Genomic DNA, 461,373 nt, shown 5'->3' on the forward strand with positions numbered 1-461,373 from the left:
GCACTTTGCGGGCCTCGCAGTAGTTCTATACGTACCACGTTCGCTGAGGTCAAGTGGGCCAAGTCTATCAAGCTTCCTTGGCCAATGTCGTTAGACACCACGCCATCAATAAGCACCAGTAAGTGATTACTTTCGCTGCCTCGAACACGAAGTTCGGTAAGGCCGCCTGGGCTACCTGATTGAGAAAGGCTCACACCTGGTAAGCCGCGAATTAAATCGGTAAGTTGTACTGCGCCTGAGGCTTGAATATCTTGCTCGGTTAGTACGCTTACCGATGCAGGTAGCTTGGCTATTTGTACAGGTAAACGGGTGCCAGTAACGGTAAGTGTTTCAATGGTATCAGGAGTTTGCGCTAAAACGGGTGCAGACAGCAGTGTTGCCACGGCAGCATAAACTGCAGTGCAGGTAAAGTGTGTTTGAAATTTCATTGTATTTCTCGCTATGTACTCCGCCCGAGTACAAGGGTGAATGTAAGCAGATTAACTGCCGTGAAGCTAGGCCGGTATCCGGGCTCACTCACCAATACAATGTATGGTTTCTCGGCCTTCCCATGTCGCGATATAAATAGCGATGACACAGTGGCGTGTTTAGGAGAATGTGTGTGTTCACACTGAGTTTACCGTTGCGGGGGCAGCATCAGATTTCACTGATTTCCCGTTTAACCCATTGATGGGCACCTAAGCGCGAAGGAGTATAGCTTAAGTGCCTAATAAATAGCGAGTGTGTTCAGGTTTTGCGATCTAATACCCGATTTTAAGAGGCGGTTCCTGCATGGCAGAAAGCTGTTCTTTTAACGCAAGAATTTGACCTTCCCAGTATTTATCGTCGGCAAACCACGGAAAAGCGCGAGGGAAGGCTGGATCTTCCCAGCGGCGAGACAGCCATGCCATATAGTGCACCATACGCATGGCGCGAAGGGGTTCAATTAACGCAAGTTGATTAGTATTAAACGGCTGAAATTCTTCATAAGCCTCAACCAATGTATCAAGTTGTAATAACTGCTGCTGGCGATCACCGCTTAACATCATCCACAAATCTTGAATGGCGGGGCCCATTCGACAATCATCTAAATCAACAAAGGTAGGGCCATCACGCCAGAGAATATTTCCAGGGTGGCAGTCGCCGTGTAGCCGAATAACGTCGGTGGCTTTATATGATGAGGAAGCCGCAGTTATAACGGGGTTCAAAATAGCAAAGAAGGCCGTTTTGAGGTGATCGGGCAACAAGGTACTATTTTCTAAAACCTGTCTAGGTTCATCTAAATAGCTTTGTGTGTCGATATCTGGGCGTTGCTTAAAAGTTTTCGCTTGAGATACGCGGTGAATACGGCCAATAAAGCGTCCCATCCATTCAAGTTGATCTAAATTATCGTTCTCAAACTGGCGCCCACCTACAGAAGGGAAAACCGTAAAGCGGTAATCTCCATGATGGTGAAGGCTTTTTCCATTTAGCGCTAATGGCGCCACAATCGGAATCTCGCTATCAGCAAGTTCTTGGGCAAAACTGTGTTCTTCTAGAATTTGCGCGTCTGTCCAACGGGCAGGGCGATAAAACTTAACCACATAACGTTTGTTGTCATCGGCTTGAAATTGGTAAACCCGGTTCTCGTAACTATTGAGAGCAAGTAAGCCGCTTTGAAGAAAAATGCCCTGAGTTTCCAGGGCATCTAATATAGTGTCTGGATCTAATCCAGAAAACGAAAAATCTTTCATCGATAAAGGAATTTGGTTGGCTCATTAACCGTTACACTTTCACCTGAATCGGTGGTAGTGGTAACGGTGAATTGAATGTCTGTTACCACATCTTCCAGATTATACGGGTCGGTTGCAACCGAAATCGGTGTGCTATAAACCTCACCACCTTGTACCGTCACTTCTTTATTACCAATAAAGGTGTATTCAGGCAGCCCTTGAACCGAAATGGTATAGGTCTGAGTTTGTTGAGATTTGTTGAGTACTTTAACGGTATAAACATTCTCAATTAACCCTTCATTGGTTTCGCGATATAACGAATTACGGTCGCGAATAATGTCAATTTCCAGAGGCACGCGGGTCACAATGTCAGCAACCAATAACCCTGTCATGACAATAAGAACGATAAGGTAGCCGATAAGCTTAGGCCGTACAATGTGTGTTTTACCCCCCGCCAGCTCTTCTTCCGACGTAAAGCTTATTAGCCCTTTGGGGTAACCCATTTTATCCATTACGCCGTTACACGCATCTACACACGCGCCGCAGTTAATACACTCATATTGTAAGCCGTTACGAATATCAATACCGGTAGGACAAACCTGTACGCATAAATTACAGTCAATACAGTCGCCCAAGCCTTTTTCGTGAACCTGTTCATGGCTTAATTTACGCGGACGCGGACCTCGTTGTTCGCCCCGTTTCGCATCGTATGAAACGGTAAAGGTGTCTTTGTCGAACATGGCAGATTGAAAACGCGCGTAAGGGCAAATATGGGTACACATGATTTCACGCATATATCCCGCATTGGCATATGTGCATACCGCGAAAAAGACCACTGAAAACGCTGCCCAGAAACCCGTGTTGAAGGTGAAAAAATCAATAAAGAGCGCGCCGATTGGGGTGAAATATCCCACAAAGGTGAGTGCGGTAAGCAAGGCAACTGCCACCCAGGCCGTATGTTTGAGGATTTTGCGAACAAACTTATCCGCGTCCATTTTTCGCGCATCTAGCTTTATGCGTTTATTTCTTGGGCCTTCTATTTTTTCTTCAAACCACGTGTAGATATATACCCAGGTGGTTTGAGGGCACATGAAACCACACCACACTCTGCCTGCAAAGGTCGTCACGAAAAAAAGCGCGAATGCACCCACGATAAAAATATAAGCAAGTAAGGTTAAATCTTGCGGCCATAAGGTTAACCCAAATATAGAAAAGCGCTGCTCTACAATATCGAGTAACACCGCTTGCTGACCATTGAATTTAATCCACGGAATAGCGGCAAATAAGGCGAGGAAAAACAAACCAAAGAAACGCCTGAATGTTTCAAGAGGGCCTTTAACCGCACGAACATAAATGCGACTGCGCGAATCGTATCGTTTCCCTTCAGTGGATGATGCGGGTTTGTGCACCTTTACTGCGGTAACGTTTTTAACCGGAATCTGTTCGTTCATTTTTTCAAAACCTTAGCCAACTTCTTGTATTGCGCGGCGCATTATAACAGCTGAAATTTCAGCGTGTTTAACATAGATCAATGATCATCTTTATTTATCTTTCAGTCAATACTGAAAGTTCAGAAATTATATTTTATCGGTATGCCTTTACTTAATGCTAGTTGACTCTTATAGCGATAATAGTTTTTAATACCGAATGAAAATTATACAAGTAATTATCTTTTTGATTTTTTTGATGAAAGTGTTTATTAAAAATAACTAACGATAGCTGCGTTGTTTAAATTAAGTGTAGTAGTGGAATAATTTTAAATGCTTCGTTTCTTTGTCATCTGTGCTGAAATTGTATTATTGGTGATTGTGCTGCGCTCGCCTTTTGTTCAGTACTTTTTTTCAGATATACAAAGTACCGTCTCAGGTTGGTTTGTTTCTATTTCTGAGTTACCTGAACAACGAGAGTTGGATACGTTAAGAAATCAGGCCGCGGCGCAGCTGGCTCCTTTAAAAGAATTCGAAGCGAACTACCTTCGAAGAATACTGGCAAGTCGTTCAACGGTAACGCGCTTTCATAGCGCTTATTGCGAAACCACCGATATAAACCCTAACTTTAGTCGCGACAACCGCAAGCAGTTATGTACACTGATAGAGCAATCAAAGTTACTCGAACCCGATAAATAATTAGCGATAAACGCTTTGTTTCTTTTCTTGGCTTCTTGTGTCCTCTAATTCTTCCCATTTTGACCGTGTATATAGATAAAGCCATTCACTTTACGTTCAGCTACCTGTGCTATTATTGAGCATATAGTTGTGATAAAAGTAGTAGCATTGCTATGGTTGAAACCATGCTTCACTAAGCGCCGTTACCCGCTTACTCAGTCTTTGTAGCTGACTAATACCGGGTTTCTAAAAACAAGGTAGGGGGTTACATGAAAATAGCTAAGTTAAGTTTATGTGCGGTATTGCTCGCCAGCGTGGGTATGTCTGGTGTGTTGCAAGCAGCACAGGTTGAAGTAACTTGGAAAGAACCAAAGTCTTACCGAGATGTTAAGCCGTCGAATGAATCTCGCGTGCACTTTAGAGAGCGTACTTTTAAAGAGCTCGATGAATTTTTTATTGAACTCGCTGAAAATCTTCCCGAAGATCAAAAGCTGTTAATTACCGTAACAGACTTAGATTTAGCAGGTCAGGTCTGGCCTGCATCTTTTGTTGGTATGGGGCAGTCTGCTACTGATGTAAGGATCATTAAGGAAATAGACATTCCCAGAATGTCGTTTTCATATGTACTTTCTGGCAGTGATAACACCGTGCTTAAAAGCGAAGACGTTAAGATTAAAGATATGATGTTCATGAATACTGTTAATCGTAGGCTGAGCACCGATAATCTGGTTTACGAGAAGAACATGATTGAAGATTGGTTTAACGATACGTTTGCACAAAGCATAGTGAGTCACGATTAACACCGCTGCTCATCGTTTGTGATGGTGCCAATGAGCAGGAACAACACCAGAGCTTAACGGGTTTTAGTTTGCTGTTGTTGTATTGATAAGATAATAAAAACCGCCTTTATCGGCGGTTTTTTTTTACTTAACGATTATAGTTAAATGTAATCGAATTCACTGCCAGATATAGCCAGTGTGCTTTCATAGCCTGCTGAGTATGCTTGCTTATGTGCATTGCGACGCGGCAATATTCGCTGCATATAGAAGTCACGGGTTTTCTGCTTAGAAGAAGCTAGCACCGCGTTATCTGTACTCGCCGCTTTATCTGCCATGCTGTACCACAGCACACCAATTAGCGAGTAGGCAGAATAGGCTAAGTAATCTGCTGCTGCCGCTGCTGCAGTAGTGCCATCCATACCTAGGCAGTCAGCCGATGATGCACGCCAATCGTCAAGTAGACCTTGCGCCAGCCCTTTGTTTTCAGCATCGCTAATATCAGCAACCAACTGTGCAAACGCCCCGTAAGTTGCTTCCATCATTTGCCCGCCATCGCGGGTTAATTTTCGACCAATTAAATCTAATGCCTGAATACCGTTAGTGCCTTCATACAGCATAGCGATACGTACATCACGCATCAATTGCTCCATGCCCCACTCACGAATAAACCCATGACCACCAAATACTTGCACCCCAATGCTAGTAGTTTCAAGGCCCATATCTGTCATGTAGGCTTTGCAAATTGGCGTAAGAAACTGCAACACTTTATCTGCATTTTCTTTTTCCTCGTCAGTGCCTAGTTTTTCTATGTCCATGTACTTTGCGTAAAGCAAAGAGAGTGCGCGGCTACCTTCAATTTGTGATTTTTGCGTGAGTAGCATACGGGCTACATCAGGCTGAAATACAATAGGATCGGCTTTTCCGTCAGGGTTTTGAATGCCTTGCGGCGCACGAGATTGAACTCGCTCACGGGCATACGTTAACGCACCTTGGTAAGAAGCTTCTGCAGCTCCCAGACCTTGTAAGCCAACTTGGAAGCGTGCGTCGTTCATCATAGTGAACATACAGGCTAAGCCTTGGTTTTCTTCACCCACTAGCCAGCCTGTAGCCTCATCGAAATTCATCACGCAGGTCGGGCTCGCCTTGATACCCATCTTATGTTCGATACTTCCCACAGATAACGAGTTCGCAGTACTTGGCTCGTTATTATCATCAAGCATTAACTTGGGCACTAAAAACAAGCTAATGCCTTTCACGCCTTTAGGCGCATCGGGTAAGCGAGCAAGTACCAAATGAATAACATTGCTGCTCCAGTCTTGATCGCCAGCAGTAATAAATATTTTATTACCTGTCACTTTATAACTTCCGTCACCTTGTGGTTCAGCCTTAGTGCTAAGTAAGCTAAGGTCGGTGCCAGCATGCGGTTCGGTTAAGTTCATCGTACCTGTCCACTCGCCGCTGATGAGTTTAGCGAGATACTTGTCTTTTAATTCCTTGCTAGCATGTTTAGTCACCGCTAATGTGGCACTTTCTGTCAGCATAGTCGTTAAACGCCAGCTTAGGTTTGCGGCATTTAGCATTTCATGCACAGGCACTGCCATGGTGTAGGGAAGTTCTTGGCCATCATATTCAGCTGTGCCTAGCATGGCGTTCCAGCCATTGGCTACATACTCCTGATAAGCGTCGGCAAAACCCTTCGGTGTGGTGATTTTTCCGTCTTCCAGCTTACAGCCTTCTTCATCACCTTCACGGTTTAATGGTGCAACAACATCAATGGCGAATTTAGCGCCTTGTGCAATAATCTCGTTAGCCAGTTCGCTATCAAAATCGCTGATACCCAACTTTTCATAGTGGGCATCTAGGCCTAACCAGTCCTTAAGTAAGAACTGAAAATCGGTAGTAGGGGCGTGGTACAGAGGCATGGAAGACTCCCTTTTCAAACAAGTGTTTTAATTTTGCCACATTATAGACACAAATAGCATAGACAGAGTAGCCCGTTAAGGGAAAGTTAATGAAAAATAATATCGCTGTATTTGTACAATAACCACTCAACGCCTTTAAATTTATATCACAGGGCCATCATAATCTTTGCCAAAGCTTGCTTTTCGATAGCTCGCTGGCATCCTATAACTATAGTTAATTCCATGTATTAAGAAGTTGAGTACTCATGAGCCACGGAAAATCAGTTTGTGTCGTTACCGGCGGTAGCTTAGGAATAGGGTTAGCGGTTTGTCATACATTCAGTGAAAATGACTACCGAGTGATAAACCTAGATGTAAGAGATTTTGACGACACACCAACTAACGCTGAATGGGTGGCTTGTGATGTCAGTAATGTGGAACAGGTGCGTCATGCTATTGATAATATCGCGGTGAAATATGGCCGTATAGATGCGTTGGTCTGTAACGCAGGCATGCACGTGTCGGCAACCATTGAAGACACCGATGAAGCATTGCTTGATAAGGTGATGAGCCTAAATATTAAGGGGGCGTACGGCGCAATTAAAGCGTCATTACCTATCATGAAAGCACAAAAAAGCGGGGCTATTGTGATGATGGGTTCAGATCAGTGTTTTGTGGGTAAACAAAACTCTTTTGCCTATGGGTTAACAAAGTCTGCCTTAGCGTCTATGGCAAAAACCACAGCACTGGATTATGCCCCTTTTAATATCAGAGCCAACGCAGTATGCCCTGGCACGATTGAAACGCCCTTGTTTCACCACGCCATTGACAAGTACGTTGCAGCATCAGGTGCTGATAAAACCGCAGTCGTAGCCCAAGAGGCCGCCGAGCAACCCATTGGCCGAATTGGCCAACCCGAAGATGTGTCTGAACTGGTGTACTTTCTTTGCAGTGAAAAAGCGAACTTTATTACTGGCAGCTTACACGCTGTTGATGGCGGTTATACCGCCAAGTGAATATCGTCGATGGTCATCTACATTTCTTTGCCCAAGAGGCGGGTGATTATCACTGGCTGAAGCCGCAAAACCCGCCGTATTGGCAGGATAAGCAAGCCATTGCGTTGGCGTGCGGTGAGAGAAGTTTAACACTTTCCAGCGGTCACACTCTTGCTGGTTATGTGCATATTGAGGCAGGGTTCGATAATCAACGCCCTTGGCGCGAAATCCGTTATTTAGAACAGCGTGCTCAACTACCTTTTAAAAGCGTTGCAAGTATCGATTTGTGTAGTGAAAGTACCTTGTCTCATATAGAAATATTAGCAGGGTTCTTTTCAGTGGCGGGGCTTCGCCATATTTTAGATGAACAAGCCGCCTCTATATTAACCCACCCTAAAACAAAACATGCGCTGAAGCGTTGTAGCGAATATGGGTTGTCTTTCGATGCCCAATTGGATGTGGGTGACAGCAAGGGGGTCAATGCTTTACTTAGGCTATTAGAAGCACGACCGACACTGCAAGTTATTATTAATCACACAGGTGCGGCACTATTAAGTTCTGCCGTTACAGCTGCCTACGTTAAGCAGTGGCGTATTAATATGAAAGCACTTGCTCAGTGTTCTCGCGTGGCGGTAAAGCTTTCGGGATGGGAAATGCAGTGCAGAGATTGGCATTGGCGCAGTGCGCAAAATGTGGTCGTGGAAACAGTCGCTATATTTGGTGTGTCGCGAGTAATGTTAGCAAGTAACTTCCCACTTTCTAACTGGCGCCACAGTTATCAAACACTGTGGCAACAATACGAAAAAATGCTGGCAAATTTTACCCTTGACGCAAAGTGTAGCCTAATGGCAAACAATACCGCGCGTTGGTATGGCGTAGATATTTAAACGACTCTTCTCAGCCCCGCTTACAAGGTGCTACGCTAAATCCTTAAGCCTCGTATTAGTCTATAAGTTGATGGTGGGCGGCCACCGTCTGGCTTTCTATATGAATAAAGCTAAATTCTGCGCTTTGCTGTTTTTTCAATATAGTGAGGAAGGCACGAAGCTCATCCACAAAGCGCTCTGCTTTATCTGGCATTACCGCGCACCACACACAGAGTGATTTTTCTGTGATCAAACTGGCGTCGTAGCGAGGCTTGAATTCGCAGGCATCTTCGCGCCATGAACCTTCACAATCAATGTGTGTGCATCCACCATAATAGGTAGATAAATATTCGTTTAACGCGTGTTTCACTGGCTCGTAAGCGTGTGAACCTGGTGTCAATATAATCGTAAATTTAGTACGCTTGTTCATTTGTTCTTCGCAAATAGTAAGGCCATTAATAGCACCGCTATTAAGGCTAAGTTAACCGTGTTTTCAGATGACATTAGCGAGAATATATCGTAGATACCCCACGTCGAATCGTGCTTCACAGAGTGTGAGGCGGCGACAAAATTATTGGTAATATCTACCAAAGAAATACCCCCAATTAACATGAGTATTACTTCAATCGATTTATTTATAGCACGATTAAGTTGGTTCTCGTAACTTGATATTGCGTTATTAATATAGGCTGCCCTATCAAGTAAACTGTCTTCTACGGCAATAATTTCCCATGCATCTATGAGTGCGTTCGCCAATGGTTTTCGACTCCCTTGCAGGCCTCGAAGCGAATCGCAAAACTCCAATCGAATATACGCTAGGGTTCTAATTGAAACCATGCGCTGGATCAACTTTTCAAGGGCTTTTCTGCGTCTGCCCGGCGACAGTGCCTTAAGCGATTGCAGCTGATGATAGGCGTTGCTCATCGATTGTTGATAGGCATACAACATAGCATTGTAATGCTGAAGTAAAAACAAAACCCGTCGGTTATCCAACGACAGCGAAATATCATTGTTTAAAAATAGGCAATTTCCCGAACGAAAGAAAGCCTCATTGTTCTCACAATTGTTGGGTGGGTTTTCGTGGATAATTGAAAACACCTGTTTGGCTTCTTCGGTAGATTCTGGAACGCGGGTAATATAACAACGTCCAGTCCACAATACCGCATCATTGTCTGTAAGTTCAGAGGTCAGTAACTTACAGCGTTTACTCAGTGTATCGAAGGTGGTGTTCAGCAAGTTAATCATTACACCTCCTGCCGCTTGTAAAATTAAAGACAGGCTTTGTTCGATATCTCTGCTTTTAATTTTCTGCCAACACAGAGTGAGTTGAGCCTCAGATGCGGGTGCCAATGTAGCTTGTAAGGTCGCAATGCCGGTTTGATATAACCGTAAATTCAACCCCTGAAGCTGAAGACCTATTTCTTCTAGGGTTGAAAACGCATGCTGAAAAGCCGGACTTTCATGATCGATTTCAAGTTTTACCAATGGGGTAAACATGGGGCTTAATAAGTCTGAGTCTGTTGATACATAACCCATGTCCAGTTTACTTTCTTGATTGAGCACCCAATCTTGGCGGTGCATGGCTTCTTCAACTTTACTGGTTAAAGACGGCGTAAGCGCACTGAATTTGCGGGTTAACGCGATTGGCGTGTAAGTAACAATCGAGACGGGCGACGAACATAATATAGTCGATGGGGAAGGCGAGGCTGACATACTTCTTCTTATCCTTGAAAACAGTCGGGGCAAGGAGAACCATTGCCCCAATCTATGTGTTTCGCTATTTAAGTTCAGTTATTGTCATATGAGGCGAGCGGTAAACAATCTCGTCATTCAAATCGATGCCTAACCCTGGGGTATCTGGCGCTTCAATAAAGCCGTTTACGGGTTGTGGGTCTTGCAGACAAAGTTCACGGTTCCAGTCTTTAATGGCGTAGGTGTGGTGTTCGTGAATTAAGAAATTAGGTATTGCGGTTTCTAAGTGCAAACTTGCTGCTGTCGCCACCGGCCCACCACATACATGGGCTTGAATGCGCACGTCATAAATATCGGCGTAATCACATACTTTTTTCGCTTCAGTAAAGCCGCCACACAAGCCTACGTCAGGCTGTAGTACATCAATAGACTGGTCTTCTAAATAAGGGCGCACGTCCCAGCGATGATACAAGCGTTCACCACCAGCAATCGGTACGTTTACGTTTTTAGCCACTTTATCGTGTAGTTTTGAATTCAAGTAATTGACGGGTTCTTCGTAATACAAGCAGCCAATTTCTTCAACAATATCGCCAAGCTGGATGGCGGTAGATGCCCCTAACAAGCTGTGGCATTCAAAAATAATATCGCCGTCTTCACCCATGGTGTCGCGTATGGCTTGTAAACGGGCTTTAAATAGCTTTAGTTCTGGCTTAGAGAAAAGTTTAGTGCGATCGAAGTGGGTGACACCGTCTTTATCGTAAACAATAGGGTCTACTTTCACGGCATCGTAGCCATCTTTTAACGCTTTTTCGGTCGCGCGTGCATAGTCGGCCGGGTCGTTTAGCTTAGTGACTTCTTTATCCCAATCGAACTGCAATTGGCTGGCATAGCTGCGCAGTTTGCCATTGGTTTTCCCGCCCAGCAGTTCGTAAACGGGTAAGCCTAGGGCTTTGCCTTTAATGTCCCAAAGTGCAGTATCAATAGCACTCATGGCTGCATAAATAACAGGTCCACCACCTAAGCCCCAAAAGCCTTCACGTAACATACGCGACCACAATAGCTCAGTGTGGAATGGGTTGAAGCCAATTAGCATGGCTTCTGCAATTTCTTTTATCATGTGCGCTGCAGCACTATGACCCCAATCGTAAGCTAAGCCTGCTTCACCGACACCGGTAATGCCTTCATCGGTATACACTCGTACGAAAACAGGGTTCCACGCTGGGCGCTTTGGGCACTCAATATCAAATATTTCTACTTTGGTTACTTTCATTTATGGTTTCTCTATTGTCTGTTTGTAGTCGTCGCTAGCGGCACTGGCAACGACGCATAATATGGATTATTCACAAAAGCCAGAGTCGAGCTTGTAGGCTTTTCTTAGCATGGCGGGCCAGGCCTTCTGGCCGCCGGTTTCACCACTGTGCACTACGCTGGCTTGCTGATAAATACCGTCAATAATAGGCTGCGGTATCTCAATAACTTCTTCGTTCGACTGCATGAGCGCCAGCTGAATTTCACAGGCTCTTTGTAAATCATAAAAGCGCATGAAAGCATCGCCTACGGTGGGGCCGACAGTTAACCCTCCGTGATTAGGCAGCAGCATATGGTTGGTATCGCCTAAATCATCTTGAAGGCTTTTCTTTTCACTGTCGTTTACTGCCAAACCTTCATAACTATGGTACGACAGCGAGGGAAGTGAAAATAAAGAATACTGGCTCCAAGGCTTTAATCCGCCTTTTACCGATGCCACAGAAATGGTGGCGAGTGTGTGCAAGTGAATAACGCACATTGCATCGTGACGAACCTCATGAATGGCACTATGGATAGTAAATCCGGCGGGGTTTATTTGGTAAGGCGAGTCATCAAGGATATTACCTTCAAGATCAACTTTTACAAGGTTAGACGCGGTTACTTCGTCAAATCCTAACCCAAAGGCGTTAACTAAGTAATGGTCGGTGCCGGGGACTTTAGCCGAAATATGCGTATAGATAAGGTCGCCCCAACGCATATCAGCAACCAGTCGATAGCATGCGGCTAAATCGACGCGCGTTTGCCATTCTATTTCAGACACTTTGCCTTTAAGGCTAAGAGGAGCTAATGAATACATGGCCTGTCTCCTAAATATAGCAGGCTAAACTTGAAGATAATGATGGCTTAACCCCTTCTAATAACAGCGGGTAATCAAATTACCAAAGCAAGGGCATTGGCACAACCAAACACACGTTATTCTTGCTGAGATTGGCTTGCTTTAATTTTATTAAAGCTATCGCGAAACGCAATTAGATCATCAGGAAAGCGAAGTTGAACATGGGTGAGCAAAAAGGGGTCGGCCTTTACCAATTCAATCACTTCTAGTTTTGCCCATGGCGGCGCATCAAACACATCTGGCAAGTGTTCTACCCCAGCATTTAATGTACACTCAAATAGCGCGAGACCATTTTGTGTAACGGCCAATTTTTCACCTACCTCGACATTGAAACCTGTTTCTTCCCATGTTTCTCGGTGGGCTGCGCAAACTAATGATTCGCCCTCTTTTTTTCCGCCACCGGGGAAATCTAAACGGTTTGAAAGGCGATGTTTGATCAAAAGCGCTTTGTTTTGCACTTTAATGATGCATGCGGCGGCATTTTGAGTATGCTCCTCGTTATTCGTGCTTCGGCAAAAAGGTGCTTCAGGCACCTTCTTTGTACATCCAAAAAGCGTTAAAACTACCAAAATGGATGATAAGCGAAAATTGATACTCATTAGTTTGGGTAAAATACTATTCAGAAAAAGTTAATAATAATAAAAACGTAGATAAAGGATTTGGTTTGAACGCGACCCTGAATCTCGTTAATGCACCAACTTGGTTACTTTATCACGTGGTGCATATTTACCAATAGGAAAGGTTATGTCTTCACGCAAATTACTATCTCCATTATTAATAGGTGCTTTATTGCTAGCGGCTGTGGTTGTCTATGTAAACTTGCCTGCAGAAGAACAGGTGAAAAAAGGCGGCTCTCTGGCGACAACAGTGAAAACCATATTGGTAGAGCAAGGCGCAATGGCGATAACCATTGAAGCCCTCGGTACTGCCAGAGCGAATGAATCGATAGCAGTCACTGCGCAAGTTACCGAAACCGTGCGCTCAGTTAACTTCGAAGATGGCGATAGTGTGAAGGCTGGCCAAGTGCTTATTCAGCTAAACAATAATGAAGAACTGGCTCGGGTTGCTGAATTGCGCGCCAATATTGATGAAGCAAAGCGCCAATACACCCGTATTTTTAACTTACGTGAGTCTAGCGCGGCTTCAGAACAGTTACTTGATGAACAACAAGCGCGTGTAAAAGGATTAGAAGCGCAATTAGACATCGCTGAAGCGCAGGTTGATGACTTGCAAATTCGCGCGCCATTTTCTGGTGTGCTTGGTGCACGACAAGTCAGTATTGGTTCATTGGTGCAGCCCGCTGGTGTTATTACCACCCTTGATGATATTAGCGTAGTAAAAGTTGATTTTAGCATTGCCGAGAACCAATTGGCGAGTGTAGCAAAAGGCCAGAAGGTTTCGGCGACATCGGTGGCTTATCCAGGTGAAATGTTCAGTGGTGAAATCACGCATATTGATACCCGATTAGACCCCATCAGCCGCGCTATTAGCGTACGCGCAATTATCGACAATAAAGACCAACGATTAAGGCCGGGCATGCTACTTACCATCGTGGTTGAAAAACGTGTGCTTGATACACTTATTATTCCTGAGAAAGCTTTAGTGCCAGTGCAAGATATTCAATATGTCTATGTGGTAGAAGGCGATGTTGCCCATCAACGCGAGGTGGTTATTGGCGAACGCCGACCTGGTATCGTTCAAATTGTCTCTGGACTTAAAGGTGGTGACGAAGTGATTACGGAAGGCACGCTTAGAGTACGCGATCAATCTGCTGTTAACGTTCTTAACCGTAACAACGAGGGTTAAGCCATGTTGTTATCTGACATTTCAGTAAAAAGGCCGGTATTTGCAACGGTTATCAATCTGCTACTGATTATATTTGGCGTGGTCGCCATTTCCATGTTGGCGCTTCGTGAGTACCCAGACATCGACCCGCCCATTGTATCGGTTTCAACCAAATACACAGGCGCATCGGCCAATATTGTTGAAACCCGCATTACTCAACTACTCGAGGACAGAATTTCGGGTATTGAAGGGATTAAAAATATTACTTCAACGTCGACCAATGGACGTTCTGATATCACCATAGAATTTAAATTATCCAGAGATATCGACGCTGCCGCTAATGATGTGCGAGAGCGAGTGAGTCGGGCACTGAATAATTTGCCTGATCAGGCCGATCCTCCAGAAGTTTCAAAGGCCGATTCCGATCAAAGTGCCATTGTGTGGTACAACCTGCGTAGTACAAACCTTAATACCATGGAGCTTACCGACTTCGCAGAGCGCTTCCTAGTGGACCGCCTATCGGTAGCCGATGGGGTTGCACGGGTTCAAATTGGTGGTGGTCGTCGCTATGCCATGAAAGTATTTCTTGATAGAAACGCTATGGCTGCCCGTGGTATTACCGTAAGCGATGTTGAAAGTGTCATTAGTTCTGAAAACGTTGAACTTCCCGCTGGTGAAGTTGAGTCGCTCGATAGAAACTTTGAAGTACGTGTAGCGCGTACGTTCTTATCGCCAGAAGATTTTGCGGCGTTAACCGTAGCAGTAGGGGACGATGGATACCTCGTTCGCTTAGGGGAAATTGCGAATGTAGAGTTGGCGGCTGAAGACGACGAAACCGAGTTTAGAGGTGACGGCGTTAACATGATTGGTTTGGGCATTATAAAGCAATCAAAAGCGAATACTTTAGATGTTGCTCGCTCAGCAAAAGCGCAAATCAGAAAAATTGAAGAAACCTTGCCGGACAATATTTTCATTGTGCCTAGCTATGACTCCTCAGTATTTATTGAGGCATCGATTAATGAAGTTTATGAAACCCTCGCCATAGCCATGCTTATGGTGGTAATTGTTATTTACCTCTTCTTGGGAAATGTGCGCGCCACACTTATTCCTGCAGTCACTGTACCCGTGTCTCTAGTGGCAGCATTTATTGTGATGTACGCGTTAGGCTTCTCTATCAACCTACTTACCTTACTTGCTATGGTGTTAGCGATTGGGCTGGTGGTAGATGATGCCATCGTGGTGCTTGAGAATATTTCCCGGCGAATAGAAATGGGTGAACCTCCCATATTAGCCGCTTATCGAGGCGCTAGAGAGGTTGGCTTTGCGGTTATTGCAACTACCTTGGTACTGATTTCTGTATTTGTGCCTTTAGTGTTTCTTGAAGGGAATGTAGGGCGTTTGTTTACTGAGTTTGCCCTGGCTATTGCTGCTGCTGTGGCGTTTTCTAGTTTCACCGCATTAACCCTCTCGCCTATGATGGCCTCGAAAATTCTTAAAAAAAGGACGCGTTCAGTAGGATTTGGTGCGTGGATGGATAAGCGTTTTCATGCCCTCGAAAACCGCTACTTTAAAAGCTTGGGAAGTACTATTCACCAGCCGTTTATCATGGTGCTATTGCTAATTGTTTCAGTGGTGGCACTAGTACAAATCTCAGAAAAGTTACCTAGTGAATTCGTGCCTAAAGAAGATCGGGGAAACTTTTACATATTAATGAATGCCCAAGAAGGCGCGAGTTTCGAAAGTAATGCCGCTAACCTTAAACTTATCGAAGACATCCTAATGCCTTACCGTGAAAGCGGTAAAATAGGTAGGTTACTGGTACGTACTCCAGGGTTTGGCAACAATGCCGGGATCGCCATTGTTGGCTCTGCCGATTGGGATGAGCGTGATTTTAGCACCTTCACATTGATGGATGAAATAAGTGCGAAGCTTGATGCCGTGCCTGATGTGAGAGCCTTCGCCATTATGCGAAGTGGTATTTCAGGCGCAGGTTTTGGTAGGCCCGTACAATTTGTATTGCAAGGTGATACCTACGAGAACTTAGTTGAGTGGCGTGACATCCTAATCGAAAAGGCCTCAGAAAATCGAAACTTAGTTCGTATCGACTCTGATTATAAAGAAACATCACCTCAGCTTCTGGTCAATATAGACAGAGATAGGGCGGCTGATTTGGGGGTGTCTATAAGTGATATTGGCCGTACCTTAGAAGTCATGTTAGGGCAACGTACGGTCTCTACATTTTTAGATAGGGGCGAAGAGTACGATGTTATAATCGAGGGTATAGAGGCTGATTTTAGAAGCCCAAATAGTATCGATAATCTTTATGTTCGTTCTTCAAGAAGCGGCGAGCTTATTCCCATGGACAACTTGCTTACTTTCGAAGAGCAGGCGACTTCCTCACGCTTAAATCGTTATAATCGCATGCGTGCTGTCACCATTTCAGCGAACTTAGCCGGCGACTATACGTTAGGAGAGGGCTTAGCTTACCTCGAGAATATCGTACGCACAGAGCTACCTGACAATGTGTCTATCGACTACAAAGGCGAGTCACAGCTTTATCAAGAACAAGGGAATTCGTTTATCTATGTGTTCTTGTTGGCGCTTGCGGTCACATACCTAATTCTCGCTGCGCAATTTGAAAGTTGGGTACACCCGCTAGTTATAATGTTAACTGTACCTCTTGCGCTGGTGGGCGCTTTTATCGGACTCTATTTTGCCGGTATGACACTTAACATTTATAGCCAAATAGGGCTGGTTATGCTGATTGGTCTTGCGGCGAAAAACGGTATTTTGATTGTGGAGTTTGCTAATCAACTTCGAGATGCAGGTATGAACTTCGAAGACGCACTACGACGGGCAGCTGCTCAGCGACTTCGCCCTATCGTTATGACCGGGTTTACTACGGTATTTAGCTCTTTGCCCTTAGTGTTTGCGTCTGGTCCTGGCGCAGAAAGTCGCATGGTAATTGGTATGGTTATCGCTGCGGGTGTTCTGGTTTCTGCCTTTATGACATTGTATGTGGTACCGACGGCTTACAGTTGGCTTGCTCGAAACACAGGTTCCCCCCAGCAAAGAACCGTTGAAATAGAACGCTTAGAAGTTGAAATTCCCTACCGTAAAGGCGAAGAAAATTAAGCCCTCACATCTAGGGTAAGATCGTGTTTTTAGACACTCATTTACTATGATTCTGCTCAGTGCTTAACCAATAAGTACGGAAAAGTTCAAAAAGTCGGGCGGTATTAAGGTATATGTTTTTATACAATAATATCGTTCGCCACTCCTAAATAGAACTCTGGAGATTTTTTATCTAACTGAATTTTAACAACTATATTTAATTGTTTTTCACATCTCTGCTATTTTTACGTATGAAGTTATAAGTTCTGCCAATACCTTTATCCTTTTGTATAGTTGCTTCTACGCCTCTCTACCCTAAACTGCGCCAACTGTATTAGGGCTATGCTGAACACAACGAAATTTAAAGCAAATTTTTTGTATCTCAGTTGGCAGTTTTTCTAATCCTTGCTAATACTTATCTTAATCTTGAAGCACAGAAGATATTTGTATGAGTAAGAATAAAAAATAAGCACATCGGTATAGGTAGATTAAAGGTTAACGTTCTTTTAATTGCGCTACCGAAACAAATACGACTTAGAGGACATGTAATGAAACAGTGGATACTAGCAGCAAGTTTGTGCAGCAGCATGGCTTTTGCAGATGTAGCAGTGATAGTTCACCCGTCTAACGGCGATGCATTAGACAAAGATTCAATCAGCCGACTCTTCCTTAACAAAATGAAAGCTTTTCCAAACGGCACGAAGGTAGTACCGCTAGCACTTGCTGAAGGGCAGGCCGCTACAGACGAATTCAACGGTAAAGTTTTGAATAAATCAGCGTCTCAGCTTACCGCTTTTTGGTCTAAATTAGTTTTTACTGGGAAAGGTCAGCCTCCTAAAGCATTAGGTAGCGACGCCGAGGTGGTTTCAGCTGTTGCTGCAGACCCAGGTGCAATTGGCTATGTAGATGCTGGCTCCGTAGACGGAAGCGTTCGCGTAGTTGCCACTTTTTGATTACACAGTTTAAGAATTTTTAAGGATTTAACATGAAAACCAAACTTGCCCTTTTATCAGTTGCTAGCTTAATCGCCATGCCAGCGGTTGCAGACATAAAAATCAATGGGTTCGCCAACCTTATCGGTGGTATGACACTAGATGATGACGAAGCGGTATACGGTTACGACAGCGATTTTAATTTCGAGCCTGCGAGTGTTTTCGGACTTCAAGTGCGTGGTGATGTTAGTGAGAAGCTTTCTGCAACAGCGCAGCTTGTTGGTCGTGGAAGTGACGATTACGATGCAAGTTTCGAATGGGCATATATGACTTATGCACTTTCAAATAACTCGAGTATCAGTGCTGGAAGAGTTCGCCTGCCATTATTCAAATATTCTGCTTCTTTGGATGTGGGTTATTCGTACCACTGGCTAACACCGCCACAATCGGTTTACGGCGTACTTATCAACAATATTGATGGTGTTCGTTACGATTACAGCAACTACGCGGGTGACTGGGAATATGGAGCACAACTTTTTGCAGGACGTTCAGAATCCGGTACATTAGAGGCGGATAACCTTACTGGTATTTCTTTTGAGGCCACTCGTGATTGGTTCAATATTCGTACTATTTATGCGCAAGCTAAATTTAATAGTCCAAATGAAGATCTAGAATTTTTAACTAATAGCATTAATCAATTTTCTCCGATCGTTCCTACTGTCACTGAGTTTTCAAAAAACTTCTTAATTGAAGATGATACCGTTGGTTTCTTCGAACTTGCCGTGAATATAGATAAATACGATTGGTTTGTAGGTGCAGAATATACCCACATTTCATTTGATGAAGCTCCTATCGCAAATGATGATGCTTGGTATATTACCGCGGGAATGCGTTTCGGTAAGTTCACTCCACACATTACTTATGAACATAAAGAGTCAGATCCTGATGATGTTACAACTTACTTAAACGATGTTCCTTCTACTATATCTACTGGCGATGCCGTTACTGACGGAACATGGTCATCGTTGTATCAAGGCTTTGCAGCTGTAGCTGCATCGACTTTGGAAGATACTTCTGCATTAACAGCAGGTTTACGATACGATGTTGAGCCTGGTTTCGCGGTTAAAGGTGAAGTCACTTGGTTCGAAGATGATGCAAACGACGCGAATGATGCGACGCTATTGAGAGTGGGTGTTAACTACACTTTCTAGTCTTCGTTTATAGCAAAGTTTAGGCCCCGCTCAGTAATGAGGGGGGCTAAGATATTTCTAAAGTTTTTTAAGAATGTGAAGATATAGAATTATAAAGCCATGATCTGTGGCCGTGCTTAAAGTAACGTGACGTAACTGGTGAGATAAAAATGAGTTTTCTAAAAAAAATGCCCATCGCAACAAAGATTTTTCTGATACCGGGAATTGCTGCACTAAGCTTTATTATTTACCTCTTAATTACGGTTTACGTTGCACTTAACAATGACGACACCCTCGAGAAAGTTGAAAACGTTCAGTTTCCCGCACTTCAATTGTCTGCCTCTACCTTGGTAGATATGCAAAAAGTCAGGGACACGCTAAGTAGTGCGGTAACCACAGGCGACCAAGATACATTGAGCGCTGCGAGTGAATTGGCCACAGATGCAAAAGCTGGGCTAGACGAGATAAGTGCAATCAGCCCTGAGTTTCGCCCCGCGATATCAAAGATTTCTGCTGGGTTCGATGATTATTTTGAAGTGGCGTACGACGTTTCTCAGTCAATGGTTGATGGAACGGCTGACTTTAGCCGCTTAGGTCAACTATCTAAGCAGATGAACGGTTCGTACGATGCTGTTATTGCTTCAATGACAAATTTTAGAGATGAGCAGCAATCTGCATTTGATGCTTCTTTTGCGAAAACCGACGCGGCAAATATTTCGTTAATCAGTACCGGTGTGATAATGACTATTGTCGTCACCTTGTTGTTGTTTGCTACCGCGGTGCCCATCGTCCAAGGTATTAAGAAAAGCATCGATGACGTAGTGCGCTCGCTTAAAGATATTGCCCAAGAAAACGGTGATTTGACCGTTCGTATCGCAACGAAAAGTGAAGATGAAATTGGCGAGTTGGTGTATTGGTTTAATCAGTTTATGGACAAACTGCAAGGCGTAGTGAAAGACGTGGTTGAGGCGAGTTTACCGTTATCTAACTTGGCGCAAAACCTTCGCGGCCTAACGGAGGAAACCCAGCGTACTATTGATATTCAACAGCAGTCTGCACAAAACGCCAAACTCGCGGTTGATACAATGAGTGGTTCAGTAGACGGCGTAGCACACAGTGCCGCACAAGCTGCAGGTGATGCTAACGAAGCGACTAGCGCCGCTGGCGAAGGCCGTCAAATTGTACAACAAACCGTTTCCAGTATTCAGCAGTTAGCCGAAAACGTGCGTGAAACCGCTGATGTGATTGGGCGTCTTGAGTCAGATTCGAACAAAGTTGGCTCGGTACTCGATGTGATTAAAGGCATTGCCGAGCAAACTAACTTACTGGCGCTTAATGCCGCCATTGAAGCTGCTAGGGCGGGTGAGCAAGGGCGTGGTTTCGCTGTTGTTGCTGATGAAGTTCGTACCCTTGCATCACGTACTCAACAATCGACTGAAGAGATTCAGAGCACTATTGAGCAGCTACAGAGCGCAGCGCATTCAGCAGTGGAAGTAATGTCTCGCGGCACCGAGCAAGCAACCAATAGTGTTGAAACAGCTAATAAAGCGGGTGTTAGTTTAGAAACAATAACCAGTACAATCGGTCGCATTAATCAAATGAACGAACAGATTGCGCACAACACTGAAGATCAACGTTCAGTGGCGGTAGACATTGTGAAGCACGTTGAAGAAATTCACCAACGTACAGAGGAAACTTCTAGTCGTTCGGGCGAATTAGGTGTTATGTGTAACGAACTTGCCGATTTAGCACAGCATTTAGAATTGATAGCAAAGCAGTTCCGCGTATAACCGCTAACTAAATATAAAAACGCCCTCAACATTGAGGGCGTTTTTGTATCTGGCATTAAGTTGCTATCGGCCAGTACAAATCGCGGAGCTACTGAATAATTAGCGCCGCAAATGGAACGTAATTACTTTGGCAAGTGACCATGTTGTGCCACAGCTTAGCGCTAACTCAGTTAAAAAAAATCCCCTGACAAAGCAGGGGATTTTTAATTGTTCTAATACTTGTGAATATTCTACTCGTCTAAGAAGCTTCGTAGCTGCTCAGAGCGGCTAGGATGACGTAGCTTACGCAATGCCTTCGCTTCAATTTGACGAATACGCTCACGGGTAACGTCAAACTGCTTACCCACTTCTTCAAGTGTATGGTCAGTATTCATGTCGATACCGAAACGCATGCGAAGTACCTTCGCTTCACGTGCTGTAAGCCCTGCCAACACTTCTTGTGTTGCGTCTTTAAGGCTACCGCCGGTCGCAGAATCGAGGGGCTGTATAATGGTGCTGTCCTCGATAAAATCACCTAGATGCGAATCTTCATCATCGCCAATTGGCGTTTCCATTGAGATTGGCTCTTTAGCTATTTTCAACACTTTGCGAATTTTGTCTTCTGGCATAAGCATGCGTTCAGACAACTCTTCAGGTGTTGGCTCACGACCCATTTCTTGTAGCATTTGACGAGAGATACGATTAAGTTTGTTAATCGTTTCTATCATATGCACAGGAATACGGATAGTACGCGCTTGGTCGGCAATAGAACGGGTAATTGCCTGACGAATCCACCAGGTAGCATAAGTTGAGAACTTATAACCACGGCGATATTCAAACTTATCTACCGCCTTCATCAGGCCGATGTTACCTTCCTGAATAAGGTCAAGGAATTGCAAACCACGGTTGGTGTATTTCTTAGCAATTGAAATAACCAAACGTAAGTTAGCTTCAACCATCTCTTTCTTCGCACGGCGAGCCTTTGCTTCACCAATTGACATACGACGGTTGATGTCTTTGATATCAGCAATAACCAAACCAGTTTCTTGTTCAACCTGGTTCATCTTGCTAATACAGCGTTCAATTTCTTCTTTATTAACGGCTAATGCGTCAGAGTAAGCTGCGTTAGCTTTAATCGCTTTTGTTAACCAAGCAGAAGACGTTTCGTTTCCTGCAAATGCCTTGATGAAATCTTTCTTAGGCATTTTAGCGTTAACAACACAGAACTTCATAACAAGACGTTCTTGGATACGCACTTTGTCCATCATTGAACGCATGTTTTTAACCATACGATCAAATTGCTTAGGCACTAGACGGAATTCTTTGAAGACTTCACTCAATGCATTGATTTGTTCACGAGCGGCAGCATGAGAGCGGCCTTTCTTCTCGATAACGTCACGTGCTTTGATGTATTGATCACGAAGGGCACCAAACTTAGCGCGGGCTAATTCAGGATCTACACCGCCTTCATCTTCGTCTTCTTCGTCATCGTCGTCATCTTCATCTTCCAGTTCTTCTTCTGAAAGCTCAGAGCCGATGTGTGTGGCCGTAGGAGCAAGATCTTGATCATCATTCGGGTCAACAAAACCAGAAATAATGTCGCTGATGCGAATTTCTTCTGCTTCGTACAAGTCCCATTGATCGAGCAAATAGGTGATGGCTTCAGGATATTCAGCAACAGAGCACTGAACCTGATTAATTCCATCTTCTATACGCTTGGCAATTTCAATTTCGCCTTCACGAGTAAGAAGCTCAACCGTACCCATTTCACGCATATACATACGCACAGGGTCGGTGGTACGCCCAATTTCGCTTTCTACGGTAGCAAGCGCTTGAGCAGCAGCTTCAGCTGCGTCTTCATCGGCGGTTGCTTCTTGCATGAGAAGTTCATCTGAATCTGGAGCAGATTCAGAAACTTGAATTCCCATGTCGTTGATCATGCGAATAATATCTTCAATTTGATCAGAATCGACAATATCTTGCGGCAGGTGGTCGTTAACTTCTGCAAAGGTTAAGTAACCTTGCTCTTTACCTTTTGCAATCAGGAGTTTAATCTGAGACTGCTTGCTTTGCGCCATATAACCTACACTTCTCACATTCAATTAGTTTGCAATAGAAATACCCATACCAAAGAGGTATGTACATTATTTCTCTGTAGTACTACTGTTGTATCAATGCCGCTTCCGCTCGGTGTCACGTCATATTAAACGGTGCACACCTGCCCGGGTTTGGTTCTGCCCGTTTTGTTCGGCTTTATAATTGCTACTGACATTGCTGCAAATTTGTTCACATTTATGCTTATAAGCGTGCGTGCAGCGAATTAGCCAGTATAGCAGAATTACTAATGGTTTTACCAGATTGACGGCTGTTTTTTTAGCCAGTTATTAGCCTCGACCTTATGGTCAGCTTTTCTGGCGCTCCTTCATTAACAAGTTCAGTTCCTCTTTTTCCACTTGAGTGAGTGGCTGAACCCGAGAGCGGGAAATTAAAGTTTCTATGCGGCTATCGAAATGCCAATCGAGTAATCGAGCAAAACTGTCGCTGTAAACACGCTCAGCATCCTCGTCTTTAACAAGATGTTCTTGTAACAATAATTTCGCGATAGTAGAAGAATGGGGATGATTACGGAAGTTTTCAACCAGCTGTGCAGTGGTTGCTTGGGGATATTGCGCGCAATAGCGATGAATATCCAATAAAAGATCCATTCCGATTGCGTCACTCCCTTCAAATACGGAAGGTTGCACGTCATCACAACGTGTGGCTAACGAGGGAGAGTCTAGCAGTAACCTAATCAGCATGCGTAGCGGTGACAAGCGAGCTTTACCTACTTGGTTTCTATTCGCTGAATATGCGGGCTTGCTACTGGCATGGTTCGCTTTGGATATATCCTGCTGCAATTTAAATCTATCGTATTCACCGGTGTGTTTAGCAAGCTCTTCTAATAGCATTTGCTTTTGGTCGTCACCCTGCACACTCTCAATTAATGGCATGGCTGCTTTGCGAAGCGCTATTTTACCTTCCGGTGTACCCACTTTATGTGTTTTCAATTGGTTTTCGAAGAAGAAGCGTGACAATGGCATAGCATTATCAAGCATTTCCATGAAGGCATCTTTACCAATTTTTCTTACCATAGTATCTGGGTCTTCGCCGTCAGGTAAGAATAAGAAAGACAGTCTGACACCGTCTTTTAACGCGGGCAGGGCATTTTCTAATGCGCGCCACGCCGCTTCTCGACCTGCACGGTCGCCATCATAACAACAAACAATATGCGGGGTTGCGCGCACTAACATTTGCATATGTTCAGCCGTGGTGGCGGTGCCAAGTGCAGCCGTTGCTTGGTTAATACCAAATTGACTTAACGCCACCACATCCATATAACCTTCAACTATGAGTACTGCGTCGAGCTGACGGTTCTGTTGACGAGCTTGGTAAAAACCAAAGAGCTCGCTGCCTTTATGAAAAATACGGGTTTCAGGGGAGTTTAAGTATTTTGGGCCGCCGTCTTCTAATACGCGGCCACCAAAACCGACTACGCGGCCTCGTTTGTCCCGAATGGGGAACATGATTCGGTCGCGAAAAAAATCGTAGCGTCTGCCTTGGTCGTTTTGATTAACCAATTTTAAGTCGATAAGCTGTTTTACTCGGGCTTGGTCTTTGCCAAAGGTTTTTAGCAACGCATCCCAACTGTCTGGTGCATAGCCTATTTCCCATTGCTTAACGATATCGCCACTAAGCCCACGGCTTTTTAAATAATCTATGGCTTTGCCGCTATTTTCATCTTGTTTAAGTTGGTGTTGAAAAAAGCGAACAACTTGTTCCATTAGTGAGTAGTCGTCTTGCTGCTGTTGCTTTTTCTCTTCGCTAACCACAGGCAAGTGGCCTTTTTCTCTCGGTACTTCTAACCCGTAGAGTTTGGCGAGTTCTTCAATAGCCTCAACAAACTCAAGGCGGTCGAACTCCATCAAAAAGGAAATCGCGTTGCCGTGGGCACCACAACCAAAGCAATGATAGAACTGCTTTTCTTGGCTTACGGTAAAAGAAGGGCTTTTCTCATTATGAAAAGGGCAGCAAGCTTGATAATTTTTGCCCGCTTTTTTTAACTTCACCCTACTATCAACAATGTCTACAACATCGGTGCGTGAGAGAAGATCATCAATAAAATCGCGAGGTATTTTTCCGGCCATGGGGAGACACTAATGCTTATAACGGTAATTAGGGTAGCACAAAAAAGTACTTTAACAGGGAAGGTAAATAATGAAAATACCAGGTTTGCGATTACACAAACCTGGCTAGTTCTATTTCTACCACTCGATTTTTATCGATATTTAGGCATTTAAACGGGCTTTTATTTTAGCGCTTAGTGCGCCCATATCTGTGCGGCCTTGTACTTGTGATTTTAGGCTACCCATCACTTTACCCATATCTTGCATACCTTGAGCACCGGTACTTACCATAGCTTCATCAATTAAGGTGGCAAGTTCGTCTTCGGTTAAAGGCTGCGGAAGAAAACCTTCCAACACGATAATCTCTTCACGCTCTTTACTGGCCAAGTCATCACGGTCAGCGGCATCAAATTGAGAGGCGGCATCTTGACGCTGTTTAACCATCTTGGTTAGTACTGCAAGAATATCGCTATCAGTAAGGGTGATTTGCTCGTCGATTTCACGTTGTTTAATGGCTGCTATTGCCATGCGAATGGTGCCTAGACGTAATTTCGCTTTAGCGCGCATTGCATCTTTTTGTGCAGATTTTAAATCGTCTATTAAAGCCATGATGCTCCCAAATTAAGTAAAGTTTCAACAAAGAAGGAAAGTCATTATAAAGGTATAAAGAAAAAAGTTATAAAAAGAAAAAAGTAAAACAGTAAAAGTAAAAAAACATTCTATGTAGGGATACTCATAAAAAGGCATACACTATCGATAACGGGCGAGTCAGTGGGGTATTAAAAATCGAGAGTCTATCAGAGGGTCTTGATATTCACCGACGCACTGCATGTTAATACCGCCGCGCTAGATGTTAATACCGCTGCGCTAGATGTTAATACCGCCGCGCTAGATGTTAATAAAGAATAACAAGCGCGAATGAAAGTTTTCTGTACCCCAGAAACGCGAAAGGTGCTGCAAATGCAACACCTTTCAGACTCGTAAGTTAACCCTGTTTTAGTAGAGTTTTACGCGACGTGCGTTTTCACGAGCTAATTTCTTTAGATGACGCTTTTTCGCAGCGGCTTTCTTACGCTTGCGTTCCCAAGTAGGCTTTTCGAAGAACTCACGACGACGAACTTCAGACAATACGCCTGCTTTTTCACAAGAACGCTTAAAACGACGCAGCGCTACATCAAACGGCTCGTTTTCTCTAACTTTAACGATAGGCATTTAAACACTCACCTCAAAACTTTTGCTGTATAATTCCGGGAAATTGAGCGCTAAAAAGGCCACCCGGGTTAAAAATGGTGCGAAATTCTAATCATTTCCGAACAGAAAGTAAAGACTGAATTGCCAAAAAATAGGCAATATTGCGCAAATAAACGAAGCACCATTCCAAGATATGCGGAATAAAGGTAAACTCTGCGCCCTCTGAGACAAGGTAATACCTTTTATCTGTCTACGTGAGAAGAAGAATTCAGCGCGATCCCGCATTGGTTGAGTGGATCATATCACAGACCGCAGATGATCAAACAGGTCAGGTGCTGATCTATTGCAATAAACTTTGTTGCAATAAGTGCTGAGGTAACTCAAGTATCCTCTTGCAGGGTAAATGATGCTGATTATGCTCAATACTTTATGCTCAATACTTGCGATTCGGCTATAGCTTGTGCTCGACAGGTTCGATAACTAAGTAAGCCTTTGGTGTTTGTTGTACCGTAAACATTGATGTTAAAGATGTAAAAGTAAGGTTTGGCTCAATGCAAATATTAGGAATAGTATGCGTATATTAGGAATAGAAACTTCTTGTGATGAAACGGGAATCGCCGTTTATGACGATACTGCGGGATTATTGTCACACGAATTATACAGCCAAGTTAAATTACACGCCGATTACGGTGGTGTAGTGCCTGAACTTGCGTCACGGGATCATGTTAGAAAAATTATCCCGCTTATCGAAAAAGCGCTTAGTGATGCTAACACCCAACCTAACGAATTAGACGGCGTAGCCTTCACCCAAGGCCCAGGCCTTGTAGGTGCTTTACTAGTAGGTTCTTCCGTAGGGCGTTCTTTAGCTTACGCGTGGGGTGTACCCGCAGTAGGTGTACATCATATGGAGGGGCATTTACTCGCCCCCATGTTAGAAGACAACGCGCCTGAATTTCCTTTTATTGCATTGTTAGTATCGGGCGGTCACTCTATGTTGGTAAAAGTAGAAGGTATAGGCAGCTACGAAGTTCTCGGTGAGTCGATAGATGATGCAGCTGGTGAAGCCTTTGATAAAACGGCCAAACTATTGGGGCTCGATTACCCTGGAGGGCCCTTATTAGCCAAGCTGGCAGAAAAAGGCGAGCCAGGACACTACAAATTCCCAAGGCCAATGACAGACCGCCCTGGTTTAGATTTCAGCTTCAGCGGTTTGAAAACTTTTGCGGCTAATACCATCCGCGCTGCCGATGACAACGAACAAACCAAAGCTAATATTGCATACGCGTTTCAAGAAGCGGTAATCGACACACTCATTATTAAGTGTAAGCGAGCACTCAAACAAACGGGTATGAAGCGCTTAGTAATTGCTGGCGGCGTAAGCGCGAATACGATGTTGCGAGCACAAATGAAAACCTTGATGGATGATTTACGCGGTGAGGTTTTCTACCCTAACTTAGCGTACTGTACCGACAACGGCGCCATGATAGCTTATGCAGGGATGCAGCGTTTGAAAGCTGGTGAAGTATTAGGGCTTTCTTCGCAAGCTAAACCTCGCTGGCCGCTGGATACGTTAGCGCCAGTATAATAATGTTGTCATCACAGGGTATTATCATGCTAAATAGTAAGTTTCTTTAGCATGTAGGAAATCTAGTGGTGTTTTTTCGTGGTAGCGCTTGGCTCACAATACAGTTTATTGGCACGTTACTTACCGCTAGTTGGTTGTCGCTAGCGGCCTTTAGTGCCCATGCAGTAAATAAGCATGCAATTAATAACACCATAATTAATAAGGATGCGGTTACCCATAAGAATCTGGCCTCGAGTCAGTCGGCTGAAATTCACAAAAATCATGTGGTTCTTATATCTTTAGATGGGTTTAGACATGATTACATCGAGCTGCATAATGCAAAAAATCTCGCACGAATTGCTAAGGCCGGTGTTCGAAGCACGTCGTTAATACCTGTCTATCCCGCCAATACTTTCCCCAACCATATTTCCATAGTGACTGGGTTACTACCCATACATCACGGCATTGTCGATAATCGTTTTTATGACAAGTTGCGACCCAGTAAAGAGGGGCGCTATGCTCAATATTCTATGGGGAAGGCACAAGGCGACAGCAGCTGGATTACTGCGATGCCCCTTTGGCTTTTGGCCGAGTTTCAGGGGCACAAAGCAGCAACCTATTTCTGGCCTGAATCTGACGCTAGAATAGCAGGAGCACTGCCTACTTATCTTTATCACTACTCGAAGCATGCAGATTACCAACAACGGGTAGATCAAATCGTTCAATGGTTAAGTCTGCCGGAAGCTGCAAGGCCACTTTTTGTCTCAGGCTACTTCTCATTGACTGACACTGTGGGGCACGACGAAGGTCCTAGGTCGGAGAAAACAAAAGAGGCTGTTGCAAGGGTAGATAGGCTAATCGGGCAATTGTACGACCGATTAAATGCGCTTTCGATAGACGTTAATTTTGTTGTGGTATCTGATCACGGTATGACCAACGTCAAAGATAGCCATCAGATTATGGTTGAGTCATTAAATATTCCCGATTATTTCACCGTGCTTAACAATGGTGCGCAAGTGCGTCTATATGCTAAGCCAGAGGTTACACACGAGCAAATTGAAGATGAGAAAAACCGACTCCGGTTATTGGCCGAAGGGAAATTCATCGTGCTCACCTCCGTTGAGCGCGGCGTCAGGCATTCACAGTACAATGCGCGAACCGGTGATATTATTATGGAAGTTGCTCCGCCTGCACGGTTTAAAAGCGAAGGAAATACTCATGTGAGTAAGGGTAGCCATGGTTATCTCAATACGTTACCTGACATGGGCGGGCTATTCGTGGCGTCCGGGCCTTCGTTTAAACAAGGTAAAGTACTTCCAGCCTTCAGTAATCTAGAAATATACCCCGCGCTTGCTGAAATTATGGGCTTAGCACTACTTTCCTCTATCGATGGTGAAATTAAGGTATTGCTCGAAGGTTTAAAAGAACAATGACGCTTAGCAAGCTTTAGCATACGCCCAAGCTGAAATTCAACGTGCAGGCTAACGTAATTTTACTTACTCTTTGGTATTGCCTTTGTCCCAAATTTTGCCTTCAGAGCGGCTTATTAATCTTTTGATGTTGTCGCGATGTCGCAAGATAATCAGCAAAGAGAGCATGATGACTGGAACGGTGTAAAGGGGTTTTATTAACCAAGTAAAAAGCGGGGCAAGGCTTACTGCTACCAAGGCGCCAAGTGACGAATAGCCGGTAAGAAACACCACAATAACCCAGCTCAAAATAAGCAAACCAGCTAAATCTAAGCCAATGGGTAACATGGCACCAAATGCCGTTGCTACTGCTTTGCCCCCTTTAAAGCCAAAATATAAAGGGAAAATATGACCTAAACATGCGGCAATTGCGACTAGGCCTAAAAGCACGGGGTCTAAGCCTAAAAAGTAGCTGGAATAAACCGGAATAGTCCCTTTTAAAATATCCATTACCAGCACAAGCAATGCCGGAATTCTGCCACCAATTCGATATACATTGGTGGCGCCGGGGTTCTTAGAGCCTGCAGTACGAGGATCGGGGAGAGAGAATGACTTGCAAATAACTACCGCGCTCGATAAAGAGCCAAACAAATAGGCTACGCAAATCATTAAAAGGGCTAACGGTATCATTATTGCTGCTTTAACCTGCTGCTTTGTACACTAAACGTATATCTACACTAATAATATGGGGCGAATGCTATTGTGCGTGTTGCCCCCACTTGCAGTACAACGGTATAGTTGTGCCACCATCGCCCCATGGCGAATAACGTAAAGCGTAAAGCTACTCCATTCAAAAGTGATATACCACCTTTTGAGAAGAAGTTAACGTGGTAGTAAGACCAGTATGGTCATAAGAATGAAAAGGTTTATGGGAAAAATATATATAACAGGGCTGGCTGTCGATACTCTTATTGGTGTGTATGATTGGGAACGGGAGCGTTTAACCACGCTGTTGCTCGATGTTGAACTCGACGCTGACCTAGATGCAGCAATGCAGTCAGATAATGTCGACGATACCATTAACTATGCCGACGTGGCTGATTGTATTACCGAGGTAGGAAAAACGAGTCGTTTTATGCTGTTAGAAGCATTTGGCGGCGCGGTAATGCACAAGGTATTAACCACCTTTCCGGCCCATGCCATTCGCCTTAAAATTGTGAAGCCGAATATTCTTCCTAATGCACAAACGGTGGCAGTAGCAATGTATCAGGAAAAGTCCTAGTGGGGCGTCATACCATTTTAATCAGTGTGGGTTCTAATATCGACAAAGAACACTACATACGAGAAAGTATCAAAGCGCTTAAACAGAATTTCGATGACGTTAGTTACTCTTCGGTATATGAGAGTGAGTCAGTCGGCTTTGATGGCAGTGCCTTTTATAACCTAGTGGCGAAAGCCGTTACTTCTATGAGTATTATTGAAGTGCGAGATACCTTTCGTCAGATTGAAAGCGACAATGGCCGTAAACACGGGGAAAAGAAATTTTGTTCCCGTACACTGGACTTAGATTTACTCACATACGACGACCACATTACCCATGAACCCGTTGTGCTACCTCGGGAGGAGATTCTGTATAACGCCTTTGTATTATGGCCGTTAGCTGAATTGGTCCCTAATGATATTCATCCTGTTGAAGGTAAAACCTACGAGGCGCTTTGGCAGGCATTTGATAAAGAAAAACAAACACTCTCGCCCATCAATTTTACTTGGAGCTAAGCAACGGAATGACACTGTTCGAAATAATCATATTGGCTATTATTCAGGGCGTTACCGAATTTTTACCTATCAGCAGTTCTGGGCATCTTTTACTGCCCGCAGAATTATTTGGCTGGGTAAGTCAGGGGTTAGCGTTTGATGTTGCTGTTCACGTGGGAAGCTTACTGGCGGTAATGATTTATTTTCGCCAAGAAATTGCACAAATGACAGTGGCTTGGGTAACTAAGGGCTTTACAAAAGAGCAAAACACCGACAGTAAGTTAGCGTGGTATGTGATTATCGCGACTATACCTGCTGTGATTATTGGCTTTGTAATGAAAGACTGGATAGAACTTAACGCCAGAACCGCCCTTGTTATTGCCGCTACCACTATTATTTTTGGCCTTGCCCTATTGTATGCCGACGCCACCGCGAAACGCACCCAAGATTTAACATCGCTTAATTGGAAACAAGCATTGTTGATTGGGTTAGCGCAAGTGCTGGCACTTATTCCTGGTACTTCACGCTCGGGTATTACCATGACCGCAGGTTTGATGTTGGGGTTAAATAGAGAGAGTTGTGCGCGCTTTTCGTTCTTACTTTCTATTCCCGTTATTTTGGGCGCAGGTTTGCTCGCCACCCTCGATTTATTGCAAGCTAACGAAGCGGTCGATTGGTCTGCGTTGCTTTATGGTGCTGCGTTTTCATTTGTGAGTGCTTACTTATGTATTTACCTTTTCCTTAGCTGGATATCTCGAATTGGTATGCTTCCATTTGTGATTTACCGTTTACTATTAGGCGTCATTTTGCTTTGGTTCGTTTTTGTATAAGCGGTTCGCACACGCTGTTCGCATAAGCTCGGGTTCACAAAAGACTGTGTTAGCGTAATAACGGGGCGAATTCTTTCTAGGGAGCGCGCCTCTTTTGAAGCGTTATGCAATGCAGTATGGTTACTATAATTGATGTAGGGAGTACGCAATGTTAGACACTATTTTTACGAAGATTATCAATAAAGAAATACCAGCAGATATCCTTTATGAAGATGATATCTCGTTGGCGTTTAGAGACATTAACCCGCAAGCGCCGGTCCATTTTTTAGTGATCCCGAAAAAAGCGATCCCGACTATAAATGACATCACGAAAGAAGATAGAGAGGTAGTCGGACACTTGTCGTACGTCGCCGCAAAAGTTGCAGCTGACCTAGGCGTAGACGAGCAGGGTTACCGCACGGTAATGAACTGTAATGAATTTGGTGGGCAAACGGTGTACCACATACATTTACATGTGCTAGCCGGTAAAATTATGGGCTGGCCGCCATATACTGATACCGCAAAGCGCTTAGAATAGATAGCGCTTGGAGTAAAAGCCCTTGAATTGAAAAACGTTCTGAAAAACCTTTCAAGGTAGAATAGTGAGTTAAATAGCCAGTCAGTTGCTTGACATAGATAGGCAACTGACTGGCTTAGTCTTTACTGAGCCAGTTATCGATAAATAGTGGTTAGTTCAAACCAAGTACCTTTTTACCTTGTTCGAAGTGAATATCGACAGGAATGTTTGCCGCTTCTAAGCGCGCTAAATCTGCCGCTAGCTGTGGTTTAATCACGCCCATACTGGCTACAAGCTCTGCAACACCATCGTAGTCGCCATCACCTTGCAGGGTTAAAATAAGCTCAGATAATGCGGCGATTGCTGCGCCCATCTTCTCAACATTAACGCGATAAACACCTTCTTCAGTTTGCTCAAAAGCGCCTTCTTGTGCAAAGAAATTAAAGCGGATCATATTCGCTTTACCGTGGGCACTAGACGCCCCAAAACGTACTGAGCGGAAAATGCCGGCCATAAAGGTGACGTAGTAATCTTCAAGTGTACCCTCTGAAATTTCACCTTTTTCAAGTAAGCTTTGAATCATGTAAAGACCCAAAATGTCAGCTTTACCTTCTTCTAATGCAGAGGCGTGTTCTTTAAGTGAGCCTCTTACTGTATCGCTACCATCAAGGGTGTTTTTTATACCTAAGCCATGCGCCACTTCATGAAACATGGTGTTAGCAAAAAACGCATCAAACGTAATATGATCACGTTGCTCAGGTGCAATTAACATATCCGCAATAGGAATAAGAATATTGTCGAATTTGGCACGCATCGCGTTTTTCAGTTGCAAACGACGGGTGCCTTTTTCAAGCTGTACACGCTCATCGTTAGGCAAATTGATTGCAATGGTTTTACTGCCAGCATTTGAATGCCCCGCGTAATACACCACGTCATAGGCGTTTAAGTCGGCATCGGAGCCAGGTACTTCCGCTTTGTACTGGGCAGGTACAGGTAAATCTTTTTGTAGCTCTGGAAGAAAAGCAGCGTATTTTGCGAGTTTTTCACTCCACGCTAAATCTTTTACCAAAACGTAGGCTTCAAAGGCGGCGCGATAACCAAATAGTTGGTCTTCATAGCTTTCGATTGGGCCTATTACCAACTCTACAGGGTTGGTCTTCATGTCCATCCACGCCATATCCGAGGCTAAGTAATCGTCGGTAAGTAATGCTTGTGCACGCAGGGTTAAGTAGGCTTTAAAGCTTGGATCTTCGGCAAGTTCAGCTGCCTCTTTTAGAATCTTTGATGCAGCGGTTAGTTCACTTTTGTACGCCTCAGAGTAGGGCACAGAGTAAAGGTTGCCAGCTTCATCTTGCTTCACCAACGAGTATAAGCCTTGTTTGTCATCGAACGTGGCGGTCGCGAAGTCAGCCTTTGTCATGTTGTGAGGATAAAATTCAGCACCTAGGGCTTTCTCTTCATAGCCCGCTAGAAACGCGTTATCGCCGTTCAATCTGTCCCATGGGCCATAGTTGATTGAAGCAAAGTGTTTAACGTCGTCGCTTTCAATACTATTTAAAAACGCATTTTTATCGCCGAAGAAAGCTTGTTTCCAAAATAAGTCGTCCATTATTTTAGACGCATCAATAAGCAAACCTATCATCTTTTGTTGGTTGTCGCTTAAATGGGATAAGTCACTGGTCAGTTCAACGGGATGATAAATAGATAACCGAGACTCATCCACAAGAAGCGTACTATCTGGTGATGCGGTGTGCGAAGCCTCTACAGAAGGGGGGGCCTTTGATACGGCTTCTTGGGGGGCCTTGGAGCAGGCGCTCATAAATAAACTTGTGGCAACCGCCACGGCAAGAGTAGAGTAATGTTTAGGTGAAAATTTTATCATAACGTTTTCTGTTTTAGATTTATTAGCAGGATAAGAATATACAATAAAGTAACACGTTAGCGAGCGGCGTTTTGATGTGTATCAAGGTTTCATGTAAAGGCATATGTACTACACTGTTCATAACGCGTAATAATACTATTCAATATTGAGTTAGTAAAAGGTTCAATATTATTTAAGCTCAATAACGGTTATAACATATGGGGAATGTGATTTCCTGCTATCATAAAGCTATGCTTTTCATATGCGTAGCGTATAGTGGGATAATAAGTCTCTGAGCAACTGCAACTTGGTCATTTACTCGCAAACAAGGATTACAGTGTAACCGCGGGTATCTTAAATTCATTGCCTTTTAGTGGCTATTTGAAACATATCTAAGGGTAGGTATATGTCTACACAAAATGCGCTCTCAACAATTCTTGTTGAAAAAATAACAAACGACACACTCGTACTTCCTACGTTACCGGCTATTGCTTTAAAAGTGAGAAAGTCAGCGGATGATCCTAATATCAATCTAAGTGCTATGGGGGATGTTATCGGTCAAGACCCCTCGCTAAGCGCAAGAATGATTAAAATTGCGAACAGTGCTTATATGGGCCGCAGTATCAAAGTAAATTCTATCAGCCAAGCGGTAACCCGTATTGGTTTACGCCAAATCAAAAACATTTCAACCGCGCTTGCCATGGAACAGCTGTTCGTTTCTAAAAACGACGTAGTGAGCGCTTATCTACAAAAAGAGTGGGCGAATACGGTTAATATCGTGGCCAATTCAATGGCGGTAATGCAGCTCTATATTACTCGTACGAAAAAGCGTGAAATGAGTATGGATATTATGACGCTAACAGCGTTAACCCATAACATTGGCGTATTACCTATTCTGACCGAAGCCGAAAGACACCCTGAAGTGTTTGCGAATCCAACCTTTTTAGAAGTGGCCATCGACAAACTAGCGGGTCAAATTGGCGCTAGCATCATGCGAGAATGGGGCTTCGGTGAAGAGTTTGTGAATGTAGCCAAATGCTGGAAAGATTTGAGCTATATACCTGAACAGGTTACCTACATAGATTTCGTTCGTGTTGGTGCGGCCGTTTCTGGCGCAATGGACAGTCAAAAAGACGCTGTTTTGAACTTAGCCATACAGCGTGATGTTATTGATGATGTGGCGGTACTTCACTCCGATGAATTTACCGACCTTGCCAGTGCAGCGAAGCAAATATTTGCCTAACGCTTTGCTACAATAATGCGAGTAAAGCATGACTAATAAAAGCCGAACTTATGTTCGGCTTTTTTGTTTGTTGCTTTCAACCAACATGAGTAATAAGCCCAGTAATAGGCCCCACACCGCTGACGTGATGGAGAAAAGACTGAAGCCTGACGCCGTACATAAAAAAGTGACCAAGGCTGCGTGACGGTACTTGTCACTTTCTACCGTTTTAACCAAGGCGGCTTGTAAGGTAGCCAGTAGCGCAAGCCCTGCCAGTAAGTGCACCACAATAGGAGGCATTGAAACGAATAGAACCACCACAACAGACGCGAGCAGACCCATAAATAGGTAGCCAATGCCTGCGGCAATGGCCGCTTTGTAGCGCTGGGTTTTATCTTTGTCTGCTTCTTCCCCCATACACAAAGCTGCGGTTATTGCCGCAAGATTAAACGTGAACCCGCCAAACGGCGCCAGCACACCCTGCAATATTGCAATGCCGCTTAGCACTTTTTTATGGTCGGGGTGATAACCGTGGGCATGATGTATCGCAATGCCAGGTAAATTCTGAGAAAGGGTAGTGATAATATACAGGGGAACGGCAAGCCCTATAGAGGCGGTTACTGAAAATTCAGGGCTTACCCATACGGGGGTTGGTAGTGCGAGCGTTAACGCGAGCGCTTGGTTTAACCAGCTACTTGTAGCGATAGAAACGGCCAGTAAACACAACATAAGGTAGCGAGGGAAAAAGCGGCTTCCAATAAGATAGATTGCCAGAAAACCGGAAACGATATAAGGGTATTGTTCTACATCAGTGAATATTGATATGCAGATAGGCAGTAAAATACCTGCCAGAAGCGCTGATGAGATACTTGCCGGAATTCGGCTTATTTGATTGAGCAAACTGCGACTTTGCGCGGTAACTAGGGAAAGTACTGCGCAGATGATAAAGGCGCCAATACTTTCAGGAAGGCTGTACTGTTCAACGCTACCTAATAAAAAGGCCGCACCAGGGGTAGACCAGGCGGTGACCACTGGCATTTTCATTAGCCAAGAATAGAAGATACAGGAAATGCCCATTCCTAAGCCTAATGCGAGAAGCCAGCTTATGACCATATCTGGGCTCGCCCCCGCTTTACGGGCAACATCGATAACAATAACAACGGCGCTGCTATAGCCAACGGTGACTGCGGTTAACCCTGAAGAAATGTGGCTAATCTGCCATTTTGATTTCATCTTTGCCTCAATGATTTGAACCCGTTTCAAAATTACTTCATACTCTGTGCGTTATAACGTACAAGTTTAACTTACTTTACACTTGTGCGTTATAACGCACAAGGTATTTTGTTTTTAAAATACTCAATCGATTCTATTTGTGGGTATTCGATAAGTAGCAGTGACATATGAATAACAACAGCGATGCACTACATGCGGGGGATTTTTCGTTAAGTATTTCTACGCGTTTGAAGCAATTACGTAATGATATGGGCTTGTCTCTTGATAAAACCGCCACGCTAACCGGTGTGTCTAAAGCTATGTTAGGCCAAATAGAGCGGCAAGAATCAAGCCCTACTATCGCTACCTTGTGGAAGATTGCGACAGGGTTAAACGCCTCGTTTTCCTCCTTTATAGCGTCAAACGCACAGTCTGAATTCGACGTTAATCACGGCTTTATTCACGACCCAAACATGCAAGTGAAAACCCTTTTTCCTTTTGATGTAAACAAAGGTTTTGAGGTGTTTGAAATTACCTTAACGCATTTTCATGAGCAGTGTTCAACCGCCCATCAAAGTGGGGTGACAGAGCATATTCATTGTATTGAGGGCAGGTTAACCTTGAGGCAAGGCGATGAGAGTAAAACCATCACGGCAGGCGAGCAGTATTTAATAAAGGCCGATCAAGTACATGGCTATAAAGACGAAAGTGGGGAAACTCGGTTTATTAATATTATCCACTATCCGGTGCTGTAGAGGCAGATGACAGGCAAATGGTTAGATGCAAAGCTGGAGGGTAAGATAAATAAAGTGTTAAGCGGTGCCTATGAGGCACTGCTCAACACGTATTAGTTATGCGCTAGTTGAAAATGATATTACGTGTTAGCGTCATTCAAGTTGAGCGTTTCTCGCAAGAAGTTTAGCAAAGTACAAAGCTCTGCAGACATCAACGCAAATTCCGCATCTAAGCGCGCTTCAACTTGGTCTTTAGGAATGTCTTCAGTCTCTTCTTTTAATCTATCGGTAAACTTAATACGCTTTAGCGAACCGTCTTCAGCAATAACAGCCGTTAGGGTATCTTGGTATTCAAAAGCCACTTTTTGTACCAGCTTTCCTGCATCCAAATGAATCGTGATTTCATCACTATCAAGAGGCTGGTTTTTGCAGCGAATAATGCTGCCAGCATCATCTGTCGACTTGAACTCAGCTTCTTCAAGTAGTGCTATGCCATCTGGCGCAGCATCAGTAAGCCAGTGGGTAAGTTCAGACTGCAAACTGTGTCGTGCTAAAGGCACAACAGGCAGTGAGCCAATGGCTTTTCTTACCAATGCTAAAAAGGCTTCAGCTTTGCCATCGGCAGATGCATCAACAGCCACAAGGTTATCTTCTAACGATATAAACCCATGGGTATAAGTGTTTTTAGTAAACGCTTGAGGTAACAAGCGAGTTTGAATTTCCTGCTTAAGATCGGCTTTCGCCTTTTTCCCCACAGGCGAACCGGTTTCCATTTCAATTTTGGCAACCATATCGTCCAGTTCGGCATTAATCACCGCGGCAGGCAGTAGTTTTTCTTGTTTCTTAACGGTAAGCCAGTAACGTTGTCCAACGCGCTGAAACATGGTGCCTTGTTTGCCAGCTTGAGAGAAAGGGGAGGCAAAGCCCATAGTGGCTAAGTCTTGACTCTTACAAGGGCGAAAAGCTTGTTCGCTTAGCACGCGCTCCAGATCGCCATCGTCAAGGGAAAGTGGCTGTGTAATTTGGTAGGCTTTTATATTTTTAAACCACATTTGAGGCTATCTCTTTTAAAAATGGTGGGCAAGCGTACCAAGCTAGCGAATGCGGTGCAACGGATATAGTACGGGAGCTAAAGAGATTTTTTGTTAAGCAGGTTTACTCTTCATCGGAAAGCGAATGGTGTATTGAAGGCCCTCGCCAGGTTTGCTCTGCGCTTCAATGTGGCCAGACAAAGATTGAGTAACAAGATTGTACATAATGTGTGTGCCAAGTCCGCTGCCCCCTTCTCCCCGTTTAGTGGTAAAGAAGGCGTCAAACAACTTGTCTAAGTCATCATTGGACAAGCCTTTTCCGTTGTCACCGTAACGCATTTCTATGGTGTTGTTATCAGCACTCACATCTAGCGTAATTTTGCCATCGTTAGTGTCTTCAAAACCATGGACCAACGAATTTACAATCATGTTTGTTACAATTTGGGCAATGGCTCCTGGTGCACAGCGAATATAAAGATCTTCAGGACAATGTACCACAATGTCATGATTACTATGCTTGAAGCTTGGTTTAAGCGATTTAATGATGTCACGAATATAATCGTTAAGGTTTATCTCTCGCTCAGTTTCGCTGGTTTGATCCACCGCGACTTGTTTGAAGCTAGCGATAAGCTCAGACGCTCTATTTAAGTTAGTTAAGAGGAGATTCGCTGTTTGTTCTGCTTCATTAATGAAGTTTTCCATGTTTTTAGTCGTCAGGCTTTTTTCTTCAAAACCAGTTTTTAAGTTATCGAGTCGCTCTTGTAAAAAACTGGCTGCGGTGACACCAACACCCAGTGGCGTATTCACATCATGGGTAATCCCCGCGACCAAACCGCCAAGAGAGGCCATGCGCTCAGACTCTACCAATTGGTCTTTGGCGAGTTGTAAATTTCCCATTGAGTTCGCTAATTCCGTATTTCTTTTGCGAAGCTCGTCTTCTATGTATTGCCTGTTTTCGTTCTCTTGTCGAAGCTCTCTTTGGTTTGCGATAAGTTCGTCTTTTTGCTGTTCGAGGCTAAGCATAATTTGAGAGAGCGAAGATGTTTTCTTGGCAACTTCTTGCTCTAGAATAAGGTTCTGATCGTCTAGCTTTTTATTGGCATGTGACAGCTGATTTTGTGCACTAGTTAACTTGTTATTAGATACAATTAAATCGTCGATAACATTGTTGTACGATTCTTTAAGTTGCAGTAATTCATTATCGTCACTTATTTTTACTGAAAGCTTACTTTCTTCCGGATGAAGCGGGTCGAACCCTTCCATTTGATGGGTAATTTCAGCCAAGGGTTCCGACAGCATGGTGCGAAACGCGGTCATAAAAAGAAATACCAAGAAGGTCGTTTTTATTAACGCATTACCAATAAGAAAAAAGATCCCAATTTCGATGCGGCCAAAAATAGTATCGAAACTTGAGTATAGCGTGACATCGCCTACGGTTGATTCCCTGCCTGAAAATTTAAATATTAATGGAAAGCTATAGCTAAAAATACCACCTCGGTGGTCTTCTATAAGTTCTTCTTCAATGGGGGATCGAGCACGCTGAATACTTAATCCGTAGTCGGCAATTTGATTGCCATTTTCATCTCTAACTTGCACACCTTCAACAATAGGAAGCTCTAATAGCCCCTCTGCTATTGAGCTTGCTTGTTCGGTGTTCAATTCCCACAGGGCGCGGGTTAAGCTGGTTGAGAAGGTGTTTTTTAAAGTTTGTAATTCGTCTTCAACATGATCTTTGGTGCTTAAATACTCAGTGAAAATCTGTCCAACGGTAACAATAAGCGTAAGAATGAAGTATACAGAGAGCACTCGTGTCAGCAGTTTTCTTGATAACCCAGTTTTTACCGCCGCCATTGAACAACATTCCTCTGTCTACAATTTACTTGACCTTTATTGCCAAGAATATGCGTAAATGTATGAATAAACAAGCAACCTCTATGAAGAAAATATAACCTATCTTTGTAGAAAACTTGACACATTAATGTAATCGTTTTAATAAAAGTGTCACAGTGCACATTAATAATAGCGGCGTTTTGTGATGAGCAGGAAAATAATAATGTCTCGTACAGTTTTGGTGGTTGAGGACGAAGCGCCCATCCGTGAAATGCTTAAGTTTGTGTTAGAGCAATCTGGTTTTAATATTATTGAAGCCGAAGATTACGACATAGCACAAGAAAAAATATGTGAACCTTACCCAGATTTAATCTTACTCGATTGGATGCTACCTGGTGGAAGCGGCGTTCAATTGGCCAAGAGTTTAAAGCAACATGAGTTCACTCGTGATATCCCAGTGATCATGCTTACCGCAAGAGGCGAAGAAGAAGATAAAATTCGCGGTCTTGATGCGGGTGCTGACGATTACGTCACTAAACCGTTCTCACCTAAAGAGCTTATTGCTCGAATAAAAGCGGTGATGCGACGAGTAACGCCTACGTCAAATGAAGAGCCTATTGAATTTAATGGCTTGAAACTTGAGCCTGTGTCTCATCGCGTTATGGCCAACGAAGATCCGTTAGACATGGGTCCAACCGAGTTTAAACTTCTACACTTCTTCATGACCCATCCAGAGCGCGTTTATAGCCGTGAGCTATTACTCGACAATGTCTGGGGGACGAATGTATATGTGGAAGATAGAACGGTTGATGTGCATATCAGACGTTTACGCAAAGCTATCTCTCGTCATGGGCATGATGCTATGATTCAAACCGTGCGTGGAGCCGGTTACCGTTTCTCTACCAAACTCTAAATTCCCAGCGGATAAGAGACGCCGATAGCGTCTCTTCGCTCTCCGCGTTTCACTGTTTCAGGGCGCATTCACTATGTACTACCCGTTCTCATGGCTGAGAAGTACCCTTCGACTAGTGCTATACCTTTTGGTATTCGCGCTAATCGGTTGGTATATGAATGACATGTTATTTGCTGTAGCCATTGGCGCCACCTTGCTGCTTATCTTCAACTATTGGCATTTATACAAGCTTAATCGCTGGTTGTGGCATAGTCGTAAAATGTCACCGCCCACCGTGCGTGGTGTGTGGGAACATATTTACGAAGGCATTTATTACCTACAGCGCAGAAACAGAAATAAGCGTAAAGAGCTAGGTGAACTCGTGAAGCGATTTCGTGAGGGCTCTGAAGCCTTACCCGATGCCGCGGTAGTGGTGGATTCAAAAGCATGTATTATTTGGTGTAACCGCTTAGCTCGGCTGGATTTGGGCTTGAAGTGGCCACAGGATGCGGGCAGAAGGCTCGATAATTTACTACGTCACCCAGAGTTTATTCAGTACTTCCATGCTGGAAATTTCAAATATCCTATTGAAGTACCATCACCCACCAACCCGCATAAAACCTTTGAATATCGGGTTATGCCTTATGGTGACGAACACCTGTTGTTAATTGCGCGTGATATTACCCGTGTTTCTCAGTTAGAGGCCATGCGTAAAGATTTTGTCGCCAATGTGTCACATGAATTAAGAACGCCCCTTACGGTAATTAATGGGTATTTAGAAATTTTGCCGGTGGATGAGACTGCCGATCCTTTTATGCAAAAAGCCATGAAGGAGATGACGGCGCAAACTCATCGTATGCAAAATTTGATTGAAGATTTATTGGTGTTGTCTCGCATTGAAGCCAGCTCTGAACGCATTTACGAAAATGTGGTTAATATTCCCACGGTACTTTCTCAGATAGAGCGAGAAGCGCAGGCGCTGAATAAAGAAAAACAGCATCACATTGAGTTTCATATTGATACTGACCTTAAAGTTTTTGGGGTTGAAACCGAGCTGCGAAGTGCTTGTTCTAACTTAGTATTTAATGCCGTGCACTACACTCCACCTGGTGGTGAAATTCATGTATATTGGCGGCAGGATGAGGAAGGCGCAAAGTTCGCGGTGCACGATAATGGTGACGGTATTGAATCTAATCACCTGAATCGACTTACCGAGCGTTTTTACCGTGTCGATAAAGCACGGTCTCGCAAGACCGGTGGTTCCGGGTTAGGGTTGTCGATAGTGAAGCACGTACTTAGCCATCACAATTCACGTTTAGACATTGCGAGCACATTAGGTGACGGCAGCCAGTTTTCCTTTGTGCTGGATAAAGAGTTAATTGCGGAGCAAAGTTAAATGCGAATAAAGCAATTCATCGCCTTGTGCAATGTGGCTGTATTGCTTCTTGTATCAGGCTCGGTGAGGGCTGAAACTGCCCATGAGCTAGAATACGAACGCCAACCTGGGGTGGCAGGAAAGATCACTTCGGTAGGTTCAGACACCCTCGCGAATTTAATGACTTTTTGGTCGCAAGAGTTCAAAGCTCTCTATCCGCAGGTGGGTTTCCAAATTCAAGCTTCGGGGTCTTCTACTGCGCCCCCTGCGCTTATTGAAGGTACAGCCACTATCGGTCCAATGAGCCGAGAATTAAAGCCTAGTGAAATTCGAGATTTTACCCGCAAGCACGGTTATCCGCCTTTAGTCCTTAAGGTCGCGATGGATGCCATCGCTATTTTTGTGGAACGCAGAAACCCATTGCAAGGGCTTACCCTAAATCAAGTTGATTCTATTTTCTCCCAAACACAATTTTGTGGTGGGGATGGACCAATCAATAAATGGTCGGAGTTAGGCATTGATGCTAATGGATATCGCGCCCCAATTCGCTTGTACGGGCGAAACTCGGTATCAGGAACCTATGGGCTATTTAAAATTATAGCCATGTGTGACGGTGATTTTAGAAATACGGTAAACGAGCAGCCAGGGTCGGCTTCAGTGGTACTTTCTGTTGCGTCAGGCAAAGGCGCCATGGGTTATGCGGCCTATGGTTATAAAACCGCAGGGGTGCGGGCGCTGCCGTTAGGTGAAACTAAAGATTCGTTAGTGCCACTTACCATAGATAACGTACGCAGTGAGTCTTATCCGTTCTCTCGCTTCTTGTATTTGGTGATAAACAAAAAGCCTGGTGAGCCGCTGCCTACGCTTGAAAGGGAGTTCTTGCGATATATTTTATCTGAACAAGGGCAAGAACAAGTATCCCGTGATGGGTACTTTCCTATTCGGGAAGATATGCTGCTACGACAGCGTAGGTTGGTTGATTAGTTAGCGCAAAAGCAGGTGTATAATTGTGGAGCACGTTTCATCACGCTGGAAAACATGGGTAGTAAAAAACCTTTTAGCTGGCACGGCACCGCCTGTGATTGCTGAACAGTTGACCCTAAATGGGTTTGATGCAGAAACAATTCGCACGCTTTTAGCCAGTAATTTACCAGCAAACTATGTTTTTGATCGGGATGTAGAATTTTATCGCAAGCTCGCATATCCCACTTTTTTACATCAGCCTTCAATTAACAATGTGGCCTGTTTGTACGATGAAAAGGTAGTTCAGCTTTATCGCGTTGATAACTTTTTATCTGCGCAGGAGTGCCAGGATGTCATTAGTCTTTCCTCAAGTAAGCTTACTCCTTCAAAACTGACTGGTGCACCTTCCGCTAAGGGGATCAGAACTTCTTCAACCTGCGAACTCGCTTTCATGGATAGTGCATTAGTTACCTCTATAGATAGCCGCATTGTCAGCTTCTTAGGTTTGGGCATAGGAGAAAAAGAGGTGATTCAAGCGCAACATTATGAGGAGGGGCAATATTTTAAACCGCATTTTGATTTCTTCCCACCAGGCACTCCACAGTATCTAGAACATGCAAAAAAAAGGGGCCAGCGGACATGGACTTGCATGATTTATTTAGACGATAGCTTGGAGGGGGGGCATACTCACTTTACAAAAATCGGCGTGTCGGTAAAGCCCTGCCGAGGCGCAGCACTGATATGGAATAATTTGACCCAAACAGGCACGCCTAATTTTAATACTATGCATTATGCCGAACCGGTGACCGCGGGTAATAAAAACGTCATAACTAAGTGGTTTCGAGATAGAAACTAGTCCTTCTAACAATATAAATCAGTTGCTGTAACACTCAAACTTCACTCTAACCCATTAAAAAACAACACAATCTATAAGCCATGAAAGGCGACTTACAAAAGTTCCAAATATTTCCATCTTAATGTACATTTGTAACAAAAATGTCACCCTTCTCATTTAATCTCTACCGGACTTTGAAATTCAATCTAAGATCTAACTGGAGAATTTAATGGAAATTCGTAATGTTTTTAAGATCAGTGCAATCACGACAGCACTTATTCTTGCAGGTTGCGGTGGCGATATAAATATTAATGAAGGTGACGAAGTTGTTGCAGCTCCAACGACTCCTACCACGCCGACTACCCCAACTACGCCAACTACCCCTGATGTTGATACGCCATTTTCATTAGGCTTGGCGACTGATGCATCAAGCGAATTCTCTACAATTACTGACAAGCCTGTTTATCGCTTAAACGACGACTTAGTGTTAACGCAAGACATGACGTTAACGAATGATGCACACTGGATCATTAAGGGTCGTACGGCAGTTGGTAACGACAACGCGGATTCAACAGTACTTACCATTGAAGAAGGTACAACAGTTATCGGTGAAGACGGTGACGACTTCTTAGTAGTACGCCGTGGTTCACAAATTGAAGCGTCTGGTTCATCTTCAGCGCCAATTGTAATGACATCTATCCAAGACGTTACTGGTGAAGAAACATCAATTGGTCAATGGGGTGGTGTGGTATTACTAGGTAATGCACCCACTAACCTTTGTAACACAGGTGACGATGACCAGACGTCTGACGACGAACTAGCGTCTTGTGGTGTGTCTGCGGAAGGTGATGCTGGCCTATACGGCGGAAACGACGCAGAAGATGATTCTGGTACACTAGAATATGTGGTTGTTAAGCATGCTGGTAAAGCCTTGGCGTCTGGTGATGAACTAAACGGTATTTCATTTGCTGGTATCGGTTCTGAAACGACAGTTAATCACATTCAAGTTCACCAAAACCTTGATGACGGTATCGAGTTTTTCGGTGGTACGGTTAGCGTAAGCAATGTAGTGCTAACTGACATTGGTGACGATTCTCTAGATTGGTCTTTTGGCTGGACGGGTAGTGCAACCAACGTTTACATTCAGCAATCTGCAGACAGTGGCGACAATGCCATTGAAGCGGATAACAACGAAGATAACCCTTCTTGGTTACCACTTACCAAACCGACTGTTTCTAACGTCACGATTGTAAGTGCTGACAAGACTAACGGTGTGCGGTTACGTAACGGTACAGCAGGGGTGCTATCTAATGTAGTCGTTACCGGCTCTACATTAGCGGCTAACTGTCTGCGCGTAAATGGCGACGAGTCTATTGCGAATGCAGAGTCTGGTGAGCTTTCAATCACTAACTCTGTAGTTGCTTGTGAAACCCCAGCAAACAACTTCGGTTCAGATGAAATTGGTGGCGATTCTACGCAAGCGTGGTTCGAAGGCCAAACCGGCAATAGTGTACTAACACCTTCTGAACTTCTTTTTGAAGATAACGGGTATTTCCCTACGTCAGCTTCGCCTTTAGCAAACAGTGGAAACTACATTGGCGCATTTGACCCTGCTGGTGAAGACTGGACTACAGGCTGGACGGTTGGTGTAAACGGTGGATTCCCAACTGATATTCAGACTGCTTTCGAGCAAGGTCTTGCGACAGATGTTTCAGCTAACTTCCCAGAATTAACTGACAAGCCAGTTTATGAACTTGCTGAAGATACAACACTAACCAGTGATGTAACGTTAACTAACGATGCTTACTGGTTAATTAAAGGTCGTTTAGCTGTTGGTAACGATAACGCAGACAACGCGGTACTTTACATTGAACAAGGCACAACCGTTTTCGGTGAAGAAGGCGATGACTTCTTAGTAGTGCGTCGTGGCTCTCAAATTGAAGCTGCAGGTACGGCCAACGCGCCAATTACCTTTACGTCGGTTCAAGACTTAACAGGTCAAGAAACGTCTATTGGTCAATGGGGTGGTTTGGTACTTCTTGGTAATGCACCTACTAACCTATGTAACACGGGTGACGATTCAGATACTTCTGACGCTGAATTAGCAGCATGTGGTGTAGCAGCGGAAGGTGATGCAGGGCTTTACGGTGGTGCAGATGCTGAAGATAACTCAGGTACGCTTCGCTATATTGTCGTTAAGCACGCAGGTCGCGCATTAGCGGCAGGAGATGAATTAAACGGTATTTCATTTGCAGGTATTGGTTCTGGTACTGAAGTTGAATTTATTCAAGTTCACCAAAACCTTGATGACGGCGTTGAATTCTTCGGTGGTACAGTAAGCGTTCGTAACATTGTGTTGACTGATATTGGCGATGACTCACTTGACTGGTCATTTGGTTGGACTGGTAACGCACAAAATGTTTATATCCAGCAATCGGCTGCAGGTGGCGACAACGCTATCGAAGCGGATAACAACGAAGATAACCCTGCGTGGTTGCCGCTTACTAGCCCAACTATCTCGAACGTAACTATTGTTGGTGCCGATGATACAAACGGTGTGCGTCTACGTAACGGTACCGCAGGTGCAGTACGTAACTTAGTCGTCACTGGCGGCGTAGACTATAAAAACTGCTTACGAGTTAACGGTGCTGAGTCTATCGCCAACGCAGAATCGGGTGCGCTTTCAGTAGAAAACTCAATGGTTGCGTGTGAAACCGCTAACAATTTCGGTTCTGACGAAATTGGTGGCGAAACGACACAAGCATGGTTTACTGGCCAAACTGGAAACAGTGTACAAACGGCTGACGCACTGATGCTTTCTACCGATGGCTTCACACCTCGTTCTGGTTCTCCATTGCTTGGCGCTGGCGTTGATATGTCTGCAGACAGTGATTTCTTCACATCAACTGACTACATCGGTGCATTTGACGGCGAAAACAACTGGATGGACGGTTGGACTGTTGCAGTAAACGACTCAATTCCTTCTGATGTGACTAACGCATTTGAGCAAGGATTGGCCACTGACGTTTCAGGCAGCTTTGCCGCGATTACTGATAAGCCAGTGTATCAGCTAGCTGCTGATACTATCTTTACCGCAGACGTTTCTTTAACCAACGATGCTCATTGGTTGATTAAAGGCCGCACAGCTGTAGGTAACGATAACGCTGATAACGCTACGCTTTATATCCAACGCGGTACTACCGTATTTGGTGAAGATGGCGACGATTTCTTAGTAGTACGCCGCGGTTCGAAAATGGAAGCGTCTGGTACTGCAACATTGCCTATCACTTTCACTTCATCTGAAGATATGACGGGTGGCGAAACCACTATCGGTCAATGGGGTGGTCTAGTTATCTTAGGTAATGCACCTACTAACTTGTGTAACACAGGCGACGACGACGCAACCTCAGATGCGGAATTAGCATCATGTGGTGTATCTGCTGAAGGTGATGCTGGTCTATACGGCGGCGCTGATGCAGAAGATAGCTCTGGTACTTTCCGCTACGTTATTGTTAAGCATGCAGGTAAAGCACTTGCTGCTGGTGATGAACTAAACGGTATCTCATTTGCAGGTGTTGGTAGTGGTACAGAAGTAGACTTCATCCAAGTGCACGAAAACTTAGACGATGGTGTTGAGTTCTTTGGTGGCTCGGTAAACGTTAGTCACCTAGTTTTAACTGCCATTGGTGATGACTCACTAGATTGGTCTTTCGGTTGGACGGGTAAAGCACAGTACGTACTTATCAAGCAGGGCCTTAACGGCGGCGACAACGCATTTGAAGCTGACAATAACGAAGATAACCCTACTTGGACACCACTAACAACGCCTACTGTTTCTAACGTAACCATCATTGGTTCTACAGAAACCAACGGCGTACGTCTTCGCAACGGTACAGCAGGAACCATTAAGAACTTAGTAGTAACTGGCGGCGTTGATTACAAAAACTGTCTACGCGTTAATGGTGATGAATCAATTGCAAACGCAGCAGATGCTTCACTTACCGTTACCCACTCTACAGTGGCTTGTGAGTCTACAAGCGCATTTGGTTCTGACGTAATTGGTACGGCAACAACCCAAGAATGGTTTGAAGCACAAGACGGTAACACCGTTGTTGCAGATATTGACGCGCTAAGTTTCGATGATGCAACCGGTTATGTTCCAAGCAGTGATTCAGCGTTACTTGGTTCTGGTTTTGATGCGTCTACGCTAGATAGCTTCTTCGATAGCACCGATTATAAAGGTGCATTCGATGGCGAAGCTAACTGGACACTAGGCTGGGTAACTGTAGGTCTTGAAGACTAATTCACTTTCGTCATTCATTGAAGCTAAGGCGCTTGCGCGCCTTAGCTTTTGTGATGAAAGGTCTTCCTAACTACAGTCCCATAGGAGTTTCCATAATGAAAAATAATCAATCGTCAATATTCAAGTTAGGTAGTCTGACGCTTGCCATTTCTACTATTCTGGGTTCAAGCTTATTGTCTACCACGGCAATAGCGCAACAATCAGAAGATGAAGTGATTGAAGAAGTTGTTGCTACAGGTACCCGATTAAAAGGAACAGCAACAGCGGTAATGCAAGAACGTCAAAACCAAGCGTTTGTTGCCGATATCATGGGTGCAGATCAAATTGCACGTACCGGTGATGGTGATGCTGCGGCGGCACTTCGTCGTGTAACTGGATTGACATTGGTAGATGGCAAGTTCATCTACGTTCGTGGTTTGGGTGAACGTTACTCAAGCACACAATTAAATGGTATGACAGTACCGAGCCCTGACCCAACGCGTTCGGTGGTTCCGCTAGATTTATTCCCTTCAAGCATCATTGAAAGCTTGAACGTTCAAAAATCGTTTTCACCCAATATGCCTGGTCATTTTGGTGGTGGTAACGTTAATATTCGTACTAAATCTATTCCTACTGAATTTGTTTTCAGTGTGTCCGGTGGGGCAGGTTGGAATTCAGAAAACAGTAACGATGGTTTTTTCTACGACGGTGGCAGCGACGATTGGACTGGACGAGATGATGGCACACGTGCCTTACCGTCTATCATAGCATCGAACCTCGCGGCCTCTGGTTCAGACGGGTTTGAAGGTGATTCTTCACGCACGTTAGCGCAAACACAAGAAATCCTAAATTCATTCAATTGGGATATTGGCCCTGAAAGTAAGTCTGCCGAACCAGACTTCAATTTTGGCGCCACCTTGGGTAATCGTTACACGTTTGACGATGACAGTGTATTGGGTTTTCTTGCGACGGTTTCTTACAGTAACGAATGGTCAATAACCGAAGAGCAATTGGGTAATGATATTGGTGGCGGACAAGATAACCCCCGCTTTACTAAATATCGTGACATGATTTCTACCGAACAAAATGTTCGTTGGAGCGGCATGTTCAACGTGGGTTATGAGTTAAATAGCAACCACAAAATTGAACTTGTTAATATGATGCTGCATGACATGCGCGACCGCCTGCGCGACGGCGAATACTTCGACGACAGTGAAACAACGGTGGGCGTTGAAGAATTCAGTCGTATGGATATCATTTTCGAAGAACGTGAAATGGTATCGTCTCAGTTGAAAGGAACTCACAACTTCCTTGATATTGCTAACGGCGTATTCTTTGATTGGTATGCAGGTACGAGTCGTGCCTCACGTGAAGCGCCAGATATTATGGAAGTCACTTACCAGTTATTTTATGACGACGCAGGTGCGTTAGAGCTTGAACGTATTGATGATACTTCAGGGACTAACTTAAACCGTCAATATCAAAGCCTTCAAGATGAATCTGATACTTATGGTTTTAATGTCTCTACCCCCTTCTATGGAGACGGGTATGATATTGAAATTAAGGCGGGTTTCGACTATTACGAGAAAACTCGTGATGCCGTTAATATCGATTTAGCGATCCGTCATTTTGGTATCAATGATGAGTTTAAAGTGGGTAACCGTCTGTATGATATTTTCTCAGAAGAAAATATTAATAACCCAGACTTCTACGCAAGCTCAACCGGTAGCTCGTTATTCCAAGACAATACCGGTGAAGGTGATAAGTATTCTGCAGCAAGTAAGCTGACTGCCGGTTACTTGATGGTAGATGCCTTTATCGATAAGAAATGGCGTCTAAGTGGTGGTGCACGTTGGGAAGAGTTCCAGCAAATTTCAGTGCCTTATGTTGAACACTCGAATGAGTTTGCAGCAGAGACAGATGAAATTGTTGATAGTATTTACAACGAAGATGACATCCTACCTTCATTCGCGTTGACGTATATTGCTGATGATGAAATGCAGTATCGTTTCAACATCAGCCAAACGTTAATTCGTCCTGATTTACGTGATATCAGCACCACATTCTTTATCGATCCGCTTACCGAATTCCTTGTTCGTGGCTCACCATCTTTGGTAGAAACAGAGCTAATGAATATTGACGTTCGCTGGGAATGGTACATGTCTCAGGGGAATAACGTATCTGTCGCTTTATTCTATAAAGACATGGAAAACCCTATCGAGATGGTTCAGTTCGATGGTGGTGAGGGTGTACCTCAGTTGCTTACCGCTAACGGTGAAGAAGGTGAGTTGTACGGGCTTGAAGTCGAATTTTTACACGACCTTAGCTTCGTTAGCGATTCAATGAGCAACTTCTTCATATCCGGTAACATGACAGTATCGGATTCAGAAGTGACTATTGGCAGCGGTGATCAAGACTCTTTGTTCTCACAGCAAGCACGTGAAGCTTATGGCGGTACTATTACGGCAACCATTACTAACGACCAGCGTCGTTTAGTGGGCCATTCAGAGTGGGTTGCTAACCTTCAATTAGGTTGGGATTCAGACAATGGAGAGCACTCGGCTTCATTGGTGTATAACTCGTTTGGTGAACGTATTATTGCGCCAGGTGTTCGCGGATTTGAAGATGGTATTGAAAACCCTTTCCATTCTTTAGATTTTGTTTACACCTACTACCCTGACTTTAATACCACCGTAAAATTAAAGTTTCAAAATATCCTCAATGAGGATAAAGAAATTGAACAGGAGGGGCTACTGTTGCGCCGTGAATCAGTCGGCACAGGCATTAGCGCTAGCGTGAAGTACGACTTTTAATTTAGAAAGCCCGGAATTCTCCGGGCTTTTTATTGTGTGTTTGTCTACTGAATATGACGGTTATGTAATAAAACTGTCATGGAAAACTCCTATCCTACGCCCAGAATTTTATAGTCGGTAATCCCGATTTCTTTTAACTTTAAAGGTTTGAATGTATGAAGCTTATCAATTCTTTGCTTATAGCAGGCGCGCTTGTGGCGACACCTGTACTAGCACAAGACGATGAAGTACTAAATCCCGTTATCGATGAGGCGGCGAAAATTAATGAATCTGCTGCGAAGTCGCAGGAAAAAATCAACGGTATTACCGATCAGATTGACAGCAAACTTCAGCAATTCAAAACATTGATGAAAGAAATAGAAGGTTTGGAAGTTTATAACACCCAACTTCGTAAGCAAATTAGTAGCCAAGAACAAGAAATGGATGATTTGAACGCCGCTATCGATGAAGTATCGGTTGTTGAGCGTCAAATTACCCCGCTTATGATGCGAATGATTGACGGCATGGAGCAGTTCATTGCCCTAGACGTACCTTTTCTTCCTGAAGAACGTAAAAACCGCGTAATGGATTTAAAAGCCATGATGGACCGTGCAGATGTTGCCGCATCTGAAAAATTCCGTCGTGTAATGGAAGCGTACCAAGTTGAGATGGACTACGGTCGCACCATGGAAGCTTACAGTGGTTTGCATACTATTAATGGCCAAGAGCGTGACGTTGAGTTTTTACGCCTAGGTCGCACAGCGCTTATTTATCAAACTCGTGATGCTAGTTCACAAGGTGTTTGGAACAAGCAAACTCGCCAGTGGGAAGAGCTAGACAGCAGCTACCGCACACAAATTACCAAAGGTCTGCGCATGGCGAAGAAGCAACTTGCCCCAGACTTATTAATGCTACCAGTGGCTATCACAGACTAAGAGGTTGATGAGAATGTTTAATTCAGTAAAACGTATCGCTTTTGGCCTAGTAGCCCTTAGCTTAAGCGCTGGTGCAGTAGCGCAGAACGACCGCGCAATGGACCTTGATGCACTGCTTAAGCAGCTAGAAGAAGGTCAATTTGCCCAGTCTGAGCAAAACAAACAACGTGAGCGCGATTTCGTTGCTCAACGTGCTGAGCAAGATCAAGTATTGCGTGACACCCGCGCTCGTCGCGACCAGATGTTGGCCCAATCAGAACAGCTTGAAACGCAATTCGAAGAAAATGAATTCAAATTGGCAGACCTTAACGGTGCATTGGACACTCGCTTAGGTTCATTAAAAGAATTGTTTGGTGTTCTTCAGCAGATTGCTGGCGACACGAAAAACAAATTTTATAACTCAATGATTTCAGCTCAAATCTCAGGTCGTTCAGACTTTTTGGATAAAATGGCACAAGACATGGGCTCAAGCTCAAAGCTTGCCTCTATCGAAGAAATTGAGCGTGTATGGTTTGAAATGCAACGTGAAATGACTGAGTCAGGTAAAGTCACTAAGTTCACAACCGATGTTGTTGAAGCTGGTGGCCAGAAAGTATCAAAAGAAGTGGTACGCGTAGGGCCTTTCGCATTAGTTGCTGACGGTAAATACCTTGAATACAACGGTGTGACTGGTACGGTTTCAGAACTTATCCGTCAGCCTGCTGACCGTTACAATAGCTCTGCTGCAGAGCTTCAAGAGTCGACTGGCGGTGAGTTAGTTCAGTTTGGTATAGACCCAACAGGTGGTTCAATTCTAGGTCTGCTTGTACAAGCGCCAAACCTTAAAGAGCGTGTTGAGCAGGGCGGCGTAGTAGGGTACATCATCCTTATCGTTGGTGCGTTCGGTTTGCTACTAGCCATTGAGCGTTTGATTACCTTGTCGCTTATTCGCATGAAAGTGAACAAGCAGCTTAAGAGCAAAGAAGTTAAAGCTAACAACCCACTTGGCCGTGTACTTAAAGTACGTGACGAGTATCCAAACGCTGACGTTGAAGCATTAGAGCTTCACCTTACTGAAGCTATCTTGGGCGAAGTGCCTAAGTTAGGGCGTAACCTTACTATCATCAAGATTATTTCAGTAGTGGCTCCGCTGATGGGTCTATTAGGTACCGTAACCGGTATGATTAATACTTTCCAAGCAATTACCTTGTTTGGCACAGGCGACCCGAAACTAATGGCGGGTGGTATTTCAACAGCACTAGTCACAACGGTTCTTGGCCTGGTAGTAGCTATTCCGATGACCCTGCTATACGCCATGCTAAATACACGTTCTAAGAACATTGTATACATTCTTCAAGAACAAGCGTCTGGCGTTATTGCAGAGCGCGCAGAGCGGAGCTAATCATGATCGAGTTTCTAGAAGCAATTCGCGATTTCACAGAAACAGGTGGCCAGGTTCTCTTGGTCATCGGTCTGCTGATATTCGTTATGTGGCTTTTGATCCTCGAGCGTGCCATGTATCTGATGGTTTGGCATAAACAAGCTAAGAAAGAGGCGGTGTCGATGTGGACTGCACGTCACGACCGCGCTTCTTGGATTGCACAACAAGTTCGTCAGAAAACGATTTCACAGTTAACTATGCGTCTTAACGGTAGCATCCCGATTATTCAGTCTTTGGTAGCGCTTTGTCCGCTACTTGGCTTGATGGGAACGGTAACCGGTATGATTGAAGTGTTCGATGTAATGGCTATTGCTGGTTCGGGTAATGCCCGCTCTATGGCATCAGGCGTATCGAAAGCCACTATCCCCACTATGGCGGGCATGGTTGGTGCACTTTCAGGCGTATTCGCCTCTACGTGGCTTAACCGTATGGTGAAATCTGAACGCACGCATCTTGAGGATGCATTGACTATTCAACGTTAATGCTACGGCATTAAGGTAAGGTAAAAATTATGAAGCAACATTTTCAAAACCTAGTTGATGAAGAAGAAGCAGCCATCGATATGACGCCCATGCTGGACGTTGTATTTATCATGTTGATTTTCTTTATCGTAACCGCATCCTTCGTAAAAGAAGCGGGTATTGATGTTAACCGTCCTGAAGCAGCCACTGCTGTTAAAAAAGACCGGGCTAACATTCTTATCGCTATCTCTGATAAAGGCGAAATTTGGATCAATAAGCGTCGCATTGATGAGCGTGCAGTACAGGCGAACATCGAGCGTCTTCACGCTGAAAATCCGCAGGGTACCGTTGTGATTCAAGCAGATAAAGAATCGACGACTGAAACTCTTATTAAAGTTATGGATGCCTCCCGTGCGGCAGGTGTTTTTGATGTTTCGATTGCAGCTCAAGAGCCATAAATCATGCCACGATATATAATCGCATTTGTTATATCCCTTGCGATCACGTTAGGCCTGTTCTTCTTGATGCAATCACTCATCAAGATGGGTGGCAGTGCGTTAACGGAACCGCCAAAGGGTAGTGTACTTGACTTTGTTAGGGTTAAGCAGGACGAACAGGTCGAGAAAAAAGATCGTAAGCCTAAGAAGCCACCTACGCCAGATCAGCCGCCACCACAAATGGAACAGCCTCAAATGGATTCACCTACTCCGGATGCTGAAGGGACGTCCATGGACTTCGGTGCAGATGTTGGTGATGATATTTCATTAGACGGTGGGTTAGCCCTTGAGTCTGGTGATGGCGAGTATTTACCCATTGTTAAGGTTGCGCCGGTCTATCCAAGACGTGCTTTACAACGTGGAATTGAAGGCTTTGTTATTGTTGAGTTTACGGTAACTAAGCAAGGCGCAGTACGAGACCCTATCGTGATAGAAGCCAACCCTGAAGGCATATTTGAACAAGCAGCAATGGATGCCGCAATGAAGTTTAAATATAAGCCTCGAGTGGTCAATGGCGAAGCCACGGAAGTGTCTGGTATTCAAAACCGTATTACCTTCCAGATAGACGGATAATGACATGAGAAAAAAACAAACGAATACATTGCTTAGTGCACTGGCGTTTGCAGTTGTTTGTGCAACTGTGTCTGTCCCTACTATGTTGGTTGCCGGTGATGCAGTTGCCCAGGAACAAAAAGCCAGTGATAAGAAAACCCGTCGTGTACCTACACTTCGCGGAAAGGTTTACGAGCAGTTAGCGCGAGCACAATCAGCCGCCGACGATGCGGGGAATGTAGAAGAAGCTGTTGCTATTCTTAAAGAGGTAGAAGATAAATCTGACTCGATGAATAGCTACGAAAAAGCCATGATGTATAACTTTTTCGGCTTTATTTACTACAACGATGAAAACTACGACAAAGCGTTGGAATCGTTTGAAAACGTGGTAAACCAGCAACCTATTCCTGAGAAGTTCGAAATGTCGACACTTTTCAGCTTAGCGCAGTTGCATTTGATGCAAGGTAACTACGATAAAACGATTGAGTTTATCGAACGCTGGGAAGTATTAAACGACGGTGTTATTCCACCTAAAAATAAGGTGTTAAAAGCACAGGCGTATTACCAGAACAAGCGTTACGATGATGCAGCTGATTGGATAACACAAGCCATTGAGGAACATGAAGCAGAAGGCATGTTGCCCGATGAAGCTTGGCTTATTCTTCAACGCGCGGTGTTCTATGAACTTAAGCAGCCTGCTAAAGTAAAAGATGTTTTGATCAAGCTAGTAAAGCTTTACAGCGAACCAAAATATTGGATACAACTGGCTGGTATGTACGGCGAGTTAGGCGAAGAGCGTAAGCAGCTTGCGATTATGGAAACGGCTTACCAGCAGGGTTTTGTAGCATCGCCTGCTGATATCTTTAACATGGCTCAATTGTATTACTATCACCGTGCTCCTTATAAAGGTGCATTGTTGATGGAACAAGCCATGAAAGAGGGCATGCTGGAAGAAAACCTTCGAAACCTTAAGTTTTTAGGCCAAAGCTGGACGCTAGCCAAAGAGCAAGACAAAGCGATTCCGGTGATGATGCAAGCAGCAGAATTATCAGAAGATGGTGAGTTAGACGCTCAGTTAGCGCAAATCTTACTTAATGAACAACGCTGGGACGACGCTATTGCAGCGGCAGATCGCGCCGTTGAAAAAGGTGAGATGCGTAACCCTGGCTTGGTGTATTTGATTAAAGGCATGGCCCTTTACAATCAAAAGCAGTACGCACTTGCACTTAATCAACTTGCTGAAGCTGAAAAGCATCAGAAAAGCCGTGCTATGGCGCAGCAGTGGAAACAGTTTGTTCAATCTGAAAAGAGACAAGCTGAAATCATTGAAACTGAGCTTGGTAATAGCTAAACATTATCTATAAACACAGTCGCTGCTTAAATAGCTAGCACGTTTAAACGTATTTTAAGTGCTAGCTATTAGCCGTTAAATTTGATGTAACACGTGACCTAATGCGTGTTGAGAGAACGCTGCAAGCTAAGTTAAACGAGCCTGCGGCGTTTTTGTTTGTGCCAACGTAATTAATAGCTCATTTAGCTGAGCTCTCCCCCTTAAAGACGTTGGCTAAAAGATAATGAAACAAAATCTAATCCAGGATTAGGCTTCTTAAACCCCGCGTTCGAGTAATGAAAATATCGCAACGACACGCGGTACTCTTGGTATTGTCCAAACGTCGTTGAAAATCCAATTCTATCTTCAAACTGATAATGGGTAGACACGTCTTTACCCGCAAATTGTGTATCGTCTAGCAACGACACCCCAATCCCAAGTTCTAAATCGATAGGTTTATTAAACACCGTGGTCAGTGGAAACCGTAAGATAGGTGAAAGGGCGAGTACGACATTTGAGTCGTACTGGTTATCGTCGCCATACTCCCAAAAGTTTGCGCTGGTTTCCATGGTTAAAGTCATAGGCCAACTTACGTTTAAAGGCTGGTCGATATTATATTGATAAGCTAATTTGATGCCATTTACAGCGCCTTCCCCGCGTATAAAGTCGATAGCATAGCCATGGGCGCTTTGTGTTTGCGTGGGCCATAGGCTAGTCGATTGGCTCTCGCTGCTACTAGCAGAAAGTGGGGTAAGTAATAGTGCGAGTAATGCCGTAAGTGTAACGATGTGTGTGTTAGTCATAGTGTGTTCCTCCAACGCCCTATATGAGGGAAGAACACGGGTAACCCAATTCTAAAAAAAGACGTGTTTTAATCGATTAAATATAACAATTTTATTCTGATAAGTTAGCGTAAATTAAACTAACACATGAACGCTAAAATTCGCGGTTTTACCGTAAACTTCTTCGCAAATAACGGCTTTCTCTTAATAGGGCCGCCTTTATAACGTTTTGGGGAGGAAGGCTTCTATTGACGGGAGTTCATTTCTAGTTTCAAGTTCATTCCAATAAACTTTTGTTTTCAACACTTCTTCTTTGATAGACAAAAAAGTGGACACTAATTCTGGGTCGAAGTGATTGCCTGATTCACCTTCGATGTAGGTAAATGCTTCTTCATCCGACCAGGCTTTTTTATAAGGGCGCTTCATCGTCAGGGCATCAAACACATCTGCAATTGCCACAATGCGCGCGCTTAATGGAATTTGTTCACTCTTCAATGAATAAGGGTATCCACTGCCATCCCATTTCTCATGATGATAGCGCGCAATTTCTGCCGCTAAGCTAAATAAAGGGGAATTACTGCGAGTTAATATTTCATACCCTATTGCCGCATGCGTACGCATCACTTCCATTTCATCAAAGGTAAGTCGCCTAGGGGCTTTTAAAATGCTATCAGGGATACCGATTTTCCCGGTGTCGTGCATTGGCGCGGCTTGTGCCAATAAAGAGGCTTTTTCGGGGGACCAACCAGAGGCTAACGCTAAGCATTGACAATAAGCGGCCATGCGCCAGATGTGATGACCGGTGTCATTATCGTTGTAATGCCCTGCTGCGGCCAACATGCTAATAGCGCTTTGCTGACTGAGAAGCAGCTCTTGGGTTCTGATTTTAACTTCTTGTTCAGTTACTCTCACTTGATGTGCTAACGAGATGTGAGTTTTTACTCTAGCAAGCACCAACGCAGGTGAGATAGGCTTTGTAATATAATCCACTGCACCTAATGCAAATCCTTTCTCTTCATCTTGACCTTGACCTAAAGCCGTAACAAAAATGATAGGCACCTTAGCGAGTCTTGGGGCAAGCTCGGGGGAAGTCTTAATTTGTTTGCATACCTCATGACCATCAATACCCGGCATCATAATATCGAGTAAGATAAGGTCTGGGGTGAATTGCTCTACGACTTTCAATGCGATATGCCCAGTGGGCGCTACTTTTACTTGATAATAGGGCGACAAAATTCCCTGCAATAAATCGATATTTGCTGGCTCGTCGTCAACGACTAGCACGCTGAATTCCGTTTTTTTCGACTTTTGGTTATCAGCCATTTAGCAGTGTATCCCTTAAACGTAAAAGTTCTTCTAGCGCTCGGCCGTAATCGTAAACACTGACAAGTTGCCTTGCATGGTTTAACGTATGTGCCGATGCTGATGATGCATGTTTATTGTAAAGCGCTGATAGCATAGACACCGCCTCGGCATCGTAAGATTCAAGGCTTGTGATCACCGCTGACAAATCTGAGATAGATAATGTCTCTTCTACTTCGTTTTCATCATACTCTATTGGCAATGAAAGCGTATGCGCAATAAGTCGAAGAGTGGCGTCTAAAGTGAAAGATATGTTGGATATTTTATGCGCATAATTGGTGTTTTTTTCAAAGCTGTTTGGCAGCCCTTCTAACGCGGAAACCAAGGTATTAGCACCTATTTTTCTAGCATCCTCCAATAGCGAGTTAATAGCATCATGCTTTGAATCATTCTCAATCATAATGTTAATAAGCTGCGCGAGTAACTCTGCATTTCCGTAATTAGAGTAAAATTCACCGAGGGAAGTGAGGTAGGGGTCGTTACTGTCATGCATGTTATTTAAATTGGCAGAAGTGTGAATATTGATGTCGATGACATGTAATATTTCAGCCGCGGTTGCGGGCTTTAACAAGTGCGCACACATACCAACGCTAGATGCTTCTTGTTTGTTCTCGCGACTATCATCCGCACTAAGTGCAATAATAGGGCAGTGCCAGCCATTTAAATTATTTAGTTCCTCAGCAACAGTGAATCCGCTCATATTTGGAAGAATGCAATCGAGCAGAACTACGTCGAAATCGTTGCTCTTACCCAGTGCTAAGGCTTGCTCTCCAGAGGTTGCTGTGGTTACTTTCAACCCCGCATCAAGTAAAATTTGTTGCGCAATTTCAAGACTTATACTGTCATCATCAACCAACAAGGCGTGCTTTCCAGCTAATCGTCGCTTACGCCATATCTTGCTTTCCAGTCCATCAGCGTGAGTTGGCGAAGTGGAGCTAGAGGTAGGGAATAACTCTCGTAAGATGTGAACGTCAGTAAAGGGTAACTCTATAATATTAAGCGTGTTGAGTTTAATAGGTTGTAATCGTCGCTTGGCTTCTTCAGTGTCGATAGGCGTTACAATACACACAAGGTTCAGATTTTCATATTCACCAAGTTTTACGTGGTTAACGAAGGTTTGCCATGCTGCAACCTGAGCCGGAAGTATCACAATTGCGTCGTGAGGCGTGACTGGGAAAGCGCCTGCATTTGGCTTAATAAATTTACAGGGTATGGCTAGTCGCGACAGTGTGTGTGCTAAAATATTATTCGCTTCATCCATATCATGGCTCGTATTCACACACAATAATGGGTGATTCAATTCCCGTATGGGCATGGCTTGCTTCAAATTTTTAGTGTCTATTTCACTAACCTTTCCATGACGCTTTTCATGAACCATACCCGGGAGGGTAAAACAAAATTGAGTTCCCTTGCCAAGCTCACTGGTAAATTCAAGTTCACCATGCATTAGCTCGACTAAGCGCTTACTAATCGCCAGGCCCAACCCAGTACCACCATATTCCCTTGAAATAGATGCATCGGCTTGTACGAAGGCGTTAAACAGTTTTTCTTTGTTGTCGTCATTAATACCAATACCTGTATCGCTTACACAAAAGGACAGAGCTTCAGCTTTTTGGTTGACAGTTAATTTAACGAATCCGTGACGAGTGAACTTGATTGCATTTCCCAATAAATTAACCAATACCTGATAAATCTTGTCGCTATCACCTTTACAGGTAACGTCTATGTCTAAGCGCATATCGAAAAGTAACTGCAAGTGCTTTTGGCGCGCTTTATGTTGAAACACTTGTGCGAGCTTGTTCATCATATCGGCAAGATTGAAATCAGCATGGTGTAATTCAATTTGTTGGGCTTCAACTCTGGAAAAATCTAAAATGCCGTTTATTAACGTAAGCAACGAGGTAGCGCTGCCTTTTACCTTAGTCATGTAACTTTGCTGCTGCGTGTAATTGTCGGTTTCAAGTGCTAAATGGGTTAAGCCAATGATGGCATTCATTGGAGTGCGAATTTCGTGGCTCATTGTGGCTAAAAAATCACCCTTGGCTTTGTTGGCATTAGCGGCTTCTTTGTAGGCATGTTGCAGCTGTCGCTCTAACCCTTTGCGGCCACTTATATCTCTAAACACACCTACGTGCCCGTTGGGTTCGCCCTGAATGTCTTCAAGGGGAACGGCAACAATTGAAATCGGAAAGATGCGTCCTCGCTTATCGGTAAAGAAGTCTTCATCAGAGTTGTAGGTTTTTCCCTCACAAATCGCATGATTTACGGGGCATTCATCTCGAGATAAAAGTGTGCCATCTTCTTTTTGATAATGAACAGCATTGTGGAACCTGTGGCTTTGTAAATCTTCTAATTCCCAGCCTAACAAGCGAGATGCTTCAGGGTTAAGAAATTGGGTTTTGCCTTTTGCATCTACGGCATATACGCCTTCACCGATGCTGTTGGTAATACTCTGATAGAACTGTCTACCGGACTCTAATCTTTCTTCCAACCTTTTCTGATTGGAAATATCTGTACACAGTACCACGAGGTTTTCAACACGGCCTTGGTCGTTAACGTTGGGCACAATGGTACAAAATACAAACCAAGGGGTACCGAATTTAGTAATACTTTGAAGCTCTCCGTGCCATATCTCACCTTTAAATAAGGACTGAAGAATGGCTAGGCGTGTGGGCAGGGGAACATTTTTAACATTGAGCATATCTGCATTGTTTCCAATAAGCTCGTCTCGACTAAATTCAGATAACTGACAACACTTATCATTAGCACTTAAGATAGTGCCGTTTAGGTCGAGAGTTACAACAATGCTGTGCTCATCCATAGCTCGCCTTTGGATCAGCATGTCGTTCTCTTTATGTTGCTGCTCAGTAATTAAGTCTAATACCAAGGTAGACAGCGACGTTAAGCTAGCAATATCGTCATCAATTTCGGGGCGCGCTTGCGCTGTTAATAATGTATTTACCGATTGAACAAGGTTGTCGGTTATGGCTGCTAATTCTTGAGGCGAAGTTTGCCCCTGAGCTATAGGTGGCCTATCCATATTATTTTGACGTGCATAACCGCCGCTTGTTGTCTTACCTTCTGCTTCAAGACCATGTTGGCGGTATGTATTGTCAATAGAGGCGAGCAATGCACTAAGGCCCGTGGTAAGGCGGGATGCATCATGGTTGTCTAATAAAGAGGTTTTATTAAGTATATCGTCTAACCAAAGTTCGCCTTCTTCGTTGTTTTCACAAGAAAAAGCAGCTTTGATTTGCTTGATTAAAAGGGAGTTCACAGCGTTGGGAGCAGACTTACGTTAGGCTTCATAGATTATGTATAGAATGAAAATGGTATTGCAGCAAACAAATCAGGTTATTCTTTGGTAGCAATAACCTGATTTTATTCATATTAACGGCAATTATCGCCAAGACAATTTAGGCTGAACGAAGCTCTCTACGCAGAATTTTCCCAACGGTAGATTTAGGAAGTTCTTCTAAAACGGTAAGTTCCTTAGGGACTTTATAGTTGGTTAAACTTTCTTTGCAAAAGGCAATGATGTCATCGTTACTCACTGGCTTGCTGACGGTGATGAACGCGCATACTCGCTCACCCGACTTATCATCTGGCTTGCCAACAACAGCGGCTTCCATGACGTCTGGGTGAGCGGTGAGTACATCTTCTACTTCATTGGGGTAAACGTTAAAGCCAGAAACAATAATCATGTCTTTCAAACGGTCGACAATTTTAAGTGCCCCTGATTCAACCCAAACCCCGATGTCACCGGTTTTAAAAAAGCCATCTTTGGTCATGACTTTTGCGGTCTCATCGTCTCTGTTCCAATAGCCAAGCATCACTTGCGGCCCACGAACCGCAATTTGCCCTGACTCGCCTTCGCCTATTGGGTTATCGTAGCTATCTAGTAAAGCGACTTCAGTATCTTGCAGTGGTTTACCAACGGTTCCAATTTCTTCTTTGCCAGGAAGGTTGAAAGAAACCACTGGCGCGGTTTCTGATAATCCGTAACCTTCAGTAATCGTATTACCCGTTACTTGTTTCCATATAGACACCGCCCCTTGGGTAAGCGCCGTACCACCAGACATGGTCAAATGTAGTTTTGAAAAGTCGAGTTTGGCAAATTCTGGGTGACGACCCAAACCAACGAATAAGGTATTAATACCTGCAAACGCCGTAATTTTGTGCGGTTTTAAGGTTTGAATAAAACCGTCTATATCACGAGGGTTGGGAATAAGCACAATATGACTGCCCTTCGCGAACAGCGCCATCATACAAACGGTAAAAGCATAAATGTGATACAACGGAAGGGGGCAAACAACCACTTCCTCACCTTCTTTGAAAAAGCCGCCTAGGTGATCGAGCATTTGAACGCTGTTGCTCATCACGTTTTTATGGCTAAGGGCTGCGCCTTTAGACACACCAGTAGTGCCTCCCGTATATTGCAACATGGCAAGGGCTTCAAACTCTGTTTTGGGTCTGACTACACCAGGCAAATCTGCACCAGCTTTCATCGCATCGGTTAATGACACTGTGCCCGCTATAGCCGGAGCCGTAGCAGCATCTAATAATTCAGTCGCTGAAGTAGCAACAACGGTTTTAATTTGAGTTTCATTTTTAATGGCATCAAACTTAGGCAGTAAATCACTTAAGATCACTAACGCTGTCGCGCCGCTATCCGTAAATTGATGCTTCATTTCCCGCTCGGTGTAAAGCGGGTTAGTGTTAACAACAATCAAGCCTGCGCGCAGGGCAGCATAAACGGCAATAGGGTTTTGGATTAAGTTAGGCAGCTGGATAGCTATTCTATCGCCAGCTTCTAGCTTGGCTTCATGAGCGAAGTAGCGCGCTAAGGCAGCTGATTTTTCGTCTATCTCTTTGAAGGTAAGGGTTTGACCTAATGCGGTATACGCAGGCTTGTCAGCATGCTTAGTAAGAACGGCTTCAATATTGTCGGCCAGGCAAGTAACGTTTTCTGGGTACGTTAACATAATGCTTTATCCTGAATGAGAGGTTTCAATGAAAGATGACTGTGCGGATACAGTAACAAATGTTCATTTTTATTTACATACCTATTACATTATAGCTAAATATTCACCTAAGTGATGATTGCCGGCGACTTGAATAGCATTGAATAGGTTCAGAAGGCATTGACTTGAGCGTGGCATTAGCGCTTGGGAGTACGGAACTGTTAGCTATTTGATAGTGGGCGCGATGTAATAGTTACTCGTAGTAAGCCATAAATGAAGCCGCCTATTAACCCTGCGAAACATTGAAGTAAAAAACCATCGAACCCACGAGCACCCGCAATCAGCGTAACGTTGAGAATAGGCTGCATGGCAAGTAACGAAACGGCGATGCTACTTGCACCGGCTATGCTCGTTAATGCAATAAAGCGAGGTTTTGTAACCTTCTGCTTCATGGCGTATTTACGAATAATAGTGACAACATTGAACGCAAGTAACAGTGCGATAGCGATAATAATGCCATAAGTGGGTAGCAAGCCTATTGCATCCTTCCATGCGGTAGATAGCCACTCAGAGGGGGTAATTACTACCCCAAGGTTCGACAGTGCATTTAATACTTGGAACGTGTGTAAACTGCTAGCCAACAGAAAGGTTACAAACCAGGCAGGAACAAAACTTTTGATAAAAGACCACATAACCGCTCTTTACGTTATTTTAAGGTGCTATAACAATCAAAATACTATTGCATGCTAAGCTAGCTTAATAAATAGGGGGAAGGAAATTATGTTTAGCCAAAGCGGGTTGGAAATGCCTGGTAGTATAAAAAACCAAGCACCACGACCTACTCGAAATCTAACCTTAATAATGCTCACGTGCTTGAATTTATTATCAACATTCTGTGTGTCAGCAAATACGTCTGGTAAAGGTGCTCTTGAGGTACAAACTTCTGACGCAGCAATAACCACGGTAATTGCCGATGAACTGCATTATCCCAAAGCACTTTTGCAATTGCCCAATAGTCATTGGTTAGTAGCCGAACGAGACGGCACGATTGTCACCGTGCCCTCTATTATGATTAGTTCAGACAAGCCTGCTCTATTCCAACAAACCCGCTTGGCAAAAGCATCGGCACGAAACTCCTTGCCTCAACAGGTATTGCCACTTCCACAGCTTTATCAAAAAGGGCAGGGCGGGCTACTGCACATGGCGCTTTCTCCCGATTTTAGCACCTCGAAAGTCATTCTCTTTTCCTACTCGAAGGGCACTGACAAAGCGAATCGTTTGGCCGTGATGCGGGGTGTTTTGGCCGATGATGGGCAAATTAAAGCGTTAACACCCGTATTGGAAATAAAAGACAGCAAGGCTACACCAGTGCATTTTGGTGGCAAGCTTGTCGCCATGAAAGATGGCACTTGGTTGGTGACCACAGGTGACGGTTTCGATTATCGGGAGCAGGCCCAAGTATTAAGTTCACAGTTAGGGAAAGTGCTTCGTTTTACTGTAGATGGAAAGCCCGCCTCAAATGTTCCGTTTAACAATGCGCGGTTTGTTTACACCTTAGGGCACAGGAACCCACAAGGGTTAGTGAAATTGCAAAATGGTGATGTCTACCTGCATGAGCACGGCCCGGATGGCGGTGATGAGCTAAACAAGCTCAAGCCTGGAATGAACTATGGTTGGCCGGTGGTCACGCTAGGTAAAGATTATTCGGGGGCAACGATTTCCCCGTTTAATCACTATGAGGGCATGGTGGATCCACTCGTGGATTGGTCGCCATCTATAGCGCCATCGTCTATGGCGGTATACAACCACAATGCTTTCCCCACACTCTCTAATCACTTGCTTGTTTCTGCCTTAAAAGCGAAGGCACTTTACGCGGTAGACTTATCAAGCCAACCCTTTCAGTATCGAAGAGTTTTTTCTACAATAAATCAACGGGTTCGCGATGTGGCAGTGGGGCAAGATGGCGGTGTTTATGCGCTGACTGATGGGGAAAGTGCTGAGCTAATACAGTTACTATCACCTGAGTCGTTTGCCACTGTAACAGGCTCAAATTAAGTGCATTCAAGCCAAGAACTAGAAAATATTGTAAATTTACAACATTATTGTTTATTATTTCATCTGGTTCGACCATAAATACGAAAAATACCTAAGATAAGTCGTACTTTGTATAGCTTGCTTTTAATATTGCCTCAAAATGCAGTATAGAATGAGCTTAATGCTAGACGTTTTTTCTAACTCAATGATAATTAGTGATTATTTTTTATTTTAATAAATTGGTTTTTATCTGCCTAATAAGCAAAATATAAATATGCAGAAGTTAATGAAAAGTGTAAATGGGGCTTTGCGCCATTCTGCCATTTTCTAATGATTACCTGATGCGTAAAAATCAGTTAAAATAACCACTATAATTTCATGCGTATAGCTAAGACCGACGTATAATTAACCCCTGCGTATAAAAAATACCTACGTATAACCAAGACCGAGAGAATTATATGAGTTTGTATTCAGAATACATGGCCGAAATCGAGACCCGTAAAGCGGAACTTGGTTTACACCCTAAGCCTATCGACAGTGCCGATTTGCTGTCAGAAATTATTGCTCAAATTAAAGATACGAATAACGAGCACCGTGAAGATTCTCTTAACTTCTTCATCTACAACACACTGCCAGGTACAACAAGTGCGGCAGGTGTAAAAGCTGCATTCCTTAAAGAAATCGTACTAGGTGAGTCAGTTGTTGCTGAAATCACACCTGAGTTTGCGTTAGAACTGCTTTCACACATGAAAGGTGGCCCGTCTGTTGAAGTGCTTCTAGATTTGGCACTTTCAGACAATGAAGCGGTCGCTAAGACAGCTGCTGAAGTAGTAAAAACACAGGTTTACTTATACGAGGCTGATACAGAGCGTTTAGAAGCGTCGTACAACGCAGGTAATGTGATAGCAAAAGACATTCTTGAGAGCTACGCAAAAGCAGAGTTCTTTACTAAATTGCCTGACGTACCAGAAAAAATTGATGTAGTAACTTATATTGCTGCAGAAGGTGATATCTCTACTGATTTACTTTCTCCTGGTAACCAAGCTCACTCTCGTGCAGATCGCGAGCTACACGGTCAGTGTATGATCACGCCTGAAGCACAGCAAGAAATTGTTGAGCTAGGTAAAAAGCACCCTAACGCTAAAGTAATGCTTATTGCTGAAAAAGGCACCATGGGCGTAGGTTCTTCGCGCATGTCTGGTGTGAATAACGTTGCACTTTGGGCCGGTGAGGCAGCAAGCCCTTACATTCCATTTGTGAACAAAGCGCCAGTGGTTGCAGGTACTAACGGTATCGCACCTATCTTCTTAACGACCGTAGACGTTACTGGCGGTATTGGTTTAGACCTTAAAAACTGGGTTAAAAAGACGGATGCCAACGGTGAAGTGGTTCGCGATGCTAACGGCGACCCAGTGTTAGAAGAAGCATATTCTGTTGCTACAGGCACCGTGCTTACCATCGACACTAAAGCGAAGAAACTGTTTAACGGCTCAGAAGAACTTGCAGATATATCAAGCGCTTTCACTCCGCAAAAAATGGAGTTTATGAAAGCGGGTGGTTCTTACGCGGTAACGTTTGGTAAGCAGTTACAAACTTTTGCTGCAAAAGTGTTAGGTACAGACGTACCTGAAGTTTATGCACGTTCGAAAGAAGTATCTGTAGCGAACCAAGGTCTAACAGCTGTTGAAAAAATCTTTAACCGCAATGCGGTAGGCGTTAAGTCTGAGACTCCGCTTCACGCTGGCTCAGACGTTCGCGTTAAAGTAAACATTGTAGGCTCACAAGATACAACCGGCCCGATGACATGCCAAGAGCTAGAGTCGATGGCAGCATCAACTATTTCTCCGCTTGTTGACGGTGCATACCAGTCGGGCTGTCACACAGCGTCGGTATGGGATAAGAAAGCCCAAGCTAATATTCCTAAGCTTATGTCTTTCATGAATAACTTTGGCGTAATCACGGCACGTGACCCTAAAGGGGTTTACCATGCAATGACTGACGTTATTCACAAAGTACTGAACGATATTACCGTTGACGATCGCGCTATTATCATTGGTGGTGACTCACATACTCGTATGTCTAAAGGCGTCGCGTTCGGTGCTGACTCGGGTACGGTAGCGGTAGCGCTTGCGACAGGTGAAGCGGCGATGCCAATTCCAGAGTCGGTGAAAGTGACCTTTAAAGGCCACATGAAGAGCCACATGGACTTCCGTGACGTTGTTCATGCTACTCAAGCTCAAATGCTGAAGCAATTTGGCGGTGAGAATGTGTTCCAAGGTCGTGTTATTGAAGTGCAAATCGGTACTTTGCTTGCTGACCAAGCGTTTACCTTTACCGACTGGACAGCAGAAATGAAGGCGAAAGCCTCAATCTGTATTTCTAACGACGAGACTATGATCAAGTCGCTAGAAGTGGCGAAGAGCCGCATTCAGATAATGATCGACAAGGGCATGGAAAACGATGCCAACATGCTTCAAGGTTTGATTGACCTTGCTGATAAGCGTATTGCTGAAATCGAGTCTGGCGAAGAGCCAGCGCTTGCACCAGATGACAGCGCAAAATACTACGCAGAAGTGGTTGTTGATTTAGACCAAATCGACGAGCCAATGATAGCTGACCCAGACGTAAATAACGATGACGTTTCTAAGCGTTATACCCATGACGTTATTCGTCCAGTTTCTTTCTACGACGGCAAAACCGTTGATTTAGCCTTTGTTGGTTCTTGTATGGTTCACAAAGGTGACATGCAGATTATCGCTCAAATGCTTCGTAATTTAGAAAAGCAAAATGGCAGCGTGTCGTTTAACGTACCACTTGTTGTTGCACCACCAACATACAACATTGTTGATGAACTAAAAGCGGAAGGCGATTGGGACATTCTTACTAAGTACGCAGGTTTCGAGTTTAACGACGACAAGCCAAAAGAATCTGCGCGTACCAAGTACGACAACATCATGTACCTAGAGCGTCCAGGATGTAACCTTTGTATGGGTAACCAAGAAAAAGCAGAACCTGGTGATACCGTAATTGCTACCTCTACGCGCTTGTTCCAAGGTCGTGTTGTTGCCGATTCTAACGAGAAGAAAGGTGAGTCACTTCTTGGTTCAACACCATTAGTAGTGCTGTCTGCTGTGCTAGGTCGCTTCCCTACTATGGAAGAGTACAAAGCTGCGGTTGAGGGTATTAACCTTACTGACTTCGCGCCGCCTGCAGAAGACTTAAGCGTTAAAGCTAAGTTCGAGCCAAGCGTTGCTGTTAAAACAGTTAGCTAAAACGCCATTTAACCTTACGTTAAATAGCAATTAGCATATAGAGCCTCAACCTCGGTTGGGGCTTTTTTATATCTCTATTCCCACCTGTATTTCCGCCTGTATTCTAAGCCTTCATGTAAACCCGCCCTAAGCCCAGTTTACTCAGGGAGTGATAAGCGTAAGCTTTTTTGTTTTTTAACAAGAATGCCAAAATGAATATTAAACATGTTATCTCACTGGCGCTACTCGCGATAAGCTTGCCTCCAGTTTCATTTGCCACTCCCGTTGCCACCCCTGTCACTCACGCAATGCCTAATCTCATTAAACGCGTGCCCGAGCAGGGTGTAACGCCTATTCAAACGGCAACGACCTACAAGGCAAATGACTACATCAATATTGCTGAGTATTTCGTTAGCGAAAAGTTAGATGGGGTGCGTGCCCGGTGGACGGGCACGCAGCTTCTTACCCGAAACGGTAATAAAATTCACGCACCTGAGTGGTTTACCAAGAACTGGCCTGATGTAGCCCTTGATGGAGAGTTATGGACTCAGCGAAGCAGTTTTGAAGCTATCGCTTCTATTGTACTTAGTCATACGCCTGATGAACGCTGGAGGACGGTGAAGATGATGCTGTTTGATATGCCCGTCAGTCATGTCCCGTTTGCCACACGCTTGTCTACGATGGAGGCACTGGTAAAGCAAGCAAATAGCAATAGTTTAACTATGATCCCGCAGTTTACACTGAGCAATCAGCGGCTTCTTGAAGCGAAAATAGATGAGGTAACCGCAAAGGGCGGTGAAGGCCTAATGCTACATCATAAAGCGGCCTTTTATCAGGACGGGCGTAGTAATCAGTTATTAAAAGCGAAACGGTTTAACGATGCTGAAGCCAAAGTGATTGGCTATGTAAAAGGGAAGGGGAAGTTCGCCGGCATGATGGGCTCGCTTATTGTAGAAACGCCCGAGGGTGTACAATTTAAAATCGGCACGGGGTTTAGTATGAAACAGCGCCGATATCCGCCACCAAAGAACAGTTGGATCACCTACAAATACTTTGGCGTAACAAAGAAGGGGATCCCCCGATTTGCAAGCTTTAGGCATGTACGCCCAGACAAAGACCTTCCCGATTTATAAGATAATATGCCTCTGTGGTTTTAAACCTAGGTTGCTTTTAACGAATATTGCCGCCATACCGTTAATGATGGGAATAATGACATTCAACAAGTTTGATTAGTTTTAGGGTTTTATTTATGGTTTTTTAATAGCTTTAATCGTTCAATATTAAGTGCGCTGAATGGCGACTATAAACGAATAAAAAGCCTCAAAAATTTAATTTAGGCAGGTTAATCGTTATACTTATGAAGTATTTTTAATCAGACCTTGCGTCAAGACCGTACAAGACCGTTATTCCCATTGCGCAAGCTAAACCAAGAGGAAGACATCGTGTTACAAGACTATCGCAAACACGTAGAAGAACGTGCTGTTGAAGGGATCCCTCCTAAGCCGCTAAATGCTGAACAGGTAGCAGGCTTGGTTGAGTTAATTAAAAATCCACCAGAAGGCGAAGCAGACAACCTATTAGAATTGTTGTCTGAACGCGTCCCTCCGGGCGTAGATGAGGCCGCTTACGTTAAAGCTGGCTTCTTAAGTGCTATCGTTAAAGGCGAGGACAGCTGCTCGTTAATTTCAAAAGAAAAGGCCATTGAGCTTCTAGGCAACATGCATGGTGGCTACAACATCGTGACATTAGTTGAGCTTCTCGACGATGAGGGCCTAGCGCCACTAGCGGCTAAAGAACTTAAGCACACGTTGCTTATGTTTGACGCCTACCATGATGTTGAAGAAAAACACAAAGCCGGAAATGAATTTGCCACTGACATTATTAAGTCGTGGGCAGAAGGTGAGTGGTTTACCTCGCGTAAATTAATGGACGATAAAATCACTTACTCTGTATTTAAAGTAACCGGTGAAACCAATACCGACGACTTGTCTCCCGCCCCAGATGCGTGGTCGCGCCCAGACATTCCTCTTCACGCCTTAGCCGCTTATAAGATGACCCGTGATGGCTTAGAGCCAGAAGAGCATGGTGTTAAAGGCCCAATGAAGCAAATCGAAGATGTAAAAAACCAAGGTTATCCCGTTGCCTTTGTAGGAGATGTGGTAGGAACCGGCTCTTCACGTAAATCGGCCACCAACTCAGTGCTGTGGTTCTTTGGTGAAGATTTACCTGGCGTGCCAAATAAGCGCGGCGGCGGTGTATGTATTGGCAGCAAAGTAGCACCCATTTTCTTCAATACTATGGAAGATGCCGGGGCCTTGGTATTTGAAGCCGATGTAGAAAAAATGAATATGGGCGATGTTATCGACATCTACCCGTTTGAAGGCAAAATTACCAATCACGAAACTGGCGAAGTTTTAGCTGAATACGACTATAAATCTAAAGTCATTTTAGATGAAGTACGCGCTGGTGGTCGAATCAACCTTATTATTGGCCGCGCGCTCACTGAAAAAGCACGAGAAACATTAGGTTTAGGCGCAACAGATTTGTTCCGCACGCCAGAACAACCTGCCGATACCGGTAAGGGCTACACTCTTGCCCAGAAGATGGTAGGTAAAGCATGTGGCGTAGAAGGCATTCGCCCCGGCACCTATTGCGAACCTAAGATGACCACTGTTGGTTCGCAAGATACTACAGGCCCTATGACGCGAGATGAGCTAAAAGACTTAGCCTGTCTTGGTTTCACTGCCGACTTAACCATGCAGTCGTTTTGTCATACCGCGGCATACCCTAAGCCTGTTGATATTGAAACTCAGCATACCTTGCCAGACTTCATGATGAACCGAGGCGGAGTATCCCTTCGCCCCGGCGACGGCATTATTCACAGCTGGTTAAACCGCATGTTGTTGCCAGACACAGTAGGTACCGGTGGCGATTCACACACCCGTTTCCCATTGGGCATTTCATTCCCTGCAGGGTCTGGCTTAGTGGCTTTTGCTGCAGCAACCGGTGTGATGCCCCTTGATATGCCTGAATCCATTTTGGTTCGTTTTAAAGGCGAAATGCAGCCGGGCATTACCCTGCGTGATTTAGTACACGCCATTCCGTTATACGGTATTAAGCAAGGCTTACTTACCGTAGAGAAGAAAGGAAAAATTAATGCGTTCTCTGGTCGCGTACTTGAAATTGAAGGGCTGGAACACCTAACGGTAGAGCAAGCATTTGAATTATCTGATGCATCGGCAGAGCGTTCTGCGGCGGGCTGCAGTATTAACCTTTCAGAAGAGTCTATTGCTGAATACCTGAACTCAAACATCACTATGCTTCGTTGGATGATTAACGAAGGTTACGGTGACCCACGTACGCTTGAACGCCGTGCTCAGAAGATGGAAGAGTGGTTGGCCAACCCTGAACTTATGCGCGCCGATGCAGATGCTGAGTACAAAGAAATTATCGAGATAGACCTTAGCGATATTAAGGAGCCTATCGTTTGTTGCCCTAACGATCCTGATGATGCGAAAACCTTATCAGAAGTAGCTGGTGAGAACGTAGATGAGGTCTTTATTGGTTCATGTATGACAAACATTGGTCACTTTAGAGCGGCCGGTAAGTTACTTGAGCAGTTCAATAAAACCCTACCTACCCGTTTGTGGATGTCGCCACCCACGAAAATGGACAAGGCTCAGTTGATGGAAGAAGGCTACTACAACATTTATGGGCGAGTGGGCGTGCGTACAGAAATGCCCGGGTGTTCATTGTGTATGGGTAACCAAGCCCGTGTAGATGCGGGCACCACAGTACTGTCTACATCTACTCGTAACTTTCCTAACCGTTTAGGTGACGGGGCGAATGTGTACCTTACGTCGGCTGAATTAGCGGCGGTAGGTGCTATCGTTGGCCGTATTCCCACGGCAGAAGAATACATGGAATATGCGAGCAAAATTAACTCCATGTCGTCTGAAGTATTCCGTTACTTAAACTTCGATAAAATGCCAAGTTTCAAGAAGGCAGAGGAAGAGGCAAAGGCCAATATCATTCCAACGTTGAATGTTGCCTGATTTAGTGTATAAACTACAAAGCCGGGCGCCGTAAGTGTCCGGCTTTTTTTATGGGTAAAAGGAATGTCTAATGGCTAAAACTACTGTCATCGCAATCGCGCTTTTTGTGCTTCTAGGGTATGGCGCTTTAAATGCCAGCGCGCAAATGGAACCTAGCGTAAAGTTTGATCAAGTTACTTTAACGATTGATGGAAAACTTTACCAAATGGAATACGCGCATTCTTTTGAACAACGTGCTCAAGGGTTAATGTTCAGAGAATCACTGTGTGATGACTGTGGAATGTTTTTTAAGTTTGCATCGCCGCGATACGCCAGTATGTGGATGAAGAATACAAATGTTGCTTTAGATGTCGCCTATATCGACAGAAATGGCGTAATTACAGATATAAAACCTCTAGAGCCTCACGACCTAACGTCAGTGCAGGCAACTAAAGAGGTACTCTACGCGCTAGAAATGAACCAAGGGTGGTTCGCTTCACATGACATTCGTGTGGGTGACCAGATAGAAATTAATCGTTAAACCGGTGCGAATAATTAATTCGCCGGTCGGTATCGAGCAGTATGCTCGGTAAAAGAAATTCGGAGTAAAATCGTGGCAAATGCTTTAACCATCGCCAAGTTCGGCGGAACCAGTGTTGCGAACTATGAAGTGATGCAAAACTGTGCGCGAATTGTTGCCTCAAACAGTGCGACCCGTATCGTGGTAGTCAGCGCATCAGCAGGGGTGACAAACCACCTGGTGAATTTAGCGCACAGCCCACTTACCCAAGAGCAAATAGAATCTACTTGCCAATCTATTGTTGATATTGAACTTGCCATTCTCAACAAGCTTGCAGATAAGAGCTCGGTTGAAAGCAAGCTAAATGATTTGCTAGATGAAATGAAATCGCTAGCTTCTCACGAAGAGATTTTACATAGAAACGATTTAAAAGATCAGTTGCTTTCTATGGGTGAGCGCATGTCGTCATTGATGTTCAGTGCAGTCTTAGCCGAACAAAAAGTAGCTGAACAAAATGTGACTACCATGAACTTCGATGTACGCAAAGTTTTGCGCACCGACAGTGAATTTGGTGAAGCAGTACCACAGATAAACACTATTGAAGCCCTGGCAAAGCAATTACTGGCCCCTGAAATTGAAAATGCCATTGTGGTTACACAAGGGTTTGTGGGCGCCGATGATGAAGGTCGCACTACTACATTGGGGCGTGGCGGTTCTGACTTTACGGCTGCGCTTATTGCTGAAGCCTTAGATGCCGATGCCTGTGAAATATGGACCGATGTGATAGGGGTTTATACCACCGACCCACGTATTACTGCTGCGGCTCGCCCATTGCCAGAGCTTAGTTTTGAGGAAGCGGCTGAGATGGCGACCTTTGGTGCTAAGGTACTGCATCCTGCCACCATGGAACCAGCCCTTCGTAAAAACATTAAAGTGTTTGTAGGTTCAAGTAAAGAGCCAGAAAAAGGCGGTACTTGGATTGTTCGAGATTGCGTGGAAGAGCCACCTTATCGTGCCATTACTCGCCGTAAAGACCAAGTTATGGTAACAGTGAAAACACCTAAGATGATGTACGCACAGGGCTTCCTACAGCAGGTTTTTGCCATTATTGCTAAGCACAAGCTAAGTGTGGACTTGGTGACTACATCAGAAATCTCGGTGTCGTTTACCTTAGACAATCCTGCCAATTCAGTGGCACAGCGCTTAAATAAAGAAACCATTGCAGAACTTGAAACTATCTGTGATGTGAAAGTAGAGAACGGTTACGACTTAGTCACGGTGGTGGGTAACCACATGCAAACCGCAATTGGGGTGTCTAGCAAGATTTTTGCTGCGGTATCTGACTTTAACTTACGCATGATTTGTTTCGGTGCTAACCCGCACAACCTTTCATTCCTAGTGAATGAAACAGACAGCGATAAAATAGTGAAGGATTTACATAAAGCGCTCTTTGAGTAGCGTGTTATGTGTTTTTCATATACAAAAAAGGGAAGGTGTTAACCTTCCCTTTTTCATTTAACGTAGAGTATTCAATGACACTAAATACCCAATGTGGTGTTATACCTTAAACTGACGGATAGATTGCTGTAGTTCTTCAGCAAGCCTTGCCACTTCGTGGCTAGAGTCAGAGGTTTGCTGAGCACCCGACGTAGTTTCTTCAGCAATATTAACGATAGTTTCAAGCTTCTCGCTAATTTCTTGAGACACGGTATTTTGCTCACGTGCTGATTGTTCAATTTGAGAACTTACGTCGTGGGCTTTATGTACAGCTTCAGAAATAATATCAAGCGCCTGAGTCGCTTTTTCCGTTTGCTCGACACACGCTACGGTCTGCTCTTTACCTTGATTCATTACCGATACCGCGCGTTCAGCACCCGCTTGAAGCACCTCAATCATAGCGTTAATTTCTTGCGTAGACTGTTGCGTACGGCTCGCTAGCGTACGTACTTCATCAGCAACTACCGCAAAGCCTCTACCTTGCTCACCCGCACGTGCAGCTTCAATGGCCGCATTCAAGGCTAGAAGGTTAGTTTGGTCGGCCACGCCGCGGATAACATCAAGAATGCCACCGATGCTGGCGCTGTCTTGATGAAGTTTGTTAATAACATCTGCTGCGTCTTGTACGTCTTTTGCAAGAATTTCGATAATACGTTTATTCTCAAGCGAGATTTGACGTACATTTTCAGCTTCTGCGTCAGCATGGCGAATTTGACTCAGTGTATCTTCAGCGTTTTGCACTACCAATTGCGAGGTAGAATGCATTTCTGTAGTGGCCGTTGCCACTTGACCAATTTGTGACTTTTGATCTTGAATTGAATGCGTGGTTTGCGCGGTAACGGCTGAGGTTTGTTCTGATGCCGCGGCAAGTTGCTCTGCACGGGTATTAATTCCTGAAATCAGCTCTTTGAGGTTGCCAATTAGGTTATTACAGTTTTTAGCTAATAAGCCAAACTCATCTTGAGCAGAATCGTCTAGGCGATGTGTTAAGTCTCCAGATGATGCCACGGTAAGTAATTCGTTCACGCGGTAAAGCGGGCGAGTAATCGCGCGTACTGTTATGTAACCAATAATGATAGCTATCGCGATAGAGAGAATAACCACTGCACTAATAATAATATTACCTGTAGTGATAGCGCTGTTAACTTGGTTTTCGATGTCTTTTGCTTTGGCATCTGCAAGGGCGAGAAGCTGCTCAAGTTCCACAATACCGTTCGCAATATTTTTATCTGACGCATTCAGCGCACTTTCAGAATCATTTCTGCGCTCTAGTCTTTCTACATGCAGCGCCATAACGCCGTCACTGGCTTTAATAGCGTTTAGGGCATCGTTTACCAATTCATTAATATCGCTAAGGGTACCAGATTGATCTCGCTGTCCAGCTGCTTGGCCCATATCACTAAGCAAAGTAGCAACCTTGTCTACCACCAAGTCAACTTCGTTACCTAGGGTTTGTGAGCGTACGATAGTTTCGGTCTTTACGTATTCATATGAAACGGTAAGTAGAGAGAGTAGTGAGGTTTCTAGTTGACTACCAATGTCGGCTGCGCGTCTAAGGTTAGGATCGCTTTGCACTGTATCTAGGTCAGAGAAGTCTAGTAAGTAAGTAGATGCATCGTCAGCGTTATCTTCAGCGTCACCTAGTCGATCGTCAATGGTGTTGCGAATGTCCATAAATTTTTGGTGATTCAGATAAACCGCTTCAACATTCTTTATGTAATTGTCATAGGAGGCACGAATGCTATTCAATTTACGTTGAAGTTCTGGTTCGTCGGCAACTGCACTGGCAAGCTTTTTATATTCAGCTTCGAACATATCTCGGCTTTTATTGAATGCTGTGCGCTTTTCTTGAAGACCCGATAAATCCTCTTCAATATAGGCTTCGAACGTCAATCTACCCATGTTTAGGAAGTTCGCTTTTAGGGCGTTACTACCCGCTACTGTAGGAAGCGCTATGTCATTTACCTCTTCGGTTGCTGAACCGATGGAATTGAGGTTGAACAACGAAACAACGCTAATGACAATCAGTAGACAAGTAATTGCTACAAAACCGCCGATTACGCGAGTGGCTACTGTAATCTTCATTGAAACTCCTAGACTATTTTTTATTTTTTTGCGTGACGATACTACCCCGCACTACGTCCAAAATACACCCCAATGCCCTAGAGGAAGGTATTAAAATGTATAACATGAACGGTAATGGGATTATAGACTAACGTATATAACCAAAGTATCGGCAGGTAAGCCATTAAGTTAACAAGTAAAGCACAAGAATATGCGATTTAGTAGTCTGCTGCATCAATTAAGCAAATTACGCATGTACTCTGATGAGTTTACCTGTATTGATATCCAGCATGGTCATTTCTTGACCCCAAACATACCCGGTATCTAGCGCGACAAAACGATTATCTTGCGTCTCGCTGTTTAGTGCAGCCCAATGACCGAAAAGAACCTGTTCTTGCGCCTGGAGGTGAGCATTGTCTATCTTGAACCAAGGCGTAACCGATTTCGAAGCTTGAGCAGGGTGGGTTTTGGTCTCAAACTCTAAACTAGTATCTGCGTTTAGAAAGCGCATTCTAGTGCATGCGTTCACAATAAAGCGGGTTCGTGGTACACCTTCAAGTTTATCAGACCACGTGACCGGTGTGTTGCCGTACATGTTTTTTAAAAAGTCAGTATAGTGCTTCGCTTGTAACTGTTTGCTAACTTCATCGCTTAAGCTGACGAGGGTGTCTGTACTCCAATGTGGGTAGAGACCGGCATGTACGATGGTATGGTTAACATTAATTTTTTTAGCTAAGGGAAATTGACGAAGCCAATCGAGTAGTGCTTTTAAGTCGGGAGCATTAAGTAAAGGCTCAAGGTTATCAGCTTTCTTAGGTTTGCGAATGTTGTTCGCTACCGCCAGCAAGTGAAGGTCGTGATTTCCTAGCACTGTCTCGAAACTGCTACCTAAGCTTTTTAGAAACCTTAAGGTGCTTAACGAGTCTTCGCCTCTGGCAACTAGGTCGCCAACGGCGAAGAGTTTATCTTTATCCGCAGAGAATTCGGCTTTCTCCAGCAGTTGCTGTAGCCCGCGATAACAGCCTTGAATATCACCCACGACGAAGGTGTTGCGATAAGTCATAAATCTCAAAAATCAGTGAAGAATGTTGGGAACCGCTAAACGGAATACTTCAATCGGAACTCGAAAACGTTCCCCGTTTTCACGCTCCATTTCGTAATAGCCTTGCATATTACCTACAGGGGTATCAAGTACAGCCCCACTGGTATAGTCAAAATCTTCGCCTGGTTTTAATATAGGCTGTTTTCCAACAACACCTGAGCCGCTCACCTCTGATGTTTTACCGTTAGCATCGGTAATTTGCCAGTAACGATTAATAAGTTGAACCGTTTCTTGGCTGTCATTCACAATGGTCACGTGATAAGCGAACGCAAATTGTGGCGAATCAGAGGGGAGGTGCTCGGGCAGGTGACGGGTTTTCACCCGCACCTTAATTTCAGACTCATTCATAAGCTAACTTTAATTTTCTTGTGCTTCTTCTAACGCTGATACTGCATTCGCTAATGTGGCGAAATCCTGCAAGGATAGTACTTCAGCCCTTACGGTTGGGTTTATACCCAGCGCGCTGATTTGTGCTTCAGTAAGACTTTCTTTCAGCGAATTTCGTATTGTTTTGCGACGTTGATTGAACGCCTGTGCGCATACTCGCTCAAGGGTAGCCACTGATACCACATCCACTGGCGGTGTTTTATGTGGGATTAGACGTACTACCGCAGAATCAACTTTTGGGGGTGGCTTAAAGGCACCTGGTGGTACATTGAGTACCGGCATAACTTTACAATAATATTGCGCCATTACCGATAATCGACCATAGCTTTTAGAGCCATGCCCTGCGGCTAAACGGTTCACCACTTCTTTTTGTAGCATGAAGTGCATGTCATCTACGCACGCTGCGTGAGAGAACAGGTGAAACATAAGCGGTGTTGAAATGTTATACGGTAAGTTACCAAAAACGCGCAACCCTTTATCTTTCACGTGCATAGTTTTAGCCAGCTCAGTGAAATCCATGGTCATCGCGTCTTGTTCAATAACAGTTAGCTTATCGCCGTTAAACGGATGTTCTCGTAAACGCTTAGCCAAATCTCGGTCAAGCTCGATAACGGTAAGTGCTTCAACTTCATCGCAAACTGGATCGGTGAGCGCGCCTAATCCGGGGCCTATTTCAACCAAGTTTTGTTCGTGTTGCGGATTAATGGCCGACACGATTTGTCCAATCACATAATCGTCGTGTAGGAAGTTTTGTCCGAAGCGTTTTCTGGCCGTGTGGCCTAAATGTGTTTTACTCATTGTTGATGATGTGCAAGCTCAATGGCTTTTTCCAATGCTTTTCTGAAACTGCCAGGATCGGCATTACCATGGCCTGCTAAATCGAGTGCAGTACCGTGATCGACGGATGTTCTTATAAATGGGAGGCCAAGGGTAATGTTAACCGAAGCACCAAACCCTTTATATTTTAGCACGGGAAGGCCTTGGTCGTGGTACATCGCTAGCACAACGTCTGCATCTTCCAGATATTTAGGCTGAAATATAGTATCGGCAGGAAGTGGCCCGGTAATATTTAGCCCTTCTTCACGTAACTCGTTTAGCGCCGGAATAATGGTTTGAATTTCTTCTGTGCCAATATGTCCATCTTCACCTGCATGGGGGTTAAGCCCACACACGTAAATATGCGGATTGCGAACACCAAATTTTAGTTTAAAGTCGGTGTTAATAATATGGAGCACTTTGTGAAGGCGTTCTTTAGTAATGGCGCGAGACACATATTCTAAAGGAATATGAGTAGTTGCTAGTGCGACATTTAAGCCTTCTGTTGCCAACAACATGACAACATCAATCGTATTGGACTGATAAGCAAAAAACTCGGTATGGCCACTAAAAGATACGCCAGCTTTATTGATAATGCCCTTGTGCACCGGCCCGGTGACTACCGCATGAAAGTCACCTTCCATGTTTGCTTGGCATGCTTGTCGAAGGGTTTCTACTACGTATAAACCGTTCTCGCTATCTAGGGTTCCGGCAACCACATCGGCGGCTTTATCTATTTGCTTAATAAACAGCGAACCCGCGGGCTGAACCTGCGGGTTTGATGCATCATAAGGAAGCAATGTAAGCGGTAAACCAAGTGCTTTCGCTCTGGTCTCTAATATTTCGCCATCGGCGAATACTACTAACTGAGCCTGCCATGATTCTTGAGCCAGCTTTATTATTAAGTCTGGCCCAATACCGGCGGGCTCACCTGGTGTTACTGCAATTTTTATCGGTGTCATTTATGCTTCTATATATTACTCGATAACTTCAATGTAGGCAGCGTCGCGCATTTCACGTAACCAGTTTTCCGTTTCTTCTGCAAACTTTCTATTGAAAATAAGCTGATACGCTTTGTCTTCTTTGCGGCGCTCTGTTGCGTCGTCTACACGTCTATCGATTAATTGGATTAAGTGCCAACCGTGTACTGAACGTACTGGGTCGCTGTATTCACCGGCTGATAATTGCGCAAGGGCGTCTTTAAAAGCTGGTACGTAGTTGTTTGGATCTGACCAACCAAGTTCGCCGCCTTTAAGGGCTGAACCTGGATCTTCTGAATGTTCTTTAGCGAGCTCTTCAAATTCAACTTCACCCGCTTCAAGTTGAGTTCTGAACTTAACTAGCATCGCTTTTGCTTTGTCTTCACTAAGTATGATTGAAGGCTTAACGAGAATATGACGAGAGTTAACCTCTTCAATAGTGACTTTTTCAATGCCTCGAGTATCTAATACTTTCAAGATATGAAAACCAGCACCACTTCGGATAGGGCCGACTAGCTCGTCTTTTGCTTTACCCTGAATCGCTTCAGCAAACAAGGTAGGCATAGCGTTAATGTTCAGCCAACCCATGTCACCACCTTCTAACGCTTCGTTACCTGATGATGATGCGATAGCTATTTTAGCAAAATCTGACCCAGAATTTAATAGAGAAAGTACTTTGTCTGCTCGCTCTCTTGCTGCATTGATTTGGTCGTCAGAAGGATCAGATGGGAAACCAACAAGAATGTGGCCTAGACGGTATTCTTCTTGTTCTGCACCTTGTTGTTCCATGAGTTCAATAAGGGTTTCTCTTTCTTGATCGGTAATATAAATACGGCGACGAACATTCGCGCGACGCACTTCACCCATCACGATTTCTTCGCGTATATCTTCACGGTAATCTTCATAAGCGATGCCTTCTAAACGCAATTGTCTGCGTAATTCATCGACCGTGGTATTTTGGTTTGCAGCAATATTTGCAATGGTTTGTTCAAGCTGTGGGTCGCTTATTTGTATACCCATTCTTTGTGCCATCTGCAACTGAAGACTCTTGGTGATCAAACGCTCAATGGCTTGAGTACGCAGTGCGCGGTCAGAAGGAAGGTCTTGCCCATTTGCCTCTGCGTTACGTTTAACGTCATTCATCAGTGCATCTACTTCACTTTGAAGTACAACACCCTGATCGACAATAACCGCTACGCGGTCAAGCATTACTTCTTGCGCGTAGCTGCTAAACGACAACACTGCACTGACTAACAAGGCCCGGATTATGAACTTCATACTCACTCTTTTATTATTGGTTAATGCTTAACGTAGGGCTACTCCCTACGCTACAACGGATTAATTTAAACTATATGGCTGACGATAGCCAAACATGCCATCTTGTAACATGCTTCTTTGTGTACCAGACGTACCGATACCTTTGAATATAAATTGTAATGACACACCAGTATCGAAATCGTCGGTAGATTGCTCTCCCGATGAATCGTAGCGGTTACTTAAACTTCTTTCTGCCACTAATCGTATTGCCCAGCAGCAGGATTCATACTGGATACCTGCATAAGTCTCAATACTGCGGTCGCGCTCAATGTCACGGTAAGTTCGACCCACCCATTGCCAGTTTTCAGCAATCGGCCAACTCGCCGATATTCCCACTTGGTCAATGGTTTCACCACTTAAATCACGAACATATCGATGACTTAACTGAATAAATCGCTTTGCATCTTGTCGATATTCTAAGCCAACACTGCTTAAGTCAACTTTGTCGGTGTCGGTGGTCACTTGAATATCAGAATGGGCGTACCAGTTTTTGTTAAACCGCCAGTCCATCTCAGCGGCTAGCGCCGAACGGTCTTGATTTTTAGTCGCGGCAATGACCTTGTTATCTTCAAGGTAGAATATCTGACCCAAGCTAAGTACAAATTGTTCCCTATTGTTTTTATCCAATATTCGGCTGGTTATGCCGAGGGTAACTTGGTTGTTATCTGAAATTCTATCCAATCCGGTAAATTCTTGTCCTCTGAATAACCCTTCAACGTCGGTTAACAGAGGCGTTGAATCATACAGCCCAATCGCTGTTTGGTCTTCATACGAGGTGTAAAGATACTGAATTTTAGGTTCTAACGTCATGGCGGTATCTTTACCAAACCATGAAGAATCTTTTTCGAAATACAGCGCCCCGAATAGGCGAGCTTGACCTAAAGTACGCTCTACATTTTCTTCTAAGTCAGTATCTTGAATATTTTCTTGTTTATAGACAGTTTGCAACACGGTGGTTTCAGCAACAAATTCACCCCATGCAGCACGAATAGGCATAGCAAGGGTAGGGGCTACATGAAAGCGGGTTGCTGTTGGTGCGGTTTCGGAAGTGTTATCAAAATACGCTAGTTCAGAGTTCACACTAAATTCGAAATAGCGACCAAAAGGCGTGCGATAATCAATCTTAACTTCTGGTAACGCACGGTAACTATCGGCGGTATCACCCAATATTTCGAAGTCTTTTATTTGCATATTTACCGTTAAATCACGGGTGTAATAACCCAGGCTTACGGTACGGTAAAGGTGTGTATCTGCGCTGTTATAATAATCAGAGCCTAAATCGACAATATAGTTATCATCGCTTAATCCGTTGAAGTCTACTCCCAACACCCAATTTTCATTAAGTTGCCCTTGGTGCTGTAAACGGTAGAAGTATCGATCGGGTGAGCCGTCAATATCACTGTCACTTGGCAAGTACTCGACGTAAGCCGTTCCTTCACTTTTTTCAGTTAGGTAACGAAACTCTGTATTTAGCTGAACACCACGCTGGGTCATCACCCGAGGCGAAATGGTCATGTCAAAATTAGGGGCTATATTCCAATAGAACGGCTGAGTGTAATCAATACCTGCATTGCTAGAGCTTGTTATCTCTGGAAACAATAAGCCCGTTTGACGTTCATTACTTACAGGGAATGCAAAATAGGGAAGGTAGAAAACAGGAACATCCGCAATATAGAACCGAGTATGTTTCGCTTTACCCCATGCTGTGCCTTTTTCAATACTGATCTCACTTGCCCGAATCATCCAATCTTCATGGCCTTCAGGGCAGGTAGTAAAACTCACTTCCTGTAAAATAATACCTTCATTGGTATCAACCAATATGTCTTCGGCAGCACCTTGTCCAACAAACCCGGTCAATTGATAACGGGTATTTTGCATTTCTAAGCGTTCTTCTTTTGAACGAAGCGACACCGCATCACTTTCTACGCTTAACTGTGCATCGCGAAAATGCACATCGCCTTTTGCCAGTACGTCTTCACCATTGCCATTGACTTGTGCTTGAGACGCACTAATGATGGCGCTATCAGACGTAATATCAACATTACCTGAAAACAGTGCCACTTTATTTTCGATGATTTCAGTTCGGTTGGCTTCCACCTTTACATGCCCCTTAGGCATAAGTGCAGAGCTTTTAAAGACAATGGGCTCCACCGAGCAAAAGGCTAGCGGTGAGACTGATTCTGGATTAGCTTCCTGTGCAAACGCGACGTGAGTAGACAAAGTCGCGGAAACAAGCATGGCGCAGGTCTTTTTCATGCGGTGGTGAATGGCCTGTTTTGTTATTCGTTGCTTACACTATAATGATGTGACCTTAAGGCGCACATATAGTTCTGCATAGAGTTAATAATACGCCAACCTAGTAGCGTTGGCAGTTAACGCAATGTAATTCGCCGTCAATTCTAAGCACTTCTGTTGTATTTACCAACCATTGGATTAAAAAAATCGTATTTCTCTTTATCTAAATAGTGATTTACCGCATATTTACTGACTTATTGGATAAAAAAATACTCAATTAATGAAGTGAATAGACGAGTTTTTAGCTTGAAAAGCGTCAAGCTATACCTACTTCTAATGATGACGTTATTTTTATAGCCTTATAGGGCTTGCAGATCATAGTGCTTAAACAACGATTTCAGGCGTTGGCTAGGTGCAAATCATCATCAACAATGCGCTATTGATTACAGGAGAATGCAGACATGGCCGTGTGGGGGAAAATCCTTGGTGTACTTTTTGGGTTTATGTTTTTAAAAATCCCCGGTGCTATTTTAGGGCTAATCGTAGGGCATTTCTTTGATAAGGCTTACAGCCAAGACTTTAATCAACTTGGCGGATTCGGCCGCTTCTTTACCGATCAAAATAGCATGAAGCAACAAGCGGTATTCTTTCATAGCTTGTTCTCGGCGCTGGGTCATTTAGCGAAGTCCGATGGCAAAGTAACAAGCCGTGAAATTCAAATCGCCACAGCGCTGATGGATGACATGAAGTTAACCGGTGATGCGCGCAAAGAAGCGCAAGAAGCGTTTCGTGAAGGTAAAGCCAGAGACTTCCCTATTACTGATACGTTGAAAGGGTTGTACGAGGCCAGCCATGGTCGCAGAGATATATTACAAGTTTTCTTGGAAATATTGATTCAAGCGGCATTTGCCGATGGAAAGTTAACGCAAGAAGAGTATGTGGTACTAGAAAAAGTAGCGAAGCCACTGGGTTTTAGGCGCCGAGATCTCGATTATCTGATTTCCATGTTTGAAGCTGAAATACGCTTTAGGCAGCGGGGCGGACAAAGTGGCCAGGGCCCCCATGGCCAGCAGCGTTCTTCGCAACAAAGCGCCTATACTGAAAAACAATCTCTTGATGATGCTTATCGTATTTTGGGCGTTACTGGGTCTGATGATGAAAAAACCATTAAACGTGCTTACCGAAAACGTATGGCAGAGCATCATCCCGATAAGCTTGTATCTAAAGGATTGCCTGAACAAGCCATGGAAATGGCGAAGAAAAAGACCCAAGATATTCAGTCTGCCTACGAGCTTATAAAACAAATGCGTGGCTTTTAATGAAGCGTGATCTTACCTATGTGCCTGCCGTGAGTCAGGCGCATATCGATGGCTTCATAGACATGCTTTGGCTTGAGAAGGGGTTGTCTGATCATACTCAACAAAGCTATCGTACCGACCTAACTAAACTGGCTATATTCTGTAATAACCAAGGCATTAAAGACATAGCGGTACTGACCACCGAAATGATGCAAGACTACTTGGCTTACCGCCACGACAAGGGACTCTCAGCACGAAGCACACAACGTGCAATGAGTGCATTACGGGCCTTTTATACGTATTTAATCGGTAAGCAAATACGGGTAGATAACCCTATATCTTCCTTATCAAACCCCAAACTACCAAAATCTTTGCCTGCCTCGTTAAGTGAACGCCAAGTCGAAGATTTACTCGCAGCCCCGATAGTAGAAGACCCAATAGAATGTCGTGATAAAAGCATGCTGGAAGTGCTTTATGCTACAGGATTGCGAGTTAGTGAGCTTATCGGTTTACAAATGAGCGAGGTAAGTTTGCAGCAAGGCGTGGTTCGGGTTACCGGGAAAGGTAACAAAGACAGGTTAGTGCCACTTGGCGAAGACGCTATAGAATGGCTGTTAACTTACATTAAGACTGCCCGCCCTGTACTCGCGACTAAGCAATCAGACTATGTCTACTTGAGTAAACGTGGTCAAAAAATGACGCGGCAAACCTTTTGGCATCGTATTAAATATTATGCTGTGAAAGCCAACATTGAACAGCACCTGTCTCCACACACCTTGCGTCATGCCTTTGCCACACATCTACTCAATCATGGTGCCGATTTGCGTGTTGTGCAGATGTTGTTGGGGCACAGCGACTTGTCGACGACCCAAATCTATACGCATGTGGCGACAGAGCGCTTACAAACGCTCATTCACAGCCATCACCCTCGGGGATAACTCCACTAATTGGTAAGGCAAACTTCAGTGTTACCCAGCGAGTGGTGTGATAGCATTACGTTAAATACTTGCTAAATATCGCTTTAGTGAAATGCGTAAATGAAATTTTTCTCATGCATGAGCGGTCTTAGTTATATCCCATTTTAATATTTTGAAAGCATGGTTGCTGTCGGAGTAAATATAGTGAAAGTAGTAAAATTTAGCTTATTGGTTGCATTGGTGTTCACTACGAGCCTTTTCGCGAATGTCGCAAGCGCAGCTGACGAAACGGCAATTAAAAGTAAGCTGACTAATATGCTGGGGCTAGAGGTTGACTCTCTTGCCGACTCACCCATTCCAGGCTTGGTACAAGTATCTACCAATCGCGGTTTCTTCTATGTTAGCGATGATGCTAAATATTTGGTTCAGGCGCGTATTCTCAATATTGATGAAGGCATGCGTAATGAAACCGAAGTCGCTTATTCGAGTCTTCGTATTGAAGGCGTTAAAGAGATGGCTCCATCGGCGATTACGTTTAAAGCTAAAAACGAGAAGCATGTGATCAGTGTTTTCACCGATACCACCTGTGGTTACTGCCGAAAGCTTCATAAAGAAGTCGGCGACTTAAACGACATGGGTATTACCGTAAATTACTTGGCCTTTCCTCGTGCTGGTTTAGACAGCCAGAATTACCAAGATATGGTGTCGGTATGGTGTGCAGTGAACCCGCAAAAAGCATTAACTGACGCAAAATCGGGCAACGATGTGGCAACCGCTAAATGTGCTAATAACGTTGCAGAGCAATATTTGTTAGGGCAAAAATTGGGTGTAAATGGTACGCCTAACATCGTGTTGCCAGATGGCTCGCTAATACCTGGGTATCAACCTGCGGGTATGATTGCACAGGCTATTGAACAAGCCGAATAGCGCCAATTTCAATTTTTCTAAAACGCACCATAGCAAAAGTTAATGCTTAGGCTAGGTGCGTTTTTTTATGTTCTGATTTTACCTACCTCATTCCCTTGGGTATTATTGCCCTCTAATTAACCGTAGTGATGAATGTCGATGATATTGCCTGTAGTGCGCCGTGAAACTGGTGACGCCCCTCTTGCTTCTACTTTGCACCCTGTAATAGACCGTATTTATCGCGGTAGAAACGTGCAAGATGTTAGTGAATTAGAAAATGGGCTGAAGGGCCTTACCCATTTCAATGAGCTAAAAGGCATGGCCGGTGCGGCAAGTATTCTGGCTGACACTATTGAGCAAGAAAAAACGCTCATCATTGTGGGTGACTTCGATGCCGACGGCGCCACCAGTATTGCAGTGTGTATCCATTCATTGCAAATGATGGGGTTTACTAAGGTTGATTATCTAGTGCCAAATCGCTTTGATTTTGGTTACGGCCTTAGCGTGCCTATTGTGGATATCGCCAAGCAACAGGGTGCCGACGTTATTATTACGGTTGATAACGGCATTGCCTGTATTGAAGGGGTTACCCATGCAAAAGCGTTAGGTATAGATGTTATTGTAACCGATCACCATTTACCTGGGGACGATCTTCCCCCCGCCGATGCTATTGTGAACCCAAATCAACCCGGTTGTACTTTCCCTTCTAAAAACTTAGCTGGGGTAGGTGTGGCGTTTTACATCATGTTAGCGCTTAAAACCGAACTACAACAACGTAATTGGTTTACTAAAAAAAATCTTCCAGCGCCTAATTTGGCATCGTTACTAGATATTGTAGCCGTAGGTACGGTGGCCGACGTGGTGGTTTTAGATAAAAACAACCGAATTTTGGTACATCAAGGCCTGCAGCGTATTCGTGCAGGTAAATGCAGACCGGGTATTAAAGCATTGGTTGAAGTGGCTAATCGTGATTGTGCTCACCTTACTTCAACCGATTTAGGTTTTGTTATTGGCCCCCGTTTAAATGCCGCTGGCAGGCTGGACGATATGTCTCAAGGCATTGCCTGCCTCTTGGAAAACGACACGATGCAAGCCCGCATGATTGCCTCGGAACTAGATGCACTTAACCGTGAACGCCGAGAAATAGAAACGGGTATGAAGGCACAAGCGGAACAAGTGCTCGAAAAAATGTCTCTCACTGAAGGTGATATTCCTGCCGCGTTGGTGGTGTATCAAGCCGATTTTCACCAAGGTGTTATTGGTATTGTGGCGGGGCGTTTAAAAGAAAAGTATTTGAAACCCGTTATCGCTTTCGCTCATCAAGATGATATGACAATAAAAGGCTCAGCTCGCTCTATTCCTGGGGTACATATTCGCGATGTACTCGATGAAGTGAATACGCGTTTCCCGGGCGTTATTGACAAGTTTGGTGGCCACGCGATGGCAGCAGGGTTAAGTTTGCCCGTTGCTAACTTAGCGGCTTTTGAACACGCCTTTGTTGACATTGCAAAGCAGCACATGGATAAGCTTGATGGTAATCAAGTGTTATTGTCTGATGGCAGCCTGACAGGTCAAGAGCTGTCATTGCCTTTTGCGCATTTGCTTAGGCAAGCTGGCCCGTTTGGGCAAGGCTTTGAATCGCCATTATTTGATGGCGAGTTTCACGTAGTGCAACAACGACTGGTGGGTGAAAAACACTTGAAGTTGGTACTACGAGAGCCTTCGGTTGGCGAAGTGGATGCCATTGCCTTTAATATTGATATTAAAGTGTGGCCGAATGCCATGGTAAAACAAGTACGCATTGCCTACCGATTAGATGTTAACGTATTTCGCGGCCAAGAGTCGGTACAGCTTATTGTTGAGCAGCTAGAAAGCGCATAAAGCCCACACACCAGAATATAACGCGGTGCAAGGTAAATAATATGAAATCAGAGACTGACAAATTAATCAGCAAGCACGGCCAGTTAAATCAGTCTGATAATATGAAGGTGGTGTCTCACGTTCAACGTGAAGAAGAAGACTGGATACGTCATACGGTAATGCTTGAAGGTATTGACGTGCCATTTATCTACCGCCGCAAAAAGCAGTATCAAAGCTTGAAAGGGGCGCGGGTTAATATTACTTACTACCGTCAGGTAGAAGAGGTGGCAGGTATTGAGTTTGAAACCATGAAAGTGGTACGCATTAAACGAAGCTAAGCCCTTTAGTCAGCTAAATGTGCAAGAACGCTACCTTCACTAAAATTAAATACCAGAACTGCTGAAAAAAACACGGGAAGATGAATGAACAACGACTGGTTGACTGCTTTTGTGTTGCATCGCCGAGCCTATCGGGAGACCAGTTATATCGTCGATTTCTTTACCTTAGAACACGGTAAAGTGAGTGCCGTGGCAAAAGGTGTACGCAACAGTAAATCTGATAAGAAAAGCCTGCTTCAACCTTTTCAAGCCCTCAAGCTTCAACTTGCTGGTAAATCTGATTTGAAAAATTTGCGGCACGTTGAAAGTACCGCACCTTCTATTAATTTAGCGGGCACGCCATTATTTTGTGCCATGTACCTCAATGAGCTCACTAACCGAATAATGCCTGCTGGCCTTGCCAGTGACGCGGTGTTTGAAGCTTATGAGCAGGCACTAATGGCGCTTTTCCGCGATGAGGATATTGAAGTTACCCTGCGAAAGTTTGAACTGTCACTTCTAGATGAAATGGGATTACTGCCTGATTTCACTGAAGATGTAGAATATGAAATGCCTATCGAGGCTGAAAAACACTATGTGCTTCAGCCGGAATTTGGCTTTTGTGCACTGCCAGACGATGTGCCAAATGGCTATACGCGCAAGGGATTGCCGGGTAGTGCGCTACTTGCATTAGCTCAAGGTGAATTTACACCCATGAGCAAACGGGTGGCAAAAGTCTTATGCCGCGATTTACTCAAGCCGCTAGTTGGCGATAAACCGCTAAAAAGTAGAGAGTTATTTGTGGTGCGAAAACATTAAAATGATAAGTGTTACGCATATTTAATGGCGCTTTTTACCACGTGACAGTTCGAAAGTTTGTTACAATGAGGTTCAATCAATTTTAGACAGGCAATAGGCGAAACTTCTATTAATCGCTGATTGCCAAATACTTGTTCTACTATAGGTATCTGTTAATGAGTACACTTCTTCTTGGCGTTAACATCGATCACATTGCCACACTTCGAAATGCCCGTGGCACCAACTACCCCGATCCTGTGCATGCTGCTGATGTTGCAGAACGCGCTGGAGCAGACGGTATTACCGTTCACTTGCGCGAAGATCGTCGCCATATAAAAGACAGAGATGTTCGCATTTTGGCGCAAACTATCAATACCCGCCTAAACTTAGAGATGGCGGTTACCGATGAAATGCTCTCTATTGCCGAAGAAGTAAAACCGGTGTTTTGTTGCTTAGTGCCCGAAAAACGTGAAGAGCTAACCACTGAGGGCGGCCTTGACGTAGCGGGCAATTTACCCGTGATGAAACAAGCCTGTGAGCGTTTAGCAGCTGCGAACATTTTAGTGTCTTTGTTTATTGATGCAGATAAAAAGCAAATAGATGCTGCTGTGGAATGCGGTGCGCCTTATATTGAAATTCATACTGGGCAGTATGCTGAAGCAACCGGCGAAGCAGAGCTTGGCGAAGAGTTAGCTCGGTTAGTGGAAGGCATTGAATATGCCGATAAACTAGGGCTAAAAGTGAATGCTGGTCATGGTTTGCATTACCATAATGTCAAACCGATTGCGGCTATCCCTCAACTTATCGAGTTGAATATTGGCCATGCGATTATTGCACGGGCGGCGTTTGATGGCCTTGCCACTGCAGTGGCTGATATGCGTCAACTTATGCTAGAAGCACGAAGCGGCGTGTAAGTTCGAATCTCGACAGCAGCACGTCAACGCAAGCAACAACAAAGAGAATACCTAGTGGCCATAGCTGGATTAGGCACAGACATTATTGAAATTGCACGTTTGAAGAAAAGCGATGCGACCACAGAGCGCCTCGCGAAACGTGTGCTTACGCCTTACGAACTTACCCTTTATGTTGCCAGCAATGAGCCAGTGCGCTACTTAGCGAAGCGTTTTGCCGCCAAAGAGGCAACGGTGAAGGCGTTGGGTACAGGTATTGGTAACGGCGTCAGTTGGCAACATATCGAAGTGCGCAACAATGCTTTAGGGGCGCCAGAACTTCACTTTACTGGAGAGGTTGCCATGCTATGTAAGCAGCGAGCCATTACCTCTAGTGTAATAAGCATTTCCGATGAAACTCACTATGCGGTTGCTACCGTTATTCTTGAAAATTAATGTAACGGGAGCACCACGTGGCCATATTTTATAAACCTAGCAAGGGCAAAAACAAAAGCAACGTAAAAGGGCGGGTGCGCGGTGCAGGCTCAGGTGAAAAGCAGCACATTGTAAAAACTAAACAATCATGGCCCTCGGTTGATGACATTAATGCTGCTAATGAAGTGGTAACCATTGATGGTATGGATTGGCAGGGGCAGGGCGTTGCTCGGGGTGAAACCTTATATTTCGTAGATGGTGCTTTACCTGGTGAAACCGTACAAATAAAAGCGCTTTCAAGCAACAAGCAGATTGTTAACGCAAAAGTCACTAAGGTGAATACCCCCTCAGACCATCGCCAAAAGCCATTTTGTGCGGTGGCAAATCAGTGCGGTGGTTGCCAGCTTCAGCACGTAGATCCCCATGAAGCCCTCGCACTACGAGACGATGCCCTTAAAAGCATGTTTCAGCGTAAACTCGATTTTAACGACGGGGCATGGCAAGCGCCTATCAGCGGTGGTAGGCCTAGATATCGTCGTAAGGCCCGCCTAGCGATTGATGCAAGAAACCCAGAGAAAATAAAACTCGGTTTTCGAGAAAACGCGGGCAAAAACATTGTTGATATTGGTGGTTGCCCGGTTTTGGTTGAATCACTAAGTCAGCTTATCGCGCCACTTAAATCTGCCATTGCAGGCTTTGCTAGCGCTCGTCTTGTCGGGCACATCAGCTTATTGGCGGGTGAGAATACGGTGCAAGTTACAGTGAAACATACCCGTTCATTAGCCAACGACTTTATTGCATCGCTTTCCCAGTTTGCTGCGGAACAAAACGTGAATATGACCATCGAAGACGGTAATGGCGATTTTACCCAATTGCATGAAGTAGCGCCAATCACCTGTAACACAGTAGACGGCTTTTATTTGCAACCAGGGCCTAATGATTTTGTTCAGGTGAACGCAGAAGTAAATACAAAAATGGTGGCGCAAGCTTTGTCATGGTTGGCACCAAAAGCCGGTGAGCGCATCGCCGATTGGTTCAGTGGTTTAGGTAATTTCACCTTGCCCATTGCCAACAGCGGCGCTACGGTAAGGGCGGTGGAAGGGGTTGCTGAAATGGTGCAGCGTGCCAAAAGTAACGCCCTCAAACAGGGCATTTCCAATGTTGACTGGATGCAGCTTGACTTAGCTGACGAGAAATCAGTAGATAAAGCGTTAGCGGGTGGGTTCGATAAAGTACTACTTGACCCTTCTCGTGAGGGGGCATTGACAGTTTGTCATGCACTGGTCCGCGCTACACCAAATACGATAGTGTATGTTTCTTGCAACCCGAACACTTTTTCGCGGGATGCGCGTGTTCTGATAGATGGAGGTTATCAAATGCAAAAAGCGGGTGTAATTGAAATGTTCCCCTTTACCCATCATATGGAAACGATGGCGCTATTTACACGCCAACAGCAATAGCGAGCAGCGGTTATGGTGACAACAAGAAAAGTACATGCAGCCGATAGACCTCCTTTTGAGGTATGGTTAGACAGCCTCGATTTAAGTGATGAAACGAAAGATAAACTGCGCAGTGTATCCTCAATGCCAGAGCGCCTTCTCGTCGGCCAAGAAATGGTCGAAATTCTTTGTCAACTCAATATGGATGACGCTACGCTACAAGCGGCATTGGTCTTTCCCTACTGCGAGCAACATTGTTTAACCGAAGCTGATATTGAACAAGAATTTGATGGTGAAATTCGTGACTTAGTTGTGGGTGTAAGGCGTATGGACGCCATTAAAACTTTGCACGCTAGAAAAGCCAATGGTTCGCCTTTCAACGAAAAATCCGATGAACAACATATTGATAGTATTCGTCGTATGCTGCTTGCTATGGTTGAAGACGTTCGCGCTGTAGTGATTAAAATGGCAGAACGTATTTGCGCGCTTCAACAAGCGAAAAGAGCGGATGAAGAAACGCGGGTGATGGTGGCCCGCGAGTGTGCCAGCATTTATGCCCCTTTGGCTAACCGTTTAGGTATTGGTCAATTAAAGTGGGAGCTGGAAGATTTAGCCTTTCGCTATCTGCACCCTATCACCTACAAACAAATCGCCAAGCAACTAGATGGTAAACGTCGAGAGAGAGCCGATTATATCGATGGCATCGTTGATGATCTTCAAACATTAATGAATAGCGAAAACATTCGCGCCGATGTGTATGGTAGGCCAAAACACATTTTCAGCATTTGGAAAAAAATGCAGAAAAAGCGCTTAACCTTCGAACAACTTTTCGATATACGTGCCGTGCGGGTTATTGCTGAGCGGTTACAAGATTGTTATGCCGCGCTTGGCACCGTGCACGCTAGCTACAAGCATTTACCCAACGAATTCGACGATTATATTGCCACCCCCAAATCTAACGGCTATCAGTCTATTCATACCGTTATTGTGGGCCCTGAAGGAAAGCCTGTAGAAATTCAAATTCGTACACACAAAATGCATCAAGACGCCGAGTTAGGCGTTGCTGCGCATTGGAAGTACAAAGAAGGCAGTACCGGCAAACAATCGGGTTACGATGAGCGTATCAATTGGCTTCGCCGTATTCTTGCTTGGCAGGAAGAAGTGGCCGAATCTGGCGATATGGTGGAAGAGTTGCGCAGTCAGGTGTTTGATGATCGCGTGTATGTGTTTACCCCGAAAGGCGATGTTATCGACTTGCCTCAAGGTGCTACGCCACTCGACTTTGCCTACTATATTCACAGCAATGTAGGGCATCGCTGTATTGGGGCGAAAGCCAATGGGCGAATTGTGCCTTTTACTTATCAGCTGCATAGTGGCGACCAAGTGGAAGTGCTCACCGGTAAAGAGCTAAATCCTAGCCGCGATTGGATGCATCCAGGCTTGGGCTATGTGCACTCATCTCGCGCCCGTGCCACTATTCATTCGTACTTTAAAAAGCAAGATAGGGATAAAAACCTAACCGCAGGTAAAGAGCTGCTAGAGCGCGAACTGCATCGCGCCCACTTGCCCACCAAAATAGCCAGTGAAGTGTACGAGAAGTTTAACGGTCATAGTGCTGATGATCTTTATGCGGCAATAGGCACAGGTGATGTGAGAGTGATGCAAGTTATTAACTTCATTCACTTCTTACAAGAACCAGAGCCAGAAGAGCCTGAAATTAGCCCTAAAGTAAAAACAAAGCGTACGGCTAAGGGCGCAGGTAAAAAGGACGCCGTGGTCGTACAAGGGGTTGGCCACTTGATGAGCCAGCTCGCTAATTGTTGTAAACCGGTTCCTGGTGAGCCCATTATGGGTTATATCACGCAAGGGCGTGGCGTAAGCGTGCACAAAGAAAGCTGCGATCAATTGCAGCATTTGCTTGAGCAGCACCCAGAACGTCAAATTGAGGTGAACTGGTCACAAGAACTTAAAGTAGGTTTTGAAACCTCAGTCGATATCTTCTGCCACGACAGAACCGGTTTACTGCGTGATATCACTACCGTGCTGGCAAATGAAAACGTGCCATTACTGGGTGTGAATAGTTTAAGTGATAAACACAGACAAACGGCGCTAATTACCATTTCAATTGAAGTACAAGACTTAGATACCTTATCAAAAGTGCTCGCACGATTACGTCAATTAAAAGGCATTACGGATGCAAAACGCAAACAATTCTGAGTTGCCTGAGGTAAAACGACTTCAAGAGATAATGGCGAAGCTTCGAGACCCTAAGTCTGGGTGCCCGTGGGATGTTCAGCAAACCATGGACAGCTTAACTCGGTATACTATTGAAGAAGCTTACGAAGTGGCTGATGCCATTGCGAAAGGGGAGCCTTCAGATATTCGTGATGAACTTGGGGATTTGTTGTTTCAAGTGGTGTTCTACTCCCGCATTGCAGAGGAAGAAGGCAACTTCACCTTTAATGATGTTGCGAAAAGCATTAGCGACAAAATGACCCGTCGTCATCCACACGTATTTGGCAATACCTCAGCGCAGCCAAGCAGCGAGGAAGGCTTAACTGCACAGTGGGACAGTATAAAAGCCAAAGAAAAAGCACTTAAACAACAGGCTTTAAAGCAAAACTTGAATACCACATTGACGCCAAAAGACAATAAACCGGCTTGCCCCAGTCTTCTTGATGATGTGCCGGTGGGAATGCCAGCATTAATGTATGCCCAAAAACTACAAAAAGCGTGTGCAAAGGTGGGTTTTGATTGGCCTGAAGCTGAGCCTGTTTTAGACAAGGTGCGAGAAGAAGTTGAAGAAATTCAACAAGAGCTTGATGCCGAAACTGTCAATCAGCAAGCCTTAGAAGAGGAAATTGGTGATGCATTATTTGCTATGGTTAATGTGGCAAGACATTGTAAAGTTGATGCTGATACGGCGCTGCGCAACGCCAGCAACAAATTTGCTAAACGTTTTAGAGCGGTAGAGTTTTTAGCCTATAAAGCAGAATCAGCCCATAAAATAGCGTGTGAAGACTTGTCTATAAAAGACGGCGAGCCCGTGAGTAAGGGCTCACCATTAGCTAATATGACGCTTGATGAGATGGAAGCACTATGGCAGCAAGCAAAAATCACCACTGCTAATTCATAACGCTTTACCGGTCTTACTAAAGCTTAGCCGTTAAAGCTTTTTCGCTACCTTGGCTTCTAATATTTCTATCTCCGATCTTCGGCCTTTGTCTGCAATAGGGCGGTTTGGTTTTTCAGGTGCGCTTTTGGCTAGTGTTAAGTGTCGAGCAGCCTCTTCATACTCACCATCATCAAACAAGTATTCTGCGTAAAAGTAGTGTGCGTCCATACTGTTTGGGTAAAGCGCTAGCGCTTTTTCAAACAAGCGCGCTGCTTTTTTGTCACTGCCAAACGCGACAGGCCAGCCAGGTACATTGTGATATAGCGCCGCTAATACAGTTAATGCTGTACCCTCTAATACTTGCTCATCCTGCTGCAATGCTTTTTCAAGGTTTGCTCTAGCTGCTTTGGCGAAATCGAGCGCACCTAGGCCACCTTTAGCTTTCGCAGCACTAGATTGGGTAATAGCTAACCACGTGAGGGCTTCGGCACTGTTATTCGATGATGCAACAAAGGCTTCAGCATCAGCGATAAGCGCTATAAACGCCTTCTCTTTCTCGCTGCTATCTGCGTCATAATTGATTGACGCCCATTGCTGTTGAATACCAAGCAATGTGTGATTGTTGTCAGCGAAGGTAGGGTTTGCATAAAGTATAAGAGAGATGAAAACAGCGATAAGTCCACATTTACTGCGCATTGTGGGTTCCTCATTGATTATAAGTCGTATTTTAGGCGGGTGTTTTACCAGTAATTCGGGGTATAAAACAAGAAAAATGGTGAAGTTGGTTATTTATTCGCTTGTCAGTGCCTTGATGGCTTTCTCTTTCTCTAAATCCCATCGCGCGTAATCAAGCACATAGGGTAGAAAATGGTTCTGTAGTGAGTGCCTGGTTCGATGAGGCTCGTCTGCCAATGAAAGGGCGAGTTTATGAGCTTCGAATTGATTAAATATGGCTTCAAGTGTGCCGTTTTCTATCAGCCGTGACAGGCCAATACGAATTCTTTTTGCTAAAGCAGCATCGTCCGGACGTACGAAGAAGTATTCATAGTTGGGATAAACAAGAAGGTGATTTTTATCGATAGTAATAGGCTTGTCTGCATGACGCGCTAAGTCTCCATTTACCTCAATAACATTTCGAGGGAAACCATCCACCATGCCTTTTTCTACCATGGTGTACATTGATGTAAACCATAAACTCCATTCTTCGCCTGCCGCATTAAATCCATTTGATTTGAGTACGTGCAAGTCAGGCCAATCGTTCCCCTGCACCAAGGTGCGGGTTTTAAGCTCATCGGTGGTTAATGTCTGTGCGAAGTTATGTTGGGCATCGTTTGCAATCACAAATACTCGGTACCCAGCCAACCCTTTTAGAAGGGGGAGTTTAATGGGGGTTAATAATTTCTCACGTTCAGCATTAGTCACGCTCCACATTACATCTGCATCACCCTGTAGTAGGGATACTACTTGTCGACTTTGTGACATAGGGTGGGGGTGCAAGGAAATCTGCGTGTTTCCATATTCGGGGGTTGCAGACAATACAGCCTCAAGTACTTTCTGCTGATAAAAACCATAATCGTCATCGGCAAATGCCCGTGTGAGAGTGACGTTACCAGATTCGGCTTTAGCATAAACACTTGCCAGAAGTTGAACCACAACTAAAAAAACAGCCGATAAGCGCATTATTTTCCTGTTTATTCTCTTCTAAAATGGTTTGCCCTTTGAAATTAACGGAATTAACTAAGCTTGTCACTGTTTCTGTAGAAACTTTGTGCAGAAAACTCCCCCTAATTGCAAATTAGGGGTTCGCATTTTCATCAAAACCTGTATAATTCGCGCCCTGCCCAGTTACGCCCACCTTTGGGAAGGTGGAAGAATCGACCGGCTCGAAGGGGTCTTTGTGTTGATTTTATGGTGATTTCTGGTGTTCAGAAATCAGTAACGACGATATTATTCGGGTGATATTTAAATGAAAACTTTTGTTGCAAAGCCAGAAACGGTACAACGTGACTGGTACGTGGTTGACGCCACAGACAAAACTCTAGGCCGTTTGGCTTCAGAAATCGCATTGCGCCTTCGTGGTAAGCATAAGCCAGAGTACACACCTCACGTGGACACTGGTGATTACATTGTAGTTATCAATGCTGACAAAATTACGGTTACTGGCCGTAAAGCATTGAACAAAATCTATTATGCACACAGTGGCTATCCAGGTGGTCTGAAAGAAACTAACTTTGAAAAGCTGCTAGCTTTCAAACCAGAAATGGTTATTGAGAAAGCAGTGAAAGGAATGCTGCCAAAAGGTCCTCTAGGCCGTGCAATGTTCCGTAAAATGAAAGTTTACGCTGGTGCTGAACATAAGCACGCAGCACAGCAACCACAAGTTTTGGACATCTAAGGGGCAATCGACATGGCAGATACTCAATACTACGGCACCGGCCGCCGCAAAAGTTCTACCGCTCGTGTGTTCCTGCGTCCAGGCTCAGGTAACATTCAAGTAAACAAACGTGCTCTAGACGAGTACTTTGGTCGCGAGACTGAGTGCATGGTTGTTCGTCAACCTCTAGAACTTGTTGAAATGTTGGAAAAGTTTGACCTATACGTCACTGTTAAAGGTGGTGGTTCTAACGGTCAAGCTGGCGCAATTCGTCACGGCATCACTCGTGCTCTTATGGAGTACGATGAGACGTTACGTCCTGCTCTGCGTAAAGCTGGCTTCGTTACTCGTGACGCTCGTCAAGTTGAACGTAAGAAAGTGGGTCTACACAAAGCACGTAAGCGTCCACAATTCTCAAAACGTTAATTCTACGTTTTATATATTGTGCAAAAAACCCGGCTTATGCCGGGTTTTTTATTTTCTGCTTGAAAATCTACTTCCTTCAGTGCGTCACGTAATTATTCTTTAAACGGCGCTCATCTACCTAGTAAATTAGTATTCTAAATTTTCCCGCTTCATTTCAACATAAAGCTAACAATGTTTTAATAAAGGCGCTGATTTGGCCGAATTTCGGTCAAATTCTTGATTTTATTCCAATCACTCACTAATTCTTAACAGTGGCCTCAGATTAATTTATTGCTTAAATACCAGTAAAACCTTGTGTTTATAAGGGCTTTTCTTTTATCATTTGCGGTCGAAATTTGACGAAACTTTAGTGAATTCTCGAATGAGCACATAAGTGCCTTTGAGTTAACTTCATGACAAGCCATATGATGGACGATCCTAACGTGATAAAACCAGTAAAAGTTAGGGTTATACATCATAATTATCCGAACCTGGAGAAATGTGGATGAGCAATGTATCTGTAGATGCAACAGAGTCTGCACACAATGATAACCAGCCAGAAAACAACACCCGTCGTCGGTTCTTGACCGTTGCCACGTCGGTAGTTGGTGGTGTAGGTGTTGTTGGAGCGGCAGTGCCTTTTATTGCGTCCTGGAATCCAAGTGCCAAAGCGAAAGCGGCCGGTGCTGACGTTGAAGTAGATATCAGCGGGATTGAACCTGGACAGCTAGTGCGTGTGATGTGGCGAAGCAAGCCTGTATGGATTGTTCGTCGTACTCCTGAAATTCTTGAAGAATTGAGCACTCACGAAGATAAACTGAAAGATCCTAACTCTGAAGCAGAGCAACAACCCACGTTTGCCCAGAACCGTTTCCGTTCTATGAAAGAAGAGTACCTTATCTTAGTCGGTATTTGTACGCATCTAGGTTGCTCACCGCAGCACCTTAAAGATGGCGCTTTCGAAGAAGTGGTTGAAGGGGTTCCAGACGGTTTCTTCTGCCCATGTCACGGTTCTAAGTTTGATATGGCTGGTCGTGTATTCCAAAACGTACCTGCGCCGTTGAACCTTGTTGTTCCGCCTTACCAGTTCGTAGATGACACAAACATCATCCTCGGCTCAGAAGCGGAGGCTGTGTAATATGAATGCTTTTTTAGAGTGGATTGAAGCGCGTATTCCAATTATGCGTGTGGCGAATATGCACGCCATCCAATACCCAGCGCCTAAGAACATGAACTTTTGGTACGTGTTTGGATTCTTGGCTACCATCGTTTTAGTTAACCAAATTATTACTGGAATCTGGTTAACAATGAACTTCGTACCGACTTCTGAAGGTGCGTTCGCGTCTGTTGAATACATCATGCGTGAAATTGATTACGGATGGATTATCCGCTATATGCATAGTACAGGCGCTTCAGCGTTCTTTATTGTGGTATATCTGCATATGTTCCGTGGCATGATTTACGGTTCTTACCAAAAGCCTCGTGAATTGCTTTGGGTGTTTGGTATGTTTATCTACCTTGCACTAATGGCTGAAGCCTTCATGGGTTATGTATTGCCTTGGGGACAAATGTCTTACTGGGGTGCACAGGTAATTGTATCGCTATTTGGTGCAATTCCAGTTGTAGGTCCAGACTTAGTTATCTGGCTACAAGGTGACTATGTAATCTCGGGTGCTACCCTAAACCGATTCTTCGCATTGCACGTTATTGCATTGCCGTTGGTTATTGTTATTTTAGTATTCTTACACATTATTGCGCTACACGAAGTGGGTTCAAACAACCCAGACGGTATTGCGATTAAGCATAAGAAAGGCTCGTTACCTGAGTCAGAAAAGACTAAATTCCAAATCCATGAGTACTACACAAGCAAGTACGATATCGCTGATGACATCTTGCCATTCTTCCCGCACATGGTGCTGAAAGACTTAGTCGCGTTCTGTATTTTCTTAGCCTTGTTCACTTATATCTTGTTCTTCGCACCTGAAATGGGCGGTAAGTTCCTTGAGCATCCTAACTTCGAAATTGCGAACCCGTTGAAAACACCTGAGCATATCTTCCCTGTTTGGTACTTCACGCCGTTCTACGCCATCCTTAAGGCCGTACCTGATAAGCTAATTGGTGTACTTGCTATGTTTGGTGCTATTGCAGCCTTGTTCGCTTTACCATGGATAGATCGCGGTCGTGTTAAATCGTGGCGCTATCGTTGTGGTTTGCACACAGTAAACCTTATTGTGTTCGCAATTGTATTCGTTTTCTTAGGTTACTTAGGTGCTACACCTCAAGAAAACTGGAAGATTGTTGCGTCGCAAATCGCGACTGTTATGTACTTTGGTTTCTTCGTGTTGTTGTTCCTATACAGCCGTAACGAGAAAACTAAGCCTGTGCCAGAGAGGATTGCCTAATGAAAAAATTGATGTGCTTTTTAGCATTTTTTCTACCGGGTGTAGCGTTAGCCGCTGGTGGTAGTGTGCATCTTGATAAGGCACCTATCGACCTAACCGATAAGGCCTCGTTGCAACGTGGTGCGCAGTTGTTCATGAACTACTGCTTAGGCTGTCACTCAATGAAGTATCAGCGTTATCAGCGTACGTTTGCCGATTTAGGTATTCCTGACGAGTTAGGTCAAGAAAACCTTCAGTTTACGGGCGAAAAGGTTGCTGACTACATTACTCGTGCAATGCCTGAAGATGCAGCGGCAGGTTGGTTTGGTGCTGCGCCACCAGACTTAACCCTTGTAGCTCGAGTTCGTGGTGAAGATTGGATTTACACTTATCTACGTTCTTTCTACGTAGATGAGAGCCGTCCATTTGGTGTTAACAATAAAGTATTCCCAGAAGTGGGTATGCCGCATGTGCTTCAACCTTTGCAAGGTACACCAACTGAAATGCACGAAGAAGTTATGGTCGACGGCGAAATGGTTGAACAATATGTAGGTATTAAATCTGATGGTACAGGTTCAATGTCTCCAGATGAGTACGACCAAGCTGTTGCTGATATTGTTAACTTCTTAGAGTATACCGGTGAGCCAGCTAAGCTAGATTCACACCGTATTGGTAAATGGGTTCTTATCTTCATTGCCGTACTGTTTGTATTTGTTTACTTGCTGAAGAAAGAATACTGGCGAGAAGTGCACTAATCGCACAGAATTATGTATAATAGCAAAGGGGGCTTCTCGCCCCCTTTTTTAGTATTTGAATTTCGCCCGATTTAGCGGGCATAACTAGTTTCTCGACGGAGGAAATTGAATGGCCGTAGCCGCGAATAAACGTTCTATTATGACGTTGTTCTCTGACACAATTGATATTTACAGCCATCAGGTGCGTATTGTGTTGGCAGAAAAAGGTGTGGGTGTTGAAATAAGCTACACAGATCCTAGCAATCTGTCAGAGGATCTGTTGGAGTTAAACCCTTACGGAACCGTTCCAACTCTTGTTGATCGTGAACTGGTGCTTTATAAATCGCATATCATCATGGAATACCTTGATGAGCGTTTCCCGCATCCACCACTTATGCCAGTTTATCCGGTATCTCGTGGCCAAAGCCGTCTTATGATGCACCGCATCGAGCAAGACTGGTATTCGTTAGCAGCTCGTATCTTCCGTGGTGAAGGGAACGTTGAAGCTGCGCGCAACGATTTACGTGAAGCGTTACTTGCATTAGCACCTGTATTTGGTGAATTACCTTACTTCATGAGCGAAGAATTCAGCTTAGTTGATTGTTATCTTGCTCCGTTATTATGGCGCTTACCTGCTTTAGGTATTGAGCTTAATGGCGCAGGTAGTAAAGAAATTAATGCCTACATGAACCGTATCTTCTCTCGCAGTTCATTTAAAGCATCGCTAACCGATCAAGAGCGCGAGATCCACAATCCACTATGACATCTATGACGTCTAATCAGCCCTACCTTTTAAGGGCCTTTTACGAATGGATAGTGGACAACGATCTCACCCCATACATTGTTGTTGATGCAACGAATGAAATGGTGGAAGTGCCTTTAGAGTTTGTTAAGGACGGGCAAATCGTTTTAAACGTGTCGCCTAGTGCGTGTGTTAACTTTTCGTTGGACTTAACCGGGCTTTCTTTTCAAGCTCGTTTCGGTGGCCAACCTAGAAGATTAAGCATGCCTAGCGAAGCTATTATGGCGATTTATGCGCGCGAAAATGGTGCCGGTACTGTGTTTGCTACCGAAGAGGAGATGGCCAAAACAAGTAAGCCATCTGAACCTCAAACCACTGGGCCAGCATCTATTGAAGACGCAGACGCGTCTGATAATACAGATGCACCCGTTCCCCCTAAAAAGGGAAAGCCTACCTTAAAAGTGATTAAATAAGCATTCTGACTTCCTGCTGCCTAGGCAGGAAGTCAGCTTATTATTTTGTTCTATCTTCTTATCATATCTACCTCGTTATACTTCTTACGTTCATTGCGTCCGGATTCTTTACTAATTAAATAAAATTACGTGAACTAAACCGATAGCCCTTGGTGTTTGAAGCTACTTTTCTGTTACTTTGCCTATGTGTACGATGCTTATTTAACATTTGTGAGAGAAGCTATGCAAAACGCCCCAATTAAAGCGCTTATTGAGTTCAATGATGTCGAGAAACTGGATATTCGTGTAGGCACCATTACTCAAGTTGCTGACGTAGAAAAGTCTAAAAAGCTGATGAAGCTCACAGTCGATTTTGGTGATCATCAACGTTCTATTCTTGCGGGTATTAAAAAAGAACGTGAAAATCCCTTCGAGATTCAGGGCAAGCAAGCGCTGTTTGTCGTTAATTTACCTGAGCAAAAAATGGCGGGTGAAGTGTCTCAGGGCATGTTGTTTGATATTGGCTTTGCCGATAAATTAACGCCTTGTTTGGCCATGCCTGAAACACCAATGCCTAATGGCACCAGAGCGGGCTGACAGCGGTATAAAGCAGTTTGAGTGTCGATAGTTTATATCCATCCACAATAGTGCCCCAACTAACAAGTTAGAAAAGTTTTTGAACTTCATATTTATATGTTCATCTCATTAGGCGTTAGATAAACTATAGCACTCATATGACGTATTTTATGACAGGTATGCTGGGTAATTAATTGCCTATTTGTCTCGTTTTCGATTTATATAAATTTATTGTCCAACTGGTTTGATTGGTATGTCTAAAAAAGAAATTAAAATGCTCATCGAAAATAGCCTTACCGAAGACGGCCTATTTGAAACTGGTGTTAAAGGTGTGCAGCTATTTAGAGTGACCGAAGGGGTTCGTTGTGCGCCTGCGGTATATGAGCCCACAGTAGTGGCGATTGTCAGTGGTACCAAAGAGGCGATAGTAGACGGCAAGTCTTATGTTTATGGCACAGACCAATACATGTGCTGCAGTATTTCTATGCCTGTAGAGGCGGGTACGCCTAGTGCGTCGCCTGACAATCCTCTGCTTGGTGTGTTCATTTCCCTTGATACTCGCGTGATGACAGAACTTACCATGGATGTAGAGCGCGCTGGCGGTATACAGCGAAAAGCTAGGGGAGCAGTACTTCCGCCTAGTATTACGCTGTCTGATTGGGATAGTGAATTTGCTGAAGCACTACTGCGATTATTGCAGTTAAGCCAAAATGGAGCAGATACCGTTGTACTTGGCGAAAGTCGCCTTCGCGAAGTCTATTACGCCATATTGAAAGGTGGCGCCGGCGAATCTGCAAGGCGAGCGTTTGGGGTAGGCAATGAGATTGCTCGTGCAATCGACTACCTATCAACCCGTTTAAGTGAAACGGTCACCATAGAGGATATGGCATCACAAGTGGGTATGAGTCGGGCGGTATTTCATCGTAAGTTCAAACAAGCAACGAGCATGTCGCCAATTCAATTTATAAAGTCTATGCGGCTAAATACGGCTGCAATGAAGATTGTTAGCGGTATGAATGTGAATGAAGCCGCTATGGATGTGGGTTACGTAAGCTCATCCCAGTTTAGCCGAGAGTTTAAACGGTTGTATGGGCAGTCACCTAAGCAATGGAGCCACGATAGGCAGATACCTGCAGGATTGCTGTAATATTAAACTAAAGGTGTAAGCCGATTGTATTGCATTGTCCCAAATATACTGGGAAGGTAAAAAAGTGCATTACACCTTGTAAAGTCAAACGCGAAATCTACGACTAACCACAATATTGTAAAAGAAATTTCGTTCTTCAAGCACAACAACTATTTGTCAGAAAATAAAAATAATAGGCAGTGCAGTAGTGGAACAATTACTTTTAAAGAACCGAGAAAAATTACAAGCGGCAATTCCTCTCATCAACAGCTACAACGATAGGTTTGATGACTTAAACCATTGGTGGGGTAAAATTTCGCTTATAGGTAAAATCAATAGCCATAATGTGTCTGATAGCATTTTAGAAGAAATGCTTAGCACAAAACAGAAATTCTCTGAATTACAGGGACGGCTGATTCAGAACCTGATGAAAGAGCATTTGTTAAAGCGTTTGGCTGATGATCATAACAAATCTCAAGTGGCCATCGATATTCTGATCAGAAATTTGTTTGAACGTACTGCCGATGTGGGCTTTTTGGCTACTGATGATGATATCCGAGCATTCTTGCTCGATAACGAAAGAAAGCCCGAAGACACTAAAAAAATTCATCACCGCTTAGAAGAGTACGTAAAAAAATATAGCGTATATGATGAGATTATTCTTCTGGATACGCAGGGGCGGGTAAAGGCCAATTTGGATATTGATAGCCCAATTGAATTTAGCGAAGATCCGCTAGTTTCAAAAACGTTATCATCGAAAGACGACTATATAGAAACCTTTCGCTATTCAGATTTGCAGCCTCACAAGCGCAATTCTTTGATTTATTCCTGTGTAATAAAAGATAGTAACGACACGGGTGCGAGAACAGTAGGAATTCTTTGTTTGTGCTTTAAGTTTGACGACGAAATGCAGTCAATTTTTAGCAATTTGCAATCTGAACGTGCCGCTAGCAGCATCATGATTGTGTCTGAAAACAGAGAAGTCATGGCGACCAGCCATTCACAGAAATTCAAAGTTGGGGAAACAATACCTAAGTGTGGATCTCCTGACTTAGTCACTATAAAACACAAAAGCTTTATAGCTACCACCTCCGAAACTAAGGGATACCAGGGGTTCAAAGGTTTATCATGGCAAGGCGTTGCCATGACGCCATTAAATGATGCCTTTAAGCATTCAAATGAAAAAGGGCAGCTTCAAACTGACGCTTGTCAGTTACTCAATTCTCAACTCTTTTCTGATGATTTAAAGCAAATATTTAAAACATCCATGTTAATTAATGACGATCTGAGTTTAGTCGTCTTGAATGGCATTATTGCTGCGGCACGTAAGAATGCTGTTGAATTCATGCCTGTATTATCTGAGATAAGATTAACCGGCGAGAGCATAGCGTTAATTTTTTCTGATTCTATCGATAACCTACAATCTACTGTGTTGAGCGCACGGCTTGCTGACGTGAGGTTTTGCGCTAGCTTAGCGGTAGACATTATGGACAGAAATCTATACGAAAGAGCGAACGATTGTCGTTGGTGGGCGCTTACCACAGTATTCCGTCAGTATTTGCAACTTCCAACTATTGTGCCTGATGCTCAACAAGAAATTGCAAATATTCTTCGATACATTAATGACCTATACACTGTCTATGCCAATTTATATGTTTATGACAAAAATGGCATTATTATCGCGGTATCCAACAACAAACATACATCGGTTGTGGGAGAAAAAGTTGATACTCATAGTGGTGCTTTCGATGCGTTAAAGTGTGCTGATTCACAAAAATATTCGGTGTCGAAATTTGTTCCTAGCGCGCAGTATGATGATAAGTACACCTACATCTACAACGCGTCAATCACTAGTGTAGAACGAAATAATGTGGTTGGCGGTATAGGAATTGTGTTTGACAGTGAGCCACAATTCACTGAAATGTTAAACGACTCGCTACCTAAAGATGAAAGCGGGTATACTGTAACGGGTTGTTTTGGCATGTTTTGTCAGCGTGATGGGATGATTATTTCTGCTACAGAAGGTAGCCCTCAGCAGGTGGGAGAGGTTATCGAGATAGACGACACACTTTTAGGCTTAAAAACTGGCGAAAAAGACTCTCGAATTACAAATTACCAAGGTAAGAAATACGCAATAGGTGTTGCCGTGTCTAAAGGGTATAGAGAGTATAAAACAACCGGTGATTATCAAAATGATGTGGTGGCATTCATCATGATGCCAAGCTAAATAGCTTTAGAACAACTCGTAGGCGATTGTCACGGTATTACATTAAAAACAGGGTCGCAGTACCTAAAAATGCAAATATACCCACCACGTCAGTGATGGTTGTGAGTATTACGCTTCCTGCTAGTGCAGGGTCTATTTTCAAACGTTTCATGATGAGCGGCAAAGTAGCGCCTGCTAGCGCTGCGGCTATCATGTTAACCAACATGGCGAAGGCGATAATGATGCCTAGCATGTAGTCTTGTTTCCAAAGCGCTATTACCGAAGCAATTAATATTGCCCAAATGGCCCCATTTAAGAAGCCAATAGATATTTCTTTGCTTATTAACCATCGGGAGTTGCTGGCGTTTACGTGACCCAGTGCCATACCACGAATAACAAGCGTAAGGGTTTGGTTACCCGCTACGCCGCCCATACTTGGTACTATGGTGTTCAGTATGGCGAGTACGGCTAATTGGCTCAGTGTGGCCTCAAACAAGTCGCTTACCATGGCTGCCATTAGCGCGGTAACCAGGTTTACTGCCAACCATACAGAGCGTCGTTTGGTACTTTGAAGCACAGGGGCAAAAGTGTCTTCGTCATCATCTAAACCCGCCATACTCATCATAGAGTGCTCGGCATCTTCACGAATAATATCTACCACATCATCTATGGTGATACGCCCTACTAGGCGGTTTTTCTCGTCAACGACAGGGGCTGATAGCCAGTTATAGCGTTCGAATAAGCTCGCCACTTCATCATCTGGCATATGCACAGGAATCGCTTCAGATTCTTCATCCATGACATCTGATACTTTGGCTTCAGTCTCAGCGGTGAGTAATCGCGTTACCGGTACGATACCGACTAAATTATCAGTACGGTTTACTACATAAAAGGTATCGGTGTTTTTAGGTAATTCGCCTTTAAGGCGAATATAACGAAGTACTACATCAATGGTCACATCAGGGCGAAGGGTTATCGTGTCGGTGTTCATGATGAAGCCGGCTGTCTCTTCACCGTAAGACAATGCTTGCTCTGCACGAAGTCTGTCTTGTGCATCCATTGATTCTAGAATGTCTTGCAGCACTGGTTCTGGAAGGCTGCTAAGGGTAACCGCTAAGTCATCGGTATCCATTTCTTCTAACGCGTCTACGACGTTTGCAGGCAGCATTTTGGTGATGATACCGTTACGTACGTCGTCAGAGAGTTCTTCTAGAATATCACCGTGGAAATCACCATCAATAAGCTCCCACAGTTCATCTCGGGTGCGGCTTGGGCTAGATTCGAGAATATGTGCAACATCAGAAGGGGGTAATTCCAGCAGAAGCTTACGTACAGAAACAAATTGGCCGTTATTTAACGCGCCATTAAGTGCCCGAAGTTGGCTTTGTACGTATTTTGAGACCAGTGCTTCTGCCACTGCTTTCGCCTAAAAATGGAATTTTCTATAACGGTAGGATATCGCAATTGCCATGACGCTGTCATGACAAAAGCGCAGTAACGACAGACAATTACGGGCTATGTGGTGAAATTATAGGCGGCTTTATACCGAAAATCGTAACACAGGCGAGTGCAGCATTACTCGTCTTCGTTGAAACGGCCTTCAATTAACGTTTCAATGGCGTTTAATGCTGCTTCGGCATCATTACCTTCAACCACAACGTTCACCTGTTCACCTTGGTGGCTTTCCAGCATCATTAAGCCCAGCACACTGTTAGCATCGGCTTTCTTATCGCCTTTCACCAACACTATTTTTGCATCAAATTGATTGGCTAATTGAACCAACTGTGTGGCAGCGCGGGCGTGTAAGCCCAATTTATTGACTATGGTAAGTGTTTTTTCGATGGTCATTACTGATTTAACTCGCGGTGGCGAATTTGTACATCGGGATGCATTTCGCCAAAGGTTTTCGCTAACGATTGAGCAATAAATACTGAGCGGTGCTGACCGCCGGTACAACCAATCGCAATGGTGACATAACTACGGTTATTGCGTTCTAAGTGAGGTAACCATGTGGTTATCAAGTTCTGAATTTGCCAAATGAATTTGGTTACAACAGGCTGGGAACCTAAAAATACTTCTACGGGGGCATCTAAGCCAGTTAAGTGTTTTAAATCGGGCTCCCAATGTGGGTTGGGGAGAAAGCGGGCGTCAAATACATAGTCGGCGTCTTTGGGGATGCCGTGTTTAAAGCCAAACGATTCAAAGACCAATACTAGCCGAGAGCTTTTCTTACCTAGAATTCGCTCGCGAATAAGCTCTGCGAGTTGATGAATTGTGAGCTTATCCGTATCAATATACAAATCGGCGCGCTCAACAATAGGCGCAAGTAAGTCTGATTCGGCTTTTATCGATTCAGATAAAGATTTGTTGAGCTTAGCTAGCGGATGCAATCGGCGGGTTTCGCTGAAACGTTTCACCAACACATCGTCGCTGGCGTCAATATACACAATGGTCATAGACCAAGACGAGGGTAGGTAATCTAAAATCTCTACCAAGTCCGCTGGATTTTTTGGCAGATTCCTTACATCGATACTTACCGCGACTTGGTCATATTCATCAACCACGGTATGAGTAAGGGTAGGGAGAAGGTTAACCGGAATATTATCTACGCAATAGTAGCCTAAATCTTCAAGGGCACGTAGTGCAACTGATTTTCCCGAACCGGATCGACCACTGATAATAATCAGTTTCACCTGCATTTCTCCCTTTTAAAATATGGTGCTGTGCTTTATTAGCTTAAAGCCGTAATAATGTCGTCACTGGTGGAGGCCCGCCTAATGGCTTTCACCGTTTCTTTATCACTTAGTTTTCCCGCAACGGTAGCAAGTGTTTGTAAGTGACCTTCTGTTTTCTCTTCAGGCACTAACAGGGCAAAGAAGATATCTACGGGCTGATCGTCAAGCGCATCAAAATCGATGGCAGGGTTGCTGGTTACAATAATGGCGATAACGTGTTCTAAGCCCGGTAATCGACCGTGAGGCAATGCAATACCATTGCCAATACCCGTACTTCCCATTCGTTCACGGGCGAGTAGGCTATTTAACACTGTGGCCTGATCGATGTCGGGATTATTTTTAGCAGCAATGTCGCTAATAATCTCTAGAATACGTTTTTTACTGTTACATTGAACCGCACACTCGGTGCGGTCCAAACTTACTATGGCTTGAATTTCCATATTAATATTTAGTGCTTTTTCAGCTTTTCCTTATGCTTGATAACTTGCCTGTCGAGCTTGTCGATCATGCTGTCTATCGCCGCATACATGTCGGTGTTATGTGATGAAGCAAACACTTCTGCTCCGCTGAGGTGCATGGTGGCTTCGGCTTTTTGATTAAGTTTTTCGACGTTCAGGATGACATGCACATTAGATATGTGATCAAAGTGACGCTCTAGTTTGCTGAACTTAGTATCGACATAGCTACGCAAAGAATCAGTAATTTCGACATGATGACCGGTAAGGTTGATTTGCATATTTCGTCTTCCTTAAATTATCAAGGCCTTTAAATAAGGCTTTTGCGTTGGTTTGACGGCGGAATCGATAATGATTCCCGGTATTTTGCTATTGTCCGCCGGGCAACTTTGATGCCTTGTTCGGCCAACAATTGAGCAATCTTGCTATCGCTTAATGGCTTGCTGGGCGTTTCCGCAGCCACAAGCTTTTTAATTAGTGCGCGAATAGCGGTAGATGAACACTCACCACCAGATTCCGTTGCTACGTGACTAGAGAAGAAATATTTCAACTCAAATATGCCACGTGGGGTATGCATATATTTTTGCGTGGTGACACGTGAGATGGTGGATTCATGCATATCTACCATTTCTGCGACATCATTTAGCACCATTGGTTTCATCATTTCTGGGCCGTGCTCGAAAAAGCCCATTTGTTGCTGCACAATACAGTTTGCTACTTTCATCAAGGTGTCGTTCCTTGATTCAAGGCTTTTTATAAACCATTTGGCTTCTTGCATATGTGAGCGAATAAATTGCGAATCGCTGCTGTTTTTAGAGCGTCTGCTCATAGCGGCATATTGCTGATTTACGCTTAACTTTGGCAAGCTATCGGGGTTAAGTTCTACCACCCAGCGGCCATTCTTCTTGTTTACCGAAACATCAGGAATAACGTATTCCGGTTCTTTGGTAATTAATGCACTACCTGGACGAGGATTCAACGTTTGCAGTAAGCGCATGGCTTCGCGAAGTTGATCTTCTTTCAAACGGCTCTTGCGCATTAACGTACGGTAGTCTTTGCTGCTAAGTAGGTCCGAGTACTCATTGATAAGTTGTCTTGCTTCTGCAAGCCATGGCGTATCGTCTGAGAACTGGCGAAGCTGTACAAGCAAACATTCTTGCGGTGTACGCGAACCTGAACCGATAGGGTCGAACATTTGAATACGTTTGAGTACACATTCAACTTCGTCCATTTCCACCAATTCTTCTACGTCGTCAGAATTCACCGATTCTAAAATCTGTTCGATGGGGACGTTCAGGTAACCAGATTCATCGATTGAGTCGATAATGGCGGTAGCAATGGCGCGGTCGGTATCCGAAAACGGGGTTAACCGCATTTGCCATAGCAAGTGGTCTTGAATATTGTCGGTGGTTTCACCCTGAAACAGTTGGTCGTCATCATTATTTGATGGACCAGGAGCGGGAGCAGAAGAGGCCGAGTAATACTCATCCCACGTACTGTCGATTGGCAGTTCATCGGGAAGGTCGTTCTTTTCAAGCGCGTCACCTGCTTCTAACGAATCGCTAGATGCAGTAGGAGCAGCTTCTACAGAAGGGTCGTCGCCGTCCATGTTGTTTTTCTCAACAGGATGGTCATCGCCGCCTTCTTCAACTTCCAAAAGTGGGTTTGAGTCTAGTGCTTCCTGAATCTCTTGTTGCAGGTCGAGCGTAGACAACTGCAGCAGCTTGATTGCCTGCTGCAACTGCGGTGTCATGGTAAGTTGTTGACTGAACTTTAGCTGTAAAGATGGTTTCATCTACGTCTTATTTTTAAACTCTTGTTGTGAATATACCCGTGCTTAAAACTGAAAATGACAATTCGGTTACAGTAACTATAGCCTGAATTGTTCTCCTAGGTATACATCCCTTACTTTCTGATTACTTAAAACTTGTTCTGCTGTCCCTTGCGCGATGAGTTCGCCTTGGCTCACAATATACGCTTTCTCACACACATCCAGTGTTTCTCTTACGTTGTGATCGGTGATGAGGATTCCAATTCCTCTGTCACGAAGATGTTGAATGATCTTCTTTATATCATTAACCGATATAGGATCAACACCAGCAAATGGCTCATCAAGCAAAATAAATTGCGGATCAGCGGCTAATGCTCGCGCGATTTCTACCCGGCGACGTTCACCACCGGATAAACTCATACCCGTACTATTACGTATATGGTTAATATTAAATTCATCAAGTAGCGCATCGGCTTCTTGTTCTTGTTCCGCTGAACTCAACCCTTTACGGGTCTGTAAGATAGCCATGATGTTCTCAAACACCGTCAATTTTCTAAAAATTGAGGCCTCTTGCGGTAAATACCCAATTCCGCGTCGTGCACGCTCGTGCATGGGCTCATGGGTTAATTCGCTGTCATCAATACTGATTTTGCCCTTATCAAGGGGTACTAAGCCTACAATCATGTAAAAAGTTGTGGTTTTACCGGCACCATTGGGGCCGAGTAATCCAACGATTTGCCCAGTCGAAACTGATAAGCTTACATCGCGAACCACTTGACGGGCTTTATACGCCTTTGCAAGACTCTGTGCGCTCAACGTTGCCATGATTAGTTGCCGTCCGCCTTATCGCCTTCGTTATTCGATGACGCTTTACGTATTGCCTCAGGCGTAAATACCGTAGTTACTCTACCACCTTCACCGTCTTCGCCGCCTGTTGCAAGCAATTGTTCCGTGACCATGTCGAAAGTAATCTTGTCGCCTTGTACTTTGCTGGTATCTTGCTGTAGCTCTGCATTCCCTTGTAAAGAAATAGTTCGATTTACCACTTCATAGCGTATTTCGTTGGCTTTGGCGGTAACGGGGGCGCCATCTTCTAATTTTTGCGAGTAGCTGGCAGGTTTGCCGCGAGCAACAAATATCTCTCGTCCATCTCCTTCGCTGGCAATAACCTCAACTTCATCGGCATTTATCACCAAAGAACCTTGGGTAATTCGTACATCATCTTTAAACAATGAAGTTTTGTTTTTACCGTCAACAAATTGCGATTTAGAGTCAACTTTAATCGGTTTGTTGAAGTCGCTTTCAGCCGCTAAAGCCACAGTAGAGAAAAGGCTAACAGCGAGGCTGGTCGCTAATGCTTTAGTGGCTAGGCGAATAAATGGTTTGTACATGGTCTATTAACTCGTATTCCTGGGTACGCAAGTTGGCGTTAAACCCATTGCTGTTAATCACATATTGTAAGCCACGTATTTCCACGGGCTGATCAGATGTCATTTGCTTAGTGTACAGGTTTATCTCTATAAACGCTGTACGTATTGTCCTTACAAAGTCATCGACACTTTGGTTTTCAATAACGACATTATTTTCTAGCTGTATCAATTCGTTATTGTACAAAGTACCTTCTGTTGCGGTGACTTCCCACGGTGACTGTGCGTCGTCGGTATATAATGTATATCTGGGCTTTTGGAATAAAACAAAGCCCAATTGGTCGTAATGTTCCATCGATGCCGCAAATACTTTGTGATTTAATTGGCCGTCTTGATTATATAAGGTGGTCGTTAAGTTTTTTGCTTTGTACGCGGGCTTTAATGCATCCAATCCTTGGTCAGTTTGCTGGGTAGGATCTTCTTCCATCCAAATCGGAATATACATGGCGGATGCCAATATAAATAACACCGAAATACTTAAGCCTAACCGGTCAAAGCCTAATACCTTCATACGCTAGCACCTTGAATACCGTGAAGCTTATCGTTTGCTTGAAGCAGGGTGTCACATATTTCGCGTACTGCACCAAAGCCGCCTGGCAAAGTAGTGATCCAATTTGCTTGTTGTGCAACCGTAGGATGTGCGTCTTTTACTGCAATTTTTACGCTTGCGTGGGGGTACATGCCCGTATCTGGCATATCGTCACCTACCACCGCCACGTGCTCGGGTTTAAGTGATAAGCGAGCCATCAGTTCAGCAAGTGCGTCAGATTTATTTTCTTCACCCTGTACGATGTGCGCAACATTCAGCGCTTTCATTCTATTTTCGACAATGGCAGAGCGCCTGCCAGTAATGACTGCTACCTCTACCCCAGAATTCACAAGGGCTTTAACGCCGTAGCCATCGCGGGTATGAAATGCTTTTAATTCTTCGCCAGCATTACCGAGGTAAATACGGCCATCTGAAAACACGCCATCTACATCACACACTAATAAGCGAACGTGCTTCAGCGATAAATACAAAGCCTCTGACATAGCGGTATAGAGTGTATTTACGGTTGATTGGGTGTCTCTCATTATAAAACTCCCGCTTTAAGTAGCATATGCATGTTGAACGCGCCCACGGGCTTGCGGGTTTCATCCGTTACCATAAGCGCGCTTATCTTATGAGTTTCCATTAAGTTTAGCGCTTCGACGGCGAGCTGCTCTGGCATGGTTGTTTTGCCGCCCTTGGTCATAACCTGTGTAACCGTAGCGGTATGCAAGTCTATACGTGCATCTAAAATACGGCGTAAATCACCATCGGTGAAAATTCCAATCAATATGCCGTGGCTATCGATAACCCCTGTCATACCCAAGCCTTTCTTGGAGATTTCTAATAGTGCTTCTGCAACGAGGGCGTTTTCGTCTACCAAGGGTAATTCGCTGCCCGTTAGCATGATGTCACTCACTTTAAGCAGTAATTTTCTGCCTAAGCTGCCACCTGGGTGAGAAAGCGCAAAGTCGTCGGAGGTGAAACCTTTGCGATCAAGTAGCGCTACGGCAAGGGCGTCACCCATTACCAAGGTGGCGGTAGTGCTAGAGGTAGGTGCTAAGCCTAAAGAGCAGGCTTCTTTTTCAACACTGATATTCAATACCACGTCTGCGTGTTGGCCTAATGAACTGGTTACGCTGTTCGTCATCGCAATAACAGGCACGCTCAAACGCTTTACGATAGGCAGTAAATTAACCAGCTCTGCGGTTTCACCAGAGTTGGAAATAGCGAGTAGCACATCACCTTTACTCAGCATGCCTAAGTCGCCATGGTTGGCTTCGCCAGGGTGCATGAAAAACGATGGTGTTCCGGTACTGGCAAGCGTTGCAGCAATCTTATGCCCGATATGCCCAGATTTACCCATGCCGCACACCACCACCTTGCCCGCGCAATTTTGCAACAAGGTGCATGCAGTAACAAAGTCTTCGTCCATGCGAGATGAAAGCGCTGATATTGCCTGCGCTTCTATTTCTATGACACGCTTTGCTGAAGTGATGAAGCTATTTTCTTGTGACATTACGCAAAAAGCCAAAATTGATAACCAATAAAGCAAGCAATCAATAAGCCGCCATTTCTTCGGCTTATTCGTCGATTACCCATTAAGGTGAAACTAAACAGGAACAGTAATAGGGTTAACCCGAGCACAACGAACATATCGCGGTTATAAACATCAGGGTCTAATGCGCCAGGGGCTATTAAGCCAGGCATGCCTAATACGGCAAGTAAATTGAAAATATTGGAACCAATAATATTCCCCAAGGCCAAGTCGTCTTCGCCTTTAAGCACACCAGCAATACTGGCAGCCAGTTCGGGCAAGCTTGTGCCTAAAGCAATGATGGTTAGGCCGATAACTAAATCTGACATACCTAGGTATTTGGCTATTTCTACTGCTGAACCCACTAAGAAGTGTGCACTTAACGGTAACAGTATTAGGCCAACTACAATCCAGAAAAGAGCAGAGGAGGTGGGTACATCGTTGGGGATTTCATCTGTGGTCTCGCTCACTAACGGGTCTTCTTTATCTACTTTCATAGACAACCAACCCATTAAGCCTAAAACAATCACGAAGAGGCTAATAAGGATGATGCCTTCCAGATGAGTAAGCTCGCCATCGAAAAGAAAAGCAACAGCAATGATGGTAATAACAAGCAGGGCAGGGAGTTCACGCTTTAACGTAGAGGAGGCAACAAGGAGTGGTTTAACTAGCGCAGTAATACCAAGCACAAGGGCAATATTAGTAATATTCGAGCCTAACGCATTACCTACAGCGGTATTCATATTACCGTTAATAGACGCCGCGGCTGATACCACGATTTCAGGCGCAGACGACCCCATTGCGACAATGGTTAAGCCTATCATCATGGGCGCCATACCAATATTCTTGGCAAACGCTGATGCACCGTAAACAAAACGGTCTGCACTCCAGCTAAGTACAATCAGTCCAACTAAAAAAATGACTACGTTTAAAAACACAACAACCAGCATAGTTAGGAATTTCACAAGATTGTCGCAAAAACAATGCCATTTGCCTATGGGAACTATCGCTTATTTTAGTAAAGGTGGTATTAAGTGTCCCTTTTATCAGGCTTGCTGATTGAAAATCATTCGAATTTTGTAAATTCGTATAAATCGAACATAACTTGTAACGTTTTGCTTTTGTGCCGCGCTTGAAAAAGCGTACAATGACACTAAATTACACTGCTCAGTAAACTTTATCGATTTAATGTACTCGAAGGCATAGAACTTGCCTTAGCAGTTATGGAAAACAATATAGCGTTAAAGGCGACTTAAGTAGCTTAAACCTTACATCTATAGGAAGTGAGTAATGTTTGTCATTACTTGCTTTGCTGGTATCACTAATTATTCAAGGGTCGATAAATAAAATCGCTATGGACCATTTAGTCGAGATAGACAACCTAACCTTTCGACGCGCAGACCGTGTTATCTATGACGGTATTACGCTGAGCATTCCGAAAGGAAAAATTACGGCCGTTATGGGCCCCAGTGGTATAGGGAAGACCACCTTACTGCGCCTTATAGGCGGGCAATTAACGCCAGATGAAGGTGATATACAGTTTGATGGTGACTCTATCGTTGCCATGAGCCGTAAAGAACTTTATCGAGCACGTCGTCGAATGAGCATGCTTTTTCAAAGCGGAGCTTTGTTCACGGACATGACGGTTTTTGACAATGTGGCGTTTCCACTACGTGAACATACCAAATTATCAGAAGATCTTATCGCCACGACTGTCGCATTAAAGCTACAGGCTGTAGGGCTAAGAGGTGCAGCGCAATTAATGCCAAGCGAACTTTCTGGTGGTATGGCACGTCGAGCAGCATTAGCCAGAGCGATTGCGTTAGACCCAGATCTTATTATGTACGACGAACCATTTGCCGGCCAAGATCCGATTTCCATGGGTGTACTGGTTAAATTAATCAGAGGGCTTAACGACGCACTAAACTTAACCAGCGTAGTGGTAACCCACGACGTGACGGAAGTGCTCACTATTGCCGATTATATTTATATTTTGGCAGACAAGCGGGTGATTGGTGAAGGAACCGCGCAGCAAATTAGAGAAAGCGACTCAGAGTTAGTTCAGCAGTTCTTAAAAGGTAAGGCAGATGGCCCAGTGCCGTTTCATTACCCTGCTCCGGATATAGAAAATACCTTTTTCGGAGGGGATAAATGAAGTTCTTCCAATCGATAGGCGCTAAGACCATTGGCAAATTAACCGCTATTGGCCGCGCTACCTACATGTTAATGGGAGCGCTACTTGCCCTTCCTAGATTAAAAAATATTCCGCTTACCATTAAACAGGTTCATGTGGTGGGCGTTCAGTCTTTGTTAATTATTATCGTGTCAGGATTGTTTATTGGCATGGTAATGGCGTTGCAGGGCTATACTATTTTAGTTGATTACGGCGCTGAAGGTAGCTTAGGTCCTATGGTGGCGTTATCGCTGCTTCGTGAGCTTGGTCCTGTAGTTACCGCATTATTGTTTGCTGGTAGAGCTGGTTCTGCACTAACCGCAGAAATTGGCTTAATGAAGGCAACTGAACAAATTAGCAGTTTAGAGATGATGGCGGTTGACCCGCTAAGGCGTATTGTCGCGCCTCGCTTTTGGGCGGGCATCATTTCAATGCCAATGCTAGCGCTGATATTCAGTGCAGTAGGTATTCTGGGCGGTCACCTAGTGGGCGTTGATTGGTTAGGTGTAGATGTTGGCAGTTATTGGTCAATTATGCAGTCTACGGTGGAATGGGGCGAAGATGTGGTAAACGGCATCATTAAAAGCCTTGTTTTTGCCTTGGTTGTCACCTGGATAGCCATATTTAAGGGTTACGATTCTATTCCAACGTCGGAAGGGATCAGCAAAGCTACTACAGAAACTGTAGTGTATTCTTCATTAGCAGTATTAGGGCTGGACTTCGTGCTTACCGCCCTTATGTTCGGCATTGAGTAGGGTTAAGTCATGAATAAATATAAATCTGAAGTATTGGTTGGCATGTTCGTTGTATTAACCATTGCTGCTGTGATGTTACTGGCATTGAAAGTGGCAAATCAATCGGTTGGTGGAGATGGTGATACCTACACCTTGTACGCTAAGTTCGATAACATCGGTGGCTTGAAAGCACGTTCATCGGTGAAGGTGGGGGGCGTAAACGTGGGTCGTGTTACTTCTATCACACTTGATCAAGAAGACTTCACGCCCGTAGTAGAGTTGTCAATTTTGAAAAGCTACGACGGCTTTCCAGAAACCAGCTCGGTTTCCATACTGACCTCTGGCCTGCTGGGCGAGCAATACGTAGGCTTCCAGCCTGGGTTCTCGTTTGACGGGGTCGCAAACCTCAAAGACGGCGATTACTTACAAGACACAAAATCGGCGTTGGTTTTAGAAGATTTGATAGGACAATTCTTATTTAGTCGCGGGAGTGACGAAGAGTAAGAATACAAACGTTAATTAGAATTAATAAAGACCTGATGAAACCAAAAAGGGAATTGTCAGGTCTGTTGTAATAAGAATTTAGTTTCAGGAGATAAGCATTGAAAAAATTAATGGTAATAATGAGTGTATGGATGCTCTCTTTAGTGGGAGTGGCACAAGCTCAAGAAATCAACGAGCAAAACCCGTATGAGTTGGTTAAAGGCGTTGCTTCTAAAACCTTCGATAGAATTAAAGCGAACCAAGAAGCGGTTAAAGCGGACCCTGAAATGTTGCGCACTATTATGGAAGAAGAGCTAGTACCTCATATCGACTATAAATTTGCTGCTTTCATGGTATTAGGCAAGCACTTCAAATCGGTTCCACAAGAAAAAATGGGTGAATACATAACCGTATTCAGACAATACCTAATTACGTCTTACGCGGTTGCGATGGGTTACTACGATAACCAAACGGTTCAGTTTGAGCCTGAGTCGTCGTTTGATGATAAAAAATCAGTGACGGTTCGTGCTGTAGTACAAGATCCAAAGCGCCCCGAAATTAAAATTGCGTTTAAAGTACGTAAAGACTCAAAAACAAATGAGTGGAAAGCATACGACATGGTAGCTGAAGGTATCAGCATGCTAAATAGTAAGCGCAGTGAGTTTGAATCTATTCTTCGTCAAGACGGTATTGATGCCGTCATTGCATTAATGAGAGATAAGATTGGTAAGCCTGTTGAGCTAAACCAAGATGAACCTATCGATTTCGACGGAGATGCTGCGTGAGCCTTTTTCAGGTTAACGATAACGCCCAAGTCAGTGTACATGGTCATTTAGATCGTGACACGCTGACTAAAAACTTTTGGGAAAGTTTAACCTCATCGCAAAGCGCCGTCTTGGCCAAAGCAGGCATGTGTTGTATAGATTTAGGCGATGTTGAGCGAGTAGACAGTGCTGGGTTAGCGTGGATATTAAACGCAATTAGGGATGGAAAGCGTGAGGGGATTAATGTTAGCTTGCGTGAACCCCCAGAAAAATTACGTAAACTGGCTAAAATAAGCGACGTTGATGGCTTTTTACCAGTAGAATGATCCTAATTAGCTAGGTAAAGAACAAGCAGGTAAAGAAGTAAGTTATGGAATTGTCCGAAATTGAAAAAATTCTCACCGACGCCTTAGAGCTTCACGAAGTTCATGTTAAAGGCGAAGGATCTCATTTCAACATTATCGCCGTTGGCGATATATTTAATGAAATGAGCCGTGTTAAGCGCCAACAAGCCGTTTATGCACCCTTATCAGATAAGATTGCCGATGGTTCTATGCATGCCATTACCATCAAAACCTTTTCAGTAAAAGACTGGGAGCGTGAGCGCCAGTTTCACATTCCTCAGTAAGCGGGTCTTTTTTCGTGGATAAACTTGTTATAAAGAAAGGCCCTGCACTACAGGGAACCGTGCGTATTTCCGGTGCTAAAAATGCTGCATTACCATTGTTAATGACCAGTTTGCTTAGCGACCAGCCATGTCGTTATACCAACGTACCTCGACTGCGTGATATTAATACCACAGTGGCACTATTACGAGAGTTAGGCGTTGAAGTAGCGCAACCTGCACTGAACGATGTGGTCTTAGACTCAAGTACGCTGCAAAGCATTACAGCTTCATACGAGTTAGTACGCACCATGCGTGCCTCAATTCTAGTGCTTGGCCCTTTGCTTGCAAAGCAAGGTAAGGCAAACGTATCGCTTCCTGGTGGCTGCGCTATAGGGGCAAGACCCGTTAATCTTCATTTAACCGGCCTTGAAAAAATGGGCGCTAAAATTGAAGTAGATGAAGGGTATATTCGCGCTGAAGTTGATGGTCGCTTGAAAGGTGCACGCATCTTCATGGACATGGTTAGCGTTGGTGCTACCGAAAACTTGATGATGGCAGCTGCGTTGGCAGACGGTACAACCGTGTTAGAAAACGCTGCGCGTGAGCCTGAAATTGTCGATTTAGCTAACTGTCTTATTCAGATGGGCGCGGTTATTTCTGGCGCGGGAACTGATAAAATTACTATCGAAGGGGTAGAAACCCTAAATGGTTGTGACTACCGTGTTCTGCCAGATCGAATCGAAACAGGAACGTTCCTAGTAGCTGCAGCGGTAACTGGCGGTAAAATTCGTTGTACTCACGCTGCACCAGAAACGTTAGATGCGGTTATCGACAAGCTTGAGCAAGCCGGTGCGGTTATCACCTTAGGTGAAGACTGGATTGAACTAGATATGCAAGGAAAGCAGCCTAAAGCTGTGCGTGTTAAAACCGCGCCACACCCTGCATTCCCCACCGACATGCAAGCACAGTTCGTTACGCTAAACTGCGTAGCTGAAGGCACTGGTGTGATTACCGAAACTATCTTTGAAAACCGCTTTATGCACGTACCAGAGCTACAACGCATGGGCGCTGAAATTGCCCTTGAAGGTAACTCTGCGATGTCTAAAGGCAGTTCTGCGCTTAAGGGCGCACCTGTAATGGCAACCGATTTACGTGCCTCTGCAAGCCTTGTGATAGCTGGGCTTATTGCTGATGGGGAAACTCACGTAAACCGTATCTATCATTTGGATCGCGGTTACGAGGCAATTGAAGAGAAGTTAGGTGCACTTGGTGCCAACATCGAACGCGTAAAAGAATAGAAATCTGGAATAAAGAGCGAAAAGCTAAGCGAGTTTGCGGCTTATCGACTCCCCATGAAAAAAGCGCCTTATGATTATTTATCATAAGGCGCTTTTTTATGCTCGATACCAATGCTCTTACTCGTTAGCGTTCGCTTGCGCTACAGCGCTTTACTCTTGGGCACGCAGCTCAGCAACTAATGCATGAATAGTAAGCGGGTTTCCACCACGGCTGATTTCCAGCTCTAAGGTAGTACCCGGAGTGGTTTCTGCAATCATATCAAGTGTTTTGGATGCACTTTCCAAACGAATACCGTCAATGGCCAATATTATATCACCTGGTTGCAAGCCAGCTTCATCTGCAGCGCTACCGTTAGCTACCGCCGTTACTTCAATACCGGGACGGTTGCGATACTCACCACCAATAAATCCTAACTGACCACGAATAACACGGCCGTTATTGATAATTTTGTCCATCACGCGCTTGGCGAGCTCGTAAGGTACCGCGAAGTTAATGCCATCTACATTACGAACACGATTACGAGAATCACGTACTTGGAAATTCGCGTTGGTAATACCCAGTAATATACCGTTGCTATCAACCAGTGCACCGCCCGAATTCCCTTGGTTCAGCACGGCATCGGTTTGAATAAAATCAACATAGTTAGATAGACCGTTGCGTCCAGCGCGACTCACAATACCTTGAGTAATCGTTTGGCCTAAATCGAAGGGGTTACCGATAGCCATTACCACATCACCTACGTGAATATCTGGCTCAGAAACTTGGGGAATAATGTGTAAGTTATCTGCTGTAACTTTCAATACCGCTAAATCGGTAAGGGGGTCGTTACCAACAATCTGGGCTTCAAGAATTCTTCCGTCTTGCACCGCAACATAAATACTATCAGCATTTTCTACTACATGGTGACAAGTAAGAATGTAGCCGTTTTCCGTCATGATGACGCCTGAACCTAGACTGGCGCGCTCTCTGGGCTGATTGCGGAACAAGCCAGTGTCGTTCTCGATACTGACACTATAAATATTCACTACCGCAGGGGCAGAGCGGCTTAAGGGGGCAAAATAGCTTTCACGGCTAGCACTCACAGAGGGCTCGGTGAAAAGTCCTTGTGTAAGGCCGCTACCTTGACGTAAATCCGGCAGTAAAAACAACAGAAGCAAGGCTACTATTGTTCCAAGAAATATTGATTTTATAATGAAATTAACTATCGAGCTGCCAGTCACAAGCCACACTTACATTGTTTTTAATGCCAAAGCACTTAAGCCCACAAATTTGAGCCAAGATAGTTGGCAAAATAAGGCTTTGTGTTGATGGTATTTTTTATTTGATTAAGTTAAAGGATATCACCTTATCCGTCAATCTGTCGTCTTTAATCCGATTGGGCATAGGCATTTTACGGTAGACCTACACTTTCAGTAAATTACGCATAAAAAAACAGCGCCTAAAGGCGCTGTTTTAATGTATAGCTTTATGACAGCTATTGACGAATCAATAGGTAAAGCGTTGAGTTTCCACGTTTAACATTAAGGGCAATAACCCCTTTTGCTTTATCTAACGCATCTCTAAACTCAGCCACTGAAGGGGTACGTAAACGGTTCACACCCATAACAATATCATCAGGCTTCAAGCCAATACGCGCAGCAGGGCTGCCATTAGCCAGTTCAGAGATAACCACGCCAGCATTGCCCGCTTCATCACTGCCATTGGTTAACGTAGCGCCTTCCAATGCAGGGTGAATTTGCGCAGCCGTGACGGTTGATTGTGTGGCATCGCCAAGCACAACATCCATATCCATCTTCTTGCCTTTGCGCATGATGGTAAGTTCAACTTCAGCACCCGCGCCCATGCTAGATATTTTAGCTCGTAATTCTTGGAAGCTATGCAAGTTTCTACCATTAATACCAGTAATAATATCACCCGCTTGAATGCCTGCTTTGTCAGCAGCGGAGTCTGGGGTTACTTCACTTACAAACGCACCAATATTAACATCAGCGTTCATGGCTTCTGCAAGGCCTGCATCTATATCGCTGCCCAGAATACCGAGTAAGCCACGGCGAACTTCACCATATTCAGCAATTTGATCAACTAAGCTTTTCATCATATTACTAGGAATAGCGAAGCCAATTCCCACGTTACCGCCATTAGGGCCAAAAATTGCGGTGTTTATACCGACGAGTTCGCCGCGCAAACTGACTAAGGCCCCACCGGAGTTTCCTCGGTTAATAGCGGCATCGGTTTGAATAAAGTCTTCATAGCCACCAATGTTTAAACCAGAGCGGCCAAGCGCGCTAACAATTCCTGATGTAACCGTTTGTGACAGACCAAAGGGGTTACCAATTGCTACCACAAAATCACCCACTCGTAATGCATCTGAATCGGCCAACGGTAATGCAGTGAGGTTATCGGAATCAATTTTTAACAATGCAATATCGCTTTGTTCATCAGAACCGAGCTTTTTCGCTTTAAACTCACGGCCATCGGTAAGCTTGACAGTAATTTCATCGGCATTATCGACAACGTGATTATTGGTTACCACATAGCCTTTATCCGCATCAATAATAACACCTGAGCCTAGGCCCCTAAACGGTCGCTCTTGAACCTGTTCTTGCGGTGCGCCGAAAAAATACTGAAACATTTCTGGCACTTGTTGACGAGAAGTTTGGGTTCCCTCAACGGCAATGCTTACAACTGCGGGTGTTGCTTCTTCTAGCATTGGGGCTAGAGACGGCACCTCATCCTTTTTATCTGAAAAAAACGGCAACGCCGCATAAGAGTTCACGCTAAAGCCAAGAGAACTTACTAATACTGCAGACGCCACGACATACTGACGAAAAGACACTTTCATGCTCGCTTATACTCCTTCAGGTTATTGCGATATTGAATCATTTAATTAAAGACTCTGAAATAACTGAAAAAGTTCCTAAGTTATGACTTATCTGCGGTAGATTGCTCAGAACCGCCGACGAATAGACCCGACCCTGAATTTGCAAAATCCTTTGGTTGGGTGTCGGATACTTTTTTCACTTTAGACTTTTCAGAACTTTTCAAATTGTTGCGAAGGTAAGAGGTTGCCTGTTCACCATAGAAGGGCACTTTGGCATCTTCATTGTCACTACTTTGCGAAAGCAGTGCTTCGTACTCTTCAATTTGTTGCTTCAGCGTTTCGCACTGACTTTCAATACCTTCTAGGCTTTGACGAGTTTGATGAATGTGATGTTGAGCTTGCTGAGCTAATATCTCTTTCACTTGCTGCTCAGTTTGAGCCGCACTATTCCCACCCGTTTTGGTTTGTACAAAACGACCTATAAAAAAGCCAATGATTAACCCCACCACTAGTAAAGCAAGAGACACTAACAGTTCCATTCTATTCTCCGAATTAACGTACTACTCACATTAAGTAGACCTTGATACGTGCCACTTAATGCATTCGACCATTACTTGAATATAGCAAGAGCCGGTATGAAAAGCGCATAGAGATCGCATTAATTGTGTTTATACGAGCTATGCAAATTAACTAGGTACGATTCTACCGTGATTTCCATTAAAATTAAGGTCATAATTGATAATTTCAAGCAGGTCGGTGCAGCCACGGCCACTATTGACATTTTGCGGGAGTGGAATAGGCGATGACGCCATGGGAAAAATATCAAGCAGATTTGACGTCGCCTGAGTTTCAGTACGATGCAGCACAAGAAAATGCAGTTAAAGAATTACAGCGTTTATATGAGGAGTTAACCCAGCCAGAGAAAAAACATACGTGGCGGGTAAAACTTAAGTCGGCGTTTGGTAAGGGTCAAAAGAACGCAGGCATTCAAGGTATTTATTTTTATGGCGGCGTAGGCAGAGGGAAAACCTACTTGGTAGATACCTTTTACGATTGCCTGCCATTTGAAAATAAAATGCGCGTGCACTTTCACCGGTTTATGCACCGCATTCATGACGAGCTCAAGCAGCTTACTAACGCACAAGACCCGTTAAAAACGATTGCCGCCAAGTTAGCGAAAGAAACTAAGGTGATTTGTTTTGATGAGTTTTTTGTATCAGACATTACCGATGCCATGATTTTAGGCACGCTAATGGAAGAACTTTTCGGTTATGGCATCGTGTTGGTGGCTACATCAAATATTATACCGGATGACTTATACAAAAATGGCCTTCAGCGAGCACGCTTTTTACCTGCTATCGATTTAATAAATCAAAATACACGAGTAATAAACGTAGATAGCGGTGTGGACTATCGTCTTCGAACCCTTGAACAAGCTGAAATTTATCATTACCCCCTTGATGGGGATGCGATTAAGAATTTGCATAGTTACTTTGTACAGTTGGCGCCTGAAGCGGGTTCTGAAAACGAAACGATAGAAGTTAATAATAGACAAATAGACACGCTTAGAGATGCCGATGGCGTGTTAATGATAGAGTTTAATGCACTATGTGGTGGGCCGCGAAGCCAAAGCGACTATATAGAGCTAAGTCGTTGTTACCATTCGGTGTTAGTGGCAAACGTAAAAGAAATGGGGCAACACAATGATGATGTTGCACGCCGCTTTATTGCCATGGTAGATGAATTTTACGAACGCCATGTAAAGCTGATTATTTCTGCCGAAGTTGCGATGGAGAATTTGTACGGTGAGGGGTTGCTTAACTTTGAATTTAGGCGCTGTTTAAGCCGTTTAAGTGAAATGCAATCGCACGAATACTTAGCTACTGAGCACTTACCTTAACCAATAAAAACAGCGAGAGTGCCCGTGGCACTGTATTGTTGGGCATAAAATCGGTAGAATTTGCCCAATTTTTTCTGCTACTGATGGCAGAACTCCATTTGTAAAAAAGAGAATCTTAAGATGGGAAGAGCATTCGAAGTAAGAAAAGCCGCCATGGCCAAGACCGCTGGCGCGAAAACTAAAGTTTATTCTAAGTACGGTAAAGAAATTTACGTGTGCGCTAAAAACGGTGGCGCCGATCCAGATACTAACCTTTCGCTTCGCCGTTTAATGGAAAAAGCGAAAAAAGACCAAGTACCCGGTCACGTTATCGATAAAGCTATTGATAAAGCCGCTGGTGGCGCAGGTGAAGACTTCCAACCAATGCGTTATGAAGGCTTTGGCCCGGGCAACTGTATGGTAATTGTGGATTGTCTTTCTGACAACGCTAACAGAACTATTACTGAAGTACGTAACTGCTTTACGAAGACTAATGCAAAGCTTGGCGCTCAAGGTGCGGTATCGCACATGTTCGATCATCAAGCCGTATTCCAGTTTGATGGTGACGACGAAGACGCTATTTTGGAAGTCTTAATGGAAGCGGATGTTGATGTGACTGAAGTGGAAGGCGAAAACGGAAAAATTACCGTTTATGCACCGCATACTGAGTACTTCCAAGTTAAAACTGCCCTTACTGAAGCTTACCCAGATATTAGCTTTGACGCAGAAGAGATGAGCTGGATCCCGCAAACGGAATCAGAAATCAGCGAAGAAGATATGCCGATGTTTGAAAAATTCATGGACATGCTGAACGACTGCGACGACGTACAAGATGTTTACCATAACGGTATAACACCGAACTAAGTGATTTGAGTAAATAAAACGTTTACTGGGATTAAATAAGTCGTTTACAGTAAATAAAGCGTTTAATAGATATCCAAAGCCCACTTTAAAGTGGGCTGTTCTTATTTTTTGTCTAATTTAAAGTTTCTTGGTTTTAAATTAATACATATCAAGGTACGAAAAAAATCTCTTGGTACCTACACCGTCAGTATCCGTTGGTAATCAAACTTTTTATTCTTTCTTTAATAGCATTACGCTCGTGTTATCTGAAAGGTTCTCAATGGATAAAGCACTTAAGTAGGCCTCTAAAGTTTTACTATTAAAATTATAAATTTCTTCGTCATCGTCAAAGCTACTCCAAAAGCCATCAGAGCATATTATAAATTTGCTACCTTCTGGTACTTGATTGTGAATTCGTTCGTCTAATTCAACTTCTGCCATATCTTTACATACACTTTTAGTAAGATATTTTCTAAAACTGTTCTGGTTTAAAAGTGATTCATTTAACTTTCCTGATGAAATCAATTCTTGTGCTCTTGAATGATCAATAGTGCGAGTTCTTTCATTCAAGAAGTACACTCGTGTATCTCCAACAGTAAGTGTTAAAACCTTTCCATCGACACAGATTAGCAAAGCAATACTAGCTTTCCCCTCATTCACTACATTTTTAATAATTGCGTTTATAGCTAGATCTCGTATTGAATTCAGGGATTGGCGTCGTTCTATAGTCTTAAAAGCTCTTTTAAAATTTCTATCAACACAGTCAACAAAATGAGGAGTTGTTTCGACTAGCCCATCTAAGATATAAGCGAAAGTCCAATTTTCCCCTTGATGATAACCAACCCGATCCAGTTGGGTATTTCTTGTTCCTCTGACTGAGAATTGGAAGTTATTTTTTAACATACTGATCCCATGGCAAGGATTCATAAAAGGTTTTTACGTGAGTAAATATGCTTTCAAAGTCGGGAAGGTCACCCTCAATTTCTTTAGCCAACAACTGATATTCTTCTTGTGAACGAGTCTTTATTTCTACGTTATTTAGTGAATTTTGGTTAATAAAGCCATCAGGAAGTCTTTTTTCAGACTTTTCAAACAGAAAAAGAAGTATGTTTAATTTTTCTTCTTCGGTAACGGTTGATGAGTTGCTGAGTAAATAGTGCAAGTCATATACATCTTGTCGACGACTTCTGTTTCTAGTAACTTGTTGATGCATTGATCGGAGCTTCTCAGCTATTAGATCTTCAAACCCATACGCTTGAACAGAACCATCATCTAGAACTAAGTCATCAATTTTGTGTGTGATTTCATTAAAACTGTAATCTATTTTTACGGTATTGGCGCTGTTACCAGCTGTTAATCGCTTCATTGCCGCAGCATTAGAGTTACTTGCATATCCGATTTTGAGCTTAAGTGAAGGGAAAGTTGCTTTTTCTAGTAGATTTTTTGGTTGCACTTTCAAGGATTGTAATGAACATTTAACCCCATATTGAAGTTCATCATATGCAATTAGTAAGGCATCTTTTAGTTCTTCTTGAAACTCTTGAGTATTAAGATCTTGATACTTTTCAGAAGTAGAGAAATCAATATCTTCTGTAAATCGATCGCTCTTATACCTAATGGCTATTAACATACCTCCTTTAATTATCATTTTTGGCTTGAGGTATTCGCTTTCTGATATTGCATGCAATATTGTATGAATAGCTTGCCTAAACTCTTTTCGGTCTTGAGGAGCGTCAGCTACCCAAAGCTCAATATCATATTCCATTTGATTAACTTCCCTACTTATTATTTAAAGATATACACCAAGTTTCAGAGAATACATTAACGTAAGGTTTCGATGCGATTAACTTTCTTGAACCGCCTCTTTTTACGCTTTTTTTCCATTCATCTATGGATTTATGCGAGATCCCCAAAAGCTCTTCTAAAATATATCCTCCTCTAGCTTTATCCATAGAAGTTCCATTTTTCGTAATAGATCGAACTATTAATGCCAAGTAATCTTCAGCGTATTCTTCAAAGACTTCCAACACATGGCTAAAGCCGCCACATAATTCAGGATCTTGTAACATACTTAAGAAAGTATCTCCTATTGAAGGCACCCTTATGCCGTTCGAATTTTGCTTCTCCTTAGGCAGATTAAAATTTTTCTTTTGATGAAACTCAATTCGCTTTCCATCAATTTTGGGCAAGTTTAGGACCCTTTTAGGTGTAATAGGGCCTTTTTCAAGTGCTTCAGGAAACTCACTATTTACTTGCTCATTTGCTAATTCTTTAAATTTAGTACTTGAGCAGGTTATCATTTCAAGAGATTTAGGGATTCTATCTGTTAAGCCATGTATTTCCATTGCATTTAGATAGGCAACATAACTAAACGGGTTAGCGGAACAAGCAATTTGTTGAGCTGAGGGTGAAGAGTAGCTCGTTAAGCTATATAAAGGGAGAGTCTGAACTTGTTGAATGACCCCCAAAGATATGAGATCTGCAAGATTATTGCGGATTACGAAGTAATCAGGTTCGCTTTTAGTAATCTTTCCTATTTTGATGTCATTATATTTTTTTTCTTTATACAGTCGGTATAGGTACTTCGTGACTTCGACTTCTGTAATAACCGGTTTATTGTGAGTATTAATAATAGAAAGTCTTAAAGCTTCTTTTAAAGAAATTGTTTCCATAGTCACCATCAATAACAAAGGTATAAGTCCTAAGGACTTATACCTTTGTTTTGTTGTTTTGTCAAATTTTTATCTTAGAATAGTTTAAGCCATGAGTTTATTAATACTTTGTTATATCTGAATTTTTTCATTTTTTGACAACTTCACTCAGGAATGCTAAGCTAACGTCCTAAGGACGTTAGCTTAGCATTCTGTTGAAATTAAAAATTAGCTTATAACGCACGCTCTTAGAAAGGGGGATTTATTTTATTAGACTGAGGGAAACTAATAAATTGTTTTGAAGTAAATCATTAAATAGTGTTGATGTATAAGTCCTTAGGACTTATACATCAACACTCATGGTTGGTCAAGTTTTTTAATTTCAATTTCTTCTAAAAGGTTAATAAAAACAAGTTTCAAAGAAAGCTCAATCGAGGTATACTTGCGTCCTTAGGACGCAAGTATACCTCGACAGGGATTTGTTTTAATTCTCCGAGCTTTTCGTAAGCAGGGAAGCGAAAACGCAACATCCTAGGTGTTGCGTTACAAATCTATACTCCGAAGTTTCAGTCCTTTTTAAAAGTCATGAGTCTCCACAGTGCCTGTTTTGTGGATGTATATTTAAAATCATCAGGATCTGCTTTTCGCTCATAGCTGCCTTTCAGATGAAGTTTTAGCCTATTCTCATAAATTGTAAGCTCAGATATGAGTTACTAAAGTTACACAGACTAATTTTACATTCTTAGCACTATTTATATAACTTGAAAAACCCCCACAGCGTCCCTATCCATTTGTCAAAGCACCATCTCCAGCTTTGAATATTTTTTTGTGAAAGTATTAATATTAATTAGAAGCTAAAATTAGATAATGATAATTTTTGCAAGCTTGAAACTAACTAGATTTCTGGCTAGTTATTAAAAAATTGAGAATGAACGTTGTATCCATCAGACGATACTTTAGTTCTGTAAATTATTGTCTCCAAAACGTTAGCCGAGTGTAGTGGATTAATTATTAATTTTTTGCTGATCTTTTTTAGGCTAAGGGAAATCTAAAATATCAATACCATGCTTTTTGATCAATTCTACAAACGCTATGAATGCTTGTCTATTAGGTTTCTGGAATTGATCTAAAAAGTTATCAAATTTAATCAATTTTTCTTCTGTTATTCTCATTGCGCCAATGTTAGGTAAATTGTGAGTTTTAAAATTGTAGTAATGCATTAACCCCTCGTCAAATATGACGTGTGTTGACAAAATCAATTTATTTGTTACGATAAATTGCGCTTCGAAGTGAAATTCAGTTCAATCCCTCATTTTTATTAATAAAAACCTTAAATAATTACATATTTTAGTTGTTTGTAGTTAGTATTTTCTGTTGTTTTCAACGAATTTATTGTCTTTACCAATAACTTCTCGTGGTTTTTATGCTTTTCCTTGTCATTCTCGTTATTCGAGACTATTTTCCGATTTGTAGCCACTGGAAAATAAGTTATGAATAATGCAAATTCACCTAAAATTAAACAGCCAACTGTCACTGAGTTAACTGAAAATAAAATTGACGATTATGTAACCCGGAGAGAATTCGAAGGTAAGTACATTCCGTATAAAACCGCTCGTCAGTTCTCAAGCATGGGAAATGCCTCAACTGAGCAACTAGGCCAAGATGCACAACGTCATGAATACTTTTCAGACATGGAACGGCATTTTGGATTGACACTCAGTTATTTAAAAAATGTCTCCAAGGTAAAGACGCAATACCCTTTAATAGATGTTGATACAACATTAGCGGTTGCGACTCGTCTTAATATCGCCCATCCCCGTTTTGCACCAAAACGTGGATTGGTAAAAGATGCTAATCAAGGGTATCAAGCGTCTATCATGACTACAGATTTTTATTTTCAATATGTCGATATTATGACAGGTGAAATAAAAAAGATTGCTGTCTCGTTAAAATACAATGATGAAATATTAATTGTAGATGGTGGTGATAGGGTTATTGGCCGAACAATAGATAAGTTAAAAATCGAACAAGTTTATTGGGAATATAAAAAGCAGCAAGAGTATAGGTTAATCACATCTTCACATTGGACATTGAGTCCGAATTTAGTAAAAAATATTGCAATAGCTAGAAGGCATCGTGACCTTGATATTCCCCATATTATTCTTAAGTCTTTTCAAGTTCATTTTTTAGAACTCCTTACTGGTAGAAAGCGTCATCGATTGGCAGATTTGGTTTTTCTGGTATCCAAAAAAATGACTATCTCGCCTGAAAAAACATACGGCGTATTTTGGTATCTCATCTGGCACAAAGGCTTACAGGTAGATCTATTTCGTCCGCTTGCTGATGCAAGTTTTGTTTTTAATGCTAAGGAGGACTACGCATGGGAATGGTAGGTCTTCCGACAGAAAAGGCATTTGATTATTCAATTAACGAAATCATAAAAGCTAAAAATACAGATGAAAAAGAACTAGAATATACGGTTGCGTATACTTTTCCTGAATCAAATGTAGTTGCGCTATCTCTACAACGTAAAAAACCTATTAAGCCTATTCTGGTTAAAGTTGGCGATGACATCGACGGGCGTGCATGGGATATGTTTGAAAGATCGCCTAATACGTTTAGTACGTCTGAACACTATTTGTCTGCCACAGAAAGCCGCGTATCCACCGCGTTTGATAGATATTCAAAAATAAAACCACTAATTGATTCTGATGACATAGAATTATATATCAAAGGCGATTTATCCAGAAAATCTTTCGATGCTTACGCAGAGCTAGCCAATATAGCTCCTCAGTCGTTATATAACTACCTCAATCAATATTTAGCATTTGGCTCTCATCCTTTAGCGCTATTACCACTAAAGTATCTTTGTGGAACTAATCGAAAGTTACCTTTAAATATTGAAGAGGCTGAGGCGAAAAGAGCTAAACGAGGTGGAAATTTTATTGGCGCAAAAGGCGATTCAGACGAATATTTAAGACGAGATGCTACGCAAGAAGACATAAAGCGAATTAAAAAATTTATAAAAAAATACTTATCTAAAGTTTCTGATCACAAATATACGTCATTACATAGCGAGTTTTGCCAACGCCTTTGTTATTCATGGACTGTCGTATATGGACATAAAGAGCGCTATCTTGACTTTCGTAAGTATATTTCTATTGATCAATTTACGGATCATTTTAAAAAACATGTTGATTGGAAGAAATGGGCAGAGCTTAAAACGAGTGTAAAGGCAGTTCAAAATAACCAAGACATTACACGCGGTAAAGCACAAGAAAACTCTATTGGGCCAAGTGACACATATGAAATTGACGCCACTACACTAAATATTTACGTGGTATCGAGAATCAACAGCAGGGGAGAATATACAGATAAAGAGGTGATTGGTCGCCCGTACTTGTACTTCGTAGTTGATACCTTTTCGGGGATTATCGTAGGCTATTGCATTACGTTTCAGCGCGGCGTTTCTGCGGTTAAAAAAGCACTTTACAATGCTTTTACAAATAAAGTGGATTTTTGTGCAAGGTACGGAATTCAAATCGATGAAGAAGATTGGCCTTGCCAACACGTTTGCGTACGATTGTTCTGCGATAGAGGGGGTGAATATACCACTACTCTTTATGATGCCATGCTGGCAGCAGACTTAAAATTAGAAACCATTACCTTTGCGACTTCCTACTTGAGCAAGAGAAAGGGAACTGTAGAGGTGAACTTTGATTCTCAAGACAAAATTCTGTTTCAGCGATTGGACGGGAGTGTAAAGCCGAACCCTGCAAAAGATGCCGTTCACCCTTCAAACTTCGCTATACATGATATTGACTCGTTAAATCGACTAATTATTGAATCGATTTTGTCGTTTAATCGTCAAAGAATGAATCACACACGGTTACAATCTTTTGATGTGTTTGAAGGAGTTAAGCCGACGCCTTTAGCGCTATGGAATAAGCACATTTCTAAAAGAATGGCAGGCGGGAATCGCCGACCCAAAAAACTAGTGATGTACGCGATGTTGGAACAAGAGGAAGCAAAAGTATCCCTCGACGGTATATTCATTTTATCAAGTGAGCTTTTATATAGAACATCTCATAAAGGCTTCCAAGATTGGCAACAAGAGATCGGCTTTCGTGGTCAGACGAAGCCTTCAATAAAAGTGCGTGTAAACAAGAATGACCCGCGTTACGCATGGTATTTATCAAAGCAGTTTGGCACGGAAATCATCGAATTTACACTGGCGTCACATGATGAGAGGTTTGAAGACTTAACTGCTGAAGAAATTAAACAGCAAAAACAAATCGAAAAGAAAAGGATGTCTATCAATCGCAAAGACCGAAGAATGTCAAACGTTGCCTTGCAAGCATCGATCGCTGAAGAACGTGAGTTATCAAACGAAAACACTTCTACCAGACCTCCAGATCGTAAAGGCATAGTCGCCGGAATACAGGAAAATTTCAAGCAAGCACAGAAATCAGAAAACGCCAGAGATGTTATCGAAACTCGAAATGTGTTTGGCACTAGTGCAATTGATTCATCCGCAGATGACCTTGATACTCCATCGTCAAATAGCGAAGGAGGCAGTGATGACTGAAGCGACCCTTCTGCTTGAACAATGGATTGATGATAATCCATTTATTACATCGCTTCAGATGCTGAAACTAACTGAATCTGAATTGATATCTCGACTATCGGCAAGGGACGATATTACTCCCAATTATTCTACATTACCAAACAGTACCAAACGTATTGGTTTGGCTAAACGATTCTATGTTCCTCCAGAGTATGCATTTGATTTGTATAATCAAATTCATCACATGATCCTTATTGGTTATCTCAATCGCCACCCTAAGACAGACGATTACGATAAGTATCTCAATTTAGTTGAAAACGGCGAGGTTTCGGTAAAAGACTTGCCTGCACCAAATACTCTACTAGACGCAGGAACTGCCATGCTTTGTATGGGGCGCTCTGGGCATGGCAAAACTACCGTTCATGATAAAATATTAGAAACCCTTAATCCTTTTGATAACTTTCATCCTCCTTCTGAAAGCACTGGATTTAGACGACTACCGCAAGTCATGTTCGTAAAAACTTATATTAAAAGTGCGACAAGTAAAAAAGCTTTCTTAGTTTCGATTCTTAATGCCATCGATAAAAAGCTCAATAGTCATTTCACTGCAAAGCTTCCAAGCAGAGACACTGTTGGTGAGCAGGTTATTTATGTCATTAAAATATGTCGAATGGTTGGCCTTGGTTTACTTGTAATAGATGATGTCCAATGGGTTTTAAACTCTAAAACGACGAAGGATAACAAGGTTGTTACTAATGTTTTTTTAGAAGAATTTTTCAACGACTTAGGCGTGCCAATGATATTCATTGGTACGCCTGAAGCTGGAGACCTTTTCAGTGCTCCTGAACAGAGCGAGCAGTCTGAACGGCGTTTAATCAGTGATGGCAAGTTTGTTCTAAGTGACCACTCTATTGAACACATAACATGGAATACAATGGTTAAAGCCTTAAGCATGAACTTTTTAGGTATGAGCGAGAAGTTAGTTGATAAGGAGTTTGAACATGCAATTTTTTATTATTGCGAGGGGAACATAAGCAAGTTGAAGCGTCTAGTAAATCATATACTAATTGCGAATTTGAGTATGACCAATAGTAATCGATTTAATTCTTTGTATACAGCGCATGCGGCCACTCACATACGCAAAGAATCGATTAAACCAAAGTTACCTAATGTTGATATCACGCCAGTCGTTTCTGCGGAAAAAACAGCACAAATAGATGATAAAAATACGCAAAAGAAGGACTCAAAAAACCAAGAACGCATTGAGCGAATAAAACGACTTCAAGCCCTAGATATGGGGGACGAGTGATCTCATGTTGAACACCAGTCTTTCATCCATACTGCTAGAGAATATTAACATCAAACCCGGTGAGTATTTTCCAACCTATTTCTATCGACTCATGGAGTATGCGGATTTTTTTGCTCCAAAGGAATTTTTAAGTCTTTTTCAAATATCAAGTCCTCGTTTGATAGGAGAGACCATGCCAAGGTGGGCAGTGAAGTTTGCCGTACAAGCCTATGGAAGAAAAAGATTCGAGGATGTATTGACTGATAATATGGTGGGCAAATATTGGCAAGGATTCGTCTCTCGTGATGTATTAGATGTACATATGAAAAATCAATTGAATGACAAGGCAACGGGACGCGTACTGTTTAATGCTGAAAAGCTACTAATGCCTTACCACTCTCTAAAATACTGCTCAAAGTGCCATGATGAAGATGTAAGAGCCAAGGGCTTTGTTATCTGGAAAGCAGATCATCAAGCAATGTCAGCTTTTATTTGCCATCAGCATAATTCAGCGCTGAGCCAACGTTTAGTGAGCGAGTTTAATGGGTTTGAATGCTCAGGCGATTTTTTTGATAAATCTTCTTTTAGCACCCCTCATATTACACTTTTTCACCGTTGGCTTGATTGGGAAACTAAGCTGCTGATGAGAGGAGGTGTTGATTATCAGCGGGAGCAAGTCGAACTTCACAAGCGTGTGTTTATGGAGAGTAGCTTCTATTCCCATTCTCCAAGTAAAGTGAGCGTTGCTCTTAATAAGCAATGGCAAAGTGCGCTCCAACGGTACTTCACTATTTTGTTTCCAAATTTACAAAGTTCTGCTGAAACCACTGCTAACAATATTGCATTCAAAGCCAGCGCTATGATGTCTGAAAATGGCAGCATTCATCCTTTAATGTTTTTGTTATTTAAGTTTTTCTACATGCATGAATATCGACCATGAGTAGAATCTTGTACACACCGCGAATTCAACCTGATGAAACTTTGTTTTCGTATGTTGCTCGGTGTCATTGGCTATGGGGTGATGTCTCATATAAAGATACTGCGAGCGATTGGTTCGGATATGAAGGGGTGTGTTTAAATCAGCTTTTGCCTAGCCATATTCAGGATATCTCTCGTCATTCAGAATACGGCATAGACCATCTTCTACATAACCATACAGCTTACCCTTTGCATATTCTTTATAACGCCCGCCATGACGCACTGAAGGCGTCAATGTGTGGCGCTGGTGATATGAATATAGCAAACCTTTCATGCTCACCACAGTTGGCATTTGGTTCATTAACGAAAAGTAATTACTGTCCTGAGTGTGCTAAAGAAGACGTGTCTAAAATAGGTATCGCGTTTTGGCATTTGTCACACCAATTGTGGGGTGTTAGGGCATGCTACAAACATGGCAGTGAATTAACCAGTGTGCCTTTTAACCCCAGAAAATACCGCCTCCCGCTTTATTTTGAGTCAATACAATCTGTTGTTCCTTCAGGCGCTAATACCCTCCAGATAGAGTTTGCAAAGCATATTGTGCAATTGCTACGTAGCAACACTATTGAAAATGCTGGCCAGCAACACTTTAGAAGTCTATTTAAGACCCGTGGGCTGCTGACATCGCAAATGCATATTCGCATGCCTGTAGTGATAGAACGTTGTATTGAAGTAGCTGAAGCGCTTTGTGTTCCCAATGTGTTGAATACCAGAAGTATTCGTCGAATAGTTTTCGAACAAGATTTAAGTATCCATCCATTGAAACCTATTTTGCTCGAATTTGCAGTAAAAGGACTGCGCAAAGAATCATCGCCTCCCTCAATACCTGCTCCTAAACCCCTGAAGATGTCTGAGACCATTGAGTCACAAGCAATAGCGCTATTACAAAGTTATCAATTTAACGTTGCGGAGATAAGCAGACGACTTAAGGTAAGTCATGGCTATGTAAAACAATTAGCCAACCGAACTGGAGTCAAAACAACTGAGCGAAAACAAGTTGTCACCGCTGATATAGAGCGACAAGCAACGAAAATGGCAATCGAAAATATGAGTTGTAAGGATATTGCAGCCAAACTTGGTGTGTCAGAACCATCGATTACTGGAGTAGTTCAGTCTGTTGATGGACTAAGCCTATGGCGTCAATATTTAAGAATGTATGAAAAGCGGGATGCCGTAAGAGCGACTTTAAATGAGGAGCTAAATCGTAGTGGCTTAATTAACCGAGCAGAATTAAAAGAGCGTCAAGGAAATGCTTTGAACTGGGCATATCAATATGACAAAAAATGGCTTGATGCTACGTTTCCCATCCAAGGCAACCATGCTAATCACAGTACAAAAATTTGGGAGAAGCGAGACACATCCCTTTTTCCAAAATTCAAAGATTTCCTTAAACAACAACTAGAAACAACCAATAAATTGCCTAGTAAATATGCGTTAGACAAAGCATTTGGTAATCATCGTTGGTTTACATGCAAATTCGACAAATTGACCAAATGTAAGCGTATGTACGACAAGCTTAAATTTAAAATTAACCACAATGCTAGGAGAATAGATAATGTCAAAAAATAATGAAAAAGCAGAGGCGTCAACTGATGAAGGTACTGTTGATATACATATCGACAACTTTCTAATTACGCAAGCTGAAGCAGCTTTAGAAAGATACCCTAAAACTGTTACCGAGCAGATTGAGCAATGGGCATACCTTGGCAGTGCAGCTGAAAAAAAATTAACAGGGCTAGAGCAACTGCAATTGATGTCCGGTGAGTTTGAAATAGCTTTAGTTGATAAGGTAAATGAAAAGGAAAGAGTCAGAGACTGAAACCGTTAACCAGTCCATGTCACTAGCGCCTAGAACTTTCCGAATCCTGATATATAGTGGGTCATATCCTATCTGACATATTTTCTCGAAGGGTTGGCCCAAATCTGATAGTTAGCAACGAGCGATCAAGAGACGTTGAGCAAACACGTCTTCACAAATGACTCATGGGTTCCAAAATGGAACATATGGTCAACACAGTCCGTTGAGGAACCCATGAGTAATTTATTGCGGTATCAATGTGAATGTAAGGTGTACGAATGAAAATTTTCGAAGAAAGAATAGTTGAAACTGTCGTTGATCGTGTCTGTGACGTTTGCAAAGAAAGCGTGATGACAGACGTTGGTGAAGGCCGAGTTGAAGAATTTGGTGAGTTAAAAGCAAAATGGGGCTACGGGTCGAAATCGAAAGAAGACGGAAACACATATCATCTCGATTTGTGCGAAAGATGTTTCAAAGTTGCTCTTCTCGCTCTAAAAGACCACAAAAGATCTTTATTCATGTTTGATGATGATGAAAATAACCTCCCTGACGAAAAGTTTGGTCTGAACTCAGATCGCTGTTAGTTTTCTAATGAAATTATTGCGAATAACTGTTTCTGGCCGATCACAAGATCATCGCTGCTGAGACAGGGTCTTTTAAGCGTACTTTACTGCCGTTTTCATACTAGAGCGTGATGAGCTGAAATTGGCACAGAGCTGATTGTCAGGTTTAGCCCAGCTCTGTGATACGAAGCGAGGGAGGGAATTGGCCTAATCTGGATTAGTCATTATCTAGTCTGACATTTTCAATAACAGAATGCGACTAAAGCTGACAGTCTCTTGTGTACGTTAAGCGGTCATTGGCACATTGACAATAGAGCAGCGACAAAGAGCGATCACCAGTCGTTCGACCTACCTCAGTCGAACGACTGCTTAGCCCAAAATTGCGGACGTAGCTATTTATTGTATATTGGTTACTTTATCGAATTTCAATTCGTCGAACCTGTAACCTTATGAAACCGTAGGCAAAGGTAAAACGATAAGACTTATAGATATCAGTATCACTCTTCAAGCAACTGCAATACCCCACATTCTTTAACTTTTCTATTATCTGTGCATGCCGAGGCCATCTCAGATAGGGTAAGCTTTAGCTCCTCAAGCTCTGCAATGCGATGCGTGACGTCAACCATATGTTGATGGATCAAATTGTTCACACTGGAACAACTTTTATTGGGATTATTTTTTGTATCCAACAGCTGTTTAATTTCTATTATGGTCAAATCTAATGAGCGACATTGTTTAATAAATCGCAGTGCCCTCAACGATGAGGCGTCGTAAATTCTGTAGTTACCTTCACTGCGATTGCAAGCTTCAAACAACCCCTGTTTTTCATAAAAACGGATCGTTTGAATAGAGCACCCACTTTTTTTTGATAGCTCACCTATTTTCATAAACGTGCCTTTGTGCTGTTGACCCTATACTAGGTATAGACTTTACACTGTAGCTATAGTTTTGGGAATAGGAGTTGAACAATGAGTGGATGCGGCTGTGAAGTGGAAATCAAAGATGCCTCACAAAAACGGGTTCTGTATTGGCTGCTCGGCATCAATGCGGTGATGTTTTTCGTTGAGATGACCGTGGGTATTTTGGCTGACTCTACTGCTTTGATAGCAGACTCTATGGACATGCTAGCGGATGCGGTTGTATACGGCATAGGTATTTATGCTGTGGGTAAATCTATACTTCATAAAGCCAAAGCTGCGCAAATCAGTGGTTACTTTCAGCTATTGCTGGGCGTAATTATTCTCATTGATATTACCAGAAGGTTATTCTTCGGCAGTGAGCCTATCTCATCATTAATGATAGGAATGGGGTTCATTGCACTAATTGCAAACGTCGCTTGCTTGATGATTATTCGTAATCATAAAAACGACGAAGTACATATGCGAGCCAGCTGGATTTTTTCGGCCAACGATGTCATCGCCAACATGGGTGTCATTATCGCCGGAGTTTTAGTGGTATGGCTTGATAGCAGAGTACCGGATCTGGTTATCGGCTGTATAGTGTCGATTGTCGTGCTGCGCGGAGCGTGGATGATCCTGAAAGACGCCAAGCAGGAAGTACTTAATAACGAAGTACAGAAAGGTAAAGTGGGTGAGCCACTATGACATACAATAAAGCCGTTAAGCCGCATATCGATTCCAAATTGACAGATTACTCAGATGCAATGTCTAACAATAATGAGAGGCAGGCATTTGCAGCGCTGGAGGATGCGCATGTAATTGGTCAGCACTCTACTTATTTCCATTGTTTAATTCATTATAAAATGCTGCGACATGGTCTTCTAAACAAAGATTGGAGAGCCGTTTTTGGACAAGCAATAAGAATAGTTGGCGCAGCAACCAAAACAGCTATCGGCCTTGTACCTAAAGGGAATACAGGCGGCACTGACATCAGCCCTTTTAAGCGACTGCCAATCAGCGCAGAAAATCAAGCGATATTGGACAAAATTAATCATGCACAATCATAATCATAATCATAATCATAGCGAGAGTAGCAGCGCATCTAAGCGGATAGGCTGGGCATTTTCATTGAACGTATTGTTCACCATCATTGAATTTATAGGCGGATGGCTGACAAACAGCACGGCTATAATGGCCGACGCAGTGCATGATTTGGGCGATAGCTTATCCATTGGTACTGCTTGGGGCTTAAATAAACTCAGTGATAAAGAAGCAAATGCTACTTTTTCCTACGGCTACAAGCGTTTTTCACTCCTTGGGGCGTTAATTAATGGAGTTGTACTAACGGCTGGTTCGATTTGGATTTTGTTCGAAGCTATTCCACGATTACTGGCCCCTGAAATGCCCCAAGTGGAAGGCATGTTAGGGTTGTCTATATTCGGGATAGCAGTCAATGGCTTTGCAGCGTATAAACTCAGGGAAGGAAACTCCTTAAATGAACGAGTATTAAACTGGCATTTGCTCGAAGATGTTCTGGGATGGGTCGCAGTACTGATCGTGTCGATTGTGCTGATGTTCAAGCCTTGGGCGATTTTAGATCCCATTTTATCTATTGGCTTCACATTATTCATTTTATTTAATGTCATTAGAAATCTAAAAGAAACCTTACTGCTATTTTTACAAGCGACACCTGACGCACAGCAAATGGAAGAGGTTCATAAAGTGCTTATGTCTAGCGATGATGTGATGGATATCCATCATTTTCACATTTGGTCTTTGGATGGAGAGCACAGCGTTATGACTGTCCATGTGGAGCTGAATGATGATATTTCTGTATCTCAACTTAAGAAACTCAAGGAACAACTTCGTCACGGCCTAGCTGGGTTCGATTTTGTGCACACTACGATAGAAATCGAATTTGCCGATGAAGATTGCCGTGATGTGTAATCCAATGATAGAAACACTTTGTATCAGTTGGTCGATTGGTCTTAGTTCGAATACCTGTTAATATGAAAAAGATGAGAGTAGATAGATATGTTTAGTGTAAGGGTGACAAGCTACCTGTTGATTTCGCTGATTTTGTTTCAGTCGTTTTCTGCTGTCGCCAAGTCCTTGGATTTTCATGCTATTGATTCGCAACATCTAAGCGAATTACATGAACATCAGGCGGGAGATAACACCGCTTCTGTGAAGACGCATGCTCAACTGCAATCTAACGAACAACTTGATACTGATAACGCCCCCGTAGATATTTCTCACAATCCTGCTGATTGCCACCATTGTGGTCACTGTCATGGAACCCATGCCCAATGGCTTGGAAATAACACCGCAATTGAACTTGCTTCGGTTGCCACCCATCACGGTTTCTATTACTTATCAAAAGTAGTAGATGCACCGGTCACGCAATTACTACGCCCACCTAAAGCATAACCCCTGAACTAATCAAACACCGTTCGCCAACAGCTTGGCGATATATATTTTTGATAATTTAGGAATAAAACAATGATGCATATTTCATTGAGCCGCCCTGTGCGTGTGCACGCTTGGGTGATTTTCACGATGCTTGTTCTTCTGACAACACACACCGTGGTAGTAGCACAAACAAACAGTATCACCAATCGCAAAATGACCTTGCAAAGCGTCATACAGCGAACATTAGCGAATTCGCCCGAATTGCATGAGTTCACATATAGGCAACAAGCAATTGAGGGAGAAATCAAAACTGCGTCTCTTAAACCAGCCCTCAACGTAGGCATTGAAGTGGAAAACTTCTTAGGAACAGGCGAGGTCTCTGGCATTAAGGACACCGAGCTGACTCTCACATTGTCGTCGGTCATTGAATTGGGCAATAAACTCAACTCGCGTAAGGCGTTTGCTAAGGCGCAATCCACCTTAGTCGAAGCGCAAAAACAAGTGCACACCTTGGATGTACTGGCTGAAGTGACACGTCGCTACATCGATGTACTGGCGCAACAAGCGTTAATTGACGCGCAAAAAGATGCAGAAACACTTGCTCGATATACCTATCAAGCTGTCACAAAACGCGTGGATGCAGGTGCTTCCCCTGCATTTGAACAGAAACGCGCTGAAGCAGCTTTAGCAAGATCCAGATTGGATGTGGTGACCGCACAGCAAACTAAGCAAGCCATGATAAATAGTCTGGCTATTATGTGGGGGGAAAAAGATCCCACTTTTACTGATGTGGAGGGAGACTTATTTGCGCTGCAATCGTCTCCTTCGTTAACCGCGCTTTTCACCACCTTATTGGACAGTCCCAATCTTGAGGTCTATACGCAAGAATCGAGATTGCAGGCTTCTCAAGTCCGTCTTACTCAAGCAGCTAATCAATCGGATTTAAGCTGGACGGCTGGTATTAGGCGCATGAATGGCATAGATGAAACAGCCTTTGTAGCAGGCGTGAGTATGCCTCTGTTTGCCGGTGACCGAAATCTTGGCGAGTACGAAAAGCAGCGAGCAATTCAGGCACAGCTAGAACAACAAAAAGAGTCAGCGACGCAAAGCCTATACCATCAGCTAAATATGGCCTTGATGATCAGAAACAATGCGCTGCTCAATGTACAGACACTGCAAAACTCTATTATCCCACCCTTAGTTCAAGCGCTGGAATTAGTAGAGCAAGCCTATATAAACGGACGATTCAGCTACCTTGAATGGGTGAGTACACGTCAAGAACTACTCAATGCCAAACAAGCCTTAATTCAATCAGCGAAGCAAGCTCATCAGCGTGGTGCAGATATCGAATCACTGACTGCACAGCCTCTTGTGGATACGATCAACACCTCTTTTTCGAGAAAAGCAAAATGAACAAAAATATATTAATTAAGAAGCAAAACACGCTGTTAGTTTTCATTGTTTGCAGTGCCTTGGGATTTTTTTCAAGCACCACAATACAAGCAGCAGAAGGCGAGCATGGTAAAGAGGAAGCCTATAAGGATGAACGCGTATTCATGTCAGATAGCTTGGCGCAAAAAATGGGCGTAATGACGCAAAGTGTGCAAACGGGTAATCTCAATATTACCACCACTGTCTACGGAAATATTGTGACCGACCCTGCTTCACTGAGTCATGTGCGTGCACGATTCGACGGTATGGTGACCAAGGTCAATGCAAATTTAGGTAACAACGTTAAAAAAGGCGAGACACTGGCGGTAGTTGAATCCAACGAAAGCCTGAAAAGCTATCCCGTTACCGCGCCGTTTTCAGGCACCGTGATTGCCAGACATGCCAATGAAGGCGAGTTATCAAATGGCCAAGTGCTATTTTCAATCGCAAACTATGATGACGTGTGGGCACAGCTTAAAGTCTTCCCACAACAGCTATCAGATATAGCAGAGCAGCAACCCGTTCAGCTTAGCCTGTCAGGGGCAGCGTTAGACACCACTATCCAACATATCTTACCCTCACCCGATGAAAAGCCTTATGTCTTGGCGTATGCCAAAATATCCAATACCTCAGGTCAATGGCCGGTTGGCGCAGCTATCAAAGGCCTTGTCACTATCAACACCATTGATGTCGCAATGATGGTGCCTAAAGCGTCGATTCAAGAGTTTGAGGATGCTTCTGTCGTGTTTGTCAAAGAAGGTGACGAATACCGTCCCGTGCCCGTTACCTTAGGTCAACAAGATAACCACAATATTGAAGTGTTATCAGGTCTGCACATTGCAGATGTGATTGTCAGCCAGAACAGCTACCTGTTTAAAGCCGATTTAGAAAAGTCGGAGGCAGGTCATGATCATTAATAACTCAATGCTATCTATTTGGTCAGGCGTCTCTGTTATTGGGGGGCGAACACATGATTGAATCCATTTTACGTTTGTCCATAGAGCGACGAGGGATAATGCTAATGTTGATCTTCCTTGTGCTGGGCATGGGGATATTCAGTTATCAAAAATTACCTATCGATGCGGTACCCGATATCACCAACGTGCAAGTGCAAATCAATACACAAGCACCGGGTTATTCGCCTTTGGAAACCGAGCAGCGGATCACATTCGTAGTAGAAACAGCACTGGCGGGATTACCTGACCTGTCCTACACCCGCTCTTTATCTCGCTACGGGCTATCTCAGGTAACAGCGGTATTTGATGAAGGCACTGATCTGTATTTTGCGCGTAATCTCATCAATACCCGATTAGGTGCAATCAAAAGTCAGCTACCTGAAGGGTTAGCGCCTGAAATGGGACCTATCGCTACTGGGTTAGGCGAAATCTACATGTACACCTTGCGAGCCAAGCAAAATGCCATGCAAAAAAACGGTGAACCGTACAATGCCATGGCGCTTCGCGAGATACACGACTGGATCGTAAAACCGCAGCTCGCACTGGTTAAGGGGATCACTGAAGTCAACGCCATTGGTGGTTACGTAAAACAATATCATGTGAATCCTGAACCACAGAAAATGCTGAATTTTGACATTGGTCTAAGTGATATCCATCGTGCGCTGGAGCGAAACAACACGAATCAGGGGGCGGGGTTTGTTGAGCGAAATGGGCGACAAATACTGGTGCGCTCACAAGGTCAACTTCAGACACTTAGCGATATAGAAAATGTGGTAATAAAACGCATTAATACTGTCCCCGTTGCGGTGAAAGACATTGGCAGTGTAGTTATTGGTAAGGAGCTGAGAACGGGTGCGGCAACGCAGGAGGGTGAAGAGACCGTTTTAGGTACAGCAATGATGCTAGTCGGCGAAAACTCACGAGCCGTTGCCCAATCCGTTGCCAAAAAGGTGAAGGACATTCAATCCAGCTTACCTGATGGAATTGTCATTGAGCCAGTCTACGACCGCACCCTACTGGTCGATAAAGCTATCGAGACGGTTCAGAAGAATTTAGTAGAAGGGGCGTTATTAGTCATAGTGATCTTGTTCATATTGCTTGGCAATATTCGCGCCGCGCTCATCACTGCGGCAATTATTCCGCTAGCGATGTTGGCGACCATCACAGGGATGGTTAATACCGGTGTGTCTGCCAATCTGATGAGCCTTGGGGCTTTGGATTTTGGATTAATTGTCGATGGTGCGGTGATCATCGTAGAGAACTGTATCAGGCGGTTATCCGAGTCTCAGAAGCGCACAGGTGGAGTCTTGCCACTAAAAGAGCGGCTAGAACTGGTTTTTCAAGCGACCAACGAAGTCATTCGTCCTAGCTTGTTCGGTATATTGATTATTACTGTGGTGTATATCCCGCTGTTCTCATTGACAGGCGTTGAGGGCAAGATGTTTCAGCCAATGGCGGCAACGGTCATCATGGCGCTGATAGCAGCGATGCTGTTCTCTATTACCATTGTACCAGCGGCAGTCGCGATGTTTATGGGCGGAAAAGTCAGTGAAAAAGAAAGCTTTATTATTGTTGCAGGCAAATCCGCCTATCGCCCCATCATTCACCTTGCACTGAAATTACGCTGGATAGTGCTTGTCGGCTCAGTCGTGCTAGTAGTAGGCAGCTTATTGCTGGCAGCGCGACTAGGCTCTGAGTTTGTTCCCCAGCTTGACGAAGGAGACATCGCACTCCACGCCATGCGAATACCGGGCACAGGTATTGAGCAAGCCGTCGAAATGCAAAAAACACTTGAATCTACCCTGATGGAATACGAACAGGTACTTACAGTTTTTGCGAAAACCGGTACCGCAGAAGTAGCTACCGATGCGATGCCGCCCAACGTAACCGATACCTTTGTGATGCTAAAACCACGAGCGCAATGGCCAGATCCAACTTTGTCAAAAGCGGATTTCGTAGAAACCCTTGAGCGAGACTTACAAGCGGTGACAGGCAATAACTATGAGTTTACCCAACCTATCCAAATGCGCTTTAACGAGTTGATAAGTGGAGTAAGGGCTGACCTTGGTATAAAAGTCTTTGGAGATGATTTAACCACGCTTGTTGCCTCTGCAAACGACATCTTAACGGTTTTGCAATCAATAGACGGCGTGGCGGATGCACGACTTGAGCAGGTCGATGATATTCCTATCTTCACTATCAACCCTAAGCCAGTCGAGTTGGCACGTTATGGATTGGACGTCGCCGATTTGCAGGAGTGGTTGGCGTCAGCTATCGGGGGTAATACCGCTGGCTTAATTTTTGAGGGAGATAGACGATTCGAGTTGCTTGTGCGATTTGATGAAGGTATGCGCACAGATTTAGATGCCATTGGCAGCACTCCTATTATTACATCCGATGGGGAATTTGTACCGTTATCAGAAGTCGCTACACTGGGTTACTCGTCTGTTCCCAATCAAATTAGTCGAGAAAACGGTAAGCGTAGAGTCGTGGTTACCGCCAATGTCAGAGAACGCGACTTAGGGAGTTTTGTTGACGAAGCAAAAATAAAAATAACCGAACAGGTTGCACTGCCCGCAGGCTATTGGCTGGATTATGGTGGCACGTTTGAGCAGCTTGAAAGTGCCAGTCAGCGACTGTCTATCGTGGTGCCTGCCACGCTTTTTCTAATACTTGTGTTACTAGTGGTGGTGTTTGGCTCATTTCGTGATGCCTTGATCATCTTCACTGGCGTGCCTTTAGCCTTAACGGGAGGTGTTTTCGCGCTCTGGATGCGTGACATGCCACTGTCTATATCTGCCGGAGTTGGGTTTATTGCGCTCTCTGGTATTGCGGTACTAAACGGCTTAGTGATGTTGTCATTTATTAAACAGCGAGTACTAGAAACAGGTGACTTAATTAACTCAATCGTTGACGGAGCTATCACAAGATTGCGTCCGGTTTTGATGACAGCACTGGTAGCAAGTTTAGGCTTTATTCCCATGGCACTTAATGTCGGAACGGGGGCTGAAGTGCAAAGACCGCTTGCAACGGTGGTGATTGGCGGGATCATCTCGTCCACTATTTTAACGTTGATCATATTACCGGTTTTATATCGGATCATGCATTCGAAACTAATCAAAGTATGATGGTTAGGCACCGTATTGCAAAAGGTACGGTGCTCTTCGTCTGGAAATTCAAAACAATTGAAAATGATTACTGAACTGTATATTCACCAATAAGAAGCTTATTCACCGGAATACTAAAATTAACACCAATTCAATCAAGGTCGAATGATGATCTGCACATTGGCACATACCGGAATCAAGAACCGTGTGGCCTGAACGTCCGCTCCTTGTCTAAAGCCGTCTGTCAGATTGTGTCTAAATCTATAAATGAATGTGTAAGATCAAGTATAAGCTACTACACCTAATCCACCTTATACTTTGATGCTATTAATCGTCATATTGGTAAACATCTTACTTACAAAAGGGGCTTTCTAGATAGCCTTTGTTTACTGGTTCGCATTAAACAACTTATTTACTGTAAACACTAAGCCGAACACGATCTACTCTTTAAAAGCCCTCTATGATTGAGGGCTTTTTCGTTTGTATAGGCTTGACGAAATTATTGGAAAAATGGGGGCAGAGTACTTTTAGTCTACATTTACACTTCGTTTATTTTCTGGCTCTATTTTCTAGGCCCATTTCCTAGGGTCGTTTCCTAAGGTAAAACTAGGCGACAACGGCGGGATACCAACTCCCTAATGTCAAGCCAAAAAGACCGATAATAAACACAGCAGAGACAACAAGCAGCGTTACGCTTATTAGGTGTTTGAGTAGGGATACTCGATTGGTATTATCAGTAGCACGATCGGTAGCAGTTACTTTAACTACCCAAATTAACTGCGCAATAATATGAGGCGCGACATAAGAAAGCACACTGACACTTATTACGGCAGGACCAGTAAAGTCGGCAGTATTAATGCCAAGCGTGCCAAAAAGTGTCATCCAAGCGAATATGAATAACCTAAAAAAGAGCACGCCATTGGCGGCTAAAAACAAATGTAGCGCCCACCTTTGATGTAGCGTCACGTTAGCGTTTCTTATGGCACGAATCGCAAAGAAACTACTTACAATCACCATCACGCCCGAAAAAGCCGTTAACCCATGTAGTAAAGGATTCCCAACGGTACCCCGAGATAACAGGAGATACATGCCCGCTAGCGAGATACTGCACGCAAGGGTGACAAAAAGCCGGCCATTGTATTTGTGAAACGTTTTATAGTTACGCCTAATGGCTGGTATTAGCTGCAAGCTTCCGCCAATGATCATTACTATCGCCAATAAAACATGCGCGGCGTACATCGCATTGCCAAGTGAGTCGCCGGCAACATAGGCCGTGCTATTAAAGCGATTCCATTGAGATACTCCAGCAGTCACACCTGTAAAGCCATAACCTGCAATCAGATAACTAACAAAGAAAGCTTGTGCGATGAGCAAGCAAGAAAATGCTATTTTCTGACTCGCATCATAAAGTTTCGATGCGGCTGATAAGGTCGTGGGTGTTAGTGGATCGGGAGTTGGGGTTTCAGGTTTAAGAGAAACCGGTGCTAAGGTACTTTTCGCCAACATATCTTTGCCTCTTGAATAAATGCTTTGCCCTCTAATGTCCCTCTATCGTAAAGAAAATAAGGGCTCATTCTTCTCAAATTCGAAAAATGAACACCTTAAATTAGCGGTTTTGACATACTCCTTAACAAAGTTATTTTGTGCTTGGCGGTGATTCTTCTTACACTGAGGGCAGAGCTATATATTAAGGCGTAGAACCCCTGTGGCGTGGCAAAGCGATTTACCCTATTACCTTTTAGTGTGCTGTAGTTTGAGCATAATGCTTACCCATGCACTTAAAAAAGATAAGCAGACAGTTAACTATTTAGTTGCTCTATTTAGTGCATCGCTTTGTATGGTGGCCACGCAGAAATTAAGTGCTGACACCCTTGGTGTATATCAATATGTTATTGGGCTAGCAACCTGTGCGACATGCAATGTGGTTTGGTTAATTGCAAGAACGCTATTTCGAGAGCACAAGCCCTTAAGTCGTAGGCATATTGTGGTAGCATTTGTGATTGCAGGATTAGTGATATTTAATCAAACGTGGCACTTAGTAGTATCGAGCGATATTCCACACCTGCTAAACCAAGCACAGATGCTTAAACTTAAACAGGGAATGAATGAAATTACGACCTTGCTTTCATCCAGCATTTTAGCGTTGTCGTTTTGGGAAGCTTTACGCGGGTTTAAGAGCAAAAATAACATCCAAAAGCGCCAGTCGATTGTCTTTGCCACTGCCTTTTTCCTTGGCTTATTTAATTCATCAATATTACCTAAGTTTCTATTCACGCCCACAGAAATTGAATATTACGCACCCTGGTTAATATGTTCTTCGGCAATGCTAATTCTTGGCGCTATTCAGTACGTGGTTCACGCGCAAAAAATGAGTGTTCAACTTAGCGGCCAAATAATAAAACAACAACAGAATGAACCTCGAAATCAAGTTAACGCTGACAAACCTAGTCAATCATTAAATGGCGGCATGTCTGATTCTTCTTGTCTCACTAGCACTTGCAGTGAGGGCGGCGCAATACAACAAGATGAAGCCATTGATATGTCTATAGTGAAAGGAATAAATAGGTTAATTCATCAAGAACAAATATTCTTGCAGCCAAACTTAAAAATTGCTCATTTAGCGCAAGCGTTGAACACGTCGGAATACAAAGTAAGCAAGGCCATCAGAGGCTATTTTGCTACTGCCAACTTCAACCTTTTCGTAAATCAGTTCAGGGTAAAACACGCTAAGCAATTGTTACGAAGCAACGAATGTCAGCAGTGGAGCATTTTGGTAATCGCGCTAGAGAGCGGGTTTTCGTCCTTAGCAACATTTAATCGGGTGTTTAAGGCGATTTCAGGGCAAATGCCAAATGAATATAGGAAGCAGGGTAATACATTGAATTATAGTGTGCCAAATGCATAAGAGAGGGGCTCAAACGTAAACTGAGAATCATCTATTATAAATAGTTTTAGTGCCTTCTAGCATGTCATCTGCACAATGGTTGCCGTGAAGCACAGAAATGTCGCCAGTGGTTTCCAGTACTACCGCTCTCACTTGCTGCATGTTAAGCACGTTCGCCTCTCGAAGCTTCGCCATAAGATCGCTACGGGCGACCCGCGTTTCGGCTAGCGCAGAATCGATAATTTCACCGTCGCGCATTAAAATAACAGGGGTATTCTGCATAAGTGCTTCAATTTTATCGGAACGTCTGCGCAATCGGGCAGTGACGAACTGCACTAAAAACAATGCTGCCATAGCAATCATTGCCTGAAAAAACGCGCTCCAACTATTAGTTTGAGACGCACTTGCTAGCAATGAACCTACCGCTACTGTCATCACAAAATCAAAATTGGTCATTTTAGAAAAGGAACGCAACCCGTTCACGCGTACCAGCAGCACCACCCAGAACATCCCCATGGTGGTTAACAGTAAGCCTTTTAGCAGTAAATCTAGGGATGGCGCTAAACATGATGTATTCCTTCACGTGGCTGTTAACAACGAAAAGGGTTAGTGTGCTTTTAGGTTTAACTTACACCGACCCCATTAATTTATTTATTCGTGTTTCGCCGCTTCAGAAAAGCAATGCTTGTGACGCTTTTCATCGGCCCAATGCCCTTCAATTGCGACTCGCTCTGCTGCAGAAAAGCCATCATGATCTAAGGCTTTTTCATAAGCTTTGGTGGTAACTTCTTCATTCACTACCATCGCTTTTAAGATAGCTTTGTCATTAATAAGCCCAGCTATCACCACTTTGCCTTTGGTTAGCACTTTCTTAAAGTCAGCCTCGGTAACTTTATCTTCACCTCTTTGAACCAACATGGTGTTAAGAGCGTCGATATGAGCTTTATGATCGTCTCTGAACGTAGCGATAGTGTCTTTAAGACTTGCATCTTCAATACGTTCAAGAGAGGCCTCATAAGCCGCTAGGGCGTCAAAATCCAAATGACATAATTCTGATAAGACTGTTGATGTTGATGACATGAAATTCTCCTTGTTCTGCCTGTTGAGATAATTTGTACCGAAGTAGTCGCCAAAGAGATTAATATTTTTTAACTTGTTTAGAGGTGGTGGTTGTGTTGAGAGAGGTTGGTCAATTTCATTTGCACACTTTTGTGGAGGGAAGATGAGGGCTCGTATTATCGGCTGGGAATTTTCCTATTAATTAAAACTACCCCCATTATTTATGCCCGTTATTTGCTTTTTACTATTTCGTACCCATATACAGCGCAACGGAATAATAGAAAGTTATCACTACCGCCCTTATGCATCGTTTTATGCCTGAACGTCACAATGACGCTCATTCACCTTCTCAGAAAAACCAAGCGTCTTCAGTTTATGCGTGGGTCTTTTCTATTGTGGTGTCGGTGCTTGTATTCAGCGCGCCATTTTCAGCCTATTGTGCAAACGATACCGCATCTTTTAATGAGCAAACCCCGCAGATATCCTTTTCTGACTTCGGGCTTTCTGTTGCTTCACGCTTTGGGTTTACTCAGCACAGTCAACAGCAAGATGCCGATTTAGATAATTCAGATGAACATCTACTTCTCTTTGGATATCAAAATCATTTAGCTCTCGTCGATTTCTCGGATGCTATCTTTAGCAGTCCCTTTGAATATATTGCCTTTTATTGGAAGGGCATATCAAACCGCGGCCCACCTTCTTCCCTGTAATCACTTACTGATATCACGCGCTGCAGTTGCAGTGCTTCTCAACTTTTAAAGGTTTATTGCAGGATTTTTATGACACGATTTTCATTTCGTGGCCTAGTGTATGCGCTGGTTATTTTACTAGGCCTACTTAGCGCCGCGCCCAATATATTGCCCGATTCACTTAAGCAGCATGTACCGCAGTGGTACAGCCAACACACGCTTTCGCTTGGTTTAGATTTACAAGGGGGCTCTCACTTATTGCTGGAAGCTGATACTGATGCGTTGTTTGCTCGGCAGTTAGATAGCTACTCCTCTGCGCTTTTTAGTGACTTGAGAGAGCAAAAAATTCGCTATGTTAAACATACTTCCAAAAACGCGTTAGCAGTACAATTTACGCTTTCGAACCCCGACGACCTTTACAACGTTAAACAGCGGGCAAATGAAGTGTCGCTGCAATCAGATGGCAGTAGCGCGTTGCTTCTGACACAGCAAGGCACTGCTCCAAAAGGTATTAGCCAAAAAGGGAATGTGATTAACCTTTCTCTAGCCCTTACTGAGGAATACCAAGAAGCAGTAGTAAAAGATGCGATTAATCGTAGCCTAGAGGTGGTACGCAAACGACTTGACGAAACCGGCCTCACAGAACCCAGTGTTACCCGCCAAGGTAGCGATGCTATTTTAGTGCAAATGCCCGGTATTTCAGACCCAGCCAGTGTGAAAGCCTTACTAGGTACTACAGCGCAAATGCGTTTTCACTGGGAAACTCAGGTGAAAAATAGTGAGAGCTTTACTCGGGCTGACATTAACGGCAGGCAGTACTTACTTGAAAAGCATGTTGCGCTAGAAGGTGAGCATATTACCGACGCGTCAGCGGCGTTTAGCCCTGAAACCAGTCAACCCGTGGTGACGTTTCGTTTAGATAACGATGGCGCTCGAAAATTCGCTATCATGACGAAAAACAATATTGGTCGCGTGTTAGCAGTAGTACTTGATGACACGGTCGTCACGGCGCCGGTTATCAATAGTGTTATTCCCGGTGGCAGAGGCGAGATTACCGGTAGCTTTACCATGAGCGAAGCGCAAGATGTGGCACTAATGCTGCGCACTGGTGCACTACCCGTTCCATTGCATATTATTGAAGAACGCACGGTAGGGCCAGATTTAGGCAGTGATGCTATTGAAACCGGCGTGAAAAGCGGCATTGCAGGGGCACTCGGGGTTTTAGTATTTATGTTAGCCATTTACGGCCGTTGGGGCGCAATTGCGAGTGTTGCGCTTTCGGTGAATATGGCGCTGGTATTTGGCGTGCTTACGTTGTTTGGTGCCACACTTACTCTGCCTGGTATTGCTGGGCTGATACTCACCATGGGCATGGCGGTAGATGCAAATATCCTCATTAACGAACGTATTCGTGAGGAAACGAAAAAAGGCAGGCCAGCAGGTAGTGCCCTTAAAATTGGTTTTGATAAGGCGTTTGGTACTATTGTTGATTCAAACTTCACAACCCTTATTGCCGTTAGCTTATTGTTTGTTTTTGGTAGTGGTCCAGTGAAAGGTTTTGCCGTCACTATTGCAATAGGCCTGATAACTTCACTGTTTACTTCGGTGGCGCTTACTAAGTTACTTATGCAGCGGGCAACAAGGAAGCATCAAAGAGAGCCAATTAATTTATCTTCGCCATTGTTAACCATGGCGGATAAATTAGGGCCGTTTAACTTTATAAAATCTAAAAAGTTAGCTTTGAGTATTTCACTGATATTAACCTTGTGTTCCATGGCGCTCTTCTTTAAACCTGGCTTGCAGTACGGGGTGGATTTCACCGGCGGTACTATGATGGAAATTTCTGCGCCGCAACTATCTACTGAGCAATTGCGCACAGTGCTAAAACAACATCATTTTGAAGACATCGCAATTCAAGAATATGGCGCCGAAAATCAGTATTTATTGCGTGCGCCAGTATCAGCAAAATCGAACACTGTACCTATTACTGAAGCTAATGCCGGATCCAGTACCGTAGCCCCGCAAGGTAGCAACATCGAAGCGCTAAAACAGGTGATACAAGACGCCGATAGCACCGTGATATTTAATAAGGTTGATGTTGTGGGGCCGAAGGTGAGTGATGGCTTTGCCGACCTTTCCATTTTAGCATTGCTTATTGCTGGAGGTGGAATGCTGGCCTATTTATGGTTTCAGTTTGAAGCACATTTTGCTACCGCAGCCTTACTTACCGTGCTACTTGATTTAACTAAAACCATTGGCTTTATTGCCTTAACCGGTATTGAATTTAATCTTACCGCAGTGGCCGCGCTACTGGCCTTAATAGGATATTCAATTAACGATAAAGTGGTAGTGTTAGACCGCGTAAGAGAGTTGCTGCGCTTTGGCCCAGAGCGTTCTCTAGCTGATATTATCAACGACGCGGTAAACAGCACGCTAAGCAGAACGGTATTTACTTCGTTAACCACACTGCTTGCTTTGCTACCGATGGCGCTAGTAGGAGGAGATGCAGTTAGCAGTTTTGCCGTACCCATGGTATTTGCAGTGGTTATTGGCACCTCGTCGACTTTGTTTATTACTTCATCGTTACTTCACATGCTGGGTAAACGTAGAGAGCAAAAAGGGAAGGCTCAACTTCGTCCTACTTCTGAGGAGGTAAAAGCGTCGCTGGCACATATACCTTAACCGCTAAAATCGAAATAGGCGAAGCGGTGAAATACCGCTTTGCTCATTTCATCTGTATACTATTATTACTAAGTTAAAGGGAGATAACGTGTGTTTGCTGTAGACCAAATCATTCTACTCAGTGCTTTGTTAGCGATATTTGGCGTATTGGTCAGCAAACTGTCCCCCCGTTTTGGCGTGCCAGTATTAGTGCTCTTTTTAGGTGTGGGCATGCTGGCTGGTGAAGATGGTATCGGTCGCATTTCTTTTGATAATGCCGATGCAGCCCATTCCATAGGGACCTTTGCGCTTATCCTCATTTTATTTGATGGGGGGCTTCAAACTTCAAAGAAGTCGATTAGGCGGGCGTGGAAGCCTGCTGCATTACTTGCCTCTATAGGCGTGGTAGGCACAGCGGCAATAACCGGTGTGGCAGCCATGTACATTCTCGATTTGCCCCTTTATTTAGGGTTATTACTTGGTGCCATTGTTGGGTCTACCGATGCTGCGGCAGTATTCTCTGTACTGCGCAATGCGGGCATTACTATTCCATCAAGACTAAAAGCAACCCTAGAGCTAGAAAGTGCGTCAAACGATCCTATGGCCATTTTTCTTACCATTGGTCTTATCACACTTATTCAAGATAGCAGCACAAAGGCGTCAGAATTAGCGTTATTGTTTGTCAGCCAAATGGGCGTGGGAGCCATTACAGGTGCAGTAGTAGGTGGCCTAGCGGTTGCGTTGTTTAGGCGCGTAACGCTTATGGCGATTGGTTTATATCCAGTGTTCGTTATGTTATTTGGGGTGTTGGCCTTTGGTTTAGCTTCAAACTTAAATGGCAGCGGATTTTTGGCGACTTTTATTACCGGCGTAATTGTGGGTAATAGCCGATTTTCCTATCAACGAAATACCTTTGTATTCATAGATGGCTTGGCTTGGCTAAGTCAAATAGCGATGTTTGTTATTTTAGGCTTGTTGGTTACCCCTTCTGAGCTTCTACATACCTGGAAAGAAGGCTTGTTGATTGCCGTAGTACTTATTTTTGTGGCCCGGCCGCTGGTGGCAATGCCATTGTTATTACTCAGTCGGTTTTCATTTAAAGCTTCAGTGCTTATTTCATGGGTAGGGCTTCGTGGTTCTGTGCCTATTATTCTGGCAATTTTTCCACTCATTTTTGAATTACCCAGCGCCGAACTTATTTTTAACGTGGTGTTCTTCATTGTTATGATTTCAGCCCTACTACAAGGGGCAAGTTTGCCATTTGCTGCGCGCAAACTGGGTTTAGTACTCGATAACCCTCGAGGTGAATCGAACACGCTAGAAATCGTTAAAGTGGCTAAAGACAAACGCGAGTTAATTGAAATTGTGCTTCACGCTATGTCCGCCTCAACAGGCAAAAGTATTTCAGAGTTGGGGTTACCCGAAGATACCGTTGTGGCGTTAGTCGCCCGTGGTGAAAGTACGCTTATTCCCAAAGGGAGCACAGTTTTACGGGCAGAAGATCAGGTTTTTGTTATAACAAAACTACTTGATAAGAACACGGTTGAAACATGCTTTTATGGCGCGAAGTGAATGTATTTAATTATTGATTAAAGCCCCTCCCTAATGTAATCTTTTATAAAATTATAATAAACAGAGTGTCAAGGATGAATTTCAAAAAAAAACACCTTTCTTACCTGTCCATACTGTTAATCTCCCTATACTGCTTTCCATCGCAAAGTTCGGCAGCTTTTTTAGGTAATGTAAAAATACAAAAACTCTATGGTAATACATCCATTTTATTCGGCGTGAATCACGCTCCTAATGATGTATGTAGCTACTTCGGTAGGCATTTCAAACTTGATGCGACCACTGAAGGTGGAAAGAATATGTTGTCAATACTTCTTGCCGCGCACATTTCAAATAAAGACGTTGATGTATGGTATTCAGCGAGCTCAGCTCCTAACACTGACGAAACTAATGGCTGCACAAATGGTGGTTCTATTGCCGATGTTATTTCCATTGGCTTTGCAACCTGATTCCAAAATGCTTCATAAAAAACTCCTAGTTTAGCTTTACTGTCAGTTTTTAAATGCTTTAGCGTAGTGTGACTTACTATTTTGAAACCACTTTTCCTGAAAAGGATATTGGTGTGAAAATTACTAATAAAATTGCCGCTATTTTTTGAGTGGATTCGGAATATTCTATAACTTGATGCGAGGTTAATACCAGTATTGAGATTGACTATTAAAATTTAAGAAGCCATATCAAGGCAAACTTTGTAAAGGACTACGGTAATGCAAATTATCCGCTCGATTTCATCTTACATTATAATAGCGCTAGCTTTTATTAGCTATTCAGTGAGTGCTAGCGAGGGGAGTGCGTCGCTTTACGAAAAAAATGGAAGCTACTATGTAAAGTCTGCTCCGACTTGGGTACCTATTGCGGGCACAGTTTTTGTTATTGTTCCTACCTATGCCCAAGGCGACATAATTGAGGTTATGCGGGACGGGAGTAATTGGGTTTCATCCCCTATTAGCTTTTCTCAGTTTAATTCTATTGCGCCAGTGTTAATAGGTGAGTCATCATTTCAACGCATCGATATCGATGGCAATGGCCTTGAAGACATTACTATTAATACTGCAAATGAAACGCTTCAGTTCCTTACTTCAGATAACGACGGTTATATATTAAATACAGCGCCTCAGCTAGCATCCATTTCTAATCAAGCAATCAACGAAGACACCACTAAAACCATTAATTTCACAGTGAGTGATACAGAGCAAGATACCGCAATTTCTCTCAATGTTTTATCAAGTAATCCCGCTCTGATACCAGCGTCAGCTATTTCTATTGGTGGAAGCGGAACGACAAAGTCACTTTCAATTGAACCTAATGCCAACCAAAGTGGCAGCGCAACTATTACTATTAAGGCTAGCGACGGTTTGCTTACTAGTGAAAGCAGTTTCTTACTAACAGTAAGTGCTGTAAATGATGTGCCCACAATATCGCCTATTTCTAATGTTGTGTTAAATGAAGACAGTTCTACTAGTGTTACTTTTACGGTCAATGATATAGAAAAAGCATCAAATGGACTCGTGGTTTCAGCGTCTTCAAGCAATGCGAGTTTATTTGCTAGCAATACATTGTCAGTATCGGGAAGTAGCTCTAATAGAAGTTTAAGTCTTGCTCCTATTGGGAACAAATATGGGTATGCAAATATCGTTGTCACAGTATCTGACGGCGTTTCGACTGCTACTAGAACATTTTCGGTCACGGTGAATTCGGTTAATGACAAGCCTACAGTAACTATTGCTGCTCCAACCCATCAGGGTGAATATGGTTTATCTATTCCTGTTGTGGCAAGAGCTTCTGCAAACGATATAGAAGGAAGTGTTAGTCAAGTCGAGTTCAAAGTAAATAATGGGGCTTGGAAGGTGGATACGTCAGCGCCTTACACGTATAGCTTTGCAGATTTACCCGAGGGGACGCACTCGATATCAGTGCGTGCCAAAGATGCTAATAATACTTACTCTTCTACCATTTCTTCAAGCTTCGAAGTGTTAAATCTAGAATGGGCTGAAAAAGGGGGGGCTGTTAGCGAACAGAGGTTTACCGCTTCTGGAATTGCTGCGACTGACTTTTATGGCCAAACAGCCGGTTCGGCAAATGTATCGGGTGGTGCTGCAGCATATACTATTCCCATCGACATCATCCCTGGTAGAGCTGGCATGCAGCCCACGGTAGCTTTGCAGTATAACAGTCGCTCTGGTGTTGGAATTGCAGGTGTTGGATGGACACTTAATGCTAGCGGGGCTATTGCAAGGTGCTCTGCTACACAAGCTCAAGATGGTTATGTTGGCGCAATCAAATTTAGTTATACCAATGACAAATTGTGCTTGAATGGTCAGAGATTGATCAATGTCTCTGGCTTGTACGGTAGTGCAAATACTGAATACCGATTAGAAATTGACAACTTCACACGAGTTTTTCAGCGAAGTGGCAATACTGATGCTACATCTACTTATTTTGAAGTTAAGTTGCCAAGCGGAGTAACCTCTTATTATGGTAGATCATCTGCATCTCGTGTATCCCCAAGCGGTACTGAAAAGAACTTGTCTTGGTTGTTAGACAAAACACAGGATGTTAGTGCTAAAAACCATATTAGTTACTATTACACAAGCTATGGTGCAGGCGAAAAACTGTTAACCAGTATTAAATATACAGGCAATGGATCAACGGATGGCACGCGAAAAGTTGAGTTTAAATATCAGAATAAGCGTAAAACACGCTCATCCTATCTGTGGGGCACCCTAACCAAAAGTACAAAACGGTTAGATTACGTTGATACTTTTTATGGTGCTCAGAGAGTTAAACGATACAACTTGAGTTATGTAGAAAGTCGAACATCTGGTAGAGATTTACTGTCAGATATACAAGAGTGTGGATATACCAGTGGGGCAGTATGTAAAGCAAAAACCACGTTTAACTGGAGCGATGATACACCTGCAATTTCATTTGAACCTTTCAGCTTTGATTCTAAGGCGATGTACGCTACAGAAGATAGAATAGCTAATATTCTACCGCGCGGTGATATTAATGGAGATGGTGTAAGAGATTGGAAAGGTTTTTTTGTTAATGCAGAGGGCGAAAAAACGGGGACGACAAGTAAGTCCCTAAACCCATGTCATACCAATTTTTATAAACGAATTGTAGTGTGCACCGAAGCTGACTTTAATTTGGATGGCCTAACTGATGACTGGCGAAACAATAATGGTAGCTTAGAGTTGAAGTACTCTTCTAAAACAAACAGCACTTCATGGATGAATACGGGTATTACGTTAAATAAAAAAATACTATATCTAGACTTTCAAGACGACCATATTATGAATATTGCTGACTACAATGGCGATAGTTGGCCTGATCTTATGGTGTATAGATTTGAGGATTACATGAACCCAAAACTATGGGTTTACTTGCACACGGGTAATAACTCTTCCCCTTATAGCGATGATCCAAAACTTGTTTACACGTTCTCATCAGTAAGAGTGGGTAGCAGTGTATCTGAAATTAGACAAAAAACATCTGTGCAGTTTATGGGTGATATTAATGGAGATAATACACCAGATTTATTGCTAGTGGAAAATAATACAGGTGACGCCAAGTATAGTTTTGATTTTCCACAACCAAAGCCTCGAAGGTTTCTCTTTAATTCAGGGAATGGCTATACCTATACCGAGTCACCATTTTCCTACTCCGGAAGTGGCTCTAATAGTTCAAAAACCTTTTTTACATTTTTCACAGATGTAAATGGTGATGGATTGTCTGACTGGTTAGGGTGGAGAGAGAATCCAAACAGTAGTACTGAAAGCTTATTGGTGGTCAAAATGAACCAGGGTAATGGTGTCTTTTCTGATGAAAGCATCATAGAAGGTGATAATTTTAAGATGAACCGCACCATCATATTTTTTGAACCCGGTGGTGACGTTGAGTATTCTACACCAATGTACGGAAATGCGATAAAAATTGCAGATGTAGATGGAGATGGAGTTGCTGAATTGCTTGAACCTGGGCCTCGACTTATAACAGGGTGCGCTTTGGTTAACGGCATCAACAATAATACCCGCAAACGCTGTGGGAACGATATGTACGGGGTTTTCAAAAATAGTGCTAACACTGTAGCTAAAATTCAATCAGCCGAGCGAGATGACAGCATTTATAAGTGGAATGCCTTCCATTTCAGTGAAGATACGAATGGGAACATATCTCTTACTAAAAAAAGCACAGACTATATAGGCCACGCGTACGAATCAGCTTTTGTAGATAGCCATGGTAAAGGGCTGCCAGACCTTGTGTCGTTGCACAAACTCTCTTATTCATCAAATACATTCGAAAATAATGGTAGTGGTACAGAAATGGCCCCTTATTTTGAAGAATTTGGCGCTTATATTAGTCGAAACAAAGGGGCTGCCAGAGGAGGTGAAAAATACTTGCCACACGATTTACTAGAATCGGTATCTGCACCAAAAGGGATTTCTGCTACATGGAAATATAGGCCCCTTAGTAGTGATGAGTACGACAAAGCTGGTACCAATGCTCAGCCCTTCTATGAAACAGATTTTGAGTATACTCATCAGCTAAAAAACAGTGAGGGGGATTATTTACATTTCTCATCTAGTATGTATGTGGTTGCTGAATTCAACATTGATAATGGTGTAGGTGCTAAGAACAAGCACCTTTATCGCTATAAAGGTGCAGTTTTTAATGTTAAAGGTCGTGGTTTTATGGGTTTTAGGGAAATCACGCACGAAAATACTGCTGCCAAAATTTTAACCAATACCACATTTGGACAGATGTTTCCGAAAACCGGCCTTGTTGAAACCGAAAAAGTGATGGAGCTTGGCAAAACACGCCCTTATAACTATACAACAAACGAGTGGGTAGAAACATCAGCGTATAGCGGTGAAGGCACGTACTTGCTTCATAACGCTAAGCAAGTGGTAAAAACCTATGACATAAACAATCTCTATTCTACGTTGGCTACCGCCACGACCACCGTACCTCAATCAGCTGTAGATTCACATGGTAACGTACTGAAGAGTACTACAGTACAGACGGATAAATTTAGTGAAAATACAGTTATTAAAACAGCTGAGTTTGACTCATCAGATGATTGGCCAAATAAATTAGTGTGGTCGACAATATCAAGGAAAATATCACCTAAAAGTACGTCTGTTCTATATGGTAAATCAAATACCTTTACGAAAGTTCTAACGTCTCATATTGAGCAGTGGAATAACACTCATCGTAAGCCTAGCAAAGTAGTGACCAGTGGTGGAGTTGATGACCTCACCGAAAGCGGATGCTTGAATACGTCGAACAGTACGCCTTGTAGCGTATCAATCACTACCTTCAATACGTACGGGCTGCCGAAACAGCAACACATAAAAGGGGTTGTGCTAACGGGCAGCAAAAATAACAAAGTTATAGATACTCGCTCGGTTTTCACCACGTATTCAAATGATGGCGCAACGCAGTCGAGTGATGGTTATTTTCCTTTTAAAATTACGTTAGAAAATGGTAGCTATGACCACATCAGTACTATGCACCATAGTCCGTTTTTTGGCGGGGTAACTATGGCTGTAGATGCGAATAGCCTAACCACAACAACAAAGTACGATAGTCTATTTCGACCTAAAGAAATTAGCGCTCCAGGTGTAGCAAAGCAGACCATAACGTACGCCACGCCAGACAATGCGAAAGGATCATCTAATGTACTTTATATGATCTCTACGGCCCAAGCTGGGGCCCCAAGAACTAAAACCTACTTTGATGATTACGGAAGAACATTGCGCGCTTCTGTTGAAGGATTTAAAAGTGGGCAATGGAATATCACGGATAAACGTTACAATGCACTTGGACTGGTGACTTCTGAGTCGTTACCACACAATGGGACTCCAATTAATACGCTTTACAAATCGTATGATGTGTTGGGTAGGTTGTTGGAAAAAACAACACCTGCGGTAAATAGTAACGAAGATTTTACAACGTATTATTCACATTCTGGTTTTACAACTGAAATAACAACCTCGGCAAGTGATGGCTATAACTTGAGAATGAGCCGTGAAAATGATAGCTCCGGTCTGTTAAGACAAACCACTGACGCATTGGGTGGGATAACGCGTTACGGCTATGACGGGCTGGGGAATCCTGTAGTTATTGAGGATGCAGCGAGAAACCAAATAGTAGCACATTACGATAATTTAGGGCGCAAACTGTGGGTTAACGATCCTAACCAAGGGAAAACAATTTTTACTTACAATGCGTTCGGTGAGCTTGAAAACGAGCTAGACGCAAATGGTAAATATCAGCGTTACGACTATGACAAGCTAGGTCGGGTGAAACTTCGTTACTCAAGTGATGGTGGGGCAACGTTTACGTGGGACACCAAGAAAAAAGGGCTGTTGAGTAAATCAACTGTGTCTGGTGCATCAAGGGAATTCTATTACGACAGCTTGGCAAGGCCAACCCAAGTTAAAAGTACAATTGACGGTACAAGTTATTCTACAATAACGGAATATAATGCTGATCACGGATTTGCAAAAGCGCATATCTACCCCAATGGTCTAAAAATAGCGTTGGTTTACAATAGTAGGGGTTACCTAACCGCCGAAAAAAATGCGGCCAATAACTATGTTTACAGGGAAATAACCGAGCAAGATAGTCTTGGCAATATCAAAAAGGCAAATATTGCTAACGCTAAACAAAATGGTGAGTACATTTACAGCCAACGAACGGGTCAAATGTTAGTGAGTTTAGTAAAAGCCAGCGGGGCAACGGTTCACTATCTTGATTATACCAATTACGACAGTTATGGGAATTTACGAAGTCAAGTTAATCGTGTTGGAAGCACCCCTCAAGTTGACACTTACACTTATGATAAACTGCATCGATTAGAACGCTCTTCAATTAAAGTGGGTAGTGCAACCACTCATGTGGATTACGCTTACGACGCTGTTGGAAACCTTAAAAAGAAAACTGATTACACAGTAAATAGTGGGAACGCTTACACTTATTACGCTAACACGAATAAAGTTAAGTCTGTCGCGCTAAAAGCGGGGGGCTCGAATACTTTTAGTCACGATAACAAAGGTAACCTTATTAAACGCAATAACGTTACTGAGTTCACTTATAATGTTATGAATAAGCCCACGATCATTAACCGGATGGGGGCAAAAGTAACTTTGTCTTATGATGCTGACTGGACGAGATATAAACAAGTAAGAACCGTTAACGGTAAAAATATTGTTACTCACTATGTGAGCAGCTTGTTTGAGGTAGAGAAAGAAGATTCGAAAACCACTGAAACTTCATACATTAGCGATGTCGCTGTGATAGTCGAGAGTAATAGTGAGAAGAAAATTCGCTTTACTCACAAAGACCGTTTAGGCAGCTCGACTACGCTAATTGACCACAATAGCAATATAATAGCCTACCGTTATTTTGACCCTTTTGGTAAACCAAGAATGGGTGATGGTAGTTTAATGCAGAGTTTTGGTAAGTTTGCTCGCTTAGGTAGTAATTTGCTTGATGTGGATATGGCCACACGCCGAGGTTTTACTGACCACGAACATTTGGATGAAGTAGAAATTATTCATATGAACGGGCGGGTGTATGATTATAACCTTGGACGTTTCTTGAGTGTTGATCCGTTTGTTCATGGTGGTTCGCAGGGTATTAATCCTTATTCATACATAATGAATAATCCTTTATCAGGAACGGACCCTACGGGATATGCGCCTGAGGATGAAGTTAAAAAAACCGTTACAGTTACAAAGACAGGCAGCCGTATCAAACACAAAGTTGAAGTGAGCGCATCATCAAATGGAAGTGGCGGAGTTACAGTTACATTCAGTGGGAGCAATGGAGCGGCTGTTAATACTGTTAAAAACTCAGTGTCAAACGCTCTATCAGGAGCGGGCTTTAATGTTTCTGATATAGGGTCTCAACAAAGCCTTTCAAAATCTGATTCCAATTTCGGAAACGTTGGAGGAATAAACAACGATGAAGACTTGAACGCTGCGTATCAAAGTAGTGTTGAAAAATATGGCGCTGAGGCTGGTTCAGTTGACCTCGGTGATGATCAAAGCTTCAACTACAATGTCAGTGGGTCGGAAGGGTTTAGTGATAAAGTTGCTGGATATTTAGGTGAACTTAAAGACAATGAGTTTGGGCTTGAGCTACTTCAAGGATTGGCCTCAAGTGGAACATCGATAAACATATTTGAAAATATTGGTAAAAGTGCAGCTACTTCAAGAGGACACGGGGACATCTTCTCATGGACTGGAACAACCATCGCGTTTGACCCGAATTCGTTGAAATCACCTGTATCTTTCGAAAACATGCGGGGTAGATCGATATCTCATAGGATGAGACCTAAATATGTATTGGCACACGAGCTGTTCCATGCTTGGCAAAATGCATCGTATTTTTCACAAGCACCAAATATAGGTCAGCGTGTGCAAGGCGAAAACGGTTGGGAAGTAAATGCAGTGAGATTTACGAATCAGATCAGAAGAGCAGACAATATGCCTTTTGTTCGCACACAGTATTCAATAGGAGGACCAAGAGTTGACAGTTTCGAATCTGTTCGCGGAAGGACGCGCTAAAAAATATTTTGTGGTATTGACCCTATTTGCGTTCATCGCAATAGGCGCTCTCTTTTATGGGATTAACGGTCGAATTAGCAACCAGTTAGAATCTTGCGAAATCGGTTTTTTGTATCGAAATGATATATTTCAACAAGTTGAGGCTGAGTTAGAAAGAAAAGACTTTAAAGGCGTAGAAAACTATATCGCATTTAAAAGTCTGTCAGAAACTGGACTAAAGTATCTATTGCTGACAAGTTCAAGAGGCGAGTTTTTTTCGATAATGTATGAAGCTCCAGGCAAACTTCAAACGATGAGCCTGTCTGAAAGCGATGGACAGTATTTCTTTGACTCTATTGGCAATGTAGATTTTGATAAAGTGGCGCAGTTTGAAGGTGCTGAACAATTTAGTAGTTCCTGTTATTTCGTGAAATCTAAGATTGGAAATGCAGAGCGTTTGGTTTCTTTTATTAACCCAAACGTCACTGAAATAAATGGAGAGAGTGCGATAGAACTGGTTTCAATTTTCCATGATTTTCTCCGCAATAATTATGAGAACAAAGTTGTAAGTGCTATACCTGAAAATCCACCGGAGCCAATGACTTCTGAGAAAATTGAAGAGCTAACATCTCAACAGAAAGGGGATGTCTTTAGTGAGTTGAGGCCAATAGTAAATTAAGACACCCACTGTAATTTGAAACCAAATCCCGCTTCGGCGGGGATTGTATTTCAAAAAGAGTTGAGTGCAATTATTAGCCATAGAACCTTAGCTTGTAGTGGTGGTTACGCATCACTACTGGTTCTGATGATTTTAATGTGTAGTAGCTTGCTTGAATTTGATTTTTAACTTCGCGGATTTCGATTCAGCGTTTATCACACCCGCAACAGACGGACTTATCCGTTTCAAAACAGATATTTTTTGTGCGAAAGACTTGAAATCTGCCTCAGTCTTTATATTCCTGAATTTGCGTGCAAATTTTCGAGCCTTTGCAGGTTCGATACTCTTCATAATTTGATCAAGTTCGGAACGCATTTTGACATACTTTGGACTGCCTTGAGATTTTAAGGTGATTAGCTGACCAAACGTCGACCTATATACTTTGAGTATGTCTGAAATCGCTGCATCCTCAGCAACCATTTTTCTAAGCCTGTCGACACTTAGTCTGACTTTAGACGTTCGCTTTTTTGACGGAGACAATTTGTGTGAGTTTACGGTTACATCATGTACGTCCATTCTGTGTGAAGATCGCATGACCCGGCTTTTTTGAGGTGATTTGTTTGGTTTGACCTCGACACTCGCAAACATTCCATAAATCGCGGTGCGCAATGTGCCAATATGTGCGTCAAAGTTATTGGTTAAGGAGCTCACGTAGATATCATCATAATAGCGTGAGTATTTAAGGCCGAGTTCGGCTGCTAATTTGACGACGTTCGGCTCTTTTTCATTAAAAATTAAGTTAGCAATATCGCCACTCAGTGGACTACCTTGCACTAGATAGCCGTCTAACGTGCATAGTTGAGAAAGAGTCTTGGCAACATCTGGAGGAAAGTGAAAAAAATACTTAAAAATTTGCTCCACGTACTCTTGCTTAATTGAGTCAAAGAAACGCGTAATGTCCTCAGATAAAATCATCGCGGAGGACTTATGCTTGTTCGCATTATCCAAATAACTTCTGCCCAATCTTCCAGCCAGAATATAGTCGGGATAATCGACATTTGAGATGATTCGGCTTCGAATACGGATAAGCACTTTCTTTAATGGGTAGCTGACACTGTAGGTGCGTCGAACAGAACCATCACTTTTCGGAATTTCTTTGGAAACTTTGTAATATTGATCTGAGCATTCAGCTAAGTCGATAAGCTCTGACTCGATCAGTGAGAGTGTTTTGGCAAGCGCTTTTATACTGCCAATTTGGGATTGCCTACACTGGAAATTCTCTACTGTATTAGCTTCGCTCACCAATCACATTCCTTGCGGTGGATTTGAGCAACTCAGTTATTTCTGAAAAAGAATCATTGGCCGTATTTTCTGCAAGCAAGATGAAGATACTCAACGGAACGTTAATGGCCTCACAGATGGAGTTTAACGACGTCAAAGAAGGATCTCTTTTGTTATTTTCGATTTTTGACAAATAAGACTTATTTACGCCCGAAGCTTTTGCAAGCTGGCCGAGACTTATGCCTTTCAGCTCTCGGCATTCCTTTAATGTTGTACCAATTGATAACATAGCATCTACCTACATGTGGGTGGATTTACTTGGCTGGTTGCAACAGACAACTACAAGGCTATTCGCCACTATCAATTTCACCAGCCAGTAACCTTATCAAAGCAAACGCTTTGACAACGTAAGCAAGCCAGTGAGCTTGCTTGGGTTTTTCCTTTGTCTTTTCTTCGAGTTTTTGGATGATTTCATCCAAGTCCCTCAAAGTGCTTTTGTCTGCGGTGTCTGTGCATTTATTACGAGCCTCTTTCAAGGCGGCAACAATATCTTTCATATTGCGTACTCCTATATCGTTAAACAAACCGGGGTGTGATGCCCCCGCCGTTACTTACACCACGAACCGATTTGAAACACCGCAGACAAACCTAGCCAATACCACCAGAGAGTTTCTCTGGAAACTCTCCCCGCCGTTCACCCATTATTCAACAGGCTATACGCATCGACGAGCACATGGGGGTGCTAAACGAATTGTATGTGCGAGAAAAGCAGTTCATTAAAAAATGAACGGTCTAATGACCCGTTGCAGTTCGCATTGATATAGAGTTATGAAAGAACACAACAAGCGAATTCGCTTGCACACTTTCACAATAGACTGGTGTATCCTATATGTCAACACTGTTTTTGTGTACATGTTTCCAAAGTGAGATAAGATGACGATTTTTATGATAGAGAGAGCTGCACTCAGGATTTGATGATGTAATTCAATCAACTAAAATTCGGTTAGGTTTGTGCGTTTACATGTTGGTATAGGGTATGGGAACTACTGTTACGAAAAGTGAGAGCTTTGATATTAAGTCATTGTGCTCCGAAGCGCTTTGCAACCCCAATTTTAATCCGCAATCACTTGCAGTTGCTTTAGCTTGTAGACAGGGACTCTCTATTAACAGTGTACAAGGCTTTAGCAAATCCTTACCTATGACTTTAATTTGTGCCGTTCTAGGATTAAAAAGGTTACGGGCATCGAAAAATTCAAATCGGAGACTAAGTTCCAGCCAAAGCGATGCCATTTTAGGTTTGTGCCAGATATGGAGTTGTTTGATGGAGCAGTTCCAGCAACGTGAAGACTTATGCTTAAGTTGGCTGAATACCGCAAAACGTCCCCTGGCAAATGCAAAACCAGTAGACCTACTCCAAATAGCCTCTGGAAGGAAATGCATCTTAGATGTGCTTGAGCGTATGAAAACGGGAGACTTTTCCTGACTTAATTCAGCAACCGAAACGTTTTTTCTCTCTTATTTGGCATTGTAAATGATGCCAGTACTCAATAAAAAAGCTCATTACGGCAAATAAACTGTCTTTAGTCAGCGTTATTCATTAGGTAGCGAAAAAATTCCCCTGACCCAAATTAGTCAATCTTAACTGTGGACTGGATTCCACAGCCATGGTCCAACTTACGGATAATGCTGGTCCAAGCTAGAGAGAAAAGGTGGTCCATCCAATGGCGTTATGTGGTTCAAAATGGTGTTATTTTGCATGTGCAAATTCTTAAAAAATGGACCACGCGTTCTCTCTTAATGGACTTTTGTTCTCGATGTCCTGGACCACCATGTTCATCAATTTGGACCAACCTGCGAATTTTAGGTTTCGACCAGTATTGAATTTACGTTTTCTAGAATTTGGCTAGACAAGGGTTGGAGTTTTGATGGGTGTCGACCACTAAGCTCATCATAAAGAGCCGGAAGTCGGTTTTGCTTAAGCGCAAAGTATAAGAATGCATGTTGATGTATAGGTGACGGGTAATGTTCTCTACTTACCCGCCTCATCAATTGCTTCAACCCGCATACAATAGGAGAGATAACATGGGCTTGATTGAGTGCACCAAAACCATCTATTGCGCCTGATAACTGCTCTTTGATAGTAAGTTGTGGCTCAGGTAATGCTTCATCTCTGAGAAGAGATTCAAGTTCTTCATAAGTAATTGGAGCCCTAGTGTCTTGATAATCAGTGAATAAATTAACACTAATATTGTCAAACAAAATGTGTGTCGTATTGTATTTTGAGGGAAATTCAAGAGTCATAAGCCTAACAAACAAGTTGAATGCGAACTCGCTGGCGAGTGTCTGTATATATTCATCAATAAAATTTTGGCCTTGAATAACTAATAACGTGAACAACCCATCCAGGTTATTAACAAACGTTAGATAAAATAAACCCTCTTCAAATTTTTCGCAGTATTCCTTATTCAAAATATCTTCTACAACGAACCCAATGTTGTACTTATCTAAGAATCGATTTGCAGCGCCGATAGGCTTCGCGTCGATTGGGTGCGAGCCATCAAACAACGACCAAAGTGGGTGAATCAAAACCGCATTAATGCCGGGAAAATACTGGTGGATTTTGTCTAACTTACACTGATGGGAAACGGGTTTACATCGAAGCTTTTCATACCAAAAATTTGAGTTGCGCTCCTGCTGGGTTGTTGTGCGCCGCCCTTTTAATTCACTCAACGCGTCAAGCATTTGTGCACAGCTATCCACCCTCAACTCTCTCATGATGTCGAGAGTCCATATGTGAGACGCAATTCCCTGCGTTTCAGGGGATAGCGTTTTGTATGTAGAGAGAATGTGCTGTGTATTCATACATAAAAGTTTTGGGGATTTTTTTCCACCATGCAATTTTTAGCATAGTGCATAAAATTGAACTTCACGACCTGTCACAGACATTGAGATGAATCATGGAATACGAAACCGAACTAGCTCGCAAGACAGAGCACATAGAACGTGAGCTTCTCTTCTTATACAAATCGCCTGTCGTGACAGGGGACGACTTAATGAAAGCGCTGGGCTACAAAACGTCAGACGCTTTTCGACAAGCTATTGCGAGAGGCACATTGCCAGTAAATATTTTCACCATAGATAAACGGCGAGGTAGGTTTGCGCTGACAGCAGACGTCGCCGCATGGCTAGCGAAAGAATCAATAAAAAGCGAGAAGAAGATGAAGAAAAGACAATGATCGACTGAAAGAACAACACCGATTTATTGGACGCATAAAAAAGCCCCGAAGAATTCTTCAAGGCCTTGATAGTATGTCGTGTTTGGTCGCCGACAAACTAAAGGTTAGTTGATTCCTCGCGACTTGCAAGTTTGCGGCGCAATATTTTTGCGTCAGGGCCTCGTGCGTCTTCAATTTAATGAGGACAACACCATGCTCAAAGCTAAGCAAATTATTGATATCAAGAAGCTTGAAGAACAAGGGCAGCTTTCATTCCGGCAAATAGGCGAAGTGACTGGCTGTAGCCACCAAAGTGTATCCAGAGCGCTTAAACGGCTAAACAAACTAGAGATTTCACACAAAGAAATGGTGAAATTAGAGCCGGAAAAAATTTTGGCACTCCGTTATCCAAACGAAGGAAAGCGCAAGAAGATAAGGGTGATGCCTAACCTGGAATGGGTTCATCAAGAAATGCAGAAAAAAGGGATGACCATTCAGTTTGTTTTTCAAACCTGGGTGGCGCAGTCTCCGTTGCGTAGCGTCAAATACTCTACGTTTTGTCGCTACTATCGAACGTACAAAGATGAACTTAAAGTGTCTATGAAGTTGACGCACCGGGCTGGCGAGTGTATTCAAGGTGACTTCGCGGGACGGACACTTAAAGTGCCATTTGCCGTTCGTCCAATTCAGTTTTTTGTTGGCATCCATACACATTCACAACGCTTTTTTATCCTGGCTACGTTGGATCAGACCACTACTAGCTGGATCAAAGGGTTTGAGTACGTGTTTATAAAGAGTGAAGGGCGACCGGAAATTATCGTACCGGACAATCCTAAAGCAGTTGTAACTAAGATCCATCCACAACTTGAGATAAACCCCGCATTTAAAGCATTTGCAGACCATTATGACGTTACGGTAATGCCCGCACGTCCTGGTCATCCGCAAGACAAGGCGCTGGTTGAACTTGCCGTTAAGTTTTTTAAACAGAGCATCTACCCCAAACTCATTAAGCTAGTATTCCGCTCGCTCGAAGACATCAATGATTGGCTGGAGGTTGAGGTTGATAATTACAACGCACGACAATTTCATCGACGTGCTGTTAGTCGAGAAGAACTGTTTTTAAAATTCGATAAACCCAACCTTTTGGACTTGCTGAAAAAGCCATTCGATCCGCTTGAAAAAATCAGCGAAATTAATTTACAAGACAGTTATTGGGTAACAATAGACGAACACTCCTATACCGTACCGTTTCGTTTTGCACATAAAAAAGTCCAAGTGCAATTGCACAAAGGCTCCGTCAAAGTCTTTTATGAGCACATGCTAATCGCAGAGCATGAACGAAGTTTTGAGAAAGGCGGGCAAACCAAAGTTGAATCTCACTTGGATCCGAAACACCGCGCTTACGAAGACTACCCTAAGGAGCATTATCAAACCTGGGCAACAGAAACGTTCAAAGATGGTAGCGTTGCTGAATTGATTGGTCATTTCTTTGATTCAAAATATTCACATTCCAAACGAGGGAATCATCGAGCAAGAAAACTGCAAAGTCTCGTCGCGAATTATGAAAGTGATGATGTCGTACAAGCCTGCCAGTATGCCCTGAGCACGGGCCAAACCAAGAATATTCAAGTGTTTGAAAACATACTCAAATCGGGTGTGTACCGACAGAGTCAGAGAAGCGAAATCCCTAAAATACCAGGCGCGTTACTGCGTGGTGGCGAGTATTACAACCAAGTTGGAGTAGAAAGATGAAGATTAAAAGTACCACACGGGATAAGCTTACATCCCTTCGTTTAAAAGCCATCTCTTCATGCATCGAACAACATGAACTGCCGGACACGTGTGATAACCGAGCCGTTGAAAATTGGTTAAACGCACTGCTGGATATTCAACTTTCCCAAAACCAATCTGATGCATTCGCACGAGCGCGTCGTTCAGCGTCTTTACGCTGGCGAGATGCAACGTTCTCAAGTTCACTTCGTTTGGGGGAGATGATTGATAAAACGATCTTAGAGTATCTGAAAAGTTGTAATTGGATCGCAAAGTCAACCAATGTCCTTTTATCCGGGAAAAGCTCATGCGGCAAAACACACATTGCCTCTGCCATTGGCAATGAAGCGATACTTCGCGGCTTTAAAGTTAAGTTCTTTCGCTACCAGGAACTGATAATCCAATTACTTGCAGCACAAAATGAAGGTCACTTGTATGAAGTGATCAAAAAGCTATTACGTATTGATCTTATCATCATTGACGATTGGACATTACATAAGCTTTCCCGCGAAGAGCAGAGTGTGCTTTTTGAGTTTGTTGAGAAGCGCGAAGGTCAGGGCTCCTTTGTAATCACGACGCAATTCGACCCAGCTGTTATTCATCAGGCCTTAGGCGGAGAAGCTATCGCGGATGCGATATTTGGTCGCATTGTCACCTATTCCCAGAAAATTCACCTCGATCACGAAATAGATTTTCGCGAGGAAGGCATGAAAAAAGCTTTCAACGCCCCGTCCAAAGGAGCCAAATCATGTTAAATTTAAGACCCGGCACCCGTCAGCGATACGAACAGCACCATGTTTCGAACGCCATGTCTCGCTATATTCGCGTTTTTGAAACGTTTTCATCAGGGCAGAATCTAACTTATACATCGTCAGCGATTCGCTGTTGCTCTGATGTTGACGCCGCTGCACTTGATCAGCATGGTTATGTGAATGCTTACAGTGAATATAAAGATGAAAATAGTTATACCCATCTCCAATCACTTAGAAAATTAGGCTTTAAATTCGTTATATATTGCTCGGATAAACAAGGGCCGCATTTTAATGCAAACAAGTTTGAAAAATTGGCGACTTGTTTGGGCTTAACGCCTATTGAGTTGAAGTTACCCTTTCACGCAACAGACATGGCGAAATGGCGCGAGCAGCAGTGGCACATTTTCGCACAGCGATTGAGTTCAGTTGTCGACGAATTTGGCTACTACGCTTCTGCAAATAAATCAATTGGAGGGCGCGCTTATGCAACCCTCCATTGAGAGCGCGTGGGACGTCTACAGCCCCTCAACACTTGTTAGTAAAAGTACCGAGCTGCATTTCGCCAAAGCGTTACTGCGGCACTATCACAACGCGCTCGTGCAAAACGAAAGTGGACTGCGCTTTTTTCGTGAAGCCTATGGGATTTATGATGACAACACATTAAAAGAATTCCATGTAGGCTTCTGTGACCGCACTTTCCCTAAAACGTTACCGAAAGCTGAAACCATTGAAGGCGAGCGATGCCGTGGATTTTATGAGCGTTTACGGCTTATCAACGGTGTCACTGGGCACGAAACATTTCGCGGTATGGATGTTCTGCCCATATTCAATTTGGACAACGAGTTGATTGGTGCCTTTGGAAAACGGCGAGCAGACTTTCCCAAGGCCATGCGTGGAAAAACACTGAGTGTATTAATGCCAGAATACTGTGGATATTTTTACAACCATGCTGCCCTGTCATCATACGACCACATCACTTTATGTGAATCCCCTTTTGATGTTTTGAGTTTTGCTTCAGCGGGCGTTCGAAATGTTGTTTCGCTTCTGGATTTGAAGATGCTCGAAGACAGTCATCTCTATGAACTTCTTGAACACGGAATAACAACAGTGACACTCGCGCTGTCACGCACGCCGTCAGGTGATAGGTATTTTTCGATCATCAAAAGACAGCTTGAAGACGTTGATATTACTGTGAAAAAGCTCTCACTCTGTGTCGGTGAGAGCGTGAGCAGCTTGTGGGCAATGTCGAAGCGATTTGAATCAGTAATGTGTGAAATTGAAGAGATTAACCGGTGCCAGAACAGCTCTCCCTCATTAATGCACTGACTAAATACATCGAACAGTGCCAACTCGAAGAGCAGAGCCCGCGCACCGTCGAGGGCAAATTGTCGTGCCTGCGGATATTTGTTCGCTGGTACATTGCAAATCGTGGATTTTTTGTCAGTGATTTATCATTGGATGGGATAAACGATTACATCAAGCATCTTCATGTGTATCGGTGTGGAAAAACACAAAAGCTAATAACCAAAGCCACCCGACGCAATAAAATTACGCGGCTTCGAATGTTCTGTCTGTACTTATTCAAAACGGATTTAATTGATATCAACTTTTCAGAAAAAGTTACAACACCTTCTGCTGACAAGCTCATTACCCAAGAAGTGTTACAACCCGATGAGATGAACGCAGTAATCAACCAAACCAGCTTTCGCGGCGACAAAGGTCTGCGGGACAGCGCGATTCTCGCTATTTTGGCAGCCTGTGGCACCCGTCGCGGTGATATCACGCAAATTTTAACGAATGGCATCAATACAAAGGCTAACTTGATTCTCATCCCTAGAGGAAAAGGCGGTAAAGGTCGGATTGTACCGATAGCGGATAAGGCGATGGATGTTGTGGTGTATTACAGAGATAAAGTTCGGCCGAAACTGCAAGGTATGTATTCAGGCGATATTTTGTTTTTGGATGACAAAGGGATGCCCTTTAGAGGCAGCCAAGTCACGCGTTTAGTGAATCGGTACAAACATAGAGCGGGCGTCATCAAACCTGGTGCCAGTAATTTATTTCGCCACACAGCCGCAACCAACTTAATGAACAACGGTGCAGATATTATTACCGTAAAGTGCTTGCTGGGTCATGCAAGCGTTGTGACAACTGAGGGCTATATCAGCTTGGCCGTGCAGAAATACAGTGGCGATTATCAAGATTGTCATCCAGCAGTAAAGCATCCTGAAATTTACATCCCTTCAGCTCACCCGGTTAACAGACAAGTTTGAGGCGCAGCAAGGGTTCAGCTGGGATAGCCTAAGGCTTCCTATTCATTCAAGCAGAAAACTCGGCTTTTCTTGCGTTATTCATGTCCACTCGTTGGCCATATTCTTGTCTAAGAAAATCAAGCTCAAAGTCAGAATCTCTGGACAAATAGGTCATGCACCGTGAAAGAGGTGCACGCGTTTCCAAAATTAAGATGTCTGATTTTGGAACGTAAATGGAATGGCCCAACAAGCCAATCAAATCGACTGCGAGACCCGAGCACTCAACGTCAGTGGATGTCAAAATAGCTGAACGATCGATAGAAAGCCTTGGTGCAATGCATAATCGCCATTCTTCGCGGGTGTCGAAAATGATTTCGATTTTGGTGACATGGCCTGCATATTCACCGATGCGTTCGGATTCAAATTGCGGATCAACAAGAACAGTGCCGCCAAAGTTGTCAACGCCACGAGGAGGAACGGGGATGAGTGCATTCATTTTGCGTTATACAGTAGTTTATACAGTAATTAAGGAAGTGTAGTTGAAGATTCCGAAAACTTCACGACAATTGGATAAAGCAGTGCTTTAATAGTCGTAACCCCATAATTTTAATGGGATGCAATAGCCTGACGGTGGTTGATACAGGTACCTGTGTTTGCCATGTTGATATTTAAGATTCATCCAAAATCTAGCAATTTACAAAAAGGGTGTTAATATATACAGCATGTATATCGAACCAATGGGAGTCCTTTTATGGGTGCTATCATCAATTGGATTGTAGGTTTCGATGCAGAGAATGACGTCGTAAAGAGCCTAAAATCCTCAGCGAACAAGTCTCGCAGAGTCGTAGGGCGTGGAACGTTGGTGGTCGATGCCGACGAGGTTCGACGCTCACACAAATTTAAAGATGATGCAAGGAAGGCAGCCGATATTGTTAGGCTGAGCAGATCCAAAGGATAATTAATGCTCGCATTTCTATTATTACCCGTACTTACGTGCGGGTTTTTTATTTGTTACTACAGCCTCCCGCATTTTTATAAACTACACCGCTATGAAGGTCAGCAACTCTATTTGAAGAGTGCTTGGCTGGGCCTCCAATGCTTGTTCTTCGCACTTTTGGTTGTTGCTTTTCTAAACGCCTACGTTCCGCCGAGTATTTTTGGAATTCCACTAGATATTTATTCATTCGTAGTGAAGCTTACGAGCGCGATCGCCATTAAAAAATCAAGTGCCATTGAGCTAACTTGGTTGTTCCTAATCGCTACCACCATGCATGCCATTGCTTATATCCGCGTCTGGGTGACAAACTGGGCAATGAATCAGTTTCAGGAAAAAGAAGGCGTCGATCCGAAAATAAAACTAATGTCAGATGTACTTTCTGATAGTCCATTGGACAGTGAGCTCTTGTACTCATACATTAACGATCAATCCGTGCTCATCGCGTTATCGAATCGCAAAGTATATGTCGGACAGGTTGTTTCGATGGGTGAACCTAACGAATCCGAGGGGATGGACCAAGAAATCTCCATACTGCCGCACATATCGGGTTATCGAGACAAAGATAACCTCACCGTGAATTTCACCACTCAATATGAAAGCATCGATACTGACGTCGAAATAAAAGTGACGATACGACAAGAGCTGATTGAGTCCGTGTCACGTTTTGATTTCGATGTTTATCAGCAGTTTTTGGAGCGGAAAAAGGAATTCATCGATAAGCCAGCAAGGGTTCCGTTCTCAAAGAGGTAGAGCGACTCGTTTCCTTAAGCTATTCACTTGAACTATGGCTTCAAGTAGCCATGCGTATCATTTATTGGATTAAAAGAGCGATTGATGTTCTTCGTTCTCTGAATCAGGGAGGCGAACTAGAATGGCATTGAGAGAATCCTCAATTTGTTTCTTCTCATCACTGCCTTTGGTGGACAACCTCAATATCGGAATGTCGATTTTTTTCAAAATACTGTTTTTCAGTTCGTCACGGCGAAGTTGATCTGGATTTTGGTCGTGGAATTGATACCCGTCTACTTCTATCGCAAGAACAGGCTGCTTATCCATTATATTGAAAAGAAGAAAGTCGATGTGGCTGAACAAATGACTTCCAAACTTACGTTCTTCATCGCTCAAGCCTTCAAAATCGTTGATCACTAGGCTCAACCTGTAATTTTTCCGGTAAGTGAATGAGCTATAGTTGTCATTTTTCAATATTTCGTCGAGCAAAGTCGCCATCAAGTTCTCCGACAAAAATTGTGATTTATTGACTACTCGCCTTCTAAATTCGTTGAGAATGGGTGAATATTCTTTATACAAACAATCAAAGATTGAAACGGTTTTACTCGAAAATATCGTTTGCGACATGGACTGATATTCGACATGCCTAATTAAGTCGCCAATATTTGTGCCGTGTTGACCGAATAGTTTGCGGGATGCCACCATTATGAAGTTGCTCTTAGCTCTTGAAACTGCAACGTTGATCAAGTTGGGGCTGTCGTTAAACTTGTCCGGCCAACTTGCGACGGGACTGTAGACAATCACGTCTTTTTCTCTGCCTTGAAACTTGTGGGCCGTATCGACTTTAATCTCTTTAATTCTAATAGTTTTGTTTACGTGAGTTACTTGTGCTCTGTACGGCGACACAATACCAATGTCGTCATAATGAAAGCTGTTTAAGTCCTGTTCCAGTATCTCTTTTTGGATTACGTCAGCTTCCCTTTTATTCAGGAGACTTTTACCTTGTGGTCCTTTCACTGCATGGTTACCTTCAGACGTTTGAATTATCTTGAAAGGCTCATTATCAAAATGCGTCATGGTGATCAGTTGCCCCCCGTAATATTTTTGATTGCAAAAATCGATGATCCGGGGGTGACAGCGGTAATGCTCTTTGAGCAGAGTGGAGGGGGCCGAGTTGTCAAAAATTTTACTAAATGAAGATAGCAAACTTTCTGAAATGTAGCTGTGCTCTGGAGGAATTCCAAATTCTTCATCAACTTGAGGGTGAGTGCTAACGAATGCATTGTTAGGAATATGAGGAATTTGTTTTAGATCACCAACAACCACGATACTTTTAGCACAAGACATGGCTAAAAAGCCTGTTAACAAGTCTACCTGAGACGCTTCATCGACGATCAAGTAGTCAAACAGTTCAGATTCACTTTTATTATTGATAATGGAATCAGTCGTGCTCAAAACAACGGGAAACCGATCCAAAAACTCAGGGAACAAAGCGTCTTTATATGTCTCGTACTTAAAATCTATGCGCTCACACTTTTCATATTTTGATGCCAGATTATGTTTGAGTATGAGCATCGACTCATAAGTGTATTGAGATAAGAGTGACTCTGCATTCAGGTCTTTTAGTTTTGTCTCAAGCGTGTGTAACTCTAGATTAAGCTCGCCCAGTTTTCTTAGGTAAAATTCATGTACAAGTCCTTTAAATACATCGCTTGATAGGGTGCTGAGCGTTTTAAAGTTGTAAATTCTATATTTGAATAACCATCTAAGTTTTGTCGGCCAACTAAGCTTATTTTTCTGCGAGTAGTGCTGAAGTTCAGCCATAAAAGACATTAGGTTAGGAGTCGACCAGCTATCACCAAATGACCAATTTTCGGGACTTAATGGCTCTATTGGAAAGTATCTGTGGAAGTAGTTTTTTTCTACCAACAGTCGACTCCGTGTTTCTCTAGCGAGTGCCAACTCATTTTGCAAGGATAGCGATTCAGAAACTTGTTTATCAAGGTTTTTGACTGTTCGTATCGCCTGCTCTAGTCTGGGAGTTGATAGTAACCAATCGCTAAATTCAGGAAGGACGTGATCTTTTTCGAAAAAAGCTTGTTGTAAATCCTTATTCCCCAAACTGGCAGCAATAAATCCAATCTGTTCCTTGACGAGTTTTTCATAAACATTAGCCGTGGCTGAATTGTTGCCCGCGACAATTGCCACTGTTTTGTTCTGGAATAGCAGGTTGGCAACAATATTCAGTATTGTCTGCGTTTTGCCTGTACCCGGAGGTCCTTGAATAAGGCTTATAGAGGACTCTAACGCATTCTTGACTGCGTCACGCTGCGAGGGGTTGACTCCATAGGGGAAGATGACGGTTGTTGGCTGAGAATGTTTGATTGGAGGTGTGCGATTGATAAAACTATTTAGTATTGAATCCCCCCTAATCGCACCTAACTTTTTTTCAAAGTAATAATTTAGATGTTTTGAACTCTGTAAAAACGCAGTGATGTACTTGTAGTAGTCGATGAGACGTTTGGTGTTTTCTTCTTGTGCGATATCAGGAATGATTTCGATTTCAGCTATGGGAAATGTGGTGCATCGACCTTTTTCAAAAAGTGATATGTACTGATTGTCAAAAACATAAGCTTCGTCCCACCGCCTGCTTGCATTACCTTTAGCCATGACAATTGAGCCAGAGATATTAATGGCTTCCGGGTTTTCAAAGCATTTAACATTTGCTTGGTTATACGGAAAAGATTTCCCTGAATTAAAAGTGACAGAGGTTTTTCTGCCGGAAGAAGCGACACTGACGACGTCTTTTGTCGAATTTTTGAAATCGCCCCCTTTGCTTCTTGTTAAGACCAAATGTTCCCGTTCATCCATGCCGCGATGTCCTTTTTACTGTGCCTTCGTGATAAGAGGCGTTGCTTACAGAGCTTGATGTATTGCAGTGCTATGATTTCATTGGTATCAATTATGGTTTAGTGTGACTGGAAAGTATAACTCTTTGTTCTTTAACAGCTTGCTCTGGCTCTTAGGTACCAATCATATTCGTTATCCGTTCATATGAACGGGCGGGTGTATGATTATAATTTGGGAAGATTCCTCAGCGTAGACCCTCTGATCCACATGGAAGGCGGTAGTCAGGGTATCAACCCGTACTCTTACATCATGAACAACCCGTTGGCAGGAGTAGACCCAACAGGCTACGACCCTGAGGAAGAGGTTGAAAGCTTCGAGTTTGAAGCCAGCACTGTGGAGAGCATTACTGTTAATGCTGAAGGTCAAGTCACAGTCAACTTTAACAATGGAGCGGAGAGTCAATCTTTCCAAGCTTCAACAGTTTCTGTTGGAAATAATACGGTTGATATTGGTAATCAAACTCAAATAGCGCAGCAGCAAGGCGGGGCATCAGTTGGGGAAGCACTGTCAGCAATTGGAAATGCAATCGCTGACAACTGGCAAAGCATACTAACTGATACGGTTGATATGGCCGGTGATTCAAACCCTATCATGGGTGCTGCTTCTGACTTTGTGGGAGCTGAAGATGCTGTGGACTCCGTTATTGCGGCCAGCGAAGGTGACTACGGAGAAGCAGTTGCTAGCGCCGGAATGGTTGCGCTATCGAAGTTTAGAGTCGCAGACGATGCAATCAAGTTTGGTCAAGAGAGTGTGAAGAATGCGTTCGCACACGGACCCCATAAAGGCAAAACCATAGGTGAGGTTGCCGAAGGTCTTAGAAATGGAGATATATCACCTGACTCGTTACCCGTCGAGTATGTGGTGAGAAATGGGGAAAGGGTTGCTCTTAACAACCGCTCTCTCACAACACTAAGAAGAGCTGGGATGCAACCCACGAGAGTACTTAACCGCACTGGAAACAGAGAGGCGGAGAGATTGTTAAACAGTCATTTAAGGGGCGCGGAGCCTAGCGATTATATAAGAATCAGAGGTGCTGGTCCCAGAACATCATCGATAGAGTAAACGGCAGAAAATGAATTTTGATAATTGGGCTGTACCTTTTACAGCAAACAGTAAGAGAGCTATTGAACTGGTGAGCATTCAATATGATGGTTCATCTATTTGTATTGTTCTTTACGAAGAAGACTCAGACCGAAACTGGAAAGTTACATTTGATAGTTATGTCGCTTTACGTATTGTCTCTGAAGAATGTTCGGCAGGTATCCAGAATGACCTACCTGAAGAGGGGGCTTTCTATATAACAAAGAAAAGTGACTGGTTATTTGAATTAGGCAAGGGGGATATTTCGTTTTTAGATGATGCATCGCACTTTGTGATGTGTTGTTATGATGAGGTGATAGAGGTTATTTCTTGTAGATCAGATGTGAGTATTGCTGAGCAGATAGAGGTATGATGTCAGATGACTCAGCTAGGGCGTGTTGCGAGATCAGGTGCTGGCTTCTTATCACTCTGCTCAATATTTGCTGCAATAGCGATGATCGGGTTTATGCTCGAAAGTGGAATAAGTTTGCTGGGGGCTGGGTTTCTATGCGCGTTTTCCTTAGGGGCATACCTATTCATACACATGACTTTGAAAGGACGAGTACCATCCATGTTTAGATGGTTAGAATAAATAAACAAAAGCCCGCTGATACGGGCTTTGTTGTCTTAGGCTGCCAGTTCAGATTCTTGGCTGGCTTAGGTCTCTTTCGTCTTGGTTTGCTCGGCCTCCATCGGGGCCTGCTCATCAAGGTATTCCATGGCCATGGCTTTGTGCCGGTTGACCTTCATGTTACGGGTTAGCACGTCAAGTCGTGTGGCCATATCGGGCTTATCCCCATTGTCACTGATACCGCATTGCGCATCCAGCTCTTGGCCATTGATGAAGAACCATGCCTTGTCTTTGGCTCGTGATCCTGCGACGTAGCTTGCCGCTCTGTCCATGGAGGTGCTGTAATACGTGAAGGTATCACCATCAATGGTGGCACCTTGGGCGCTGTACACGGTGGACGCATAGGCTTGCACCACGTGCAATCTTCCGTCATCGTCACAATATTCGGATTGCTTGATGTTGACGGTACGACCGTTATCGAGCTTGATGGTCAAGCGCACATCCTCTTTTAGCTGTGATACGGACAGTACCGTGCCTTGCTGCCCATTGGTAAACTCCCGTTTATAGTCGTTTTTGGTGAGGCGTACCCGCTCCCCGGTGGAGAACGCAAAATGCAGGGTTTGATTGGACACCACACAATCGGTGGTGACGTTTTCATTGCCCAGCAAACCGCGCTGTTGATAGACGGTGCGCATCAAATCATTTAACGGTTTCACATCCTTCCAGCGCTGCGCCATGACCAAGGACTCTTTATCGGGGTTGGCCTCGGTGTAGGCTGCCCATTGATTGACTAAAGCCTCGCGCGTATCGTGCGCCGTGTCTTTGATGTGCAGCAAGCCTTTTCCTTGTAGCGTACCCAGAGCAGCTTCTGCGTTGCCGCTTCGCAGGTCATTGACCAGCGTTTTTGCCCAGACTTCACGTTGGCGGCGAATGGTGTTGATGCGGGCGCAGCTCAGGCGCTGTGATAAGTAACGCAGCTTCCTCCATGCGTAATACTGTCAAGCTGTTCTTGCTCGCCCACTAACACCAGCTTGGCATTGGCTTTGTGAGCGGCGCTCACCAATTCCAGCACATCCGGTGTGGCCATGAGTCCCGCTTCATCGACCACAATCACGGTGTCTTTAAAACGCTCGGCATTGCCTTTGCCTAAGTCATTTAAGAGACTTGCTAGTGTACCGCTTTCAATGCCCGTATCGTTTTGTAATTGCTGGGCGGCTTTACGTGCCACGGTTGCCCCGCGTACCGTCATGCCTTGCGACTCATAAGCCAGACGCAACGCTTGTAATGAGGTACTTTTGCCTGCCCCGGCCTTGCCTTGGATAATGCCCAAGCTGGACTGGCAGACTGCATGCACGGCCTCAACCTGCTCATCCGATAGCATAAAACCTTGAGCAGTTTGCTGCGCCTCAATGGCCTTATCAATGACGCGAGCATCCAGTTTGTAATGGGTGCTCGCGTGCATGGCATCAGCCTTTGCTACCAAGGCTTGTTCGATGGCCAGCATCGCTTTGGTGGTGTAGATGGGGTTGTTACTGATATCCACACCTAAGTTCACCATGGCGTCATCACTAAGCAGCTCACGCACGGTGTCTTCGATATCGTGCCTTGATGAATGGGTGTACTGCGCTTCTTTGGCGACCTCGGCATAGATGTCTTGTAAGCGAAACACCGCTTTGTCTTCAATCAAGGCGTCCAGCACCGTAGATAAGGGTAAGGCCTCAGGAAACGGCATGGCTTCGATATTCCGAATGGCATCCACTTTATCGGCGGTAAAGCCGCGTTCGTCCATCTCTTTTTGCCATTTAGTAAACAGTGCAGGCCTATCAACGCTTCGTTTGTAGTCGCGGGAATTAACGGCAATGGTATCGCCGATTTTGGAGTGGGCGTTGGTGACGCCCATCGCATCCATTTGGGCACGGATGGCCTCGGCGCGTTTGGAGAAAAACGCGCACAGTTGTTGGCAAATGCCTTTGACTTCAAAAGCCGGTTTGTTATCAATGGCCTCTACGGCAAAACCCAATTCACGCAGGCCATTGGCAAGCTGAGCACGGTAAATGCCGCTTGCAGCTTTTTGCCAAAAGAAAAAGGGTTTGGATTCCAGTGTACCCCATGTGCCGTCTTGCCTCTCTGCGAGATTGGCGATAAGACAATGGGTATGTAATTGGGCATCTTGCGCCCGTGAAGTGCTGTGCTCAAAGGTGGCGGCAATCAGGCCTGTCGTGCGTTCCAGTATTCTACCGCCTTTGCCGCGCCGTGTGGTGGCTGCGTGCTCCTCAATGAAAGTCAGTGCCTGCTCAACGGCGGCTTGTTGGGCAGCCTGAATGGCTTGGCGCACGTCCTCATCAGCCCGTGCCCAGAGCATGGACACAGACTTGGGCGCTGAAAAAGTCAAATCCCAACCGGGGCGATGATTGTCCCCAGCATTCTCGCACAGCTTCTCGCCATCGGGGCCAAAGCCGTTGAAAATGCGCCGGTAATCGATGGTTTCAATGGTAGTACTTAGCATCAGCGACAATGCGCCTCTACGAATCCATTTGCCCTTCGGCTCACCACCTTGAGTGTAGTAATCATCCTTGGCTAACTCTTCGTAATATTCAATCGAATTAATGGGGTTGATGGACATCATGCGGCGTTCTTCCTTGCTTTGAGTTTGTCCACGACACGAGCAGAGGTGCCTGTGTCAGTATCTTCTGTTGTCTTGGTTGCAAGCTCTGGGCGCTTATCCACCCACGCTGCCGGACAATGCTCTTGAATGTTTGCACCTTGTTTGGGGTACGGCCAGCGCAGCCGATATATGCCCTCATAACTGGGCAACAACATGAACCCTTCGACGCCTTTTTTATTGGACTGTGGCAATTGCACCAGATCGGCCTCAGTGACAAGCGGTAACGTTTCTCGGTGCCAATTTGGGGTCGTGCTTTCGCCTTGGCCAGCACTGGAGGTCAATCGCTCTACTACGCGCTCACCAAAGACCTCGGCCGCCTCACTGCTCGTCTCACCCACTGCACCAATCCGCATGCAGATAAACATCGTAAACATGTTCAGCATGGCTTCGGCTTCCTCGCCCTCGAAATCTCGCTTGATTTGGGCAATACTTTGAGTGCCTGCCACAATTCTTGCGCCTTTGGATCGCCCCGTGCTCATCCATTCCAGCAGTGCCGGGTTTTTGGGTAAGTTGCCCAATTCATCAATGAACAACCATAGTTCTCGATTAGGTGCATTGGTGAGCGCCAGTGTGTGGCTGGTCATCAGCGCAATGAGCGCATTACACAAAGGCGCACCAATCTCTTTGTAACGTTTATCCGCTTGAATAATTAACACGGGTTTGTCGGTGTCGGGGTTAACCACCCAATCGCGTAAACAAAACCCATCGTCATACGCTTTAGGCCATGCCTCGGCTAAGGTGTAGATCCAGCCGAGACTACCAATCAATTGAGCAAAAAATGACTGGGTGGTTTTACTGCCTTCGACGATAAATCGGGCAGCGCGGGGGTAGTAAGCCTCTAGTTGGCTGTGCAAAGTGACATCATCAAGGCTAAGTATATTGGCCAGCTCACGCCAGCCCCAACGTGCTTGCGTATGATTGAGTATTTCAATCATGCCAGTAAACAACATTCTTGCCCCCGATGACCATAAAGGGTCGCGGGTCTCTTTTATCATGCGCTCACTGATAAGCTGCGCGAGGTTCGCATTATAGGCATCAGATTGGATGTCCCATGGGGTGGAGCGCGTATCCCATGGCGCCAGTAGCACGGTAGTTTCAGGCTGATAAAACAAGCTTGTGAATTCTCGTTTTTCATCGTAGATGAAGGCTCGCTCACCGCGCTCAATGACGCCATGCATCATCGGGGTGAGCACCACAGTTTTGCCTGAGCCTTGGTTGCCAATCACTAATAGGTTACCTTGTTCGCGATGACGGGGAATGCGCAACTTAGGGTGCAAATGCAAACCTTGATACGACTTGCCCTTGGGCGGTTTAGCGGCTTTGCGTTTCTCTTGTTTGTAAACGCGCTTGGCATGACGTAGCGCAGTCGCGTACAGATAACGCCGTGCCCCTTCAATGTGCCGATAACCATCGTTACCGCCATGGACGTAGAAACGTCGAGCGATCATAAAGGCCAGCAAGGCAGCGATGGCAAGCGCTACACTGATATGTCCAACAAAAGCAAGGTGCCAGTCACGCTCAACCAATGCTTGCCAGTAGGAGAGCCATGGGGCAAGAGATTGGTCAAATAAAAAGCCCGTGATACCTCCCAACCAATGTTGAGCATGCACATCGATAGCAGGCCATGGCATCAACCATGACCATGTCCATATCAGTAAGCCGATGAAAGTCGGCACGCCCACAAGGGCGGCCATCAAGAGTACTGTCGCCCAGTCTTGGCGACGCTGTGAAGCAGGTTGTGTGCTCATTAGAACTTCACTCCCTTGTTAAATAGCGACTGCTTTTTTTCTTTTCGCTCAGCGTCTGAGGATTCGAAAAATGTCGCGAGCATTTCAAAGTCAGTGATGCGCTTGCGCTGCTCCATCTTGAGTAAAAGCTGTTGCAATTGCTGCTGCTCTTGATAATGTGTCCAAGATCCTCGGATAACATCAGCAATAGCGCAGCCTCTGCGCTCTGCTTCGGTTTGAAGGCGAAGGTAATCTTCGTTAGAAAATCGGGCCGTCACGGCCTTGTCAAGTATTTTATTCATAGGGAAATCTCCGATTGCGTGAATAAAGTTAAGGGTTAAAAGCTTTGTGCGCCGTGGCAGCGGTGCACAAGGCGAAATCATTTCGGCAGTACCAAATACGGCAGGGTTTGGGCGATGACGTCGCGCCAGCGCGACCACCAACGGTGAGTAGCGTTTGTGCTCAATTTTTCGTGTTGGGTTAATACAGACTGTAGAAACTTCAGTCTGTCGTTGACAGGATGCATCAACTCTTCATCGAGTCGATATAGGTCGTTACGCACACTGGTATACCCGAAGCCCGGAAGCTTTAAACAATCCTCATTGAGCAGTTCACAGGCCAGTCGTGCAATGTCTTCACGGGTGAGCGTGGGGTCGTCATATTTGGCATATACAGCCAACCCAAATAAGTCTCGTCGTCGGCGCTCAGCATGGGATATTCCTTCAGCGAATAGACGTTGCTGTGCGTTACTGGTGTAACGTGCTTTCATCTCGTCCAAATCGGGCACGTAGTGCTCGGGGGCTGGTTTGGCGGCTAAGGCCCGCAAGGGGCCTGCCAAGTCGTGGGTGAGCAAACCGCGAGCGTATGCCCACTTGCAGAAATCCTGTGGACGGATGTACTGCTCACCGTCTTTCTCAATGATCACCAACTCTTCGAGCAATACCGCATCTTTGATGGCGTCTAACAGGATTTCACGCTCTTCACGCCAGCCGTTGTAGTATTGCCCCGGTTCGAGGTGGTAACACAGCGGATCCATGCCCACACCCAAGCAGGCAGCCTCAGGCACTGTCCAGAGTTTACGCGCGGCGTACTCCTCCCAGATCCAATCGCGGATGTCCATCAGCGGGAAGACGATTATCTGTAAGAGATCATCAGGGATTTGGCAATCCCGTTGCGCGTATTGCACCTCCTGACGGCGCAAGAGCTTGGATGGCTCAAACGGGTGACCCTCTTTGAGCAGCAAGCGAATCGCTTTTTGCACGCGTGTTTCAGCTTGTTTGTAAATGTCCGAATGAATATCCGGGTAGTTTGTATCAAGTGTCATTTGGAATACCTCGTTTTGTTAATGAATGACACTGACATGATGGAAGATTGAATTTGTTGTAGATACAACAACGAACAATGGGCATGAAAAAATGCGGGTTTTACGACATTTTTAGCGTGACACATCGGCATCGTCCATAACTGCCAGTCACACCCTATGGTGACACAATTTTTTTAAAACGCCGGACGGAAGTGAAAAAATAATTGATTTAGTTAAAACGGGTGCATCAGCTATGACAATTTTGGTTATACAAACTGTGTCACTAAGTGTTATAGTCAAGGGTATTGGAAGGGAATGAAATGCGCATATATAAATCAAAGTGGTTCACGAAGTGGGCCGATAAAGAAGGACTGACGGATGATGCCCTTAAAGAGGCCGTCAGTGAGATGGAAAAAGGCTTAATTGATGCTGATCTCGGTGGCCATGTTTATAAAAAGCGTGCGCCCATTGAAGGTCAGGGCAAGAGCAGTGGCCTGCGAACTATTCTTGCGTTTAAGGTTGGGAACAAAGCCTTTTTCATGTATGGCTTTCCCAAAAATGCGCGGGATAATATCGACAGTAAAGAGCTAAAAGCGTTTAAGCGCTTGGCAAAAGAATTGTTGGGCTACAGCGATGCCCAACTGAAAAAGGCCCTTAAAGCGGGCAGTATGGTAGAGGTGAAATGAGATGAAAGACAGTATCTTAGATGTCATACACGACACAGCAAAAGATTTAAACGAGGCAGGCGTGATGGATAAGCAAACGCTGCGCGAGTTTGATGCGCTGTGCCTGCCAAAAGTCGAAGCCTATGATGCTCGCCGTATCCAAGCTATCCGTAAAAAGGCGCATGTGAGTCAGGCGGTATTTGCCGCGTACCTGAACACCACGCCATCCACGGTCAGGCAGTGGGAGCAAGGCGGTAAAAAGCCACGCGGTACGTCGCTGAAATTGCTTAACTTGGTGGCCAGCAAAGGGTTAGAAGTCTTGGCTTAATCATCGCGGCGCGAGAAGGTGACAGCACTTGTTGGTGTCGCGTTGTCGTGTCTATAACAAAAATGAACTGGCAGATTAGTTGTTAGTTGATTAGATACAGCTTCCCCAACCCCAATCCGCAGATAGAGCATTGAGCCAATAAGTGATTATTGGCTGGCTTGTTTTTTTAGCTGTTCAGCTTCGATGAACGTATCAATTAACTGCACCAATTGTCGTTTGGCTTTTGGTGTCAGTGTTTCGTTTCCATAAATCAAATACGAGCTCTCTTTCGTCAGTAGTAAATGTTCTCTTGTAACGTTTCATTCAAAATATCTCCGCATAACAGATTTTTAGTATATCTGTTGCGGTGACCATTTGAATTCACAACCGTATTTTTCGCGGGCGAGTCAAAGAAAAATACGCGTTCATAAAGACCAGGCTCAAGAATTACCCAATAAAACTCATGTGTGAAGCACTCTCAATACAACGAAGTGGCTTCTACGCATGGGTGGATAAACCGAAATCAAAGCGACAGTTAGAAGATGAGCGCCTGATGGGGTTAATTAAGCATTCTTGGCTAGAAAGTGGCTGTGTCTATGGGTATAGAAAAGTCACGAGTGACCTTAAGGATTTAGGCGAAGCTTGCAGCAAACATCGTGTAGCCAAATTAATGAAGCTAGAAGGTATAAAGGCACAAGTCGGTTATAAAAAACACAAAGGCCACTTCAGCGGCAAGCCTGCGGTTGTTGCCGATAATGTGCTTGATAGGCAATTCACGGTTGCTACACCGAACAGGTACTGGGTCACTGACATTACCTATATCCGAACTCATGAAGGCTGGCTCTACCTTGCCGTCGTTTTAGACTTGTACTCTCGCGCTGTTGTTGGCTGGTCGATGAGTTCTCGCATGGAGTCTGAGCTTGTTACTCAAGCGCTGCTAGCTGCGGTGTGGCGACGAAAGCCCAAAAAGCAGGTACTTATACATTCAGATCAGGGGAGTCAATTCACTGGCTATGAGTGGAGTGACTTCCTAACTGAGCACAATCTGAAAGCCAGTATGAGCCGCAGAGGAAACTGTCACGATAATGCTGTCGCGGAGAGCTTCTTCCAACTACTTAAGCGAGAACGAATAAAGAGAAAAATTTATACAACACGTGAACATGCAAGAGCCGACATATTCGATTACATCGAAATGTTTTATAACTCTAGACGCAAGCATGGTGAAGCGAATAATATGCCTCCACTGGCTTATGAAAAGCTAGAAGAATTCAAACGAAAATCTGTCTAGTAAAGTCTGGTCGATTCAGTAGTTGTCTCAGCAGAAAGGGATTATAGAGATTTATCAAAAGAATCGAAGCGTATTCTATTTTACCTAAGTTGGACTATTCCCACCTATTATATGTGTGGGCTGTTTTCATTTATCGTTATTTTTTACTTGTACCTGATTGGGGCAGCTATTTTTCCATCATATGCTGAGCCTTTACAGGGTATGTACCCTGAGTTATTAATCAAAGTAAGTTTCGGCTTAGCGTTGTTTTGGGTGGCAAAGAAGCAATTTATCGACACGCAAGTTATGCCCGATGTGTACAGAAAGCTCAAAAACGGCTTGGCTACTCTTTTCTCTGCGGATGGGGAAGGGTCGTTATCGTCATTTTTTGTCTTCGAATTGTCAGTTATTTATGTTTCAACTGCCTTAACGCACTTCTCATTCGAAGTTTTTGATTTGGCTTTTTTTTCATAAAATATTGAGCTTACAAATATTGACAAAGAAAGCGATAAGCATATGAAAAATAGCCATAATTCAGGATTTTAGAATAAAGGTGACAAATAAGGGGAAGCAGTAGTTCATTAGTAAGAAGACCAACTAAATTTGAATGACCATAAAAAATTGCTTAATTAGACTGGTCTGGCTTTTCGAATTCACGCCAATCCCTGAATCGACCTTATTGCCCAAGATACTCAATAACTTTAGTCCATGCTGCTCTCTACGGCTTGACGTGCTGACTTGGGAGGTTAAAAGGAAGATTAGCGGGCTATGAATTTTGAATCGCGGGATTCGATTCATATAATCTTTTTTCTAAATTAATGTATTAATTTTTGTTCTGTATTCGTGAATATGCTACAAACTAATATAAGTTTAAATTGGAGTGTTATATGCGTTTTTTTGTGTTTATTATATTTTTTTCTTTATTCATTCAAGCGGCTATGGCTAATGAAGAAACACCCACAACGAAAATAAAAATTTTACAAAGTTGGGCTGGTGATAATGCGTTTTATATATGGACAGATGAACAGGCAAAATTAAATCCTGCAAATTGTAATTATAGTGGTAGCTATTACCTTCCAGCCTCCGCATCAGAGAGTACAAAGAGTATGATTATTTCTGCGGCAATGTCTAAGGCGAATGTTAAATTTGTTCTATATTCGGAAGGTTGTCAACAAAACCGACCCCAAGTGGTAGCCGTCAAAATAATAGGAGATTGAAATGAGAGTCTTTTCCGCTCATTTTGTCCTATTTATCAGTTTTTTTGTGTCGAATTTGTATGCTGGAACGGGCAGTGGTGTAGTGACAAGTATTCTTGTGCATGAAAAAAATAAGTCGGAAGGGTTGGTTGTATTTAGTACTAGTGAAAATAAAGATAAAGCCACGTGTAGCAATGCATCTAAAGGGAATGACTGGGCTTTTGATGCGCACACACCTCAAGGCCAAGCAATGTATGCTTTGATACTAACAGCGGCAACTTCGGGCCAAAAGATCTACGTATTAGGTACTGGTAACTGCGAGGCTTGGCCCGATAGAGAAGCGCCTGTATATATTAAAACGGTATTTGAGTAACCTTGTTAGACATAGAACTTACTCTATTTTTCCAAAAGTGAATGTAGGGTATTTACCATAACATCCTTCAATATTTAAGCTGATTTTTTTATTAGCCATGTGAGCAGCTAAAAGCATCGAAGCCCAAAACTCACCATTCTGAGAACTTTTTCTACTAAAACGAATATTGTTATTTGTGCACTCACTGTTACCAACGTGTTGCCCATCAATGGTAAAATAACAAGTACCGTCGTTTAAATGACAGCCAAAATTTTCAATACTTCGCCACCCAGTTTCGCCTGTTGTTGCTAAGGTCTTAGACGAAATTAAAAATGTTAAAATAACTATAATATACTTCATTTCTTTCCTCTCTATACTTGCGTTGATTAACATTAAAATCTATAGCAAAAATTCCTACATTTGTGAGTATTGATGAAGAAGTCAACCTGTTTCAGATAAGTTAGACTATTTCCATCAATTAATTTATTCTAACGATAATCGGTAACTGATACGAAGCGTCACAATAACCATTTTTAACTGAGCTACGAAAGGTAATCATACAAATTCCTCTGGCCAAATTATATTTTGAACGAAGTTCGAAGTTCACCATATAAGAGAGAAAATAGCTCTTTAGTCAAAATCGATTTTCAATAAATGTTAAAGATGTAAATAATTCCTATGAAGAAATTTATCTGGATATTAGTATCCATGACGCCGGTATACACTTATGCCGCGTGGACTGGTATGCATCAAATAGATAGTTAAAAGTTCAAAGCAATGGTATTTATCCTGTTTTAGACGGATTTGAAGCTAACAATTCGGAAATAGGCTGAGAACAAGGTAGGGCTTTTTTCTTACTATTTCCGAGAATGCTAACTACGATAAGAAATTTTCACTTTTGTTATTTGCTTTTATTGCAGATAAACCAATCAATGTTAGTTATTACGGCTGTAATTTGACTTATCCAGGAACTCTGAATCTTGGCAGTGTGGCCTTCAAAAATTAATAAGGAAATTTTATGAAAATAATTAACAAAATACTATTTGCAATATTATTTTTTTTCTCCAACTCAACTATTTCCGACTCTTACACAAAACAGGGCTTAGTAGTGAAAATGACTGTTGGAACATCTTTTGCGCGAGTGAGATTTGATGAAATGGAAAATTATGAAGAGTGTGAAAAGTCGGACTGGTACATTTTGGAATTCAATGAACGCCAGGTTCTACCAATGTACTCTATGTTGTTAACGGCCAAGGCAAGTGGTCAAAACATTAGTTTTCAACTTAAAGGCTGTAAGCATGGATATGCCGTTATAAACCATGTTTACAATTAATATTGGGTGACATTTAGCTAAGCTGTGATTTGTTTGTGGTGATAACCAAGTAATTGGGCTTGCCTGAATTTTATACTAATATCTTCGTTTTATAATAAATAGCCATATATGATTTCAATATAAAGATAAGAGTTAATAATGAAAATAATACTATTTATTTTGGTAGCGTTTTATAATTGTACCGTTGATGCTAGTTGTACTCAGAATAGTTGCGATACAAGTATTGCTCGCCTTTACCTATCTGGTACTTCTGATGGACGTGTGTTTATTGAGCCAAGCGAAGTGGCTTCAGGAGTTGTTAATTGCGAATTAGCAGAGGGAAAATTTTTCACTCTTTATCAATCTCACCCTTTATTTAGCGAAATATATTCAACGTTGCTAGCATCTAAAATAGCAAGCCGTAGTGTTAGATTAAGAATTCACGAGAACACGCTAGATTGTAAATTATTGTATATTTGGTTGAAGTGAATTTCGTAAATTAGTTTAGAACTATTTATTCTTTAGTGATATTAGAAAATTTTATTCATCGCATGTATAGCGATACCTAAAAGCTCACATGTGGTTGTCGCTATATGAGGCATCTTCATGTAGAATGCGCCGCGGAGTTGGCCAGGCAATCGCCGCTTTCGTAAGAAAGGGGAGGAAAGTCCGGGCTCCAAAGGGCAGGGTGCCAGATAACGTCTGGGCGGCGCGAGCCGACGACAAGTGCAGCAGAGAGAAGACCGCCTAAGCCAGCAATGGCCGGTAAGGCTGAAAGGGTGCGGTAAGAGCGCACCGCACACCTGGTAACAGGTTGTGGCAAGGTAAACTCCACCCGGAGCAAGACCAAATAGGATCCCTTAACGTGTGGCCCGCATGGGGATCGGGTAGGTTGCTTGAATCAGTGAGTAATTGCTGATCTAGAGGAATGGTTGCCCACGACAGAACCCGGCTTATCGGCCAACTCCACCTTTCTTTTGAGTAAGTGAAGCGTCTGCTTCACTTGCCATTTCATCAATCGCTCAATAATTTAAGTAAGTCATCCCAAGGCAGCGGGCGCGATAAATAATATCCCTGTGCCCAGTCACAGCCGTTTTCACGTAGATAATTCATCTGAGCTTCAGTTTCAACGCCTTCAGCAATAACGCGAAGATCGTAAAGCTTTGCCAAATTTTGAATAATCATCACCATCTTGTTGCGTGCTTCACGTTCTGAAAAAAGGTCATTAACAAAAGAACGATCAATTTTCAGACAATCAGCAGGGTAATGTATTAACTGACTAAAAGCAGTGTAGCCTGTACCAAAATCATCGAGCGCTAACGACACCCCTAGCTCATCCAGTGCTTTTAGCGTTTCTAAGCCGATTGCATCATCAGCCACAAATGCGGTTTCAGTGACTTCAAGCTCTACACTTTCAGGTGCAATGTTATGGCGCTCTAATAGGTTCTTAAGCTGTGCGGGAAATGGTTCATTGTGCAGCTCTACCCCCGAGATATTTATACAGATTTGTCCCTTAAAATAATGTTCTTGCTGCAAGATTACTAGCGCTTGCAGGGCATTGTCGATGACCCATAAATCGATTTCTTTGATAAAGCCAGTAGCTTCCGCAACCGGTATAAAGTGGTCTGGGCCAAACCCTTCTAGTTCAGGGCTTTGACAGCGAAGTAGTACTTCTACGGCTACAATAGTGTTATCTTTACAGTCAAATATAGGCATATAAACCAAAGAGAAATGCTCTTCACTTAACGCCTGTCGTAAGCCTCTTTCAATCTGTTGTCGTTGGTGCATCGTATCGGCAATTTTCTGGGTGAAAAACCTAAAGCAATTACGGCCGTTATCTTTGGCGTCATACATTGCCGCATCTGCATGATGAAGTAACATAGAGGACTCGGTGGCATCATCGGGATACACGGCAATGCCAATACTGGCATAAATTATATGTGTTACGTCATCGACTTCGAAACCACCATCGAAGATATTTAGTATACGTGTTGCGACGACACTGGCATCGAGCGGCTCTTTGATATTAGGAAGTAGCACAACAAACTCATCGCCAGCGAGTCTTGCCAAACTTTCTGCTTCCGGCTTCAACAGTTGATCGGTGGGACGTATTGCTTCCCAAAGCCGTTCACTGAACCCAAGCAATAGTCGGTCGCCTGCTTCATGGCCGTATTGGTCATTAACTTGCTTAAAGTTGTCTAGGTCAATATACAACAAGCCAATGCGTTGTTTATCTTTTCCTGCTCGGGTTAGCAGGCGTTCTAGGTTAGTTTTGAAGCTCCAGCGGTTAGGAAGGCCTGTCAGCGTATCGTAAAAGGCCATTTGCCGGATATCATCATCATGCAATTGCATAATCGTTCGGTAGGCTTGTTCCTCGGAATGTAAGGCAGCTAGACAGATCGCGTTTAGTGCTAGCATCGTTAAAATAAACCGAATTGCTTCTACGAGTGAGTAGCTAGCTATCAATAAAATTGAAACGGGTGTAAACAGCAGTAGAACACTGGCAATACTGAAAGCCCCAAACCAAAACACCGCAGGCCAGAAGCGATTGATAAAAAGGTTAATGGCAACAATAGGATAAACCCATAAGATTCCAGTATTACTCTTGCCGCCTGTAATTATTAAGCTCATTGATAAGAAAAAAAGAATACCACTTAAAATGGTGGCTGCGCGCTCAATATTTCCGGTACGTTTTAAAAGGTAAAGGTTTAGTAGGCCGACCAGAGCGTTAACGATTAATATGGTGCCTAAGACATGAGCGCCGTCGACTACGCTAAAAATCCCTAACGCAAATAGGAAAAGCACCCCTAATATAGTTAAAACCTGACAGAGCCTATAGCGTCGACGGTATCGTACTGCCAACATTTCTTGTTGGCCTGTTGTAATTTCAGGGGTGTGAGTCATGTTTACCAAGAGTTCATTAAGTCATGATATTAAGCCATTGCTGCTTAACGGTATTTACTATTGAAAAGTTATTTTTTTGATGGGTGTAAATAGGATAGACGACAAATCTACCCTATTCAAAGTGCATAGTGTTTGAGGTAAACAAGAGTAATGAATCAGCTAAGCTGAAGTTTGGCTACGGCGCTTTTATCAGCCCAGTAATCTACTTTTTCTAATAGGTCTTGAACATCGAAGGGCTTACTCAAATAGTCGTTCATACCAGCGTTGAAACAGTCTTCTCTGTCACCTTTCATGGCATTCGCTGTTAGTGCAATGATGGGGGCGTTAACATATCGCTCGCCAGCTTCACCGCGACGAATACGGCGGGTTGCTTCAAAACCATCCATGTCAGGCATTTGGCAGTCCATCAATATCAAATCAAAAGTCACTTTCATTTTCTTTAAGGCTTCCAATGCTTCAATACCCGATTTCGCACTCAATGTTTTGTGAGCGCTTAAATGTTGTTTCACAATGACTTGATTGATGTCGTTATCTTCAACAATGAGAATTTTACGTTTGTGCGTTGCTGTGTTGTGGCTATGGGTTTTACTTCGCTGGGGAGTAACTAGGCTGTCATCACCTTCTTTTAGCATGATATTGAAAGTGAATGTACTCCCTTCACCTTTCTCGCTCTCTAAACGAATTTCACCATCCATAAGTTCACATAGCTGTTTACTAATAGAAAGCCCTAGCCCGGTGCCACCAAATTTGCGGGTTGTAGACAGGTCTTCTTGGGTAAACACATCAAAAATTCCTGCTTGTTTGTCTTTCGCGATACCTATCCCTGAATCTTTTACTGCGCAGGTTAAGCGAAGCTTGTCGTTGTTGGTGTGTTCTAAGGTGGTAGTTACGTCAATTTCACCTTTCTCAGTGAATTTAACCGCGTTGCCAATCAAGTTAGACAGAATCTGCCGGAAGCGAACAGAGTCTCCAATGACTACGTGAAAGCCTTGAAGGTTAAAATGAAAATGCAGACGTAGTCCTTTCTCTTGACATAAAATGGCATATTGCGACTGCAAGCTTTCAAGGGTTTCGAGTAAATCGAAGGGTTGATCATCAATTTGAAGCTGCCCTGCTTCAATTTTAGAGAAATCAAGAATGTCATTAACGATGTGCAGTAGGCCTTGAATACTAAAATTAGCAAGCGAGAGGTAATGCTTTTGCTCGTCGTTCAATGGTGAATTTGATAGCAACTGCAGTACCCCAGAAATACCGTGAATAGGCGTACGAATTTCATGGCTCATACTGGCAAGGAAGCCAGATTTCATATGCGCTGACTCTTCCGCCTTTTGCTTCGCATCTTGTAAATAGCGCTCCGCTTGGCGCTGCTGTGTAACATCCTGTTGAAAACCAATGTAGTGTGTAACTTCGCCATCGGATTTTACGGGTGTGAGTATGAGTTTGTTATAGAAAGAGACACCGTCTTTACGGTAATTGAGAATGGTGGTTTCAATTGGCTCGCGGTTAGCAATAGCGCTTCGTATTAGTGCGGTGGTATTGCTATCAGTACCTTCTCCTTGCATAAACCTGCAATTTCTACCAATAATATCTTCTTTATTGTAACCAGTCAGGCGGTTGAACGCATTGTTTACATAAATAATTGGTTGACCCGTACGCTTTATATCCGCAATAACAATAGAGACAGTGGCTTCATCCATAGCGTGATTAAGAATTTGCACATGGCTTTCTAGCGAACGCTGGTTGCTATAATCGACCCCTACGAATATTGCGCCTTTAATTTTATGGTTAGCATCTTCAAGTGGTGTGTTCGTCCACTTAATATGCTTTTCTAAACCATCTTCGATGGAGAAGTGTTTTAACTCTCCTGCCGATTTATTGATGAGCTTGTTGAGAATGTACTTAACCGTACCTTCACGCTCACCATATTGATCGTCACAAAAAACATCGAATCGCTTATTACTTAACATTACGCGGTGGTTTTCATCTACGACTAAGAGCATGTCTCCCATCGAATCAATAACGTTAGAAAACTGTTCATTCGATAAGGACATCTCTGCAAGGTCAGAAATTAAGGTATCAAACGCACTGCGAATATTGGCTAATTCTCTAGCCTCTTCTACAATCACTGGCTCTTGTGAGTCGGTATCTTTAATACGATTAACAATGTCTTTATAAAGGGCTGATAAGGTATTCTCTGCAAGTAGTGCAGTGGTTCGAATCATGTGAAAATTAACTAAGACAATACCTACAATAATGGCCAGCATGAGCAGCGCCAACCAATACAAGCCTTTTAGAGCATTGCCGATAGGTTTAATGCTATACAGGATTAAGTTTTGATAGCGCGAGTCTTGTAACACATAGCCCATGGTATCGACATCACTAAACGGTGTGCCGGGAACGATAAATTCAGGATCACTGCTGAAAAGTACCAGCCCATTTTCTTCAGTAACAATTTGGTTAGTTAGCCTAGGGTAGGGGGCTAATAAGGCTTGAAGGCTTTCTACATACATGACCAATGCCCCTTCTGCCGCACCGCCAAGCAAAACCGGAACTGAAAAAAGCACCCCATTTTGGGTGATTGAAGAAAATGATAGCGACGCGCCTAGTGTTCTTTGTTGCCACGCAGTATCTAGTTTTTCAGAAATAGAATGACTCCAATTTTTCTGAATTACCATCTCACCGGAAAAGTCGTACAACGCAAACTCAACATTACGGGTTTGGGTTAACTTTAACGACCTAAAGAACATTGGGAGATAATTGTCTCTCTGCTCAAAGTCGACCAGGGAATTAATAATGATGTCATTAGACGCCAGGTCTGATAATTGTCGCGTCGTATCATTAACGATAAAAGAAAGGTCTTGTTTTAAGCCTTCAATAGACTGTTGTTGTACAGTTTCGATTTGCTGCTTGGCAAAAAAGAAGGCAAACGCAAAAAGCATTAACGCAACAATTAAAATCAACCCGAACAAACGGGGTAGCATACTGGTTAATAAGCGCTTTCTAAGCGGTGGTGGCTGAAATTGCATTACTGATTTTCCAGAACGACCAAGTTACCTTTTTTATCAAATGAAGCCATAAAATAGTCCTTAGCCATTAATGCGTCATGCTGTGTGGGTGTAAATGCTGGGTCATAAGTTTTGATTACACCTTCAAAACTACCTAAATCTTCCAGTGAATTTCTCAGCGCATCTACCGTGGTACTGCCTGCTTTGGTTACCGCTAACGCTAGCATATTGACAAGATCATAAGCGTGCGCAATACCTGTAACCGCGTGAATAGCTAAAGGATCGACTAGGCCATATTTGCTGTGATAAGCCTCTAACAACTGCTGGGCTTTTGCATGTTTTTGATAATCAAAGTGGAAGGTTTGTAGAACCGACAAATTAAGTAAGTCCGGCTCAACGTTTAAACGCTCTATAAAGTTCCCCGAAGCAATGCCCCAATGGGAAATAACAGGTAAAGCTGTGAGGTTTTGTGCTGCTAATTCGTTTACTACTACCGCACCTTCAGGTGCGTTGGCAACCAGAATGATGGCTTCTGCTTTGTCTGATTTGATAGCAGATATATCCTCTTCAAATTTTTTCTGCTGCCAGTTAATCCACCGAATAGTCGTTATGGTTATCCCCATGTCGGCAGCGGCTAAGGTGAGTGATGCCTCGTTAGAGCGACCCCACCCAGTACGCTCTAACACCAGTGCTACACGCTTAATACCACGAGAAGCAGCATGCTGAATAAGTACTTTCCCCGCCTCTGCGTCACGAACTGACACGCGAAATACATTGTTAGGAGCATATTGGTTGTCAATTACTTGTGTTCCTGCCGCCCAAGGAACGAGATATAGCAAGTTAAGTTGATGAATAGACTCAAGCTCGGCTAACGCAACAGGCGTATGTACGCCCCCTATTACGGCGATTAAATCGCTGTTGGTGGCGAACTGTTTAATATTGTGAATGCCGCGGGCAGGGTTGCCTCTATGATCTTTTAAAATGATATTAACTGGACGGCCTAGTAAGCCCCCCTTTTTATTAATTTCATCTACCGCAAGTTCTACGCCCCGTTTAATAGCTACACCACCGTCAACGGCGACAGCCGAAAAGTCTGCGTCTATACCAATATAAAGTGGTGAAGACGCCTCACTGCCGTTAGAGTGAAAGCTTAATGTCATTAACGTTAACAGCCAAAAAGTGAAACGTAAGCGCATAAAATCTTTAAGTTGAGGGTAAGGCTTGTAATTGTATAGCATTAATTGGTTAGTTTTACCTTCCAAACATTATTCTTTCGTCTATTTTTGTTTAATTATTAGTCATGCATAAACCGCACTTTTAGCAAGGTTTTGTTCGGTGAATAATAGCGTTAAGTTAGTTATATTACGGCAATTAATGAGCAGATTGACGGTCTTGTACTGGGGTGAATTGGTAGTAGCGTTTGAACTCTCTAGAGAATTGAGACAGGCTGTTGTAACCCACCGCGTCGGCAGCGTCTCCCACTCGATAACCTAATGCGATCAACTCTCTGGCTTTAGACAGTCTAAATTTCTTTATATATTGAACGGGTGAATCCAATACTACTTCCCGAAATGCGCGGTGAAAACCAGAAACACTCATATTCGCACGGGCGGCAAGTGAATCTACGTTTAACGCAGAGGCATACTCATCATGAATCGTCCGCAAAGCTTGTGCGATTCTCGCATAATGTCCGTTGTCGGTAAGGCCGCAAAGAACATGACCGGCAGGGCCATTAAGGATGTAATATACAATTTCTCGTACAAAACCTGCGCCCAATGCCTTTGCACTATTACCGTGGGCTAAAGCTTGAAGTAGTCTGCGTGTGGCATCGGCTATGTTTTTATCTAATGACTGCTGACTTACTGTGAAGGTAGGAGCGGGGCTATTTTTTGCCTTGGCGTCACGCCATTGGGAAAGCTCTACAAGTAACGAAGCGGGAATATCAATGACTAAACCCAATATGCAGTCGTCATCATCCAAGGTTGCTGCACACTGAGCAGGCAAGGGCACACCGAAAACAATGTAATCGCCTTTCTTGTATTCTATTTCACGATTATCAACATACAAGCGTTTAGTGCCTTGTAACATGATAATAATGCCTGACTGATAAAGTAGAGGCTGCTTGGGGCTTCCATGAGGGTCGCGAAAAACTCGTATGCCCTCTATATCCGTTTTGCTCACGCCACTAAGCGCTGATTTACCGAGGGTGCTTAAAAACTGCTTTAGAATTTGACTTAATAAAATCATATCAGGAGTGGAAACAGTATTGTTTGTAGAAATAGGCAAATTTTTCCAGAAATAGACGGTTTGTTTACGCGTAATAGCACTATTATGCATTAACACAAGCATGTAATGACAGAGGAAAGACTATGAAATTTTCATTCAGCAACCCAACTCGCATTCAATTTGGCCAAGGGCAGATTGGCTCAATCAATACCCTGATCCCAAAAGACAGCCGCGTATTAGTGTTATTTGGCGGCGGTTCTATTAAAAAAAATGGCGTGTATGAGCAAGTAGAAAACGCGCTAGTAGGCTACAATTGGGAATCTTTCGGTGGCGTTGAACCCAACCCAACCATTGAAACGCTAGACAAAGCTGTTGCGCTAATTAAAGAGACCGGCGTTGACTATATTCTTGCAGTAGGCGGTGGTAGCGTTATCGATGGTGCCAAATATATTGCGGCAAGCGCCGTATATGAGGGGGAAGGCTGGGATATTCTAACGGGCAAGCACACCGTTGATAACGCGCTGCCTATCGGTGCCATTCTGACCTTGCCAGCAACAGGCTCTGAATCTAACGGCGGCTCTGTTATTAGTAAAAAAGCGACAAAGCAAAAATTGGCGTTTATGTCTCCATTGGTTTATCCGCAATTTGCTGTATTAGACCCTGATGTAATAAAAAGCCTTCCGCATCGCCAAGTAGTTAACGGCTTAGTCGATGCCTTTGTTCACGTTTGCGAGCAGTACTTAACCTTCCCGCAAAATGCACCGGTTCAAGATGGTTACGCCGAGACTTTGCTGAAAACCCTCATTCAACTTGGCGGAAAAATTAATAACAAAGATGATGCATGGCGCGCTAACCTAATGTGGTCTGCAAACCAGGCATTGAACGGTCTTATCGGTTCGGGTGTTGCGCAAGACTGGGCTACCCATATGATCGGCCACGAACTCACGGCACTTTATGGTGTAGATCACGCTCGTTCATTAGCGATTGTTCAGCCGTCACTACTACGGGTTCAACTTGACACTAAGTCAGTAAAGTTGTCGCAGATGGGCCAAAATGTATTTGGTTTAGACGAGAGCGATGATATTGCGCTTCGAACTATCGACGCTATCGAAGCGTTCTATCAGAGTCTTGAAGTCGCTACCCAGCTTACTGAGCATGAAGGCGACAAGCAAAGTGCCGTTAATGCTGTGGTCGAAAAGCTGAAAGGAAACAAAATGCTCTCACTCGGTGAAACGGGTGCCATTACCCCAGAAGTAAGTGAGCAAATTCTCAACTTGGCAGTGGCTGAGTAATAACCACCTAAAAGCGGGCTGTCGCTTTATTTATAGCTCGCGCTCTGATTGTACAATAATACAAATTGGCACGATTCTACTATTAACACGGTAGATGAAGTGTCGATTTGTTTTTTAATTATACAACAGAAGTATGATTTTCAATTCCGTTTGCGCTTTCTGAGTTAATTTATTAGGTTTAAAGAAGGATGGCGCATTTTACGTCAGCGCAGATGGGAGTTAGCTTGCAGAGAAATTATCCCCCTTCCATTATTGATTTGGAAGCCAGTGGGTTTGGTGCCCGTAGTTATCCTATTGAAATAGGGATAGTGCGTTATGATGGTGCAAAATGGTGCAAACTCATTCGTCCCTTTGATAGTTGGGTTCATTGGGATAAAGAAGCAGAGTCTTTGCATGGTATCACCAGAGCCATGTTGAACACTTACGGCGTTTGTCCGGTCAAAGTGTGCCACGAGCTTAACGCCTTTTTAAGCAATACCATTGTGTACAGCGATGGTTGGGTGGTAGATAACCCTTGGCTTATTAAACTTTTTGCAGCAGCCTCGGTTCAAATGTCTTTTTCATGTCGTGCATTAGAGTATGTGTTAAGCGAACCTCAAATGGCACTTTGGCACGGCGTTAAATCAAATATTGAATCGCAAAGCGACGACCGTCGCCATCGAGCAAGTACCGATGCAAAAGTTATTCAAAGCACGTATGTGGAAACCCGTAATCAGGTGGAAGCAGCAAAACACAAAAATTAGAACCCGCATTAAGGGTTCTTCCAGACATTAGAAAAAGTATTGAACACCTAACGTAAGCGCATTATTTTCTTTATCTCCTACTTCTCGATGTTCAAATTCCAGCGCCATATTTAAACCACTCTCGTCACCAACTAGCCAACCCAATCGAGTAAAAGTGCCTAAGTCTTCGGGTATATAGCGCCATTCAGGATAGTACTGTAAAGGTGAGTGACTCGTATTAAACGAGGCATATATTTGTTGTTCGAAAAGTAGCGTTAACGCACGGTGAGCGCGAATTGATAGTTGACTATTTTTGCTGGCATTAAAATGACTATCGTAGCCAGGTATGGATTCGAGGCGCGTTTCATTGAAGCGACTTTTAATTTTCCACTTTGCTATCTTTTCGCTTTTAAACACGATAGGGCCGTAGTAGCTGTCCCAATCAGCGGCCTCACTATAAGCGGCACTCAAAGGGGCAAGCAATATTAAACAAACCACGCAAGTTGGGTATGTTTTCATGAAAAATTTCCTGGTCGAGTGAGACAGCGTTAACTTGTTCTAATGACTACCGATTATTATAAATATAAGTGGTAGCTTCATAGCCACGAGTGTATTTTGTTCGCCCTATGTGCCTAACTTTAAAATAAAAATTTGACACAAAACTGAAACAAAAAATGAGTGCTGAATAGTAAGTGTAGTCTTTTATCTAAAAGGTTAAAAATAAACTTGTTAGATATTTCTATTGTGAACTAACTTTTAAAGGGTAGTAGTAAGACTTACTTCAATTTAGTAGGCAAAGCAGTACTTTCAAATAGGGAACATGGCCGGAGGTGAGTGATGCAAACGGAATGGGAATTTGAACGAAAGTTTTTAGTAAGCTATGTGCCAGAAGGTTTGTTAGATACACGAAAACCTGTGGCAATAAGACAAGGTTATTTAGCCACCGAGCCGGATAAGCATATTCGAATTAGAGATGAAGGCGGTAACTACACCATGGCCGTTAAACAAGGTGTTGGCCTTAAACGCAGAGACACGCGAATTGCGTTGGATTCTGAGCAATTCGCTGATTTATGGCCTTTAACCCAAAATATGCGGGTGGAAAAGCAGCGATATCGTATCGACTTTTTTGGAGCTCAGCTGGTGATAGATATTTTCACCGGTAACTTAGCACCGTTGAAAGTAGTGGAAGTTGAATTTGACAGTGAAATGAGTAGTCGACAGTTTTTGCCGCCAGATTTTGCTGAAACGGAAGTGACCCACAAGAAAGAATTTCAAAATGTTGCGTTAGCGCGATTTGGCTTGCCTGATATGGTCATAGCGAGTGGGAGTACGAAAAGTGCTTCCATTCTCGCAGGTTCCATATAGCCAAAATATAAGCACGCTATCGCCAAGCTATAGCAAATTAATGACCTGAAATTAAAAAGGGTCGCTTTACAAAGCGACCCTTTTTCAGTTTTGAGCTAGATTAACGGCGCTGAGCAGACTAAACCGCTGAGCGGAGCGCTTCAGCTTTATCAGTCGCTTCCCACGGGAAGGCTTCACGGCCGAAGTGACCATAAGCAGCAGTAGGTAAGTAAATAGCGCGTTCTAAATCAAGCATTTTGATTAAGCCATAAGGGCGTAAATCGAAATGTTCGCGAACCAAGGCCACTAGCGTTTTCTCATCAACTACGCCGGTACCGAAAGTATCTATACTGATAGAGGTTGGCTCGGCAACACCAATGGCGTAAGACACTTGAATTTCACAACGCTTAGCTAGTCCAGCAGCAACAATGTTCTTAGCAACATAACGGCCTGCGTATGCCGCGCTTCTGTCTACTTTTGAAGGATCTTTACCTGAGAAAGCACCACCACCGTGACGGGCCATACCACCGTAGGTATCTACAATGATTTTACGACCAGTTAGACCACAATCACCGACAGGTCCGCCAATAACAAAGCGACCAGTAGGGTTAATGTGGAAACGGGTGTTGCTATCAATCCATTCGCTAGGAAGCACTGGTTTGATAATTTCTTCCATTACCGCTTCGCGTACTTGCGCAGTAGAAACTGAGTCACAATGTTGAGTAGAAAGTACTACGGCATCGATGCCTACAGGTTTGTCGTTTTCGTACTTAAAGGTAATTTGGCTTTTCGCATCAGGGCGCAAAAAGTCTAGCTTGCCAGATTTTCTCACTTCAGCTTGTTTCTGTACCAAGCGGTGAGAATAAGTAATAGGCGCTGGCATCAATACATCAGTTTCGTCACTGGCGTAACCAAACATCAAGCCTTGGTCGCCTGCACCTTGTTCTTCTAAGCTTTCGCGGTCAACGCCTTGGTTGATATCTGGCGACTGTTTACCAATAGCGTTTAATACGGCACAAGAATCAGCATCGAAACCCATATCAGAGTGAACGTAGCCTATGTCTCTTACCGTTTTACGTGTGATTTCTTCAATATCAACCCACGCTGAGGTAGTGACTTCACCACCTACCAATACCATTCCGGTTTTAACGTAAGTCTCACAGGCCACGCGGGCACGAGGATCTTGTTCTAGAATAGCATCTAGAACCGCATCTGAGATTTGGTCGGCGATTTTGTCCGGGTGTCCTTCAGACACTGACTCGGAGGTGAATAAATGCGTGGCCATACATGCTCCATAAGCGTTTATTGTTCAAAATAGGTGAGTATTGTACTAAAACAAGGTATAAATACCAGTCTTTACTTCTAGACGTCTAAAAGTCCTTTCGTTACGATTTGTTGACAGTCGCGGATCACTTTTATAGATAATTGAGTAAATTTAGCCACGCTTTCCTAGTGAAGCGACATTGGCTTGCAAAGGAATGATGTGAATATTCATTATTTTAGCCAACTTTCGGTAATGGCAATGAAAAGCCATTGAACTGAATGGTGGCATGGGTAAGAATAACGCCCACATTACGATATACAGCAATGCAGCGCTTTAAGGTTGAACAAAGGGATTTTGCCCACAGTGTTCCCTTAGCGAAATTCAGCTACAAATAAATCAGGAGACAACATGCCCTCTCGTCGTGAACTTGCCAATGCCATCCGTGCTTTAAGCATGGACGCTGTTCAACAGGCCAAATCTGGTCACCCAGGCGCCCCTATGGGGATGGCTGATATTGCCGAGGTACTATGGGGTGATTTTCTATCACACAACCCAGCAAACCCGTCTTGGGCAAACAGAGACCGCTTCGTGCTTTCAAACGGTCACGGCTCTATGCTGTTGTACTCTTTGCTTCACCTTTCAGGCTATGAACTGCCTATTGAAGAGCTTAAGAACTTCCGCCAGCTGCACTCTAAAACGCCAGGCCATCCAGAATATGGGTATGCACCAGGTGTTGAAACTACCACTGGCCCACTTGGCCAAGGCGTTAGTAACGCAGTAGGTATGGCGCTAGCTGAAAAAGTATTAGCGGCTCAGTTTAACCGTGATGGCCATGATATTGTCGATCACTACACCTATACCTTCATGGGCGATGGCTGCCTGATGGAAGGTATTTCTCATGAAACCTGTTCACTTGCTGGCACATTGGGCCTGGGCAAACTTATTGGTTTTTGGGATGACAACGGCATTTCAATTGATGGTGAAGTAGAAGGTTGGTTTACCGACGACACACCAGCACGCTTTAAAAGCTACGGCTGGGAAGTGATTGAAGGTGTTGACGGTCATGACGCTGAACAAATTAAAGCAGCTATTGAGCAAGCTAAATCGAACAGCGCTCAGCCTACGCTAATTTGCTGTAAAACCGTAATTGGTTTCGGTTCACCAAACAAAGAAGGCACTGAGTCTTGTCACGGTGCACCATTAGGTGATGACGAAATTATCGCTACCCGCGCAAAGCTTGGGTGGAAGCACGGTGCATTTGAAATTCCAGACGACATTTATGCCGGTTGGGATGCTAAAGGCAAGGGCGGCGATGCTGAAAGCGCGTGGAACGACGCCTTCGCAGCATATGAAAGTGCATACCCTGAATTAGCCGCTGAATTTAAGCGTCGTGTAAATGGCGAATTGCCAGCAGACTTCAGCGATAAAGCGGATAAAATCATTGCTGATTTGCAAGCTAACCCGCAAAACATTGCGTCACGTAAAGCATCACAAAATGCATTAAATGCATTTGGTCCTTTGTTACCAGAACTTCTAGGCGGCTCTGCCGACTTAGCCGGTTCAAACCTGACTATTTGGGATGGCAGTAAAGGCGTTGAAGCCACTGACGCATCGGGTAACTACATTTATTACGGTGTACGTGAGTTCGGTATGTCGGCCATGATGAACGGTATTACCCTTCATGGTGGTTTTAAAGCGTACGGTGCTACATTCCTAATGTTTATGGAATACGCTCGCAATGCGGTACGTATGGCGGCGCTTATGAAGCAACCTGCTATTTTCGTATACACTCACGATTCAATTGGTTTGGGTGAAGATGGTCCAACTCACCAACCTGTAGAGCAAGTAGTGGCGCTGCGTGCTACACCAAACCTAGATAACTGGCGTCCATGTGACCAAGTTGAATCTGCTATTGCATGGAAGTTCGCGATTGAGCGCAACGATGGTCCTTCAACGTTGATCTTCACTCGCCAAGGTTTGCCTCAGCAAGAACGTAACGAACAGCAAGTTGCTGACGTTGCCAAAGGTGGTTATGTGCTTAAAGATTGTGCAGGCACGCCTGAATACATCTTTATTGCTACAGGGTCTGAAGTTCAACTTGCTGTTGAAGCAGCAGATAAACTAACTGCAGATGGTAAAGCGGTTCGTGTAGTTTCTATGCCTTCTACCGACGTTTTCGACCGTCAATCAGCGGATTACCGTGAAAGCGTATTGCCTTCTAGCGTAACTAAGCGCGTTGCAGTTGAAGCGTTATCTAAAGAAAGCTGGTACAAGTACGTAGGTTTCAACGGCGCCATCATTGGGATGGATACGTTCGGTGAATCAGCACCAGCAGGTGACTTGTTCAAACATTTCAATATTACTACTGAAGCAGTGGTAGAGGCAGCATTGTCTCTTAGCTAACGAGGTCACCGCAGTCTATGGTAAACATTGCCATAAACGGGTTTGGTCGTATTGGTCGCAATGTATTGCGCGCGCTTTATGAAAGCGGGCGCAATAACCACTTTAATGTGGTTGCGATTAACGATGTTGCTAAGCCAGAAGGTATAGCTCACTTATTAAAATACGATACCGCCCACGGGCGGTTCGGTTTTGATGTGACACTAGAAAACAACACACTTAACGTGGCAGGCGATGCTATTCGCTTGTTAGCACAACCGGATATCAACTTACTACCTTGGCGCGAAATTGGGGTAGATATTGTGCTGGAATGCACAGGTAAGTTCGATGATAGAGTATCGGGGCAGGCACATATTAATGCAGGCGCAGAAAAGGTACTTTTTTCCTCTCCAGGCTCGCCAGATTTAGACAATACTATCATTTTTGGTACTAACGATGACACGCTGAAAGCGGCGCATAAGTTGGTGTCTAACGGGTCGTGCACCACTAACTGTATCGTGCCGGTTATTCAAGCGCTAGACGCGGCCTTTGGGGTTGAAAGCGGAACGATTACCACTATTCACGCTTCTATGCATGATCAGCAAGTAATTGATGCTTACCACCCAGATTTACGCCGTACTCGCGCAGCCAGTCAGTCTATTATTCCGGTAGACACACGGTTAGCGGCGGGCATAGAGCGTATTTTGCCTAAATTTGCAGGTAAATTTGAAGCTATTGCGGTACGGGTGCCAACCATTAATGTTACTGCAATGGATTTAAGTGTAACCTTAAGTACGCAAGTGACTATTGCGGATGTCAATCAAGCACTCAAGCGAGTGAAAGCAGGGCGATTGCAGGGTATTTTAGATTACACTGAAGAGCCGCTAGTTTCTGTTGATTTCAATCACGATCCTCACTCTTGTATTGTGGATGGTACGCAAACCCGCGTAAGTCATAAGCAACTGGTAAAAACACTGGTGTGGTGTGACAACGAATGGGGTTTTGCAAACAGAATGCTCGACACTGCGCAAGCAATGTATGACGCAAGCTAATTAAGAATTTTGCTGCCAAGGTTGGTAGCGCCAGCCTTGGCAGCTTTCACAGTTATTCGATTAACAAGGGAAAGACAATGGCAATTCCAAGTATGAGTGATTTGGCCTTAAATGGTCAACGCGTATTAATTAGACAAGATTTAAACGTGCCAGTAAAAGATGGCGTAGTGACCTCTGATGCGCGTATTAAAGCTTCCATTCCTACTATTAAAGCGGCGTTAGATGCTGGTGCTGCGGTAATGGTAATGTCGCATCTAGGCCGTCCTACCGAAGGTGAGCCAGCGGAAGAATTCTCACTTCAGCCTGTTGTGAATTATTTGAACGACGCGCTAGACGTACCGGTTACTTTAGAAAAAAACTATTTGGAAGGTGTTGATGTAGCACCAGGCTCATTAGTTATTCTAGAAAACGTACGCTTTAACGAAGGTGAGAAAAGCGACGACGAAACCCTATCCAAGCAATATGCAGCCCTTTGCGATATTTTCGTGATGGATGCATTTGGCACCGCGCACCGTGCACAAGCGTCTACCCATGGTGTGGCAAAATTTGCCACTAAAGCGTGTGCAGGCCCACTTCTTGCGGCAGAACTAGATGCACTAGGCAAAGCCCTAGATAACCCTAAACGTCCAATGGTAGCCATTGTAGGCGGGTCTAAGGTATCAACTAAGCTTACCGTACTGAAAACCTTAGCGGAAAAAGTTGACCAGCTTATTGTTGGCGGCGGTATTGCCAATACGTTTATTGCCGCGCAAGGTCATAACGTAGGTAAGTCGTTGGTTGAAATGGACTTAACCGAGCAAGCTAAGCAGCTAATGAGCGATGCAGTATCAAATGGTGGGAATATTCCAGTACCTACCGATGTGGTAGTGGGTAAAGCCTTTGATGAAAACACAGAAGCGACGCTTAAAGCCGTTAGCGATGTCGCTGACGATGACATGATTTTTGATATTGGCCCTGATTCCTCAAAAGCTCTTGAAAGCATTATTAAAAATGCGGGCACTATTGTTTGGAATGGCCCTGTTGGTGTATTTGAATTTGAACAATTCAGTGCTGGTACAAAGGCGTTAGCCGAAGCCATTGCTGATAGCGATGCGTTCTCAATTGCAGGTGGTGGTGATACACTGGCAGCAGTAGATAAATATGAAATCGCTGATAAGATATCTTATATCTCTACAGGTGGTGGTGCATTTCTAGAGTTTTTAGAAGGCAAAACATTACCTGCAGTAGCCATGCTAGAAGAAAAAAACAAATAAAATTAGCAGACTACTAAAAAATCGATTCCGATTTTCGCCGGCGATACATTGAAGTACGTCGGCATATAACGATAAACCCTACACCTGTTCTTAGAGCAGTATTATAAAAAAGGAGTGTTGCAATGGCATCACAAGCACAGCAGGCCATGCTAGATAAACTTAACACGCAAGTTGGTTTTATTGCAGCTTTGGATCAAAGCGGCGGTAGTACACCAAAAGCGCTACGTTTATATGGCATTGAAGAGTCAGAATACAGCTCTGACGAAGAAATGTTTAACCTTGTTCACCAAATGCGTACACGTATTATCACCAGCACCCCTTTCAGTGGCGAGCGTGTTCTAGGCGCTATTTTATTTGAAAATACCCTAGACCGTGAAATTGAAGGTATGTCTACTGCCCACTACTTGTGGCAGAAGAAGCGCGTTATTCCTTTCTTGAAAGTGGATAAAGGGCTTGTTGAAGAGAACAACGGTGTACAGGTGATGAAGCCGATTGTTGGTCTAGATGAGTTACTGGCTAAAGCCGTTGCCCAAGATGTCTTTGGCACCAAGATGCGTTCAGTGGTAAAACTGGCCAATCATCAAGGTATTAAAGATGTGGTAGAGCAGCAGTTCGAAGTAGGTAAGCAAATCATCGCAGCAGGTTTAGTGCCTATCATTGAACCTGAAGTAGATATTCATAGTCCTCAAAAAGCGGAAGCAGAAGCACTGCTTAAACTTGAAATTCTTACTCAGCTTAATTTGTTGAGCGAAGGCCAAGAAGTGATGTTAAAGCTTACACTGCCTAATGAAGCTAACTTCTATAAAGAGCTTGTTGATCATCCTCGTGTACTTAAAGTGGTAGCATTATCTGGCGGTTACAACCGTGAAGAAGCCAATGCGAAGCTTTCAGAAAACCAAGGCATTATCGCAAGTTTCTCAAGAGCACTAACTGAAGGTGTTTCTGACAAACAGTCTGATGACGAGTTTGAAGCGACACTAGATGGTGCGATTGAAGGTATTTACCAAGCTTCAAAAGCATAAGTTTTATTGTTTAAAAGGGGCGCTTGTCAGCGCCCCTTTTTTATTAATTATGTCCCGTCCTGAAATACGTTGACGTAAAACGTAAAAAGGGAGCATTAATGCTCCCTTTTCTATTGCTCGCAAACCGGCTTATTTAATAGAAAGGGTTAAGTCTAACGCCTTCCAATACGCACTTTCTCGAACCAAGTCTGCTGCCAGAATTGGTTTTTCTTCCAACCAATCTTTAGGAAAAGTAAGGCTTAAGCCGTTCTTATCTGCATCAATCTCTATATCCGGCAAGAAGCCTTCTTGGCGTTTGATATTGAGCAACGCGCCAATACGTAATAAAGCGATAAGCTTTTTAACGGCCGCTAAATCGTACAAGTTAAAGTTGGGAAGATCGTTCGCCCGCACTTTCTTTCTATGAAAACGTACTAGGGTGGCTAATAATTCTTGTTGTTCTTGCGTAAATCCAGGCATATCTACGTTAGCGAGAATATAGGCACTGTGGCGCTGCACACCGCGCGAGTTAATTTGAATGCCCACTTCATGCAACAACGCCGCCCAACCCAACATGCTTTTAAAGTCGTGGTGTTTAAGTTTCCAGGCTTTTTCAGCATGGCTAAAGAGGTTAAGTGACGTGTTAAGCACAAGCGTAGCTTGCGCGGTATCAACATCGTAGCGGGTAGCTAAGCTGCTAGCTGTTCTGCCGCGTATATCGGCATGATGCAGCTCATCTTCCATCTGGTAAATCACGCCTTCGCGTAATGCAGCAGGGGAATAAACCAAAGTGTCTATTTCTAGCGCTTTAAATACTGCCACTAATATAGCCAAACCGCCGGCAATAACCACGCGTCTGTCTTCGGTTAAATCAGGGGAGTTGAGTTTGTCGATATGACCTGCACTAATAAACTGCTTCATTAAGTTACGCAGACTCTTGAGCGTAACGGGTATATCGTGGTCGTTGGGTCTATCTTGTTGGCATAAAGTGAACAACGAGCGAATTGTGCCCGACGTACCAACACATTGTACCCAACCCAGCTTGCGGTACTTATCTTGAATAAATTCCAGCTCTTGTTCAGCCGCAGTAATGGCCAGCTCAAAAGATTTGTTTTTTAATGACCCGTCTGGGAAGAATCGCTTAGTGTAGCTAACACAGCCCATTTGCAAACTGCGGCAAATAAGTGGGTTGAAGCCCTCGCCAATCACAAATTCTGTTGAGCCCCCACCGATATCCACCACTAACTGTTGTCCATCAGCATGGTTAGTATGTGCTACGCCAGAGTAAATCAGGCGGGCTTCCTCCACGCCTGAAATTACTTCTACAGGGTAGGGCAGAATATCTTTCGCGGCATTAATGAAGTGGTCGGCGTTTTTGGCCTTGCGCAGAGTGTGTGTGGCCACAATACGAACCGAGTCGGGTTCGAAACCGCGTAGACTTTCAGCCACAATACGTAGCATCTTTAAACCACGCTCCATGGCTTCATCAGACAAAATATTGTCGTCGTCCAACCCCTCAGCTAACCTTACTTTTTGTTTAACGCGATGCAGAATTTGAACAGACCCAGCAACAATACGCGCTACCACAAGGTGAAAGCTATTCGAGCCAATATCTAACGCGGCTACTTTATTAACCTCACGGCTTTCAACGGTATCAAAAACAGATTCATGCTGAGTCATTTAGGGTTTTATTTTCCTGCTTCTTTTTCTTCTTCTTTCACAAGATAGTCGTAAATCTCTATTTGTGAACGTAATTTCTTGCGATTGCCTCGAGCAACGTACTTGTTGCTTTGTTCCTTGTCAATCACTCTCGCTTTAAGCGTATCACGGAATTGTATATCCATAATATCGACAATGCGCTGTTGCAGGTTTTTATCGTAAATAGGGCAGCCTACTTCTATGCGGTTGTCCATATTGCGGGTCATCCAGTCAGCAGAAGAGATAAACACTTTTCTCTCGCCACCGCCCTCAAATACCATCACCCTAGGGTGCTCTAAGAACCTATCGACAATAGAGATGATTTCAATGTTTTCACTAATACCTTTTAAGCCAGGTATTATGGAACACATACCGCGAACAATACCGCGAATTTTCACCCCTGCTTGACTGGCCCGATACAAATCATCCATTAATTCCTTATCAACAAGGTTATTAATCTTAAAGGTAATTTGTGCAGGACGGCCTTCTTTTAAATGCTGAATTTCTTGACGAATAAGTGACTGAATTCGGGTTCTCGCGTTTAACGGTGAAATCTGCAAATGCTGAAATTTATACCGGCGGAAAGGGTATTGAATAAGGTCAAATACTGCCACCGCTTCATTGGCCAATTCTTGGTTTCGAGTGAATAAACTGTAATCGGTATAGATTTTTGCGGTTTTTTCGTTGAAGTTACCCGTACCAAAATGCGCATAGTTAATCATCGCGCCACGTTCTTCGCGGGTGATCACGCAAAGCTTCGAGTGAATTTTTAAGGTTGGCACGCCGAGCACTACGCGAATACCCGCATCGGTCATGCGTTTAGACCATTCAATGTTGGCCTCTTCATCAAAGCGAGCGCGCAGTTCTACCACTACGGTCACCTTTTTACCGTTATCAACGGCATCAATGAGCGAGTTGATAATGCGAGAGTTACTGGCCACACGATAAATATTAATGCGAATAGATTTTACGCTAGGGTCGAATGCTGCTTGGCGGACAAATTCGGTAACATGTAAGAATCGGTGATATGGGTAATACAGTAGAATATCGTGGGCGGTAATGGCATCGAATACCGTATTAAAATTGGAAAAAGCGTTGCTGTCGATAGCCGGTAGCGGAGCATGCTCTAAATATTCGCGGCCCACGTTTGGAAAGCCAATGAAGTCTTTAAAGTTACGATAGTGCCCTGCAGCATGCATGGTATCGAGTTTAGTTATACGTAAACGCTTACGTAAATCCTGCATCATATCTTCAGGCATATCGTTGTCGTAAATAACCCGAACAGGCTCGGCAATTAAGCGCTGTTTCATGCTCTCAGACATTTTTTCTACATAACTTTCGTCAATCTCGTCATTGATAGAGTATTCGGCGTCTCGGGTCATCTTGAATGAAAATGACTCGACTTCGTCAAATTTAACAAAGCCGCGGAAAATGTCTTCTAAGCTAAGCTGAATCATGTCATCGAGCATAATAATATGCTTTTTCTTTCGACTCTTTTCCGGCGGAATAAGCATAAAGCGAGACATTTCAGACGTAGGCACCTGAATAACCGCATAGCGCGTGTTGCGGTCTTTACGGCGCAGCGCGACATACAAATAAACAGATGTGCCATTTAAACGGCTTAACAAGTCCATTTTCTTGTCAATAATGATAGGGGCTATATGGCGAAGCACCTTATTGACGAAGAAGTTACGTACCCACTGCTTTTGATACTCGTTTAATTCATGCTTTTGCAGAATATGAATATTGTATCGCGCGAGCGCTTTTAAAACGTCTTTATGAATATGGTCGAACTTGTCGGAAAGCTGAACAACCTTTTGCTGAATAATCGCCATTAGCGCGGTTTGCTTTTCCGCCTCTTCTTCGTTGCCATCATTTTGGGCAATCGTTATTTGGCGTTTTACGTCAGCAGCACGAACACGATAAAATTCGTCAAGATTATTGGAGTAAATACCTAAAAACCGAATACGTTCTACTACAGGGTTGTTCTTATCTGCAGCTTCCTGCAAAACCCTTTCGTTAAATGCTAACCAGCTAAGTTCTTTGGGATAATATAGTTCTGGGTTATCCATAATTTATCGTTTTTTCACTTCTTAAAATGGCCAAAGACTGACATCAGTCAATGACATTACTGTGACAACCCTTAGATATAATAGGGTTAATTCGTAGTCCCTTACCTCAACGAGGTGATTTGAAACCTTTCTGTGTCGCTAGGGCCTTATTGCTTGGCCTGTATATCCACTACCAAGTCGTTCGCCAACGATTCAAGGGCGTCTTGCAACGCATCGTCATCAAACCCTTCAGGCACCGCAATAACTGCATTAGCTTTAAAGATTAAACTTCCCCAGTTAGGTGCGCTTTCGCAGCGTGATGAGAAGTTGAGGATGTTAAGGTTAAATTGGTTTAGCACCGAGGTTAACTCTTGCACTATGCCGGCTTTGTCGTTGCCCATTACATCAACGGTAAGTTGATTCGTTAATGAATTGGTTGATGTATTCACTGCCACAGACTGAACCGATAAATCGGAAATGGCATTTAGCGCGTCGACAAGTTTTTCGTTCTCGTCAGCGGGAACGTGTACTTCAACAAAGCCGGTAAACATGCCCGCCATATGTGCAAAGCTAGAGCCTTGCCAATTACCTTTGTGCTTGTAAATGCACTTAGCTAGCGTATCAACCAAACCAGGCTTGTCTTTACCCATAATACTAATAATGAGCGATTGCATGAGAAACTCCTATTCCAGAATCTGTAGAAATACGTTTGCTACTGTGGTTTTACGGTAATACCATAAGTCACACTGAAAAAGCGCTACTGGTTAGTATTGTTAATAAACCTTGATAGCAACAGTGTTTGAGGCTGCTTACTTTAGGCGTTATTCACCGGAACTAACCCAAAAGTTTTCGCTTGCTATTAGCATAACAAAACTTACACTGCTCACCAGTGTAATTTACACCTGATAATATTATTAAATAAGAATGACTTCCTACAGCGATAGCATCAATAAAAAACGCCAACGCAATGATAAGTGGGGGCGATATATCGTCACCGGCTTTGGTGGGCTGGTATTGCTGACGCTGGTTATTTTAATTTCGCACCTTGTTAGTCAGGCTTTACCTCTGGCGTTAGTGCCTAATATTGAGAAAGAGCACCAGCTTGCATTACCCGAAGGTAGCCAAGTAGAAAGCGCTGGAGATTTGCTTGGCGGCCAATTAGTGGTAACTAACGGTGAGGATTGCCGTTTAAGCTTATATGGCTACAAAGATAATGATTTCGCTAAGCATCACGACTATATTCGCCCTTGTGAACATCAGTTGTCGACGACCTCTTTAATGGGCGAAAATGCGATTGTGGATATCTCTGCGGGCGGGCAAGTTCGGGTGGTGCCCGTCAGATCGTTAGCGTATCGCAGTGTAATAATCGCGAATCATTCAGACCCTTTAGCTCAACCTTCAAGCCTTGTGTCCTCTACAATATCTTTTGCTCTACCGGGCAAGTATTGGTCACAAACTACGTCTTGGCAATTTGCGTTCTCATCTAAGTGGGCGGCAATAGCGCTGCATACACAGTCGGGCACATATATACGAGGAGTGAACCAACTCAATCCTACGCAAATGGTTGATAAGTTCTTTGCCAATGTCGATAAAGTACATTTGTTGCCTGGTGCACAAATGGTGTTGGTAGAAAAAGGAGCACACTTGTTCCTTTCACGGCTTTTCGAGGATGAATCACAGCTCTCGCTGTTAGCGTCTTTTGATAAACTCAGCCGTAATGACATTTCTATTTTATCTCTAGAGAAAGACAGAACGTTTTTCTTACAAGATGGCACTAACCAAGTTACCCGCTGGGTATTACATCGCGATGCGAACACGCTCGGTTTCATTGAAACCTACCAGTTCCTTTTGAACGCGGACGAACGGCTGATTGATATAAAAGAGCATGCCAGTATTAATGTGGTGGCAGCGCTTACCGATAAACAACGCCTACTATTTATAAATCGAGTATCAGGTGAAGTGGTTACGACAATTGATTTGCCTGAACCCATGCAATCAATCTCTTGGTTTGGCAACCGTCTTTACGGCTATAACGATGATTCTATTTTCATTTGGCGGGCGAATAATTTAAGCGGCATTACTACGTGGCGGTCGCTATTTGCGCCGCAACATTATGAGGGATATACCGAAGCAGATACGGTGTGGCAAACCACAAACGCCACGGATTTCCAAGAGGCCAAGTTTAGTCTTACGCCGTTAATTATAGGTAGCTTGAAAGCGTCGCTACTGGCTTTGTTTATTGCTATACCGGTAGCAATAGGTGCAGCGATATACACCGCCTTTTTTGCAAAAGAGCGACTTCGCCATGCCCTGAAGCCCGCTATCGAAATGCTAGAAGCTGTTCCCAGTGTGCTTATTGGTTTTATCGCTGCCATTTGGCTAGCCCCCATGGCTGAACAGTTTCTATTTTCTTTTGCTTTTTTTCTTATTGTTGTTCCATTTGTACTCATTGCCGTGGCGTTTTTTCAACGCCCTGTTGCCGACCGCCTACCCGCTAAACTTCGACATGGCGCTGAGTTGGGCTTTGCGTTACTTGGCGTTTTTATATTGGGTTACATTAGTGTGGCATGGGCGCCAGAATGGTTCTTTAGCTTAATTAATGTAGATGGTTTTGACATGCTAGCCGCTGAGTCTGATAGCCCCATAGGAAAAACGACGATAGTGGTGGCGATAGCCTTAGGTGTGGCTATTTCACCGAGTATTTACTCCATTGCTGAAGATGCCATTGGGGGCGTGCCCGATGAGTTAAAGCATGCATCATTTGCGTTGGGCGCCACGCGGCTTCAAACCCTTAAATATATAGTACTGCATGTCGCGTTTCCGGGCATTATGGCGGCGATTATGCTGGGTTTTGGTCGCGCATTCGGGGAAACCATGATTGTGCTCATGGTGACGGGAAACACCCCAATATCGAGCTGGGGCTTAATTGAAGGCTTACGGGCATTAACGGCCAACTTAGCCATAGAATTACCCGAAGCCGATGTGTCATCTGCACACTATCAAATTCTGTTCTTTACCGCTGGCATACTGTTTGTTTTCACGTTTGTTGTAAATACGATTGCTGAATTTACTCGTCAACGCTTACGCAGTAGATCTTATTATGAATAATATGTTCAAAGGCGGCTTTAATGCCGTTCATCGCCAGTCGCTAGTGATATCGTTAACGGCGTTTTTTACTAGCTTGCTGTTAATTGCTTTGGTGAGTGTGTTGTTCCTTATTACCTTTCGTGGTGGTGCGTATTTTTGGCCTGAGCCCATTTATGATGTGACATATAAAGTTACCGGAGCCAATGAAAGTGCTAAATCCGAACATAAAATGTTCGCTCAGCTTTATATGGCAGACGAAGTAGAGCAAATATATCAAGTTCACTTTGCTGACGAACAAAGCCCTTACGGCTCACAAATGCAGTTGGCCAGTGCGGATATTATTAACAAAGAACTTGCTTACGGCAGTGCCGAAATAAAAACAAAAGATGGTCGCTTTGTATTGGGACAGCCAGAGTTTTTATCTACACCAGACAGCCGACGGGAAGACTTGTCGCTGTTTTCAGATATTCAAAACAGAGTATCGGCACTAAGTGCTCAAATTGAGAAAATTAGACGCGAGCGACTATCGCCCATTCATGAATCTTTGGCATCACTAGATAGCAAAGGTGTTGATCAAAATGCACCGGCAAGAGAGCGCTTAGAGACTCAGTTTGAACGCTGGCAGCATGAAGTTATTCATCTAGAGGAAGAGCGAGACGAATACGAACTCAGCGTCACTTTTGCCAATGCGCAAGCGTACGCTATTCGGGTGTCGGAAATTAAAAGCGTCGATTATGTAAGCCAGCTTAGCTATTTTGAAAAATGGCAGGTGGTATTTAGTCGTATTGCTACCTTCCTTACTGATTCTCCCAAACAGGCGAATACGTCTGGAGGGGTATATCCCGCGCTATTTGGCACCGTGCTGATGGTATTTTTAATGACCATTATCGTGACGCCTTTTGGCGTACTTGCGGCTATCTATTTGAGTGAATACGCTCCAGATACGCCGTTTACCACCGCTATAAGAATAAGCGTTAGTAATATGGCGGGCGTACCTTCAATTGTTTACGGGGTTTTTGGTTTAGGCTTTTTTGTTTATACCTTGGGTGGCAATATAGATGCACTTTTCTTTGCTGATAGATTGCCAGCGCCCACCATGGGGACCCCAGGTGTGTTCTGGGCGAGTTTGACCATGGCTATTTTAACCTTGCCAGTCGTTATTGTTGCCACCGAAGAAGGCTTGCGGCGGGTACCAGAAGGGTTGAAGCGGGGAAGTTATGCACTTGGCGCCACCAAGGTAGAAACTATCGCTAAAACCATTCTGCCCATAGCGTCACCCGGAATAATGACAGGCGTCATTTTGGCAATCGCTAGGGCGGCAGGCGAAGTCGCGCCTCTAATGCTGGTTGGAGCGGTGAAATTTGCTCCTACGCTACCTATAGATGGAGAGTTCCCGTATCTGCATTTAGAACGTCAATTCATGCACTTGGGCGTACTTATTTATGATGGCGCTTTTCATAGTCATACTGATGCGAAGAATTCTTCAATGATGTTTGCCGCCTGCTTGCTACTGCTAATAGTGGTATTTGTATTGAATGTGCTGGCAGTTATACTAAGAACGCGGTTAAGAAAGCGCTATTTACAAGGGTAACCTTTTACATGCTGAAGTTGTTTGAACGCAATACGCTCAACGTGGCTGACATCACTGATGAGACCACGGCTATCGATGTGCGTAACCTTAATTTATGGTTTGGAAATAAGCATGTGCTTAACGACATTTCTATGCGTATTCCAAAAAACAAAATCACCGCATTAATCGGGCAAAGTGGGTGCGGGAAATCTACCTTGGTTAATTGCTTTAATAGGCTTAACGATTTGTACGATGGCTGCAAATACGAGGGTGAAATTAATATTGGTGGTCGCAACATCAATAGTAAAAAAGTGAACGTGTCGCGGCTGCGTACCCAAGTAGGTATGGTATTCCAGCGGCCTAATCCTTTTCCCATGAGTATATACGATAACGTATGTTACGGACTTCGCCTGCAAGGCATTAAAACTCGTCGCCATCTAGACGATGCGGTAGAAAGCGCATTAAAAGAAGCAGCGTTATGGGATGAAGTTAAAGACAGGTTGTTTGAGTCGGCTAATGCATTATCCGGTGGTCAGCAACAGCGCCTTGTTATTGCCAGAGCGCTAGCACTCAAACCCGACATTTTGTTGTTAGATGAGCCTACCTCAGCGCTAGACCCATTAACGACCTTATTCATTGAGGAGTTGATGGCTGAGCTTAAGAAGCGTTGTACTATAGTGATTGTTACCCACAATATGCAGCAAGCCTCTCGAGTTTCAGATTACACGGCGTTCTTCCATCAGGGGCGATTGGTTGAATATGCAGACAGCGATTCGCTATTCACTATGCCAGAGAAGAAACAGACTGAAGATTATATTACTGGCCGCTACGGCTAATTAGCAAAATCAGCAGTAGTGAATAGGAGCGATACAATGCGTCAGGTTGCACTGAATACCCATATTTCCGGAACCTTTAATATTGAGTTGGAAAATTTAAGAAACTCGGTATTAACCATGGGCGGCGAAGTAGAACAGCAATTATTAGATACCTTAAAAGCGCTTAAATTAAACCACCCTGGCTTGGCAGAAAAAGTGGTGTTGAATGACCTTAAGATTAACTCTATGGAAATCCAGATAGATGAAGAATGTATTCGAATTATCGCCAAGCGCCATCCTACGGCAAGCGATCTACGCTTAATCATGACCATTTCTAAAGCCATCACCGACATTGAAAGAATGGGCGACGAAATAGAACGTATCGCTAAGCTGGTCACCCGTAATAAATTACCCAGCTCTGACACTATTAAAAGCAGCATGTTGTTAATCGGCGAACGTGTAGCGGCGATGATGCGGGGTACGTTCGATGCGTTTGCGCGTCAGGATGAAAGTGCAGCCTTGGCGGTGTATAAACAAGACAACCGAATAGACAGCGAATATAAACGCCTGCTTACCTACACCACCACAGAAATGGAAAAAACCACAGAAGATATGCAAGACTGGCTAGACGTGTTGTGGGCCATGCGTTCCTTAGAGCGGATTGGAGATAGGTGTAAAAACGTGTGCGAATACGTAGTTTATTTAACCAGGGGGACGGATGTAAGGCATACGCCGCTAGAAAACATTCATCAAAAGTTAGAAGATTTGAGTTAAAAAATGCTCAAAAACTGTCACAAAACCGCAACACTTGCCCAAATTATCATCGTATGAATTTAATTCCGTTGCGTTTTCTGTTTTTTCGTAGATTTTCACTATGGCTCTGCAGACGATTACGCTATCATGCGCCGCAGCAAAGTATAATTCGTGCAAAAAATAATCTAAGCCTTTGCTAAGAATCGTTTTGCCGTGTAACTATCATTTTTTGTCTTCATCATAGCCGTACATTTGTCGGGTGATGTGGCAGTAGCTAGCTTAAATCGCGTAAAGATCAGGAGCGGTTATCCGTGGAATTTTTCGAGAGTTATGGTCTCATTCTTATTCTCCTTGCTGCCGGTGTCGGCTTCATTATGGCTTGGGGTATTGGTGCAAATGACGTCGCCAATGCAATGGGAACATCTGTTGGTTCTAAAGCGTTAACAATAAAACAGGCAATTGTTATTGCCATGATTTTTGAGTTCGCCGGAGCATACTTGGCGGGTGGGGAAGTAACCTCTACCATTCGTAAGGGTATTATTGATCCAGAGTATTTTTCCGCTATTCCTGAGTACCTCGTACTCGGTATGATTTCGTCTCTGTTTGCAGCAGGTATATGGTTAGCCTTTGCATCTTGGCTAGGATGGCCTGTATCTACTACGCATTCTATTATTGGCGCTATTATCGGCTTTACCGCAACTGGCGTTAGTATGGACGCGGTAGCATGGGGCAAAGTAGGCGGCATTGTTGGTAGTTGGGTAGTGACGCCAGCTATTTCGGGCATTATTGCATACCTTATTTTCATGAGTGCCCATAAACTTATCTTTGAAACCAAATCTCCGTTTGAAAATGCCAAGCGTTATGTTCCGTTCTATATGGCACTAGCAGGCTTCATTATGTCGCTAGTTACCATTAAAAAAGGGCTTAAACACGTGGGCTTAGAAATGAGCGCCGTGAACGGTTATATATTGGCTGTGATTATCGCTATTATATTAGCCATAATTGGTAAGTGGTTTATTGGTCGCATGAAGTTCAGCGGTTCAGAAGACGCTGATTTACAAGCTGCCAATGTGGAAAAAGTGTTCGCCTTACTCATGGTTGTTACTGCCTGTTGTATGGCATTTGCGCATGGTTCAAATGATGTTGCTAACGCTATTGGGCCTTTGGCCGCGGTAGTGAGTGTGGTGACTTCTGGCGGTGAAATTAATGCCAGTGCCAACCTAGCATGGTGGATTTTACCGCTTGGTGGTTTGGGTATTGTGCTTGGTTTAGCCATATTCGGTCACCGCGTCATTAAAACTATCGGCCAAGGTATTACTCACCTTACGCCAAGCCGTGGTTTCGCGGCCGAATTAGCGGCAGCTACTACTGTAGTGATAGCGTCAGGAACCGGTCTTCCTATTTCAACTACGCAAACCCTTGTGGGCGCGGTGTTAGGTGTGGGGCTGGCCAGAGGCGTCTCTGCGCTTAATCTCGGCATCGTAAGAAATATTGTGGTGTCGTGGATTGTTACCCTGCCTGCAGGCGCAATTCTTTCCATTATTTTCTTCTTCGCACTGAAGGCAGCTTTCGGCGTTTAATTGCCTATTAAGATTTGAAAACAAAAACCGCGTTTAACGCGGTTTTTGTTTTTTTAATAACGCGTATATTTAAATAGCGCGGAAGCCCGCGCTATTTTGTATTCGCTACTCTTCAGCCTGTTCAGATTCATCAAGCTTGATGGGAGAGTCAAACCCCTCGGGCTTAATGCCTACCACCGCGCAGTTAAGTTGTTGAATAGTCTCTTCTGCCGTACCGCCCATAATAAAGCCTGGAACGCCAATACGGGCCACAGTACCCATTACAATAACATCAGTATTAAGTGATTTTGTGGTAGCCGCTATCTCTCTACGAGGATAACCATGCACAATATGCTTTTCAGGTTGCAAGAAGTCGATAATGTCAGGGGCTAGTCCACTTTCTAATTCGCTTAATAACGATTCGAGGGCTTGCTCTCTCTCGTCATGAATTTTGGCGAGGTCGGTTTCCATTTGGTCATTGTCTACGGTAATAAAACCATCTCGTACGATGTTCTCCGGGACTGCATCAAAAACATGCACAATATGAAGCTGTGCAAATTCCAACATAGCGATGCGGGCAGCATGGCGTAATATATCTAAATTAAGCTTTTTGCGAATTGAGATTTCGTGTTTAGGGTAGTGATAATTTAAATCGAGTGCCGCCACCACGTTTTTATATTGGCTACGGTTTTTCTTACTTAACACCCAAACCGGACAGGGGCATTTACGAAACAGGCGTATATCTAACCCGCCAAATAGGCGGTCTAAAAAGCCTTCTTCGCTTCGTTTAATAACCAAGTCGTAATGGTGTCTTAGCACGTCGGTTACAATATCAATCAGTGGGTGTCCGATTTTGACTACGGTTTGCACGGGGTACTCTTTCGACCATGTTTCTTCCTGCTCGGTAAGCCAATTTCTTGCCTGAGACTCCATAGATTGGTGTGAGTCGATATAGGCAAATGACTCCATTACCATATTTGCATTAGGGGGCAGGGCTTCTAAGGTAAGCATAATGGTTAGTGATGCTTGATTGCTCTTTGCAATATGAATGGCCTGGGCAACCACATCGTCTTGGCGATGTGAGTCACTGAGTACACATAAAATATTAGTAAAATGGCTGTCCATAGAAATCCTTAGCTATTGAGGCGCTATACGTTCTTATTCTTCATCCTAACGCTTGATTTGCAAGCTTGCTACCTTGAAAGCATGATTTACATCATAACAAAGTGCGATTTCATAAAAGGGTAATAACCGTATTCTTATTGGGTCTTTTGTAATCTTTGTGCTAGATTAAAACCTAATTTCCTAATCAGTAAAGAGTTGTTATGAAGTGGCCTAATCTCAAACACTTACATTACCTAGTTACCCTATATCAAGAGCAGCATTTTCACCGCGCTGCCCAGCGTTGTAATGTAAGCCAATCTACATTGAGCACGGCAATTCAAAACCTAGAAGAACATTTTGGCAGCCAGTTGCTGGAACGGGAGCACAAGACTTTTGTGTTTACTTCATTGGGGTTAGATATTGTTGAACGAAGCAAGTTGCTGCTGCAAGAAGCCGGTGAGCTGGTGGAATACGCACAAAATGCAGGGAATTGGCAACGAGGTACACTGAAGCTAGGTGTTATCCCCACCATCGCGCCATTTTTGTTTGAAGGCATGCTGGGAGCATTTAACGCCTTCTTGCCTGACATCAATGTTGAGATGCAAGAAGACACTACGGAAAAGCTGCTTCAGCAGTTAATTGATGGGCGTTTAGACTTACTTATTTTAGCGTTACCGATGGAAACGCCAGGGTGTAAGCAAATGGTATTGGGGCACGACCCTTTCCATCTTGTGGCCCATGAAGAAATGGCTGACAAATTGCCCGACCCCGTCGATATTTCTTCTTTACCCAAGAAGAGTATTTTCTTACTGCAACAAGAGCACTGTATGACCGGCCACGCGGTTAGTGCATGTAACCTTCAGCACAGCGACCAAATAAGCTCTGTAGCTGCCAGTAGCTTGTACACTTTGGTACAGCTTGCAAACAGTAAAATGGGTTATACCTTCTTACCCGAGCTTGCCATTAACCAATCTATCTTGGCACACACCAACTTAAAAAGTTTTGCCGCCGAAGAGCAAGGCTTTAGAGAAATAGGTTTAGTGTGGCGTTCAGGCACTACGCGTATGCAATTGTTTCGTCGTATTGGCGAAATCATCTCTCCTCTTCTACCTGTTCCCACCCTTAAATAATGTTTTTGGCGAAAAAGTTTCAAACTTTTTCGCCCACTGCGTCGACTGTAAGAGTAGGGAATATAAAAAAACACCTATATCGCGGGGAACGCAGTGTTCATAAAACGGGATGAAAAACTCGTACAACAAGCATTAAAAGGCAACAGAAAAGCGTGGTTCACGCTTATTTCGCGCTATGAAACGGCCATGTACCAATACGGTATCCGCATGACCGGAAATAGCCATGACGCCTCTGATTTGATGCAGGATATTTTTGTCTCGGTTTATCGAAGCCTGGCGAATTATCGCGGCGACGGCACATTTAAAAGCTGGCTGTATCGAATAGCCCATTGTCGATGTATGGAGCTGTACCGAAAGCGAAAAGCGTTTACCGATATCGATGATATTTCAGAGCCTCTATGTGAAGCTTCATGCCCTGAAATGCAGCTTACCAGCGACCGCCAAAGTCGGGCGGTAACGCAAGCTATGCAAGCTTTGCCCTTGGCACAAAAAGCTGTGGTGGAGCTGAAATTTTTTGGGCAGTTCACTTTTGAAGAAATTGCAGAGCAAATGGATATTTCGGTTAATACCGCCAAGTCGCGTTTGTATAGCGCACTAACCAAATTAAAGTTGGAGTTGGAATAAATGAATCAACCTGACCATACCAATGAAGCATTAATTATCGCGTGGGTAAACAACAGCCTTACCCAAGAACAAAAAGCGACATTTTCTAAAAAATACGCCCAAGATAGCGTGTTTGCAGCCGCGGCTGATAATGCCAGTGCTCTGGCAGGCTGCGCCAGTGAATTTGTTGCGCCCCCAGTGCCTGATTGGAATAAAGCACAGCTATTTCCAGCACAAGATAAATCGAGTTGGTTTCAGTGGCAAGGCTTCCCTGCACTGGCTTGTGCGCTATCCGCGGTTGCCATTGTATTGGTGTTTACGGGTATGCCCAATAAAGATAATGGGAAGTTACTAACGGCGCAAACACCAAACAATGTAGATGCCGAGCAGCTATCAAGCTTGGTTGCCGAACAAGTGCGTGTGCAAGTGCGCCAGCAAGTAAAACAGCAGCGGGAAATGTACCAAGAAGCGAATCAAGTGTTGTTTAAAGAATATGCACAATCACTTGCTGCACAGCAACAGCAGACGAGTGCCGAGCTCACTCAATATTTATTGGCTTCTAGCCGAGAGGCGCGTAAGCAAGATTTTGCTGAGTTGCTTCAATTTATTAACGATCAGCGCATTGATGATCAGCGATTTTACGCCCGTCAGTTTAGCAAGTTACAAGATGAAATTGATGGCATAGGTATGGGATATAGCGTTGTGCTTCCCAACTCGAATTCAGCGTCTCCATTAGACGAATAACCAATAGGTAGCCCTTATGAAAAGACTATTATCTCTTTGCTTACTAACCAGTGTTAGTGCGTTAACCTTTGCCCAAAGTAATGCTACTTCTTATGCGTCTTTGTCAGATGAATTGGAAATTATGTCGGGCGTAATGAACACCGCTTTTCGTCAAAACGCTAATCCAAAAGGGTGGCGAGTATCGCGACTAGAAAGCAGTTATCTAGCGGGGCAGGGGGCAGTGTTCACTGTGTCTGTACGAGGCAAAAGTGCTGATTGGATCCACGATATTGAAGCCATGGTGGAAGGCATGCCAACGCCTCCAGCAGCGCCGGTTGCCCCAGAAGGTGGTGGTATTGTTTTTGAGCTAAGCCGTGAATGGGAAGATTTTGCGGGCGAAGCAAGCCGTCGAATTGCCGAGGTTTTTGAAGATAACAACGACCAAATACGTGATATCCGCTCTCGCTCTAGAGAATTAGCGTGGGAAACTCGCGAGCTCGAGCGCCGCAAGCGCGATATGTCTTTTGAATTAAGACAAGCTGATGACGATAGAAAAGAAGCGCTTGAAAAAGAAATGCAGGAACTTGAATCGTCTTTAGCATCAATAAATGCCCAGTCGGCGGAACTAGAAGAAGAAGTACGTCAATTAGAAGGTGAGCAGCAAGTAAAATTAGCGAAACAAAAGGAAAGTCGTCAGCAAGCCTATCGTTCATTTTTGGCTAACTTTGAAGCCAGTATTGGCAGCACATTTTGCCGATTTGGCGCAGGACTTAGGGGGGTACCTGAGGGAGAACACGTCAGCATGATATTAAAAGACTTTGAATACGGCGATGATAATAACAAGCACGACCGAATTTATGTGTTCAGCAAAGCCAAAATAAAAGCATGTGTACAAGAGAAAATTGACGCCGAAGCACTATTGACTAGCGCTACTATTTATACCTTTTAACTGTACTATTAAAACCAGACATTCAAAACCAGCGCGTACGCAATACGATTACGACACTAACTAAGGGGCGGTATGGCCGAGTTCTGCCGCCCATTGTAGTTCACCGCGCGACAACCCATTTGCCGAACTTGCCCCAAAGCTATGTAATGCACTGTAAGCACTGTTTGAAGGCACGCGGCAATAATGACACAAGGCATAAAACAGTAAGCTACAGCGATGCTGTGAACCATCACAGTGTAAGTACACACTGGCGCCTTCAGATAGCATCTGCGATAGTTCGTGCAGATATTGATGCAAGTGAACATCATCGGTAGGTGAATCTGCTGAAGGGTGTAAAAAAGGCAGCCATATCCACTCTAACCCAGCTGCTTTAGCTCCATCGCGAATAACAGGGGCATCTTCTTCACCGGTTTGTACCGTGGCAAGGTGAGTAACCCCCAACCCTTTCAACCTTGCATAGGTATCAGATGTCGGTTTTTGCCCCAGACAGATCTTTCCAGCGCTAAGTGAAAACCACGCAAGGGATGTTTGGCGATTTGTACCTTGGGATACAGATGATGATTCGTTTTTATTCATACCACATAATAATATATTGAGAAGTAATGGCAGCTGCACCCGCCTAATACGAACACATGCCAGATAGCATGAGTATATTTTACCTTTTTCGCCACATAAAAACACACCCCAAGGCTGAAGCATAAACCACCCGCGACCAGTAACCATAATCCAGCACCTGGTAGCGCAACATACAGCGGGTAAATGAGCCCAATGGCAATCCACCCCATCAATAAGTAGGTCATCACGGATATTTTTGGAAAACGGTGCTGCGCAATAAGCTTAAAGGCAACGCCACCAAGAGCTAAACACCAAATTACCGCCGTCATGGTGATGCCAAGTACGCCTCCAATCGACACTAACAATAAAGGTGTGTAAGTACCTGCTATCAACAAATATATTGCACTGTGGTCGAATAGCTTTAGCCAGCCCTTTGCCTTATGGTGTGACGTAGCATGATAAAGGGTAGAGCTCAAAAACATAAGAATGAGCGTAGCGCCGTATATCGCAGCGGCGGTAATGGTTAGGGTGTTATCTGCGCGGTAGAGTAGAAATACCATACCTACAATGGCAGCAATAAAACCAACACCATGACTGATACTGTTAAGCCATTCTTCCAATACAGAATAGGCTTTTGCCGTAATACTTGTCATGACTTCCTCCAACTCTATTTTAATCTAGCGGCCGTACTGATACGTTTATTGCTAATACAATTGTGCGATATGTTTGTACCTTAACGCGTGTAATTCATTTAGCGCGCTTTCAGCGTACACTTGTTCGCTAAAGTATAACAGAAGCGTTGTCGACGAGTATGACAATTTTACATTGTACGTTGATGAAGGCGTAACCTTTCGTATCATTGTCGCTAAAAGTATTCGTCACTTATCTCATCGCGTGTGAATGACAATCAGTAAAAGTGTTGAACGTAGAGTCTTGTTTACGTTATGTAGTCATGGGCGTAGTTAACCCTTCATTTCTTCTAACTCTAAGCCCTTTGTTTCATAAACATAGCTAAGAACGAAGCCGATAGAGAGCAAGGCAAAGAAAGCATACAGTCCGTAAGCACCCGCAAGGCCTATTCCTGCAAGAAGCATTGGGAAAGACCATGTGATAACAAAGTTAGTAAACCACTGCACTAACCCGCTTACGGCCAAGCCGGAGCCTCTTAATTGGTTAGGAAACATTTCTCCTAGCATTACCCACATTACCGGCCCCCAAGAAAAGTTAAAGCAGAATACATAAAGATTGGCAGCGATGAGTGCAACAGGCCCCCATTCATTTAACGCCAGCCTGCCATCAACATGTTGTTCTGAGTTTAGGAAGGCTAACGTTACTACGGCAAGCGATACCGTCATGCCTATAGAACCCCATTTAAGCAATGGTTTTCTTCCAATCTTGTCGATAACAGATAGCGCCACAACACATGCCGCGATGCTGATAGCTCCGCTTATCACATTAATGAGTAGTGCATCTGCTTCTGAAAAGCCCACGGCTTGCCACAATACGGCACCGTAATAGAATACAACGTTGATCCCAACTAACTGCTGAAGTGCAGCCAACCCAATCCCTATCCAAACAATTGATCTTACTTTTCCAGAGTTTTTATCAATAAGATCTTTTAATTGCGGTTTATGATCTTGCGACAAAGACGCTTCAATTTCGGCCAGTTTCTTTTGCCCATTAGCGCCATAAAGTTTGCCCAATACTTCACTCGCTTTATCTGTTTTTTTCTTAACCACTAAAAAGCGAGGGCTTTCTGGTATAAAAAGTAACATGAGGAAAAACAGCAATGCTGGGATGACTTCCATCCAGAACATCCAACGCCACGCTTCAAAATTTAACCAAAGCACCTGTGTAGAACCTGACGCATAGTCGGCAAGAAAATAGTTACTTAGAAAAGCAGCGAACAAGCCGCTAATAATGGCTATTTGTTGAATAGACGCCAGCATGCCGCGATACTTTGCCGGTGCGACTTCTGCAATATAAGCAGGTGCCATAACCGACGCTGCCCCTACGGCAAGTCCTCCAATAATACGATATATAACGAATTCCGATCCGCTGCCTGCTATACCTGAGCCCCATGCACTAACCAGGAAAAAGGTTGCGGCTACAAGGAGCAATGACTTCCTTCCGTATCTATCAGCTAAACGACCAGCAAAAAAAGCACCTACTGCACATCCAAGTAGCATACTGGATACATTAAATCCTGTACCGACACTCTCTGATTGAAATGCTACGCTTAGCCCTTCTACAGTTCCATTAATTACCCCGCTATCGAATCCAAATAGAAAGCCTCCGATGGTAGCCACGATAGTAATAAATAAAACGAAGCCATTCCCCGAGGCTTCATTAGGCAGGTCAATATTTGTTGTAGTGTCCATATTATTATTCTCTTTAAGGTAAGGTTCCGATATCAACTGGCTTTTATGACTGATGAGCTTGGCTCATTTTCAAAATGGTTGGGCTGTGAATCTTGACGGTATTCAACGGGCGTTTTATCAAAGTGCTTTCGAAACAAAGCATACATATACTGCACCGACGGATAGCCGCAACGCTTGGCTATATCACCACTATTGGCATCAGTTTCTTTGAGCATTTGGCATGCGCGGTTTAGTTTTTCGTTGTGTATTTCTGTATGAATACTATGGCCTCTTTCTTCTCGAAATCGCGATTCCAAGTTAGATCTCGAGATGCCTACATGATCTAGCACTTGGTCTACTTTAATTCCCTTACACGCATTCATGTGAATGTAATGGGACGCTTGCATTACAAGTGGATCTTTAATCGCTTTGAAATCAGTAGACTGACGTTCTGCTACCGTCACAGGGGGGACTAACAATTGTTTGTTTTTTATTGCGGTTCCGTTTAATTGCTTGTGCAGTAATCGTGCTGCCTGATACCCCATTTCCAAACTACCTTGTCGTACAGACGTCAAGCTAACTCGGCTTAAAAAGCGTGTTAGTTCATCGTCATCAATGCCTATCACGGCAAACCTTTCTGGAATAAGAAAGCCTAGGTGATCGCACGCTTGAAGAAGGTGGCGCGCGCGAGAATCTGTCACTGCCACTATCCCTGTGGGAGAGGGTAGGCTTTTAAGCCAATCGGTTAAGCGCTTCTGAGAATATTGCCACGTTTCGGCTCTAACCGCATGGCCTCGATAGACATAACATTCATAGCCATAGTGTGTCGCGAGAGACAGCATGGCTTGCTCTCTTTCTTGCGCCCACCTTTGCGCTTTGCCAATTGGCGAGCCGTAGAATGCAAACCTTTCAATTCCTTTATGCCGTAAATGATTGAAAGCGGCTTCCACTAAAGCATAATTGTCTGTCGCCACATAGGGTACATTTGGATAGCTAGCATCATCTTGGTAAGAGCCGCCTATCGCTACGACTGGTATCTTGGTGTTACTCAGCGCTTGCTCAATAGCGGGGTTGTCAAAGTCTGCAATAACGCCGTCGCCACTCCACTCATCAAAATGCTCAAGACGAGTTAAAAAGTCTTCTTCTAAATACAGGTCCCAATCGGCATTTGATACTTGCAGGTAGCTTCCGATACCTTCAATTATTTGCCTATCAAATATCTTACTTGCATTCAAAAGCAGCGTAATACTGTGCGCTTTTTCAACCATAGTTAATTCCTGAATATAAACAAATTACGTAAAGCCAATTACGTTTATTAGTTTTAAATATACTAAACGAGTAAGTGGTAATTAACAAAACGATTACAAAATTTCATAATTGATATTGACGCTTTTAGTAATCAATATTTAAGGCATAGCCTCATATAACCGCGGAAAGACTATGTACTTAGGAGTAGATTTAGGCACATCCAGTGTAAAAACAGTGTTAATGGATGAGGAGGGGGTAATTACGGTCTCAGTAAGCAGGCCGCTTAATGTATCCATGCCTAAGCCGTTGTGGTCCGAACAAGATGCTGGCGAATGGTGGAAGGCAACGTGCGATTGTTTAGATGAGCTATCTGAACAGATTGAATTGTCCAATGTTAAGTCGATAGGTTTAAGTGGCCAAATGCACGGTGCAACGCTGCTTGACGAGTCAGGGAACGTGCTAAGGCCAGCAATCCTGTGGAACGATGGACGCTGTGTTGCCGAATGTGACGAGCTAAACAAGGCCGTTCCTGATTCAGCTATGCGCACAGGCAACGTCATTATGGCGGGGTTCACCGCCCCCAAGCTACTTTGGGTTAAAAAATATGAGCCCGAGGTATTTGCGAAAGTAAGTAAAGTGTTGCTACCCAAAGATTTTTTAAGATATCAACTTAGCGGCGAGTTTGCATCTGATATGTCTGATGCTGCTGGCACCATGTGGTTGAATACTGAAACGCGTCAATGGGATGAAGTGTTATTAGCATCATGTGGTCTTGGAGTTGATAATATGCCTGCGCTCTTTGAAGGAAGTGAAGTGACTGGCACTTTAAAAGCTTCACTGGCTGAGCGGTGGGGTATGCATAATGTCGTGATTGCTGGTGGCGCAGGAGACAATGCTGCTGGCGCGATAGGCTGTGGTATTTTCGAGCCCGGACATGCCATGTTGTCACTAGGTACCTCAGGTGTCTATTTCGCTGTTACCGAAAGGTTTTCAGTGAATACTGCACAAGCGGTTCATAGCTTTTGTCATGCATTGCCTGACCGGTGGCATATGATGTCCGTTATGCTCAGTGCCGCAAGTTGTTTAGAATGGTATTGCCTTCAAAGTGGCTACAAAGATGTAGTTGAAATGATGGAAGACATTCAGCGCAATACCACCCAGTTAGACTCAGAAACCCCTTTATTTTTACCCTACTTAACGGGTGAAAGAACACCTCACAATAACCCTTCTGCAAAAGCCGCTTTTTTTGGTGTGTCGGCGTCGACTCGCCGTGTACATATGGCTCGCGCTGTTGTTGAAGGGGTATCGATGGCGCTTGCAGATGGCATCGATGCCGTACACCAAAGTGGCGTGACGACAACATCTATTAGCCTCATCGGCGGGGGCGCTAAAAGCATATTCTGGCGACAGCTTCTCAGCGACATCAGCGGCTACGCTTTAGAGTATAGAGAGGGCGGCGATGTGGGGCCGGCTTTGGGTGCCGCGCGATTAGCCAAGCTTGCTGCTAACCCTCAGTTAGCGCCAAGTGATGTTTGTTTTAAGCCGCCTCTTGAAGCGTCTTACAGCCCTCAGAAAGACATTCACAATAGATACCTTCTTAAGCGTCAACAGTTTCGAGAACTTTATTACGCAGTAGAGCCTTTCTTCACGTAGCAACGCAAGCGAGCTCAAAGCTTATCGTCATTTATTACGCATTTTAGATAAAGGAAAAACCATGAATAACTACTTCGAAAACATCCCTACCATAAAATATGAGGGGGCGGAGTCGACTAATCCTCTTGCCTTCAAACACTATAATCCGAAAGAAGAGGTGGGTGGGAAAACGATGGAAGAGCACCTGCGGTTTGCTGCGTGCTATTGGCATAATTTCTGTTGGGATGGTGCTGATGTATTTGGCACTGGTACTTTCAATAGGCCCTGGCTTGCAGCCGGTGATCCCATGGAACGTGCTAAGCAAAAAGCCGATGTGGCCTTTTCTTTTTTTGAAAAACTAGGCGCACCATTCTATTGCTTTCATGATATTGATGTCGCCCCTGAAGGCAATTCAGTTAACGAATACATTCGCAATCTTTCAGAAATGACAGATGTGCTTGCACGTAAGCAAGAAGAGACTGGCATGAAGTTGCTTTGGGGCACAGCCAATGTTTTTAGTCACCCACGTTACATGTCTGGCGCTGCCACAAACCCGAACCCTGAAATATTCACTCGTGCCGCGACCCAAGTTTATCACGCCATGAATGCAACGAAGGCACTTGGCGGTGAGAATTATGTTTTGTGGGGGGGGCGAGAGGGCTATGAAACGCTCTTAAACACAGATTTAAAACGAGAGCGTCAGCAATTTGGGCGCTTTATGAACATGGTTGTTGAGCATAAACACAAAATCGGCTTTGACGGATTATTATTAATTGAGCCAAAACCACAAGAGCCTACTAAGCATCAATACGACTACGATACTGCAACTGTTTATGGCTTCTTAAAAGAGTTTGGTTTAGAGAAAGAATTTGCGGTAAATATTGAAGCGAATCACGCCACACTCTCTGGCCATTCTTTCCATCACGAAATAGCGACAGCTTTTGCGCTAGGTATTTTTGGTTCCATTGATGCGAACCGTGGAGACGCGCAATTAGGCTGGGATACCGATCAATTTCCTAATTCGGTAGAAGAAATGACCCTCATTTGCTATGAAATACTGAAAAATGGTGGCTACACATCGGGCGGCTTTAACTTCGATACCAAATTACGACGCCAAAGTTTGGATGCAGAAGACCTGTTCTTAGGTCATATAGGTGGAATGGATACCTGTGCGCTGGGTTTAAAGAAAGCATATGAAATGCTTTCAAATGACGTGCTCACACAGAATGTGGAAAATCGCTATGCTGGATGGGGTTCAACAGTTGGGCAGAAAATTTTAGAAGGTAATATGTCTTTAGAATCCCTGGCGAAACATGCGCTAGCTAATGGCTTAGATCCTAAGCCATTCTCTGGAAAACAAGAGGGGCTGGAGAACTACGTAAACCAAATTATTTATAAATAAATGCATGTGAAGAAATAAAAAAAGCTGCCAATGGCAGCTTTTTTTTGCTTTATTCAAGCACTGTTTACAAAAAGTCTTTTCACCCCAGATTCACTACACCAGTTTATACAAGCTGCTGATGGCGCGAAGCCAATGATGCCAACTCACTTTGTGCAGGGGCGTTCCATGCCAGAACACCTTTATACAAAAACGCCTTCATGCTAACCGACGTCAACGAATGAAGTATAAAAAAGCGCAGCAGGGTTGAAATTTTATACCATGCGCGTTCTTTTTGAATGGCATTACCATGCAGATTTACTGTGGCAACGCGTTAATAGCACCTAAAACATATACCAAGGGCGCATTCCAATTAATAGCAATTTCATTGGTAGAAAAGCTGCACCAATCGTCAATGTAAGATTCTGCTGGTTCAGGGTAGGGATAATCGCATTCATCTTGACGCCCTGCATGCGGCCCACCCACTAGCATGCCAGGTACAGGCGCTATCACTCCATCGCTTGCTGAAATACGGTGATGGGGTGACATAGGCGTGAGGCTTCCATAGCCTGTAACGAAGCTATAGCCTGTTGGGTTCATGCCGAAGATATAAGAAATACTGTCGTAGACTGCATCTTTATATTTTGCAGTGCCGTTGATTTCATATGCGGCTAAAAGAATAAAGGCTTTATTGAGGAGCACACTATTACTCCCCCACACAAAATCATCTTCTTGCATTGGCACTAAATAAGGTGAGGTAGATACCTGCTCGGTAATTTTTTCAGCCAGCGCGATAAAAGCAGATTCTAGCCGAATAAGCTGCGAAACTGACAGCTTGTCCTGCGCATTTTTCAATAATGAAATCAGGCCTAATGTTTCAACATCTGCCCACCCAGGTATACTAAAATTGATTTCACTATTTTCAATTTGACTGAGGTAACGGGTATTCTCTGTGGCGATGTATAGCTCGGACGCCGCCCAGAAAAATTCGTCGTCGAATTGGTCATCGCCATACTCGCCGCTTTGTACATCATCAGGTTGTACATAGCGAACATCAGGGTTGAGGGTCGCCCATTGCCACGCTGCTTCAGCTTGTTGCAACCATTGGTGGGCTACATCGGGTGCTAGGTCTTTGTAAATACGGCTCGCCATTGCCATTGTGGCGGCGAAATCTAACGTAGCGCTTGTGGATACACCAATCATAAACCGCTGCGCATTATCTTCGTGGGGCATTTCAACACCTGCCCATTCTAACGTCGTGAGCTTATGAAATACGGCCCCGTCGTGGCGCTGCATACTTGCCATCCAGTCTAGGTTCCAACGCACTTCGTTTAGTAAATCGGCAACCCCGTCGTTTGATTCTGGGATCGCGACGTCTACCGTTTCATAGTATTGAGGGTAGTGCTCGTAAGCGGCAAGTAACGTATAAGTCGCAATGCCAGCATTAACAGTATATTTTCCGTAGTCGCCTGCATCATACCAGCCCTTTTCAGAGGGCAGAGCGCTAAGAGCGTCCATTGAAGAGGTGGCGGCAGAGGAGTGCACACTAACTTGCGTATCCAGATGACCAGCTGGTCGCTTCCATTGCCCAGCATATTCTTCACTTAGCGCCATGCCAGAGCGATTAAAATAGTACGACTTAAATGCAGCGCGATGGGCGTCATCATAAATAGTTGGGCTTATGGTAAAGGGCAAAGAGGGCGGTATACCTTTAACGTCTAAGTAAAATTCTCCAAGTTCATCGAAGTCATTAAAACTCGCTAATTTTAACGATGGGTCATTACTAAGGTCCCACGAGCTAGTTACTTCCAACTCTCCTTGATAGACAACGTCATCGCTCGTTGAGCGCTTTATTGAAAATTTGCCTGATGCTGACGTTGGCACAAGTGCATGCTTTTTCCCATTTGGTAGGTATCCCACCTGATTGAGTTTAATACTCAAGGGCTTTTCTGAGCGAGCTTGTTGAAATTTAGATTTGCCATTGTCATCTGCACATCCGTTCAAGATCAAACTCGTCAGACCGACTAATAGCAAAAGAAATAAGGTTCGGTTCATAATTCGCGAACTAACTGACAAGAAGCGATACATTAGAGACCCTAGTGTTATGTGGTTTTAAGTTGTTACATTTTTGTCAAAATACAACGATAAGTCGTCTTACTAAAGGCGCAAAGCGTAGAAATAGACGCTTTGTACGTGTATTTAAACGAATGTAGACATGTTTGGTTGATGGCTAAGAAAAAAAACATTCCATTTACACAATTTAGGTCAATTCGCTTCTTGCGTCACGGTATTGAACACGTTATAAAACAATAAAAAAGTGTTTGGTTATTAATGAAAATCGTTTTGTTTAACTTTCATGATATGGTCTTGCTGTTCACTGTTTTTCAGTGCCTTTTATTTGCTCTTTTCTTGGCGACACTCAAGCGCGGCAAAAGAAAAACACATTTTTTGCTCGCCGCCTTTTTACTTTCACAAGCGGCAATTCCTTTAGACAATCTAATCAATTTTGGAGAGATGTTTCGTTCTATAGCGTTGTCTTTTTCACCAAACCTTTTTTACTCATTCGGACTCGCGTACTGGGTTGAAGCGCCATTATTACTTTTCTACATTCGTAGTCTAATATACAAAGACTACCAGTTCAGACGCTACGACCTGCTTTTCTTACTGCCTTTCTTGGTTTACGCCATCTATTTTGCTAACAATTGGTGGCTTGAAGATGAGGCTGTGAAAATTGCCGCCTTGCAGGGGGATATTATTGCCAATACTCCATTCGTAGAGCGAGCAATATATTTGTTTCGTGAAGCTTTTCGAGTGGCGTGCGGGGTGTTGTGCCTAATAGAACTCAATAGTTATCAGAGGCAGCTTAAACAACAAGTTGCAGAAACTGAGAGTGTGGATTTGACGTGGTTAAAAGCGTTAGTTATAGGCTTTTTAGTTGTTAGAGTTATTGCCGTAGTAACGGCGCTTGCCATTGTTTCTGCGTATGAATTTGGGCTCTATATCGACCATGGGTTTATAGGTCTAAGTTCAAACTATGCGGTTTTGTTAATGATATCTGGACTGATATTCTTTAGTGCAGGTTATTCCACCATATTTCGTGGAATTGACAGTAAACTTACCCCCGCGGCCACAAAAGAAAAACCGAAAATAGACGTTCGGCAGGTTGATAAAATCACCCGTTACATGCATTTAAACAAGCCTTATTTGAACCATCTACTAACGTTGGAAAATCTGGCAAACCAATTAGACGTCCCCCCTCGGGTTCTCTCTCATATTATTAATCATCACTTTAATAAAAACTTTTTTGAGTTTATTAATCATTACCGAATTGAAGAGAGTAAATTGCTATTAGAAAGCGAGTCGAATCGCCGCGCGACCATGTTAGATATAATGGATGCAGCGGGCTTTAACAGTAAAGCCACATTTAATACGTTCTTTAAAAAGTTAACAGAGAAAACACCTACCCAGTATCGAAAAGACTACTGGGAATAAGCGGCAACAATTTCGCCGCTTAACAATGTGGTCATTAAGAGCTACTTTGAACTTAGTTGTGCAATAAATTGTGCGTGTTCGGGAAGTACAGCAGCTGACTTATCGATTACACTCGCGATATGGGTAAGTCGTTCATCAATGAGTGATGTGCTCATTCTATCCACTAACGGGTGATATCCTTCACTTCGTAACCCTTGCCCATGCATGACGGCAAGCCACGATGTTTCATTAAATAACTCATTGTCTATGCGAAAAATACGACCTGAATCTTTGTATAATTGCATTTTTTGATTCAACGACTCACTCAATGAAATGTTGCGACAGTATCGCCAAAATTCGCTATCGTTTCTTTCTGTCAAAGCATAATGCAACACGATAAAGTCTCTAATCTGTTCAAACTCTTTTTCAGTCTGGCGGTTGTACATATCAATGTCGCTTTGACAAAACCGATTGTTTGGAAAGAGTGTCATCAATCTCGCTATCCCCGATTGAATTAAATGTAACCCAGTAGACTCTAGCGGCTCAATGAACCCAGCAGATAATCCTATGCCTAAACAGTTTTTTATCCAACTTTGAGGGCGCATTCCTGTCTTCCAGGCTAAAAAGTTTGGCTCCGCTAAAGGTTCTCCCTCCAATTGCGCCATGAGCTCATCTAGCACGACGTCTTTTTCCGTAAATTTACTCGAGTACACATAACCATTACCAATTCGATGCTGCAAAGGAATTCGCCATGTCCAACCTGCGGCTTTCGCTGTTGATTGGGTGTAGGGTTTTAACATGCTATCGGCAGATTTACACGGGATTGCAATGGCACTATCACAGGGCAATAGGTCGCTCCAATCGCTAAACGTCGCACCCATTTCTTTTTCCAAAAGTAAACTTCGAAAACCACTACAATCTATGTAAAACTCACCATCAATACATTGGCCATCTTGCAAGGTAAGCGTATTAATATGGCCATTAAGGTGTTTTGAAACCGTTTCAACTTTACCACTAACATGCCGAACTCCGCGCGTTACTGCAAAGTCGCGTAAAAAATTAGCATACAAAGTACTGTCGAAATGATATGCATAACTCATATTGGCGAGGGGTGAATTGTTCTGCGCCTTAACCTTGCCAAATCGCCCACCTTTAGCCGCCATCGCTTCAACGGAATACGCACAAAGGTCGCCACCAGCACCTTCGTTAAAACGCTTAAGCCAGAAATGATGAAACGGCAATGCTTCCATATTAATACCGAACGTGCCGAAGGGATGAAAATAGGCATGACCTTGATGCTTCCAGTCTTTAAATTCAATACCCAGCTTATACGTCGCGTTAGTGGCACGGATAAAGTCAGCTTCATCAATACCCAAAATTCGGTTAAATAAAGTAATTTGAGGGATTGTCGCCTCACCCACAGAAACCCCTTGAATGTCCTTGCTTTCGATAAGCGTGACACTATATTTTGATAGGTCTAAGACCTTGCTGAGGGTCGCTGCGGTCATCCAGCCTGCAGACCCACCGCCTACAATCACGATAGACTTTATAGACATTGATTGAGACATAACTTCCCCATAACGTTAAAGGCATGCCATTATATGTGGCATGCCTGTTTTATCCTCAAACTTTTAAAAAGTCCCTTTAGCGACCAAGCTTATTCGGCGATCGTTAACAAACCACGACCGGCCCACTTGATTCCCTTCAGCGTCAATTTGCATGGAGGTACGTGTGACCGTATTGGTTAAATTTGTGCCCTGTAGCCCCAATTCAATATTGTCTGAGAACCGGTAGAAGAACGAACCATCAAGCTGCCCATTTGCTTCATTGAAAATGGGAAGCTGAGTGATGACATCTTTCGTGGTTAACAGGTATTCAGAGCGCCAATTATAAGCAAGGCGGGCGTTAAAGCCGTTTTTCTCGTACATCGCTACAATATTCACGTTGTCTTTGGAAAGCCCCTCAAGCGGTAAGTTATCAAAAGCAATGCCTTCACCTTCAGAAGAATCTGGTTTGTCTGGTGATAACCCCGGATTGGGTGAGCCTTCATCTTCAACATAGGTATAGTTAAATTGCAGTCCCAAACCACTCCACGCACCTGGTAGAAAATCGAAAAACTGCTGATAAGCAATCTCCACACCTTGAACGCTGCCCTCATCGCCATTGGTAGCGCCATCAACTTGAACAATTTGCGACACGCCGTTATTTTCGTATACGCGATCGGTGGAACCGTTGATAAAGTAGTTACTTAAATCTTTATAAAAGAATGATGTGGTCAACGAGCCAACGGTTTCTGGAAAATACCATTCAAAGGCGAAGTCGTAGTTGTTGGCTTCCATCGGCTTAAGAAAGGGGTTGCCAGATTTTGCGGTATAGCGTTGGTATTGCGCACTGGTTATTTCTCTATCATCGCCTTCACCTGAGTATTCAACCTGCAAATCATCGCCCTGTATTTCGACGTAATTGCGAAGGTTTCCAAGATCAGGAAGGGCAATGGCTTTGGAGTAACCAAAACGCAGCAGCATATCGTCGTTTAGATTTAATTTAAGATTGAAGCTTGGTAATAATTTACTGTAATCACTAACCGCTGTTTGTTCCCTTGAGGCAGCATTGCCGAATGCGGCTTGGTCAGGCGGTAAAAAGTTTTCAGGATCATCATCTTGAACCGCTAGATTATCGGGGAATGTAATAAACCCGTCTGTCTTATTCTCAATTTTAACGTAGCGCACACCAACGTTACCGCTGAAAAAGAGCCCTTTAACTTCCCCCTCAAAATTACCTTGAACGAAAAATGCGTTATTTGTTTCGGTAGTCTCATTAATTTCATTTGGCAAAAAATCACCTATGGCACCTGGCCTGCTTGCTAAGGAAGCCCAGCCTGGCGAAAGGCTGGCGAACGTAGACTCAGCATCACGATAGTTATCAGCGATAGACTCTTTAGGGAAAAGAAAGGTATTTCCTCCTGATGTTGTTAATACACCACCTCTTGCAAAGTCTTGGAAAGACACGGCCTCGTATAAGTCGCCTAGTCCAGCGCCAAGCTCATCACCTTGTGCATCGAACCAAGCATTGCCGTTCCCCGCCCAAGCTTCTGACAACCACCCCCAGTTATAGGTGGACTGGCGGGTGGTCTGTTGTCTTTGTGCGTAGCGGGTTCCTATTTTCATAGACGTAAACAGTCCATCTTCGAAGGTATATTTTGCATCTAACGCTACTGCGGTTTCATCCCCCTCGTTGGCTGAAATATGGTCCATCGCACTGCGCCAAAAATAATTGTAAGGGTTGGAGAAATGCGTTTCGTCGCCGGCGTTAGCTGGGTCGGTCAGAAATATATCAGGCGTGCTGCCTCCATTATTGTTGATTCCAACCACGGCACGTGTAGCGCCCATTACCGAGAAATCAACAATATCTGACGTTGACTCTACGTATTGTAAGTCTGCGCTAAATGCCCACTCATCATTGGGGCGGTACCGTACATTTAATCCGATATCATCAACCACAGAATGTTGCTCTCTGGCGCGTGTGATCATCGCGTGTTGAGCACCGAAAATACCGCCAGGCTGGCGCTCGGCATCATCTCCTCTCCAACCCGCGTTAGACGTAATTATTCCAGACTCGAACAGCCCCTGCTCGTCGATATCAAATGTTGTACCCTCTGCTGGGATTAAGTCATTAATGACGGCATCGTCAGCCAATTCAATGGCGCGTTCTGTCCACGACAACGAGGAATCTGACCGTATAAACTGTGCTGTGGCGAGTATAGTATCGTCTACGCTCTCCCATTGAAGCGCTGCTGCTAGCCCCTGACGTTCCCTAAGATCTTGCTTTCGAGTTAACCGTGTGGTGCGAGGTACCATGACACTTTCGCCGTCAATTAGCTGGTTTTGTGTTTCAAATCGACCGACTTGGGTACCGTCTGATTGCGCTTTAAGCGTGGAATCTGAAAAGTTTAGCAACAGGCCCCATTTGCCGTAGTCACTTTCAAACACATCCGAATACAATGCAGAAAAGGTTGGCGTAGTTTTTTCTATAAAATCGCTATAGGTGGCATCGGCAGAAAAAGCTAAAATACGCTTGTCGCTATCAAAGGGTTTGCGAGTGATTAAATTTACGGTACCCGCAATACCTCCTTCAATCATTTCTGCAGATTGATTCTTATATAATTCGACACCGCCCATTAATTCAGGGGGAACATCCTGAAAACTAAGTCCTCTTCCTGAGTCGGCGGTAAAGGTATCGCGACCATTGAATTCACTTCTGGTGTGGGTTAACCCTCTAACCACGACGCCACTTCCTTCAACGCTAAAATGGTCTGGATCGTTGGCACCTGCAAAACGTTCGATGGAAACACCAGGCAATCGAACGATAGCCTCCAACACACTTCTGTCAGGCAATGCGCCGATATCTTTTGCTGAGATTGCATCAAGAAAGGTATCACCGTAGCGCTTAAGTAACTGTGCGTCTGCTAAGTTTTCCTTTATTCCTCGCACCTCAATGACCTCAAGGTCTTCTACATTTTCGTCAGTTTGGTTTTTTTTACTGTCTTCTGAGGGGAAGTTTGACTGCGCAAAGGCGAGCTGGGGTTGGAAGGCTAATAGCGTACTTAAGAGGGCGCTGGAAACAAGCGAGAGTTTAAAGCTAGGCTTTCTCACTATATTAGTTATCGTCGATTTATTATATTTTTTCATTTTTTTCCCTAGTCATGTTTCTAATAAACACCAAAGCGTTTAATCTCCATTTAAAAATAACAACATAAATACAACATTTCGCCCAGCGTAGATGTGAACGGCTAATTTGAACGAAAGATCTCATTTTAAGAGAGGGGTTGTTCTCAACTTGTTGATTTTATGAATTTAAAAAAACAGTTCAATATTGTGAAAAACGTATAAATGAACGACGAATGAGTTGGGTGAGGCAATAAATAAACATATTTGTTACATTTTGTTATCATTGTGATGTGGTGAGAGTAGCCGTTTTGTTGAGGTTGCTTCCCATAGGACGCGTTGTGGAATTACTCCGCGCCCTTTCACATCAATCCGAGATGACGTGAACGTTCAAATACGCAAAAGTAACTTTGTTTTGACGATTTTTTCATTTCAAATGATTAGCGTAACTGTCCCTTAGGAAAGACATGAGACATTTACATTCATGAATCGAATAATCAAAAAACTGCCTGAGCGAATTCTCATATCCGCCTGCTTTTTAATTACTTCCCTCAGTTATGCTGAAACACTGCCATTTCAAAACCAATCGCTGCCGGTTGAGACTCGTGTCGCAGATTTAGTTGACCGGTTAACCTTGGAAGAAAAAGTGAGTCAATTATTTGATAAATCAGCAGCAATAGAGCGCCTTTCCATTCCCGAATATTATTGGTGGAACGAGGCGTTACACGGCGTGGCAAGAGCAGGTAAAGCCACCGTATTTCCCCAAGCTATCGGCATGGCTGCAACCTTCGACGAGCCTCTTATCTATAGGATAGCGTCTACAATTTCAGACGAAGGACGTGCTAAGCACCACGCGTTTTCGCGCGAAGATACTAATGCGATGTACACAGGCCTTACTTATTGGTCTCCTAATATTAATCTCTTTCGCGATCCTAGGTGGGGCAGAGGCCAAGAAACCTACGGAGAGGATCCGTATTTAACTTCTCGAATGGCGATCAATTTTGTAAAAGGCCTTGAAGGTGATGACTCAAACTACCTTAAATCGGTCGCCACCTTGAAGCATTATGCGGTGCACAGTGGCCCTGAAGTTTCTCGACACAGCGACGATTACGCCGCGTCCGAAAAAGATTTGACTGAAACCTATCTGAGAGCCTTTGAAGACACCATTGCGGCTACAAATGTATCATCTGTGATGTGCGCGTATAACCGAGTAAACGGATCGCCTGCCTGTGGTAGTGAAGAACTACTTCAAAATACCCTACGAGAAAGATTCAATTTCTCCGGTTATGTTGTATCAGATTGCGGTGCTATTGCTGACTTCTATGATGAAAATTCCCATCATGTAGTTGATAGCCCTGCTCACGCGGCAGCGAGTGCTTTGAAATCTGGTACGGACTTAAATTGCGGAGACCACCACGGCAACACCTTTAGTTATCTAATAAAAGCTGTTGCCGAAGATTTGGTTGATGAAAGTGATGTTGACAGAGCGCTTACTCGTTTGCTGACTGCACGCATGAAACTGGGAATGTTTGATAGCAGCAGTACACATGCTTATACCAAAATCCCTATGTCTGTGGTGGGTGCTAAAAACCATACTGAATTGGCACGAGAAGCGGCAGAGAAATCCATGGTTTTACTTAAAAATGATGGTGTGTTGCCCCTAAAACGTAATAGTAAAATAGCGCTTATCGGGCCGAATGCCGACAATCCCGCCATACTTGTGGGTAATTACCATGGCACTCCCGTGACGCCTGTTACGCCGAGAGAAGCCTTTTCGCAGGCGCTGCCTTCAGACCAATTAGGTTACGCGCCAGGGAGCAGTATTACGGAAACCATTTTTACGCATTTTAGTCCTGTGCCTTCCACGGTTTTCACCCATGTAAATATGCAAGGCGAATCAAACTCAGGTTTAGTCGCTAACTATTACTCTTCAAGTCACTTCAATCTCCAGCCTAGCAAGCGTCAAATTGAAAAAAACATCAATGTTACGAACGCAGATATACCGTTTAACAAATCATCAAATCAAGAGTTTGCAGTGCGTTGGACGGGCAAAATTACCCCACAAGAATCTGGAAATTATTACTTTAAAATGAAAAATGTCGAGGTCTATCTAGACGGAGAACTGACAACCGAAAGTCGCTATCTTGAGGCAGGTAAACCCTATGACTTTAAGGCTGAGTCACTTATTCAGCGGTTCTGGCACAGTAATGTGATTGAACCAGAAATCAGTTTCAAATGGTTATTAGAAGATAAAAATTTAGAGAGTGAAGCCATTAGAGTGGCAAAACAGTCTGATGTTATTGTTTTTGTTGGTGGTATTAGCGCTGAACTGGAGGGAGAAGAAATGCCTCTGGAGATTGATGGGTTCTCTCATGGAGATAGAACGAATATCAAACTGCCCAAGAGCCAATCATCACTACTAAAAGCGCTTCATAAACTGGGCAAACCCATTGTTATGGTTAACATGAGCGGAAGCGCAATAGCACTAAACTGGGAGGACAAAAACCTGAACGCTATCATTCAAGGTTTCTATCCTGGGGAGCAAACTGGGCCGGCATTGCTGAATCTTCTTTATGGTGACACTAGCCCTTCTGGCAGACTGCCAGTCACTTTTTATCAGTCTGTCGAAGACTTACCCGACTTTAAAAATTACAGTATGGTAAATCGAACCTATAAGTACTTCGAGGGTACCCCGCTTTATCCGTTTGGGTACGGCCTTAGCTATGCAGACTTTCATTACGATAAGCTCAATGTTACCCACTCCGACAACGGGCTTAATATTGCCGCCACGTTATCCAACAAAAGTGATGTAGGTGCCCAAGAAGTTGTTCAAGTTTACCTTGGAATGCCTGATGCGCCCACTCGTACGCCACAGCGAGAGTTGGTTGCTTTTAAACGAGTAAGCTTAGGGGGGGGAGAAAGCCAGTCAATGCAATTCATCATTGATGATTCTCAACTTATTTATGTTGATGAACAGGGTCAGCGCCAACCTTATAAGGGTAAGTTACGGGTAACTATAGGTGGGGGACAAGGTGTGAAGCGTAGCGATAACGTTGTGCAACATACCATTAATCTTCCCTGATATTATGTTCGTTCTTCCCTATTAAATGGTTGAACGGTTATCCTCATAATATTGCAATAGTCAGTGCCTTAACGATGGCACTGACTACCTCTACCAAGAAGGGTGTACGAGTAGATAGGTACATCTGAATGCAAAAGTTTTTTTTCTCGCACACATCAAATAATGGAGAAAGCTCACATTTCGGCGCGTCAGTTCACTTACGTGCACAAAAGCGTTAAACCATTTCAAACCCGCCTTATTGAAGTTGCTATCTACATAAATGTTAAATTTTTATTAAAGCTGTTAGTTTCTGGTTGGTTTTTGAACGCGAGGTGAGGTAAAACTACGTATATTGTCGACGAGTGATATATGGAAAGACTCATTCTAAAAATGAAAACATGGATTTGTTTACAATGAAAATTAAACCAACGCTGTTATCTTTATTCCTAATATTCCCGCTAATTTGTGCCGCAGAAAACCTGATCCCTGAGGTACTTTCTGTTTCCATTCTAGATAATGAAGATTCTGAAGAATGTCCCGTGAGCGGCCCCATTGCTGCATTCATTGAATATGATCTCAAAGATGACCGTTATGCGAGCCTTTTAATTCAGGTGATGTCAGGAAATGACGTCATTTATGATACGAGTATTACCCTTCATAACAACGACAACACGTTCACAGTCGATCTGCCATACATAGACTGTGCGACAGATGTAATTACATCCTTTAATTAAAAAAACAGAACAGGGAAGATCCGATGAAAGCTTTGCATTCATTGTTTGCCATTGTGCTGGCGGTATTGCCAACTTTTGCCTTTGCAGAAAAAGTCGGGCTCACACCCGGTGATTTTCGAGTAGATGAAAGTGGGTCGGCAACTTACACAATTCCAATAGCAGCGCCTACTGGTCGAGCAGGTGTTCAGCCACAGATGGCGTTGTCTTATTCATCATCTAACTCGTTTGAAGGCCCTTTGGGCGTAGGCTGGAATATTAGTGGTCTGTCTGCCATATCGCGCTGTCCGAAAAACCTTTCTCAAGATGGCAGAATTGAAGGGGTCAATATTAATAAAAACGATCGCTTCTGTCTTGATGGCCAGAAAATGAAAGTTAAAAGTGGCAGTTACGGTGCGCCAAACACTAACTATTATCTGGAGAATGACGATTTTAGTCATGCGAAAGCATTGGGTGGCGATACTGAAAACGGCCCTCGCTGGTTTGTCGTATGGAAAAAGTCTGGTGAGCTTTTCTATTACGGAGATACTCGAAACGATTCGACTGTGGGAAGCGTAACCCCAGGAACAGATGCCTTTATTACTGCTTCTGGAGCTTCTAGCGCCAGAGCAAATACTTGGATGTTAAAAGCTATTCGAGACCGTAAGGGTAATTATATTCGCTTTTCTTATCTTAAGGAATATGGCTCATCTTATATCAGCAAAGTGGAATATTCGGGGCACCTGGGAAAGAAGCTAGCGCCATTCGCGTCTATCAATTTTAATTATACTAATAAAAGCTTCTACGCATCGGGCTACAACAATAAAGGCTATTCTATGCGTCGCAAGGTACTTACCAGTGTGGTATCCAAAGTTGACGGTGTTGAATATCGTGCTTACAAATTGGCATATAATGAGAGCAAGCGCAGAATGCTCACATCTGTTCAAGAATGCCCGACGCTAGCTTCTTCTACTACTAACTGTTTAAAACCTACGACCCTAACTTGGACACACCCAAATACTACGACAGCAGTAGATTATACTAACGCATATTCTTACATTACTGGGGATGAGCACAACCGCTATGAAGCTCAGGTTTTCGATTTAACTGGCGACGGAAAATCTGATCTGATGTACGTAAAAAGCGGTTACTGGCGCTTAAAGTCGGCGACCTCTACTTCAACCACTACGCTAACAAATATTGGAGATAGTGGTTCACAGCGCCAATATGCACTCAACATTGATTATAACGGCGATGGTGTACGCGACCTTCTAGTTGCCGATGGTGAGGATAAAAACTGGTATATCGTGTACTACGAAAATACTAAGTCAGCACCAGCTCGATGTGAAGGTACGAGCAAATGCCCCAGCCATACCGTAAGTCGAAGCTTGAAAAAAGGATATATTAAAAATTCGTCAGGGGCTAACTTGCGTGCCTGGGGTTTTAAAGGTGGTGCCGCCGTGATGGATGTCAATGGCGACGGTTTTGAGGATATTGTTTACCGCAAAGGTAAAGAGGTTCGTGCTTATCTAAACACGGGGAATAAATCGTTTACCGACAATCACCTTTTCACTTTTAGTTCAGAGTTGAGCGGCGACGCATTATTTGGGCACGCTCAGATGTATCGCGCTACCATCAAATCCGCCAGCGCTATAGACATTAACGGTGATGGCTTATCAGATATTATTCTTCAAGTCACGTCAACCGACGGATACTGTACCAACTCCCGTGGAGACCGGTTGTTCGCCCAAACTCGGCGAGAATGTGAAGGTGATTTGATGGGCACGTGGCAAGAGAATACAACGTCGAATAGACAGGTATTTATTTCCAAAACCAACAGTGCAAATGACCCCTATTTCAGTAAAGTACAAACGCTCTCCGCCTCTTATAAAGATATTCGTTATGCCGACTTAAATGGTGATGGCTTGACGGATATGATTTATTCCTATGCGAGTAAATGGCGCTACCGTTTATCAAATGGAAAAACGTTCGGTGCCGAGCAGATATTGACGCAGCCATACGATACTGACAGCGCAAATTACTCTCAGTTTGTTGATGTTAACTACGATGGTAAGGCAGATATGCTTTACGCAACAAGCAACTCTTCTTGGACTATTTATGTTAGCAGTCTAACCACATCTCCAAGCAAAGTTAATTTTACTTATGTGAGAACTCGGAGTTTCGGCAGTAACAATACTATTCGCTTTGGTGACGGTAACGGAGATGGAAATCTCGACTTATACATTGGTTCTTCAAGTGACTGGCGGCGTTACTCCATACGTGTAAACCAAAACGAATATACGGTGAATAAAATCACCAACGGCTTTGGTGTTGCGACCAATATTAAATACACGCCAATGACAAACACGGCGTTATATTTCCGTCAAGACTCTTCATACAACACGCATACTAACGTCTTTTCACCATTTGCTGGAGGGAAGCTGGTATCTGAAGTACGAACCGATGTCACAAGTAGTAAAGATCTTATTGTGAAATATCAGTACGGTGGATTGTTACTTCATCGAAAAGGCCGTGGAAGTTTGGGGTTTGAAGTACTAAGAACCATTGACCAGCAAACTGGGGTAGTCACAGAAACCTATAACCACCAATATCACGGTAATACTAATTTTGTCTTGACGGGTATTCCTCGTATTACGGCGCAATTTATCGGCACACATGCTCTCTCGTGGGCGAAAAATAACCTGAAAGCGATGAAGACTGCACAGGGGGGATATCACGCTTATATTTATGATTCCTTTGAGAAAAGTTACACATATGACGGGGTTAATACACAATTCGTAAGCCAGACTAACACAAGAACGGTAAAAGACACCTGGGGCAATGTCGATAACATCAGTGTTACGGTTTACGATAAAGATAGTAACGATTTCAGTGGTACATATGGTGACAACCAGAAGACCTATACGGTAAATACGTACAAGGACAGACGCTGGGGACGGTTGGAAACGACGAGAGTTGAAAAAACCGTAAATGGTGGAGGTAAAATTACTCGTAATAGCCGATTCACTTACAACAGTAGTAATTATCTTCATCAGGCAATTGTGTCGCCGGATAACGCCAAATACAAAACAACCACTACTTACTCTTATGATACTTACGGGAATAAAACACAGGTTTCAGTTGCAGGATATTCTACGAATACGGGCAGCACACAGACTCGTACAACAAAAACTGAATATCAAGGGAATGGGCGCTTCGTACACCGTCAGCACGATGCTATGGGCAACTATGTTACCTACCAGTATAACGGTGTGTATGGAAACGCTGTATCTGGCTTGATTAAAAACTCAACGGTATATTCTGTTAATTCACGGCCTACCAAAACATTCTATGATGACTTTGGGCGGGCTTACAAAATTGACCATCCAGATAGTCGCATTACTTTGATAACCCGAAATTGGTGTTTAAATTGTGTTTCTGGATCTTACTATTACGAGTCAAAGACAGAATCGGGCAAATCTGCGGTTAAGGCTTATTATGATAAGTGGGGGCGTGAAGTCGCTCGTTATGTTCGAAGCGCGGAAGAGGATTGGGATAAAGTATTTACGTACTATGATGATCAGGGGCGAGTAGATTATGTTACCGAGCCATCCTCTACCAGTTACCGGACCACCTATTCTTATAATGCACTTGGGCAGGTTGACCAAGTCACCAAGCCCAACGGTGAAATAGTCACTTATTTTGTTAATGGTTTGGAGCAATCTACTTTAGACGAGCGTGGCAATGCCTATTTCAAATATGCGAACGGTTTTGGTCAGACAACTAAAACCATTGACGCATTAGGTGGAGAGGTACAATTTAAATATGACGCGTATGGTAACCTGAAAGAAACCATTACCGAAGCCGACGGTAAGAGCAGCAAAATTCAGAACTGGTACGATACGTACGGCCGCAAAACCAAGATGACCGACCCTGATAAAGGTACTTGGATTTACACTTACAATGCGTTTGGTGAGTTGTATACACAGAAAACTGCTCGCGGACATACCTTCACGCTTAATTACGACAAATTAGGCAGAAAAATTCGTAGTTACCAAGCGAACGAAGGAACACTTTGTTGGCATTACGCCACTAATAACAGCGATAACAGAGATGCATACAAAGCGGGTAGACTCTTTGCGACTGCAAAATATGATGGTAAAAACCAGTCTTGCGGTACATCGCCCACCACCGCGGCCACAATACGTAAGTACTTCAAGTATGACAGTGCAGAACGCCCAATTGAAACCCGTACTTACGCAGGTGGAAAAACCTATTACCAGAATACCAGTTTTGACGGTTATAGCCGTCCTTCTTTAAAAACCTTTCCAGCAGACAGCCAAGGCAACCGACTGCAAGTGAAAATGCATTACAAGACGTCGTCCGGAGCCCTCTATAAGATTACCAATAACGCCACTGGTGCGTTGCTTAAAGAAGTAAAAGAATTCGATCGACGACGTCAAGCAGTTGAGATTCTTTACGGAAACAATATTCGCACTCACTTTGGTTACCGTGGAGATACCGGTTGGCACACCAGTACGCGCGTAATGCGTTCATCTTCGGCAATTTTCTACTCGGGGGTGACTCACGATGAAATGGGTAACGTAAAAACTCGAACGACAGAGTACGGTACCAACCCAGGTGTGGGGGCGAAGTTTACCGAGACTTACACTTACGATGACCTGAACCGCCTCGATTACCGCTCAGTGAGCGTAGCCGATTGGGGGGCTAACATGCCCTCAATTTTCGATGATAACATCGATTATCAATATGACGGCTTCGGTAATTTGAAAAAGAAAAATGGTGTTAGTAACTATAATTATAGTGATGCAAACCGCGTACATCGCCTTACCTCAGCTACAGGTTTTGGTTCGTTTGCCTACGACAATAACGGTAACATCCGTAGTGACGGCACTGGACGCACATTCAACTATGGCACCTACGATAAGCCTACTCGAATTACCAAAGGTGGCCTATACGCAGACATGAAGTACGGTGTGGATCGTGAACTTTACTTTAAGAAAGAGAAACGTGTCGAAGCCGGAAAGACGAACGAATATCAAACTATCTACCTTGGCAATTATGAAGAAGTGAGAAGGACCGGTGGTAGTGGCTCATCAACGGAACACAAGTATTACGTAGCCGGAGACATTGTTATTTCACACCGAAGTAACGGGACAAAAGAATACTCTTATTTACATAAAGACCATCAGGGATCTATTACCACGGTAACGAACGTTAATGGCACTGTAGTACAGCAGGCATTCTTTGACCCGTTTGGAAAGCGCACTCAAATCCACCAAGCATCGGTATTTGCGAATGCCAGTTACATGCAGCCGACCGACCGAGGCTATACTGGCCATAATATGATGGATGGGCTTGGGATTATCCATATGAATGGTCGGATCTATGATCCAACCTTGGGTAGGTTTTTGCAGGCTGATCCGCATATTCAGGCTCCAATGAATAGTCAGAACTATAACCGCTATAGCTATGTGCTAAATAATCCAATGAGTTACACCGATCCTAGTGGGTATTTCTTTAAGGCACTTGGGAAGTTTGTGAAGAAGCATTGGCGAACTATTGTTGCTGTTGGATTGGCGGCTGTGGGAGGTTACTACGCTCTTGCTGCCCTAAAAGCCGGAGCAATTGGTACAGCATACGGAATTGCCGCCGCTACGGGATTTGCGTCTGGATACGTAAGTACAGGTAGTCTCAGAGGAGCGTTAACTGGTGCGTTTACTTCTATGGCTTTCTTAGGGGTTGGTCAGGCAACTATGGGGGCACACAATGCCGTAAAAGCCCTAGCGCATGGTGTCACTGGAGGAATCATATCTGATTTGCAAGGTGGGAAGTTTGGGCATGGCTTTATTAGTGCTGGTTTGACAAAGGGTGCTCAAGTAGCAGGAATGATCTCTAGTAAATTGATCGAAGGGGCAATAGCATCTGCTGTTTTAGGCGGAACTATTTCTAAAATAACAGGTGGGAAGTTCGCTAATGGAGCCATTACCGCAGCATTTCAGTTTGCAATGAACAAATTTGTGACTGATGGTTTAAGAAGTGATGGTAAACAGCTAAAGAAAAGAGTTGATGTTCAAGAGCCTGAAGTACAAGATCCTAAAGTTGAGTCTATAAAACGAGCTAGGGTATATACCAAGTTCATTGGAGATCCACCTCCGGGATTAAAATATGGACCTGAAGGAGCATGGCGACTGGTTGATGCTTCAGTTTATTCTGAGTTTGAAGTTGATTATGTGACTACTTCAACAGAGACTACACAGGAAACTGTAACAACACAGTGGTTAGAGGATGGTAATGGAAATGTTAGCAATGTAGGACAAAGGGTGGAAACCAAAGTCTTGAGTACTGACTACAATACAACGGTTAACATAAAGCCTTTAGGAATCGTAGGTGCCTTGAGGCTGCCTGATAATGCAAACATTGTTCATCAACAATGTATAACCATGAAGATGCAAGGTTGTTAAATGAAAAAGTTTATTTTATCAGTAGTATTGCTCGCATTAAGTTTTGCTTTGGGTTATTTCAGTAAACCGACTTATGAGCAACCTACCCGCGATCAAAAATACGGAGTTTTGAGAATTCCAATTCCTACCGATTGCGCAGAAGTAATTGGTAAAATTTCTGATTCCCATATTAAAAATATTGAATCAGTAAGTTTTGATCTAGGTTTGAAGACTATCTATTCAGATAAGTACTTACGAATAGAGCATACAGGCTATCCAGACAACATACTGAAAGTAATTAATAGTAGTTTGTCTGAGTGTTTGAGCGATAAATCATATTCTTATGATAATGTTTCGATGTTAGCGAGGGATTTGCAAGAACACTTTAATACTTCTAATAGAAGTCCTGTTTACGCAATTATCAAAGACGGAAAAGCAATTATCAACTTTAAATCTGAATAAAATAGACTAGGCACATATTTATCTGATTTAAATAGGTTTGACTGTATAAGAATCAAAAGATCAGTAGTATGGGAGCAACCTAAGTCAAGCAAACGAAAGCCAGCGGGAGCTGGTTTTCTTTTATCAGGCGTTTGGTTTTGGTGCTTCGCTTCCTTTGGTTGGTGCCAAAGCTAATGGGCTAAAAGAGGCGATGAGCTGTTTAACGCTCGAATTTGCTCTGGCGAAAATCCATGCCGAAGGAGTTCGAAATCGTCTAAGTCGATGATGGCCCGTTTTCCACTTCCCTTAAGGGCATAGTAAGAGTTACTGGCGGTTATTACCTGCTGAGCCTTAACATCCATCGACACGATCCGTGATGTTGTCACATAGTCCCCTTCAAAAAAACGAAAAGTTTGATCGTCTGCCACCGTACCATGCAACACTTCACCGACCAATTGCTCACCATCCATAACTGTAACAATGTACCAATCTTTTACCGTAGTGTTCATAAGCCGACCCTCGCTTTTGCTTGATGACTTATGTTAGAAAAATATGGATTAAAAACATATCAAATGCGTGGTTCTAATCTTGAGTTTTTTCTTCAGCATGATTCGTTCCAAAGGAAATTTGTTTGCTGAATTAATTAAAAAAGCAACTGCGTTTTTTCAGACGGAATCGTGCGCTGGCTTAACTGGATTAAGCCGCTATCTAATATGAACTGGTGCGCTGTTAGAACCGGAGTATGCAATAACTATAAGCAGTGAAAATCTTGTGTTTAGGTTCACGTCGTCTGAAAAAAACATGGTTGAAAACTTACAGGTTATTTCGAGTGTCGTTTTTTCTAGACTCGAATCGTGGAAAGTAACTGATTAATTTAAACATTCTTTGTTTGAAACCAAACCCGCTCAGGCGGATTTGCATTCAATGGGGAGGATTGTTCCCGTTTCCGCTCTGGACGCCCAGAGAAATGTTGAAGTGTTACTAAGCTATCTCACCAAATTTCATTTCAAGCACAACTTGCATAAGCCTCGTTCTATCCGAGGGAGTGTGGAAATAGCTTTTAGGCGTTTTTGATTCCAGAATGGGAACGTTGCTATTTAGCCATTCTTCTCTGAGTGCAGGGTCATCGATAAGGTCGGCTATTTCTGCCTCTAACGCTTCAAGTGTCACCTCTGATTTGTTGTGCTGAGCCATTTCTATTCCCCATTAATCGGTAAACGCCTTGTAAGTGTAGCAGGTAAAATAGACAGAAATGATTCAATGGCTGATGCTACTCGTCGATAGCCATTTTAACGCGTGGAGGTCTTCGATGTGTTCTACGGTTACGGTAAACACTTACTGATTAACGATAGTCATCAGTTGTCGTTTTTCAAAAAGTGATTGCCGGCAGTAAACACAAAATGAGCACCAGACGCTACACCAACTTGGTCTGTTTCGTCATCATCGGTAACAAGCCGTTTCTGAATAGCCTACCGCTTGCGCGACTTTTAGTTTTTGCGCATTAGACAAGCCATCAACATTCAAGACAACACCCGCAGGGTTCCCGACTTTACCATTTTCAGTAAAGGAACTTACCAATGCAACATCGATATTCATCAATAGTCTCTTTTCGATTTTTTGGCCAATGTGTTAGGTATTACTCAGGATGAATTCAGTGGCACTAAAATTACATTTAAAAGAAAATGCTTTTGGAGTCTCGCCATTACTCCGTAGATATTCTAATTTTTCTACCGCCTCTTCAAGTGAAGGGATGTGACCTACTGGAATCCACCATAAAACATAAGTATCTTCGGGAATTTCAAAAAACCACTCTTTTTTACGACTAAGGAAGTCTTTATGGTGAGTTCTAAACATAAAGTTCTTCAACGCATCGACCGAATCCCACACTGACATATTTACGATAATATTCGGATCTGAAAAAGCTTGAATTTCAGTAGCATTTCCACTGTCGTCCTTTAATCGCCAAATAAAGCCGCTGCTTGATTCTGCTATACGATTAACAGGGTCTAAATTATCTACGAATTCTTTAATCTCAGTAGATTCTAAAGAATACTTTGCTTTGGCAATATTTAATTGTGCAAGATGCATATGAGTTCTCTTTGATGTCTACTAAGTTCAGGTGCAGCATATCGTCTTGGATAATAGGCGGACGTATCAATTTTAGCGAGCGTCTAGTTATGTGATTTCTATAACCCCCTCTAACGTTTCGCGCAACACCAACATTTCTTGCCTACAACCCTGCAGATTATAACTTACAGAATGAGCATTCATAAACCCATGAAGATACAAAACTAGTCTACATTTTATGGTGCTGTTGCAGCCTAACTTATCCATTAGTTCTTTCACTGAAAAATACAATTCTGATGCTGGGAATATAAGGGTAGTACGAAATGATGGTTAGTTCTTCCAAAAATGTCGGAAACGATGATGCTCTTCATAAATAGAAGTGACAGTCCTTGTAGCGATAAAAGTAACGACCAACCAAACTATGACTACACTATACACAAGTGCTAAAGTGAAATTGGCATTAGCAATGTTTGGGGGACTCGCTAACCGTGTATTCAATCTACGTTAAAGCACCCTTGTAGTTTATCCATTAATACAACAAGTTGCTTCGCTTCAGTTTTCGACATGCCATCCAATTTACATAACATTTGCGCAGGCACATCAAGCGCTTTCAGCTTGGCATTTTCACCTGCTTTCGACAACACAACTCGGCGTACACGCTTATCATGCTCATCTTTGACCACACCCAATAACCCTTTTTGCTCTAGCTTTTTAAGGATCAGTGTCATAGCGCCGCCGTCTATCACGGTTTTAGCGAGTAGCTCGGCAATGGTCACATTAGACTGCTCCCACAAAGCCATCATCACTACATACTGTGGGTAGGTAATATCAAGGCTTTTCAGCAGTGGACGATAGGCGCGAGTAAACGCATTAGATAGCGTGTAAAACCGATGGCACAACTGGCTTTCTAACTTGAGCGAATCGGGCCTAAGTGCTTCTGATGAAAGCGCTTCAGCCCCGCAGTCGTCGGGCATATATTCATCAAGCCTAGCGTTATCAGACATGAGTGCTCCTAAAAGGGTGTAAAGGGTATGATTAATATTTTGCATGCAAAAGACTTGATCTACAAGCCGCATTAGTGTTAATTTATTTTGTATGCAAAATAAATTTGCATTTCTTATTCATTATTTATGTTCAACAGAATGCTCACTATGAGCAAGGCAAACGAGGATTTATACAATGCACACACTTCAACAGGTGGTTTATACCGGTACAGCAACTGCAACAGGTGGTCGTGAAGGTACAGCAAAATCAAGTGACGGAAACTTAGATGTAGCCCTTTCAACACCAAAAGCATTAGGTGGAGCGGGTGGCAGTGGTACTAACCCAGAGCAAATGTTTGCAGCGGGCTATTCAGCGTGTTTCATTGGTGCGCTCAAGCATGTAGCTGCTGCGGAAAAAATCAAATTGGGCAGCGATATTAGTGTAACTGGCGATGTATCTATTGGGCCCATCGAAGTAGGCTTTGCTATTGCAGTAAAACTGAATGTCGACTTAGGTGATATGGAGAAATCTGCAGCAGAAAGCCTAGTGGCAAAAGCGCATCAAGTTTGCCCCTACTCAAATGCCACTCGTGGCAATATTGATGTGCAAATTTCAGTAGCCTAAAACGTCTACTACTTGCTTCCTCCTTACTCCCTTTCTCACCGAATTATCGCACTGCAATTTACAGGTGAGGGAGGGCGTGAATCGTCAATTTAACTTTTGGTGTCGTTGCTTGTCGTTTTTGGGCTTAAGCAATAGGGTACTTCTTTGTTATTATGGAAAAGACAGAAAAAATAACTGGAAGTATTATGAAGAATATAGGCTGGGTAGCCATTTGTGCGCCAATGTTGTTTGCGTGTAGCGAACAACCCTCAAAAGAAACTAAAACACCATCTGCGGTTTCTGATAGCGCCGATAGCAAAGTAGCTGCACAGAGCGCAGTATCTAAAGTTGATGTGGTTAGTGAAATTGAAGAGGGTAAAGATTACCACTCATTCGCGAATCCATCAGAAGTGCGAGTCACTCACTTAGATTTAGACTTAACGGCAGATTTTGAAACGTCAAAATTATCCGGTAGTGCTACGCTAGCGGTTGAACGCAGCGCGCCTAGCTTTAACACGGTTGTTCTTGATACTCGTGCACTGGATATTACATCGGTAACGGTAAACGGCGATGCAGTGCCTTTTACTATGGGCGACGCCGATCCTGAACTTGGTACGCCGCTATCTGTTGAGTTGCCTGAAGGTGCTGATAAGCTAACTATCGTCTATTCAACGTCGCCTGAGGCGTCGGGTGTACAGTGGTTAACGCCAGCGCAAACTGCCGGAAAACAACATCCTTTCTTGTTTACCCAAGCGCAAGCTATGCATGCGAGAAGCTTTATACCGCTACAGGATTCTCCTCAAGTACGGGTAACCTACACTGCCACTATTCATACGCCTGAAGACTTATTGGCAGTGATGAGTGCTTCAAACGACCCCACCACTGCTCGCGATGGTGAATACGCGTTTACTATGCCGCAGCCTGTACCGTCTTACTTAATTGCATTGGCAATTGGTGATTTGAAATTTAAGCCAATGGGCAAGCGCACGGGCGTTTATGCTGAACCTAGCGTATTAGATGCCGCGGCAAAAGAATTCGAAGATACTGAAGCCATGTTAGAAGTCACGGAAAAAACCTATGGTCCGTATCAATGGGATCGCTACGACCTACTGATTTTACCGCCTTCTTTCCCGTTTGGTGGTATGGAAAACCCACGCTTATCGTTTATTACGCCTACCGTCATCGCTGGCGATAAAAGCTTAGTATCGCTTATTGCTCATGAGCTGGCGCACAGCTGGTCGGGCAATACGGTTACCAATGCTACGTGGCGCGACTTGTGGCTAAACGAAGGTTTTACCACTTATTTAACTTACCGCATTATGGAAATGATATACGGCCACGACCGATTTAAAAAAGAAGCGGTGTTGGGGTATCAAGATTTACAAAACGATATACAGGCCCTAAACGAAGAAGATGAAATTTTAGCTATAGACCTTCGCGGCAGAAACCCAGACGATGTTTTCTCAAATATCCCTTACGAAAAAGGTGCGCTCTTTTTACGCGAAATTGAAAACAAAATCGGACGTGGAAATTTCGATGCGTTTTTAATGCAGTACTTTGAAGACTTCGCGTTTAAGAGTATTACCACCGATACGTTCTTGGCCTATTTGGATGAAACCTTATTGGTGCAATACCCAGATAAGCTGAGTAAAGTTCGTATTCACAAATGGGTTTTTGAACCTGGAATTCCTGAAGGTGCGCCAGTACCTGAATCGGATGCCTTTGATAAAATTGATACTACTCGCAGTGCTTGGTTAGGAGGCGACGAAGAAGCGGTAAATATAGATACAGAACTATGGACTGTGCATGAGTGGCTATATTTCTTGAACAATATGCCAAATGAACTATCAGCAAAGCAATTAGCTGCATTAGATACCGCATTCTCGTTAACCACCACGCAAAATAACGAAATAGCCCACAGTTGGTTGATGATTGCGGTGGCAAATGAATACAAACCAGCCTACGACAGATTGTACGAGTACCTTGTTAACATTGGCCGTAATAAATTAGTTAAACCGCTGTATCGCGAGTTATCGAAAACCCCAGAAGGTAAAGCATTTGCTAAACGTGCCTTTGAACAAGCGAGGCCGGGTTATCACCCGTTAACCATAAGAGCCAACGAGGGCTTTGTGGAATAAAAGCGATCTTTACAAGCCTTAAGGCGTAGAACTAATTAGGTATTATTGGTAGCACTAGCGGGATGGTTAGCGCTACTGATAACTGATATTACCGATGTAATTGGTTCATGTAGCTAATACGCAATTAAGGAGACTGTATGTATACGCAAAAACTACAACCTGATTCCTCATTTCCCGATGTGCAGGTAACACTGAGCACTGGTGAGGCCGTTTCATTAAGCAACAAACGTGAAGGTTGCGATTGGAAGATGGTGGTTGTTTACCGTGGTAAGCACTGTCCAATTTGTACCAAGTATCTAAACGCGCTTGAAGACTACAAAGGGCGTTTGTTAGCGCTAGGCGTTGATGTAATCGCGGTATCTGCTGACAGTCAATCTCAGTTGAATGAGCATCTTGAAGACTTATCGATTACGTTCCCTATTGCTTCGGGTTTAAGCGAAGATGATATGAAAGGGTTAGGTTTGTATATTTCTGTGCCTCGCAGCGAAAAGGAAACCGACCATAATTTCGCTGAGCCTGCCTTGTTTATTTTAAATCAAAACAACACAATTCAAATCAGTGAGTTGGCGAATGCACCTTTTGTACGCCCTGATTTAGAACAGCTGGTATCCGGATTGGAATTTATTCGCGACCCAGAAAATGATTACCCAATTCGCGGCACCTTTAACGGATAGTTAATATCGCCGCTATATGGAATGTTTAAGAACAAAAAGCCCGCTGAGCGGGCTTTTTAATGCTCGTCATAAATTCTCGTTACATATTTTAGATAAGTGCTGGGATTACCAACAATGATTAGTCATTGTCAGAGCGCGTTAAACTAATAGCCATGGCAGCAGTTTTTTCTTGAAACTCGTCGATGGCGTGACTTGGCAATTGCACATCAACGGTAACGTGCTGTGCATAGTTACACCTAACTACCTTGCCCGAAAATTGTTCGCATAAATGCCGGATAAATTGCTCGTGCTTAAAATCGATATTAATAGAGACATCATAAAGACGCACTTCTTCTCGCGTGGGAAGTTGTTCCATAGCTTGCTGCGCCGAGGCTGAGTAAGCTCGCACTAAACCACCTGCACCCAACTTAATACCGCCAAAGTAGCGGGTAACAATCACCATGACATCGCCCACACCTTTGTGCTGTAAAACATTAAGAATGGGTTTTCCGGCTGTGCCACTTGGTTCGCCGTCGTCGGCCATTGCTGCGCTGGATGGGGAATGGGGATTACCAAGTAAATACGCCCAACAATGATGGCGAGCATCTGGGTATTGTTGCTTTACATTTGCGAGGTGTGCCATAGCGGCTTCGCGGCTATCGGCGAAAGCGGCAAAGGCAATAAACTTACTTTTTTTAATCTCGTACAGGGTTTCAATCTGTTGAGCGGGGACGGGATACGACATCACGTCATTGTAACTGAATTTCGCGTTAGGCTAAATACAGGTACAACAACGTTTTGTGTTTTACTACTTTACTAGAAACTACTTTACATTAACGTAGAATGCCTGAAACCGTTTCCGATACGTTTGTCGCACCTTTAAGGATTTCATCCATCACACCCTGTACTTGGGTGATTTGCTGACTGTTAAGGTCTACGTTGTCCTTCACTACTGCCATTTTGCTAGTCGATTTATTCGCAAGTTTGCGGTTTTCAGCCACTACAGATTCAATTTCTACTGTTGAATCACTAGTACGCTGTGCAAGTTGACGAACTTCATCAGCAACTACGGCGAAGCCACGACCTTGCTCGCCTGCGCGGGCCGCTTCAATAGCAGCATTCAGTGCAAGAAGGTTGGTCTGATCGGCAATTCCGCTAATTGTGGTTACGATAGTTTCAATTTTCAGCGATTGCTCACTGAGTTCGTGCATTAACTTATTAGTTTGATCAACTTCGTCTAACGCAACTTGGAATACATCAATACTACGTTGAAGAGAAGAGGCGCCATCTGAGGCAATTTGCGACGTTTCTTCTGCGGTAGATACAGCAAGCTCGGCGGCTTGCGCAATAGCATGCTTTTCTTGAACCTGGGCGGTAACATCTGAAGCAAACTTAATTACCTTCACCACTTTTCCCGCGCCATCAAAAACGGGGTTGTACGTTGCTTCGAGCCATAAAGTTTCTCTATCAGCGTTGATACGCTCAAAACTTCCCGAAGAGAATTGACCACTTGCTAGGTTTTGCCAAAACTGTGGGTTGTTCTGATAAAAGTCGTCTTTACAGAACATGCGATGGTGTTTACCTTTGATCTCATCAAGACTGTATTTAACGGTCGCGGTAAAGTTTTCATTGGCAGTAACAATGGTGCCATCTGGTTCAAACTCGATAACGGCCATCGATTTGTTAAGTGCGTCGGTAATAGACTTTCCAGAAAATAGTGCATTTTCTTGCTCGGTAACATCATGATAAACAGCATGAATTTCAACGCCGTTATTATTTACCACATTTACATAGCTGGCATTCAGCCACTTTGTTTCGCCGGTCTCTGCTTTCATCGCAACGGTATTCGTGTAAGATTCTCCATTTACCAACGACTGCCAAAATATACGATAATCGTTATCACTCTGAATACCTGGGACACGAAGATCTTTGTGGTTGAAAGAAGTCGTAGCCGTATTGGGGCGCGCTAAAATATTTAAAAGCGGAGACGATGCAAACAGACAATCTCCTCTTTCTGAATAAACCGCGTACGCAAGGTTATCTTTCAATGCACTTAGCGTAGCTGCTAAGCTGGCGTTCTCATCCGTGAGTGAAGCAACTTCCTTATTATATCGTGAACTGGATACAAACATGATGGCTCCGTTAATCTCTAATAAAGTACGGAGAGTATAGAACGGATAATTTTAAAGCGCGTTTAGACAATAGATGAAATTAGTACTTTTTTGGGTATGTCATTTAATAACTAAACGTTCAAAATTACTATTTTTTTATACTTGAACACTTTTTATCCATTTTTAACTGCATTTTAGAGTCAACTTACATGAAAATTCTTCACACCTCAGATTGGCACTTAGGCCAAAGTTTCTTTACTAAAAGTCGCAAGAATGAACATGAGCAATTTTTTAAGTGGCTGCTTGGGGTGGTTGAACAAGAAAATATAGATGCTGTTGTTGTGGCCGGTGATATTTTTGACACTGGTACACCGCCAAGTTACGCACGGGAGCTGTATCATCAACTAGTGGGTGATTTTCAGGGGATGGGATGCACTTTAGTGGTATTAGGGGGCAATCATGACTCGGTGTCGGTATTAAATGAAAGCAGGGAGTTACTGTCTTACCTAAACTGCCATGTTATTGCTAGCACCTATGGCGATAGCGAAGCGCAAGTACTGCCTTTACACACCAGGGGTGGGAAAATAGGCGCAATACTGTGTGCTGTGCCTTTTATCCGTGCTCGGGATGTTTTAAGAAGCGAAGCAGGAGAATCGGCAATTGAAAAACGTCAGGCGCTGGGCGAGGCTATAAAGCAGCACTACGTCAACCTTTTTCAGATTGCGTTAGATAAACGCAAGGAATTGCATGTAGAAGTGCCAATTATTGCCACTGGACACTTAACGGCTTTAGGGGTGAGTCAAAGTGAAAGTGTGCGCGACATTTATATAGGAACACTAGAGGGTTTTTCAGCCGAAGGGTTTCCTCCGGCAGATTATATTGCGCTTGGCCACATTCACCGACCCCAAAAAGTGGCAGGGTGCGACCATATTCGATATTCTGGCTCGCCTCTTCCGTTAAGCTTCGATGAACTAAAGTCACAAAAACAAGTATTGATAGCCACGTTCGAAAACAAAACATTAGTGCAGGTAGAAAGTAAACCTATTCCCCGCTTTCAAGCGATGGCAGTTTTACGAGGTAACTTAGAGGACATTGAGCTTGCCTTAAAGCAAAACGAGGTAATGCAAGCCGCAAGCGCAGAGCACCCTGCATGGCTGTGTATTGAAGTAGAAACCCAAGATTACTTAACCGACCTACAGCAGCGTATTCAAGCATTAATAGATGACAAGCCCGCGGAAATTTTGCAATTAAAGCGAATGCGTAAACAAAGAGCCAGCGCTATTTCAGCAGAAAATAAGGTTAACTTAAGTGAGTTGTCTGTGCATGAGGTTTTTGATGCAAGATTGTCACTGGAAGCGTTTGAGTCTGACGACGACCAACAACGCAAACAGCGAATACAAACCTTGTTCGAGCAGGTGGTAGACGATGTGCAGTTATCACATAAGGGCAATGAAGCTGCAGATAATGCCAATGCTACCGATGTGAACAGCGCTATTGATGAAAAGCAAAATAACGCACCTGTTAATACCTCACCTGCAAGTGAGGGGAACCTATGAAAATTCTTACCCTTAGGCTCAAAAATCTAAATGCTTTAAAAGGGGAGTGGAAGATAGATTTCACCCAGTCTCCTTTCATCGACAACGGTTTGTTTGCCATTACCGGCCCAACAGGGGCAGGCAAAACTACATTGCTTGATGCTATTTGTTTAGCGCTTTATCACCAAACGCCGCGCTTGGGCACTATTTCGACTACCTCGAACGATATTATGACCCGTGGTACGTCAGAGTGCTTGGCTGAAGTTGAATTCGATATAAAGGGCAAAGCGTATCGCGCGTTTTGGAGTATGCGGCGCGCTAGAGGGAAGGCTGATGGTAATTTGCAGTCTGCTGACGTGGAATTAGCAGAAGTAGAATCTGGCAAAGTGTTGGCCACCCAAGTCAGACCCAAGAGTGAAGAGATTGAACGCCTGACGGGTCTTAACTTTGCGCGCTTTACAAAATCAATGATGCTCTCCCAAGGCGACTTCGCGGCCTTTCTAAATGCAAACGAAGGCGATAGGGCTGAATTATTAGAAGAGCTTACTGGCACAGAAATTTATGGTCAGTTATCTCAAGCGATTCATGAGAAATATAAGGCAGCAGAAACCACAAAACGGGAATTCAAGCTAAAACTGGAAGGCGTAGCATTACTCAGTGAAGCGCAACATAGCGAACTTAGTTCGCAGCTGGACCAATTTAAAACCCAGCTACTTACTGTAAATACCGAGATTGTCTCGCTACGAGAACAGTTGCAATGGCAACAGGCGTGTGAGCAAAATCAACAAGAGCTTACTAAGGCGAACGCGGCATTAGTTGAAGCAAATAACATTTTCGAGCAGGCAAAAGGCGAACTAGCGCTATTAGTTGCTGGTGAGCCGGCGGAATTGCTTCGCTTACCCCACTTGGCTCTTAGTCAGCTAAGTGACGATGTGCAGCGTATTGCCAACAATCTCAGCCTGAAACAACAGCAACTGCCAGGTTTAGAAAGCCAGCAACAAACTCGGCAGGCCGAATTTGAAAGCAGTGAGGCGAACTTTACCAAAGCAAGAGCCGACCAGCAGCGTATTGAAACCCTGATTAACGAACAAATCATTCCGATTGATACTGAAATCAATAAGCTTACCAATCGCATTGAGACAAACCAGCAGTCGCTAGCTGATGCGAAAATAAAGCAGGGCCGAGCGCAAGAAAGCCAGCAAGCATACTCTGATGAACTTGAAGGTAAAAAGCGCACGCTGGATGAATCAACCACCTACCTTAATGTTCATGCGGCAAATGGTAAGATGGCAGGCGAAATCAGTGGCTGGAAAGAAAAAGCGGCTCGATTTAGCGATGACGAAAGTACGCTAGCGGAAATAACCAAGAAAATAACCGCAACGCAGCAGCTTAAAGACGGTGCCGTGGCCGATTTAGCTGAGAAACAACACGCCAAAACTAATGTGGTGGCGTTACATCAACAAAGCGCAGATAACGTTTCACTGTGTGAATCTAGCCTCAATCAACTCCTTAGTGATGGTGATACAGCCAGCGTTAATGCAGATATCGCAGTGCTTAATAATAACTGGCCTGTTCTTGCGTCGTGCGAACAATGGCAGCGGCTTTATATCAATCATAAAAATAGCCATACTGAAAAGTCTGAAAGACTAACGTCATTGTTATCCAATATTGAAACCCTTGAACAAGAGCGGGCAGAGTTAGTGGCTAGTTATAAAGCCACGCACAGCCATTTAAAAGACGTTGAATCGTTAATTAAGTTAGATGCTGAGCTTGCACATTTACGCCAAACGCTCTCGCAAGGCGAGGCATGCCCCTTGTGCGGTGCCACTGAGCACGATGCTTCTTTGATGAATATTGATGTGCCTGAAACCATTGCCAAGCGCGACGAACTAACCCGCTCACTTGAGAATATAGAGAAACTAGGTACGCAAAAGCGAGAGCAAATCAACACCGCCGAGTTCGAAAAACAGCAGTGCGAGAAGATAATTGCAGAGGCGATAGATGCCTATTCTCAACTTGAAGCCGACTGGCAAGGGGCAATGACGTCTTTGAAGGATAGCGTTGTTATTTCAGATGTTGAGTCTTTTCACCAGCTTCAGCTGAACTGCAAAGCACGTCAATCTCGCTTAAACGCCCAGCTTAGCAATATACGCGCTAGCGAGGAAAAATTAGCCGAAGCCAAAAATAAGACGCTTTTGCATCAACAGCAAATAGAATCAATAAACAGTGAGATGGCGCTTTTAACGGCAAAAGTCTCGCAACTAGAAGGGCAACTAGACGACTTCCACACGACTAAATCTAGTATTGAGACCGCACTTGCCCATAATCGCCGCACGCTTATTGATGAGATTGAAAGCGTGGGTTTAACACCAGATGCCAATATCACTGAATGGCTTGCTCAGAAACACAAGGATGTGGAAGCGTTTCAAGAGAAAACTCGTCTGCACAGTACCTTGTCTCACGAGTTAAAAGCCCTTAAAGATAAAGTGGTTGAGCAAAGTGAAATTAAAGCGGCTGCAGATAAAGAAGCCCAATTATACAATACACGTATTCAAGAAATTGAAGCCCAGCGTGAAGCGCAACGTGCTAAACGTTATGATTTGTTCCCCCAAGGGGATATTGGCGCTGCTAGACGTGAAATTCAGCACACCCTATCAGCAAAAGAGCAGCGCTATAAAGAATGTGACACTGCCCTTCGCGAGGTGCAACGAGCGTTAGAAAATACTACCGCCCAACTAAAAATACTCACTGCAGAGTTAGAAGAAAAACAACAAGACAAGGAAGCAAAGCAAGTCGAATTCGATTCCGCATTAAGCCAAAGCCCGTTTGCTGATGAAACCGAATTTTTAAGTGCATTATTGCCCTATGAAGAACGCCAGCGTTTACTTCAAAGGAAGCAATTAATTGAGCGTGAGCAGCAGAATGCGCAGTTGTTATTAAATACCGCCACGCAAAAGCACAGCACTTTACTAGCACATGAGCACGCCACGAAATGGCAACAATCGACTGCAGAAGCGACACAGGCAAGTTTGAATGAGAAAGATGATGAAAAAGATCGGTTACTGGCACAACAAGGGCAACTATCTCAACAGTTAGAGAGTAATAGGCAGGCGATTGAAAAACAGCAAAGCTTAATCAATGAAATGCGTGAGTTTGAAACATCGTATGATGATATTGCTTATTTGCACTCTCTTATTGGCTCAGCCAGCGGCGATAAATTTAGACGATTTGCACAAGGCTTAACGCTAGATAATTTAGTTCGTTTAGCCAATCAACAACTCGATAGGTTGCACGGGCGTTACCAGCTTACCCGCAACACAAAAGACAGTTTAGGTTTGAGTGTATTAGACACGTGGCAGGGGGATGTGGTGCGCGATACTAAAACCCTATCGGGAGGCGAAAGCTTTCTGGTGAGTTTAGCGTTAGCGCTGGCCTTGTCTGATTTAGTGAGTTTTAAAACGAGCATAGATTCTCTTTTCCTTGATGAGGGCTTTGGTACGCTAGATGCCGAAACTTTAGATGTTGCCTTAGATGCATTAGATAACCTAAATGCTAGCGGTAAAATGATTGGTGTTATTAGCCACATAGAAGCGATGAAAGAGCGTATTCCTACCCAGCTTAAAGTGATAAAGCGAAATGGCGTAGGGTTAAGCGCGCTGGAAAAACGTTACTCTGCGACAGAAAATTGACGGATATTTGGCAGGTTCTATTTTTTGAAGCTACACTAAAAATAGCCTTTAATGGACTATCGCATACAACACGGCGGTTTTAGAGGTGATGCCGACTAATCTGTGTTGTAATTTTAACGGCGCATATTGTTTAGTCAGGGTGAAGTTTATAAGGTAATTCCATGCAAATTGGATCTTGCATCAGTACAGATTGTTGGGGGCGAGTAACCTTCCATGTGCGACCTGAATGTAAGAAGGTCAGTAAAATTACTGATGGCAGTTTTGTGCATTTTTATCAGTGAGAGTGTGTTCGCGTCGTGCGTTATTACCTCACCATTAAACAGCAAAGTGGGCACACCTATTCCAATGGTGAAAGGCGAGCAGCGTTTAACACTAAGCTGTGATTTAGCACACCCGCATATATTCCATTTTCCCCGCAACTTCATTAATAAATCCGAGCTGTATCGGTTAGAGGTTGATGCTTCTGTAACCGGTACCTTAGATACCCAGCGTTCAGCAGCACCTACTTTAACCCAGCCAATCGAACTGCCGAGCGCGCGGCACGCCTATATGCTTCCCACTGGCGCAGCGTCTTACTACTTAGATATAGAAGCCCAGTTTGATAGGGCGCTGTACCCCAGTATATCCTCAGTGCCTGATTTCTACGCATTTAATACCATACATACGTTAACACTGAGTGCATTTGCAGGCTTCTGCTTTGCCTTAGCAATTTATGTTGGGGTGCTGGGCAATAGCATGCGAAGTCTTGGGTTCTATTCCTACAGTTTCTACGTGGCGAGTGCGGCCATCTTTTTCTTGTTGCAGGAAGGGGTAATTTACACCTTATTACCCAATGTGCAGTGGTTAAATAGCATTCAGCTAAGTGTATTTTTTGCCGGGCTGACCATCTTTGCTTCTTTGCGATTTTTAGATCAATTGCTCGATTTTAAGGCGTTGCTAAAAAAGTGGCAAAGAAGCGCACTGCACTATTTATCGCTAATCATATTAGTTTTGGTGAGCGTTCAGTTAGTGTTAAGTAGTGATGTAAGCATGATGATAAACAAGGTCATGTCGAAACTAACTCTGGTTATCATGGCTGGTATTTTATCAGCCATACTTTATGCGGCTTATCATAAAGTACACTGCGCAAAGTTAGTATTATTGGGGGTGTCGATAATAATGGTTGCTATGCTGGCTAGGTTCTATTTGAAAGACTTCAGTCCGTTCCTTCAGCGCTATGGGCTTATCATAGCAGTAACAATAGAAGCGTTAATTTTTGCTTTCGCTGCAGCGCAAAAAGTGAAAAAGCTTGATAATGACAGGATGGCAGCATTTAAGCGTGCCGCTACGGATCCGCTGTGCCATATTCTCAATCGCGACGGGTGGCAAGGGGCGGCAAAAGTACTCTTGGATGACTTTAATCGACACGGTGGTTACATCACCTTAATGTTTATTGATGTGGACAATTTCAAGCGAATTAATGACTCATTTGGGCATCAATCAGGCGATGATGTACTGCGTATTTTGGCTAAAATTCTCAAACGCCAATGTCGCGAACGAGATGTGGTAGGTAGGTTAGGCGGCGATGAGTTTGTGGTGTTAAGTTATTGCCACAGCCGTAGTCAGTCTGAACGGTTGGTGGGGCGAATTAAAGCGCGCTTAAGTAACCTAACTATTCAAACGCCTAATGCTCAAATTCCCGTTACGGCGAGTGTAGGCGGAGTGATAACTGATACGTCGTGCAAGAACTTAGATGCCTTGCTTCAAGAGGCTGACCGCCTAATGTATGAACAAAAGAAAGCGCACCACACTAAAGTATCACAGCCCATCTAACACTATCCAATATCAAGAGGGCGCTAACTTAATGAGCACTGGCTTATTGAACTGGCCTCTTCAAATAATACAATGGTGTTTCACATTAGGCTTATATACCTTTAAGCATTCTCACTAACATCAAAAGCGGTAACCTAATAATTGAATGTCTTTTGCGAAGTGGTTATCCACTAAGCGCTTTAGATCATCCGTGTAATACCCTTGATAGCGGCTTCTGTCTGTTGCTTTACGTTTATGGGGAAGTATCGATGTGGGAATGGACAAGTGCGAACAGATAGCATCAAAGTCTTCCTGTAAATTTTCGTAGTGTCCGATAAAATCAGTTAACAAATTGCCTTGTAAATCGACAAGATAATCGCTTTGCAATTGTAGTGATGTGTCTATGTGGTATTGATATGGACGCTCAGGATTAAATTTCCATCGCATAAAGCGCTCGAAGGTATCATGACCTTTCATCACTTGAGGCCGTTCGCGTTTAATATGATGGTAGGAGCTTACTTGCAAGTCCCAAGGGTTTCTCACCACTGAAAACTTATACAATCCATGAAAGTATTCTTCAGGTAGCATTTCTTTTGCCGCAATAATGCGAGAATGGCGGGGAAAGCGGCTACCAATCTTGTGACCACAAAACTGACTCACTTTATTACTGATAAATTGTGCTATGGCGTAGCGGTGTCCCCAGCGATACTGTGAAAGTGCCTCTCGAATACTCGTGCCCCCTGTTTTGGCAATATGTACAAAGAGAAACTGTTTATTATGAGAAAGTAGCACCGGATAAATTCCTTGTTGAAGCTGATTTTAGGTATCAATACAGTCTGGCGGTTAATTGTGACAACTAGATGGATGTCTGAGCCATACCTAATTGGGAAAAAAGTTGGAGTAAAAGTTGAAATAAGAGGTGGGTCAAAAGGTGGTGAAAAAGATGGATCAAAAGACGGAATAAACGACACAAAATGACGAGATCGGATGGCTTTTGCTTTTTGTTGGTAGAGAGTAAAGCTATGATAAAATGCGGTTAAGTGAAGCGTTGATAAACTAACGGCGGCGCCAAGTGCAAGCTGATAAATGGCTTTACTTAGCACTCCTTATTGCCACTGATAGTAGCATGAAAATGGAACGTAAAATTAAATGGTAGATCAGAGTTTTTATATTGGTGTGGATGGCGGCGGTACTCACTGCAGAGTGCAGTTAGAGGATGAGCAAGGTAACGTATTGAGCTGCGCCGAATCCGGTTCCGCCAATATCATGACCAATCCTGTTGTCGCAATGCAGTCAATTATCGATGCTAGTGAAAAAGCCATTAGCGCTGCGAGTGAGCCTACAAACTCAGCAATCAAGCTCAATCAAATACACCTTGCCGCAGGGCTTGCTGGCGCAAATATTCCCAGCGCATTAAAACAGTTTCTCAGTTTAGCGCACCCCTTCAAAGCGGTAACGGTCATTAGTGATTTGCATGCAGCCTGTCTTGGTGCTCATAACGGCTATGCCGGTGCATTAATTATTTGCGGCACTGGGTCGGCGGCTACGGTTTTTACTGGCGCTGGTACCAGTACTCAAGCGCACGATTTTAAAGACAAGGGCGGTTATGGGCTGCCAATTAGCGACAATGCCAGTGGCGGTTGGTTAGGCCATGAGGCGGTTAAACACAGCTTTTTGGTGTTTGATGAACTTATTCCTCAAAGCCTCTTGTTTGCATCTGTCTGCGACAATTTATCCGTGTCAAACGCACACCAGCTGGTAACAAAAGTGGCGGACTTTAGAGGTAAAGAGTTCGGTGCACTAGCCCCTAGTGTGGTGAAGGCTTATGAAAGAGGTTGCTTGGCAGCCGGGGCACTTATTCAACAAGGTGCTAGCTACCTCAACGCTGTTGGTCAAACACTCACCTGCAAGACATCTAATGGGAAGACACCTAACGAGAAGGCATCTAATAAAAAAGCATTCACCAATAATCAAGATTTGCCCATCTGTTTAGTGGGTGGGCTAAGCCATGTATATCAGCCGTTGTTAAGTGCTGATATTCAATCAAAATTAATTACGCCCAAATCGTCACCCGAAGTCGGGGTTATTCAATACGCAAAACAAAAGGCAGCACTGGCTTAATGCAAACAATTACAGCACACAAAGTACTGACCAACGCAGGCATTCAGTTAAATAAAACGCTGTGTATAGAACAGGGCGTGATTCAAAACATTCGAGATGCCACAAAGGAAGAGCTTGCAGAAAAGTACGCAGGTACGCTTATTCCTGGGTACATCGATACACAGGTGAATGGTGGCGGGGGAATACTGTTTAATCATACGCCTACGTACGATGCACTAAAAACCATGGCGAATGCGCATTTGCAGTTCGGCACTACCAGTATGTTGCCTACGCTTATTACCGATAATGCGACGACTATGGCTAAGGCCGCTGATGCGGTAAGTGAAGCCATTGCCAACAATCATCCTAATATTGATGGTATTCATTATGAAGGACCATTTTTAAGCACCGCGAAAAAAGGGGTGCATGAAGAAAGCTTTATTCGTACGCCACATGATAGTGAGCTGGCGACTTTGTGCCGAAAGGATATTGGTAAGGTACTGTTAACGGTGGCGCCTGAAAGTGTGAGCCTTAGTTTTATAAAAGAAATGGTGGCAGAAGGAGTAGTGGTTGCATTAGGGCACACCAATGCTAGCTTCGAAAAAGTGAGCGATGCGCTTAACGCTGGGGCGAGTGGTTTCACCCATTTGTACAATGCAATGTCAGCGTTTACTTCGCGCGCGCCAGGCGCGGTGGGGGCAGCGTTGTTGTTTGATAGCGCTTATTGTGGGTTAATTGTGGATCATCATCATGTTCACCCTAAAAGTGCTGAGTTGGCCATAAAGGTTAAAGGCAAAGAAAAATTAATGCTGGTGACCGATGCTATGGCGCATGTGGGGAGCAATTTAAACACGCTTGCATTCTTTAATACCGAAATTAGGCGCAGTGGCAATAAACTCACCACCCCTGATGGCACATTGGCCGGTTCATGCTTAGATATGCATGGGGCAGTAGTAAATACCTGTAAAGATTTAGGCGTAAGCTTACCCCAAGCAAGTGCAATGGCCAGCAGTACGCCTGCAACCTTTATGGGTATGCAGAAAACACTAGGCAGTATCGCAGCAGGGCAATATGCGAATGTATTATTAGTAGATGACACTATTAAGTTAGCCAAGATTTGGGTAAAAGGAAGGCTTCAATAACCCAAGCTTCAAGCGTATATTACCCCAGTGTGCTGTGGATCAGCGTTCTGAGACTGTCTTCTCGGTGATTCAAAACTATTGAATTTTCTGGAGCGTAACATGACCTACCGCGTTGCTATTGCCATTTCAGGCGCCGTTTCTTTGGGCTCTTATGAAGCGGGTACGCTTTATGAAATTATCAAAGCGCTAAAAGAACATAACGAAAACCCTGCCAATCCAAAAATTGAGATAGATGTACTTACTGGCGCTAGTGCTGGTGGCATGACCGCCGCAATGATAGCGCAGAAACTTTTGTACGATGGCGACGCCTTATCGGGCGAAAATACCAATGTTGGTTACGAAGCATGGGTGAAGTCGGTTGATATCAATGGATTGTTAACGCCCTTGCCGGGGGACAATGCCAAAAATTCATTGCTCTCGAATGGCTTTGTAAAAACCATTGCTGATAAGCTCATTAATAGTCGATACGTAAAATCACCAACGTATAACGCTTCACCAGCACCTAACTCCCCACCAGCACAAATAGAAACACCGCTAGTTCAAACGCCCCATGTTGCCAGCGCGACCTCTATCAGATTGGGGCTGGCCATGTCTAACCTCAATGGCGTCGATTACGAGGTAGATACCTTCGCCTATTTAACGGAAACCTTGGGGCAAGGAAAGTTCACCCAAACGCGCCATCAAGACAGGTATACCGCTACACTGGACAACACAACAGATAACCAGGCTATTTGGAACGAGATCAGTTCCGCGGCACGAGGATGTGGCGCCTTCCCTGTGGCGTTCTCGCCTGTGTCACTCACCCGAAGTTGGCTGCATGGCGATTACAGTGGTCGCGGCGCTGTAAAATTTGAAGACAGTACCTTTAGCTTTATGGATGGAGGCGCGTTTAATAATTACCCTTTGGGGATGGCAGTATCATTGGCTGAACAAAACGATACAAACTATACCGATTATGAAAATCGGTTTTACTTTTACATTTCTCCTAATCCTAGGGAGAGTGCTGCCAATCCAGAATTTGATGCGACTACAGCATCCTTTGCACAAAGTGCCAAGCAAATGCTTAATAGCGTGTACCTTCAAAGCGGGTTTCAAGAGTGGTTACTGCAAGAGCAAGATAACGAAAAGGTCCTTAGGTTAGATCATCAAGCCGACACCTTACGTGAAAAATTGTACAGCGCTACCAGCGATGAGGTGTTCGCAGAGCAAGCCATTATAGATTCAATGATCACCGTGGTGTATGGTGGAAATACTATTGAATATGCCGCCGATGTTGCCCGACTCGCTACACAATATCGCGTTGATGTGGAAACAAAACCACTTCCACCAAGTCACTTTAAGCTATGGGTAGACACCATTGCGTTGTTAGAGCATGCCGCGGGGTTAGGCCCAACCAATTTAAAAACCATTTATACCATTACAGCCAAAAAAGACGAGCTTAGTGGTGAGTTGCTAGGCGCATTTTTAGGCTTCTTTGATGAACGCTTTCGCCAATATGATTACGAACGGGGTAGATTAAATGCGATGCTGACCATTAATGGTATTTTAGATAAGCAGCGCGATGAAGGCGTAATTCAAAAGCAACTGCCGCTGAACATCGAAAAGCGTGATTATCACAGTATTCAGCAGTTTTTAGATTCATCGCATTTAAATCATGCGTCTATGGCTGATGTGAAATACGAAAATAGAGCGCTGGCGTACAAGCGAGTTAAAGCGCGCTTTTTTGCATTTACGAAAGACGCAGGTATAGCAAGTATTGCCCGTTTTTTCGCATGGAATTTTATTGTTAGAAAAACAGTAAAAAAGGTATTGGTGTTGTAGAGTTTAAAGCCCCCCATATTAAAAAGTCCCCTATATTAAAAAGCCCAGCAAGGTAAATTTACCATGCTGGGCTTTAGCAATATCATTGACTACTTTAAGGGTTACTTGCCTTCGCTATGCGCTAAGAACTCTTCGTAGTTACCTTCAAAGTGGTTAAGCTTGTTATCTTTTATTTCGATAATCTGCGTGGCCAGTGATGACACAAACTCGCGGTCGTGACTTACAAAAATAACCGTGCCGTCGAATTTATAAAGGCCATTGTTCAGCGCTTCAATAGATTCCATATCTAAGTGGTTAGTAGGTTCGTCCATCACCAATACGTTGATGTCTTGTAGCATTAGCTTGCCGAATAACAAGCGGTTCTTCTCACCACCAGAACATACTGCAACTTTCTTGTTAAAGTCGTCTGAGCTAAACAATAAGCGGCCTAACATGCCACGAACTTGTAAGTCGTCATGCTTTGGCAAGCGCCACTGGCTCATCCAATCAAACAAGCTTAAATCGCAATCGAAGTCTTTGGTGCTATCTTGTGGAATATAACCAATGGCGGCATTTTCAGCCCATTTTATTGTACCGTGCTCAGGCGATAATTCATCAACTAAACATTTTAAGAGGGTAGTTTTACCCGCGCCGTTTTCACCAATGATAGCAAGGCGAGAGCCTGCTTCTAACAATAAGTTAGCGTTGTTAAATAACGGAAGATCAGGGTAGCCATGACCTACATCTTCTAGCGTAATGGCTAAGCGGTGTAGTTTCTTATGTTGTTCAAACACAATATAAGGCTTGCGACGGCTAGAAGCTTTAACTTCAGCTAATTCAATTTTTTCTAAGCGCTTTGCCCGAGAGGTAGCCTGCTTCGCTTTAGAGGCGTTAGCCGAGAAACGCGCTACGAAGCCTTGAAGTTCTTCAATTTCAGCAGATTTCTTTGCATTCTCATTAAGTAACTGCTCTTGAACCAACATTGACGCTTCAATGAATGCATCATAGTTGCCTGGATAAACGCGTAACTCGCCGTAATCGATATCAGCCATGTGAGTACATACTGAGTTTAAGAAGTGGCGGTCATGCGAGATAATCAGCATGGTGGATTTACGTTTGTTTAGTTCATCAGCTAACCACGTAATGGTGTAAATATCCAAGTTGTTGGTAGGTTCGTCAAGAAGCAAAATGTCTGGGTCGGCAAACAAAGCTTGTGCCAATAAAACACGTACTTTTTTACCTGGCGCCACTTCTTTCATTAAACCAAAATGGTAGTGCTCTTCAATACCTGCTGCGTTCAAGATGTCGCCAGCGCGGGCTTCTGCGGTGTAGCCATCCATTTCAGCAAATTGGGTTTCTAAGTCGGCAACGCGCATACCGTCTTCTTCGCTCATATCAGCTTTGCTGTAAATCTCGTCACGCTCTTTTTTGACGTCCCACAATTCACGGTCGCCCATAATAACGGCATCAACTACGCTGAATTCTTCGAACGCGAATTGGTCTTGGCTTAAGATACCGAGTTTGGTACCCGGTGCCATAGACACGTTACCGGCACTTGGCGTTAACTTACCACTCAAAATTTTCATGAAGGTAGACTTGCCGCAACCGTTTGCGCCGATAAGGCCATAGCGGTTGCCGTTACCAAATTTGGCAGAGATATTTTCAAACAAGGGTGCAGAACCAAACTGCATGGTGATATTGGCGGTGGTAATCAAAACAGGTATCCAGCGGGTAAATCAGAAGAAAAGATAGCTTGGTAGTTAACGCAAAAAAATGCGTTTTGTACGAGTAAGCTTTGGGCGCGCACTATAAGGAATTACGACCGCTGTGTCGAGGAAATTTTGAGCTATTGGCCGTATCTTCACAAATTTGTAGTGAACTGCTTATTTGCCATTAATCACTTCTACACACCTTTCACGATAATTTCAGTGCTGTCGGTAGCAAGGGCTGCGTTATGAAGCAGCGATAGAAAATCCGCAAGTAAGTGTTGCAGTTCGGTTGAATTAGGTGTTTTACAGGCGTTAAATCCTTCCTCATTAATGCTGCTGGTATACCATTTTTCGCGCCCTGCAATATTGGCAAATGCACCTGCATTTCTTAATTTATAATAATCGTAAGCAAGTACTAGTGCAGGCAGCGATGCAACTTCATCAGGTATAGTGTTTGCCCCCACGGAGCACATAGCGTCGTTGAAGACCTCACCAACAGTATGGCTTTTTATAAAAGTAGCCAGCACCTTTGGCCACTCCTTTCCTACGTAGCGCTGTCGCACCACTTCTTTCAAATGTGCTTCGGTAAACGCAAGATAGTCTTCTGAGGCAAGAATGCTTTTATTCCACAATGGCTGACCATGTCGTTGACGTTGTTGCCACTCTTTAAAATAAATAGGAAATAGCATGTCAAACTGGGCGACCTCCTTTTGAAGAACGGTTTCCACGATGGCTTCATGGTGTGGATTGAGCGTTACAATGCTATAACCGGGCTGATAAGCGGCTAGCGAAGGCACCTGAATATTCACTAGCCCTTTATGGTTTGCGGGCACGGCAATGTCATATAAATGCATGTGGCCTGCCATGTGTAGTTTCAGCCCCGTCGCGTCAAGCGCGTCGGTGGTTGAGGGAAGCGGCATTCGTTTTAGTTGATTTGAGGTTTTGCCAAAAAGAATTTCCAATTGTGGTTGGGTACTGTCATAAAAGTCGGCCATAGGGAAATGGCTAAAGGCGATAAGCCTTTTGTTTTCAGCCTTTGCTCGCTCAACCACGCTTTTTATCCATTGCAGCAGCTGGGGCTTGTAGGTCAGCAGCGCGTTGTAGCCGGCGTTACCAGAGCCCTTAAAATTACGTTCAGCATATTTCCCCTTAGGAACATACACATTGGCATCAATGGCCAATAACCACACGTCTTTAATAGGCTCGACTAAGTAACTGGCGTCTGGCATAAAAATACACGACGTTTTGTCGCACCACTGCCAACCACGCTGCTCAAATTCAGCACTACTAAAGGGCGTTTCGTACAACACGTCCTGTGCGTGCCCTGAAAAACCGTGGCTTTTGAGTGTTTGCATAATGTCGTGATAACCCCATTCCCGAATATCATTCATGCAAAACCATGCTTGGTTGCTTATACACCGAGTATGGTCTGGGCTATAAATAGCCACTTCCTTACCATCGGCAGCAAGAAAATTGGGCTTACCACCGGGCCGTCCAAAAGGGCGAACGGGGTCGTGGTTACCGGTAATGGCGAAAAAACGCATGCCGTAGCGCGTGTGATATTCATCTAAAATACGCGCAATCGCTTTCACATTTGCAGGTTGCCCATCGTCAGAAAAATCCCCAGGCAGCGCAACCAGTTTAATTCCGCGCTTAGCAATATCATCTAGTGCTGCACGAAATACAAAGAAGTTTTCATTGAATAATCGGGTTGAGGTTAACTGTGCTTGCATACTGCGCATAAGCAACGGGGATTGAGTTTCTGGTGCTTTAGGGAAGCTATTTGCCAGATTAGCTCTTTGTAAATCAGTGTCGCCACCACCTGATATTGGTGCGGCATAAATGTCGTGTAAGTGAACATCGGCAAGAAAGGCGATCTGCGTACCTTGAGATTTTTGATTCAAATTTTGCGAGGTACTTTCACTTACTGAGGGATGGGAGTTTGTTGCACCGCAATTATTAAGCGCACACACCATCAGCATCAACCCTACGCATTTTGTAGCATTGATAGTTGCCCCAAATAGCCCTGTCTGCTTTTGATAATATTGGTTCATGTTCACCTCATTTTTCTACATCAATTAGATACAGACGCAACGCATAAAAAAACGGGGACAGGTGAATGTTAAATGTCATAAAAACTTCATCGGTAGTATGACATTTTTATTAAAATTAATGGTTTATCGATTTTTATTGTCCCCGCTCTTCGTTTATTTCCTTCTACCTCACATTGAAATTAAAGAGCGAAGAAAAATGTTTTTTTGGTTGTTACTTTGTTTGTCCGCAGGTTTTGCTAGCGCTGCTGATTTTGATGAAAGCATGCCACTGGATCAGTATCAATGGATAGGCTCGCACAACAGTTACAAGCGTGCGCTTCCCGATACTGCGTATCAGTTTCTTCGTTTGCAAAGCGTACATAAGGCTAACCAACTTAACTATTCCCATCTTTCGCTTGATGAGCAGTTATCACTCGGCCTGCGTCAGCTAGAAATTGATGTGGTAAACGATCCTAACGGAAATCAGTACCACCACGTTGAGCTCGCTTCTCGTTTAAATGAAGACTGGTTATCGGTGCATGAGGCTGCGCAATTGGCGAAGCCTGGTTTTAAGGTGATGCATATCCCTCATGTAGATGTTATGACCCATTGCATAACCTTACAAGCATGCTTGAAGCAGCTAACGGTTTGGTCTGACTCTCACCCAGAACATTTTCCTATCGTCATCATGATGAATGCGAAAGAAACCCAGCCCGATTTTTTGAAAAGTAAAAAGCCCACTCCGTTTGATGAAGCTGCCTTCGCTAGCTTAGATGAAGTAATACAGAATACTTTGCAAGACCGACTCGTTAGCCCTGATGACATTCGAGGCAATGCCCAATCGTTGCAAAGCGTTATTGCAAATAAAGGCTGGCCAAGCGTTAACGATTTACGTGGCAAATTCATATTTTTATTCGATGGCAATGAAAGCCAGCGCGAAAGGTACACCCAAGGGCAAAATAATCTGAAGGGAAGAGCCATGTTTGCGTCATTTGAACCTGGGCATCCTTCAGCGGCCATTATGATCCGCAACAATCCTGTTGAACAACATCAAGACATTCGCCAATTGGTGGAGTCTGGATATTTGGTGCGCACCCGCGCAGACGCCAACTTATCAGCTTCTCATGAACAAAAAGTTCTGCAGCGTGACGCGGCATTTCGAAGCGGTGCGCAAATGATATCTACCGACTTTTATCCACAATCTCCCCAAGCAAAGCGCAGCAATTACTCGGTGCACTTTGCGCAGGGCAGATTGATACGCACCAATTCAATTAGCGACTAAAAATTAACATGATCTATATCAATATTTTAAAAGGAACACACAATGCATCCAGTATTTAAAAAGCCCGCAACGTTCAAAAAGCATGCTCTAGCACTTGCTGTGCTAAGTAGCGTAGGCGCGCTATCTTTGCCTACTTTTGCGCAAGAAGTATCGCAAACGAATACAGCGGAAGATGACGTTATTGAGCAAATCGTAGTGAGCGGTTTTCGTAGCTCATTAATAAAGGCTAAAGACCTTAAACGCGATGCCCTTGGCTCACAAGATTCTATTGTGGCGGAAGATATTGCTGACTTCCCCGATTTGAACTTAGCCGAATCGTTACAGCGTATTCCTGGGGTGACTATTACCCGTGAAGCCGGTGAAGGGCGTCAAATTTCACTTCGTGGCCTGAATGCTGATTTTACGCAAGTTCAGCTTAACGGTATGGAAGCATTGGGTACGTCTTCATCAGCGATGGACAGCCGCGGCACCACGAACACGTCACGTTCGTTTGATTTTAATATTTTTGCGTCTGAGTTGTTTAATCAAATCGATGTGAAAAAGTCATACTCTGCAGATATGGACGAGGGTGGCATTGGTGGTACGGTAGCGCTGCATACCGCAAAACCATTTGATTACGACGGTTTTAAAGGTGCAGTGAGTGTACAGGCTGGCCAAAACTCACTTACCGAAGATACAAGTCCACGGATAGCGGCTTTAGTATCTAATACGTGGGACAAATTCGGTGCATTGTTCTCTATCGCTTACAGTAATCGTGACACGAGTGAGCAAGGTTATAACACCTATCGTTGGCGCCCAAGAACAGACCAAGGTTCAGATATCTCGAGCTTGTCAGAGGCCGACCAAGCCGCGGTTGAAAGCGGGGAATTACGCTTCTCTCGAGGCAGCCGTTATTCACAATTTAATAGCGACCAAACACGCATAGGCGCAACAGTAGCGTTGCAGTATCGTCCAAACGAAGACTTATCCTTCGGTATTGACGCGCTTTACGGAAAGCTGGACAGCGATAGAAAAGAGTACCATCTCCAAAGTCGTGGCTCGAGTTCCACCGCATTGGGCTGTACTGGACCAGACTATGATGACGGGAGCCGCTACTTTTGTTCAGAACTCGTAGACCTAGAATATAACGGCAACAATGAAGTTATTTACTCACAGTGGGCCAATGCAGCTTTGCATTCAGAAAGCCGCAGTCAAATAGCTGAAACTGAAATTACTCAGGTGGTATTAAATGGCGATTGGACGGTGAGTTCTGATTTATCGCTTTCTGGTTTAATAGGCACAATGAGCAGTGATTACACCAGTAATAGCGCTAAGGTGTATTTAGAGTCTTTTGCTGACATGACCATTGATTATCGCGATGACCGTTTTTACGGCAATAATTCATATATTGGTGATTACGACCCGACAGACATCAATGAATTCCGCTATCACGAAGTGGATCTTGCAGAAAATGAAGTGAATAACAGCTTTGATGTGGCTAAGTTAGATGCCGATTACGCGTTAAATGATCAAAGTAGCCTGAAGTTTGGTGTGTCAATGAAGCAGTTCGAACACGAAAGTGGCGATGTTCAAACGGCAAACGTACTGCGCAGCGAATGGCAAAGCGGTGAGATTTCAGACATTGTGGATGCAAGCTACACGTTTATTAATGATAACCATGAAAAACAAAGTTGGTTGAGTGTTGATGTAGATGGCGTACTAGATAGCTTCAGTGTTAATCGAGACTTAGCTACGTCGCCAACCCCAGATAAAGTAAAAGAAGAAACCCAAGCGGCCTATGCAGTGTATGAGTTAGATATGCTACTGGGCGATAGTGAGCTTCGCGCTAACGTTGGCCTGCGTTATTACAACACCGAGATTAACTCTAGCGGATTGGTTAATGGTGCAGAGTACGTTACCGTAACCCGAGAGTACGACGGTGTATTATCGGCGATGAATGTGGCGTGGTATGCCACAGACAATCTAGTGGTTCGTGGTAGTGCAGGTAAAAACTTAACACGCCCTACACTGGGGAGTTTGTCGGTAAGTGGTACGGTAAATACGGATCCGTTGTCGGGTTCAAGTGGCTTGAATATTGGTGCTGGTAACCCTGCGCTGGAGCCATTTGAAACGTTAAATATGGAAGTGGGAGTAGAGTACTACTTTGATGAAGTTGGTTATGTGTCTATGTCACACTTTCGTAAAGACATTGAGAACTTTATAGCGTCAACCACGGTAAGCATTCCTTATGGTGATACAGGCTACCCGCTGGCGTTAATTGAAGGTGCAGTTGATGAAGATGGTAACCCTCAAACGGCAGCCACCTTGTATAACTTTTCTCAACCGCAGAACCTTGACGACAGTGACTTTTCGGGATGGGAATTTGGCGTTCAACGAGATTTTGATTTTCTACCTGCGCCGTTCGATAATTTTGGTGCTATTGCAAACTACACGTATGCCGATGGCGAGTCGCTTCACAACATTTTAGTTGATGGTGAAACGGTACAAGTATCTCGTCCTTTCTATGGGCTATCTGAGCATACTTACAACTTTACCCTTTATTTTGAAACTGAAACTTGGGGCGCACGTGTTTCTACCGCTTACCGCGATGATTATTTGGTAACGGTTGAAACCTCAAGTAGCGATCAAGATGAAGCTGGGTTTCATGGCTCTACCTACTGGGATTTCTCGGCATTTTACAACGTCAATGATGCGTTAAAAGTGAGCGTGGAAGGGGTAAATCTGACTAACGAGCGAGAAGAACAGTATTCGGATTCAGACGACAGACTTTACAACACGACGGTAAGCGGTAGAACGTTTTACGTAGGCTTTACCTACGCAATGTAACAGCAACGTATACCATATCGACACTGATGTGAAAGTAGTGAAAGATTGAAGGCACCTTAGGGTGCCTTTTTACTATTTCGAAATGCAGAAACGACTTAATGGCGAAAAGTAACACCAAGGTAAAAGTTTCTTCCACTGAATGTGGTGTTATAAGCGCGATGTGCAGAGTCAGTATATTGCTCTTCTCGCTCGTTAGTCAGATTAGTGGCTTCGGCTCGTAACTCCCAATGTTCGCCTACGTGAAAGGATACAACGGCATCTAAATAAACGCTTTTTTCAAACCCTGTTTCGTCTTCATCAATAATGGTCTCATCGCCGATACGCGCTAAATAACTATCGCGGTAGGTTGCAGATAATCGAGCGCTCAATGCATAACTTTCCCAATACGCAGTAACGTTAGCAAGCCAGGGCGATAAGTAGGGGAGTGAGGTATATTGCAGCTTCTCGCCAGTCACAGCACTAAAATATTGTACCTGTCCATGGGTGTAGCTTAGATTGGTAATAACACCTATTTTGTATTCAGGATGCCACGGCCATGATGTTTCCAATTGGCAACTTCCCTCTAGTCCATATAACCACGCGCGCTCTGTATTTGCTGTGGTCACTCGTTGCACTAGTGTATTCGCATTTATGGTGTCGCCCGTCCAGTTTGCATACTCAGGTGTGTCTGAAAACGCCACTGTTTCAGAGGTATAAACAATATAGTTATCTAAGTATTTGCTAAATGCCGATAGTGAAAACTGATTGACGCCGCTGGTATATTTTTCAAACGCAATATCTAGGTTGTAGGAGGAGTAAGGGCGCAAATTTTGGTTGAAACCATAAAGCGAGTTAGTCTCGGGCAGGTATTCCACTGGGCGGGTAATATCATTTAATTGCGGGCGACCTATACTGCGACTTAACGCTAGGCGGTATAGCGTATCTGGCTGTAATTCATAGGTAATATTCAATGATGGTAGCCAGTTGGTATAGTGAATGTTAGGCACGTTGCTGACCAAAGAACTTACATTATTCACTTCGGTATTTTCGTATTCAACGCGTAAGCCGCTGTTAATATGAAAACGGCCAATTTCACGTTGCCATTGCGTAAATAAGGCAACGCGAGATTCGGTGACTTTGCTTTGATAGTGTGAAGGAAGTTCGTGGGTAACACGGTTTATATTTTGAAGTGCTTGGGTATTGGTTGGCAAATTGAAATATCGAAATACGTTGTTGGTATCAAGGGTTAACCAATGTAGCTTTGGGTGAGTGGTAAGTGTTGTACTATGTATTACTGGAACTGCGCTATTTACGCTAGTGACGCCGTTGCTAGTAGTTGTTCCTTCTGGCACACCATTGAAATAAGCTGCCCATTCCTCGTCTAAAAAATTCTGGATATTGAGTAGCTCTGACTCGTTTTCGAATCTAACCGCGTCTACTCCCCATTGCCATGAACGTGTTATTGATGGCTCGAAACTCAGCGTATATTTGGCATTTATAAATTGGGTAGAGGTAAAGTACTGCTCACTATCCAGTTCTTTCATTCGCCAGAACGTAGGTTGAGTTAAATCATGTGAATAGGTGATATTAGCAAAACGACTATCTTGACGATAATCAATGGTTACGTCGGTAACACCTTGCATATAGGCTTTGTTGCTGGTGGGAATATCGTAAGATGCGCCTTCCCATCCAAGCAACAAATGGCCTTTCCATGTGCTGCCAATATCATGATGTGAGTTGATTACCCACTGGTTATACGTGGTGGAAACCTGTTGAAAACGACTTTCTGTGCCTACTTGAGCTTGTTCGTACGCCGCATAGACCAATTCATTCTTCTCATTGACTTCGCCAGCGGTAATAACCGTTTCGCCCTCTATAATAGGGGTTGACTGATAGCCCCTTGGGTAAAGGTGGTACTCAAAGCGGTTGCCACTTAATCTACCGTAGAGCCAGTCGAAGGTGGCATGGTGACGGGCAGTTTTATATTCTAACGAGGCGCCCACGCCTAGCCGTTTCATGTCGCTTTGCCACACCGAATAACGATTTCCCCGCGGTACACGATATTCGCCATTGTTCCAAGCCGCAGTGAATTTTTGGGGGAGCTCTGAAGTATCAGCGCCGTCGGGTGGAATTACCCGCCAGCGGAACGTATTTGCACCCATTTCCTGCGATTCACGGGCCCCGTAACTTATTGAGAAAAGGGCACCCCACTTATCGTTGGTTGAAGACACCATTGCTGACAGTTTTTTTGATAAGTGATCGCTAAATTGGTTATTTCCAATTTGTTGCGTGATGCCCCATTGCAACCCTGGATTGTCAAATGGATGGGCGGTTTCAAGCGCTGCAATGCCCGCCATGCCGCCAGAGGCTTGGTCTGCCGAGTAACTTTTAAGTACCTGTATCTCACTAAACAAATCGGTAGAAAACAAATTCAAATCAAAAGTTCTATCTTGTTGTTTTTGTTGTCTACTGTCCATTGGGGAATCATTATTGGCTAACACAGGCATGCCATTTAACGTCACTAACGTAAAATCAGGATTCAATCCCCGCAACATTATTTGACGTCCTTCACCCGCTTCTCTGGTTATCGAAATACCGGATATACGCTGCATCGACTCGGCTAAATTACGATCGGGGTAGGTGGCAATGTCGTGTGACGCAATAATGTCAGATATGACTCGGTTTTCACGTTTTCGCTTACCAGATATATTTAACGAGGCGCGTATGCCCGTAACAGAGACTTCTTCCATAGCGCTGTCGTTAGTGTGTGTTGCAGGCGCTTGAACAAGCGTGAATCCGTGTGGCTGAATAAGGTACGAATAGCCCGTGTTTTTCAGCAATTGAGTTAATGATTCAGCGAGTGTGAAGTTGCCTTCTAGCTTTGGTGCTTCAATATTAGCAATGTGTTGTTGATTTACCGCAAAGGGAAGATTGAATTGTGTAGCAATAGCTTGAAGGCTTAATACTAGGGGTTGAGGTTCTAAAAATACCGGTTTTGTTTCGTTAGCGCCTGGTGCTGCTTGCACGGTAAAGCTTGTGTTGAAAAGCGCTAACAGACAGATGCACCAGCATGCAACAGGTGCCCGAGATAATTTAAAGTATGCTGTTGAAGCGTTATTCGCTCGCATCGTTTATCTGCATAACATCAGCGAGCAGTATCGGTTAAAACAAAGCGATCTTGATGCTCTTCTAACGTTAGACCTTGTGCGCTGGCTAACAGTTGTAATGCTGCTTCAGGTTCGGATAAGTTGAATCGTCCTGTTAGTAAAGCATCTTTATCAACGTTAATTTCTACAGGCTTTTGCAAATAACGAGAGAAGCGCTCTACCGCCAGATAAAGTGGTTCATTGTAAATATCTAACCAGCCACTTCGCCATGCTGGTAGTTGATCATCCGTCAATCTAAAGGTCTGGCTCCAAAGGTTATTCTCTAAAACAATACCTTCACCTTTGATGAGAGTATGGGTTTTGTCTGCAATAATCTTCACAATACCGTCGTATACACGGATCACCGTTTTGTCAGAAAGTTTATCTATATCAAAAGCGGTGCCGACTACGTGTACTTTCACTTTATCGATGTTAACTATAAATGGCCTAGATGGCTCGTGAGCCACATCAAAATAGGCCTGCCCTTTACGTAAATTCACTTCTCTGAAGGTGGCATTATGGTTAACGCTTAATTGTGAGTCGCCATTTAAATGCACCGCAGAGCCGTCGTTGAGTACCTGAGATATACGCTGAGCTTTTGAGGAGGCTAGCTGCATGGTTTGTGTTAATAATGGCACGGCATTGTCAACGATTTCGGGTGAAGGCGTTGGTTGGCTTAGTCTTAAATACGCGACAAGAACGGCAACAGTAACAAAGCTTGCCGCCATAGCCCAATAGCTAACATAGGTGGGGCGAGGCTTTTTGTTCGCTGCGTTATCGTTCTTCAAGCTAGTATCATCACAACGGTTAGCCGCAACGTTGATGGCTGCCATTGCAACCTCCGGCTGCCCAAATGCTTGTGCGATACGTTGAAATGCAATTTGATGTTGCTCTTCACTTAACCAAGCTGATAAGGCGATTTTGCCTTTTTCGTCTAACTCGTCGAAGCGATCAAACCAATCAGCAGCCTGGTCTAAATGCTTTTGTTGTTCCATCTATGCCTCTGTTACCCGTCTACCTATTAGTAGAGTGTTTGTCGCCTAAAGTGGGGACACTAATGAGTGGGTTTAGTGATTTTTTTCTACCCAACCTGACGCTTCCAATTTTAACGTAAGCTCTACCATGGCGCGGGTGAGATGTTTTTTGACAGCCTCTACACTTAAATTTAATGTGTTGGCTATCTCATCGCGGCTCAATCCATCTACTCTACGTAGTATAAAAACCTCGCGACGCAGCGGTGTCATATCAGACAGTACGGTTTCGATAAAGGCAAGCTTTTGCGCATTGTGGTAGCTCTTTTCAGGGCTGTCATTTGCGGCTTCAAGCTCTTCGGATTGCCAATCTACCGAGAGAGGGAGCTTTTTGCGTTGATGATCGTAGAGGACTGACTTCGCCACCGTAATCATATAGGCGAGCGGATTGTCTAGTTCTGAGTATTGAGCGCTTTTGCTGGTTCTAAGTAGGGTTTCTTGCAACACGTCATCAGCAACTGCATTATCGTTGGTAAGCCCACGAATAAACGCTCTTAACGCGTTATAGCGTTCAAAGCCGTCGTCTGTCGATAATATTTTCCAGTCTGTTTTATTTGGCGGTAGCGTCACAAAATAACGTATATATACAAATAATTTAACACATTGTATTGCACATATATTTCATTGTTGTGACGACCTATAAGTTACCTAAATACCAGATTTATGGTGCCACACTCATTGCAAACATCACAAATCTTTGACTACGCAGATAGCTTGTGTTGTTCATTTTGAGCTATTGCGGATGCGCTATGAAGTGCGCTGGCTACATCAGGTATGTTATTTCTCTTATCGACATTAAGCGGAGCAGGCTTGGGAGCTAATTGCTGCATTAAGTAACGTCTTCCAGCCATTACACCTACTTTATAATCGTGACGAAGATCGCTATCCGCACTGCCCAGTAATTTACTGTGTAATTTAGTGCCTGCAAAAATTTGAATAATTTCCACATCCGCTGGTGGGTTTGCGATAAACGCTAACTCTTGCTGGTACGCTTGCTCATGCTGTACCAGGTAGTTAATTGTTTTTGGACAATGACCCGTTGCGCACACCAATGATTTTAATTTGTGCAGCCATGCCGATTGAGCTTGAAAATTCACATCGCCAGTACGTATAACGACTATTTTTCTTGCTCCTCGTTCGTAAGCTTCTCGCACTGGTAAAGGTGCACCCAAGCCGCCATCAAGGTAATAGTCTGATTCAGGTTGTGCTTGAGGAAGTGTATTCGCTTTGTTCTCGCTAACCGAAACCGCGTTGTATTCAGTAGTAAGCTTTACACCTTGTTTGTATAAAAAGGGTAAAGCGCTAGAGGCTTTCAATAGTTCTCGCCATTGATTACCACTGCCTTTGGGGCTTAAAAAATAAGGCTTACGATCGCGAGAGTTTGTAGCGGTAATTAATAACTCTCTCTCCCCCAAGCTTTCTTTCGCGGCCTTGAAATCTAAAATGCGGTTCGCTTCTTTCGTTTTTTCAAAGTACCAATCCAAATCGACAATATGCTTTCCCATTAAACCACGGCCTAATTGGAAGAATCGCTTATGCCGCGATAAGCCCCGAATTAAACGTTTCGCATAACCTTTTTGCCGCGCCAGAAAACTGGTCAAATTTTGTGAACCAGCTGATGTACCAATAAACATATCGAAAGGGTCGTAACCAGCTTCAAGCCAAGCATCTAATACGCCTGCTGTAAAGATCCCTCGCTGCCCACCACCTTCAGCGATAAGCGCAAGTTTAGGGCGCTTGGTGGCATAAAGAGGAAAGGACGTGGGCGCAGCAGAGGAATTCATTTCGGTTACCTGATTAAATCTGTTAGGTTGATTTAGCCAAGTATACGGTCAACATTAAAGTGCCGAAAATTGAAAGAATGAATCGGTGTGATAGGAAAAAACCTACAGAATGTTAGCTACCTGTTGGTGTATTGCTTGCTCGACTATCTGTCTCGTATTTGCAGGGAGATATTTCGTATGCACTTCGATAAAAATTGGGTTGGCGTAAATACTTTTTATCGCCGCGTTTACTTTCTCAATAAAGGCAAGCGCCTCAGGTGTCTTACCGCAGATAACGTGCCCAGAAACGAATTTTGGGTTGTTCGCAATAGCGTAACTTCTCATCTTAATAGGCTTAGTGTCGCCGAATGATTGATACAAAGACACGGGGAATATAAGGGCGAAATCAGCTTTGCCAGCAGCAATAATCTTCGTGAAACTCGAGAAAAATGTAGGGTTGCTTAAGGTTATAATTTGTTTGTCGTCTATTTTACTTAAGTCATCATCTACCCGCTCACCATAAGAATAAGTTTCTGGTAGCACAATGGCTGAGGCTTTAAACGCCTCTAGTACTCTATGAATGCTGACTATTTCGCCATTCTCGTTTAGTAGCTCTGGAGCCAAAGGCGGCAGTGAGGAAAGCTGATATAGTTGTTGCGTTTGAAAGAAGTTAAGTGGCAAAGAAATGGTGTACTTCTTTTCTCGCTCGGCTGATTTTATCTTGTTGATAACACAAACCGATTCGCCATTCTCTATCTGTTGGAATGAACGTTTGAGTGAGACTTCTAAAATAGGCTTATCGTAGCCTATGGCATCAACCAATAATTGCGCCGTATCCACACTTGCGGAAAAGGGGGAATGCGGTTGATTAATTCTGCTCGTTAAATTGTGATCGTCAGTATGAAGCGTTATTGATGATGTGTTAATAACGTCTCCATTAACCAACCCTGAATTAAATAGGCTGAGAAAGAAAGCGACCGAAAAGGAGAAAAAGCGCATATTGAGAAAAGTTGGTTACTCTTAATTGTTATGCCTAGAAGGGTAAACCTATTTCACTATTTTTTAAATACATAGTGCGCTATTTCCTTTTATGTACGACGACATAGTTAATGCATGATTGAGCTGTAAGCAGCGGGATTAATTGATTTGGGTACGTCGTCATTACTGCTCAACTCGCTAGCCTCTTCGACTAGTGCAGTCATCGCGTTAATGATATCAAGAAAGTTGGAGAGCTGGTCATGAGACAAATCATTAGATAGTGTTTCAATTTTACTGATTAGTTGTTTCGTCGGTAGGCGCATAGTGTCAAAATCTCGTTGTTCAGTGCGTGTTACGCACTCTTTTATTCAATACCTGCCCGTGAACTTACAAATAGCTTGCCAACTTTTTTTGACGCTAAACTCAGCATATTAAATGCGTCATTAATACTGAAATAAAAAAGCCAGCTAAATGCAGCTGGCTTTGTCCTGATGAATATACTTATTTAAAAATTAGAAGGTATACTTCACGCCTACCTTAATTCGCCATGTAGATTGCTCTTCATCAAACGAGTCATAGTTGCTGGTGTCTGTGCCGCCGTATGCCTCAGAATAAACATATTGGCCCGCATCGTTGATGTCGTAATCAAACAGTATTTGCTGAGGATAAGTCATTTCATACACTTTACCCCAGTCACTGTTTAACAGGTTAGCAAAGTTATCGATATTCAAATAAATACGACCTTTGTGGCCTTCAACAAATCCTGGAATTTCTTGCGAAATAGCTAAATCTACTGTGGTGATCCAAGGTTGAGTTGACGAGTACTTTCCAACATATCCGCCAGCGCTTCCAGCGACACCTGCTTGCTCAGCAATCGCCATAATTTCGTCGTAGCTAAGGCCACTTGTGAAATCTACCGCCGTATCATTGGCGCCTGATGGAATATAAGGAAGGTACACATCTGAATCATCAAACGCAGACTGATCACCCAAGCCGCCGTCTTGATATGAACCTAGTACCCAAGAGAAAGGCTGACCAGAGCGGCGTTCAAAGAATAAGTTGAAGTTAGTGTTATAGCCCTGAAAAAATTCGTGAGTGTAACCAAGGTTCACTAAAAAACGGTGTTTGGTTTCATAGTACGCGGTGCCCACGGTAGGGTCGTTACGATTAACCGTTACTTCATACTGGTAGTTCGACTCAGCCGTTGAGCTTGTACCTGGGTTAACCTCAGTAATATCTTGGTGGGTATAGGATGTATTTAGGCTTATGCCGTTATCCCATTGTTTAGCTAACGCAGTGGTAAACAGAATGCTACGGCCGCCGTCATCCGAGTTGGTTAATTGAATATCATAGTTGTCTTCATATTCAGTACCGTCATAAACATTGTCCCAAATAATACGGCCATCTGGGGTACTGTTACCATTATCGATACGCGATAAGTCTTCCCAATAAGCCGAATTTTCGCGGTCAACGTAGGTTAACTCAGTTGTCCACGCGAAGTTGTCGCCAAGGGTAGGGATGTCGAACGTGTAGTCGGCCGCAATTTGATAGCGCCAGTCAGAGGGCAGTTCAAAATTTGGATCGATTGAGTTCGTGCTTCCCGCACCTTGCATTAACGCACTTTGGGCTTCTGTAGGAACTGATGTGAAGTCTACCGAGCTTGCGTCAAGGCTAGAAAAGGTTACTGAGTCGTTGGTTACACCATCGGTGGTGTAAGCGTTAGATATCCAAACCAGTGGCATACCACCGTAGAAGCGGCCAGCACCACCCCGAAGGGTTAAGTCGTCGTTGATATCCCAATTAAAGCTTACGCGTGGAAGGAAAATATCGAAGCCATCTAGATTTTCAGTATTCGCAAAGCCATAGGTGCTAGCGAAGTTGCTGTTTAGTTGTGGTGAGTCTTCAACGGTAAGGTACTCGTAGCGAAGGCCTGCGGTTACCGTAAAGTCGTCAAACACTTCATAAGTAGCATCACCGTAAAGTGAGTAAACCGTACTTTCAACGTCATAGGCAAGGTCTTGAACATCATTTGTATACGCGTTGGCATATTCGAAATAAGAGATTTCCTGATTAGCGAATGCCTCAGTATCGTCAAAATACCAGGTGCCTAAAGAATCACGACCATACAGGTTGTAGTTCCACGTGTTTTCTATTTCAGTACCAAACTTATATTCGATATCGCCAGCTAAGTAAGTAGCATGCAATGCAAAGTTCCACACTTCGTTTTCAAGCACATTTGCATGGCGGTTTTCATCAACCCCAGCCACTACGCTGTAGCCACTATCTGTACCCGTGGCAGTATCTATGTTGATTTCACCCCAATCAGAAGCGGTAACAGATGCTTGCTCAAACTCTTTATATGAAAGGTTGACTTCTGTTTGAAGGTTATTTGTCCAATCGGAATAGACATGGGCAGTATAGTAAGTATTTTTCTGCGCCAATGTCCAAGTGTTTGAAGTTAGGCGAATAGTTTCTGAATCATCGTTGTAGTTTTGTGCCGCGGTATTTTCCTGATAGCTATAAGTAAAGTCTGCGCGGTGATCGTTATTGATGTTCCAGTCTAATTTAATGAGGTATTTTTCATCTTCGTCTGCATCAGGCGCGCCCGCTATTGAATCTTCAAGGCCGTAGGTATCGCTAAGGGCAGTAATCACGTCTTCTGCCGCGCTTACGAGCTCTGTAGGGTAGGCTGAAGAGTTAAAGCCGGTATCGATTTCTTCTTCCCATTTTTCATAGGAGCCAAAGAAGAAAAGTTTGTCTTTTATTAATGGACCACCAAGAGTGAAACCGTAGGACGATTCATCGTTATCGACGTCATATTCCGTGTTGTAAAGTTTGGTGTCTTTTGCGGTGCCAGAGAAAGGCACTTCTTCATAGAATGCCGTACCGTGAAATTCATTGGTACCTGATTTGGTCACCACGTTCACGTTACCACCGCCAAATTTACCTGCGCGGGCGGTAAAGGGCGTAAACTCAACAGACACTTGGCCAATAGCATCTAAAGACACTGGGGGGCGTGACGTAGGGTAACCGTTACTTTGTAGGCGGAAGGTGTCGTTAACGCCTACGCCATCAACGGTGAAAGTATTATATTTAGGGTTAGAGCCGGCAATACTTAATTCTTCACCATCGGCACTTACCACCGCTAACGGGTTTGAACGAACAATATCTTTTATATCTCGGTTAAAGGTGGGCATGTTCTCAATAGCCGATTCACCAAATACTGAATTTGAACCGTTGTTTGAGAAAAAGTCGCGGGTACCCGTTACTGTTACACGCTCCATATCAGAGGCAGATTCAAGGGCAGTATCAAGCTCGAATGTGTCGTTCAGTTCTAAATATACATCTTCAATAACACGACTTTGGAACTTTTGTGACTCTACGATAATCATATAAGGGCCACCAACACGTAAACCTCGTGCTGAGAATGCGCCTTCTTCATTTACGGTGGTCTCTTTTATCGTTCCTGAAGGTTGATGAATAATGGTAATTGAACTACCTGCTGCGGGATTACCTTGAGGACCTAATATGGTGCCGCGCATAGCTGATGATTGACCAGTGGCTGCAACGGCTGTTGTTGCAACGCCAATAGACAACGCCACAGCCATCGCGATGCGATTGAACTGAGTTGTATTGTTCATGTATTTCCCGTTCTAAATAAAGTTTGGTTTGAGTGCTCAGCTAGCCACGCATGCTTATTTGAGCATGTCGTATTGCGGTTGCCTGAGGTAGCGCAATTGTTGGCTATTTTTATTTCATCTTTATTTCATTTGTGTAAATCTGCCTTTACATAACTATATGAAATAAAAGATTATTTGAGCTTCTTGAGGGAGTTTTGGTCAATGGCTTTTACGTGTTTTTACGTGCTTTACACATATTTACTCAATGGCTACGTTGAAGTGCGTTAAACCTACAATACATGAGAGGAAATACGTGCTAGTTAGTAAAGCCGGCTAATCGGTTGAAATCCGACCTCATGGCTTCTTGTATAAAGTTGAAAAGCGCTTTTACCCTAGCAGCGTTTTCTAGATCTTTATGGGTCATCATCCAAAGATCAGTACTTTGGTGATTTATTTCTATGTTTACTTTTTGTAATTTTCCCGTTCCTTCCCCCATGAAACAGGGGAGATAGGCAAGCCCCAACTTGTTTTCAGCTGCTATCAACAAAGGCTCAAAAGAGTCGGCTTTCATGACTATCTTTTCTTTTGAGATGAGTTCTGAAATTTGACTAGATGCATTGCCTTGATGCATCACGAGCCAGGATGCAGATTCAAGAGGATGTTTACCTTGGAGGCTATCAATATAATCAGGGGCTCCATAAACCCCAAATGCGAGTTTGCACAGCTTGGTGCCAATCAAGTCTTCAGGCAGTTCAACAGCAGGGCGAATTGCAACATCTGCATCTAAGTGTGAAATGTCTAATTGACGAGATGTCAGACTAAGTTCTAATTGAATTTTCGGATAACGTTGATGAAAAATAGCAAGATGCTTACCTAAAATTAAGCGAGATAAGGCATCGGTTGTAGTTAATCTTAGCGTGCCTTCCAGCTTCATTTCCTGCCCGAAAATCTTATGCTCTAATTCTTTCACGGTGTTTTGCACAGCAAGCGCCGATTCAAGCAACTTCTGGCCTTCAACAGTTAATTTGTATCCGGTAGAAAGTTTATGAAAGACCTGTAACTTATGGCGGTATTCAAACGCGTCAAGCCTTCGCAATACGGTACTGTGGTTCACCCCAAGTGAGCGAGCGGCTGCAGACAGCGACCCTTCGTTAGCCACCGCCAGAACATACTGCAGGTCTCCCCATCTTATGTTGTGCATTTTTGCATACCAAATGTGTTTGATTAGCGAATTTACCGAAAATTTAGCACAGGTATAGTTGTCTCACCAACACATTGAACTTTAAAACTGATAATCAGGAGCAAAAATGTTTAAGAAAAGTCTATTAATCGGTCTCGTAAGCTTGCTAGCTTTTTTCCATCTAACGTCTGTTTCGGCACAGGAGACAGAGTCAGTTGATTCAGCTAAGACGTTAGAAATTGCGCAAGCATTCCTTTGGGCAGCAGGCTCTGGCGATATGGAAAAACTTCAGGCACTCATGGCAGATGACTTTGTTTGGCACAACGAAGGTGACGCGGGTATTCCTTGGATTGGCAAGTGGGACTCAAAAGATAAGGTTTTAAATACTTTTCTTCCTCGTTTCGGCGCAGGTTTGAAAGTAACAAGTTGGTCTACGGATTTCAGCTTTGTAAATGGTGACCAAGCGGTATTTATGGGCAGCATGAGTGCTATTGCAAATGAATCTGGCGTAGATACGGGCAAATTCAGCTGGGCGGTACGCGTTCACGTTGAAGATGGGAAAGTAAAGAGCTGGAACTGGTTTGAAGACAGCTTTGCAGTTTCTAACGCTTATCATGCCAAGCAATAATTAGTGTAAAACAACTACGTTCTATTAGCTCGATATGCCACGTGGCATACTTTACATCTGTTTAAGTGTTCGTCACCCATCAATACATTTAACTGATAGTCTTGCTTGAATGGCGAAAGTAACAGGCCGGGGTTTCAGCTGGCGCATTAGCCTTAAAAGTGTGATAAAAATTTGAAAGAGACTATGGGACGTTTTAAGAGAAACAAAGCCAGGGGTGACTGGCTTTGTCGCTTTAGTGGTTTTTTTTATTCTTAAATCCTATATCAAAACTCGGCTTCCAAACGGCTGAAGCACCGCATCGATATTGTGACTAAGATTACTCTGAAATAACCTTATCAAACCCAGATTTTGATTTAGAAAGTGCTTCCATTGGCGATAGGTTGTCAGGATATTCTTCTTGTTCAATAACAATCCATTTTGCACCGCCGCTAACCACCGTCGCTTTGTAAATTGCAGACCAGCTAATACCATCTTCACCGATGATTGGGCGTAAATTACTGCCCTCTTCTACGTCAGATTTAAAATGCGTGGTAATCGTTCTGCCTGGGTACCTCTTTACAAAAGCGATAGGGTCTTTGTCTGCGTGAATTGTCCAACCTACATCTTGCTGAAGAATCACCGACTTAGGTGTGTTATTCGCAATAAAATCAAAAAACGTGGTGTCTTCATACGAGGCCCATTCTTCGGCGTGATTATGAAACCCAACTCTCATTCCTTTAGGGGCTAATTTTTCTGACAAGCGCGACAACTCACTAACGAATTCTGTTACATCATCGTCATTAAATGCACGATCATCCCAAGGAATAATGAGATCGGTAACGCCCAGCGCTGTATAAAATTGAACGATTTCATCAAAATTATTATTAAGTAGTTCGGCAGACACATGCGCACCACTTGGCGCTAGCCCAATGGATGAAAGGTAGTTTTTTAAAGCGGCTGGATCGTTGTCATAGGGGCCAAAATCGCCCGCAAACTCCACTCCATCAAACCCTAAATCTGCCACTTGTTCGAGTGTACCTTTAAAGTCTTGTTTAAGCGCATCTTTCACAGACCAAAGCTGTACACTAATTTGGGGCGCATTGAGGGTGGCGTTTAGCTGTTTGCTCTCCATCTGCTGTCCAGTATTCTCGGTTTTAGTATTCATAGTGCTGTCGTTGTTGCACCCAGCCATCATGGCAGTAGCACAAAGTACGAAGGGCATCATGATGGAAGAAATGTATTTTTTTCTTAATATCATTAGAGTCGTCCTGATTTAACTTCTTTAACAGCATAGTCGACTGCTCGTGCTGTCATGGCCATAAAGGTAAGTGATGGATTTCCTACGCCAGTTGAGCAGAAGCTGGCCCCATCGGTTACAAATAGGTTGGGTACATCGTGAGATTGATTGAACCCGTTTAAAACCGAATCTTTTGGGTCGCGCCCCATTCTAGCCGTTCCCACTTCGTGAATCGCTAGCCCTGGCGGTTGCCCCAAGATACGTTTTTGAATATTGTGAAACCCTGCTTTTTCCATCATGGAAGACGCTACTTCTAATGCACTTTGCATCATAAGGTTTTCGTTTTCCGACCACTGACAGTTAATATGCAGTTGAGGAATACCCCACTTGTCCTTCTTCGACGAGTGGAGGGTAACTTGGTTATCTTGGCGCGGAAGCATTTCACCTTGGGCTTGCAGGCCAATTCCCCATTTACCTGGGTTGTGAAGCATATTTTTGAAACTTGCGCCAAAGCCGTCTCTGGTTCCCATAGATTGCCAGTCTTCACGAGATGCTGATCCCGCCAATGCAAAGCCCCGTTTGAACTTTTCATGGTAGCGGCTGGGTTCATAGTGAAAGTTGGGAACGTATAAAGAGGCTGGCCGCCTTCCGGTGTAATACTCTTGTTCGTACCCATCAATACTGGCTGTAACAAGGGCATTGTAATTATGATCCATCAAATACTGCCCCAATACACCAGAGCTATTGGCAATGCCTTTTGGAAATGTTTTTGAGGTACTGTTCAACATGATTTGAGTAGAACCTAGTGTTGATGCACATAGGAAGACAATCTTGCCGAAATACTCTCGTTGTTTGAGTGTGTCGTTATCTATTACACGCACACCCTTTACCCGATTTGTGGTGTCGTCGTAGATAAGGCTTTCTACAACGCTGTTCGGGGCAATAAATAGGTTACCTGTTTTAGCGGCGGCGGGTAACGTCGCGCTTTGAGTAGAAAAATAGGCGCCAAACGAACAGCCTTTTTGGCATTCGTTTCTTGCCATGCATTGCATTCTTCCCAAGTCGACATGAACTTTCTCAGGCCTGGTTAAGTGTGCGCATCGACTGATGATAACCGGCTTGTCAGGTTCAGCGTCTGCCATTTTTGCGGCGAAATCTTTCTCTGGCTTAGTCATTTCAAACGGCGGCTGAAACACACTATCTGGCAGCTGTGGAAGATTTTCTGATGTTCCGCTGATGCCTACAAACTTTTCAACGTACTCATACCAAGGCGCCAGATCATTATATCTGATTGGCCAATCGTTACCATGTCCGTCCAGTTTATTCGCCTCAAAGTCGAAAGGGCTCATACGATAAGATTGGCGATGCCAAAGCAGTGACTTTCCGCCTAGCTGATTGGCTCTTATCCAGCTAAATTCAGTGCCTGTTTTGGTGGTGTAGGGATAGTCTTTATCATTGCCAAAAAATTGCTTTGTACCATCATGAAAAGCGTAACACTGCTTTTGAATAGCGAACTGCTCGTCAACAAGTTCCTTATCCACTTTTGTTCGGTTAGCATATTCCCACGGCGGCTTACCTTCGCTAATGTAATCTTTACGATGCTCTACAATACGACCTCGCTCGATAATAAGCGTCTTAAATCCTTTCTCAGTGAGCTCTTTAGCTGCCCACCCACCGGTAATTCCAGAGCCAATAACAATGGCATCGTAGGTTTCTGATGATTCTTCAATATAGGTTTCTTTATTCATAATTGAGACTTCCGTATCTTAATAGTAGGCTTTCGAACTGAACGCACTGCCCACAGCAGTTAAGGGCACTGAGCCTTTGAACCCGCCGGGAACGGCGAGATAGGTCAGCTCTTTAGTTGCGCCTATTTGAGATGTGTAGTACCCAAAAACGATTAAGCCCTTGATGGTTTTGAAATCAGACCTTAGCGTTTCACTAAATGGTGCCTTGCTGGCTTCCAACATAGAAAGCAACGCCAACTGTGACGTTTTATCTGCGTTAACGAACGATTGTTTGTTTATTTCTTCGCTTGCCAAATCAATCGCTGACATGACGTTAATTGCAGATTGCTGTTGTTCAGACGAGTACACAGTGCTTAGCTGATGGTCGATAAAGAGGTGACAATTTACTTCTGCTGCTCCTGGGGTGTCCGTTGCAGGAATGGTTAGCGCACAAATTTGGCGAAGTATCGCGAGGTTATCTCCGCTGAAAAGCGTTGGCGATTTTCCACTTTGCTTTTCACCAAATGCTTTGGCAGATGCAAGTGCAGGCATACTGACCATTGAGTTGGCAGCCGCTACACCGCATATCGTTGCAAGGTTTTTGATCAAGTCTCTACGGTTCATCTTAGTCTCACATATTTAATTGAGAGGTATTGGATACTTTCAAATGCTGTAAATTCATTTGGATTTATTTGTTAATTTACATCCTGATGTAACCGGTTTCAAGATTTTAAGGTTGTTACATTGTAATTATATTTTAAGCTATTGATATTTATATGTTATTTTTATTCTGGGTGAGTTGCTTTGATGATATTTGTGTAACATAAATGTAAAGTTGCTTGTCGTTGTTTATGTGCGTTTTATCGTAATAGATGAACTTTTTATAATTGTAATTGTTTAGGTGTTTTAATTTTATCTATCTGAATATTAACAATTATTGTAATATTTTTGAGGGTTTTAAGAAAATAATTAAACAAATCCATGTAAATGAATTGTTGTTGAAAAGTGTCTTTTACTGATTTACATTTTCATCACTGAAAACGGTTTCATTTGTGGTGGCGCTAGACGTCATTGACTCATGAAATATTGCCATCACGCTAAAAGGGATGAAAGATGAGAGACAGTTTAAAACACCATCACGGATTCAAACGAACCGCACTAGCATTGTGCGTTCTAGCTGCAACACAAAGTTATACGGCATCAGCCCAGGAAACTGAGACATCTGATGAACTTGACGATATAGAAGTCATTAATGTTAGCGGTATTAGAGGTTCTCAAGAGGCTTCCATTTTTGCCAAACGGCATGCTGCAACGGTGGTCGACTCTATCGCCGCGACAGATATCGGTAAATTACCGGATGTCACCATTACTGATTCACTGCAACGTATTTCAGGCGTTCAAATTCGACGCACAGCTGGTGAGGGAGGTTCGCTTAACATTCGCGGTTTACCTCAAGTTGTCACTCAGCTAAATGGTGAGCAGTACCTTGGCGCAAACTCAGTAGTATCTACTCAACCTAACTTCAGTGATATTCCTTCTCCCTTATTTCGTGGTGCCGATGTATTTAAAAATGCCACTGCGAACCTTGGAAATGCGGGTATCACCGGCACGGTGAATCTTAAAACTTATCGTCCATTTGATTTCGAGGAAGGTTCAACATTCAGTGGTGCAGCAGAGGTTCAGCGAGGCGATGAAACAACCTCAAATGATCCGAACTTATCAGCACTTTATAACTGGCAAAACGGGAAAGTTGGCTTCATGCTTTCCGGTACCTATGCCAATGTGAATTTAGCGAATTCTTATAATGGTTTAAACACAGCAAACCCTGGCGACGCTGGTTGGACTGACCGAACTAGTGCCGATGATATCGGAGTAGCAGGCCGAGAAGGAAGAGTGATCCTTGGGGCACAAGGCTTTTCTGCATGGAATCAAGGTACTGAACGAGAACGGATAGGGATAAACTCCTCTACCCAGGTCGATTTAGGAGAAGGTTTCATATTTACCGCTGATGTATTTTACACAGAGCAAGAAGAATACAACCGAAAAGTAGGATTAAGCGCGACCAACAAGTGGGGCCCTAGAGGTTGGTTTGAACCAACCGAAGAGCGAGCTACGGGCGCAATGATTGATGGTGGCGAAATGTACGCTTGGCAGCAAGCAGAGCTTTACCCCTCGCGAATGAAGTCTTTCACGCAAAATGACGTTTATAACAATAGCTCGACGAATATAAATTTGCAGCTAGATTACGATAATGGTGGCGCATTTACTGGTCAGTTTAGAGCAATCGTAGGCAGAGCGTCACAGGAGCATCGTCACGGTTATAACGAAGGTGATATGACTAACGGCCAAACTACGCTTGGTCGTACGACGAATCTAGTGCCAGCGGATAAGTGCAGACCAGAGGATGAGGTAGTCGGCGATCAAGGCGGCTGCCTACAAGCGATTAATGCGTTAGGTTACAGTGAAAACCCGCACCTTACCTACGATACAACCGGTGAACATCCTGTATGGAGTGGCTTCGACCGTTCTCTTGCTGGTGGGTTAGGCGATGGCGCGACAATAGCCGATTATATGGGGAATCTGGGAAGCTACAATGTGGGCGCGTATAGCTCTGAGAATAATGAAAACGCAAACGGCGACATTAATGCCTTCAGTATGAAAGGTAAGTATCTCTTTGAAAGTGGTTTCGTTACTAGTATTGAAGCGGGGATCCGTTATGGGAAGCGAAGTGCCGATTATGAGCGCTATCATCTATTTTCACCGGTGCAAACTGCAGGTTGCTTAGCCCAGTGGAAAGCGACCGATGTATTGCTTGGTGCAAATGCTCCATCGTGTTCAGACGGTGAAGTTGTTGATGGTCAATTTATGCCTTATGCCGCGTTAGAAAATATTCCGTTAGATCAGAACAACAACGTTATTCAAGTCTCAGACTTTGGGCCAGTGTCGGGCATACCTACCGTATGGGCAGTAGACCCCGCTGACTATGATGATCCAGAAGCTTTTCACAATCGCGTATTTGGCCAATCAACCCGAGAAATTGTGCCAGGTTCCAGCTTCAATGCAGATGTGGCAGAGCTGAGTTATTTTCTACAAGCTAACTTTGAAGGCTTAGATGGTTTATTAACAGGTAATGTAGGCGTACGAGTTATCGAAACAGACTTGTCTGTTAAGCAAAATATTGCCGGTGATAATTTACCGTATAGCGCCACAGCCATTGATGTAGGCGATGTGCTTTCAGACAATGAATATACCGATGTTTTACCCTCATTGAATTTGGCCTACCGCATTACTGACAACGTAATTGCCCGATTTGCTTACTCTGAAAATATGACGCCATTAAATCTAAACCAGTACGGTGAAGGTTTAGCACTTAGCAATGCACTTGATTCAGTTGAAGGCAGCCCTACGCAAGGTCAGTTCATTGTTACCGGTGGAAGTCTTGCGGGTAATCCTCAACTCGATCCATGGCGCTCTACCAACTACGATTTGTCACTAGAATGGTACGTCGGTCAGGCGAGTATGGTGAGTGCCGCTGTTTTCCGTGTTGATATAGACAGTTTTACTGTGAATGAAACGGTAGATATGGAAATGCCAGATGCTGATGGCATTGTAAGAAGAAGCGTGCCTATAACTACCTTGGTGCAGGGAGATGGTGGAACACTTGAAGGCTTCGAACTTGGCGCTAAAGTAGCATTTAGCGACATAGTTGAACCTGATTCATTACTCGCTAGTTTTGGTATAGACACGAACTTCACTTACTCGCCTAGCGAAGGTGCAGGTACCGATATTTATGGTGAAGAGAACATGTTCACCGATAACTCAGAACGTCAGTTCAACGTTATTGGTTGGTATCAGGGAGACAGGTTCGAAGCGCGTATTGCTTATAATTATCGTAGTGAAAGACTAGCTGGCCAAGGCGGGTGGGGAGCACTTAACCTATTTCAAGCGCCGACCTCATACGTAGATATTTCTGCCAGCTACGACATTACAGAGAACATGTCTGTCTATGCGCAGGGCTCTAATATTACTGGGGAATACGAAGATTATTACCTGCAATGGGAAGATCAGTATGCCTTTCAAAATTACTATGAAACAAGATACATAGTAGGCGTTCGCGCCAAGTTCTAATTTAGCTAATCATTGTTGGGGGGTACGTTTTGTACTCCCCATGAATTACACTTGGCAGAAAGGGAAAGTTAGTATGATTTTCAGGTATCTGATATTTCACACCGTAGCACTCTTTTAATCACCTCCATGTTAATAACAATAAGTATCAAAATACTATGGCGACCATCCGAGACGTTTCTAGGGAATCTGGTTTATCAATAGCGACAGTTTCGCGCGCAATAAGTAACCCTGAGATGGTTTCAAAACAAAGCCTTTTACGAGTCAATAAGGCTATAGAGAAACTTCAATATCGACCTAATTTATCGGCACAGAAGTTCCGCTTGCAGCGAACCAATACCATAGTGGTGCTGGTGCCTGATATCGCCAATCTATTTTTTGCGACGCTTATAAGCGGTGTTGAAGATACTGCTGCCAAGCATGGCTATAATGTGCTGTTGGGGGATACTCGAGACAACATGAACCGAGAAGAAGAGTTTATTCGGTTAGTGGAAACCCGACAAGCTGATGGGCTTATTCAACTTACGCCACATTCTAAAAATGCGTTGCTGCCTATGAAAGACGTTAAAGCGATAAATGCTGCTGGCTGCGAGGGCACGCCCTATTTATCTGTTCGTATCGATAATATTGATGCGGCGCAAAAAATGGTGCAATACCTCATTAATCTAGGCCATAAACGAATAGGCGTGATTTCGGGGCTTCGAGATAACGCTCATTCGAAGGAAAGGGTTCAAGGATATCGCCAAGCGCTAGAAAAAGCAGGCCTAAGCTACGAAGAAAACTTAGTAGTAGAAGGCGATTTTAAGTATTGGTCTGGGTTAAATGCGGTGCGCCATATTCTTAAAATGGAAGATAGGCCAACAGCTATTTTTTGCGCAAATGATCAAATGGCGATAGGCGCAATGAAGGGGATTAAAGAGCAAGGTCTTAGAATACCTGAGGATATATCAATAACAGGATTTGACGATCTTGATGTGTCGAGTTATTGCGATCCGTCGTTGACTACAATAAGGCAACCCGCAGTTGAGATGGGAGAAAAAGCCGCCGAACTTTTGTTTCGCATAATTGAAGGGAGACAGCCCAGCTTTTCCGAATATATTCTTCCCTATGAAATCATCATTAGAGATAGCACCAGCGCTTTGAAATAAACGTGAGGTTGTTCGTTATTAGTAAATGATAATCAGATTTACATCGTGTTTGGTTATGCACACGGTGGTGAAGGTGTATATAGAAAAATGGTGGCCCCACCCTGACTTGAACAGGGGACCTGCCGATTATGAGTCGGATGCTCTAACCAACTGAGCTATGGGGCCATATTTGAAATCGCTTGGTTGAAAACGTGAAACGTATCAATGAAAAGCGAGCGCAAGTATAAGCAGTTTTATTTGCCTTGTCACGCCTAGGGTTAGGCTTTGTGAACAGTTTGCTTTATTTTTGTTCAGCTTTACCTACATTTGTGACGAATTTGCATTCTTATCGCCTTCTTTACCTTGCACGGCAACCTCAATCCTTGACGAGCCAGCCTTATTAGCCGCACTATGATCCTTAGCAACGGGGATCCTTAGCAATGGGTCGTTTATTTATTAACGCCACTGGGCGAAGGCCCTCGCAGATTAAATTCAAACAGGAAGTACAGATAGAAATGAAAATGCACGGGCGTTTAGGTGTCATATTAGCGATTATTTTAGGGTTGTCGGGCTGCGACAAGCTGGGCTTGAGTGAACGAGAAGTGGGCGAAATCCCATTTACGCTCACGGGCATCGAAAATGGCGCATGCCCATTAATGGTAAAAGTAGGGCCTACAAAATGGCAACTAGATTACTTTGGCTTCTACTTAACCAAACCTGAAGTGCGTATTGACGGTAAATGGCAGCGAGTATCATTTAAGCAAACGCAGTGGCAAACCCAATCTACTGCCTTATTAAAGTTTCATACGTTGTGTAGCGCGCCACAAAATGCAAATAATAAAATCGTTCTAGATGTATCGGAAGGTCTATTAAAACTGGCGACTAACCTTAGGTTCACAATGGGGCTTCCCTTTGATGTAAACCATACCGACCCTCTAGCTCAAGCATCACCGTTAAGTGATACCAGCATGTTTTTAAACAAACAGTCGGGGCATCGTTTCTTGCGCTTAGATTTATCTCACGCGGGGTCAAATGATAAACAGTGGCAATATCATTTGGGCAGTGCTAATTGTGTGTCTGAATCTGTCGATGCAGCGCCTGAAGCATCTTGTGCTTATACTAACAGGGTAGAATTCATTTTACCGATGACACAGCTCGACAGCGAACTGACACTTGAGATCTCAGTATCCAACATTTTGGCTCAGGTCGACCTTTTAGAGGCAGATAGCTGTGAATTCGGGAACCCTGAAACACAACCATGCAAGCAATTGTTACGTAACTTGCTGAATAGACCATGGATAAAGTGGGATTAAACGCGCACTAACGGTTTATTATAGACTTTCGGATACTAGAGAGGCAGAGGTTCGCGGGTCATAATGATGCCAGCGTATGGATGACGTAAGTATCAGCCATGCTAAATAGTATATTTTTAATCAATGATAGATGCTTTTATACGCGTGAACGTGAATTTATGCTTATACTTTAAGCAGAGATAATAACCTATCGCCAATAGGTTATGCTGTGCACATAGTGTCAAAATTTGCTATCTTAAGAAAAATAAATGATTCCTGAACAAGGCGAACTGGCGCGGAGATAAGAATGACAGAGAAGGCCTTCCTGATAAGCGGTAGAAATACCATTATCCATAAAATTCGAAAGTTAGATTTGTTAGTAACGAACGGCGACGAACATCCGCCCATTATCGTTACTTATAAAGGCATCAAGCAATATGAAGGGAAAATCCCTGAAAATAAGCGTGATGCTAAAATGATGGATATGGAACTTGTTGATATTACGACAAGCGACGTGTTCGGCGATGAAAAAACCTTAGTGTTTATTCAAACCCTAAATGGAAAAGAATATAAAATCGATTACACAAAAATCGGTACCAGTATGTTCATCAAAATCCATCAAGATAGCATTTTCTAGTTATAAGAAATAACGTGGGGTCAGCAAACCTGACCCCAGTTATCTGCTAGCTGTGTATTAAACCCCGCTATTGGCCGTGCTTCTCCTTTAAGTTGCACATACCGCTGTTCAAATATTGAAAATCGACAAATATCTACTGGCGTGACTTCTGATGCGTTAACGCTATTGATAACACCTGCGGTTTCCAGCCCTTCGGCAATTAACTCGGAACAAAACCAACTACTGAAGTCTTCTTGGTTGTAGCTAATGCTTCCTAAAATAGGGTGACTATCTAGCGCGTCTACAGCTGAACCAAAAAGTTGTAGTACGTCATAGGCCTTCCCTTCTTGAGCAAACATAAAATTAAAAAAGTCCCGTTTGTTTTGCTCGAACATACTGCGAGCGGATTCACCTAACGGCAGCCACCACATGTCGCCGTCGTAGGTATGCACCCGTTCACTTAAGCGGTTAGTCATGACGCCTTTTTTACCGCCATAAACGGTGGCTTCCATAACTTGATTAAAGTATCGGCCCGACGCTTCGTCACGCATTTTGGTTTGCATAACAATAGCAATGTGAGTAACCGCTGAGCGGGTGGTTAACTTTGTCCAGCGAGAAAAAAGGCTGTTTCCGCCAAAAGCGATAATATCGCCTGGGCGCATTTGTTCTCTAATATGATGGTACTTTTGCTGTTCTAACATGATTACCTCCGTGTCAAATGACTGAATAACTTGTATCAAAGTGTGTATAACCCGCGACCAGTAAGCGTTTTAGCGTGGTTAGTTATCGGCTTTTATCGTCGGTTTATCGCTTGGTCTCACGTAACAGAGCTTTAACCTTTTTATAGCGCGAATGTCATATTTTTTCACTAGTTTATGCTCGCGAAGACAAAAGTAGTTGTCGACGCATCATTTAACTAATCTCATTTGAGGAACTTGATATGGATATGTCACGCCACGTTAGATTACCTGCTTTGTTTGGTCTTGGAATTACACTTGCATTATCTGCAAGCCTAGCCAATGCAAATGGGTATCCTGAAAGTACTGAACAAGACCTTGTAGCAGTTTGTGAAGCGATAAAAGAAGATAATCGCTTAGCATTGCATAAAGCAGTTAAACGCAGTCGTATTAGTTATAGAAATTTGCACAAAGGATTAGTGTGTAATGGCGAAGATATGCTTTCTTTCGCTCAGTCGCATAACGCGACGTCAACAGGCGACTATCTTGCTCGCAGAGTGAACGCTGATAAATCTGTCTTAACGGCAAAACGTTAACGGCAAGAAAATTAGACTGTTTGATCGAATTTTATATCCCTGGATTTGGAGCTGCTGCTTTTCAGCAGCTCTTTTTTTATTTAAAGGGGGAGCACAAATCATCAAATACACGCTTATTCCTTTACGCACCAACCTCCTAGCATGAACCGCTTACGCATGAGTCTGCCTGTTTCTGTCTTCTTCTGCCTAATTCTGCTTGGAAAGAAAAACTTCGATAAAGACCAATGTCTTACTAGCGTCATATTCGTTCAGCCGATAGACTGTTTTCGCTAAGAAGTAAGTGCTTTTTCTACTAACTTACTGTGTTTTCGGGAGAACAAGAAGTGTGATGGCTGGAACGCGAAATTGGATAACTGGCGCGACATTAGTACTTGGGTGTTATTACCTCGGTACGTGGCTGTCTTCCTCAACAGGTTTACCACTGCCAGGTGCACTTACTGGCTTGCTCATTCTTCTGGCCGTACTTTTTATCGTTCCGACGGCCGAACCTCTTGTGGCACGTGCCGCTTCCCCCTTACTACGTCATATGTCGGTACTATTTGTACCTGCGGTTCTTGGCGTTAGTGCATATTGGAGTGAAATAGCACAAAACGGGTGGGCCATTGGTATCGCGATAATTATCACTACCTGCATAAGCTTGGGGATTAGCGCTAAAATAGCAGAAAAACTACTGTCCTCACGCCATGCACACCTTTCGCAAGTACCTGCTAAGAAAGATGCAGCCGAACAAGTCACCGAGCAACGGGAAGTAAAAAAGGGAAGTGACAATGATTGAGGCTATTAAAAATGCCGCTACGCTTTCGGGTGTGGTTTGGCTTGCCATCACGCTACTTTTTTATTGGGTTGGGTTAGCTATAAATCGCAAATACTACCGTTACCCGATTTCTCACCCCCTTATTTTTACGGCGCTAAGTGTGGGATTGGTTGTGTATTTTTCCAATACTGCTATGGCCCATTACCAGCAATCTGCTGGCTTGTTACATTGGTTGTTAGGCCCTGTAACGGTTGCGTTGGCACTGCCAATTTACCGACAATGGCAACGTTTGCGTCACTATGGTTTACCTTTGGTGGTGAGCATAATGGCAGGAGGAATTGTTGCGCCAATTTTGGCATGGGCAGCACTTTGGGTTTTCAACTCGCCAATTAGCATTCAACTCACTATGTTAGCCAAATCTATTACCACGCCCCTCGCCATGGAAGCATCGGCTCAAATAGGGGGAATTCCTGCTCTTGCAGCCGTGTTTGTTATTACTACCGGTGTTGTAGGCGCCATTGCCGCTACGAGTATTTTTCGTGTTTTTAAGGTAACCGATACTCAATCTCAAGGCGTTGCACTAGGTACGGTTGCACACGCAGTCGGAACCGCAAAATCGTTACATATGGGTGATGATGTGGCAGCCATGGCAACACTAGGTTTATGCGTAAATGGCATATTTACCGCTATTATTTTGCCATTAATATTTAGTTTTCTCTCACCATCGCTTTAATTTTGACTACAATGGATTAAAGCAATTCATTCGAAAGTGCTATTGTGAGTTTCGACGTGTCACGTCAATATATGAACCGTCAAAATTTATCGCTTCAGTTCGAAGTATTAACGCCGATACAGTGTTGATTACAACGCATTGTAATTTTCACTGTTATCAAAAAGCTAGGTGGTAAGATTATTCAATGTTTTCTGTACTCGTCTGTGACGACTCGTTAGTCGCTCGAAAACAAGTTGCCAAATGTTTACCTCAGGACTGGGATGTTTCTGTACATTTTGCAAAGAATGGCCAGGAAGCACTCGTCGCGCTTAAAGAAGGTAAAGGAGATTTACTGCTGCTTGATTTGAACATGCCCATACTCGATGGCTATGGCACGTTAGAAGCAATTAAAGCAGAAGGCTTGTCGACTAAGGTCATTGTTATTTCAGGAGATATTCAACCTGAAGCTTACGATAGAGTAACGGCTTTGGGGGCATTGGATTTCATTCGTAAGCCCGTATCGCCTCAAACCCTTGCTGAAGTGCTCGATAAATTTGACATATTGCGCAGCGAGCCAGAGCCTGTTGTGGAAGCTGCGCCTTTAGACCCTGATATCCGTGATTGCTACCAAGAAATAACGAATATCGCCATGGGTCAAGCCGGTGATCATTTAGCTCGCATCATGAACGTTTTCGTTCGACTTCCTATCCCCAATGTAAACCTCATTGAAGTTTCTGAATTACACATGATGCTTTCAGATATCGAAAGTCATGAACAAGTTACCGCCGTTTGCCAGGGCTTTATAGGGCCGGGCATCAGTGGCGAGGCCATTTGTATTTTAAGTGATTCGAGCTTTGAAGATGTGGCAAAAATTCTCAATGTGGAAGGCGAAGTAGATGACCAGCTTCAGCTCGAGCTATTAATGGATGCTGCCAGTATTCTTATCGGCACTTGCCTTACTGGCCTAGCAGTGCAAATGGATGTTAACTTCAGCCAAGGTCATCCTATTGTTTTAGGGCAGCACCGAGCCATTACTGAAATTATCAGTATGAATCAGATTAGATGGAAACGAACCCTCGCCATCGAGCTAAGCTATGGCTTAGAAGGTTACAATGTTCAATGTGATTTGATTTTGTTATTTACCGAAGAGTCGATGAAAATGATGAATTCGAAACTTGCCCACCTGTTGGAGGACTTCTAATGAGCCAGCAATTGGATGATATACTCGAATTCCATTGGATGATGGATATGCTTCAAACGGTTGACGTTGGCATTGTTGTGCTAAATCGACAGTTTAAAATTCAAGTCTGGAACGGCTTCATGGAAAGCCATAGTGGTATGTTACCCAGTGACGTTCGTGATAAGTCGCTTTTTGAATTATTCCCCTCCATTAAAGAAGACTGGTTTAAGCAAAAATCTAAACCCGTATTCGAGCTAAAAACCAGAGCATTTATGACCTGGGAACAGCGCCCTTATTTATTTAAGTTTCCTAACTACCGGCCGATTACAGGTAGTGAGTCATTTATGTATCAAAACATCACACTGTCGCCATTAATATCGGCTACAGGAAATGTTGAATACATCAGTATGATGATTTACGACATGACAGATGTTGCGGTTGGTAAAAAGCAACTTGAAGCCATACAGGTGCATATGACGGAAGCACAAGAGCGTAATCAGCTCGCCCGCTAGTATTCACTTTTATCGCCACAAGTAACTTGCGAACCACCCCCCATTTTTTATTCGAGTTAATCGACACGAGGCCGCAGTTCTACGTGTTGCCGGAGTCACTATGCGAACGTTTTTCCAGTTTCTATTCTCACCCTTGTTTTTGCTATTAGAGGCGAAGGCAAAAACTACCCTTTCGACTAAATGTTTTATTCTTGTTGCAATGGTGTTTGTGTTAGCTGCGTGTGGCGGTGGCGGCGGTGATTCAGATGGCGGCAGTGGCTCTAGCAACAGTGACTTAGTGATTAACGCCGGTGACGATGCAACGGTTACCGAGGGCGCAAGTTATTCATTGAGTGCGGTAGTGAGTGGTGGGAATGAAGAATATACCTACCGTTGGTCGGCATCGCCTTCACTGACTATCACCCATGAAGACACTAGCGATTCTGCTGCTAGCTTTGAAGCGCCAAGCGTATCAAGTGCCACAGAATACACTATTACCGTAACGGTTAACGACACGGGGGGCAACGAAGCCAGTGATTTAACCATTATAACCGTGGTGCCAATTAATATTGCTCCAGAAGCGATTATTGATGTGCCCGAGTGGGATGGTTTAGATGCAAATAATTTCCCCGGTGGTGTAGAAGTTATTTTTGATGGTAGTAGCAGCACCGATGCCGATGCTGCAGACGAGAGCGCATCCATCTCTGATTACAGCTGGACGCAAACCGACGGCACTAACGTGATTACGGGTGAAGAAACCAATTTATCAACGCTTACCATAGTGACGCCTATCGCAAATGATGCACAAACCCTAAGTTTCGAATTGACAGTAACCGACAGCGAAGGCACTACCGACACTGAATCAGTGGCTATTTTTGTGCAGTCAGAGTCAGATACGTTGCCTGAGGTTGACGCTGGTTCTTCTCAGGGTGTTTTTAGTGGTGAAACTATTTTGCTAGATGGCGATGCCAGTACCAGTATTCCAAGTGCGTTACCGCTTACTTATGATTGGGAGCGCAGTAATAATGTATCTTCAACAGCGTTACCTGCTAATGCAGCTGATGCATCTATCTTAAGCCAAAACGTAGACATACAAGCAATAGATGATGAAGATGGCTTATCTACTTTTGCTATCGCGCCTGCGGTAACTGAATATACCGTAGTGGCTTACACATTAACCGTGACCGATGCCAACGGTAATCAAGTAGAAGATACAATTAATGTGGGCGTACGCCCTATGCCGACTCCCTTAATGAATGATACTGGCGTGTTGCAGCAAGCAACTGATAATGCACTTACTGAAGCGCAACAAAACGAGTGGCCAGGTCAAGATGGTCAACGAGGCGCTGATGTTGTTGAGAATAATGGATTAATTGAGAAAGCAGGAAGAGGCAAAGCGGGCTTCGATTATACCCGCTTAAATGCCAATGGCGATGAACAAGATGCCAGTGCAGATGCGTGGTCATGCGTACGCGACAACGTAACGGGCTTAGTGTGGGAAGTAAAGACCGACGACGGTACACTGCAAGATAAAGACTACACTTATTCATGGTATAGCGACGATGTTAATGGTGGTTATGAAGGTGATTTAAGCGGCAACGATACGGTTTGTTCACTGACTAACTGCAACACGCAAGCTTATGTGACAGCATTAAACGCTCAAGGGTTATGTGGTTTTTACGACTGGCGTATGCCCACGCACCAAGAACTTTTTTCGCTTATGCATTTAGGTATCTCTGATAGCATGACCATTGATGAGGATTACTTTCCTTATACAGGTGTGCTTTCAGCAAACCCAGTGTGGTACTGGACTTCTGTACCTAGCGCAGACGGTGTAAACAGCGACGATGCCCAAAATGCATGGGCGCTGGATTTCGATTCTGGGGTAGATAATTTTTTAAATAAATCCTCGGCGGCAAAAGTACGCTTAGTAAGAGCGGGGAGATAATTATGAAAAACGTAGTGCCTTTTTTAACACCTAAATTATCATCTGTATTAGCACCACTAGCAGCATCGCTTATGCTAGTTTCAACTGGCTTATCGGCACAAACGTGTTTGTCAGACGGGCTTGAAACCACACCTGATGAAGACTTTACTACCATTACTAGTAGTACGGTGTTACACGCGCCTACCGACTTGGTGTGGGAGCGCTGTGCAGAAGGCCAAACCTGGGATGGGTCTACCTGTGATGGCGAAGCCGTGAAGTACACATGGCAGCAAGCATTAAAGTTAGCGCATGCGGCCAGTGATGAAGATTTGCTGGGGTGGCGACTTCCCAATGTTAAAGAACTTGCCACTATTGTTGAGCGTGACTGTGTACGACCAGCGGTAAATAGCACCATGTTCCCAGAAACGCCGCCAGATGACTTTTGGACTTCTACCCCTTCGGTTGATGATCCCGATAGGGCATGGGTAGTGGCTTTCTTTAATGCTAGCCATTCAATCAAAGAGAAAGATCGCTTTATTTACGTAAGATTGGTGCGAACGTACACAAACGATTAGTGAAGATGCACAAACCTTTGATTTATACTTTAGACCAATGAGAAGGTTGTGCGGTAGGAAATATGAAGGCGCGCACTTATAATGCGCGTATTTCTTATTGTTAGCAGGCATCCATGTTTACCTTGATACTTCACCCTGATTTTTCGCAGTTTAGACTCATGTCACCTTCCTATTTGCGTGTAAGCTAGCCACAATACTCTCATGAAATATTTTGAACGCCTTTTACTAGGCATGGTAAGCACAGTGCTATTTGCTGGATGGATTAAACCAGCCTCGGCAGAAATTTCGTGCAACATTGATTTTGCTTATGGCTTAGCGGTAAATGAAACTCAACTTCGCGTTATGGAAAAGTCTCGCACGCGGGTGCAAATTAACGATCAAACTCAACTTTTTATTGATGGGCGTTGGCAAACCCTTACCGCTGAACAAAGCGAGTGGTTAGGTGAGTATGCGCATGGCCTACATTATGTGGTGCCCAAAATGATAGTGTTGGCTACCGAGGGCGTTGATTTAGCAGTAGATACTATTGAGAGTGTGTACCTAGGTTTAGTAGGAAGCGACCACGATAGCTACGAGCGCTTAAATAGCGCTATGAAGCGGGTAAAAGTAAGGGTTAAAGACAAGTTCAGACATGCGAGTAATCATTACTTCATCGGCCCAGGATCGTTAGAAAGTGTCGATGATTTTGTTGATAGTGAAATTGAAGCCCAATTGGAAGAGGCTATTTCTACCTCGGTAGGCGGTATTTTGTCGGCTATTAGCGGAATCAATACCAATAGTGATGAAGTGAACAGTGACAAAGTCGCTGAAATTACCCGTCAATTAGGCACGGTAGGCGAGCAGCTTGAAAGAGATATGAACAGCAAAGCAACCAGCCTACGAAATAAAGCAGAGTGGATTTGTAACAAACTAAAACGATTAGATGTTGCTGAAGAAAAGCTTCGCGCTTCAATACCCGCACTGCAACCGTATAATCTCATTATTTCCCATTCCCCAGAGGAAACGGAATAGCGGATAGCCTCGCACTAAGCGAGGCCAATCCTGCCTACTTCCAATCTATACAAAACAAGACAGTAAAGTGTTCAGGTAACGTCTGCCTTTTGCGGTTACCTGCCAGTGGGTATCGGTAATATCGAGCAGCCCTTGTGCCTGAGCATCGTCTAAAGCGTCTTGATATTCTTTCGTTAATTCAACACCGGTTAGTGCGGTGTAGTCCTCAATAGGGCAGGGCTCTACCAATCTAAAGCGGTTCATGAAGAATTCAAACGGTAAGTCTTCAGCAGGTACCCGTGTTTCTGTGTCTAAATAAGGGCGGCTTATTTCCATGTAGCCACGAGGGTGCTTAATTTTAACCGTACGCGTAATCGTTCCCGTGGCGATATCCGTAACCTTGCCGTGCGCGCCGCAGCCTATTCCCAAGTAATCACCAAAACGCCAATAGTTAAGGTTATGCTGGCACTGATGCCCCGCTTTTGCGTAAGCAGAAATCTCATATTGCTCATAACCAGCGGCCTTTAATCGTGCATGGCCTTGTTCTTGAATGTCCCACAAAATATCATCATCGGGTAATTCAGGCGGACGTGAATAAAAGGGCGTATTAGGTTCAATCGTTAACTGATACCACGACAAATGATAGGGCGACAACGCCAAGGCTTTATTCACATCAGACATGGCGTTTTCTACACTTTGTTCGGGTAGACCATGCATTAAATCTAAGTTAAATGTAGGTAGCCCAGCACTATGTGCCTGATTAATCGCTTCTATGGCTTGGGTATCATTATGAATGCGGCCAAGCACTTTTAGGTGGGCAGGCTGAAAGCTTTGTATACCTACTGATATACGGTTTATACCGGCTTGATAAAAGCCAGCGAAACGACCACTTTCCACCGTACCAGGGTTAGCTTCCATGGTGATCTCAGCATCATCCGCTAAGTTTACCCGTATGCGAATACCCTTAATTAAGTCGCTAATCGCCTCGGCTGAAAATAAACTTGGAGTGCCCCCGCCTATGAAAATAGTTTCAACGGTTCTATCGCCAATGCGCTTAGCATCTATGGCTAAGTCATCGAGCAAGTGAGCTACATACTCTTTTTCGGGCAATGCTGACTTTAAGCCGTGTGAATTAAAATCGCAATATGGGCATTTTTGTACGCACCATGGAATATGCACATACAAACTTAGTGGAGGATTACGCAAAGGTGTTTCTCATTGATGCTAATAATATAGCCAGTGCGTTTCCGCGGTGACTAATACGGTTCTTTTCAGCTTTATCTAACTGCGCTGCGGTGCAGTTGTGCGATGGCACGTTGAATACTGGGTCGTATCCAAAGCCGCCGTCACCTTCACGAGATTTAAGAATTTCACCTTCCCACTTACCTTGGCTAACGAGTGGCACAGGGTCACCTGCGTGGCGCATGAAAACCAATGTGCAAAAGAAGTGGGCTTTGCGATTGTCAGAACCTGCTAACTCACTTAAAAGCTTGTCGATATTGTCGCTGTCGGTAGCATCCTCGCCAGCAAAGCGTGCTGAATAAATACCAGGTGCGCCGCCAAGGGCATCAACCACTAAGCCGGAATCGTCAGCAATAGCCGGTAAACCGGTTACCTTGGCAGCATGTCGCGCTTTAATAATGGCATTCTCAACAAAGGTAGTGCCTGTTTCAGGTACGTCTTCTACGCCCAAGTCTTTTTGCGCAATAACATCTACACCGTACTCAGCAAACAAGCTGGTGAATTCACGCACCTTGCCCTGATTACCAGACGCAAGCACTATCTTTTGAGGAAAAGTCATAAAAATACCTTAACAAATTTAATTCAGTTTTAGCTGGCGCTGGCTAAGCTAAGCAGGAGACCTAACTACCCCGTAACCACGCGGTGAATACATCCCTGTACGCTCCGCTGCCGCATCCATGCGGCAGAGGGGTTACTGTGCAGTTAGTTCTCCTACTTGCTAGCCTGTGTCGCAAATATTGCAGTTTTAATCGCGGTTTATTTAATAGCTTGTGTAGCAGATTAAGAGCAACTTAATAAGACACCGTTTTTAAAAAACTTTGAATGGCTAAAGGTGGTTTATACCTGCCGGTTTCGCAGATTGCCCTGAATTGGGAGAAAGCTTGCGCAGCCAACACACCTGATTGGCCGCGCTAACCGTGCCATCGCCAACCTCGTCATCAACTAGCACGCAAAGGGCCGCATCACTTATCCCCAGATCAGCTCATCGCGTTAGCGCTTCTTCGTGCGATTCTTAATTTTTGGCTTCGCTTTCGCCTTGGCTTTCGCTTTGTCTTTCGCCGTTAGCTTTTTCTTTCTTGGGCCAATTTTAGGTGTTTTGTTTTGCGGACGAAGTTCTGCAATAACGCGGGCTTTAATTGGCTCTTCGGTGTAGCGTGCCGCTTTGGAAATAAATTCAAAGTCGTGGGCTTCTATCAATGAAATCGCAGTGCCTTTGGCGCCAGCGCGCCCGGTACGGCCAATTCGGTGAACATAAACGTCGGCTTTACGTGGCATATCGAAGTTAATGACATGGCTAACTTCAGGTACATCAATGCCTCGCGCGGCTACGTCGGTGGCTAGGAGTACCGGCACTTCGCCGCTTTTAAAGCGCGTTAAGGCAGCCATACGTTTATCTTGTGGCATTTCGCCTTGTAACCAGCACACCATAATATCTTGCGACGCTAAGTAGTCTTTAAGCATTTGCAGGCGTTCGCGGGTTTTAACGAATACAACCGTGGTAGTCGCTTGTTCTTTTAATATATGAACGAGCAATGCCTTTTTATGGTTTAAGTCATCAGCTAAGTGATACCACTGGTGAATTTTGTTCTTTTCTTTGCGTGATGGAAACGCTTCAATCACTTCAGGGTTTTGCAGAATGTCTTTGGCAAACTGACTGACACCGCCGCCTTCCAATGTGGCAGAAAATAGCATGTTCTGTTTGCGCCAGCGTGCTTCACTAGCAATCTGGTTCACAATAGTGCGGAAACCCATGTCTAGCATGCGATCGGCTTCATCAAGTATCAGGCACTCGATGTCACGACAATCGGCCATTTCATTTTGAATGTGTTCGAACAAACGCCCTGGAGTAGCCACCAAAATATCGATACTTTGGCTAAGGGTTTCTCTGTCGGTACCGTAGTTAATGCCACCGGTGATCACACCGCTAACAATATCAGTGTGTCTGGTTAACTCAACGGCTTGTTCATACACCTGAAGCGCGAGTTCGCGGGTAGGGGTAAGAATAAGAATGCGAGTCGAACCTGGTTGCTTACGCGGGTAGTCGAGTAAAAACTGACAAACTGGCAACAAGAACGCAGCGGTTTTTCCCGTGCCTGTAGGCGCAGAAGCCAAAATGTCGCGCCCGTCCATTGCATGAGGGATAACCAAAGATTGTACGCTGGTGGGGCTCTCGTAGCCCATATCTGCCACCGCGTGGCAGAGTTCTTCGTCTAATTCGAGATCTTCGAAAGTCATAGTATAAAAACGCTCATATTGAATGGGGCGTATTGTAGCATTTATGGTACAAAACGTAGAAAAAAAACACGTAATAGATAATTTACCGAATCGTTTTGTGCAAGCACATCACAACCCCTTTGATAGCACCTTACGAAATTAAGTGATGAAAGCGCCTGATTAACTTGGTTTATCAGGGCGCCTTATCAAAGTAGTGCGCTTATTTTTTCCAATTTAGCATTGTTTAGTGCTTCACGAATTTCTGGGCCTTTAAATCCTTGGGCAATAATGTGCTGAACATCCACTGCATTGGCTGTTGCTAAAGCTTTAGTTATCAACGCTTCGCGTCTCGCCCAATTTAATGCATCTACAGTTTCCGGTCGTTCTGAATCAGCGAGTTGCCTTGCAATAGGCTGCAAGGCATTGAGAAAAAGACTAAAGCGTTCAGGTCGTCGCCATGCATCGGTTTTATTAAACACAGATAACAGAGTCTCGGCATCTAGTTTGTCGCTATTAAGAAGTGATGTTTTATGCGCACTCACCATTTCGGCAATTTCGCTCACTGTATTTTGCACTTTTAAGCGTTTACACAGTTGCTGAACTTCATTGAGTGATAAGCCTGAACAAAGCGCTGCGAAACGAATTTCTATTGGCGCAGTCTGACTGGCGTTTTGTTCCTGTGGTTGAGTGTGTGATTGCTTTTGAATTTGTTTGAGTGTCTGAATACCAGTAATAAAAGCGCTTTCAGACTGACTAAGTTCTGCAAACCAGTCGTCTAAGCCATGGCACGCTTTTAAGGTTTTGAAAAATACCTCGGGAGTAGCTTCCAGCAAACTTCGCTTGGTTTCTTGCCATACTCTTTCTGCACTTAGGCTGTTTAACTCACCAGACTTGGCCATGTCGGTCATTAAGCTTAAGGTTTCTTCTGCAATGGTAAATCCTAAATAGGCATAGCGGGTGGCAAAACGGGCTACGCGAAATACCCGTAGAGGGTCTTCACTAAAGGCTTCAGAAACATGACGAAGAACTTTTTGCGCTAAATCTTGCTGGCCATGATAGGGGTCGATAAGTTCGCCGTCTTGATCTCGGGCAATGGCATTTACAGTTAAATCTCGGCGTTTTAAATCCTCTTCCAACGTGACCGACGTAGACGCGTCGCACTCAAAGCCTGTATAGCCGTTGCTTGTTTTTCGTTCGGTACGGGCAAGTGCGTATTCTTCTGAGGTTTTGGGGTGTAAGAATACAGGGAAGTCTTTACCGACTTGAGTGAAGCCTTTAGCTAGCATTTGCGCAGGTGTTGCTCCTACCACAACATAATCACGTTCGGTAACGGTTCTTCCCAAAAGGGTGTCGCGTACCGCGCCGCCAACTAAATAAACTTGCATGTAACCTCTATATTAAAATTTAACTAAGCCAATGCGTATTATTACAGAAGCAGTTTGTATAAGCACACTTTGACTTCTGTTCACGCTCTGGTAGTTTAAATCGCGTTTTCAACTTCAACAGCGAATACCATGTATTTGAATTACTTTGGGTTAAGTGATAATCCGTTTTCAATCGCGCCAAACCCCGATTACCTCTATATGAGCCCGCGGCACAAAGAGGCGTTAGCTCACCTTACTTTTGGGCTAAGTGAAAGTGGCGGTTTTGTTATGCTTACCGGCGAGGTAGGGACAGGGAAAACCACGGTTTCTCGTAAGTTATTGCAGCAACTGCCCGATAACACCCAAGTCGCGATGATACTAAACCCAACGCTTTCTGCGCTGGAGTTACTCGCCACGGTATGCGATGAACTTGGTTTACACTACCAAGAAGAGAAAGCCAGCTTAAAATACTTTACCGATTTGATTTTATCTAAGTTGGCAGAAAATCACCAACAGGGTATGAACACGGTGTTGATGGTTGATGAAGCGCAGCACTTATTGCCAGAAGTGTTGGAACAATTGCGGTTATTAACGAACCTTGAAACCAACCGCGAAAAGCTATTAAAAGTGGTATTAATCGGCCAGCCTGAATTACAGCAACTATTGAAGCGCAACGAGCTAAGACAACTCGCTCAGCGTATTACTGCACGGTATCATTTGCTGCCACTTACCGCCCCAGAAGTTAGTGCTTACATAGCGCATAGACTTAGTGTCGCGCATGGTGATGTGAGTATTTTTAGCAAATCTACCTTGCGGGCAGTGCATCAAATAACCGGTGGTATTCCAAGAGTGATAAACTTGCTTTGCGATAGGGCGTTAACCCTTTCTTTTACCAAACAACATGCTGTAGTGCAAAAACCTATTTTCCTTGCTGCAGCACAGCAAATTCTTGGTGAAGATGTGGTAAGCCAACGTATGCAAGGTAATCGAAAGTGGTGGCTTGCAACCGCATTTGTTGTAGCTGTGTTCTGTGGTTATGGCCTAGGGAGTTTATATGTCTAATATTCTTAGTATTAGTGACCTGAAGCCCGGCATGGTGATTGTTAGAATTACGCAACAGAATGGGCCGGTTAAAATTCGAAAATCGGGCTTGGTGTCTAGCGATGCTATGGTGGAAGGCTTAGCCGAAATGGGTGTTCAGGAAATAGAAATAGATCCTGATCAAACAGTAGAAATTGCGCCTGCTACTACAGCGGGAAGTGGCCATCGCACACAGACCCAAGCACTACTGCGTGGCCAGCATGATACCAGCGCTAAGTTCGACAAAACGCTATCTGATCAATTTAATCGCAGTTTGTTTTTGCCTACCGTGCAAGGACTACCTTCCATGTGGAAGGTATATGGCAAAGAACTTGCGACTTATTCGACCATTGTTGCAGGTGGTTTTTGCTTAGGTTTTTTGGTTGCCACGCGAGGTGAATGGTGGCCTGCGGTTACAGCATCGGTTGTGGAAACTATTCAACCTGAAACCTCAACCACGGCCGCTACCTCGGAATTGGGTTCTGAAGCGCTTAAACAAGCGCCGACACAAGAGCTTGCACAGACATCTTCACAGCTAACTGCACAAGTTAGCGGCCAAGGCAGTGTGCAAGGGGCAGAACAAACAGCTGCGCCAATAGATACGCCGTTAATGGTGCCCAATGCATCTGAACAAGTATCAACCTCTAGCGGTAATCCACCTTCTGAAGGCATCGCTTCGCAAGAAGTTGGTTCAGATGATATATCGCAAGCCTCTCGCGCTAATAACAGCCCAAATTCACAATCTCTGCCAAGCCAAAACTCTACGGGAAATCAAGCTCTGACGGAGAATCGAAGTGATGCTGATGATACGTTCGACTTAGCCGTGGCTGAGGAAGAAGGGCGCGTGCTTAATTCTCAAGGCAACCAAGATGACAACAAGATTGAAGTATCGCCAGAACTGTTAGCGCGTTTTAATCAAGCGGTGGCCGCACTCGATACCCAAGCTGAGAATAATGATTTTGAGCCGGAAACGAAAGTAACGGTTCGAGACAACATTCAGCGTGTTGATCAGTTACCTGTGCGGCTATTAACGAGATTGCCCTCTATGAACTTCAGTGCGCATATGTACGCATCACGACCCGATGATCGCTGGGTGCGAGTGAACGGCAAACAAATGAGTGAGGGCGATTGGATTGACGATAAGGTGCAAATTGTCAATATTGAAGCGCAGCAAGTGGTGTTAGGTTTTGAAGAAGAACTCTTCACCATGGCGGCGCTTACGGATTGGTAATAAAAGCGCTAAGCAATGAGGTATTGAAGTGCATTTTAATGCCCATTGCTCATTAGTCTGGCGCTTGACTGACAAATACGTCTTGAAAGAAAGTCGACAAGTTAACGTTAAAATCATCGGGCCGTACACCTGAGACAATTTCGTCATCATTTGCACTTAAATCTAGCCGAGTAATATCGTCATATTGCTGCGATGGAACGCTATAAAATGTCATCACAATGGGGCTCATCGTACTAAGTGGGTTTTGTTGGCTGACAATGGCAAGTTTCCCACTTTTTAGCCTAACAATTGAGCCTACAGGGTGCACTCCCATGCATGTGACAAATTGGCTAACCAAGGCTTGATCGAGGCTCTTATCTTCCGTTAGTCGTTTGAGGGCCTGGGTGGGGCTAATACTTTCTTTGTGGGGACGATTGGACACCATGGCATCGTAGGTATCAATAATACCTGCAATGCGCGCAAATTCTGAAATTGCCATGTCTTTGAGTGCTTTAGGGTAGCCACTGCCGTCTATGCGTTCGTGATGTTGCGCAATAATCGATAACACTAAATCCGAAATATCACCACACTGCTCCACAAGCTCAACACCAATATCAACATGGGTTTTCATCATTTCCCAATCTGCCGCTGACAAATCGTCAACATTGTTGTGAACATCCATAGGTAACGACGACATGCCAACGTCCATCAACAAAGCACCTAAACTCGCTTGATCTATGGTATCTCTGTCATACCCTAGAAACTGGGTAAACATGCCCATTAAAATACTGCAGTTGATAGAGTGTTCTAGCAGGTAAGCGTTGTTGTTTTTTATCAGAGTTAAGCAGGACAGGGCGTCTTTGTTATCAAATACACTATCGATAAGGCTCTGCGCTAGGTCTTTCACTAATTTTAAGTCGTTTACCGCACCACGGTTAAGTGCAGATAAAAAACCGTTTTGTATATTTATCGCATCAAAGTAAAGCCCATTAGCTTCTTTCATTGCGTTTCTTGTAAGGCTATTAGGCGCTGGCGACTGCTCTTCTTTTACATCAGTAGGCGCTTGAGTGATTGTTTCTGATGTGGGAAGGGGAGCTGAGTCGGTTGCTGGTTCGTGAATAACAGACTTCTCGAAGTCTACTTGAACAGTCAATATCCCGCGAGATTTTAAGGTGTTGATGACCGTTTGATGTTTTACAAGGCCCTTTGAACGCATCCGTAAACTGCCGGTTTGTTTAAGTACTTGGTTGATGTACATCCCTGGTTTGAGATCATCAATAGGTACTGCTTTCAGCATAAAGACTCCATTCAATTTTTTCTGCGATGTTAATTACTTACTAAAGTTAGGCGAAGTACGAGTACTTCGCCATCACTACGGAGCAAAATTCCACTGAACGATACTAAAGTTTAAACCTAGCGTTTAAGAGCTTGTATTTTACAGCTAGTATTTTACAGCCAGTAATTAAACCCAAACAGGTTGCTTCGCTTCGTAAGCCGAAATTTTGTCAGTAAGCTCAAGCGTTTGGCCAATCGCATCTAACCCTTTTAGCAAGTTAGTTTTATGGTGATCCGCAATGTCGAAGCTGAAGCTAGTCTCACCAAAAGATACAGTTTGCTCTGGTAAGTTAACCGTAATTTCTAGCGCTGGATTAGCTTCAACTGCTGCAAACAATGCGTCCATTTCGCTGCTGGCAAGCGCAACCGGTAACAATTGGTTATTAATACAGTTGCCATAAAAAATATCAGCATAGCTGGTGGCAATAATGGTTTTAAAACCAAAATCGTTCAGCGACCATGGCGCATGTTCACGGCTAGATCCACAACCAAAATTTTCTCGAGTAAGTAATATACTTGCACCGGCAAACTCAGGTTTGTTCAATGAGAACTCTGGGTTAGGTACTTTTTCTTCTAAATCCAAATAACGCCAATCGTGAAACAAGTGCTTTCCATAGCCAGCGCGAGTCACACCAGTTAGAAACTGCTTGGGAATAATTTGGTCGGTATCTACGTTGGCTTGGTCTAGCGGTACTGCTGAACCTGTGTGCGCGGTAAAACCTTGTATTGAATTAGACATGGTTACTCCTGAAATTCTCTAACATCGGCGAAACGGCCAGTAATAGCGGCGGCAGCTGCCATCGCTGGGCTAACCAAATGGGTGCGTGCACCACGACCCTGACGGCCTTCAAAGTTTCGGTTACTGGTTGATGCACAACGATCGCCAGCCACAAGTTTGTCGTCGTTCATACCCAAGCACATAGAGCAACCTGGTAAACGCCATTCAAAGCCAGCGTCGGTAAAGATTTTATCTAACCCTTCAGCCTCAGCTTGTTTTTTCACATGACCTGAACCAGGAACCACAATGGCGGTAACTGAATCGACTACTTTGCCATTCTTAGCAATATGCGCAGCTGCACGTAAATCTTCAATACGACCATTAGTACAAGAACCAATAAACACATGGTTTACGGCAACATCTGCAAGCTTATCGCCTGCTGATAATCCCATATAGCCCAAGGCTTTTTTGGCGCTTTCTTTTTCGATAGGATCAGAGAAATCATCTGGGCCCGGCACGGGTGCATCAACACCAATAACTTGGCCTGGGTTTGTGCCCCAAGTAACCTGAGGTGCAATGTCAGCCGCTTCAAGTTCTACTACTGTATCGAAGCTTGCGCCTTCTTCAGTGTAAAGGGTTTTCCAATAGGCTACAGCGTCTTCCCAGTCTTGGCCCTTTGGCGCGTATTCACGGCCTTTAAGGTATTCAAAAGTAGTGTCATCAGGAGCAATTAAGCCTGCTTTAGCGCCAGCTTCTATACTCATGTTGCACACGGTCATGCGCTCTTCCATGGTTAAACCAGAAATAGCTTCACCTGCATATTCAATAACGTGCCCCGTTGCGCCTGCGTGACCAATTCTGCCAATGATGGCTAGAATGATGTCTTTCGCAGTAATACCAACAGGAAGCGTACCATTTACCTTAATGAGCATGCTTTTCGCACGGCTTTGCTTAAGGGTTTGAGTTGCTAATACGTGCTCAACTTGAGACGTACCAATACCAAATGCTAGGGCACCGAATGCGCCATGAGTGGCAGTGTGTGAATCGCCACATACAACTGTCATGCCCGGTTGAATCAGGCCTAGTTCAGGGCCCATAACATGCACGATACCTTGCTTTTGGTGGCCAACAGGGAAAAGTTGAATGCCGTGTTGCTCACAGTTATTCGCAAGGGTGTGAAGTTGAAGTGCGTTTTGTGGACCGCACGCATCAATCGCTAACGAGCGAGTAGAAATACTGTGATCCATGGTACCAACAGTGCGCTCAGGGCAACGTACTTTACGGCTTTTTTCATTTAAGCCAGCAAAAGCCTGCGGCGAGGTTACTTCGTGAATAAGGTGGCGGTCGATGTAAATTAAGCTGTCTTCGCCTAATTGGTCGATAATATGTGCTTGCCACACTTTGTCGTATAAGGTCTTGGCCATGGTGTTAATTACTCCTGCGCCATTAATTGTTTTACTATTTCATCACCTACTTGTGAGGTGGTAGACGCGTTATCTCGCTTATCATCAGGAAGGAGTTCGCCTGTAAGAACCCCCGCTTCCAATGTGGCAATAACCGCTTTTTCAATAGCATCGGCAGCATCAGTTAGGTTCATGCTGAAACGTAGCATCATGGCAGCAGAAAGTACCTGTGCAATAGGGTTAGCAATACCTAACCCGGCGATATCTGGAGCAGAACCACCCGCTGGCTCGTACAAACCAAAACCGTCTTCATTCATGCTAGCAGAAGCTAATAAGCCCATAGAGCCTGTCATCATGGCACATTCGTCAGAAACGATGTCGCCGAATAAATTAGAACACAGCATTACATCAAACTGCGCCGGGTTCTTCATGATTTGCATCGTCGCGTTATCAATATAGATATGGTCAAGTTCTACGTCTGGGTAGTCTTTTGCCACTTCTTCAGTGACTTCACGCCATAAGCGACTGGTCAGTAATACATTGGCTTTATCGACTGAAGTCACTTTACCGCGGCGTTTCTGCGCAGCTTCAAAAGCGGCAACCGCAATACGACGAATTTCACGTTTGCTGTAACGCATAGTGTCATAAGCAAACTCTTCTTCGCCTTCACCCTCGCGCCCTTTGGGCTGGCCAAAGTAAATGCCGCTGGTAAGTTCACGAACCACCAACACATCTACGCCAGATTTTGCAATATCTTCACGCAGTGGAGACAAGGCTTCTAACCCAGGATAAATGCGAGCAGGGCGTAAGTTACTGAATAAATCAAAATGGCTACGCAATGTTAGTAACGCAGCGCGCTCTGGGCGCTGTTCTAACGGTAAGGTGTCCCATTTGGGGCCGCCAATGCTGCCAAATAAAATGGCATCAGCTTGCTCACAACCTAACAAGGTTTTTGAGGGGAGGGCCTCACCTTCAGTATCAATAGCATAACCGCCTACAGGGTAAGCAGTACGGTTAAATGCTACGTTAAATTTCTTTTCTACCGCATCTAAGACCTTGTTGGCCTCTTGCATTACTTCTGGGCCTATACCGTCTCCGGCTAATACGGCAATTGAGAACTGGCTCATTTAAACTCCTGCAACGCGTTCTTGTTGATTTTTCTGCTGGTCAATTTGATCAGCTAAATAAGTGTTGTTTAGTACGAAAATAAGGGCTTTTACACCAGCTTCAACAATATCGGTGGCAAGACCAATGCCGTGGAAACGACGCCCTTTATAAGTGGCGATTACACTCACTTGTGCTAGGGCATCGGCCCCTTCGCCTTTTGAATCTAATTTGAAGTCTACAACTTCAACATCTTCATGGCCCAAGATAGCTCTAATTGCATTGTATGCAGCATCAACAGGGCCATTACCAATACTAGATTGGATAATTTCTTCTTCGCCTACTTTTAGTTTTACGGTAGCGCTTGGAATAATTTCTCTTCCTGAAGTCGCTTGAAGGTTCATCAATTGATAGTGAGCATGATCGTGCTTTTGCTTATCGAAGAACAACAAAGCTTCTAAGTCGTAGTCGTAAACTTGGCCTTTCTTATCAGCCAACTTCAAGAAGGCGTCGTAAACCGCTTCTAAGTCGTAATCTTCTACCTTGTAACCCAATTCAGTTAAGCGATGCTTAATCACATGACGCCCTGAACGAGAGGTTAAGTTTAGGTTGTTTTTATTAATACCTACACTTTCCGGTGTCATGATCTCATAGGTGTTTTGCGCTTTTAATACACCGTCTTGGTGAATGCCTGATGAGTGACTAAATGCATTCGCACCCACAATGGCCTTATTCGCTTGAACAGGCATGTTACACAATTGGCTAACCAACTTAGACGTACGCGAAATTTCTTGCGAATTGATGTTGGTGTTAATACCCAACATGGCTTGACGGGTTTGCAAAATCATTGCAATTTCTTCAAGGGACGCATTACCTGCACGTTCACCAATACCGTTAATGGTACATTCAACTTGACGAGCACCTTGTTCTACCGCTGCTAACGAGTTAGCTACTGCTAAACCCAAGTCGTTGTGGCAATGCACAGAGATAATGGCTTTATCGATATTTGGTACGCGGTTAAACAACTGCTGAATAATGCCGCCGAATTCTGTCGGCGTGGTGTACCCAACCGTGTCTGGAATATTAACCGTGGTAGCGCCAGCATTGATGGCGGCTTCTACCATGCGGCATAAATAGTCTATGTGAGTACGGCCGGCATCTTCACACGAGAATTCAACGTCGTCAGTGTATTTGCGGGCATGTTTAACTGCCGCAACTGCCATATCTACTACTTCATCGTGAGATTTACGTAGCTTGGCGCCAACGTGAATTTCTGAAGTAGCAATGAAGGTGTGAATTCTAAATTGCTCAGCCACACTAAGTGCCTGTCCGCAGGCATCAATATCGCCTGCCAAAGCACGAGATAAACCACATACTACAGAATTCTTAACTTCTTTTGCGATCATTTGAACCGAGCGGAAATCACCAGGAGATGACACAGGAAAGCCCGCTTCAATGATGTCGACGCCTAAACGTTCGAGAGCGAGAGCGATCTGCAGCTTTTCTTTGGCACTTAGGCTTGCAGGTAAGGCCTGCTCACCGTCTCGCAATGTGGTATCAAAGATTTTCACTTGATTTGTCATAACGCTCTCTCGTTTATAAAAGTTAAAAAAAAACCCGTGCTAAGCACGGGTTTCTGTGTAATTAATCGCTGGTCGCAATCTACCCGTGCAGTCTTGCTGCCATAAGGAGTAGAGTTAGAAGAAAGCGATTGCGCATCATTTGCGTATTTTCTTTGCCGACCAGTTGATAGCGACAATGTACCCATCCACGCCTGTAAGGTCAACCTTTGATTCGAATAATGCGTATAAATTTTGGTTATAAATAATGGTTTTTTTAAAATAGAGTTTTTATCCTATTTTTAAAGGTTATTCGAGATGTGTGTTTCTGGTGGTAGTCGAAATCCGTTGCTCAGGTCGAGTGTTAGGATGTGTATACTAATTTAAAAAAAACATCAAAAAGCCAAAAGTGTCACTTAATGCGATAAATTGCGATGGGTAATCGAATTCGTCTGCTAGATCATAGAGTAATTCATGTGTGAGTTTGATAGGGTAAAAATCTAGTTTATATAGTGAGTACACTTATGAAACGCGCTATTTTTTCTCTTGGTTATTCTTTTATTGTCTTCTCATTTTCAGCGATAGCCTTCGCTAAACCGTTTTCTAAAAATTTAACCAAATTCGATTACCCTTTTACGGCTCAAGCCATGGCATTTGAATCTCAGGGTCAAGCGCTTCAAATGGCATATATGCAACTGCCAGCGAAAGAAGGAAAGCCTACGGTGTTGTTACTGCACGGTAAGAACTTTGCCAGTAGCTACTGGAAAACTACAGCTACTTGGTTACATGAGCAGGGTTATGGTGTGGTTATTCCAGATCAGGTTGGCTTTGGTAAGTCAGATAAACCGGTGAACTATCAATACAGCTTTGCTGCGTTAGCTAAGAACACTAAGCTGCTTCTTTCATTGCTTGAACTTGATGAGGTTATTGTTACTGGGCATTCGATGGGCGGCATGGTGGCATCGCGATTTGCTCTGAATTATCCAGAATACACCAGCAAACTCGTGTTGATTAATCCTATCGGGTTAGAAAATTACCTTCAGTATGTAGAATATAAAGATATCGAGTTTTTTTACCAGAACGAGTTGAAAAAGCAGCCAGAAAATATTGTTAGCTATCAGAAATCAAACTATTACGACGGTGATTGGAATGATACCTATGCTTATCACGCTAGCCATTTAATGGGATGGATTGAAGGTGATGATTGGGCCCAGCTAGCTAAAGTAAGCGCGCTAACTTACGACATGATATTTACTCAACCTGTTATTGAAGAGTTTGATAAATTCCAAGTACCGGTCACGTTAATTTTAGGCACACGAGATAGAACTGGGCCTGGACGAGGTTGGAAAAAAGAAGGGGTAACAAGGGAATTGGGGCGTTACGATAAACTCGGTACTGAAGTTAAAGCCCGCAACAATGCCATTACGGTGAAAGAGCTTGATGGTTTAGGACACTTACCACACATAGAAGCGTTCTCGCGCTTTATAAAACGCTACGAAGAAGCGTTGGATTAGATGTCGACGCGGATCTCGGGTATTGATTTAACGTAATCATCGCGGTTTGGCTGTGCCTAAAATAAGAATTAGGCCTGACCTTTCAAGGTGAAGTTTTTCCAGTTAATGTGAGTGGACAGACGCATTTCTCGCAATGAAAGTGCTCGAGGTGCCCCTTTCGATTTATGTCGCCACATGTGCCCGCTGCACGCAGACGCCATAATTGCCGTCGTGGGTTTCAGAAGTTGTCGCTTCAATACCGCATTTGCATCGGTAAAGCGAGACGTATCGTGTTCTGCGTTGAGCTGATTTTTCTCTATCTCGCTGTGTGCTACCTCGCCATCAAAAGAAAACCAGCCATGTTTATTGGTATGAAGCGTATGTGTGGTGTGGTTCACGCTATCTATAGAGTCGAGCTCTATATGTATACCTTCTAACGTGGTTATGCATATAGGCAAAACTAAACCGTAATCTGCATATTGCCTATACCACTGATATTTTTTATCAGTAGGTTGGCTGATCCCAGGACATTTTCCCGGTTGCTTAATAAACCAACTTCCATTGTGCGGATCAATATCTAGCGGTGAGGGATTGTCTATAAGGTATCGCGCAACACTTCGAATATGGTGAGGCAGGCCGGCTAATCTTCGACGCAGTATCGACACATTGGATGGGCCTTTATGCGCGATAAGCAAAAGCTCTCTTTCATATAACGCAGTACAAATTTCAGTGAACTGCGGTTGCGCACCACCAAGTTCGCCTGAATTGCTAAAAAAGCCTGATTGTGTGGAAGACGTATGTCCGTCGGATGTCATAATACTGGTAAGACAATAAAAAAGACGCAATAAACCTACGTTAGCAGGATTTATGCTGGGTATCCAGAAACCCAGTGATATCACCTCACTAATATAAAGCATCTGCCTTAATAGGCGCAGCCTAGAGGGCACTAGCACGTCACCAGCATTATATAGTGCTAGGCGACAAGATATCTTGAAACCTCCTCAAAGGCTAAAAGAATTTAGCTGGCCAACGCTGAGAATGACTATTGATACATTACCAATATGGTTGTTCCCAATATATTTGTATAAGAAATAGTATTACCACTTTTGATTTTTGCTACATTTTGAGAAACGATGCTAAAGAATAATTATTTAATATACCTCACAATTTTAACTCATAAAAATAACTAAAAACACGGCTTTAATTATTTAAGCAATTGATAATTAAATGTTATTGTGTGTTTTTACTTGTTTTGGTTTTTATTGGTTAGCTTTGTTGTTGTTAATTGGCATTACAATTTGCGTTGATTAATCTGTTTTTTGAGGTGATCAAAGGTTGACCATTGTATGATTTTCGTCTAGCTTTGTAATCATCTTGTAAATGAAGTGTATCTTTAAAGTGCAGGATGTAACCAATAACTTAGCAATGCTGTTTTGGAAGCCTTGAAGGCTTAAACCAAAACGCTGCAAGAGGAAACACACATGGGACACAAATTATCTAAAATTACCTTAGCGATGTTATCTGCAACTTCGCTAAGTTTTGCCACTTCCACGCTTGCTCAAGATGCTCAACAAGAAGCCGAAAAAGACGTAGAAGTTATACAGGTTTCTGGTATTCGCGCCTCGCTTGCCAGTGCACTGAATGAAAAACGTTTTACAAATAATTTAGTAGAAGTCATTGAAGCTGAAGACATTGGTAAATTGCCTGACCAAAACTTAGCGGAAGTGTTAGAAAACATCACGGGTATACAAATTACTCGTGAAGCAGGTGTTGGTACGGGGGTTCAAATCCGTGGTACGGACGCAAACCGTACAGAGATTAACGGTGTGTCAACGGTAGGTTCAGGCGCAGGCCGAAGCGGTATCGATTTTGAAGACGTTTCAGCAGCAATTATTGCGGGGTTGGAAGTAACCAAATCGCCAGACGCTAAAACGATTGAAGGTTCTGTTGGTGGTACCATCAATCTTAAAACAATTCGTCCTCTTCAATTAACCGAGAGACTGACGTCGATTCGTGTTCAAGGTGAAAACAGTAGCTTGTCTACGGACAGTGGTTTCCAGCCTCGTCTTTCAGCGACTTTCGGTGATAACTGGGAAAACGATCACGGTAAATTTGGTATCGTAGTAAGTGGCAGCTATTCAGAGCAAGATGTATCTGCATTCAGGCCCCGTGCTGACCGAGATAACTTAATTGCATCAGATAGCGGTGTGGCCAGCGCGCAATCCTTCGACTTCCTACCCATCCAGTTTTTCGTACAAGATTATGACAACTACGAGTATGAAACGAAAAACTTTGTAGGTACCTTTGAATGGCAGCCAAACGACGACACTAAGTTTTTCTTCGACGCAATCATCAATGACCAAGAACGTTTACAAGAAAGCTCACGTGTTCAGGCTTCAGGCGTAAGTGCACTTAACGATATTTCAGTACCCGATGCATTCGAAACGATTAATTTCGGTTCTTTAGGTGGCACTGATTTAGGTTCAATGCAGGCTGCTCTTCGCGGTGTCATTCCAGTCAATCTTGATAACGATGACGACGATCCTAATCTTCGTTTGTCTACCGATACAAACTCTCGTATTACAGAGAGCCAAATCTTTAGATTAGGTGGTGAGTGGCAAGGCGAGAAATGGTTTGTAAGTGCTGAAGTTGCCTCTTCATCTTCAGATACTACCACTCCTAGCTTTAATACTACGCTTAACTTTATCAACCCCAATGCACCGCTAGATGCTGGTGGTGGTAACGACAACAGTGTTCCGTTTGAATATGATTTATCTGGCGGTTCATTAGCGTTCGGAATTGCTTCTGGTGCAGAATACGCACCAACAGTAGAACAGCTTTTAGACCCTGCTAACGTTGTTTTACGTGATGTGAATATAGGTAGAGATACCACTGAAAACTCAGAAGATGCGATCCGTTTTGATTTTTCTTATTACGTAGACTCGATGATCACGTCAGTTGACTTTGGTTATCGCTACAATAAATCAGCGAGCACCCGTGACGATGTTAACACCAGTGTTGGTTTAAGAAGTATGGAAGACAGTCCTCGAGGTGATTTATTCTCTGAATTACTAGTCGCTGGGCCTAATAACTTCAACGATGCGGATGGTCGCGAACTTTACGTTAGAGATTTCTTAATCATTAACCCTGAATTAGTGGCTTCAGATCCAGATGGCGTATTAGCTACACTACAACAAGCTATGGACGCACACGGTTCGACGGCTACATTGAATGCGCCAACATCAAGTTCATCAGGTTTCTTCGACATCGAAGAAGAAACACATGCACTTTATGCGCAAGCAAACTTTGAATATGAGATGTTCCGCGGTAATTTTGGTTTGCGTTATTTGCAGACAGACGTTACCTCTGTAGGTAACTCAATTACTGTTGACGGTGATGGAAACGAATTGGTATCGCAAGTAACTAATACGGGAGATTACGATTTCATTCTACCTCGATTAAATATTGTTGCTGATGTGGCTGATGATGTTGTCCTTCGCTTCGGTGCCGGTAAAGATATACGCCGCCCTGACTTCGACGACTTATCTACTTCAGTAACATTTAGCACAAGCCCTAACCCAAATGTAGCTATCGGTAACCCTGGTTTAGAGCCTGAAGAAGTAACCTCTTTCGACTTAGCGGCAGAATGGTACTTTGCTGAAGCGAGCGTGTTAAGTGTTGGTATATTCCATAAAACACGTAAAGCGCTTCATGTTGACCAGATTGTAAGTGCATTTGAAGATCCAGTAACAGGTTATCGTGATCTTACCGACCCTTGTGAAGGTGGCGGTGTGTTTAACCCAATTGCTGATATCAACGTTTTTGGACCTGAACTAGGCACAGGTATTTGTGTAGGTACAGAAACTAAGATTAACGACGCTGGCGAAACCACGCAAAAAGGTATCGAAATTGCGGTTCAATATGACCTTTCAGGTTTTGAAAAAGAACTAGGTTGGGCTTCAGGTTTCGGTGTACTTGCTAACTACACGATTCAAGAGTTCGATGGTGGTGATTCAGAAAATACGGCCACTAGTCGTGCGGCAAATGTATTTGCAGCCTCTACGGGTATCGATGATATTGAAGTGTCAGCAATTCAAGGCTTACTCAACTTATCTGAAAATGCCTATAACTTTACCTTGTACTACGAAAAGTTTGGTTTGTCAGCCCGTATGCGTTACACATGGCGTGAAGCGTACCGCTCAGACGACTTCGGAAGCACATCTAGCTTCCCTTGGGGTTTTCCAGTAGTTCAGGAAGACCGTGGCCAGCTTAACGCTAGCATCAACTACGACGTGAACGAAGACTTGAACATAGGTATTGAGGCGGTAAACATTACTGAATCAGAAGTTGAGCAGTCTTGTATTAATGAAGGTGCACTGTTGTGCTTCCAAGGTCTTACTGACCGCAGAGTTACTTTAGGTGCTAACTACCGCTTCTAATCTGCGACTAGCTTCACTAATAACACTAAATTGAAAAACCCCAGCACTAGCTGGGGTTTTTTTTGTTTAAAATTAAGTTCGCTAGTGTTTGATAATCGTCATTCGATTTGGATGGGGGTTAAAGGGTTGTACAGATGAGTCTTCAACGAAATATGTTTAATTGGATGGATACAAGGGGCTAGCGTCAAAAGGTACGTGCAATAGATATTTGCTAAAAGGGTATAAAGCAGGCACAAAAAACTGCGTAAAGGTTACCCACATATAGGGGCCTTTACGCAGCTTTTAAACAGGTAAGTAACCAATGCGCTTTTACATCAAGCGCACTGCCAATAGTGTTACTGACCTTTAATTTCAGAGCGACCTTTATAAGTTGCAGCATCACCCAAGGCTTCTTCAATGCGAAGAAGTTGGTTGTATTTAGCAACGCGGTCTGAACGACATAGTGAACCAGTCTTAATTTGGCCAGCCGCAGTGCCTACTGCTAAATCAGCAATAGTAGCGTCTTCAGTTTCACCAGAACGGTGAGAGATAACAGCAGTGAAGCCAGCATCTTTCGCCATTTTAATTGCGTTCAAAGTTTCAGTGAGTGAACCAATTTGGTTGAACTTGATAAGGATTGAATTACCAATACCGTTATCAATACCACGCTTAAGAATCTTGGTGTTAGTTACAAACAAGTCGTCGCCAACAAGTTGTACTTTTTCACCAATTTTATTGGTTAAGCTTGCCCAACCGTCCCAATCGCTTTCGTCTAGGCCATCTTCAATAGACACAATAGGGTACTTGTCAGAAAGGTCAGCTAAGTAATCGCCGAAGGCTTCAGAGTCGAAACTCTTGTCTTCACCAGATAATACGTATTGGCCATCTTTGTAGAATTCAGATGCCGCACAATCTAGTGCAAGCGTAATATCTTCATTCATTTTGTAGCCAGCGTTTTCTACCGCTTCTACGATAACCGCTAGCGCTTCAGCGTTAGAGCTAAGGTTTGGTGCGAAGCCACCTTCGTCGCCAACGGCCGTATTTAGGCCTTTAGCAGAAAGTACTTTCTTCAATGAATGGAAAATTTCAGCACCCATGCGAAGGGCTTCTTTGAAGCTCTTTGCGCCTACTGGTTGTACCATGAACTCCTGAATATCAACGTTGTTGTCTGCGTGCTCGCCACCGTTGATGATGTTCATCATTGGAACCGGCATTGAGTATTCACCAGAAGTACCGTTAAGATCAGCAATGTGCTCGTAAAGGGCAACGCCTTTCTCTAGAGCCGCTGCTTTAGCAACTGCTAGCGATACCGCTAGAATTGCGTTTGCACCAAGAGTTTCTTTATTTTCTGTGCCGTCTAGGTCAATCATGACAGCGTCGATATCAGCTTGTGCTAGTGCATCTTTACCTAAAAGCGCAGGTGCAATGGCATCATTAATAGCGGCTACAGCTTTTACTACGCCTTTACCTAAATAACGAGACTTGTCACCGTCACGAAGTTCTAGTGCTTCGCGGCTACCGGTTGAAGCGCCAGATGGTGCAGCAGCACGACCCATAACGCCTGATTCTAAATACACGTCTGCTTCAACGGTAGGATTACCGCGTGAGTCCAGAATTTCGCGACCAATAATGCGACTAATTTTCGCCATGTTTTTTCCTTAACAATTGTTTGGGAACACAACGGGAGAAAGTGTTCCCTTATTAGAAATTAATGATTCTCTTTTTGATACTGTCCAGCGGCAGCGACAAACCCTTTAAATAATGGGTGCCCATCACGAGGGGTTGACGTGAATTCAGGGTGGAATTGACCCGCAATAAACCAAGGATGGTCAGGTATTTCTATTACTTCTACAAGTCGTTTGTCAGTGGACAAACCACTTACCTTTAACCCTGCGGCTTCAATTTGTTCACGAAGGTTGTTGTTCACCTCGTAGCGATGACGGTGACGTTCATAAATTTCAGCGCTGCCATAAATCTCATGTACCTTAGTACCTTCAATTAAATGGCAAAGCTGGCTACCCAAACGCATAGTGCCGCCTAAGTCTGAATTTTCGGTACGTACTTCTGTTGTACCCGCTTCATCAAGCCATTCTGTAATTAAGCCAACAACGGGGTAAGGTGTTTCAGGGTCGAACTCTGAGCTATTCGCATCTTCCATACCCGCCACATTGCGTGCAAACTCAATGAGTGCAACTTGCATACCCAGACAAATACCTAAGTAAGGGACTTTATTTTCACGCGCATAGCGTGCTGCTGCAATTTTGCCTTCAATGCCGCGCTCACCAAAACCGCCAGGCACTAATATAGCATCTAGCTGTTCTAGAATTTGTGGACCTTTGCTTTCAACATCTTGCGAGTCGATATGGTGAATGTTTACGGTTAGGCGATTTTTCAACCCAGCGTGTTTAAGCGCTTCGTTAACTGACTTATAAGCGTCCGGCAGTTCAACGTACTTACCAATCATACCGATGTTAACTTCGGCTGTAGGGTTAGACTCTGCGTAAAGTACCTGTTCCCATTCTGAAAGGTCGGCTTCTTTGCAGTCTAAACCAAAGCGGTCTACCACAAGTTGATCCATGCCTTGCGCTTTAAGTGCTGCTGGTATGCGATAGATGCTATCTACGTCTTTAAGCGAGATAACTGCTTTGTCGTTTACGTTAGTAAACAACGCAATTTTAGAACGCTCGGTAGAGGGAAGCGCGCCAACAGAGCGGCAAACTAAAATGTCTGGCTGAATACCAATAGAGCGAAGTTCTTTAACCGAGTGCTGTGTTGGTTTCGTTTTTACTTCACCAGATGCTGGCATGTAAGGCACTAAGGTTAAGTGCATATACATGGCTTTTTCGCGGCCAAGCTCAGTACCTAGCTGACGAATTGCTTCTAAGAAAGGTTGTGATTCGATATCACCAACCGTTCCACCAATCTCAACAATAGCCACATCGTGACCTTCAGCGCCTTCAACCACACGGCGCTTAATTTCGTTGGTAATGTGTGGAATAACCTGAATAGTGGCGCCTAAGTAGTCGCCTCGACGTTCACGTTTTAATACTTCTTCGTATACCCGCCCGGTAGTGAAGTTGTTACGCTTAGTCATACGGGTGCGAATAAAACGCTCGTAGTGACCAAGATCAAGATCGGTTTCTGCGCCATCATCGGTAACAAATACTTCGCCATGTTGAATAGGGCTCATGGTGCCTGGGTCGACATTAATATAGGGGTCGAGCTTTAACATGGTGACGGTGAGCCCGCGAGCTTCAAGAATTGCGGCTAAAGACGCAGCGGCAATACCTTTACCTAGCGATGAAACTACACCACCGGTGACGAAAATATAATTTGTCATGCGAAACCTAGAACGTTGAGTTGTATTGGGTAAATATGAGTGTAGTTTAGGAGCTAAACTAGCCATACTTTGGACGGGTTAATAGTATACGCAAGTTAGTGTGAGCAAACAATCTGTTTGCCCACACAATCGCGTCTTTTAGCTATTTGGGCGCCGCTTTTGCGGCAAGCGCTCCTTTTTATGACTGACTTAAACGCTTTAACGTATAAATGAGGTCTAGTGCTTGGCGTGGTGAAAGTTCATCTGGGGATAAATTTTCCAACGCTTCTACAACCGGATGAGGTTTATCGGGGAACAACAGCTGAGACTGAGCAGGTGCAGTTGACGCTGCCTTTCTATTGCTTTGTTTAGCGTGTTGCTTGCCAGTTTCATCCGTAGTGTTAGATGATTTATCAGTTTTATCATCAGCACTAGATTCAGTTTCAGAAATAAGATGCGCGTTTTCCAAAATAGCGAGTTTTTGTTGCGCCGCTTTAATAACCGGCTTAGGCACACCTGCAAGTTGCGCAACCTGTAAGCCGAAGCTTTTACTGGCCGCGCCGTTTTGTACACTATGCATAAACCGGATGGTATCGTCGTGCTCTACTGCATCTAAATGCACGTTAACCACACTTTTCTCGGTATCGGGCAGTTCGGTAAGCTCAAAATAATGGGTTGCAAATAGGGTGTAAGCATTCAGCTTTTGGGCGAGATAGCTGGCGCACGCCCAAGCAAGTGATAAACCATCGTAGGTACTGGTGCCGCGACCAATCTCATCCATTAAAACTAACGAATGCTCGGTAGCATTGTGCAGAATATTGGCAGTTTCTGTCATCTCTACCATGAAGGTTGAACGACCAGATGCTAAATCGTCCGATGCGCCAATACGGGTAAATATTCTATCAATTTTTCCAATATGGGCGTTTTGTGCGGGCACATAGCTGCCAATATACGCGAGCAGCGCAATCAACGCGGTTTGGCGCATGTAGGTTGATTTACCGCCCATGTTAGGGCCAGTAATAATAAGCATGCGCTGGCTATCGTTAAGTGTTAGCGGATTGGCAATGAAAGGGTCTTTCATAACCTGTTCCACCACAGGATGCCGACCTTCTTCGTAGGTTAGCGCACTTTCCATACTTAACGTTGGGCGATACCAATCAAGACTTAACGCGCGCTCGGCGAAACAGCACAATACGTCGAGTTTAGCCAGTGCTGCGGCAGTTTCAATCAGTGCATTTAAGCTTGGCGCGACTTCATCGAAAAGCGCTTCATAAAGCTGTTTTTCGAGGGCTAGCGCACGGCCTTGACTGGTAAGTACTTTATCTTCGTGCTCTTTAAGTTCTGGGGTAATAAAGCGTTCAGTATTCTTAAGGGTTTGCCTGCGAATATATTCGGCGGGCGCTTTGTCGCTATTGGCACGACTAATTTCGATAAAGAAGCCATGAACCCGGTTGTAGCCTACTTTTAGGGTTGAAATGCCCGTGCGTTCACGTTCGCGTTGCTCCATGGCGTCAAGATAATCAGTAGCACCTTGCGACAATTTTCGAAGTTCATCTAATTCGCTGTTAAAGCCTTCAGCAATAACCCCGCCATCGCGAATAACCACAGGCGGGTTATCGATAATAGCGTTATTTAATAAAGCTTGTAGCTCTGGGTAAGTACTGATGGCCAATTTTAATTCATTTAGCTGTGCAACGTTATACGCCCCTAACGCTTCTTGAAGGTCGGGCAGAGTGTTCAACGCGTTTTTAAGCCTTGCGAAATCTCTGGGTCTTGCTGAACGTAATGCCAAACGTGCCATTATGCGTTCAATATCGCCAATCGTTTTTAAATGACCGCGAATAGCATCTGGCTCATTGTCGATAAGTGCTTCAATGGCATCTTGACGGTTATGTAATTCGTGTTGATCGGTAATTGGCGAGTGAATATAGCGTTGTAGTAACCGGCTACCCATGGCGGTAGTGGTAGTATCCATCACGCTAAACAGGGTATTTTCAATGCCACCGGCCAAATTATGAGTAAGTTCTAGGTTTCTGCGGGTAGCAGCATCTAATTGTACGCGACTGTCTTGCTGTTCTTTTTGTATCCGGCGAATATGGGGAAGGGCAGTACGTTGCGTATCTTTCACATATTGAAGCACACAACCGGCGGCGCCAATGCCTTTGGTTAAATCTGACACGCCAAAACCCGCCAGCTCTTTCGTTTGAAACTGAGCGGTTAATTGTTCGGTGGCGGTATCAATATCGAATTCCCACTCGGGGCGACGACGCAAGCCTTTTCGCTGCTCAATCAAGGGTAAACTTTCAAAGCCTTCAGGATAGAGTAGTTCAGCAGGATTAATCCGTTGTAGTTCACCTAACAAGGCATCATCGGTGTCGCACTCAACCACTACAAACCGGCCACTGGTTACATCTAATGTGGCCACGCCGTAATGCATACAATGGCCGCATACTGCTGCAAGTACATTATCGCGGCGTTCTTCTAATAAGGCTTCATCGGTAACCGTACCTGGGGTAACAATGCGCTGAACTTGGCGCTCTACAGGGCCTTTGCTTGTAGCTGGGTCGCCAACTTGTTCGCAAATCGCCACCGACTCGCCCATTTTCACCAACCGGGCTAAATAGCTTTCAACCGCGTGGTAAGGAACGCCAGCCATAGGAATAGGATCGCCACCGGACTTGCCCCGTGCGGTTAATGATATATCAAGTAGTTCTGCGGCTTTCTTGGCATCATCGAAAAACAACTCGTAAAAGTCGCCCATACGGTAAAACATAAGAATGTTAGGGTGCTGCGCCTTTATCGTTAAATACTGGCGCATCATAGGAGTGTGTGATTCCAAAAAATGCCTCGTGCTTTTTTATTGCTGCTACTTGGGATAACTCAATTTGTTATATTAACAGAAGAATTATTAACAGAAGAGTGATTAAAAGAGCAGGGGTGCTAAAATAATCGCTTTTCGTATTTGCTGTGTATTATTGATACGAGTATGGAATTTTCAACCATTTCCTGAACTCTTTAGTAGATTGATGGCTCTCATCAATGAGTACATCGGCACAGCCTAATGCTTCAAATTAATGCTTCAACGGCCGAAGTTGATAATAGCGCCGATAGCGATAAAGGACATTCATGGTATCTGACAATATAACAGAGATGGTGACGGCGCTGGGTAATGCGCTTCGCCGTAAAGGCTGGACAGTTTCAAGCGCAGAATCTTGCACCGGAGGCGGCGTTGCGTTCGCTTTTACCAGTATCGCTGGCAGTTCGGATTGGTTTAATCAAAGTTGGGTGACGTATTCAAACGACGCAAAAATACTTGAATTAGCTGTAAAGCCAGAAACTCTAAATGCGCATGGTGCGGTGTCGATGCAGACCGTTGAAGAGATGGCGGCGGGCGTTAAGCACAAGAGCGACGCGAATGTCGTGGTAACCGTAAGCGGTATTGCAGGCCCAGGTGGCGGCAGCGAAGAAAAGCCTGTGGGTACTGTTTGGTTTGGGTTTATCTGTGGTGCTAAATCAGAAACGATTAAGCAGGTTTTTGCTGGAGACCGCGAGACTGTTCGTCTGCATGCAATAGAATTTGCGATTACCCACCTATTGGCGATGTTGGCTGATTGAACAGACGATCATCTAAGATGCTACTAATAAGAACCCAACAAGCAAAATAAAATGAAAACTCAGGTTGAAACTGTATGCTTGTACAGTATAGAATGCACGCAACACTTGGTAAGGTGTCGGTAAGCAAATGTTGATGCAATGAATGCTAGCTGTATGGATGAGTAATACTGTTAGTAAAGATAGTTAGTATAAATAGCAAAGGCAGCTTCAACAAAGACATCACCAACTAAAGAATTTAACCGCTAATCCTAGAGGATATTGACGTGGACAGTAATAGATCTAAAGCTTTAAGTGCCGCACTTGGGCAAATTGAAAAGCAGTTCGGTAAAGGCGCTATTATGCGTTTAGGCGACAACCAAGCGATGGACATTGAGGCTATCTCTACTGGTTCACTCACCATTGATATCGCTTTGGGCATAGGCGGTTTGCCATGTGGTCGTGTGGTAGAAATTTACGGACCTGAAGCCTCGGGTAAAACTACACTTACCTTGCAGGTAATTGCAGAGGCTCAAAAGAATGGTAAAACTTGTGCCTTCGTAGATGCTGAGCACGCACTTGATCCAATTTACGCGTCGAAGCTAGGTGTAAACATCGATGAGCTTTTAGTTTCTCAGCCTGATACGGGTGAACAAGCGCTTGAAATTTGTGACATGCTGGTTCGTTCTGGCGGTGTTGATGTCGTTATTGTTGACTCGGTTGCTGCCCTTACGCCAAAAGCGGAAATTGAAGGCGACATGGGTGACTCACACGTTGGTTTGCAAGCGCGATTAATGTCGCAAGCATTGCGTAAACTTACCGGTAACATCAAGCGTTCAAATACCTTGTGTATCTTCATTAACCAAATTCGTATGAAAATTGGTGTAATGTTCGGAAGCCCAGAAACAACAACCGGTGGTAACGCACTTAAGTTCTACTCTTCAGTACGTTTAGATATCCGCCGTATCGGTGCGGTCAAAGAAGGCGATGAGGTAGTAGGTAACGAAACTCGCGTTAAAGTAGTGAAAAATAAAGTAGCACCGCCATTTAAGCAAGCTGAATTCATGATTCGCTACGGCGAAGGTATTAGTAAAGAAGCTGAGCTTATCGACTTAGGTGTTAAGCAGAAATTGGTTGATAAGGCCGGTGCTTGGTACAGCTACAAAGGTGATCGTATCGGTCAGGGTAAAGCGAACGTAATGAAGTTCTTAAAAGAAAACCCAGCTATTGCCGATGAGATTGAAAAACAAATTCGCGCAGAGCTACTTTTACCTAAAACAGTGAAAGTAGAAGAAGCACCTGCTGCAGAAGATGATGCTCAGCAGTAGCTACTAAACTCACTATAAAATAGCGCATTTGTGTTATTTAAAAGCCCACCCAATGGTGGGCTTTTTTGTGTTCAAAAAACATACTTGCTAACACTTTAATTCTATATCTTGGATTGAATTAAAATAAAAAAACAGTAACGCTGTAATAAAAATAGAAAGGCAAAGACTAGTACTGTAAGCATTCGATATTAAATAATAAAAAAGGGAAGGGATAATGATTGAAATATCTAGCCTTGCTAAACGCTTTGAGGTGGAGAACCCCAAAAAGCTAAGTGAGCAAGAGAAAAAGGATCCACGATTAAAAGGGCGCTACTTTCAATCAGTGAAAGATGTATCGTTTTCATGTGGGCAGGGAGAAGTACTTGGTTTGCTTGGCCCTAACGGAGCAGGAAAAACCACTACATTACGCATGCTTTCAACCGCACTTAAGCCAGATAGCGGCACCGTGGTAATTGATGGTGAAGACGTACTAGCCAACCCCATAATTGCGCGTAAAAAAATAGGGTTTCTGTCTAGCTCAACTGGTTTATATGGCAGACTGACTGGGCGAGAAAATATTGCATATTTTGGCGAATTACACGGCATTACTAAATCGATAATTTCTGCACGTATTGAAGAAATGGCTGACTTACTCGACATGCAGAGCTTTTTAGACAGACGCGCAGAAAACTTCTCTTCTGGTATGAAACAAAAAACAGCCATTGCCCGCGCTGTTATTCATGAACCCTCCTTAGTAGTGCTTGATGAGCCTACTACAGGCTTAGATATTATGGCCACATCAACAGTGATGGACTTTATCCAGCGCCTTAAAGATAAAGGAACGCCAGTTATTTTTTCTACCCATCATTTGGATGAAGTTCAAATGCTTTGCGACCGTGTAACGGTGATTAATCAAGGCGAAAGTGTATTTAACGATTCCCTTGCCGCTTTTAGTGCGCTATCTGACGGGCAAATGCATAAAAGCTTTTTGCACACTTTAAAAATGAATACAGCGGAGGTAGGGCAATGTGGTTAATTTTTAAAAAGGAATTTAAAGAGTTATTACGCGACCGCAAAACTATTATATTCATGATTGTGTTGCCTTTACTGCTTTTCCCATTAATTTTCGGTGTAGCCATGTTTTTCATGAATTCCGCCGCTGAAAAGGCCGAAAACGTAGTATTGAAATATGCAATTGTAGGCGAGCAATATGCGCCAGAGATGTCGCAACAATTCGCAAATGAAACTGACAAATTTACGATGGTGGATATCCAAGGTGACGCTGACTATGCCAAGCTCATTAAAGATGAAACACTAGACTTCGTTTTAGTTATCCCAGAAACCTTTAACAACGAGGTGCTCACTTCTGGTCAGCATAAGCTGCAATTGTATTTAAATGACGCAGGCTTAAATAAAGTTTTAGGAAGAGTGTCTGAAATAGTCGATGTTTACACTGATGAATTTCAAAAAACGGCCTTTGCAAACTTAGGACTGAATGAGTCACAGCAACAAGCGTTACTCGCGCCTATTGTCATTGAAAAAGAAAATATAGCTGATGATCGTGAAGTTTGGGGTGAACGCTTGGGCGGGTTATTACCTTATTTCATTTTCATTTTATGCCTACAAGGTGCTATGGCACCAGCATCAGACTTAGGTGCGGGTGAAAAAGAGCGAGGTACGCTAGAGACACTATTAATATCGCCGATGGAGCGTTATAAACTGGTATTGGGAAAATTCTTTACCATCGGTGTCGCGGGCCTAATTACAGCACTTATCACCGTATCTTCCATGGCCATATGGGGCATTGTTTTGTCTCAAGGGTTGGCAATTGAATTTGTAGCAGAGGTGATGGCGATGATTGGCATCATTGATTTTGTGCTTATCTTTTTAATGCTAATACCGGTAGTGGCAATATTTGCCGCGGTCTTATTGTCTCTTTCTATTTATGCTCGATCATTTAAAGAAGCCCAAAGCTATATGGGGGCACTTGTTATGGTAGTAGTTTTCCCTGTGTTAATTGCCATGATGCCAGGGGTCAAATTAGAAGGTGGTTGGATTTGGGTGCCACTTACCAATGTTGCATTAGCGATGAAGGAGCTATTTAAAGGCACCATGGATTACTTTGCCTTGTTTGGCATATTTACCTCTACTGCCGCCATCGCCGTCGCACTCATTGCGTTTTGCGTATTTTGGTTTAATAAAGAAAAGGTACTTTTTAGATAAACTTTATAGTGCCTTAGCCTTATCTTGAACTTCATTGTGTTTTAAGTCAGTATGAATTTTAAACCATGATGTAATTGTATTGCTGATAGGATATCAAGCTAGTGTCAATTAAAAGTAAAATAGATAAGGCGCTGTTAATTCTTAAACACCCGAGTGTATTGTTAGAAAAACAAAGTTACATTCTAATTTTGAGTCATATGCGCAGTCGGTCTTCCCTGTTGTCGCATGTACTTGGCAGTCATGATGAAGTGTGTGGATATGGTGAACTTCATTATGACTACCCTAAAAAAAGTTCGCTTATAAAAATGCATGTGGAATTGCTAAAAGACACTGGGCAATCAACAACGAAAGGCTTTTTTCTCGATAAGTTGCTACATAACAGTTTTGTTGTTTCACATGATATTTTAAAAAGAAAGAATGTGTACATTATAATCTTAGTACGCGAACCTGAGGCGACGGTAAAAAGTATTGTTGCAATGGGAGATGTTACTGGGGATAAGGGATACCTAGATGTTGATGCCATGCTTAAATACTACACGAATCGACTTAATTACTTATACCAAATTGCTCAAGAATATGAAGACGTTCTGATAATCGATTCTGATAATATTGTTGATTCAACCACTGAAACATTGAGTGAAATTAGAAATTGGCTGGGTCTTGGCACTGAATTAACCAGCTCATATAAGAAATTCAAGAAGACTGGGAGTGCTGGTCACGGTGACCCTTCATTGAATATTTCTGCTGGTGAAATAATAAAAACACAAAACGACTTAGCGTTGGAATTTGATCCTACTTTGTTGAACAAGGCTAAGGAAATTTATTCGAAAGTGAGTGGGCTAAAAGCTTTTTAAAAAAGCTCTAGCTGAATTTTTTTACTGCGATATTCATCTGAATGCTACCAAGACTTCACGCGAAATAAGTCTGAAATCAAGTAAACGAAAGTGATGAACAGCTTTATAATCGCCTATACCTCATAATTTATATACTTCACCACACCTTCCCAACCAGGCGGTATTTTGCCTTGCAGAACATAGGAATATGCTAGCAGTTCTGCGATAACAAAATATAAAGATTCGGGAATATCCTGCCCTAAATCTAATGAACTAAGCACTTCGCTAAGATACGGATCTTCATGAATAAGAATACCTGACTCTTCAGCCATGGCGATAATCGCTTCTGCAAGGTCTCCGTAGCCTTTTGCCACTACTTTCGGCGCTGTTTTTTTGTCGCCTCCATCATATTTGAGGCCAATAGCACGCTTCGCTTTCTCGCTCATACTCTGGTCTCAAAAATTTGATGTGGACGTTTATTCAGTGTGTCAGGTATATGGCCTCGCTGAAAACTCATTTTTTCAACATTCAGCCCTAAATCAGCTAATCGCCGCTCTAAAAAAGGGAGGGTATCAGCAACCCGAGCCAGTACGATTTCATTGGAAGTATAAAGGTCGATAGTTATGGTATCGGTGTCTATCTTGGATTTAGCAAGGAGCTGGCCCGCATCACCAATATCCAATTTCATTGTAACATTCCATAAACGTCGCCCTCCTTCTTTACCTTCTTTTCCTTGGTGTCGGTCAGGCTCTCTTTGCACTAAAAGTTCTGCTGGTGCGTAATGTTGAGACACGGAAGGTAACGCATAGAAAAAACTATCTTGCCCCTGAACCCGAGTTTCGGCTTGAGTTACTTTACTGTGTTGATGATTCGCTAATAAGGTTTTTAAATTAGCCAATAAATTTGTGCGACTGTCGAGGTTGGCAATATCTTGCGCAACTCTGCTAGAAGGGGATGTACCAGACGTATTAGTTATCGTTTTACTAATAATACTCTCCGGTGAATCAATTTGTGCTTTGAGAGAAGGTTGTCTCGATAGCGCTCTACCCGCTAAAGATAGTTGTAACAATGCCACTAAACCTTGCACAAAATTAGAAGCGGCAATCGGAGATGTTAAGGTTAACGGCGTTACCGCGCTAGCGGGGGCGTTGATTAAAGCATGAAGACGCGACGCTATAGATGCATCGGCGTTGTTCTGCGTCGCTAGTGTGTTTTGTTGGGGGCTTAGTGTTGAGGGTTTTGCCTCTACACCACTCTTTTCTGCATCCTGTGAACCAGCTACTTGAGTTGCATTTTTATCACTCGAAGGGTTTGTATTTGGAGGTGTAACAATGTTGTTAATACCCAGCGAAGCACTTCCTTGGGTAGCATTCCCCCGATTATTATTCCCAGAACCTCCTAGCAAAGCGATAAGCTGAGAAATACCTTTTCGTAAGCTAATATCAGCGTTCTCTGTATTTATATTTGAAACGCCATTTCTTATAGCAGCGTTATTGTCATTGGTAGAAGCAATACTCCCCTGGCCCACATTAGATGAGGCAGGTGTGGCAGTTGTACTAGGTGCTTGGGGTGTCAACAGCGGTCTAGTACTGGGTATTGCGTTGCTGTTTATTCCCGTAATTTGCTTTGCTATTTGACTTAATACGGCAGTGGTTTTATCGCTGCCTTCCACAGTCCCATTAAGTATTGCCGTTAACTGTGTTAGCGCCTGTTGGGTAGAGCCTGTTTGGCTAAGCAGTGCGCGAGATAAAGTAATGATTGCTTTGTGAACATCAGTCCCTTGTATGGAAACCCCTTTACTGTCTTGTACCATCGAGATTGGGGTTAACGATTTTTTTTGTGCTGAATTTCCTGTTTGATTAGTGGCATCGCTTTTAACGCTTTTATCCACATTCTCACTAGTACTTTTACTGTCTGCAGCGATAGGGGCTCTCTTGGCATCAGCGCTAGTTCCAGATGGTACGGTTAAAGCACTGAGTTTAACGGCAAGTTGATCTGAAGCCCTTGGAATGGCAGCGCCGCCTTCAGGTGTAGGGAACGTCAATACTGCCTGACTGGCCGCGGTATACGATGTTAATGTATTGCCCTTAAGGCTGAGCATGGATACTTGCTGTAAGGTATTTTGTGTTTGAATATTAGGGAGTAGCTTAGCGATGGCATCAGGCACATTTCCGTTAACAGGGTTTCCATGCCCGAAGGCGACACCTTGGGAACGCAATGCATTGGTGAGCACCGCCGTAACTTTGCTGTCGGTCACTGATAGAGGGGCGGCTAGTAAATTGGATGCTGCTGATTGAGTACCTTGACTCGCTAAGTTCGCTTGTTTCCCTGAGGTTACTGAAACAGTCAATTTACCGGTATCACCAGGCACTTGATTAAGTGAGAGTGAAACCAGCTTGCCATTGTTTTTGATATCGGCGCTCAATTGCGCTGCGGCGTCAGGCTTTAGTGATAAATTTAATTGCTGACCATCTGCTAGCGTTAGACTCAGTTGATTACTTGTTAATTGCGTAACAGTTGCCTGCACGTGAATGCGCATGTTCTGTTGTGGTGTCGGCATAGAAGCCAGCATTGTCGCTAAAGAACGTGAAAGGGTTTTAAGCTGCATCGCCGTAACTTGACTGGTACTCATTCCTGTTTCAGTGCTAATAAGGGCAGCTTGTGTTGGTCCACCTTGACTGAAAGAGGTTAATTGAGGGCGCTGTGGCGGCAGGAGATTTGCAATTTTAGGAAGTGAGACCTGTATTGCCGGCTGTCCTTTAATCTGAATAGCAAGTACCTGTTCAGGCAATCGCGCCACAGTTACCTTCGCGGCGGTATCGAGTGCCGCAGCTTGGGATAAATTGTTCAGCACGGATGATGCCGACGATTTCGACCCTGAAGTATCCTGAGTAATGTTTGAAAGCAGTGCGCTTAACTGTGATGTCATAACGAGCTTATCGGCCAGGTGAGCGGCGAGTTTAATCGGTAAGTATAAAGTATAGGTAATAAGCGAGGCATATCACCGCGTTTGTGATTGAAGTAAATCATATTTAATCATAATTCGCGACTGCGAAAGAAACTTACTGTGATAAACTACGCCGGTTTTGAACAGTGAATAGTAAAGGAGCGTGCGTGTCCGGTTTATATGCATCTGGACTAACTTGCATAAAACGCGATCGTGTTTTGTTTGACGATTTTTCGTTTAATCTTAATGCAGGGGAATTAGTATATTTGCGTGGACCGAATGGTGCAGGCAAAACCAGCCTTTTGCGTATTCTTACTGGCTTAAGTTCGCCAGAACGCGGCGACGTGACTTTTAACGGCGTGAACATTAGCAGCAATCCTTCATTATATTATCAAGCCCTTATTTATTTAGGCCACAAAAGCGCACTAAATGGTGCTTTGTCCGCCATTGATAATTTACGCTTTTGGCTAGCGCAGCACGGCATTCAAAATAAAACTCTCAAACAAATTTCTGATATTGATAGCACTATTTATCAAGTGCTTGAACACTTAGGGTTAGTTGGTCTTGAAGATGTGCCCGTCAGGTTCTTATCTGCTGGACAACAACGTCGTGTGGCACTGAGTCGGCTTTGGCTTAAGACTGCAACGGTATGGGTATTAGATGAGCCTTTTACTGCCCTTGATACTGCAGGCGTAATATTACTTGAGCGTAAAATGAAGCAGCATGTGGCAGACGGCGGCATGATTATTACTACTTCCCACCAAGCGCTGTCTCCTGAAGCGGGTACGCACCGCTGTGTCGATTTGGAGTACCGGTTTTGAATCCCTTACTACTCGGTATCTTCAAACGTGATATGCAGATTGCGTTTCAGCAAAAAGCTGAGCTGGTTCAACCCCTCATGTTTTTATTGATGGTGGTTACCCTATTTCCCTTGGGCGTAAGCCCTTCTCCAGAAACACTGCAACGTATTGGCCCGGGCGTTATTTGGATCGCGGCTATATTGTCATCCTTGTTAGGAATGGAGCGGCTTTTTCGTGATGATTTTATCGATGGTTCTTTAGAACAATATACGTTAAGTGGCATGTCATTGCCGGCCGTTGCTACGGTTAAAGTACTGGCACATTGGCTAGTGAGTTTTGTGCCCTTATTGATTTTGTCGCCGTTGCTCGCGATGTTTTTAAACCTAAGCGTGGACATGTTTATAGCATTAATGCTTACCTTGTTAATTGGCACACCGTTGTTGTCGCTAATTGGTGCGATTGCAGTGGGGTTAACGGTGGGACTAGCACGGGGTGGACTGCTTTTAGCATTGCTTTTAATCCCCGTTTTTATTCCGTTACTGATTTTTGCCACATCTGCTGTAGATTCTGCCGCACTGCAATTACCTTATCATCCTCAACTTGCTATTATTGGCGCCATGCTGTTATTGGCTGCTGCCGCTGCGCCGTTTGCCATAGCTTATTCTTTGAAAGTGAGTCAAAACTGATGTGGAAGTGGTTACATCCTTACGCTAAAACAGAAAATGCTTACCAATTGTGCGTAACCTTACAACCTTGGTTGTGGTTGGGGGCATTGTTATGCTTGGCCGTAGGTACGGTATGGGGGCTGGCATTTGCACCTCAAGATTATCAACAAGGTGATTCGTTTCGTATTATCTATATTCATGTGCCAAGCGCCATGTTGTCTATGGGCACTTATGTGGCTATGGCCATTGCCGCGTTGGTGGGAATGGTGTGGCAGTGGCGAACGGCCTATATGAGCATGATAGCCATGGCGCCAGTGGGTGCCGTCATGACTTTTATTGCGTTATTTACCGGTGCAGCCTGGGGTAAACCTATGTGGGGTGCTTGGTGGGTTTGGGATGCACGCCTTACCTCAGAACTTATTTTGTTATTTTTGTATATCGGTGTTATTGCGCTCTACGGTGCGTTTGAAGATAAACAACAAGCCGGTAAAGCAGCAGGCGTGATGGCTTTAGTCGGCGTAGTAAATATTCCTATTATTCATTACTCCGTAGAATGGTGGAATACCTTGCATCAAGGGGCCACCATCAGCAAATTTGATCAGCCTTCCATTGCGCCTGAAATGTTGTGGCCTTTATTAATTAGCTTATTCGGTTTTGCTTTTTTTATTGGGGCAGTCACTACGGTAAGGTTACGCAGCGAAATTGTGCGTCGTGAAATGCATCGCCCTTGGGTGCAAAAGTTGGCGCAAGCAACAAGTGAGAATAGCTAATGCAGTTTGATTCATTCTCAGCATTTTTAGACATGGGAGGCTATGCCTTCTATGTATGGTTATCTTTTGGTGTGACCTTTGGAGCAATGATACTGCTAGTAGTATTAAGCTTTCACCAACATAAAGGGTTACTGAAATCGGTTTTAAAAGAACAACAGCGTCAGGTGCGAATTAAAGAAGCGAGAGAGAAATCACACGCTTCATCAGCACGGTAAAGTTGTAGTCAGTAGTTTTTAAAGTGAGATAGTTGCATGAATCCTAGAAGAAAGCAGCGTTTGGCGGTAGTGGGCATCGTTGGGCTGCTAATTGTCAGCGCTATTGGTTTAATGCTTTATGCATTGAACGACAGTATCGATTTATTTTATACGCCAAGTGAAATTATTGGAGGTAAGCAAGGGCAAATGCCCCATGTTGGTCAGCGGCTTCGTATTGGCGGCATGGTTGTGCCTGGTAGTGTGAGTCGAGACAGCAAAAGCTTAGCGGTGTCCTTTGATTTAATAGATACGGGCCCCATCGTTACGGTGACCTACACGGGGATACTGCCTGACTTGTTTCGTGAAGGCCAAGGGATTGTGGCTACCGGTGTGCTTACTTCGGCAACAGAAATTACTGCGCAAGAAGTTCTGGCTAAGCATGATGAAGAATATATGCCACCAGAGCTGGCAGAAAAAATGAAAGGTATTAAACATGAAAAACCTGCCAATATGCCCGTCACCGATGCTTCATCTTCTTATCAGTATGAAGCGAGTCCAGAATTAGAGTCAGAGACGGTATCAGAGCTAGGATCAAAGTCTAAACCAGGAGGCCAGTAGTCATGGTACCTGAGATTGGGAATATCGCGTTAACACTCGCCTTAGTATTATCTATTTTACTTGCAGTTTACCCGCTTTGGGGGGCTCACCGTCAGCACGACACGTTAATGGCTACCGCAAAGCCCTTGGCTATTGGACTGTTTTTGTTCACCCTTATTGCTTACCTGTGTTTAACCTATGCCTTTGTTACCGACGATTTTAGCGTTGAGTATGTGGCGCAGCATTCCAATAGCCAACTTCCTCTGATTTATAAAATTACTGCAGTTTGGGGCGGCCATGAAGGCTCGTTTTTGCTGTGGGTATTGATGCTGTCAATTTGGACGGTAGCAGTCGCTATATTTAGCCGGGGTATTCCTCTTACCATGGTTGCAAGGGTATTATCGGTGCTAGGCATGGTAGGCATTGGCTTTTATTTGTTTATGCTGCTTACCTCAAATCCCTTCAATAGCATGTTGCCGTTTTTCCCTGTCGATGGCCGAGATTTAAACCCGCTGCTGCAAGATTTTGGCATGATCATTCACCCACCAATGTTATACATGGGGTATGTAGGCTTCTCAGTGGCATTCGCTTTTGCTATTTCTGCATTGATTTCAGGTCAACTCGATTCCACATGGGCGCGTTGGGCTCGTCCGTGGGTCATTGCTGCCTGGGCGTTTCTTACTGTGGGTATCGCCCTTGGTAGCTGGTGGGCTTACTACGAGCTTGGCTGGGGTGGCTGGTGGTTCTGGGATCCCGTAGAAAACGCATCCTTTATGCCTTGGTTGGTGGGAACCGCCTTGATGCACTCTTTGGCGGTAACGGAAAAACGAAAAGCCTTTAAGTCGTGGACGGTATTACTCGCTATTGCTGCGTTTTCGTTGAGTTTGTTGGGAACCTTCTTAGTTCGCTCAGGAGTGATTGTTTCCGTTCACTCTTTTGCAAGCGACCCAACACGTGGGCTATTCATACTCGGTATTCTTATCGTGTTGAGTGGCTTTGGCTTGTTGCTATATGCCATGCGCGCTTCAGCTTTAAAGAGCCCCGGTCGATACCAAGCGTTTTCTCGTGAAGTATTGCTCATGGGTAATAATGTATTTTTGTGTGCCGCTACGTTAGTGGTGTTACTTGGTACCTTATTGCCACTGGTTCATAAAGAACTAGGGCTAGGCAGTATTTCAGTGGGGGCCCCATTTTTTAATCAAATGTTTACCCTGTTGATTGTGCCGTTTGTGTTGTTCTTAGGCCTTGGCCCTTTAACTCGCTGGAAACACCAGACTGCAGGTGCACTCAAAAATCAGTTGCTTGTCGCTGGTGGAATTGCAATAAGTGCAGCGCTTTTGGTCAATTTTAGTTACGACACTCCACAGTATATGGGTGTACTGGGCATGATACTCGTGTTTTGGATTTTGATTACTACCGTGCAAGAAGTGCTTCAGCGCGTTAATGCTAACCCAAGTAATACCAGTACATTTACAAAGCTACGCAAGCTCACATCAAGTCATTGGGGCATGGTATTAGGCCATATCGGCTTTGCCATCAGTATTATCGGCATTACTTTAGTGTCTAACTATGAGTTGGAGCGGGATGTGCGAATGGAAGTGGGCGAAACTGTAGAGCTTGGCGGTTATGCTTTTACTTTTACCGATGTTAAGCCATTCCAAGGCCCAAATTACACCGCTGATGTGGGTGTATTTGATGTGAACAGAGAGGATGAATTGGTTGTGCATTTAGAACCAGAAAAGCGTATGTATACAGTTCAGCGTATGCCAATGACAGAAGCAGCAATTCACTCTACGGTATCGCGGGATTTATTTATTGCCATGGGCGAGCCCCTTGATGATGGCGCCTGGGCAGTTCGTATTTACATAAAACCGTTTGTAGCATGGTTGTGGGCAGGCGCGGTTGTCATGGCGATTGGCGGTATTTTCTCTATTAGCGATAAGCGCTATCGCATGGCCAAAGTGAAAAAAGTATCGGAAGCTATTAACCGCATGACAGGAAAGGCACACGCCCCTGAAGCAGATACGAAAAATACAAGTGATGCCGGCAGTCAGGAGGTTACACAATGAAAAAGGCGCCTTTAGTTGTCATTCCATTGATTCTTTTTTTCATGCTGGTGATTTTCTTATTCCAAGGATTGTTTTCAGACCCACGAGAGCTAGATTCACAAGTGAAAGGCAAGCCACTGCCTGAATTTTCATTACCCGATTTAATGCAACCCGATACCACCTACACGCCAGATTCACTGAAAGGTGAGGTGACTATTGTGAATGTATGGGGAGTGTGGTGCGTAACCTGTGCGGTAGAAATGCCGTATTTAACCCAGCTTAAAAATGAGCTAGGAGTAAAGTTTGTGGGTTTGTACTTTGACCAAGATCTTGACCCTGACTTTGGGACAAAAACACTCACCCGAGTACAACAAGAAGTTACTAGTATGCTAAGGCGGTACGGTAACCCTTATGCATTTAATATTTTTGATGTATATCGCGATACGTCTTTGGATTTAGGGGTTACTGGCGCCCCAGAACACTTCGTACTGGATGCTAACGGGGTTATTCGCATGCATCATATTGGTGATATCAATGAACGTGTATGGCAAAACAAAGTGGGGCCGCTTTATCAACAGTTGGTGGCCGAGGCTGATGGTAAAAAGGAAGCAAAGAACTATAAGAGAGTCGGCGAATGAAACGTTTACTATTCGTTATCACTTTATTTATCGCCTTTTCTGCTTGTAGCGCTGAAGATAACTTTGCGTTTGATACGCCTGCGCAACGTGCTCAATTTTTGAGTTTAACCGCCGAACTACGTTGCCCTATGTGCCAGAACCAGAATATTGCCGACAGTGATGCCATGATTGCCCACGATATGCGCCGTAAAGTTTATGCGTTGTTGAAAGAAGGCAAGTCTGAGCAAGAAGTTATCGATTTCATGAAAGCCCGTTACGGGGATTTTGTGCATTACCAACCACCGGTAACCATTGCCACCATGTGGCTGTGGGCTGCACCTGTGTTGTTTGTCGTTTTCGCGCTTTTTTTTGTAGTACGCCGGAAATCTTCGACGGCTCCGCAGGATATCAAAGCCAAGCTGGCTAAGGCAGATGCATTGCTTGAGCAGGAAAAAGAATGAGTTGGACTGAGTTTTATATTGTTGTTTCAGGGTTAATTACCTTAGTACTTATGCTGTTGGCATTCCCTTGGCTTCGTAGAAAAAATCACGCTAAAGCTGATAACCTAAGCAACACGCAAATTGTAAAGCAGCGATTGCAAGAGCTTGAAAGAGAAGTGCAAGAAGGCTTAATCACCGAGCACGATATGCGAGTGGCTGTTGATGAACTAAAAGTCGCACTGGTTGATGAAAGTAGTTTTGAATCAACACGTACTGGCAAGGCAGGTCTTCCTTTACTTATTGGTGGTCTAGTCGCCGTCGTTGCCGGTGTAGTGGTATACGCTTCGGTGAATCAATTTAGCCAAGTGCAGCGTGCCTCTGATGCTATTGTAGCGTTACCAGAATTAAGCGCACAATTAGCCAGTGGCAATGGAAGTGATTTAGGGCCTGAAGATGTGGCTAATTTGGCATTGGCCATTCGTCAACGCCTACGAGAAACCCCTGAAGATGATACGGGCTGGCTATATGTGGGGCGGCTTATGTCAAGCCTAGGCCAAGAAGTGCAGGCCATTGAGGCCATAGATAAGGCCGTTGCGATAAAGCCTGGGAATACGTCCCACCAAATTACGCTAGCACAAGCTTTGATGACTACGGGTGATGTGAATAACCTCAATCGCGCACAAGGTGTGCTTAAGGGGTTATTACGCAGTACGCCAGAAAATGATAATTTAGCGCTAATGATGGCGGTGGTTTCTGCCCAGTTAGGCGACTTAGAAAACCTATCCCGTTATTATGGGCAAGTTAAAGATAAGTTGCCTGCGGGTAATGATATTGGTCAGCGACTTGCCATGCGAGAGAAAGAACTTCAAGCGCTAGAAGGGCAAGTGCTTGTACAAGATAATAGTCCCATAGATGAATCATCTGGTACGCAAGCGCCCGCGAATGAAAAGACTACTAGTACGAAAACAGGTTTTAATATTACCGTTAATGTATCTGATGAAGCCCGTTCAGCGTTACCACAATCCGGCTTTCTTATTGTGTTTGCGCAAGATGCGAACTCCGAAAACAGAATGCCGGCGGCCGTGGTTAAGATCCCGTTACAAGATTTTCCTGTCACTATTGCATTAGATACGGATAATGCAATGATGCCGCAATACACATTGGACTCACTCAGCAAAGTTACGCTTACCGCTCGAGTATCTGCTGATGGCGATGTATCTGTATCGCCTGGGGAATGGGAAGGTAGTCAAGTTACCGAGGTGGCACCTCAAAACGTGAAAGACATCAACGTGATGATAGAGAAGGAATTATTGTGATTAAATTTTCAAAATGGGTCTCGGTAAGTGCGCTTTTATTAGCGAGTTTGTTAGGCGGGTGCGCAAGTCAGCAAGCGTCTCAACAAGTTGAGCAAAATAACACATCCGTTCAAGATGCTGGCGACCCTAGAGATCCCCTCGAGCCTGTGAACCGCGTGATGTGGGATTTCAACTGGGAAGTATTAGATGCTTACGTTTTAAGGCCTATCACGGTTGGTTACGTTACCGTGATGCCGCAGTTTGCCCGTACCGGTTTACTTAATGCCGCTGAAAACTTGCAAGAACCGGCAAATTTTATGAACAATATGTTCCAAGGCAAAGTTGATGATGGAATGGATAGCTTAGCGCGTTTCGTACTTAATTCGACTGTGGGTCTGTTTGGTACTATTGATGTTGCTTCGCACATTGGAATAGTCGAAAAAGAAGAAGAATTTGGCGAAACTATGGGCGTGTGGGGTGTAAATACCGGCCCCTATTTAATGCTGCCTGCGTTAGGGCCTAACGATCCTAGAAGCTTTACGGGTAGTGTTGTTGACGGCATGGTATATCCTATGGCGATTATCGATGGGCAGTTTGCTATTGCTCGGTACTTGGTTTCCCTATTAGAGGGGCGTGCTTCATTAATTGACCAAGAGCAACAACTTGAACAATCAGTCGACGACTATGCGTTTGTGAAAAATGCTTATTTCGAAAACCTAGCGTTTAAAGTTACCGATGGCAAAAGCGGTGATAAAGCGTTAGAAGAAGAACAGCTTGATGATTTTGCCGAGTTCGAAGCCATGCTGGAGTATGAAGAAACGGATGTTGAAGCTGACGATTCAAAAGAAGAGCCAGAAGATGATGGCCCTGAAGGTAATTAATTCATAGCTCTATGGTACTACTAGTTTACAGCTAACAAAGCAAAATAAAACAAAAAAGCCCCTTAACGACAGTTCGTTGAGGGGCTTTTTCAAATCCTGCTTAGCGCACTATTGCGAGCTATCTTACTAAATATGCGATAGGCTGATTAAGCTTTAGGATAGCCCTGAGGGTTTTGTGATTGCCAATTCCATGTGTCTGCACACATGGCCTCTAAGCCTTTCTCTGCGTGCCAATTAAGTTCAGTAGCTGCCTTAGTTGGGTCTGCGTAACATGCAGCTACATCGCCTCCACGGCGCGGTGCTATAGCATAAGGGATTGTTTTACCCGATGCCTTTTCAAACGCTTTGATCATATCTAACACTGAGTAACCTTGACCAGTTCCCAAGTTATATTTATCAAGGCCCATATTTAAAGCAATTCTATCAATCGCTTTTAAGTGCCCATTTGCCAAGTCTTCTACGTGAATATAATCACGTACACCAGTACCATCATGGGTATCATAATCGTCACCAAATACGCTGAGTTTTTCTAATTTTCCCGTAGCGACTTGTGAAATATAAGGCATTAGGTTGTTTGGTATACCGTTTGGATCTTCTCCAATGCTACCTGATGCGTGTGCGCCTACAGGATTAAAGTAACGAAGTAGCACAATGTTCCATTCACTGTCTGACACAAACAAATCAGCCAACACATGCTCTACCATTAACTTAGACATGCCGTAAGGGTTGGTTGGGTGTCCAGTAGCCATGTCCTCGCGCAATGGAAGGGCTGCAGGATCGCCATATACTGTAGCAGAGGAGCTAAACACAATATTCTTAACATTGTGCTTTTGCATTGATTTACACAGGGTAAGCGTGCCATAAACGTTATTTTCATAGTAAGACAGGGGCTGCTGAACCGATTCTCCTACGGCTTTTAGGCCCGCAAAGTGGATCACCGCATAAATCGTATGCTCGCTAAATATACCATCAAGCACGGCAGTGTCGCGAATATCACCTTGAACGAAAGTGACGGATTTTCCTGAGATAGCCTCAACACGTCTCAGTGACTTTGCGCTCGAGTTCGCCAAGTTGTCCAAGACAACAACGCTGTAATCTTGTTCGAGTAGTTGAAGTACAGTATGACTTCCAATGTATCCTGCGCCACCGGTAACCAAGATGGTTTTCATGCATGCTCCTTGTCTGAATTAGGTGCCAAATATTTAGCACAGATAGAATGTTGTATAGGCTTAACTAAAAGCGGGTACAGAAGAAATACGAGTCCCGCCCACAACAGTGATGTCCAGTTCGATGCGGTTTGTAATATAAGCACAAAAGCGGGTATGAAAACCAGTAGCTTGAGCACGTTCATGAGTGTTTTTTCTGGAACGGTCATTCGTGAAGCTGCTCTGTCTAAACGCTTAACGCGTTCAGTAAGAGGGAGACCTTTTAGCTGAGGAATATTTCGGGTGGAAAAATAAAATTTCATAGCGTACTCAAATAAAAACCGCCGACACATATTGTGTAACGGCGGTTATTGTAGGTGATTGCAGGAAAGGTTCAAACCGTAATTGGTCTAATGAGCTCTTTTCAGCAAAATTTAATCACCTGTTCCTATTTTCTATTAATCAACTTAGGCTTGGGACTCAACGCCAGCTTTTTCCCAAAAACGTGATTTGAGACTCAGCAGTGCGATCACAATACCGATAGCAATACTAAACAACGCGATTTGTAGGTAAAGGTTAGGCATTTCGGCTACATTTTCAGGATCGAAATTACCTGACAATAGGCCGGCAATAATGTTACCGATAGAGTAGGTTAGAACGAAAACCCCCATCATTTGACCAGCAAAACGCTTAGGCGATAGTTTACTTACCGCACTAAGTGCAACGGGGCTTAAACATAACTCACCAACAGTATGTAAGAAGTAAGTAGTGACCAACCACATTGGGGCTACTTTTAAACCTTGAGCAGCGTACTGAGAGGCCATAAACATTACCAAGAAGCCTGTTGCCATAATCACAAGACCAATTGCACACTTAAGGGTATACGAAGGGTCAATCATACGCTTAGCAAGGTTAATCCAAAGCGCAGCGAAGAAAGGCGAAAGGATAATAATAAATAGCGAGTTAGAAAGCTGGAACCATACGGTTGGAATGGTAGAAAGCCCGAACCATGACGTGAAAATTGAACCAGCGGATAAAGCTCTGTCGGTATAGTTTTGAGCGAACAAGTTTAAAGATGAACCGGCTTGCTCAAAGCCTGACCAGAAACACGCCGAGGCAATACAAACTAAAAATAATGCCCACATGCGTCTTTTTTCATTGTCGCTTAATGCGCCTTTGAAATAGATAAAACCAAAATAAGCAAAAAATACCACAGTGAAAAATACAGCCACTTGCTGAGCGAGTGCAAGAGGGTCAATAACAATTGTCCCCATGTGAGCAAGAACAATAACAACGACAGCTAAGGCTACGGTTGCAATAACGGCTGTCCACGCGGTTTTCTTAGCGCTGCCCGTGTAAGGGTTAGTTGGAGCTGTTGAGTCTGACGCTAGCGATGAGTTGGTAAAGTAGTATTGAATAAGACCAATAGCCATACCAATCGCTGCCGCACCAAAGGCATAATCCCAGCCCCAGTTTTCCTGTAGATAACCCGTTACCAAATAGGCAATAAGAGAGCCGATGTTGATACCCATATAATAAAGGGCGTAACCACTGTCTCGGCGAGCATCTTCATCGCCATACTGCTGCCCTACCATAGCTGAGATATTGGGTTTTAATAGACCAGTACCTGTCGCTACAAGGATTAAACCTACAAAAAATAAGTTCTGTAAGTCGATAGCAAGTACTACATGGCCTAAGAAGATGATAATACCACCGTACCATACGGCTTTTTTACCACCAATGAGACGGTCAGATAACCAACCTCCTGGTAAACCTAAAAAGTAAACTGCACCGGTATAAAGGCCGTAAATTGCCCCTGCGGTGGCTACCGTAAAACCAAGCCCTTGAGTTTGTAGGCTGGCTGTCATAAATAAAACAAGAAGGGCACGCATACCGTAATAACTCATGCGTTCCCACATTTCTGTGAAAAACAGCGTTCGAAGGCCCCCTGGATGGCCGAAAAAGCTGGTGTCGTTAGATTTTTTTATAGTCACGTTATCATTCCATATTAATTATGGTTGTTATAGTAGAGTGCTTAATGCATACACTCTTTTGATATAGGTCCAATAAAGGATAAGCCGTTATACTAAAGCTCGAGTGAAGACACAAGATTTGGGCGATAAACTCTACTTTTAAGCCTGTCAAAAGCACGTTTTGTTTGAAAATTGAGCGTTGTCGCTTCGGTTACTCTTTATGATTTTCGCGGGCTGGCGCTAAAAATATGGGGGAATCGCCTACTGCTTGTCGTTTACTTGAAAATTTGTATCGCACTCTTTTTTACAACGAATGTATTACAACGAATGCTATTAAGAATATAGCAGCGAAGTACGATACAAATCAGGTTTCAAGGTATTGTCCGTTATAGCTCTCTAATTGTAGCTAATACAATTCGAATGATGCCATAAAGCAATAAAAGTATTACGCCAAATAAGACTAGGTTGTAAACAACCGTGGGATACTTATTGTCATCGGGCAGCGTAGGCGTCTCGATAGTTACCAAGTGCTGTAATTTCTGATAGGTTTCTACTCGGGCATTTTCAAGGGTAATCAGTGAAGAAGAAAATGCTTGTATAGCTAACTGTAACTGAACCTGTAGGTTGCTGTATTGTGCCATAAGTTCACCTACGGAAAGGTCAGTATCAGAGCTATCTGGATCAGTGGTACTGATCTGCTCTTTGCGCTTATTAATTTCACTCTGCAGTGCACCAATTTCTCGCTTGATGTTAATCACCTCAGGAGCAGCATCAGACATCATGGTTGAAATGGTACTCAACTCCGCTTTCTTTTGTGCCAAGGTGGCTTCTAACGAAAATGCAATTTGCTGGAAAGCTGCGCCTTCTGCGGTAGGGTCAAGCACATTATATTTTGACTGAAAGCCTAAAATTTCTGTTTTAGCTTGTTGAAGTTTTTGCTCAACAATCTCGTGCTCACCCTTAGCAAATGTAAGCTTTGATTTGGCTAGGTTATTGTTGATATTGTTTATAAATTCTTCCGCTTTTACCACAATAGCTTGATTTATAACTTGCGCGAATTCGGGGTTAAAAGCACGGGTACGAAGTGAAATAACAGAAGAAGCTGAATCTACACTCACTTCAACGTGGTCTAAGTAAAACTGATAGAAGCTTTCCTGCTTATGAGAACTTGATAAGCCGCTAAAAAAATCGGCCTCGTCAGACATGTAATGTTCTCTTAAGTTAATGGTTTCGTCTAAGTACTTAATCATATCTGCAGACTTGATATAGGCTTCTACCAACTGACTCTCGTTGCTAAACCCACTTGACCCCATGCCTGCCGACATAAGTATAGATGAAGGGTCGAAACTGCTACCGCCATCACTTGATTTTACGATTAACTGACTTTGGCTTTCGTATTGAGGTGCAGCCCATACAATGAGATAGAAGGCATATAAAAACCAAGGCAGCACAAGCAAAAGCGTTTTATGCTGTTTCATCAGTTCATTCAGCTTAGTAAGAGTTTTTTCCACGTTTAATAAACCTATTTTAACGATTTTTTGTTAGCTGCATCTTGCGTGTACACGTCAATGCCTTCTTCGAGATCAGCGTAATACGATAATTTTCCGTCATCGATAATAACGGTAGAGGTACAGAATTCTCGAATTTGATCGAGTTCATGACTGACCATGATAACGCCGGCAGTTTCACTTTTTTCTTTAAGTGACGCCCTGGCTTTTTTTCTAAAAAGTGGGTCGCCTACGGAAGTGGCTTCGTCAATAAGATAAATATCAAAGTCAATATTCATACAACAAGCAAATACAAACTTAGCCCGCATACCTGATGAGTACGTCCGCACGGGTAAATCGAAACGGTTATCTAGTTCAGCAAAAGCTTGAACCTTCTCTTCGTATTCCGGTAACGACGCCACGTTATTGATACGACCGATGAAACGTGTGTTCTCACGGCCTGTCATTTGGGGATGCACGCCTGTTTGCAGTGCGACTGGCCAAGACATCGCTTTATTAGTAAGCACGCGCCCTTTATCGGGGTATTCGCTTTTTGCCAACATGCGAAACAGGGTGGATTTACCCGCACCGTTTTTACCTAATATGGCTACGTTGTTCTCGGTTGGAAAATCAAAGTTAAGATTTTTAAATATATATTGGGGCCCCATTTTACTCGGGTAGCTTTTTGTCACGTTCTCTAGTTTGATCATCGTGACAATACCTTTTTCCACGTAATGTGATACAGAGAAAGACTCAAGAATAAGAATACAATGGTAATTTCTACCACAAAGCTAAACGATACCCCTTTATGTCCGTAAGACTCAAAACAAGCATATCGAGCAAGCTCGTTAAAGTGGACTAGTGGATTCCAAGTGAAATACGGCCAGAGGTATTCGGGCAAATCTTGAAGGCTGAAAAATACACAGGAAATAAACATAAGGGGGCGTGTAAGCATTGATTTTATTTTGTCTACTTCAGGGACGAAAGCAAGCGCAATACCAAACACCAAACCAATTGAAACAGAGAATAACCAAAGTAGGATGTAAAGGGTGATCAACAGCAGTGGGTCATGAATCTCAAAGCCATCACCCAAAAGATAAAGTGACAACGCAAGGAGTGCAATCACTCCGGTTTTTATCGATAATTCTACAAAGCCCGCAGTCACTACAGCGGCAAGCGGTTGAACCTGCCTAAATGCATACAAAGGTTTATTGCGGCGAATAGACGTGGACACTGATTGAAGGTTGGTGGTTAGGGTTTGCAGACCAACGAGCCCAATCATCATAAATATGAATAATGGTATAGAGTGAACATCGTCGCCGCTGATCAAGCCTCTTATAAACGAAAGGGCAGCAATGAAAATAAATGGTTCTATAAAGGCCCAGCTTAGCCCAAATTTATCATTGAACTTACTTTGAAACTCACGCAGGAAAAGTGCGAAAATCACACTTCTCCAAGCGTAAACTTGTTCTTTGAACGTTACCATAATTAGTCTGTGGCTACGTTCGCAGCAATGGCGATTTGATAGACAATTTGCGTAATATCTTTTACTGCCTGAAGCACCTTGGTATCAATAGCCGGCAGCACAATGATTTGATCGCCAGGTAATAATTTAGCGCCACTGCCGTTAGCCGTTAAAATACCATTATCAATATTAGCAAACGCAACGTTGCCATTTTTGCGCACAATCAAGATACGCTCATCTTCAGCCCGTTCGGTAAAACCGCCAGCCCATGCAATATAATCTTCAGTATCTGCGTCAGGGTTAAATACAACCGATTGAGGGAGTAAAACTTCGCCACCAATATGAATAAGATCCGTAATTTCTGGGATCACAATCGTATCATTAGGTTCTAAAAGAATGTTCGCAGTGTCGCCATTTTCAGACACAACCACACGACCCTGGGGTTCAACTTGGCGTGCTCTGGCAATAAAATCAGCTACAAGTTGAGCTTCCTGTGCGCGAATAGCGCCTTCACCGGTAGAACTGATAGGAGCAGTATACATACTGCGCTCTAATCGCTCTAACCCTTGCTCGATAATTTCTTTTTGCTTTATAGCAACACTTTCTCGCAGAAGGTAGATATTTTGCGTATCTGACAAGGTTGTATCAGCTTCAATATGATCAAGCACATCAAGCAAGCGTGTGCCTTTGTCTACCATCAATTGTGATGCACCTGAAAATGCGCCAGCTACATTAATACGATAGATTTGTGCTTCGTTATCAGCCACGTACTCTACCGTATCGCCGGCTTTTAAAGGCAAGGCTTCAAAATCCGATAAGCTTAAGTAACGTGCAAACTGTTTATTTTCTCTTACGCCAGCAACAGAAGCATGAGAAGCAAATTCACCCGGTCGTGCAAAGTAGTTTACTACCTCGCCGGTAAGCTCTTCATCTGAAAACTCAAAGGTAAAGCTATTTCGGGCACCCGTTTCTACCACAATAGTATTGCCGATAGGGCGAACTAAAATAGTGTCACCGTCTTTAAAGGACACTTTTGGAAGCTTGCCGTTCCTGAAAAATGCATATAAATCAGCGGTTGCAATAACTTCGTTGTTGCGAATTACATCTATTTTACGGAAGCTACCTCGTTGAAAATCGATACCTCCCGCCCGTTTCAAGTAATACAGAACACTATCAGATGCTAAGCCCGCATATTGCCCAGGACGTAAAATTGGACCAGAAACATAGACTGCCACAGGTGTTGAAGTAAGTAGGTTGACGTATACATTTACATCGTTGGTATAAACCTGACGAATTTTACTACTGACTGTCTGGTTTACTGAACCCGCTGGCGTGTTAGCAACCCGAATTGGGCCAATATTGGGTATAAATATGTTGCCTTGGTTATCAACAGTAGAAACATCTGAATAATTGATTGCACCCCAAAGCCATATAGAAATTTTATCCCCAGGGGCAACCAGGTAGTTATCGTTTAAGCCTGTGGTTCTTTCTGACTCGAAGCCGCCAAGAAATAGGTTGGCAGCAAACGGTGGGTTAGCCATTGCTTTTTGTTGGGGGAAAACACTTTCAATAGTTGGCTCACCCGGAAGAGAAAGGCCATCTCTTGGCTGAGTGCTAAATTGCCCCATTGTACTTTGTGCGCTACCTGCGCCGGGCAGTGTACGTTGACTCTGAACGCTGAGAGGGGACACGCCAGCTGCAGTACTAGAGCTTGATGACGAGCCTGTTTGTTGGGCGCGTTGTCTTAACTGTTCTATTTGTTCCGCACTCTGCGCGTAAACTGCTTGAGAAAATAAACTGATTGAAAGTGCGACTGCGGCAGTTAAAGAAACCAAATGTAACGACTTCAACTTATTCTCCTTCTACTTCTACTTGTGCCGAAGCAACCAGTGGGCTCAAAATGGACCACGCCCCGTCGCGTTTACAAACGGTAACCTTGTCTTTGGTATATTCATTTTTGGACTGGGTGCCAGAAAGTGTAGCTTGAAAGCGAATGCAGTCGTTACCGGTTGCCGAGGTATACAATTTAGTCGCCTCGTAATCAATGCCTTCAAGCATAATTTGAATGCTCTGCCCCTGACTAAACGAAGAATTTAAATTTGGAATGCTTATTGCTACATCTTCTTCGGCAGACAAAGAGTATGCTAGCGAAGCGTGTACTAGTGGAATATCGGCGGTTGTCGATTTAGGCACGTTACTGCACGCCGCTAGTAAGCTGGTTAGCGCAACGAGTAAGCAAGCCCCTTTATGCGTATTTAACATTGACTGTCATATCCATATAGCAATTTGGCGCTAGGATACCATAAGAACAAAAAAAAACATGCTTTCGTCATGCGTTACATTGCGAATTGCATGTCGATGGATGTTTATTTGTTCAAAATGTTGCGCGCTCAAGGCGTGTTGTTTTAAATTTATACGAAATATTGGTGCTAATTAGTCATTATTATTCCTGTTACAAAAGTTTTTGCCACTAAGGGTGGTTACAACACAGAATGTTTATTATGATAAGGGGGTTTTTCCTATCCTTTTCAAATAAAAGAATGAAGCCCTCGGTAGGTCGTTAAAGGACGTTGTATTAATATGGATACCAATTTGGTTCACATGTCACACTTTGGAAGAACACCAATCAGTGAAGTACTGATGTCTGGTGGTATGAGCCGCGGTGGCACGAGGTTTTGTTTAATATGTTAGCGTACTTGCAGTTTGTTCCTCTTTTTACTGCGTTTTTTGTAGCACTTATTCTGTTAGTGGTGATGACACCGCTAGCACATCAATTTGGCTTGGTTGATCAACCAAGCGCGAGAAAACGCCATGCGGGCATCATTCCATTAACTGGCGGCGTCGCCATCTTTATGGCGGTATTGGTCGCGAGTGTTGCGACTGATGTTTGGATGAAAAACAATCCTTTATTCTTTACTGCTTCTGCCTTTGTTGTACTTCTCGGTATGCTTGATGATCGTTTCGACTTAAGCGCTAAAGGGCGTTTAATGTGTCAATTTGGTGTAGCTTCAATAATGGCGTGGAGTGCTCAAAACTATGTCACGTCTTTAGGTAATATTTTTGGTGGTGGCGATATTGCGCTCGATATTGGCGGATATTTTTTTACTGTTGTGTGCGTGGTGGGTGTTATCAATGCTTTTAATATGATTGATGGTATTGACGGACTTGCAGGGGGCATGAGCCTGGTTATTCTGCTTACTTTAGCGGGTTTTCTGATTGCTACTGGCAATGGCGCTGCCATTATGGAGCCTCTAATTATTGTAGCTGCCATCGTACCGTTTTTAGCCTTTAACTTGAGTTGGAAGGGCTTTAAAGGAAATAAAATATTTATGGGTGATGCGGGCAGTATGTTCGTGGGCCTTACGATAGTATGGTTATTAGTCGACCATACCCAAGGTGTTAGTGCTGCATTTAGACCGATTACCGCCGTGTGGTTGGTTGGATTGCCATTGATGGATATGGCAGCAATAATGTACCGCCGTGCACGCAAAGGGCAGTCTATGCTGCGCCCCGACCGCCAGCACTTACATAACATTTTCATGCGTGCTGGGTTATCAAGTCGCCAATCTCTCATCGCGATACTATGCATGGGAGCCTGTTATTGCATAATTGGGATCCTGGGTGAAATATACCTAGTGCCAGAATACACCATGTTTTGGGGTTTTATTTGTCTACTGGTCTTGTATAGTATCGTCATTCAGAACATTTGGAGCGTACTTCGCTTTATCAAAAAGCGTTAGAGTAATATTTCTAATGCGTTGATAAATTGAATGCTAAAAACAAATTTCTAACGCCGGTGTAATAAGATTAGAAAGCGCTTTTCTTTTACTTTTCCATGTATCAACGCTTTAAAATTGGTAATTCTGTTTGGACTCGAACCTTTCTATTCTTCACAACAACTATAAGAAAAAACGTGTTGAAACCTTAGTCGCTATGGCGGTTTATGGGGGGGACAAGGTCGAGTGGGTAGAACAAGCAATTGATAGCATCCTCAATCAGACCTATCGAGATTTTGTTTTTATCATTGTAATTGACGGGGAAATTACCGTTAAGATGATGAATAAACTCAAAGATAAAGCCTTTTCTGACCTTCGGGTTGTACTTGCCCAAAACGCGACTAAACCTGGTTTGGCTAGCTGCATGAACAAGGCGGCCGAATGGGGACTATCGTTGAACCCTTCTTACTTCGTGAGAATGGATGCGGATGACATCTCGATTTCTACTCGACTCGCTCGGCAAATAAGTTATTTGCGAAAGCATGCCTATATATCAGTGTTGGGGTCAGCGTTGACTGAAATAAACGAGCACGGTGAGAAAGTGGGAGCGCGGGTCATGCCTTCGTCTCACAAGCAAATTGTCAGTATTTTGCCACGACGGTGCTCACTGAATCATCCTACCGTAGTAATACGTTACACGGTGTTTGAGCAAGGTTATAGATACGACAGCAACCTAATGAACACCCAAGACTATTTTCTTTGGGTAACCCTGGCTTCTAACGGTTTCGTGTTTAGAAATCTTAAAGATCGTTTATTGAAATTCAGGCGCGTAAACAACTTTTATAAGCGCAGAGGTTTTAGTAAATCACTCAATGAATTTAGAGCAAGGTTCAATGCCATGCTTAAACTGAAAAAGCTAACGCCTTACAATGCCGCATATGCGTGCGGGGTTCTCACGCTTCGATTGATGCCTGGAAAAGTCGTTAAATTAGCGTATAAACTCGATCGTCATTTATTGGATAGGTTTGGTAAACATTGAACTGTGGAATTGTCGTTGTACTTTATCACCCTGATATTCAACATGTGCAATCACTTATCGATGGGTTCATGCACTGTGAATGGCCCATTGTATTAGTCGACAATTCTCCTGAAAAAACTGTCTTATCGCTTTCTTCTCACTGCCAGTACTTCCATTATCCTGAAAACGTAGGCATTGCCGAGGCTCAGAATGTAGGCCTCAATTATCTATTTAAAAATGGTCTTTCACATGCGGTAGTGCTAGATCAAGATAGTCTATTTACGGTAAATATGGCAGTAGACTTATTAGCTCAGTACCACGAGCTTGAGCGTTCCCATAAAATAGCGGCACTTGGCCCTTCCATACATTGTCAATTTACCGGTAAGCTTGCCGTAGGCCGAGTTCAAAAGGGACGTCAAATCGATAGCAAGGTTAGAGAAGTAAAACAAATTATTGCTTCAGGTATGATGCTATCTTCTTCAGCATTTTCTACAGTCGGAAATAAAGAAACAGGCTTATTCATAGACGGTGTGGATCATGAGTGGTGCTGGCGCGCCAATAATCTCGGTTTTTCTATATTTCAGTCTTTATCAGTATGCATGCCGCACCGTCAGGGCGATGATCGTGTAAAGGTGCTAGGCCTAACATTCAAGCAAGGCGCACCTATTCGACTTTACTATCAAATGAGGAACGTATTACTCTTAGCGCGAAGGGGATATGTACCACTTTATTGGAAGTGCCGTCATCTTCCCGCAATACCGCTACGTTATATTGTCAATCGATTCTACTTTCCAGATGGTAAAAAGCGTGGGCATTATTTACTGAAAGGGCTGGCCGACGGTATTAGTGCGAAGAAAGGAAAGATTCAAGAGCCTAGTATAAAGTAGGCTTTACGTTGTTTATGCAATGGTTTTAGTTGGAATTTTAAAAGCACTGCTTAATGAATGTAAGGTTTCACTAAAGATGTGCAGGTGATATTTTTTGGTGCATAACGCTGAATTAAAAAGGGGCGTTGATTAGCCAAATCCTTTTATTTCAAAAACATTATTTTTCAATGATGTTGCGCTGATTAGCACCAGTTATATGTGATATGAATTGAAATATGTGCTTCATGATGAAGCTTTTTATTTTTTATAATAGAAATCATTATGAAGTGAACTTTAAGTTTTATAAACGCGTAACCGTTTCGAGCCAAAATGAAGTTGTGAGTATGGAATGTGGATTGCATACTTCATTTTAGGTTGAGGATTATCAGTACAAGGACATTAAATTATGAGTCAAGTAAAGAAAGCCGTTATTCCAGTAGCGGGCCTAGGTACCCGAATGCTTCCTGCTACAAAAGCAATTCCTAAGGAAATGCTTCCAGTGGTAGATAAGCCTCTTATTCAATATGTCGTGAAGGAATGTGTCGCAGCAGGAATAAAAGAAATCATTTTGGTAACCCACGCGAGTAAGAACAGTATCGAAAACCATTTTGATACATCTTTTGAGCTTGAAGCCACATTGGAAAAGCGTGTTAAGCGTCAGATACTTGAAGAAGTACAGTCAATTTGTCCGAAAGATGTCACTATCATGCATATCCGTCAAGGTGTTGCGAACGGTCTAGGACACGCTGTATTGTGTGCTCGTCCTATAATTGGCGATGCACCTTTTGCGGTAGTATTACCTGATGTGATCATTGATGATGCGGCAAGCGATCCGAAAAAAGATAACCTTGCAGACATGGTTGCTAAGTTTAATACCACTCGTGTCAGCCAAGTAATGGTAGAACAAGTTCCACAAGAAGATGTGACCAAATTTGGTATTGCAGACCTTGATGGCGCAGCGATAGAGCCGGGTGAGTCTGCTAAAATACACAAAATGGTAGAAAAGCCGTCGCTTGATGAAGCACCGTCCGATTTAGCTGTTGTAGGTCGCTACGTACTATCTGAGAAGATTTGGGACTTGCTTGAATTCACTCCTCCTGGTGCCGGCGATGAAATTCAACTTACTGATGCTATTGATGCATTAATGAAGGTTGAACAGGTTGATGCTTACTACATGAAAGGTAAGAGCCATGACTGTGGTAGTAAACTAGGTTACATGAAAGCTAACGTAGAGTACGCGCTTAGACACCCAGGGTTAGGTCAAGAATTTAAAGAGTATATCTCTAGCCTTAATCTCTAAGATTATGGCTATTTAAAAGCGCGCTTATGGCGCGCTTTTTTGTACGTGTCTTTCAAACTGAGTAACACCGAGTGTCCTATTCAGTCTTTTACCACAACATAGCCTTGCAGTTTAGAGAGCATCTTTTCACCAATCCCTTTTACTTCGGTTATTTGGGCTACTTCTAAAAATGGCCCAACATCTTGTCGATAAGCAATAATAGCTTTTGCCTTAGAGATACCCACGCCAGGCAAAGTTTGAAGCTCTTCAATACTCGCGTCATTAAGGTCGATTTTTGTCGCGATACCAACACTTACCATTGATGATGAAGCATCATTATCAAGGGGGGCGGCCGATATGGCTGGTGTGTAAATATATAGCGCAGATAGAACCAGTAAGCTTGTTAATTGTTTTTTCATTGTCATTCCTTGTTTGGGGTGTACACCATTTGTACCGTGTTGATGTTACCCACAGGGTGAAATATGAAAAGACCAGTTTTAGGACAGTTTTGTTAAACGGCCAACAGTAAATTAGGGCGTTTTTTCTTTTTTTGTGCGGGGAGGGGGAGAGGGAAGAATGTATGCAGTAAGAGACAGATACAAAAAAGCGGGCTTGAAGCCCGCTTTATTAATGACGTATTTTTAACCTTAAAGGCGGTCAATCAACGCTTGAGTAAATTCATTAGTGCCGGCTTCACCACCAAGGTCGCGAGTAGTGCGGTCACCAGTTTCAATAACGTCTTTTAATGCGCTACGAATTTTTTCAGCTTTATCACCCATATTCAAGTATTCAAGCATTTGAGCCGCAGCAAGAATAACTGATGTTGGGTTAGCTAAGTTTTTACCTGCAATATCAGGAGCAGAGCCGTGAACAGCTTCGAAAATAGCACAGTCTTCACCGATGTTAGCGCCAGGAGCCATACCAAGACCGCCAACAAGTCCAGCACATAGGTCAGAAAGGATATCACCGAATAGGTTAGTCGTAACAATCACGTCGAACTGATGTGGGTTCATGACTAACTGCATACAGGTGTTATCAACGATCATTTCTGTAGACTCGATATCTGGGTAACGTTCACCCACTTCACGAGCCACTTTCAAAAACAAACCTGAAGTCGACTTCAAAATATTAGCTTTGTGTACTGCGGTAACCTTCTTGCGGCCTTCGCGACGCGCCAATTCGTAAGCGAAGGTAACGATTTTTTCAGCGCCGTCACGAGTAATTTTACTCATCGCTTCAGCTTCGTTACCGTCTTCTGAAACCACTTGACCAAGGCCTGAATACATACCTTGAGTATTCTCGCGCACGGTAATGATATCGATATCTTCGTAACGAGCTTTAGTGCCTTTGAAGGAGATCACAGGGCGTAAGTTTGCGTAAAGTTTGAATTGCTTACGTAAGCTAACGTTAATGGATGTGAAACCTTCGCCAACTGGTGTAGTTAGTGGGCCTTTAAGTGCCACTTTATTTTTAGCGATAAGGTCAAGTGTTGCTTGTGGCAGAAGTTCACCATGCTCTTCAAGGGCAACTAAGCCTGCATCTGCGTAGTCATAGGCAAAATCACAGCCAACTTTATCTAAAATTTTAGTGGTTGCATCAATAATGTCTGGGCCAATGCCGTCACCGCGAATGACTGTAATGTGTTGCTGAGTCATGTGGAAGGATCCTCTGATAATTCTATTGTCAAAATCGTTAGGTTTACTACATTTTAGCTTAGCGAGCGAAACGCGCCAAAGATGACCGCCTCATCTTATTATTATTTTGAAAATTAGGGGTAGTTATTTGAAGCGGCGCTAAGCGGCGTATTTTATACGATAGCGGGGCTAAGTTATAGCCATTCGTAAAGATTAATTTTACTCGTGCAAATTAAGTGGGCAAAACAGATATTCGCCTAGTCTTTCCATTACGCAGCGAATATCTTCATTTTTTAATGCTACGCTCTTTACTAAGGTATCGAAGGTATTGTCAGTGGCTGCATCTCGCGCATTCAACGGGAATAAGTACTCTCTGGCGAGGCCAAAAGACAGTTGTAAAATGGCATGTTCCTTTTGCAAAGAAGCAGCCACCTCTGCGTGCCGCCGACCTGATTGGTGAATTATCGCTCGCCATGTCGCACTCTGGTGCCAATTTTCCGCCAGTTCTCCTGAAATAGCATGCCATGAAGAAACGCCTTTAACCTTGAAGGCTTTACCTATCTGAAAGTAGTCTTTTTGGCTAACAGGTAGTTTAGTCGCCACTTTTAATCCAGGTAGCGTGAATAAGGGGGCACACAAAAAGGTGGTCACTAGGGCGGCAGATTGAGGAGTAAACTTCGTTTTTGTTATTGATGTTAACTGCGCAGCAATGCCACACGCCAGGGAGGTAAATTGTTTGCTTATGGCAAGCAGTGGATATTGATGTTGGGTTAAGCGCTCTATAAGTGCATGTTGTACCAGCATATCGCCCACTCTTTCCAAACCATAAGTTAGTATCGCTTGTTTGAGGCTCGTTACGGGGAGTTTAAGGCGATTGTCTAGGCTAGCAGTAAAAAGCAAGAACTGCTGGAAGCTGGGCACCTTTTCTACCTTTTGACATAAATTAGGTACATCCACATCCGCTTTTTGCAATTCATCAATAATCTCTAGAAGGGCTGAAGGTGGACGTTGAACAGGGAAGGTTGCGGGTAAAAAAGACTGCTCTCCTTTCACGCTTCGGGCATTCTCACATGCTTGATATTGACCAGTGAAATCTTCAAAACTCAGATAAAGGTTTTTAGGCGCCAAAAGTGTATTGCGCTTAACCCATAGTATTTTCTCATCCTCTTTTCTACTGGGTGAATGCACAAGCGCGTGATGTTTTTGTATATCAATCACAATAGCGGGGTGGGCTTTTACGTAAACGCTAGCCCCAGGCAAAGGTATTGAAATAAGTGATGCGATAGGGTGTAAGAAAGTCCGCTGCATCATGGGTATACGCTGAGCGATAAACGCCAGAAGACTTGACCTTGAGTGACTTTCAGTACAGTAAGAAAACACACTTGTTACAAGGCATATGCGTTGAAGTGACGTTAATTTAACTTCACCAACATGCTTTATTGACTGTGAGGTGAAAAGCACTTTTTGCAACGCAATAATTTGTCGCCACAGCGTGAGGTGATGCTCGTTGATGAACGTAAGCAGCGCTTTTTTTTGACTGATTGACTCATTTTTTGATGCCTTGGCCAAATTAGAAGAAGCCAGATTAGAAGCTGCCAAATAATACGTAGCTAAGTGGGCCGCAATAATATGTTGTAAAAAATGGTCGTTATAGTTATTAAGTTTGCCATACAGTGCTAGGTTCAACATATGACGCGTGAGGGTGTCGATATCACTCGTGCATGTTTGAAGTGCTAAAGGGATGGCGGGGTGAGCTTGGACAAATGAAAGGGTAAGCTTAGCTCGATGAAGACAGGTATTAACGATATCTTGAGGCGTCGAGGAAAGTGCAGGTAGAGAAAGCAGGACGTCCGAAAGCTCAGAAGCATCATTGAGCTCCATTTGGTTAGCTTTGCTGGTAACTTGAATACGCCCCGTCGCCCCACGCAATGAGCTTCTCGTTTTCAAACAATAATGGCGTACATTCATCTTGTGTGGTTAAACCATCAGCACGAACGTGCTGGGTGCGGTAAAACATCACTTGAATAGCATTATCATTCTGTCGTTTGGCTTCGGTAATATCAGGCGAACCAAGCAAGGCCAACACCTCTTCTCGCGTGCTACCCAACTTTAATTTGGTAATTTGTACGCGGTTATACTCTTCGCGGTCTTTCCAGTCCATATTTTCAGGTTTATCGGGATAAACTGAAATCACTAGAAATACAAAAGCCGCATACAATGCGATGCCAGCAAAAATGAGTCGAATTACCTTGGAGTTCATAACCCTAACTTTTCGTTTTTCTGCGCTAAAATAAACAATTTACAACATGTGTACAGGTTACAAACTGTAATATCGCAGTTCCTTTGTTTGAATAACTACTTAAGTCTACAGTGTACCGTAAAAAGTTCATCGACGGTAAGTGTTAAACGTAAGGAAATGCGTCTAGTTATTTCTCAATTGTGTAGCAAGGCGTGTATGCAGTGCCAGGAAGCTTCATTCTTTGCTGAGAAACAAAAGATTCTAATAGTGTATCGACCCGCTCCATTAACTTGGCATCACCTGTCAGTCTAAATGGTCCGTGCTGTTTAATGTGTCTTATACCTTCAGCCTTTACGTTGCCCGCCACAATACCCGAGAATGCTTGCCTTAGCGCTATAGCTAGTGAGGCATTATCCTGATCATGATGCAATGCTAAGTCTGACATAGTTTGATGTGTGGGAATAAACGGACGTTGAAAATCTTCTTCTATTTTTAGTGACCAGTTGAAGCTATAGGCATCGCCCATTGCTTCTCGGTACTTTTTAACTCTCCCGAGTCCCGTGCGCATCACACGAGCAACCTCTTCAGGATCGTCAACGATAATCTGGTATTTACTCTGTGCTTCTTTCCCTATCGTTGCACCGATGAATTCATCAATGGCCTCAAAGTACGCCTCAGATCCAGCTGGACCGGTAAGGATCACAGGGAAGGGTTGCTGGGCATTTCGTTCATTCATTAATATACCAAGCAAATAAAGCAACTCTTCGGCAGTGCCCACTCCGCCTGGAAAAATCACAATACCATGAGCTAGGCGAACAAAGGCTTCAAGGCGTTTCTCAATATCAGGCATGATGATTAGTTCATTAACAATCGCGTTGGGAGGCTCCGCTGCGATAATACTAGGCTCAGAAATGCCAATATAACGGCCTGCTTTATACCGTTGTTTAGCATGCCCAATGGTAGCCCCTTTCATGGGCCCCTTCATTGCACCTGGTCCACAGCCTGTACAAATATTCATTTCTCTAAGCCCTAGCTGGTATCCCACTTCCTTTGTATATTTATACTCAGTTTGATTAATAGAGTGACCACCCCAGCACACCACGGTATTAAGGCCGTCGTTTCCTTCAAGTGCCTTTGCATGGCGCAACATGTCAAACACCATATCGGTAATGTTTACACTATCGACTGGCGCACTTTTGTGGGTAAACGCATACTTGTTGCCCATATAAAGCAGGTCGCGAAGTACTGCAAAAATATGCTCATGCACTCCGGTAACCAAGGTGTCATCTACAAAAGCCACTTCGGGTGGGTTCACTAATTCAATTTTGACGCCACGCTCTCTACGAACCAGCTTGATATCGAAATTTTCGTAAGGCTCAAAAAGCACTTCGTAATCATCTTCATCAACACCACTATTTAGTACCGCTAAACAACAGTTTCGAAACATGCCGTAAAGTGCGCTATTTGTCGTATCTTGCAACTGAGCCACTTCAATCTGCGATAACTGACTCATCCAACCAACAGGATTTAACTGCACTTTCTTCATACTTATTCGTCTCTGTCAGTGATAACGCGATTTCGACCGCTATTTTTGGCCTGGTATAGTAAGTTATCAGCCCGTTCAAAAACGGCGTCTGGGGTGTCCCCCTTTTTGAAAAATGACGCGCCAAAAGATGCGGTTATAGTGACTTTTTCTTGTTTGAATTTGAAGGGTAAAGAGGCCAGCTTAGTTCTCATGGTTTCCAGCAGGCTGGTGACTTTTTGCTTATTCATACCGGGTAGAAGCAAAACAAATTCTTCACCGCCCCAGCGCGCCATAAAGGTGTTTTCTGTTAACTGTTGCTTTAGGTTTTTTCCTACCACTTGAAGTGTTTTATCACCGGCAGCATGACCGAATCGGTCGTTTATTGACTTAAAGTGGTCTATATCGATGACGGCCACCGCTAAATCATCGCCATTATCCTGCCAAGACTGAACCGCCTTCGACAACTTCTCATTGTACGCTTGGCGGTTAGGTAAGCGGGTTAGGGGGTCGGTTTGACTAAGCATCATTTGTTCAGCCAGCTTCTTCTTGTAGGTTATCGTTTGCTTTTGAAGCTGCTCAATTCTGCTTTGCATTGAGCCTAGTAACCCCATTAATGACTCTTGGCCCTGAGAATCTAATTGCGCTTGTTCATTTAACGTGCTGGCAATATTCTGGACACAGAATTGCGTGTGTTCTTTAAGTGATTCTAGAGACTCGCTGTGTGACACCGCTTCTTCAATACTCTCGATATGGGACTGAAGCTGCGCATTACCAACCTGTCTTTGCTCAAACTGAGTGCGGCTATTTTCCATGCTTAGCTGAACATCTCCTCCCATTTTACCTAGGGAGTTATGCAGGCTTTGAATGACCTTACCGGTTAAGCTGGCTTCTGCCATAGCGTCTTGCACTATCATTCGAAGAATAACTACGCAGCTCTTTAGTAACTGGTCTTCCGACATGCCTTCAGTTAACTTTTTCTGTATATCAACTAACTGACTATCGTCAGGTTGGCGCTGGGCATAGCTGGCGATAAGCTGATTTAGTTCCTCTAAAATAGACTTATAAAGAGGGTTTATCTTGGTGTCTTTAGCGCCATCTGCTACAGCTGCCTCGTCTTTACTATTTCCCACAGCAGGCTCACTTGCTGCGCTACTTGCTAACGCCGCATGATGCAACTCAATAGCTTGCTGGAACAACTTGTAAATACTAAAAATATCCCCAACCGGCTGATTCAGGGTTATCAATTGCTGTGTGGCTCGTTTTTGAAGCACTTCATCTTCAAACACTACTTTTTGAAGACGCTTAGTTGCACTTTCTAACAAGGCGACGGTTTCAATACTGTATTTTTTTAATGTCAGTTCTTGGTGTTGAAGCGCGCTATTAAGCTTATTGATGCTGACCGTGGCAAGCGTAAAGTTTGGCGTGCCGGACAAATGCCCTCTCAATATTTGTAGTTCACTATCAATTTTGTCGGAAAAACCTTCATAAAAGGCAGACAAGCGAACGATAAATTGTGAAAGTAACGTATTGTGTTGCTTGTAGGTTTGAAGCTGTTTGGCGTCCATAATTTTTGTTTACTCAACCTTAGGTGAAGTCATCCTGCACATTTAGTGATTTTGTTATTAACCTGTTAGCTAAATTACTGACGAGCTTGCCTTTTATTTGCATAGGGCGTTTCAAAATTAGAGCGGAAAGGGTTTATGTCGAGCCCTCCACGTCTTGTGTAACGCGCGCATACTGTCAACTTTTCAGGTTGGCAGTGTTGCATAATGTCACAGTAAATACGCTCTACACACTGTTCATGAAATTCATTGTGCTGTCTGAAGCTAATTAAATATTTTAGTAAGCCTTCGTGATCTATGCGTCTCCCTTCATAACGAATTTGCACACTTGCCCAATCAGGCTGACTGGTAATAAGGCAATTCGATTTAAGTAAGTGGGAAACCAAAGTTTCAGCCTTTTTCTCGTCCGTTACTTTTAACAGCGATGTGTCCGGTTCGTAAGTTTCCACAGCGATATCAAGCTCATCAAGCAGTACACCTTCAAACTCTTTAAATGTTAGTGTATTGAATTGATTTGGAAGCGTTAAGCTGACCATCACGGGTTCACCCGCACATTTTGACAGGTCAGATGCCAGTGTGGCGCGAACGTCTTCAGGGCTTTCAAAAGCGGTTTGATTGAAGCTGTTTAAATACAGCTTAAATGACTTCGACTCTATGAGATTTGTAGAGGTGATAGGTACATTACATTCAAGCAAGGCTACGTTAGGCTTTCCCTTTTTGTTGAGCCAAGACAGTTCATACCCGGTCCATGTATCAATACCTGTAAAGGGCAGGGCTTCAGCATCCAACGATAACGTATCTCGGCTTAAGCTACGGGGTACGCCCTGAAGTAGGTCGGGGTTGTAATGAAATTCATATTCAACCTGCTTCCCCAATGAAAGATCGTTGGGCGCAGAAATAGAAATTTTATCGTTTACCTTCGAAGTCATATTTACCTATATATTCTAACCGTTTTAGATGTGCCGTCTTACTTGAACTTGGCACCTTATACCTATAGTGTACCTCAAAAATATTGGTGTAACCCCATAATGGCCTTAACAATTAGTAATGAATTAACCCAACTTATCGGTGCTTTCACTTCCCACTACGAGCGCAGTGGTAGTCTGTTGACTATACCTTATGATAGTCAATGGCCCTCACCTTGCTATTTAAAGCAGGGAGATGAAGGAGAATTGGTACCGTGGGAGCCCAAGTGCCAGAGCGACAGTCAGCATTCCGCGCTAAGTTTTAAGAATGTTGAAGAGGCATTGGACATTACGCTTAACGCTGATTTTTGTCAGTTCTTTACTCAATTTTTCAGTAATAATTTACCGGTAGTTGCTGAGCATGGGCTTTGTGAGTTATTGCAAGTTTGGAATGAAGAAGACTTTGATCGGCTTCAACAAAACTTAATTGGGCACCTGTTAATGAAAAAAAGACTGAAACAAGAGCCCACACTCTTTTTTGCATTAACCGATGAAGATGATTTTGTGCTAAGTGTGTTAAATAGCACTGGAGAAGTGATGTTAGAACAAGTTGGAAGGCCACCTAAAAAAGTCATTTCGCCAAACCTTCCTGCATTTATTGCCACCTTACGGCCTGAGTAATCCTTTACGAAATTCGCCTTAAACTTTGCGTATTGGTGCATTGAAAAAAACGACAATATAAGGTGTGAACAACGAGAAGGCGCTGAAGGTAAGTAACTTCATATTCTCTATTACGTGGCTATATTGGTTACTCAATAGATGCTTCTAGCTGTTTTTGTAACGCGGTCATTTGCTGCTCAAGTACCGCAACGCGTTTTGAAAGCGATGCAATTGTTTCCACTTCCTTCCCGTTAGATGCGGGGTCACTTGCGCCATTCGCAGCATTAAATTGTTTAATAGCTTCAATAGCCTCTGTTACCGATGCTTTGAAAGGCGCTTTTGCTCTAAGCAGCGCAACAGAAGGCGATGTTCCTTTTTGCACCATTTGCTGACATACAATCATTAATTTCTGCAGATTATTATTATTTTGCAGTGACATTTCATTGACCAATAAATTACAAGACGTTCAGCTTATCCACTTCAGCCTGATTTCGCTAGGGTTTTTAACCAATAATTTGTGTCAAACTGACCACTTATTAATTTAATAAACCACATTTTATAAAATTAATAACCGTTAATTTTAAATAAGTACTTTTAAATCAATTGCTTGAATAGTTGGTCTCATTCTTGATTACACTCTTGCCTATAAAAGACTATAAACGATAAAAATCAGAGGAAATCACATGAAATCAATTATTTTACCACTCGCATTAGCATCATCATTTTTACTTACCGGTTGCGTGGTATCTGTAGGTGGGGGAAGTGATAGCCATTACGGTACTGATGTAGAAGATCGAGAGTACAATAACCGCAAGCATATCTCGAACCTTGAAACAGGAATGAGCTATGAAAGCGTATTAAGAAAAATGGGTGTAGCTGATTTCAACGAGCTTTATGAAAAGCAAGACGGTACCTATCGTGTTTTGTTTTACCGTACTCAAAGAACCATGGGTGATGGTATAACAACAAAAGATGAATGTACCCCGATTGTATTTAAAGATAGCGGCCTTGTGGGCTGGGGTGATAGCGCATATCACCTAATAAATTAAGGTAACATTAATTTAACATTTCAGTGTTTTTACCGTAAAGTGACCATAAATTGGTCACTTTTTGCTTTCTGTGGCTATAAATCCGAAGATTAATGAGGGTAGCCCCATGACAAACGATACGCTAACCGAAGGCCAAGTGACGAATGCACAAGGGGCTAACGAAGCCATAGTAGATGAAGTAGTGGAGTCACTAGTACCATCTCTTAAGGCTATCAAAGCAATTTACCTTGGTGTTGATGATTTGAAAGTTGCTGCATCAATTTTATTTAATGCGTACGTAGACGACCCACTTTTTAGCGACATATTTCAAGCCGAAAAAGAAGGTTATGAGAGTCGGTTGCGCTCTGCTATCAGAGAAGAATTGAACGCTTTTTGGGTGGCAGAGCAGCCTATAGTAGGGTTGTTCGATGGCGAGCGATTACTCGCGGTTGCATGCCTCACTGCGCCAGACGCTGCTTTTGGTTCTGGCCGTTATTGGCATTGGCGTTTACGTATGCTACTTACCGCTGGTCTTTTTGGCACCAAGCAAATGTTAGAAAAAGAAGAAAAAGTGCGAGCATTGGTCCCCGCAGTTAACTTTCATATGCTAAGTTTCATTGCCGTTCACCCAGATTATCAACACCATGGACTAGGACATACACTATTAGGTGCTATTGACAGCGTAGTGGAAGAAGATGCTAAAAGTGAAGGGGTAGCAGTGTTTGTTACAGTAGCTAAACATAAGCCCTTTTTTAACGACGATAACTATGATGTGGTGGGAGAGCTAAGCCTATCTCACGTAAAAGGCGATGTAATGTTTAGGCGAAAGCCTGCATAAATTGTCATAAAAAATGCGTAAACTGGGTGAGGACTTTACGTCGTTTAATAAATAAGGTGGTATGTAAATGATAAGTGCGCAAGGAAGTTGCCTGTGCGGGGCTATTACCGTAATGGCGGAGAATATTAATCCTAAATTCACTGTTTGCCATTGTGATTCTTGCAGACAGTGGGGCGGTTCGGCGCTGTTCGCATTACAATGCGGTACGCAGGTTAAATTCGAAGACACAACCTCTACTGGTAATAACGTAAGCATTCACCGGTCGTCAGATTGGGCTTCTCGCGGTTTTTGTGGCAACTGTGGTTCCCATCTGTTTTATAGGCTCAATGAGACCGGCGAGTACAATATTCCTGTTGGTATATTTCAAGCACTAGATGGGTTAGAAATGGATATGCAGTACTTCAGCGATCAACGCCCAGACTACTATTGCTTTTCTAATAAAACAAAAAAAATGACCAAGGCTGAAATCATGGCGTATTTTGCTCAAAAGTCTTAAGTTATCAGCAGGCAAAGCAAGCAACTGTAGAAACACGGAACAGAAGCTATCCCACGTCTCAACATTTAATTCTTGGGATCTCTTCCCATCGGGTAGTGGCTCTTTTCGTCAAAAAGTCTCTTTTCATGGCAAAGCTTTGTTGAAAGCCCCTAGCGCCAAAATGCATCGTGTTTTTGCCATACCTAGCGTTCGTATTGTCAAGAACTGCCATTAATGCCGAGTTGTCCGTACTGGGCGTAAACAAATCGCCTTGGCGATGTTTCTCGTCGCAAATGTCCAACAGACCCACCCCCACTTTGTAATAACGCACGCCTGGAACAAAGAGTTTATTTAGCGTATCAGACGCTGCGTGAATAACGTGTCGAGTATCATTGGTAGGTACAGCAAAGCTGGAAAGCGCCGACCGCTTTACATATCTGCCATCATCATGAGGCGAATTTGCCGCAAAGAAGGTGGCGCTATGAGCGAGAGAATGTTGAGCGCGTAGTTTTTTGGTGGCTATTTCAGCATGGGTCGCTAGCGCCGCTCTCAATTCATCTTGCTTAGTAACTCTATTTCCAAAACTACGGGTACTGTAAATCTCTTTTTTAGCGGGCCTTATCTCATCCCACGTCATTCTTAGTTCACCCTGAAGTTCTCTCACTGTATTTTCTAGCACGATAGAAAAATACTTACGCATTTTAGTGGGGGATTGTTGTGAAAGCGCATAAGCATTAATAATGCCCATGGCCATCAATCGTTTTTCCAAGCGCCCACCAATACCCCATACATCTGCTACTGCCATGCGGGATAATAGTGCCTGCTTTTCCTGTGGCGTATTAATAACCGCTGAGCCTCGAAAGCCGTCTAGCTTTTTTGCTGCGTGATTTGCCGCTTTGGCAAGGGTTGGAGTGGGACCAAATCCAACACCCACGGGAAGCTTTACCTCCCGCCAAATGGTTTTTCTTATTTCATATCCTAGGGCCAGCCATTCGCTATCATGTAGGCGTGGCGAAAAGCGCATGAAAGCTTCATCAATACTGTATTCGTGCAATTCATCACAGAATTGAGACATGACAGAAAACATTTTCGAAGACACATCGGCATACAGCTCATAGTTAGACGAGCACACAACAACCCCTGCTTTTTTTGCTTCCTCTTTCACCTGAAAATAGGGTACGAACTTTTTAAACCCTAATCTTTTGGCAATAGGGCAGGCCGCGACCACACAGCCATCATTATTGCTCAAAACCATAACGGGTTTGTTTCGCAGGTGAGGATTGTAGATTTTCTCGACCGATGCATACATGGAGGTGACATCTACCAGCGCAAACACTATTCGCCTCCTAGGCGGCGGTGTAGTGTTTTGTGAAGTCTAATGGAGCGCGTTACCACCCCTTCTATTGAAAATTCATCGCCTTCTTTTAAAAAGTAAGGTTTGTACAATGGTGATGAAGAACGCAAACAGCCGTGGCGTTTGTCTACACGCTTACAGACGAACTCGCCGTTTAAGGTCGCCACAATAATGCACATGTCTGAAATATCTTCAGCTCTTGAGACAATCAGCAGGTCGCCGTCGTGAATGCCATCGTCCATCATCGACTTGCCTTGCGCGTAGCCAATGAAGGTAGCAGCAGGTTTATCGATAAGGAGAGAGTCTAGGCTCAAGCCTAGTTCTGTATATTCTGCGGCAGGCGATTCAAAGCCTACGATGCCCGCTTGTGCTGTGATAGGGATAAATTTAAGCATACACTTCTAAAATACTGTTTATTTATACAGTATTTTAGTGGGTTCTCATTCGCCAAGCAATCAAAGTACAGAAAATACTCGTCTTAATGGTGCTTGTAACTGTCGCCTAAATTCGCAATTGGTCATAATGGCGACTGGCTTTGTACGATATTTCTTACAAAAGTGTAGGAAATGTGGGTTTTTTATCGTGGTCTAAATCTAGACTAAAGTCTAATGCTATTGATTTATATGGTTTTTTCATTTTTAGATCATTTTAGCGCCTTATTTTCTCCTTAATTTATTGTAATTCTACCTAGCAGGAATTCTTGGTAGGGATATTATTAATGGCGTCACAGGGAAACACGATGAGTCAGGATGATTTTAAGGACAACCTTGGACAACTTAAGGAAGAGAATCCCTTAACAGGAGTGAGGGGAGATGGAAAAGCAGGAAGCATTACAGGGATGATAAGCGCACCGGATGTGCTGAAATGGAATTACCACAGGGACAGGCAAGGAAAGCGCAGGCGATAAGGAATCGCAGCAGGAAGTAGAAAGGATTTGGCGAAGGATCGTCATAAAAAGGAAAGATACAGGATGTATCGTAAAGGAAAGCTTGGAAGGCTTAAGCAAGGATAGTTTACGCAGGAGGCGTAAGAGCAAGGCAGCTCAGGAACGAACGGACCGCTTAGGGATTGAGCAAGTTACACAGGATGTGTAATGCAGAAAGGATGAAAGGATAGGAACACCAGCTTATGCTGGCAAGGAACAGCCTTAGGATGAGGCCCCCACGTGTAGGATAGGTGGGATGTTAAGGATAAATGGAAAGGGATTTACGCAAGGATGGGTAACTCGCACGGGAACACGCGAGAGAAGATGGAAAGGGGCGTATATGGATTTTAATCGGGAAGATTTTAGTCGCAAAGGAACGCAGAGAGGGAAACTCAAAATTCCAGGAAAAGGGGTAGCAGAGAGGCTACCCCTTTTTTTGCTTAATTTTTAGCGTTACCACTAAAAACGTTAATTTTGTTAGCACCTATTCCTGTTCGGCACAGTCATCTTGTTTATATCTATTTTCATAGCGAGCTAACAAGCCCGATAAAGCTAATTTACCCTGTGAGGTGGTAAGGTCGTTCTAATAATATGTTTACCCACCAATTCTACTTCTCCGCTGTATCTGTCTTCACCATTTCCTGAAAATTCAAACACAAAAATGTTATGCCAATCAGGCTTACTGTAGTTGAAAGTAATGCGGGTTTTGGCTCTGGCAATGCTGAGCAGTTGCAGTTGATTATTTTTGCAATACTGGCGCAAGTAACTATCGGTAAATTCGGAAATACTTCGTATGCGCCAAAACTGAAAGGCGACAAAGCCTAAGCCTAACCATAAGGTTAATTCAAGAAGTGTCATTCATTACCCCTAGTTTGTGAAAACAGCGTGCCAATTGCGCTGGCCAGTAAGTCACTGCGTTCTGGGGTTCTTAGTATGCCTAGTACTAATTCACGTAACTGGGGTACTTGAACAAGATCAGAGAAGAAGCCGCGGAATACGTCGCCATTATAGTTTTCTTGGTTATCGACCTCGGCAACCGCTTCAAAAAATAGCAGCAGTAATTTCTCGTCCATTTGCTGAAAATGGCGGGCAGCAATAACACTTAATATATCTAATCGGTTCAATTTCTTAGCTTCAAAGTGAGACACTAATTGCGTATATATAGTGTCGTTTTTGGTCTCACAAGACAAACCCCGTAGCGCGGCTAAACTTATTTCATCACCGTCTAACACTGAAAGCATGCATTGGTTAAGCCGCTCAGATACGTTCGCAACTTCGGCCATTTCCATAAAAGCCCGTTGAAATGGTTCGGCAAAAAGTGAAAAGTTACGCAGCACACTGTCTTGCACTTCTTGAGCGTTTTCCATTGAGTCTAATCTAATGACCACATCCGCAATTGCCTGTAAGGGAATGGTTTGCCAGTCAGCCACCTGCGGCGCTTTCACGTAGGCGATAACATACTGTGCGCTGACGCTAATTGGCTGATTCAGCTTCGCGCGAACCAGTGCATTAAATTGCGCAAGTAATGACTGCGCGGGCACAAATGAATAAGGATTATCTGGCAATGTGTTAGCCGCTTCAGAATCATCAGAAATTGATTGGCCTAGTGCATCGACAATAATTTGCAGAAAATGGTTTCTTGAAGCCGCTACCACTAATCCCTGCTCGTCTAGAGGGAGTTTGATAAACCAAATATAGTGCTGATTTGAGCTATTTTTATTCCAAAAAACAATGCCGAACCACGCATGTTGCTGGCGAGGGAAGGGCGCAACAGTTGAGCCATTCTCAATATCCAAAAACGCCTGATTGTCTAAAGCGGTAAGTCTTCGACCCATATCAAAAACAATATATTCTGTACCTGCATGCAATAAAAATTCGCTGATAGAGTTAATACTGTTTGCGTTCATTTCAGGCGTTCTCACTTCATAAAACTGATTTTAGGGCGCAAAGTTTAGCATATTTTAGTTGCCGACAGGCAAAGGCATTGTTCTTTTAAAGGTGCGAGCGGAATGAGTGCTGCCTCTGGTATACTGCCGTCCAGATCTATACGGCAAACCTTAAACCATGTAATGACTATGAAGTTAATAGAAGAATTCGAGTATCATTTAAATACGCTAGAAACAGCGATGCGCCAAACTAAAACGTGGCCGAACAAATCACCTAGCAAGGCGCAATTAGCCAGTACTGCCCCTTTTGCTATTGATACCCTGTCTTTTTTCGAATGGCTGGCGTATGTTTTTGTGCCTAAATGTCATTACTTAATAGCGATGGGTCAGCTACCAGGGAAGATGGCAATTTCCCCTGCGGCGCAGATGTATGTGCCAAACTGCCCCGAATCTATCTTAGTTTCGTTGCTTACTCTTGATAAACTAACCGAACCTAATAAGAAGTAAATCATGCCTGAAGAATTATCGGTTAGCCCGAGTGAAAAGGCTGGCAGCAATAGTGTGCAGCCATACCCGCCGCTTAATATTTTATATCAAGATGAGCATATCGTGGCCATTGATAAACCGCCGGGTTTATTAGTGCACAGAAGTCCTATCGACAGGCATGAAACTCGCTTCGCCGTGCAGACATTAAGGGATCAGCTCAACAAGCACGTATTTCCCGCTCACCGACTAGATAGGCCCACATCCGGTGTACTATTGTTTAGTTTTGACAGTAAAACAGCGGCGCTGCTTGGCCAGCAGTTGATGAATAAGCAGGTGCAAAAGCAGTATCACGCTATTGTTCGTGGTTATGTTAAACATTCAGGGCTCATCGATTATGCGCTCAAATATCGTTACGATAAAATTGCCGATAAACATAAGCGCCCGCAGCAGGCACCTCAGCAAGCCACAACGGTATACGAAAGTTTAGCGAACTATGAATTACCTTTCGCCGTAGGTAAATATGAAACCGCCCGCTATTCATTAGTAAAACTTTTGCCCTCGACAGGACGCAAACATCAATTGCGTCGTCATATGGTACATATTAGGCACCCTATTTTGGGAGATACCACCCACGGAGACGGAAAACAGAACAAATTTTTGCAAACACACTTTAGTTTTCAGAATTTGGCCTTAAGTTGTACGCAGATGGGTTTTTATCACCCGATAACCGGAAAGTGGCTATCGGTGTTTGTTAGAATGCATTCAGAAATGCAACGAGTGTTAGATGCGTGGCAAGAATATCAGGTTTAAGGTTTGGGCTAGAAAGTGTGATGCTTAAACGGGAAACCCACACGATTTGAAAAGATAATGAGGAAGTAATGGCGACATTAAAAATTTTTGCAGGTACCGTGTATGGCAATGCGCAACATGTAGCAGAGCAAGTTGAAGAAAATCTTGCAGAGCAAGGTGTAGATTGCGAGCTTGAGAGCGATCCTTCAGTAAGCGACTTTACCGATGCCGACGCTATCTTATTGATTACTTCTACGACTGGCCAAGGCGATGTTCCACCAAACTTAGAATTTGTCTTCTCTGATTTGAAAGACGAGTTTCCATTGCTAAACGACAAGCCTTTTGCTGTTGCAGCGTTAGGTGATAGTAGTTATGGAGAAAGCTTCTGTGGAGCCGGTCGTCAATTCAATGAATTATTGTTAGAGCTGCAAGGTAAAGCGGTAGCCGACATGCTGGAAGTTGATGCCCTAGAGACCCTTGAACCTGAAACCATGGTTATTGAGTGGGTTAACGGTATTAAATCGCAGTTAGGTGTGTAACGGGGTTCGACACAAATCTCGAAAAATAAAAAAAGGGCGCTAAGCGCCCTTTTTTAATAGAAATCTATGAATACAAAAATACAGACTTATTCAACACCACGTAGTAGGGCATTAATACCTACTTTTGCACGAGTTTTAGCATCTACTTTCTTCACGATAATGGCAGCATATAGGCTGTACTTTCCGTCTGGGCTTGGAATGTTACCTGAAACTACTACAGAGCCCGCCGGTACGCGGCCATAATGTACTTCGCCGGTTTCACGGTCGTAAATACGGGTGCTTTGGCTAATGTAAACGCCCATGGAAATAACCGCACCTTCTTCAACAATAACGCCTTCAACAATTTCAGAGCGTGCGCCAATAAAGCAGTTATCTTCAATAATAGTAGGGTTTGCTTGAAGTGGCTCTAGCACACCACCAATGCCAACACCACCAGATAAGTGAACATTCTTACCGATTTGTGCGCAAGAACCTACGGTTGCCCATGTATCTACCATGGTGCCTTCGTCAACGAATGCACCAATGTTAACATATGAAGGCATAACAACCGCATTTTTACCCACGAAGGTACCGGTACGGACTGCCGCAGGAGGCACGATACGCGCACCGTCATTAGCAAATTGTTCAGCAGTATAGTTGCTGTATTTCAATGGTACTTTGTCGTAGTAACGGCTTTCAGCGCCTTCAATAACATCGTTGTTGTGTAGGCGGAAGAAAAGTAAAACGGCTTTCTTTAACCACTGATGAACAACCCATTCGCCCGCGATTTTTTCAGCTACACGCGCTTTTCCGCTATTAAGCAATGCAATAGCATCGGCAACGGCTTGTTTCACTTCTGCTGGGGCAGAAGAAGGGCTAATGTTGTCGCGGTTTTCGAAGGCGTCTTCAATAATGGCTTTCAATTCATTCATGGTATCGTGATATCTTCAAGTTGATCGAGTTTAAACAAGATACGCTTTTTCAAGCTTACTTGTTGTTCTTGGGTTAATGCTTTGCCAGCATCATTACTGACAATAAATATATCTTCTGCGCGCTCGCCGATAGTAGCAATTTTAGCCAGCTTTAAAGTGACATTAGTATCAACAAAAGCATGACCAATTTTAGCTAATATGCCTGGTGCGTCTAGTGCTTCTAACTCAATGAGTGTCGCTTCATCGCTCACACCGAAAAAGCGTACCTTAGTAGGCACGTCTAACTGCTTCATTTGCCGTGGTAGTTTACGCTTATTTTCGTGAGAACGGCCTGGTTTTTCAAGTTGGGTGCTAATCGCTTTTTCTAGCGATTGAATACGGGACTCTGACGATAGCCTCGCGCCATCATTTTCAAGCACCAACATACTGTCAAACACATAGCCATCGCGCGTTACGGTAACATGGGCATCGTGAATAGAGCAATTACGGCTGTCTAATACGGAAGCCACTTGTGCAAATAGGGCTTTTCTATCTTTACCGAAAAGAAAAATTTCCGTGCCGCCTTTTGCACTGTTGTCATTCGCTTTAACTAGAAGCTGGTGGCTATCTGGTGTTAGCCAATCATCCTGAGCTTTAACGATTTCTTCGGTATGCCATGCAATTTGGGTGGGCTTGAATCGTACAAAATAGTCATCATCTAACCGTGCCCATAATCCATCAATCGATTCAGAGTTAACCCCGCGTTCGTGCAGAATTTGTTGCGCTTGATATTTGTGAGTAGTGACTCGCTCACTTAATGTAACTTGGCATTGTAACCCGTTATCTAATGCTTTTTGCGTCATTAAATAAAGCTCCCTAAGGAGAGAGGCTTTCCAATCGTTCCACAAATTATCGTTGGTTGCCCGAATGTCTGCAAGGGTAAGTGTATACAGTAAGTTCAAGTGGTTGTGGCTTCTTACCGCGCCAGCAAATTCATTGATAACGTCTGGATCGTAAATATCTCTGCGCTGTGCCACTACCGACATCAGTAGGTGGTTTTCCACTAGCCAGCTTATCATAGCCGCGTCGTTTGCCGGTACGTCATGTTGTTCACAGAACTTGGCAACATCAACAGCGCCTAGCGTGGAATGGTCACCATTACGCCCTTTGGCGATATCGTGAAATATAGCGGCAATATACAATACTTCTGGTTTGTCTAAATTACGACAGATGCGGCCACAGCGTGGGAAATCTTTGTTCTCTTTCGAGAAAAAGTAATTCACGTGTTTCACTAAGCGGTGCGTATGTTCATCCACTGTGTAGGCGTGAAACAAATCAAATTGCATCATCCCTACAATGGCATCCCACTCAGGTAAGTAAGCTTGTAAAATGCCGTACTGATGCATAATGTCCCAACCAAATTTAAAAAAGTCGGGTTGTTTAAGCAAGATCATGAGCTTTTCACGGCATGCGGGGCGTTCAACAAAGTAAGCATTTTCAAAAGCGCGATGTGCGTTTCTTATTTGGCGAATACAGGTGGTGCTCAAGCCTTGAACTTCAGGGGTGTTAGTGACTACATTTAAAAAGTCTAGAATAGCCTCTGGCGAAGGAAATGCATTTTCATGGCGAGGCGAAATCATATTATCGAGTAATTCGAAATCTTCGTTAATAATCGCGCTACGCTGAACACTCTGATTAAGCATGTCATACTTGAACCGTTGCAAAAGCATTTGGTTCAATTCAGAAACTCGGGCGACAGTGCGGAAGAAGTCGCGCATCATTTTCTCAACTGAGCTTTTTCCTTCTTCCCCATACCCCATCATGGTGGCTACATCAGGTTGGTAATCAAAAAGAAGGCGGTTTTCACTTCGCCCAGCAACGAGATGTAAAGCACAGCGCATTTTCCACAAATGCATTCTACAGGTAATTAATTCGCTGTGTTCTTGCTCGGTAAAGTAGCCGTGACCCACGAGGTTCCAGCCGTCATATTCTTTAAAGTGTTTTTTCGCTACCCAACCAATGGATTGAATATCCCGTAAACAGCCAGGGTTTTCTTTGATATTGGGTTCAAGGTTGTACGCGGTGCCGTTAAATTTAGCGTGACGTCGCTTTTGTTCATCGTACTTCGCGGAGAAGAACGCTTTGCTCGTCCAAGAATTTCGTCCGTTAACTTCATCCCACAGCTTTTCAAAAATAGATTCGCTGCCGCAAAGCAGTCGACTTTCTACTAGGTTAGTAGCAATGGAAATGTCATCTTTGGCGAGGCTGACAGTTTCTTTAATAGTACGCACCGACTGACCCACATCAAGCTTAATATCCCAAAGCAGTGTAATGAAGCGACTCACTTTTTCTTGGGTGGCGGGCTTAAGAGTGCGTTTGCTGACTATCAGCAAATCGATGTCGGAATAAGGTTGAAGGTGTCCCCGTCCATAGCCACCCACTGCGCACAACGAAAGTTCGCTTTCATTGTCTAAACCGTAGAGGTGCCACAAGTGACACAACAGGGCGTCCACGAATTGGGCACGCCCCGTGACAAGTTGGTTAACAGGAATACTATCGAATGACGCTTTTATCCATGCGTAGCTATCTTCCACACACGACTTGATGGCAACTAAGTCGTCAACCGACGTTATTTGATCAATATTTTTTATTAGGGATTGCAGCGTCAAATTACACCTTCTATGCGTACAGCTTTTTGAACACAACGAACCTTATCACGAAATGAAACGAAATCGCAGTGCCGATTATCTGCATATTCAAGGTTATATTGTGAATAAATATACAAAAATGTTATAGGTATGCTGCGAGTGTAAAATGAAATATACCAACGCTAATTTCAAAACAGCTCATGCGATAGATAGGAATAGCGAAGCCGATAAGTGAAAAAACAACGGTGGTAAATAGTATGAAGTCGTTTTCGTATAAAACTCGTATTACACATAAGGCTATCGGTAAACGAAAGAAAGTGAAGGAGTAGAAAATATATAGCAACCAAACAAAGTTTACGCTGCTATATATTTAAACATACGCGATACAAGCACTATATAAAAGGTGCTTATCGAACCGGAAAAGTATTTATCAGGGTGTGAAAAGTTAACTGTGTGAAATGATGCGAGGAAGGTCCTCTTCATCACGTAAAGTTAAAACTTCTACACCGTCTTCAGTAACCAGCAAGGTATGTTCCCATTGTGCACTTAAACTTCTGTCTTTGGTTACCACTGTCCACTGATCAGGAAGAATTTTTGAGTAACGCTTACCAGCATTCACCATAGGTTCAATGGTGAAGCACATGCCCGCTTCAAGTACATCGCCAGTGCCAGGCTTACCGTAATGCACGATTTGTGGCTCTTCGTGGAAGCTAGCACCAATACCATGGCCACAGTACTCACGAACGATTGAATAGTTATGCGCTTCAGCATGGGTTTGGCAAATATGACCAATATCGCCCAATGTCATGCCTGGCTTAACTTCTTTTATTGCTTTATATAAACATTCTTGCGTGATGCGAGTTAAACGTTCAGCCAATATTGCAGGTTTACCAACAATGAACATCTTTGAGGTATCGCCATGATAGCCATCTTTAATTACGGTTACATCGATATTAATAACGTCACCATCTTTCAATTTTTTGTCCGATGGAATGCCATGGCAAATACAATGGTTTACAGACGTACAAATTGATTTAGGGAACGGGGGGTGACCATAGTTTAATGGTGCAGGAATAGCTTGCTGCTCATTAACAATGTAATCATGACATATCGTATTTAACTCATCTGTAGTTACACCCTTTTTTACATAGGGACCAATCATAGTGAGTACATCGGCTGCTAGTTTTCCAGCAACGCGCATTTTTTCGATTTCTTCAGAGGTCTTAATAATAGCTGACACAGCGTCTCTCTATTCGTTTATTTAGGCCGTTACGCTACCACTTGTAAAATAGGCAGGGGTTAACGTGCAGAATGTATCTATATAAGTATATTTTAGCCATTAGGATTGAATGTGTATAGGGGCAGTCTTAAAGAATGCAAGTAATGGCTAAACTGGCAGTAAAACTTGAGTGGATAAGCTTAATATGGTATAAAGCGCGCGCCCTGACGGAATGCCCTTAAAAGCATGTGGTCAAAAGGGTAAATTAAATTTAATTAAAACACACATATACCAACACTGCGTATCGGGGTGTTCTACTTATTTATAGGTGGGATCGATACAATGGGTATATGGAGGCCTAACCCCGAGAGGAAATTAAAATGGCAAATGTTTCTATGCGTGACATGCTGAAAGCCGGTGTGCATTTCGGTCACCAAACTCGTTACTGGAACCCTAAGATGAAACCTTACATCTTTGGCGCACGTAACAAAGTTCATATCATCAACCTTGAAAAAACAGTTCCACTTTTCAACAACGCTCTTAACTACCTATCAAGCGTAGCATCTAAGAAAGGGAAAATCCTTTTCGTAGGTACTAAGCGCGCTGCTGGCGATGCGGTAAAAGATGCAGCTGTTAAATGTGACCAGTTTTACGTTAACAAGCGTTGGTTAGGTGGTATGTTGACTAACTGGAAAACAGTTCGTCAGTCAATCAAGCGTTTGAAAGAACTTGAGCAAAAAAGCCAAGACGGTACTTTCGAAAAGCTGACCAAAAAAGAAGCCCTAATGCTTCAGCGTGAAATGGAAAAGCTTGAAAACAGCCTTGGCGGAATCAAAGATATGGGTGGCTTACCAGACGCTATCTTTGTTGTCGATGCAGACCACGAGCACATTGCTATCACAGAAGCACGTAACCTGGGTATTCCAGTTGTTGGTGTTGTGGATACTAACTCTAACCCAGATGGTGTTGATTACATCATTCCTGGTAACGACGATGCAATCCGCGCAGTTCAACTATACTTGGATGCCGCTGCTAACGCTGTAATTTCTGGTCGCGAAAGCAACCTTGAAGCACAAGCTGAGCAAGACGACTTCGTAGAAGCAGCAGAGTAATTCTGTTCGCTTTACTGTCATATCAAAAGCATATGATAGTGCAACAATACGAAACGTATTGAGAGGGGCGATAACGCCCCTTTTACCTAACCGAATTTATATTTATTGCTGAGGAATTGAAAAATGGCAGTGACTGCAGCACTAGTTAAAGAACTGCGCGAGCGTACAGGCGCAGGTATGCTGGATTGTAAGAAAGCCCTGGTTGAAACGGATGGTGACATTGAACTAGCCATTGAAAACATGCGTAAATCAGGCCAAGCGAAAGCAGCTAAAAAAGCAGGCCGTATCGCAGCTGAAGGTGTAATCCTTACAAAAGTTCAAGACGGTCGCGCGACTATGCTTGAAATCAACTGTGAAACAGATTTCGTAGCACGTGACGAAGGTTTCCTTAAGTTCGGTAACGAGTTGCTAGAAATAGCAGCAGCAAACAACATCAACGATATCGACACGTTGAATGCGTCTGAACTTAACGGTGCTAAAGTAAGCGACGTTCGTGACACATTAGTGGCGAAAATCGGTGAAAACATCTCTCCTCGTCGCGTTATCAACGTTGAAGGCGATACACTAGGTGCATACGTGCACGGCGGTCGTATCGGCGTAATCTCAATTCTTACTGGTGGCAGCGAAGAGTTGGCTAAAGACATTGCAATGCACGTTGCAGCGGCTAGCCCTCAGTTCGTTAAGCCTGAAAATGTTCCAGCTGAAGTTGTTGAGAAAGAGAAAGAAATCCAAATCGGTATTGCAATGCAGTCTGGTAAGCCAGCTGATATCGCAGAGAAGATGGTTGCAGGCCGCATGAAGAAGTTTACTGGTGAAGTAAGCTTAACTGGTCAGCCTTTCGTTAAAGATCCTTCAATCAGCGTTGCTGAGTTGCTTAAAAACAACTCTGCTGATGTTGTTAACTTCGTACGTTTCGAAGTTGGTGAAGGTATCGAGAAGAAAACTGAAGACTTTGCAGCAGAAGTTGCAGCACAAATGGAAGCGGCCAAGAAATAATTGGGCGTTTATCTTTTGCATTGTGTTAATGTCAGATAAACTACAAGGCACCTCTTCGGAGGTGCTTTTTTATAGCTACTACCCGCGGGTTACGGTTTTGCTAAGGTAAGATAGTGTGCAAAACGGTAAAATCTTTAAACGCTTACGAAAGCATTTTGTCCTATTCTTTTTACCTGCAAAAGCAGTGTGTAAATAATAGAAAAGCATAAGACAAAATGGGTTTACGAGGACATATCGAATAATGAGTATCACACCGAAATCAGCATATCGACGCATTCTGTTAAAGCTAAGTGGCGAAGCCCTTATGGGTGAAGAAGGCTTTGGCATCGACCCTAAAGTACTGGATCGTATGGCCCAAGAAATCAAAGAACTTGTTGAACTAGGTGTTCAAGTAGGTTTGGTTATTGGTGGCGGTAACTTGTTCCGCGGAGAAGGGTTAGCAAAAGCTGGCATGAACCGCGTTGTAGGCGATCACATGGGTATGCTTGCAACGGTAATGAACGGCTTAGCGATGCGTGATGCACTGCATCGTGCCTTTGTTAATGCGCGTATGATGTCAGCTATACCTTTAAATGGCGTGTGCGATGCTTACAACTGGGCAGAAGCGATTAGTTTATTAAAATCTGGCCGTGTGGTTATTTTTTCAGCGGGTACAGGTAATCCTTTCTTCACCACAGATTCAGCCGCGTGTCTTCGCGGTATTGAAATTGAAGCCGATGCCGTGCTAAAAGCCACGAAAGTTGATGGTGTTTATAGCGATGACCCAGTTAAAAATCCAGATGCTACTTTATATGATCAACTGTCTTATCAAGAAGTACTCGAGAAAGAATTAAAAGTGATGGACCTGTCAGCGTTCACACTTGCTAGAGATCACAGCCTACCTATCCGTGTATTTAATATGAACGAAGCAGGTTGTTTGAAACGTGTTGTTATGGGTGAGCAAGTTGGCACCCTAATTTGTCACGCTGACAATAGTTAATTAAGAAAATAGGAAATATAACGTGATTGATGAAATTGAATTAGATGCGCAAGAGCGTATGGATAAAAGCATCAGTGCACTTAAAGGCCAGTTTAGCAAAATTCGCACAGGCCGTGCTCATCCAAGCTTATTAGATGGCATTATGGTACCTTACTACGGTACAGACACACCGCTTAAGCAAGTAGCTAACGTCATTGCGGAAGATAGCCGTACATTGGCACTGACTGTGTTTGATAAAAGTGCTATTCAAGCTGTTGAAAAAGCAATTATGCAGGCAGATTTGGGATTAAACCCAATGAGCGCGGGTGGTTCTATTCGAATTCCACTTCCGCCGCTTACCGAAGAGCGTCGAAAAGACCTTATTCGTGTGGTGCGTAATGAAGCAGAAAACGGCCGAGTTTCAATTCGAAATATCCGCCGCGATGCTAACAGCGACGTCAAAGAATTACTTAAAGAGAAAGAAATCAGCGAAGATGAAAGCCGCGCAGCGGAAGAAAATATTCAGTCTTTAACGAATGACTTCATCAAGAAAGTTGACGGCATGCTAGCAGTTAAAGAAAAAGAACTGATGGAAGTGTAACAAGTATTATGATTGGGAAGCGGTCAAACGCAGCCAAAACGACTGATACAGTAGGGCCAGCATCCGTTGCTGGCCCTAAACATGTCGCCATTATTATGGATGGCAATGGTCGTTGGGCGCAAAAGAAAGGGAAAATTCGTACCTTCGGGCACAAGGCAGGTGTTGAGTCTGTTCGAGCAGTGGTACGCTTTGCTCGTCAAACTGGCATTGAGTCTTTAACCTTGTTCGCTTTTTCAAGTGAAAATTGGAAGCGTCCCGAAGAAGAAGTCAGTGTATTGATGGAACTGTTCAATTTAGTGTTAAACAGTGAAGCCAAACGACTCCATAAAAATGGCGTTCGCTTAAAAGTAATAGGCGATTTAAGTGCTTTTGATAGCAAGTTGGTTGCAAAAATCCGCAAAGCGGAAGATATGACTTCTGGTAATAACGATCTTGTTCTTAATATCGCTGCCAATTACGGTGGCAGATGGGACATTGTTAATGCCGCAAAAGAAGTAGCTGAAAAAGTAAAGCAAGGCGAAATGTCGCTTCAAGACATTGATGAGGCAGTTTTTAATCAACATACCTCTACAGCGAGCCTTCCTGAACTTGATCTTCTCATACGCACGGGTGGTGAACACCGAATCAGCAACTTTTTATTATGGCAGTGTGCGTACGCCGAATTATATTTTACCGATGTACTATGGCCAGACTTCAATGAAGATGTTTTTCAATTAGCCGTAGATGATTTTAATGTTCGCCAACGACGGTTCGGTCTTACCGGTGAACAAATTGATACTGCCAGCAGCTAACTCTATGCAGGCAGGTATCAGGGCAGGCCTGAGCACAGGAGCCGAGAGCCAATTATGCTAAAACAAAGAATAATAACAGCGTTAATTCTCGCGCCTTTGGCGCTATTTTCCATACTTTTTCTGCCTATCTTCTGGTTTGAAATTGCGATTTCCGGTGTGGTTGCGATAGGGGCTTACGAATGGGCTAATATGTCCGGTATTTGTGAGCGCCCTAAAAAAATACTCTTCATGGCAGCAGCATTCGCTATCTGCATCAGCTTATCCTTAATTGTTGATACCAGTGTTATTTGGTATCAAGGTCAACTTCACGATTTATATCACGGAATTTTAGGTATAGCAGTGGTGTGGTGGATAGTTTCTCTTTTCATGGTGCTGGCATACCCAAAATACACCAAGTTTTGGCGTGAAAGCCGCACTGTACGCACCGTGTTCGGCTTACTTACCTTAATTCCAACTTGGGTGGCGGTTATTGCCCTTCGCACCAGTCTGCACGATGTAGACCCCTTTTATGGTGCATCACTTATTTTCTACGTTTTAGGTATCGTGTGGGCAGCAGATATAGGCGCTTTCTTCGTAGGCGTTAAATTTGGTCGCCACAAGTTACGTCCTAATGTTTCTCCAGGTAAAAGTTTAGAAGGTCTTATAGGTGGCATTGCAGCTTCATTTGCCATTATTGCTTTTGCTGCATTGCACTATCAGGTTGAGCCTTCCCGCATTTGGTTGCACCTCATTATCGGCGGCGTTACCGTGGCGGTTTCAGCATTAGGTGACCTTAACGAAAGTATGCTAAAACGCTGTGCGGGTATTAAAGATAGTGGAAAAATCTTGCCTGGACACGGCGGAGTGCTTGACAGAATCGATAGCTTAACTGCTGCATTTCCGGTCTTTGCGTTCTGCTATGTAACGTGGATGGCGTGATGCAAACCGTTACCGTTTTAGGGGCAACCGGCTCTATTGGTTGTAATACCCTCGATGTTATTAATCGTCATCCTGAAAAATACCGCACCTTTGCCATTACTGGCAATGGTCAGCTTGAATTACTTATGCAGCAAGCGCAGAAGTGCTCGCCTCGATTCGTGGTGGTTGCTGATGAAGCTAGGTACAAAGAGGCTTGCACGCTAGCGACAGAATACAATATCACCGCCGAAATACTCTGTGGCGCTAAAGCTTTAGAAGACGTGTCTTGTGCAGCCGAAGTCGATACTGTGATGGCGGCCATAGTGGGGGCGGCAGGTTTGCTACCTACATTAGCGGCTGTGAAAGCGGGTAAGAAGGTATTATTAGCAAATAAAGAAGCGCTAGTGATGTCTGGTGCATTATTTATTGATGCTGCAACACAAAGCGGCGCTGAAATTTTACCTATAGACAGTGAGCATAACGCTATCTTTCAATGTCTCCCTCAAGGTTATGAGTATGGCGAATTGGAGAAGGCGGGTATTAGCAAGATTTTGCTAACAGGCTCAGGGGGGCCTTTCAGAGAGCGTGAATTGAGTTCCTTTAATGCTATTACGATTGATGAAGCAAGCAGCCACCCTAATTGGTCTATGGGTCGTAAAATCACGATAGATTCGGCCACTATGATGAACAAAGGGCTTGAGTTTATCGAGGCCTGTTGGTTATTTGGTGCATCACCAGACGACATTCAAGTGGTGGTCCACCCACAAAGTTTTATTCATTCGATGGTGCAGTATGTAGACGGTTCGGTTATAGCGCAGCTGGGTAACCCAGATATGCGTACCCCGATTGCTTATGGTCTTGCCTACCCATCTCGCATTGATGCTGGTGTTAAGCCATTAGATTTTTCTGATATGGCTAATTTTAGTTTTGAAACGCCGTGTTTCACGCGCTATCCAAATTTAAAACTCGCCATTGATGCATGTAGAGAAGGGCAGGCAGCTACCACCCGTTTAAATGCTGCAAATGAAATAGCGGTTGCCTCTTTTCTAGAGGGGAAAATAGGGTTTACGGATATTGCAGTAGTCAATGAAGAAACCCTAAACAAAATGGAACCAGTAACCGTTTCATCTATCCAACAAATCCTTGAACAGGATACTGCCGCCCGCACGGTAGCAGACCAAGTCATTAGAGGTAAGTTCACGTGTTAGGATTTTTATGGAGCTTAGGTGCATTTATAGTCGCGTTAGGTATTTTAGTCGCGGTACATGAGTGGGGACACTTCTATATAGCGCGGCGTTGTGGCGTGCAAGTAGAGCGTTTTTCTATTGGTTTTGGCAAGCCGCTTTGGCGTAGAACCAGTAAAACAGGCACCGAGTATGTGATCGCTATGATCCCGCTCGGTGGCTACGTACGCATGCTTGATGGACGAATTGACGACGTACCCCCAGAGCTAGAACATAAGGCGTTTAACCATAAGCCGGTATTACAGCGCATGGCTATTATTTTTGCTGGCCCTGGCGTGAATTTTATCTTTGCTGTTTTTGCGTTGTGGTTGATGTACTTAGTTGGGCTTCAAACAGTAAAGCCTGTTATTGGCAATATTGAACCTGGAAGTATTGCAGCCCAAGCAGGTGTTGTTAAGGGTGATGAAGTCATTAAGGTAGGAAGTCGTAGCACCCCAGATTGGGAAGCAGTGAACCTTGAAGTGGTTTCTTACATTGGTCAAGAATCGGCCCGAGTTACTGTATTAACCCAAGATAAAAAAGAAAAAGAAGTAACATTTACACTTGAGGGTTGGAACTTTGACCCTGATAGCGAGTCTCCTTTAAGCAGTCTAGGAATAACCCCTTTTCGTCCTAATCCAACGTTAGAAGTGGGTTTTGTTGGAGAAGGAAGTGCAGCACAAGAGGCTGGTTTGCAGACAGGTGATAAATTACTCGCGTTAAATGGCGATGAATTAACCACGTGGCAGGCCTTAGTTGATGTGATTGTTGAAAGCCCTGGAGATTCGGTTGTATTGTCGATTGAAAGGGATGGACAACCCCAGCAACTGCGTGCAACGATAGCGCGCCGCGATACACCAGAAGGGCAAACTGGGTATTTAGGGGTAAGCCCAACGTTTGAAGCTTGGCCTGAAGGGTATGTGTTTACCCATCAATATGGCATAGTAGAGGCAGTTGGAAGAGCGTTAGATAAAACGTGGCGCTTAATGACACTCAGTGTTGAGATGATAGGCAAATTAGTCACCGGCGATGTTTCGGTGAAAAATTTAAGTGGGCCTATATCCATCGCTCAAGGAGCAGGAACCAGTGCCGGTTATGGCTTGGCTTACTTTTTGAGCTTTCTTGCCTTAATTAGTGTGAATTTAGGCATAATTAATTTACTACCCTTGCCCATGCTAGATGGTGGTCACCTGATGTTTTACATCGTGGAATGGCTTACCGGCAAGCCTGTGCCTGATGCGGTACAGGAGTGGGGTTACAGAATCGGTGGCGTGCTTCTGTTTATGATAATGGGTATCGCTATTATGAACGATATTGCTCGCATAGCCTGATGAAAGTCAGGAAACATAAAACAGCTAACATAAAACGCGGCCAGGAAAAGAAAAATAGATGAAGTTAAAACAGTTAGTAGCAGCCGGAGCCATTTTTTCCAGTGCTAGCTTTGCCAATGCTGCGGCGCAGAATAGTGAATTCGTTGTAGAAGATATTCGAGTAGAAGGTCTACAGCGGGTAGCACTAGGTGCAGCCTTAACCTATTTGCCAGTTCAGGTTGGTGATGAGCTAAATACCTTTCGGGTAACTCAGCTTATCCGTTCTCTGTACTCATCAACGCATTTCGAAAACGTCGAAATTCTGCGTGACGGCAACACATTGGTAGTACGCGTAGCCGAACGCCCCACAATAAGTAATATTATTTTTGAGGGCAACGATGATATTAAAGATGAGCAGCTCCAAGAAAGTTTAGACGGCAATGGCGTACGATTAGGTGAGCCCTTAGATAAGACCGTTCTAACGTCGATTGAAAATGGCTTGAAAGATTTCTTTTACAGCATTGGTAAATATAACGCTGACGTAACAGCGATTATTACGCCGCTTCCTCGAAATCGTGTCGATTTGAAATTACTTTTCGAAGAAGGTGATGCGGCTAAAATTCAACAAATCAACATCGTTGGTAACGAGATTTTTACTGACGCAGAGTTGATGGATCAGTTTGAGTTGCAGTTCGATACTCCGTGGTGGGATTTCTTGTCAGAAACCCGCTATCAGCAACAAACGTTGCAAGGTGATATGGAATCACTACGTAATCACTATTTAGATCGTGGTTACCTTCGCTTCAATGTGGATTCTACACAAGTATCCATGACCCCTGAAAAGTCGGGTATTTACGTTGCAATGAACGTAAGTGAAGGCGAGCAATACACTATCTCTGAAGTCGAGCTGGTGGGTGATGTGCTGGGTCATGAAGACTATATTCAGCGTGTATTACCACTAACGCCAGGTGAGCTTTATAACCAAGCCGAAGTCACTTACACAGAAGAATTTATCAGTAAGTACCTTGGCCGATTTGGTTACGCTTATCCAACAGTGACCACGGTACCAAACATTAACGATGAAGATAAAACGGTGAAACTGACCTTGTCAGTAGACCCGGGCAAACGTATTTACGTTAAGCGTATTAAGTTCAACGGTAACGTTGTTACTGCTGATAACGTTTTACGTCAGAACGTAAGCCAAATGGAAGGTACATGGTTATCAAATAACTTACTTGAATCTTCCAAGAACCAATTGTCACGTTTGACGTATATGGAAGAGGTTGAATTTGAAACCATCAGAATTCCAGGCCAAGATGACCAAGTAGACGTCAACTTCAACGTTAAAGAGCAGCCTTCTGGTTCATTCAACGCCGGTATTGGGTACGGCGATCAAACTAAGTTAAGCCTTCAAGCGGGTATTCAACAAGATAACTTCTTGGGTACCGGTAAGCGCGTGGGTTTAAACTTAAGTACGGTTTCTTATCAACGTTCGGCGCAAATTACCTATAACGACCCTTACTTTACTATCGACGGTATCAGTTTAGGTGGTTCGTTAGGATATAGTGAATTTGACGGCTCAGACTTTAACGTTATCCAATATAACTCGAAGCAGTGGTCTGTAGGTGCGAATATCGGGTACCCGATAAACGAATTTAACCGAATCAACTTCGGGCTGACGTACAGTAACGTAGAGCTCTATAACCGTGGTTATTATGAGCAAACGGAGCAGTTTTATAACCAGTTCCTTGATGGCGATGATCCTGATGCGCCCATTAAATACCATAGCTATCTTGCCAGCGTAAGTTGGAGTCGTAGTACATTAAACCGCGGTTTATTCCCTACAGCAGGCTCGTCACAGCGTGCCTCATTTAGTATTACTACACCTAATTCTGATGTGAATTATTTCAAAACCTTGTTCGATGGAAAGTGGTATTTCCCACTGTCTAGAAATCAGCGCTGGTCAGTACTTGCCAGAATTAGAATGGGTTACGGTAACGGCTATGGTGATGTAAATGGTAATGAGCAGATATTGCCGTTCACCGAAAACTTCACCGCTGGTGGCTCGGATTCACTTCGTGGGTTTGAGAATAACACCGTAGGTCCGCGTGGTATCATTCGCTCACCAAGTGGCTCTTTAACAGGTCCTGATGGTGAAGTTTATCCAACAGACCCTATTGATGATGTGATTACATTATCTAGTCGCAGTCTTGGTGGTAACGCAATGGCACTAGGTGGTCTTGAGTTAATTGTTCCCACACCTTTTGTGGAAGCAGATATGGACAACTCGGTAAGAACCAGTCTATTTGTGGATGTGGGCAACGTGTGGGATACTGAGTTCGATTACGACCAATACAAAGATTTTGATCAGTCTAGCACTCAGTATGGTTCGTTAATGGACTATTCTGACTGGACGCTGTATCGTAGTTCCGCTGGTATTTCGGTACAATGGATTTCACCAATGGGACCGATGGTATTCAGCTTCTCAAGAGCGATCCAAGAACGTGATGGTGATGATGCTAAATTCTTCACCTTTAATATCGGTCAGACATTCTAAAATATTAAACGGGGCCCTAGGCACCCAGATAAAGAGATGGATAAAAGGAGTTCCTTTTGAAACAGTTGGTTAAACATATTGTTGCAGGTGCAATGCTTGGTAGCGCACTAGTTAGTACTTCAGTAATGGCAGAACAAAAAATTGCTGTTGTTGACGTTCAGGGTATTTTTCAGGCTATGCCTCAAGCTGCTGAAATCCAAAACGCCATTCAAATGGAGTTTAAAGACCGTATCGAAGAAGTGAATCAACTTCAGCGTGATGGTCAGTTCTTTGCAGAACGTCTACAACGGGATGCAGCAACAATGAGCGCTCAAGAAAAGAAAGAACTTGAGCAAAAAATGTTGGCTGTACGTGAAGAGTTAGCAGAAAAAGCACAACCGCTTAAGCAAAACATTCAGCGTCGTAGCAACGAAGAACAAAACAAATTATTCAGCCTTATCAAGCAAGCAATTGATTCAGTTGCCGCTAAACAAGGTTATGACATTGTACTTAACGCAACGGCAACGCCTTTCGTAAAAGAACAATACGACATGTCAGAGCAAGTATTAGAGCAGGTTAGCAAAGTAAACTAAGGCAGTAATGCTTACAATTTTTCGCTAATTTCATCAGACCAACGCCCGAAAGGGGTTGGTCTGATTTGTTTTTTGCGCCTAACAGCGTATGGTTGCCGCCGTTTTAGTAATTTACGGCGAGTTTGTGACCATGAAACAGTTTTTAGGTCATGCTTGCACTATAGGAGATAGTTTTTGACCACTTCACTCAATACCATAGAAATCCAGGAAATTCTGTCGTTACTTCCTCACAGATACCCGTTCCTGTTGGTTGATCGAGTAACAGACTACGTTCTGGGTGAATCAATTAAAGCATATAAGAATATCACTTTTAATGAGCCTTGCTTTACAGGCCATTTCCCAGGCCGCCCGATATTTCCAGGTGTGCTTATTTTAGAAGCCATGGCACAAGCTGCTGGCGTTCTTGGTTTTAAGACCATGGGTAAAAGTGATAAATTGTATCTATATGCAGGAATTGACAACGCACGATTTAAACGTCCCGTTGTCCCTGGTGATAAATTAGAATTCGACATCGCTTTAGTAAAAGAAAGACGCGGCATTTGGAAATTCAAAGGCGTAGCGACTGTCGATGGCGAAAATGTTTGTGTTGCAGAATTTATGTGTGCAATAAGAGAGATAGCGTAACGTGATCCATCCTACTGCGGTAATTTCAGATAAAGCATCTATTGGCGAAAACGTCACCATTGGTCCATTTTGCGTGGTTGATGACGACGTGACAATTGGCGATGGATGCGTATTGAAGTCTCATGTGGTCGTTCGCGGCACCACCCGCATTGGCAAAAATAACACCTTCTATCAATTTTCATCAATTGGTGAAGACTGCCAAGATAAAAAATATGCCGGTGAACCCACTAAGCTTATTATCGGTGACGACAACGAGTTCCGTGAAGGGGTGACTGTTCACCGTGGCACTATACAAGATAACAGTGAAACGATTATTGGCTCTCGCTGCTTGTTTATGGTGAATTCACATGTTGCCCACGATTGTGTACTGGGTAATGATATTATTTTAGCCAATAACGTTGCTGTGGCAGGACATGTTCACATTGATGACTTCGTTATTGTGGGCGGTGCAGTAGGTATTCATCAGTTCTGTAAAGTTGGCGCTCACGCTTTCTTAGGCGCTGGCGGTATTATTCTTCGTGATACACCTCCTTTTGTGATGGTCAGCGGTACTAAGAATATACCTCAAGGCATTAACTCTGAAGGTTTGCGCCGCCGTGGTTTTGAGAAAGATGAGATTGCTGCGATTAAGCGGGCCTACAAAGTTATTTACCGTGAAGGTAACACGGTGGCTGAGGCGGTTGACATCCTTTCTTCACAAGAAGCAAGTTCTAGTGGTGTTGCACTCATGACTGAGTTTTTAAAGAACGCAGAGCGCGGTATCATTAGATAAATGAGCTGTTAACATGAGCCCGTTAAAAAGAGCGATAAGATGAGTAAACCTTTGCGTATTGCAATGGTGGCAGGCGAGCCATCTGGTGATGTGCTTGCTGCTGGCATGGTTGGTGAGTTAAAACGCTTATACCCTGATGCAATTATTGAAGGGATAGGCGGACCTAACATGCAGGCTCAAGGTTTTCATAGCCTGTTCGATATGGAAACGCTTTCGGTGATGGGGTTAGTTGAAGTACTGTCCCATCTACCCGCTATTTTAAAAGTCAAAAAAGCGCTGCTCGCGCATTTCTCTGCGAACCCGCCTGATATTTTTGTTGGTATAGACGCCCCAGATTTTAACCTGCGGGTAGAAAAAGAACTTAAATCCAAAGGTGTTAAAACCATTCATTACGTTAGCCCAACTATTTGGGCATGGCGTGAAAAACGGGTGCATAAAATTGCTAAGGCCGCAGGCCGCGTGTTGGGTTTGTTTCCTTTCGAGCAGCAGGTTTATGATAAATATGATGTGCCCTATACCTTCGTCGGTCACACCATGGCCGATGGTATAGCTTTAACGCCTGACCAACAAGCCTCGCGCAATACACTTAATCTACCTATCGAAAAATCGGTGTTAGCTGTACTACCCGGTTCTCGTCGTGGTGAGGTAGATACACTCCTCCCTATTTTTATCGACACCATGGAAAAGATTGCGGCGCAACGACCAGATATTGAATTTGTCATTCCCGCTGCCAATACGCATCGCCTTGAACAAATTAAGAGTATGTTGAAAGAGGCGAACAATGCCATTGAAAGACTGCCTATTCATGTTACTGAGGGGACGTCTCGAGACGCCATGATTGCCAGTGATGTTATATTGCTTGCCTCGGGTACGGCTACCCTTGAAGCCATGTTGTGCAAACGCCCAATGGTAGTGGCGTATAAATTGTCGCCAATAACTTATAGAATTATGCAGCGTTTGTACAAAGCGCCTTTTTTCGCCTTACCCAATTTGTTGGCCAACGAAGCGTTAGTGCCAGAACTGCTCCAAGAAGACGTCAACCCAGATACATTAAGCCAGCATGCCCTTACTTATTTCGACAGTGACAACACTGACTTAATTTCCCGTTTCACCGACCTCCACCATACGCTAAAATGCAATGCTGATAAAACAGCAGCACAAGCTGTAGTGGAGGAATTGTTTGCATAAGTTAATAGCCGGCGTAGATGAAGTTGGTAGAGGCCCACTTGTTGGGGATGTGGTAACCGCCGCCGTTATACTCGACCCAGCCAACCCCATAGTAGGGTTAACCGACTCTAAAAAGCTCAGCGAAAAAAAACGCATTGCGTTAGCGTCAGAAATAAAAGCGAAAGCACTTTACTGGCATATCGGGCGGGCCACCCCAGAAGAAATCGACACCCTTAATATTCTCCATGCTACCATGTTAGCCATGAAGCGTGCTGTCGAAGGCTTAGCGGTAACGCCAGACTTTGTTCGTGTTGATGGCAATCGCTTGCCTGATTGGCCTTATGCTGCAGAAGCTGTGGTTAAAGGCGATAGCTTACACGCTGAAATTTCTGCCGCCTCCATCATTGCCAAAGTAGAGCGAGACAACGACATGCTTGCACTTGATGAATTGCATCCTGAATATGGTTTTGCTGGCCATAAGGGTTACCCTACAAAAGCGCATTTTGAAGCACTCGCCATCCATGGCGTGATTGATGGTTATCGCAAAAGCTTTAAACCAGTTAAGGCACTACTACAAGAGATTCAATAATTATGTCCTCGCCTTTTATTCATTTACGCGTACACAGCGATTATTCCATGATGGATGGGCTTAATAAGGTTAAGCCCATACTCGGCAAAGTGTCTGAGTACAACATGCCAGCTGTGGCAATTACCGACCAAATGAATATGTGTGGTTTGGTAAAGTTTTATTCTGGCGCACATGGGCTTGGCATTAAACCGATTATTGGTACCGATTTCTGGGTTACCAATGAAGCCTTTGGCGATGAGCCTTTCCGCCTTACCTTGCTTGCCATGAATAACGAAGGTTATAAGAATATTACGGTTCTTATTTCCAAGGCTTATTTACGAGGTCATCTTGCGCACAGAGCGGTTATCGACCAAGACTGGCTGATAGAACATGCAGAGGGGGTTATCATTCTCTCTGGCGCCCAGCTAGGGGATGTAGGTGTTGCACTTACGAAAAACAACACCGGCTTGCTGGCAGAATCGCTAGCCTTTTATCAAACCCATTTTCCGGACAGGTTTTATCTTGAACTGATTCGTACCGGTCGGCCTGGAGAAGAAGATTATTTACATCGCGCAGTTGAATTTGCTGAGCGAGAAGGTTTGCCCGTTGTGGCAACCAATGAAGTGTGCTTCATTGACAAAGAAGGTTACGACGCGCACGAAATACGGGTATGTATTCATGACGGTTACACGCTAGATGATACACGCAGGCCTAAGCGATACAGTGATCAGCAATACCTTCGTACCAGCGAAGAAATGGTGGAGCTATTCAGTGATATTCCTGAAGCGATAGAAAATACGGTTGAAATCGCTAAGCGATGCAACGTTACGGTACGATTAGACGAATACTTTTTGCCCCAGTTTCCTACGGGCGGAATGACCACTGAAGATTTCTTGGTAAAAGTCTCAGAAGAAGGGCTTGAGCGCCGTTTAGCGTTCTTATTTCCTGATGAACAAGTACGTGCAGAAAAACGCCCCGAATACGACGACAGACTCCGTATCGAGTTAGAAGTAATCAATCAAATGGGTTTCCCTGGCTACTTCCTTATCGTAATGGAGTTTATTCAATGGAGCAAAGATAACAATATTCCAGTAGGCCCAGGTCGTGGTTCTGGTGCGGGTTCATTAGTGGCTTATGCCTTGGATATTACCGACCTCGACCCGCTTGAATTCGACTTGCTTTTCGAACGATTCCTTAACCCTGAACGGGTATCAATGCCGGATTTCGATGTCGATTTCTGCATGGATAGGCGTGATGAAGTTATCGACCACGTGGCCGAACTTTATGGTCGCCAAGCGGTATCGCAAATTATTACCTTTGGTACGATGGCGGCAAAAGCCGTAGTACGCGATGTGGGGCGTGTATTAGGTCACCCCTACGGCTTTGTTGACCGTATTTCAAAGCTTATTCCACCAGACCCTGGTATGACCCTTGAAAAAGCGTTTGCCGCCGAACCTCGTTTACCCGAAGTGTACGAACAAGACGAAGAGGTTAAAGACCTCATCGATATGGCGCGTATTTTAGAAGGGGTAACGCGAAATGCCGGTAAACATGCTGGTGGTGTGGTTATTGCCCCTACCACCATTACCGATTTTGCGCCACTATACTGCGACGATGAAGGTAATAACCCCGTTACTCAGTTCGATAAAAACGATGTTGAAACTGCAGGACTGGTTAAGTTCGACTTCCTTGGATTGCGCACGCTAACCATTATCCAGTGGGCCATTGATATGGTGAAGGAAGGGAAGGGGATCGACATTGATATCACCTCTATTCCTTTGGCGGACGCAAAAAGCTTCCGTACCTTGCTAAATGCGGAAACAACCGCTGTGTTCCAGTTAGAATCCCGCGGTATGAAAGAGCTAATTAAACGTCTTAAGCCGGATAGCTTTGAAGACATCATCGCACTAGTAGCACTATTTAGACCGGGGCCGTTGCAATCGGGCATGGTAGATAACTTTATCGACCGTAAGCACGGCAGAGAAGCCATCTCGTATCCAGACGCTGAATATCAGCACGAATGCTTGCAAGAAATTCTAGAACCTACCTACGGCATTATCTTGTATCAAGAACAAGTAATGCAGATCGCGCAGGAAATGGCGGGCTATTCCCTAGGTGGCGCCGATTTGTTACGTCGTGCTATGGGTAAGAAAAAGCCAGAGGAAATGGCAAAGCAACGTGGCGCGTTCGCTGAAGGCTCGAAGAACAACAACATCGATCCAGACTTAGCGATGAAGATTTTCGACTTGGTTGAAAAATTCGCAGGTTATGGTTTCAACAAATCTCACTCTGCTGCCTATGCTTTGGTGTCTTATCAAACCTTATGGTTAAAAGCCCATTATCCTGCTGAATTTATGGCGGCGGTAATGTCGGCCGATATGGACAATACCGATAAAATCGTTACCTTGGTTGACGAATGTAGTCGAATGGGTCTTGAATTATTGCCCCCTGACTTAAATGCGGGTAAACATAAGTTTACCGTGGATGAGAAAGGTAGAATTGTGTATGGCATTGGCGCTATCAAAGGGGTGGGTGAAGGCCCTATTGAAGCGATTATCGAAGCCAGAGAGAATCAAGGTGCGTTTAAAGATTTATTCGATTTTTGCGCAAAGATTGATATTAAGCGTGTTAATAAACGGGTGCTAGAAAAGCTAGTACTTGCGGGCGCACTAGACAATTTAGGTCCTCACAGGGCTGCACTAATGGCATCACTTCCCGACGCCATTGCGGCAGCGGGGCAGCATGCTAAAGCAGAATCGTTTGGGCAGTCGGACATGTTCGGGTTGCTCACTACTGAGCCTGATGAAGTAGAGCAAGCCTTTGCCGATGTTCCGTTATGGCCAGAAAAAGTCTGGTTGGAAGGTGAAAAAGATACCTTAGGTCTATACCTGACGGGGCACCCTATTAATCAATATGTAGAAGAAATTAGGCATTACACTGATGGAAGATTGGTTGACTTAAAACCCACAGGCAAAGAACAAATGGCTAATGCAGTGGGCTTAGTGCTTGGGGTTAGGGTAATGACCAATAAGCGGGGAAGACGCTGGGCTATTGTCACACTCGATGATAAAAGTGCGCGAATAGACGCTCGTTTTTTCCCAGATACCTTCGAACAGTATGAATCTATGCTAGAAACTGACAAAATATTGCTTATAAAGGGACAGGTCAGCTTTGATGATTTCTCTGGGGGCAATACAATCACCGCCCGTGATGTAATGGACATTGTTCAGGCACGGGAGAAAAACGCGAGAGCATTGGCGTTAAATGTTGAAACCCAGTTGCTTGAACCGAAAAAGATTAATCAAATGCAATCTATCTTGCAGGCCTTTAAAGGCGGAAGTTGCCCGGTGCATTTATTAGTAACGCATCCTGATGCAGAAGCACTGATTACGTGTGGTGCACGGTGGTTTGTTACACCAGAAGATCAACTTTTGCACGATCTCAAACAATGTTTGGGAGAAAAAGCCGTTTCAATCCTCTACCATTAATGGTTAGAGTTCGATAGATTGACTATCTCGCGTTGGCATTGACAAGCGCAGTACGAATAGGACATACAATGAGTATACAGTTTTTGGACTTTGAACAGCCGATAGCCGAATTAGAAGCAAAAATTGAAGAGCTTAGGTTAGTAAATCAAGGCGGTGAATTCGATGTTGGTATTGAAGAAGATATTAACAAGCTGCGCGGTAAAAGCGCAGAGCTAACAAAAAAGATTTTTTCTGACTTAGGCGCGTGGCAAGTATCGCAACTGGCTCGCCACCCTATGCGCCCTTATACGCTAGACTACATCCCGCGTATTTTTACCGACTTCGATGAACTAGCGGGCGATAGGGCATTTGCCGATGACAAGGCCATTCTTGGTGGTCCAGCTATGCTTGATGGCCAACCTGTGATGGTGATTGGTCATCAGAAAGGGCGTGACACCAACGAAAAAATTAAGCGTAACTTTGGTATGCCTAAACCTGAAGGTTATCGTAAAGCACTGCGTTTGATGAAAATGGCAGAGCGTTTCAATTTACCAATTATTACCTTTATCGATACCCCAGGGGCGTACCCAGGTGTGGGCGCGGAAGAGCGCGGTCAAAGTGAGGCTATCGCGAAAAATCTGTTTGAAATGGCTGAGCTTACGGTGCCAATCATTTGTACCGTTATTGGTGAAGGTGGTTCTGGTGGTGCGCTTGCTATTGGGGTTGGCGATCGTGTGAACATGCTGCAATACTCAACGTACTCGGTGATTTCGCCAGAAGGTTGTGCGTCTATTTTGTGGAAAAGTGCAGAAAAAGCACCATTAGCTGCAGAAGCAATGGGCGTAAGTGCCGGCCAGATTAAAGAGCTTGGACTAATTAATAGTATTGTTGAAGAGCCGCTGGGCGGCGCTCATCGTGACCACACTAGCATGGCTGCGAACTTAAAAGCGGTGCTTAAACAGCAATTAAGTCAACTTAAAAGCTTAGATACCGCTGACTTGATGGAAGAGCGTTATCAACGCCTTATGTCTTTTGGCTACTGCTAGTTAAACGAAGCGAGTAGAATGAGCATAGCAAGTGAGTGAGATTATAGATCACATCTGCGAGTCTATCACCGCAGCCCTTGCTAACACGTCATTTGAAGCGCCACCTCTTCTTGTTGTTGCTTACAGCGGAGGGGTGGACTCCTCTTTATTGCTTCACGCCTTGCATGCCTTTCGCGAGCAAATCTCTACACCTGTGCATGCCGTTCATGTACACCATGGGTTGAGCGACAATGCCGATACGTGGCTTAGTCACTGCCAATCTGAATGCGAAAAATTATCGATTCCGCTTACGCATTTTTGCATAACCGTCGACGATGGCGCTCGTAAGAGCCTTGAAGCTGAAGCCAGAGATGCCCGTTATAAAGTGCTACATGAGTTTTGCCATGCCCACAATGGGGTACTCTTTTTAGGGCAACACGCTGAAGATCAGCTAGAAACTGTACTGTTGCAATTAAAGCGCGGTTCGGGGCCACAAGGGCTAGCAGGCATGGGCGCGTATCAATGGCGAAATGGAATATTTACCGTTCGACCGATGTTATCACTTCAAAAAGAGGATATCGTTAATGCCGCGACTCGACTTGATTTACAGTGGGTTGACGATGAGTCAAATGCAGATAATCGCTATGATCGTAATTTCCTTCGCAATCAAATTATCCCTGCGTTATCTAAGCGATGGCCACAGCTGTCTAAAACCGCATTAAGAAGTGCCCAGTTGTGTGCTGAGCAAACGGCTTTAGTAACGGAACAAGCTGAAGTATATCTTAGTCAGTACTTAGAAACAGATACCCAGTTAAAAGGCGCTGAGTTGCTTACCTTGTCTAAAAACTGGCAACGAGCCGTACTGCGTCAATGGTTTTCAAAGCAATCGGCGTTGCTACCTTCTCAAGCACAACTAACGCAAATAGAAAATATGCTAACGGCGAACCAAGATGCTACGCCTGAAGTGTCGTTTTCTTGGGGGAAGCTAGCAAGGTTCAATAACGACCTTTATTGGTTATCAAGGCGCAACACTCACATACCGCAAACCATGGATATCACAAATAGCGTCGACACCGAATTGTATTGGTTGAATGAACCACTAACCTTAAGGGTGGTGAATAACGCATTAGGCACAGTAACGATTAAAACTGGCGTGAAGGGACTTCGTGTAAAGCCAAAACGTGCACAGGTATCTAAGTTACTTAAAGATTGGTTTAAGCAATGGAAAGTCCCTACGTGGGAGAGAGCCGAAGTGCCTATACTCTTTTTAGATGATGAGGTGGTTGCGTTGGTAGTACATCAGAAGGTGGTTACCTTAAACACCATGCCATCGACATTAGCCGTTGAACTAGTGAATATAGACTAAAGTCTATATTCATGAGTAATAAGGTGACAGAGTCGGCAAATATTTGCCAGTGGGCAAAAGTGTGAAGTTACTTGATAGCAGCCGTGCCAACACAAGCTTATTTGCTTAGATATATTTAATATAGCTAATGTACGCAAAAGCGCATGCAGCTTCTGCTGCTATAATCGCTTAAGTAGTTATCATTATTTCGATGAGTCACTGGGGGTAATTTTCTTTCAGGCAGTTAACATCGTCACCGCTACTACCGTTGTCATCGAACGCGCAAGGAACGTGATTAACGGGTATATGAACCTGTGACTTAAGCCGCTAAGTAGCTATTTTTGCCAGATTGCTTCACTTTATACAACGCAGCATCGGCGCGGTCAAAAAGCTGAGCGGTATCGTCACCTTCACGGTAAATAGCACCACCTAAGCTGCACGACACATTCATACGTCTTAAGTAACTTGATTGGTTAATGCTAAGTTGTATACGCGATGCAGCACATTCCAACTGAAATTGTGTTTGGCAATCTAAAAGGCAGCAGAATTCGTCGCCGCCAAATCGAAATGCTTCGTCTTCATCTCTTAGCACTTGCTGTAATTGAGACGCGACATGTACTAAAACTTTATCACCTTCTCGGTGACCGTGGTTGTCATTGACTGATTTAAAGTTATCTAAGTCAATGACTAGTAATGAAAAACCTTCCTCGTGACGCTGAGCCCATCCTAGTTGACGTACAAGTGCCTGATCGAAGCCTGATCGATTCCCCAAGCCAGTCAAAACGTCTTTAGTCGTCATCTGGTGTAGGCGTAAAAAAGATTGTGCTTGAGCTACTTGTTTAGCAAATAGTTCATGAAGTTGCTCTAATGCATTTCGTTCAGAGAGGGAAAGTGGCACTGCAAAATAATAATGTGCAGTAACAGATTTACCTTCCTGAGACATAACACCAGGCAAAGGCACTGCCACAAGTGTTGAAGATAGTTTGGCATTTCCGTATACCCAGCGAGAATCAATATCCGATAAGCTGAAACCGGCCAACGAGAAAAAAACGTTCAATTGGCGAAAGTAAATCTCGCCAAGTTGTTCTAATTCCAGCGTAGACAAAATCTCGCTGATAAAGGAGGTTATTTCACTGGCGGATAACGCCTGACCCGTGCTAGCAGGAGGATAAAAATTGTCATGTTGTGTGCTATCGTAGATAGTAGTAGATAAATCCACGGAAATGCCCCTTTAGCAATACGGAAAATATACATAAGTGGAAAGTGTCAAAATTTGCCGCTTATGCTAATTTGTTAATAGATATTAGCAATCTTGATGCCAATTCCGGTAATCTTGCTATGCTATATAAGCTATTTAAAATACATGGTCGCTAGGGAAGCAGTAATACTTTGATATACAGGAGTATTTCAATTCAGATGTGCGCTATTTTTAATCATTTTGAAATATCGAGACCTCAAATTAGCGGTAGGGAGAGGTAAAGTGAGTGCCGGTTTTTTGAACGTGATCGCATTAATGTTTATTGCCGTTTGTAGCGTGGCTGTTTTTAAGCGTATCCATTTACCGCCAATTTTAGCGTATTTGTTTGCAGGTATATTAGCGGGCCCTCAGCTTTTTGCGCTTTTCGCTCACCCTCAAGAAATGCATTTGCTAGCTGAAACTGGCATCGTTTTTTTACTCTTCTCACTCGGGCTTGAATTTTCCCTGCCGAAGCTAGTGGCCATGCGTTCATTAGTATTTGGCGTTGGTGTTGGCCAAATGCTACTGACCACCGCTGTATTTACAAGTATTCCTTACCTATTCGGGTTACCCATCAGCGCTTCCATTATTATTGGTGGAGCGCTGGCACTTAGCTCTACGGCTATCGTCATCAAACAAGCTACTGAAATGGGTATTCTTAATAACAGAAGAACCCAGTTGGCTGTGAGTATTCTGCTTTTTCAAGATCTTGCCGTGGTTCCTTTCCTTATTGCTATTCCGTTGCTGGCTCAAAGCGGCGAGGTGAGTATTGCGTTTGCCTTAGGTGAGGCTTTGCTAAAAGGTATATTCGTTATAGCGTTTTTAATGTCGGTAGGTAAGTGGGTATTGCCTTGGGTTTTTAGCGAAGTTGCCAAAACCCGCACCGATGAGCTTTTTGTGTTAACCACAATTTTAATTGCACTGTTGGCCGGAGGCCTAACCTATTACTTTGGGTTGTCTATGGCATTGGGGGCCTTTCTTGCGGGAATGATGTTGGGAGAAAGCCAATACAAATACCAACTGGAAGCCGATATTCGCCCCTTTCGCGATATTTTGATGGGGTTGTTTTTCGTTACCGTTGGCATGCAACTTGATATTAACGTGCTATGGAGCAATTTGTTTACGATTGTTCTGGGCGTGGTTGGGCTGATGGTTAGTAAAATTGTTATGGTAAGAGTGGCCGCTTCGTTTGTGAAAACCAACCCTCTGGATGCGTGGTCAGCGGGTATTAAGCTATGTCAGATTGGCGAGTTTAGTTTTGTTATCGCTGCATTGGCTACCACTTATGGTGTGCTTACCACTGGGCAATCTTCCCTCATTGTCAGTATGGGCGTATTAAGTATGGCGCTAACACCTTGGTTAATGAACAATAGCTTGGTATTGGCAAAGCGTATTGTGGCTAACAAGAGCGAGGACAATGCGCAAAATACATTAATAGTGGATAACGACTTAACTAACCATGTTGTGATTTGTGGCTTTGGCAGAGTGGGGCAATCTGTCGCTCGCATGTTAAAGATGGAAGGCATTGCATTTATTGCTATCGATATGGACCCAGTGCGTGTGCATGAAAGTAGAAATGCCGGTGAGCCAGTACTATTTGGCGATGCCAGTCAAAAAGATATTCTTAGCAGCGCTAATGTTGAAAATGCCAAGCTTATCCTGGTGACCTTCGATCAACCTGATAAGGCAAAGCAGGTTATTAGTGGTACACATCAACTAGTACAAAACGCAGATGTTATGGTGCGAACTAAGCGAGATTACCAATTAGAAAGTTTGTATTCTGCTGGCGCAAATCAAGTGGTGCCTGAATTACAAGAAGGTAGCCTAATGCTGATTTCTCAAGTGCTACATTATGCTGGAGTGCCTATGTCACGAATTCTAAAGCGTGTACGGGCGGAAAGAAAAGGGCGGTACGATCACTTGCATGGGTTCTACCCAGGGGAAACTACTGAAATCAGCTATGGCACTGAGGATAAACTTGAGTTCATACACGCTGTGGTGCTATCAGAACATGCAGCATGCATGGGAAGCAAAATTAAAGATATCGACTTTGCCAAAATGCGGGTGCGTGTACGTGGGTTAAGAAGAAATGGCACCGAGGTAAAAGACCCCGACCATGAAGCTGTGTTACAACCCCATGATGTGCTAGTTATTGCAGGCAAACCTCGGCGCGTAGAACGCGCAGAGAGAAAATTACTGGAAGGCAGCTAGCCGCCTGCAGAACGCTTTAGACCGTTCATGATAAAGATTCAGAGTACGTACACGCTTTCAAAAAGGCACTTAGGAAAGGCGTTTTACAAAAAGATTATGCAACTTTGTCTTTTTCCAAGTCGGCAAACTGTTTTTTCAAGTCGTATTTTTCATCGGTTACAATTTTTTCAAGCACAGAAACACGTTCTTTGAGTGAAGCGATTTCAGCTTGATAAGCTTCTGCTGCTTTGTCTGACGCCTTATTTGATTTTTTAGTTTTTGATGAGCCTGTGATACTCACAATAGCCCAAGCGATAATGGCAACAATAAAAATAGCGGTCAGATTCATGGTACTTTCCCTTTAGTTTATATTTAATTTACTTTGAACTCAGTGTAGGTGAACAATAGTGTTCTTTCCTACAAACCTAGCTTACAAAGCGACTACGCTAAACACGCTTTTTTCGTTACTATAGCGCTTATAAATACGCTTGTTGGGAAAAAAGTGTAAATAAATACGTAGCTGTGCATTAAAGCTTTTTACCTACTTCATATAGAATAAGCCGATGCATAGGTTTGTATTTACATTAGCACTCTGTAATTCGCAAGTATGTCTATAAGAAAGATAGCAAGATGGCTGCCATTGTTGCAAATTCACTATAAATCAATTGTTTATAGTAATTTCTATTTATTGAATTATGCTGGTGAAAATCTAATTCACAAAAAATTAGTAAAAATAACGAATGAATGACGAAATTAACAATTCTAAACGCATGGTAAAGCATACAAAGTGGATGCAGCACGCCCTCAGCCTAGCAGATAAAGCAGAAGCAATGGGAGAGGTGCCGGTAGGTGCCTGTGTTGTACATAATGGTGAGTTAATTGGTGAAGGGTGGAATACACCTATCACAGATAGCGATCCTTCCGCTCACGCAGAAATGAATGCGGTAAGAATGGCGGCAAAACACTTACAAAACTACCGTACTACCGATGCCACGCTTTATGTCACTTTAGAGCCATGTTCGATGTGTGCAGGAATGTTGGTTCACGCCAGAATTAAGCGAGTGGTATTTGGTGCCAGTGATGCTAAAACAGGCGCTGCAGGGTCAGTGATGAATATTTTGAACCATCCATCACTTAATCATCAGGTTGATGTAATACCAGGGGTGTTAGCCGACGACTGTGCTGATAAAATTTCAGCATTTTTTAAACGTCGTCGAGCGCAGATAAAGCTATATAAAAAGGCCAAACAAGCGGCGCTTAAGAATTGCGGGTCAACTGAGTAAACATCTCACTGGTGACAAACAGTTTGCGGCGTTGTAGTACTTTTTGATGCATTCTTTTTAGCATCACTCTACGTCTATTATTATTTTTCAATTTTATTCCTTTCCTAAATAATTTGTTTCTTTTCATTTTGCCCTCCTTGTTAATACAAATTGGGAAATTGAATAAGGCATATTCTCTTTAATCGTTTCTGCATTTATGCCTTAGCTAGCCGAATAGGATAGTTACATTCGATAGTACTTATCTTAGATGACATCATAATGACAAAATTCAATATGGCGCCAGCTAAATTCTTCCTTGTTCGTCTAGCCAAAGTAAGCTGTCGTAATATCGGCGAATATTATCAACGTACTGAAGTGCTTCATCGCCTCGTGCATACCCATAACGTGTTGTTCTGTAATACTTCTTTTGCCTTAGCTGGGGAAGTCGTTGTTTAACGTCTACCCAAAGATCTGGATTGCCACCCTGACGCTCCGTAAGAATGCGGGCATCTTCCAAATGCCCTAAGCCAAGGTTATACGCCGCCATTGCCATCCAAGTTCTATCCGGATCGCCAATTCTTGCAGGAATTCTTCCTAACAAGCTGGCGAAGTAGCGAGAGCCACCGCGAATACTTTGTTCTGCGTCGGTACGATCTTCAACATCCCAGTCATTGGCCGTGTCCATGGTCAGCATCATTAAACCGCGAACGCCAGTGCGAGATATCGCATCAGGATCCCAGTGGCTTTCTTGATAACTCATTGCGGCTAATAAGCGCCAATCCAAATCACCTGCATATTGCTGAAACATACTCTTGTAATCTTTTAACAGCGACTCGGCGGATTGATTAAATGCACGGCTGTCTACGTAGTCAAATTGCCTAATGTGGCCAAAATACTTTTCTTCTAATACGGTAAACCACCCTGATTGATGCACGGTACCAAAATATTCGATAATGGCGGCTTTAATTGAATCGTCTAATTCAGGGTTTAGCGCCCATGCCATCGGCATTTCTTCTCGTACGGTTAATCCAACGGCCAAATTGGGGTGACGTCTTCGTTGTAGTGCAAGACGGTTACTATCGGCAAGGGTGTAAGCAATATCCCCCGTAGCCACTTTTTGTAGTAGTTCCTCGGCATCAGAATCTTCTGTGGTGACTAACAGCGACTCACTCGAGCCGTTTAATACTGCAAGTAGCTGCGCTTGACTGCTTCCCGACACTGCAACAACAGGGTCGACAAGGCTATCGAGTTCTCTAGGCCTTGCAGTACCCGCACGGTATACCAAGTGTTGCGCAACCGTTTGATACGCCGGTCCGTAAGTAAAGCGCATCAATAAGGCATCGGTAACCGCATCACCTGTGGCGACAATATCAAGGTTGCCTTCGGCTAGTTGCTCTAGCATTGCGTCGTAGCTGTAGAAGGGATATAAGTCGAGTGTCACGCCTAGGTAATCTGAAAAACCAGCTAGCAACTCATATTCAAAACCTTGCGGACCTTCAGCGCCATTATAATAAGTAGCAGCACCATAAAGTGTGCCCACTTTTATCGAACCGCGCTCAATTAATGACAACAAAGCGTTCGGAACGGTAGGAGAGCCACAACTTGTAGCGAAAAAGCATAATGCGATAAAAAAAGATGTTTTTAATCGCTTTTTGTAGTGTTGTAACGGCATAAACCTTTTCTTATTGTTGTAAATTGGGTCTTGGGAAAAAAAACTGCAACATAGCCTATGTTGAAGGTTACCAATAGAACATAAATCCTCTATAATCCGCGCCGAAATATTCATCAATTACAGAGGCAACGCGTCCCATTGATGGTCGTTGTTTCTGAACAACCAGGTAAAGCAATATGTTGGTCCTTCGAGGCGCTCCCGCACTATCAGAGTTTCACCAAACTAAACTGATTGCAAAGCTGGGTCAATCCGGCATTAAGGTGAAAAACCTATATAGCGAATATATTCACCTTATCGATTCAGATGGTGAACTCTCGCAGCAGCAATTAGAAATACTTAAAAAGCTGCTTACCTACGGGCCTGCCCGACAAACCCAAACGCCAACTGGCAACCTCTTCGTGGTAACACCCCGACCAGGCACCATCTCTCCTTGGTCTACCAAAGCAACTGATATAGCGAACAATTGTAGTCTGAACACGATTAATCGTATAGAACGAGGCTGTGCTTTTTATATAGAAGCAGAGCAGCCGCTTAGCGAGGCGGACTACAGCCTTGTTGCTGCCCACTTGCATGACCGTATGACGGAAACCGTTTTTCCTGATACAGCAGCGGCAGAAGTATTGTTTGCACATACCACGGCGAAAACCTTTACTTCAGTAGCAATACTAGAAGATGGCAAACAAGCGTTGGTTGATGCCAATATTCAGCTTGGTTTAGCATTGGCTGATGATGAAATAGAGTATTTATTCGAAAGCTTTACGCGTTTGGCGCGTAACCCCATCGACGTAGAGCTATACATGTTTGCACAAGCAAACTCTGAACATTGCCGTCACAAAATTTTCAACGCCAGTTGGACAATCGACGGGCAAGAACAAGATAAATCCTTGTTCAAAATGATCAAGAACACCTTTGAAGTGTTACCCGATCATGTTTACTCAGCGTATAAAGACAACGCTGCTGTTATGTCTGGATGGGAAGCAGGGCGTTTCTTTCCCAATCCACAAACACACCAATATGAATACCATCATGAGAATATCGATATTCTTATGAAGGTGGAAACCCACAACCACCCAACCGCTATCTCGCCTTTCCCAGGCGCGGCAACCGGCTCTGGTGGTGAAATTCGTGATGAAGGTGCTACCGGTCGTGGCTCTAAGCCAAAAGCGGGTTTAGGTGGATTTAGCGTGTCTAACTTACGTATTCCAGGCTTAGAGCAGCCGTGGGAAAAAGACTACGGTAAACCACCGCGTATTGTTAGCGCATTAGATATTATGCTAGATGGCCCGTTAGGTGGCGCAGCATTTAACAATGAATTTGGTCGCCCAAATTTGCTTGGCTACTTCCGTACCTACGAGCAAGAAGTGAATAGCTTCAATGGCGTTGAAGTACGCGGTTACCACAAGCCTATTATGCTTGCGGGTGGCTTGGGTAATATTCGTCGTGAACATATCGAAAAAGGCGAAATCACGGTAGGGGCTAAACTTATCGTGCTTGGCGGCCCTGCGATGAACATTGGTCTTGGTGGGGGCGCAGCGTCTTCCATGGCTTCTGGTCAGTCAAATGAAGATTTAGATTTTGCCTCGGTACAGCGTGAAAACCCAGAAATGGAGCGTCGTTGCCAAGAAGTTATCGATGCGTGCTGGCAGTTAGGCGATAACAACCCCATTCAATTTATTCACGATGTGGGTGCGGGTGGTTTATCAAACGCATTGCCTGAATTAGTTAACGATGGCGGACGTGGCGGTAAATTTGAACTGCGTAACGTATTGTCTGACGAACCAGGTATGACACCACTGGAATTATGGTGCAACGAATCACAAGAGCGTTACGTGATGTCGGTAGCACCAGAAAACATGCCAGTGTTTGAAGCGATTTGTGCCCGTGAACGTGCACCCTACGCGGTAGTAGGCGAGGCCACAGCTGAACAAGAATTGAATGTAAACGACAGCCAATTCGATAACCAGCCTATTGATATGCCCCTTGATGTGTTACTTGGCAAGCCGCCTAAAATGCATCGCGACGTTATCAGCACGCCATTAGAAGCCACAGGTTTTGATGAAAGTGATATTACACTAGCTGACGCGGCAACCCGTATATTGTCTTTACCTACTGTGGCGGAAAAAACCTTCCTTATAACCATTGGCGATCGCTCGGTAACAGGTTTAGTTAACCGTGACCAAATGGTTGGCCCTTGGCAAGTACCTGTAGCCGATGTAGCCGTGACTGCCTCTGCCTTTGATACTTATCATGGTGAAGCTATGGCGATGGGTGAAAGAACCCCAGTTGCTTTGTTATCACATGGGGCGTCAGCGCGTTTAGCCGTAGGTGAAGCGTTAACTAATATTGCTGCAGCAAATATTGGCGATTTAACCCGAATCAAGCTTTCAGCAAACTGGATGGCGGCGGCAGGTCACCCTGGTGAAGACGCTGGTTTGTATGAAGCGGTAAAGGCCGTAGGTGAAGAGCTTTGTCCTGAATTAGGATTAACCATTCCGGTGGGCAAAGACTCCATGTCGATGAAAACCGCATGGCAAGAGGAAGGCGAAGATAAAGCGGTAACGTCACCGTTATCGTTAGTGATTTCTGCTTTCGGTGCCGTAAAAGATATTCGTAAGACGGTAACACCAGAACTTCGCACCGATAAAGGCGACAGCCAACTGTTGCTAATCGATTTAGGTGAAGGCAAGAACCGCCTTGGCGCAAGTTGTCTTTCACAAGTATACGAGCAACTAGGTGATGCACCTGCCGATGTGGTTTCGGCGCAGCGTTTAAAGGCCTTCTTTAATGCAGTGCAGACGCTAATTGAGAAACAACTGGTTGTGGCTTACCACGACCGTTCTGACGGCGGACTATTCACCACCTTAGCCGAAATGGCTTTTGCAGGTAAAACCGGTGTAAGTATTGCGCTTGATAGCATTTCAGGAGCAGAAGCGGGTTCAGACTTATCCGTATTGTTTAACGAAGAACTTGGCGGCGTGCTTCAAGTGTTAGACAAAGACATCGAGGAAGTTAATGCTGTACTCGCGTCTTACGATTTAACCAGTGTTAGTCATTACATCGGTACGTTAAACACTACTGATACTATCGAATTTACTCGAGATAATGTGGCAGTGCTTAACGATAGTCGCGTAGCTATGCGCACTGCGTGGGCGCAAACCACCTTGGCGATGCAGAAGCTTCGAGACAACCCAGTTTGTGCGGAGCAAGAACATGCTGCTAAGCAGGATGCCGCCGATCCAGGGTTACATGCTGCGCTAACGTACAACGTAAATGAAGATATTGCCGGGCCCTATATTGCCAAAGGCATACAACCTAAAGTGGCTATTTTACGCGAGCAGGGCGTAAACTCGCACCTTGAAATGGCGGCCGCATTCAATCGTGCTGGTTTTAATGCTATTGATGTGCACATGAGTGATATTCTTGCCGGAAAAGTCACCCTTGATGACTTTGCGGGTTTAGCTGCGTGTGGTGGTTTCTCATACGGTGACGTTCTTGGAGCCGGAGAAGGTTGGGCGAAATCTATCTTGTTCAATGCAGTTGCACGGGATCAATTTGCTGCCTTCTTCGACCGCAACAGTACCTTTAGTTTAGGGGTCTGTAACGGTTGCCAAATGCTGTCTAATTTGAAGTCGCTCATTCCTGGCACGGAACATTGGCCACACTTTGTTGCCAACCAATCGGCACGTTTTGAAGCCCGTGTAGCCATGGTAGAAGTGACTAAATCGGCTTCTGTGTTATTGCAAGACATGGCCGGTTCACGCATGCCTATTGCGGTATCGCACGGTGAAGGGCAAGCCGAATTTTCCAGCGACAGCGCGCTTTTGTCTGTAGCATCGCAAGTGGCACTTCGTTATGTTGATAACTACGGCCAGCCCACTATGCAATACCCTGCTAACCCGAACGGTTCGCCTGAGGGGATTACAGGATTAACCTCTACTGACGGGCGCAGCACTATCATGATGCCTCACCCTGAGCGCGTGTTCAGGGCAGTAGCAAACTCATGGCGTCCAGACGATTGGCAAGAAGATGGTGCGTGGATGCGTATCTTCAGAAATGCGCGTCGTTTCGTTGGATAAAAACGCGCTTAGGCATAGTAGAGGTAAGATGTTCTTATCTCTACTTTTTCAGTTAAATGAGCGTGAAGCACGTCAATAGATTGGCAAAGTGTCAAAAATTTGTACTGAGGGCTTGTCTTCGATAAGTCACTGATCTATTGTAGTGCAATGCAGGGATTGCAGACTGGTTACAGGAGTGTGTTTTAAGGGTTGTACCAACAAAAGATATTGTTGGTGTTGATAACAAGAGACGACGAATGAATCGTTCATCAAAAGGGTTTGGCTTAACCGGAGTAGCCATAGCGGTTGTGCTGATGTTTGTTACTGCTGTTTTCAGCAGTTCAGCTAAATCTGCCGACGTTACTTCAACGCTAGTTGTGCAGTCTTCAGTTAAGTAGTCTGAAAGTGAAATTCTAACGCCAGTATCTGTTTACAGATACTGGCGTTAATCACTCCGCTATACCAATTTATTTAATGTATCTTGCGCTTTTATCCTTTCCTATTTTTCTCTCTGTTGATCAATTTCTGATCGGGATGTTTCTTCAATAATACATACGTAGCTGCAAACCCGCCGTGCATAGGCTGCGCTGTGTGGTAGGCAATCACCTCTTCTAATTCAAGCAACCAGTGATTGACAAAGCTTTTCTTGTAAGCAGGAAAAGGTTTACTTTCTATACCCTTACCGTGCTTAATTAATAATGCTCTCACGCCCCGTTTATGAGAGTCGGTTATGGCTTTATAAAGCGCATCTCTGCTTTGTTCAATGGTCATGCCACTTAGAGAAAGGGTTTCTTCTAATGGGTATTTACCCATGCGTAATTTTTTGAACACACCATCTTGAATACCCGGTTGTTGGAATAAAATGAAATCGTCAGGCTTTACTGGTGTTACCCCTTCTAAGCTTAGCGGGCTTTTCAGCTTTTCCCGTTCACTGCGTTGACGAGCAGCGCGCCGCTTTTTTTCAGCTATCGCACTCTCTGTATCATGCAACAACGCTTTGTTTGAAGGTTTTATAGGTTTTACATCCTGCATTTCTGCAAAGAACGAATGTAAATCGTCATTTGTTTCAAAATTAGTCATATTTTTCTCCCACACTCAGCGAAGCGTCACTGTCATGAATGTATTCGCTACGCCAATATTACTTTACAACGTTGGCCTGAGTGAGCACTGTCTTACTAAGAATCAATATGGGGCTGTTTGTTGAATTTTCTATGCTCATATATCATGGGCTAATCTTAAAGTAGCATCATTTTAAAAGCTGAAGTCGAGATAGTTTTTAATTATTGGCGATTGAATCTTATACGTCGCAAATTTACCGATGGGTTACTATTAGTAGAAGTGGCTTAAAAGTAGTTTAGAGGTAAACCAACCACAGGGACAGGTATGAATACAATGAGTCGAATGATCACTATTATAGTGTTTAGCTTGAGTGTCATGCTGCCAAGTATGGCGCAAACCAATGATAATGAGCCAAAACAGGTTATTGCTACGAAGGTCGCGCCGCCGTTTGTCATTAAAAATGAAGACGGTTCTTTTGAAGGTATAAGTATTGCACTTTGGGAACAAATTGCAGAATTAACGTCTACCGATTATGCGTTGACCGAAGCTTCACTGGTTGAGCTGGTGGAGGGAGTAGAAAATGGTCGTTTTGATGCATCTGTTGCTGCGCTTACCGTAAATTCGCAGCGAGAGTCGGTTATCGATTTTACGCATCCTTTTTATACTACAGGGTTGGCTATTGCGGTGCCTAGTGAAGGTAATCGTTGGATGTCAGCCGTTAAAGGTTTTTTCAGCTGGGAATTTTTAGTTGCACTTTCAGCTTTGTGCGGGTTGCTGCTCGCGGTAGGGGCGTTACTGTGGCTGTTTGAAAGAAAGCGCAACGCCGAGATGTTTGGCGGCTCAACCCAGCAAGGTTTAGGTGCTAGCTTTTGGTGGGCGGCGGTGACAATGACCACAGTAGGGTATGGCGATAAAGCCCCTGTTACCCTTGGTGGAAGGGTAATCGGTTTTATATGGATGTTTGCAGCGATCATTTTAATCAGTAGCTTTACCGCTGCAATTGCCACAAGCCTTACTGTTAGCCAACTATCTTCGAGCGTTAAAGGGCTTGAGGACTTACCTAATGTGCGGGTGGCTACATTGGCAAACTCTGCAAGTAGTGTATTTTTACGAAAAGAAAATATAGGATTTAAGCGACTTGAAAGCGTTGAAAAAGGTTTGTCACAATTGGCATCAGGCGACCTAGATGCTTTTGTTTACGATAAGCCCATTTTACAGTACTTAACTAAAAACAACTTTGGTGACAGTATTCTTATTTTACCCGAGGTTATTGAACGTCAGGACTATGCTATTGCGTTACCAGAAAACAGTGCGCAAAGAGAAAAGATTAATACTGCGTTACTTAGAGTGATAGAGACTGACGAGTGGCAAGAGATAGTAGACCACTATCTTGGGAAATAGCGTTAGGTAAGATTACATTCCGTGACTGCGGTTAAGATTGATGGCGTCCCCAGCTGGAATCGAACCAACATCTAAGCCTTAGGAGGGCCTTGTTTTATCCATTAAACTATGGGGACCTACAAGGCTATTATACGAACTTAATCCGCGAACGGAACCCTTTGGTTTAAAAACCTTTATCTAAGTTTTGTACCCTGCTATAAAGGGTGAGCGGTTGTTTAGTTCTTCTATGTAATTAGTAGACGCTGTAACCGAACTATCGTTTGATAACGAAATCACTCTCTTGAATATTCGCAATAATACCACTGTCTTTATGAATCAATCTTGCAGTATTGCCATAAGCATTTTCAACAACAAATGCACCGGGGTAAATATGGTACTGCAAATAGGCCTTACCGTGTCTGTCGATAATTTCGCTGGTTTGATAGACAAAAAGCTCATCACCATTTTGTATGCCATTATCGCGGCCCAATGATACTGAAATATGCGAACCGGCAACATTAAGCACTCTGCCAGTCATAGGCTGACAGGCAATAGTCTCGTTAATATCAGCGGTTAACTGCTGCATCTGCTTTTTAATTGCATTGCCGTAATCTGTCCGCCAAAAGGTTGACGAAAATTCGTCTACATCGGTAAACCGGTCAAAAGGCCAATTTGCTTCAGTTATGTAATCTTGCTGCAGCAGCAAGCCGCTATTTATACCGTCGAAAACCTTAATGCTTAGCGAAAAGTAACGGGTGGCTTTTTCTTCTTTCCAGAATGCAATCGAAGAAGGGCGTTGTCTTTCAACACTAACGTCATTAATGCTGCCGATTAAAACAAACTGTGCATTTGATTGTTGTGATAATGCGCGCACATTTTCTTCAAGCCCATTAACTCCCCATCGTGTGGTGTGTGGAGCAATGTACGCTAAATTCAAATTCTGCGCCTGCGCCGACATTTCGGTAGCCAGCTTTCTTGTGACTGCCTCGGAAAAGTTAGGGATTTTTCCTTCAACTAAATGATTGCGGTTTTCTACCATGAAGTAACTGGTGGCAATATTTTTATCATACTCAACTGCGGTACATTGTTTAGCCGCAGGAAAGATATCCGCCCTGACGCTTACGGTAACATAGTCGCTATGCCATACTTCATCAGTGAGTTCGAGATGATCCACTTCACCTGAACTACTAATGGTAATGTCTTCACTTTCAAGTAACCCATTTGTGAGCTGCTGAACACTGCTTATCGAGGCACCTGCGAATAACAATGCTTGTTTGAGGGCTTCTTCTGTGGCGTCTCTACGTGCTTTTTCTTTATTACCGTTCACGATAACTGCTTGGCCTTTGGCTTCATACCAAGCGGCATGGCTTTGCCCTGTTGACACTAAAGCAAGGCAAAACAGCGTCATAAAAAAGGCGACCTTGGCGTATCTAGCTTGATATCTTCTTTTCACAGAAGACACGCTAGTTAACGTTAGTTTAGCGAATGTTTGTATGCCAAGCACAGTCTTGTCCTTTTGTTGCAGTGCGATAAGAGGGCACTACATCAGTTAATTTAAGCCAGTATTCTTTTGTATCAGATTCTTTAATCGGTTTTTTTCGACTTTATGTCAATTTTTGCTCCAACTTATAATAAGCGAAATAGATGCCAATGTTTCAAATTTAAAATTTAGGCGTAAACATTGCTTATCCACTAATAGAAAAATTGAGAATGAGGTTTCTCTAATGGTGTTTTTTGAAAAATTGATTCGTAGCCGAGCATGGATGACGGTGGCTTTATTTGCTGCACTAACAGGTTTATCAGGATGTAGTCTATTTGTAGACAAACATGTGGAGTGGGAGACGGTTGAGCCAGACAGTTACCCTGTGCTAAGTGCCGTTGGATATGCCCCAATAATGTCGCAACGGGGTGAAAGCGAAACCGTGAAAACCTTGATGGCAATTAAAGCATCAAAACTAGAGGCTTACAGAGAACTTGCAGAGCAGGTGTACGGACAGCGTATTGAAGGTAATCAATCACTGTCTAGCCTTGTGGTGGATAATGAAACCTTGCGGGCTTCTGTAGAGGGCGTTATTAGAGGGGCTAGGGTAATAAAAAGTTACCCCGTGGGTGAAGACACCTATGCCACCGAACTTGAGCTAGATATGCATCGCGTGTACGACATTTATTTGACGACAGCGAAGCCACAAAGAATAAAAGACATCAAATACTATTAAGTATTTCGATGTATGGCTAAATAGCACCCACAAAAAAGCGCGTATTAAACGCGCTTTTTTGTGCTTTTATTGGGGCTTTCGGTAACGAGTGCATTACTTAGGCGCTAATACCTGAACCTAAACGGCCTGCATTTGGCTTACCTTTCTTATCGTAGGTTAACGACTCTTTAGCGCGAACTTCTAACATCAGATTCCGTAAGTGTGTGAGGCGAAGCTGTCCTTGCTCTACGGCTTTCTGATTGATTTGGGTTTTATACTTACAGTCTTCTAACAGACTTTTCGCATTATCCATTAACCCTTGTTCATCTGCACTAATCGTTTCGTCTGTAGTTTGGCGATATAACGCCTCGACTTTTTGGTCCGTAGATTGAATAGACTCTAGTAATTTAGACTTATCTTCTAAAAGACTCATCAAGGTTTCTGCATCTCGTGAGCTAATTAAATGTAATTCTTTTTCCAGCATCAAGCACAGGCCCTCTAAGTTAGTGACCTGTTGTGATAACGCTGAATAAAGATGACTAGTCATAGAAACCTAATTATTTTTGGCCAAAAATCTCACCCTCAAGCTTAGCTATTTTATTCGCTAACACTTCAGGGTTAACTTTGTATTCACCACTTGATATCGCTTTTTTAAGACGATCGACTTTTTCCTGATTTACAGGCGCTTCAGAACCTTTCTTCTGAACTTGATTCAACTGCTGTGCAGACTGAGTCAAGGATACTGAATCTTGTCGTGGTGCTTGAGCAACAGATGCATTGTTAGACGTCGCTTGTTGCTGTTGCGACTGCTGTGCCTGATTCTGTTGCGAAATTTTTGTATTATCAACGGGTGTTTTGGGTAACCCATTGTTTACATTGTTAATTGCCATAATATTTCTCCACTACCTTTTCGCCTCTGTACAAGTTATCGGCACAAACCTTCTTTTCTTTAGGCTTTTATACAACGAAAACGTAGTTTTTTAGCACGCTGAACTACAAGTGTACCACGACTTCTTGAGCGCTGGCGACTTCCGCTATCACGGGATTTTGGCTACTGGCATTGAGCACCTTTATGGTATCGCCAATAACACCATCTTGTTGTGCTATTCCAGATGTTTTAACCGCCATCCCACCCAATGATGCACGAATGGTAATTCTATCGCCCTTGCACACAAAGCATAGCATATTTGATTGCACAGCTTGGCCATCAACAATTCGACGTTTCATTCGAGCGCCAATCAATGCATCTACATCGGTAAATGCACTGTATCGAAGACGCTTTATATCTACGGATGCCAACGTCAGATTAGATGCAGAAAGCACAGTGCCAGGGCTAACCGCGCCAGAAGTAACCACAATTTCTTTCGTTCTTGTCACTTGGGCGCTGGTAAACAAGTACCAGTCATTATTTGTGCAACTTACCCGCACAGAAATATAAGATTGGCCCAAAGATTCATCAGATGCGTGGAATTGAAATCCCGTCGGACACTGAGGAATATTAATTCTTTCGTCTACTTCAGCAATGCTTACCGCAATATCGGTGTTTTCATCGTGTATACTAAGGGTCGACAGCAAGTATTCTTCTGCGCCCTTATTCACCACATCGTGCATCGTTTCAGCGTAACTGTAAGGCGCTAAAATAACTGCCGCCATAGTAGTGAAAAGTGGCAGACGAATTCCTGTAAGCCAAGATTTTACATTTTTTAAATTTTTCATAGTCACTTTTCGTGTTCACTTACTGAGTTATTGTCTATGCTTATAAGACAAATTAGGTTGAGACAATAACTTGCGTACGTCCGTGATTAAGTTGTACATGCAGCGAAACCGTCATTTTTCTGTCGTTTGACCTGCATACATTTAGTGATATTGTCTATTCTCTTTAGTGAAGGCAATGATCATGCCCAGTATTAAAAAGAGGTGAGATATGTCGGGAATTTTAGACTCGGTTAACCAACGAACCCAATTAGTTGGTCAAAACCGTCTTGAGTTATTGTTGTTCAGGCTTAATGGTCGTCAACGCTTTGGTATAAACGTCTTTAAAGTACGAGAAGTGCTCCAGTGTCCACCACTGACTTCAATGCCGAAGTTGAACTCGCTAGTTCGCGGAATAGCACATATTCGTGGGCAAACTATTTCTGTCATCGATTTAAGCATGGCGACGGGCGGCAAGCGTATTGAAGATTTATCAAACGCTTTTATCGTTATTGCTGAATACAATCGTTCTGTTCAAGGTTTTTTAGTGGGCGCTGTTGAGCGCATTATTAACACTAACTGGGATGCCATTATGCCGCCTCCACAGGGGACAGGCCGAGCAAGTTACTTAACCGCTGTTACTGAAGTTGAAAACGAGTTAATTGAAATTCTCGACGTTGAAAAAATCCTTAACGAAATTTCACCACTAAATGCTGAAGTAAGCGCCGATGTTGCTGAAGGGCTTACTACGGAAGGTAAAGAAGACAAAATTATCTTCATTGCTGATGATTCAGCGGTGGCAAGAAACCAAGTTAAAAAAGCGCTAACCTCGCTCGGGCTAGAAATTGAGCTGGCAAAAAACGGTTTGGAAGCGTTAAACCGCTTGAAGGAAATCGCGGAAGAATATGGTGATATCACCAAGCGAATTGGGGTATTAGTGTCCGACATAGAAATGCCGGAGATGGACGGTTACACCCTTACAGCTGAAATTAAGAATACACCTGAACTTCAAAAGCTTCATGTTGTACTTCATACTTCTTTAAGCGGTGTATTCAACCAAGCGATGGTTCAGAAAGTGGGAGCGGATGACTTTATTGCGAAATTTCACCCCGATGAACTAGCAACAGCAGTTCAGAAGTGGTTAATGACGGATTGTGAATAATGGAGCGGTAGGGGTTGGATAATAAAAATGTGTCGCCGACAAGCTATGAAAAGTTTCGGCACTTCCTCGAGAAACAATGTGGAATAGTACTCGGGGAAAACAAGCAATATCTGGTAAGAAGCAGGCTTGCGTCTTTGTTATATAAACATGACTATGACAATACTGATGCGCTGATTGATGTGGTTGTAAAAGGTTACGATCGTAGCCTTTTACAAAGCGTCATTGATGCAATGACCACGAACGAAACATTGTGGTTTAGAGATACCTACCCGTTTGAGTTGCTACAACGCGATTTACTTCCTCAACTGGCAACGAAAAACCAGAAACTTAGAATTTGGAGTGCAGCTTGTTCGTCCGGACAAGAGCCATACTCTATTGCTATGTCGATATTAGAGTTTCAAAAACAGCGACCTGGATTGCTTAGGCAAGGGGTTGAAATTATAGCCACCGATCTTTCTTCTGAAATGCTAAACAAGTGTAGCCAAGGGCTATACGATGAACTTTCGCTTGCTAGAGGGTTATCGCCACAACGTAGGGCTATGTTCTTCCAATCCCACGAAAGTGGCCAGATGCAGGTAAAGCCAGAAGTGCGCAACATGGTATCATTCAGAAGTTTGAATTTGTTAACCTCCTATGCAGCACTTGGCCGCTTCGACATCGTTTTTTGCCGCAATGTGCTGATTTATTTTTCGGCAGATGTAAAACAAAAGATACTGCAACAAATTGCCGGGCAGCTGCAACCTGCCGGTGTCCTTTTCCTTGGCGCGTCTGAATCTATCAGTGCGGCAAGTGATACTTACGCCATGATCAAATGTAATCCTGGTTTGTATTATCAAAAAAAATAACTACTTAAATTGCTGAATTTATTTAATTATTTTCAATTCCCCCCTCGTTTTTTTATGTTTTTATACAGTGCCAATCTTCAGGTTGGCATCTGCCTTGCTAGTAAAATCCTATAACAGATAATTCGTCATTGTTTACTCATGACGTATTTACGGAATTTCTCAGCTAGGAGTTTTCAATATGGCCATTAATCTCGACAAGTTAGTCGGGTTTCATCAGTCGGCGTTAGCAATACGCACCGACAGAATGGAAGTCATCTCTGGAAACCTAGCGAACGCCAATACCCCTGGTTATAAAGCTAAAGACATCGACTTTAATAAAGCGATGGAGTCAGCCATGAGCGCCCAAGAAGGGCAGCACAAATTGGGTGGTGGAAGCTTAGTAAGAACGCACGATAAACACATAGGTGGCGATGTATCGTCGGTAGCATCAAATTTTGAAATGCAATACCGCATACCCACGCAACCGGATACCGGCGACGGTAATACGGTGGAAGTACAGGCAGAACGTAACCGCTTTTTAGATAACGGTTTACGCTATCAAGCCACACTTGAGTTTATTAACAGTAAAGTCAAAGGTATGAAAAAAGCCCTTAGTTCTGGAGGCCAGTAATCATGAGCTTATTTAATGTGATGTCAATTTCCAGTACCGGTATGGAAGCTGAGAATGTTCGTTTAAACACAACCGCAAGTAATATTGCCAACGCGAATTCGGTAAGCAGTAGTTATAACGAAACGTACCGTGCAAGACACCCTGTGTTTGCCGCAGAGTTACAGCGTGCTATGGGCGATCAATCCAAAGGCGTGGGTGTTGAAGTTAAGGGAATTGTAGAAAGCGATGCACCATTGCAAGTTGAGTATGCTCCGCATAACCCAATGGCTGACGAAGAAGGTTATATCTATAAGCCTAACGTCAACATCGTGGAAGAAATGGCAAATATGATGTCGGCATCAAAAGCCTATGAAACCAACGTTCAGGTTGCAGATACCACGAAAAAGATATTTCGTCGGGTATTGCAGCTAGGGCAAGGGCAATAAGTTGCCGCGTAGGTAATGTGAGGAAAATACTGTGACCACAATTAACAACACCACTGGCCTGAACAACGAACTCTACTGGCAAGAAGAGACGGTTCCGGTTGTCGATGGAACAGAGCAACAGCTTTCGCAAGAAGACTTTTTTGCCATGTTAACCGAGCAATTAGCGAATCAGGATCCTACTAAACCCGTAGATAACGACCAGATGGTAGCGCAAATGACATCATTCACTATGGCTGATGGTATTTCTCAGTTGAATGATAAATTCGAGTCATTCGCCGCCTCGATGACATCTAACCAGGCATTACAAGCATCAAGCTTGATAGGTCAGAACGTGTTGGTACAGGGCAACGTAGGGCACATGTCTAGCGACGCTGCAGGCGTATCTGGTGTTGTGGTCAATGAGCAGAGCGTACAAAACATGACGATCACTGTTGAAAATCAATACGGTGAAGTGATTAAGACCATTGATGCTGGCACACAAGCCGCTGGCAACATTCAATTTGAATGGGATGGCAAGGATACCCAAGGCAACGATATGCCAGCGGGCGACTACGTAATCAGTGCTACAGGCGAAATAAATGGTGAAGGCGTTCAATTGAATACAGCCATTAATCGTCATGTAGGAAGTGTTAGTTTGGCCGGCAGCGGTCAGGGCGTCATTTTAAATTTAGATGGCGAAGTCAGCATTAGTCTTGACGACGTTATTCAAATCGGCAGTTAGCAGGAGAAAGAAGCATGTCTTTTAATATTGCACTAAGTGGCGTAGCTGCCGCACAAAAAGATTTAGATGTAACCGCGAATAACATCGCAAACGTGAATACTGTTGGCTTTAAAGAGTCTCGCGCTGAATTCGGCGACGTGTACGCCACATCACTTTTGGCTGGCAGTAAGACCAAAGTGGGCGACGGTGTTTTGACACAAGATGTAGCCCAGCAGTTTTCTCAAGGTAGCTTACAGTTCACCAATACAGCACTTGATTTAGCAATCACTGGGAACGGCTTTTTTGCCACCGTTCCTGATGAAACCTCACGAGATTTCTCGTTTACCCGAGCTGGCCAGTTTAAGTTAGATGATGACAATTACGTGGTTAACAGTAACGGCGACTTACTTTTAGGTTTTCCCGTTAACTCAGACTCTACCAGTTCGTCAGTTGCATTGAGTACCACTGAGCCAGTACAAATTCCAGATTCGTCAGGGTCTCCAGCTCAAACCTCAGAAGTTGATATTCGTATGAACTTACCTGCGGGTGATCAGGGCTTAGACCCTGCTGCATTCGACCCGGAAGATCCACTTACCTATAACGCGGCAACCTCGGTAACGGTTTATGACTCACTAGGCGACAGCCACGTGATGACCTATTACTTCGTTAAAGATGTGGCGGCAGACAACGAATGGTATGTGGCTACAGCGGTTGACGATCAACTTACTGATTTAGTGAATTCTACCGGTACAGATTCCGATCCTACAACAGCGGTAAACTCATTGGGTACTAACACAGGTAACGGCGTTACAGCCGCTAAACTCGTGTTTTCTCAAGGTGGTGACTTTATTGGTATTGAATCGCCAGATGGCATTCAAACTACCGATTATAAGTTAACTACTGAAGCGCTTGGTTCAGCCTTATCAAATGGTGCAGATGCAACGCAGCAAATTGGCATTGATTTTAACCTAGAGCCTAGCGGAGCCACTACTGTTGAGCCTACGCAATACGCATCAGCATTCGAAGTTACGTCATTAGAGCAAGATGGTTTGCCTGTTGGTCGTTTGACCGGTATCGATATTGGCCCAGATGGCTTGGTTCGAGCGACTTTCTCAAATGGTACTTCTGAGCCAATTGTGCGAGTGGCCCTAGTGAGGTTTGCCAATGAGCAAGGCTTAACACAGCAAAGCAGCACGGAATGGAAAGAAAGCATTCTATCTGGTGAAGCATTAGCGGGTGAAGCGACTACGGGTACTTTTGGTGAAATTAACTCATCAGCCCTAGAGCAAGCTAACGTTAACCTTACCACTGAACTAATCGATATGATTATTGCACAGCGGAACTTCCAGGCGAACTCTCGAGCGCTTGAAGTGAACAACTCACTGAACCAGACTATCCTGAACATCCGATAAGCAGTGATGTTTAAGTAAAAAAACCGCAACATAGTTGCGGTTTTTTTGTATCCACTTCGATTTGTGCATGTTGGCACTGGGATTGCAAAACCTGTATATGGTTTAACCAGAGTCAAAAGTCAGTCATGGACAAACTTCTCTACATTGCTGCCAGTGGTGCATCTCAAGACCTTTTAGGTACGGGGCTACGTGCCAATAACTTGGCTAACGCGCAAACAACTGGGTTTAGAGCTCAGTTAGAACAGGCAAGGTCAATGCCTGCCTACGGCGAAGGTTTGCCGTCTCGCGTTTTTTCAATGACCGAAAGTCCGTCAAACAACTATGAGTCGGGCCCTATGATTCAAACGGGTCGTGATTTAGACGTTGCTATACAAGGCGATGGCTGGTTTGCCGTTCAAGACGATAATGGGCAAGAAGCTTATTCTCGTGACGGTAACTTCAAGTTAGGTGACGACGGTATTTTGACAGATGTGCACAATCGCCCCGTTTTAGGTGATAACGGTCCAATCTTTCTTCCTGTGCCCCTAGATAATCTAGATATTGGTATGGACGGTACGTTGTCAATGAGACAGCTTGGCGCGCCAGAAAATGTGATTGAAGATGTTGGCCGGCTGAAATTGGTTAAGCCGAACTATGCCGATATGGAACGAGGCACTGATGGTTTATTTAGAATGGAAGACGGCACGGTAGCTCCAGCAAACGCTGGTGTGAAAGTGATGTCTGGCATGTTGGAAGGCTCGAATGTTAATGCCGTTGACGAAATGGTCAATATGATAAGCCTTCAGCGCCACTATGAGCTTCAAGTGAAGATGATGAAGCAAGCTGATGAGCTAGATACTCGCGGCAACCAATTACTGCGCATTCTATAGAATAGTTAACAATTTCGTTATACGAACTTTAAAGGTTAGGAGGTCGCCATGCACCCAGCATTGTGGATAAGTAAAACAGGTCTTGATGCCGCACAAACAGATGTGGCGGTGGTATCGAACAACCTGGCTAACGCATCAACGGTAGGTTTTAAAAAAGACAGAGCAATTTTTGAAGACTTGCTTTATCAGAATATAAACCAACCTGGTGGCCGCTCATCAGCTGATACCGAATTACCTTCTGGCCTTATGTTAGGTTCTGGTTCAAAGGTAGTATCAACACAAAAAGCACATACCCAAGGCAACTTGCTAACCACAGATAATGCGTTAGATATGTCTATTCAGGGGCGAGGCTACTTTGAGATTTTGCAGCCTGACGGCACCATTGCCTACTCAAGAAATGGTCAGTTTTCAATGAACGACCAAGGTCAGATAGTGACTTCTGGCGCGGGTTTTTTACTCCAACCTGAAGTGGCTATTCCGGAAGATGCGCAGCAAATCACGATTTCACAAGACGGTGAAATTAGCGTGTCAATTCGTGGTCAAGCAGAGCCGCAAGTGCTTGGGCAAATGAACTTATCAGACTTCATTAACCCTACGGGTCTACAACCTATTGGGCAGAACCTATACGTTGAAACAGCATCAAGTGGCGCGCCTATTCAAGGTGTACCAGGCCTTCAAGGTATAGGCACGATTGCACAAGGTACGTTAGAAACCTCTAACGTGAATGTGACCGAAGAGCTGGTTAATTTGATTGAAAGTCAACGTTTGTACGAGATGAACTCGAAAGTGATTTCATCTGTGGATCAGATGCTTGGACAAGTCATTCAGCAACTTTAGTGAGTAATGTTATGCGAATTATCGGACTCTTCCTTTCAGTGGCAATATTGGCAGGTTGTGCAAGCACTAACCAGCCACCGGTTCAAGCAAACGACCCGTCGTTTGCTCCAGTGGTACCTGATTATCCTCGTGAGAAGATTGTAGAAGATGGTTCGCTGTTCCGCTCTTACATGGCCAATAGCTTGTATTCAGATATGACGGCTAGACGGGTTGGCGACATTATTACTATCACGTTAAGTGAAAATACTAACGCGAGTAAATCAGCTGGCACGTCGACATCAAAAGATACCACGGTAGATTTAGACACGATCACTGGATTAGGTGGCCAGGCGTTAAATATTGGCGGGCAATCGGTTCAGCTTGGCGTAAGTTCGTCAAACGACTTTGCAGGGGATGCAGCGACAAACCAAAGTAACAGTTTATCGGGAAATATCTCTGTCACCGTAGTTGAAGTGCTACCCAATGACAATTTGGTCATTCGCGGTGAAAAGTGGCTTACCTTAAATCATGGCGACGAATACATCCGTTTGACGGGCATCATTCGCTTATCTGATATTAGCCCCGAAAATGAAGTGCTATCGACAAAAATAGCGAATGCCAGAATTCAATACAGCGGAACGGGCTCTTTTGCCAGTGCGCAAGAGAAAGGCTGGCTTACGAAGTTTTTCACATCATCATGGTGGCCGCTTTAAGCGGGGCTAGGAGAATCATTATGCGTTTGTTTTCAGTAGTTATTATCGCATTTACATTGGTATTGTCAGGCAATACCAATGCACAACGCATTAAAGACTTAGCAAGTATCCAAGGGGTGAGAAGCAACCAATTAGTAGGCTATGGCCTAGTGGTAGGCTTACCCGGCACCGGTGAGCAAAGCCCTTTCACTGAGCAAAGCTTTCGTACCATGCTAAGTAACTTCGGCATAAGTTTAGATTCCAACACCAAACCTAAAATTAAGAATGTTGCAGCCGTGGCTGTACACGCAGAACTGCCGGCTTTTACTAAACCAGGACAAACCATTGATATTACTGTGTCGTCAGTAGGCGAAGCGAGTAGCTTGCAAGGCGGTACGCTGTTACAGACATTTCTTCGCGGTGTAGATGGCAAAGTGTATGCAGTTGCGCAAGGTAGTTTGGTAGTAAGTGGCTTTGGCGCACAAGGCGGCGATGGTTCGCGAATTGTGGTGAATACGCCGACCGTAGGCCGTATTCCTAACGGCGCTATGGTAGAGCAAACCGTCCCTAGCGGTTTTGCCAATGGCGACTCATTAACATTGAACTTGCATTACCCTGACTTTTCAACAGCAAAAGCCTTAGCTGATGTGATTAACGAGCGATTGGGTGCACAGCCAGAAAAAGGTTATTCCATCGCTACGCCCATTGATGCCGCGTCGGTACGTGTATCGGCACCAAGAGATGTTGGTCAGCGAGTGGGCTTTTTGGCCACACTGGAAAATTTCGAATTTACACCAGCTGATGCCCCTGCACGGGTTGTCATCAATAGCCGCACAGGCACCATTGTGATTGGTCGAGACGTGCGATTACTACCTGCCGCTATAACCCATGGCGGGTTAACTGTGACGATTTCAGAAAACCAACAAGTTACTCAACCCAATGCGTTTGCGGACGGCGAAACGGTAGTTACCACACAGTCGATTGTTGATGTGGATTTATCTGATAGCCGCATGTTTTCATTTGAACCTGGCGTTACACTGGATCAGCTAGTGCGGGCCGTTAATGAGGTGGGGGCTGCACCTGGCGATTTAATGGCTATCTTAGAAGCTTTAAGGCAGGCCGGTGCGCTTCACGGTGAATTGGTGATTATCTAATGGAAGCATTCAGCTCAAAAAATCAGCTCGATATGGCACGTAATGTCCACGACCTTGGCAGTATTAATAAAATGCGCGAGGCTATTGCTTCGGGTGATGAAAGTGTATTGCAAGAAGCGGCAGAACAATTTGAAGCCATATTTGTGCAAATGATGCTGAAGTCGATGCGTAAAGCGCAAGATGCCCTGGCTGATGAAGACAGCCCGTTCAATTCTCAACAAGTTAAATTTTATCGCGATATGCACGACCAACAGCTTGCAACCGATTTAACGGCGGGGGGCGGCATGGGCTTGGCTGACATTATCGTCAAACAAATGGGCCAATCTGAAGACAGCTATTTACCAGCCAGTGTGATTCGTAGTGACGGCAACTTGAATTCGCTGAACCGCGACCGTGTTATCGCTATAGAGCAAGCCCAAGAAACCGTGCTGGCTTCCGAGTCTAAAGGAGTGAAATCGGCCGCAAAAGATAGCATGTTCGATAGCCCTGAAGATTTTGTTGAAACCTTACGCCCCTATGCTGAACAAGTGGCTGACAAATACGGTATGGATGCTAAAGCCATTATCGCGCAGGCCGCGGTTGAAACAGGTTGGGGTAAGTTTGTTATTCACAATGCCGACGGCGAAAGCTCGCACAATCTTTTTGGTATTAAAGCGAATTCGCAGTGGGAAGGCGAGCAAGCGGTTGTCGATACACTTGAATTTAATAGCGGCATTCCACAAAAGCAAAAAGCTGCATTTCGTTCTTATGCGTCATTAGAGGAGGCGGTTGATGACTACGGTCGCTTTATCACCACTCAGCCCCGTTATCAGCATGCGGTGGAACAAGCCTCAGATGCACACCGCTATACTCGCGAGCTACAAAGTGCTGGATATGCTACGGATCCTAATTACGCCAACAAGATAATGGCCGTTTACAACAGCGATAGGCTTAACGGCTTAATGCCGTAAGAAGAGGGGTTTAATATATGAGCGCAGTTGATTTATTTTCCCTTGCCACCAGTGGTGTAAACGCCAGTAGTAAGCTTTTACAAACGACCAGTAATAATATTGCCAATGTAAATACGCCCGGGTACGTACGTGAACGAACCGAGTTAGTTAACAGTGATGTATTCGGTGTTGAAATTGGAAATACAGAGCGAATTATTAACGTATTTGCGCAAAACCAGCTTCGTCGCGACATAACCTCGGTGGGTGAACTAGAAGCTTTTTCTTCCAAAACCTCTGCAATTGATAACCTTCTGGCTGGTGAGGCGAACTCACTATCTAAAGGTATTAGTGATTACTTTGCAGCGGTACAAACTGCGTCAGACGACCCTACAAACTTGGCCTCACGTGAACAGGTATTAGGGAAATCAGAGTCGCTATACCAGCGTATGAAAACCCTCTCAGATTACATGGTGGAAAAGGAAGAAGAGTTTAACCTTGAAGTCACGTCTTTAGTTAATAGAACCAATAGTTTGATTAGCTCAATTGGCGAACTAAACAAAAACATTGTGATTGCCAAAGGGAACAACACCAGCGACGAACCCAGCGCATTAATGAATAAACGAGATGCCGCTGTTGAAGAGCTTGCCTCTATTATGGCAATCGATGTGAAAGACAGTCAAAGTCAAAACGGTGCGATCACCGTGAATTTGACCACTGGCGAATCTCTTATATTAGATAACGGCGCGTTCAATTTATTTGAAATAAGTACGAGTGCAGACTCAACCAACAAAGAACTAAAGTTAGAAACAGATTTTGGTTCTCAAACTAAAAACGATACCACAGTTCGTATTGTAGAGAGTGACTTAGGCGGCAGCTTAGGTGGGCTATTTCGTTATAGAAACGAAGTACTTGGTACTGCCATGCGCGACGTAGGCCAGCTTTCCGTTGCTTTTGCCGATGCTGTCAACACCCAAAACAAGCTAGGTATGGATTTAGACGGTCAGTTGGGCAGCAATATTTTCGACATTCCTACTTTTAGGGGATTGGAAACACAAGATACCAACGGAGACTATCAGGTTGTCGGTCAGCTTATTGCAGGCAAAAGTGCTGAACTTACTGACGCCGATTATCAAATTGAGGTGACGGCAGTAGCGGCAGGGGTTCCTAGCGAAATAGAAATTACGTTTTTAAATCCTGACGGAACACCTCAAAAAGACGGCTCTGGGAATGATATTGTCTTTTCTAATTACACTGTCACTACTGGGTTTAATGAATTACCTGGCGGTATTGAAGTAGAGTTTGGTGGAGCTTCAACCTATGCGGTAGGGGATGAGTTTTTGATGCAACCTACCAAAACTATTGCATCATCCATTGAGCTAGCCACAAACAGACCTGAAGATCTCGCGTTCGCGGCGCCAGTAAGAGCCCAAGCGGATGCCACGAATTTAGGTAGCGCCAATGTGAGCGGGGTAACAATCACCAACACTGAAGTCGGCGGCGGAACTGAGCAATCTGCATTTGATGGCGCAGGTGGAATACATGATTTAGCCAGTTCACCCAGTGGCACGTTTGGCGCGCCAGCTCAAATTGTCTTTACCGCAGAAGATAGCTATCAAGTACTTGATGGGGAAACGCCGCCAAATGTAATCACCAATGTGACCGGTGCGACCAATTTAAGTAACTTATTAGCACAGGCTGAAAGTAGTGGCAGCGGCCCTGCTTGGCCTGCAGCATTTTCATCACTAAATGACTACCCGGGTTACGACATTAGTTTAGATGGCGTACCTAAAGCGGGTGATAGTTTTTCTATTAGTTACAACACTGATGGCTTTAACGACAACAGTAATGCACTTGAAATCGCATCGTTGCAGAACGAGAACCTAGTGCAAGTGAGCAGTGAATCAACCAATCAGCAACGTACTTTTCAAGATGCCTATGCATCTATGGTAGGGCGAATTGGTGAAGATGCAGCCATGGCTGACATTTCTTTGACTTCAGCAGAAGCAATGAAAACACAATCGGAAAATTGGTTTGAGTCAGTATCTGGGGTGAGCCTAGATGAAGAAGCGGCAAACCTGATTAAGTTTCAGCAGTCTTATTCTGCCGCAGCAAGAATATTGAGCACAGCGCAGGAGTTGTTCGATACTATTCTAAGTGCGGCGAGGTAACACATTATGCGTATATCGACGAGTCAAGTTTACGACCAAAGCATTCGCTCCATTATGGAAAATCAACAAGATTTGGTTAAAACGCAGGAGCAGTTAGCGACGGGAAAGCGGATCATTACGCCGGCAGACGATCCTGTGGGCGCTGCAAAAGTACTGCGCTTGACCGAAGAGCTTGATGGGCTGACGCAATTTCAACGAAATAATGATTTGGTAACAGGTTCTCTAGAACAGCAAGAAGCAGTGCTAACGAATATTACCAATTCGATTAACCGTGCTAGGACACTAGTCGTTCAAGCAGGCTCGGGTATTCTTGATGATCCTGATAAACGCGCTATCGGGGCTGAGTTAGAACAAATTAAGTTGGAAATCTTCGACTTGATGAATACGCAAGACGCCGATGGGAATTACATGTATGCAGGCTACCAGTCTGCAAACCAAGCCTTTACCTACAACCCCGCATCAACAGGGAATGCCATCACATTTTCAGGTGATGCAGGCGTAAGTTTTATTCAGCTATCGTCTAGCTCAAAAATACAATCTACGAGTAACGGTTATGAAGTTTTTGAGAACGTACTATCCCGTTTTGATTTCTCAGTAACCGGCAGTACAGTTGCTGATTTACAAAACACAGTAGTTAAAGAACAAGGCACGTTTGATACCTTCTTCAACAACAATTATGACCCAGTGACCAGTGCTAATAACAACTATGAAGTAGAGTTTTTGGCATCGGGTGAAGCACAGCTAACTAATACTGGCACTGGCGCTATTGTGGGAACAGTTGGTTATACTTCCGGTAGCCCATTTACTATCAAAGGCATGCAGTTTGAAGCTTCCGCTGCCGTTGGTGATACCATTAACTTTTCTTTGGATGCGCCGGAGAAAAAAAGTATGGCCCAATCGCTTCACGAAATTCAAACCATACTCATGGATAGCACCATTGATGATAGTGCGCTGCAAGAGGCTATTGCCGACACATTAGTTGGGTTAGATAATGGGTTAGAAAAAATATCTTTAGAACGTGCGTCAATCGGTAGCCGTCTAAACATCGCTGAATCTACTTACGAAAGTAACCTTGATATGGAAATTGCGGCAAAGGCATCCCGTTCATCAATCCAAGATGTTGATTATGCAGAGGCCTCTACGGAATTTGCCAAACAAGAAACGGCACTCAATGCGGCATTAGCTACTTTTCCGCAAGTGTCTAACTTATCCCTGTTCAACTTCATTTAATAGGCCATTCATCCCTGACAATGTGGCAAGGTATACTCGGGTTTTGTTATCGATATGATCTGAGTAATAAGAGACATATAACGTGTCGCCTTGCCATATCAAGCCCGGGTAACTATTGTCCCCTTTACTAGGTAAGGTAATCAGAAGTTTCAGCGAATAATCAGTCGATGAAAGTAACCAAATTGCCGTTGTCAGATTTCTCCCATCCCAGTTTCTGCCTGCAACCATATACATATTGTCTGTAAGTGATAACATTACCGGTCCACCTACGTAGTGTTTCAAGTCGTGCCATATCCAGTTGGTATAGGGCGGGGAGGAGAAACCTAGTTTGGCGCTGAAGCTATCTGCGTCGCGGCGCACAATCGCCGTCGCTTTATCAGCATCATCAAACAATATATGGCTTTCATTCGGGTAGCCAAATGTGTGTTTCTCAAAAGAAATAGCGCCTTTCTTTTGAAGGTAAAGTTGTTTGCGTGGGTCGCCTGCATACAAATCAATTCTTTGATTTTTACGATTATAGGCAAAACCGTAAGCTTTATCCTTGTTCCACGTTACCCGCCACAGCCACCAACCCGAGTGCCCAAAAAAGTGGGGGCTTGACCAAGAATCCCCGGTGGTAGAAAAGTAACTCACCATTTTAGTGGTTATCGCACCCGTATTTGCGTCTTTGTGCTTAGCGTAGGCTGTGATGATTAACTTTCGTCCATCAAAACAAAATTTTGGATCGCGTAAATCCCAAGAGGGTAGTGCCAGTCGCTGATAAGTTTTTGCCCCCGAATCAACATTCACTTTGCAGACAATTACAACGCCATCTGGGCTTATATGGTTCACGCCTCGTCGATAGCAGCAAAGTAGTGATTTACGACTATTGTCGAAGGGATTTTCGATTAAATCAGTGAATGCGCAGTGCTCACCTTCCGATGAAATTTGCTCAACCGCGTTAATCTTCAAATTTATATTCACGCTAATACCCTTTTAAAAACCGACTGTTATGTAATCGTAAACGGCAATTTTATACCGCACAACGGCAAATTTTGTAAATAATTCTAAAGGGAACTGCTGATATGTCGATACAAACACTGAGAGAGCCAGTTCATCATTACCCCTCAGGTATTGGTGACTATTAAAATTGTAATAGCCGGATCCCCGGCAGCCAGCTCACGCTGGACTGAGAGTGTAGGAGAGACTTTATGTCTATGTTCGTCAATACCAATGTTTCCTCATTGAATGCTCAGCGTCAATTGTATGATGTAAGCAATTCTTTGGGTACGTCTTTTGAGCGCCTGTCTTCGGGTTTCCGTATAAACAGTGCTGCAGATGACGCCGCAGGTCTACAAATCACCGACCGAATGACTTCACAAGTTCAAGGTCTTAACCAAGCGGTACGTAACGCTAATGATGCGATTTCACTATCGCAAACTGCTGAAGGTGCGTTGTCAGAAACGACGACTTCTCTTCAACGTATTCGTACACTAGCAATTCAATCACAAAACGGTATCAACAGTTCAGCTGACCGTGTAGCACTTCAAAAAGAGGTGTCAGCACTTAGAACTGAAATATCGCGTATTTCAACAACGACGCAATTCGCTGGTGTAAATATATTATCAGGTGACTTCTCTGCTAAATTCTTAGTAGGTGCAAACGCTGGCCAAACGATTTCTGTAAACCTCTCAACGCAACCATTGGCAAACGCTGGTGTTAACGGTTTCAGTGCGACAGGCTTGGGAATTACAGGTGGCACTAATAACGTACTTACCAGTGAAAACGCATCAAGTATGTTAGCTAGCGTAGATACGGCTATTTCAGCGGTAGGTGGACTTCGCGCTGACCTAGGTGCGCTTCAAAACCGTTTCCAGTCAACGATTCGTAACCTAAGTAACATCTCTGAAAACGTATCTGCGGCACGCTCGCAAATCAAAGATACTGATTTTGCAACAGAGACTGCTAACTTGACCCGTAACCAGATTCTACAGCAGGCGAGCACTACCGTGTTGTCTCAGGCGAATCAGCGTCCACAAGCAGCACTACAGCTTCTAGGTTAATAACGCCAAGTCGTTAATAGTGAGAGAATGGGGCCAGGAGGTAGTGAACCTTTAACCTCAGCTGTTCCACAGTGATTTAAATTCAAAAAGGCCGATTTTTCAATCGGCCTTTTTTTATTTCTGCGAATTAAATTGTTGAACTAAAAGGCTTTTTCAAAAAGATCAAAAAAACCTAAAGTAAATGGCTTGCCGGTACGATAACTATAACAAAGGGAAGGTAAACATTACTTCCTCTCTTTAAAGCCTATAACGAATAATAAAAGCAATATGTTTATGGCGTTTTAATGAGTGTTAATTGACTGCTTGGTTTTAGATATTGTCAGGAGATCAATAGCTTAAAATCAGAAAAATCATTTTCATAAAGTTCTAAAGGAAATGGTGAGGTAAGTCGATAAAGAGTTAAGTTTGCTGATTGGGCTGCTGACTGGCGAGAATGAAGCCAGGAGGTAGTGAGAGGTTTGAGGTCTGGAACAACAAACCCGACAGTCAGCAAAAGAGAAGTTTTCTTCTCTATGTAACAAGCTTCACCGGGAGTGACCCGCTAAAGCGTCAGAATAAAAATCCTGACAATTATGTGAAGCACAAGCTATGCCAAAATATTTAATTAACTCGCGCAAATAATAAAATCAATAGCGCAAAACTTAAACTGTTAGGAGACCTCTCATGAGTCTATTCGTAAATACTAATGTGTCATCGCTTAATGCGCAGCGCCAGTTGTTTTCAACAGGCAATAATTTAGATACGGCATTTGAACGTTTATCATCTGGCTTTAGAATTAACAGTGCCGCTGATGATGCTGCAGGCCTGCAAATTACTGACCGTATGACCTCGCAAGTTCAAGGTCTAAACCAAGCGGTACGTAATGCAAACGATGCGATTTCATTATCGCAAACCGCTGAAGGTGCAATGCAAGAAACAACGACGTCACTGCAGCGAATTCGTACTCTTGCTATCCAATCGCAAAATGGTATTAACTCTTCTGCGGATAGATTAGCGCTTCAAAAAGAAGTGTCAGCGCTTCGCACAGAAATATCACGTATTGCGACTACCACTCAGTTTGCTGGTGTAGACGTACTAACTGGCGCATTTTCAGCTCGCTTCTTAGTGGGCGCCAACGCTGGGCAAACCATTTCTGTTAACTTATCTTCACAAGCGTTGAACCGTGCAGGTATTAACGGATTTAGTGCAACAGGTTTGGGGATAACGGGTGGAAACAATAACGTATTAACAGAAACTAATGCTTCAGCACTACTTGGGTCGGTAGACTCAGCAATATCTGCAATAGGTGGTTTACGTGCAGACCTAGGTGCGCTTCAAAATCGCTTCCAATCTACCATCAGAAACCTAAGTAATATTTCTGAGAATGTATCTGCGGCAAGATCACGAATCAAAGATACAGATTTTGCCACCGAAACGGCAGAGTTGAGCCGTAACCAGATTCTTCAGCAAGCAAGTACCACTATTCTTGCCCAGGCAAACCAGCGTCCACAAGCGGCATTGTCACTACTAGGGTAGGGAGTATATAAGGCGTTTTAATTGGGAAGGAGTTGAGAGGCCATCCCCTAATGAAGGAATGGCGGCCATTTAAGGCCGCCCCCTTTGAGAAAGCGCCGACTAACAGGACTGAGAGTGTAGAAGTGTTGGTTGAGAGGCCAGTTTATCCTACTAAAACCCTGCCAGCCGACTGAAACAGTATTTGCTCAATCTCCTAACGTGAGCAGATTGGCCGAGATTTAATGTCTCGGCCTTTTTTTTATTCTAAGCCAAAACACCCTGCCAAACTGAAATCATTAACTTGAGCAAAATTAATGGTTCACAAATATAAATGCACCTTCCATGCCAAGTGCATTCACTTAATGTGTCAAATTTACGAATCATTGTTAGGCCTAATGATGCCGCGATACCCTTAAAAGTAAAAATTGTTAGTCAGAATGCGCATCGATTTACCACAAATAGATTAGTATTCGTGTCTTTTGAGTGGCTGAAAAGATAAAAGACACAAAAAAATTATAATTTTTAATACTTAATAATCAGATAGTTATATTTAAAATTAACTTTTTTTCAAAAAAAAGCAAAAAAAAACTAAAGAAGCTAAAGACTTGGCCGATACCTATTGTTGAGGGGTAATGTAATTTACTTTGCAAGAGGAAGTTAGTCGGGAGTAGTGACCCAGCTAATTTGAACTGGAAGGGTTTAATGATAGCACAGGCGTCATTGAATCCCTAGGAGGTAATCTAATGTCTTTATTTGTAAATACTAATGTGTCTTCATTGAACGCTCAACGTCAGCTTTTTGACGTAAGTGATAAGTTGAACACGTCGTTTGAAAGATTGTCATCTGGGTTTCGTATCAACAGTGCGGCTGATGATGCTGCTGGTCTTCAAATTTCTGACCGTCTAACGTCTCAAGTTGAAGGGTTAAACCAAGCTGTTCGTAACGCAAACGATGCTATCTCATTGTCACAAACTGCTGAAGGGGCGCTTAGCGAAGTAACATCTAGCTTGCAGCGTATTCGCCAACTAGCGGTACAATCGCAGAATGGAATTAACTCTTCAGCTGACCGCTTGGCACTTCAAAAAGAAGTATCAGCGCTTAGAACTGAAATTTCACGCATTGCGACAGATACGCAATTCGGAAGTGTGAAAATTTTGGACGGCAACTTCTCTGCTAAGTTCTTAGTAGGTGCAAACGCAGGCCAAACCATTTCTGTGAACTTATCTTCAACTAACCTTGGTTCTATCAGTGGCTTTAGTGCCACTGGGTTAGGTATTACCAGCGAGAGTGTCGCCACAGCCAAAGGTGCCTCAGCACTTCTGTCTGATGTAGACGCAGCGATATCAGGTATTGGGGCGGTTCGAGCTGACCTGGGTGCGCTTCAAAACCGTTTCCAGTCAACTATCCGTAACTTAAGCAATATCAGTGAGAACCTGTCATCTGCACGTTCTCAGATTCGTGATACAGATTTTGCATCTGAAACTGCAGAGTTAACACGTAATCAGATTATTCAGCAGGCATCTATTTCTGTACTAAGTCAAGCAAATCAGCGCCCTCAAACTGCGCTATCTTTGCTCGGGTAAGCTATAATTTAATACCTTAGTTGGAATGTAACGGGTGCTTGCTTACGTGCAAGGGCCCGTTTTGTCGTTTCAAAAGGGGGGTGAAATAAGTGGAAATTGTAAATAATCAAACTGGTCAGGCTTTTGCATCAGTATCTACATCCGTACCTGTTTCTAAAGTGGCGCCAAATGAAAGCTCAGCTAAAGCGGAAAACGACAGTGGAAGCGACAATACGGGTCAACAGCAAGCGAACCGTAGTGGAACAAATACCGCACTTAAAAATGATGTGTCTAATGTGCAAAATTTGGCTCAAGGTTCTAACGCGTTAGCCGATAAAGAGTCAGTAAAAGAGAATCAAGTCTCGCTAGAGAATGCAGTTCAAGAAGTTGAATCATTCTTGCAAACGCAAAATAGGAATTTGGCGTTTTCTATTGATGACGAAACTAAGCGCTCGGTTGTTACGGTAAAAGATTCTGAGTCTGGTGATGTAATAAGACAAATACCCTCTGAAGAAGTATTAGCGCTTGCTGAACGCATTCAAGATTTGCAGCAAGACGTAGGTGACAGTGTTGGGGTGTTTATTAACAATCGCGTCTAACAACCGTGTTTAACGAGGTAAAGTATGACAATTCAATCATTAGGTGTAGGTTCAGGTTTAGCACTTGACGACCTAGTTCAACAGCTTCTTACCGCTGAACGTCAGCCGAAAGAAGATCGGTTGAATGCGAAAGAAGAACAGATTGAAGCGGAAATCTCAGGGTTAGGTCAGATAAAATCCAAATTTTCTGATTTTAAAGACGCGGTTGATGACCTGCGTAGCGATAACGACATCAATGGTCGTGAACCGACGATTACTAATCCTTCCGAAGACGATGACGTACTTTCTGCAGAAGCATCTAATTCTGCACTTCGTGGTTCCTACGATATTGTTGTAGAACAGCTCGCGCAGGGAAGCCGAATTACTACTGACGATGGGGCATTTACCGCCAGTTCTGATCCAGTACTCACATCGGGTACTGGCTCTCTTACGTTTGATGTAGGCGGAAGCGACAGCTTCACGATTGATATCACTGCGGGTACCTCATTAACAGCGCTCAGAGAAAAAATTAATAACGCAGATGATAACTTCGGTGTAACTGCCAACATTATCGATACCGGCACAGCTGCTGGCCCTCGTTTGGTGTTTAGTTCTAGCGAAACGGGGACTGGTAACGACTTAGTTATTACCAATGATAATGGTAACGCTGAGTTGGATAGGCTTTCCACTACTGGAGGCACAGGTAGCATCGACCCTGCGAACATCGAATCTGCACAAAATGCGATTGCCTATATAGACGGTATCGCGGTTGAAAGTGAATCGAATGAGTTTGAAAATACGATTCAAAACGTGTCTTTTGAAGTTAATGAAATTTCGCCCAAAGACGCTGTAGGCGAATTCCTTTCTACAAAATTAGAGATTGGTTACGACAAAGAAGGCCTCGATAAAAAAATTCGTGATTTCGTAGATAACTATAATAGTTTGATTGACGAAATAGGCCTGTTAACTAAATACGGTGAGTCGGAACTAGAAGATGATGGCGCATTGGCGGGAGATTCGCTACTTCGTGGTATTCAATCGGGTTTAGCCAGCATTGTGGGTGACAGCAATAGCGCATCTGAACTTGGCGGCCTGTTCCAATTAGGTATTGAATTTGATGACGATGGTAAATTAGAAATTGGCACCACCGACTATGGGTTGGGGTCAGGCGAAGATCGTCTCGCAGATGCTCTTGAAGACAATTTTGATGAAATAGCAACGCTATTTACTGATGATGATGAAGGTGTTGCGGTTAGGCTTTATGAATTTGCCAATCAATACACCTCATACAGCGGGTTGATTAGTTTACGCGAACGGTCAGCCAAAGATGATAGAGATGATTTGTACGACGAGCGAGAGACGTTGGAAATGAGAATGCTTAGCTATGAAGAAATTCTTCGTGATAAGTATCTGAATTTAGACCAAACTGTTGCTCAGCTAAACCAGACTAGTTCAGCATTACTTGCGTCGCTAGGCTAAGAAGTTTTCGGAGATATTATGGCACTTAAAGGCATTAACGCTTACCGCAAAGGTAACTTAAAACAAGATATAGCGTCTGCGGATCCGCATAAGTTGACACTCATGCTGCTTCAGGGCGCGTTGGATCGTATCGCCTACGCCAAAGGTGCAATGGAAAGAAAAGATCTTATCACCAAAGCAGATTTTATCTCTAAGACAAGTGCTATCCTCATGCACTTACGAGATACGTTAGACATCGAAATTGGCGGTGAAGTAGCGCAGAACATGTTTAATCTATATGACTACATGATTCAGCGTTTAAATGATGCACATGTAAATAACGACTTGAAGTTACTTGATGAAGTGTCTAGCCTATTAACACCTATTCGAGACGCGTGGGTACAAATTCCTGAAACTGCAAAGCAAGAGGCCTTTGAAGCTCAGCGTCAGAAACGACAAGCTGTGTGAATAAAAACGATTTAGACCATTCTCAAACACCAATTGCGCTGCGTGAAATAAACGAGCAAATAGCGGCGCAATTCGAAAGTTCTTCAGAATCTGATTTTTCCGAACTCAAGGCGCTGTTAGTACGGCGGGACTCCGTAATTAAAGAACACTTGGAAACCTTAGCACCTGAGAATAAACAAGAATTTGCAAATCTCGAGCTTGATGTTAATAATAGACTAAAAGAGATGGCGCAGAGCTTGCTTGAAGAAGCCAAAGATGACATAACTCGATTTGTTCGTAGCAGGTCTGCCGTAAAAAAATACAAATAAACGTTTAGTATTTTGTGCAGTCAAGATGGGGGTAGGAGAGTTAGAAGTGAAAAGGCGACTCAGTTAAGTCATGCCACATAAACTAGTGAGAGCCCCTTTATGATAGATTTCAATAATAAATCAATTCTAATTACCGGCGGCACAGGTTCGTTCGGTAATCAATTCGTTAGTTATCTATTAGAAAACTATTCCCCTAAAAAAATAATCATATACTCTCGCGATGAGTTAAAGCAATTCGAAATGCAGCAACGTTTCTCGCAATCCTGTATGCGTTACTTTATTGGTGATGTGAGAGATAAAGAACGTCTAATCACAGCTATGAAAGACGTAGACTATGTTGTGCATGCTGCCGCGCTTAAACAAGTTCCTGCCGCTGAATACAATCCAAATGAGTGTATAAAAACAAATATTAACGGCGCACAAAACGTTATTGATGCATCAATTGCGAATAACGTATCTCGTGTTGTTGCTTTGTCGACAGATAAAGCTGCTAACCCAGTAAACCTTTATGGCGCTACTAAATTAGCATCGGATAAGCTTTTCGTTGCGGCCAATAATATCTCTGGCGCCGTAGGTCCTCGTTTCTCTGTTGTTCGATATGGCAACGTAGTTGGATCTCGTGGCTCAGTCGTGCCTTTTTATCGTAAGTTATTGGAAGAAGGCTGTGACTCACTTCCGGTAACCCACCCAGAGATGACGCGCTTTTGGATAACCCTCGACGAAGGGGTTGAATTTGTCGTTAAAAGCTTCTCCCGTATGCAAGGCGGGGAGATATTTGTTCCTAAAATACCGTCGGTAAGAATAACTGATTTAGTCGAAGCGATGAGCGGGAAAAAGGATTATAAGGTCATTGGGATTCGCCCCGGTGAGAAGCTTCACGAAATAATGGTTCCCGAAGAGATGGCCCATCATACAGTAGAATTTAGCGATCATTTTGTTATCGCTCCTGCTATTACATTCTTTGATAAAAGTCTGGACTACTACAATAATAAACTGGGTGAGAAGGGCGTCGCGGCCGAAGATAAATTTGAATATCATTCGGGAACAAATTCACATTTATTATCAATTGATGAGCTGAGGAACTTGGACAAGGCCACTTCATGATCCCTTACGGAAGGCATAAAATTTTCCCCGAGGACATCACTGCCGTTAGTGAAGTTTTAAAAGAAGGCTTTTTAACTCAAGGTGAGCAAGTTCCTCTGTTTGAGAAAGCGGTATGTGATTACACTGGGGCCAATTTTGCGGTTGCGTGCAATAGTGGTACGTCTGGTCTTCATGCTGCATGCCTTGCCGCGGGGATAACAACTGGCGATCTGGTTTGGACAGTACCAAACTCATTCGTAGCCTCAGCAAACTGTGCCCGCTATTGCGGTGCCGATATTGATTTTATCGATATCGATCCTAAAACTAGAAACCTTTGTGTAGCAAAGCTTTTCGAAAAACTACAACTTGCTGTAGCCGTAAACAAACTTCCCAAAGCAATAGTGGTTGTTCATTTTGCGGGAAGTAGTTGTGACATGGCTGCAATATCGTCATTAACAACGCAGTACGGTATTGTGCTAATTGAAGATGCAGCCCACGCATTGGGTGGTGCCGATCAATATGGAAATAAGGTTGGCCTTTGCAAGTATTCTGCGATGACTGTGTTTAGCTTTCATCCAGTGAAGTCTATCACCAGCGCTGAAGGTGGAATGGTTTTAACCAATGATGAAGCCACCGCGACCCTACTTAGGCGTTATATTAGCCATGGTATCTGTCGAGACAACACGCTTTTTGATGATAACCACAAAGGAGAGCCTTGGTATTATGCCCAATTTGAACTGGGATTTAATTATCGGCTAAGTGATATACATGCTGCTCTTGGGCGTTCCCAGCTCAAACATTTAGATGATTTTGTGTTATCACGTTTTACGCTTGCTAAACGTTATGATGAGCTATTAGAGGGGCTACCAATAGTAAGGCCTATTCTCGATGCCAAGAGTGCATGGCATCTATACATGATTGAAGTGTCAGATAAACAACGCACATCGGTATTTAATCTATTAAGAGAACGGGGAATAGGGGTGAATGTTCACTATATCCCAATCCACTTACAACCTTACTATCAACGGTTAGGCTTTGTGCCAAAAATGTTCCCCAATGCCGAAAGTTATTATAAAAGGGCTGTCACATTGCCGCTATTCCCTAGCCTGACATCAGAGCAACAAGATGAGGTCGTCAGACAACTTCATGAGGCGATACTGTGAACCTCGCAATAATACCTGCTAGGGGAGGTAGCAAAAGAATTCCGAAAAAAAATATTCGGTTATTTTCTGGAAAACCACTCATTGCTTATTCTATTCAAGCGGCGTTGGCATCCAATTGTTTTGATAAAGTCATAGTAAGCACAGACTCAGAGTCGGTTGCCGCGATTGCGGTAGAGTATGGTGCTGAAGTTCCTTTTATTCGCCCTGAAGCGCTTTCCGATGATTTTGTGGGGACAACGGCTGTCACTCGCCACGGTATCAAAGCGATGGAAGGTTTAGGTTATAACTACGAGTTTGCTTGCTGTATTTATGCTACGGCGCCTTTTTTGAAGCCGAAGTTTATACAGCAGGGGTTAACAACGTTGCTCAATGATAAATCCAAAGCGTTTGCATTTTCAGCGACAAGCTTTGCTTTTCCTATACAGCGCGCGATCACCGTCTCCGAAAAAGGTGTTGAGGTGATGTTTCCGGGCAACATGTCTAAGCGCTCACAGGATTTACCCGAGGCGTACCATGATGCAGGCCAGTTCTACTGGGGAAGAACGCAAGATTACCTTAGTGGTCAAAAATCTATGTTTTCTCATCATAGCTATCCCATCATTCTTCCTCGGCATTTAGTGCAAGATATCGATACCTTCGAAGATTGGGAACGGGCGGAACTAATGTTTAACGCTTACGGCCAAGAAGCGGACAAATTTGAAAGAGAAACGTGATCATAGATATGAAAATTGCAAATAGACAAATATCACCTTCAGATCCCCCCTTTATCATTGCTGAGCTATCAGGTAACCATAACCAAGATTTTGACTTAGCTAAGGCGATGATAAAAGCTGCAGCACAAGCAGGCGTAGACGCAGTTAAATTGCAGACTTATACCGCTGATACTATGACGTTGAATATCGACTCCGATAATTTCCGCATTATGGAGGAAAATTCTCTTTGGTATAAAAGGCATCTACATGAGCTTTATCAACAGGCTAGTACGCCATACGAGTGGCACAAAGCATTATTTGATTATGCGCAGGAATTGGGTTTAATCGCGTTTAGTTCGCCTTTTGATGAAGGTGCTGTCGATTTTCTAGAAACACTCGATGTTCCAGCCTATAAAATTGCGTCTTTCGAGTTGACTGATCTACCTTTGATAGAAAAGGTAGCGAGCACTGGAAAACCTATGATTATGTCTACCGGGATGGCGTCGGAAGCGGAAATCTATGAAGCTGTAAACACGGCGAAGTCAGCTGGTGCAAGTGAAATTGTTTTACTGAAATGTACAAGTACATACCCTGCAAAACCTGAAAATAGCAATTTGGTGACCTTGACAGACATGGCTGAAAAGTTTGGATGTATGGTGGGATTATCTGACCACACCCAAGGGATAGGTGTTTCAGTTGTCTCAGTTGCATTAGGCGCATGCGTTATTGAAAAGCACTTTGTGCTAGACAGAAATGCGGGTGGTGTAGACGCTGATTTTTCATTGGAGCCACAAGAATTTAAAGCACTTGTTGATAGCGTTGGTTTAGCTCACCAAGCCCTAGGCACCATAGTTTATGGGGGAACAAAGGCGGAAGAAAAATCGAAATACTATAGACGCTCTATTTTTGTTACCAAGCCCATAAAAGCTGGTGAAGCATTTACCAAAGATAATACTCAAATCGTCCGCCCCGCCATAGGCCTAGCGCCGAAGCACTATAAACGGGTTCTTTCAAACATAGCTAGCGTCAACCTCGAACCTGGAGATGCTATTTTTGAAGAGCATTTGAGTTAACCTCTAATGCACATAGCCTTTCGAGTTGAAGGAAATAGTCAAATTGGGTTAGGGCATTTAATGCGTTGTTTAGCGCTAAGCCAATTTGCACATGCTCAAAAGATTCGTGTCTCATTTTTGATGAGCGATATTTCTTCTTCCCTAGCGCAAAGCAGGAGTGATTGGGTGGGAGATATTTTTCCGATCCAAAGCAACAGCAAAGAGCTTGATACAATAGCCACGTTTTGCCGAGATGAACACGTCGATTGTTTACTAATAGATGGCTATCAGTTTGATACGTCTTATCGTTATCAGCTTTCGCAGTTCTTAAAAAGTGAAAACAAGATTTTTGCGATCATTGATGATAACAATGATTCAGGCATGCTCTATGCAGATTGCATCATTAATCAAAATAGTCATGCGGAGCAGCTAGAGTACTCCGTGACTGAACCTCAGGCTTATTGTTGTTTGGGTGAAAACTATCGTATTTTACGTTCAGAATTTTTGCTTCAGCCCTATCAATTAAATCTAGCCTCGTCATTAAGCAATAGAGAAGCGTTAACCATTATTCTAGGTGGTGCAGATACTGCTAATATATCCCTTCAACTGGCGGTTAAATTCAGCGAAACACTCGATAACGCGCCAATCAATATCATCACGGGAAGTGCATTCCAGTATGTTAAAGACGTTGATCAATTCTCTGTTAGCAATCCCCGTATTCGTCATTGGCATAACGCTCAATTGGTTTCAAATCTATTTCTGAATTCTCGTATGGTTATCTCTGCCGCAGGTTCCACACAATACGAATTACAGGCAACTTATACGCCGGCATTATTGTTAGTGGTTGCTCAGAACCAGCAACAAGCCAGTCTGCAAAGTCAGCGTCAAGGTAGGGCTCAAATTTTTGATGTTAGAGAAGAGTTTGATATTGATGAGTTTGTGAGACAGGCGTGTAAAGTATGGCACAATGACGAGAAGCTAATGGACATGATAAAGGCCAATATGTCTCAAGCCACCATTAATGGTGCCGATAATATTATCAGTACCCTTACCAAACTAGTAACTTCGTTGGAAAAATAAACTAATGATCACTAATCAGCAAATTATCGCGTTAATTTATTCTGCAATCGATGAGCTTAATGCTACTCGGGAAGGTGAACAAGTAGTGAAAGACGAAAACACAGCGCTGTATGGCTCTGCTAGTCTATTAGACTCCGTTGATTTGGTTAACCTTCTTCTGACACTTGAGGAGTTGCTTGAAGATGAGTTAGAGGTTGAATATGTCATTGCGAATGAAAAAGCGTTGTCTCAAAAAAATAGCCCATTTAAAACGATTGATACGCTGGCGACGTATTTAACTAATGCGTTGAATGAACGGTAATGGATACGTCACATACTCAACAAGTCATTTTGATAACCGGATCAAGCAGGGGAATAGGGTTATACCTAACTCATTACTATTTAAATGCAGGTCATATTGTTATTGGGTGTAGCCGTTCGGAATTATCAATTGAACACCAAAATTACCAACATTTTAGTTTAGATGTGGCAAGTGAAATTGACGTCAAATCTCTTTTCTCGTCAATTCGTAAGCGTCATAAGCGGCTCGATGTACTTATCAACAATGCTGGCATAGCGGCTATGAATCACGCGATGTTGACGCCCCTATCTACGGTAGAGAAAATTTTCTCAACTAATGTATTTGCGAGTTTCTTATTTTGCCGCGAAGCGGTCAAGCTAATGCGTAAAAATCAATATGGGCGAATTGTTAACTTCTCTACAGTTGCCGTGCCTTTTGCTTTAGAAGGCGAAGCCATTTATGCCGCGTCAAAATCTGCTGTAGAAAGCCTGACACAAACATTGGCGAAAGAATTTTCAGAATTTGGCGTTACTGTGAACGCCATTGGCCCAACGCCAATTCAAACGGATCTAATTAAAAATGTTCCTGATGATAAGTTAAATAAACTGCTCGAAAAGCAGAGTATAAAGAGATTCGGCGAAATGGCGGATGTGTCTAATGTCATCGATTTTTATATCAAACCAGAAAGCAGTTTCATTACAGGACAAATTTTATATTTAGGGGGAGCCTGATGTTTATTGATTTTTTTCTGGAAATATTTGAAAAGAATAAGAATAGCGATGCTATTGTTTGGCGAGATCAGGCATATTCATACGGATGGCTCCTAGAAAAAACGCAGTTTTGGCAAGATGTTTTAGCCAACTATGGCGTTACCGAAGGGACTGTGGTGATGGTAGACGCTGACTATTCTCCAAGCTCGGTGGCGTTACTGCTGGCACTTATTGAAAGAGCCACTATATTAGTTCCAACCACTACCTCTGTAGCGCATAAGAGGGATGAGTTTATTGAAACTGCACAGGTCGAAGTTGTGGTGACAATTAAAGATAACGATGAGTATGAAATCGATACGTTATCAACGAAGGCTTCTCATGAACTCATAGCTGACTTACGCGGGCAAAAAATACCGGGTCTTGTGTTATTTTCATCTGGGTCGACAGGCAAAAGTAAAGCTGCTGTTCATGACATGGCAAAGTTACTCGAAAAGTTTAAAGTCGGCCGGCATGCATTACGTGCAATCACTTTTTTGTTGTATGACCATATAGGTGGGGTTAATACTTTATTGTATACCTTGTCTAACGCCGGATGCGTTATTACCGTAACAGATCGTAAACCTGACACCGTTCTTGAAGCCGTTGACAAGTTTAGAGCCGAACTCCTACCTACATCACCAACCTTTATCAACTTAATCCTCATTAGTGAAGCCTACAAGCGTTACGATCTTAGCTCATTAAGTACTGTTACATACGGCACCGAACCCATGCCTGAATCAGTTTTACTTAGGTTTAATCAGTTATTTCCTGACATCAAATTGCTCCAAACCTACGGCCTATCCGAGATTGGCATCTTACGCTCTAAATCTAAGTCGTCATCTTCACTTTGGATGAAAGTAGGAGGGGAAGGTTTCCAGACGAGAATAACCACCGATAATATTTTAGAGGTGAAGGCATATTCGGGTATGTTAGGTTATTTGAATGCGCCTAGCCCTTATACCCCTGATGGGTGGTTTCATACCGGCGATAAGGTCGAGGTGAATGGTGAATATATCAAGGTGCTAGGGCGAGACTCAGAAATAATCAATGTTGGTGGTCAAAAGGTATACCCTGCGGAAGTAGAAAGTGTATTACAACAACTTGACTATATCGCTGAAGCTGAAGTGTATGGCGAACCAAATGCTCTGTTGGGTAATGTGGTATATAGCAAAATTAGGCTGGTTGATAGCACCGAAGGATCACTGCATGAAAATAAAAAAGAGCTCAAGGCGGCGATTAAACGCTTTTGTAAAGCGCACCTAGAAAACTTCCAAGTACCCGCTAAGTTTATCTTCGATGATAATGTGCAATTTAGCCCAAGGTTTAAAAAACAACGTTCTCTATAAAAGGTACTTTAGTGTTTAAGTTTCGCCATATAACTCCCGATGATTTAGCTATTATTTTAAAATGGCGAACAAGCGATGATGTGAATAAGTTTATGCTAAGTGACGTGAGCTATGATCTTGAACAGCAAAAGAAATGGTTCCAAGCCATTCAGTCTGATCGTAAAAGTGCGTATTGGATTATTGAGTACAACCATCAGTCTATTGGTGTGCTTAATCAATCTGAAATTAGCGTAGAACACAAAAGATGTAGCTGGGGGTTTTATATTGGAGATCCAAATTTAAAACAGCTAGGCGGATTAATCCCTCCTTATTTCTACAACTATGTTTTTGCGAGTGAAAATATTAACAAAATTACAGCTGAAGTTTTGAGCAATAACGAAAAAGTAATGAAGTTACACAGGTTACATGCTTATCGAGATGTAGGTGTATATCAATCACATATTTATAAAAACGACGAGTGGTATGATTTATATCTATTTGAACTTCACAAAGAAGACTGGTTGCAAAAGAAACGCTTTTCTTCATTTTTGGCTGACTTTGAGTAGGCCATACCTCAAAATTCTACAAAGGATAATCGCCAAAAATGCTTAAAAATGTTCGATTGCATATTTTTAAAGATGAAGAGAAACAAGCGCAAATCGAAAAGTATACCGCCGAGCTAATCGATCGACAGTATAAGAAAAACCTGTTTGCTTTTAGACAATTTATACCGTCACTAATAGCTAATATACAAAAAATAAACAATGACAATATTTCTATTATCTGCAACAAAAACGGGCAGTTTAACTTAGTCGACTATGGCATCGGGCGAACGCTTTATGGGCTAGATCCTGAAGCGGAAATCAGTAAACAATATTTGGTAAATAGTACCCACTCGATTTTTGTCGACCTTAAGCAATGCGATGAAACTAATCCGGCAGAGGTCGAAACTAATGAAAGTTTAGAGGGATCTTTAGCGAATACTTTTTCATATCAACATTATATACAACGAAGTGCCTTACCCGAGACCATAGATACTCTTGTAGTGTTAGGGGTTGGATTAGGCTTCCATATTGTTGAGTTAATAAAAAAACACTCTATAACCAACTTAGTTATTTACGAGCCTGAAGCACAATATTTCAAATGCTCGGTATTTTGCTCAAAATGGAACGACGTTTTGGCAGAAGCTAACGACAAAGGTACGCGGTTATTTTTTCAACTCGAAAAAGATGGCCGAAATATTGTTAGCGATATTGAAGAGCTTAGACAGCATTTCGACATAGGGGGATTTTATTTATACAAACATTACAATTCTCCTATTTTCGATACCATAGAAAAAACATGTATTCAGGGCGGTTGGGCTCGGCTTAAGAGTACTGGTATTACTTCATATAAACTAAGAAGTCCAACCGAATACGTGCCACCTTGGACGCAATCAATACAATTAGAAAATTACCAGGATCCTAGTGCAGAAGCACAAGGTAGACTGAAAAGTAACCTCGCTGCCTTCAAAAAATATTTTCCCGATATTTTTAACAGTTTTAGTCATTACGAACCGCAAACATGGTTGCCTGTAGAAGACAGCAATGGTGAAATCAATTTAGTGAAGAAGGACTCCCTTGTTTCTTGGTATGGAGAATCACCCAAACAGGAATGCGCGCTAAATTTTGACAGTTTTAGTGATCAGCCGAATAAAGACGGACTAATACTTGGCTATAAAGGGAAAAAGCTTAAGAAATATATCCACTATCAATTTGTCAATAAAACAGAATCGCTCTTAAAACAAGTAGAGCAAGATGAAGGACAATTGCCAGATACGCTGAAGTCCATGATTCTTTTTGGCGTTGGAGTGGGTTACCAAATAGAGCGTTTGTTCAATAATCACGACGTAGAAAAGTTATTTGTATGCGAACCTAATAAAGATTTTTTTTACGCATCTTTATTTGCCATAAAGTGGGATGAAATTTTATCTGGTATTGATGAAAAAGAAGGGCGTTTGTACATTAACATCGGTGACGATGGCACTAATTTATTTAAAGATTTGCTAAATCAGTTTTATTCTATTGGCCCCTATATACTTGCGAATACCTATTTCTATCAGAGCTATTACAATTCAGCATTAGTGTCGGCAATTGCTCAATTGAGGGAACAACTTCAGGTCGTTATTTCTATGGGGGAATATTTTGACCATGCAAGGTATGGTATCTCTCACACTACTGAGGCATTAAAAAGAGGCTTTCCACTTCTGCGTAATAAGCCTGCGCAATATTTATCTTTTGAAAACAAAGAAGTTCCTGTTTTTATCGTAGGGAATGGCCCGTCTTTAGATTCGGCGATAGAAACCATTTTGGAGTACCGAGAGAATGCAATTGTTGTCTCTTGCGGAACTGCGCTTTCAGCATTGTATAAACACGATATTACGCCAGATTTTCATGCTGAAATTGAGCAAAATCGCTCTACCTTTGATTGGTGTAGTCGAGTCGATGATTTTAATTATCTCAAACAAATAAACTTAATCTCAGTTAATGGTATTCACCCTGACACTTGTGACCTTTTCAACGATGTTTATATAGCATTTAAAGATGGCGAGTCGTCCACCGTTTCAGCCTTAGAAGTTTTAGGACGGGCTAACTATGAAGAGTTACGTTTCGCATTCCCGACGGTATCAAATTTAGCTATCAATCTGTTTTCAAAAATTGGGATGGATCAGATTTACTTATTTGGCGTAGATTTAGGCTTTTATGACAAGACTAAACACCACTCGAAAGAATCTTCCTACTATGTCAACGGTAAAGAGGTTTATGACTATGAGGCCAGCAATAATACATCAATTGTTGTGCCTGGTAATTTCAGAGCCACTGTGTTCACGAAGTACGAGTTTAAACTTTCCAAAACGATCATCGAGCAGTCCTTAGCGCAAAATGGGCTTACATGTTTCAACTGCAGCGATGGTGCAAAAATAGCCGGTGCAACGCCTTTACCTTTAGATATGGTATTAATTTCTGCATCATCTAGTCAAAGAGATGCTGCACTAGATGTTATAAAAAATAATGCGTTTCAACCAATTGAAAAACCTGATGAATATCCCTCTCTATTTAATGCGAGATTCGATGTTGATGCACTGAAAGACGAGCTTTCTATCTTCATGGAAAAAGTAAAAGTACCCTTCTCATCAAATGACGAAGCAGATGAGTTTATTAAGGTTCAAAAGGAGATGATATTCGAGTCGTATCAAATGAAGAAATCACTCTTATTTTATTTGCTGTATGGAACTATCAACTATGCCAATGCAGTCTTCAGCAAATTATCCTCCACAACGGATAGTTTAACGGCGCTTGATGAAGCGCGTTTGCAATGGCTAGATACATTAGAGAAAGTATCAATTAGCTACATCGGCGATGCTTCGGCATTCGATACTACCAGCTCTTGCGTATTTTTAAGAGAATCTGTGTTTATAAAAGCGTGGATAACATCTGGAGATAAAACTTTCAGCCTAGATATTGAAGAGACAGATAAGAAATTAGTGGAAACAATTGACTCGGCACTATCGTTAGCTAAGACCCCAAAAAGTAGTGAATGTGATGCTTATCATATACATTTTAGGCGCAAGGGAACTGCTCTGGATAGTTTATTGAGCAATATTGGTAGCGAAATAAACAGCCTCGTTGGAACCTTCAGTCTTGTTGAAGAAAGTGTTGTTACACGATTATTCGAACTTAAGAGTAAGGTTAGCATTTATATTTGGTATTCGCCGAATGCGCTAGATATTCCTTCATTTGAAGCTGGAGATAGACCTTTTGTGCACACTGCTAAGCAACATTTTGTGCCAGGTTTTCTCTGTAATCAAGAAGATGTGTTCATGTTCTTGCCTAAATATGAGTTCACGAACAGCAGTGCACTTCAAAAGCAACGCTACTTAGCACCATTACTTGAATCTCTCTCATGGGTTGAAGAATATATAGAATATGCAAGGTATATTGCTATCCCTCGTAAAGGCGTTCTAGCTTCTAGCTTAGCATGCGATAATATTGGAAATAGAGGTAAGGTGTGCAGAGGAAATATACAGATAGATTCATTACTTTTAGAAGACGCAAATGAAACCCGTGTGAAAAACATGATATCTGATATTAATGCTTAGTGTCGTTAACTCAATACAGTCCACTTTGCCAATACACTTAAATTTAAAGTTTTATTTTTTGTGCCGATATTAACTCGTCACCAGAAGACTTTGCGATAGAGGTATGGAAAAATTATTATGACAAAGAGTGTTTATGTAGGAATGAGTGCCGATTTGGTTCATCCTGGCCATCTTAATGTTCTCAAGAGCGCCGCCAAATTAGGCGACGTCACCGTCGGGCTTTTAACCGACGCTGCAATCGCGAGTTATAAGCGAGTGCCTTTTATGGAGTTTGAGCAACGGAAAGTTGTAATTGAAAATATAAAAGGTGTGGATGCTGTAATACCTCAAACTACATTAGACTATGTTCCTAATCTAGAGACATTGAAACCTGATTATGTCGTGCATGGTGATGATTGGAAAACGGGTGTTCAGCAGAAAACTCGACAGCGGGTTATCGATTGCTTGGCCCAATGGGGAGGGAAGCTCATAGAAGTGCCTTATACCCAAGGTATTTCTTCTTCACAATTACACCAAGCGATGAAAGAAGTGGGGACCACGCCTGCCATTCGATTGAAATCCTTAAAACGATTAATGGCTGCTAAGCCTCTGGTTCGCTTTTTGGATATTCACAACGCCTTGTCAGGGTTGATAATCGAGAATACAAAGATAGAAACGGATACTGGGGTTAAAGAGTTTGATGGGATGTGGGGAAGTAGCCTTACAGATTCAACAGCAAAGGGAAAACCCGATATTGAAGCCGTAGATGTATCTTCTCGTATGAGCACCTTAAATGAAGTGCTAGAAGTTACTACAAAACCGATTATTTATGACGCCGATACGGGCGGAAAAACAGAGCATTTCACTTTCACGGTGAAGACCTTAGAAAGGCTGGGTGTGTCTGCGGTTATTATTGAAGATAAAACCGGACTTAAAAAGAACTCTTTATTCGGCACTGATGTAGCGCAAACTCAAGATACAATTGAAGCTTTTAGCCAAAAAATATCAGCGGGTAAAAGTGCTCAAGCTACCAATGACTTTATGATTATTGCCCGTATTGAAAGCTTAATATTAGGCAAAGGTATTGATGATGCTCTCGAGCGAGCTAAAGCATTTTTAGAGGCTGGGGCTGATGGCATTATGATCCATAGCCGAGAAAAATCACCAGATGAAATATTTGAATTTTGTGACCGTTATGCAAAATTCGAAAACAAAAAAACGTTGGTAGTGGTGCCTTCTAGTTATAACACCGTCTTTGAACATGAGCTTCAAGCGCGGGGTGTGAATGTAGTTATTTATGCTAATCAATTACTGCGAAGCGCATACCCAGCAATGTGCAACACTGCAGAGTCTATTTTACGCCATGGGCGAAGTTCAGAAGTTGATGCCCAAATGATGCCTATTAAACAAATTCTAGAATTGATACCGGGCGGTAAGTAGCACTATGGTATCCCCTGAATTGTTTTGTCACTTACTCGCCCAACATGGCTTGAGCAACTATTACGGTGTACCAGACTCGCTACTGAAAAATTTGTGTGCTTATATCGATTCTACGTTTGAATCTAACGCGCATGTGATTACCGCTAATGAGGGCAATGCTATTGGAATGGCGACAGGTCATTACTTAGGGGCAGGGCAACCCGCTGTCGTATATATGCAGAACTCTGGATTGGGAAACACGATAAATCCACTCACGTCACTTGCTGATCCAGAGGTTTACGGGATTCCAATGTTGATGGTGATTGGATGGCGAGGTGAGCCTAATGTTAAAGACGAACCACAGCATGTAAAACAAGGTCAAATAACGCAGCAGCAGTTGGATGTGCTAGGAGTCCCTTATATCACGATAGATTCGGGTTCGATTCTAGAAGATGCTTTGCCACCATTACTAGAAACCATGAAAACCAATACATGTCCTGTAGCCATTTTGGTTAGAAAAGACACCTTTTCAGCTACGGACTCGGCTAGCAGTAAGTCAGTTGAAAACCGATGTGAGATGAGCAGAGAGGAAGCCCTGTCTCTTTTGCTGGGAAACATGTCTGGTGCAGAGTTAATCATCTCAACCACTGGGAAAACATCAAGGGAATTGTTTGAAATTAGACAAACAAATAACCAAGATAATACAGATTTCCTTACCGTTGGTGGAATGGGACATACCTTATCCATTGCGATGGGAGTAGCCCGTGTAAAACCAAACCGTCAAGTGATAGCGCTTGATGGTGACGGTTCGATGCTAATGCACATGGGGGCACTAGCTATTGCTGGAGCAAGTAACCTTGACAACTTGATCCATGTGGTACTCAATAATCAATGCCATGACTCGGTGGGTGGGCAGCCTACTGTAGCTGGAGGTATTGACATAGAAAGCATTGCATTAGGATGCAAATACGACGCGTATTATTGTTGTGATGATAGTGACTCACTTACTGAAGCGTGGTCAAAGATTATTGCTGCAATGCCTCAATGTAAAGGTCCAATTTTGTTTGAAGTTAAAATTAAACAAGGTGCAAGAAGTGATTTGGGACGTCCTACGTCTACCCCCATCGAGAATAAATTAGCATTTATGCAGCACAGTCATGGCGAATGATATGAGTTTCATGCCGCCCATGCTAACTAAAGCCTTAAACGAGCGGTTAATTCAATCAGATGATTACTTATCTAGTGTGAGTAAACTGATAGAAGCCAACCATGAGGTTCTACTTGTTACAAGTCAGGGGTTTGTTAAGCGTGGTGTTGTGGATGCATTCAAAGCCAAACTGAAATGTGAACGTTTTCACGTGATTGATGATGTAACCCCTAATCCAGAGTTAACCTATATCGATGGACTTTATGCGCGATTTAAAACAAGTAAAGTCACTCATATTATCGCGCTAGGCGGTGGTAGCGTGTTAGACACCTCTAAAGTACTTCGGGTTATGTTGCAAACACAAAGCGGCGGCCTACACCAACTTATGGCTGCACGAAAAGCAGTGTCAAATTCTGTGGCGTTAATCGCCATCCCCACCACCTCGGGAACAGGGGCTGAAATCACCCCATTTGCTACAGTATGGGATACGGGTGATAAAAAGAAATATTCTATTGACCATGCTGAAAGCGATAAGGTTGTTTTAGATCCGAATTTAACGGTAGGATTACCGCCTTATGAAACCATGGTGACAGCATTAGATGCTTTGTCCCATGCTATCGAATCATTATGGAATGTAAGGCGGTCGAACACTTCTGAGCGCTATGCAGTGCAAGCCATAGCACTAATTTGTGAGCATTTGCGGCCCGTGCTTAAAAAACCTAAGAACATTGAAGGCCGAGCGGCTCTGCAATTCGCGGCATTTTTATCAGGTCTTGCGATTTCAGAAACTAAAACTGCACTTGCCCACGCAATCTCATATCCTTTGACCATTGAATTTAAGGTACCCCACGGTTTAGCCTGTAGTTTTACTTTGGCGGCAATGTTAAAGGTTGTAGGGGCAAACAGATTAAAGTTATCCCAAGACATGGTCGATAGGATAATTAATCTCTTGGATGCATTACGCCTCAACGACGAAATGAAGAAGTTTGCAGAATTACCGCAAATGCTTAAAGCTGTTGACCGCGAACTCGATCCTTCCCGGGCGGGTAATTTTACAACGGCAGTAACGCCAGATTTAGTTAAAGCCATCATTAAAGAGAGTTTGTCTTAACTACGAGAAAAATAGGCATTTTCGGCCATGAAAACAAAAACGCTATTATTTGGGGCAGGCGAAAGCTCAAAAACGTATATCTCTAATAATGAAACGTCCCGAGAGTTTATTGGTATTGTTGATAACGATAAACAGAAAGAAGGGTTACTTATCGAAGGCGTGCCAGTTATTAGCCCTGCCGCTATTGGACACTTAGTATTCGATGAAATAGTAATAACCACCCAGTGGGCAGTAGAAGTTGAAGCGCAGTTACTCAATGAACTCAATGTCCCGCATCAAAAAATCGTTGTGCCACCTAAAAGTCACTTAAAAAAACAAACTCCACCATTTTATAATGCCGCAAGCCGACAATTGGGTCGCAACATTATTAGCGAGCTATCTTCAATAGCCATAAATGAGAGTGTTCCTCTTGTGCTCGATTTTGGAACATTGCTGGGTATCATTCGAGACAAAGATATTATCGAGTGGGATGACGATATCGACTTTTCAATGCCCACACATTATTTCCAGAGTGTACTGAATGTTATCGAGGCATTTGTCGAAAATAACGTAAGTAACTTAACCTGGAAAGTCTCAAAAACCCTAGATAAAAAGAATAGAGGTATTGGTATTGTATTGGAGTTTGACGACCCCCTTAATAATCTAGCTCAGTTCAAAACAACGTTTAGTGCGCGAGAAGTCAAAGATGGTAAATCTATCCACCTTCCTAGCTTGGGGATGTGGTTTGCGCCAGAAAAGCATTTTAACGGTACGGCATTGGTCAACTGGAACACTTGCCAAGTTCAAACGCCAGTGCAATCCAGTGAATATTTAGCCTTTTTGTATGGTTCAGACTGGAATGTACCGAAGAAAAATATCACGTTTACGGATTATGCAAATACACAGGTTGTTGAATTTAGTGAGTTTAAAGACGCAGGATTAAGAGTGGAGTCGGACAAAAAAATAGATATGTCGCTTGTGTCAAAATAAAATTCTGTTTAC

387 protein-coding genes, 2 tRNA genes, 1 other RNA gene, 2 pseudogenes and 1 riboswitch (1 of these 393 cut by a window edge) are annotated in these 461,373 nt (G+C 43.6%); of the genes and pseudogenes, 237 read left to right on the forward strand and 155 right to left on the reverse strand.

What is annotated here, in order from left to right; all coding sequences use genetic code 11:
* From KYS23_RS00230 to ccoG, 3 genes are all read right to left on the reverse strand, one after another.
* Nucleotides 1–428, reverse strand: the beginning of a protein-coding gene (locus tag KYS23_RS00230) for a TonB-dependent receptor plug domain-containing protein (protein ID WP_218398071.1). Its footprint begins 1,501 nt before the window's first position; the window shows 428 of its 1,929 coding nt (coding positions 1–428); the start codon lies at nt 426–428; its stop codon lies beyond the left edge, outside the window.
* Between the two features lie 52 nt (nt 429–480).
* Nucleotides 481–696: riboswitch (cobalamin riboswitch) on the reverse strand.
* A gap of 44 nt (nt 697–740) precedes the next feature.
* Complete coding sequence (locus tag KYS23_RS00235) at nt 741–1,712, reverse strand: serine/threonine protein kinase (protein WP_218417871.1); 972 nt, start codon at nt 1,710–1,712, stop codon at nt 741–743.
* Entirely contained in the window at nt 1,709–3,142 is a 1,434-nt protein-coding gene (ccoG, locus tag KYS23_RS00240) for a cytochrome c oxidase accessory protein CcoG (RefSeq protein WP_218417872.1), read from the reverse strand. The genes KYS23_RS00235 and ccoG overlap by 4 nt, the downstream gene beginning before the upstream one ends.
* 309 nt (nt 3,143–3,451) lie before the next feature.
* Between ccoG and KYS23_RS00245 the strand changes: the two genes are divergently transcribed.
* Nucleotides 3,452–3,817: a hypothetical protein gene (locus tag KYS23_RS00245; protein WP_159528682.1), complete on the forward strand. Its 366-nt coding sequence runs from the start codon at nt 3,452–3,454 to the stop codon at nt 3,815–3,817.
* Between the two features lie 248 nt (nt 3,818–4,065).
* Nucleotides 4,066–4,596, forward strand: a complete 531-nt coding sequence (locus KYS23_RS00250) for a DUF3016 domain-containing protein (RefSeq protein ID WP_218417873.1) — start codon at nt 4,066–4,068, stop codon at nt 4,594–4,596.
* 140 nt (nt 4,597–4,736) lie between these two features.
* Here the strand turns inward: KYS23_RS00250 and KYS23_RS00255 are convergent, their stop codons facing one another.
* Nucleotides 4,737–6,497 carry an acyl-CoA dehydrogenase family protein gene (locus KYS23_RS00255; protein ID WP_159528686.1) on the reverse strand — a complete coding sequence of 587 codons (1,761 nt, stop codon included), beginning with the start codon at nt 6,495–6,497 and terminating at the stop codon, nt 4,737–4,739.
* A 245-nt stretch (nt 6,498–6,742) separates the two neighbouring features.
* Between KYS23_RS00255 and KYS23_RS00260 the strand changes: the two genes are divergently transcribed.
* A complete protein-coding gene (locus KYS23_RS00260) occupies nt 6,743–7,492 on the forward strand; it encodes an SDR family NAD(P)-dependent oxidoreductase (RefSeq protein WP_159528688.1) in 750 nt (249 codons plus the stop codon).
* Entirely contained in the window at nt 7,489–8,358 is an 870-nt protein-coding gene (locus KYS23_RS00265) for an amidohydrolase family protein (RefSeq protein WP_218417874.1), read from the forward strand. Before KYS23_RS00260 ends, KYS23_RS00265 begins: the two co-directional genes overlap by 4 nt.
* A gap of 55 nt (nt 8,359–8,413) precedes the next feature.
* On the opposite strand, the gene KYS23_RS00270 is transcribed toward KYS23_RS00265, so the two are convergent.
* From KYS23_RS00270 to KYS23_RS00290, 5 genes are all read right to left on the reverse strand, one after another.
* Entirely contained in the window at nt 8,414–8,767 is a 354-nt protein-coding gene (locus tag KYS23_RS00270; RefSeq protein ID WP_159528692.1) for a hypothetical protein, read from the reverse strand.
* Nucleotides 8,764–10,050 (reverse strand): hypothetical protein, encoded by a 1,287-nt coding sequence (locus KYS23_RS00275; RefSeq protein WP_218417875.1) that lies wholly within the window; start codon nt 10,048–10,050, stop codon nt 8,764–8,766. Before KYS23_RS00275 ends, KYS23_RS00270 begins: the two co-directional genes overlap by 4 nt.
* 64 nt (nt 10,051–10,114) lie before the next feature.
* A complete protein-coding gene (locus tag KYS23_RS00280) occupies nt 10,115–11,299 on the reverse strand; it encodes a mandelate racemase/muconate lactonizing enzyme family protein (RefSeq protein ID WP_159528696.1) in 1,185 nt (394 codons plus the stop codon).
* Between the two features lie 66 nt (nt 11,300–11,365).
* Nucleotides 11,366–12,133, reverse strand: a complete 768-nt coding sequence (locus KYS23_RS00285; protein WP_218396273.1) for a class II aldolase/adducin family protein — start codon at nt 12,131–12,133, stop codon at nt 11,366–11,368.
* A 116-nt stretch (nt 12,134–12,249) separates the two neighbouring features.
* Nucleotides 12,250–12,705, reverse strand: coding sequence for an NUDIX hydrolase (locus KYS23_RS00290; RefSeq protein ID WP_232370567.1), 456 nt, complete (start codon nt 12,703–12,705; stop codon nt 12,250–12,252).
* A gap of 211 nt (nt 12,706–12,916) precedes the next feature.
* Here KYS23_RS00290 and KYS23_RS00295 point away from each other — a divergent pair, with 211 nt between their 5' ends.
* The 5 genes from KYS23_RS00295 (at nt 12,917) to KYS23_RS00315 (ending at nt 20,983) form a co-directional block, all read left to right on the forward strand.
* Entirely contained in the window at nt 12,917–13,978 is a 1,062-nt protein-coding gene (locus KYS23_RS00295) for an efflux RND transporter periplasmic adaptor subunit (protein ID WP_218417876.1), read from the forward strand.
* A gap of 3 nt (nt 13,979–13,981) precedes the next feature.
* On the forward strand, nt 13,982–17,092 hold the full coding sequence (locus KYS23_RS00300; protein WP_218417877.1) for an efflux RND transporter permease subunit: 3,111 nt from the start codon (nt 13,982–13,984) through the stop codon (nt 17,090–17,092).
* 527 nt (nt 17,093–17,619) lie between these two features.
* Nucleotides 17,620–18,024, forward strand: coding sequence for a type 2 periplasmic-binding domain-containing protein (locus tag KYS23_RS00305; RefSeq protein WP_159528706.1), 405 nt, complete (start codon nt 17,620–17,622; stop codon nt 18,022–18,024).
* A gap of 32 nt (nt 18,025–18,056) precedes the next feature.
* Nucleotides 18,057–19,214 (forward strand): topoisomerase IV, encoded by a 1,158-nt coding sequence (locus KYS23_RS00310; RefSeq protein WP_218417878.1) that lies wholly within the window; start codon nt 18,057–18,059, stop codon nt 19,212–19,214.
* Between the two features lie 149 nt (nt 19,215–19,363).
* Nucleotides 19,364–20,983: a methyl-accepting chemotaxis protein gene (locus tag KYS23_RS00315; RefSeq protein ID WP_159528710.1), complete on the forward strand. Its 1,620-nt coding sequence runs from the start codon at nt 19,364–19,366 to the stop codon at nt 20,981–20,983.
* Nucleotides 20,984–21,213: 230 nt separating this feature from the next.
* Here KYS23_RS00315 and rpoD read toward each other — a convergent pair whose 3' ends face one another.
* From rpoD to rpsU, 4 genes are all read right to left on the reverse strand, one after another.
* Entirely contained in the window at nt 21,214–23,040 is a 1,827-nt protein-coding gene (gene rpoD, locus KYS23_RS00320; protein ID WP_013785437.1) for an RNA polymerase sigma factor RpoD, read from the reverse strand.
* A 324-nt stretch (nt 23,041–23,364) separates the two neighbouring features.
* A complete protein-coding gene (gene dnaG / locus KYS23_RS00325; RefSeq protein ID WP_218417879.1) occupies nt 23,365–25,146 on the reverse strand; it encodes a DNA primase in 1,782 nt (593 codons plus the stop codon).
* 141 nt (nt 25,147–25,287) lie between these two features.
* Nucleotides 25,288–25,734, reverse strand: a complete 447-nt coding sequence (locus KYS23_RS00330) for a GatB/YqeY domain-containing protein (RefSeq protein ID WP_159528713.1) — start codon at nt 25,732–25,734, stop codon at nt 25,288–25,290.
* Between the two features lie 387 nt (nt 25,735–26,121).
* A complete protein-coding gene (gene rpsU / locus KYS23_RS00335; RefSeq protein WP_012517258.1) occupies nt 26,122–26,337 on the reverse strand; it encodes a 30S ribosomal protein S21 in 216 nt (71 codons plus the stop codon).
* A gap of 550 nt (nt 26,338–26,887) precedes the next feature.
* Here rpsU and tsaD point away from each other — a divergent pair.
* A complete protein-coding gene (gene tsaD, locus KYS23_RS00340) occupies nt 26,888–27,901 on the forward strand; it encodes a tRNA (adenosine(37)-N6)-threonylcarbamoyltransferase complex transferase subunit TsaD (protein WP_159528715.1) in 1,014 nt (337 codons plus the stop codon).
* A gap of 68 nt (nt 27,902–27,969) precedes the next feature.
* Entirely contained in the window at nt 27,970–29,313 is a 1,344-nt protein-coding gene (locus tag KYS23_RS00345) for an alkaline phosphatase family protein (RefSeq protein WP_218418043.1), read from the forward strand.
* 63 nt (nt 29,314–29,376) lie between these two features.
* Here KYS23_RS00345 and plsY read toward each other — a convergent pair whose 3' ends face one another.
* Nucleotides 29,377–29,979: a glycerol-3-phosphate 1-O-acyltransferase PlsY gene (gene plsY / locus KYS23_RS00350; protein ID WP_159528717.1), complete on the reverse strand. Its 603-nt coding sequence runs from the start codon at nt 29,977–29,979 to the stop codon at nt 29,377–29,379.
* Nucleotides 29,980–30,217: 238 nt separating this feature from the next.
* On the opposite strand from plsY, the gene folB reads away from it, so the two are divergent.
* From folB to KYS23_RS00370, 4 genes are all read left to right on the forward strand, one after another.
* Nucleotides 30,218–30,571, forward strand: coding sequence for a dihydroneopterin aldolase (gene folB, locus KYS23_RS00355; protein WP_159528719.1), 354 nt, complete (start codon nt 30,218–30,220; stop codon nt 30,569–30,571).
* The gene (gene folK, locus KYS23_RS00360) at nt 30,571–31,065 is read left to right on the forward strand and encodes a 2-amino-4-hydroxy-6-hydroxymethyldihydropteridine diphosphokinase (protein ID WP_159528721.1); all 495 of its coding nucleotides are present in this window, start codon (nt 30,571–30,573) and stop codon (nt 31,063–31,065) included. The genes folB and folK overlap by 1 nt, the downstream gene beginning before the upstream one ends.
* 8 nt (nt 31,066–31,073) lie before the next feature.
* Nucleotides 31,074–31,874 carry an undecaprenyl-diphosphate phosphatase gene (locus tag KYS23_RS00365; RefSeq protein ID WP_218417880.1) on the forward strand — a complete coding sequence of 267 codons (801 nt, stop codon included), beginning with the start codon at nt 31,074–31,076 and terminating at the stop codon, nt 31,872–31,874.
* A gap of 148 nt (nt 31,875–32,022) precedes the next feature.
* Nucleotides 32,023–32,391, forward strand: a complete 369-nt coding sequence (locus KYS23_RS00370) for a histidine triad nucleotide-binding protein (RefSeq protein WP_159528724.1) — start codon at nt 32,023–32,025, stop codon at nt 32,389–32,391.
* Between the two features lie 151 nt (nt 32,392–32,542).
* Here KYS23_RS00370 and KYS23_RS00375 read toward each other — a convergent pair whose 3' ends face one another.
* Nucleotides 32,543–34,252 carry a dipeptidyl-peptidase 3 family protein gene (locus tag KYS23_RS00375; protein WP_159528726.1) on the reverse strand — a complete coding sequence of 570 codons (1,710 nt, stop codon included), beginning with the start codon at nt 34,250–34,252 and terminating at the stop codon, nt 32,543–32,545.
* A 385-nt stretch (nt 34,253–34,637) separates the two neighbouring features.
* On the opposite strand from KYS23_RS00375, the gene KYS23_RS00380 reads away from it, so the two are divergent.
* Entirely contained in the window at nt 34,638–35,474 is an 837-nt protein-coding gene (locus tag KYS23_RS00380; protein ID WP_159528728.1) for an HDOD domain-containing protein, read from the forward strand.
* 48 nt (nt 35,475–35,522) lie between these two features.
* Here the strand turns inward: KYS23_RS00380 and KYS23_RS00385 are convergent, their stop codons facing one another.
* Nucleotides 35,523–36,686, reverse strand: a complete 1,164-nt coding sequence (locus KYS23_RS00385; RefSeq protein ID WP_218417881.1) for a benzoate/H(+) symporter BenE family transporter — start codon at nt 36,684–36,686, stop codon at nt 35,523–35,525.
* A 167-nt stretch (nt 36,687–36,853) separates the two neighbouring features.
* Here KYS23_RS00385 and KYS23_RS00390 point away from each other — a divergent pair, with 167 nt between their 5' ends.
* Nucleotides 36,854–37,420: a helix-turn-helix domain-containing protein gene (locus tag KYS23_RS00390; protein WP_218396258.1), complete on the forward strand. Its 567-nt coding sequence runs from the start codon at nt 36,854–36,856 to the stop codon at nt 37,418–37,420.
* Between the two features lie 119 nt (nt 37,421–37,539).
* Here KYS23_RS00390 and rdgC read toward each other — a convergent pair whose 3' ends face one another.
* Nucleotides 37,540–38,451, reverse strand: a complete 912-nt coding sequence (gene rdgC, locus KYS23_RS00395) for a recombination-associated protein RdgC (protein ID WP_013785423.1) — start codon at nt 38,449–38,451, stop codon at nt 37,540–37,542.
* Nucleotides 38,452–38,544: 93 nt separating this feature from the next.
* Nucleotides 38,545–40,281 (reverse strand): sensor histidine kinase, encoded by a 1,737-nt coding sequence (locus KYS23_RS00400; RefSeq protein ID WP_159528736.1) that lies wholly within the window; start codon nt 40,279–40,281, stop codon nt 38,545–38,547.
* A 202-nt stretch (nt 40,282–40,483) separates the two neighbouring features.
* On the opposite strand from KYS23_RS00400, the gene phoB reads away from it, so the two are divergent.
* The 12 genes from phoB to KYS23_RS00460 all read left to right on the forward strand — a co-directional run bounded on the left by phoB (nt 40,484) and on the right by KYS23_RS00460 (nt 56,615).
* Nucleotides 40,484–41,173 (forward strand): phosphate regulon transcriptional regulator PhoB, encoded by a 690-nt coding sequence (gene phoB / locus KYS23_RS00405; RefSeq protein WP_013785421.1) that lies wholly within the window; start codon nt 40,484–40,486, stop codon nt 41,171–41,173.
* Between the two features lie 73 nt (nt 41,174–41,246).
* Nucleotides 41,247–42,548: a phosphate regulon sensor histidine kinase PhoR gene (gene phoR / locus KYS23_RS00410; protein WP_218396255.1), complete on the forward strand. Its 1,302-nt coding sequence runs from the start codon at nt 41,247–41,249 to the stop codon at nt 42,546–42,548.
* Complete coding sequence (locus KYS23_RS00415; RefSeq protein ID WP_159528740.1) at nt 42,549–43,511, forward strand: PstS family phosphate ABC transporter substrate-binding protein; 963 nt, start codon at nt 42,549–42,551, stop codon at nt 43,509–43,511. It begins immediately after the preceding gene.
* Between the two features lie 25 nt (nt 43,512–43,536).
* Nucleotides 43,537–44,346, forward strand: a complete 810-nt coding sequence (locus KYS23_RS20880; RefSeq protein ID WP_159528742.1) for a prolyl hydroxylase family protein — start codon at nt 43,537–43,539, stop codon at nt 44,344–44,346.
* A 208-nt stretch (nt 44,347–44,554) separates the two neighbouring features.
* On the forward strand, nt 44,555–48,628 hold the full coding sequence (locus KYS23_RS00425) for a hypothetical protein (RefSeq protein ID WP_159528744.1): 4,074 nt from the start codon (nt 44,555–44,557) through the stop codon (nt 48,626–48,628).
* A 95-nt stretch (nt 48,629–48,723) separates the two neighbouring features.
* A complete protein-coding gene (locus tag KYS23_RS00430; protein WP_218396252.1) occupies nt 48,724–51,420 on the forward strand; it encodes a TonB-dependent receptor domain-containing protein in 2,697 nt (898 codons plus the stop codon).
* A 155-nt stretch (nt 51,421–51,575) separates the two neighbouring features.
* Nucleotides 51,576–52,334 carry a DUF3450 domain-containing protein gene (locus KYS23_RS00435; protein ID WP_057793840.1) on the forward strand — a complete coding sequence of 253 codons (759 nt, stop codon included), beginning with the start codon at nt 51,576–51,578 and terminating at the stop codon, nt 52,332–52,334.
* A gap of 13 nt (nt 52,335–52,347) precedes the next feature.
* Entirely contained in the window at nt 52,348–53,715 is a 1,368-nt protein-coding gene (locus KYS23_RS00440) for a MotA/TolQ/ExbB proton channel family protein (RefSeq protein ID WP_159528748.1), read from the forward strand.
* Between the two features lie 2 nt (nt 53,716–53,717).
* Nucleotides 53,718–54,236: a MotA/TolQ/ExbB proton channel family protein gene (locus KYS23_RS00445; RefSeq protein ID WP_159528750.1), complete on the forward strand. Its 519-nt coding sequence runs from the start codon at nt 53,718–53,720 to the stop codon at nt 54,234–54,236.
* A gap of 29 nt (nt 54,237–54,265) precedes the next feature.
* Nucleotides 54,266–54,673 (forward strand): ExbD/TolR family protein, encoded by a 408-nt coding sequence (locus KYS23_RS00450; protein WP_013785412.1) that lies wholly within the window; start codon nt 54,266–54,268, stop codon nt 54,671–54,673.
* Between the two features lie 3 nt (nt 54,674–54,676).
* Nucleotides 54,677–55,285, forward strand: coding sequence for an energy transducer TonB (locus KYS23_RS00455; RefSeq protein ID WP_159528752.1), 609 nt, complete (start codon nt 54,677–54,679; stop codon nt 55,283–55,285).
* A gap of 4 nt (nt 55,286–55,289) precedes the next feature.
* Nucleotides 55,290–56,615, forward strand: coding sequence for a tetratricopeptide repeat protein (locus KYS23_RS00460; RefSeq protein WP_218417882.1), 1,326 nt, complete (start codon nt 55,290–55,292; stop codon nt 56,613–56,615).
* A 200-nt stretch (nt 56,616–56,815) separates the two neighbouring features.
* Here the strand turns inward: KYS23_RS00460 and KYS23_RS00465 are convergent, their stop codons facing one another.
* From KYS23_RS00465 to KYS23_RS00485, 5 genes are all read right to left on the reverse strand, one after another.
* On the reverse strand, nt 56,816–57,397 hold the full coding sequence (locus tag KYS23_RS00465; protein WP_159528756.1) for an acyloxyacyl hydrolase: 582 nt from the start codon (nt 57,395–57,397) through the stop codon (nt 56,816–56,818).
* Between the two features lie 198 nt (nt 57,398–57,595).
* The gene (locus KYS23_RS00470; protein ID WP_159528758.1) at nt 57,596–58,699 is read right to left on the reverse strand and encodes a response regulator; all 1,104 of its coding nucleotides are present in this window, start codon (nt 58,697–58,699) and stop codon (nt 57,596–57,598) included.
* Complete coding sequence (locus tag KYS23_RS00475; RefSeq protein WP_232370569.1) at nt 58,692–62,015, reverse strand: hybrid sensor histidine kinase/response regulator; 3,324 nt, start codon at nt 62,013–62,015, stop codon at nt 58,692–58,694. The genes KYS23_RS00470 and KYS23_RS00475 overlap by 8 nt, the downstream gene beginning before the upstream one ends.
* A gap of 139 nt (nt 62,016–62,154) precedes the next feature.
* Complete coding sequence (locus KYS23_RS00480) at nt 62,155–63,723, reverse strand: AMP-binding protein (protein WP_218417883.1); 1,569 nt, start codon at nt 63,721–63,723, stop codon at nt 62,155–62,157.
* Between the two features lie 200 nt (nt 63,724–63,923).
* Nucleotides 63,924–64,394 carry a hypothetical protein gene (locus KYS23_RS00485; RefSeq protein ID WP_218417884.1) on the reverse strand — a complete coding sequence of 157 codons (471 nt, stop codon included), beginning with the start codon at nt 64,392–64,394 and terminating at the stop codon, nt 63,924–63,926.
* 88 nt (nt 64,395–64,482) lie between these two features.
* Here KYS23_RS00485 and KYS23_RS00490 point away from each other — a divergent pair, with 88 nt between their 5' ends.
* The 6 genes from KYS23_RS00490 (at nt 64,483) to lysC (ending at nt 74,999) form a co-directional block, all read left to right on the forward strand.
* Nucleotides 64,483–65,757 carry a PQQ-dependent sugar dehydrogenase gene (locus tag KYS23_RS00490; RefSeq protein ID WP_218417885.1) on the forward strand — a complete coding sequence of 425 codons (1,275 nt, stop codon included), beginning with the start codon at nt 64,483–64,485 and terminating at the stop codon, nt 65,755–65,757.
* Between the two features lie 437 nt (nt 65,758–66,194).
* Complete coding sequence (locus KYS23_RS00495; protein ID WP_159528766.1) at nt 66,195–69,008, forward strand: bifunctional aconitate hydratase 2/2-methylisocitrate dehydratase; 2,814 nt, start codon at nt 66,195–66,197, stop codon at nt 69,006–69,008.
* Between the two features lie 191 nt (nt 69,009–69,199).
* The gene (locus KYS23_RS00500) at nt 69,200–70,120 is read left to right on the forward strand and encodes a DNA ligase (protein WP_159528768.1); all 921 of its coding nucleotides are present in this window, start codon (nt 69,200–69,202) and stop codon (nt 70,118–70,120) included.
* A 309-nt stretch (nt 70,121–70,429) separates the two neighbouring features.
* Nucleotides 70,430–73,042 (forward strand): bifunctional aconitate hydratase 2/2-methylisocitrate dehydratase, encoded by a 2,613-nt coding sequence (gene acnB, locus KYS23_RS00505; protein ID WP_218417886.1) that lies wholly within the window; start codon nt 70,430–70,432, stop codon nt 73,040–73,042.
* 70 nt (nt 73,043–73,112) lie between these two features.
* Complete coding sequence (locus KYS23_RS00510; RefSeq protein ID WP_013785400.1) at nt 73,113–73,562, forward strand: DUF192 domain-containing protein; 450 nt, start codon at nt 73,113–73,115, stop codon at nt 73,560–73,562.
* 72 nt (nt 73,563–73,634) lie between these two features.
* Nucleotides 73,635–74,999 carry a lysine-sensitive aspartokinase 3 gene (gene lysC, locus KYS23_RS00515; RefSeq protein WP_218417887.1) on the forward strand — a complete coding sequence of 455 codons (1,365 nt, stop codon included), beginning with the start codon at nt 73,635–73,637 and terminating at the stop codon, nt 74,997–74,999.
* A 99-nt stretch (nt 75,000–75,098) separates the two neighbouring features.
* Here the strand turns inward: lysC and KYS23_RS00520 are convergent, their stop codons facing one another.
* The 7 genes from KYS23_RS00520 to KYS23_RS00550 form a co-directional block, all read right to left on the reverse strand.
* The gene (locus KYS23_RS00520) at nt 75,099–77,123 is read right to left on the reverse strand and encodes a HAMP domain-containing methyl-accepting chemotaxis protein (RefSeq protein ID WP_159528776.1); all 2,025 of its coding nucleotides are present in this window, start codon (nt 77,121–77,123) and stop codon (nt 75,099–75,101) included.
* Between the two features lie 226 nt (nt 77,124–77,349).
* Nucleotides 77,350–78,165 carry a symmetrical bis(5'-nucleosyl)-tetraphosphatase gene (locus KYS23_RS00525; RefSeq protein WP_218417888.1) on the reverse strand — a complete coding sequence of 272 codons (816 nt, stop codon included), beginning with the start codon at nt 78,163–78,165 and terminating at the stop codon, nt 77,350–77,352.
* Nucleotides 78,166–78,177: 12 nt separating this feature from the next.
* Nucleotides 78,178–78,552, reverse strand: coding sequence for a Co2+/Mg2+ efflux protein ApaG (gene apaG / locus KYS23_RS00530; RefSeq protein ID WP_013785396.1), 375 nt, complete (start codon nt 78,550–78,552; stop codon nt 78,178–78,180).
* Between the two features lie 9 nt (nt 78,553–78,561).
* The gene (rsmA, locus tag KYS23_RS00535) at nt 78,562–79,389 is read right to left on the reverse strand and encodes a 16S rRNA (adenine(1518)-N(6)/adenine(1519)-N(6))-dimethyltransferase RsmA (RefSeq protein ID WP_218396233.1); all 828 of its coding nucleotides are present in this window, start codon (nt 79,387–79,389) and stop codon (nt 78,562–78,564) included.
* Complete coding sequence (pdxA, locus tag KYS23_RS00540) at nt 79,386–80,369, reverse strand: 4-hydroxythreonine-4-phosphate dehydrogenase PdxA (RefSeq protein WP_013785394.1); 984 nt, start codon at nt 80,367–80,369, stop codon at nt 79,386–79,388. The genes rsmA and pdxA overlap by 4 nt, the downstream gene beginning before the upstream one ends.
* A gap of 15 nt (nt 80,370–80,384) precedes the next feature.
* Nucleotides 80,385–81,671, reverse strand: a complete 1,287-nt coding sequence (surA, locus tag KYS23_RS00545; RefSeq protein ID WP_269748487.1) for a peptidylprolyl isomerase SurA — start codon at nt 81,669–81,671, stop codon at nt 80,385–80,387.
* Nucleotides 81,672–81,725: 54 nt separating this feature from the next.
* Nucleotides 81,726–83,960, reverse strand: coding sequence for an LPS-assembly protein LptD (locus KYS23_RS00550; RefSeq protein WP_218396231.1), 2,235 nt, complete (start codon nt 83,958–83,960; stop codon nt 81,726–81,728).
* Between the two features lie 440 nt (nt 83,961–84,400).
* Here KYS23_RS00550 and djlA point away from each other — a divergent pair, with 440 nt between their 5' ends.
* The 11 genes from djlA (at nt 84,401) to mazG (ending at nt 95,935) form a co-directional block, all read left to right on the forward strand.
* On the forward strand, nt 84,401–85,258 hold the full coding sequence (djlA, locus tag KYS23_RS00555; RefSeq protein ID WP_218417889.1) for a co-chaperone DjlA: 858 nt from the start codon (nt 84,401–84,403) through the stop codon (nt 85,256–85,258).
* On the forward strand, nt 85,258–86,175 hold the full coding sequence (gene xerD / locus KYS23_RS00560) for a site-specific tyrosine recombinase XerD (RefSeq protein WP_159528788.1): 918 nt from the start codon (nt 85,258–85,260) through the stop codon (nt 86,173–86,175). The genes djlA and xerD overlap by 1 nt, the downstream gene beginning before the upstream one ends.
* A gap of 183 nt (nt 86,176–86,358) precedes the next feature.
* A complete protein-coding gene (gene dsbC / locus KYS23_RS00565; protein WP_159528790.1) occupies nt 86,359–87,081 on the forward strand; it encodes a bifunctional protein-disulfide isomerase/oxidoreductase DsbC in 723 nt (240 codons plus the stop codon).
* 138 nt (nt 87,082–87,219) lie between these two features.
* Complete coding sequence (recJ, locus tag KYS23_RS00570) at nt 87,220–88,941, forward strand: single-stranded-DNA-specific exonuclease RecJ (RefSeq protein WP_159534363.1); 1,722 nt, start codon at nt 87,220–87,222, stop codon at nt 88,939–88,941.
* Between the two features lie 41 nt (nt 88,942–88,982).
* A complete protein-coding gene (locus KYS23_RS00575; RefSeq protein WP_159528792.1) occupies nt 88,983–89,258 on the forward strand; it encodes a hypothetical protein in 276 nt (91 codons plus the stop codon).
* Between the two features lie 84 nt (nt 89,259–89,342).
* The gene (gene recO / locus KYS23_RS00580; protein WP_218396229.1) at nt 89,343–90,056 is read left to right on the forward strand and encodes a DNA repair protein RecO; all 714 of its coding nucleotides are present in this window, start codon (nt 89,343–89,345) and stop codon (nt 90,054–90,056) included.
* A 155-nt stretch (nt 90,057–90,211) separates the two neighbouring features.
* Nucleotides 90,212–90,949 carry a pyridoxine 5'-phosphate synthase gene (gene pdxJ, locus KYS23_RS00585; RefSeq protein ID WP_159528796.1) on the forward strand — a complete coding sequence of 246 codons (738 nt, stop codon included), beginning with the start codon at nt 90,212–90,214 and terminating at the stop codon, nt 90,947–90,949.
* 54 nt (nt 90,950–91,003) lie between these two features.
* The gene (gene acpS, locus KYS23_RS00590) at nt 91,004–91,381 is read left to right on the forward strand and encodes a holo-ACP synthase (RefSeq protein WP_159528798.1); all 378 of its coding nucleotides are present in this window, start codon (nt 91,004–91,006) and stop codon (nt 91,379–91,381) included.
* 17 nt (nt 91,382–91,398) lie between these two features.
* On the forward strand, nt 91,399–92,820 hold the full coding sequence (gene rlmD / locus KYS23_RS00595) for a 23S rRNA (uracil(1939)-C(5))-methyltransferase RlmD (RefSeq protein WP_159528800.1): 1,422 nt from the start codon (nt 91,399–91,401) through the stop codon (nt 92,818–92,820).
* A 12-nt stretch (nt 92,821–92,832) separates the two neighbouring features.
* Entirely contained in the window at nt 92,833–95,016 is a 2,184-nt protein-coding gene (relA, locus tag KYS23_RS00600; RefSeq protein ID WP_159528802.1) for a GTP diphosphokinase, read from the forward strand.
* Nucleotides 94,994–95,935 (forward strand): nucleoside triphosphate pyrophosphohydrolase, encoded by a 942-nt coding sequence (gene mazG / locus KYS23_RS00605; RefSeq protein WP_218417890.1) that lies wholly within the window; start codon nt 94,994–94,996, stop codon nt 95,933–95,935. Before relA ends, mazG begins: the two co-directional genes overlap by 23 nt.
* 30 nt (nt 95,936–95,965) lie before the next feature.
* On the opposite strand, the gene KYS23_RS00610 is transcribed toward mazG, so the two are convergent.
* On the reverse strand, nt 95,966–96,610 hold the full coding sequence (locus KYS23_RS00610) for a tetratricopeptide repeat protein (protein WP_218417891.1): 645 nt from the start codon (nt 96,608–96,610) through the stop codon (nt 95,966–95,968).
* A 93-nt stretch (nt 96,611–96,703) separates the two neighbouring features.
* Entirely contained in the window at nt 96,704–97,594 is an 891-nt protein-coding gene (locus KYS23_RS00615; protein WP_159528808.1) for a type 2 periplasmic-binding domain-containing protein, read from the reverse strand.
* A gap of 286 nt (nt 97,595–97,880) precedes the next feature.
* On the opposite strand from KYS23_RS00615, the gene rplM reads away from it, so the two are divergent.
* From rplM to KYS23_RS00665, 10 genes are all read left to right on the forward strand, one after another.
* Nucleotides 97,881–98,309: a 50S ribosomal protein L13 gene (gene rplM / locus KYS23_RS00620; RefSeq protein ID WP_013785378.1), complete on the forward strand. Its 429-nt coding sequence runs from the start codon at nt 97,881–97,883 to the stop codon at nt 98,307–98,309.
* Between the two features lie 12 nt (nt 98,310–98,321).
* A complete protein-coding gene (gene rpsI / locus KYS23_RS00625) occupies nt 98,322–98,714 on the forward strand; it encodes a 30S ribosomal protein S9 (RefSeq protein WP_013785377.1) in 393 nt (130 codons plus the stop codon).
* A 484-nt stretch (nt 98,715–99,198) separates the two neighbouring features.
* The gene (gene petA, locus KYS23_RS00630) at nt 99,199–99,831 is read left to right on the forward strand and encodes a ubiquinol-cytochrome c reductase iron-sulfur subunit (RefSeq protein WP_013785371.1); all 633 of its coding nucleotides are present in this window, start codon (nt 99,199–99,201) and stop codon (nt 99,829–99,831) included.
* Between the two features lies 1 nt (nt 99,832).
* The gene (locus KYS23_RS00635; protein WP_013785370.1) at nt 99,833–101,095 is read left to right on the forward strand and encodes a cytochrome b; all 1,263 of its coding nucleotides are present in this window, start codon (nt 99,833–99,835) and stop codon (nt 101,093–101,095) included.
* A complete protein-coding gene (locus tag KYS23_RS00640) occupies nt 101,095–101,829 on the forward strand; it encodes a cytochrome c1 (protein WP_126872493.1) in 735 nt (244 codons plus the stop codon). Before KYS23_RS00635 ends, KYS23_RS00640 begins: the two co-directional genes overlap by 1 nt.
* Nucleotides 101,830–101,938: 109 nt before the next feature.
* Nucleotides 101,939–102,571 (forward strand): stringent starvation protein SspA, encoded by a 633-nt coding sequence (sspA, locus tag KYS23_RS00645; RefSeq protein ID WP_013785368.1) that lies wholly within the window; start codon nt 101,939–101,941, stop codon nt 102,569–102,571.
* A complete protein-coding gene (locus tag KYS23_RS00650) occupies nt 102,568–103,023 on the forward strand; it encodes a ClpXP protease specificity-enhancing factor (protein ID WP_159528810.1) in 456 nt (151 codons plus the stop codon). Before sspA ends, KYS23_RS00650 begins: the two co-directional genes overlap by 4 nt.
* A 222-nt stretch (nt 103,024–103,245) precedes the next feature.
* Nucleotides 103,246–103,599, forward strand: a complete 354-nt coding sequence (locus tag KYS23_RS00655) for a tRNA-binding protein (protein ID WP_159528812.1) — start codon at nt 103,246–103,248, stop codon at nt 103,597–103,599.
* 232 nt (nt 103,600–103,831) lie between these two features.
* Nucleotides 103,832–104,725, forward strand: a complete 894-nt coding sequence (locus KYS23_RS00660) for an AraC family transcriptional regulator (protein WP_159528814.1) — start codon at nt 103,832–103,834, stop codon at nt 104,723–104,725.
* Between the two features lie 187 nt (nt 104,726–104,912).
* Nucleotides 104,913–106,931, forward strand: coding sequence for a cache domain-containing protein (locus KYS23_RS00665; protein WP_159528816.1), 2,019 nt, complete (start codon nt 104,913–104,915; stop codon nt 106,929–106,931).
* 37 nt (nt 106,932–106,968) lie between these two features.
* Here KYS23_RS00665 and mgtE read toward each other — a convergent pair whose 3' ends face one another.
* The 12 genes from mgtE to KYS23_RS00725 all read right to left on the reverse strand — a co-directional run bounded on the left by mgtE (nt 106,969) and on the right by KYS23_RS00725 (nt 116,302).
* A complete protein-coding gene (gene mgtE, locus KYS23_RS00670) occupies nt 106,969–108,327 on the reverse strand; it encodes a magnesium transporter (protein WP_159528817.1) in 1,359 nt (452 codons plus the stop codon).
* Between the two features lie 158 nt (nt 108,328–108,485).
* Nucleotides 108,486–108,758, reverse strand: a complete 273-nt coding sequence (locus KYS23_RS00675; RefSeq protein WP_013785364.1) for an HPr family phosphocarrier protein — start codon at nt 108,756–108,758, stop codon at nt 108,486–108,488.
* Complete coding sequence (gene rapZ / locus KYS23_RS00680) at nt 108,758–109,603, reverse strand: RNase adapter RapZ (RefSeq protein ID WP_041453031.1); 846 nt, start codon at nt 109,601–109,603, stop codon at nt 108,758–108,760. The genes KYS23_RS00675 and rapZ overlap by 1 nt, the downstream gene beginning before the upstream one ends.
* Before the next feature lie 38 nt (nt 109,604–109,641).
* Nucleotides 109,642–110,085, reverse strand: coding sequence for a PTS IIA-like nitrogen regulatory protein PtsN (gene ptsN / locus KYS23_RS00685; RefSeq protein ID WP_159528819.1), 444 nt, complete (start codon nt 110,083–110,085; stop codon nt 109,642–109,644).
* Nucleotides 110,086–110,093: 8 nt separating this feature from the next.
* Complete coding sequence (gene hpf, locus KYS23_RS00690) at nt 110,094–110,381, reverse strand: ribosome hibernation promoting factor (protein ID WP_013785361.1); 288 nt, start codon at nt 110,379–110,381, stop codon at nt 110,094–110,096.
* 29 nt (nt 110,382–110,410) lie between these two features.
* On the reverse strand, nt 110,411–111,895 hold the full coding sequence (locus KYS23_RS00695) for an RNA polymerase factor sigma-54 (RefSeq protein WP_159528821.1): 1,485 nt from the start codon (nt 111,893–111,895) through the stop codon (nt 110,411–110,413).
* A gap of 75 nt (nt 111,896–111,970) precedes the next feature.
* A complete protein-coding gene (lptB, locus tag KYS23_RS00700; RefSeq protein WP_057793757.1) occupies nt 111,971–112,696 on the reverse strand; it encodes an LPS export ABC transporter ATP-binding protein in 726 nt (241 codons plus the stop codon).
* Nucleotides 112,697–112,698: 2 nt separating this feature from the next.
* Nucleotides 112,699–113,262, reverse strand: coding sequence for a lipopolysaccharide transport periplasmic protein LptA (gene lptA / locus KYS23_RS00705; RefSeq protein WP_159528823.1), 564 nt, complete (start codon nt 113,260–113,262; stop codon nt 112,699–112,701).
* A complete protein-coding gene (gene lptC / locus KYS23_RS00710; RefSeq protein ID WP_159528825.1) occupies nt 113,231–113,809 on the reverse strand; it encodes an LPS export ABC transporter periplasmic protein LptC in 579 nt (192 codons plus the stop codon). Before lptC ends, lptA begins: the two co-directional genes overlap by 32 nt.
* Nucleotides 113,806–114,372 (reverse strand): 3-deoxy-manno-octulosonate-8-phosphatase KdsC, encoded by a 567-nt coding sequence (gene kdsC, locus KYS23_RS00715; RefSeq protein ID WP_218417892.1) that lies wholly within the window; start codon nt 114,370–114,372, stop codon nt 113,806–113,808. Before kdsC ends, lptC begins: the two co-directional genes overlap by 4 nt.
* The gene (locus KYS23_RS00720; protein ID WP_159528829.1) at nt 114,372–115,346 is read right to left on the reverse strand and encodes a KpsF/GutQ family sugar-phosphate isomerase; all 975 of its coding nucleotides are present in this window, start codon (nt 115,344–115,346) and stop codon (nt 114,372–114,374) included. Before KYS23_RS00720 ends, kdsC begins: the two co-directional genes overlap by 1 nt.
* Nucleotides 115,346–116,302, reverse strand: a complete 957-nt coding sequence (locus tag KYS23_RS00725; protein ID WP_218418044.1) for a calcium/sodium antiporter — start codon at nt 116,300–116,302, stop codon at nt 115,346–115,348. Before KYS23_RS00725 ends, KYS23_RS00720 begins: the two co-directional genes overlap by 1 nt.
* Nucleotides 116,303–116,718: 416 nt before the next feature.
* Here KYS23_RS00725 and mlaF point away from each other — a divergent pair, with 416 nt between their 5' ends.
* The 7 genes from mlaF to murA all read left to right on the forward strand — a co-directional run bounded on the left by mlaF (nt 116,719) and on the right by murA (nt 121,423).
* Complete coding sequence (mlaF, locus tag KYS23_RS00730) at nt 116,719–117,519, forward strand: phospholipid ABC transporter ATP-binding protein MlaF (RefSeq protein WP_159534367.1); 801 nt, start codon at nt 116,719–116,721, stop codon at nt 117,517–117,519.
* Nucleotides 117,516–118,292 (forward strand): lipid asymmetry maintenance ABC transporter permease subunit MlaE, encoded by a 777-nt coding sequence (gene mlaE, locus KYS23_RS00735; RefSeq protein WP_013785352.1) that lies wholly within the window; start codon nt 117,516–117,518, stop codon nt 118,290–118,292. Before mlaF ends, mlaE begins: the two co-directional genes overlap by 4 nt.
* A 9-nt stretch (nt 118,293–118,301) precedes the next feature.
* Nucleotides 118,302–118,775, forward strand: a complete 474-nt coding sequence (gene mlaD, locus KYS23_RS00740; RefSeq protein ID WP_159528831.1) for an outer membrane lipid asymmetry maintenance protein MlaD — start codon at nt 118,302–118,304, stop codon at nt 118,773–118,775.
* Nucleotides 118,776–118,885: 110 nt separating this feature from the next.
* The gene (locus tag KYS23_RS00745) at nt 118,886–119,539 is read left to right on the forward strand and encodes an MlaC/ttg2D family ABC transporter substrate-binding protein (RefSeq protein WP_373996587.1); all 654 of its coding nucleotides are present in this window, start codon (nt 118,886–118,888) and stop codon (nt 119,537–119,539) included.
* The gene (locus tag KYS23_RS00750; protein WP_159528835.1) at nt 119,536–119,844 is read left to right on the forward strand and encodes an STAS domain-containing protein; all 309 of its coding nucleotides are present in this window, start codon (nt 119,536–119,538) and stop codon (nt 119,842–119,844) included. Before KYS23_RS00745 ends, KYS23_RS00750 begins: the two co-directional genes overlap by 4 nt.
* A 44-nt stretch (nt 119,845–119,888) precedes the next feature.
* Nucleotides 119,889–120,146, forward strand: coding sequence for a BolA family protein (locus tag KYS23_RS00755; RefSeq protein ID WP_126872504.1), 258 nt, complete (start codon nt 119,889–119,891; stop codon nt 120,144–120,146).
* Between the two features lie 14 nt (nt 120,147–120,160).
* A complete protein-coding gene (gene murA, locus KYS23_RS00760; RefSeq protein ID WP_159528837.1) occupies nt 120,161–121,423 on the forward strand; it encodes a UDP-N-acetylglucosamine 1-carboxyvinyltransferase in 1,263 nt (420 codons plus the stop codon).
* Nucleotides 121,424–121,573: 150 nt separating this feature from the next.
* Here the strand turns inward: murA and KYS23_RS00765 are convergent, their stop codons facing one another.
* The 3 genes from KYS23_RS00765 to KYS23_RS00775 all read right to left on the reverse strand — a co-directional run bounded on the left by KYS23_RS00765 (nt 121,574) and on the right by KYS23_RS00775 (nt 124,784).
* The gene (locus tag KYS23_RS00765; protein ID WP_159528839.1) at nt 121,574–122,644 is read right to left on the reverse strand and encodes a trypsin-like peptidase domain-containing protein; all 1,071 of its coding nucleotides are present in this window, start codon (nt 122,642–122,644) and stop codon (nt 121,574–121,576) included.
* Nucleotides 122,645–122,898: 254 nt separating this feature from the next.
* A complete protein-coding gene (locus tag KYS23_RS00770) occupies nt 122,899–124,260 on the reverse strand; it encodes a DegQ family serine endoprotease (protein ID WP_373996586.1) in 1,362 nt (453 codons plus the stop codon).
* A gap of 86 nt (nt 124,261–124,346) precedes the next feature.
* Nucleotides 124,347–124,784 carry a ZapG family protein gene (locus tag KYS23_RS00775; protein ID WP_218417893.1) on the reverse strand — a complete coding sequence of 146 codons (438 nt, stop codon included), beginning with the start codon at nt 124,782–124,784 and terminating at the stop codon, nt 124,347–124,349.
* Nucleotides 124,785–125,047: 263 nt separating this feature from the next.
* Between KYS23_RS00775 and zapE the strand changes: the two genes are divergently transcribed.
* Both zapE and KYS23_RS00785 read left to right on the forward strand, forming a co-directional pair.
* The gene (gene zapE / locus KYS23_RS00780) at nt 125,048–126,145 is read left to right on the forward strand and encodes a cell division protein ZapE (protein ID WP_218417894.1); all 1,098 of its coding nucleotides are present in this window, start codon (nt 125,048–125,050) and stop codon (nt 126,143–126,145) included.
* A 120-nt stretch (nt 126,146–126,265) separates the two neighbouring features.
* Nucleotides 126,266–126,988 (forward strand): YebC/PmpR family DNA-binding transcriptional regulator, encoded by a 723-nt coding sequence (locus tag KYS23_RS00785; protein ID WP_159528847.1) that lies wholly within the window; start codon nt 126,266–126,268, stop codon nt 126,986–126,988.
* Between the two features lie 210 nt (nt 126,989–127,198).
* Here KYS23_RS00785 and KYS23_RS00790 read toward each other — a convergent pair whose 3' ends face one another.
* From KYS23_RS00790 to KYS23_RS00800, 3 genes are read right to left on the reverse strand one after another with little or no spacing between them, the layout of a single operon-like run.
* Nucleotides 127,199–127,870 carry a PP2C family protein-serine/threonine phosphatase gene (locus KYS23_RS00790; protein WP_159528849.1) on the reverse strand — a complete coding sequence of 224 codons (672 nt, stop codon included), beginning with the start codon at nt 127,868–127,870 and terminating at the stop codon, nt 127,199–127,201.
* A complete protein-coding gene (locus KYS23_RS00795; RefSeq protein WP_159528851.1) occupies nt 127,857–128,732 on the reverse strand; it encodes a nucleotidyl transferase AbiEii/AbiGii toxin family protein in 876 nt (291 codons plus the stop codon). The genes KYS23_RS00790 and KYS23_RS00795 overlap by 14 nt, the downstream gene beginning before the upstream one ends.
* Nucleotides 128,733–128,745: 13 nt before the next feature.
* Nucleotides 128,746–129,639: a type IV toxin-antitoxin system AbiEi family antitoxin domain-containing protein gene (locus KYS23_RS00800; RefSeq protein ID WP_159528853.1), complete on the reverse strand. Its 894-nt coding sequence runs from the start codon at nt 129,637–129,639 to the stop codon at nt 128,746–128,748.
* A 1,469-nt stretch (nt 129,640–131,108) separates the two neighbouring features.
* Here KYS23_RS00800 and KYS23_RS00805 point away from each other — a divergent pair.
* The 7 genes from KYS23_RS00805 (at nt 131,109) to KYS23_RS00835 (ending at nt 138,833) form a co-directional block, all read left to right on the forward strand.
* On the forward strand, nt 131,109–132,011 hold the full coding sequence (locus KYS23_RS00805) for a TnsA endonuclease N-terminal domain-containing protein (RefSeq protein WP_159528855.1): 903 nt from the start codon (nt 131,109–131,111) through the stop codon (nt 132,009–132,011).
* The gene (locus KYS23_RS00810) at nt 131,999–134,206 is read left to right on the forward strand and encodes an integrase catalytic domain-containing protein (RefSeq protein WP_159528857.1); all 2,208 of its coding nucleotides are present in this window, start codon (nt 131,999–132,001) and stop codon (nt 134,204–134,206) included. Before KYS23_RS00805 ends, KYS23_RS00810 begins: the two co-directional genes overlap by 13 nt.
* Nucleotides 134,199–135,494 (forward strand): AAA family ATPase, encoded by a 1,296-nt coding sequence (locus KYS23_RS00815; protein ID WP_159528859.1) that lies wholly within the window; start codon nt 134,199–134,201, stop codon nt 135,492–135,494. Before KYS23_RS00810 ends, KYS23_RS00815 begins: the two co-directional genes overlap by 8 nt.
* A 4-nt stretch (nt 135,495–135,498) precedes the next feature.
* A complete protein-coding gene (locus KYS23_RS00820; RefSeq protein ID WP_159528861.1) occupies nt 135,499–136,413 on the forward strand; it encodes a hypothetical protein in 915 nt (304 codons plus the stop codon).
* Complete coding sequence (locus KYS23_RS00825) at nt 136,410–138,020, forward strand: TnsD family Tn7-like transposition protein (protein WP_159528863.1); 1,611 nt, start codon at nt 136,410–136,412, stop codon at nt 138,018–138,020. The genes KYS23_RS00820 and KYS23_RS00825 overlap by 4 nt, the downstream gene beginning before the upstream one ends.
* Nucleotides 138,007–138,270 (forward strand): hypothetical protein, encoded by a 264-nt coding sequence (locus KYS23_RS00830; RefSeq protein ID WP_159528865.1) that lies wholly within the window; start codon nt 138,007–138,009, stop codon nt 138,268–138,270. The genes KYS23_RS00825 and KYS23_RS00830 overlap by 14 nt, the downstream gene beginning before the upstream one ends.
* 257 nt (nt 138,271–138,527) lie before the next feature.
* The gene (locus tag KYS23_RS00835; protein WP_159528867.1) at nt 138,528–138,833 is read left to right on the forward strand and encodes a hypothetical protein; all 306 of its coding nucleotides are present in this window, start codon (nt 138,528–138,530) and stop codon (nt 138,831–138,833) included.
* Between the two features lie 476 nt (nt 138,834–139,309).
* Here KYS23_RS00835 and cadR read toward each other — a convergent pair whose 3' ends face one another.
* Nucleotides 139,310–139,699, reverse strand: coding sequence for a Cd(II)/Pb(II)-responsive transcriptional regulator (cadR, locus tag KYS23_RS00840; RefSeq protein ID WP_013755210.1), 390 nt, complete (start codon nt 139,697–139,699; stop codon nt 139,310–139,312).
* An 81-nt stretch (nt 139,700–139,780) separates the two neighbouring features.
* Between cadR and KYS23_RS00845 the strand changes: the two genes are divergently transcribed.
* The 7 genes from KYS23_RS00845 to KYS23_RS00875 all read left to right on the forward strand — a co-directional run bounded on the left by KYS23_RS00845 (nt 139,781) and on the right by KYS23_RS00875 (nt 147,638).
* Nucleotides 139,781–140,416: a cation efflux transmembrane domain-containing protein gene (locus tag KYS23_RS00845; protein ID WP_159528161.1), complete on the forward strand. Its 636-nt coding sequence runs from the start codon at nt 139,781–139,783 to the stop codon at nt 140,414–140,416.
* Entirely contained in the window at nt 140,413–140,778 is a 366-nt protein-coding gene (locus KYS23_RS00850; RefSeq protein ID WP_159528159.1) for a DUF3703 domain-containing protein, read from the forward strand. Before KYS23_RS00845 ends, KYS23_RS00850 begins: the two co-directional genes overlap by 4 nt.
* Nucleotides 140,765–141,658: a cation diffusion facilitator family transporter gene (locus KYS23_RS00855; protein ID WP_159528157.1), complete on the forward strand. Its 894-nt coding sequence runs from the start codon at nt 140,765–140,767 to the stop codon at nt 141,656–141,658. Before KYS23_RS00850 ends, KYS23_RS00855 begins: the two co-directional genes overlap by 14 nt.
* 87 nt (nt 141,659–141,745) lie before the next feature.
* Complete coding sequence (locus tag KYS23_RS00860; RefSeq protein WP_007984747.1) at nt 141,746–142,141, forward strand: hypothetical protein; 396 nt, start codon at nt 141,746–141,748, stop codon at nt 142,139–142,141.
* Between the two features lie 72 nt (nt 142,142–142,213).
* Nucleotides 142,214–143,536, forward strand: coding sequence for a TolC family protein (locus tag KYS23_RS00865; protein ID WP_193362813.1), 1,323 nt, complete (start codon nt 142,214–142,216; stop codon nt 143,534–143,536).
* On the forward strand, nt 143,533–144,471 hold the full coding sequence (locus tag KYS23_RS00870) for an efflux RND transporter periplasmic adaptor subunit (RefSeq protein ID WP_159528155.1): 939 nt from the start codon (nt 143,533–143,535) through the stop codon (nt 144,469–144,471). The genes KYS23_RS00865 and KYS23_RS00870 overlap by 4 nt, the downstream gene beginning before the upstream one ends.
* Nucleotides 144,472–144,524: 53 nt before the next feature.
* Nucleotides 144,525–147,638 (forward strand): efflux RND transporter permease subunit, encoded by a 3,114-nt coding sequence (locus KYS23_RS00875; protein ID WP_159528153.1) that lies wholly within the window; start codon nt 144,525–144,527, stop codon nt 147,636–147,638.
* Nucleotides 147,639–148,223: 585 nt separating this feature from the next.
* Here the strand turns inward: KYS23_RS00875 and KYS23_RS00880 are convergent.
* Nucleotides 148,224–149,123 carry a DUF2306 domain-containing protein gene (locus tag KYS23_RS00880; RefSeq protein WP_218417895.1) on the reverse strand — a complete coding sequence of 300 codons (900 nt, stop codon included), beginning with the start codon at nt 149,121–149,123 and terminating at the stop codon, nt 148,224–148,226.
* 199 nt (nt 149,124–149,322) lie between these two features.
* Between KYS23_RS00880 and KYS23_RS00885 the strand changes: the two genes are divergently transcribed.
* The gene (locus KYS23_RS00885; protein WP_218417896.1) at nt 149,323–150,522 is read left to right on the forward strand and encodes a helix-turn-helix domain-containing protein; all 1,200 of its coding nucleotides are present in this window, start codon (nt 149,323–149,325) and stop codon (nt 150,520–150,522) included.
* A gap of 27 nt (nt 150,523–150,549) precedes the next feature.
* On the opposite strand, the gene KYS23_RS00890 is transcribed toward KYS23_RS00885, so the two are convergent.
* Nucleotides 150,550–151,017, reverse strand: coding sequence for a DUF421 domain-containing protein (locus KYS23_RS00890; protein ID WP_218417897.1), 468 nt, complete (start codon nt 151,015–151,017; stop codon nt 150,550–150,552).
* 135 nt (nt 151,018–151,152) lie between these two features.
* A complete protein-coding gene (locus KYS23_RS00895) occupies nt 151,153–151,581 on the reverse strand; it encodes a DUF2383 domain-containing protein (RefSeq protein WP_218417898.1) in 429 nt (142 codons plus the stop codon).
* A 293-nt stretch (nt 151,582–151,874) separates the two neighbouring features.
* Between KYS23_RS00895 and KYS23_RS00900 the strand changes: the two genes are divergently transcribed.
* From KYS23_RS00900 to KYS23_RS00925, 6 genes are all read left to right on the forward strand, one after another.
* Nucleotides 151,875–152,270 (forward strand): hypothetical protein, encoded by a 396-nt coding sequence (locus KYS23_RS00900; RefSeq protein ID WP_218417899.1) that lies wholly within the window; start codon nt 151,875–151,877, stop codon nt 152,268–152,270.
* A 69-nt stretch (nt 152,271–152,339) separates the two neighbouring features.
* On the forward strand, nt 152,340–154,931 hold the full coding sequence (gene secD / locus KYS23_RS00905; RefSeq protein WP_218417900.1) for a protein translocase subunit SecD: 2,592 nt from the start codon (nt 152,340–152,342) through the stop codon (nt 154,929–154,931).
* Between the two features lie 90 nt (nt 154,932–155,021).
* Entirely contained in the window at nt 155,022–156,482 is a 1,461-nt protein-coding gene (locus KYS23_RS00910; protein ID WP_218417901.1) for a potassium/proton antiporter, read from the forward strand.
* Nucleotides 156,483–156,778: 296 nt separating this feature from the next.
* Complete coding sequence (locus tag KYS23_RS00915) at nt 156,779–156,928, forward strand: hypothetical protein (protein ID WP_218417902.1); 150 nt, start codon at nt 156,779–156,781, stop codon at nt 156,926–156,928.
* 258 nt (nt 156,929–157,186) lie between these two features.
* On the forward strand, nt 157,187–165,058 hold the full coding sequence (locus tag KYS23_RS00920; protein WP_218417903.1) for an RHS repeat-associated core domain-containing protein: 7,872 nt from the start codon (nt 157,187–157,189) through the stop codon (nt 165,056–165,058).
* A complete protein-coding gene (locus tag KYS23_RS00925; protein WP_218417904.1) occupies nt 165,021–165,716 on the forward strand; it encodes a hypothetical protein in 696 nt (231 codons plus the stop codon). Before KYS23_RS00920 ends, KYS23_RS00925 begins: the two co-directional genes overlap by 38 nt.
* A 132-nt stretch (nt 165,717–165,848) precedes the next feature.
* Here the strand turns inward: KYS23_RS00925 and KYS23_RS00930 are convergent, their stop codons facing one another.
* The 4 genes from KYS23_RS00930 to KYS23_RS00945 all read right to left on the reverse strand — a co-directional run bounded on the left by KYS23_RS00930 (nt 165,849) and on the right by KYS23_RS00945 (nt 169,838).
* Entirely contained in the window at nt 165,849–166,997 is a 1,149-nt protein-coding gene (locus KYS23_RS00930) for a reverse transcriptase family protein (protein WP_218417905.1), read from the reverse strand.
* Nucleotides 166,984–167,265 carry a helix-turn-helix domain-containing protein gene (locus KYS23_RS00935; RefSeq protein WP_218417906.1) on the reverse strand — a complete coding sequence of 94 codons (282 nt, stop codon included), beginning with the start codon at nt 167,263–167,265 and terminating at the stop codon, nt 166,984–166,986. The genes KYS23_RS00930 and KYS23_RS00935 overlap by 14 nt, the downstream gene beginning before the upstream one ends.
* Before the next feature lie 58 nt (nt 167,266–167,323).
* Nucleotides 167,324–167,533 carry a hypothetical protein gene (locus KYS23_RS00940; protein WP_218417907.1) on the reverse strand — a complete coding sequence of 70 codons (210 nt, stop codon included), beginning with the start codon at nt 167,531–167,533 and terminating at the stop codon, nt 167,324–167,326.
* Nucleotides 167,534–168,836: 1,303 nt separating this feature from the next.
* Nucleotides 168,837–169,838 (reverse strand): hypothetical protein, encoded by a 1,002-nt coding sequence (locus KYS23_RS00945; RefSeq protein ID WP_218417908.1) that lies wholly within the window; start codon nt 169,836–169,838, stop codon nt 168,837–168,839.
* Nucleotides 169,839–169,933: 95 nt separating this feature from the next.
* Between KYS23_RS00945 and KYS23_RS00950 the strand changes: the two genes are divergently transcribed.
* The 6 genes from KYS23_RS00950 to KYS23_RS20620 all read left to right on the forward strand — a co-directional run bounded on the left by KYS23_RS00950 (nt 169,934) and on the right by KYS23_RS20620 (nt 174,986).
* The gene (locus KYS23_RS00950) at nt 169,934–170,212 is read left to right on the forward strand and encodes a hypothetical protein (RefSeq protein ID WP_218417909.1); all 279 of its coding nucleotides are present in this window, start codon (nt 169,934–169,936) and stop codon (nt 170,210–170,212) included.
* A 192-nt stretch (nt 170,213–170,404) separates the two neighbouring features.
* Nucleotides 170,405–171,943: an IS21 family transposase gene (istA, locus tag KYS23_RS00955; RefSeq protein ID WP_218417910.1), complete on the forward strand. Its 1,539-nt coding sequence runs from the start codon at nt 170,405–170,407 to the stop codon at nt 171,941–171,943.
* The gene (locus tag KYS23_RS00960) at nt 171,940–172,716 is read left to right on the forward strand and encodes an ATP-binding protein (RefSeq protein WP_218417911.1); all 777 of its coding nucleotides are present in this window, start codon (nt 171,940–171,942) and stop codon (nt 172,714–172,716) included. The genes istA and KYS23_RS00960 overlap by 4 nt, the downstream gene beginning before the upstream one ends.
* Complete coding sequence (locus KYS23_RS00965) at nt 172,710–173,213, forward strand: hypothetical protein (RefSeq protein WP_218417912.1); 504 nt, start codon at nt 172,710–172,712, stop codon at nt 173,211–173,213. Before KYS23_RS00960 ends, KYS23_RS00965 begins: the two co-directional genes overlap by 7 nt.
* Entirely contained in the window at nt 173,197–174,039 is an 843-nt protein-coding gene (locus KYS23_RS00970) for a toprim domain-containing protein (protein WP_218417913.1), read from the forward strand. Before KYS23_RS00965 ends, KYS23_RS00970 begins: the two co-directional genes overlap by 17 nt.
* Nucleotides 174,006–174,986, forward strand: a complete 981-nt coding sequence (locus KYS23_RS20620) for a tyrosine-type recombinase/integrase (RefSeq protein ID WP_218417914.1) — start codon at nt 174,006–174,008, stop codon at nt 174,984–174,986. The genes KYS23_RS00970 and KYS23_RS20620 overlap by 34 nt, the downstream gene beginning before the upstream one ends.
* Before the next feature lie 46 nt (nt 174,987–175,032).
* On the opposite strand, the gene KYS23_RS00980 is transcribed toward KYS23_RS20620, so the two are convergent.
* Nucleotides 175,033–175,461: a hypothetical protein gene (locus KYS23_RS00980; protein ID WP_218417915.1), complete on the reverse strand. Its 429-nt coding sequence runs from the start codon at nt 175,459–175,461 to the stop codon at nt 175,033–175,035.
* 465 nt (nt 175,462–175,926) lie between these two features.
* Between KYS23_RS00980 and KYS23_RS00985 the strand changes: the two genes are divergently transcribed.
* Nucleotides 175,927–176,712, forward strand: a complete 786-nt coding sequence (locus tag KYS23_RS00985) for a hypothetical protein (RefSeq protein WP_218417916.1) — start codon at nt 175,927–175,929, stop codon at nt 176,710–176,712.
* A 69-nt stretch (nt 176,713–176,781) separates the two neighbouring features.
* Here the strand turns inward: KYS23_RS00985 and KYS23_RS00990 are convergent, their stop codons facing one another.
* The gene (locus KYS23_RS00990) at nt 176,782–179,562 is read right to left on the reverse strand and encodes an AAA domain-containing protein (protein ID WP_218417917.1); all 2,781 of its coding nucleotides are present in this window, start codon (nt 179,560–179,562) and stop codon (nt 176,782–176,784) included.
* 183 nt (nt 179,563–179,745) lie between these two features.
* Here KYS23_RS00990 and KYS23_RS00995 point away from each other — a divergent pair, with 183 nt between their 5' ends.
* Together KYS23_RS00995 and KYS23_RS01000 are read left to right on the forward strand one after the other, a co-directional pair.
* Entirely contained in the window at nt 179,746–180,663 is a 918-nt protein-coding gene (locus KYS23_RS00995) for an RHS repeat-associated core domain-containing protein (protein ID WP_246604258.1), read from the forward strand.
* Nucleotides 180,664–180,673: 10 nt separating this feature from the next.
* Nucleotides 180,674–181,054, forward strand: coding sequence for a hypothetical protein (locus tag KYS23_RS01000; protein ID WP_218417919.1), 381 nt, complete (start codon nt 180,674–180,676; stop codon nt 181,052–181,054).
* A gap of 284 nt (nt 181,055–181,338) precedes the next feature.
* On the opposite strand, the gene KYS23_RS01005 is transcribed toward KYS23_RS01000, so the two are convergent.
* The 5 genes from KYS23_RS01005 to KYS23_RS01025 form a co-directional block, all read right to left on the reverse strand.
* Nucleotides 181,339–182,088, reverse strand: coding sequence for a hypothetical protein (locus tag KYS23_RS01005; protein ID WP_218417920.1), 750 nt, complete (start codon nt 182,086–182,088; stop codon nt 181,339–181,341).
* Nucleotides 182,089–182,204: 116 nt separating this feature from the next.
* Nucleotides 182,205–183,878, reverse strand: a complete 1,674-nt coding sequence (gene mobF / locus KYS23_RS01010; protein WP_218417921.1) for a MobF family relaxase — start codon at nt 183,876–183,878, stop codon at nt 182,205–182,207.
* A complete protein-coding gene (locus tag KYS23_RS01015) occupies nt 183,875–185,665 on the reverse strand; it encodes a type IV secretion system DNA-binding domain-containing protein (RefSeq protein ID WP_218417922.1) in 1,791 nt (596 codons plus the stop codon). Before KYS23_RS01015 ends, mobF begins: the two co-directional genes overlap by 4 nt.
* Entirely contained in the window at nt 185,665–185,946 is a 282-nt protein-coding gene (locus KYS23_RS01020; protein WP_218417923.1) for a hypothetical protein, read from the reverse strand. Before KYS23_RS01020 ends, KYS23_RS01015 begins: the two co-directional genes overlap by 1 nt.
* Nucleotides 185,947–186,023: 77 nt before the next feature.
* Entirely contained in the window at nt 186,024–186,968 is a 945-nt protein-coding gene (locus tag KYS23_RS01025; RefSeq protein WP_218417924.1) for a hypothetical protein, read from the reverse strand.
* A gap of 299 nt (nt 186,969–187,267) precedes the next feature.
* Here KYS23_RS01025 and KYS23_RS01030 point away from each other — a divergent pair, with 299 nt between their 5' ends.
* From KYS23_RS01030 to KYS23_RS01050, 5 genes and pseudogenes are all read left to right on the forward strand, one after another.
* A complete protein-coding gene (locus tag KYS23_RS01030; RefSeq protein WP_218417925.1) occupies nt 187,268–187,633 on the forward strand; it encodes a type II toxin-antitoxin system RelE/ParE family toxin in 366 nt (121 codons plus the stop codon).
* 1 nt (nt 187,634) lies between these two features.
* Nucleotides 187,635–187,940 (forward strand): helix-turn-helix domain-containing protein, encoded by a 306-nt coding sequence (locus tag KYS23_RS01035; protein ID WP_218417926.1) that lies wholly within the window; start codon nt 187,635–187,637, stop codon nt 187,938–187,940.
* Nucleotides 187,941–188,307: 367 nt separating this feature from the next.
* Nucleotides 188,308–189,207, forward strand: a pseudogene (locus tag KYS23_RS01040) (IS3 family transposase); the annotation flags it as partial.
* 866 nt (nt 189,208–190,073) lie between these two features.
* Complete coding sequence (locus KYS23_RS01045) at nt 190,074–190,403, forward strand: hypothetical protein (RefSeq protein WP_218417927.1); 330 nt, start codon at nt 190,074–190,076, stop codon at nt 190,401–190,403.
* Nucleotide 190,404: 1 nt separating this feature from the next.
* A complete protein-coding gene (locus KYS23_RS01050; protein ID WP_218417928.1) occupies nt 190,405–190,755 on the forward strand; it encodes a hypothetical protein in 351 nt (116 codons plus the stop codon).
* 18 nt (nt 190,756–190,773) lie between these two features.
* Here the strand turns inward: KYS23_RS01050 and KYS23_RS01055 are convergent, their stop codons facing one another.
* Nucleotides 190,774–191,094: a hypothetical protein gene (locus tag KYS23_RS01055; RefSeq protein WP_218417929.1), complete on the reverse strand. Its 321-nt coding sequence runs from the start codon at nt 191,092–191,094 to the stop codon at nt 190,774–190,776.
* 658 nt (nt 191,095–191,752) lie between these two features.
* Here KYS23_RS01055 and KYS23_RS01060 point away from each other — a divergent pair.
* The 3 genes from KYS23_RS01060 to rnpB all read left to right on the forward strand — a co-directional run bounded on the left by KYS23_RS01060 (nt 191,753) and on the right by rnpB (nt 193,018).
* The gene (locus tag KYS23_RS01060) at nt 191,753–192,067 is read left to right on the forward strand and encodes a hypothetical protein (protein WP_218417930.1); all 315 of its coding nucleotides are present in this window, start codon (nt 191,753–191,755) and stop codon (nt 192,065–192,067) included.
* Between the two features lie 138 nt (nt 192,068–192,205).
* A complete protein-coding gene (locus KYS23_RS01065; RefSeq protein WP_218417931.1) occupies nt 192,206–192,535 on the forward strand; it encodes a hypothetical protein in 330 nt (109 codons plus the stop codon).
* Nucleotides 192,536–192,668: 133 nt separating this feature from the next.
* An RNA gene (gene rnpB / locus KYS23_RS01070) (RNase P RNA component class A) lies at nt 192,669–193,018 on the forward strand.
* A 42-nt stretch (nt 193,019–193,060) separates the two neighbouring features.
* Here rnpB and KYS23_RS01075 read toward each other — a convergent pair.
* The 4 genes from KYS23_RS01075 to KYS23_RS01090 form a co-directional block, all read right to left on the reverse strand.
* Nucleotides 193,061–194,950 (reverse strand): putative bifunctional diguanylate cyclase/phosphodiesterase, encoded by a 1,890-nt coding sequence (locus tag KYS23_RS01075; RefSeq protein ID WP_218417932.1) that lies wholly within the window; start codon nt 194,948–194,950, stop codon nt 193,061–193,063.
* A gap of 155 nt (nt 194,951–195,105) precedes the next feature.
* Entirely contained in the window at nt 195,106–197,976 is a 2,871-nt protein-coding gene (locus KYS23_RS01080; RefSeq protein WP_218417933.1) for an ATP-binding protein, read from the reverse strand.
* A complete protein-coding gene (locus KYS23_RS01085; RefSeq protein ID WP_246604259.1) occupies nt 197,976–199,217 on the reverse strand; it encodes an ABC transporter substrate-binding protein in 1,242 nt (413 codons plus the stop codon). The genes KYS23_RS01080 and KYS23_RS01085 overlap by 1 nt, the downstream gene beginning before the upstream one ends.
* A gap of 109 nt (nt 199,218–199,326) precedes the next feature.
* Nucleotides 199,327–200,292 carry an AraC family transcriptional regulator gene (locus KYS23_RS01090; RefSeq protein ID WP_218417934.1) on the reverse strand — a complete coding sequence of 322 codons (966 nt, stop codon included), beginning with the start codon at nt 200,290–200,292 and terminating at the stop codon, nt 199,327–199,329.
* 32 nt (nt 200,293–200,324) lie between these two features.
* Here KYS23_RS01090 and KYS23_RS01095 point away from each other — a divergent pair, with 32 nt between their 5' ends.
* Nucleotides 200,325–201,473: an iron-containing alcohol dehydrogenase gene (locus KYS23_RS01095; protein ID WP_159528893.1), complete on the forward strand. Its 1,149-nt coding sequence runs from the start codon at nt 200,325–200,327 to the stop codon at nt 201,471–201,473.
* A gap of 212 nt (nt 201,474–201,685) precedes the next feature.
* The gene (locus KYS23_RS01100) at nt 201,686–202,216 is read left to right on the forward strand and encodes a 3'-5' exonuclease (RefSeq protein WP_201299294.1); all 531 of its coding nucleotides are present in this window, start codon (nt 201,686–201,688) and stop codon (nt 202,214–202,216) included.
* Nucleotides 202,217–202,243: 27 nt separating this feature from the next.
* Here the strand turns inward: KYS23_RS01100 and KYS23_RS01105 are convergent, their stop codons facing one another.
* Nucleotides 202,244–202,714, reverse strand: a complete 471-nt coding sequence (locus KYS23_RS01105; RefSeq protein WP_159528895.1) for a hypothetical protein — start codon at nt 202,712–202,714, stop codon at nt 202,244–202,246.
* Between the two features lie 318 nt (nt 202,715–203,032).
* On the opposite strand from KYS23_RS01105, the gene KYS23_RS01110 reads away from it, so the two are divergent.
* Entirely contained in the window at nt 203,033–203,560 is a 528-nt protein-coding gene (locus tag KYS23_RS01110; protein WP_159528897.1) for a CYTH domain-containing protein, read from the forward strand.
* 118 nt (nt 203,561–203,678) lie between these two features.
* Here KYS23_RS01110 and metK read toward each other — a convergent pair whose 3' ends face one another.
* Entirely contained in the window at nt 203,679–204,824 is a 1,146-nt protein-coding gene (gene metK, locus KYS23_RS01115; protein ID WP_159528899.1) for a methionine adenosyltransferase, read from the reverse strand.
* Between the two features lie 387 nt (nt 204,825–205,211).
* On the opposite strand from metK, the gene tkt reads away from it, so the two are divergent.
* The 4 genes from tkt (at nt 205,212) to KYS23_RS01135 (ending at nt 210,509) form a co-directional block, all read left to right on the forward strand.
* Complete coding sequence (gene tkt / locus KYS23_RS01120; RefSeq protein WP_218396179.1) at nt 205,212–207,206, forward strand: transketolase; 1,995 nt, start codon at nt 205,212–205,214, stop codon at nt 207,204–207,206.
* A gap of 17 nt (nt 207,207–207,223) precedes the next feature.
* Nucleotides 207,224–208,234 carry an erythrose-4-phosphate dehydrogenase gene (epd, locus tag KYS23_RS01125; RefSeq protein WP_159528903.1) on the forward strand — a complete coding sequence of 337 codons (1,011 nt, stop codon included), beginning with the start codon at nt 207,224–207,226 and terminating at the stop codon, nt 208,232–208,234.
* 77 nt (nt 208,235–208,311) lie between these two features.
* A complete protein-coding gene (locus KYS23_RS01130; RefSeq protein WP_159528904.1) occupies nt 208,312–209,487 on the forward strand; it encodes a phosphoglycerate kinase in 1,176 nt (391 codons plus the stop codon).
* Between the two features lie 122 nt (nt 209,488–209,609).
* Complete coding sequence (locus KYS23_RS01135) at nt 209,610–210,509, forward strand: fructose bisphosphate aldolase (protein WP_218396177.1); 900 nt, start codon at nt 209,610–209,612, stop codon at nt 210,507–210,509.
* 129 nt (nt 210,510–210,638) lie between these two features.
* On the opposite strand, the gene ppx is transcribed toward KYS23_RS01135, so the two are convergent.
* From ppx to KYS23_RS01150, 3 genes are all read right to left on the reverse strand, one after another.
* Entirely contained in the window at nt 210,639–212,168 is a 1,530-nt protein-coding gene (ppx, locus tag KYS23_RS01140; RefSeq protein WP_218396175.1) for an exopolyphosphatase, read from the reverse strand.
* An 8-nt stretch (nt 212,169–212,176) separates the two neighbouring features.
* On the reverse strand, nt 212,177–214,258 hold the full coding sequence (ppk1, locus tag KYS23_RS01145; protein WP_218396173.1) for a polyphosphate kinase 1: 2,082 nt from the start codon (nt 214,256–214,258) through the stop codon (nt 212,177–212,179).
* Between the two features lie 146 nt (nt 214,259–214,404).
* Nucleotides 214,405–214,911, reverse strand: a complete 507-nt coding sequence (locus KYS23_RS01150; RefSeq protein WP_159528930.1) for a glycine cleavage system transcriptional repressor — start codon at nt 214,909–214,911, stop codon at nt 214,405–214,407.
* A gap of 250 nt (nt 214,912–215,161) precedes the next feature.
* On the opposite strand from KYS23_RS01150, the gene KYS23_RS01155 reads away from it, so the two are divergent.
* The 5 genes from KYS23_RS01155 (at nt 215,162) to KYS23_RS01175 (ending at nt 222,042) form a co-directional block, all read left to right on the forward strand.
* Entirely contained in the window at nt 215,162–217,345 is a 2,184-nt protein-coding gene (locus KYS23_RS01155) for an ABC transporter permease subunit (RefSeq protein ID WP_159528932.1), read from the forward strand.
* Nucleotides 217,338–218,915: a phosphate ABC transporter permease PstA gene (gene pstA, locus KYS23_RS01160; protein ID WP_159528934.1), complete on the forward strand. Its 1,578-nt coding sequence runs from the start codon at nt 217,338–217,340 to the stop codon at nt 218,913–218,915. Before KYS23_RS01155 ends, pstA begins: the two co-directional genes overlap by 8 nt.
* Before the next feature lie 8 nt (nt 218,916–218,923).
* Nucleotides 218,924–219,730 carry a phosphate ABC transporter ATP-binding protein PstB gene (gene pstB, locus KYS23_RS01165; RefSeq protein WP_218396171.1) on the forward strand — a complete coding sequence of 269 codons (807 nt, stop codon included), beginning with the start codon at nt 218,924–218,926 and terminating at the stop codon, nt 219,728–219,730.
* 36 nt (nt 219,731–219,766) lie between these two features.
* Complete coding sequence (gene phoU, locus KYS23_RS01170; protein WP_013785311.1) at nt 219,767–220,483, forward strand: phosphate signaling complex protein PhoU; 717 nt, start codon at nt 219,767–219,769, stop codon at nt 220,481–220,483.
* 290 nt (nt 220,484–220,773) lie between these two features.
* Complete coding sequence (locus tag KYS23_RS01175; RefSeq protein ID WP_013785310.1) at nt 220,774–222,042, forward strand: inorganic phosphate transporter; 1,269 nt, start codon at nt 220,774–220,776, stop codon at nt 222,040–222,042.
* A gap of 105 nt (nt 222,043–222,147) precedes the next feature.
* On the opposite strand, the gene KYS23_RS01180 is transcribed toward KYS23_RS01175, so the two are convergent.
* Nucleotides 222,148–223,146 carry a universal stress protein gene (locus KYS23_RS01180; protein WP_218417935.1) on the reverse strand — a complete coding sequence of 333 codons (999 nt, stop codon included), beginning with the start codon at nt 223,144–223,146 and terminating at the stop codon, nt 222,148–222,150.
* A gap of 200 nt (nt 223,147–223,346) precedes the next feature.
* Here KYS23_RS01180 and KYS23_RS01185 point away from each other — a divergent pair, with 200 nt between their 5' ends.
* The 4 genes from KYS23_RS01185 (at nt 223,347) to KYS23_RS01200 (ending at nt 226,530) form a co-directional block, all read left to right on the forward strand.
* Nucleotides 223,347–224,255 (forward strand): hydrogen peroxide-inducible genes activator, encoded by a 909-nt coding sequence (locus tag KYS23_RS01185; RefSeq protein ID WP_126873054.1) that lies wholly within the window; start codon nt 223,347–223,349, stop codon nt 224,253–224,255.
* Nucleotides 224,256–224,348: 93 nt separating this feature from the next.
* Entirely contained in the window at nt 224,349–224,879 is a 531-nt protein-coding gene (locus tag KYS23_RS01190; protein WP_159528936.1) for an RNA polymerase sigma factor, read from the forward strand.
* A complete protein-coding gene (locus KYS23_RS01195; RefSeq protein ID WP_159528938.1) occupies nt 224,880–225,602 on the forward strand; it encodes a hypothetical protein in 723 nt (240 codons plus the stop codon).
* 16 nt (nt 225,603–225,618) lie between these two features.
* Nucleotides 225,619–226,530 carry a hypothetical protein gene (locus KYS23_RS01200; RefSeq protein WP_218396170.1) on the forward strand — a complete coding sequence of 304 codons (912 nt, stop codon included), beginning with the start codon at nt 225,619–225,621 and terminating at the stop codon, nt 226,528–226,530.
* 60 nt (nt 226,531–226,590) lie between these two features.
* Here the strand turns inward: KYS23_RS01200 and KYS23_RS01205 are convergent, their stop codons facing one another.
* The 4 genes from KYS23_RS01205 to KYS23_RS01220 form a co-directional block, all read right to left on the reverse strand.
* On the reverse strand, nt 226,591–227,106 hold the full coding sequence (locus KYS23_RS01205; RefSeq protein ID WP_159528942.1) for a protein-tyrosine phosphatase family protein: 516 nt from the start codon (nt 227,104–227,106) through the stop codon (nt 226,591–226,593).
* Nucleotides 227,103–227,738: a PAQR family membrane homeostasis protein TrhA gene (gene trhA, locus KYS23_RS01210; RefSeq protein ID WP_159528944.1), complete on the reverse strand. Its 636-nt coding sequence runs from the start codon at nt 227,736–227,738 to the stop codon at nt 227,103–227,105. The genes KYS23_RS01205 and trhA overlap by 4 nt, the downstream gene beginning before the upstream one ends.
* 309 nt (nt 227,739–228,047) lie before the next feature.
* Nucleotides 228,048–229,466, reverse strand: coding sequence for a sugar porter family MFS transporter (locus tag KYS23_RS01215; protein WP_218417936.1), 1,419 nt, complete (start codon nt 229,464–229,466; stop codon nt 228,048–228,050).
* 32 nt (nt 229,467–229,498) lie between these two features.
* Nucleotides 229,499–230,713, reverse strand: a complete 1,215-nt coding sequence (locus KYS23_RS01220) for a XylR family transcriptional regulator (protein ID WP_218396168.1) — start codon at nt 230,711–230,713, stop codon at nt 229,499–229,501.
* Nucleotides 230,714–230,885: 172 nt separating this feature from the next.
* Between KYS23_RS01220 and xylB the strand changes: the two genes are divergently transcribed.
* Both xylB and xylA read left to right on the forward strand, forming a co-directional pair.
* Nucleotides 230,886–232,346, forward strand: coding sequence for a xylulokinase (gene xylB / locus KYS23_RS01225; RefSeq protein WP_159528950.1), 1,461 nt, complete (start codon nt 230,886–230,888; stop codon nt 232,344–232,346).
* Nucleotides 232,347–232,407: 61 nt separating this feature from the next.
* Entirely contained in the window at nt 232,408–233,727 is a 1,320-nt protein-coding gene (gene xylA, locus KYS23_RS01230; protein ID WP_159528952.1) for a xylose isomerase, read from the forward strand.
* 294 nt (nt 233,728–234,021) lie between these two features.
* Here xylA and KYS23_RS01235 read toward each other — a convergent pair whose 3' ends face one another.
* Entirely contained in the window at nt 234,022–235,707 is a 1,686-nt protein-coding gene (locus tag KYS23_RS01235; RefSeq protein WP_159528954.1) for a glycoside hydrolase family 9 protein, read from the reverse strand.
* Between the two features lie 510 nt (nt 235,708–236,217).
* Here KYS23_RS01235 and KYS23_RS01240 point away from each other — a divergent pair.
* Nucleotides 236,218–237,195: a helix-turn-helix domain-containing protein gene (locus tag KYS23_RS01240; RefSeq protein ID WP_232370577.1), complete on the forward strand. Its 978-nt coding sequence runs from the start codon at nt 236,218–236,220 to the stop codon at nt 237,193–237,195.
* Nucleotides 237,196–237,236: 41 nt separating this feature from the next.
* Here KYS23_RS01240 and KYS23_RS01245 read toward each other — a convergent pair whose 3' ends face one another.
* Complete coding sequence (locus KYS23_RS01245; RefSeq protein ID WP_218417937.1) at nt 237,237–238,742, reverse strand: tryptophan halogenase family protein; 1,506 nt, start codon at nt 238,740–238,742, stop codon at nt 237,237–237,239.
* Nucleotides 238,743–238,805: 63 nt separating this feature from the next.
* On the reverse strand, nt 238,806–241,862 hold the full coding sequence (locus KYS23_RS01250; RefSeq protein WP_218396162.1) for a TonB-dependent receptor: 3,057 nt from the start codon (nt 241,860–241,862) through the stop codon (nt 238,806–238,808).
* A gap of 460 nt (nt 241,863–242,322) precedes the next feature.
* On the opposite strand from KYS23_RS01250, the gene KYS23_RS01255 reads away from it, so the two are divergent.
* The 4 genes from KYS23_RS01255 (at nt 242,323) to KYS23_RS01270 (ending at nt 252,535) form a co-directional block, all read left to right on the forward strand.
* Complete coding sequence (locus KYS23_RS01255; protein WP_218417938.1) at nt 242,323–244,920, forward strand: glycoside hydrolase family 3 C-terminal domain-containing protein; 2,598 nt, start codon at nt 242,323–242,325, stop codon at nt 244,918–244,920.
* Nucleotides 244,921–245,312: 392 nt separating this feature from the next.
* A complete protein-coding gene (locus tag KYS23_RS01260; protein WP_218417939.1) occupies nt 245,313–245,633 on the forward strand; it encodes a hypothetical protein in 321 nt (106 codons plus the stop codon).
* A gap of 23 nt (nt 245,634–245,656) precedes the next feature.
* Entirely contained in the window at nt 245,657–252,094 is a 6,438-nt protein-coding gene (locus tag KYS23_RS01265; RefSeq protein WP_218417940.1) for a toxin TcdB middle/N-terminal domain-containing protein, read from the forward strand.
* Nucleotides 252,095–252,535 carry a PAN/Apple domain-containing protein gene (locus KYS23_RS01270; protein ID WP_218417941.1) on the forward strand — a complete coding sequence of 147 codons (441 nt, stop codon included), beginning with the start codon at nt 252,095–252,097 and terminating at the stop codon, nt 252,533–252,535. It abuts the gene before it with no gap.
* Nucleotides 252,536–252,705: 170 nt separating this feature from the next.
* Here KYS23_RS01270 and KYS23_RS01275 read toward each other — a convergent pair whose 3' ends face one another.
* The 5 genes from KYS23_RS01275 to KYS23_RS01295 form a co-directional block, all read right to left on the reverse strand.
* A complete protein-coding gene (locus KYS23_RS01275) occupies nt 252,706–253,023 on the reverse strand; it encodes a hypothetical protein (protein ID WP_218417942.1) in 318 nt (105 codons plus the stop codon).
* Between the two features lie 472 nt (nt 253,024–253,495).
* Nucleotides 253,496–253,708 (reverse strand): hypothetical protein, encoded by a 213-nt coding sequence (locus tag KYS23_RS01280; protein ID WP_218417943.1) that lies wholly within the window; start codon nt 253,706–253,708, stop codon nt 253,496–253,498.
* Between the two features lie 246 nt (nt 253,709–253,954).
* On the reverse strand, nt 253,955–254,110 hold the full coding sequence (locus KYS23_RS01285) for a PhzF family phenazine biosynthesis protein (protein WP_201299237.1): 156 nt from the start codon (nt 254,108–254,110) through the stop codon (nt 253,955–253,957).
* Between the two features lie 33 nt (nt 254,111–254,143).
* Nucleotides 254,144–254,602 carry a DUF3291 domain-containing protein gene (locus tag KYS23_RS01290; RefSeq protein WP_159528978.1) on the reverse strand — a complete coding sequence of 153 codons (459 nt, stop codon included), beginning with the start codon at nt 254,600–254,602 and terminating at the stop codon, nt 254,144–254,146.
* Nucleotides 254,603–255,075: 473 nt separating this feature from the next.
* A complete protein-coding gene (locus KYS23_RS01295) occupies nt 255,076–255,555 on the reverse strand; it encodes a MarR family winged helix-turn-helix transcriptional regulator (RefSeq protein WP_218396283.1) in 480 nt (159 codons plus the stop codon).
* Between the two features lie 205 nt (nt 255,556–255,760).
* Here KYS23_RS01295 and KYS23_RS01300 point away from each other — a divergent pair, with 205 nt between their 5' ends.
* The 3 genes from KYS23_RS01300 to KYS23_RS01310 all read left to right on the forward strand — a co-directional run bounded on the left by KYS23_RS01300 (nt 255,761) and on the right by KYS23_RS01310 (nt 258,980).
* Complete coding sequence (locus KYS23_RS01300; protein WP_218396153.1) at nt 255,761–256,189, forward strand: organic hydroperoxide resistance protein; 429 nt, start codon at nt 255,761–255,763, stop codon at nt 256,187–256,189.
* A gap of 185 nt (nt 256,190–256,374) precedes the next feature.
* On the forward strand, nt 256,375–258,306 hold the full coding sequence (locus KYS23_RS01305) for a M1 family metallopeptidase (RefSeq protein ID WP_218417944.1): 1,932 nt from the start codon (nt 256,375–256,377) through the stop codon (nt 258,304–258,306).
* Between the two features lie 137 nt (nt 258,307–258,443).
* Nucleotides 258,444–258,980: a peroxiredoxin-like family protein gene (locus KYS23_RS01310; RefSeq protein ID WP_159528984.1), complete on the forward strand. Its 537-nt coding sequence runs from the start codon at nt 258,444–258,446 to the stop codon at nt 258,978–258,980.
* Nucleotides 258,981–259,098: 118 nt separating this feature from the next.
* On the opposite strand, the gene KYS23_RS01315 is transcribed toward KYS23_RS01310, so the two are convergent.
* From KYS23_RS01315 to KYS23_RS20960, 3 genes and pseudogenes are all read right to left on the reverse strand, one after another.
* On the reverse strand, nt 259,099–259,704 hold the full coding sequence (locus KYS23_RS01315; RefSeq protein ID WP_159528986.1) for a YigZ family protein: 606 nt from the start codon (nt 259,702–259,704) through the stop codon (nt 259,099–259,101).
* Nucleotides 259,705–259,792: 88 nt separating this feature from the next.
* Nucleotides 259,793–260,308, reverse strand: a complete 516-nt coding sequence (locus tag KYS23_RS20955; protein WP_420838746.1) for a methyl-accepting chemotaxis protein — start codon at nt 260,306–260,308, stop codon at nt 259,793–259,795.
* Nucleotides 260,309–260,323: 15 nt separating this feature from the next.
* A pseudogene (locus KYS23_RS20960) lies at nt 260,324–261,091 on the reverse strand (PAS domain-containing protein); the annotation flags it as partial.
* A 188-nt stretch (nt 261,092–261,279) separates the two neighbouring features.
* Between KYS23_RS20960 and sbcD the strand changes: the two are divergent.
* The 3 genes from sbcD to KYS23_RS01335 all read left to right on the forward strand — a co-directional run bounded on the left by sbcD (nt 261,280) and on the right by KYS23_RS01335 (nt 268,106).
* The gene (gene sbcD, locus KYS23_RS01325) at nt 261,280–262,626 is read left to right on the forward strand and encodes an exonuclease subunit SbcD (RefSeq protein WP_218417945.1); all 1,347 of its coding nucleotides are present in this window, start codon (nt 261,280–261,282) and stop codon (nt 262,624–262,626) included.
* Nucleotides 262,623–266,294 carry an AAA family ATPase gene (locus KYS23_RS01330; RefSeq protein ID WP_218417946.1) on the forward strand — a complete coding sequence of 1,224 codons (3,672 nt, stop codon included), beginning with the start codon at nt 262,623–262,625 and terminating at the stop codon, nt 266,292–266,294. The genes sbcD and KYS23_RS01330 overlap by 4 nt, the downstream gene beginning before the upstream one ends.
* Nucleotides 266,295–266,546: 252 nt before the next feature.
* Nucleotides 266,547–268,106 carry a sensor domain-containing diguanylate cyclase gene (locus tag KYS23_RS01335; RefSeq protein WP_218417947.1) on the forward strand — a complete coding sequence of 520 codons (1,560 nt, stop codon included), beginning with the start codon at nt 266,547–266,549 and terminating at the stop codon, nt 268,104–268,106.
* A gap of 120 nt (nt 268,107–268,226) precedes the next feature.
* Here the strand turns inward: KYS23_RS01335 and KYS23_RS01340 are convergent, their stop codons facing one another.
* Nucleotides 268,227–268,877, reverse strand: coding sequence for a sulfotransferase family 2 domain-containing protein (locus KYS23_RS01340; RefSeq protein ID WP_159528996.1), 651 nt, complete (start codon nt 268,875–268,877; stop codon nt 268,227–268,229).
* A 357-nt stretch (nt 268,878–269,234) separates the two neighbouring features.
* Between KYS23_RS01340 and KYS23_RS01345 the strand changes: the two genes are divergently transcribed.
* The 3 genes from KYS23_RS01345 (at nt 269,235) to KYS23_RS01355 (ending at nt 273,148) form a co-directional block, all read left to right on the forward strand.
* Nucleotides 269,235–270,206 carry a glucosamine kinase nucleotide-binding domain-containing protein gene (locus KYS23_RS01345; RefSeq protein WP_159528998.1) on the forward strand — a complete coding sequence of 324 codons (972 nt, stop codon included), beginning with the start codon at nt 269,235–269,237 and terminating at the stop codon, nt 270,204–270,206.
* On the forward strand, nt 270,206–271,327 hold the full coding sequence (gene nagA, locus KYS23_RS01350; protein WP_159529000.1) for an N-acetylglucosamine-6-phosphate deacetylase: 1,122 nt from the start codon (nt 270,206–270,208) through the stop codon (nt 271,325–271,327). The genes KYS23_RS01345 and nagA overlap by 1 nt, the downstream gene beginning before the upstream one ends.
* Nucleotides 271,328–271,426: 99 nt before the next feature.
* Nucleotides 271,427–273,148, forward strand: coding sequence for a patatin-like phospholipase family protein (locus KYS23_RS01355; RefSeq protein WP_218417948.1), 1,722 nt, complete (start codon nt 271,427–271,429; stop codon nt 273,146–273,148).
* Nucleotides 273,149–273,249: 101 nt separating this feature from the next.
* Here KYS23_RS01355 and KYS23_RS01360 read toward each other — a convergent pair whose 3' ends face one another.
* Nucleotides 273,250–274,842 carry an ABC-F family ATPase gene (locus KYS23_RS01360; protein ID WP_159529004.1) on the reverse strand — a complete coding sequence of 531 codons (1,593 nt, stop codon included), beginning with the start codon at nt 274,840–274,842 and terminating at the stop codon, nt 273,250–273,252.
* 188 nt (nt 274,843–275,030) lie between these two features.
* Nucleotides 275,031–276,890: a metallophosphoesterase family protein gene (locus tag KYS23_RS01365; protein ID WP_218417949.1), complete on the reverse strand. Its 1,860-nt coding sequence runs from the start codon at nt 276,888–276,890 to the stop codon at nt 275,031–275,033.
* 196 nt (nt 276,891–277,086) lie between these two features.
* Between KYS23_RS01365 and KYS23_RS01370 the strand changes: the two genes are divergently transcribed.
* Together KYS23_RS01370 and KYS23_RS01375 are read left to right on the forward strand one after the other, a co-directional pair.
* Nucleotides 277,087–278,151: a Ca2+-dependent phosphoinositide-specific phospholipase C gene (locus tag KYS23_RS01370; RefSeq protein WP_218417950.1), complete on the forward strand. Its 1,065-nt coding sequence runs from the start codon at nt 277,087–277,089 to the stop codon at nt 278,149–278,151.
* 42 nt (nt 278,152–278,193) lie between these two features.
* The gene (locus KYS23_RS01375; protein WP_218417951.1) at nt 278,194–280,977 is read left to right on the forward strand and encodes a TonB-dependent receptor; all 2,784 of its coding nucleotides are present in this window, start codon (nt 278,194–278,196) and stop codon (nt 280,975–280,977) included.
* Nucleotides 280,978–281,072: 95 nt separating this feature from the next.
* Here KYS23_RS01375 and KYS23_RS01380 read toward each other — a convergent pair whose 3' ends face one another.
* The 8 genes from KYS23_RS01380 to KYS23_RS01415 form a co-directional block, all read right to left on the reverse strand.
* On the reverse strand, nt 281,073–283,982 hold the full coding sequence (locus KYS23_RS01380) for a TonB-dependent receptor (protein WP_218417952.1): 2,910 nt from the start codon (nt 283,980–283,982) through the stop codon (nt 281,073–281,075).
* A gap of 119 nt (nt 283,983–284,101) precedes the next feature.
* Entirely contained in the window at nt 284,102–285,097 is a 996-nt protein-coding gene (locus KYS23_RS01385) for a FecR family protein (protein WP_218417953.1), read from the reverse strand.
* A 72-nt stretch (nt 285,098–285,169) separates the two neighbouring features.
* Complete coding sequence (locus tag KYS23_RS01390; RefSeq protein WP_159529016.1) at nt 285,170–285,703, reverse strand: RNA polymerase sigma factor; 534 nt, start codon at nt 285,701–285,703, stop codon at nt 285,170–285,172.
* Nucleotides 285,704–285,834: 131 nt separating this feature from the next.
* A complete protein-coding gene (locus tag KYS23_RS01395; protein ID WP_159529018.1) occupies nt 285,835–286,917 on the reverse strand; it encodes a patatin-like phospholipase family protein in 1,083 nt (360 codons plus the stop codon).
* Nucleotides 286,918–287,019: 102 nt separating this feature from the next.
* Nucleotides 287,020–287,895 (reverse strand): hypothetical protein, encoded by an 876-nt coding sequence (locus KYS23_RS01400; RefSeq protein ID WP_159529020.1) that lies wholly within the window; start codon nt 287,893–287,895, stop codon nt 287,020–287,022.
* A gap of 107 nt (nt 287,896–288,002) precedes the next feature.
* A complete protein-coding gene (locus KYS23_RS01405) occupies nt 288,003–288,197 on the reverse strand; it encodes a hypothetical protein (protein WP_159529022.1) in 195 nt (64 codons plus the stop codon).
* Nucleotides 288,198–288,386: 189 nt separating this feature from the next.
* Entirely contained in the window at nt 288,387–291,515 is a 3,129-nt protein-coding gene (locus tag KYS23_RS01410; RefSeq protein ID WP_218417954.1) for a TonB-dependent receptor, read from the reverse strand.
* 295 nt (nt 291,516–291,810) lie between these two features.
* Nucleotides 291,811–292,695, reverse strand: a complete 885-nt coding sequence (locus KYS23_RS01415) for a LysR family transcriptional regulator (RefSeq protein WP_218417955.1) — start codon at nt 292,693–292,695, stop codon at nt 291,811–291,813.
* A gap of 106 nt (nt 292,696–292,801) precedes the next feature.
* Between KYS23_RS01415 and KYS23_RS01420 the strand changes: the two genes are divergently transcribed.
* Nucleotides 292,802–293,302 (forward strand): nuclear transport factor 2 family protein, encoded by a 501-nt coding sequence (locus KYS23_RS01420; RefSeq protein WP_159529028.1) that lies wholly within the window; start codon nt 292,802–292,804, stop codon nt 293,300–293,302.
* A gap of 316 nt (nt 293,303–293,618) precedes the next feature.
* Here the strand turns inward: KYS23_RS01420 and KYS23_RS01425 are convergent, their stop codons facing one another.
* From KYS23_RS01425 to KYS23_RS01435, 3 genes are read right to left on the reverse strand one after another with little or no spacing between them, the layout of a single operon-like run.
* A complete protein-coding gene (locus tag KYS23_RS01425; protein WP_246604260.1) occupies nt 293,619–294,539 on the reverse strand; it encodes a sugar phosphate isomerase/epimerase family protein in 921 nt (306 codons plus the stop codon).
* The gene (locus tag KYS23_RS01430) at nt 294,539–296,266 is read right to left on the reverse strand and encodes a GMC oxidoreductase (RefSeq protein ID WP_218417956.1); all 1,728 of its coding nucleotides are present in this window, start codon (nt 296,264–296,266) and stop codon (nt 294,539–294,541) included. The genes KYS23_RS01425 and KYS23_RS01430 overlap by 1 nt, the downstream gene beginning before the upstream one ends.
* Before the next feature lie 18 nt (nt 296,267–296,284).
* Complete coding sequence (locus tag KYS23_RS01435) at nt 296,285–296,869, reverse strand: gluconate 2-dehydrogenase subunit 3 family protein (RefSeq protein WP_159529032.1); 585 nt, start codon at nt 296,867–296,869, stop codon at nt 296,285–296,287.
* A 489-nt stretch (nt 296,870–297,358) separates the two neighbouring features.
* Here KYS23_RS01435 and KYS23_RS01440 point away from each other — a divergent pair, with 489 nt between their 5' ends.
* Together KYS23_RS01440 and KYS23_RS01445 are read left to right on the forward strand one after the other, a co-directional pair.
* Complete coding sequence (locus KYS23_RS01440; RefSeq protein ID WP_218396119.1) at nt 297,359–300,373, forward strand: TonB-dependent receptor; 3,015 nt, start codon at nt 297,359–297,361, stop codon at nt 300,371–300,373.
* Nucleotides 300,374–300,528: 155 nt separating this feature from the next.
* Nucleotides 300,529–301,518, forward strand: a complete 990-nt coding sequence (locus KYS23_RS01445) for a LacI family DNA-binding transcriptional regulator (RefSeq protein ID WP_159529036.1) — start codon at nt 300,529–300,531, stop codon at nt 301,516–301,518.
* Nucleotides 301,519–301,606: 88 nt separating this feature from the next.
* On the opposite strand, the gene KYS23_RS01450 is transcribed toward KYS23_RS01445, so the two are convergent.
* A tRNA-Ile gene (locus tag KYS23_RS01450) sits at nt 301,607–301,683 on the reverse strand.
* 254 nt (nt 301,684–301,937) lie between these two features.
* Here KYS23_RS01450 and KYS23_RS01455 point away from each other — a divergent pair.
* Together KYS23_RS01455 and KYS23_RS01460 are read left to right on the forward strand one after the other, a co-directional pair.
* Complete coding sequence (locus KYS23_RS01455) at nt 301,938–302,810, forward strand: MbnP family protein (RefSeq protein ID WP_246604261.1); 873 nt, start codon at nt 301,938–301,940, stop codon at nt 302,808–302,810.
* 286 nt (nt 302,811–303,096) lie between these two features.
* The gene (locus KYS23_RS01460) at nt 303,097–303,426 is read left to right on the forward strand and encodes a hypothetical protein (protein ID WP_159529064.1); all 330 of its coding nucleotides are present in this window, start codon (nt 303,097–303,099) and stop codon (nt 303,424–303,426) included.
* Nucleotides 303,427–303,446: 20 nt separating this feature from the next.
* Here KYS23_RS01460 and KYS23_RS01465 read toward each other — a convergent pair whose 3' ends face one another.
* Nucleotides 303,447–304,106 carry a hypothetical protein gene (locus KYS23_RS01465; protein ID WP_159529066.1) on the reverse strand — a complete coding sequence of 220 codons (660 nt, stop codon included), beginning with the start codon at nt 304,104–304,106 and terminating at the stop codon, nt 303,447–303,449.
* 239 nt (nt 304,107–304,345) lie between these two features.
* Here KYS23_RS01465 and KYS23_RS01470 point away from each other — a divergent pair, with 239 nt between their 5' ends.
* From KYS23_RS01470 to KYS23_RS01505, 8 genes are all read left to right on the forward strand, one after another.
* Nucleotides 304,346–304,678 carry a DUF3718 domain-containing protein gene (locus tag KYS23_RS01470; protein ID WP_159529068.1) on the forward strand — a complete coding sequence of 111 codons (333 nt, stop codon included), beginning with the start codon at nt 304,346–304,348 and terminating at the stop codon, nt 304,676–304,678.
* Between the two features lie 328 nt (nt 304,679–305,006).
* The gene (locus KYS23_RS01475) at nt 305,007–305,453 is read left to right on the forward strand and encodes a CidA/LrgA family protein (protein ID WP_218396280.1); all 447 of its coding nucleotides are present in this window, start codon (nt 305,007–305,009) and stop codon (nt 305,451–305,453) included.
* Nucleotides 305,446–306,165, forward strand: coding sequence for an LrgB family protein (locus KYS23_RS01480; protein WP_159529070.1), 720 nt, complete (start codon nt 305,446–305,448; stop codon nt 306,163–306,165). Before KYS23_RS01475 ends, KYS23_RS01480 begins: the two co-directional genes overlap by 8 nt.
* 184 nt (nt 306,166–306,349) lie before the next feature.
* Entirely contained in the window at nt 306,350–307,345 is a 996-nt protein-coding gene (locus KYS23_RS01485) for a response regulator (protein ID WP_159529072.1), read from the forward strand.
* Nucleotides 307,345–307,836, forward strand: a complete 492-nt coding sequence (locus KYS23_RS01490; RefSeq protein WP_159529074.1) for a PAS domain-containing protein — start codon at nt 307,345–307,347, stop codon at nt 307,834–307,836. Before KYS23_RS01485 ends, KYS23_RS01490 begins: the two co-directional genes overlap by 1 nt.
* Nucleotides 307,837–308,035: 199 nt before the next feature.
* The gene (locus KYS23_RS01495) at nt 308,036–309,763 is read left to right on the forward strand and encodes an Lcl C-terminal domain-containing protein (protein ID WP_232370715.1); all 1,728 of its coding nucleotides are present in this window, start codon (nt 308,036–308,038) and stop codon (nt 309,761–309,763) included.
* A gap of 2 nt (nt 309,764–309,765) precedes the next feature.
* On the forward strand, nt 309,766–310,317 hold the full coding sequence (locus tag KYS23_RS01500) for an Lcl C-terminal domain-containing protein (RefSeq protein WP_159529078.1): 552 nt from the start codon (nt 309,766–309,768) through the stop codon (nt 310,315–310,317).
* Between the two features lie 201 nt (nt 310,318–310,518).
* Nucleotides 310,519–311,328, forward strand: a complete 810-nt coding sequence (locus KYS23_RS01505; RefSeq protein WP_159529080.1) for a YggN family protein — start codon at nt 310,519–310,521, stop codon at nt 311,326–311,328.
* Between the two features lie 45 nt (nt 311,329–311,373).
* Here KYS23_RS01505 and hemW read toward each other — a convergent pair whose 3' ends face one another.
* From hemW to KYS23_RS01525, 4 genes are all read right to left on the reverse strand, one after another.
* Nucleotides 311,374–312,513 (reverse strand): radical SAM family heme chaperone HemW, encoded by a 1,140-nt coding sequence (gene hemW / locus KYS23_RS01510; protein WP_159529082.1) that lies wholly within the window; start codon nt 312,511–312,513, stop codon nt 311,374–311,376.
* Entirely contained in the window at nt 312,506–313,108 is a 603-nt protein-coding gene (locus tag KYS23_RS01515) for an XTP/dITP diphosphatase (protein WP_159529084.1), read from the reverse strand. Before KYS23_RS01515 ends, hemW begins: the two co-directional genes overlap by 8 nt.
* A gap of 431 nt (nt 313,109–313,539) precedes the next feature.
* A complete protein-coding gene (gene srmB / locus KYS23_RS01520) occupies nt 313,540–314,784 on the reverse strand; it encodes an ATP-dependent RNA helicase SrmB (RefSeq protein ID WP_159529086.1) in 1,245 nt (414 codons plus the stop codon).
* Between the two features lie 185 nt (nt 314,785–314,969).
* On the reverse strand, nt 314,970–316,148 hold the full coding sequence (locus KYS23_RS01525) for a multifunctional CCA addition/repair protein (RefSeq protein WP_218417957.1): 1,179 nt from the start codon (nt 316,146–316,148) through the stop codon (nt 314,970–314,972).
* 129 nt (nt 316,149–316,277) lie between these two features.
* Between KYS23_RS01525 and KYS23_RS01530 the strand changes: the two genes are divergently transcribed.
* Together KYS23_RS01530 and KYS23_RS01535 are read left to right on the forward strand one after the other, a co-directional pair.
* Nucleotides 316,278–317,189, forward strand: coding sequence for an ExeA family protein (locus KYS23_RS01530; RefSeq protein ID WP_218417958.1), 912 nt, complete (start codon nt 316,278–316,280; stop codon nt 317,187–317,189).
* A complete protein-coding gene (locus tag KYS23_RS01535) occupies nt 317,182–318,438 on the forward strand; it encodes a general secretion pathway protein GspB (RefSeq protein ID WP_218417959.1) in 1,257 nt (418 codons plus the stop codon). The genes KYS23_RS01530 and KYS23_RS01535 overlap by 8 nt, the downstream gene beginning before the upstream one ends.
* 52 nt (nt 318,439–318,490) lie before the next feature.
* On the opposite strand, the gene KYS23_RS01540 is transcribed toward KYS23_RS01535, so the two are convergent.
* The 5 genes from KYS23_RS01540 to leuA all read right to left on the reverse strand — a co-directional run bounded on the left by KYS23_RS01540 (nt 318,491) and on the right by leuA (nt 324,560).
* Nucleotides 318,491–319,714 (reverse strand): cyclic di-GMP phosphodiesterase, encoded by a 1,224-nt coding sequence (locus KYS23_RS01540; RefSeq protein ID WP_159529093.1) that lies wholly within the window; start codon nt 319,712–319,714, stop codon nt 318,491–318,493.
* Nucleotides 319,715–319,879: 165 nt separating this feature from the next.
* Complete coding sequence (leuD, locus tag KYS23_RS01545) at nt 319,880–320,491, reverse strand: 3-isopropylmalate dehydratase small subunit (protein WP_159529094.1); 612 nt, start codon at nt 320,489–320,491, stop codon at nt 319,880–319,882.
* A 2-nt stretch (nt 320,492–320,493) separates the two neighbouring features.
* Nucleotides 320,494–321,894 carry a 3-isopropylmalate dehydratase large subunit gene (gene leuC / locus KYS23_RS01550; protein ID WP_159529096.1) on the reverse strand — a complete coding sequence of 467 codons (1,401 nt, stop codon included), beginning with the start codon at nt 321,892–321,894 and terminating at the stop codon, nt 320,494–320,496.
* A gap of 8 nt (nt 321,895–321,902) precedes the next feature.
* The gene (leuB, locus tag KYS23_RS01555) at nt 321,903–323,000 is read right to left on the reverse strand and encodes a 3-isopropylmalate dehydrogenase (protein WP_159529098.1); all 1,098 of its coding nucleotides are present in this window, start codon (nt 322,998–323,000) and stop codon (nt 321,903–321,905) included.
* A complete protein-coding gene (gene leuA, locus KYS23_RS01560; protein WP_013785248.1) occupies nt 323,001–324,560 on the reverse strand; it encodes a 2-isopropylmalate synthase in 1,560 nt (519 codons plus the stop codon). It abuts the gene before it with no gap.
* 500 nt (nt 324,561–325,060) lie between these two features.
* On the opposite strand from leuA, the gene KYS23_RS01565 reads away from it, so the two are divergent.
* A complete protein-coding gene (locus tag KYS23_RS01565) occupies nt 325,061–326,050 on the forward strand; it encodes an alpha/beta fold hydrolase (RefSeq protein WP_159529100.1) in 990 nt (329 codons plus the stop codon).
* Nucleotides 326,051–326,118: 68 nt separating this feature from the next.
* On the opposite strand, the gene KYS23_RS01570 is transcribed toward KYS23_RS01565, so the two are convergent.
* Nucleotides 326,119–326,844 carry a hypothetical protein gene (locus KYS23_RS01570; protein ID WP_218396113.1) on the reverse strand — a complete coding sequence of 242 codons (726 nt, stop codon included), beginning with the start codon at nt 326,842–326,844 and terminating at the stop codon, nt 326,119–326,121.
* Between the two features lie 666 nt (nt 326,845–327,510).
* Between KYS23_RS01570 and KYS23_RS01575 the strand changes: the two genes are divergently transcribed.
* A complete protein-coding gene (locus KYS23_RS01575; protein ID WP_218417960.1) occupies nt 327,511–330,468 on the forward strand; it encodes a TonB-dependent receptor in 2,958 nt (985 codons plus the stop codon).
* Nucleotides 330,469–330,803: 335 nt separating this feature from the next.
* Here KYS23_RS01575 and eno read toward each other — a convergent pair whose 3' ends face one another.
* The 3 genes from eno to mutS all read right to left on the reverse strand — a co-directional run bounded on the left by eno (nt 330,804) and on the right by mutS (nt 336,587).
* Nucleotides 330,804–332,096 carry a phosphopyruvate hydratase gene (eno, locus tag KYS23_RS01580; protein WP_159529106.1) on the reverse strand — a complete coding sequence of 431 codons (1,293 nt, stop codon included), beginning with the start codon at nt 332,094–332,096 and terminating at the stop codon, nt 330,804–330,806.
* Nucleotides 332,097–332,155: 59 nt separating this feature from the next.
* Nucleotides 332,156–333,787 (reverse strand): CTP synthase, encoded by a 1,632-nt coding sequence (locus KYS23_RS01585; RefSeq protein ID WP_218417961.1) that lies wholly within the window; start codon nt 333,785–333,787, stop codon nt 332,156–332,158.
* A gap of 178 nt (nt 333,788–333,965) precedes the next feature.
* On the reverse strand, nt 333,966–336,587 hold the full coding sequence (gene mutS, locus KYS23_RS01590; protein ID WP_159534385.1) for a DNA mismatch repair protein MutS: 2,622 nt from the start codon (nt 336,585–336,587) through the stop codon (nt 333,966–333,968).
* 305 nt (nt 336,588–336,892) lie between these two features.
* Here mutS and KYS23_RS01595 point away from each other — a divergent pair, with 305 nt between their 5' ends.
* The 5 genes from KYS23_RS01595 (at nt 336,893) to KYS23_RS01615 (ending at nt 341,741) form a co-directional block, all read left to right on the forward strand.
* Nucleotides 336,893–337,381: a CinA family protein gene (locus KYS23_RS01595; protein ID WP_159529119.1), complete on the forward strand. Its 489-nt coding sequence runs from the start codon at nt 336,893–336,895 to the stop codon at nt 337,379–337,381.
* Nucleotides 337,382–337,644: 263 nt separating this feature from the next.
* A complete protein-coding gene (gene recA, locus KYS23_RS01600) occupies nt 337,645–338,685 on the forward strand; it encodes a recombinase RecA (protein ID WP_159529121.1) in 1,041 nt (346 codons plus the stop codon).
* Nucleotides 338,686–338,899: 214 nt separating this feature from the next.
* The gene (locus tag KYS23_RS01605) at nt 338,900–339,700 is read left to right on the forward strand and encodes an ABC transporter ATP-binding protein (RefSeq protein ID WP_159529123.1); all 801 of its coding nucleotides are present in this window, start codon (nt 338,900–338,902) and stop codon (nt 339,698–339,700) included.
* Nucleotides 339,691–340,887 (forward strand): ABC transporter permease, encoded by a 1,197-nt coding sequence (locus tag KYS23_RS01610; RefSeq protein WP_159529125.1) that lies wholly within the window; start codon nt 339,691–339,693, stop codon nt 340,885–340,887. Before KYS23_RS01605 ends, KYS23_RS01610 begins: the two co-directional genes overlap by 10 nt.
* Nucleotides 340,888–340,988: 101 nt before the next feature.
* Nucleotides 340,989–341,741 carry a sulfotransferase family protein gene (locus KYS23_RS01615; protein WP_159529127.1) on the forward strand — a complete coding sequence of 251 codons (753 nt, stop codon included), beginning with the start codon at nt 340,989–340,991 and terminating at the stop codon, nt 341,739–341,741.
* A gap of 113 nt (nt 341,742–341,854) precedes the next feature.
* On the opposite strand, the gene KYS23_RS01620 is transcribed toward KYS23_RS01615, so the two are convergent.
* Nucleotides 341,855–342,166: an EscU/YscU/HrcU family type III secretion system export apparatus switch protein gene (locus KYS23_RS01620; RefSeq protein WP_218417962.1), complete on the reverse strand. Its 312-nt coding sequence runs from the start codon at nt 342,164–342,166 to the stop codon at nt 341,855–341,857.
* Nucleotides 342,163–344,649, reverse strand: a complete 2,487-nt coding sequence (locus tag KYS23_RS01625; protein WP_218417963.1) for a flagellar hook-length control protein FliK — start codon at nt 344,647–344,649, stop codon at nt 342,163–342,165. The genes KYS23_RS01620 and KYS23_RS01625 overlap by 4 nt, the downstream gene beginning before the upstream one ends.
* Nucleotides 344,650–344,834: 185 nt before the next feature.
* On the opposite strand from KYS23_RS01625, the gene ccmA reads away from it, so the two are divergent.
* Genes ccmA through KYS23_RS01675 form a run of 10 tightly spaced genes read left to right on the forward strand, consistent with a single transcriptional unit; the run spans nt 344,835 to nt 352,974 of the window.
* Nucleotides 344,835–345,488 carry a cytochrome c biogenesis heme-transporting ATPase CcmA gene (gene ccmA / locus KYS23_RS01630; protein WP_159529133.1) on the forward strand — a complete coding sequence of 218 codons (654 nt, stop codon included), beginning with the start codon at nt 344,835–344,837 and terminating at the stop codon, nt 345,486–345,488.
* Complete coding sequence (gene ccmB, locus KYS23_RS01635) at nt 345,485–346,153, forward strand: heme exporter protein CcmB (protein WP_159529135.1); 669 nt, start codon at nt 345,485–345,487, stop codon at nt 346,151–346,153. The genes ccmA and ccmB overlap by 4 nt, the downstream gene beginning before the upstream one ends.
* A complete protein-coding gene (locus tag KYS23_RS01640) occupies nt 346,153–346,902 on the forward strand; it encodes a heme ABC transporter permease (RefSeq protein WP_159529137.1) in 750 nt (249 codons plus the stop codon). The genes ccmB and KYS23_RS01640 overlap by 1 nt, the downstream gene beginning before the upstream one ends.
* The gene (ccmD, locus tag KYS23_RS01645; RefSeq protein WP_159529139.1) at nt 346,902–347,117 is read left to right on the forward strand and encodes a heme exporter protein CcmD; all 216 of its coding nucleotides are present in this window, start codon (nt 346,902–346,904) and stop codon (nt 347,115–347,117) included. Before KYS23_RS01640 ends, ccmD begins: the two co-directional genes overlap by 1 nt.
* 36 nt (nt 347,118–347,153) lie before the next feature.
* On the forward strand, nt 347,154–347,714 hold the full coding sequence (ccmE, locus tag KYS23_RS01650; RefSeq protein ID WP_218417964.1) for a cytochrome c maturation protein CcmE: 561 nt from the start codon (nt 347,154–347,156) through the stop codon (nt 347,712–347,714).
* A 2-nt stretch (nt 347,715–347,716) separates the two neighbouring features.
* Entirely contained in the window at nt 347,717–349,762 is a 2,046-nt protein-coding gene (locus KYS23_RS01655; protein WP_218417965.1) for a heme lyase CcmF/NrfE family subunit, read from the forward strand.
* Nucleotides 349,759–350,379, forward strand: a complete 621-nt coding sequence (locus KYS23_RS01660) for a redoxin family protein (protein WP_218417966.1) — start codon at nt 349,759–349,761, stop codon at nt 350,377–350,379. The genes KYS23_RS01655 and KYS23_RS01660 overlap by 4 nt, the downstream gene beginning before the upstream one ends.
* Nucleotides 350,376–350,819: a cytochrome c-type biogenesis protein gene (locus KYS23_RS01665; protein WP_013785228.1), complete on the forward strand. Its 444-nt coding sequence runs from the start codon at nt 350,376–350,378 to the stop codon at nt 350,817–350,819. The genes KYS23_RS01660 and KYS23_RS01665 overlap by 4 nt, the downstream gene beginning before the upstream one ends.
* On the forward strand, nt 350,816–352,114 hold the full coding sequence (gene ccmI, locus KYS23_RS01670) for a c-type cytochrome biogenesis protein CcmI (protein WP_218396101.1): 1,299 nt from the start codon (nt 350,816–350,818) through the stop codon (nt 352,112–352,114). The genes KYS23_RS01665 and ccmI overlap by 4 nt, the downstream gene beginning before the upstream one ends.
* The gene (locus KYS23_RS01675) at nt 352,114–352,974 is read left to right on the forward strand and encodes an MlaA family lipoprotein (protein ID WP_309475319.1); all 861 of its coding nucleotides are present in this window, start codon (nt 352,114–352,116) and stop codon (nt 352,972–352,974) included. Before ccmI ends, KYS23_RS01675 begins: the two co-directional genes overlap by 1 nt.
* Nucleotides 352,975–353,120: 146 nt before the next feature.
* On the opposite strand, the gene galE is transcribed toward KYS23_RS01675, so the two are convergent.
* The 8 genes from galE to KYS23_RS01715 form a co-directional block, all read right to left on the reverse strand.
* Nucleotides 353,121–354,143, reverse strand: coding sequence for a UDP-glucose 4-epimerase GalE (galE, locus tag KYS23_RS01680; RefSeq protein ID WP_218417967.1), 1,023 nt, complete (start codon nt 354,141–354,143; stop codon nt 353,121–353,123).
* Nucleotides 354,140–354,442 carry a DUF6170 family protein gene (locus tag KYS23_RS01685; protein WP_057796321.1) on the reverse strand — a complete coding sequence of 101 codons (303 nt, stop codon included), beginning with the start codon at nt 354,440–354,442 and terminating at the stop codon, nt 354,140–354,142. The genes galE and KYS23_RS01685 overlap by 4 nt, the downstream gene beginning before the upstream one ends.
* Before the next feature lie 144 nt (nt 354,443–354,586).
* The gene (locus tag KYS23_RS01690) at nt 354,587–356,107 is read right to left on the reverse strand and encodes a peptide MFS transporter (RefSeq protein ID WP_218396278.1); all 1,521 of its coding nucleotides are present in this window, start codon (nt 356,105–356,107) and stop codon (nt 354,587–354,589) included.
* A gap of 371 nt (nt 356,108–356,478) precedes the next feature.
* A complete protein-coding gene (locus tag KYS23_RS01695; RefSeq protein WP_218396098.1) occupies nt 356,479–357,603 on the reverse strand; it encodes a KpsE/RkpR family capsule polysaccharide export protein in 1,125 nt (374 codons plus the stop codon).
* Between the two features lie 11 nt (nt 357,604–357,614).
* Nucleotides 357,615–358,289 carry an ABC transporter ATP-binding protein gene (locus KYS23_RS01700; RefSeq protein WP_159529164.1) on the reverse strand — a complete coding sequence of 225 codons (675 nt, stop codon included), beginning with the start codon at nt 358,287–358,289 and terminating at the stop codon, nt 357,615–357,617.
* Complete coding sequence (locus tag KYS23_RS01705) at nt 358,286–359,065, reverse strand: ABC transporter permease (RefSeq protein ID WP_159529166.1); 780 nt, start codon at nt 359,063–359,065, stop codon at nt 358,286–358,288. Before KYS23_RS01705 ends, KYS23_RS01700 begins: the two co-directional genes overlap by 4 nt.
* A 2-nt stretch (nt 359,066–359,067) precedes the next feature.
* Nucleotides 359,068–360,879: a polysaccharide biosynthesis/export family protein gene (locus tag KYS23_RS01710; protein ID WP_246604279.1), complete on the reverse strand. Its 1,812-nt coding sequence runs from the start codon at nt 360,877–360,879 to the stop codon at nt 359,068–359,070.
* Between the two features lie 16 nt (nt 360,880–360,895).
* Nucleotides 360,896–361,306, reverse strand: a complete 411-nt coding sequence (locus KYS23_RS01715; RefSeq protein WP_218396094.1) for a hypothetical protein — start codon at nt 361,304–361,306, stop codon at nt 360,896–360,898.
* Nucleotides 361,307–361,728: 422 nt separating this feature from the next.
* On the opposite strand from KYS23_RS01715, the gene wecA reads away from it, so the two are divergent.
* The 4 genes from wecA to galU all read left to right on the forward strand — a co-directional run bounded on the left by wecA (nt 361,729) and on the right by galU (nt 365,944).
* On the forward strand, nt 361,729–362,784 hold the full coding sequence (gene wecA, locus KYS23_RS01720; protein WP_159529172.1) for a UDP-N-acetylglucosamine--undecaprenyl-phosphate N-acetylglucosaminephosphotransferase: 1,056 nt from the start codon (nt 361,729–361,731) through the stop codon (nt 362,782–362,784).
* A gap of 127 nt (nt 362,785–362,911) precedes the next feature.
* Entirely contained in the window at nt 362,912–363,799 is an 888-nt protein-coding gene (locus tag KYS23_RS01725; RefSeq protein WP_159529174.1) for a glycosyltransferase, read from the forward strand.
* Nucleotides 363,796–364,665 (forward strand): glycosyltransferase family 2 protein, encoded by an 870-nt coding sequence (locus KYS23_RS01730; protein WP_159529176.1) that lies wholly within the window; start codon nt 363,796–363,798, stop codon nt 364,663–364,665. The genes KYS23_RS01725 and KYS23_RS01730 overlap by 4 nt, the downstream gene beginning before the upstream one ends.
* Nucleotides 364,666–365,050: 385 nt before the next feature.
* Entirely contained in the window at nt 365,051–365,944 is an 894-nt protein-coding gene (gene galU / locus KYS23_RS01735; RefSeq protein ID WP_159529178.1) for a UTP--glucose-1-phosphate uridylyltransferase GalU, read from the forward strand.
* A gap of 80 nt (nt 365,945–366,024) precedes the next feature.
* Here galU and KYS23_RS01740 read toward each other — a convergent pair whose 3' ends face one another.
* The 7 genes from KYS23_RS01740 to queF all read right to left on the reverse strand — a co-directional run bounded on the left by KYS23_RS01740 (nt 366,025) and on the right by queF (nt 373,812).
* Complete coding sequence (locus tag KYS23_RS01740; protein WP_159529180.1) at nt 366,025–366,342, reverse strand: ComEA family DNA-binding protein; 318 nt, start codon at nt 366,340–366,342, stop codon at nt 366,025–366,027.
* A gap of 228 nt (nt 366,343–366,570) precedes the next feature.
* On the reverse strand, nt 366,571–367,578 hold the full coding sequence (locus KYS23_RS01745) for an isocitrate dehydrogenase (protein WP_013785212.1): 1,008 nt from the start codon (nt 367,576–367,578) through the stop codon (nt 366,571–366,573).
* 198 nt (nt 367,579–367,776) lie between these two features.
* Nucleotides 367,777–369,486 carry a histidine kinase gene (locus KYS23_RS01750; protein WP_218417968.1) on the reverse strand — a complete coding sequence of 570 codons (1,710 nt, stop codon included), beginning with the start codon at nt 369,484–369,486 and terminating at the stop codon, nt 367,777–367,779.
* Nucleotides 369,443–369,817 (reverse strand): DUF3192 domain-containing protein, encoded by a 375-nt coding sequence (locus KYS23_RS01755; RefSeq protein WP_129736873.1) that lies wholly within the window; start codon nt 369,815–369,817, stop codon nt 369,443–369,445. Before KYS23_RS01755 ends, KYS23_RS01750 begins: the two co-directional genes overlap by 44 nt.
* A gap of 166 nt (nt 369,818–369,983) precedes the next feature.
* A complete protein-coding gene (ppnN, locus tag KYS23_RS01760) occupies nt 369,984–371,342 on the reverse strand; it encodes a nucleotide 5'-monophosphate nucleosidase PpnN (protein ID WP_159529184.1) in 1,359 nt (452 codons plus the stop codon).
* Nucleotides 371,343–371,344: 2 nt separating this feature from the next.
* Nucleotides 371,345–372,886 carry a GGDEF domain-containing protein gene (locus KYS23_RS01765; protein WP_159529194.1) on the reverse strand — a complete coding sequence of 514 codons (1,542 nt, stop codon included), beginning with the start codon at nt 372,884–372,886 and terminating at the stop codon, nt 371,345–371,347.
* 74 nt (nt 372,887–372,960) lie between these two features.
* Nucleotides 372,961–373,812: an NADPH-dependent 7-cyano-7-deazaguanine reductase QueF gene (gene queF, locus KYS23_RS01770; protein WP_159529196.1), complete on the reverse strand. Its 852-nt coding sequence runs from the start codon at nt 373,810–373,812 to the stop codon at nt 372,961–372,963.
* 99 nt (nt 373,813–373,911) lie between these two features.
* Here queF and syd point away from each other — a divergent pair, with 99 nt between their 5' ends.
* On the forward strand, nt 373,912–374,469 hold the full coding sequence (syd, locus tag KYS23_RS01775) for a SecY-interacting protein (RefSeq protein WP_218417969.1): 558 nt from the start codon (nt 373,912–373,914) through the stop codon (nt 374,467–374,469).
* A 127-nt stretch (nt 374,470–374,596) separates the two neighbouring features.
* Here the strand turns inward: syd and KYS23_RS01780 are convergent, their stop codons facing one another.
* A complete protein-coding gene (locus KYS23_RS01780) occupies nt 374,597–374,887 on the reverse strand; it encodes a hypothetical protein (protein WP_159529200.1) in 291 nt (96 codons plus the stop codon).
* A gap of 244 nt (nt 374,888–375,131) precedes the next feature.
* Between KYS23_RS01780 and KYS23_RS01785 the strand changes: the two genes are divergently transcribed.
* From KYS23_RS01785 to KYS23_RS01795, 3 genes are all read left to right on the forward strand, one after another.
* On the forward strand, nt 375,132–375,497 hold the full coding sequence (locus KYS23_RS01785; protein ID WP_159529202.1) for a DUF3192 domain-containing protein: 366 nt from the start codon (nt 375,132–375,134) through the stop codon (nt 375,495–375,497).
* A 106-nt stretch (nt 375,498–375,603) separates the two neighbouring features.
* Complete coding sequence (locus KYS23_RS01790; protein ID WP_220099855.1) at nt 375,604–376,314, forward strand: GNAT family N-acetyltransferase; 711 nt, start codon at nt 375,604–375,606, stop codon at nt 376,312–376,314.
* A gap of 67 nt (nt 376,315–376,381) precedes the next feature.
* The gene (locus tag KYS23_RS01795; RefSeq protein ID WP_159529204.1) at nt 376,382–376,810 is read left to right on the forward strand and encodes a GFA family protein; all 429 of its coding nucleotides are present in this window, start codon (nt 376,382–376,384) and stop codon (nt 376,808–376,810) included.
* A 58-nt stretch (nt 376,811–376,868) separates the two neighbouring features.
* Here the strand turns inward: KYS23_RS01795 and KYS23_RS01800 are convergent, their stop codons facing one another.
* From KYS23_RS01800 to KYS23_RS01815, 4 genes are all read right to left on the reverse strand, one after another.
* Complete coding sequence (locus KYS23_RS01800; RefSeq protein WP_159529206.1) at nt 376,869–378,125, reverse strand: Y-family DNA polymerase; 1,257 nt, start codon at nt 378,123–378,125, stop codon at nt 376,869–376,871.
* Nucleotides 378,125–378,538, reverse strand: coding sequence for a LexA family protein (locus KYS23_RS01805; protein ID WP_159529208.1), 414 nt, complete (start codon nt 378,536–378,538; stop codon nt 378,125–378,127). The genes KYS23_RS01800 and KYS23_RS01805 overlap by 1 nt, the downstream gene beginning before the upstream one ends.
* A gap of 1,082 nt (nt 378,539–379,620) precedes the next feature.
* Nucleotides 379,621–379,926 (reverse strand): DUF3301 domain-containing protein, encoded by a 306-nt coding sequence (locus KYS23_RS01810; protein ID WP_013785197.1) that lies wholly within the window; start codon nt 379,924–379,926, stop codon nt 379,621–379,623.
* On the reverse strand, nt 379,923–380,975 hold the full coding sequence (locus KYS23_RS01815; RefSeq protein ID WP_159529210.1) for a DUF3549 family protein: 1,053 nt from the start codon (nt 380,973–380,975) through the stop codon (nt 379,923–379,925). Before KYS23_RS01815 ends, KYS23_RS01810 begins: the two co-directional genes overlap by 4 nt.
* Before the next feature lie 168 nt (nt 380,976–381,143).
* On the opposite strand from KYS23_RS01815, the gene KYS23_RS01820 reads away from it, so the two are divergent.
* The 3 genes from KYS23_RS01820 (at nt 381,144) to KYS23_RS01830 (ending at nt 382,768) form a co-directional block, all read left to right on the forward strand.
* Nucleotides 381,144–381,461: a YqcC family protein gene (locus tag KYS23_RS01820; RefSeq protein ID WP_159529212.1), complete on the forward strand. Its 318-nt coding sequence runs from the start codon at nt 381,144–381,146 to the stop codon at nt 381,459–381,461.
* Nucleotides 381,462–381,464: 3 nt separating this feature from the next.
* On the forward strand, nt 381,465–382,250 hold the full coding sequence (gene truC, locus KYS23_RS01825; protein WP_218417970.1) for a tRNA pseudouridine(65) synthase TruC: 786 nt from the start codon (nt 381,465–381,467) through the stop codon (nt 382,248–382,250).
* Nucleotides 382,251–382,318: 68 nt separating this feature from the next.
* Nucleotides 382,319–382,768 (forward strand): flavodoxin, encoded by a 450-nt coding sequence (locus tag KYS23_RS01830; RefSeq protein ID WP_159529216.1) that lies wholly within the window; start codon nt 382,319–382,321, stop codon nt 382,766–382,768.
* Nucleotides 382,769–382,854: 86 nt separating this feature from the next.
* Here KYS23_RS01830 and dapD read toward each other — a convergent pair whose 3' ends face one another.
* The 3 genes from dapD to map all read right to left on the reverse strand — a co-directional run bounded on the left by dapD (nt 382,855) and on the right by map (nt 387,546).
* Nucleotides 382,855–383,679, reverse strand: a complete 825-nt coding sequence (gene dapD / locus KYS23_RS01835) for a 2,3,4,5-tetrahydropyridine-2,6-dicarboxylate N-succinyltransferase (RefSeq protein WP_159529218.1) — start codon at nt 383,677–383,679, stop codon at nt 382,855–382,857.
* Complete coding sequence (gene glnD / locus KYS23_RS01840) at nt 383,676–386,327, reverse strand: [protein-PII] uridylyltransferase (protein ID WP_159529220.1); 2,652 nt, start codon at nt 386,325–386,327, stop codon at nt 383,676–383,678. The genes dapD and glnD overlap by 4 nt, the downstream gene beginning before the upstream one ends.
* A gap of 424 nt (nt 386,328–386,751) precedes the next feature.
* Nucleotides 386,752–387,546: a type I methionyl aminopeptidase gene (gene map, locus KYS23_RS01845; RefSeq protein ID WP_159529222.1), complete on the reverse strand. Its 795-nt coding sequence runs from the start codon at nt 387,544–387,546 to the stop codon at nt 386,752–386,754.
* Nucleotides 387,547–387,905: 359 nt separating this feature from the next.
* Here map and rpsB point away from each other — a divergent pair, with 359 nt between their 5' ends.
* The 17 genes from rpsB to tilS all read left to right on the forward strand — a co-directional run bounded on the left by rpsB (nt 387,906) and on the right by tilS (nt 407,531).
* The gene (gene rpsB / locus KYS23_RS01850; protein WP_013785189.1) at nt 387,906–388,637 is read left to right on the forward strand and encodes a 30S ribosomal protein S2; all 732 of its coding nucleotides are present in this window, start codon (nt 387,906–387,908) and stop codon (nt 388,635–388,637) included.
* A 123-nt stretch (nt 388,638–388,760) separates the two neighbouring features.
* Nucleotides 388,761–389,633 (forward strand): translation elongation factor Ts, encoded by an 873-nt coding sequence (gene tsf / locus KYS23_RS01855; RefSeq protein ID WP_013785188.1) that lies wholly within the window; start codon nt 388,761–388,763, stop codon nt 389,631–389,633.
* Nucleotides 389,634–389,874: 241 nt separating this feature from the next.
* Nucleotides 389,875–390,612: a UMP kinase gene (gene pyrH / locus KYS23_RS01860; RefSeq protein WP_013785187.1), complete on the forward strand. Its 738-nt coding sequence runs from the start codon at nt 389,875–389,877 to the stop codon at nt 390,610–390,612.
* Between the two features lie 22 nt (nt 390,613–390,634).
* Nucleotides 390,635–391,192 (forward strand): ribosome recycling factor, encoded by a 558-nt coding sequence (gene frr, locus KYS23_RS01865; RefSeq protein WP_013785186.1) that lies wholly within the window; start codon nt 390,635–390,637, stop codon nt 391,190–391,192.
* 8 nt (nt 391,193–391,200) lie between these two features.
* Complete coding sequence (gene uppS, locus KYS23_RS01870) at nt 391,201–391,983, forward strand: polyprenyl diphosphate synthase (RefSeq protein ID WP_159529224.1); 783 nt, start codon at nt 391,201–391,203, stop codon at nt 391,981–391,983.
* Between the two features lie 54 nt (nt 391,984–392,037).
* Complete coding sequence (locus KYS23_RS01875) at nt 392,038–392,901, forward strand: phosphatidate cytidylyltransferase (protein WP_208804180.1); 864 nt, start codon at nt 392,038–392,040, stop codon at nt 392,899–392,901.
* The gene (gene ispC / locus KYS23_RS01880; protein WP_218417971.1) at nt 392,901–394,088 is read left to right on the forward strand and encodes a 1-deoxy-D-xylulose-5-phosphate reductoisomerase; all 1,188 of its coding nucleotides are present in this window, start codon (nt 392,901–392,903) and stop codon (nt 394,086–394,088) included. Before KYS23_RS01875 ends, ispC begins: the two co-directional genes overlap by 1 nt.
* Entirely contained in the window at nt 394,082–395,434 is a 1,353-nt protein-coding gene (gene rseP, locus KYS23_RS01885; RefSeq protein ID WP_218417972.1) for a sigma E protease regulator RseP, read from the forward strand. The genes ispC and rseP overlap by 7 nt, the downstream gene beginning before the upstream one ends.
* A gap of 58 nt (nt 395,435–395,492) precedes the next feature.
* A complete protein-coding gene (bamA, locus tag KYS23_RS01890) occupies nt 395,493–397,970 on the forward strand; it encodes an outer membrane protein assembly factor BamA (RefSeq protein WP_159529232.1) in 2,478 nt (825 codons plus the stop codon).
* A 56-nt stretch (nt 397,971–398,026) separates the two neighbouring features.
* A complete protein-coding gene (locus KYS23_RS01895; RefSeq protein ID WP_159529234.1) occupies nt 398,027–398,542 on the forward strand; it encodes an OmpH family outer membrane protein in 516 nt (171 codons plus the stop codon).
* A gap of 174 nt (nt 398,543–398,716) precedes the next feature.
* The gene (gene fabZ, locus KYS23_RS01900; protein WP_159529236.1) at nt 398,717–399,166 is read left to right on the forward strand and encodes a 3-hydroxyacyl-ACP dehydratase FabZ; all 450 of its coding nucleotides are present in this window, start codon (nt 398,717–398,719) and stop codon (nt 399,164–399,166) included.
* 1 nt (nt 399,167) lies between these two features.
* On the forward strand, nt 399,168–399,938 hold the full coding sequence (lpxA, locus tag KYS23_RS01905) for an acyl-ACP--UDP-N-acetylglucosamine O-acyltransferase (protein WP_218417973.1): 771 nt from the start codon (nt 399,168–399,170) through the stop codon (nt 399,936–399,938).
* A gap of 39 nt (nt 399,939–399,977) precedes the next feature.
* A complete protein-coding gene (gene lpxB / locus KYS23_RS01910; RefSeq protein WP_159529240.1) occupies nt 399,978–401,126 on the forward strand; it encodes a lipid-A-disaccharide synthase in 1,149 nt (382 codons plus the stop codon).
* A complete protein-coding gene (gene rnhB / locus KYS23_RS01915) occupies nt 401,119–401,694 on the forward strand; it encodes a ribonuclease HII (RefSeq protein ID WP_159529242.1) in 576 nt (191 codons plus the stop codon). Before lpxB ends, rnhB begins: the two co-directional genes overlap by 8 nt.
* Nucleotides 401,695–401,696: 2 nt before the next feature.
* Complete coding sequence (gene dnaE, locus KYS23_RS01920) at nt 401,697–405,161, forward strand: DNA polymerase III subunit alpha (RefSeq protein ID WP_159529244.1); 3,465 nt, start codon at nt 401,697–401,699, stop codon at nt 405,159–405,161.
* 68 nt (nt 405,162–405,229) lie between these two features.
* Nucleotides 405,230–406,186: an acetyl-CoA carboxylase carboxyl transferase subunit alpha gene (gene accA / locus KYS23_RS01925; RefSeq protein ID WP_013785174.1), complete on the forward strand. Its 957-nt coding sequence runs from the start codon at nt 405,230–405,232 to the stop codon at nt 406,184–406,186.
* A gap of 31 nt (nt 406,187–406,217) precedes the next feature.
* Entirely contained in the window at nt 406,218–407,531 is a 1,314-nt protein-coding gene (gene tilS, locus KYS23_RS20885; RefSeq protein ID WP_159529245.1) for a tRNA lysidine(34) synthetase TilS, read from the forward strand.
* Nucleotides 407,532–407,829: 298 nt separating this feature from the next.
* Here tilS and KYS23_RS20890 read toward each other — a convergent pair whose 3' ends face one another.
* Entirely contained in the window at nt 407,830–408,729 is a 900-nt protein-coding gene (locus tag KYS23_RS20890; protein WP_159529247.1) for a GGDEF domain-containing protein, read from the reverse strand.
* Between the two features lie 261 nt (nt 408,730–408,990).
* On the opposite strand from KYS23_RS20890, the gene KYS23_RS01940 reads away from it, so the two are divergent.
* On the forward strand, nt 408,991–410,958 hold the full coding sequence (locus KYS23_RS01940; RefSeq protein WP_159529249.1) for a cation:proton antiporter domain-containing protein: 1,968 nt from the start codon (nt 408,991–408,993) through the stop codon (nt 410,956–410,958).
* Between the two features lie 94 nt (nt 410,959–411,052).
* Here KYS23_RS01940 and KYS23_RS01945 read toward each other — a convergent pair whose 3' ends face one another.
* A complete protein-coding gene (locus tag KYS23_RS01945) occupies nt 411,053–411,286 on the reverse strand; it encodes a hypothetical protein (protein ID WP_159529251.1) in 234 nt (77 codons plus the stop codon).
* A 391-nt stretch (nt 411,287–411,677) separates the two neighbouring features.
* Here KYS23_RS01945 and tadA point away from each other — a divergent pair, with 391 nt between their 5' ends.
* The gene (gene tadA, locus KYS23_RS01950; RefSeq protein ID WP_159529253.1) at nt 411,678–412,220 is read left to right on the forward strand and encodes a tRNA adenosine(34) deaminase TadA; all 543 of its coding nucleotides are present in this window, start codon (nt 411,678–411,680) and stop codon (nt 412,218–412,220) included.
* Nucleotides 412,221–412,503: 283 nt separating this feature from the next.
* Here the strand turns inward: tadA and mltF are convergent, their stop codons facing one another.
* Complete coding sequence (gene mltF / locus KYS23_RS01955) at nt 412,504–413,871, reverse strand: membrane-bound lytic murein transglycosylase MltF (RefSeq protein WP_218417974.1); 1,368 nt, start codon at nt 413,869–413,871, stop codon at nt 412,504–412,506.
* Nucleotides 413,872–414,047: 176 nt separating this feature from the next.
* Here mltF and purL point away from each other — a divergent pair, with 176 nt between their 5' ends.
* The gene (gene purL, locus KYS23_RS01960; RefSeq protein WP_218417975.1) at nt 414,048–417,947 is read left to right on the forward strand and encodes a phosphoribosylformylglycinamidine synthase; all 3,900 of its coding nucleotides are present in this window, start codon (nt 414,048–414,050) and stop codon (nt 417,945–417,947) included.
* Between the two features lie 236 nt (nt 417,948–418,183).
* On the forward strand, nt 418,184–418,324 hold the full coding sequence (locus KYS23_RS01965) for a hypothetical protein (protein WP_013785166.1): 141 nt from the start codon (nt 418,184–418,186) through the stop codon (nt 418,322–418,324).
* 91 nt (nt 418,325–418,415) lie between these two features.
* On the opposite strand, the gene smrA is transcribed toward KYS23_RS01965, so the two are convergent.
* Nucleotides 418,416–419,006 (reverse strand): DNA endonuclease SmrA, encoded by a 591-nt coding sequence (smrA, locus tag KYS23_RS01970; protein ID WP_159529259.1) that lies wholly within the window; start codon nt 419,004–419,006, stop codon nt 418,416–418,418.
* Nucleotides 419,007–419,318: 312 nt separating this feature from the next.
* On the opposite strand from smrA, the gene KYS23_RS01975 reads away from it, so the two are divergent.
* On the forward strand, nt 419,319–420,386 hold the full coding sequence (locus tag KYS23_RS01975) for a transporter substrate-binding domain-containing protein (protein ID WP_218417976.1): 1,068 nt from the start codon (nt 419,319–419,321) through the stop codon (nt 420,384–420,386).
* 41 nt (nt 420,387–420,427) lie between these two features.
* Here the strand turns inward: KYS23_RS01975 and KYS23_RS01980 are convergent.
* Nucleotides 420,428–420,502: transfer RNA gene (locus KYS23_RS01980), tRNA-Arg, on the reverse strand.
* A 137-nt stretch (nt 420,503–420,639) separates the two neighbouring features.
* The gene (locus tag KYS23_RS01985) at nt 420,640–421,773 is read right to left on the reverse strand and encodes a flagellar assembly protein T N-terminal domain-containing protein (protein WP_246604262.1); all 1,134 of its coding nucleotides are present in this window, start codon (nt 421,771–421,773) and stop codon (nt 420,640–420,642) included.
* A gap of 355 nt (nt 421,774–422,128) precedes the next feature.
* Here KYS23_RS01985 and KYS23_RS01990 point away from each other — a divergent pair, with 355 nt between their 5' ends.
* Nucleotides 422,129–422,581, forward strand: coding sequence for an LPP20 family lipoprotein (locus KYS23_RS01990; protein ID WP_159534391.1), 453 nt, complete (start codon nt 422,129–422,131; stop codon nt 422,579–422,581).
* Between the two features lie 97 nt (nt 422,582–422,678).
* Here KYS23_RS01990 and flgN read toward each other — a convergent pair whose 3' ends face one another.
* The 3 genes from flgN to flgA all read right to left on the reverse strand — a co-directional run bounded on the left by flgN (nt 422,679) and on the right by flgA (nt 424,276).
* Nucleotides 422,679–423,107, reverse strand: a complete 429-nt coding sequence (gene flgN / locus KYS23_RS01995) for a flagellar export chaperone FlgN (protein ID WP_126872018.1) — start codon at nt 423,105–423,107, stop codon at nt 422,679–422,681.
* 10 nt (nt 423,108–423,117) lie between these two features.
* Nucleotides 423,118–423,450: a flagellar biosynthesis anti-sigma factor FlgM gene (gene flgM / locus KYS23_RS02000; RefSeq protein ID WP_126872017.1), complete on the reverse strand. Its 333-nt coding sequence runs from the start codon at nt 423,448–423,450 to the stop codon at nt 423,118–423,120.
* 103 nt (nt 423,451–423,553) lie between these two features.
* Nucleotides 423,554–424,276, reverse strand: coding sequence for a flagellar basal body P-ring formation chaperone FlgA (gene flgA / locus KYS23_RS02005; protein WP_218417978.1), 723 nt, complete (start codon nt 424,274–424,276; stop codon nt 423,554–423,556).
* A gap of 208 nt (nt 424,277–424,484) precedes the next feature.
* On the opposite strand from flgA, the gene KYS23_RS02010 reads away from it, so the two are divergent.
* From KYS23_RS02010 to flgL, 13 genes are all read left to right on the forward strand, one after another.
* Nucleotides 424,485–425,414, forward strand: a complete 930-nt coding sequence (locus KYS23_RS02010; RefSeq protein ID WP_129736996.1) for a chemotaxis protein CheV — start codon at nt 424,485–424,487, stop codon at nt 425,412–425,414.
* Nucleotides 425,415–425,428: 14 nt separating this feature from the next.
* Complete coding sequence (locus KYS23_RS02015; protein WP_159529267.1) at nt 425,429–426,259, forward strand: CheR family methyltransferase; 831 nt, start codon at nt 425,429–425,431, stop codon at nt 426,257–426,259.
* 178 nt (nt 426,260–426,437) lie between these two features.
* Complete coding sequence (gene flgB, locus KYS23_RS02020) at nt 426,438–426,869, forward strand: flagellar basal body rod protein FlgB (RefSeq protein WP_159529269.1); 432 nt, start codon at nt 426,438–426,440, stop codon at nt 426,867–426,869.
* A 2-nt stretch (nt 426,870–426,871) separates the two neighbouring features.
* Complete coding sequence (flgC, locus tag KYS23_RS02025; protein WP_159529271.1) at nt 426,872–427,294, forward strand: flagellar basal body rod protein FlgC; 423 nt, start codon at nt 426,872–426,874, stop codon at nt 427,292–427,294.
* A gap of 31 nt (nt 427,295–427,325) precedes the next feature.
* Nucleotides 427,326–428,015 carry a flagellar hook assembly protein FlgD gene (gene flgD, locus KYS23_RS02030; RefSeq protein ID WP_159529273.1) on the forward strand — a complete coding sequence of 230 codons (690 nt, stop codon included), beginning with the start codon at nt 427,326–427,328 and terminating at the stop codon, nt 428,013–428,015.
* Between the two features lie 14 nt (nt 428,016–428,029).
* Nucleotides 428,030–429,406: a flagellar hook protein FlgE gene (gene flgE / locus KYS23_RS02035; RefSeq protein ID WP_159529275.1), complete on the forward strand. Its 1,377-nt coding sequence runs from the start codon at nt 428,030–428,032 to the stop codon at nt 429,404–429,406.
* A gap of 125 nt (nt 429,407–429,531) precedes the next feature.
* Nucleotides 429,532–430,275 carry a flagellar basal body rod protein FlgF gene (locus KYS23_RS02040; protein ID WP_159529277.1) on the forward strand — a complete coding sequence of 248 codons (744 nt, stop codon included), beginning with the start codon at nt 429,532–429,534 and terminating at the stop codon, nt 430,273–430,275.
* A 48-nt stretch (nt 430,276–430,323) separates the two neighbouring features.
* Complete coding sequence (flgG, locus tag KYS23_RS02045; protein WP_013785145.1) at nt 430,324–431,112, forward strand: flagellar basal-body rod protein FlgG; 789 nt, start codon at nt 430,324–430,326, stop codon at nt 431,110–431,112.
* Between the two features lie 11 nt (nt 431,113–431,123).
* Nucleotides 431,124–431,804, forward strand: a complete 681-nt coding sequence (gene flgH / locus KYS23_RS02050; RefSeq protein ID WP_057796302.1) for a flagellar basal body L-ring protein FlgH — start codon at nt 431,124–431,126, stop codon at nt 431,802–431,804.
* Nucleotides 431,805–431,824: 20 nt separating this feature from the next.
* The gene (locus KYS23_RS02055) at nt 431,825–432,937 is read left to right on the forward strand and encodes a flagellar basal body P-ring protein FlgI (protein WP_159529279.1); all 1,113 of its coding nucleotides are present in this window, start codon (nt 431,825–431,827) and stop codon (nt 432,935–432,937) included.
* A complete protein-coding gene (gene flgJ / locus KYS23_RS02060; protein ID WP_159529281.1) occupies nt 432,937–433,887 on the forward strand; it encodes a flagellar assembly peptidoglycan hydrolase FlgJ in 951 nt (316 codons plus the stop codon). The genes KYS23_RS02055 and flgJ overlap by 1 nt, the downstream gene beginning before the upstream one ends.
* Nucleotides 433,888–433,904: 17 nt before the next feature.
* Nucleotides 433,905–436,034, forward strand: a complete 2,130-nt coding sequence (gene flgK, locus KYS23_RS02065) for a flagellar hook-associated protein FlgK (RefSeq protein ID WP_159529283.1) — start codon at nt 433,905–433,907, stop codon at nt 436,032–436,034.
* A 6-nt stretch (nt 436,035–436,040) separates the two neighbouring features.
* Entirely contained in the window at nt 436,041–437,264 is a 1,224-nt protein-coding gene (gene flgL / locus KYS23_RS02070) for a flagellar hook-associated protein FlgL (RefSeq protein WP_159529285.1), read from the forward strand.
* Here the strand turns inward: flgL and KYS23_RS02075 are convergent.
* On the reverse strand, nt 437,241–438,227 hold the full coding sequence (locus tag KYS23_RS02075) for a hypothetical protein (protein WP_218417979.1): 987 nt from the start codon (nt 438,225–438,227) through the stop codon (nt 437,241–437,243). The two genes, flgL and KYS23_RS02075, sit on opposite strands and share 24 nt — an antisense overlap.
* Nucleotides 438,228–438,454: 227 nt before the next feature.
* On the opposite strand from KYS23_RS02075, the gene KYS23_RS02080 reads away from it, so the two are divergent.
* The 21 genes from KYS23_RS02080 to KYS23_RS02180 all read left to right on the forward strand — a co-directional run bounded on the left by KYS23_RS02080 (nt 438,455) and on the right by KYS23_RS02180 (nt 461,361).
* Nucleotides 438,455–439,306: a flagellin N-terminal helical domain-containing protein gene (locus tag KYS23_RS02080; protein ID WP_159529289.1), complete on the forward strand. Its 852-nt coding sequence runs from the start codon at nt 438,455–438,457 to the stop codon at nt 439,304–439,306.
* A gap of 663 nt (nt 439,307–439,969) precedes the next feature.
* Complete coding sequence (locus KYS23_RS02085; RefSeq protein WP_159529291.1) at nt 439,970–440,821, forward strand: flagellin N-terminal helical domain-containing protein; 852 nt, start codon at nt 439,970–439,972, stop codon at nt 440,819–440,821.
* 722 nt (nt 440,822–441,543) lie between these two features.
* Nucleotides 441,544–442,383, forward strand: coding sequence for a flagellin N-terminal helical domain-containing protein (locus KYS23_RS02090; protein ID WP_159529293.1), 840 nt, complete (start codon nt 441,544–441,546; stop codon nt 442,381–442,383).
* An 89-nt stretch (nt 442,384–442,472) separates the two neighbouring features.
* On the forward strand, nt 442,473–442,961 hold the full coding sequence (locus KYS23_RS20895) for a flagellar protein FlaG (protein ID WP_159529295.1): 489 nt from the start codon (nt 442,473–442,475) through the stop codon (nt 442,959–442,961).
* A gap of 24 nt (nt 442,962–442,985) precedes the next feature.
* Complete coding sequence (gene fliD, locus KYS23_RS02100) at nt 442,986–444,419, forward strand: flagellar filament capping protein FliD (protein ID WP_159529297.1); 1,434 nt, start codon at nt 442,986–442,988, stop codon at nt 444,417–444,419.
* 18 nt (nt 444,420–444,437) lie between these two features.
* Entirely contained in the window at nt 444,438–444,866 is a 429-nt protein-coding gene (gene fliS, locus KYS23_RS02105) for a flagellar export chaperone FliS (protein WP_159529299.1), read from the forward strand.
* Complete coding sequence (locus KYS23_RS02110) at nt 444,863–445,174, forward strand: hypothetical protein (RefSeq protein ID WP_159529301.1); 312 nt, start codon at nt 444,863–444,865, stop codon at nt 445,172–445,174. The genes fliS and KYS23_RS02110 overlap by 4 nt, the downstream gene beginning before the upstream one ends.
* Nucleotides 445,175–445,273: 99 nt before the next feature.
* A complete protein-coding gene (gene pseB / locus KYS23_RS02115; protein WP_159529312.1) occupies nt 445,274–446,278 on the forward strand; it encodes a UDP-N-acetylglucosamine 4,6-dehydratase (inverting) in 1,005 nt (334 codons plus the stop codon).
* Nucleotides 446,275–447,420: a UDP-4-amino-4,6-dideoxy-N-acetyl-beta-L-altrosamine transaminase gene (gene pseC, locus KYS23_RS02120; RefSeq protein ID WP_159529325.1), complete on the forward strand. Its 1,146-nt coding sequence runs from the start codon at nt 446,275–446,277 to the stop codon at nt 447,418–447,420. Before pseB ends, pseC begins: the two co-directional genes overlap by 4 nt.
* A complete protein-coding gene (gene pseF / locus KYS23_RS02125; RefSeq protein WP_218395527.1) occupies nt 447,417–448,133 on the forward strand; it encodes a pseudaminic acid cytidylyltransferase in 717 nt (238 codons plus the stop codon). Before pseC ends, pseF begins: the two co-directional genes overlap by 4 nt.
* A gap of 8 nt (nt 448,134–448,141) precedes the next feature.
* Nucleotides 448,142–449,185, forward strand: a complete 1,044-nt coding sequence (gene pseI / locus KYS23_RS02130; RefSeq protein WP_159529329.1) for a pseudaminic acid synthase — start codon at nt 448,142–448,144, stop codon at nt 449,183–449,185.
* A 6-nt stretch (nt 449,186–449,191) separates the two neighbouring features.
* Complete coding sequence (pseG, locus tag KYS23_RS02135; RefSeq protein WP_218417980.1) at nt 449,192–450,244, forward strand: UDP-2,4-diacetamido-2,4,6-trideoxy-beta-L-altropyranose hydrolase; 1,053 nt, start codon at nt 449,192–449,194, stop codon at nt 450,242–450,244.
* A gap of 4 nt (nt 450,245–450,248) precedes the next feature.
* Nucleotides 450,249–450,545: a hypothetical protein gene (locus tag KYS23_RS02140; protein WP_218417981.1), complete on the forward strand. Its 297-nt coding sequence runs from the start codon at nt 450,249–450,251 to the stop codon at nt 450,543–450,545.
* On the forward strand, nt 450,545–451,255 hold the full coding sequence (locus KYS23_RS02145; protein ID WP_159529335.1) for an SDR family NAD(P)-dependent oxidoreductase: 711 nt from the start codon (nt 450,545–450,547) through the stop codon (nt 451,253–451,255). The genes KYS23_RS02140 and KYS23_RS02145 overlap by 1 nt, the downstream gene beginning before the upstream one ends.
* The gene (locus KYS23_RS02150) at nt 451,255–452,619 is read left to right on the forward strand and encodes an ANL family adenylate-forming protein (RefSeq protein ID WP_218395522.1); all 1,365 of its coding nucleotides are present in this window, start codon (nt 451,255–451,257) and stop codon (nt 452,617–452,619) included. Before KYS23_RS02145 ends, KYS23_RS02150 begins: the two co-directional genes overlap by 1 nt.
* Before the next feature lie 11 nt (nt 452,620–452,630).
* Nucleotides 452,631–453,164: a UDP-4-amino-4,6-dideoxy-N-acetyl-beta-L-altrosamine N-acetyltransferase gene (gene pseH, locus KYS23_RS02155; RefSeq protein WP_218417982.1), complete on the forward strand. Its 534-nt coding sequence runs from the start codon at nt 452,631–452,633 to the stop codon at nt 453,162–453,164.
* A gap of 38 nt (nt 453,165–453,202) precedes the next feature.
* Nucleotides 453,203–456,736 (forward strand): motility associated factor glycosyltransferase family protein, encoded by a 3,534-nt coding sequence (locus KYS23_RS02160; protein WP_218417983.1) that lies wholly within the window; start codon nt 453,203–453,205, stop codon nt 456,734–456,736.
* A gap of 117 nt (nt 456,737–456,853) precedes the next feature.
* On the forward strand, nt 456,854–458,155 hold the full coding sequence (gene aepX / locus KYS23_RS02165) for a phosphoenolpyruvate mutase (protein WP_159529343.1): 1,302 nt from the start codon (nt 456,854–456,856) through the stop codon (nt 458,153–458,155).
* A gap of 4 nt (nt 458,156–458,159) precedes the next feature.
* Nucleotides 458,160–459,302, forward strand: coding sequence for a phosphonopyruvate decarboxylase (gene aepY / locus KYS23_RS02170; protein ID WP_218417984.1), 1,143 nt, complete (start codon nt 458,160–458,162; stop codon nt 459,300–459,302).
* On the forward strand, nt 459,292–460,392 hold the full coding sequence (locus KYS23_RS02175) for a phosphonoacetaldehyde reductase (protein WP_218417985.1): 1,101 nt from the start codon (nt 459,292–459,294) through the stop codon (nt 460,390–460,392). The genes aepY and KYS23_RS02175 overlap by 11 nt, the downstream gene beginning before the upstream one ends.
* 27 nt (nt 460,393–460,419) lie before the next feature.
* Nucleotides 460,420–461,361 carry a nucleoside-diphosphate sugar epimerase/dehydratase gene (locus KYS23_RS02180; protein ID WP_218395516.1) on the forward strand — a complete coding sequence of 314 codons (942 nt, stop codon included), beginning with the start codon at nt 460,420–460,422 and terminating at the stop codon, nt 461,359–461,361.
* The last annotated feature ends 12 nt before the right edge of the window (nt 461,362–461,373 follow it).

Origin of the sequence: Alteromonas lipotrueae, from assembly GCF_019249255.1 — a bacterium.
GTDB classification, from domain to species: domain Bacteria; phylum Pseudomonadota; class Gammaproteobacteria; order Enterobacterales; family Alteromonadaceae; genus Alteromonas; species Alteromonas lipotrueae.

Bases quoted from the DNA above. Each gene is read 5' to 3' on its own strand.
- KYS23_RS00235 (WP_218417871.1), bottom strand. From the start codon at position 1,712: ATGAAAGATTTTTCGTTTTCTGGATTAGATCCAGACACTATATTAGAT.
- ccoG (WP_218417872.1), bottom strand. From the start codon at position 3,142: ATGAACGAACAGATTCCGGTTAAAAACGTTACCGCAGTAAAGGTGCAC.
- KYS23_RS00245 (WP_159528682.1), top strand. From the start codon at position 3,452: ATGCTTCGTTTCTTTGTCATCTGTGCTGAAATTGTATTATTGGTGATT.
- KYS23_RS00250 (WP_218417873.1), top strand. From the start codon at position 4,066: ATGAAAATAGCTAAGTTAAGTTTATGTGCGGTATTGCTCGCCAGCGTG.
- KYS23_RS00255 (WP_159528686.1), bottom strand. From the start codon at position 6,497: ATGCCTCTGTACCACGCCCCTACTACCGATTTTCAGTTCTTACTTAAG.
- KYS23_RS00260 (WP_159528688.1), top strand. From the start codon at position 6,743: ATGAGCCACGGAAAATCAGTTTGTGTCGTTACCGGCGGTAGCTTAGGA.
- KYS23_RS00270 (WP_159528692.1), bottom strand. From the start codon at position 8,767: ATGAACAAGCGTACTAAATTTACGATTATATTGACACCAGGTTCACAC.
- KYS23_RS00275 (WP_218417875.1), bottom strand. From the start codon at position 10,050: ATGTCAGCCTCGCCTTCCCCATCGACTATATTATGTTCGTCGCCCGTC.
- KYS23_RS00280 (WP_159528696.1), bottom strand. From the start codon at position 11,299: ATGAAAGTAACCAAAGTAGAAATATTTGATATTGAGTGCCCAAAGCGC.
- KYS23_RS00285 (WP_218396273.1), bottom strand. From the start codon at position 12,133: ATGTATTCATTAGCTCCTCTTAGCCTTAAAGGCAAAGTGTCTGAAATA.
- KYS23_RS00295 (WP_218417876.1), top strand. From the start codon at position 12,917: ATGTCTTCACGCAAATTACTATCTCCATTATTAATAGGTGCTTTATTG.
- KYS23_RS00300 (WP_218417877.1), top strand. From the start codon at position 13,982: ATGTTGTTATCTGACATTTCAGTAAAAAGGCCGGTATTTGCAACGGTT.
- KYS23_RS00305 (WP_159528706.1), top strand. From the start codon at position 17,620: ATGAAACAGTGGATACTAGCAGCAAGTTTGTGCAGCAGCATGGCTTTT.
- KYS23_RS00310 (WP_218417878.1), top strand. From the start codon at position 18,057: ATGAAAACCAAACTTGCCCTTTTATCAGTTGCTAGCTTAATCGCCATG.
- KYS23_RS00315 (WP_159528710.1), top strand. From the start codon at position 19,364: ATGAGTTTTCTAAAAAAAATGCCCATCGCAACAAAGATTTTTCTGATA.
- rpoD (WP_013785437.1), bottom strand. From the start codon at position 23,040: ATGGCGCAAAGCAAGCAGTCTCAGATTAAACTCCTGATTGCAAAAGGT.
- dnaG (WP_218417879.1), bottom strand. From the start codon at position 25,146: ATGGCCGGAAAAATACCTCGCGATTTTATTGATGATCTTCTCTCACGC.
- KYS23_RS00330 (WP_159528713.1), bottom strand. From the start codon at position 25,734: ATGGCTTTAATAGACGATTTAAAATCTGCACAAAAAGATGCAATGCGC.
- rpsU (WP_012517258.1), bottom strand. From the start codon at position 26,337: ATGCCTATCGTTAAAGTTAGAGAAAACGAGCCGTTTGATGTAGCGCTG.
- tsaD (WP_159528715.1), top strand. From the start codon at position 26,888: ATGCGTATATTAGGAATAGAAACTTCTTGTGATGAAACGGGAATCGCC.
- plsY (WP_159528717.1), bottom strand. From the start codon at position 29,979: ATGATACCGTTAGCCCTTTTAATGATTTGCGTAGCCTATTTGTTTGGC.
- folB (WP_159528719.1), top strand. From the start codon at position 30,218: ATGGGAAAAATATATATAACAGGGCTGGCTGTCGATACTCTTATTGGT.
- KYS23_RS00365 (WP_218417880.1), top strand. From the start codon at position 31,074: ATGACACTGTTCGAAATAATCATATTGGCTATTATTCAGGGCGTTACC.
- KYS23_RS00370 (WP_159528724.1), top strand. From the start codon at position 32,023: ATGTTAGACACTATTTTTACGAAGATTATCAATAAAGAAATACCAGCA.
- KYS23_RS00375 (WP_159528726.1), bottom strand. From the start codon at position 34,252: ATGATAAAATTTTCACCTAAACATTACTCTACTCTTGCCGTGGCGGTT.
- KYS23_RS00380 (WP_159528728.1), top strand. From the start codon at position 34,638: ATGTCTACACAAAATGCGCTCTCAACAATTCTTGTTGAAAAAATAACA.
- KYS23_RS00385 (WP_218417881.1), bottom strand. From the start codon at position 36,686: ATGAAATCAAAATGGCAGATTAGCCACATTTCTTCAGGGTTAACCGCA.
- KYS23_RS00390 (WP_218396258.1), top strand. From the start codon at position 36,854: ATGAATAACAACAGCGATGCACTACATGCGGGGGATTTTTCGTTAAGT.
- rdgC (WP_013785423.1), bottom strand. From the start codon at position 38,451: ATGTGGTTTAAAAATATAAAAGCCTACCAAATTACACAGCCACTTTCC.
- KYS23_RS00400 (WP_159528736.1), bottom strand. From the start codon at position 40,281: ATGGCGGCGGTAAAAACTGGGTTATCAAGAAAACTGCTGACACGAGTG.
- phoB (WP_013785421.1), top strand. From the start codon at position 40,484: ATGTCTCGTACAGTTTTGGTGGTTGAGGACGAAGCGCCCATCCGTGAA.
- phoR (WP_218396255.1), top strand. From the start codon at position 41,247: ATGTACTACCCGTTCTCATGGCTGAGAAGTACCCTTCGACTAGTGCTA.
- KYS23_RS00415 (WP_159528740.1), top strand. From the start codon at position 42,549: ATGCGAATAAAGCAATTCATCGCCTTGTGCAATGTGGCTGTATTGCTT.
- KYS23_RS00425 (WP_159528744.1), top strand. From the start codon at position 44,555: ATGGAAATTCGTAATGTTTTTAAGATCAGTGCAATCACGACAGCACTT.
- KYS23_RS00430 (WP_218396252.1), top strand. From the start codon at position 48,724: ATGAAAAATAATCAATCGTCAATATTCAAGTTAGGTAGTCTGACGCTT.
- KYS23_RS00435 (WP_057793840.1), top strand. From the start codon at position 51,576: ATGAAGCTTATCAATTCTTTGCTTATAGCAGGCGCGCTTGTGGCGACA.
- KYS23_RS00440 (WP_159528748.1), top strand. From the start codon at position 52,348: ATGTTTAATTCAGTAAAACGTATCGCTTTTGGCCTAGTAGCCCTTAGC.
- KYS23_RS00445 (WP_159528750.1), top strand. From the start codon at position 53,718: ATGATCGAGTTTCTAGAAGCAATTCGCGATTTCACAGAAACAGGTGGC.
- KYS23_RS00450 (WP_013785412.1), top strand. From the start codon at position 54,266: ATGAAGCAACATTTTCAAAACCTAGTTGATGAAGAAGAAGCAGCCATC.
- KYS23_RS00455 (WP_159528752.1), top strand. From the start codon at position 54,677: ATGCCACGATATATAATCGCATTTGTTATATCCCTTGCGATCACGTTA.
- KYS23_RS00460 (WP_218417882.1), top strand. From the start codon at position 55,290: ATGAGAAAAAAACAAACGAATACATTGCTTAGTGCACTGGCGTTTGCA.
- KYS23_RS00465 (WP_159528756.1), bottom strand. From the start codon at position 57,397: ATGACTAACACACACATCGTTACACTTACGGCATTACTCGCACTATTA.
- KYS23_RS00470 (WP_159528758.1), bottom strand. From the start codon at position 58,699: ATGGCTGATAACCAAAAGTCGAAAAAAACGGAATTCAGCGTGCTAGTC.
- KYS23_RS00480 (WP_218417883.1), bottom strand. From the start codon at position 63,723: ATGTTAACGTACCCAGAAAACGTTACTTGCCTGGCCGACAATATTGAA.
- KYS23_RS00485 (WP_218417884.1), bottom strand. From the start codon at position 64,394: ATGTGGTCTTTTATCAAAAGTTTTGTTCCTGCCTGGTTTGTAACCTTT.
- KYS23_RS00490 (WP_218417885.1), top strand. From the start codon at position 64,483: ATGTTTAGCCAAAGCGGGTTGGAAATGCCTGGTAGTATAAAAAACCAA.
- KYS23_RS00495 (WP_159528766.1), top strand. From the start codon at position 66,195: ATGAGTTTGTATTCAGAATACATGGCCGAAATCGAGACCCGTAAAGCG.
- KYS23_RS00500 (WP_159528768.1), top strand. From the start codon at position 69,200: ATGAATATTAAACATGTTATCTCACTGGCGCTACTCGCGATAAGCTTG.
- KYS23_RS00510 (WP_013785400.1), top strand. From the start codon at position 73,113: ATGGCTAAAACTACTGTCATCGCAATCGCGCTTTTTGTGCTTCTAGGG.
- KYS23_RS00520 (WP_159528776.1), bottom strand. From the start codon at position 77,123: ATGAAGATTACAGTAGCCACTCGCGTAATCGGCGGTTTTGTAGCAATT.
- KYS23_RS00525 (WP_218417888.1), bottom strand. From the start codon at position 78,165: ATGACTTATCGCAACACCTTCGTCGTGGGTGATATTCAAGGCTGTTAT.
- apaG (WP_013785396.1), bottom strand. From the start codon at position 78,552: ATGAATGAGTCTGAAATTAAGGTGCGGGTGAAAACCCGTCACCTGCCC.
- rsmA (WP_218396233.1), bottom strand. From the start codon at position 79,389: ATGAGTAAAACACATTTAGGCCACACGGCCAGAAAACGCTTCGGACAA.
- pdxA (WP_013785394.1), bottom strand. From the start codon at position 80,369: ATGACACCGATAAAAATTGCAGTAACACCAGGTGAGCCCGCCGGTATT.
- KYS23_RS00550 (WP_218396231.1), bottom strand. From the start codon at position 83,960: ATGAAAAAGACCTGCGCCATGCTTGTTTCCGCGACTTTGTCTACTCAC.
- djlA (WP_218417889.1), top strand. From the start codon at position 84,401: ATGGCCGTGTGGGGGAAAATCCTTGGTGTACTTTTTGGGTTTATGTTT.
- xerD (WP_159528788.1), top strand. From the start codon at position 85,258: ATGAAGCGTGATCTTACCTATGTGCCTGCCGTGAGTCAGGCGCATATC.
- recJ (WP_159534363.1), top strand. From the start codon at position 87,220: ATGATATTGCCTGTAGTGCGCCGTGAAACTGGTGACGCCCCTCTTGCT.
- KYS23_RS00575 (WP_159528792.1), top strand. From the start codon at position 88,983: ATGAAATCAGAGACTGACAAATTAATCAGCAAGCACGGCCAGTTAAAT.
- recO (WP_218396229.1), top strand. From the start codon at position 89,343: ATGAACAACGACTGGTTGACTGCTTTTGTGTTGCATCGCCGAGCCTAT.
- pdxJ (WP_159528796.1), top strand. From the start codon at position 90,212: ATGAGTACACTTCTTCTTGGCGTTAACATCGATCACATTGCCACACTT.
- relA (WP_159528802.1), top strand. From the start codon at position 92,833: ATGGTGACAACAAGAAAAGTACATGCAGCCGATAGACCTCCTTTTGAG.
- mazG (WP_218417890.1), top strand. From the start codon at position 94,994: ATGCAAAACGCAAACAATTCTGAGTTGCCTGAGGTAAAACGACTTCAA.
- KYS23_RS00610 (WP_218417891.1), bottom strand. From the start codon at position 96,610: ATGCGCAGTAAATGTGGACTTATCGCTGTTTTCATCTCTCTTATACTT.
- KYS23_RS00615 (WP_159528808.1), bottom strand. From the start codon at position 97,594: ATGCGCTTATCGGCTGTTTTTTTAGTTGTGGTTCAACTTCTGGCAAGT.
- rplM (WP_013785378.1), top strand. From the start codon at position 97,881: ATGAAAACTTTTGTTGCAAAGCCAGAAACGGTACAACGTGACTGGTAC.
- rpsI (WP_013785377.1), top strand. From the start codon at position 98,322: ATGGCAGATACTCAATACTACGGCACCGGCCGCCGCAAAAGTTCTACC.
- petA (WP_013785371.1), top strand. From the start codon at position 99,199: ATGAGCAATGTATCTGTAGATGCAACAGAGTCTGCACACAATGATAAC.
- KYS23_RS00635 (WP_013785370.1), top strand. From the start codon at position 99,833: ATGAATGCTTTTTTAGAGTGGATTGAAGCGCGTATTCCAATTATGCGT.
- KYS23_RS00640 (WP_126872493.1), top strand. From the start codon at position 101,095: ATGAAAAAATTGATGTGCTTTTTAGCATTTTTTCTACCGGGTGTAGCG.
- sspA (WP_013785368.1), top strand. From the start codon at position 101,939: ATGGCCGTAGCCGCGAATAAACGTTCTATTATGACGTTGTTCTCTGAC.
- KYS23_RS00650 (WP_159528810.1), top strand. From the start codon at position 102,568: ATGACATCTATGACGTCTAATCAGCCCTACCTTTTAAGGGCCTTTTAC.
- KYS23_RS00655 (WP_159528812.1), top strand. From the start codon at position 103,246: ATGCAAAACGCCCCAATTAAAGCGCTTATTGAGTTCAATGATGTCGAG.
- KYS23_RS00660 (WP_159528814.1), top strand. From the start codon at position 103,832: ATGTCTAAAAAAGAAATTAAAATGCTCATCGAAAATAGCCTTACCGAA.
- KYS23_RS00675 (WP_013785364.1), bottom strand. From the start codon at position 108,758: ATGACCATCGAAAAAACACTTACCATAGTCAATAAATTGGGCTTACAC.
- ptsN (WP_159528819.1), bottom strand. From the start codon at position 110,085: ATGGAAATTCAAGCCATAGTAAGTTTGGACCGCACCGAGTGTGCGGTT.
- hpf (WP_013785361.1), bottom strand. From the start codon at position 110,381: ATGCAAATCAACCTTACCGGTCATCATGTCGAAATTACTGATTCTTTG.
- KYS23_RS00695 (WP_159528821.1), bottom strand. From the start codon at position 111,895: ATGAAACCATCTTTACAGCTAAAGTTCAGTCAACAACTTACCATGACA.
- lptB (WP_057793757.1), bottom strand. From the start codon at position 112,696: ATGGCAACGTTGAGCGCACAGAGTCTTGCAAAGGCGTATAAAGCCCGT.
- lptA (WP_159528823.1), bottom strand. From the start codon at position 113,262: ATGTACAAACCATTTATTCGCCTAGCCACTAAAGCATTAGCGACCAGC.
- lptC (WP_159528825.1), bottom strand. From the start codon at position 113,809: ATGAAGGTATTAGGCTTTGACCGGTTAGGCTTAAGTATTTCGGTGTTA.
- kdsC (WP_218417892.1), bottom strand. From the start codon at position 114,372: ATGAGAGACACCCAATCAACCGTAAATACACTCTATACCGCTATGTCA.
- KYS23_RS00720 (WP_159528829.1), bottom strand. From the start codon at position 115,346: ATGTCACAAGAAAATAGCTTCATCACTTCAGCAAAGCGTGTCATAGAA.
- mlaF (WP_159534367.1), top strand. From the start codon at position 116,719: ATGGACCATTTAGTCGAGATAGACAACCTAACCTTTCGACGCGCAGAC.
- mlaE (WP_013785352.1), top strand. From the start codon at position 117,516: ATGAAGTTCTTCCAATCGATAGGCGCTAAGACCATTGGCAAATTAACC.
- mlaD (WP_159528831.1), top strand. From the start codon at position 118,302: ATGAATAAATATAAATCTGAAGTATTGGTTGGCATGTTCGTTGTATTA.
- KYS23_RS00745 (WP_373996587.1), top strand. From the start codon at position 118,886: ATGGTAATAATGAGTGTATGGATGCTCTCTTTAGTGGGAGTGGCACAA.
- KYS23_RS00755 (WP_126872504.1), top strand. From the start codon at position 119,889: ATGGAATTGTCCGAAATTGAAAAAATTCTCACCGACGCCTTAGAGCTT.
- KYS23_RS00775 (WP_218417893.1), bottom strand. From the start codon at position 124,784: ATGGAACTGTTAGTGTCTCTTGCTTTACTAGTGGTGGGGTTAATCATT.
- zapE (WP_218417894.1), top strand. From the start codon at position 125,048: ATGACGCCATGGGAAAAATATCAAGCAGATTTGACGTCGCCTGAGTTT.
- KYS23_RS00785 (WP_159528847.1), top strand. From the start codon at position 126,266: ATGGGAAGAGCATTCGAAGTAAGAAAAGCCGCCATGGCCAAGACCGCT.
- KYS23_RS00790 (WP_159528849.1), bottom strand. From the start codon at position 127,870: ATGTTAAAAAATAACTTCCAATTCTCAGTCAGAGGAACAAGAAATACC.
- KYS23_RS00795 (WP_159528851.1), bottom strand. From the start codon at position 128,732: ATGGAATATGATATTGAGCTTTGGGTAGCTGACGCTCCTCAAGACCGA.
- KYS23_RS00800 (WP_159528853.1), bottom strand. From the start codon at position 129,639: ATGGAAACAATTTCTTTAAAAGAAGCTTTAAGACTTTCTATTATTAAT.
- KYS23_RS00805 (WP_159528855.1), top strand. From the start codon at position 131,109: ATGAATAATGCAAATTCACCTAAAATTAAACAGCCAACTGTCACTGAG.
- KYS23_RS00810 (WP_159528857.1), top strand. From the start codon at position 131,999: ATGGGAATGGTAGGTCTTCCGACAGAAAAGGCATTTGATTATTCAATT.
- KYS23_RS00815 (WP_159528859.1), top strand. From the start codon at position 134,199: ATGACTGAAGCGACCCTTCTGCTTGAACAATGGATTGATGATAATCCA.
- KYS23_RS00820 (WP_159528861.1), top strand. From the start codon at position 135,499: ATGTTGAACACCAGTCTTTCATCCATACTGCTAGAGAATATTAACATC.
- KYS23_RS00825 (WP_159528863.1), top strand. From the start codon at position 136,410: ATGAGTAGAATCTTGTACACACCGCGAATTCAACCTGATGAAACTTTG.
- KYS23_RS00830 (WP_159528865.1), top strand. From the start codon at position 138,007: ATGTCAAAAAATAATGAAAAAGCAGAGGCGTCAACTGATGAAGGTACT.
- KYS23_RS00835 (WP_159528867.1), top strand. From the start codon at position 138,528: ATGAAAATTTTCGAAGAAAGAATAGTTGAAACTGTCGTTGATCGTGTC.
- cadR (WP_013755210.1), bottom strand. From the start codon at position 139,699: ATGAAAATAGGTGAGCTATCAAAAAAAAGTGGGTGCTCTATTCAAACG.
- KYS23_RS00845 (WP_159528161.1), top strand. From the start codon at position 139,781: ATGAGTGGATGCGGCTGTGAAGTGGAAATCAAAGATGCCTCACAAAAA.
- KYS23_RS00850 (WP_159528159.1), top strand. From the start codon at position 140,413: ATGACATACAATAAAGCCGTTAAGCCGCATATCGATTCCAAATTGACA.
- KYS23_RS00855 (WP_159528157.1), top strand. From the start codon at position 140,765: ATGCACAATCATAATCATAATCATAATCATAGCGAGAGTAGCAGCGCA.
- KYS23_RS00860 (WP_007984747.1), top strand. From the start codon at position 141,746: ATGTTTAGTGTAAGGGTGACAAGCTACCTGTTGATTTCGCTGATTTTG.
- KYS23_RS00865 (WP_193362813.1), top strand. From the start codon at position 142,214: ATGATGCATATTTCATTGAGCCGCCCTGTGCGTGTGCACGCTTGGGTG.
- KYS23_RS00870 (WP_159528155.1), top strand. From the start codon at position 143,533: ATGAACAAAAATATATTAATTAAGAAGCAAAACACGCTGTTAGTTTTC.
- KYS23_RS00875 (WP_159528153.1), top strand. From the start codon at position 144,525: ATGATTGAATCCATTTTACGTTTGTCCATAGAGCGACGAGGGATAATG.
- KYS23_RS00880 (WP_218417895.1), bottom strand. From the start codon at position 149,123: ATGTTGGCGAAAAGTACCTTAGCACCGGTTTCTCTTAAACCTGAAACC.
- KYS23_RS00890 (WP_218417897.1), bottom strand. From the start codon at position 151,017: ATGGGGATGTTCTGGGTGGTGCTGCTGGTACGCGTGAACGGGTTGCGT.
- KYS23_RS00895 (WP_218417898.1), bottom strand. From the start codon at position 151,581: ATGTCATCAACATCAACAGTCTTATCAGAATTATGTCATTTGGATTTT.
- KYS23_RS00900 (WP_218417899.1), top strand. From the start codon at position 151,875: ATGCCTGAACGTCACAATGACGCTCATTCACCTTCTCAGAAAAACCAA.
- secD (WP_218417900.1), top strand. From the start codon at position 152,340: ATGACACGATTTTCATTTCGTGGCCTAGTGTATGCGCTGGTTATTTTA.
- KYS23_RS00915 (WP_218417902.1), top strand. From the start codon at position 156,779: ATGTTGTCAATACTTCTTGCCGCGCACATTTCAAATAAAGACGTTGAT.
- KYS23_RS00920 (WP_218417903.1), top strand. From the start codon at position 157,187: ATGCAAATTATCCGCTCGATTTCATCTTACATTATAATAGCGCTAGCT.
- KYS23_RS00935 (WP_218417906.1), bottom strand. From the start codon at position 167,265: ATGTTATCAATTGGTACAACATTAAAGGAATGCCGAGAGCTGAAAGGC.
- KYS23_RS00940 (WP_218417907.1), bottom strand. From the start codon at position 167,533: ATGAAAGATATTGTTGCCGCCTTGAAAGAGGCTCGTAATAAATGCACA.
- KYS23_RS00945 (WP_218417908.1), bottom strand. From the start codon at position 169,838: ATGAATACACAGCACATTCTCTCTACATACAAAACGCTATCCCCTGAA.
- KYS23_RS00950 (WP_218417909.1), top strand. From the start codon at position 169,934: ATGGAATACGAAACCGAACTAGCTCGCAAGACAGAGCACATAGAACGT.
- istA (WP_218417910.1), top strand. From the start codon at position 170,405: ATGCTCAAAGCTAAGCAAATTATTGATATCAAGAAGCTTGAAGAACAA.
- KYS23_RS00960 (WP_218417911.1), top strand. From the start codon at position 171,940: ATGAAGATTAAAAGTACCACACGGGATAAGCTTACATCCCTTCGTTTA.
- KYS23_RS00965 (WP_218417912.1), top strand. From the start codon at position 172,710: ATGTTAAATTTAAGACCCGGCACCCGTCAGCGATACGAACAGCACCAT.
- KYS23_RS00970 (WP_218417913.1), top strand. From the start codon at position 173,197: ATGCAACCCTCCATTGAGAGCGCGTGGGACGTCTACAGCCCCTCAACA.
- KYS23_RS00980 (WP_218417915.1), bottom strand. From the start codon at position 175,461: ATGAATGCACTCATCCCCGTTCCTCCTCGTGGCGTTGACAACTTTGGC.
- KYS23_RS00985 (WP_218417916.1), top strand. From the start codon at position 175,927: ATGCTCGCATTTCTATTATTACCCGTACTTACGTGCGGGTTTTTTATT.
- KYS23_RS00990 (WP_218417917.1), bottom strand. From the start codon at position 179,562: ATGGATGAACGGGAACATTTGGTCTTAACAAGAAGCAAAGGGGGCGAT.
- KYS23_RS00995 (WP_246604258.1), top strand. From the start codon at position 179,746: ATGAACGGGCGGGTGTATGATTATAATTTGGGAAGATTCCTCAGCGTA.
- KYS23_RS01000 (WP_218417919.1), top strand. From the start codon at position 180,674: ATGAATTTTGATAATTGGGCTGTACCTTTTACAGCAAACAGTAAGAGA.
- mobF (WP_218417921.1), bottom strand. From the start codon at position 183,878: ATGATGTCCATCAACCCCATTAATTCGATTGAATATTACGAAGAGTTA.
- KYS23_RS01015 (WP_218417922.1), bottom strand. From the start codon at position 185,665: ATGAGCACACAACCTGCTTCACAGCGTCGCCAAGACTGGGCGACAGTA.
- KYS23_RS01020 (WP_218417923.1), bottom strand. From the start codon at position 185,946: ATGAATAAAATACTTGACAAGGCCGTGACGGCCCGATTTTCTAACGAA.
- KYS23_RS01025 (WP_218417924.1), bottom strand. From the start codon at position 186,968: ATGACACTTGATACAAACTACCCGGATATTCATTCGGACATTTACAAA.
- KYS23_RS01030 (WP_218417925.1), top strand. From the start codon at position 187,268: ATGCGCATATATAAATCAAAGTGGTTCACGAAGTGGGCCGATAAAGAA.
- KYS23_RS01035 (WP_218417926.1), top strand. From the start codon at position 187,635: ATGAAAGACAGTATCTTAGATGTCATACACGACACAGCAAAAGATTTA.
- KYS23_RS01045 (WP_218417927.1), top strand. From the start codon at position 190,074: ATGCGTTTTTTTGTGTTTATTATATTTTTTTCTTTATTCATTCAAGCG.
- KYS23_RS01050 (WP_218417928.1), top strand. From the start codon at position 190,405: ATGAGAGTCTTTTCCGCTCATTTTGTCCTATTTATCAGTTTTTTTGTG.
- KYS23_RS01055 (WP_218417929.1), bottom strand. From the start codon at position 191,094: ATGAAGTATATTATAGTTATTTTAACATTTTTAATTTCGTCTAAGACC.
- KYS23_RS01060 (WP_218417930.1), top strand. From the start codon at position 191,753: ATGAAAATAATTAACAAAATACTATTTGCAATATTATTTTTTTTCTCC.
- KYS23_RS01065 (WP_218417931.1), top strand. From the start codon at position 192,206: ATGAAAATAATACTATTTATTTTGGTAGCGTTTTATAATTGTACCGTT.
- KYS23_RS01075 (WP_218417932.1), bottom strand. From the start codon at position 194,950: ATGACTCACACCCCTGAAATTACAACAGGCCAACAAGAAATGTTGGCA.
- KYS23_RS01080 (WP_218417933.1), bottom strand. From the start codon at position 197,976: ATGCAATTTCAGCCACCACCGCTTAGAAAGCGCTTATTAACCAGTATG.
- KYS23_RS01090 (WP_218417934.1), bottom strand. From the start codon at position 200,292: ATGCATAATAGTGCTATTACGCGTAAACAAACCGTCTATTTCTGGAAA.
- KYS23_RS01095 (WP_159528893.1), top strand. From the start codon at position 200,325: ATGAAATTTTCATTCAGCAACCCAACTCGCATTCAATTTGGCCAAGGG.
- KYS23_RS01100 (WP_201299294.1), top strand. From the start codon at position 201,686: ATGGGAGTTAGCTTGCAGAGAAATTATCCCCCTTCCATTATTGATTTG.
- KYS23_RS01105 (WP_159528895.1), bottom strand. From the start codon at position 202,714: ATGAAAACATACCCAACTTGCGTGGTTTGTTTAATATTGCTTGCCCCT.
- KYS23_RS01110 (WP_159528897.1), top strand. From the start codon at position 203,033: ATGCAAACGGAATGGGAATTTGAACGAAAGTTTTTAGTAAGCTATGTG.
- metK (WP_159528899.1), bottom strand. From the start codon at position 204,824: ATGGCCACGCATTTATTCACCTCCGAGTCAGTGTCTGAAGGACACCCG.
- tkt (WP_218396179.1), top strand. From the start codon at position 205,212: ATGCCCTCTCGTCGTGAACTTGCCAATGCCATCCGTGCTTTAAGCATG.
- epd (WP_159528903.1), top strand. From the start codon at position 207,224: ATGGTAAACATTGCCATAAACGGGTTTGGTCGTATTGGTCGCAATGTA.
- KYS23_RS01130 (WP_159528904.1), top strand. From the start codon at position 208,312: ATGGCAATTCCAAGTATGAGTGATTTGGCCTTAAATGGTCAACGCGTA.
- KYS23_RS01135 (WP_218396177.1), top strand. From the start codon at position 209,610: ATGGCATCACAAGCACAGCAGGCCATGCTAGATAAACTTAACACGCAA.
- ppx (WP_218396175.1), bottom strand. From the start codon at position 212,168: ATGACTCAGCATGAATCTGTTTTTGATACCGTTGAAAGCCGTGAGGTT.
- ppk1 (WP_218396173.1), bottom strand. From the start codon at position 214,258: ATGGATAACCCAGAACTATATTATCCCAAAGAACTTAGCTGGTTAGCA.
- KYS23_RS01150 (WP_159528930.1), bottom strand. From the start codon at position 214,911: ATGCAATCGCTCATTATTAGTATTATGGGTAAAGACAAGCCTGGTTTG.
- KYS23_RS01155 (WP_159528932.1), top strand. From the start codon at position 215,162: ATGACTTCCTACAGCGATAGCATCAATAAAAAACGCCAACGCAATGAT.
- pstA (WP_159528934.1), top strand. From the start codon at position 217,338: ATGAATAATATGTTCAAAGGCGGCTTTAATGCCGTTCATCGCCAGTCG.
- pstB (WP_218396171.1), top strand. From the start codon at position 218,924: ATGCTGAAGTTGTTTGAACGCAATACGCTCAACGTGGCTGACATCACT.
- phoU (WP_013785311.1), top strand. From the start codon at position 219,767: ATGCGTCAGGTTGCACTGAATACCCATATTTCCGGAACCTTTAATATT.
- KYS23_RS01180 (WP_218417935.1), bottom strand. From the start codon at position 223,146: ATGGACAGCCATTTTACTAATATTTTATGTGTACTCAGTGACTCACAT.
- KYS23_RS01185 (WP_126873054.1), top strand. From the start codon at position 223,347: ATGAAGTGGCCTAATCTCAAACACTTACATTACCTAGTTACCCTATAT.
- KYS23_RS01195 (WP_159528938.1), top strand. From the start codon at position 224,880: ATGAATCAACCTGACCATACCAATGAAGCATTAATTATCGCGTGGGTA.
- KYS23_RS01200 (WP_218396170.1), top strand. From the start codon at position 225,619: ATGAAAAGACTATTATCTCTTTGCTTACTAACCAGTGTTAGTGCGTTA.
- KYS23_RS01205 (WP_159528942.1), bottom strand. From the start codon at position 227,106: ATGAATAAAAACGAATCATCATCTGTATCCCAAGGTACAAATCGCCAA.
- trhA (WP_159528944.1), bottom strand. From the start codon at position 227,738: ATGACAAGTATTACGGCAAAAGCCTATTCTGTATTGGAAGAATGGCTT.
- KYS23_RS01215 (WP_218417936.1), bottom strand. From the start codon at position 229,466: ATGGACACTACAACAAATATTGACCTGCCTAATGAAGCCTCGGGGAAT.
- KYS23_RS01220 (WP_218396168.1), bottom strand. From the start codon at position 230,713: ATGGTTGAAAAAGCGCACAGTATTACGCTGCTTTTGAATGCAAGTAAG.
- xylB (WP_159528950.1), top strand. From the start codon at position 230,886: ATGTACTTAGGAGTAGATTTAGGCACATCCAGTGTAAAAACAGTGTTA.
- xylA (WP_159528952.1), top strand. From the start codon at position 232,408: ATGAATAACTACTTCGAAAACATCCCTACCATAAAATATGAGGGGGCG.
- KYS23_RS01240 (WP_232370577.1), top strand. From the start codon at position 236,218: ATGTTTCGTTCTATAGCGTTGTCTTTTTCACCAAACCTTTTTTACTCA.
- KYS23_RS01245 (WP_218417937.1), bottom strand. From the start codon at position 238,742: ATGTCTCAATCAATGTCTATAAAGTCTATCGTGATTGTAGGCGGTGGG.
- KYS23_RS01250 (WP_218396162.1), bottom strand. From the start codon at position 241,862: ATGAAAAAATATAATAAATCGACGATAACTAATATAGTGAGAAAGCCT.
- KYS23_RS01255 (WP_218417938.1), top strand. From the start codon at position 242,323: ATGAATCGAATAATCAAAAAACTGCCTGAGCGAATTCTCATATCCGCC.
- KYS23_RS01260 (WP_218417939.1), top strand. From the start codon at position 245,313: ATGAAAATTAAACCAACGCTGTTATCTTTATTCCTAATATTCCCGCTA.
- KYS23_RS01265 (WP_218417940.1), top strand. From the start codon at position 245,657: ATGAAAGCTTTGCATTCATTGTTTGCCATTGTGCTGGCGGTATTGCCA.
- KYS23_RS01270 (WP_218417941.1), top strand. From the start codon at position 252,095: ATGAAAAAGTTTATTTTATCAGTAGTATTGCTCGCATTAAGTTTTGCT.
- KYS23_RS01275 (WP_218417942.1), bottom strand. From the start codon at position 253,023: ATGAACACTACGGTAAAAGATTGGTACATTGTTACAGTTATGGATGGT.
- KYS23_RS01280 (WP_218417943.1), bottom strand. From the start codon at position 253,708: ATGGCTCAGCACAACAAATCAGAGGTGACACTTGAAGCGTTAGAGGCA.
- KYS23_RS01285 (WP_201299237.1), bottom strand. From the start codon at position 254,110: ATGAATATCGATGTTGCATTGGTAAGTTCCTTTACTGAAAATGGTAAA.
- KYS23_RS01290 (WP_159528978.1), bottom strand. From the start codon at position 254,602: ATGCATCTTGCACAATTAAATATTGCCAAAGCAAAGTATTCTTTAGAA.
- KYS23_RS01295 (WP_218396283.1), bottom strand. From the start codon at position 255,555: ATGCCCGACGACTGCGGGGCTGAAGCGCTTTCATCAGAAGCACTTAGG.
- KYS23_RS01300 (WP_218396153.1), top strand. From the start codon at position 255,761: ATGCACACACTTCAACAGGTGGTTTATACCGGTACAGCAACTGCAACA.
- KYS23_RS01305 (WP_218417944.1), top strand. From the start codon at position 256,375: ATGAAGAATATAGGCTGGGTAGCCATTTGTGCGCCAATGTTGTTTGCG.
- KYS23_RS01310 (WP_159528984.1), top strand. From the start codon at position 258,444: ATGTATACGCAAAAACTACAACCTGATTCCTCATTTCCCGATGTGCAG.
- KYS23_RS01315 (WP_159528986.1), bottom strand. From the start codon at position 259,704: ATGTCGTATCCCGTCCCCGCTCAACAGATTGAAACCCTGTACGAGATT.
- sbcD (WP_218417945.1), top strand. From the start codon at position 261,280: ATGAAAATTCTTCACACCTCAGATTGGCACTTAGGCCAAAGTTTCTTT.
- KYS23_RS01330 (WP_218417946.1), top strand. From the start codon at position 262,623: ATGAAAATTCTTACCCTTAGGCTCAAAAATCTAAATGCTTTAAAAGGG.
- KYS23_RS01335 (WP_218417947.1), top strand. From the start codon at position 266,547: ATGGCAGTTTTGTGCATTTTTATCAGTGAGAGTGTGTTCGCGTCGTGC.
- KYS23_RS01345 (WP_159528998.1), top strand. From the start codon at position 269,235: ATGGTAGATCAGAGTTTTTATATTGGTGTGGATGGCGGCGGTACTCAC.
- nagA (WP_159529000.1), top strand. From the start codon at position 270,206: ATGCAAACAATTACAGCACACAAAGTACTGACCAACGCAGGCATTCAG.
- KYS23_RS01355 (WP_218417948.1), top strand. From the start codon at position 271,427: ATGACCTACCGCGTTGCTATTGCCATTTCAGGCGCCGTTTCTTTGGGC.
- KYS23_RS01365 (WP_218417949.1), bottom strand. From the start codon at position 276,890: ATGAACCAATATTATCAAAAGCAGACAGGGCTATTTGGGGCAACTATC.
- KYS23_RS01370 (WP_218417950.1), top strand. From the start codon at position 277,087: ATGTTTTTTTGGTTGTTACTTTGTTTGTCCGCAGGTTTTGCTAGCGCT.
- KYS23_RS01375 (WP_218417951.1), top strand. From the start codon at position 278,194: ATGCATCCAGTATTTAAAAAGCCCGCAACGTTCAAAAAGCATGCTCTA.
- KYS23_RS01385 (WP_218417953.1), bottom strand. From the start codon at position 285,097: ATGGAACAACAAAAGCATTTAGACCAGGCTGCTGATTGGTTTGATCGC.
- KYS23_RS01395 (WP_159529018.1), bottom strand. From the start codon at position 286,917: ATGAATTCCTCTGCTGCGCCCACGTCCTTTCCTCTTTATGCCACCAAG.
- KYS23_RS01400 (WP_159529020.1), bottom strand. From the start codon at position 287,895: ATGCGCTTTTTCTCCTTTTCGGTCGCTTTCTTTCTCAGCCTATTTAAT.
- KYS23_RS01405 (WP_159529022.1), bottom strand. From the start codon at position 288,197: ATGCGCCTACCGACGAAACAACTAATCAGTAAAATTGAAACACTATCT.
- KYS23_RS01410 (WP_218417954.1), bottom strand. From the start codon at position 291,515: ATGAACAATACAACTCAGTTCAATCGCATCGCGATGGCTGTGGCGTTG.
- KYS23_RS01415 (WP_218417955.1), bottom strand. From the start codon at position 292,695: ATGCACAACATAAGATGGGGAGACCTGCAGTATGTTCTGGCGGTGGCT.
- KYS23_RS01420 (WP_159529028.1), top strand. From the start codon at position 292,802: ATGTTTAAGAAAAGTCTATTAATCGGTCTCGTAAGCTTGCTAGCTTTT.
- KYS23_RS01425 (WP_246604260.1), bottom strand. From the start codon at position 294,539: ATGATATTAAGAAAAAAATACATTTCTTCCATCATGATGCCCTTCGTA.
- KYS23_RS01430 (WP_218417956.1), bottom strand. From the start codon at position 296,266: ATGAATAAAGAAACCTATATTGAAGAATCATCAGAAACCTACGATGCC.
- KYS23_RS01435 (WP_159529032.1), bottom strand. From the start codon at position 296,869: ATGAACCGTAGAGACTTGATCAAAAACCTTGCAACGATATGCGGTGTA.
- KYS23_RS01440 (WP_218396119.1), top strand. From the start codon at position 297,359: ATGAGAGACAGTTTAAAACACCATCACGGATTCAAACGAACCGCACTA.
- KYS23_RS01445 (WP_159529036.1), top strand. From the start codon at position 300,529: ATGGCGACCATCCGAGACGTTTCTAGGGAATCTGGTTTATCAATAGCG.
- KYS23_RS01455 (WP_246604261.1), top strand. From the start codon at position 301,938: ATGGGTCGTTTATTTATTAACGCCACTGGGCGAAGGCCCTCGCAGATT.
- KYS23_RS01460 (WP_159529064.1), top strand. From the start codon at position 303,097: ATGACAGAGAAGGCCTTCCTGATAAGCGGTAGAAATACCATTATCCAT.
- KYS23_RS01465 (WP_159529066.1), bottom strand. From the start codon at position 304,106: ATGTTAGAACAGCAAAAGTACCATCATATTAGAGAACAAATGCGCCCA.
- KYS23_RS01470 (WP_159529068.1), top strand. From the start codon at position 304,346: ATGGATATGTCACGCCACGTTAGATTACCTGCTTTGTTTGGTCTTGGA.
- KYS23_RS01475 (WP_218396280.1), top strand. From the start codon at position 305,007: ATGGCTGGAACGCGAAATTGGATAACTGGCGCGACATTAGTACTTGGG.
- KYS23_RS01480 (WP_159529070.1), top strand. From the start codon at position 305,446: ATGATTGAGGCTATTAAAAATGCCGCTACGCTTTCGGGTGTGGTTTGG.
- KYS23_RS01485 (WP_159529072.1), top strand. From the start codon at position 306,350: ATGTTTTCTGTACTCGTCTGTGACGACTCGTTAGTCGCTCGAAAACAA.
- KYS23_RS01490 (WP_159529074.1), top strand. From the start codon at position 307,345: ATGAGCCAGCAATTGGATGATATACTCGAATTCCATTGGATGATGGAT.
- KYS23_RS01495 (WP_232370715.1), top strand. From the start codon at position 308,036: ATGGTGTTTGTGTTAGCTGCGTGTGGCGGTGGCGGCGGTGATTCAGAT.
- KYS23_RS01500 (WP_159529078.1), top strand. From the start codon at position 309,766: ATGAAAAACGTAGTGCCTTTTTTAACACCTAAATTATCATCTGTATTA.
- KYS23_RS01505 (WP_159529080.1), top strand. From the start codon at position 310,519: ATGAAATATTTTGAACGCCTTTTACTAGGCATGGTAAGCACAGTGCTA.
- KYS23_RS01515 (WP_159529084.1), bottom strand. From the start codon at position 313,108: ATGACTTTTCCTCAAAAGATAGTGCTTGCGTCTGGTAATCAGGGCAAG.
- srmB (WP_159529086.1), bottom strand. From the start codon at position 314,784: ATGACTTTCGAAGATCTCGAATTAGACGAAGAACTCTGCCACGCGGTG.
- KYS23_RS01525 (WP_218417957.1), bottom strand. From the start codon at position 316,148: ATGCAAGTTTATTTAGTTGGCGGCGCGGTACGCGACACCCTTTTGGGA.
- KYS23_RS01530 (WP_218417958.1), top strand. From the start codon at position 316,278: ATGTATTTGAATTACTTTGGGTTAAGTGATAATCCGTTTTCAATCGCG.
- KYS23_RS01535 (WP_218417959.1), top strand. From the start codon at position 317,182: ATGTCTAATATTCTTAGTATTAGTGACCTGAAGCCCGGCATGGTGATT.
- KYS23_RS01540 (WP_159529093.1), bottom strand. From the start codon at position 319,714: ATGCTGAAAGCAGTACCTATTGATGATCTCAAACCAGGGATGTACATC.
- leuD (WP_159529094.1), bottom strand. From the start codon at position 320,491: ATGTCTAATTCAATACAAGGTTTTACCGCGCACACAGGTTCAGCAGTA.
- leuC (WP_159529096.1), bottom strand. From the start codon at position 321,894: ATGGCCAAGACCTTATACGACAAAGTGTGGCAAGCACATATTATCGAC.
- leuB (WP_159529098.1), bottom strand. From the start codon at position 323,000: ATGAGCCAGTTCTCAATTGCCGTATTAGCCGGAGACGGTATAGGCCCA.
- leuA (WP_013785248.1), bottom strand. From the start codon at position 324,560: ATGACAAATCAAGTGAAAATCTTTGATACCACATTGCGAGACGGTGAG.
- KYS23_RS01565 (WP_159529100.1), top strand. From the start codon at position 325,061: ATGAAACGCGCTATTTTTTCTCTTGGTTATTCTTTTATTGTCTTCTCA.
- KYS23_RS01570 (WP_218396113.1), bottom strand. From the start codon at position 326,844: ATGACATCCGACGGACATACGTCTTCCACACAATCAGGCTTTTTTAGC.
- KYS23_RS01575 (WP_218417960.1), top strand. From the start codon at position 327,511: ATGGGACACAAATTATCTAAAATTACCTTAGCGATGTTATCTGCAACT.
- eno (WP_159529106.1), bottom strand. From the start codon at position 332,096: ATGGCGAAAATTAGTCGCATTATTGGTCGCGAAATTCTGGACTCACGC.
- KYS23_RS01585 (WP_218417961.1), bottom strand. From the start codon at position 333,787: ATGACAAATTATATTTTCGTCACCGGTGGTGTAGTTTCATCGCTAGGT.
- mutS (WP_159534385.1), bottom strand. From the start codon at position 336,587: ATGATGCGCCAGTATTTAACGATAAAGGCGCAGCACCCTAACATTCTT.
- KYS23_RS01595 (WP_159529119.1), top strand. From the start codon at position 336,893: ATGGTATCTGACAATATAACAGAGATGGTGACGGCGCTGGGTAATGCG.
- KYS23_RS01605 (WP_159529123.1), top strand. From the start codon at position 338,900: ATGATTGAAATATCTAGCCTTGCTAAACGCTTTGAGGTGGAGAACCCC.
- KYS23_RS01610 (WP_159529125.1), top strand. From the start codon at position 339,691: ATGTGGTTAATTTTTAAAAAGGAATTTAAAGAGTTATTACGCGACCGC.
- KYS23_RS01620 (WP_218417962.1), bottom strand. From the start codon at position 342,166: ATGAGCGAGAAAGCGAAGCGTGCTATTGGCCTCAAATATGATGGAGGC.
- KYS23_RS01625 (WP_218417963.1), bottom strand. From the start codon at position 344,649: ATGACATCACAGTTAAGCGCACTGCTTTCAAACATTACTCAGGATACT.
- KYS23_RS01640 (WP_159529137.1), top strand. From the start codon at position 346,153: ATGTGGAAGTGGTTACATCCTTACGCTAAAACAGAAAATGCTTACCAA.
- ccmD (WP_159529139.1), top strand. From the start codon at position 346,902: ATGCAGTTTGATTCATTCTCAGCATTTTTAGACATGGGAGGCTATGCC.
- ccmE (WP_218417964.1), top strand. From the start codon at position 347,154: ATGAATCCTAGAAGAAAGCAGCGTTTGGCGGTAGTGGGCATCGTTGGG.
- KYS23_RS01655 (WP_218417965.1), top strand. From the start codon at position 347,717: ATGGTACCTGAGATTGGGAATATCGCGTTAACACTCGCCTTAGTATTA.
- KYS23_RS01660 (WP_218417966.1), top strand. From the start codon at position 349,759: ATGAAAAAGGCGCCTTTAGTTGTCATTCCATTGATTCTTTTTTTCATG.
- KYS23_RS01665 (WP_013785228.1), top strand. From the start codon at position 350,376: ATGAAACGTTTACTATTCGTTATCACTTTATTTATCGCCTTTTCTGCT.
- ccmI (WP_218396101.1), top strand. From the start codon at position 350,816: ATGAGTTGGACTGAGTTTTATATTGTTGTTTCAGGGTTAATTACCTTA.
- galE (WP_218417967.1), bottom strand. From the start codon at position 354,143: ATGAAAACCATCTTGGTTACCGGTGGCGCAGGATACATTGGAAGTCAT.
- KYS23_RS01685 (WP_057796321.1), bottom strand. From the start codon at position 354,442: ATGAAATTTTATTTTTCCACCCGAAATATTCCTCAGCTAAAAGGTCTC.
- KYS23_RS01700 (WP_159529164.1), bottom strand. From the start codon at position 358,289: ATGATCAAACTAGAGAACGTGACAAAAAGCTACCCGAGTAAAATGGGG.
- KYS23_RS01705 (WP_159529166.1), bottom strand. From the start codon at position 359,065: ATGGTAACGTTCAAAGAACAAGTTTACGCTTGGAGAAGTGTGATTTTC.
- KYS23_RS01715 (WP_218396094.1), bottom strand. From the start codon at position 361,306: ATGTTAAATACGCATAAAGGGGCTTGCTTACTCGTTGCGCTAACCAGC.
- wecA (WP_159529172.1), top strand. From the start codon at position 361,729: ATGTTAGCGTACTTGCAGTTTGTTCCTCTTTTTACTGCGTTTTTTGTA.
- galU (WP_159529178.1), top strand. From the start codon at position 365,051: ATGAGTCAAGTAAAGAAAGCCGTTATTCCAGTAGCGGGCCTAGGTACC.
- KYS23_RS01740 (WP_159529180.1), bottom strand. From the start codon at position 366,342: ATGAAAAAACAATTAACAAGCTTACTGGTTCTATCTGCGCTATATATT.
- KYS23_RS01745 (WP_013785212.1), bottom strand. From the start codon at position 367,578: ATGACTCAGCAACACATTACAGTCATTCGCGGTGACGGCATTGGCCCA.
- KYS23_RS01755 (WP_129736873.1), bottom strand. From the start codon at position 369,817: ATGAACTCCAAGGTAATTCGACTCATTTTTGCTGGCATCGCATTGTAT.
- ppnN (WP_159529184.1), bottom strand. From the start codon at position 371,342: ATGAAGAAAGTGCAGTTAAATCCTGTTGGTTGGATGAGTCAGTTATCG.
- KYS23_RS01765 (WP_159529194.1), bottom strand. From the start codon at position 372,886: ATGGACGCCAAACAGCTTCAAACCTACAAGCAACACAATACGTTACTT.
- queF (WP_159529196.1), bottom strand. From the start codon at position 373,812: ATGACTTCGAAGGTAAACGATAAAATTTCTATTTCTGCGCCCAACGAT.
- syd (WP_218417969.1), top strand. From the start codon at position 373,912: ATGGCCTTAACAATTAGTAATGAATTAACCCAACTTATCGGTGCTTTC.
- KYS23_RS01780 (WP_159529200.1), bottom strand. From the start codon at position 374,887: ATGTCACTGCAAAATAATAATAATCTGCAGAAATTAATGATTGTATGT.
- KYS23_RS01785 (WP_159529202.1), top strand. From the start codon at position 375,132: ATGAAATCAATTATTTTACCACTCGCATTAGCATCATCATTTTTACTT.
- KYS23_RS01790 (WP_220099855.1), top strand. From the start codon at position 375,604: ATGACAAACGATACGCTAACCGAAGGCCAAGTGACGAATGCACAAGGG.
- KYS23_RS01795 (WP_159529204.1), top strand. From the start codon at position 376,382: ATGATAAGTGCGCAAGGAAGTTGCCTGTGCGGGGCTATTACCGTAATG.
- KYS23_RS01805 (WP_159529208.1), bottom strand. From the start codon at position 378,538: ATGCTTAAATTTATCCCTATCACAGCACAAGCGGGCATCGTAGGCTTT.
- KYS23_RS01810 (WP_013785197.1), bottom strand. From the start codon at position 379,926: ATGACACTTCTTGAATTAACCTTATGGTTAGGCTTAGGCTTTGTCGCC.
- KYS23_RS01815 (WP_159529210.1), bottom strand. From the start codon at position 380,975: ATGAACGCAAACAGTATTAACTCTATCAGCGAATTTTTATTGCATGCA.
- KYS23_RS01820 (WP_159529212.1), top strand. From the start codon at position 381,144: ATGAAGTTAATAGAAGAATTCGAGTATCATTTAAATACGCTAGAAACA.
- truC (WP_218417970.1), top strand. From the start codon at position 381,465: ATGCCTGAAGAATTATCGGTTAGCCCGAGTGAAAAGGCTGGCAGCAAT.
- KYS23_RS01830 (WP_159529216.1), top strand. From the start codon at position 382,319: ATGGCGACATTAAAAATTTTTGCAGGTACCGTGTATGGCAATGCGCAA.
- dapD (WP_159529218.1), bottom strand. From the start codon at position 383,679: ATGAATGAATTGAAAGCCATTATTGAAGACGCCTTCGAAAACCGCGAC.
- rpsB (WP_013785189.1), top strand. From the start codon at position 387,906: ATGGCAAATGTTTCTATGCGTGACATGCTGAAAGCCGGTGTGCATTTC.
- tsf (WP_013785188.1), top strand. From the start codon at position 388,761: ATGGCAGTGACTGCAGCACTAGTTAAAGAACTGCGCGAGCGTACAGGC.
- pyrH (WP_013785187.1), top strand. From the start codon at position 389,875: ATGAGTATCACACCGAAATCAGCATATCGACGCATTCTGTTAAAGCTA.
- uppS (WP_159529224.1), top strand. From the start codon at position 391,201: ATGATTGGGAAGCGGTCAAACGCAGCCAAAACGACTGATACAGTAGGG.
- KYS23_RS01875 (WP_208804180.1), top strand. From the start codon at position 392,038: ATGCTAAAACAAAGAATAATAACAGCGTTAATTCTCGCGCCTTTGGCG.
- ispC (WP_218417971.1), top strand. From the start codon at position 392,901: ATGCAAACCGTTACCGTTTTAGGGGCAACCGGCTCTATTGGTTGTAAT.
- bamA (WP_159529232.1), top strand. From the start codon at position 395,493: ATGAAGTTAAAACAGTTAGTAGCAGCCGGAGCCATTTTTTCCAGTGCT.
- lpxB (WP_159529240.1), top strand. From the start codon at position 399,978: ATGAGTAAACCTTTGCGTATTGCAATGGTGGCAGGCGAGCCATCTGGT.
- dnaE (WP_159529244.1), top strand. From the start codon at position 401,697: ATGTCCTCGCCTTTTATTCATTTACGCGTACACAGCGATTATTCCATG.
- accA (WP_013785174.1), top strand. From the start codon at position 405,230: ATGAGTATACAGTTTTTGGACTTTGAACAGCCGATAGCCGAATTAGAA.
- KYS23_RS01945 (WP_159529251.1), bottom strand. From the start codon at position 411,286: ATGAATCTGACCGCTATTTTTATTGTTGCCATTATCGCTTGGGCTATT.
- tadA (WP_159529253.1), top strand. From the start codon at position 411,678: ATGAATGACGAAATTAACAATTCTAAACGCATGGTAAAGCATACAAAG.
- mltF (WP_218417974.1), bottom strand. From the start codon at position 413,871: ATGCCGTTACAACACTACAAAAAGCGATTAAAAACATCTTTTTTTATC.
- purL (WP_218417975.1), top strand. From the start codon at position 414,048: ATGTTGGTCCTTCGAGGCGCTCCCGCACTATCAGAGTTTCACCAAACT.
- KYS23_RS01965 (WP_013785166.1), top strand. From the start codon at position 418,184: ATGAATCGTTCATCAAAAGGGTTTGGCTTAACCGGAGTAGCCATAGCG.
- smrA (WP_159529259.1), bottom strand. From the start codon at position 419,006: ATGACTAATTTTGAAACAAATGACGATTTACATTCGTTCTTTGCAGAA.
- KYS23_RS01975 (WP_218417976.1), top strand. From the start codon at position 419,319: ATGAGTCGAATGATCACTATTATAGTGTTTAGCTTGAGTGTCATGCTG.
- KYS23_RS01985 (WP_246604262.1), bottom strand. From the start codon at position 421,773: ATGACGCTGTTTTGCCTTGCTTTAGTGTCAACAGGGCAAAGCCATGCC.
- KYS23_RS01990 (WP_159534391.1), top strand. From the start codon at position 422,129: ATGACGGTGGCTTTATTTGCTGCACTAACAGGTTTATCAGGATGTAGT.
- flgN (WP_126872018.1), bottom strand. From the start codon at position 423,107: ATGACTAGTCATCTTTATTCAGCGTTATCACAACAGGTCACTAACTTA.
- flgM (WP_126872017.1), bottom strand. From the start codon at position 423,450: ATGGCAATTAACAATGTAAACAATGGGTTACCCAAAACACCCGTTGAT.
- flgA (WP_218417978.1), bottom strand. From the start codon at position 424,276: ATGAAAAATTTAAAAAATGTAAAATCTTGGCTTACAGGAATTCGTCTG.
- KYS23_RS02010 (WP_129736996.1), top strand. From the start codon at position 424,485: ATGTCGGGAATTTTAGACTCGGTTAACCAACGAACCCAATTAGTTGGT.
- flgB (WP_159529269.1), top strand. From the start codon at position 426,438: ATGGCCATTAATCTCGACAAGTTAGTCGGGTTTCATCAGTCGGCGTTA.
- flgC (WP_159529271.1), top strand. From the start codon at position 426,872: ATGAGCTTATTTAATGTGATGTCAATTTCCAGTACCGGTATGGAAGCT.
- flgE (WP_159529275.1), top strand. From the start codon at position 428,030: ATGTCTTTTAATATTGCACTAAGTGGCGTAGCTGCCGCACAAAAAGAT.
- KYS23_RS02040 (WP_159529277.1), top strand. From the start codon at position 429,532: ATGGACAAACTTCTCTACATTGCTGCCAGTGGTGCATCTCAAGACCTT.
- flgG (WP_013785145.1), top strand. From the start codon at position 430,324: ATGCACCCAGCATTGTGGATAAGTAAAACAGGTCTTGATGCCGCACAA.
- flgH (WP_057796302.1), top strand. From the start codon at position 431,124: ATGCGAATTATCGGACTCTTCCTTTCAGTGGCAATATTGGCAGGTTGT.
- KYS23_RS02055 (WP_159529279.1), top strand. From the start codon at position 431,825: ATGCGTTTGTTTTCAGTAGTTATTATCGCATTTACATTGGTATTGTCA.
- flgJ (WP_159529281.1), top strand. From the start codon at position 432,937: ATGGAAGCATTCAGCTCAAAAAATCAGCTCGATATGGCACGTAATGTC.
- flgK (WP_159529283.1), top strand. From the start codon at position 433,905: ATGAGCGCAGTTGATTTATTTTCCCTTGCCACCAGTGGTGTAAACGCC.
- flgL (WP_159529285.1), top strand. From the start codon at position 436,041: ATGCGTATATCGACGAGTCAAGTTTACGACCAAAGCATTCGCTCCATT.
- KYS23_RS02080 (WP_159529289.1), top strand. From the start codon at position 438,455: ATGTCTATGTTCGTCAATACCAATGTTTCCTCATTGAATGCTCAGCGT.
- KYS23_RS02085 (WP_159529291.1), top strand. From the start codon at position 439,970: ATGAGTCTATTCGTAAATACTAATGTGTCATCGCTTAATGCGCAGCGC.
- KYS23_RS02090 (WP_159529293.1), top strand. From the start codon at position 441,544: ATGTCTTTATTTGTAAATACTAATGTGTCTTCATTGAACGCTCAACGT.
- fliD (WP_159529297.1), top strand. From the start codon at position 442,986: ATGACAATTCAATCATTAGGTGTAGGTTCAGGTTTAGCACTTGACGAC.
- fliS (WP_159529299.1), top strand. From the start codon at position 444,438: ATGGCACTTAAAGGCATTAACGCTTACCGCAAAGGTAACTTAAAACAA.
- pseB (WP_159529312.1), top strand. From the start codon at position 445,274: ATGATAGATTTCAATAATAAATCAATTCTAATTACCGGCGGCACAGGT.
- pseC (WP_159529325.1), top strand. From the start codon at position 446,275: ATGATCCCTTACGGAAGGCATAAAATTTTCCCCGAGGACATCACTGCC.
- pseI (WP_159529329.1), top strand. From the start codon at position 448,142: ATGAAAATTGCAAATAGACAAATATCACCTTCAGATCCCCCCTTTATC.
- pseG (WP_218417980.1), top strand. From the start codon at position 449,192: ATGCACATAGCCTTTCGAGTTGAAGGAAATAGTCAAATTGGGTTAGGG.
- KYS23_RS02140 (WP_218417981.1), top strand. From the start codon at position 450,249: ATGATCACTAATCAGCAAATTATCGCGTTAATTTATTCTGCAATCGAT.
- KYS23_RS02145 (WP_159529335.1), top strand. From the start codon at position 450,545: ATGGATACGTCACATACTCAACAAGTCATTTTGATAACCGGATCAAGC.
- KYS23_RS02150 (WP_218395522.1), top strand. From the start codon at position 451,255: ATGTTTATTGATTTTTTTCTGGAAATATTTGAAAAGAATAAGAATAGC.
- KYS23_RS02160 (WP_218417983.1), top strand. From the start codon at position 453,203: ATGCTTAAAAATGTTCGATTGCATATTTTTAAAGATGAAGAGAAACAA.
- aepX (WP_159529343.1), top strand. From the start codon at position 456,854: ATGACAAAGAGTGTTTATGTAGGAATGAGTGCCGATTTGGTTCATCCT.
- aepY (WP_218417984.1), top strand. From the start codon at position 458,160: ATGGTATCCCCTGAATTGTTTTGTCACTTACTCGCCCAACATGGCTTG.
- KYS23_RS02175 (WP_218417985.1), top strand. From the start codon at position 459,292: ATGGCGAATGATATGAGTTTCATGCCGCCCATGCTAACTAAAGCCTTA.
- KYS23_RS02180 (WP_218395516.1), top strand. From the start codon at position 460,420: ATGAAAACAAAAACGCTATTATTTGGGGCAGGCGAAAGCTCAAAAACG.